This window comes from Methylobacterium sp. TK31 (assembly GCF_055361545.1).
Genome location: NZ_CM143964.1, coordinates 61,707 through 515,127, shown reverse-complemented (window position 1 = coordinate 515,127; position 453,421 = coordinate 61,707). Strand labels below are relative to the sequence as shown.

The 453,421-nt window shown below is 69.8% G+C and carries 396 protein-coding genes, 1 tRNA gene, 2 other RNA genes and 6 pseudogenes (2 of these 405 only partly in view); 214 read left to right on the top strand and 191 right to left on the bottom strand.

All coding sequences use genetic code 11. The features are described from left to right. The 4 genes from ACXJY8_RS02355 to ACXJY8_RS02340 form a co-directional block, all read right to left on the bottom strand. On the bottom strand, positions 1–372 hold the beginning of the coding sequence (locus ACXJY8_RS02355) for a DUF2252 domain-containing protein (RefSeq protein ID WP_463775908.1). It extends 1,005 nt beyond the left edge of the window; only the first 372 of its 1,377 coding nucleotides appear in the window; it begins with the start codon at positions 370–372; the stop codon falls past the left edge of the window. A gap of 58 nt (positions 373–430) precedes the next feature. Continuing rightward, positions 431–2,029, bottom strand: coding sequence for a bifunctional phosphoribosylaminoimidazolecarboxamide formyltransferase/IMP cyclohydrolase (gene purH / locus ACXJY8_RS02350; protein ID WP_463775907.1), 1,599 nt, complete (start codon positions 2,027–2,029; stop codon positions 431–433). 90 nt (positions 2,030–2,119) lie between these two features. Beyond that, positions 2,120–3,856, bottom strand: coding sequence for a heparinase II/III family protein (locus ACXJY8_RS02345; protein WP_463775906.1), 1,737 nt, complete (start codon positions 3,854–3,856; stop codon positions 2,120–2,122). A 144-nt stretch (positions 3,857–4,000) separates the two neighbouring features. Continuing rightward, positions 4,001–4,855, bottom strand: coding sequence for a tetratricopeptide repeat protein (locus ACXJY8_RS02340; RefSeq protein ID WP_463775905.1), 855 nt, complete (start codon positions 4,853–4,855; stop codon positions 4,001–4,003). Positions 4,856–4,985: 130 nt separating this feature from the next. On the opposite strand from ACXJY8_RS02340, the gene ACXJY8_RS02335 reads away from it, so the two are divergent. Next, positions 4,986–6,368 (top strand): leucyl aminopeptidase family protein, encoded by a 1,383-nt coding sequence (locus ACXJY8_RS02335; RefSeq protein ID WP_463775903.1) that lies wholly within the window; start codon positions 4,986–4,988, stop codon positions 6,366–6,368. A 30-nt stretch (positions 6,369–6,398) separates the two neighbouring features. Here the strand turns inward: ACXJY8_RS02335 and ACXJY8_RS02330 are convergent, their stop codons facing one another. Both ACXJY8_RS02330 and ACXJY8_RS02325 read right to left on the bottom strand, forming a co-directional pair. Next, positions 6,399–7,343: an EcsC family protein gene (locus ACXJY8_RS02330; protein ID WP_463780304.1), complete on the bottom strand. Its 945-nt coding sequence runs from the start codon at positions 7,341–7,343 to the stop codon at positions 6,399–6,401. 19 nt (positions 7,344–7,362) lie between these two features. Next, positions 7,363–8,820: an AmpG family muropeptide MFS transporter gene (locus ACXJY8_RS02325; protein WP_463775898.1), complete on the bottom strand. Its 1,458-nt coding sequence runs from the start codon at positions 8,818–8,820 to the stop codon at positions 7,363–7,365. Positions 8,821–9,139: 319 nt separating this feature from the next. Between ACXJY8_RS02325 and ACXJY8_RS02320 the strand changes: the two genes are divergently transcribed. Together ACXJY8_RS02320 and ACXJY8_RS02315 are read left to right on the top strand one after the other, a co-directional pair. Then, positions 9,140–10,291: a PAS domain-containing protein gene (locus ACXJY8_RS02320; protein ID WP_463775893.1), complete on the top strand. Its 1,152-nt coding sequence runs from the start codon at positions 9,140–9,142 to the stop codon at positions 10,289–10,291. Continuing rightward, entirely contained in the window at positions 10,288–10,743 is a 456-nt protein-coding gene (locus ACXJY8_RS02315; protein ID WP_463775889.1) for a response regulator, read from the top strand. The genes ACXJY8_RS02320 and ACXJY8_RS02315 overlap by 4 nt, the downstream gene beginning before the upstream one ends. A gap of 121 nt (positions 10,744–10,864) precedes the next feature. Here ACXJY8_RS02315 and ACXJY8_RS02310 read toward each other — a convergent pair whose 3' ends face one another. Then, positions 10,865–11,377 (bottom strand): pilus assembly protein N-terminal domain-containing protein, encoded by a 513-nt coding sequence (locus tag ACXJY8_RS02310; RefSeq protein WP_463775885.1) that lies wholly within the window; start codon positions 11,375–11,377, stop codon positions 10,865–10,867. Positions 11,378–11,790: 413 nt separating this feature from the next. Between ACXJY8_RS02310 and ACXJY8_RS02305 the strand changes: the two genes are divergently transcribed. The 19 genes from ACXJY8_RS02305 (at position 11,791) to ACXJY8_RS02215 (ending at position 33,131) form a co-directional block, all read left to right on the top strand. Further along, positions 11,791–11,961 carry a Flp family type IVb pilin gene (locus tag ACXJY8_RS02305; protein WP_463775881.1) on the top strand — a complete coding sequence of 57 codons (171 nt, stop codon included), beginning with the start codon at positions 11,791–11,793 and terminating at the stop codon, positions 11,959–11,961. A gap of 271 nt (positions 11,962–12,232) precedes the next feature. Beyond that, positions 12,233–12,739 (top strand): A24 family peptidase, encoded by a 507-nt coding sequence (locus ACXJY8_RS02300; RefSeq protein ID WP_463775877.1) that lies wholly within the window; start codon positions 12,233–12,235, stop codon positions 12,737–12,739. A 124-nt stretch (positions 12,740–12,863) separates the two neighbouring features. Further along, entirely contained in the window at positions 12,864–13,661 is a 798-nt protein-coding gene (gene cpaB, locus ACXJY8_RS02295) for a Flp pilus assembly protein CpaB (RefSeq protein ID WP_463775873.1), read from the top strand. 34 nt (positions 13,662–13,695) lie between these two features. Next, positions 13,696–15,189 (top strand): type II and III secretion system protein family protein, encoded by a 1,494-nt coding sequence (locus ACXJY8_RS02290; protein WP_463775870.1) that lies wholly within the window; start codon positions 13,696–13,698, stop codon positions 15,187–15,189. Positions 15,190–15,251: 62 nt separating this feature from the next. Beyond that, positions 15,252–15,986 (top strand): CpaD family pilus assembly protein, encoded by a 735-nt coding sequence (locus ACXJY8_RS02285; RefSeq protein WP_463775865.1) that lies wholly within the window; start codon positions 15,252–15,254, stop codon positions 15,984–15,986. Between the two features lie 87 nt (positions 15,987–16,073). Then, a complete protein-coding gene (locus tag ACXJY8_RS02280; RefSeq protein WP_463775863.1) occupies positions 16,074–17,318 on the top strand; it encodes a CpaE/TadZ family protein in 1,245 nt (414 codons plus the stop codon). 45 nt (positions 17,319–17,363) lie between these two features. Then, positions 17,364–18,818 (top strand): TadA family conjugal transfer-associated ATPase, encoded by a 1,455-nt coding sequence (locus tag ACXJY8_RS02275; RefSeq protein WP_463775860.1) that lies wholly within the window; start codon positions 17,364–17,366, stop codon positions 18,816–18,818. Then, on the top strand, positions 18,815–19,783 hold the full coding sequence (locus ACXJY8_RS02270; RefSeq protein WP_463775858.1) for a type II secretion system F family protein: 969 nt from the start codon (positions 18,815–18,817) through the stop codon (positions 19,781–19,783). The genes ACXJY8_RS02275 and ACXJY8_RS02270 overlap by 4 nt, the downstream gene beginning before the upstream one ends. A gap of 65 nt (positions 19,784–19,848) precedes the next feature. Continuing rightward, the gene (locus tag ACXJY8_RS02265) at positions 19,849–20,811 is read left to right on the top strand and encodes a type II secretion system F family protein (RefSeq protein WP_463775857.1); all 963 of its coding nucleotides are present in this window, start codon (positions 19,849–19,851) and stop codon (positions 20,809–20,811) included. 125 nt (positions 20,812–20,936) lie between these two features. Next, positions 20,937–21,608 (top strand): metallophosphoesterase family protein, encoded by a 672-nt coding sequence (locus tag ACXJY8_RS02260; RefSeq protein ID WP_463775856.1) that lies wholly within the window; start codon positions 20,937–20,939, stop codon positions 21,606–21,608. 468 nt (positions 21,609–22,076) lie between these two features. Further along, complete coding sequence (locus tag ACXJY8_RS02255; protein ID WP_463775855.1) at positions 22,077–23,354, top strand: amidohydrolase family protein; 1,278 nt, start codon at positions 22,077–22,079, stop codon at positions 23,352–23,354. Between the two features lie 7 nt (positions 23,355–23,361). Beyond that, complete coding sequence (locus ACXJY8_RS02250) at positions 23,362–24,543, top strand: amidohydrolase family protein (RefSeq protein ID WP_463775854.1); 1,182 nt, start codon at positions 23,362–23,364, stop codon at positions 24,541–24,543. A gap of 251 nt (positions 24,544–24,794) precedes the next feature. Continuing rightward, the gene (locus ACXJY8_RS02245) at positions 24,795–24,884 is read left to right on the top strand and encodes a K(+)-transporting ATPase subunit F (RefSeq protein ID WP_056184556.1); all 90 of its coding nucleotides are present in this window, start codon (positions 24,795–24,797) and stop codon (positions 24,882–24,884) included. 35 nt (positions 24,885–24,919) lie between these two features. Next, positions 24,920–26,635: a potassium-transporting ATPase subunit KdpA gene (kdpA, locus tag ACXJY8_RS02240; RefSeq protein ID WP_463775852.1), complete on the top strand. Its 1,716-nt coding sequence runs from the start codon at positions 24,920–24,922 to the stop codon at positions 26,633–26,635. A gap of 3 nt (positions 26,636–26,638) precedes the next feature. Further along, entirely contained in the window at positions 26,639–26,842 is a 204-nt protein-coding gene (locus ACXJY8_RS02235; protein ID WP_463775848.1) for a hypothetical protein, read from the top strand. Between the two features lie 65 nt (positions 26,843–26,907). Next, positions 26,908–28,998, top strand: a complete 2,091-nt coding sequence (kdpB, locus tag ACXJY8_RS02230) for a potassium-transporting ATPase subunit KdpB (protein WP_463775845.1) — start codon at positions 26,908–26,910, stop codon at positions 28,996–28,998. A 32-nt stretch (positions 28,999–29,030) separates the two neighbouring features. Beyond that, on the top strand, positions 29,031–29,636 hold the full coding sequence (locus tag ACXJY8_RS02225; protein ID WP_463775841.1) for a K(+)-transporting ATPase subunit C: 606 nt from the start codon (positions 29,031–29,033) through the stop codon (positions 29,634–29,636). 47 nt (positions 29,637–29,683) lie between these two features. Beyond that, positions 29,684–32,419, top strand: a complete 2,736-nt coding sequence (locus tag ACXJY8_RS02220) for a DUF4118 domain-containing protein (protein ID WP_463775838.1) — start codon at positions 29,684–29,686, stop codon at positions 32,417–32,419. 10 nt (positions 32,420–32,429) lie between these two features. After that, on the top strand, positions 32,430–33,131 hold the full coding sequence (locus tag ACXJY8_RS02215) for a response regulator (protein WP_463775836.1): 702 nt from the start codon (positions 32,430–32,432) through the stop codon (positions 33,129–33,131). A gap of 55 nt (positions 33,132–33,186) precedes the next feature. On the opposite strand, the gene ACXJY8_RS02210 is transcribed toward ACXJY8_RS02215, so the two are convergent. Next, positions 33,187–33,417 carry a hypothetical protein gene (locus tag ACXJY8_RS02210; protein WP_463775833.1) on the bottom strand — a complete coding sequence of 77 codons (231 nt, stop codon included), beginning with the start codon at positions 33,415–33,417 and terminating at the stop codon, positions 33,187–33,189. Between the two features lie 389 nt (positions 33,418–33,806). Between ACXJY8_RS02210 and ACXJY8_RS02205 the strand changes: the two genes are divergently transcribed. The 5 genes from ACXJY8_RS02205 to ACXJY8_RS02185 all read left to right on the top strand — a co-directional run bounded on the left by ACXJY8_RS02205 (position 33,807) and on the right by ACXJY8_RS02185 (position 36,218). Then, on the top strand, positions 33,807–34,007 hold the full coding sequence (locus ACXJY8_RS02205; protein ID WP_463775831.1) for a hypothetical protein: 201 nt from the start codon (positions 33,807–33,809) through the stop codon (positions 34,005–34,007). 229 nt (positions 34,008–34,236) lie between these two features. Then, positions 34,237–34,746, top strand: a complete 510-nt coding sequence (locus tag ACXJY8_RS02200; protein WP_463775828.1) for a ferritin-like domain-containing protein — start codon at positions 34,237–34,239, stop codon at positions 34,744–34,746. A gap of 196 nt (positions 34,747–34,942) precedes the next feature. Beyond that, complete coding sequence (gene rplM / locus ACXJY8_RS02195) at positions 34,943–35,404, top strand: 50S ribosomal protein L13 (RefSeq protein WP_055952181.1); 462 nt, start codon at positions 34,943–34,945, stop codon at positions 35,402–35,404. Positions 35,405–35,406: 2 nt separating this feature from the next. Continuing rightward, positions 35,407–35,886, top strand: coding sequence for a 30S ribosomal protein S9 (rpsI, locus tag ACXJY8_RS02190; RefSeq protein WP_056222465.1), 480 nt, complete (start codon positions 35,407–35,409; stop codon positions 35,884–35,886). An 80-nt stretch (positions 35,887–35,966) separates the two neighbouring features. After that, positions 35,967–36,218, top strand: coding sequence for a hypothetical protein (locus tag ACXJY8_RS02185; protein ID WP_463775820.1), 252 nt, complete (start codon positions 35,967–35,969; stop codon positions 36,216–36,218). Between the two features lie 107 nt (positions 36,219–36,325). On the opposite strand, the gene ACXJY8_RS02180 is transcribed toward ACXJY8_RS02185, so the two are convergent. Further along, positions 36,326–36,844, bottom strand: a complete 519-nt coding sequence (locus ACXJY8_RS02180) for a hypothetical protein (RefSeq protein WP_463775818.1) — start codon at positions 36,842–36,844, stop codon at positions 36,326–36,328. A 219-nt stretch (positions 36,845–37,063) separates the two neighbouring features. Here ACXJY8_RS02180 and argC point away from each other — a divergent pair, with 219 nt between their 5' ends. Then, the gene (gene argC / locus ACXJY8_RS02175) at positions 37,064–38,002 is read left to right on the top strand and encodes an N-acetyl-gamma-glutamyl-phosphate reductase (protein WP_463775815.1); all 939 of its coding nucleotides are present in this window, start codon (positions 37,064–37,066) and stop codon (positions 38,000–38,002) included. Between the two features lie 773 nt (positions 38,003–38,775). Beyond that, positions 38,776–39,309: a Ros/MucR family transcriptional regulator gene (locus ACXJY8_RS02170; RefSeq protein WP_463775811.1), complete on the top strand. Its 534-nt coding sequence runs from the start codon at positions 38,776–38,778 to the stop codon at positions 39,307–39,309. A 174-nt stretch (positions 39,310–39,483) separates the two neighbouring features. On the opposite strand, the gene ACXJY8_RS02165 is transcribed toward ACXJY8_RS02170, so the two are convergent. Together ACXJY8_RS02165 and ACXJY8_RS02160 are read right to left on the bottom strand one after the other, a co-directional pair. After that, positions 39,484–40,740, bottom strand: a complete 1,257-nt coding sequence (locus ACXJY8_RS02165) for a hemolysin family protein (RefSeq protein WP_463780301.1) — start codon at positions 40,738–40,740, stop codon at positions 39,484–39,486. 179 nt (positions 40,741–40,919) lie between these two features. Then, positions 40,920–41,372 carry a PaaI family thioesterase gene (locus ACXJY8_RS02160; protein WP_463775807.1) on the bottom strand — a complete coding sequence of 151 codons (453 nt, stop codon included), beginning with the start codon at positions 41,370–41,372 and terminating at the stop codon, positions 40,920–40,922. Between the two features lie 191 nt (positions 41,373–41,563). On the opposite strand from ACXJY8_RS02160, the gene ACXJY8_RS02155 reads away from it, so the two are divergent. After that, entirely contained in the window at positions 41,564–41,989 is a 426-nt protein-coding gene (locus ACXJY8_RS02155; protein ID WP_463775803.1) for a CoA-binding protein, read from the top strand. A gap of 101 nt (positions 41,990–42,090) precedes the next feature. On the opposite strand, the gene ACXJY8_RS02150 is transcribed toward ACXJY8_RS02155, so the two are convergent. Beyond that, positions 42,091–44,175: an AAA family ATPase gene (locus ACXJY8_RS02150; protein WP_463775799.1), complete on the bottom strand. Its 2,085-nt coding sequence runs from the start codon at positions 44,173–44,175 to the stop codon at positions 42,091–42,093. A 349-nt stretch (positions 44,176–44,524) separates the two neighbouring features. After that, positions 44,525–45,838 carry an MFS transporter gene (locus tag ACXJY8_RS02145; protein ID WP_463775797.1) on the bottom strand — a complete coding sequence of 438 codons (1,314 nt, stop codon included), beginning with the start codon at positions 45,836–45,838 and terminating at the stop codon, positions 44,525–44,527. 358 nt (positions 45,839–46,196) lie between these two features. Between ACXJY8_RS02145 and ACXJY8_RS02140 the strand changes: the two genes are divergently transcribed. From ACXJY8_RS02140 to ACXJY8_RS02125, 4 genes are all read left to right on the top strand, one after another. Next, entirely contained in the window at positions 46,197–47,477 is a 1,281-nt protein-coding gene (locus ACXJY8_RS02140) for an O-acetylhomoserine aminocarboxypropyltransferase (protein ID WP_463775793.1), read from the top strand. Between the two features lie 87 nt (positions 47,478–47,564). Continuing rightward, entirely contained in the window at positions 47,565–47,735 is a 171-nt protein-coding gene (locus tag ACXJY8_RS02135) for a hypothetical protein (RefSeq protein WP_463775789.1), read from the top strand. A gap of 62 nt (positions 47,736–47,797) precedes the next feature. Continuing rightward, on the top strand, positions 47,798–48,184 hold the full coding sequence (locus tag ACXJY8_RS02130) for a response regulator (protein WP_463775786.1): 387 nt from the start codon (positions 47,798–47,800) through the stop codon (positions 48,182–48,184). A 34-nt stretch (positions 48,185–48,218) separates the two neighbouring features. Next, entirely contained in the window at positions 48,219–49,514 is a 1,296-nt protein-coding gene (locus tag ACXJY8_RS02125; RefSeq protein WP_463775782.1) for an O-acetylhomoserine aminocarboxypropyltransferase/cysteine synthase family protein, read from the top strand. Between the two features lie 81 nt (positions 49,515–49,595). Here the strand turns inward: ACXJY8_RS02125 and ACXJY8_RS02120 are convergent, their stop codons facing one another. The 6 genes from ACXJY8_RS02120 to chpT all read right to left on the bottom strand — a co-directional run bounded on the left by ACXJY8_RS02120 (position 49,596) and on the right by chpT (position 56,301). Next, complete coding sequence (locus ACXJY8_RS02120; RefSeq protein WP_463775779.1) at positions 49,596–50,498, bottom strand: CheR family methyltransferase; 903 nt, start codon at positions 50,496–50,498, stop codon at positions 49,596–49,598. Beyond that, entirely contained in the window at positions 50,495–51,673 is a 1,179-nt protein-coding gene (locus tag ACXJY8_RS02115) for a protein-glutamate methylesterase/protein-glutamine glutaminase (RefSeq protein WP_463775775.1), read from the bottom strand. The genes ACXJY8_RS02120 and ACXJY8_RS02115 overlap by 4 nt, the downstream gene beginning before the upstream one ends. 85 nt (positions 51,674–51,758) lie before the next feature. Further along, entirely contained in the window at positions 51,759–52,142 is a 384-nt protein-coding gene (locus ACXJY8_RS02110) for a response regulator (RefSeq protein WP_463775770.1), read from the bottom strand. Between the two features lie 25 nt (positions 52,143–52,167). After that, positions 52,168–52,653: a chemotaxis protein CheW gene (locus ACXJY8_RS02105; RefSeq protein WP_463780299.1), complete on the bottom strand. Its 486-nt coding sequence runs from the start codon at positions 52,651–52,653 to the stop codon at positions 52,168–52,170. 32 nt (positions 52,654–52,685) lie between these two features. Next, entirely contained in the window at positions 52,686–55,400 is a 2,715-nt protein-coding gene (locus ACXJY8_RS02100) for a hybrid sensor histidine kinase/response regulator (RefSeq protein ID WP_463775767.1), read from the bottom strand. A gap of 166 nt (positions 55,401–55,566) precedes the next feature. After that, positions 55,567–56,301 carry a histidine phosphotransferase ChpT gene (chpT, locus tag ACXJY8_RS02095; RefSeq protein WP_463775764.1) on the bottom strand — a complete coding sequence of 245 codons (735 nt, stop codon included), beginning with the start codon at positions 56,299–56,301 and terminating at the stop codon, positions 55,567–55,569. A gap of 130 nt (positions 56,302–56,431) precedes the next feature. Here chpT and ACXJY8_RS02090 point away from each other — a divergent pair, with 130 nt between their 5' ends. Then, complete coding sequence (locus tag ACXJY8_RS02090; protein WP_463775761.1) at positions 56,432–57,310, top strand: 3'(2'),5'-bisphosphate nucleotidase CysQ family protein; 879 nt, start codon at positions 56,432–56,434, stop codon at positions 57,308–57,310. Positions 57,311–57,335: 25 nt separating this feature from the next. On the opposite strand, the gene ACXJY8_RS02085 is transcribed toward ACXJY8_RS02090, so the two are convergent. Then, positions 57,336–57,836 (bottom strand): YHS domain-containing (seleno)protein, encoded by a 501-nt coding sequence (locus tag ACXJY8_RS02085; protein WP_463775759.1) that lies wholly within the window; start codon positions 57,834–57,836, stop codon positions 57,336–57,338. A 185-nt stretch (positions 57,837–58,021) separates the two neighbouring features. Here ACXJY8_RS02085 and ACXJY8_RS02080 point away from each other — a divergent pair, with 185 nt between their 5' ends. The 5 genes from ACXJY8_RS02080 to lysA all read left to right on the top strand — a co-directional run bounded on the left by ACXJY8_RS02080 (position 58,022) and on the right by lysA (position 61,983). After that, positions 58,022–58,642, top strand: coding sequence for a DUF1134 domain-containing protein (locus tag ACXJY8_RS02080; protein ID WP_463775757.1), 621 nt, complete (start codon positions 58,022–58,024; stop codon positions 58,640–58,642). 80 nt (positions 58,643–58,722) lie between these two features. After that, a complete protein-coding gene (locus ACXJY8_RS02075) occupies positions 58,723–59,520 on the top strand; it encodes a hypothetical protein (protein ID WP_463775755.1) in 798 nt (265 codons plus the stop codon). 188 nt (positions 59,521–59,708) lie between these two features. After that, positions 59,709–60,005, top strand: a complete 297-nt coding sequence (locus ACXJY8_RS02070; protein WP_463775752.1) for a 3',5'-cyclic-nucleotide phosphodiesterase — start codon at positions 59,709–59,711, stop codon at positions 60,003–60,005. A gap of 237 nt (positions 60,006–60,242) precedes the next feature. Further along, positions 60,243–60,596: an LPS translocon maturation chaperone LptM gene (gene lptM / locus ACXJY8_RS02065; protein WP_463775749.1), complete on the top strand. Its 354-nt coding sequence runs from the start codon at positions 60,243–60,245 to the stop codon at positions 60,594–60,596. 109 nt (positions 60,597–60,705) lie between these two features. Further along, entirely contained in the window at positions 60,706–61,983 is a 1,278-nt protein-coding gene (lysA, locus tag ACXJY8_RS02060) for a diaminopimelate decarboxylase (RefSeq protein ID WP_463775745.1), read from the top strand. 4 nt (positions 61,984–61,987) lie between these two features. Here the strand turns inward: lysA and ACXJY8_RS02055 are convergent, their stop codons facing one another. After that, entirely contained in the window at positions 61,988–62,503 is a 516-nt protein-coding gene (locus tag ACXJY8_RS02055; protein ID WP_463775742.1) for a DUF533 domain-containing protein, read from the bottom strand. Between the two features lie 224 nt (positions 62,504–62,727). Here ACXJY8_RS02055 and ACXJY8_RS02050 point away from each other — a divergent pair, with 224 nt between their 5' ends. The 8 genes from ACXJY8_RS02050 (at position 62,728) to ACXJY8_RS02015 (ending at position 71,543) form a co-directional block, all read left to right on the top strand. Then, the gene (locus ACXJY8_RS02050) at positions 62,728–65,361 is read left to right on the top strand and encodes a TIGR02302 family protein (RefSeq protein WP_463775739.1); all 2,634 of its coding nucleotides are present in this window, start codon (positions 62,728–62,730) and stop codon (positions 65,359–65,361) included. A gap of 87 nt (positions 65,362–65,448) precedes the next feature. Continuing rightward, positions 65,449–65,634 (top strand): twin transmembrane helix small protein, encoded by a 186-nt coding sequence (locus ACXJY8_RS02045; RefSeq protein WP_463780296.1) that lies wholly within the window; start codon positions 65,449–65,451, stop codon positions 65,632–65,634. A 10-nt stretch (positions 65,635–65,644) separates the two neighbouring features. Continuing rightward, positions 65,645–66,937: an AmpG family muropeptide MFS transporter gene (locus ACXJY8_RS02040; RefSeq protein WP_463775737.1), complete on the top strand. Its 1,293-nt coding sequence runs from the start codon at positions 65,645–65,647 to the stop codon at positions 66,935–66,937. A gap of 131 nt (positions 66,938–67,068) precedes the next feature. Next, positions 67,069–67,683 carry an acyloxyacyl hydrolase gene (locus tag ACXJY8_RS02035; protein ID WP_463775734.1) on the top strand — a complete coding sequence of 205 codons (615 nt, stop codon included), beginning with the start codon at positions 67,069–67,071 and terminating at the stop codon, positions 67,681–67,683. A gap of 174 nt (positions 67,684–67,857) precedes the next feature. Next, complete coding sequence (locus ACXJY8_RS02030; RefSeq protein WP_463775732.1) at positions 67,858–68,430, top strand: cob(I)yrinic acid a,c-diamide adenosyltransferase; 573 nt, start codon at positions 67,858–67,860, stop codon at positions 68,428–68,430. Between the two features lie 240 nt (positions 68,431–68,670). Beyond that, positions 68,671–69,420 (top strand): electron transfer flavoprotein subunit beta/FixA family protein, encoded by a 750-nt coding sequence (locus ACXJY8_RS02025; RefSeq protein ID WP_463775730.1) that lies wholly within the window; start codon positions 68,671–68,673, stop codon positions 69,418–69,420. Positions 69,421–69,522: 102 nt separating this feature from the next. Beyond that, a complete protein-coding gene (locus ACXJY8_RS02020) occupies positions 69,523–70,470 on the top strand; it encodes an electron transfer flavoprotein subunit alpha/FixB family protein (protein WP_463775727.1) in 948 nt (315 codons plus the stop codon). Between the two features lie 191 nt (positions 70,471–70,661). Next, on the top strand, positions 70,662–71,543 hold the full coding sequence (locus ACXJY8_RS02015; protein ID WP_463775725.1) for a 3-hydroxybutyryl-CoA dehydrogenase: 882 nt from the start codon (positions 70,662–70,664) through the stop codon (positions 71,541–71,543). 25 nt (positions 71,544–71,568) lie between these two features. Here the strand turns inward: ACXJY8_RS02015 and ACXJY8_RS02010 are convergent, their stop codons facing one another. The 5 genes from ACXJY8_RS02010 to ACXJY8_RS01990 all read right to left on the bottom strand — a co-directional run bounded on the left by ACXJY8_RS02010 (position 71,569) and on the right by ACXJY8_RS01990 (position 75,112). After that, positions 71,569–71,871 carry a hypothetical protein gene (locus ACXJY8_RS02010; protein WP_056222648.1) on the bottom strand — a complete coding sequence of 101 codons (303 nt, stop codon included), beginning with the start codon at positions 71,869–71,871 and terminating at the stop codon, positions 71,569–71,571. Positions 71,872–72,002: 131 nt separating this feature from the next. Next, positions 72,003–73,013, bottom strand: a complete 1,011-nt coding sequence (locus ACXJY8_RS02005; protein ID WP_463775723.1) for an NAD(P)H-quinone oxidoreductase — start codon at positions 73,011–73,013, stop codon at positions 72,003–72,005. Between the two features lie 77 nt (positions 73,014–73,090). Then, the gene (gene upp, locus ACXJY8_RS02000; RefSeq protein ID WP_055951992.1) at positions 73,091–73,732 is read right to left on the bottom strand and encodes a uracil phosphoribosyltransferase; all 642 of its coding nucleotides are present in this window, start codon (positions 73,730–73,732) and stop codon (positions 73,091–73,093) included. Between the two features lie 182 nt (positions 73,733–73,914). After that, positions 73,915–74,370: a DUF2852 domain-containing protein gene (locus ACXJY8_RS01995; protein ID WP_463775719.1), complete on the bottom strand. Its 456-nt coding sequence runs from the start codon at positions 74,368–74,370 to the stop codon at positions 73,915–73,917. 100 nt (positions 74,371–74,470) lie between these two features. Further along, the gene (locus ACXJY8_RS01990) at positions 74,471–75,112 is read right to left on the bottom strand and encodes a TetR/AcrR family transcriptional regulator (RefSeq protein ID WP_463780292.1); all 642 of its coding nucleotides are present in this window, start codon (positions 75,110–75,112) and stop codon (positions 74,471–74,473) included. Positions 75,113–75,422: 310 nt separating this feature from the next. On the opposite strand from ACXJY8_RS01990, the gene ACXJY8_RS01985 reads away from it, so the two are divergent. Further along, the gene (locus ACXJY8_RS01985) at positions 75,423–76,517 is read left to right on the top strand and encodes a helix-turn-helix transcriptional regulator (protein ID WP_463775715.1); all 1,095 of its coding nucleotides are present in this window, start codon (positions 75,423–75,425) and stop codon (positions 76,515–76,517) included. Between the two features lie 27 nt (positions 76,518–76,544). Here the strand turns inward: ACXJY8_RS01985 and ACXJY8_RS01980 are convergent, their stop codons facing one another. From ACXJY8_RS01980 to ACXJY8_RS01965, 4 genes are all read right to left on the bottom strand, one after another. Next, entirely contained in the window at positions 76,545–76,877 is a 333-nt protein-coding gene (locus ACXJY8_RS01980) for a hypothetical protein (protein ID WP_463775708.1), read from the bottom strand. A gap of 154 nt (positions 76,878–77,031) precedes the next feature. Next, entirely contained in the window at positions 77,032–77,223 is a 192-nt protein-coding gene (locus ACXJY8_RS01975; RefSeq protein WP_463775704.1) for a DUF1192 domain-containing protein, read from the bottom strand. Between the two features lie 20 nt (positions 77,224–77,243). Beyond that, positions 77,244–78,464, bottom strand: a complete 1,221-nt coding sequence (locus tag ACXJY8_RS01970; protein WP_463775701.1) for a phosphopentomutase — start codon at positions 78,462–78,464, stop codon at positions 77,244–77,246. 11 nt (positions 78,465–78,475) lie between these two features. Continuing rightward, the gene (locus ACXJY8_RS01965) at positions 78,476–80,104 is read right to left on the bottom strand and encodes an ABC transporter ATP-binding protein (RefSeq protein ID WP_463775699.1); all 1,629 of its coding nucleotides are present in this window, start codon (positions 80,102–80,104) and stop codon (positions 78,476–78,478) included. Between the two features lie 137 nt (positions 80,105–80,241). Here ACXJY8_RS01965 and ACXJY8_RS01960 point away from each other — a divergent pair, with 137 nt between their 5' ends. After that, a complete protein-coding gene (locus ACXJY8_RS01960; protein WP_463775695.1) occupies positions 80,242–81,204 on the top strand; it encodes a lytic transglycosylase domain-containing protein in 963 nt (320 codons plus the stop codon). A 113-nt stretch (positions 81,205–81,317) separates the two neighbouring features. Further along, a complete protein-coding gene (locus tag ACXJY8_RS01955) occupies positions 81,318–82,226 on the top strand; it encodes an alpha/beta hydrolase (RefSeq protein ID WP_463775692.1) in 909 nt (302 codons plus the stop codon). Between the two features lie 54 nt (positions 82,227–82,280). Here the strand turns inward: ACXJY8_RS01955 and ACXJY8_RS01950 are convergent, their stop codons facing one another. From ACXJY8_RS01950 to ACXJY8_RS01915, 8 genes are all read right to left on the bottom strand, one after another. Next, entirely contained in the window at positions 82,281–83,453 is a 1,173-nt protein-coding gene (locus tag ACXJY8_RS01950; RefSeq protein ID WP_463775689.1) for an endo-1,4-beta-xylanase, read from the bottom strand. After that, complete coding sequence (locus tag ACXJY8_RS01945; RefSeq protein WP_463775686.1) at positions 83,450–83,872, bottom strand: acyl-CoA thioesterase; 423 nt, start codon at positions 83,870–83,872, stop codon at positions 83,450–83,452. The genes ACXJY8_RS01950 and ACXJY8_RS01945 overlap by 4 nt, the downstream gene beginning before the upstream one ends. Before the next feature lie 130 nt (positions 83,873–84,002). Then, positions 84,003–84,230 (bottom strand): hypothetical protein, encoded by a 228-nt coding sequence (locus ACXJY8_RS01940; RefSeq protein ID WP_463775683.1) that lies wholly within the window; start codon positions 84,228–84,230, stop codon positions 84,003–84,005. 169 nt (positions 84,231–84,399) lie between these two features. Continuing rightward, positions 84,400–86,049, bottom strand: a complete 1,650-nt coding sequence (locus tag ACXJY8_RS01935; RefSeq protein WP_463775681.1) for a TadG family pilus assembly protein — start codon at positions 86,047–86,049, stop codon at positions 84,400–84,402. Further along, positions 86,046–86,492, bottom strand: coding sequence for a TadE/TadG family type IV pilus assembly protein (locus tag ACXJY8_RS01930; protein WP_463775679.1), 447 nt, complete (start codon positions 86,490–86,492; stop codon positions 86,046–86,048). Before ACXJY8_RS01930 ends, ACXJY8_RS01935 begins: the two co-directional genes overlap by 4 nt. A 413-nt stretch (positions 86,493–86,905) precedes the next feature. Then, on the bottom strand, positions 86,906–88,678 hold the full coding sequence (locus ACXJY8_RS01925; RefSeq protein ID WP_463775676.1) for a pyrroloquinoline quinone-dependent dehydrogenase: 1,773 nt from the start codon (positions 88,676–88,678) through the stop codon (positions 86,906–86,908). Between the two features lie 65 nt (positions 88,679–88,743). Beyond that, positions 88,744–89,283, bottom strand: coding sequence for an ankyrin repeat domain-containing protein (locus tag ACXJY8_RS01920; RefSeq protein ID WP_463775671.1), 540 nt, complete (start codon positions 89,281–89,283; stop codon positions 88,744–88,746). A 103-nt stretch (positions 89,284–89,386) separates the two neighbouring features. Beyond that, positions 89,387–90,919 (bottom strand): glycosyltransferase family 61 protein, encoded by a 1,533-nt coding sequence (locus tag ACXJY8_RS01915; RefSeq protein ID WP_463775667.1) that lies wholly within the window; start codon positions 90,917–90,919, stop codon positions 89,387–89,389. 139 nt (positions 90,920–91,058) lie between these two features. Between ACXJY8_RS01915 and uvrB the strand changes: the two genes are divergently transcribed. From uvrB to ACXJY8_RS01900, 3 genes are all read left to right on the top strand, one after another. Continuing rightward, entirely contained in the window at positions 91,059–93,902 is a 2,844-nt protein-coding gene (gene uvrB / locus ACXJY8_RS01910; RefSeq protein WP_463775664.1) for an excinuclease ABC subunit UvrB, read from the top strand. Between the two features lie 104 nt (positions 93,903–94,006). Continuing rightward, positions 94,007–94,384 (top strand): hypothetical protein, encoded by a 378-nt coding sequence (locus tag ACXJY8_RS01905; RefSeq protein WP_463775661.1) that lies wholly within the window; start codon positions 94,007–94,009, stop codon positions 94,382–94,384. Between the two features lie 36 nt (positions 94,385–94,420). After that, positions 94,421–95,155: a YidB family protein gene (locus ACXJY8_RS01900; protein ID WP_463775657.1), complete on the top strand. Its 735-nt coding sequence runs from the start codon at positions 94,421–94,423 to the stop codon at positions 95,153–95,155. 7 nt (positions 95,156–95,162) lie between these two features. On the opposite strand, the gene ACXJY8_RS01895 is transcribed toward ACXJY8_RS01900, so the two are convergent. After that, entirely contained in the window at positions 95,163–96,566 is a 1,404-nt protein-coding gene (locus ACXJY8_RS01895; RefSeq protein WP_463775648.1) for a diguanylate cyclase domain-containing protein, read from the bottom strand. 241 nt (positions 96,567–96,807) lie between these two features. Next, positions 96,808–97,707 (bottom strand): bifunctional DNA-formamidopyrimidine glycosylase/DNA-(apurinic or apyrimidinic site) lyase, encoded by a 900-nt coding sequence (gene mutM / locus ACXJY8_RS01890; RefSeq protein WP_463775645.1) that lies wholly within the window; start codon positions 97,705–97,707, stop codon positions 96,808–96,810. Between the two features lie 216 nt (positions 97,708–97,923). Here mutM and ACXJY8_RS01885 point away from each other — a divergent pair, with 216 nt between their 5' ends. From ACXJY8_RS01885 to ACXJY8_RS01855, 7 genes are all read left to right on the top strand, one after another. Next, a complete protein-coding gene (locus tag ACXJY8_RS01885; RefSeq protein ID WP_463775642.1) occupies positions 97,924–98,544 on the top strand; it encodes a hypothetical protein in 621 nt (206 codons plus the stop codon). An 82-nt stretch (positions 98,545–98,626) separates the two neighbouring features. Continuing rightward, positions 98,627–99,382, top strand: a complete 756-nt coding sequence (ubiE, locus tag ACXJY8_RS01880) for a bifunctional demethylmenaquinone methyltransferase/2-methoxy-6-polyprenyl-1,4-benzoquinol methylase UbiE (RefSeq protein ID WP_463780288.1) — start codon at positions 98,627–98,629, stop codon at positions 99,380–99,382. A 46-nt stretch (positions 99,383–99,428) separates the two neighbouring features. Continuing rightward, on the top strand, positions 99,429–100,985 hold the full coding sequence (ubiB, locus tag ACXJY8_RS01875; RefSeq protein ID WP_463775638.1) for a 2-polyprenylphenol 6-hydroxylase: 1,557 nt from the start codon (positions 99,429–99,431) through the stop codon (positions 100,983–100,985). A gap of 90 nt (positions 100,986–101,075) precedes the next feature. Continuing rightward, positions 101,076–101,309, top strand: coding sequence for an acetyltransferase (locus tag ACXJY8_RS01870; protein ID WP_463775636.1), 234 nt, complete (start codon positions 101,076–101,078; stop codon positions 101,307–101,309). Further along, complete coding sequence (locus tag ACXJY8_RS01865) at positions 101,306–101,587, top strand: type II toxin-antitoxin system RelE/ParE family toxin (protein ID WP_463775633.1); 282 nt, start codon at positions 101,306–101,308, stop codon at positions 101,585–101,587. Before ACXJY8_RS01870 ends, ACXJY8_RS01865 begins: the two co-directional genes overlap by 4 nt. 70 nt (positions 101,588–101,657) lie before the next feature. Next, the gene (gene coaBC, locus ACXJY8_RS01860; protein ID WP_463775631.1) at positions 101,658–102,929 is read left to right on the top strand and encodes a bifunctional phosphopantothenoylcysteine decarboxylase/phosphopantothenate--cysteine ligase CoaBC; all 1,272 of its coding nucleotides are present in this window, start codon (positions 101,658–101,660) and stop codon (positions 102,927–102,929) included. A 271-nt stretch (positions 102,930–103,200) separates the two neighbouring features. Beyond that, positions 103,201–103,488 (top strand): hypothetical protein, encoded by a 288-nt coding sequence (locus ACXJY8_RS01855; RefSeq protein WP_463775628.1) that lies wholly within the window; start codon positions 103,201–103,203, stop codon positions 103,486–103,488. Positions 103,489–103,532: 44 nt separating this feature from the next. Here the strand turns inward: ACXJY8_RS01855 and ACXJY8_RS01850 are convergent, their stop codons facing one another. After that, a complete protein-coding gene (locus tag ACXJY8_RS01850) occupies positions 103,533–104,168 on the bottom strand; it encodes a glutathione S-transferase family protein (protein WP_463775625.1) in 636 nt (211 codons plus the stop codon). A gap of 53 nt (positions 104,169–104,221) precedes the next feature. Further along, positions 104,222–105,211: an agmatinase gene (gene speB, locus ACXJY8_RS01845; RefSeq protein ID WP_463775621.1), complete on the bottom strand. Its 990-nt coding sequence runs from the start codon at positions 105,209–105,211 to the stop codon at positions 104,222–104,224. A 241-nt stretch (positions 105,212–105,452) separates the two neighbouring features. Between speB and rpsT the strand changes: the two genes are divergently transcribed. From rpsT to recF, 4 genes are all read left to right on the top strand, one after another. Then, on the top strand, positions 105,453–105,719 hold the full coding sequence (gene rpsT / locus ACXJY8_RS01840; protein WP_055951936.1) for a 30S ribosomal protein S20: 267 nt from the start codon (positions 105,453–105,455) through the stop codon (positions 105,717–105,719). 580 nt (positions 105,720–106,299) lie between these two features. Then, on the top strand, positions 106,300–107,814 hold the full coding sequence (dnaA, locus tag ACXJY8_RS01835; RefSeq protein WP_463780286.1) for a chromosomal replication initiator protein DnaA: 1,515 nt from the start codon (positions 106,300–106,302) through the stop codon (positions 107,812–107,814). A 189-nt stretch (positions 107,815–108,003) separates the two neighbouring features. Next, complete coding sequence (gene dnaN, locus ACXJY8_RS01830) at positions 108,004–109,125, top strand: DNA polymerase III subunit beta (RefSeq protein WP_463775616.1); 1,122 nt, start codon at positions 108,004–108,006, stop codon at positions 109,123–109,125. A gap of 49 nt (positions 109,126–109,174) precedes the next feature. Further along, the gene (gene recF / locus ACXJY8_RS01825) at positions 109,175–110,314 is read left to right on the top strand and encodes a DNA replication/repair protein RecF (RefSeq protein WP_463775612.1); all 1,140 of its coding nucleotides are present in this window, start codon (positions 109,175–109,177) and stop codon (positions 110,312–110,314) included. A 21-nt stretch (positions 110,315–110,335) separates the two neighbouring features. Here the strand turns inward: recF and ACXJY8_RS01820 are convergent, their stop codons facing one another. Then, complete coding sequence (locus ACXJY8_RS01820; RefSeq protein WP_463775610.1) at positions 110,336–110,740, bottom strand: type II toxin-antitoxin system VapC family toxin; 405 nt, start codon at positions 110,738–110,740, stop codon at positions 110,336–110,338. Beyond that, the gene (locus tag ACXJY8_RS01815; protein ID WP_463775606.1) at positions 110,740–110,994 is read right to left on the bottom strand and encodes a type II toxin-antitoxin system VapB family antitoxin; all 255 of its coding nucleotides are present in this window, start codon (positions 110,992–110,994) and stop codon (positions 110,740–110,742) included. The genes ACXJY8_RS01820 and ACXJY8_RS01815 overlap by 1 nt, the downstream gene beginning before the upstream one ends. Positions 110,995–111,104: 110 nt before the next feature. Here ACXJY8_RS01815 and recQ point away from each other — a divergent pair, with 110 nt between their 5' ends. The 8 genes from recQ (at position 111,105) to ACXJY8_RS01775 (ending at position 119,413) form a co-directional block, all read left to right on the top strand. Further along, positions 111,105–112,955 carry a DNA helicase RecQ gene (gene recQ / locus ACXJY8_RS01810; RefSeq protein WP_463775602.1) on the top strand — a complete coding sequence of 617 codons (1,851 nt, stop codon included), beginning with the start codon at positions 111,105–111,107 and terminating at the stop codon, positions 112,953–112,955. A gap of 166 nt (positions 112,956–113,121) precedes the next feature. Further along, positions 113,122–114,285 carry a hydrolase gene (locus tag ACXJY8_RS01805; RefSeq protein WP_463775599.1) on the top strand — a complete coding sequence of 388 codons (1,164 nt, stop codon included), beginning with the start codon at positions 113,122–113,124 and terminating at the stop codon, positions 114,283–114,285. A gap of 111 nt (positions 114,286–114,396) precedes the next feature. Further along, positions 114,397–116,622 (top strand): phosphoribosylformylglycinamidine synthase subunit PurL, encoded by a 2,226-nt coding sequence (gene purL, locus ACXJY8_RS01800; RefSeq protein WP_463775595.1) that lies wholly within the window; start codon positions 114,397–114,399, stop codon positions 116,620–116,622. Positions 116,623–116,655: 33 nt separating this feature from the next. Continuing rightward, positions 116,656–116,892: a BolA family protein gene (locus ACXJY8_RS01795; RefSeq protein WP_055951915.1), complete on the top strand. Its 237-nt coding sequence runs from the start codon at positions 116,656–116,658 to the stop codon at positions 116,890–116,892. Between the two features lie 43 nt (positions 116,893–116,935). Beyond that, positions 116,936–117,445, top strand: coding sequence for a DUF29 domain-containing protein (locus ACXJY8_RS01790; protein ID WP_463775588.1), 510 nt, complete (start codon positions 116,936–116,938; stop codon positions 117,443–117,445). Positions 117,446–117,489: 44 nt separating this feature from the next. Then, the gene (grxD, locus tag ACXJY8_RS01785) at positions 117,490–117,831 is read left to right on the top strand and encodes a Grx4 family monothiol glutaredoxin (protein ID WP_463775584.1); all 342 of its coding nucleotides are present in this window, start codon (positions 117,490–117,492) and stop codon (positions 117,829–117,831) included. Between the two features lie 132 nt (positions 117,832–117,963). Further along, positions 117,964–118,863, top strand: a complete 900-nt coding sequence (locus ACXJY8_RS01780) for an NAD(P)/FAD-dependent oxidoreductase (protein WP_463775580.1) — start codon at positions 117,964–117,966, stop codon at positions 118,861–118,863. 334 nt (positions 118,864–119,197) lie between these two features. Further along, on the top strand, positions 119,198–119,413 hold the full coding sequence (locus tag ACXJY8_RS01775; RefSeq protein WP_463775577.1) for a hypothetical protein: 216 nt from the start codon (positions 119,198–119,200) through the stop codon (positions 119,411–119,413). Between the two features lie 45 nt (positions 119,414–119,458). On the opposite strand, the gene ACXJY8_RS01770 is transcribed toward ACXJY8_RS01775, so the two are convergent. Both ACXJY8_RS01770 and ACXJY8_RS01765 read right to left on the bottom strand, forming a co-directional pair. Beyond that, positions 119,459–120,280 (bottom strand): hypothetical protein, encoded by an 822-nt coding sequence (locus ACXJY8_RS01770; RefSeq protein ID WP_463775574.1) that lies wholly within the window; start codon positions 120,278–120,280, stop codon positions 119,459–119,461. Between the two features lie 86 nt (positions 120,281–120,366). Further along, positions 120,367–122,469 carry a M3 family metallopeptidase gene (locus tag ACXJY8_RS01765; protein ID WP_463775571.1) on the bottom strand — a complete coding sequence of 701 codons (2,103 nt, stop codon included), beginning with the start codon at positions 122,467–122,469 and terminating at the stop codon, positions 120,367–120,369. A gap of 185 nt (positions 122,470–122,654) precedes the next feature. Here ACXJY8_RS01765 and ACXJY8_RS01760 point away from each other — a divergent pair, with 185 nt between their 5' ends. Both ACXJY8_RS01760 and ACXJY8_RS01755 read left to right on the top strand, forming a co-directional pair. Next, the gene (locus ACXJY8_RS01760; RefSeq protein ID WP_463775567.1) at positions 122,655–123,587 is read left to right on the top strand and encodes an extensin-like domain-containing protein; all 933 of its coding nucleotides are present in this window, start codon (positions 122,655–122,657) and stop codon (positions 123,585–123,587) included. Between the two features lie 71 nt (positions 123,588–123,658). Then, positions 123,659–124,984 (top strand): L,D-transpeptidase family protein, encoded by a 1,326-nt coding sequence (locus ACXJY8_RS01755; RefSeq protein WP_463775564.1) that lies wholly within the window; start codon positions 123,659–123,661, stop codon positions 124,982–124,984. On the opposite strand, the gene ACXJY8_RS01750 is transcribed toward ACXJY8_RS01755, so the two are convergent. Genes ACXJY8_RS01750 through ACXJY8_RS01740 form a run of 3 tightly spaced genes read right to left on the bottom strand, consistent with a single transcriptional unit; the run spans position 124,971 to position 127,856 of the window. Continuing rightward, positions 124,971–125,708, bottom strand: coding sequence for an ABC transporter permease (locus ACXJY8_RS01750; RefSeq protein WP_463775560.1), 738 nt, complete (start codon positions 125,706–125,708; stop codon positions 124,971–124,973). The genes ACXJY8_RS01755 and ACXJY8_RS01750 overlap by 14 nt on opposite strands. A gap of 10 nt (positions 125,709–125,718) precedes the next feature. Then, a complete protein-coding gene (locus ACXJY8_RS01745; protein WP_463775557.1) occupies positions 125,719–126,918 on the bottom strand; it encodes an ABC transporter permease subunit in 1,200 nt (399 codons plus the stop codon). Beyond that, positions 126,915–127,856, bottom strand: coding sequence for a glycine betaine ABC transporter substrate-binding protein (locus ACXJY8_RS01740; protein WP_463775553.1), 942 nt, complete (start codon positions 127,854–127,856; stop codon positions 126,915–126,917). Before ACXJY8_RS01740 ends, ACXJY8_RS01745 begins: the two co-directional genes overlap by 4 nt. 304 nt (positions 127,857–128,160) lie before the next feature. On the opposite strand from ACXJY8_RS01740, the gene ACXJY8_RS01735 reads away from it, so the two are divergent. Beyond that, positions 128,161–128,550 (top strand): response regulator, encoded by a 390-nt coding sequence (locus ACXJY8_RS01735; RefSeq protein ID WP_055951890.1) that lies wholly within the window; start codon positions 128,161–128,163, stop codon positions 128,548–128,550. Positions 128,551–128,552: 2 nt separating this feature from the next. Here ACXJY8_RS01735 and ACXJY8_RS01730 read toward each other — a convergent pair. After that, positions 128,553–128,933 (bottom strand): annotated as a pseudogene (locus ACXJY8_RS01730) (YraN family protein). Beyond that, complete coding sequence (gene rsmI / locus ACXJY8_RS01725) at positions 128,923–129,891, bottom strand: 16S rRNA (cytidine(1402)-2'-O)-methyltransferase (RefSeq protein WP_463775550.1); 969 nt, start codon at positions 129,889–129,891, stop codon at positions 128,923–128,925. Before rsmI ends, ACXJY8_RS01730 begins: the two are co-directional and overlap by 11 nt. A gap of 120 nt (positions 129,892–130,011) precedes the next feature. Here rsmI and ACXJY8_RS01720 point away from each other — a divergent pair, with 120 nt between their 5' ends. Then, a complete protein-coding gene (locus ACXJY8_RS01720; RefSeq protein ID WP_463775547.1) occupies positions 130,012–131,226 on the top strand; it encodes a penicillin-binding protein activator in 1,215 nt (404 codons plus the stop codon). Here the strand turns inward: ACXJY8_RS01720 and hemW are convergent, their stop codons facing one another. The 4 genes from hemW to ACXJY8_RS01700 form a co-directional block, all read right to left on the bottom strand. Beyond that, entirely contained in the window at positions 131,227–132,405 is a 1,179-nt protein-coding gene (gene hemW / locus ACXJY8_RS01715; RefSeq protein ID WP_463775545.1) for a radical SAM family heme chaperone HemW, read from the bottom strand. A gap of 49 nt (positions 132,406–132,454) precedes the next feature. Further along, the gene (gene rdgB, locus ACXJY8_RS01710) at positions 132,455–133,087 is read right to left on the bottom strand and encodes an RdgB/HAM1 family non-canonical purine NTP pyrophosphatase (RefSeq protein ID WP_463775542.1); all 633 of its coding nucleotides are present in this window, start codon (positions 133,085–133,087) and stop codon (positions 132,455–132,457) included. After that, positions 133,084–133,812, bottom strand: coding sequence for a ribonuclease PH (rph, locus tag ACXJY8_RS01705; protein ID WP_463775539.1), 729 nt, complete (start codon positions 133,810–133,812; stop codon positions 133,084–133,086). The genes rdgB and rph overlap by 4 nt, the downstream gene beginning before the upstream one ends. Positions 133,813–133,929: 117 nt before the next feature. Next, on the bottom strand, positions 133,930–134,241 hold the full coding sequence (locus ACXJY8_RS01700) for a hypothetical protein (RefSeq protein WP_463775536.1): 312 nt from the start codon (positions 134,239–134,241) through the stop codon (positions 133,930–133,932). A gap of 306 nt (positions 134,242–134,547) precedes the next feature. Here ACXJY8_RS01700 and hrcA point away from each other — a divergent pair, with 306 nt between their 5' ends. Next, positions 134,548–135,603 carry a heat-inducible transcriptional repressor HrcA gene (hrcA, locus tag ACXJY8_RS01695; protein ID WP_463780283.1) on the top strand — a complete coding sequence of 352 codons (1,056 nt, stop codon included), beginning with the start codon at positions 134,548–134,550 and terminating at the stop codon, positions 135,601–135,603. Between the two features lie 94 nt (positions 135,604–135,697). On the opposite strand, the gene ACXJY8_RS01690 is transcribed toward hrcA, so the two are convergent. After that, a complete protein-coding gene (locus tag ACXJY8_RS01690; protein WP_463775533.1) occupies positions 135,698–136,654 on the bottom strand; it encodes a DUF1236 domain-containing protein in 957 nt (318 codons plus the stop codon). A gap of 296 nt (positions 136,655–136,950) precedes the next feature. Between ACXJY8_RS01690 and ACXJY8_RS01685 the strand changes: the two genes are divergently transcribed. From ACXJY8_RS01685 to ACXJY8_RS01675, 3 genes are all read left to right on the top strand, one after another. After that, the gene (locus tag ACXJY8_RS01685; RefSeq protein WP_463775530.1) at positions 136,951–138,309 is read left to right on the top strand and encodes an MFS family transporter; all 1,359 of its coding nucleotides are present in this window, start codon (positions 136,951–136,953) and stop codon (positions 138,307–138,309) included. 255 nt (positions 138,310–138,564) lie between these two features. Continuing rightward, the gene (locus tag ACXJY8_RS01680; protein ID WP_463775528.1) at positions 138,565–139,344 is read left to right on the top strand and encodes a YfdX family protein; all 780 of its coding nucleotides are present in this window, start codon (positions 138,565–138,567) and stop codon (positions 139,342–139,344) included. Positions 139,345–139,407: 63 nt separating this feature from the next. Continuing rightward, positions 139,408–139,611 (top strand): hypothetical protein, encoded by a 204-nt coding sequence (locus ACXJY8_RS01675; RefSeq protein WP_463775524.1) that lies wholly within the window; start codon positions 139,408–139,410, stop codon positions 139,609–139,611. Between the two features lie 6 nt (positions 139,612–139,617). Here ACXJY8_RS01675 and ACXJY8_RS01670 read toward each other — a convergent pair whose 3' ends face one another. Further along, the gene (locus ACXJY8_RS01670) at positions 139,618–141,462 is read right to left on the bottom strand and encodes a chloride channel protein (protein ID WP_463775520.1); all 1,845 of its coding nucleotides are present in this window, start codon (positions 141,460–141,462) and stop codon (positions 139,618–139,620) included. A gap of 209 nt (positions 141,463–141,671) precedes the next feature. Between ACXJY8_RS01670 and ACXJY8_RS01665 the strand changes: the two genes are divergently transcribed. From ACXJY8_RS01665 to ACXJY8_RS01640, 6 genes are all read left to right on the top strand, one after another. Next, positions 141,672–141,748 (top strand) — tRNA-His (locus tag ACXJY8_RS01665). A 210-nt stretch (positions 141,749–141,958) separates the two neighbouring features. Then, the gene (locus ACXJY8_RS01660; protein WP_463775518.1) at positions 141,959–143,128 is read left to right on the top strand and encodes a transglycosylase SLT domain-containing protein; all 1,170 of its coding nucleotides are present in this window, start codon (positions 141,959–141,961) and stop codon (positions 143,126–143,128) included. A gap of 221 nt (positions 143,129–143,349) precedes the next feature. Further along, positions 143,350–143,871 (top strand): response regulator, encoded by a 522-nt coding sequence (locus ACXJY8_RS01655; protein ID WP_463780281.1) that lies wholly within the window; start codon positions 143,350–143,352, stop codon positions 143,869–143,871. A 235-nt stretch (positions 143,872–144,106) separates the two neighbouring features. After that, positions 144,107–145,027, top strand: coding sequence for a transglutaminase family protein (locus tag ACXJY8_RS01650; RefSeq protein ID WP_463775516.1), 921 nt, complete (start codon positions 144,107–144,109; stop codon positions 145,025–145,027). A gap of 70 nt (positions 145,028–145,097) precedes the next feature. Continuing rightward, positions 145,098–145,904, top strand: coding sequence for a transglutaminase-like domain-containing protein (locus ACXJY8_RS01645; protein WP_463775513.1), 807 nt, complete (start codon positions 145,098–145,100; stop codon positions 145,902–145,904). Between the two features lie 333 nt (positions 145,905–146,237). Next, positions 146,238–146,465, top strand: coding sequence for a hypothetical protein (locus ACXJY8_RS01640; RefSeq protein ID WP_463775511.1), 228 nt, complete (start codon positions 146,238–146,240; stop codon positions 146,463–146,465). Positions 146,466–146,650: 185 nt separating this feature from the next. Here the strand turns inward: ACXJY8_RS01640 and ACXJY8_RS01635 are convergent, their stop codons facing one another. Beyond that, positions 146,651–147,580 carry a LysR family transcriptional regulator gene (locus ACXJY8_RS01635; protein ID WP_463775508.1) on the bottom strand — a complete coding sequence of 310 codons (930 nt, stop codon included), beginning with the start codon at positions 147,578–147,580 and terminating at the stop codon, positions 146,651–146,653. 126 nt (positions 147,581–147,706) lie between these two features. On the opposite strand from ACXJY8_RS01635, the gene ACXJY8_RS01630 reads away from it, so the two are divergent. Together ACXJY8_RS01630 and ACXJY8_RS01625 are read left to right on the top strand one after the other, a co-directional pair. Next, entirely contained in the window at positions 147,707–148,648 is a 942-nt protein-coding gene (locus ACXJY8_RS01630) for a ring-cleaving dioxygenase (RefSeq protein ID WP_463775506.1), read from the top strand. Between the two features lie 59 nt (positions 148,649–148,707). Next, a complete protein-coding gene (locus ACXJY8_RS01625) occupies positions 148,708–149,334 on the top strand; it encodes an alpha/beta hydrolase (RefSeq protein WP_463775504.1) in 627 nt (208 codons plus the stop codon). 2 nt (positions 149,335–149,336) lie between these two features. On the opposite strand, the gene ACXJY8_RS01620 is transcribed toward ACXJY8_RS01625, so the two are convergent. From ACXJY8_RS01620 to cyoA, 5 genes are read right to left on the bottom strand one after another with little or no spacing between them, the layout of a single operon-like run. Beyond that, positions 149,337–150,095, bottom strand: a complete 759-nt coding sequence (locus tag ACXJY8_RS01620; RefSeq protein WP_463775502.1) for an SURF1 family protein — start codon at positions 150,093–150,095, stop codon at positions 149,337–149,339. Beyond that, positions 150,095–150,472: a cytochrome o ubiquinol oxidase subunit IV gene (gene cyoD, locus ACXJY8_RS01615; RefSeq protein WP_463775500.1), complete on the bottom strand. Its 378-nt coding sequence runs from the start codon at positions 150,470–150,472 to the stop codon at positions 150,095–150,097. Before cyoD ends, ACXJY8_RS01620 begins: the two co-directional genes overlap by 1 nt. After that, the gene (gene cyoC, locus ACXJY8_RS01610) at positions 150,469–151,113 is read right to left on the bottom strand and encodes a cytochrome o ubiquinol oxidase subunit III (RefSeq protein WP_243214495.1); all 645 of its coding nucleotides are present in this window, start codon (positions 151,111–151,113) and stop codon (positions 150,469–150,471) included. The genes cyoD and cyoC overlap by 4 nt, the downstream gene beginning before the upstream one ends. A 28-nt stretch (positions 151,114–151,141) precedes the next feature. Then, positions 151,142–153,145, bottom strand: coding sequence for a cytochrome o ubiquinol oxidase subunit I (gene cyoB / locus ACXJY8_RS01605; RefSeq protein WP_463775497.1), 2,004 nt, complete (start codon positions 153,143–153,145; stop codon positions 151,142–151,144). 60 nt (positions 153,146–153,205) lie between these two features. Then, positions 153,206–154,414 (bottom strand): ubiquinol oxidase subunit II, encoded by a 1,209-nt coding sequence (cyoA, locus tag ACXJY8_RS01600; RefSeq protein WP_463775494.1) that lies wholly within the window; start codon positions 154,412–154,414, stop codon positions 153,206–153,208. A gap of 347 nt (positions 154,415–154,761) precedes the next feature. Between cyoA and ACXJY8_RS01595 the strand changes: the two genes are divergently transcribed. Beyond that, a complete protein-coding gene (locus tag ACXJY8_RS01595; RefSeq protein WP_463775490.1) occupies positions 154,762–156,096 on the top strand; it encodes an MFS transporter in 1,335 nt (444 codons plus the stop codon). Positions 156,097–156,195: 99 nt separating this feature from the next. Then, positions 156,196–156,516: a hypothetical protein gene (locus ACXJY8_RS01590; RefSeq protein ID WP_463775487.1), complete on the top strand. Its 321-nt coding sequence runs from the start codon at positions 156,196–156,198 to the stop codon at positions 156,514–156,516. Positions 156,517–156,557: 41 nt separating this feature from the next. Here ACXJY8_RS01590 and ACXJY8_RS01585 read toward each other — a convergent pair whose 3' ends face one another. The 3 genes and pseudogenes from ACXJY8_RS01585 to ACXJY8_RS01575 form a co-directional block, all read right to left on the bottom strand. Continuing rightward, a complete protein-coding gene (locus ACXJY8_RS01585; protein WP_056180857.1) occupies positions 156,558–156,824 on the bottom strand; it encodes a DUF2312 domain-containing protein in 267 nt (88 codons plus the stop codon). 81 nt (positions 156,825–156,905) lie between these two features. Then, positions 156,906–157,640: pseudogene (locus ACXJY8_RS01580) on the bottom strand (IS5 family transposase). A 270-nt stretch (positions 157,641–157,910) separates the two neighbouring features. Further along, positions 157,911–158,120 (bottom strand): hypothetical protein, encoded by a 210-nt coding sequence (locus tag ACXJY8_RS01575; protein WP_463775482.1) that lies wholly within the window; start codon positions 158,118–158,120, stop codon positions 157,911–157,913. An 895-nt stretch (positions 158,121–159,015) separates the two neighbouring features. On the opposite strand from ACXJY8_RS01575, the pseudogene ACXJY8_RS01570 reads away from it, so the two are divergent. Next, positions 159,016–159,186 (top strand): annotated as a pseudogene (locus tag ACXJY8_RS01570) (IS5/IS1182 family transposase); the annotation flags it as partial. A gap of 21 nt (positions 159,187–159,207) precedes the next feature. Here the strand turns inward: ACXJY8_RS01570 and ACXJY8_RS01565 are convergent. From ACXJY8_RS01565 to ACXJY8_RS01555, 3 genes and pseudogenes are all read right to left on the bottom strand, one after another. Continuing rightward, positions 159,208–159,679: pseudogene (locus ACXJY8_RS01565) on the bottom strand (IS5/IS1182 family transposase); the annotation flags it as partial. Positions 159,680–159,762: 83 nt separating this feature from the next. Beyond that, a complete protein-coding gene (locus ACXJY8_RS01560) occupies positions 159,763–160,071 on the bottom strand; it encodes a DUF1244 domain-containing protein (RefSeq protein ID WP_463775479.1) in 309 nt (102 codons plus the stop codon). 48 nt (positions 160,072–160,119) lie between these two features. Further along, positions 160,120–160,866, bottom strand: a complete 747-nt coding sequence (locus tag ACXJY8_RS01555; RefSeq protein ID WP_463775477.1) for an N-formylglutamate amidohydrolase — start codon at positions 160,864–160,866, stop codon at positions 160,120–160,122. 242 nt (positions 160,867–161,108) lie between these two features. Between ACXJY8_RS01555 and ACXJY8_RS01550 the strand changes: the two genes are divergently transcribed. Next, entirely contained in the window at positions 161,109–162,425 is a 1,317-nt protein-coding gene (locus tag ACXJY8_RS01550; protein WP_463775473.1) for a glycerate kinase type-2 family protein, read from the top strand. 463 nt (positions 162,426–162,888) lie between these two features. After that, positions 162,889–163,290, top strand: coding sequence for a DUF1036 domain-containing protein (locus ACXJY8_RS01545; protein ID WP_463780278.1), 402 nt, complete (start codon positions 162,889–162,891; stop codon positions 163,288–163,290). Positions 163,291–163,333: 43 nt separating this feature from the next. On the opposite strand, the gene ACXJY8_RS01540 is transcribed toward ACXJY8_RS01545, so the two are convergent. Further along, on the bottom strand, positions 163,334–164,419 hold the full coding sequence (locus ACXJY8_RS01540; protein WP_463775470.1) for an aldo/keto reductase: 1,086 nt from the start codon (positions 164,417–164,419) through the stop codon (positions 163,334–163,336). Between the two features lie 141 nt (positions 164,420–164,560). On the opposite strand from ACXJY8_RS01540, the gene ACXJY8_RS01535 reads away from it, so the two are divergent. Beyond that, positions 164,561–165,466 carry a LysR family transcriptional regulator gene (locus ACXJY8_RS01535; RefSeq protein WP_463775467.1) on the top strand — a complete coding sequence of 302 codons (906 nt, stop codon included), beginning with the start codon at positions 164,561–164,563 and terminating at the stop codon, positions 165,464–165,466. Between the two features lie 471 nt (positions 165,467–165,937). Here the strand turns inward: ACXJY8_RS01535 and ACXJY8_RS01530 are convergent, their stop codons facing one another. After that, positions 165,938–167,413 carry a diguanylate cyclase domain-containing protein gene (locus ACXJY8_RS01530; protein WP_463775464.1) on the bottom strand — a complete coding sequence of 492 codons (1,476 nt, stop codon included), beginning with the start codon at positions 167,411–167,413 and terminating at the stop codon, positions 165,938–165,940. Positions 167,414–168,572: 1,159 nt separating this feature from the next. Between ACXJY8_RS01530 and pyk the strand changes: the two genes are divergently transcribed. Then, on the top strand, positions 168,573–170,009 hold the full coding sequence (pyk, locus tag ACXJY8_RS01525) for a pyruvate kinase (protein WP_463775460.1): 1,437 nt from the start codon (positions 168,573–168,575) through the stop codon (positions 170,007–170,009). A gap of 39 nt (positions 170,010–170,048) precedes the next feature. Here the strand turns inward: pyk and ACXJY8_RS01520 are convergent, their stop codons facing one another. The 3 genes from ACXJY8_RS01520 to ykgO all read right to left on the bottom strand — a co-directional run bounded on the left by ACXJY8_RS01520 (position 170,049) and on the right by ykgO (position 171,859). Continuing rightward, positions 170,049–171,029: an alpha/beta fold hydrolase gene (locus ACXJY8_RS01520; protein WP_463775457.1), complete on the bottom strand. Its 981-nt coding sequence runs from the start codon at positions 171,027–171,029 to the stop codon at positions 170,049–170,051. Between the two features lie 6 nt (positions 171,030–171,035). Further along, entirely contained in the window at positions 171,036–171,656 is a 621-nt protein-coding gene (locus ACXJY8_RS01515; protein WP_463775454.1) for a tetratricopeptide repeat protein, read from the bottom strand. A 77-nt stretch (positions 171,657–171,733) separates the two neighbouring features. Further along, entirely contained in the window at positions 171,734–171,859 is a 126-nt protein-coding gene (ykgO, locus tag ACXJY8_RS01510; protein ID WP_056222898.1) for a type B 50S ribosomal protein L36, read from the bottom strand. Positions 171,860–171,966: 107 nt separating this feature from the next. Between ykgO and ACXJY8_RS01505 the strand changes: the two genes are divergently transcribed. Further along, positions 171,967–172,665, top strand: coding sequence for a PilZ domain-containing protein (locus tag ACXJY8_RS01505; protein ID WP_463775449.1), 699 nt, complete (start codon positions 171,967–171,969; stop codon positions 172,663–172,665). A 102-nt stretch (positions 172,666–172,767) separates the two neighbouring features. On the opposite strand, the gene hpnH is transcribed toward ACXJY8_RS01505, so the two are convergent. Both hpnH and ACXJY8_RS01495 read right to left on the bottom strand, forming a co-directional pair. Beyond that, the gene (gene hpnH, locus ACXJY8_RS01500; RefSeq protein ID WP_463775445.1) at positions 172,768–173,931 is read right to left on the bottom strand and encodes an adenosyl-hopene transferase HpnH; all 1,164 of its coding nucleotides are present in this window, start codon (positions 173,929–173,931) and stop codon (positions 172,768–172,770) included. A gap of 396 nt (positions 173,932–174,327) precedes the next feature. Further along, positions 174,328–174,555, bottom strand: a complete 228-nt coding sequence (locus ACXJY8_RS01495; protein WP_463775442.1) for a hypothetical protein — start codon at positions 174,553–174,555, stop codon at positions 174,328–174,330. 2 nt (positions 174,556–174,557) lie between these two features. Between ACXJY8_RS01495 and ACXJY8_RS01490 the strand changes: the two genes are divergently transcribed. Further along, complete coding sequence (locus ACXJY8_RS01490; RefSeq protein ID WP_463775437.1) at positions 174,558–177,230, top strand: MMPL family transporter; 2,673 nt, start codon at positions 174,558–174,560, stop codon at positions 177,228–177,230. Positions 177,231–177,324: 94 nt separating this feature from the next. Here the strand turns inward: ACXJY8_RS01490 and hpnK are convergent, their stop codons facing one another. The 5 genes from hpnK to ACXJY8_RS01465 form a co-directional block, all read right to left on the bottom strand. Continuing rightward, positions 177,325–178,161 (bottom strand): hopanoid biosynthesis-associated protein HpnK, encoded by an 837-nt coding sequence (hpnK, locus tag ACXJY8_RS01485; protein WP_463775435.1) that lies wholly within the window; start codon positions 178,159–178,161, stop codon positions 177,325–177,327. A gap of 94 nt (positions 178,162–178,255) precedes the next feature. After that, entirely contained in the window at positions 178,256–179,686 is a 1,431-nt protein-coding gene (hpnJ, locus tag ACXJY8_RS01480; RefSeq protein ID WP_463775429.1) for a hopanoid biosynthesis associated radical SAM protein HpnJ, read from the bottom strand. A gap of 57 nt (positions 179,687–179,743) precedes the next feature. Further along, the gene (hpnI, locus tag ACXJY8_RS01475; protein WP_463780276.1) at positions 179,744–180,922 is read right to left on the bottom strand and encodes a bacteriohopanetetrol glucosamine biosynthesis glycosyltransferase HpnI; all 1,179 of its coding nucleotides are present in this window, start codon (positions 180,920–180,922) and stop codon (positions 179,744–179,746) included. A gap of 106 nt (positions 180,923–181,028) precedes the next feature. Further along, positions 181,029–181,640: an MlaC/ttg2D family ABC transporter substrate-binding protein gene (locus ACXJY8_RS01470; RefSeq protein WP_463775422.1), complete on the bottom strand. Its 612-nt coding sequence runs from the start codon at positions 181,638–181,640 to the stop codon at positions 181,029–181,031. Beyond that, on the bottom strand, positions 181,631–182,722 hold the full coding sequence (locus tag ACXJY8_RS01465) for an HpnL family protein (RefSeq protein WP_463775418.1): 1,092 nt from the start codon (positions 182,720–182,722) through the stop codon (positions 181,631–181,633). The genes ACXJY8_RS01470 and ACXJY8_RS01465 overlap by 10 nt, the downstream gene beginning before the upstream one ends. A 209-nt stretch (positions 182,723–182,931) precedes the next feature. On the opposite strand from ACXJY8_RS01465, the gene ACXJY8_RS01460 reads away from it, so the two are divergent. Next, a complete protein-coding gene (locus ACXJY8_RS01460; RefSeq protein WP_463775412.1) occupies positions 182,932–184,113 on the top strand; it encodes an amidinotransferase in 1,182 nt (393 codons plus the stop codon). Positions 184,114–184,187: 74 nt separating this feature from the next. On the opposite strand, the gene ACXJY8_RS01455 is transcribed toward ACXJY8_RS01460, so the two are convergent. The 3 genes from ACXJY8_RS01455 to ACXJY8_RS01445 all read right to left on the bottom strand — a co-directional run bounded on the left by ACXJY8_RS01455 (position 184,188) and on the right by ACXJY8_RS01445 (position 189,070). Then, the gene (locus ACXJY8_RS01455) at positions 184,188–185,360 is read right to left on the bottom strand and encodes a polysaccharide biosynthesis/export family protein (protein WP_463775409.1); all 1,173 of its coding nucleotides are present in this window, start codon (positions 185,358–185,360) and stop codon (positions 184,188–184,190) included. 282 nt (positions 185,361–185,642) lie between these two features. Beyond that, positions 185,643–187,130 carry an LTA synthase family protein gene (locus tag ACXJY8_RS01450; protein WP_463775404.1) on the bottom strand — a complete coding sequence of 496 codons (1,488 nt, stop codon included), beginning with the start codon at positions 187,128–187,130 and terminating at the stop codon, positions 185,643–185,645. 8 nt (positions 187,131–187,138) lie between these two features. Continuing rightward, the gene (locus ACXJY8_RS01445; RefSeq protein WP_463775398.1) at positions 187,139–189,070 is read right to left on the bottom strand and encodes a capsular polysaccharide export protein, LipB/KpsS family; all 1,932 of its coding nucleotides are present in this window, start codon (positions 189,068–189,070) and stop codon (positions 187,139–187,141) included. A 253-nt stretch (positions 189,071–189,323) separates the two neighbouring features. Here ACXJY8_RS01445 and ACXJY8_RS01440 point away from each other — a divergent pair, with 253 nt between their 5' ends. The 3 genes from ACXJY8_RS01440 to ACXJY8_RS01430 are packed head-to-tail and all read left to right on the top strand — an operon-like array spanning position 189,324 to position 192,299. Beyond that, positions 189,324–190,649 carry a capsule polysaccharide biogenesis protein gene (locus ACXJY8_RS01440; protein WP_463775395.1) on the top strand — a complete coding sequence of 442 codons (1,326 nt, stop codon included), beginning with the start codon at positions 189,324–189,326 and terminating at the stop codon, positions 190,647–190,649. Positions 190,650–190,680: 31 nt separating this feature from the next. Further along, the gene (locus ACXJY8_RS01435) at positions 190,681–191,448 is read left to right on the top strand and encodes an SDR family NAD(P)-dependent oxidoreductase (RefSeq protein WP_463775392.1); all 768 of its coding nucleotides are present in this window, start codon (positions 190,681–190,683) and stop codon (positions 191,446–191,448) included. Continuing rightward, positions 191,445–192,299, top strand: coding sequence for a formyltransferase family protein (locus tag ACXJY8_RS01430; RefSeq protein WP_463775389.1), 855 nt, complete (start codon positions 191,445–191,447; stop codon positions 192,297–192,299). Before ACXJY8_RS01435 ends, ACXJY8_RS01430 begins: the two co-directional genes overlap by 4 nt. A 43-nt stretch (positions 192,300–192,342) precedes the next feature. Here the strand turns inward: ACXJY8_RS01430 and ettA are convergent, their stop codons facing one another. The 4 genes from ettA to ACXJY8_RS01410 form a co-directional block, all read right to left on the bottom strand. Further along, a complete protein-coding gene (ettA, locus tag ACXJY8_RS01425; RefSeq protein ID WP_292496637.1) occupies positions 192,343–193,995 on the bottom strand; it encodes an energy-dependent translational throttle protein EttA in 1,653 nt (550 codons plus the stop codon). A gap of 278 nt (positions 193,996–194,273) precedes the next feature. Then, a complete protein-coding gene (locus tag ACXJY8_RS01420) occupies positions 194,274–194,555 on the bottom strand; it encodes a hypothetical protein (RefSeq protein ID WP_463775383.1) in 282 nt (93 codons plus the stop codon). A 14-nt stretch (positions 194,556–194,569) separates the two neighbouring features. Beyond that, the gene (locus ACXJY8_RS01415) at positions 194,570–195,472 is read right to left on the bottom strand and encodes a DNA/RNA non-specific endonuclease (protein WP_463775379.1); all 903 of its coding nucleotides are present in this window, start codon (positions 195,470–195,472) and stop codon (positions 194,570–194,572) included. A 10-nt stretch (positions 195,473–195,482) separates the two neighbouring features. Then, on the bottom strand, positions 195,483–195,767 hold the full coding sequence (locus ACXJY8_RS01410; protein ID WP_463775377.1) for a hypothetical protein: 285 nt from the start codon (positions 195,765–195,767) through the stop codon (positions 195,483–195,485). A 464-nt stretch (positions 195,768–196,231) separates the two neighbouring features. On the opposite strand from ACXJY8_RS01410, the gene dxs reads away from it, so the two are divergent. The 7 genes from dxs (at position 196,232) to ACXJY8_RS01375 (ending at position 205,293) form a co-directional block, all read left to right on the top strand. After that, the gene (gene dxs / locus ACXJY8_RS01405; RefSeq protein WP_463775373.1) at positions 196,232–198,205 is read left to right on the top strand and encodes a 1-deoxy-D-xylulose-5-phosphate synthase; all 1,974 of its coding nucleotides are present in this window, start codon (positions 196,232–196,234) and stop codon (positions 198,203–198,205) included. A gap of 163 nt (positions 198,206–198,368) precedes the next feature. Continuing rightward, positions 198,369–199,391, top strand: a complete 1,023-nt coding sequence (gene hpnA / locus ACXJY8_RS01400; RefSeq protein ID WP_463775369.1) for a hopanoid-associated sugar epimerase — start codon at positions 198,369–198,371, stop codon at positions 199,389–199,391. Next, positions 199,391–200,302 carry a squalene synthase HpnC gene (gene hpnC / locus ACXJY8_RS01395; protein ID WP_463775365.1) on the top strand — a complete coding sequence of 304 codons (912 nt, stop codon included), beginning with the start codon at positions 199,391–199,393 and terminating at the stop codon, positions 200,300–200,302. Before hpnA ends, hpnC begins: the two co-directional genes overlap by 1 nt. Beyond that, on the top strand, positions 200,299–201,153 hold the full coding sequence (gene hpnD, locus ACXJY8_RS01390; protein ID WP_463775362.1) for a presqualene diphosphate synthase HpnD: 855 nt from the start codon (positions 200,299–200,301) through the stop codon (positions 201,151–201,153). Before hpnC ends, hpnD begins: the two co-directional genes overlap by 4 nt. Continuing rightward, positions 201,153–202,457 (top strand): hydroxysqualene dehydroxylase HpnE, encoded by a 1,305-nt coding sequence (hpnE, locus tag ACXJY8_RS01385; RefSeq protein WP_463775357.1) that lies wholly within the window; start codon positions 201,153–201,155, stop codon positions 202,455–202,457. Before hpnD ends, hpnE begins: the two co-directional genes overlap by 1 nt. Before the next feature lie 39 nt (positions 202,458–202,496). Next, positions 202,497–204,494 carry a squalene--hopene cyclase gene (shc, locus tag ACXJY8_RS01380; protein ID WP_463775354.1) on the top strand — a complete coding sequence of 666 codons (1,998 nt, stop codon included), beginning with the start codon at positions 202,497–202,499 and terminating at the stop codon, positions 204,492–204,494. Between the two features lie 82 nt (positions 204,495–204,576). Beyond that, positions 204,577–205,293, top strand: coding sequence for a phosphorylase (locus tag ACXJY8_RS01375; RefSeq protein ID WP_463775351.1), 717 nt, complete (start codon positions 204,577–204,579; stop codon positions 205,291–205,293). An 87-nt stretch (positions 205,294–205,380) separates the two neighbouring features. On the opposite strand, the gene ACXJY8_RS01370 is transcribed toward ACXJY8_RS01375, so the two are convergent. Together ACXJY8_RS01370 and ACXJY8_RS01365 are read right to left on the bottom strand one after the other, a co-directional pair. Then, positions 205,381–206,700 carry a DUF5666 domain-containing protein gene (locus ACXJY8_RS01370; protein ID WP_463775347.1) on the bottom strand — a complete coding sequence of 440 codons (1,320 nt, stop codon included), beginning with the start codon at positions 206,698–206,700 and terminating at the stop codon, positions 205,381–205,383. Between the two features lie 11 nt (positions 206,701–206,711). Beyond that, complete coding sequence (locus ACXJY8_RS01365; protein WP_463775344.1) at positions 206,712–207,545, bottom strand: DUF6502 family protein; 834 nt, start codon at positions 207,543–207,545, stop codon at positions 206,712–206,714. 138 nt (positions 207,546–207,683) lie between these two features. Here ACXJY8_RS01365 and ACXJY8_RS01360 point away from each other — a divergent pair, with 138 nt between their 5' ends. The 3 genes from ACXJY8_RS01360 (at position 207,684) to ACXJY8_RS01350 (ending at position 208,700) form a co-directional block, all read left to right on the top strand. Continuing rightward, positions 207,684–207,971 (top strand): hypothetical protein, encoded by a 288-nt coding sequence (locus ACXJY8_RS01360; protein ID WP_463775341.1) that lies wholly within the window; start codon positions 207,684–207,686, stop codon positions 207,969–207,971. 14 nt (positions 207,972–207,985) lie between these two features. Next, the gene (locus ACXJY8_RS01355) at positions 207,986–208,114 is read left to right on the top strand and encodes a hypothetical protein (protein WP_463775338.1); all 129 of its coding nucleotides are present in this window, start codon (positions 207,986–207,988) and stop codon (positions 208,112–208,114) included. An 85-nt stretch (positions 208,115–208,199) separates the two neighbouring features. Then, positions 208,200–208,700 carry a hypothetical protein gene (locus ACXJY8_RS01350; protein ID WP_463775335.1) on the top strand — a complete coding sequence of 167 codons (501 nt, stop codon included), beginning with the start codon at positions 208,200–208,202 and terminating at the stop codon, positions 208,698–208,700. A gap of 62 nt (positions 208,701–208,762) precedes the next feature. On the opposite strand, the gene ACXJY8_RS01345 is transcribed toward ACXJY8_RS01350, so the two are convergent. Beyond that, entirely contained in the window at positions 208,763–209,017 is a 255-nt protein-coding gene (locus ACXJY8_RS01345; protein WP_463775332.1) for a hypothetical protein, read from the bottom strand. Further along, positions 209,014–209,988 carry a Crp/Fnr family transcriptional regulator gene (locus ACXJY8_RS01340; RefSeq protein WP_463775329.1) on the bottom strand — a complete coding sequence of 325 codons (975 nt, stop codon included), beginning with the start codon at positions 209,986–209,988 and terminating at the stop codon, positions 209,014–209,016. Before ACXJY8_RS01340 ends, ACXJY8_RS01345 begins: the two co-directional genes overlap by 4 nt. A gap of 259 nt (positions 209,989–210,247) precedes the next feature. Between ACXJY8_RS01340 and ACXJY8_RS01335 the strand changes: the two genes are divergently transcribed. Both ACXJY8_RS01335 and ACXJY8_RS01330 read left to right on the top strand, forming a co-directional pair. Continuing rightward, positions 210,248–210,961 (top strand): Crp/Fnr family transcriptional regulator, encoded by a 714-nt coding sequence (locus tag ACXJY8_RS01335; protein WP_463775326.1) that lies wholly within the window; start codon positions 210,248–210,250, stop codon positions 210,959–210,961. Between the two features lie 557 nt (positions 210,962–211,518). After that, complete coding sequence (locus ACXJY8_RS01330) at positions 211,519–213,753, top strand: VTT domain-containing protein (RefSeq protein ID WP_463775322.1); 2,235 nt, start codon at positions 211,519–211,521, stop codon at positions 213,751–213,753. On the opposite strand, the gene ACXJY8_RS01325 is transcribed toward ACXJY8_RS01330, so the two are convergent. Beyond that, a complete protein-coding gene (locus ACXJY8_RS01325; protein ID WP_463775320.1) occupies positions 213,720–214,520 on the bottom strand; it encodes an endonuclease/exonuclease/phosphatase family protein in 801 nt (266 codons plus the stop codon). The genes ACXJY8_RS01330 and ACXJY8_RS01325 overlap by 34 nt on opposite strands. Positions 214,521–214,522: 2 nt before the next feature. Beyond that, the gene (locus ACXJY8_RS01320; RefSeq protein ID WP_463775318.1) at positions 214,523–214,774 is read right to left on the bottom strand and encodes a hypothetical protein; all 252 of its coding nucleotides are present in this window, start codon (positions 214,772–214,774) and stop codon (positions 214,523–214,525) included. 493 nt (positions 214,775–215,267) lie between these two features. On the opposite strand from ACXJY8_RS01320, the gene ACXJY8_RS01315 reads away from it, so the two are divergent. From ACXJY8_RS01315 to ACXJY8_RS01275, 9 genes are all read left to right on the top strand, one after another. Next, positions 215,268–216,872 (top strand): ABC transporter substrate-binding protein, encoded by a 1,605-nt coding sequence (locus tag ACXJY8_RS01315; RefSeq protein ID WP_463775316.1) that lies wholly within the window; start codon positions 215,268–215,270, stop codon positions 216,870–216,872. A gap of 292 nt (positions 216,873–217,164) precedes the next feature. Beyond that, a complete protein-coding gene (locus ACXJY8_RS01310) occupies positions 217,165–218,145 on the top strand; it encodes an ABC transporter permease (protein ID WP_463775313.1) in 981 nt (326 codons plus the stop codon). Next, the gene (locus tag ACXJY8_RS01305; RefSeq protein ID WP_463775311.1) at positions 218,142–219,104 is read left to right on the top strand and encodes an ABC transporter permease; all 963 of its coding nucleotides are present in this window, start codon (positions 218,142–218,144) and stop codon (positions 219,102–219,104) included. The genes ACXJY8_RS01310 and ACXJY8_RS01305 overlap by 4 nt, the downstream gene beginning before the upstream one ends. 22 nt (positions 219,105–219,126) lie before the next feature. Next, positions 219,127–220,110, top strand: coding sequence for an ABC transporter ATP-binding protein (locus ACXJY8_RS01300; protein ID WP_463775308.1), 984 nt, complete (start codon positions 219,127–219,129; stop codon positions 220,108–220,110). An 11-nt stretch (positions 220,111–220,121) separates the two neighbouring features. Beyond that, the gene (locus ACXJY8_RS01295; protein WP_463780273.1) at positions 220,122–221,141 is read left to right on the top strand and encodes an ABC transporter ATP-binding protein; all 1,020 of its coding nucleotides are present in this window, start codon (positions 220,122–220,124) and stop codon (positions 221,139–221,141) included. Positions 221,142–221,198: 57 nt separating this feature from the next. After that, positions 221,199–222,692, top strand: coding sequence for an amidase (locus ACXJY8_RS01290; protein WP_463775303.1), 1,494 nt, complete (start codon positions 221,199–221,201; stop codon positions 222,690–222,692). A 32-nt stretch (positions 222,693–222,724) separates the two neighbouring features. Continuing rightward, positions 222,725–223,618, top strand: a complete 894-nt coding sequence (locus ACXJY8_RS01285; RefSeq protein WP_463775301.1) for a polysaccharide deacetylase family protein — start codon at positions 222,725–222,727, stop codon at positions 223,616–223,618. Positions 223,619–223,710: 92 nt separating this feature from the next. Further along, complete coding sequence (locus tag ACXJY8_RS01280; protein WP_463775297.1) at positions 223,711–224,457, top strand: PIG-L deacetylase family protein; 747 nt, start codon at positions 223,711–223,713, stop codon at positions 224,455–224,457. Continuing rightward, positions 224,457–225,308 carry a glycosyltransferase family 2 protein gene (locus ACXJY8_RS01275; RefSeq protein WP_463780270.1) on the top strand — a complete coding sequence of 284 codons (852 nt, stop codon included), beginning with the start codon at positions 224,457–224,459 and terminating at the stop codon, positions 225,306–225,308. Before ACXJY8_RS01280 ends, ACXJY8_RS01275 begins: the two co-directional genes overlap by 1 nt. Positions 225,309–225,319: 11 nt before the next feature. On the opposite strand, the gene ACXJY8_RS01270 is transcribed toward ACXJY8_RS01275, so the two are convergent. From ACXJY8_RS01270 to ACXJY8_RS01260, 3 genes are read right to left on the bottom strand one after another with little or no spacing between them, the layout of a single operon-like run. After that, positions 225,320–226,378 carry a glycosyltransferase gene (locus ACXJY8_RS01270; protein WP_463775293.1) on the bottom strand — a complete coding sequence of 353 codons (1,059 nt, stop codon included), beginning with the start codon at positions 226,376–226,378 and terminating at the stop codon, positions 225,320–225,322. Further along, positions 226,375–227,487: a glycosyltransferase family 2 protein gene (locus ACXJY8_RS01265; protein WP_463775291.1), complete on the bottom strand. Its 1,113-nt coding sequence runs from the start codon at positions 227,485–227,487 to the stop codon at positions 226,375–226,377. The genes ACXJY8_RS01270 and ACXJY8_RS01265 overlap by 4 nt, the downstream gene beginning before the upstream one ends. Further along, entirely contained in the window at positions 227,480–228,562 is a 1,083-nt protein-coding gene (locus ACXJY8_RS01260) for a glycosyltransferase family 4 protein (protein WP_463775289.1), read from the bottom strand. The genes ACXJY8_RS01265 and ACXJY8_RS01260 overlap by 8 nt, the downstream gene beginning before the upstream one ends. A gap of 863 nt (positions 228,563–229,425) precedes the next feature. Between ACXJY8_RS01260 and ACXJY8_RS01255 the strand changes: the two genes are divergently transcribed. After that, a complete protein-coding gene (locus ACXJY8_RS01255) occupies positions 229,426–230,493 on the top strand; it encodes an HD-GYP domain-containing protein (RefSeq protein ID WP_463775286.1) in 1,068 nt (355 codons plus the stop codon). Between the two features lie 68 nt (positions 230,494–230,561). Here ACXJY8_RS01255 and ACXJY8_RS01250 read toward each other — a convergent pair whose 3' ends face one another. From ACXJY8_RS01250 to gltB, 5 genes are all read right to left on the bottom strand, one after another. Beyond that, positions 230,562–231,944 (bottom strand): class II 3-deoxy-7-phosphoheptulonate synthase, encoded by a 1,383-nt coding sequence (locus ACXJY8_RS01250; RefSeq protein WP_463775283.1) that lies wholly within the window; start codon positions 231,942–231,944, stop codon positions 230,562–230,564. 183 nt (positions 231,945–232,127) lie between these two features. Beyond that, positions 232,128–232,433 carry an RNA polymerase sigma factor region1.1 domain-containing protein gene (locus ACXJY8_RS01245; RefSeq protein ID WP_463775280.1) on the bottom strand — a complete coding sequence of 102 codons (306 nt, stop codon included), beginning with the start codon at positions 232,431–232,433 and terminating at the stop codon, positions 232,128–232,130. A gap of 64 nt (positions 232,434–232,497) precedes the next feature. Continuing rightward, on the bottom strand, positions 232,498–234,801 hold the full coding sequence (locus tag ACXJY8_RS01240) for an FdhF/YdeP family oxidoreductase (protein ID WP_463780267.1): 2,304 nt from the start codon (positions 234,799–234,801) through the stop codon (positions 232,498–232,500). Positions 234,802–234,931: 130 nt separating this feature from the next. Continuing rightward, complete coding sequence (locus tag ACXJY8_RS01235) at positions 234,932–236,362, bottom strand: glutamate synthase subunit beta (protein WP_463775275.1); 1,431 nt, start codon at positions 236,360–236,362, stop codon at positions 234,932–234,934. Positions 236,363–236,562: 200 nt separating this feature from the next. Continuing rightward, positions 236,563–241,278, bottom strand: a complete 4,716-nt coding sequence (gltB, locus tag ACXJY8_RS01230) for a glutamate synthase large subunit (RefSeq protein ID WP_463775273.1) — start codon at positions 241,276–241,278, stop codon at positions 236,563–236,565. Positions 241,279–241,636: 358 nt separating this feature from the next. Here gltB and ACXJY8_RS01225 point away from each other — a divergent pair, with 358 nt between their 5' ends. Then, complete coding sequence (locus tag ACXJY8_RS01225) at positions 241,637–242,800, top strand: hypothetical protein (protein ID WP_463775269.1); 1,164 nt, start codon at positions 241,637–241,639, stop codon at positions 242,798–242,800. A gap of 84 nt (positions 242,801–242,884) precedes the next feature. On the opposite strand, the gene ACXJY8_RS01220 is transcribed toward ACXJY8_RS01225, so the two are convergent. The 6 genes from ACXJY8_RS01220 to ACXJY8_RS01195 form a co-directional block, all read right to left on the bottom strand. Continuing rightward, positions 242,885–243,175 carry a formate dehydrogenase subunit delta gene (locus tag ACXJY8_RS01220; RefSeq protein ID WP_463775266.1) on the bottom strand — a complete coding sequence of 97 codons (291 nt, stop codon included), beginning with the start codon at positions 243,173–243,175 and terminating at the stop codon, positions 242,885–242,887. Between the two features lie 54 nt (positions 243,176–243,229). After that, complete coding sequence (gene fdhD / locus ACXJY8_RS01215) at positions 243,230–244,099, bottom strand: formate dehydrogenase accessory sulfurtransferase FdhD (protein WP_463775261.1); 870 nt, start codon at positions 244,097–244,099, stop codon at positions 243,230–243,232. Continuing rightward, positions 244,086–246,947 (bottom strand): formate dehydrogenase subunit alpha, encoded by a 2,862-nt coding sequence (gene fdhF / locus ACXJY8_RS01210; protein ID WP_463775257.1) that lies wholly within the window; start codon positions 246,945–246,947, stop codon positions 244,086–244,088. Before fdhF ends, fdhD begins: the two co-directional genes overlap by 14 nt. 13 nt (positions 246,948–246,960) lie before the next feature. Then, positions 246,961–248,520, bottom strand: coding sequence for a formate dehydrogenase beta subunit (locus ACXJY8_RS01205; RefSeq protein WP_463775255.1), 1,560 nt, complete (start codon positions 248,518–248,520; stop codon positions 246,961–246,963). Then, on the bottom strand, positions 248,517–248,990 hold the full coding sequence (locus ACXJY8_RS01200) for a formate dehydrogenase subunit gamma (RefSeq protein ID WP_463775251.1): 474 nt from the start codon (positions 248,988–248,990) through the stop codon (positions 248,517–248,519). Before ACXJY8_RS01200 ends, ACXJY8_RS01205 begins: the two co-directional genes overlap by 4 nt. A 167-nt stretch (positions 248,991–249,157) precedes the next feature. Continuing rightward, complete coding sequence (locus ACXJY8_RS01195) at positions 249,158–250,066, bottom strand: LysR family transcriptional regulator (protein ID WP_463775249.1); 909 nt, start codon at positions 250,064–250,066, stop codon at positions 249,158–249,160. 313 nt (positions 250,067–250,379) lie between these two features. Between ACXJY8_RS01195 and coxB the strand changes: the two genes are divergently transcribed. The 14 genes from coxB to ACXJY8_RS01125 all read left to right on the top strand — a co-directional run bounded on the left by coxB (position 250,380) and on the right by ACXJY8_RS01125 (position 265,061). Further along, positions 250,380–251,219: a cytochrome c oxidase subunit II gene (gene coxB / locus ACXJY8_RS01190; RefSeq protein ID WP_055954876.1), complete on the top strand. Its 840-nt coding sequence runs from the start codon at positions 250,380–250,382 to the stop codon at positions 251,217–251,219. Between the two features lie 90 nt (positions 251,220–251,309). Next, on the top strand, positions 251,310–252,941 hold the full coding sequence (ctaD, locus tag ACXJY8_RS01185; protein ID WP_463775242.1) for a cytochrome c oxidase subunit I: 1,632 nt from the start codon (positions 251,310–251,312) through the stop codon (positions 252,939–252,941). Positions 252,942–253,108: 167 nt separating this feature from the next. Further along, positions 253,109–254,059: a heme o synthase gene (locus ACXJY8_RS01180; protein WP_463775240.1), complete on the top strand. Its 951-nt coding sequence runs from the start codon at positions 253,109–253,111 to the stop codon at positions 254,057–254,059. Next, entirely contained in the window at positions 254,056–254,229 is a 174-nt protein-coding gene (locus tag ACXJY8_RS01175) for a cytochrome c oxidase system small membrane protein (RefSeq protein WP_463775237.1), read from the top strand. Before ACXJY8_RS01180 ends, ACXJY8_RS01175 begins: the two co-directional genes overlap by 4 nt. 27 nt (positions 254,230–254,256) lie before the next feature. Beyond that, complete coding sequence (locus ACXJY8_RS01170; RefSeq protein WP_463775233.1) at positions 254,257–254,871, top strand: cytochrome c oxidase assembly protein; 615 nt, start codon at positions 254,257–254,259, stop codon at positions 254,869–254,871. A 137-nt stretch (positions 254,872–255,008) separates the two neighbouring features. Beyond that, a complete protein-coding gene (locus ACXJY8_RS01165; protein ID WP_108039586.1) occupies positions 255,009–255,866 on the top strand; it encodes a cytochrome c oxidase subunit 3 in 858 nt (285 codons plus the stop codon). A 92-nt stretch (positions 255,867–255,958) separates the two neighbouring features. Continuing rightward, positions 255,959–256,369 (top strand): DUF983 domain-containing protein, encoded by a 411-nt coding sequence (locus ACXJY8_RS01160; RefSeq protein ID WP_463780264.1) that lies wholly within the window; start codon positions 255,959–255,961, stop codon positions 256,367–256,369. A gap of 2 nt (positions 256,370–256,371) precedes the next feature. Then, complete coding sequence (locus ACXJY8_RS01155; protein ID WP_463775226.1) at positions 256,372–257,130, top strand: SURF1 family protein; 759 nt, start codon at positions 256,372–256,374, stop codon at positions 257,128–257,130. Positions 257,131–257,219: 89 nt separating this feature from the next. Then, positions 257,220–257,636 carry a DUF4864 domain-containing protein gene (locus ACXJY8_RS01150; RefSeq protein ID WP_463775223.1) on the top strand — a complete coding sequence of 139 codons (417 nt, stop codon included), beginning with the start codon at positions 257,220–257,222 and terminating at the stop codon, positions 257,634–257,636. 102 nt (positions 257,637–257,738) lie between these two features. Beyond that, positions 257,739–259,151, top strand: coding sequence for a threonine synthase (gene thrC / locus ACXJY8_RS01145; RefSeq protein ID WP_463775220.1), 1,413 nt, complete (start codon positions 257,739–257,741; stop codon positions 259,149–259,151). A gap of 6 nt (positions 259,152–259,157) precedes the next feature. Then, the gene (locus ACXJY8_RS01140; RefSeq protein WP_463775214.1) at positions 259,158–260,453 is read left to right on the top strand and encodes a M16 family metallopeptidase; all 1,296 of its coding nucleotides are present in this window, start codon (positions 259,158–259,160) and stop codon (positions 260,451–260,453) included. A gap of 208 nt (positions 260,454–260,661) precedes the next feature. Next, the gene (locus ACXJY8_RS01135; RefSeq protein ID WP_463775211.1) at positions 260,662–263,559 is read left to right on the top strand and encodes an EAL domain-containing protein; all 2,898 of its coding nucleotides are present in this window, start codon (positions 260,662–260,664) and stop codon (positions 263,557–263,559) included. Positions 263,560–263,690: 131 nt separating this feature from the next. Continuing rightward, complete coding sequence (locus ACXJY8_RS01130) at positions 263,691–264,047, top strand: hypothetical protein (protein ID WP_463775207.1); 357 nt, start codon at positions 263,691–263,693, stop codon at positions 264,045–264,047. A 69-nt stretch (positions 264,048–264,116) separates the two neighbouring features. Beyond that, positions 264,117–265,061, top strand: coding sequence for a ferredoxin reductase domain-containing protein (locus tag ACXJY8_RS01125; RefSeq protein ID WP_463775202.1), 945 nt, complete (start codon positions 264,117–264,119; stop codon positions 265,059–265,061). 130 nt (positions 265,062–265,191) lie between these two features. Here the strand turns inward: ACXJY8_RS01125 and ACXJY8_RS01120 are convergent, their stop codons facing one another. Next, positions 265,192–267,651 carry a glycogen/starch/alpha-glucan phosphorylase gene (locus ACXJY8_RS01120; protein WP_463780262.1) on the bottom strand — a complete coding sequence of 820 codons (2,460 nt, stop codon included), beginning with the start codon at positions 267,649–267,651 and terminating at the stop codon, positions 265,192–265,194. A 585-nt stretch (positions 267,652–268,236) separates the two neighbouring features. On the opposite strand from ACXJY8_RS01120, the gene ACXJY8_RS01115 reads away from it, so the two are divergent. Together ACXJY8_RS01115 and glgA are read left to right on the top strand one after the other, a co-directional pair. Next, the gene (locus tag ACXJY8_RS01115; protein WP_463775199.1) at positions 268,237–269,832 is read left to right on the top strand and encodes an alpha-amylase family glycosyl hydrolase; all 1,596 of its coding nucleotides are present in this window, start codon (positions 268,237–268,239) and stop codon (positions 269,830–269,832) included. A 139-nt stretch (positions 269,833–269,971) separates the two neighbouring features. Next, complete coding sequence (gene glgA, locus ACXJY8_RS01110; protein ID WP_463775195.1) at positions 269,972–271,531, top strand: glycogen synthase GlgA; 1,560 nt, start codon at positions 269,972–269,974, stop codon at positions 271,529–271,531. 118 nt (positions 271,532–271,649) lie between these two features. Here the strand turns inward: glgA and glgB are convergent, their stop codons facing one another. The 5 genes from glgB to treZ form a co-directional block, all read right to left on the bottom strand. After that, a complete protein-coding gene (gene glgB, locus ACXJY8_RS01105; protein ID WP_463775193.1) occupies positions 271,650–273,953 on the bottom strand; it encodes a 1,4-alpha-glucan branching protein GlgB in 2,304 nt (767 codons plus the stop codon). Further along, on the bottom strand, positions 273,954–277,211 hold the full coding sequence (treS, locus tag ACXJY8_RS01100) for a maltose alpha-D-glucosyltransferase (RefSeq protein ID WP_463775189.1): 3,258 nt from the start codon (positions 277,209–277,211) through the stop codon (positions 273,954–273,956). Positions 277,212–277,383: 172 nt separating this feature from the next. Continuing rightward, on the bottom strand, positions 277,384–280,764 hold the full coding sequence (locus tag ACXJY8_RS01095; RefSeq protein ID WP_463775186.1) for a maltotransferase domain-containing protein: 3,381 nt from the start codon (positions 280,762–280,764) through the stop codon (positions 277,384–277,386). A gap of 169 nt (positions 280,765–280,933) precedes the next feature. Further along, positions 280,934–285,835, bottom strand: a complete 4,902-nt coding sequence (locus tag ACXJY8_RS01090) for a malto-oligosyltrehalose synthase (RefSeq protein WP_463775182.1) — start codon at positions 285,833–285,835, stop codon at positions 280,934–280,936. Next, entirely contained in the window at positions 285,835–287,637 is a 1,803-nt protein-coding gene (gene treZ, locus ACXJY8_RS01085; protein ID WP_463775177.1) for a malto-oligosyltrehalose trehalohydrolase, read from the bottom strand. Before treZ ends, ACXJY8_RS01090 begins: the two co-directional genes overlap by 1 nt. A 245-nt stretch (positions 287,638–287,882) precedes the next feature. Between treZ and ACXJY8_RS01080 the strand changes: the two genes are divergently transcribed. Next, positions 287,883–288,089, top strand: a complete 207-nt coding sequence (locus ACXJY8_RS01080; RefSeq protein ID WP_463775175.1) for a hypothetical protein — start codon at positions 287,883–287,885, stop codon at positions 288,087–288,089. Positions 288,090–288,101: 12 nt separating this feature from the next. Here ACXJY8_RS01080 and glgX read toward each other — a convergent pair whose 3' ends face one another. Together glgX and ACXJY8_RS01070 are read right to left on the bottom strand one after the other, a co-directional pair. Further along, on the bottom strand, positions 288,102–290,201 hold the full coding sequence (gene glgX, locus ACXJY8_RS01075) for a glycogen debranching protein GlgX (RefSeq protein WP_463780259.1): 2,100 nt from the start codon (positions 290,199–290,201) through the stop codon (positions 288,102–288,104). Positions 290,202–290,268: 67 nt separating this feature from the next. Beyond that, complete coding sequence (locus tag ACXJY8_RS01070; RefSeq protein WP_463775172.1) at positions 290,269–291,690, bottom strand: alpha,alpha-trehalose-phosphate synthase (UDP-forming); 1,422 nt, start codon at positions 291,688–291,690, stop codon at positions 290,269–290,271. A 412-nt stretch (positions 291,691–292,102) separates the two neighbouring features. Here ACXJY8_RS01070 and ACXJY8_RS01065 point away from each other — a divergent pair, with 412 nt between their 5' ends. The 5 genes from ACXJY8_RS01065 (at position 292,103) to ACXJY8_RS01045 (ending at position 294,858) form a co-directional block, all read left to right on the top strand. Beyond that, positions 292,103–292,582, top strand: a complete 480-nt coding sequence (locus tag ACXJY8_RS01065; RefSeq protein ID WP_463775167.1) for a hypothetical protein — start codon at positions 292,103–292,105, stop codon at positions 292,580–292,582. 10 nt (positions 292,583–292,592) lie between these two features. Continuing rightward, entirely contained in the window at positions 292,593–292,988 is a 396-nt protein-coding gene (locus tag ACXJY8_RS01060; protein ID WP_056475805.1) for a phage holin family protein, read from the top strand. After that, entirely contained in the window at positions 292,985–293,377 is a 393-nt protein-coding gene (locus ACXJY8_RS01055; RefSeq protein ID WP_463775162.1) for a DUF3618 domain-containing protein, read from the top strand. Before ACXJY8_RS01060 ends, ACXJY8_RS01055 begins: the two co-directional genes overlap by 4 nt. A gap of 69 nt (positions 293,378–293,446) precedes the next feature. Beyond that, the gene (locus ACXJY8_RS01050; protein ID WP_463775160.1) at positions 293,447–294,166 is read left to right on the top strand and encodes an ElaB/YgaM/YqjD family protein; all 720 of its coding nucleotides are present in this window, start codon (positions 293,447–293,449) and stop codon (positions 294,164–294,166) included. 140 nt (positions 294,167–294,306) lie between these two features. After that, on the top strand, positions 294,307–294,858 hold the full coding sequence (locus ACXJY8_RS01045) for an RBBP9/YdeN family alpha/beta hydrolase (RefSeq protein WP_463775157.1): 552 nt from the start codon (positions 294,307–294,309) through the stop codon (positions 294,856–294,858). 3 nt (positions 294,859–294,861) lie between these two features. Here ACXJY8_RS01045 and ACXJY8_RS01040 read toward each other — a convergent pair whose 3' ends face one another. The 8 genes from ACXJY8_RS01040 to ACXJY8_RS01005 all read right to left on the bottom strand — a co-directional run bounded on the left by ACXJY8_RS01040 (position 294,862) and on the right by ACXJY8_RS01005 (position 303,224). Beyond that, positions 294,862–295,893 (bottom strand): YcjF family protein, encoded by a 1,032-nt coding sequence (locus ACXJY8_RS01040; protein ID WP_463775155.1) that lies wholly within the window; start codon positions 295,891–295,893, stop codon positions 294,862–294,864. 23 nt (positions 295,894–295,916) lie between these two features. Further along, the gene (locus ACXJY8_RS01035; RefSeq protein WP_463775153.1) at positions 295,917–297,356 is read right to left on the bottom strand and encodes a YcjX family GTP-binding protein; all 1,440 of its coding nucleotides are present in this window, start codon (positions 297,354–297,356) and stop codon (positions 295,917–295,919) included. Between the two features lie 115 nt (positions 297,357–297,471). Beyond that, on the bottom strand, positions 297,472–298,713 hold the full coding sequence (locus ACXJY8_RS01030) for a hypothetical protein (RefSeq protein ID WP_463775150.1): 1,242 nt from the start codon (positions 298,711–298,713) through the stop codon (positions 297,472–297,474). A gap of 54 nt (positions 298,714–298,767) precedes the next feature. Next, the gene (locus ACXJY8_RS01025) at positions 298,768–299,286 is read right to left on the bottom strand and encodes a SixA phosphatase family protein (RefSeq protein WP_463775147.1); all 519 of its coding nucleotides are present in this window, start codon (positions 299,284–299,286) and stop codon (positions 298,768–298,770) included. 14 nt (positions 299,287–299,300) lie between these two features. After that, positions 299,301–300,281 (bottom strand): aldo/keto reductase, encoded by a 981-nt coding sequence (locus ACXJY8_RS01020; protein WP_463775145.1) that lies wholly within the window; start codon positions 300,279–300,281, stop codon positions 299,301–299,303. Positions 300,282–300,378: 97 nt separating this feature from the next. Continuing rightward, positions 300,379–301,230, bottom strand: coding sequence for an AAA family ATPase (locus ACXJY8_RS01015; RefSeq protein ID WP_463775143.1), 852 nt, complete (start codon positions 301,228–301,230; stop codon positions 300,379–300,381). Positions 301,231–301,326: 96 nt separating this feature from the next. Further along, positions 301,327–301,977 carry a hypothetical protein gene (locus ACXJY8_RS01010; protein ID WP_463775141.1) on the bottom strand — a complete coding sequence of 217 codons (651 nt, stop codon included), beginning with the start codon at positions 301,975–301,977 and terminating at the stop codon, positions 301,327–301,329. Continuing rightward, a complete protein-coding gene (locus tag ACXJY8_RS01005; protein WP_463775139.1) occupies positions 301,974–303,224 on the bottom strand; it encodes an ATPase in 1,251 nt (416 codons plus the stop codon). The genes ACXJY8_RS01010 and ACXJY8_RS01005 overlap by 4 nt, the downstream gene beginning before the upstream one ends. A 257-nt stretch (positions 303,225–303,481) precedes the next feature. On the opposite strand from ACXJY8_RS01005, the gene ACXJY8_RS01000 reads away from it, so the two are divergent. Then, positions 303,482–305,326, top strand: coding sequence for a cation:proton antiporter domain-containing protein (locus tag ACXJY8_RS01000; RefSeq protein WP_463775136.1), 1,845 nt, complete (start codon positions 303,482–303,484; stop codon positions 305,324–305,326). A 294-nt stretch (positions 305,327–305,620) separates the two neighbouring features. On the opposite strand, the pseudogene ACXJY8_RS00995 reads toward ACXJY8_RS01000, so the two are convergent. Beyond that, positions 305,621–305,953, bottom strand: a pseudogene (locus ACXJY8_RS00995) (hypothetical protein); the annotation flags it as partial. A 239-nt stretch (positions 305,954–306,192) separates the two neighbouring features. On the opposite strand from ACXJY8_RS00995, the gene ACXJY8_RS00990 reads away from it, so the two are divergent. Both ACXJY8_RS00990 and ACXJY8_RS00985 read left to right on the top strand, forming a co-directional pair. After that, on the top strand, positions 306,193–307,368 hold the full coding sequence (locus ACXJY8_RS00990) for a vWA domain-containing protein (RefSeq protein WP_463775133.1): 1,176 nt from the start codon (positions 306,193–306,195) through the stop codon (positions 307,366–307,368). Positions 307,369–307,424: 56 nt separating this feature from the next. Then, positions 307,425–307,877: a bleomycin resistance protein gene (locus ACXJY8_RS00985; RefSeq protein WP_463775130.1), complete on the top strand. Its 453-nt coding sequence runs from the start codon at positions 307,425–307,427 to the stop codon at positions 307,875–307,877. Here ACXJY8_RS00985 and ACXJY8_RS00980 read toward each other — a convergent pair. Together ACXJY8_RS00980 and ACXJY8_RS00975 are read right to left on the bottom strand one after the other, a co-directional pair. Beyond that, the gene (locus ACXJY8_RS00980; RefSeq protein WP_055954982.1) at positions 307,852–308,172 is read right to left on the bottom strand and encodes a 2Fe-2S iron-sulfur cluster-binding protein; all 321 of its coding nucleotides are present in this window, start codon (positions 308,170–308,172) and stop codon (positions 307,852–307,854) included. The genes ACXJY8_RS00985 and ACXJY8_RS00980 overlap by 26 nt on opposite strands. A gap of 182 nt (positions 308,173–308,354) precedes the next feature. After that, a complete protein-coding gene (locus ACXJY8_RS00975) occupies positions 308,355–308,705 on the bottom strand; it encodes an Hpt domain-containing protein (RefSeq protein ID WP_463775126.1) in 351 nt (116 codons plus the stop codon). A 276-nt stretch (positions 308,706–308,981) separates the two neighbouring features. Here ACXJY8_RS00975 and ACXJY8_RS00970 point away from each other — a divergent pair, with 276 nt between their 5' ends. After that, complete coding sequence (locus tag ACXJY8_RS00970) at positions 308,982–316,634, top strand: apolipoprotein A-IV repeat region-like domain-containing protein (protein WP_463775123.1); 7,653 nt, start codon at positions 308,982–308,984, stop codon at positions 316,632–316,634. Between the two features lie 78 nt (positions 316,635–316,712). Here ACXJY8_RS00970 and ACXJY8_RS00965 read toward each other — a convergent pair whose 3' ends face one another. Further along, the gene (locus tag ACXJY8_RS00965; RefSeq protein WP_463775119.1) at positions 316,713–317,180 is read right to left on the bottom strand and encodes a DUF1489 family protein; all 468 of its coding nucleotides are present in this window, start codon (positions 317,178–317,180) and stop codon (positions 316,713–316,715) included. A gap of 80 nt (positions 317,181–317,260) precedes the next feature. Next, the gene (locus tag ACXJY8_RS00960; protein ID WP_463780256.1) at positions 317,261–318,451 is read right to left on the bottom strand and encodes a hypothetical protein; all 1,191 of its coding nucleotides are present in this window, start codon (positions 318,449–318,451) and stop codon (positions 317,261–317,263) included. 210 nt (positions 318,452–318,661) lie between these two features. On the opposite strand from ACXJY8_RS00960, the gene ACXJY8_RS00955 reads away from it, so the two are divergent. From ACXJY8_RS00955 to ACXJY8_RS00935, 5 genes are all read left to right on the top strand, one after another. After that, positions 318,662–319,825 carry an MFS transporter gene (locus tag ACXJY8_RS00955; protein ID WP_463775117.1) on the top strand — a complete coding sequence of 388 codons (1,164 nt, stop codon included), beginning with the start codon at positions 318,662–318,664 and terminating at the stop codon, positions 319,823–319,825. Between the two features lie 60 nt (positions 319,826–319,885). Beyond that, positions 319,886–321,028, top strand: coding sequence for an ABC transporter permease (locus tag ACXJY8_RS00950; RefSeq protein ID WP_463775115.1), 1,143 nt, complete (start codon positions 319,886–319,888; stop codon positions 321,026–321,028). Between the two features lie 92 nt (positions 321,029–321,120). Next, complete coding sequence (locus tag ACXJY8_RS00945; protein ID WP_463775113.1) at positions 321,121–321,882, top strand: ABC transporter ATP-binding protein; 762 nt, start codon at positions 321,121–321,123, stop codon at positions 321,880–321,882. A gap of 68 nt (positions 321,883–321,950) precedes the next feature. Next, positions 321,951–323,033 (top strand): MlaD family protein, encoded by a 1,083-nt coding sequence (locus tag ACXJY8_RS00940; protein WP_463775111.1) that lies wholly within the window; start codon positions 321,951–321,953, stop codon positions 323,031–323,033. 109 nt (positions 323,034–323,142) lie between these two features. Next, positions 323,143–323,730 (top strand): ABC-type transport auxiliary lipoprotein family protein, encoded by a 588-nt coding sequence (locus ACXJY8_RS00935; protein ID WP_463775107.1) that lies wholly within the window; start codon positions 323,143–323,145, stop codon positions 323,728–323,730. 19 nt (positions 323,731–323,749) lie between these two features. Here ACXJY8_RS00935 and ACXJY8_RS00930 read toward each other — a convergent pair whose 3' ends face one another. The 3 genes from ACXJY8_RS00930 to thiE form a co-directional block, all read right to left on the bottom strand. Next, complete coding sequence (locus ACXJY8_RS00930) at positions 323,750–324,379, bottom strand: helix-turn-helix domain-containing protein (protein WP_463780253.1); 630 nt, start codon at positions 324,377–324,379, stop codon at positions 323,750–323,752. Between the two features lie 86 nt (positions 324,380–324,465). Then, positions 324,466–325,272 carry a bifunctional hydroxymethylpyrimidine kinase/phosphomethylpyrimidine kinase gene (gene thiD, locus ACXJY8_RS00925; protein WP_463775103.1) on the bottom strand — a complete coding sequence of 269 codons (807 nt, stop codon included), beginning with the start codon at positions 325,270–325,272 and terminating at the stop codon, positions 324,466–324,468. 40 nt (positions 325,273–325,312) lie between these two features. After that, positions 325,313–326,023: a thiamine phosphate synthase gene (gene thiE / locus ACXJY8_RS00920; RefSeq protein WP_463775100.1), complete on the bottom strand. Its 711-nt coding sequence runs from the start codon at positions 326,021–326,023 to the stop codon at positions 325,313–325,315. A 149-nt stretch (positions 326,024–326,172) separates the two neighbouring features. Here thiE and ACXJY8_RS00915 point away from each other — a divergent pair, with 149 nt between their 5' ends. The 6 genes from ACXJY8_RS00915 to ACXJY8_RS00890 all read left to right on the top strand — a co-directional run bounded on the left by ACXJY8_RS00915 (position 326,173) and on the right by ACXJY8_RS00890 (position 332,353). After that, complete coding sequence (locus ACXJY8_RS00915) at positions 326,173–326,736, top strand: sugar O-acetyltransferase (protein WP_463775097.1); 564 nt, start codon at positions 326,173–326,175, stop codon at positions 326,734–326,736. Between the two features lie 114 nt (positions 326,737–326,850). After that, positions 326,851–327,849: an NUDIX hydrolase gene (locus tag ACXJY8_RS00910; RefSeq protein ID WP_463775094.1), complete on the top strand. Its 999-nt coding sequence runs from the start codon at positions 326,851–326,853 to the stop codon at positions 327,847–327,849. 152 nt (positions 327,850–328,001) lie between these two features. Next, positions 328,002–329,027, top strand: a complete 1,026-nt coding sequence (nadA, locus tag ACXJY8_RS00905) for a quinolinate synthase NadA (RefSeq protein WP_463775091.1) — start codon at positions 328,002–328,004, stop codon at positions 329,025–329,027. Beyond that, a complete protein-coding gene (locus tag ACXJY8_RS00900) occupies positions 329,024–330,568 on the top strand; it encodes an L-aspartate oxidase (RefSeq protein WP_463775089.1) in 1,545 nt (514 codons plus the stop codon). The genes nadA and ACXJY8_RS00900 overlap by 4 nt, the downstream gene beginning before the upstream one ends. 67 nt (positions 330,569–330,635) lie before the next feature. Then, complete coding sequence (gene nadC, locus ACXJY8_RS00895) at positions 330,636–331,499, top strand: carboxylating nicotinate-nucleotide diphosphorylase (protein WP_463775086.1); 864 nt, start codon at positions 330,636–330,638, stop codon at positions 331,497–331,499. Positions 331,500–331,690: 191 nt separating this feature from the next. Next, positions 331,691–332,353, top strand: coding sequence for a L,D-transpeptidase (locus tag ACXJY8_RS00890; RefSeq protein ID WP_463775084.1), 663 nt, complete (start codon positions 331,691–331,693; stop codon positions 332,351–332,353). A gap of 98 nt (positions 332,354–332,451) precedes the next feature. Here the strand turns inward: ACXJY8_RS00890 and ACXJY8_RS00885 are convergent, their stop codons facing one another. Further along, a complete protein-coding gene (locus ACXJY8_RS00885) occupies positions 332,452–332,799 on the bottom strand; it encodes a DUF6460 domain-containing protein (protein WP_463775081.1) in 348 nt (115 codons plus the stop codon). 232 nt (positions 332,800–333,031) lie between these two features. On the opposite strand from ACXJY8_RS00885, the gene ACXJY8_RS00880 reads away from it, so the two are divergent. From ACXJY8_RS00880 to pdeM, 3 genes are read left to right on the top strand one after another with little or no spacing between them, the layout of a single operon-like run. Further along, positions 333,032–333,994, top strand: a complete 963-nt coding sequence (locus ACXJY8_RS00880; RefSeq protein ID WP_463775080.1) for an alpha/beta hydrolase — start codon at positions 333,032–333,034, stop codon at positions 333,992–333,994. Then, positions 333,910–336,522, top strand: a complete 2,613-nt coding sequence (locus ACXJY8_RS00875) for a ligase-associated DNA damage response DEXH box helicase (RefSeq protein ID WP_463775078.1) — start codon at positions 333,910–333,912, stop codon at positions 336,520–336,522. Before ACXJY8_RS00880 ends, ACXJY8_RS00875 begins: the two co-directional genes overlap by 85 nt. 43 nt (positions 336,523–336,565) lie before the next feature. Continuing rightward, positions 336,566–337,279 (top strand): ligase-associated DNA damage response endonuclease PdeM, encoded by a 714-nt coding sequence (gene pdeM / locus ACXJY8_RS00870; RefSeq protein ID WP_463780251.1) that lies wholly within the window; start codon positions 336,566–336,568, stop codon positions 337,277–337,279. Between the two features lie 16 nt (positions 337,280–337,295). Here pdeM and ACXJY8_RS00865 read toward each other — a convergent pair whose 3' ends face one another. Together ACXJY8_RS00865 and ACXJY8_RS00860 are read right to left on the bottom strand one after the other, a co-directional pair. Then, on the bottom strand, positions 337,296–337,733 hold the full coding sequence (locus ACXJY8_RS00865) for a DUF3429 domain-containing protein (protein WP_463775076.1): 438 nt from the start codon (positions 337,731–337,733) through the stop codon (positions 337,296–337,298). A gap of 163 nt (positions 337,734–337,896) precedes the next feature. Beyond that, on the bottom strand, positions 337,897–341,145 hold the full coding sequence (locus tag ACXJY8_RS00860) for a hypothetical protein (RefSeq protein WP_463775073.1): 3,249 nt from the start codon (positions 341,143–341,145) through the stop codon (positions 337,897–337,899). A gap of 282 nt (positions 341,146–341,427) precedes the next feature. Here ACXJY8_RS00860 and ACXJY8_RS00855 point away from each other — a divergent pair, with 282 nt between their 5' ends. From ACXJY8_RS00855 to ACXJY8_RS00845, 3 genes are all read left to right on the top strand, one after another. After that, a complete protein-coding gene (locus ACXJY8_RS00855) occupies positions 341,428–343,215 on the top strand; it encodes an acyl-CoA dehydrogenase C-terminal domain-containing protein (protein ID WP_463775070.1) in 1,788 nt (595 codons plus the stop codon). A gap of 162 nt (positions 343,216–343,377) precedes the next feature. After that, positions 343,378–344,586 carry an acetyl-CoA C-acetyltransferase gene (locus ACXJY8_RS00850; protein ID WP_463775066.1) on the top strand — a complete coding sequence of 403 codons (1,209 nt, stop codon included), beginning with the start codon at positions 343,378–343,380 and terminating at the stop codon, positions 344,584–344,586. 101 nt (positions 344,587–344,687) lie between these two features. After that, positions 344,688–345,182 carry a DUF2059 domain-containing protein gene (locus ACXJY8_RS00845; RefSeq protein WP_463775058.1) on the top strand — a complete coding sequence of 165 codons (495 nt, stop codon included), beginning with the start codon at positions 344,688–344,690 and terminating at the stop codon, positions 345,180–345,182. Positions 345,183–345,212: 30 nt separating this feature from the next. Here ACXJY8_RS00845 and ACXJY8_RS00840 read toward each other — a convergent pair whose 3' ends face one another. Continuing rightward, the gene (locus ACXJY8_RS00840) at positions 345,213–346,013 is read right to left on the bottom strand and encodes an EAL domain-containing protein (protein WP_463775056.1); all 801 of its coding nucleotides are present in this window, start codon (positions 346,011–346,013) and stop codon (positions 345,213–345,215) included. Positions 346,014–346,132: 119 nt separating this feature from the next. Between ACXJY8_RS00840 and ACXJY8_RS00835 the strand changes: the two genes are divergently transcribed. Beyond that, positions 346,133–348,337 (top strand): 3-hydroxyacyl-CoA dehydrogenase NAD-binding domain-containing protein, encoded by a 2,205-nt coding sequence (locus tag ACXJY8_RS00835; RefSeq protein WP_463775053.1) that lies wholly within the window; start codon positions 346,133–346,135, stop codon positions 348,335–348,337. A 61-nt stretch (positions 348,338–348,398) separates the two neighbouring features. On the opposite strand, the gene ACXJY8_RS00830 is transcribed toward ACXJY8_RS00835, so the two are convergent. Then, positions 348,399–349,274, bottom strand: a complete 876-nt coding sequence (locus tag ACXJY8_RS00830; protein ID WP_463775049.1) for a 3'-5' exonuclease — start codon at positions 349,272–349,274, stop codon at positions 348,399–348,401. Between the two features lie 70 nt (positions 349,275–349,344). Beyond that, positions 349,345–351,807, bottom strand: coding sequence for an NAD-dependent DNA ligase LigA (gene ligA, locus ACXJY8_RS00825; RefSeq protein WP_463775046.1), 2,463 nt, complete (start codon positions 351,805–351,807; stop codon positions 349,345–349,347). 251 nt (positions 351,808–352,058) lie between these two features. Between ligA and msrQ the strand changes: the two genes are divergently transcribed. The 4 genes from msrQ (at position 352,059) to ACXJY8_RS00805 (ending at position 355,142) form a co-directional block, all read left to right on the top strand. Then, a complete protein-coding gene (gene msrQ / locus ACXJY8_RS00820) occupies positions 352,059–352,979 on the top strand; it encodes a protein-methionine-sulfoxide reductase heme-binding subunit MsrQ (RefSeq protein ID WP_463775044.1) in 921 nt (306 codons plus the stop codon). A 95-nt stretch (positions 352,980–353,074) separates the two neighbouring features. Further along, the gene (locus ACXJY8_RS00815) at positions 353,075–353,401 is read left to right on the top strand and encodes a hypothetical protein (protein ID WP_463775041.1); all 327 of its coding nucleotides are present in this window, start codon (positions 353,075–353,077) and stop codon (positions 353,399–353,401) included. Between the two features lie 86 nt (positions 353,402–353,487). Beyond that, a complete protein-coding gene (locus tag ACXJY8_RS00810) occupies positions 353,488–354,042 on the top strand; it encodes a Uma2 family endonuclease (protein WP_463775038.1) in 555 nt (184 codons plus the stop codon). Between the two features lie 86 nt (positions 354,043–354,128). Next, positions 354,129–355,142, top strand: a complete 1,014-nt coding sequence (locus ACXJY8_RS00805; protein ID WP_463775035.1) for an adenosine kinase — start codon at positions 354,129–354,131, stop codon at positions 355,140–355,142. Positions 355,143–355,220: 78 nt separating this feature from the next. Here the strand turns inward: ACXJY8_RS00805 and ACXJY8_RS00800 are convergent, their stop codons facing one another. The 3 genes from ACXJY8_RS00800 to ubiG form a co-directional block, all read right to left on the bottom strand. Continuing rightward, on the bottom strand, positions 355,221–356,195 hold the full coding sequence (locus ACXJY8_RS00800; RefSeq protein ID WP_463775031.1) for an NADPH:quinone oxidoreductase family protein: 975 nt from the start codon (positions 356,193–356,195) through the stop codon (positions 355,221–355,223). Positions 356,196–356,267: 72 nt separating this feature from the next. Continuing rightward, positions 356,268–356,828 carry a YbhB/YbcL family Raf kinase inhibitor-like protein gene (locus ACXJY8_RS00795; protein ID WP_463775027.1) on the bottom strand — a complete coding sequence of 187 codons (561 nt, stop codon included), beginning with the start codon at positions 356,826–356,828 and terminating at the stop codon, positions 356,268–356,270. Positions 356,829–356,878: 50 nt separating this feature from the next. Continuing rightward, entirely contained in the window at positions 356,879–357,661 is a 783-nt protein-coding gene (gene ubiG, locus ACXJY8_RS00790) for a bifunctional 2-polyprenyl-6-hydroxyphenol methylase/3-demethylubiquinol 3-O-methyltransferase UbiG (RefSeq protein ID WP_463775023.1), read from the bottom strand. 238 nt (positions 357,662–357,899) lie between these two features. On the opposite strand from ubiG, the gene ACXJY8_RS00785 reads away from it, so the two are divergent. From ACXJY8_RS00785 to ACXJY8_RS00765, 5 genes are all read left to right on the top strand, one after another. Next, a complete protein-coding gene (locus ACXJY8_RS00785) occupies positions 357,900–359,135 on the top strand; it encodes an aspartate kinase (RefSeq protein WP_463775020.1) in 1,236 nt (411 codons plus the stop codon). A 66-nt stretch (positions 359,136–359,201) separates the two neighbouring features. After that, positions 359,202–361,466, top strand: coding sequence for a phosphoenolpyruvate--protein phosphotransferase (ptsP, locus tag ACXJY8_RS00780; protein WP_463775015.1), 2,265 nt, complete (start codon positions 359,202–359,204; stop codon positions 361,464–361,466). Positions 361,467–361,566: 100 nt separating this feature from the next. Continuing rightward, positions 361,567–362,652, top strand: coding sequence for a peptide chain release factor 1 (gene prfA, locus ACXJY8_RS00775; protein WP_463775007.1), 1,086 nt, complete (start codon positions 361,567–361,569; stop codon positions 362,650–362,652). A 23-nt stretch (positions 362,653–362,675) separates the two neighbouring features. Beyond that, positions 362,676–363,611 (top strand): peptide chain release factor N(5)-glutamine methyltransferase, encoded by a 936-nt coding sequence (gene prmC, locus ACXJY8_RS00770; RefSeq protein ID WP_463775004.1) that lies wholly within the window; start codon positions 362,676–362,678, stop codon positions 363,609–363,611. A gap of 405 nt (positions 363,612–364,016) precedes the next feature. Continuing rightward, positions 364,017–365,237 (top strand): DUF4167 domain-containing protein, encoded by a 1,221-nt coding sequence (locus tag ACXJY8_RS00765; RefSeq protein ID WP_463775001.1) that lies wholly within the window; start codon positions 364,017–364,019, stop codon positions 365,235–365,237. A gap of 76 nt (positions 365,238–365,313) precedes the next feature. Here the strand turns inward: ACXJY8_RS00765 and ACXJY8_RS00760 are convergent, their stop codons facing one another. Next, on the bottom strand, positions 365,314–366,051 hold the full coding sequence (locus tag ACXJY8_RS00760) for a hypothetical protein (RefSeq protein WP_463774996.1): 738 nt from the start codon (positions 366,049–366,051) through the stop codon (positions 365,314–365,316). A gap of 12 nt (positions 366,052–366,063) precedes the next feature. After that, positions 366,064–367,017, bottom strand: a complete 954-nt coding sequence (locus tag ACXJY8_RS00755; RefSeq protein WP_463774992.1) for a DUF2336 domain-containing protein — start codon at positions 367,015–367,017, stop codon at positions 366,064–366,066. Between the two features lie 175 nt (positions 367,018–367,192). Between ACXJY8_RS00755 and ACXJY8_RS00750 the strand changes: the two genes are divergently transcribed. From ACXJY8_RS00750 to ACXJY8_RS00735, 4 genes are all read left to right on the top strand, one after another. After that, on the top strand, positions 367,193–367,357 hold the full coding sequence (locus tag ACXJY8_RS00750) for a YqaE/Pmp3 family membrane protein (RefSeq protein ID WP_082513141.1): 165 nt from the start codon (positions 367,193–367,195) through the stop codon (positions 367,355–367,357). A gap of 75 nt (positions 367,358–367,432) precedes the next feature. Beyond that, on the top strand, positions 367,433–368,038 hold the full coding sequence (locus tag ACXJY8_RS00745; RefSeq protein ID WP_463774983.1) for a sulfite oxidase-like oxidoreductase: 606 nt from the start codon (positions 367,433–367,435) through the stop codon (positions 368,036–368,038). After that, the gene (locus ACXJY8_RS00740; RefSeq protein WP_463774978.1) at positions 368,031–368,753 is read left to right on the top strand and encodes a ferredoxin reductase; all 723 of its coding nucleotides are present in this window, start codon (positions 368,031–368,033) and stop codon (positions 368,751–368,753) included. Before ACXJY8_RS00745 ends, ACXJY8_RS00740 begins: the two co-directional genes overlap by 8 nt. Positions 368,754–368,820: 67 nt before the next feature. Next, positions 368,821–369,246: a GFA family protein gene (locus tag ACXJY8_RS00735; RefSeq protein ID WP_463774975.1), complete on the top strand. Its 426-nt coding sequence runs from the start codon at positions 368,821–368,823 to the stop codon at positions 369,244–369,246. Positions 369,247–369,261: 15 nt separating this feature from the next. On the opposite strand, the gene ACXJY8_RS00730 is transcribed toward ACXJY8_RS00735, so the two are convergent. Further along, on the bottom strand, positions 369,262–370,350 hold the full coding sequence (locus tag ACXJY8_RS00730) for an NAD(P)/FAD-dependent oxidoreductase (protein WP_463774972.1): 1,089 nt from the start codon (positions 370,348–370,350) through the stop codon (positions 369,262–369,264). Positions 370,351–370,611: 261 nt separating this feature from the next. On the opposite strand from ACXJY8_RS00730, the gene ACXJY8_RS00725 reads away from it, so the two are divergent. Beyond that, complete coding sequence (locus tag ACXJY8_RS00725; RefSeq protein ID WP_463774970.1) at positions 370,612–372,327, top strand: DEAD/DEAH box helicase; 1,716 nt, start codon at positions 370,612–370,614, stop codon at positions 372,325–372,327. A 51-nt stretch (positions 372,328–372,378) separates the two neighbouring features. On the opposite strand, the gene ACXJY8_RS00720 is transcribed toward ACXJY8_RS00725, so the two are convergent. Next, positions 372,379–373,326, bottom strand: coding sequence for a hypothetical protein (locus ACXJY8_RS00720; RefSeq protein WP_463774967.1), 948 nt, complete (start codon positions 373,324–373,326; stop codon positions 372,379–372,381). Positions 373,327–373,541: 215 nt separating this feature from the next. Then, on the bottom strand, positions 373,542–374,444 hold the full coding sequence (locus ACXJY8_RS00715) for a DUF6925 family protein (protein ID WP_463774963.1): 903 nt from the start codon (positions 374,442–374,444) through the stop codon (positions 373,542–373,544). 91 nt (positions 374,445–374,535) lie between these two features. Between ACXJY8_RS00715 and ACXJY8_RS00710 the strand changes: the two genes are divergently transcribed. Beyond that, positions 374,536–376,020, top strand: a complete 1,485-nt coding sequence (locus ACXJY8_RS00710; RefSeq protein WP_463774960.1) for an ATP-binding protein — start codon at positions 374,536–374,538, stop codon at positions 376,018–376,020. Beyond that, entirely contained in the window at positions 376,017–376,676 is a 660-nt protein-coding gene (locus ACXJY8_RS00705; RefSeq protein WP_463774957.1) for a response regulator, read from the top strand. Before ACXJY8_RS00710 ends, ACXJY8_RS00705 begins: the two co-directional genes overlap by 4 nt. Before the next feature lie 12 nt (positions 376,677–376,688). Here ACXJY8_RS00705 and ACXJY8_RS00700 read toward each other — a convergent pair whose 3' ends face one another. The 5 genes from ACXJY8_RS00700 to tsaD are packed head-to-tail and all read right to left on the bottom strand — an operon-like array spanning position 376,689 to position 380,515. Then, a complete protein-coding gene (locus ACXJY8_RS00700) occupies positions 376,689–377,105 on the bottom strand; it encodes an EVE domain-containing protein (RefSeq protein ID WP_463774953.1) in 417 nt (138 codons plus the stop codon). Between the two features lie 48 nt (positions 377,106–377,153). Continuing rightward, the gene (locus ACXJY8_RS00695) at positions 377,154–377,618 is read right to left on the bottom strand and encodes an opioid growth factor receptor-related protein (protein ID WP_463774951.1); all 465 of its coding nucleotides are present in this window, start codon (positions 377,616–377,618) and stop codon (positions 377,154–377,156) included. After that, the gene (locus ACXJY8_RS00690) at positions 377,615–378,604 is read right to left on the bottom strand and encodes an NAD(P)H-dependent glycerol-3-phosphate dehydrogenase (protein ID WP_463774948.1); all 990 of its coding nucleotides are present in this window, start codon (positions 378,602–378,604) and stop codon (positions 377,615–377,617) included. The genes ACXJY8_RS00695 and ACXJY8_RS00690 overlap by 4 nt, the downstream gene beginning before the upstream one ends. Then, a complete protein-coding gene (locus ACXJY8_RS00685; RefSeq protein ID WP_463774944.1) occupies positions 378,601–379,479 on the bottom strand; it encodes a GNAT family N-acetyltransferase in 879 nt (292 codons plus the stop codon). The genes ACXJY8_RS00690 and ACXJY8_RS00685 overlap by 4 nt, the downstream gene beginning before the upstream one ends. Beyond that, on the bottom strand, positions 379,472–380,515 hold the full coding sequence (tsaD, locus tag ACXJY8_RS00680) for a tRNA (adenosine(37)-N6)-threonylcarbamoyltransferase complex transferase subunit TsaD (RefSeq protein ID WP_463774941.1): 1,044 nt from the start codon (positions 380,513–380,515) through the stop codon (positions 379,472–379,474). The genes ACXJY8_RS00685 and tsaD overlap by 8 nt, the downstream gene beginning before the upstream one ends. Before the next feature lie 171 nt (positions 380,516–380,686). Here tsaD and ACXJY8_RS00675 point away from each other — a divergent pair, with 171 nt between their 5' ends. The 4 genes from ACXJY8_RS00675 to ACXJY8_RS00660 all read left to right on the top strand — a co-directional run bounded on the left by ACXJY8_RS00675 (position 380,687) and on the right by ACXJY8_RS00660 (position 386,910). Beyond that, positions 380,687–381,412: a uroporphyrinogen-III synthase gene (locus ACXJY8_RS00675; RefSeq protein WP_463774938.1), complete on the top strand. Its 726-nt coding sequence runs from the start codon at positions 380,687–380,689 to the stop codon at positions 381,410–381,412. A 129-nt stretch (positions 381,413–381,541) separates the two neighbouring features. Continuing rightward, the gene (locus tag ACXJY8_RS00670; RefSeq protein WP_463774934.1) at positions 381,542–383,836 is read left to right on the top strand and encodes a translation initiation factor 2; all 2,295 of its coding nucleotides are present in this window, start codon (positions 381,542–381,544) and stop codon (positions 383,834–383,836) included. A 135-nt stretch (positions 383,837–383,971) separates the two neighbouring features. Beyond that, positions 383,972–385,642, top strand: a complete 1,671-nt coding sequence (locus ACXJY8_RS00665; RefSeq protein ID WP_463774931.1) for a heme biosynthesis protein HemY — start codon at positions 383,972–383,974, stop codon at positions 385,640–385,642. A 143-nt stretch (positions 385,643–385,785) separates the two neighbouring features. Beyond that, a complete protein-coding gene (locus tag ACXJY8_RS00660; protein WP_463774927.1) occupies positions 385,786–386,910 on the top strand; it encodes a DUF2336 domain-containing protein in 1,125 nt (374 codons plus the stop codon). 34 nt (positions 386,911–386,944) lie between these two features. Here ACXJY8_RS00660 and ACXJY8_RS00655 read toward each other — a convergent pair whose 3' ends face one another. The 3 genes from ACXJY8_RS00655 to ACXJY8_RS00645 form a co-directional block, all read right to left on the bottom strand. Beyond that, positions 386,945–387,286: a DUF1491 family protein gene (locus ACXJY8_RS00655; protein WP_463774924.1), complete on the bottom strand. Its 342-nt coding sequence runs from the start codon at positions 387,284–387,286 to the stop codon at positions 386,945–386,947. A gap of 31 nt (positions 387,287–387,317) precedes the next feature. After that, positions 387,318–388,037 (bottom strand): peptidoglycan-binding domain-containing protein, encoded by a 720-nt coding sequence (locus ACXJY8_RS00650; RefSeq protein WP_463774922.1) that lies wholly within the window; start codon positions 388,035–388,037, stop codon positions 387,318–387,320. Positions 388,038–388,126: 89 nt separating this feature from the next. Continuing rightward, on the bottom strand, positions 388,127–390,067 hold the full coding sequence (locus tag ACXJY8_RS00645; protein WP_463774919.1) for a sensor histidine kinase: 1,941 nt from the start codon (positions 390,065–390,067) through the stop codon (positions 388,127–388,129). A 320-nt stretch (positions 390,068–390,387) separates the two neighbouring features. On the opposite strand from ACXJY8_RS00645, the gene ACXJY8_RS00640 reads away from it, so the two are divergent. Genes ACXJY8_RS00640 through ACXJY8_RS00630 form a run of 3 tightly spaced genes read left to right on the top strand, consistent with a single transcriptional unit; the run spans position 390,388 to position 391,917 of the window. After that, positions 390,388–390,711, top strand: coding sequence for a hypothetical protein (locus ACXJY8_RS00640; protein WP_463774916.1), 324 nt, complete (start codon positions 390,388–390,390; stop codon positions 390,709–390,711). A gap of 40 nt (positions 390,712–390,751) precedes the next feature. Continuing rightward, the gene (cydB, locus tag ACXJY8_RS00635) at positions 390,752–391,798 is read left to right on the top strand and encodes a cytochrome d ubiquinol oxidase subunit II (RefSeq protein ID WP_463774913.1); all 1,047 of its coding nucleotides are present in this window, start codon (positions 390,752–390,754) and stop codon (positions 391,796–391,798) included. After that, entirely contained in the window at positions 391,795–391,917 is a 123-nt protein-coding gene (locus ACXJY8_RS00630; RefSeq protein ID WP_463774910.1) for a hypothetical protein, read from the top strand. Before cydB ends, ACXJY8_RS00630 begins: the two co-directional genes overlap by 4 nt. Before the next feature lie 89 nt (positions 391,918–392,006). On the opposite strand, the gene dgcA is transcribed toward ACXJY8_RS00630, so the two are convergent. Both dgcA and dgcN read right to left on the bottom strand, forming a co-directional pair. Continuing rightward, positions 392,007–392,993 (bottom strand): N-acetyl-D-Glu racemase DgcA, encoded by a 987-nt coding sequence (dgcA, locus tag ACXJY8_RS00625; RefSeq protein WP_463774904.1) that lies wholly within the window; start codon positions 392,991–392,993, stop codon positions 392,007–392,009. After that, a complete protein-coding gene (gene dgcN / locus ACXJY8_RS00620; protein ID WP_463774902.1) occupies positions 392,990–394,021 on the bottom strand; it encodes an N-acetyltransferase DgcN in 1,032 nt (343 codons plus the stop codon). Before dgcN ends, dgcA begins: the two co-directional genes overlap by 4 nt. Positions 394,022–394,207: 186 nt before the next feature. Between dgcN and maiA the strand changes: the two genes are divergently transcribed. From maiA to ACXJY8_RS00605, 3 genes are all read left to right on the top strand, one after another. Next, positions 394,208–394,852 (top strand): maleylacetoacetate isomerase, encoded by a 645-nt coding sequence (gene maiA, locus ACXJY8_RS00615; RefSeq protein WP_463780248.1) that lies wholly within the window; start codon positions 394,208–394,210, stop codon positions 394,850–394,852. A 113-nt stretch (positions 394,853–394,965) separates the two neighbouring features. Then, positions 394,966–396,297, top strand: a complete 1,332-nt coding sequence (locus ACXJY8_RS00610; protein WP_463774900.1) for an NAD(P)/FAD-dependent oxidoreductase — start codon at positions 394,966–394,968, stop codon at positions 396,295–396,297. 22 nt (positions 396,298–396,319) lie between these two features. Continuing rightward, positions 396,320–396,652 carry a hypothetical protein gene (locus ACXJY8_RS00605; RefSeq protein ID WP_463774896.1) on the top strand — a complete coding sequence of 111 codons (333 nt, stop codon included), beginning with the start codon at positions 396,320–396,322 and terminating at the stop codon, positions 396,650–396,652. A 70-nt stretch (positions 396,653–396,722) separates the two neighbouring features. Here ACXJY8_RS00605 and ACXJY8_RS00600 read toward each other — a convergent pair whose 3' ends face one another. The 11 genes and pseudogenes from ACXJY8_RS00600 to rnpB form a co-directional block, all read right to left on the bottom strand. Next, positions 396,723–398,000 (bottom strand): O-antigen ligase family protein, encoded by a 1,278-nt coding sequence (locus ACXJY8_RS00600; RefSeq protein ID WP_463774894.1) that lies wholly within the window; start codon positions 397,998–398,000, stop codon positions 396,723–396,725. Positions 398,001–398,097: 97 nt separating this feature from the next. Beyond that, entirely contained in the window at positions 398,098–399,459 is a 1,362-nt protein-coding gene (gene murD / locus ACXJY8_RS00595) for a UDP-N-acetylmuramoyl-L-alanine--D-glutamate ligase (protein ID WP_463774892.1), read from the bottom strand. Between the two features lie 25 nt (positions 399,460–399,484). Next, the gene (gene mraY / locus ACXJY8_RS00590) at positions 399,485–400,570 is read right to left on the bottom strand and encodes a phospho-N-acetylmuramoyl-pentapeptide-transferase (RefSeq protein ID WP_463774890.1); all 1,086 of its coding nucleotides are present in this window, start codon (positions 400,568–400,570) and stop codon (positions 399,485–399,487) included. A gap of 85 nt (positions 400,571–400,655) precedes the next feature. Then, the gene (locus ACXJY8_RS00585) at positions 400,656–402,116 is read right to left on the bottom strand and encodes a UDP-N-acetylmuramoylalanyl-D-glutamyl-2,6-diaminopimelate--D-alanyl-D-alanine ligase (protein ID WP_463774887.1); all 1,461 of its coding nucleotides are present in this window, start codon (positions 402,114–402,116) and stop codon (positions 400,656–400,658) included. Next, the gene (locus tag ACXJY8_RS00580) at positions 402,113–403,591 is read right to left on the bottom strand and encodes a UDP-N-acetylmuramoyl-L-alanyl-D-glutamate--2,6-diaminopimelate ligase (protein ID WP_463774885.1); all 1,479 of its coding nucleotides are present in this window, start codon (positions 403,589–403,591) and stop codon (positions 402,113–402,115) included. The genes ACXJY8_RS00585 and ACXJY8_RS00580 overlap by 4 nt, the downstream gene beginning before the upstream one ends. Beyond that, positions 403,588–405,363 (bottom strand): peptidoglycan D,D-transpeptidase FtsI family protein, encoded by a 1,776-nt coding sequence (locus ACXJY8_RS00575; RefSeq protein ID WP_463780245.1) that lies wholly within the window; start codon positions 405,361–405,363, stop codon positions 403,588–403,590. Before ACXJY8_RS00575 ends, ACXJY8_RS00580 begins: the two co-directional genes overlap by 4 nt. Before the next feature lie 128 nt (positions 405,364–405,491). Then, positions 405,492–405,920, bottom strand: coding sequence for a cell division protein FtsL (gene ftsL / locus ACXJY8_RS00570; protein WP_055955178.1), 429 nt, complete (start codon positions 405,918–405,920; stop codon positions 405,492–405,494). Next, positions 405,917–406,975, bottom strand: coding sequence for a 16S rRNA (cytosine(1402)-N(4))-methyltransferase RsmH (rsmH, locus tag ACXJY8_RS00565; RefSeq protein ID WP_463774880.1), 1,059 nt, complete (start codon positions 406,973–406,975; stop codon positions 405,917–405,919). The genes ftsL and rsmH overlap by 4 nt, the downstream gene beginning before the upstream one ends. A gap of 403 nt (positions 406,976–407,378) precedes the next feature. Further along, positions 407,379–409,040: a methyl-accepting chemotaxis protein gene (locus ACXJY8_RS00560; protein WP_463774877.1), complete on the bottom strand. Its 1,662-nt coding sequence runs from the start codon at positions 409,038–409,040 to the stop codon at positions 407,379–407,381. A 50-nt stretch (positions 409,041–409,090) separates the two neighbouring features. Beyond that, positions 409,091–410,082: pseudogene (locus ACXJY8_RS00555) on the bottom strand (cytochrome-c peroxidase). 437 nt (positions 410,083–410,519) lie between these two features. Next, an RNA gene (rnpB, locus tag ACXJY8_RS00550) (RNase P RNA component class A) lies at positions 410,520–410,929 on the bottom strand. Positions 410,930–411,137: 208 nt separating this feature from the next. Between rnpB and ACXJY8_RS00545 the strand changes: the two genes are divergently transcribed. Beyond that, positions 411,138–411,311: a hypothetical protein gene (locus ACXJY8_RS00545; protein WP_200930083.1), complete on the top strand. Its 174-nt coding sequence runs from the start codon at positions 411,138–411,140 to the stop codon at positions 411,309–411,311. Between the two features lie 70 nt (positions 411,312–411,381). On the opposite strand, the gene gloA is transcribed toward ACXJY8_RS00545, so the two are convergent. After that, complete coding sequence (gloA, locus tag ACXJY8_RS00540; RefSeq protein ID WP_463774873.1) at positions 411,382–411,822, bottom strand: lactoylglutathione lyase; 441 nt, start codon at positions 411,820–411,822, stop codon at positions 411,382–411,384. A 157-nt stretch (positions 411,823–411,979) separates the two neighbouring features. Between gloA and pepN the strand changes: the two genes are divergently transcribed. After that, complete coding sequence (gene pepN / locus ACXJY8_RS00535; protein WP_463774870.1) at positions 411,980–414,607, top strand: aminopeptidase N; 2,628 nt, start codon at positions 411,980–411,982, stop codon at positions 414,605–414,607. 193 nt (positions 414,608–414,800) lie between these two features. Beyond that, a complete protein-coding gene (locus tag ACXJY8_RS00530) occupies positions 414,801–417,191 on the top strand; it encodes a PAS domain-containing sensor histidine kinase (protein ID WP_463774866.1) in 2,391 nt (796 codons plus the stop codon). A gap of 804 nt (positions 417,192–417,995) precedes the next feature. Here ACXJY8_RS00530 and ACXJY8_RS00525 read toward each other — a convergent pair. The 5 genes from ACXJY8_RS00525 to ACXJY8_RS00505 form a co-directional block, all read right to left on the bottom strand. Next, a complete protein-coding gene (locus ACXJY8_RS00525; protein WP_463774864.1) occupies positions 417,996–420,914 on the bottom strand; it encodes a bifunctional [glutamine synthetase] adenylyltransferase/[glutamine synthetase]-adenylyl-L-tyrosine phosphorylase in 2,919 nt (972 codons plus the stop codon). Positions 420,915–420,917: 3 nt separating this feature from the next. Next, on the bottom strand, positions 420,918–422,330 hold the full coding sequence (locus ACXJY8_RS00520) for a HAMP domain-containing sensor histidine kinase (protein ID WP_463774859.1): 1,413 nt from the start codon (positions 422,328–422,330) through the stop codon (positions 420,918–420,920). Beyond that, entirely contained in the window at positions 422,327–423,037 is a 711-nt protein-coding gene (locus ACXJY8_RS00515) for a winged helix-turn-helix domain-containing protein (protein ID WP_463774856.1), read from the bottom strand. Before ACXJY8_RS00515 ends, ACXJY8_RS00520 begins: the two co-directional genes overlap by 4 nt. A gap of 186 nt (positions 423,038–423,223) precedes the next feature. Further along, positions 423,224–423,655, bottom strand: coding sequence for a DUF3016 domain-containing protein (locus ACXJY8_RS00510; RefSeq protein WP_463774852.1), 432 nt, complete (start codon positions 423,653–423,655; stop codon positions 423,224–423,226). A 400-nt stretch (positions 423,656–424,055) separates the two neighbouring features. Beyond that, entirely contained in the window at positions 424,056–424,592 is a 537-nt protein-coding gene (locus tag ACXJY8_RS00505; RefSeq protein ID WP_463774849.1) for a DUF2244 domain-containing protein, read from the bottom strand. A 20-nt stretch (positions 424,593–424,612) separates the two neighbouring features. Between ACXJY8_RS00505 and nth the strand changes: the two genes are divergently transcribed. Beyond that, positions 424,613–425,347 carry an endonuclease III gene (nth, locus tag ACXJY8_RS00500; protein ID WP_463774845.1) on the top strand — a complete coding sequence of 245 codons (735 nt, stop codon included), beginning with the start codon at positions 424,613–424,615 and terminating at the stop codon, positions 425,345–425,347. 236 nt (positions 425,348–425,583) lie between these two features. Then, positions 425,584–426,378, top strand: coding sequence for a phosphoribosylaminoimidazolesuccinocarboxamide synthase (gene purC / locus ACXJY8_RS00495; RefSeq protein ID WP_055955211.1), 795 nt, complete (start codon positions 425,584–425,586; stop codon positions 426,376–426,378). Positions 426,379–426,672: 294 nt separating this feature from the next. On the opposite strand, the gene ACXJY8_RS00490 is transcribed toward purC, so the two are convergent. From ACXJY8_RS00490 to ACXJY8_RS00470, 5 genes are all read right to left on the bottom strand, one after another. Then, positions 426,673–426,831: a hypothetical protein gene (locus ACXJY8_RS00490; protein ID WP_463774839.1), complete on the bottom strand. Its 159-nt coding sequence runs from the start codon at positions 426,829–426,831 to the stop codon at positions 426,673–426,675. Next, positions 426,828–428,498, bottom strand: coding sequence for a glycosyltransferase family 2 protein (locus ACXJY8_RS00485; RefSeq protein WP_463774835.1), 1,671 nt, complete (start codon positions 428,496–428,498; stop codon positions 426,828–426,830). The genes ACXJY8_RS00490 and ACXJY8_RS00485 overlap by 4 nt, the downstream gene beginning before the upstream one ends. Beyond that, on the bottom strand, positions 428,491–430,449 hold the full coding sequence (locus ACXJY8_RS00480) for a glycosyltransferase (protein ID WP_463774831.1): 1,959 nt from the start codon (positions 430,447–430,449) through the stop codon (positions 428,491–428,493). The genes ACXJY8_RS00485 and ACXJY8_RS00480 overlap by 8 nt, the downstream gene beginning before the upstream one ends. 79 nt (positions 430,450–430,528) lie before the next feature. Beyond that, positions 430,529–431,239 (bottom strand): hypothetical protein, encoded by a 711-nt coding sequence (locus ACXJY8_RS00475; RefSeq protein WP_463774828.1) that lies wholly within the window; start codon positions 431,237–431,239, stop codon positions 430,529–430,531. A 55-nt stretch (positions 431,240–431,294) separates the two neighbouring features. After that, positions 431,295–431,825: an invasion associated locus B family protein gene (locus ACXJY8_RS00470; RefSeq protein ID WP_463774826.1), complete on the bottom strand. Its 531-nt coding sequence runs from the start codon at positions 431,823–431,825 to the stop codon at positions 431,295–431,297. A 192-nt stretch (positions 431,826–432,017) separates the two neighbouring features. Between ACXJY8_RS00470 and ACXJY8_RS00465 the strand changes: the two genes are divergently transcribed. Then, positions 432,018–432,395, top strand: a complete 378-nt coding sequence (locus tag ACXJY8_RS00465) for a hypothetical protein (RefSeq protein ID WP_463774822.1) — start codon at positions 432,018–432,020, stop codon at positions 432,393–432,395. Positions 432,396–432,402: 7 nt separating this feature from the next. Here the strand turns inward: ACXJY8_RS00465 and ACXJY8_RS00460 are convergent, their stop codons facing one another. Together ACXJY8_RS00460 and ACXJY8_RS00455 are read right to left on the bottom strand one after the other, a co-directional pair. Then, positions 432,403–433,137: a M48 family metallopeptidase gene (locus tag ACXJY8_RS00460; RefSeq protein ID WP_463774818.1), complete on the bottom strand. Its 735-nt coding sequence runs from the start codon at positions 433,135–433,137 to the stop codon at positions 432,403–432,405. Between the two features lie 56 nt (positions 433,138–433,193). Further along, complete coding sequence (locus ACXJY8_RS00455; RefSeq protein WP_463774814.1) at positions 433,194–434,495, bottom strand: polyhydroxyalkanoate depolymerase; 1,302 nt, start codon at positions 434,493–434,495, stop codon at positions 433,194–433,196. Between the two features lie 210 nt (positions 434,496–434,705). Between ACXJY8_RS00455 and ACXJY8_RS00450 the strand changes: the two genes are divergently transcribed. From ACXJY8_RS00450 to purQ, 5 genes are all read left to right on the top strand, one after another. Beyond that, a complete protein-coding gene (locus ACXJY8_RS00450) occupies positions 434,706–436,091 on the top strand; it encodes an ActS/PrrB/RegB family redox-sensitive histidine kinase (RefSeq protein ID WP_463774811.1) in 1,386 nt (461 codons plus the stop codon). A 54-nt stretch (positions 436,092–436,145) separates the two neighbouring features. Then, the gene (locus ACXJY8_RS00445) at positions 436,146–436,748 is read left to right on the top strand and encodes an ActR/PrrA/RegA family redox response regulator transcription factor (protein WP_463774809.1); all 603 of its coding nucleotides are present in this window, start codon (positions 436,146–436,148) and stop codon (positions 436,746–436,748) included. Positions 436,749–436,884: 136 nt separating this feature from the next. After that, positions 436,885–437,121 carry a hypothetical protein gene (locus ACXJY8_RS00440; RefSeq protein WP_463774806.1) on the top strand — a complete coding sequence of 79 codons (237 nt, stop codon included), beginning with the start codon at positions 436,885–436,887 and terminating at the stop codon, positions 437,119–437,121. Between the two features lie 115 nt (positions 437,122–437,236). After that, positions 437,237–437,476: a phosphoribosylformylglycinamidine synthase subunit PurS gene (purS, locus tag ACXJY8_RS00435; RefSeq protein WP_463774802.1), complete on the top strand. Its 240-nt coding sequence runs from the start codon at positions 437,237–437,239 to the stop codon at positions 437,474–437,476. Beyond that, positions 437,476–438,156 (top strand): phosphoribosylformylglycinamidine synthase subunit PurQ, encoded by a 681-nt coding sequence (purQ, locus tag ACXJY8_RS00430; RefSeq protein WP_463774799.1) that lies wholly within the window; start codon positions 437,476–437,478, stop codon positions 438,154–438,156. Before purS ends, purQ begins: the two co-directional genes overlap by 1 nt. Before the next feature lie 45 nt (positions 438,157–438,201). On the opposite strand, the gene ACXJY8_RS00425 is transcribed toward purQ, so the two are convergent. The 8 genes from ACXJY8_RS00425 to gap form a co-directional block, all read right to left on the bottom strand. After that, positions 438,202–438,747: an adenine phosphoribosyltransferase gene (locus tag ACXJY8_RS00425; protein ID WP_463774796.1), complete on the bottom strand. Its 546-nt coding sequence runs from the start codon at positions 438,745–438,747 to the stop codon at positions 438,202–438,204. A 51-nt stretch (positions 438,748–438,798) separates the two neighbouring features. Then, complete coding sequence (locus ACXJY8_RS00420) at positions 438,799–439,593, bottom strand: inositol monophosphatase family protein (protein ID WP_055955245.1); 795 nt, start codon at positions 439,591–439,593, stop codon at positions 438,799–438,801. A 116-nt stretch (positions 439,594–439,709) separates the two neighbouring features. Next, positions 439,710–440,735 carry a tetratricopeptide repeat protein gene (locus ACXJY8_RS00415; RefSeq protein WP_463774790.1) on the bottom strand — a complete coding sequence of 342 codons (1,026 nt, stop codon included), beginning with the start codon at positions 440,733–440,735 and terminating at the stop codon, positions 439,710–439,712. Next, a complete protein-coding gene (locus ACXJY8_RS00410; RefSeq protein WP_463774786.1) occupies positions 440,732–441,394 on the bottom strand; it encodes a thiamine phosphate synthase in 663 nt (220 codons plus the stop codon). Before ACXJY8_RS00410 ends, ACXJY8_RS00415 begins: the two co-directional genes overlap by 4 nt. A 19-nt stretch (positions 441,395–441,413) precedes the next feature. Then, a complete protein-coding gene (gene fba, locus ACXJY8_RS00405; protein ID WP_463774782.1) occupies positions 441,414–442,487 on the bottom strand; it encodes a class II fructose-bisphosphate aldolase in 1,074 nt (357 codons plus the stop codon). A 214-nt stretch (positions 442,488–442,701) separates the two neighbouring features. Next, positions 442,702–443,904 carry a phosphoglycerate kinase gene (locus ACXJY8_RS00400; RefSeq protein WP_463774779.1) on the bottom strand — a complete coding sequence of 401 codons (1,203 nt, stop codon included), beginning with the start codon at positions 443,902–443,904 and terminating at the stop codon, positions 442,702–442,704. Positions 443,905–443,941: 37 nt separating this feature from the next. After that, a complete protein-coding gene (locus ACXJY8_RS00395; protein WP_463774776.1) occupies positions 443,942–444,409 on the bottom strand; it encodes a hypothetical protein in 468 nt (155 codons plus the stop codon). 69 nt (positions 444,410–444,478) lie between these two features. After that, positions 444,479–445,486, bottom strand: a complete 1,008-nt coding sequence (gap, locus tag ACXJY8_RS00390; RefSeq protein ID WP_463774772.1) for a type I glyceraldehyde-3-phosphate dehydrogenase — start codon at positions 445,484–445,486, stop codon at positions 444,479–444,481. A gap of 442 nt (positions 445,487–445,928) precedes the next feature. Here gap and ACXJY8_RS00385 point away from each other — a divergent pair, with 442 nt between their 5' ends. The 7 genes from ACXJY8_RS00385 (at position 445,929) to ACXJY8_RS00355 (ending at position 450,425) form a co-directional block, all read left to right on the top strand. Next, positions 445,929–446,210 carry a DUF4164 domain-containing protein gene (locus tag ACXJY8_RS00385; RefSeq protein WP_463774770.1) on the top strand — a complete coding sequence of 94 codons (282 nt, stop codon included), beginning with the start codon at positions 445,929–445,931 and terminating at the stop codon, positions 446,208–446,210. A gap of 35 nt (positions 446,211–446,245) precedes the next feature. Further along, entirely contained in the window at positions 446,246–446,605 is a 360-nt protein-coding gene (locus ACXJY8_RS00380; protein ID WP_463774767.1) for a cell division protein ZapA, read from the top strand. A 78-nt stretch (positions 446,606–446,683) separates the two neighbouring features. Beyond that, positions 446,684–446,841: non-coding RNA, 6S RNA (gene ssrS, locus ACXJY8_RS00375), on the top strand. After that, positions 446,831–447,439 (top strand): 5-formyltetrahydrofolate cyclo-ligase, encoded by a 609-nt coding sequence (locus ACXJY8_RS00370; protein ID WP_463774764.1) that lies wholly within the window; start codon positions 446,831–446,833, stop codon positions 447,437–447,439. Before ssrS ends, ACXJY8_RS00370 begins: the two co-directional genes overlap by 11 nt. Positions 447,440–447,448: 9 nt before the next feature. Further along, positions 447,449–448,270 carry a TIGR00282 family metallophosphoesterase gene (locus tag ACXJY8_RS00365; protein WP_463774761.1) on the top strand — a complete coding sequence of 274 codons (822 nt, stop codon included), beginning with the start codon at positions 447,449–447,451 and terminating at the stop codon, positions 448,268–448,270. Positions 448,271–448,411: 141 nt separating this feature from the next. Continuing rightward, positions 448,412–449,410 (top strand): flagellar motor protein MotA, encoded by a 999-nt coding sequence (locus ACXJY8_RS00360; RefSeq protein ID WP_463774758.1) that lies wholly within the window; start codon positions 448,412–448,414, stop codon positions 449,408–449,410. 1 nt (position 449,411) lies between these two features. Then, entirely contained in the window at positions 449,412–450,425 is a 1,014-nt protein-coding gene (locus ACXJY8_RS00355) for a peptidoglycan -binding protein (protein WP_463774756.1), read from the top strand. A 9-nt stretch (positions 450,426–450,434) separates the two neighbouring features. On the opposite strand, the gene ACXJY8_RS00350 is transcribed toward ACXJY8_RS00355, so the two are convergent. From ACXJY8_RS00350 to ACXJY8_RS00340, 3 genes are read right to left on the bottom strand one after another with little or no spacing between them, the layout of a single operon-like run. Then, a complete protein-coding gene (locus ACXJY8_RS00350; protein ID WP_463774754.1) occupies positions 450,435–450,806 on the bottom strand; it encodes a hypothetical protein in 372 nt (123 codons plus the stop codon). 10 nt (positions 450,807–450,816) lie between these two features. Then, positions 450,817–452,370, bottom strand: a complete 1,554-nt coding sequence (locus ACXJY8_RS00345) for a S10 family peptidase (RefSeq protein ID WP_463774750.1) — start codon at positions 452,368–452,370, stop codon at positions 450,817–450,819. Positions 452,371–452,410: 40 nt separating this feature from the next. Then, complete coding sequence (locus ACXJY8_RS00340) at positions 452,411–452,863, bottom strand: DNA polymerase III subunit chi (protein WP_463780243.1); 453 nt, start codon at positions 452,861–452,863, stop codon at positions 452,411–452,413. A 189-nt stretch (positions 452,864–453,052) separates the two neighbouring features. Between ACXJY8_RS00340 and ACXJY8_RS00335 the strand changes: the two genes are divergently transcribed. Further along, positions 453,053–453,421: the 5' portion of an SDR family oxidoreductase gene (locus ACXJY8_RS00335; RefSeq protein ID WP_463780242.1), read on the top strand. 645 nt of this gene lie beyond the right edge of the window; 369 of the gene's 1,014 nt are visible here — the first part of the coding sequence; the start codon lies at positions 453,053–453,055; its stop codon lies beyond the right edge, outside the window.

Below are 453,421 nucleotides of genomic sequence, written 5' to 3'. Positions count from 1 at the left end.
CAGGGTCTCGTCGAAATCATTGATATCGAACAGCGTCTGCCCCTCGGGGCTGCGGTAGACGCCGAAATTGCCGATGTGGCAGTCGCCGCAGGCCTGGACCGGGATGCCGGGGACCGGCACGCCCTCGAGATCGGCCGCCATCACGGCGGCGGCCCCGCGCAGGAAGGCGAAGGGATCGGCCCGCATCCGCTCCCGCCGGAGCGGGACGAGCTCGGCCAGACGGCTCGCCTCGGCGGCCTGGAGGATCGCCAGGGGATCGCGCTGCGGCGAGGCCTGCCACTCGGCATGCGATTCCCGCGAGACCTGCTCGCGCAGGCGCTTGCCCGCCGCTCGGCGTTCCTCGCGGCGGGTGGAATGTTGCGTGTGAGTCATGGCGTGGGGCCTCGTAGGTCCGGGACGCAGAGCCGTTCCCGGCGGCCCGGGTAGAAAGTCAGTGCCGGAAATGGCGGTGGCCGGTGAACACCATGGCGAGGCCGGCCTCGTCGGCGGCCTTGATCACGTCGGCGTCACGCATCGAGCCGCCCGGCTGGATCACCGCCGTGGCCCCGGCCTCCGCCGCCGCGATCAGCCCGTCGGCGAAGGGGAAGAAGGCGTCGGAGGCGACCACCGAGCCCTTGGCGAGGCTCTCGGCGGCGCCGAGGCGCCGCGCGCCTTCTGCCGCCTTCCAGGCGGCGATGCGCGAGGAATCGACCCGCGACATCTGTCCGGCGCCGATGCCCACCGTGGCGCCGTCGCGCGCATACACGATGGCGTTCGACTTGACGTGCTTGGCGACCCGGTAGGCGAAGCGCAGGTCGGCATATTCGCGCTCGGAGGGCGCCCGCTGGGTGACGACCGTCAGGGGCATGTCGTCGACCACCGCCGCGTCGCGGGCCTGGACCAGCAGGCCGCCCGCCAGGGTCTTCACGGTCTCGCCGGCCCCGCGCGGGTCGGGTAGGCCGTCGGCCAGGAGCAGGCGCAGGTTCTTCTTGCCCGCCACGATCGCGATGGCCTCCGACGTGGCGTCCGGGGCGATGATCACCTCGGTGAAGATCTCGACGATCCTGCGCGCGGCCTCGGCATCCAGCGGACGGTTCAGGGCGACGATCCCGCCGAAGGCGGAGGTCGGGTCGCAGCTCAGGGCGCGCTCGTAGGCTTCGAGGAGGTCGGCGCCCTCGGCCACGCCGCAGGGATTGGCATGCTTGATGATCGCCACGGCAGCGGCGCGCGCCGGGTCGAACTCCGCCACGCACTCGTAGGCCGCATCGGTGTCGTTGAGGTTGTTGTAGGACAGCTCCTTGCCCTGGAGCTGGCGCGCCGTGGCCACGCCGGGCCGCTTCGGGCCCGCAGACCGGTAGAAGGCCGCGCTCTGGTGGGGGTTCTCGCCGTAGCGCAGGGGCTGGGCCAGCGTGCCGCCGAAGGCACGGTAGGCCGGCGTCGCCTCGCTCTCGATCTGTCCCGCGAGCCAGTTGGCGATGGCCGCGTCGTAGGTCGCCGTGCGGGCATAGGCCTTCTGGGCGAGGCGGCGCCGGGTCCGCTCGTGCAGGCTGCCGGCATTCGCCTCCAGCTCGGCCAGGAGATCGGCATAGTCGGCGACGTCCACCACGACCGCGACGTCGGCATGGTTCTTCGAGGCGGCGCGAATCATCGCCGGGCCGCCGATGTCGATGTTCTCGACGCACGCGTCGTAGGAGGCGCCCTGCGCCACCGTCGCCTCGAAGGGGTAGAGGTTGACCACGAGGAGATCGATGGCGCGGATCCCGTGCGCCGCGAGGGCCGCCTGGTGCTCCGGATTGTCGCGCACCGCGAGCAATCCGCCATGGACGCCGGGGTGCAGGGTCTTCACCCGCCCGTCCATCATCTCGGGAAAGCCCGTCAGGTCGGCGACCTCGGTGACGGCGAGCCCCGCTGCCCGCAGGGCCTTGTGGGTGCCGCCGGTGGACACGAGCTCGATGCCGAGGCGGTCGAGGGCGGTGGCGAACGCGACGAGGCCTTCCTTGTCCGAGACGGAGAGGAGAGCGCGGGTGACCCGCACCTGGTCATGCGACATGGCGTTGCGTCCGAAGGCAAGCGACGAGGAACTGACCGGCGCCTACCACGAAATTGTGCGCTGCGGCCAGCCGCGCCGTCGGCCGTGAGGTCAATCCTGCCGCAGCTGTGCCCGGGCGAAGCCCCATTGAATGCGGGTATCCTCCGCCACCGACAGGTGCAGCACGATCTGGTCCGTGCGCCGGGCGCCGGTGAGCCCCGCGAAGTAGACGCTTTCCTCCAGGGCGACCGATGCCCCCTCGGCGCCGAAATGCCAGACCTCGCCGATGGGCGAGAGCAGTTCGATGCGCCCGTCCTCGAGGCCGCGCGCCGCGATGGCCGGATGCAGGTGGAAGCGCACCGCCACCTCCTGCGCCCGGTGCCGGGCCTTGCCCCGCTTGGCCGCCGGCGGACGGACGAAGGCATCCTCGCCCGCGAGGAGGTTGCCATTGCCGGAAAGGCGCCAGCGCCGCTCGTGGACGAGACCGTAGTCGCGGGCATAGCCGTCGTGGCGGGCCGCCAGGACGGCTATGCCCTCCTCGATCGTGCGCTCGGATTTCACGTCGCGCGGGCCGCGCAGGATCACGGGGCCGATCCGGTGCGAGAGCCAGGTCACGGCCCAGCGCTCGTACCAGGCGCCCCCGCCCACGAGGAAGCGGCAGGACGAGGTGTCACCCACCGTGGCTGTGGAATGAGCGGCCGTGCTGCGGGCGAGGCGCCGCAGTTCCGGACCGCTCGCGGGCAGCCCGCAATTGACGACGATGCGCTGCGGCCCGCTCGACATCTCGAAGGACAGGCAGCCGGCGCCCGCATTGATCGAATCGGCCAGCGGTGGCGGTGCACCGACATCGGCGACGACGAGGACGCGCCCGCCCTCCAGGCGCTCGTAGCCCGAGTTCGGGGCGTGCATCATCGGCTGCGCCAGCGCGCCGTCATAGACCAGCAGGGTGGCGAGGTGGTCGGCCGCCGTCGCGCCCATGCCGTTGAAATGGCTGAGCGAGGCGTCCGGATGCCGAAGCAGGCGCAGGAGCGGCAGCATCCGGTCGATGGCGTGCAGGAGGGCTTCCGGTGGGTCGACGCTGCGCGAGAGGAAGCTCTGGCGCAGAGGCAGCAGATCGAGGAGCAGTTCCATGGCGAAGCGTGGGTCGCGGCTGCGATGGCCGCCGTCGCGCAGGATCTGCCGGTCGAGTTCCCGCACCAGGATGCGGGTGGAGCGGCGCAGGATCGGCTGGATGCCCTCGCAGCAGAGTCCGGCGTAGCAGAGCGCCACCGCCGCGAGCAGGCGGCTCTGGGGTGCGATGCCCCGGCGCAGGTCGCCCTCGAGGTCGCGGGCCGTCTTGCCGAGAGCCTTCAGGAAGGCCTGGTAGAAGGCGTGGTCCGCGCCCTCCAGAACCAGCGGCGACTGGCACAGGAAGGAGATCAGCCGGCGGGCCGCCACCGGCGTCGGCCGCGCGAGCGCCGCATCGCCGCGGCCGGCGATGAAGTCGGCCACGAAGGCGCGGGCATTGGCCCGGGCCAGGGCCGTATCGGCGGCGCGCAGATGGCGCAGCCATCCGAAGCCGTAGAGGATGTCGGCCCATTCCGGCGAGGGCGGCGCATAGTCGAACGGCGAGCGGCCGCTGACCGACAGGGAGCGCCCCGCGAAGACGAACAGGCCGGCATAGATGTCGTCGGCGAAGGTCGCGTCGCTGGTCCGCAGGTCGTGCGGCGCGATCACGAGGGCCGTCACGCGGGCGCGGGCAAGAATATCCGGCCGACCGGTCACCCTCGCATAGGTATCGCGCACGGAGCGCGCGATCTCGCGTCCGATCAACCGATAGAAGCGCCAGCGATCAGCCCCCCAACGCACGCCTTCTCCTCTTTCGGCTGCAGGGCCGCGAGCCGTCAGCGCGCGGCGTCGGCGCCGTTCGTAACTCGGTCCGGTCTTGACTAGGCCGTGGGCCTTAACCTGCGGTTAACCTCAAGTCACCCGCCCCATCGGTACGAACCCCCCTCACTCCGCCGGCCGCTCGGCGACTTGGCGGACCGGACGGGCACCCCGGGCATCGGCGGCCTTCAGGGCCTTCCAGCTGTTCGGCTGTGCCACGAAGGCGCGGAGGGCAGCGGTGTTGGCCGCGGCCTCTTCCGGCGAGAGGTCCTGGCGCGAGACCGCCTCGGCATCGGAGAACTTGCCCTGGAGGCCGAGCACCAGGGCGAGATTCTGGCGCACGCGCGCATCGGCGCGCGGCTGCTCGGTGGCGCGCCGCAGGGTCGCCTCCGCCTGCGGCAATTGCCGGCCGAGGGCGTAGGAGAGGCCGAGATTCGACAGGATGACGGGATCGTCCGGCTGGATCTTCAGCGCCGCCTCGTAAAAGCCCTGGGCCCGGTCGTGCTCGCCGAGCTGGTCGGCGACCGCGCCCTGGGCCGACAGCACGCGCCAGTCCGGCCGGGCCGGGGTGTGCGCGTTCTGGAGCACATCGGCCGCCTCCTGGAAGCGGCCCACCTCGGACAGGCTCTTGCCGTAGGCGGCGAGCACGGTGTTGTTCTTCGGGTTGCGCAGGGCCACCTGCTGCAGGACCGCGACGGCCTGCGGCTTCTGGTTCGTGGCGCGCAGGGCCTGCGCGTATCGCAGCGCCAGGGACACGTCGTTCGGATCGGCGCCGTATTTCTCGCCCAGAGCCTCGACATCCCGCCGGCTGACCACCGCGGGACCCTGCGGGCGGCCGAAGCCCGGCAGCGAGAGGCCGCCGATGGAACCGGTCGTCTCCGGAGACCGGGACTGGCAGCCGGCTGCGAGGGCCGCCACGAGCGTGGCCGCCAGGAGGGGCCGCGGACGGATCCGAGAGAACGTGAACAGCGGCGTGACCATGACGCGCTCCGCGACGGGCCGGCAGGGCCCAGGATTTGCTCGGGCGGACGCTTCGCGCTCCCGTTCGGCCGGTGATAGAGCGTTAACCCTAACCCGCCGTTAATCGCCCGCTCCTGCCCTCGCGAGATCCATGACCCAGTCCCTGTCCCGCCTCGTCGCCGAACCGGGCGACTCCGTCCCGATCACCTGCGTCACACCGGAATCCTGGCCCCGGGTGGAGGCGTCCCTGCCCGCTCCCCAGGCCGCCTATGCCCGCGCCACGGACTTCGCGCCGAAGGCCGGGGGGATCGCCCTCCTCCCAGCCCCCGACGGTCGGCTGGGTCAGGTTCTGTTCGGCCTGGGCGACGGCAGTGACCCGATGATCGCCGGCAAGCTGCCCGGCGCGCTCCCGCCGGGAACCTATCGCCTCGCACCGGCGGAGGGGTTCGACGCCGGAGCGGCGACCCTCGCGTGGCTCCTCGGGAGCTACCGCTTCGGGCGCTATCGCGACGCGGGCTCCGAACGCCCGGCCCTCGTGGTCCCCGAGGGGGTCGACGGCGAGGCGGTGGCCCGGATCGCCGAGGCGGTGGCGCGGGGCCGCGACCTCGTGAACACACCGGCCAACGACCTCGGCCCGGCGGAGATCGAGGCCGCCATCCGTGCCGTCGCCGAGCGCCACGGCGCCGTCGTGACGGTCGTCGCCGGCGACGAGCTCGCGCGGGCGTTTCCCCTGGTCCACACCGTGGGCGCCGCCTCCCCACGGGCGCCGCGTCTCATCGACCTGTCCTGGGGGACGGCCGATGCGCCGCGGGTGACCCTCGTCGGCAAGGGCGTCGCCTTCGACACCGGGGGGCTCGACATCAAGCCGTCGAGCGGCATGCTCCTGATGAAGAAGGACATGGGCGGCGCCGCGGCCGCCCTCGCGGCGGCCGACATGGTGATGGGCTCGGGCCTCCACCTGCGCCTGCGCCTGATCGTGCCCGCCGTGGAGAACGCGATCTCGGGGAGCGCCTTCCGCCCGGGTGACGTCATCCGCAGCCGGGCCGGCCTCACGGTCGAGATCGGCAACACCGATGCCGAGGGACGGCTGATCCTCGCCGATGCCCTCGCGCTGGCGGATGCCGACTCGCCGGAGATGCTCCTCGACTTCGCGACCCTGACCGGTGCGGCGCGGGTCGCCCTCGGCCCCGACCTTCCGGCCTTCTTCACGGAGGACGAGGGGCTGGCCGCATCGGTCTCGGAGGCCGGGATCGCCGTCGCCGATCCGATCTGGCGCCTGCCCCTGCACAAGCCCTATGCGAGCCTGCTCGATTCGAAGATCGCGGATCTCAACAACGTCTCGGGCGGTCCCTTCGCGGGGGCGATCACGGCGGCCCTGTTCCTGCGCCGCTTCGCGCCGAACACGCGGGCACACGGGCATTTCGACCTTTACGGCTGGAATCCCTCGACGAAGCCGGGCCGGCCGGAGGGGGGCGAGGTCCAGACCGCTCGCCTGGTCCACGCCCTCCTGACGCGGCGCTATCCCAAGGCCTGACCCGGTCCCAAGGCCCGACCCGGTCCGCCGTCAGAGGCCGAGCATCGCCTTCTCGGACTCGTAGGCCGCGCGCACCGGGGCCGCGCCGTAGGTCCGCTCCAGCCGCCGCACGGTGAAGTGCGCCCGCGCGGTGGACTGGAAGTGGTCCATGAAGGCGGCGTTCACCGCGGCGCCGCCCACGGCCCCGAGGATCGGCACGGCCTGCGCCGCCACCTTCTGCGAGACGACAAGGCCGAAGCGCGCCGCGATCTGAGTCGAGAAGCGGATCAAGGCGGGGGCCGCCTCGTCGAGGAGGGCGCGATTGCCGGCGTAGCGCGCCGCCTCGACCATGGTCTTGGCCAGCGCCGCACGCACGGCGAAATAGCCGCTCTCGGTCAGGGCGCTTCCCGCCGCCTCGCGGCCGCCGAGGGCGAAGACCTGCACGCAGGCGAGGGCGTTCTCGGGATCGCCGAGATCCTCGCCCTCCTCGCGGGCGATCTGCGCGATCGAGCGCAGCATCAGCGTGGTGGAGACCGGCAGTTCCACCGCGAGGGTTGCGAGGCCGAAGGCGCCCCCGAGGGCGCCGGAGACGGCCGCCATCGCCTTGTGGCCGAAGGCGCTGGACGGCAGGTACTTCGCCAGGCGCGTCACCGTGCGGACGGTGGCGGAATCCGTTTCGACAGGACCGGCGAGGAGCGGATCGCCCGGCGCCGCCACGGGAATCTCGCGGCCGGCCGGCAGCGTCGCCAGGGCGACCTTCAGGGAGGCGCGCATGGCGCTCTCGGTCGCCTGCGACACGGCTTCGGTCACGGGCGCGGGCAGGGCACGGCCGATCATGTCGAGGGGCGCGCCGGCCACCGCCGAGAGCCGCGCGGCGAGGCCCGGCTTCTCCAGGGCCTCGACGGCGCGTCGGAGCGCGGCGCGGTCGGCCTCGCTGAGGTCCGGCGCGCCGGGGCTGACGGCCGGGGCGGTGGTGGTGTCGTCGACGAGTTTGATGTTGCTCACGTCTGCGGTCTCATCCGTGTGCCGGGTGGGGGCGTCCGGTCCGCCCTGCCCCGGTGTGGTCGCTGCCGGTGGAAGCAAGCCCGGTGCCCCTCGGATGGTTCCCGCCGATCTCGTCGCCGGCGGCGGCCTCCGGGCGGACCGGGTCCGCCGCGGTGGCCTGCGCCGCGCTCGCCTTGCGCTCGCCGGCCCGGCCGACGAACAGGCAGAGGATCACGACCGGAATGCCGACGGCCGCCGTGAAGGCGAAGAACACGGGGTAGCCGTAGGCCGCGACGATGAACCCCGAGGTCCCGGCCACGAGCTTGCCCGGCAGGGCATAGAGCGAGGAGAACAGGGCGTACTGCGTCGCGGCGAAACCCGGTGCGGTCAGGCTCGACATGTAGGCGATCAGCGCCATCCCGGCGAAGGAGCCGCAGAAATTGTCGATGGAGATCGCCGCGGTGAGGCGCCAGACCTCCGGTCCGCCGAAGGACAGCCATGAGAAGGCGAGGTTCGAGGCCGCGCCCAGGAAGGCCCCGACCACGAGGCTGGGGAACAGGCCGAAGCGCGTCATCGCCCAGCCGCCCACGAAGGCGCCCGCGATGCCGACCCAGATGCCGTAGAGCTTCGACACGGCGCCGATCTCGACGAGGCTGAAGCCCACCTCCCTATAGAGCGGGCTCGCCATCACGCCGGAGATGAAGTCGGGCAGGCGATAGAGGGCGACGAGGAGTAGGATCGCCCACAGGCCCGCCCCGAGCCGGGTGTGCAGTTCGGTCAGGGGCTCCAGGACAGCGCTGCGGAAGGTCCAGGTCCGGGGCGGCGCAGCGGACTCGGCCGCGGTGATCGCGCGGTCGAAGGCCGGGGCGAGCAGCGCGGCGATCATGCCGACGCCCATCAGGGCCGCCATCGACAGGTAGGCGATGCTCCAGCCATAGGCGCTGGCGATGAACAGCGCGCCGGCGCCCGCCGACATCAGGGCCAGGCGGTAGCCGAGGTTCGAGGTCGCGGCCATCACGCCCTGGAGGTCCGTGCCGGCCGCGTCGATGCGCCACCCGTCGATCACCACGTCCTGCGTCGCGGCGCAGAAGGCGACCAGGAAGGCGCCCAGACCCAGCAGCGCGAGGCTGGTGCCGGGATCGGCGAAGGCCATCAGCGTGAGCGACAGGGCGACCGCGCATTGGGTTGCGATCATCCAGGCCCGGCGCCGGCCGAGCGCGCGGCTGAGCACCGGGACGTCGAATCGGTCGATGATCGGGGCCCAGAAGAACTTCAGGGTGTAGGGCAGCGCCAGGTAGCTGAACAGGCCGATCGACTTGATGTCGACGTCCGAGTAGGCGAGCCGCGTCGAGAAGGTGCCGAGCACCAGCAGCAGCGGCAGACCCGAGGAAAAGCCCAGAGCCAGCATCAGCAGGATGCGGGGATCCTCGACGATGTCCTTCAGGCGGAGGCGGCGGCTCGGGATGTCCAGCGCGTCGCTTTGGGCCATGGCATGGAACTCCTGGGGGCCGAAAGGCTTGATGCCCGCACGCCATGGCAGGCCTCGGCACCGACCCGGGACGGGGTCGGCCGTTCGGACTGCATGCCGTGGCGCATCGATTACCACCGACAGCATGCCTTCCGAAATCTTAACGCGAGGTCTCGCATCTTCCTGTTAGCGGCTCGACCGCCCCCACGAGGGACCACGATCCAGGTGTTGACGGCGGGCGCTCCCGGCAGTTCAAATCTGTGTTCGCGCCCGATGGAAGAGGCGACCGGCCCATTTCGAGGTCGACAATGCGGGCATCTCGTCTTGGCTGAAGCCGATCATGACGCATAGGGAAACGCCGGCGACCAGAGCGCGGGGTCTTGGTGTCGATGCGAGCGCCTTCGTGGCGGCCTTCACCACGAGCCCGACGCCGATGATCCTGACCGACCCGCGCCAGGGCGACAATCCGATCGTCTGGGCCAACGAGGCCTTCCTGAAGATGACCGGCTACGGCTGGGAGGACGTCTCCGGACGGAACTGCCGGATGCTGCAGGGACCGGAGACCGATCCGCGCGCCGTGCGCCGGTTGCGCGAGGCGGTGATTGCGGGACGGCCGATCGAGATCGAACTCGTCAATTACCGCAAGGACGGCACGTCCTTCTGGAACGGCATGACGGTCGCGCCGGTGCACGACGAGACCGGGCGGATCGTGCATTTTTACTCGGCTCAGGCCGACATGACCGGCAAGTATCGTCACGAAGTGGCGATGAAGGATGCCCACGAGGAGCTCGAGCGCCGGGTCAGCGAGCAGACGGCGGACCTGCGGGCCGCGCTCGAACAGAAGACCGCCCTGCTCCACGAGGTCGATCATCGGGTCAAGAACAACCTTCAGGTCATCTCGTCTCTGATGCTGCTGAAAGCGCGCCGCACCCCGCGCGGGGAGGCCCGGGATGCCCTGCAGGGCATGGCCGAGCGGATCGGTGCGCTCTCCACGGTGCACCGGATGCTCTATTCCACCGGCGACGTGACCCGCTTCGACCTGCGGGAATTCGCCGAGGATTTCGTGTCCGAACTGGTGGCCGGGCTCGACACCGAGCGGACCGCCGTCAGCGCGGAAATCGACTCGATCGCCGTCTCCGCCGCGATGGCCGCCCCCCTGGCGCTGATGATGCACGAACTCGCCACCAACGCGGTCCGTCACGCCTTCCCGGACAGCCGGCCCGGCCGCATCACGATCACCGCGCAGCGCAGTGCGGACGGCCTGCGCATGCTGATCGAGGATGACGGGGTGGGTCTCGCCGGAGGTACGCCGAACCCGGCGGGCTTCGGCCGCTCCCTCGTGGAGATGGTGGTGCGCCAGCTTCGCGGCGTGATCGCCTGGAGCGACGTCTCGCCCGGCACGCGTGTCGAAATTGTGGTCCCCCTCGACGCGATCTCGCTCCAGAGCGCCATCACCGAGCGGGCCGGCGCCGCCGAATGGGCCGCGCCATGAGCGGGGCGCCGCTGCGGATCCTCGTGGTCGAGGACGAGGTCCTGATCGCACTCGAACTCGAATGCCTGCTCGACGACCTCGGTCACATCACGGTGGGCGTCGCCGGCAGTTCCGCCGAGGCGATCGCGCTCGGCCGGTCGACGGTACCGGATGTGGCCTTCGTCGACATCCATCTGATCGACGGCCCGACCGGCGTCGACGTGGCCCGCGCCCTCAGCGCCGACCCGCACACCACCGTGGTATTCATGACGGCCAACGCCAAGCGCATCCCCGATGATTTCGCCGGCGCCCTCGGGGTGATCGCCAAGCCCTATTCGGAGCGCGTGGTGGCCGGCGCGCTCCGCTACGTCGCCGACAGGCGGGCCGGGCTGGACGCCACGTTAGAGGGTCTCGACGGGTTTCGCCTGGCGGCCGGGAACCCCGAGGATCACCGGTATCCGGTGGCCCGCTAGAGCATTTTCAAGCGAGGTGGATGCCGGCTCGCGTGAAGACCATGCCATCACGCAATAGGATCGAGCATATGCGGTGATCCGGGGATCACCGAATATGCTCTCGGATCTCGTTCGGGACGGCCTAGCGGCTCGGGGCGGCACCGCCCGTCGCCATGGCGCGGCGGGCTTCGGCCTGGCTGCTGGCCTCGCCGTAGAACTTGTTGGCATCGCCGAGCTGGATCGAGGGCTGGCAGTTCGGCGTGCAGGAATAGGATTCCCGCTCCAGCCCGCGCTGGACCGTGATCACGGCGGCCTGCGGCGCCTGCACGCTGATCGTCGATTCCGCCAGCATCTGCCCCGTGGCGTCGAGCGCGATCAGGTTCGTGCTGCCGAAGCTCTTGCCGGTCAGAATGAGGATGCCGTTCCGCTGCAGCGCCACGTCTGCGATCATCGGATTGCCGACGATCACGGTCTGGGTCTTCTCGGGCAGGCGCATGACCTTGGCGTTGTCGACCGTCACCGCCACGATGGCCGGGGGCGCGTCGATCGCTTGGGCGCGCGCGGGGCCGCATCCGCCGAAAGCGGCGTAACCCGCGAGCAGCAGGGCGGTCGCGACCCGGAGCGGGATATTGGACAGATGGGATGGGGGCTGCATCGGACGCTCACTCGGACCGGACGGCACGACGCAAATCGTGATCGATCTCGGCCCGCGGGGACGCCCCCCTCGTGCCGAGGCTTGAACGTCAGGAAACACGAGCAGGGTAAACGAAGCGATAATTCTCAACCTGCGGAAGAGGTCTCGTGGTCGCTGCCAAGACGCCGATCGCCGCCCGGATGCACCGGACGACCAGGACGAAGGCAATCGACGGAAAGTCTTCCCGGCTCACCTGGCCTCGCGACGTCCTGCGGTCTTTAACGACGGCTTCACCACATCCCAAAGCTCTCGGACAAGCGCCCGTTTCGAGGACCGATTTAACCCGTTGGCAAGAGGCTCGGGGCAGATTGGACCCGTCGCCGATTGAGACGCGCAGAGCGTGAACGGCACATTCACTTCCTGGGGATTCTGCCATGACCACCATGTTCAAGCGTTTCGCGGCTGACGAGTCCGGCGCCACCGCCATCGAGTACGGCCTGATCGCCTCGCTGATCGCCGTCGCCGTCGTCACCATTCTCGGCACCGTCGGCAGCAACCTGAAGGCCACCCTGACCACCGTGTCGAACAACCTCAAGAGCTCCTAAGCCCGCGCGGCGTCAGCGGAAGGCTCCTGCATCCTCCGTCGATGCGGCGTGGCAGGGCGCGACGGATCTTCCGGCCTGCCGGTTTCGAGGAGCATTGCGGGACACCCGCAATGCTCCTCGCTCCGTTGGCGACGGGCTGTCGCGCGTCGGCGGCCCCTGGATTTCGAGCCCCCTGGAGGCGCGTGGCGCCTTCGAGCGGATGGTCCGGTCGACCCGGATCGTCGACCTTCCCCACCCCACACCCCCGTCGAGCGGCAGGACCGAAAGCGCCATGGCCAGCGTCAGTCTCCTCGTGGTGTTCCCCTTCCTGATGGCCTATGCGGCCGCCAGGGACCTCCTGACGATGCTGATCCCCAACACGGTGTCGATCGCCCTGGTGGCGGCCTTCGCGGTGTTCGCCGCCGCCGGCGGCCTCGGCTGGAACGACCTTGCCGGGCATCTCGGGGCGGGCGCGGCCACGCTCGCCGTCACCTTCACGCTCTTCGCGTTCGGCTTCATTGGCGGCGGCGATGCCAAGCTCGCCGCCGCGACGGCCCTTTGGATCGGTTTCGACCAGCTGGCGGGCTACCTGATCGTCGCATCCCTCGCCGGCGGGGCGCTCACCATGCTGATCCTGGCCCTGCGCTCGCAGCCGCTCCCCTCCCCGTTCGCGCGCCTGCCCTTCGCCCTCCACCTGCACGACGCCCGCACCGGCGTCCCCTACGGCATCGCCCTCGCGCTCGCGGCCCTCGTCGTCCTGCCGGAGACGACCATCTGGCTTCGGCTGGTCACGGCCTGATCTTGAATCACGGTTCGTTTCGTCGTTCCCTCGGATCGATTACACCTTGTTAACCGTAATTTGAGGAATGCCGGGCCATCCTCGACCGACACGGCGATGTGCCGTCGCAGGTTCGAGTTCGGCGATGAAACCAGCCAGACTGGCCGTCCTTGCCATAGCCCTCGTGGCAGGTGGTGGCGCGGCGTTGTTGATCAGTGGGGAGGACGCGCCGGTGGTGCAGCCGGCCGCCGTCGTTCCGCCCCCGGTCGTTCCGATGACCGACGTGCTGGTGGCCGCCGCCGAGCTGCCGATGGGCCAGAACATCCAGGCGCCCGACCTCCGCTGGCAGCCCTGGCCGAACGACGCCGTCACGACCGGCTACATCACCCGCACCAACTCGCCGAAGGGCATGGAGGAGATCGTCGGTTCGATCGCCCGCTCCGGCTTCCTCGCCGGGGAGCCCATCCGGCCACAGAAGCTCGCCCGGTCCGACGGCGGGTTCATGGCCGCGATCCTGCCCTCCGGCCTGCGCGCTGTGGCGATCAACATCGACGCCGCTGGCAGCAACACCGCGGGCGGCTTCATCCTGCCGAACGACCACGTCGACGTGATCCGGACCTACCGGGATGAGGAAACCGGGCGCGGAAACGCCGATGTCCAGGTCTCCGAGACCCTGCTCCAGGACGTTCGCGTCCTCGCCATCGGTCAGGTGGTGCAGGAGAAGAACGGCAATACGGTCGTCACCGGCCAGACGGCGACCCTCGCGCTGACGCCGGCCCAGGCCGAGATCGTCACCCTCGCTCAGAAGGTCGGGCAGCTCTCGCTCTCGCTGCGCAGCCTCGTCGACAGCGGACGCAGCGCCGACCCGACCCTCGACGCACGTCCCGAGACCGGCCTGACGGTGGTGCGGTTCGGCGTCGCGAAGCAGCAATCGCGACGCTGAGACCGGCGCACCCACGATGACAGAGAACGCGTCGATGACCCTCTCTCCCTGCCCGGCCCCGCGCCGGACCCCGCGGCTCGCCTGCCCCCTGGCCGGTATCCTGCTGACCGTCTTCGGCGCGACTCCCGGGTTCGGCCAGGCCCGCGGCGGTCTGACGGCGGCGCCCGTGCTTTCGGTGGGCACCGACGAGGCGGCGACCTCCCGGCGGATCGACCTCACCATGGGACGGTCCCTGGTGGTCGACCTGCCGCGCGACGCCAAGGAGGTCTTCGTCGCCAACCCAAAGGTGGCCAACGCGGTGGTCCGCTCCACCCGCAAGGTGTTCATCATCGGCATGGAGAACGGTGCGACCTCGATCTTCATCATGGACGGCGAGGGCCGGCAGATCACCGCCCTCGACGTCACCGTGGCGCGCGATCTCAACGTGCTGCGCCAGACCCTGAACCAGAGCATCGCGGGTGGCCACTTCGATGCCCGCGCCGCCGGGGATTCGGTGGTTCTCACTGGCACTGTGAATTCCGCTTCCGAAGCAGCCCAGGCCCTGGACATCGCCAACGCCTTCGTGGGCGTCTCTGCCGCCAATCCCACCGCGCGCGGCGCCGTGATCAACAACCTCACGATCCGCGGCAAGGATCAGGTGATGCTGCGGGTCACCGTCGTGGAGGTGTCGCGCACGGTCCTGAAGCAGTTCGGTGTCAATCTCGGTGGGGGCTGGTCGGGCCTCAACCTCGTCAACACCACGCCGCTCGCCCTCAACGGCGGCGCATTCCCGTCCGGCAACCTGCTGTCGGGGACGATCAACGGCCCGGGCGGAGCGAGCCTGACGGCGACCCTGAGGGCCTTCGAGCAGGCCGGCGTGTCCCGGGTGCTGGCGGAGCCGACCCTGACGGCGATCTCGGGGGAATCCGCGACCTTCACGGCCGGCGGTCAGATCCCGGTGCCCTCGAACCTGAGCTGCACCTCCGTCGGGACCAGCACGATCCAGACCTGCGTCCCGAGCGTGAGCTACAAGGATTACGGCGTCAGCCTCAACTTCACGCCGGTGGTGCTGGCCGAGAACAAGATCTCGGTGCGGGTGGGCACGCAGGTCACCGAGATCGACCAGCAGAACGCCCTCAACCTGAACTTCACCGGGACCACCACGGCCGTGCCGGGCTTCACCGTCCGCAAATCCGACACCACCATCGAACTCGCCTCCGGCGCCACCATGATGACCGCCGGCCTGATCCAGCAGCGCAACAAGGCGGCCATCACCGGGCTGCCCGGGCTGGTGAACCTCCCCATCATCGGCGCCCTCTTCCGCTCGCGCGACTACCAGCGGCAGGAGACGGAACTGATGATCATGGTCACGCCCTACATCGCCAAGCCGATGGAACCGCGCAAGGTCGCCCGGCCCGATGACGGCTTCGTCGACGCGCAGGATGCGCAGGCCATCCTGCTCGGGCGCTTCAACCGCCTCTACGGCGTAGCCGGCGCCAGCCCGCTCGGCAGCGCCTATCGCGGCCGCGTCGGATTCATCACCGACTAGGCCGACGCGTTCCCGAACCGATCAAGGCGCCGCGGCCCCGGCATCAGCAGGACCCTTCTCCGATGTCCCTTCCTTCCCTTCGCACCCCGCTGGCTCTGGCCGCCCTGACCGGCGTCGCCGCCCTGCTCGGAGCCTGCCGTGCCGAGCCCGTCGCCACCACCGGATCGCTCTATCCGGCGGATTACCGCGCCCGCCATCCCGTGGCCCTCTCCGAAGGCGTGCGCACGCTCGACGTCTTCGTCACCGGCACGGGGCACATCGATCCGCGTCAGGCCGCCGACGTCGACGCGTTCCTCTTGGAATACAGACGCTACGGACGCGGAACGCTGGCCCTCGACGTTCCTGCCGGCGGCACCCCGCGGACGGCCGCGGCCGTCGAGCGGACGGCGGCCGCCCTGCACCGCTTGAGCCTGGACGGCGGCGTGCCGGACCGACAGGTCGTGGTCGCCCGCTACCCGGTGGCCAATCCGAGCCTAGCCGCGCCCCTGCGCCTGAGCTTCCAGCGCATGGAGGCCAAGGTGGCGAGTCAGTGCGGAACCTGGCCGCAGGATCTCGGGGTGGGCGATCCCGCCTTCAACGGCCGCAACGAGGTCTACTGGAACTTCGGTTGCGCATCGCAGTCGAACTTCGCCGCGCAAGTCGCTGATCCCGTTGATCTTGTCCGGGCCCGGCCCGAGGGCCGGATCGATACCATCCGGCGCACCAACGACATCGGCAAGATCCGGGACGGCAAGGATCCGTCAATCCAATGGCGCCAGGATGGGAAAACTTCCGTCAAGGCGCAGATCTCCGAGTGAACGCCCCGGCCGGGTGCCCCGCTGCACCCGCGACGCAACCAGTCCTCGCCTCCCGCATCGGCGGCAACCTGAACCGGAATTCTCCTCATGGCGGATCTGAACGAGACGTCCGAGCGGATCATCGCTCCCGTGCCGCGGATCACGATTCAGGCGTTTTGCGAGACGCAGGAGAGCGCGGCCCTGATCGAATCCGTCGGTTCCGACCGGCGGATGCAGAAGGCCCACATCAAGGTGCAGATGGGCGGTGGCGCGGCCGCCGTGGAAGCCTATCGGCACGCCCCGACCCCGAACGTCATCGTCATCGAGACCCAGGGCGCGAAATCGCGTCCCCTCGAATGCCTCGACGCACTCGCGGAGGTTTGTGACGAGGGAACCAAGGTCGTCGTCATCGGTCACGTGAACGATGTCGCGCTCTATCGGCAGTTCATCCAGCGCGGTGTCAGCGAATACCTGATGGCGCCGGTGCGCCCGATCGACCTCATCCAGGCAATCTCGGACCTCTTCACCGCGCCGGGCGCGAAACCTGTCGGTCGGACCATCGCCGTCGTCGGTGCGAAGGGCGGCGTCGGCGTCTCCACGCTGGCACACAACCTCGCCTGGACGATCGCACGGGAGCAGGACACCGCCACCGTCATCGCCGATCTCGACATCGCCTTCGGAACCGCGAGCCTGAATTTCAACCAGGATCCGCCCCAGGGGATCGCCGAGGCCGTCTTCGCGCCGGACCGACTCGATTCGAATCTCCTCGACCGCCTCCTGTCGAAGTGCAGCGACAATCTCTCCCTGCTCGCCGCTCCGGCCACCCTCGATCGCACGACGGATCTCGCCGAGCCGGCCTTCGACCACCTGCTGGATCTCCTGCGCGCCGCGGTGCCGTGCGTCGTCCTCGACGTGCCGCACCAATGGACCGCCTGGTCGCGCCGGCTGATGATCAGCGCCGATGAAATTCTCATCGTCGCGAGCCCGGAACTCGCCGCTCTGCGCAACACGAAGAACCTTCTGACTTTGCTTCAGCAGCACCGCCCGAACGACCGGAAGCCGCGGGTCATCCTCAACGGGGTCGGCGTGCCCAAGCGGCCCGAAATCGCTTCGGCCGAATTCGCGAAATCGCTCGACACCACGATCGCAGCCGCGATTCCCTTCGACGCCGCCCTGTTCGGAACGGCTGCCAACAACGGCCAGATGATCGGCGAAGTGCAAGCCGGTGCGAAGGCCGCCGAGATCCTCTCTTCCCTCGCGGCCTCGATCACCGGGCGCGCCGAGCTTCGCCGTACCCGCCCGAACCTGTTCGAGCCCCTGCTCGCCAAGCTCGCCCGTCGCAAGGCCTCGTGATGCGCCATCCGGTTCCGTATCACCTGAACGCCAGGAGGCAGCGCCATGTTCGGTAGACGATCCGGCAGTGCGGCCGTCGTGGCGCCACGCCCTGCGGCCGTCGTCGCCAAGCCGCAGGTCTCCCTGCCGGTCCATGACGACTCGGCTCTTCGCCCGAAGGTGGAGGCGCCGCGCCGTCCCGAGCCCGTGGCCGTCATGGAGACGGTGAAGTCGGAGGACTACTTCCGCACCAAGAGCATGATCTTCGGTGCACTGATCGAGGCCATCGACCTGTCGCAGCTCTCCCGCCTCGATGCGGAGTCGGCGCGCGAGGAAATCCGCGACATCGTCTCGGAGATCATCGGCCTCAAGAACATCGTCCTGTCGATCGCCGAGCAGGAGGAACTGCTCGACGACATCTGCAACGACGTGCTCGGCTACGGCCCGCTCGAACCGCTGCTCGCTCGCGACGACATCGCCGACATCATGGTCAATGGGGCCAGCCGGGCCTTCATCGAGGTGGGTGGCAAGATTCAGCTCACCAACGTCCGCTTCCGCGACAACCAGCAGCTGATGAACATCTGCCAGCGGATCGTCAGCCAGGTCGGCCGGCGCGTCGACGAAGCGTCGCCGATCTGCGACGCCCGCCTCCCGGACGGGTCGCGCGTCAACATCATCGCACCGCCCCTGGCGATCGACGGGCCCGTCCTGACCATCCGTAAGTTCAAGAAGGACAAGCTGACTCTCGACCAGCTCGTCACCTTCGGGGCGATCTCGCCGGAAGGCGCCCGCATCTTGCAGATCATCGGGCGCGTCCGCTGCAACGTGGTGATTTCGGGCGGTACCGGTTCGGGCAAGACCACGCTCCTGAACTGTCTGACCCGGTACATCGACGAGGACGAGCGCATCATCACCTGCGAGGACGCGGCGGAGTTGCAACTGCAGCAGGCGCACGTGGTGCGGCTCGAGACGCGGCCCGCCAACATGGAGGGGTCCGGACAGGTCACCATGCGTGACCTCGTGAAGAACTGCCTGCGCATGCGGCCCGAGCGGATCATCGTCGGTGAGGTCCGTGGCCCCGAGGCTTTCGACCTTCTCCAGGCGATGAACACGGGCCATGACGGCTCGATGGGAACGCTGCACGCCAACTCGCCACGCGAAGCCCTGGCGCGTATCGAATCGATGATCACCATGGGTGGCTTCAGCCTGCCCTCGCGCACGCTGCGCGAAATGATCTGCGGCTCCATCGACGTGATCGTACAGGCGACCCGCCTGCGCGACGGCTCCCGCCGGATCACCCATATCACCGAGGTGATGGGGCTCGAGGGCGACGTCATCATCACCCAGGACCTGTTCCTCTATGATGTGCTGGGCGAGGATGCGAACGGCAAGCTGATCGGGCGCCACCGCTCCACGGGAATTGGTCGGCCGCGCTTCTGGGAACGCGCGCGCTACTATGGCGAGGACGAGGCCCTCGCAGCCGCCCTCGACGCGGCCAGCGCCGGTGGAAGTGCCCTGTGAACGCCAACGGACTCGCCGTCGCGTCCGGGCTGCTCGCGCTCACGGCCGGTGGGCTCGCCTACGTCTTCGTGTTCCCTTATCTGTCCGGCGAGAAGCGCTCCGCCGAACGGCGCCGAACCGTCAGCGTCGTCGCGGCACCGGGGAGTCGCAACGCGACGGTGAATCGCCGCGAGCAGGTCGCCAAGAGCCTCAAGGAAGTCGAGGCCAAGCGCGAGGGCGCCAAGGTCACGCTCGAACTCAAGCTCGCCCGTGCCGGGCTGTCCTGGTCCCGGAACCAATTCTTCGTGGTCTCTGCGGTGATGGCGATCGTGTTCGGTCTCGCAATCCTGATCCTGACCGCGAACCCCCTCGCCGCGCTCGGGGCGCTCTTCGCGGGCGGCTTCGGCCTGCCACTTTGGTTGATAAGCTATCTGCGCAAGCGCCGAATCAAGGCCTTCATCAACGAGTTGCCGACCGCAATCGACATCATCACCCGTGGCGTGCGTGCCGGTATTCCAGTCGGAGACTGCTTCCGGATCATCTCACGGGAAGCGGAGGAACCGATCCGCAGCGAATTCCGGCAGGTCGTCGAATCTCAGACCCTCGGCCTCTCACTCGGCGAAGCGCTGATGAAGATGCACGAGCGGGTGCCCGTTTCGGACGTGAACTTTTTTGCGATCGTCATCAGCATCCAGGCGAAATCCGGCGGTAATCTCTCTGAGGCATTGGCCAATTTGTCTCGCGTGCTCCGTGAGCGCAAGAAGATGGCTGGGAAGGTCCAGGCGATGAGCATGGAGGCGAAGGCTTCAGGCGGAATCATCGCGGCGCTTCCGTTCATCGTCGCTTTCCTGACCTACCTTTCGAGCCCGGATTACATCTCGCTCCTCTGGCGGACGGATATCGGCAAGCTTGCCCTCGTGGCTTCTGCAATCTGGATGTCGCTCGGGGTCTTCACGATGAAGAAGATGATCAATTTCGACGTCTGATCGCCGCTGCCCCATCGCCCTATTGCCAAAAATCCTCGTCCGGTCGGATCGTACGGAGACACCGCATGCTGGATCTCATTGCCGCCAAGGTCACCGAACCCCGCTTCCTCGGCACCGCCCTGGCGGCGGTCGCCGCGGCGGCGACGGCCTTCGCCCTGCTGCAGCCGATCCTGGAACCAGATCGCCTGGACAAGCGCATCAAGCTGATCGGAGAGGAGCGCGAGGAGATCCGCCGCCGCGAGCGCGAGCGCATGAGTTCAAAGGCGACCCTGCGCGTCGCGCCCAAGGCTTACATGAAGCGGGTGGTGGAACAGTTTAATCTCAATCGCTGGCTCGGGACCGAGACGTCCCGGAAGCAATTGATGATGGCCGGGTACCGTTCTCCCGGTGCCGAGACCGGCTTCCTGTTCTTCCGTCTCGTGACGCCGATCCTTCTTGCCATCGTGGCAATTTTCTACGTGTTCGTGTTGGGAGTCCTCGACCAGCCCTTCGCCATCCGGGCGATGATCGTCATTGCAGTCCTGTTGCTGGGCATCAAGGCGCCCGAACTCTATCTCCACAATCGCGCGAGCAAGCGGCAGACCGAGATCCGGGCGGCTTGGCCGGACGCGCTCGACCTGACGCTGATCTGCGTGGAGTCCGGCATGTCCGTTGAGCACGCGTTCCGGCGCGTCAGTACCGAGGTGGTGGGACAGTCCATCGTGCTAGCCGAGGAACTCGCGGTCCTGACCGCCGAACTCTCCTATCTCCCCGATCGGCGGATCGCCTTCGAGAACTTGGCCAACCGCATCGGCCTCGACCAGATCAAGGCGGTCACGACCGCGCTGATCCAGGCCGAGCGCTACGGCACTCCCGTAGGCCAGGCATTGCGGGTCCTGTCGCAGGAGAGTCGCGACATGCGCATGACCGAAGCCGAGAAGAAGGCCGCTGCTCTGCCGCCGAAGCTGACCGTGCCGATGATCCTGTTCTTCCTGCCCGTCCTGTTCGTGGTGATCCTGACCCCGGCGATGATCCAGATCTTCCGGTAGGCCATCGTCCGCGGATAAATCCGGTCCGAAGGGTCCGGCACGGAGACGTGCGTGTCCTATGGATGTTCGACACCTCGGAATCCTGCCATGCGAGGGACATGTCCGACCCTGCTACCGAACTCAGAATGACCCCTCTGACCTACGCGATCGGAGATATCCACGGCTGCGCCGATGCGTTGCTGAGGCTTCTCGGTCGGATCAACGTACATCGGGGCGAACGGGCTGCCCGGATCGTCTTCCTGGGCGACTATGTCGATCGCGGGCCAGAGAGCGCGCGCGTGATCGAGATCTTGAGGCACCTGCAGCGCAATGCCCCGAATGCCATCACGTGTCTTCTGGGCAACCATGAGCAGATGATGCTGGATGCCTACCGTGACGCCCTAGGGGCGACGGTTTGGTTGACCAATGGAGGAAACGAGACTTTGCGGTCTTTCGGCATCACCGATCCGGAGGCCTTTCCCCACGATGTCCTGACCTGGCTCTCGCTGCTGCCCACCGTCTACGAAGACGCTTTGCGCTACTACGTCCATGCGGGGTTTCGACCTGGGCGCCCCGGCATCGATCCGGACGTCGCGGCGCGTCTGTGGATCCGAGAGCCGTTCCTCAGTGCGGCGTTCGATTTTGGGAAGCACGTCGTTCATGGGCATACGCCGCAAACGAACGGCGTGCCTGATCAGCAGCCTTATCGCACGAACCTCGACACCGGATGCGTCTACGGCGGACCGCTCACCGCCGGAATCTTCGATGAGACTCAGAACGGGCCGATCGGATTCCTGCAGGTCGATCGAGACAGTTAGTTCGTAAGGTTCCCCGTTCGAAACTCACGTTTCCTGATCAGGGTGCATCGCTGGATTTTACGATGAGCGTCAGGAATCGCTGCATCGAGAACGGAATGGCGCAGCGCGATTTGCGTTCTTCGGCATTTCAAAGCACGCGAAGCCTACGGTCGAATAAAAAAGATCACTCGATCACCCGAGCTGATCTTTAAAAATTATTGCCGATCCCAGCCATCGACCCGTAGTCTCCCCGGCAACTCGCGCCGAACGACGAGCGCCGAAGCCAGGGAGTCGAAGCGATGTCGATCGCCGCATATGTCCTCTGCGCGATATCGGGGTCTTCCGCGCCCGCCCGTCCTCCGTCCGGGGGAGCGACCCTCGACCATAGCGTCGCGATGATCCCGCGCGTCCCTCTCGCTGCCAGGACGGACACGACGTCTTCCATCGCTCCGGCGTTCAACCACCGAATCCGCGTCGAGGAGTGTTGCCATGGATGAGGTGACACGCCGCGCCTGGCTCGGAGGAGCCATTGCGTCCGGCCTCTTTGCCGGTTCTGGCACACGCGCAGAACCGGACCCGAACGGTCCCTTCGATCTCGTCATACGGGGCGGCGAGGTGATCGATCCGAGCCAGTCCCTGCGGGCGAGGCGCGATGCCGGGATCCGCTCTGGCCGCATCGCCGCCGTCGCACCGGAGCTTCCGATCGCGCAGGCCAAGCAGACGGTCGACGCATCGGGCAAGCTCGTCCTACCCGGCCTCGTCGACCTGCATGCCCACACCTTCCCGTACGGGTCGGCGATCGGCATTCCGGCTGACGAAACGGTGCCGTTCTCTGGCGTGACGACGGTGGTGTCGGCCGGTGATGCGGGCGCCAACAACATCGCCGCCCTGCGCCGGCACATCGCTGCGCAGACCCGAACGCGCATGTTCGCCTTCGTCCATATTGCCAATCACGGGTTGTCGGCCTTCCCAGTCGCGGAACTCTACAATATCGACAATGCTCAGGTGGAAGCCTGTGCACTCGCGATCGCCGAGAACCCGGACTTCGTTCTCGGTGCAAAGGTTCGGATGTCGGAGAACGTCATCTTCAAGCATGGCGCCGAACCTCTGCGTCGGGCGATCCAGGCCTGCGAAAAGTCGGGACGGCCGGCCAAGGTGATGGCGCATATCGGCGGAGTCCAAACGCCTGACCTGATGAGCCGAATCCTGGAACTGCTGCGGCCGGGCGACATCCTCACGCACTGCTACTCCGGTGCGCCCAACATGGCCGGCCAGTTCACCAACATCGTCCAGGATGGCAAGCTTCTGCCAGCGGCTCTCGCCGCCAAGCAGCGCGGCGTCGTGTTCGATATCGGCCATGGCGGCGGCTCCTTCGACTTCACCGTCGCGGAAGCGGCCATTGCGCAGGGGGCCCCGCCCGATACGATCTCATCGGACCTGCACGTCGTTTCCGGCAACACGCCGGGCATGCCGTTCCTGCCGCTGGTCATGAGCAAGTTCCTGCCCCTCGGCTTCAGCCTGGATCAGGTCATCGCGATGGCGACCGCGGCACCCGCCCGCGTCATCGACCGTGACGCAAAGCTCGGAACGCTGCAGGTCGGAGCGCCGGGCGACGTCTCAGTGATGGAATGGATCGAGCGGCCAGTGTCCATGGTCGATACCCGCAACAACCGTCGCGACGGGACGGGCTTTCTTTCGCCCGTTCTGACGATCAACAACGGTGTCCCCTTCGGCCGCCCATACCAGCTTCCGTTCTCCGTTCGGTGAGGCCGTCATGATCGCAGCATCGGACGCCTCCACCCAAGAGACTTGCGCCTGCTGCCTGCCGCGCCGCGATTTCATGGGGGCCATGGCAGCCCTGGCTGGCACGGTGGCGGCGGGATCGCAGGCGGTGGCGCAGCCGGCGGATCGCGCACTCTATCGCGGCCTCGTCATCGATTGTCACGGTCACTACACCACCGAGCCGCCGGCCATGCTGGCGTGGCGCAAGCGCCAGATCGACGCCATCAACGATCCGGCCCAGTCCCCTTCGCCCTCCGCGCTCTCCGTCAGCGACGATGAGGTCCGCGCAAGCGTCGCCGAGCGTCAAGTCAAGCTCCAGGTGGAGCGCGGCATCTCCCTCGCCCTGTTCTCGCCGCGTGCCGGCGGCATGGGACACCACATCGGCAATGGCCAGACCAGCCTCGACTGGTCGATCGTCTCCAACGACATGATCCATCGGGTCGCCACGCTGATGCCGCGTAACTTCGTGGGCGTCTGTCAGCTGCCGCAGACCCCCGGTGTCTCGCCGAAGAATTGCATTGCCGAACTCGATCGCTGCGTGACGCAACTCGGCTTCGTCGGCTGCAACGTGAACCCGGACCCGTCCGGCGGATATTGGACCGATCCGCCCCTCTCGGACCGTTTCTGGTACCCCCTCTGGGAGAAGATGGTCGAGCTCGACGTCCCGGGCATGGTTCACGTGAGCGCCTCGGCCAATCGAAACTTCCACGCGACCGGCGCACACTACATGAATGGCGACACCACCGCTTTCATGCAGTTCGTCACCTCGGATCTGTTCAAGGATTTCCCGACCCTGCGCCTGATCATCCCGCATGGAGGTGGCGCGGTTCCCTACCATTGGGGGCGGTATCGCGGGCTGGCGCAGGACTTGAAGCGCCCGCCCCTCACGGAACTGCTACGCAACGTCTTCTTCGACACCTGCGTCTACCATCAGCCCGGCATCGACCTGCTTCTGAAGGTCGTACCCGCGGGCAACGTGCTCTTCGCGTCCGAAATGGTCGGCGCAGTGAACGGGATCGATCCCGAGACCGGCCACGCCTACGACGACACCAAGCGATACGTGGACGCGGCTGCGATTTCCGATGCGGACAGGGCCGGGATCTACATGGGCAATGCCCTGAAGGTGTATCCACGCCTCGCGGCCAGGATCGATCGGGCCGGCCTGCTGCCCTGAACGCCCCGATCCTCATGCGATCCTTATAGAATCGCGCCAGGTGCCCTCTCGAACCCTAATGCGCTTTCCGTCCAAGCTTCGGGCGAGGCGCGATCGGTCGTGACATCCCGAACCCGATCGGCCGCACCGGATCGGACGCACCATGCTCGACACTGCCTTCCTCGCCGCGGGCCTCGCCTTCTTTGGCATTGCCGCCGGCTACGCCCTGCTCTGCGAACGGCTCTGAGCCTGCTGCCAGGAGCTCCCGCATCATGACTCTCGACCTGACCCTCGGCGCCCTCGTGACCCTGGGGCTGCTCGGCTACCTCGCCTACGCCCTCGTGCGTCCCGAGCGGTTCTGACCAACCCCCCAGCCAAATTCCCAAGGACTGCCTCCATGACCATCAACGGCTGGCTTCAGGTCGCGCTGTTCTGCGCGACCGTGCTGGTACTCGTCAGGCCGCTCGGCGGGTACATGACGCGCGTCTTCCAGGGCGAACGTACGCTCCTCACGCGCATTCTCGGCCCCGTCGAAGCCGGGCTCTATCGCCTCGCCGGCATCGATGCCCGAAGCGAGCAGAGCTGGATCGCCTACGGGCTCGCCATGCTGGCGTTCCACGCCCTCGGCTTCCTCGCCCTCTACGGTCTCCTGCGCCTGCAGGATATCCTACCCTTCAATCCGGCCGGGCAATCGGCCGTGGCGCCGGACCTCGCCTTCAACACCGCAGCGAGCTTCGTCACCAATACCAACTGGCAGAACTACGGGGGCGAGAGCACCCTGTCTTACCTGTCGCAGATGCTGGGCCTGACTCACCAGAACTTCCTTTCGGCCGCCACCGGCATCGCCCTTGCCGTCGCCCTGATCCGAGGCTTCTCGCGGGCCTCGGTGAGGACAGTGGGTTCGTTCTGGGTCGATCTCACGCGTTGCACGCTCTACGTGCTGCTGCCGATCTGCGTGATTTACACGCTGTTCCTGGTCTCGCAGGGCATTCCGCAGACTTTGGGCGCCTCCATCCAGGCGACGACGCTGGAGGGAGCCACCCAGACGATCGCGGTCGGGCCGGTTGCGAGCCAGGTCGCGATCAAGATGCTCGGCACGAACGGTGGCGGGTTCTTCAACGCCAATGCCGCTCATCCTTTCGAGAACCCGACCGCGCTGTCGAACTTCATCCAGATCCTTTCGATCTTCGTCCTCGGCGCGGCGATGACCAACGTCTTCGGCCGCATGGTCGGCGACGAGCGGCAGGGATGGGCGATCCTCGGCGCCATGGGCGTGCTGTTCCTCGCCGGCGTCCTCGTCACCTATGCGAGCGAGGCCGCGGGCAGCTCCGTCCTGAATGGCCTCGGGCTCACGGGCGGCAACATGGAGGGTAAGGAAGTCCGGTTCGGCATCGTCGCCTCAGCGCTCTTTGCGGTGGTGACCACGGCCGCGTCCTGCGGCGCGGTCAACGCGATGCACGACAGCTTCACAGCGCTGGGCGGCCTGATCCCGATGATCAACATGCAGCTCGGCGAGATCATCATCGGCGGCGTCGGCGCGGGCCTCTACGGCATGCTCGTCTTCGTGATCGTGGCGATCTTCGTCGCCGGGCTCATGGTGGGCCGTACCCCAGAGTATCTGGGCAAGAAGATCGAGGCCCGGGAGGTGAAGATGGCCATGCTCGCCATCCTCTGCCTGCCGCTGATGATGCTGGGTTTCACCGCCCTCGCCACTGTGGTCCCGGCAGGTCTCGCCGGTCCCGCCAATGCCGGACCGCACGGGTTTTCGGAAATCCTTTACGCCTTCGCCTCTGCGGCGGCGAACAACGGCTCGGCCTTCGGCGGCCTCAGCGGAAACACCGCCTTTTACAACACGACCCTGGCCGTCGGCATGCTGGTGGGCCGGTTCTTCGTGATCATCCCCGCCCTGGCGATCGCCGGCGCCCTTGCCGCGAAGAAGACCGTGCCGGCCTCGGCCGGAACGCTGCCGACCCATGGCGGTCTGTTCATCGGCATGCTGGTCGGTGTCATCCTGATCGTGGGCGGCCTGACCTTCTTCCCGTCCCTGGCGCTTGGACCGATCGTCGAGCACCTCGCGGGGACGGCAGGTCAGACCTTTGCGACGGGCGGCTGAGCGATGCGTTCCGCCGTCCCACTCCGCCGGGGCCGGCGCCATCACCTGCATGGCTCCCGTGTCGGTACCCGTCAGCCCCTTCCGGTCTCCGGCGCCCGGCCCATTCGGCTCTCAGACCTGATCCTGGCTTTGCTCGGGGTCACCCTCCTGGGCGCCCTTGCCCTGGTGATCGCCGCCGAACTCGCGAGCCGCGTCCTCACGCCCTGATCCGCCTCATGGGCCCGGCGCGCCGCGCTTCGCCTTTCCCGCGCCACTACGTGGAAACCCTTCACATGTCCCGCCCATCCTCATCCCTTTTCAACGCCGCCCTCGTCGGCCCGTCACTCGTCGGCTCGATCCGGAAGCTCGATCCTCGGATCATGATCCGAAACCCCGTGATGTTCGTGGTCGAGGTGGTGGCGACCCTCACCACCGTGCTGTTCGTCCGCGATCTCGCGACCGGCGCGCCGGGGCTCGGCTTCTCCGGTCAGATCATCCTTTGGCTCTGGTTCACCCTGATCTTCGCCAACTTTGCCGAAGCCCTTGCCGAGGGCCGCGGAAAGGCTCAGGCCGATAGCCTGCGCCGGACCCGCACCGAGATGCAGGCCAAGCGCCTCACTGGGCTGGGTCGCGAGTACGAGACCGTGCCGGGCACCGCCCTGAAGGTCGGTGACGAGGTGCTGGTGGAAGCCGGCGACCTCATCCCGTCCGACGGCGAAGTCATCGCGGGCGTCGCCTCGGTCAACGAGGCGGCCATTACCGGCGAATCCGCACCGGTGATCCGGGAATCCGGTGGGGACAGGTCTGCGGTGACGGGTGGGACGCAGGTGCTGTCCGACGAGATCCGGGTGCGCATCACGGCGGCCGCCGGCTCGACTTTCGTCGACCGGATGATTGCCCTGGTCGAGGGTGCCTCCCGGCAGAAGACCCCGAACGAGATCGCCCTCAATATCCTGCTTGCGGGTCTCACCATCATCTTCGTCTTCGCTGTGGCCTCGATCCCGAGCTTCGCGCGCTACGCGGGCGGCTCCATTCCGCTCATCGTGCTGGTCGCACTGTTCGTGACCCTCATCCCCACCACCATCGGCGCGCTCCTGTCGGCGATCGGCATCGCCGGCATGGATCGCCTCGTGCGCTTCAACGTGCTCGCCATGTCGGGCCGCGCGGTCGAGGCCGCCGGCGACGTCGATACTCTCCTCCTCGACAAGACCGGCACCATCACTCTGGGGAACCGCCAGGCCACGGAATTCCGCCCCGTGCAGGGCGTCTCCGAGCAGGATCTGGCCGACGCCGCCCAGTTGGCGTCGCTGGCGGATGAAACGCCCGAGGGCCGCTCAATCGTGGTGCTGGCCAAGGACCGCTACGGCATCCGCGCCCGCGACATGGGACGCCTCAACGCCACCTTCGTGCCCTTCACCGCACAGACCCGGATGAGCGGCGTCGACCTGGACGGGGCCTCCATCCGCAAGGGCGCCGTCGATTCCATCATCGCGGCGGTGCGGCAGCAGCCGGTGGCCACGCGCGGCTCCAGCGCGGCTCTGGCCTACAGCCCCGTCGCCGCCTCCGAGACCGTCCAGGAAATTCAGGCCATTGCCGAGGAGATCGCGAAGGCCGGCGGCACGCCCCTGGCGGTCGCCCGCGACGGACAACTCCTCGGCGTCGTCAACTTGAAGGACATCGTGAAGGGCGGCATCCGCGAACGCTTCGCCGAATTGCGCCAGATGGGCATCCGCACGGTGATGATCACGGGAGACAACCCGATGACCGCCGCCGCCATCGCGGCCGAAGCCGGCGTCGACGATTTCCTCGCGCAGGCGACGCCGGAGGACAAGCTCGCCCTCATCCGGAAGGAGCAGTCCCAGGGCAAGCTCGTGGCCATGTGCGGCGACGGCACCAACGACGCTCCGGCGCTCGCCCAGGCCGATGTGGGCGTGGCCATGAACACCGGAACGGTGGCGGCCCGCGAAGCCGGCAACATGGTCGACCTCGATTCCGATCCGACCAAGCTCATCGAGATCGTCGGGATCGGCAAGCAACTGCTCATGACCCGCGGCGCCCTGACGACGTTCTCAATCGCCAATGACGTGGCCAAGTACTTCGCCATCATCCCGGCGATGTTCCTGACCCTCTACCCGCAGCTCCAGGCCCTGAACGTCATGGGGCTCGCCTCGCCCCAGAGCGCGATACTGTCGGCGATCATCTTCAATGCCCTCATCATCATCGCGCTGATTCCGCTCGCTCTGCGCGGCGTCTCATACCGGGCTGTCGGCGCCGCCGCGCTCCTGCGGCGCAACCTGCTGATCTACGGCCTCGGCGGCATCCTCGTGCCGTTCATCGGCATCAAGGCCATCGATCTCGCGGTGAACGCCCTGCACCTCGCCTGAACCCCTCCCCCTTCCGAACCAGAGTTGCTCCCATGCTCGTCATCCTGCGTCCCGCGCTCGTCCTGCTCGTCGCGCTCACGGCGATCACCGGCCTCGCCTATCCCCTCGCCATGACCGGCCTCGCGACGACGATCTTTCCCGCCAAGGCCGCCGGCAGCCTGATCAGCCGCGACGGCACGGTCGTCGGCTCCAGCCTCATCGGCCAGGCCTTTACCAGCCCGCGCTACTTCCATGGACGCCCGTCTGCGACCGTCGCCGCCGATCCGGCCGATGCCGCCAAGACCGTTCCGTCGCCCTACAATGCCTCGAACTCGGCCGGCTCCAATCTCGGCCCCACGAGCGCCGCCCTGGCGGAGCGCGTGAAGGGCGATCTCGATGCCTTGAAAGCTGAGAATCCCGCTGCGACGGTTCCGGTCGATCTCGTCACCTCGAGCGGATCCGGGCTCGATCCGGATCTGTCGCCTGAGGCTGCCTTCTTCCAGGTGCCGCGCGTGGCGCGGGCGCGCGGCATCGGCGAAGACCAAGTACGCGACCTCGTCATCGCGCAAGTCGAAGGCCGGACGGCGGGGCTCCTCGGCGAGCCGCGCGTGAACGTGTTGGAATTGAACCTCGCCTTGGACGCGCGGCTCCGGCAATAATCGGACCCGAGGAACCATCGCAGGAACTACGGGATGAAAGGATTCCGATGACCGAGGACGGCCGCGAGCGCCTGCGTCCTTCGCCCGAGGCTCTGCTCGACCGGGCGCGCCGGGACGAAGCGGGACGCGGCCGCCTCAAGGTCTTCCTCGGCGCGGCTCCCGGGGTCGGCAAGACCTACGAGATGCTCACCATCGGCCGCGCGCGGCTCAAGGCCGGGGCCGACGTGGTGATCGGCGTCGTCGAGACCCATGGGCGCCGTGAGACCGAAGCCCTGGTCGAGGGCTTCGAGATCGTTCCGCGCCGGACGGTCCCGTACCGTGACGGCACGATCGAGGAGATGGACCTCGACGCCCTGCTCGCGCGACGTCCCGCCCTGGCCCTGGTCGACGAACTCGCCCATACCAACGCGCCGGGCTCGCGCCATCCCAAGCGCTATCAGGACGTCGAGGAACTGCTGGATGCCGGCATCGACGTCCACACGACCCTCAACATTCAGCATGTCGAGAGCCTGAACGACGTCGTCGCGCAAATCACCCGCATCCGTGTGCGGGAGACGGTGCCGGACGGCATTCTCGACAGGGCCGACGACATCGAGGTGGTGGACCTTAACCCCGACGATCTGATCGAGCGCTTGAAGGCCGGCAAGGTCTACGTGCCCGCCAATGCGGAGCGTGCCCTGCGTCACTACTTCTCGCGCGGCAACCTGACTGCCCTGCGCGAACTCGCCCTGCGGCGTACGGCCGATCGGGTCGACGACGAACTCCTCAGTCACATGCAGGCGCATGCCATCGCGGGGCCCTGGAGTGCGGGCGAGCGGGTGATGGTCTGCGTCAGCGAGGACCCCCGCTCCGGCGGGCTCGTCCGCTACGCCAAGCGCCTCGCCGATCGCCTGCACGCGCCGTGGACCGCCGTCACGGTGGAGGGGACGCGCAGCCTCGGCCTGAGCGAAGCGGACCGTGACCGGGTCGCGGACGCCCTGCGCCTCGCCGATCGGCTCGGCGGCGATGCCGTGACCTTGCCGGGAAGCCGCCGCGTGGCCGACGACCTCCTGGCCTATGCCCGGAGCGCCAACGTCAATCACATCGTCGTCGGCAAGGCGAACCGGTCGTGGCTGTTCGAGCTCTTCAACGGGTCGGTCGTCCACGACCTCGTGCGCCGCAGCGGTGCCATCAGCATCCATGTCGTGCCCGGCGAAACGCTGCCCCCGGCCGCTCCCCACAAGGTCGTCGCGACGGCCCCGGCGCGCCCCGCACTCGATGGCGCCGCTTACGGTTTCGCGGCCCTCGCGATCCTGGCCGGCCTCGGCCTCGCGCTGGGGCTACAGCCCTATCTCGGGGTCGAGAACGCGGATCTCTTCCTGCTGACCGCGGTGGTGGCGGTCGCCGCGCGCTTCGGCCTGGGGCCGGCGCTGGCGTCCGTGATCGCCGCCTCGCTGGCCTACAATTTCTTCTTCCTGCCGCCGGTCTACACGCTGACCATCGCCGATCCGACCAACGTCGCCGCCTTCCTGCTGTTCACGCTCGTCGCGGTGCTGGTGTCGAACCTCGCCGCCCGGGCCAGGACGGTCGCGGTGATCAGCCAGCGCCGGGCGCGGGCGACCGAGCGCCTCTACGGTTTCAGCCGCAAGCTCTCCGCCTGCGGTACGCTCGACGACGTGCTCTGGGCGACCTCGGCGCAGATCGCCGCGATGCTGCGGGTGCGGGTCGTGCTGCTGCTGCCGGAGGGCGACTCCGTGGTGGTGAAGGCGGGCTATCCCCCCGAGGATCGCCTCGACGCCGCCGATCTGGCCGCGGCGCAGTGGGCCTTCGCGAACGATCGGCCGGCGGGACGCGGCGCCGATACGCTCCCGGGGGCGCGTCGTATTTTCATACCGACGCGAACAGGTCGCGGCCCCATCGGAGTGATCGGCCTCGATACGGACGGTACCGGACCGATCCTCACGCCCGAGGATCGGCGGTTGTTCGATGCCCTCGCCGACATGGGCGCGCTGGCCATCGAACGGGTCCGGCTGGTCGAGGATCTGGCGCGGGCCGCCCGCGATGCCGAGACCGACCGGCTGCGCCAGGCCCTGCTGACCTCGATCTCGCACGACCTGCGGACGCCCCTGTCCTCGGTCCTCGGAGCCGCCACGACCCTGCGCGATCTCGACGCCGATCTCGGCCGCGAGGCCAAGGGCGACCTCCTGGCGACGATCATCGCCGAATCGGAGCGGCTGAACCGCTTCATCGTCAACCTTCTCGACATGACCCGGCTGGAGGCCGGCGCGGTGGCGGCGAACCTGACCGTGCAGGACGTGGCCGAGATCGTCGACACCGCCCTGCGCCGCATGGGCGCCATCCTGAGCGAGCACCGGGTGGTGCTGGACCTGGCGCCCGACCTGGCGCCCTTGCGCCTCGACCCGGTCCTGTTCGAGCAGGTGCTGGTCAACCTCCTCGACAACGCCGCCAAGTACGCCCCGGCGGGCTCCGCCGTCACTGTCGCGGCGCGGGTCGTCTCCGGCCAGCCCGGCGGATCACCCCGGCTCCGCCTGCAGGTGCTCGACGAGGGCGAAGGCCTGCCGGAATCGGAGCGCGAGCGGGTGTTCGATAAGTTCTATCGGGCCCGGAAGGGCGACAGCGTCCGCGCCGGGACCGGTCTCGGCCTTGCCATCGCCCGCGGCTTCGTCGAGGCGATGGGGGGAACGCTGACGGCGGCCAACCGGTCGGACCGCAGCGGCGCCGTCTTCACCCTCCTGCTGCCGGTCCCCGCGGCGCGCGGCACCGCGTCGGATCTCGCTGCATGAGCCTCCCCGCATGAGCCTCGCTGTCCTCGTGGTCGACGACGAGCCGCCGATCCGCAAGCTCCTGCGGATGGGTCTGGCGACGCAGGGCTACACCACCTTCGAGGCGCCGAATGCGCGGGTCGCCCTCGAGATCCTGGCTCGCGAGACGATCGACCTGATCATCCTCGATCTCGGCCTCCCGGACATGCGCGGGCACGACCTCCTCCGCCGCATTCGCGAAGAGCATCGCGACCTGCCGGTGGTCGTGCTGTCGAGCCGCGACGACGAGCCGGGCAAGGTCGAGGCCCTCGACCTCGGTGCGGACGACTACGTCACCAAGCCCTTCGGCATGGGCGAACTCCTGGCACGCCTGCGCGCGGCCCTGCGCCACCAGCTGGCGGTGCAGGGCGAGCGCGCCCTGTTCGAGGTCGACGGCCTCAGCGTCGACCTCGTGCGCCGCATCGTCCGCGTCCGCGGCGCGGACGTGAAGCTGACGCCGCGGGAATACGACTTCCTCCGCGTGCTGGTGCAGCATGCCGGCAAGGCCCTGACCCATGCCCAGTTGATGAACGCGGTCTCGACCTCGTCCGACCCGCAATATCTGCGCGTCTACATGCGCCAGCTTCGCCAGAAGCTCGAAGCCGATCCCGAACGTCCCCGGATCCTCCTGACGGAGACCGGCGTCGGCTATCGCCTGCGCGCGCCCGACGACGACGGCGGTCCGATCCGCTGAAATGGCCGGGGTCGAGGCCGGCGCCCGGGGGCCGGCCCCGCCATCCGCCCCTCCGTCAGATCCGCAGTTCGATGCGATCCGCCGCGATCCGGACGGCGTCCGGCCGATGCGCCGTCGCCTCCACGGCATAGTGCAGGGCCGCCTGGCAGGTGCGGAACAGGCCGCCGGCCCGGCCATGGATCTCGACGGCGACCCAGCAGCCCCGCCCGTCCCGGCCGACGACGAAGTGCGGCGTCTCGGATGCGGAGACCGGGCTGGCGGGAACGGCCGGGGTCGGACTGGACATGGATCGCTCTTGGGTTCGCGCGGTCCAGGTCTCGGACCGCGAAAGGAATCTGCGTCGCGGCGCGTGAGGGTTCGAGCGGGGACCGGGCGCGATTTCGTAAGGGTCTCATCAGGATCGCGCCCGATACGACACCCGAGGCCCTGGGCCGGCCGGCCTTCGCACGACACGCCTGCCGGGCATGGCTCGTCCCTCGTGCCGGCGGGTCCGGGTTTTGCACCCGGGGCGACCGGCCTCGGCGCGGCCGCCTTCGCCGCGATTGCCCTCGGCTTTCACCGCATGGTCTCCCGTGCGCCGCCGGCCTGAGCGCCGCGCGCCGCCCCGGCGGTGCTTGACCCCGGCGCAACCGCGCGGGACAGCAGCGGACCGGACCCGAGCCAAGGATTGCCGCGATGGCCACGCCCCGCGACCTCAAAGTTCAGATGGCGGGCGAGACCCGCGCCCGCGAACGGGCACAGGCGCTGGCCGCGACGCAGGCGGCGCGGGCCCAGCGTGCCGAGACCGCCGCCCGCGAAACCGAGGTGGAGCGCGACGGCTGGAAGGCGCGGGCCCTGGCCGCCGAGGCGGAGCTGGAGCGGCTGAAGCAGGGCTGAGAGCTTCGCAGGGCCAAGCTTCGCAGGGGCAAGCTTCGCAGGACGAGGAGTTTCGCAGGACGACGAGCGCGGCAGTTGATTCGCGTCCTTCCCATCAAGGTCCTGCGTGTTTTTCTCGTCGCGGGGCTGCGTCCGAAAGACATCCCGGGTCGATCGGAACAGGGGCCGGCGCGGACATCTTCTCGTGACGACGGCCAATGTCTTGGCAAGCGATCAGGAGAGCGTCCCCGTGACCATCGACACACGCGAAATCTACGTGACGGCCCTGAAGAACACCCATGCGCTGGAAATGCAGGCGCTCCAGATCATGGAACGGCAGGTCGAGCGCCTGCAGCGCTATCCCGAGATGGAGGCGGCCCTGCGCCGGCACATCGAGGAGACGCACGGCCAGCGCACCCGGCTGGAGGAGGCCCTGCACGGCGTCTCGGAAAGCCCGTCGACCATTAAGGAGGGCGTGCTCGGCTTCGTCGGCAACATGATGGCCCTCGGGCACACGCCGGCCCAGGACGAGATCCTGAAGAACGCCTACGCCAACCACGCCTTCGAGAACTTCGAGATCGCGGCCTACGAATCGCTCCTCGCCATCACCGAGGCGGCGGGCCAGCAGGCGGCGCTCACGGGCTTCCAGCAATCCCTGCGCGAGGAAGAGGCGATGGCGCGCAAGGTGCGCGAGCTCGTGCGCCCCACCACCCTGCGCTACATCGAACTGACCACGAGCGGCGAAAAGGCGGATCGCTGAGCGGGATTGCGGTATCTGGATACCGTGAGACCGAACCGCTTCGAATGATTGCGCTTTTCGCTTTCCGTGCGGGTCGAAACGCGCGGAAAGCGGCTTGACGAAACCGTCGCATCTCCCTAATGGAACGTCCAACGCCGCCGCGTCCCGCACGCGGCGGCGCATCGTTTTGTCCAGACACCATACGGAACGCCACGGGATGAAGACCTTTTCTCTGAAGCCCGCCGACGTCGACAAGAAGTGGATCATCGTCGATGCGGAGGGCCTCGTCGTCGGCCGGCTCGCCTCCATCGTCGCCATGCGCCTGCGCGGCAAGCACAAGGCCGCGTACACGCCCCACGTCGATTGCGGCGACAACGTCATCGTCATCAACGCCGAGAAGGTGAAGTTCACCGGCCGCAAGCGCGAGCAGAAGGTGTACTACCACCACACCGGCTACCCGGGCGGCATCAAGGAGCGCACGGCCAAGTTCATCCTCGACGGCCGCTTCCCTGAGCGCGTCGTGGAGAAGGCCGTCGAGCGCATGCTGCCGCGCGGCCCGCTCTTCCGCCAGATCATGGGCAACCTCCGGGTCTACAAGGGCTCCGAGCATCCCCACACCGCCCAGCAGCCGCAGGCGCTCGACGTCGGCAGCCTCAACCGCAAGAACGTGAGCGCTTGATCATGGCGACCCTTCAGTCCCTCTCCGACCTGAACCGCGCGAACGTCGAGTCGCCGGAGAACGCCGCCCCGGTCCACGTCCAGAAGCTCGACGCCCAGGGCCGCGCCTACGCCACCGGCAAGCGCAAGGACGCGGTCGCCCGCGTCTGGATCAAGCCCGGCACCGGCAAGGTCGTCGTCAACGGCCGCGCCGTCGAGACCTACTTCGCCCGCCCGGTGCTGCGCATGATCCTGCGCCAGCCGCTGCAGATCGCCAATCGCGTCGACCAGTACGACATCACCGTCTCGGTGCATGGCGGCGGTCTCTCGGGCCAGGCCGGCGCCGTGCGCCACGGCCTCTCGAAGGCGCTGACCTACTACGAGCCCGAGCTTCGCTCGCCGCTGAAGCGCGAGGGCTTCCTCACCCGCGACAGCCGCGTGGTCGAGCGCAAGAAGTACGGCCGCAAGAAGGCTCGCCGCAGCTTCCAGTTCTCGAAGCGCTGAGCCAGCCCTTCGATAGATGTCCGGACAGGGCGGCTTCGGCCGCCCTTTCCTTTTGAGCCGCGGCAGAGAGACCAATTCCCATGGCGAAGCCCTTCCGACGCGTCACCACGCCCGATGCCGCCGCCGTGACCCTCTGCCTGGCGGAGACGGACGGCGCGACGACCGGGGAGGTGAAGCTCGCCGATGGGCGCCTGTTCAGCACCACCGGCGTGCTCCCCATCGCCCAGGCCTTCGGCATCGCCGTCCACGTGGCCAACGAGAGCGGGCGCGAGATCGTGGTGATCGATCCCCGGAACCTGTGGAAGCCGTCCTGGGGAACGCTCAGCGCCTGAGTCCTGGAAGCGCTCTCAGGCGAGGTGGCTGCCGTCTCGCATGCAGACACTGCGAGCCCGCAACAAGAGGGAGCATGTTCGGTGATCCGGGGATCACCGAACATGTTCTAGGCGTGGAGCGCGTGCTCCAGTTCGCCCTTCGACATCTTCGAGCGGCCGGGAATGTTCTTGTCGCGCGCCGCCTTCATCAGGTCGGCCTTTGTCTTGTTCGATCCCGATTTGCCTGATGCCGATTTGCGCGCCGCAGCGGTCTTCTTGGCGACGTCGGCAGGCTGCTTCGAGAACTGCTTGCCCTTGGCGGAATCGGCACGCTTCTTCTTCGTGGACCGGTCGTATTCCGACTTCGACACCGACTCGCGGGCCTTCTTCGGCAGGTAGCGCTCACCCGTCTCGCCGCTCTTCTTGCCGGACTTGGTGTCCCACTCCTCCTCGGTCCACTGCTTCAGGTGGTTGTCGGAGGACTTCTTGCCCTCGTAGCCGCCGCCGGCATCCTTGTAGGCCTTCGTGGCGGCCTGGGCCTTGCGGGCCGACCATTGACCGGGCTTTCCGCCCTTGTCGGATTCGGTGACCTGCTTCTTCACCTTCTCCCAAAGCTTGGGATCGCTCTTTTCCGCGCTGGCTGACATCGGTTCGACCTCGATCGGGTGTGTCGTCCCGCAAATAACAGCCGTTCGATGCCGCCGTTCCAGGCCGCTCCCGGCGATACACAGGCTTGATCGAGCGTCATCAAGCCTTGTTCGGGTCGCGAGAAGACGTTGACTTGACGAAGCGTCCCGGTCACCTGCGCGCACGGGCCGGTGCGAGACGTGTCTTCGTCGGCGCGATCAAGAGGATGTCAGGCGACCATGAGCGAGAACGATGCGGGGCGGAAGCCCACGGTCTTCATCGATGGCGAGGCGGGAACCACCGGCCTCGGAATCCGCGAGCGCCTCGAGCGCGAGGGCCACGTCGCCCTGAAGAGCATCCCGCATGAGAGCCGCAAGGACGTCGCGGTCAAGCGCGACTTGCTCCAGGTGGTCGACCTCGTCGTGCTGTGCCTTCCGGACGCCGCCGCCAAGGAGACCGTCGCCCTGGCCGATGCCCTGCCGGGCGGGGGGCCGCGCATCCTGGATGCCAGCACCGCCCACCGGGTCGATCCGGCCTGGGTCTACGGCTTCGCCGAACTCGAGCCCGCCCAGGCGCAGGCGATCCGCGCGGCCCGGCGCGTGGCCAATCCCGGCTGCTATCCGACGGGGGCGATCGCGCTGCTGCGGCCTCTCGTGGAGGCGGGCCTGATCCCGTCGAACGTCCCGATCAGCATCAACGCGGTCAGCGGCTACAGCGGCGGCGGCAAGAGCATGATCGAGACCTACGAGGCCGGCCAGGGCGAGCCCTTCCTGCTCTACGGCCTCGGGCTGGGCCACAAGCACCTGCCGGAGACCCAGGCCTATTCCGGCCTGACGCGGCGGCCGATCTTCATCCCCTCCGTCGGGAATTTCCGGCAGGGCATGCTGGTGAGCGTACCGCTCCATCTCGACACCCTGCCGGGGGCGCCCAAGGTCTCGGACCTGGAACGGGCCTTGGCGGCCTATTACGAAGGTCAGGATCTCGTGCGGGTGATCCCGGTCGAGGGCGCCGAGCGGATCGAGCCGGAGGCCCTGAACGACACCGACCGGCTCGAGTTGCGGGTCTTCGGCAGCGACGCCTACCGCCAGGCCGTGCTCGTCGCCCGCCTCGACAATCTCGGCAAGGGTGCCTCGGGTGCGGCCGTGCAGAACATCGGCCTGATGCTCGGTCTCGACTGACACGGGCCCGCCGCCCCCGGCATCCGCGCGCCGGGGGCGGCCACGCGCTGCGGTCGCCGAATCCCGCCCGCTGGCCGCGGCCCGGCATCGATCAGCCGGCATTCTGCCGACGCTTTGCTCGACCGAAATCTTTGCCATCACACACGAAGATCACCGCGGCGTGGTCCGAGATACGGTCGCGAAGATGATTCGCCATCAACCGGGCGAAAACCCATAGCAGGGCGACCGCCGATCATCTTGGGTGCGAACGGCATCCCGACCTTCCCCAAGCATTTGCCATCGACGCTGCGCAACGTCTCTTGGCTTGATTGCGAACGCCGGAAATTTGTTCTATCGAACGAAATATCAGGTCTGGTGTTCGGGCCGGAATTCGTCGGACTTCATCGCGGCACCGTCCGGTGTCGACGGGTGAGCTCCTGCCGTCTGCCCCTCGCGAGGTGTCGATCCGCCGACCAGGCGCGCCCCGGTGATCCCGAACCGATCGAGATCATCTTCGGATAACGCCGGAGCTTGCTGCTTTGGCGGGATCATTCTTCAGCATCGTCGCGACGAACCGTCCTTATCTGCGGTGGTTGCGCGATTGAGCATGGTCTTTTCGGGCAACCGGAGCGCGATTGTCCGCAATCGTGCAGGCAATGCGCGAAAAATTGATAAATGATCCACACGACCGCGATGGAAAAACGTTTATTCTTAAGTGCAACATCTTGCTTGCAGGAAGATCTGAGCCTACGCTCGAAGACAACTTCAACACTCATCCAGATCGGCGACACCACATGAATGAAACAGACAACGACGCAGCACGGCTCATCACCCTGGCAGCCGATATCGTCTCGGCCTACGTCAGCAACAACCATGTACAGAGCGCGGAGCTTCCTAAGCTGCTCAGTGATGTGCACGAGGCGATCCGTGGCGTGACCGCCAGCGGCACGCCGGCCGCCGAAGCCGGGCCGCCGAAGGCGACGCCCCAGGAGATCCGCCGCTCGATCACGCCGGAATACCTGATCAGCTTCGAGGACGGAAAGCAGTACAAGACCCTGCGCCGGCACCTCACCCTGCGCGGCCTGACGCCCGAGCAGTACCGGGCCAAGTGGGGCCTGGCGCCCGATTACCCGATGACCTCGGCGAGTTATTCCGAGCAGCGTTCCGAGCTGGCCCGCGCCCTCGGCCTCGGCCAGCAGCGCCGTAAGGGCGTGCCCAAGAGCGCGTCGGACGAGACCGTGTCGGCGCCGCCCCCCGAGGAGGCCGCTGCCGAGGCGCCCCCGGCCGAGAAGAAGCGCCGCGCCTCCCGCAAGAAGGTCGACGCCTGAAGGCCTGAACAGCCTGCGCGCGCCTCACCGGCGCGGGCGGGCGTCCTCCTGATCGATCCATCGGCAGCGAGCCGATCCGAGGCCCCTCGGATCGGCTCGTTCGCCTTGGTGCTCGAGGTCGATCCACAGGCCCCGTCGAGAGGGCGCCGGCTCGCGGGCGCGTACGGTCCTGGCTCAGGACAGCGGCGTCGCCAGGACCTTGTCGATGCGGCGGCCGTCCATATCGACGACCTCGAACCGCCAGCCATGGGACTCGAAGTGGTCGCCCGTGCCGGGGATGCGGCCGAGCCGGAAGATCACGAAGCCCGCGAGCGTGGTAAAGTCGTCGGAATTCGGGTGCTCCGCGAAGGCGAGGCGGTCGAAGGCCTGCGAGGCCGGCATCATGCCGTCGATGAGCAGCGAGCCGTCCTCGCGCTCCACCACGCTCGGCTCGTCGCCCACCTCCGGGATGTTGCCGGCGATCGCCTCCAGGAGATCGGTCTGGGTGACGATGCCCTCCAGGCTGCCGTACTCGTCGACGACCACCGCCATCCGTACGGGCTTGGCCTGGAAGGTCTCGAGCACGGCCAGGATCGACATGCTCTCGTGCACCACGATCGGCGGCTGCGTGGCTGCCAGGACGTTCACCGGCTTGCCGTCGAGGAGCTGGTTGAGCAGGTCCTGCTTGCGCACGACGCCGACGATCTCGTCGACTTCGCTGCGGCTGACCACCAGCTGCGCGTGGTCGCATTCCCGCACGGATTTGAGGACCGCCTCCGGCTCCTCGTCGGCATCGACCCACTCGACCTCGTGGCGGGGCGTCATGATATCGCGCACCCGGCGCTCGCCGATGGAGAAGATGCGCTGCACCGCCTCCTGCTGGGCCTCGCGGATCAGGCCGGCCTCCTGGCTCGCCTGGACCAGCAGGTTGAGCTCGGCGGTGGAGTGCAGCGAGCCCTCGCCGTGGCCCGCCTGCAGGCCGAACAGCCGCACCACGCCGTTGCCGAGGCCGTTGAGGAACAGGATCGCCGGGCGGAAGACGAACAGGAAGACGCCGAGCGGCCGCACCACCGCCAGCGCCGTCCGTTCGCTGCGCTGGAGGGCGAGGCTCTTCGGGGCGAGCTCGCCCAGCACGATGTGCATCGCCGTGATGAGGACGAAGGAGATCACCACCGCGATGGTGTGGGCGGCGGTGGTGCCGACGGGATCGGGCAGGAAGCCGAGGGCCGGGATGATGAGGTGGGCGAGCGCCGGCTCGCCGACCCAGCCGAGGGCCAGGGAGGAGATGGTGATGCCGAGCTGCGTCGCGGCGAGGTAGGCGTCGAGCTGGTCGGTGGCGCGCTGGAGGGCGCGGGCGTGGGTGCGGCGCTCGGAGACGAGTTCGGCGACCCGGCTCTTGCGCACCGAGACCAGGGCGAACTCGGCGGCCACGAAGAAGCCATTGGCGAGCACGAGGGCGAAGACGGCGACGAGGCCCAAGCCGGTCACCCATGCGTCGTCGGAAATCGTCGTCTCCCCTTGGTCAGCGGCGGATGTCTAACAGCTACGCGGGAGGCGGGCCACAGCGTTCGCGTCGAACGCGCCGGTATACGAGGAGGGTCGCGTCGAGGTCGCGCCCGATCGGAGGCCGCTCACCGCTCCGGCGGGATCGCGTAGGTGCCGGTGGCGTGGCAGACCAGCGGGCCGCCCTCCGGCCCGGTGATGGCGACTTCGCCGACGGCGAGGCGGCGGCCGAGCTTGAGCAGGCGGGCGGTGCCGAGGAGCCCGTGGGGGTCGGGCTTGCGCAAAAAGTTGAAGTTGAGGCTGGTGGTGACGGCGAGCGCCACGGGGCCGAGGCTGGCCAGGATCGCCGCGTAGAGGGCGTAGTCGGCGAGCGCCATCATCGCGGGGCCGGAGACCGTGCCGCCGGGGCGCAGGTGGCGCTCGTGGTGGTCCATCCGCATCCGGGCGAGGCCGGGGCCGACCTCGACCAGGTGGTAGGTCCGGCCCCCGGCATCCATCTGCGGGAAGGCCGATTCGAGGAAGGCCACGGTCTCCGCCAGGGAGAGGGCCTGGGGCAGCGTGTCGGACGGGGTCTCGGACATGGACGGGAACTCCGGTTCACCGGGCCGGGCGGAACGACCGATGCCCTGCGCGCGATGATTGCGGGGGAACGCACGACATCTTCGGGACGACCCGCGAAGCCTTGCGGCGCCCGGTCCTGGCGCGACGCGCCCGAATCCCGGGCTGCCGCGAAGCCTTGCAGCACGCCCCCGCTTGCCCGACAAGATCGGGGATGCGCCAGACCCACGACGTCTACGACCCCGCCCTGATCCGCCGGGTCCTCAGCGAGACCCGGACCATCGCGCTCGTCGGCGCCTCGGCCAACTCAGGCAGGCCGAGCCACCACGTCATGGCCTTCCTGCTGGGACGCGGCTACCGGGTGATCCCGGTCAATCCCGGGCTGGCCGGGCAGACGCTGCTCGGCCAGCCCGTCATCGCCCGCCTCGCCGACTTGGCCGAGCCCATCGACATGGTCGAGATTTTTCGCAGTTCCGACGCCGCCGGCGGCGTGGTGGACGAGGCCCTCGCCCTCCCCCAGCCGCCGCGCTTCATCTGGATGCAGATCGGGGTGCGGGATGATTCCGCCGCCTCGCGGGCCGAGGCGGCGGGGTGTGTTGTGGTGATGGATCGGTGCCCGAAGATTGAGATTTTCCGATAAAGCAGAAAATCATCTACGAGGCATATTAAGTGGTTTTGTTTTTACGTGGCGACTGCTTCTTCTTTTGGGTCAACCGATGGGCGAAATAGTTCTGTAAATATTTATGATAGCTCACAAATACGATTTTCTGCAAGAGGAATACTAATTTTCGCCAGATCGTCTCTGCTTTTTACAAGTTCGATAGCCAACAATGCGCGCTGAGGTTTTTGACCGTTTTCCGCTCCCGCTGGATAATAGTCTTCAATAGCGCCCCGAGTTAGAACGCAAATCCCCGCAGCTCTCAGGCCATCTATCAGAGGTAAAAGGTATCTGCGTGCCTCCTCATCGTCACGACAGACATTAATACGAGCGATATCCTCTTCCCAGGTAAAAAGTCCATCGAATATTTCTATTTGGTCCTGATTTATCTGCCCTGTTTCCTGAATTTTTCGGAGGATTTCTTTTGATTTATAATACCTATCTCTAAAACTGGACGTATGTATTTTGTCTTTGATTTTTCGGGCGCTTGGTTCTGCTTTAGTCCCAAGATCTTTGATACGCTTATCGATAGCAGTAATGGCACGTGCTCTTACTTCAGTAAGAGCCGCAGGAGCGCCCAAGTGATTGTAACCTTCGAAAATTGCGTCCAGATCAGCCACAATTTTGACTGGAAGTCCGAAGGATTCGAAAAACCGTCGAAATTTAGCAAAATTACCTTTCCCGGAAACACGTACTAACGACATGCATCTGGATTCGAAGCACCATTCTTCGTTCAAGATTTTTGCGGCATGCTTACAATAGAAATCATCCGATTCACCCTCAAATAATATCACACCCCTACTGAAAAAGGCTGCATCAGTATTCTCGAATTTTGTTAAACGAAAAACCTCCGCGTTGTCAGCATCGAGATTAAGGCTAATCGGATACAGACGCCCCACCGGTTTTGGTGTGGTAGCCTCTTTGGATACCCGTATAAAACTTGCTGTAATGCCAGGTTCAAAGAATATAGGAGAGTGAGTTGTGACAACTACTTGATTACTGCCACTGATTTTCGCCAGTGTTTTGAACAAAATCTTTTGTGAACGTGGATGCAAATAAAGTTCGGGTTCTTCGAATAGAAAGATCAGTGGACGCCGAGTTGCAATAATTCCTTCCATTTCAGTTTGAGGAATAACTGAAAGTTCTCGATGCCTGACGTATGTTTGTAGTAGCGCGAATGTAAGAGATCTTTTAATTCCATCGCCTTTGTTGTCGATTAAATCCCTCGATCCATCGTCAATATAGATCTGAGCGGCGCTAAGGATAGTCTTTAACTCAGGTGGGGGGACGCTGAGTTCTAATTTAATGGCAGGAAAATTGTCCTGAAGGAAGTCTTGTATTGTTTTTTCTAAGATTTTGACTGTGTCATGGCGCTGGTCTGTAAATCCATCACCTGCGTCGATACGATTAAGCAGCATATTTAAGGAGCTTAAAGACTCTTGGATATTCGCAAGTTCGGAAGCGAGGCCTTCAAGTAATAGGCCCATCAAGCGGCCGAATGGTGTGGACTGTGTTGTCTTTAGATCGTCAATTAGGTTTTTTACTGCGGGAATATATATTGGCTCAGGCAACAAATTTGTTATTGAACTGCCCATACCTGTCGGAAGTGGGCCCTCAATCATTTCATGATGATTATCAGGCAGAGCCGCAATCTGGCTCTTTAGAAACTCTTTCGCCGCACCAACGTTCATGTTTTCTGGTGCGGACGGCGCAAATTCCGGATAGTTCTCTGTAATTGATTGTTTCACGGCTGAGCCGCGTTTTCCCTGTAGAGCTGTAGAAATCGCTTGATTGCGGAAGCGTTCGTCTCGTGGTGTTCTGCGCAAGGCCATGGTCACGCATTTTTCATTTGGCGGATATCTAACGATTAATTGAAGCTTCTCGTCGATAATAATGTCGCTAATTTTATCTCGCTGTTCCGGGGTAAGCCTCAATAAATCTCCAGAAGATATATTGATGAATGTTAGTTTGAATTCTACAGTTTTATCAGGGTCATAGTACACGCTAAGCGTAATCGTTCCTGAACGATCAAGAGCCGACACAACACTCTGTAGAACCGAAGACTTTCCAGAATTGTTTTCCCCAACCAAGCAGTCGAAGCTCCCAAATTGGACGAGAGCACTTTTAAGCCCCTTGAAATTGATAATTTCGATCTGTTCAATTTTCACGTTTCCTACCCCTCGATTCGCCGGCTTATTAAAACGAGGGTAGCCCAACGGAAGCATTTACTGCAACCACAGTTTGAAATTATTTTGGCCTAAAATCTTCTGCGTGAACTTAGGAGATGCTACAAGTTTCCGATGATTTGCAGGAATTGTCTGGGGCCTACTTCGAGACAACTTACATTGGTTCCTAAAAAATATTTTCTAGTAATTCAGCAAAAACCATAACGCAGATTAAATAAATGTAATCCATATACACTATTACAACTAACTTGTATTAAATTGAGTTATTGTAGAAGTATTGATTTGCTTAAAATTTTATTTATTTATAATAAAATACATACTATTGTAATCTTCATTGGATCGTCTTTTCTTTTGTCTCATTCATCAACGCCACAGCCACAAAACTAATCCCGGCCGCCACCGCCAGATACAACCCGACCCAGCCCACGCCGCCCCACTCGCTCAGCCGCTGCGCCAGGTACGGCGCGGCGGAGGCCCCCAGGATGCCCGCGAGGTTGTAGGTCACGGAGGCCCCGGTGTAGCGCACGCGGGTGGGAAAAAGTTCGGGCAGCAGGGCGCCCATCGGGCCGAACAGCCAGCCCATCGCGAACAGGCCGAGGCACAGGAAGCCGAGGACGAGGCCGCCCTGGCCGCTGCCGAGCATCGGGCCCATCAGCAGGCCGAGGCTGGCGGTGAAGACGAGGCCGGAGAGGAGGACGGGGCGGCGGCCGTAGCGGTCGGCGGCCCAGCCCGAGAGCGGGATGCCGAGGCCCATGAACAGCACGGCGACGCACTCGAAGAGCAGGAAGGTCGGCCGAGTGAAGCCCAGCGTCGAGACGCCGTAGCTGAGGGCGAAGACGGTGGAGAGGTAGAACACCGCGTAGCAGGCCACCATGGCGAAGGTGCCGAGCAGCGTCGCGCGCAGGTACTTCGTGAAGATCACCGCCAGCGGCACCTTTTCCGGGGCGGCCTTCTCCAGGGCGGCCTTGAAGACCGGGGTCTCGGTGAGCTTGAGCCGCACATAGAGCCCGACGCCGACCAAAGCGGCCGAGGCCAGGAACGGGATGCGCCAGCCCCAGGCCTGGAAGTCGGCGGGGCTTAAGCTCAGGGCGAGCCCCAGGAAGCCGAGATTGGCGGTGATGAAGCCCACCGGCGCCCCGAGCTGCGGGAAGATGCCGTAGAGGGCGCGCCGGCCCGGCGGCGCGTTCTCCACCGCCAGCAGGGCCGCCCCGCCCCACTCGCCGCCGAAGCCGACGCCCTGGCCGAAGCGCAGCACGCAGAGGGCGAAGGGTGCCCACCAGCCGGCGGTGGCATAGGAGGGCAGGCAGCCGATCAGCACCGTCGACAGGCCCATGATCATCAGGGAGGCCACCAGCGTGGCCTTGCGCCCGACCCGGTCGCCGAAATGGCCGAAGAAGGCCGCGCCCAGGGGCCTCGCGATGAAGGCGATGGAGAAGGTGGCGAAGGCCGCCAGCGTCTGCACCGCCGGATCGCCGGGCGGGAAGAAGATCGGCCCGATCACCAGGGCGGCCGCGGTGGCATAGACGTAGAAGTCGTAGAACTCGATCGCGGTGCCGACGAAGCTGGCGATGAGGATGCGCGCCGCCGGCACGGCTTCGGCGGCTGTGGTCGGGCGGATCGCGGGGCGAAGGGCTGTCTGGCTCATGGCCGCGGCCATAGCGTAGCTGGGACCGGCAGGATAGCGCCGGTTTTGAGGTCGGGCGGAGCGTTGGCGCGCATGGCCTTCTCCCCTCTGCGGGAGAAGGTGGCCCGCGAAGCGGGTCGGATGAGGGGAGCGCGCTGTCCGGAGCGGTCGCTCCCCTCTCCCGCCTGCTCCGCAGGCACCCTCCCCCGCAACGGGGGGAGGGTCGTCGGACTGCTTGACCCCCTACCCCGTCCGGCATAAAGAACCATCGTTCGTTTCAGCGGATCCCGGCCTCTTCCGCCGGTGCCCGGTCCGGCGCTAGAAGACGGGCCAGAGACAACAGGCATGTGCGGGCCGGCGGGCCCGGGAGGACTCTGCGATGACCGATCGTCTGCCCGGCTTCAACACGCGGGCCATCCATGCCGGCGCGGTGCCCGACCCGACCACGGGCGCGCGCGCCACGCCGATCTACCAGACCGCCTCGTTCGTGTTCGACGATGCCGAGCACGCCGCCTCGCTGTTCGGGCTCGAGGCCTTCGGCAACATCTATTCGCGCATCACCAACCCCACCAACGCGGTGCTGGAGGAGCGCGTCGCGGCCCTGGAGGGCGGCACCGCCGCCGTGGCGGTCGCCTCGGGCCACGCCGCCGAGTTCCTGGTGATGCACGCCCTGATGCAGCCGGGCGACGAGTTCGTCGCGGCCGACCGGCTCTACGGCGGCTCGATCAACCAGTTCAACCATTCCTACAAGAACTTCGGCTGGAACGTGGTCTGGGCCCAGACCGACGACCCGTCCTCCTTCGAGCGGGCGATCACGCCGCGCACCAAGGCGATCTTCTGCGAGTCCATCGCCAATCCGGGCGGGGTGATCACCGACATCGCGGCGCTCTCGGAGATCGCGAAGCGCCACAACATCCCGCTCATCGTCGACAACACGATGGCGAGCCCCTACCTGATCCGCCCCTTCGAGCACGGGGCCGACATCGTCGTGCACTCGGCCACCAAGTTCCTGGGCGGCCACGGCAATTCCATCGGCGGCCTCGTGGTCGACGGCGGGACCTTCCCGTGGGCGGGCGACGCGCGCTTCCCCATGCTGTCGGCGCCCCGGCCGGAATATGCCGGCAAGGTGCTGGCCGAGACCTTCGGCAACTTCGCCTTCGCCATCGCCGTGCGGGTGCTGGGCCTGCGCGACCTTGGGCCGGCGCTCTCGCCCTTCAACGCCTTCCTGCTCATCGCCGGCATCGAGACCCTGCCGCTGCGGATGCAGCGCCATTGCGACAACGCCCTGGCGGTGGCGCGCTTCCTGCAGACCCACCCGGCGGTGGCCTGGGTCAGCTATCCGGGGCTGGAGACGGACAAGTACCACCAGCTCGCCCGGCGCTACACGCCGCACGGCGCCGGCGCGGTGTTCACCCTCGGCCTGAAGGGCGGCTACGAGGCCGGCGTCAAGCTCGTCTCGAACCTCGCCCTGTTCTCGCATCTCGCCAATATCGGCGACACCCGCTCGCTGATCATCCACCCGGCCTCGACCACCCACCGCCAGCTCACCGACCCGCAGCGGATCGCCGCCGGGGCCGGGCCGGAGGTGGTGCGGCTCTCCGTCGGCCTGGAAGATCCACAGGATCTCATCGCCGATCTCGACGCCGCCCTGACGGCCTGACCGCGGCCGTGTTAACGCTTCCTTTACCAAACCGGGCGGAGGCTCGCTTCGCGATCACCGGAGGTGGCGATGTCGGGCTTGACGTCTATGAACCTGTCTTCCGTGGACTGGGCCTTCCTGGAGCAGATCGGCGACGGGCTGGCGTTCCTGGCCGTCCTGGCGACCCTGATCGGCCTCGCGGTGGCCTTCGCCCCGGGCCCGACGGCGCGGCGCCTGCCCGCCCCGGTGAAACGGATGCGCGACACCGGCCGTTATTGACGGCACCGCTGCCGGGGCATAGGCCCCCGTCTCATTCCCGTCGCGAGATCGTCCGGCCGCCGATGACGCAAGACCCGCCAGACATGCCCGTCGTGCTCCTCGTCGAAGACGACGGCCTGCTCCTGATGGAGGCCGCCGACACGCTCGCGGATGCCGGGTTCGAGGTGGTGGAGGCGAGCCACGCCGACAACGCCCTCTCGGTGCTGGAGAGCCGCGCCGACGTCGACGTGCTGATGACCGACGTGGACATGCCCCGCGGCTCGATGGACGGCTTCGCCCTCGCCCGCCTGGTGGCCCATCGCTGGCCGACCATCCCGGTCCTCGTCGTCTCCGGCATGGGCACGCCCGGCCCGCACGACATGCCCGACGGGGCGCGCTTCATCCCGAAGCCCTACGAGCCCTCGACCCTGGTCCGGACCCTGCGCGCCTTCGCCCGCCGCGCCGCCTGACCGCTCACCCGACCTTCACAGACGGGAGGCCCCGATGGCCACCGAAACCCAGACCCATCGCTTCGCCACCCTGGCGATCCATGCCGGCGCCGCGCCCGACCCCGCCACCGGCGCCCGGGCCCAGCCGATCTACTTCACCAACGGCTTCGTCTTCGAGGACACCCAGCAGGCGGCGGACATCTTCGCCATGCGCCGCACCGGGTTCTCCTACTCGCGCGGCTCCAACCCGACGGTGGCCGCCCTGGAGCGCCGCGTCGCCGCGCTGGAGGGCGCCAAGGCTGCCGTGGCGGTGGCCTCCGGCCAGTCCGCCGTGCTGATGGTGCTGATGACCCTGATGAAGAGCGGCGAGGCCTACGTCGCCTCCTCGCGGCTGTTCGGCGGCTCGCTCGGCCTGATGAACCGCCTCGACGGGCGCTACGACCTCAAGCCCCAGTTCACCAAGGGCCTGACCCCGGCCGATTTCGAGGCGCAGATCACGCCCGAGACCCGGGCGATCGTCTGCGAGTCCATCGTCAATCCCTGCGCCACCGTGATGGACCTGGCCGGCATCGCCGAGGTGGCGCGCCGGCACGGGCTGCCGCTCGTCGTCGACAACACCCTGGCCTCCCCGGCCCTGATCCGGCCGATCGAGCACGGCGCCGACATCGTCATCCACTCGACCTCGAAGTTCCTCGGCGGCTCGGGCCAGACCATCGGCGGCGTGATCTGCGACGCGGGCCGGTTCGACTGGGCGGCGATCCCCGGCCGCTACAACCTGATGAGCGAGCCCTGGGCCGATTACGACGGCCTCGTGCTCACCGAGCGCTTCCCGGACTTCGCCTTCGCCTCGGCCTGCCGCGTCTTCGGCATGCGCGAGCTCGGCCCCGGCCTGTCGCCGATGAACGCCTTCCTGACGCTCACCGGCATCGAGACCCTGCCCCTGCGGATGGAGCGGCACTGTTCGAACGCGAAGGCGGTGGCGGCCTTCCTCAAGGACCACCCGGCGGTGGCCTGGGTGAGCTACCCCGCCCTGCCCGGCCAGGAGGGCGAGGCGATGGCCGCCCGCTACGTGCCGCAGGGCCCGGGCTCGATCTTCACCGTGGCCCTGAAGGGCGGCGAGGCGGCGGCCGTCCAGTTCATCATGGGCCTGAAGCTGGTCTCGCACCTCGTGAACATCGGCGAGATCAAGTCGCTGGCGATCCACCCGGCCACCACGACCCACCGCCAGCTCGACCCGGCCGACAAGGCCGCCGCCAAGGTCGGCCCCGAGACGGTGCGCCTGTCGATCGGCCTGGAGAACGTCGAGGACCTGATCGCCGACGTCGCGCAGGCCCTGGCCCCGCTCGCCTGAGGCGCGCGCGCCCGGCGGCGCATCGGCAGCCGGGCGCGGGCGATCCGAGCGGAGGGAGGGCGCCGGCGCGGCGCCCCCGCCCTATAATCCGACCACCCGTCCGAGCGGCATGGCGGCCGCCGCGGCGAGGCCGGCCGGGACCGGCCGGGGCGCCGCCGGCGCGCGGGTCACCCCGACGGCCTGGTTGTAGAGGCCCCGGTGCTTGGTGTTGGGGATCAGCTTCTCGGTCAGCCCGATCACCGTCTCGGCGGCGCCGAGGAGGAGCGCCCCGTCGGCCGCCAGGCTGTTGCTGAGCCGGGCCAGCACGTCGCCCTTGGTCGGGGCGTCGAAGTAGATCAGCACGTTGCGGCAATAGATGATGTCGAAGGTGCCGAGGCCGTCGAAGGGCTGCAGCAGGTTCAGCGGGCGGTAATCCACCATCTGCCGCAGGGTCGCGGAGATGCGCCACTGCTCGCCGACCTGCTCGAAATGCTTGATCAGCGACTGCACCGGCAGGCCGCGCTGCACCTCGAAGTGGCTGTAGAGCCCGGCCCTGGCCTTATCGAGCACCTCGGTGGAGAGGTCGGTGCCGATGAGGTCGACGGTCCAGCCGGCGAGGCGCGGAGCGGCGTCCTGCAGCATCATCGCCAGGGAATAGGGTTCCTGGCCGGTGGAGGCCGCGGCGCACCAGATCCGCAGGCGGCGCTGGCTGGCCCGGCGGGCCATGGCCTCCGGCAGCAGCACGTCCCGGAACAGGTCGAAGGGCGTGCGGTCGCGGAAGAAGAAGGTCTCGTTGGTGGTCATCGCCTCGACCACGGCGCGCTCCATGGCGAGGTCGCGGCCGCCCTTGAGGGCGACCACCAGCGCGCCGAGATCGGCGAGGTTGAAGCGCCGGCAGATCGGGCCGAGGCGGCTCTCCACGAGGTAGCGCTTCTCCCCGCTGAGGGCGAGACCGGAGCGGGTCTTGAGGTAGGCGCGCAGGAAATCGAACTCGACGTCGGTCATGCGCCCTGCCCCGTCAGAAGATTGCGCAAGGCCGACCCGATCTCGGCCAGCGGCAGGATCGCCTGGGCGAGCCCGGCCTTGGCGATGCTGCCGGGCATGCCCCAGACCGTGCTGGTCGCCTCGTCCTGGGCGAGCACCGCGGCGCCGGCCTCGGTGAGGGCGCGCGCGCCGCCCGTGCCGTCCGAGCCCATGCCGGTGAGGACCACCGCGAGGGCGGAGGCCCCGAAGATCGCGGCCGCGTCCTGGAACAGGACGTCGACCGCGGGCCGGCAGAAATTCACCACCGGCCCGTCGTGCAGGCGGATGGTCACGTCCTGGCGCGAACCGCCGAGGCCCATGTGGCGGCCGCCCGGGGCGACGTAGATCCGGCCCGGCTGCAGGCGCTCGTCGGCCTTGCCCTCCGCGGCCGGCAGGCCGGTGCGGACGCCGAGATGCTCGGCGAACACCGCGGTGAAGACCGGCGGCATGTGCTGCACGATGAGGACGGGGAACTGGCGCAGGGTCGGGCTGCCGATCTTCTCTAGCACCTCGCCGACGGCGCGCGGGCCGCCGGTGGAGGCACCGATGAGGAGGACGCGGGGCGCGATACCGGTGCGGGCCTTCGGGCGCAGCACCAGGGGGGCGGTCGGGCGCAGGGCCGAGACCGGGGCCGGAGCCGGGGTGCCGTGGGAGAGCGGGATCGGCGCGCCGGAGGCCCCGCGTTTGCGGGCCCGGGCGGAGCCGAACAGGCGCACCCGCTCGATCAGGTCGGTGCGGAAGGCGTCCGAGGTGGTGACGCCGCGGTTGCTCTCGGGCTTCGGGATGTAGTCGACGGCGCCGAGGGCGAGGCAGCGCAGGGAGATGTCGGCGTTGCGGGTGGTCAGGGTCGACATCATGATGACCTGGACGCCGGGGCTCTTGGCGAGCAGCAGCGGCAGGGCCTGGGTGCCGTCGAGTTCCGGCATGTCGATGTCGAGGAGGATCACGTCGGGGTCGTGGCGCGACATCGCCTCCAGGGCAATCCGGCCGTTGGCCGCCGTGGCGACGACCTCGTAGCCGGCCTCGCCGATCCAGCGGGCGACGAGCCCGCGCACCACCGCCGAATCGTCCGCGATCAGGACCCGGACCCGTTGCCCCGCCAGGGGCGGCGGCGCGGCATGGGTCGACGCGAAGGTCGGTGCGGTGGCGGCCATCATGGATTTCACGCTGTGAACGACGCAGGGGGACGGTCGAGGGGAGGAGAATGTCCGGACGGGGCGGGAGGCCCGGTCCGGGGCCGCGTCAGGCCGCGTCGGCTTCGGTGACGAAGCCGACCTGCGCCAGCTTCGCCGTGACGATGTCGCGGTCGAAGGGCTTCATGATGTACTCGTCCGCGCCCGCATGCAGGGCGCGGGCGATGGCGCCGATGTCGTTCTCGGTGGTGCAGAACAGGACCTTCGGCTTCTCGCCGCCGGGCGTCTTCCGCAGCGCCCGCAGGAAATCGTAGCCGTCCATGGTCGGCATGTTCCAGTCGAGCAGGATCGCGTCCGGCATGGTCTTGCCGCAGGCGCTCAGGGCCTTCTCGCCGTCCTCGGCCTCGCCGACCTCGAAGTTCATGGTCTCGAAGATGCGGCGCGCCACCTTCCGGATGACGGCGGAGTCGTCGACGATGAGACAGGTTTTCATCGGTTCGTTCTCCACGGCTGGGGGGTCAGGCCGCGCCGGCGGTGCGGGCGTTCGTCCCGAAGGCGAGGAGCGCGTCGACGTCGAGGATCACGAGGAGGCGCCCGTCCAGGCGGTGGACGCCGAGGGTGAGGTCGCGCCAGCGGGCATCGAGGTTGATCGGCACCGGCTCGTGGGTCTCGGCCCCGAGCTTGAGCACCTCGCCGACGCCGTCGACGATGAGCGCGAAGGTCTCGCCGCCCTGCTCCAGGCCGATCGCCATCTGGGCGCCCTCCCCGGTGCGCGGCGCCATGCTGAGGCGCCGGCGCAGGCACAGGGCGGTGACGACCCGGCCGCGCAGGTTGAGGAGCCCGACGATCTCCGGCGGGGCGAGGGGCACCGGCGTGACGCCGGCGGGAATGAAGACGTCGTGGACCCGGCCGATGGCGAGACCGAACATGGTCTCGCCGACGAAGACGGTGACGAAGTCGTGGGTGCCGGCGGTCTCCGCGGCGTTGGTATTGGCGGCCTGCATCATGGGCGTGGACTCCGAAGGGGCTTCGCCGGTCAGGCGGCGGCGGCGAGGCTGACGACGTCGAGCTCGGCCAGCGCCGAGATCAGGCCGCTGCGGTCGAACTTCGCCACGAGGTCGGCGATGCCCAGGGTCCGGGCCCGCTCGATGGCCTCGGCCCCGATGGTGCCGGTGAGGCCGATGACGGGGAGCGCGGCGACACGGCCCTCGACCTTGCGCATGGCGCCAACGAGGTCGAAGCCGTTGCGGCCCGGCATCTCGAGGTCGCAGACCACCACGTCGACCCGGCCGTTGGAGAGCAGGGTGGCCACCGCCTCGTCGGCGCTGGCGGCGGTGATCACGTTGTAGCCGGCGGCCTTGAGGACCGGGCTCAGCATCTCGCGGAAGAAGGCGGAATCGTCGACCAGGAGCAGGGTGGAGCTGCGCTTGACGGTCTTCTTCGGACCCCGCGCCCAGTCGTCGTAGGCCAGCGGCAGGAAGTGGGCGATGTTGATGATCTCGGTGGCGCGGCCGCGCAGGACGGCCGAGCCGATGAGGTCGGAGCGGTCGGCCGAGATCTCGACGTCGAGGCGCTCCTCGACGATGTCGACGATCTCGTCGACCACGAGGCCCATGGCCCGCTCGCCGTCCGAGAACACCACCAGGGCCTGGGTGCCGGAGGTGCGGATCTCGATCGAGGGATCGGCCGGCACCAGGGGCATCAGGCGGCCGCGGTACTGGATCAGCGGACGCCCGCCGACCCACTCGACCTTGGCCGATTCAATCTCTTCCAGGCGGGTGACCAGCGAGAGCGGCACCGCCTTGTAGCTGCCCGCGCCGCACTTGAAGACGAGGAGCGTCGCCTTGGCGTCGGCCGCCTCCGTCTCCTCGACCTCGGCCTCGACCGGGATCGCGCCGGACTGCGAGCCCTGGCTGACATGCTGGGCGATGCCGTTCGGATCGACGATGAGCACCACGGCGCCGTCGCCCAGGATGGTGTTGCCAGCGAAGAGCGGCAGGTGGCGCAGCTTCGAGGACATCGGCTTCACGACGATCTCCTCCGTGTGGAAGACCTCGTCGACGAGGATGCCGAAGCGCTGGCGCCCGACCTGGGCCACCACCACGAAGCCGGAATCGACGGCGTCGGCGGCCTGGTCCTGGCCGAGCACGCCCGTGAGGGTGACGATCGGCAGGAGGCGCTCGCGCAGGCGCAGGACCGGCGAGCCGTTGATGCGCTCGACCTTCTGCGCCGTCGCCTTGTCGACGCGCACCAGCTCGAGCACCGCCACTTGCGGCACGGCGTAGCGCTGCTCGCCGGCCTTCACGATGAGGGCGGCGATGATCGCCAGGGTGAGCGGGATCTTGATGGTGAAGGTGGTGCCGCGGCCGAGCTGCGTGTTGATGTCGATGACGCCGCCGATGAGCTCGATGTTCGTCTTGACCACGTCCATGCCGACGCCGCGGCCCGAGACCGAGGTGATGGCGGCGGCGGTGGAGAAGCCGGGGTGGAAGATGAACTTCGCCACCTGGGCGTCGGTCATCCGCTCGACCTCGGCCTGGCTCGCGACCTTGCGCTCCACGGCCTTGCGGCGGATGGCGACGAGATCGAGGCCCTTGCCGTCGTCGGCGATCTCGATCGTGATCGTGCCGCCCTCGTGATAGGCGGAGAGGCGGATGGTGCCGCGCAGCGGCTTGCCGGCGGCCTTGCGGTCGGCGGCCGACTCGATGCCGTGGTCGGCCGAGTTGCGCACCATGTGGGTGAGCGGGTCCTTGATGACCTCCAGGACCTGACGGTCGAGTTCGGTCTCGGCGCCGCTCATCACGAGCTCGATCTGCTTGCCGAGTTCCGACGACAGGTCGCGGACCACGCGCGGCAGCTTCTGCCAGGCATTGCCGATCGGCTGCATGCGCGTCTTCATGACGCCTTCCTGCAGCTCGGCCGTCACGTGGCTGAGGCGCTGCAGCGGGACCTTGTAGGTCGAGTCGTCGTGGCGGCGGGCGATCTCGAGGAGCTGGTTTCGGGTCAGCACGAGCTCGGACACCATCGTCATCAGGTGTTCGAGGGTGTCGACGTTGACGCGGATGGTCTGGACCTTGGTGATCCCGCCCTCGCCGTCGCCGCTGGAGGCGGGCGCATCGGCGGCCTTCGCCGGAGCCTCGGCGGCCTTGGGGGCGGGCATCGGGGCCGGAGCGGGCGCCTCGTGCACCGGCTCGGCGGCGACGGGCTCGGGCATCGCCGCGAGCGGCGCGGGGGCGACGTCGAACGAATCGGGGCCCTCGGCCTCCATGAAGGCGCGCTCGAGATCCTCGAGGCTGACCTCGCCGGGCTTCAATTCGCGCACCACCGGATCGGGCAGCTTGATGTCGGCCACGGGCGCGGGGGCCTCGGGGGAGATCGGGGCCGAGGCCATCACCTCGAGGGCGCCGATGAGGTCGTCGTCGCTGCCCGCGGGCTCGGTGCCGGTGGCTTCGAGATCGGCCAGGATCGCCTTGAGCCGGTCGAGGGTGACGAGGATGAGGCTGACCGCGGGGCCGGTGACCGGCATGCCATCGCGGAACTGGCCCATCAGGGTCTCGGCGGCGTGGGCCAGCGCCTCCAGGCGCGGCAGGCCGAGGAACCCGCAGGTGCCCTTGATGGTATGGACGAGGCGGAAGATGTTCCGCAGGATCGTCTGATTGTTCGGATCCTGCTCAAACCGGACCAGCTCGGCATCGACCGTGTCGAGGTGCTCCGCGCTCTCGGTCAGGAACTCACGCAACAAGTCGTCCATGAGGGATACTCGGTCCATACGCGCACTACAGTCTGTGCAGGACCGACCTTGCACCCGAACCGGTTAGGGAAGGGTTTCATCCCGACGGACAATGCGGGAGACCGCGATAATATTTGTCGATCTCCCGAATTGCCCTGAATTGTCGCCTCGCGCCGGGCCGCCGGCCTCAGGCCAGGGCGGTCTCGGGCGGCTCGGAATCCGACGGCCGGTCGACCTGCGGATCCGCCGGGGCCGCGGCCGGCGCCTCCGGCAGGGCGGCGGCGACGGGGGTCGCCTCGATCGTCACGGTGTCGCCCTCGATGGAGAAGCGCACGTCCATGGCCGCCGCGCGGGCGACGAGGCCGGCATAGAACGGCAGGATGCCGTGGGCATCGACGGTGCCGTTCTCCGGCGTGCCGGCGATCATGTCCTCGACATGGGCCGGGATGCGGGCATGCGAGCCCTTGCTCTTCAGGACCAGGCTCGGCGCCTCGCCGTCGCCGCGCACCACCACGTCGATGAGGCCGCCGCGCGGGATCGCGCTCTGGGCGATCATCACGAGGTTCAGGAGGAGCTTGACCTTGTTCTTCGGGTAGAGTGCCTGGGGGGCGCTCCAGGCGAGCTGCGTCTTGTCGTCGGCGAACATGCCGCGCGAGACCTTCTCGGCATCGGCGAGGTCGATCGAGGCCCCGGCCGAGCCGGCGGCGCCGAAGGCGATGCGGGCGAATTGCAGGCGGGCGGAGGCTTGGCGCGCGCTCTTGGCGATCAACTCCAGGGCGAATTCCCGCATGGAGGCGTCGCTCTCGTCCTCCAGGACCTCCAGGCCGTTCACGATCGCGCCGACGGGGCTGATCACGTCGTGGCAGACCCGCGAGCACAGGAGGGCGGACAGGTCGAGGGCGTCGAGATTGAGGGGGATCATGGTGCGCTCCGCGCAGGCGTTTCGGGGCCGCGTCCGGTCGTGAACGGCACCGATAGACGGCGGCGGAAGCTTTGAAAAGCACCCGGAGGTCCGGCGATCCGGGTCGACAAGGCTCCGTGGCACGGGCATCATGGCCCCCATCATGTCGATCGATGCGCCGACGCGCGACCGTATTGCGGCCACCCTGATGGAAATTGCCTGCCGGGCGGGCGAAATCCTGAAGCGGCACCATGGCGGCGACTGCCCGCACGTGCTCAAGCCCGACGGTTCTCCGGCCAGCCAGGCGGACGCGGAATCCGAGGCCTTCATCCTGCTGGAACTCGCCCGGCACTGGCCCGGCATCCCGGTGATCGCCGAGGAATCCTCCTACGACCACCCGCCGGCGCCGCTGTTCTTCCTCGTCGATCCCCTCGACGGGACGCGCGACTTCCTCGCCGGCAACGCCGAGTACAGCGTCAATATCGGGCTGGTGGCGGGCGACCGTCCCATCGCCGCCGCCCTCGCCGCCCCCGGCCTGCACCGGGTCTGGGGTGCGGGCGACCGGGCCTTCGAGGCGGAGATCCGGGACGGCCATCTGGGCGAGCGCCTGCCGATCGCGGTGCGGCCGATGCCGGACAAGGGCCTCGTCGCCCTGCGCAGCAACCGGCACGGCGACGTCGAGACCGAGGCCTGCCTGGGAGCGCTCCGGGTCGGGGCGACCCGCTCGGCGGCCTCCGCCCTGAAGTTCTGCCTCATCGCCTCCGGCGAGGCCGACATCTACGTCCGCTGCGGGCCGACGATGGAGTGGGACACGGCGGCGGGCGACCACATCCTGACCGTCGCGGGGGGCTGCGTCGTCGCCCCCGCCGGCCGGCCGATGACCTACGGTCACTACACGCGCAACTACCGCAACGGCCCCTTCGCGGCCCTGGGCGATGCCCGCTACGCGGCGAACCTCGTGCTGCCCGAGCGCAGCCCGGCCACCCGCGCCGCCGACCGGCACGCGCCGCAGGGCGAGAGCCGGGTCTGAGCGCCGCACGCGCTCGCTCCGGCGCTCAGTCCGGGAAGTCGCGCTCGATCTGATCGCGCAGGCCCGGCCAGCGCGCCTCCGCCTCCGCGCCGAGGCGGGGCTCGGCCAGGACCCGCAGGCGATGCTCGTCGGTGCGGAAGAGGTAGAGCCGGTCGCCGCCCTCCGGGCCGGGCAAACGCGCATAGACCAGGGGATCGCTGTCGACGAGGCGCCCAGCCAGGATGCCGATCGGGTCGAAGCCGCCCAGGCGCGGCGCGTAGGCGGCGGGATCGGCCCGGAACGCCTCCCGGTTCGCGGCCCGCGCGAAGCGCCAGCTCCGCCCCGCCCAGACATGCTCGTAGGCCGGCCGGCCCGGCTCCGGCCCGTCGAGGAAGTAGCTGACGGGATCGAAGCCCCCGAGGGCGATGCGGCCCGCCGGCAGGGGCGGCAGGGTCGCGGCCCGGAGCCGCGGCCCCGCCCCCGCGCCGAGCGCGGACAGGCCGCCGGCCGCGGCGACGCGAAGCAGGTGACGGCGCGTTAACCACATGTTGCTTTGTTTCGCATCATGATCGCCGCGTACCGAGGCGCACCGGCCCCGGCCAGGGCGTCCTCTAGGGTGATGTCCCGCGCCGGTGACGGACCCGGCCGGGCGACGGGCCGATCCATAGCGCGGTGTCGGTTAGCGAGACGATAGCGCCCCCGGCGGGTGTCGGCAGACAGGAGGGACGAGGCATGACGTCGAACCATCGGGCCGCCCGTGCCCTGACACCGCGCGATCCCGCCACCCGGCGCACCGTCGTCGGCGCCCTCGCGGGCGCCCTCCTCCTCGGCGTCTCGCCCCGCGCCCTCGCGGCGGCCGACGGCGCACCGGGCAAGTTCCGCCCCGAGGAGCTGGTCGATAACGGCCACCGCTTCTTCGGCTCGATGTCGCGCGGCCTCGCCCAGCTCGTCGAGGAGGCGACCCGGCGCTGGGGCGAGCCGAACGGCTACATCCTCGGCCAGGAGGCATCCGGCGCCATCGTCGGCGGCGTCCGCTACGGCGAGGGCACGCTCTACACCCGCAATGCCGGCCAGCGCCGCATCTACTGGCAGGGGCCGTCGATCGGCTTCGACGTCGGCGGCGACGGCGACCGGACCATGATGCTGGTCTACAACCTGCCGGCGGTGTCCGGGCTCTACCGCCGCTTCGGCGGCGTCGACGGCTCGGCCTACCTGGTGGGCGGCTTCGGCATGACGGCGGTGACGGCCGACGACATCGTGGTGGTGCCGATCCGCACCGGCGTCGGCGCCCGCCTCGGCATCAATATCGGCTACCTGAAATTCACCGCCAAGCCGACCTGGAACCCCTTCTGATTCGCGCGACCGCCGGGGTGTGTCCCCGCGCATCTTGCTCATCCCGGGGGGACATGGGCTAAACAGGCCAGCGAGGGTCGATGGATGTTTCCATCGTCATTGTCGTCCACGGCGTGTTGAGCGAGCGTTTCCGCGTGATCGAAACCGTGATGATCTTCGCGCTCGGCTTCCTGGCCGCGAGCCTGTGCGCCCTGTTGCTTCTGCCCGCCCTGAATGCCCGCGCCGCCCGCCTGTCGGAGCGCCGCGTCGAGGCCCGCCTGCCCCTGTCGATCTCTGAGGTCGCGGCCGAGAAGGACTACCTCCGGGCGCAATTCGCCGTGGCCCAGCGCCGCCTGGAGCGGAAGGTCGAGGCCGTGAAGGCCCATCGCCACGCCGATCTCGCCGCCATCGGCGGGCGGACCATGGAGGCCGCCGCCCTCACCCGGACGGTCGAGGCCCGTGACGCCACGCTGAGCGAGCGCGAGGCGGCCCTCGCGGCGACCCGTGCCAGCCTGAGCGACGTCGAGCGCGACCTCGAAGCGGCCCGCCAGGACACCGCCCTGGGCCTCGCCACCCTGCAGGTGCTCGAGCAGGCGCACCAGGAGGTGCTCGACGACCTCCTCGCCGCCCGGGTCGGGCAGGCCGGGCCGGAGGCGGGCGCGGCCGTCGCGCCGATCGCCTCGGAGGTTCCGGACCTCACCGCCACCCTGGTGGCCGAGCGCGAGACCCTGCGGGCCAGCCTGGCGGCGGCCGAGGAGGCCCTGGCCGAGGTGATGGCCCGGCGCGAGGGCGAGGCCGCCGACCTGCGCCGCCGGATCTCCGACGTCGCCGACAGCCTGATGCAGCGCGAGCGGCTTCCCCCGGTCTCGGCCTACCCGATCCCGGCGCAGGCCAACTGATCCCGCCCTCGTCCGTGTGCGCGGTTCGTCATGTGCGGCGGAAAACCCCGCGGACGTTGCGCGGACGTGAAAACGCGGCGTAGAAAGCCGCCTGACCACGCGGCGACCATCCGCGCGCCATGTTTCGACCATGTCGGCGCTTCATCGGATCGCCCATTCCCTGTTTTCTGAGACGGACCGCGCCCCCTATGGCCCTCAAGTTTACGTCGCTTGCCCTCCTCCTCGTCGCCACGGCCTCGGTCGCGCCCGCGCTCGCCCAGCCCGCCGCACAGCCGCAGGGGGCCACGACCGCCCCTCAGACCAAGCGCGGCAACGAGACCCTGAAGAAGTACTGCACCGGCGATTACCTGACCTATTGCGGCAACCTCGCCACCGACGATCCGGCCCTCGACAAGTGTTTCCAGACCAACTGGTCCAAGCTCTCGGAGAATTGCCGCCGCGCCATCGACGTCTACCAGAAGACGGACGGCAAGAAGAAGGGCTGAGGCACAGCCTCGCTCCGCGCTGGCGCCCGTCTGGACGGGCGCCGCGTCCGCGGGCGCGGATGCCCCTCCCCGCCCGGGCGCGTCCCGTCCGGGGCGGGCAGATTTTGTCCTGGACGGGCAGATTTTGACCTGGACGGGCAGATTTTGTCCTGGACGGGACAGCGTAGCCGTTTCGCTCGCCTCGCGGGGTCGTAACGGCTATGCTCATCGTCACCGCGTCTCGGACTGCAAGCGTCGATGTTCCTCCGTTCCCGCCCTCTGACGACGATCGCCGCGATCGGCCTCATCGCGCTGTCCGCCTCGGCCTGCGGCCGGCGGGGGGCGCTGGAGCCGCCGCCGGGCACAGCGGCCGCGCGCTCCGTCGCCCGTCCGGGCCTGCCCGGGGTGGCGAGCCCGCGCGAGCTGCCGCAGAGCGTCGGCCTCGGCGGTGGCGCCGCGACGCCCGAGCCCGATGCGGTGCGCGCCGGCGACGAACTCGACACCCTGGCGGTGCCGGGCTCGGGCGCCGAGGCGCCGGTGAAGACGACGCGCGGCGCCAAGCGCGGCTACGTCATCCCGAAGCAGCCTTTCCTGCTCGACCCACTGCTGTAGAAGCGGGTCACGACAGCCCTTCTCCCAGCCTCGTGCGGGCAGGCGCGCCCGACCGGACGCGCCGCGCGCAGGCGCCGTATCCCCGGGCGGAATGCCCGCAGGCAGGCCGATGCACCACTTCCACTATCGCGACGGCCGCCTCCGGGCCGAGGACGTCGACCTGACCGACCTCGCCGACCGGGTCGGGACGCCGTTCTACTGCTACGCCACCGCCACGCTCGAGCGGCACTACGACGTTTTCGCCAAGGCCTTCGGCGGGGACGACGCCCTGGTCTGCTTCGCCATGAAGGCGAACTCGAACCAGGCCGTGCTGGCGACTCTGGCCCGCCTCGGGGCCGGGATGGACATCGTCTCGGAGGGCGAGCTGCGCCGGGCCTTGGCGGCCGGCGTCGATCCGCAGCGCATCGTCTTCTCCGGGGTCGGCAAGACGCAAGCCGAGATGGCCGCGGCCCTGAAGGCCGGCATCTTCTGCTTCAACGTGGAGAGCGAGCCGGAACTCGCCCAGCTCTCCGCCGTGGCATCCAGCCTCGGCCTGACGGCCCCGGTCTCGATCCGGGTCAATCCCGACGTCGATGCCGGCACCCACGCCAAGATCTCCACGGGAAAGTCCGAGAACAAGTTCGGCATCCCGATCGGCCGGGCCCGCGCGGTCTACGCCCACGCCGCGACCCTGCCGGGCCTCGCGATGACCGGCGTCGACATGCATATCGGCAGCCAGATCACCGACCTCGCCCCCTTCGACCACGCCGCCGGGCTGCTGGCCGGCCTCGCCCGCGACCTGATGGCGGAGGGGCACGACCTCCACCACATCGACTTCGGTGGCGGCCTCGGCATTCCCTACCGCGACGACAACGCCCCGCCGCCGGAGCCCGCAGCCCTGTCGGCGATCCTGCGCCCGCATTTCGCGCCGCTCGGGCTGCGCCCGGTCTTCGAGATCGGCCGGATGATCGCCGGCAATGCCGGCATCCTGGTGACCCGGGTGATCTACGTGAAGCGCACCGAGGGCCGGACCTTCGTGATCGTGGACGCGGCGATGAACGACCTGATCCGTCCCACCCTCTACGAGGCCTATCACGGCCTTCGGCCGGTCCGGGAGCCCGGTGCGGAGACGCCCCGGATCGTCGCCGACGTGGTCGGGCCGGTCTGCGAGAGCGGCGACTACCTGGCGCTCGGCCGGGAGATGCCGGAGGTCGCCCCCGGCGACCTGATCGCCGTGATGAGCGCCGGCGCCTACGGGGCCGTCCAGGCCGGCACCTACAATTCGCGCCTGCTGGTGCCGGAGGTGCTGGTACGCGGCGGCGAGGCCGCGATCGTGCGCCCGCGCCAGACCTACGAGGACCTGATCGCCCTCGACCGGATGCCGGACTGGCTGAGCCCGGGCGCCTAACCGCTCAGGCGTCGAGCTCACCCTCGATCCGGGCGACCGCCTCCGCCGGGACGTCGAGGGCCTCGGCCAGGCGCTTGAGGAAGTCCCGCTCCTGCAGCGTGTCGGCCAGGACGGCGAGGCGCACCGCGGCGTAGATCCGCGTCGCCTGCTCGGGCGTGTTCACCGCATCCGCGATGGTGTCGAGATCGACCGGATCGGCGATCTCCGCTTCCAGCCAGGCGACCCCGTCCTTCGCGACCCCCGAGGCCTGGAGCGCCGCGTCGAGGCGTTGGCGCTCGTCCTTGTCGACGAGGCCGTCGGCCATGGTCGCCGCCACCATGGTGCGCAGCATCAGCCGTGCCTCGTCCTCGTCGACGGAGGGCGCGGCCGCCGCCTCGACGGCGGCCGGCACGGCCGTCCCGCGCAGGGCCCGCGCGGCGAGGCCCGCCACCAGGGCGAGGCCGCCCAGGGCGGCGGTGGCCGCCAGGTGGCCCCGGCGCGCCCGCACCAGGGCATCGACCAGAGGCTTCACATCGACCATGGCGGGCATCCTTCGAAACGGCTGCGTTCGAGCCGGCAACCCGCGAGGGAGGCGGTCGGTTCAGATCGACCGCCCGGATCACTCCGTCGCTTGTGCCCGCCTCCGGCGCGACCTGGGATGATTTGACCCCGTCGCGCGGCGCCGCCACCATGCTAGCCTCGCGCGGCACGCCGGCCTCGCGGGAAAGCCGCGGCGCCGATGCGACGCGCGAGGAGCCAGACACGATGGGCGAGGCCGATCCGGCGACCCCCACGAGCAACGGACCGGCCGAGGCCACCGGCGGACCGGTGCTGCGCCAGCGGCTCGACCGCCTGGTCGCCCGCTCGCAGGCGGCCGGCCTGTGGGAGCGCGCCTGGCCGATCCTGTGGCGCGGCCTCGGCCTCGTCCTGGCCTTCCTCACCCTGTCCTGGCTCGGGCTCTGGCTCGACCTGCCGCCCCTCGCCCGCCTGATCGGTCTCGCGCTCTTCGCCCTGGCCCTCGTCGCCGCGCTCCTGCCCCTGACGCGCCTGCGGCGCGACACGCGGCGCGAGGCGCTGGCCCGGATCGACCGGGAGGCCGCCGCCCGGGGCGGCCCCCTGTCGCACAATCCCGCCTCGTCGATCGAGGACACCCTCGCGGTCGGCACCGCCGATCCGGCGACCCGCGCCCTCTGGGCCCTGCACCAAGCGCGCGCGGCCGAGGCCGTCTCCGGGCTGGCGCCGCCCCCGCCCCGACCCGCCATGGCGCGGCGCGACCCCTTCGCGCTGCGAGCCGGCCTGATCGTGGCGGCGGTGGCGAGCCTGTTCGTGGCCGGCGCCGAGTGGCGCCCCCGCATCCTCGGCGCCTTCGACTGGCAGGCGCCGCCGGCGCCGGGCCCGAGCTTCCGGGTCGACGGCTGGATCGACCCGCCGCTCTACACCCGGCTGCCGCCCCTGGTGGTGACCATGAACGGCGAGCAGCAGCGCCTGCGCGCGCCCGTCAACTCCATCCTGATCGTGCGGATCGCCGGCCAGGGCGAGGCGGTGCTGACGCCGAATGCGGGGCTGAAGGCGCTGCCGGGCAAGCCGGCCCATGCCGATCTGCGCGAGGACCGCTTCCAGCTCACCGGCGGCGTCGCCGACCTCACCGTCGCGGCCGGCGGCACGACCCAGCACCTCCTCGTCGAGACCATTCCCGACACCGCCCCCGAGGTGGAGCGCATCGGCGCCCTCGAGGTGAACGCGCGCGGCACCTTCAACCTGACCTACCGGGCCAAGGATGATTACGGCATCGCCTCGGCCGAGGGCCTGGTCGAACCCCTGGCGAACACGCGCGCCCTGGTGCCGCCGCCCAAGATCGCGCTGGCCCTGCCGGCCGACGCCACCGGCGAGCACGACACCAAGACCCTGGTGGACCTGACCGACAATCCCTGGTCGGGCGCCCGCGTGCGCCTGACCCTGGTGGTGAAGGACGAGGCCGGCCAGGAGGGCCGCACGCCCAGCGCCGAGGTGACGCTGCCGGCCCGGATCTTCGCCCAGCCCCTGGCCCGCGCCCTCGCGGAGGAGCGCCGGCGCCTGATCACCGCGCCCGACGACAGCCGCGGCCGGGTGCAGACCGCCCTCGACGCGCTCCTGATCGCGCCCGACCGCTTCACGCCGCAGCCGAGCGTCTTCCTCGGGCTGAAGACCGCCACCCGCCGCCTGCGCGCCGCCCGCAGCGACGAGGCCCTGATGGAGGTGGCCGACCTCCTCTGGGAGATGGCCCTGAAGATCGAGGACGGCGACCTCTCCGACGCCGAGAAGAGCCTGCGCGCGGCCCAGGACAGCCTCAAGCAGGCGATCGAGCGCAACGCGCCGGACGAGGAGATCAAGAAGCTCACCGAGGACCTGAAGCAGGCCCTCGACAAATTCATGAAGGGCATGGCCGAGCGCCAGCGCAAGGACGGGAAGCCCCAGGCCGAGAAGAGCCCGCCGAACCCGAACGCCAAGACGGTGACGCCGGACGACCTCAACAAGATGCTCAACGACATGGCCGAGGCCATGAAGCGCGGCGACACCGCCGAGGCGCAGCGGCTGCTCGACCAGCTGCGCGAGGTTCTGGAGAATCTCCAGACCGCCGAGCCCGGCGGCAAGTCCGACCCCAACGGCCGCGAGATGAGCAAGCAGGCCGACGAGCTCGACAAGCTCTCGCGCGAGCAGCAGGACCTGCGCGACGAGACCTTCAAGGATGGCCAGGACAAGCGCGGCCAGCAGGGCCAGGGTCCGCGCGGCCAGCGCCCGCAGCGCGGGCAGCAGGGCCAGCAGGGCGAGGGCCAGAAGGGCCAGCCCGGACAGCCCGGCCAAGGTCAGCAAGGCCAAGGTCAGCAAGGTCAGGGCCAGAAGGGCGAGGGCCAGAAGGGCGCCGGCCAGCGCCAGCAGGCCCTGCGCGAGCGCCTGGAGGACCTCCAGCGTCGCATGAAGGACCTCGGGATGCAGGGCGAGGAAGGCCTGTCGGAGGCCGAGGAGGCCATGCGCGAGGCCGAGGGCGCCCTCGGCCAGGGCAAGGAGGGCGAGGCGGTCGACGCCCAGGGCCGCGCCCTCGACGGCCTCAAGCGCGGGGCCGAGGGCATGCAGAAGCAGATGCAGGAGATGGCCGAGGGCGAGGGTGAGGGCAAAGGCGAGGGCGAAGGCGGCGAGCAGCCGAGCCAGCAGGGCCAGGCCGGCAACCGCGACGACGATCCCCTCGGCCGCCCCACCAAGGGCCGCGACATGACCAACGGCAATGCCCGCGTGCCGACGGCGGATGAATCCGCCGTCCAGCGCACCCGGCGCATCATGGAGGAGCTGCGCCGCAAGCTCGGCGACCCGAACCGCCCGCGCGAGGAGCTCGACTACTTCGAGCGCCTGCTGCGCCGGAACTGACGCCCCGCCCCCTGGGCCCCTCCCCCGGAGGGGCCCATATGGGGGAGACCGATTCCCGATCCGACACCCCCGAGACCTGACGCCGTGATCTCCTCCAACACTCTCGTGCTCCTCGCATGCGTCGCGGTGGCGGTGGTCCTGTTCCTCGGCCTGTTCAACATGATGCGCGGGGGCAGCGCCAACCTCTCGCAGAAGCTCATGCGCCTGCGCGTGCTGCTGCAGTTCCTGGCGATCATCTTCATCATGGGCGTGGTCTGGTGGCGCTCGGCCTGACCGCGCGCCGATGCCCGCCGGGTCGTTCCTGAGTTCGGTCCTCGACCGGCGGGTCGCGGCGATGCTGGGCCTGGGCTTCAGCTCGGGCATCCCCTTCCTGCTCGTCTACGTCACGCAATCGGCGTGGCTGTCGGAGGCCAAGGTGCCCATCGGCATCCTCGGGCTGATGAGCGAGCTCACCCTCGCCTACAAGTTCAAATTCCTCTGGGCTCCCTTCCTCGACCGCTACGACGCCCCGCTGGTCGGCCGCTTGGTCGGTCGCCGCCGCGGCTGGATCATCGTCTCGCAGCTCGGCGTGATGCTGGCGCTGGCCGGCATCGCCTTCGGCGACCCGGGCCACTGGCTCGCCTGGACCATCGTGTTCTCGCTGGCGCTGGGCTTCGCCGGGGCGACGCAGGACGTGGTCGTCGACGGCTGGCGCATCACCGTGGCGCCGGTGGAGCGCCAGTCGCTGATGTCGTCCTGGGCCGAGATCGGCTGGCGCATCGGCAACCTCGTGGCGGGGGCCGGCGCCCTCTACCTCGCCGACGCCTATGGCTGGCGGGCGGCCTATCTCTGTATGGTGGGCGCGATGGCGCCGGGGGTGATCGCCGCCCTCCTGGCACCCGAGCCGGAATCCGATCGGACCGCGCCCCGCGACCATCCCGGCTTCGTCGAGACCATCGTGGCGCCGATCCGGGACCTCGTCCGCCGCCTCGGGCCGCTGGCGATCCCAATCCTGCTCATGGTGGCGGGCTTCCGCATGCCCGGCTACGTCGCCAGCGCCATGGCGATGCCGCTGTTCAAGACCCTCGGCTACTCGAACACCGACATCGCCACGGTGACCAAGCTGTTCGGCTTCGGGGTCGCCATCGCCGGCACCCTGCTCGCCGGATATATCGTTCCACGGATCGGCATGATGGCGAGCCTGCTGATCGGCACCGTGTTCGGCTCGGCCTCCCATCTCAGCCTCGCCTACCTGGCGTTCCACGGCGGCGCCGGCGGCAGCGCGTTCTGGACCTTCGCCGTCGCGGTCAGCATCGACAGCTTCGCCTACGCCTTCGCCTCGATCGTGCTGATCACCTTCATGTCGTCCCTGGCCGCCTCCGAGCACGCGGCGAGCCAGTATGCGCTCCTGACCTCCCTGTGCGCCCTCCCCGGCAGCCTGCTGGCGGGCCTCTCGGGCTTCGTCATCGAAGAGACGGGCTTCGCCTGGTTCTTCGTGGCGACTTCGGTGATCGGCGCGCCGGTCGCGCTGCTGTGCTGGTACGTCTGGCACCGGCAGGGCGAGACCGGGGCGATGGCGCCCGCGCCGGCGGCCTGAAGCGTTTCGCACGAACATGGGTGTGGCCCGGAGGTCTCACCGCACAGCTATCGCTGTCTTGAGGGGCCCGACGCCTGCCGGTGCCGCGGGCGGGCATGCTAGAGACGTTCGGTCAAACCGGAACCGTCACGATGCATTCCCACTCGTTCCGCCTCGCCGCTGCTGCCGCCGTGCTCGCCACGGCCATGCCGGTCCAGGCCGCCGACTTCCCGTCCGCGTCCCCGGCCGCCTATGTCAGCCCGGTGAAGCCCCTGAGCATCGTCTCCGAGGTCCGCATCGGCGGTGCCGTGCAGGACCCCGGCAGCGCCGAGCACAACACGAACAACATCAACGGCGAGATCCTGTTCGCCAAGCCGCTCGTCAGCATCGACCCGTTCTGGCAGGCCTTCGTGCCGCGGCCGACGGTCGGCGGCAGCTACAACTTCGGCGGCCGCACCAGCTACGCCTATATCGGCGCGACCTGGACCGTGGATCTCTTCCCGCAGACCCTGAACAACATCGTGTTCCTCGAGGGGTTCTTCGGCGCCGGCGCCCATAACGGCTATACCGGTCCCAAGTCCACGGCCCCGGCCGGGTTCAACACGCTGGGCTGCAACCCGCTGTTCCGCGAGGCCGCCGCCCTCGGCTTCCGGCTCACCGAGCACTGGAGCATTATGGCGACCGTCGAGCACATGTCGAATGCCGGCCTGTGCGCGAACAACCGTGGCCTGACCAATTTCGGCGGCAAGCTCGGCTACACCTTCTGAGTTCGCTGCGCCCGCAGCATTCGTCGGCCTGAAAGGGCCGGTTCCGCCGAGGCGGGGCCGGCCCTTCCGCTGTCCGGGCGACTCCCAGCGGCGCCGAACTGCGCTAGGTTCCCGTTCCAGCCGGCCTCGCTCGCCAGGACCGGCCGCCAGCCTCGCTCAGGATCGGACGCCATCGTGGTCACCCTCAACCGCATCTACACCCGCACCGGCGACAAGGGATCGACCGCGCTCGCCAGCGGCGAGCGGCGCTCCAAGGCGGATCTGCGGATCGAGACCTACGGCACCGTCGACGAGACCAATGCCTGCATCGGCCTCGTCCGCCTGCATGCCGACCCGCACCTCGACGCGATGCTGGGCGCGATCCAGAACGATCTCTTCGACCTCGGCGCCGACCTGGCGACGCCGGAGAGCGCCGAGCCGCCGAAATACGAGCCGCTGCGGATCGTCGCCGCGCAGGTGCAGCGCCTGGAGCGCGACATCGACGCCCTCAACGCCGACCTGTCGCCCCTGAAATCCTTCGTGCTGCCCGGCGGCTCCCCGGCCTCGGCCGCCCTCCACCTCGCCCGCACGGTGTGCCGGCGGGCCGAGCGGCTCGCCGTGGCCCTGGCCGCCACCGAGGGCGAGATCGTCTCGCCCGAGGCCCTGCAATACCTGAATCGGCTCTCGGATTTCCTCTTCGTGGCGAGCCGGACCGCCAATGCCCACGGCGCCGACGACGTGCTCTGGGTGCCGGGCAAGAACCGCTGAGATCCAGGCATCCGAAATACCAGCCGGGGGCGAAACCCGGGCCGCGGCGCCGGCGGGCCCGGATGGCGGACCGGTGCCGGGGCGGGCGGCCGCGGGGCGCGTTGACAAGGCGGAAATGAGGCCGTTACGGTCCGCCGCCTCAAAGACCAGGGTTCTGGACCTCCGGTTGTCCCGGGAGTCCTTCGCGCGCCGCGCCGGCCGGGTCGAAGAACATTATCCGCGCGGAGGATTGTGAACGCCATGAAGGTTCTGGTGCCCGTCAAGCGGGTCGTCGATTACAACGTCAAGATCCGGGTCAAGACCGACGGTTCGGGCGTGGACCTCGCCCACGTCAAGATGTCGATGAACCCCTTCGACGAGATCGCCGTCGAAGAGGCCATCCGGCTCAAGGAGAAGGGCAAGGTCACCGAGATCGTCGCCGTCTCCATCGGTCCGCAGCAGGCGCAGGAGACGCTCCGCACGGCGCTGGCCATGGGCGCCGACCGGGCGATCCTGGTGAAGACCGACGGCGTGGTCGAGCCGCTGGCGGTGGCCAAGATCCTCAAGGCGATTGTGGAGAAGGAGGCCCCCGGCCTCGTCATCCTCGGCAAGCAGGCGATCGACGACGATTCGAACCAGACCGGCCAGATGCTCGCCGCGCTCCTCGACTGGCCCCAGGGCACCTTCGCCTTCAAGGTCGAGTTCGGCGAGGGCTCGATCGACGTGACCCGCGAGATCGACGGCGGCCTCCAGACCGTGACCCTGACCCTGCCGGCCATCGTCACCACCGACCTGCGCCTCAACGAGCCGCGCTACGCCTCGCTGCCCAACATCATGAAGGCCAAGAAGAAGCCCCTCGAGGAGCTGGCCCCCGATGCGCTGGGCGTCGACGTGACCCCCCGGGTCACCGTGCTCAAGACGGTGGAGCCCGCCGGGCGCAAGGCCGGCATCAAGGTCGGGTCCCCGGCCGAACTCGTGCAGAAGCTGAAGGGCGAGGCCGGGGTCCTCTGAGGCCCCGCCCCTCCGATGGTTTCGAGCGCCCGCCGCGTTTGCCGCGGCGGGTGAGACGGGGTCCGGGACCCTCCTGCTGATCGATTTCGAGGTTCGCACACCATGGCCACCCTTCTTCTCATCGAGCACGACAACGGCGCGGTCCGCGACGCCAGCCTCAAGGCCCTGACGGCCGCCGTCGCCCTCGGCGGTCCGGTGCACGCCCTCGTCGCCGGCGCCGGCAGCCGCCCCGCCGCCGAGGCCGCCGCCCGCCTCGACGGGGTCGAGAAGGTGCTGCTGGCCGAGAACGCCGCCTACGACCACCTCCTCGCCGAGCCGACCGCCGCCCTGCTGGCCGCCCTGGCCGAGCCCTACGACGTCCTCGTCGCGGCGGCCTCCACCACCGGCAAGAACGTGCTGCCGCGCGTGGCCGCCCTCCTCGACGTGGCGCAGATCTCGGACATCATCGCGGTCGTCTCGCCCGACACCTTCGAGCGTCCGATCTACGCCGGCAACGCGATCCAGACCGTGCAGGCCGGGGCCGGCAAGAAGGTGATCACCGTCCGCATGGCGGCCTTCAAGCCCGCCGGCGAGGGTGGCGCGGCGGCCTCGATCGAGCCGGTCCAGGCGGCCGCCTCCTCGGGCAAGTCGAGCTTCAAGGGCGAGGAGATCGCCAAGTCCGACCGTCCGGAGCTGGCGGCTGCCAAGATCATCGTCTCGGGCGGCCGGTCGCTCGGCTCCTCCGACAAATTCAAGGAGCTGATCGAGCCCCTGGCCGACAGCCTCGGCGCCGCGGTCGGCGCCTCGCGCGCCGCCGTGGATGCCGGCTACGCCCCGAACGACTGGCAGGTCGGCCAGACCGGCAAGGTCGTGGCGCCCGAGCTCTACGTCGCGGTCGGCATCTCCGGCGCGATCCAGCACCTCGCCGGCATGAAGGACTCCAAGGTCATCGTCGCCATCAACAAGGACGAGGATGCCCCGATCTTCCAGGTGGCGGATTACGGCCTCGTCGGCGACCTGTTCCAGATCGTCCCCGAACTGCAGTCCGAGATCGTCAAGGCGAAGGGCTGACCCGCACGCCGGACCCGGCCGGTGCGCGCGCTTGCGCCGGCCGATCCCGCCTGGACCGCGTCCTCGGCATGATGGAATTGCTCTAGGACGCTGCCGCCGCAGGACGTTATAAGCGAGGCGGGCGCGCTCGGCGTCCGGGCGGGGGGCCCGGATCGCGACGGAGGGCCGCCCCAAGGGTGCGAGTGCAGACGATGGGCATCGATATCAGGACGGTCGGCATCATCGGTGCGGGGCAGATGGGCAGCGGTATCGCCCATGTCTGCGCCATGGCGGGACTCGACGTCCGCCTGAACGACCGCGACCCGGCCCGCATCCACAACGGCCTGGCCACGGTGGACGGCAACCTCGCGCGTCAGGTCGCCAAGGGCACCATCGCGGACGACCAGCGCCGCACGGCCGTCTCCCGCATCGTCGCGGCCGAGACCTTCGACGACCTCGCGCCCTGCGACCTCGTCATCGAGGCGGCGACCGAGGACGAATCGACCAAGCGCCAGATCTTCAGCACCCTGTGCGCCTCGCTGCGCCCGGATGCGCTGATCGCCACCAACACCTCGTCGATCTCGATCACCCGGCTGGCGGCCTCCACCGACCGGCCGGAGCGCTTCATCGGCATCCACTTCATGAACCCGGTGCCGGTGATGCAGCTCGTGGAGTTGATCCGCGGCATCGCCACCGAAGATCCGACCTACGAATCCGCGAAGGCCTTCATCGCCAAGCTCGGCAAGATCTCGACGATGTCGGAGGATTTCCCGGCCTTCATCGTCAACCGCATCCTGCTGCCGATGATCAACGAGGCGATCTACACGCTCTACGAGGGTGTCGGCTCGGTGGAATCCATCGACACGGCGATGCGGCTCGGGGCGAATCACCCGATGGGTCCGCTGCAGCTCGCCGACTTCATCGGCCTCGATACCTGCCTGTCGGTGATGCAGGTGCTCTACGAGGGACTGGCCGATTCGAAGTACCGGCCCTGCCCGCTGCTCGTGAAATATGTCGAGGCCGGCTGGCTCGGACGCAAATCCAAGCGCGGCTTCTACGACTACCGCGGCGAGACGCCCGTGCCGACCCGCTGAGGCGGACCGGCACGGGGTATTGGTCTTACTGCTTGTTGCCGTTGGCGGCCGGCTGGGCCGGGCTCGGATAGGCCGGGTTCGCGGCCGGCACCGAACCGGTGTTCGACGACGACGTGGCGTTCGAGCTGCCCTTGACCGAGCCCGTGACCTCCTGGCGGGAGGCGTCCTGGCTCTGGCTGGCATAGTCCTTCGGGGAATTCGCGCCCTGCCAGGTCATCAGACCGGTGATCGCGATCGCGAGCAGCACCAGGCTGGCCACGAGAACGTAGAGCACCGGCTTGCCGCGCTTGCCCTGCCGGGCTTCCTGACCGTGTAGATTCTCTGCCATGCGATCCTCGCTTGAACGGTCCCGAGGACCGCTGTTTCGACCCGAGCACCGGTTTGGGGACACGGCCTCGTGAGTCTTGCTCGGGTCTGAAACGCGACGGTCGAGAGCGGAGTTCCCGCCGAGGTCCGGCCTCAGCGGCCGGTGACGAGCATGATCTTGCCGAGATGGGCGCTGGATTCCATGAGTTCGTGCGCCTTGCGCGCCTCCTCCAGCGGGAAGGTGGCGTGGATCACCGGCCGGATGGTGCCGGCCTCCAGCAAAGGCCAGACATCGCGGGCGAGGCCCGCGGCGATCGCTGCCTTCTCGGCCTTGGGCCGGGCCCGGAGCGTCGCGCCGGTGAAGGTCAGGCGCTTCATCATGATCGGCGTCATGCTGAAGGCGTCGACCTTGTAGCCCTGCATGAAGGCGATCTGCACGAGGCGGCCCTCGATCGCCAGCGCCGAGAGGTTCTTGGCGAGGTAGGGCGCGCCGACCATGTCCAGGATCACGTCGACGCCGGTGCCGTCGGTCAGTCGCTTCACCTCCTCGACGAAGTCGGCCTCGCGATAGTTGATCGCGGCCTCGGCGCCGAGCTCACGGCAGAAGTCGCACTTCTCCGCCGAGCCGGCGGTGGCGAAGACGCGGGCCCCGTGGTGCCTGGCGATCTGGATCGCGGTCGAGCCGATGCCGCTCGATCCGCCATGGACGAGGAAGGCCTCGCCGGCCTTCAGGCGGCCGCGCTCGATCACGGTGCTGTAGACGGTGAAGTAATTTTCCGGCAGGCCGCCGGCCTCAACGAGCGAGAGCGAGGACGGCTTCGGCAGGCACTGGCCGATCTCCGCCACGGCGAACTCGGCATAGCCGCCGCTGATCACCAGGGCGCAGACCTCGTCGTCGACCGAGACGCCGGACACGCCCTCGCCGAGGCCGACGATGCGGCCGGCGACCTCGAGGCCCGGGATCTCGGTGGCGCCCTTCGGCGGCGGATACTTGCCCTCGCGCTGCTGGATGTCGGGCCGGTTGATGCCGGCCGCCACGACCTCGATCAGGACCTGGCCGGGCCCGGGCTGCGGCAGCGGCACCGTCTCAAGGGCGAGCACGTCCGGCCCGCCGGCCCCGGTGAAGCGGATCTGTCGCATGGTCTCGGGCAGGCTGGTCGTCATCGGGGTCTCCTCCTGGGTGCCCCGTCATGTGCCGCCCGTCGGGCGCTTGGCAAGGTCGTGCCGTGCGGGCGGCGGCCTCAGCGGGTGCCGTACATGCGGTCGCCCGCATCGCCGAGGCCCGGCACGATGTAGCCGTGGTCGTTGAGATGGCTGTCGATGGCGGCGGTCCAGACCGGCACGTCGGGATGGGCCGCCTGCAGGCGGGCGATCCCCTCGGGAGCCGCGAGCAGGCAGACGAAGCGCAGGTCCTGCGCCCCGCGCTGCTTCAACAGGTTGATCGCCGCCACCGCGGAGTTCGCCGTCGCCAGCATCGGGTCGAGCACCAGCACCGTCCGGTCGACGAGGTCCGAGGGCGCCTTGAAGTAGTATTCCACCGCCTCCAGCGTCTCGGGATCGCGGTAGAGCCCCACATGCGCCACCCGGGCGGACGGTACCAGGGACAGCATGCCGTCGAGGAAGCCGACCCCGGCGCGCAGGATCGGCGCCAGGACGAGCTTCTTACCCGCAATCTGCGGCGCCTCCATCGACTGGATCGGCGTCTCGATGGTCACGGTCTCGAGCGGCAGGTCGCGGGTGACCTCGTAGGCCAGCAGCATGCCGATCTCGTTGAGGATCTGGCGGAAGCCCTTGGTCGAGCGCTCGCGCTGGCGCAGCAGGGTCAGCTTGTGCTGCACGAGGGGGTGATCCACCACCCGGACGGTCGCGGCGGCTGCCTGCATCGCTGATCTCCATGAAGCCGAGGTCCGATCCAGGGCGCGGGGAGACCGAGGCAAGACCGGGACCGGTTTTCTAGAGCATCGCGGCAGCCCGAGCGAGGGTGTTCGCTCCGGTCTCGCCCACGAAAAAGGGCTCCCGGCTCGAAGCCGGAAGCCCGCGTGTCGGTGCGGTGCGGGCCCGCCGCTCAGACCGAGCGGGTGGTGTCCGCGCTGCGGCGCTTCTGCATGAAGGCGTCGAACTGCTCACGGTCCTTGGCCCGCTTCAGCTCCTCGACGAACTCGGCGAAGGCGCGGCTCTCTTCCTGCAGGGCGCGGCGCTGGGCGTCGAGCCGCTCGAGTTCGCTCCGGCGGTACTCGTCGAAGGCGCGGTTGCCCGTGATGCCGCCGCCGTTGGCGGCCTCGAAGGCCGCGGCGAAGCGCGAGCGCGTGGCGCCCGCGTTCCATGAGAGGCCGCGGCCGGCAAAGCCCCGCAGCTCGCTGAGCGCGGGATAGCCCGCGACCTTCCAGGCGATGTAGGCGGCCGCCAGGGGCCACCAGTAGACGAACGCGACGACGATCGCGCCGATTTCCAGGGACCGCTTGGGGAAGGGGCCGCTACGGCAGACCTTCCCGGTGGTGAAGGGAGAGGAAGAGAAGCTCACGGCTCACGGCTCCGATGTAAATGTGAACGACATTCACTTGCGGATGGTCGGGCACGCTTTCAAGGGGTCCCTGGCCCGAGGGCTCGTCGGCCGCCGGTCCTTATTCGCGCGGGCGCCCGCCGCTCGCCGCCCCGTGCACGAGGGCGAGCACCCCGGCGCGCAGGAGTTCGTACTTGTCCGGCATCCCGGCCGCCCTCGGCAGGTGCCCGGAGGCGGACAGGGTGGCGAGGCCGTGCGCCAGCGCCCAGACCTCCAGGGCGATGAAGCGCGGCGGCGCGCCGCCGAACCCCTCGGGAAAGGTCGATTGCAGCGCCTCGACGAGGAGGTCGAACGGGCTCGGCCGAGGGCTCGCGACCTCGTTCGGCACGGCGGCGGCGAGGCCGCGGGTCTCGAAGATCGCCGCGTAGTAGCCCGGCTCCTCCTCGGCGAAGGCGAGGTAGGCCTCGCCCATCCGGGTGAAGCGCTCGAGCGGCGTGCCCTTCGCGGTCAGCGCCCGGGCGAGACGCTCGGCGAGGTCGGCGAAGCCCCGGCCGGCAACCTCCTCGAGCAGGGCCTCCCGGCCGCGGAAGTGGCGGTAGAGGGCCGCAGGCGTGACGCCGACCAGGCGCGCGGCGTCCACCAGCGTGAAGCCGCCGATCCCGCGCTCGGCGATGAAGCGGCGCGCGGCCTCGATCAGCGCCTCCTTGAGGTTGCCGTGGTGGTAGCTTCGCCGGTCGCCCGGTCCTTCGCGCCAGTGCCGCACCCCAAACTCCTCGTCCCGGCTCCGAATCGACATGACCGGCCGGATCGGCCCAAGGTTCCCCCAAACGGCCCCTCCCCTAGCACGAAGGGACAGGCTTTCGCGCGCCCTGCCGATCCCAGGTCGGTCCCTTGACGGCCTCAGGCCGGTGCATTTCGAACCGGCCCGGCGCCGTGCAGCCCTCCGATCGCCGTATCCGCTAGTGAGATCACGCGAATTTGCCGCCGGCCACCTTGCCGCAAGCCTTGCTTTGAACGCATGGTATTAACGATTCAGAAACATGTGGATGCGGGCCGGGTGCCGTGGGGGATCGATGGGAGATCGATCGAGCCAGGACGAGTTCGAGGCCCTGACGGACCTGATCTACGAGTCCGCGGTGCTGCCCGAGCTGTGGCCGGCGGTGCTCGACCGGCTGGCGCAGATCGCCGGGGCCCAGGGCACCGTGCTGATTGCCGCCGACCTCGAATCGCACCGCTGGATCAATTCGGAATCCCTCGATCAGGTCATGGCGGATTTCGCCTCCGGCGGCTGGGCCAGCGCCGGACAGCGGACGGCCAAGCTCCTCGGCGCCCGGCATGCCGGCTTCATCCGCGAGGAGGACGTGTACACCGCGGAGGAGCTGGAGCAGGACGTGCTGATCCAGCAGTTCCTGCGTCCGCGCGGCCTGGGCTGGGGCGTCGCCACCGCCTGCCCACTCAGCACCGGAGACACGCTGATCTTCAGCATCGAGCGTCGCTACGCCGACGGCCCGGTGCCCCATGCGGCGACCGGGATTCTCGATACCCTCCGCCCGCATCTAGGCCGGGCGGCGCTGGTCTCGGCGCGGCTGAAGCTGGAACGCGCGCGGGCGGCGGTGACCGCCCTGGAGGTGATGGGCCTGCCCGCGGCGGTCCTGTCCGCCAACGGACGCCTGCACGACCGCAATGTGGGCTTTGCCGGCCTCGTCCCGCGCGTGGTGCGGGACCATCGCGAGCGGGTGAGTCTCGCCCATTCGGGAGCCGACGCGCTGCTGGCGGACGTGATCGCCGGGCGGCGGGCGCAGGCGGCGCGGTCGATCCCGATCCCGGCGGACGGCGACGATCCCGCGATGGTCATGCACCTGCTGCCCATGCGCGGCCTCGCCCAGGACGTCTTCGGTGGCGGCACCCTGCTGATGGTCGCCGCGCCGGTCCTGCCGCGCCCGGTCCCCGGCACCGAACTCCTGGCGGGGCTGTTCGACCTCACCGCCGCCGAGGCGCGCATCGCGCGGGGCATCGCGGACGGCGCCACCATCTCGATCCTCGCCACGCAGCAGAGCGTGGCCCAGGAAACCATCCGCAGTCAGGTCAAGGCGATCTTCGCCAAGACCGGCGTCACCCGCCAGGTCGACCTGGCGCGCCTGATCTCCGGCTTCAGCCTGGTGCGGTGACTCCGCCTTCAGGGAAGCTCGAAGTCTTCAGCGAGCGTTCTGGACGCGGGGGCGCGGGGCCGCGAGGGCGCGGAACAGGATGACGTTCGAGAGATCGTACCGGGCGGACGGATCGCCGAGATCGGGGACCCGCCGGACTTCGCCGGGCAGCACCTCGTCGGTCGGCGTCGCGTCGGACAGGCGTCGGGCGGGGGAAATCTGACCCGGCAGAGTCTGATCCTGCAGACCCTGGCCCGGAAACGCCGTCGGCGCCGGACTGATCAGGCATGCGATCACCCGATCGCTCGTCCCACGCTCCACATGTCGTGCGAGCCGCCGGCGCATCCACGGTGCCATCGTCCACCTCTCGAGCATGACCACCCTCGCTGCTTGATCCCTGCGACAGTGAAGCGCGGGGGCGCGAGGGGTTCATCCCCCATTTGGGGGAGAGTGAAGATTCCTTCGCCGTAACGCGGGATTTGTCACAAATCCTTCATAGCAGGCCCCGCAAGCTCGGTCCTTCGGCCCCGTGCCGTCACAGGCGAAACAGCGAGCCCGCCCGCTCGAGCGCCTCTTTCTTGGCGAGCCGTGCCGCCTCCAGGCGCTCGACCTCGGTGCGCAGGAGGGCGATCCGTTCCTCGAGATCCTCGACCGACAACGTGTCGAGCGGTTCGCCGACCCGGTGCGCGATCGCCTGCCGTGTCGGGCGGTCGTCGTCGTCCCTCATGATGGTCCCCTCGTCGTCCGTCAGAGCCAGGATGTCCCGGCATCGAGCCGCGCCACCCCGAGGTGGTGCGCCAGGGTTGCGCCGATATCGGCGAAACTCTCGCGCCGGCCGAGGGGTCCGGGCGCGAGGCCGGGGCCGAAGGCCAGCACGGGAACCTGTTCGCGGGTGTGCTCGGTTCCGCCCCAGGTCGGGTCGTTGCCGTGGTCGGCGGTGATCACGCAGAGATCGCCGGGGCGGAGGACGTCCCGGATCTCGGGCAGGCGGGCATCGAAGCGTTCGAGTTCGGCGGCGTAGCCCGGCACGTCCCGGCGGTGGCCGTACTCGGTGTCGAAATCCACGAGGTTGAGGAAGACAAGACCGCCCTCCGGCATACCCGCGAAGGCCGCGAGGGCCGCATCGAGGCAGGCGGCGTTGCCGCCGGGCTTGATCTCCCGGCCCGTCGCCCGATGGGCGTAGATGTCGCCGATCTTACCGACGCTGACGACGCTGCGGCCGGCGCCATCCAGCACGTCCAGCAAGGTCCGGCCCGGCGGCTCCACCGCGTAGTCCTTACGGTTGGCGGTGCGCCGGAAGCCGTCCGCGGCGCTGCCGGCGAAAGGACGGGCGATGACCCGGCCGACCCGGTAGGCGTCGCAGAGCTCGCGGGCGATCCGGCAGGTGGCGTAGAGGCGCTCCAGACCAAAGCTCTCCTCGTGCGCGGCGATCTGGAAGACGCTGTCGGCGGAGGTGTAGCAGATCGGCATGCCCGTCCGGACGTGCTCGGCGCCGAGGTCGTCGATGATCGCGACGCCGGCGGCGTGGCGGTTGCCGAGGATGCCGGGCAGGCCGGCCTGCGCGATCAGCGCCCGCGTGAGTTCGTCCGGGAAGGTCGGCACCGCCACGGGAAAGTAGCCCCAGGGCTCCCGCACCGGAACGCCGGTGATCTCCCAATGGCCCGAGGGCGTGTCCTTTCCGGCGGCGGTCTCGACCGCGTGGCCGTAGGCCCCGGCCGGCGCCCCGGTGAAATTGAGGCCCGGCGGCACCGTTCCGGTGGCGCCCTTCGCCGCCAGGCCGAGGCCGAGGCGGGCGAGGTTCGGGAGGGCCAGCGGACCCTGCCGCAAGCCCGCCCGGTCGGCGCGGCCCTCGGCGCAGGCATGGGCGATGTGCCCGACCGTGTCCGAGCCGGCATCGCCGTAGCGCTCGGCATCCGGGGCGCCGCCGATGCCGACGGAGTCGAGCACGATGAGGAAGGCGCGTGCCATGGGGCTTCCGCTCAGGCCGGGATCGGGTCGGCGACGGCGTCGCTCTGGAGATCGAAGGCGGCGGCGAACAGCGCCTGGGTGTAGGCGGTCTTCGGCGCGGCGAAGATCTCCTCGGCCGGGCCTTCCTCGACCACGCGGCCGTTCTGCATCACCAGGACGTAGTTCGCCAGGGCCCGGACCACCTTCAGGTCGTGGCTGATGAAGAGGTAGGCGAGGCCGCGCTCGCGCTGGAGATCGCGCAGGAGGGTGACGATCTGGGCCTGGACCGAGCGGTCGAGGGCCGAGGTCGGCTCGTCGAGGACGACGAATTTCGGCTTGAGCACGATGGCGCGGGCGATGGCGATGCGCTGGCGCTGGCCACCGGAGAATTCGTGCGGGTAGCGGTTCATGGTCGCCGGATCGAGGCCGACATCGGTGAGCGCCTTGGCGACCACCGCCTCCCGCTCGGCCCGGTTCCTGACCGCGCCCTGCACCACCAGCCCCTCGGCGACGATGTCGGCCACCGTCATGCGCGGCGAGAGCGAGCCGTAGGGGTCCTGGAAGACCACCTGCATGTCGCGGCGGACCTGCCGCATCGCGGCGGGCGGAAGGCCGGCGATAGAGCGGCCGAGGAAGACGATCGGGCCCTCGCATCCGGTCAGGCGCAGCAGCGCGAGGCCGAGGGTGGTCTTGCCGGAGCCGGATTCGCCGACGACGCCCACGGTCTCGCCGGCCCGGACCCGCAGGGAGACGCCGTCCACCGCCTTCACGTGGCTGGTGGTCCGGCGCAGCAGGCCCTCGCGGATCGGGAACCAGACCTTGAGGGGGCCGGCCTCCAGCAGGTGCGCGGCATCCGCCGGCACCGGGTTGGCCCGGCCCTTCGGCTCCGAGGCCAGGAGGCGGCGGGTGTAGTCGTGCTGCGGCCGGGCGAAGATCTCCGCCACCGGGCCGGCCTCCACGATGCGGCCGGCGAGCATGACGCAGACGGTGTCGGCGATGCGCTGCACGATGCCGAGGTCGTGGGTGATGAACAGCATCGCCATGCCGAGGCGCTTCTGGAGGTCGGCCAGCAGGGTCAGGATCTGCGCCTGCACCGTCACGTCGAGGGCGGTGGTGGGCTCGTCGGCCACCAAGAGGTCCGGCTCGCAGGCCAGCGCCATGGCGATCATGACGCGCTGGCGCTGGCCGCCCGAGAGCTCGTGCGGGTAGGCGTTCAAGCGCCGCTCGGCATCGCGCAGGCCGACGAGTTCGAGCAGCTCGAGGATGCGCGCCCGCGCCTTGCGGCCCGACAGGCCGCGATGCACCTCCAGCACCTCGCCGATCTGCCGCTGGATGGTGTGCAGCGGGTTCAGCGAGGTCATCGGCTCCTGGAACACCATGGTGATGTCGGCGCCGCGGATGCCCCGGAGGCGCTTCTCCGGCAGGGTGAGCAGGTCCGCGCCCTTGAACAGGATGCGGCCGCCGGGATGGGTGGCGCTCCCGTCGAGGAGGCGCAGGATCGAGAGGGCGGTGACCGACTTGCCCGAGCCGGATTCGCCGACGAGGGCCAGGGTCTCGCCGGCGGCGATGCTGAAGCTGACGCGATCGACGGCGCGGGTCTCGCGCTCCCGCGAGCGGAAGGCGACCGACAGGTCCTGAACGTCGAGGAGCGTTTCGGGCATCGCGGCATGTTCCGAGCGCGGCGGAGGTTGTCGCCCCATGGGTTATAGCGTGGGCATCCGGGATCGGCGAACGCCGATGCGCCGCGGGCGGCGGCCTTTGTAATTGATCGGCGGCGCGGGCGCTCTACAACCCGCCCGTGACCCCATTCCGCCGCCGCCTCCCCGCCACCCTCCTGATCCTCTGTCTCGCGGTCGGCTTCGCGCCGCGGCCCGCGCGCGCCGCCGCGGAGGGCGCGACCGAGACGGTGGAGCAGGCCCTGTGCCGGCTGATCGAGGGGTCGGCCCGGGCGCGCGGCCTGCCCGTGCCGTTCCTGACGCGGCTGATCTGGCGCGAGAGCGCCTTCCGCGTCGGCGCGGTCAGTCCCGTCGGTGCGCAGGGCGTCGCCCAGTTCATGCCCGGCACGGCCCGCGAGCGCGGCCTCACCGATCCCTTCGACCCCGAGCAGGCGATCCCGCACGCCGCCCATCTCCTCGCCGACTTGAACCGGCAGTTCGGCAATCTCGGCCTCGCCGCGGCCGCCTATAACGGCGGGCCCGGCCGGGTCTCGGCCTGGCTCGCGGGCACCGGCGGCCTGCCCACCGAAACCCGCAACTACGTGCTGGCGATCACCGGCTCGCCCGCCGAGGCCTGGCGCCCGGGCGCGGCGGTGGAGATGCCGGAGGGCGAGGAACCGAAGAAGGATGCGCCCGCGAAGGACGCTTCGAAGAAGAACCTCGAGGGCAAGGAGGCCGGGGCCGGACCCGAGACCAAGCCCGAGACCGAGATGAGCTGCCTCAAGGTGACGGCAGCCCTGCGCATTCCGTCGCGCGGCGACCGCTTCGCCCTTGGCGGCAACGAGGGACCGGCGGCGCCCTGGGGCATCCAGCTCGCCGGGAACTTCTCGAAGTCCCTGGCCCTGCAGAGCTTCGCCCGGACACGGAAGCTCTACACAAGCGTCATCGGCGATGTTCGTCCGATGATCATCGGCACCCGCCTGCGCAGCCGCGGCACCCGCGCCTTCTACCGCATCCGCATCCCGGCCCAGAGCCGCGAGGCCGCCGACGGCCTGTGCGGCCGGATCCGCCAGGTCGGAGGGGCCTGCCTCGTGCTCAGAACCTGATCGGGAGGCCGATCGGTCCGAAGCGTCGCGATGGCCCCGAGAAACCCCAACTGCGCCATGAATCCGCCGCGCCAGCCCTGTCACAGGGGGGACGCGCCCCAACAGAGAGTTGCATGACCCGGGTTCTTGCCGTCCTTGCCAGCCTCGCCGGTCTCGCGCTCGTCGCGCTCGGCATCACGGCCTGCTCGCCCCTCGCCTTCTTCGACGCGATCGGGCCCCGCGACCAGGGCGGCCGCCTCAGCCTCAAGGACGCGGCGTTCGGCGCCCATCCGCGCCAGCGCCTGGACGTCTTCACCCCCGTGGCCGGCTCCGCAGGGGCGCCCGTGCTGGTGTTCTTCTACGGCGGCTCCTGGAAAAACGGCTCGAAGGAGGATTACGCTTTCGTCGGCCAGGCCCTCGCGGCCCAGGGCTTCGTGACGGTGCTGCCGGATTACCGGCTCTATCCGGAGGTCCGCTTCCCCGATTTCCTCGACGACGGGGCCCAGGCCCTGGCCTGGGTCGAGCAGAACATCGCCGCCTATGGCGGCGACCCGAGCCGGATCGTCCTCGCGGGCCACTCGGCGGGCGCCTACAACGCGGTGATGCTGGGTCTGAACCCGGCCTACCTGCGCCGGGCCGGGGTCGACCCCCGCGTGGTCCGCGCCGTGGCCGGCCTGTCCGGACCCTACGACTTCCTGCCCCTCGATGCCGGCACCGCCACGGAGTTGTTCGGCGAGGCGCCCGACAAGGCCGCGACCCAGCCGATCACCTTCGCGGGCCCGCACTCGCCGCCGGCCTTCCTCGCCTCCGGCGACGGCGACACCACGGTGCGGCCCTCCAACACCCGCAACCTCGCCGCCCGCCTGCGCGCCGCCCGGGTGCCGGTGCAGGAGCGGATCTATGCCGGGCTCGACCACGCCGATACGCTTCTGGTGCTGTCCGTGACTTTCCGCTCGAAGGCGCCGGAACTCGCCGAGATGGCGGCCTTCCTGCGCCAGCATGCCGGCGACCGGCCGCAGCAGGCGCGGATGACCTCCCACTAGGGCATCGTCTTCACGCGAGCCGGCATCCACCGCGCTCGAAAATGCTCGAGGGGCTCAGGCGCCGCGCAGTGCCTCTCGCGCCCGGCGGTGGTCCGGCGCCTCCGAGAAGGCCCGGTGCATCGCCGACCAGAGCGGCGTGCGGGCGAAGGTCTCGTCGAGCGGCAGGGCGCGCTGGAGCAGGCCGTCGGCGCGCCGGCGCTCCGGATTGGTGTTCAGCCAGCTGTTGCGGTTGGTGATGTCCCAGGTGAGGACGTCGAGCACGGCCGCCTCGTCCAGCACCACGTCGAGGAACCGTCGGGCGAGGTCGGACACCGCCCGGTCGCGGGCCGCCAGATCGGCCGGGTAGGTCCGGTCGTTGATGTCGAATTCCGTGATCTCGATGGCAAGGCCGAGGCCGGCGACCTCCCGCAGGAAGCGCCGGAGCTTCTCCTGGTTCAGCGGGTGCTTGGCGTAGAGGTGGCCCTGCAGGCCGAGGCGACGGATCGGCACGCCGCGCCGGCGCATCCCCTCGAGGGTGCGCAGCACCATCGTGCGGCGCTGGTCGATCCAGTCCGCGTCGAGCTCGAGATCGTTCTCGTTCCAGACCCCAGCGGCGTCCGGCGCGACCGCGTGCTGGATGCGGAAGGCGAGATCGACGTAGCCCGGTCCCAGCGCCTCGAGCCAGGGCGTGCGCCGCAGCCCGTCGGCGCGTCCGTCCTGGGGCCCGCAGATCTCGTTGACGACGTCCCAGGCCTCGATGCGGCCGCGATAGCGCCCGGCCATGGCGCCGATCCAGCGCCGCAGGAAGGCCTCGCCCTCCCCCGTCGCGAGCCGGGCCGCCACCCAGGCCGGCAGGCGCTCGTGCCAGACCAGGGTGTGGCCGCGCAGGCGCTGGCGGTTGCCCTCCGCGAAGGCCACCACCTCGTCCGCATAGGTGAAGTCGAGGGCATCCGGCGCGCGCCAGGCATAGGTCAGCTTCATCGCGTTCTCGGACACGAGGAGGCCGGCCTCCCGCGCCAGCGCCCGGCCATAGGCCGGGTCCTGCCGCAGGGTCACGCCGTTCACCGCCGAGCCATAGGCCAGGCCCTTGCGCGCGGCCGCCGCCTGGAGGCTGTCGGCGGACCAGGATGGCGACCCGGCGGAGGCGGGGCCTCCAGTCGCGCCGGGGCTCCTGGCGAAGGCGGGACTCGCCGCGAGGCCGAGGGCGCCGGCGAGGACGGCCCGGCGGGAGGGCCCGCTTCGGCTCACGCCCCTACGGTCTCGCGCTCCGGCGGAATCACCCGGGGGCGGCGGTCCGCGCCGATCGCCACAAAGGTGAACAGCCCCTCCGTCACCTTCATGGTCTCCTCGCCCTCGCGCTCGCGGCGCCAGACCTCGACCTGGATGCCCATGGAGGTGCGGCCGACCCGCACGATCCAGGCATAGATGCTGACCTCGTCGCCGACGATGACGGGGCGGTGGAAGGTCATCGCCTCCACCGAGATCGTGGCGCAGCGGCCCCGGGAGCGCCGGGCCGCGATGTTGCCGGCGGCGAGATCCATCTGCCCCATCAGCCAGCCGCCGAAGATGTCGCCGGCCGGGTTGGTGTCGGCCGGCATCGCGATGGTGCGGACCACCGGCGGTCCACGGTCCTCGGGCTGGCGCGGTTCGGGGGCGTCGGTCGTCATGGGGAACGGTCTCTGGTTGCGCCGGGCCCGACGCAAGGCGCGCGCCGAACCCGTTCCGTCTCATACCCGGCCGCGCTCCGGCGAGCGACCGCCCGCCCACACGGCCGGCCCCGCCTGTAACGGGCTGCCGTCAGTCGACGGCCCGCGTCCCGGCCAGCATCGCGTCGCGCATCTGGCGTAGGCATTGCAGGTGCGCGCGGTAGCTGACGAAGGTCTCCTCCTTGTCGGCGATGTCCTCGTGCATCTCCAGGGCATCGATGATGCGGCCCGCCTGCCGGCTGAGACTTTGCTCGGCGGCCATGATGTGCCGGTTGAGGGCCAGAAGATGGTCGATCCATCCGGTATTGGTCGTGATCATGTCGCGCCCGTCGCGGTTTCGATGAATGGGTCGGATGTGAAAGCTTTGACCGTCGGGTTTGCGGCACCGGCCCCGGGGCCGTCCGGGCCTTCGCCGGCCGAACGTCGGGTTCGGGCCGTCGGACCGCATGCATGACCGAAACCCCGCAGGCGGTACGGCCGTGGCCGCCCTACTGGACCAGCACGGCCTGGTCGCAGCGCGTGCCTTCCACGGCGAGATCGGCGTAGCCGAGGCGGAGCCCGAGAACGCGCAGCGTGTTGTCGAGGACCTTGTCCAGGGCGGGGGTCACGCCGGCGAGCGCGGTCGCGACCGTGCTCTTGACGAGACCGGGCGCCAGGAGGCCGACGCCGTTCACCTGCAGGTCGAGGTCGCCGATCAGCCGACCGGTCAGGGATTGCGCGTATCCGGTGGCCGAGACCGAACGGACGGTGTGGCGGGTGATGTCGTCGTCGCTGAAGGTCACGGACTGCGCCGCCGGGCTGCCCAGGGTGAGGCGGCTGCGGCCGGTGACCGACAGCGCGGGGGCAATCCGCAGCAGGGTCGCCGGCTGATCGAGGTCCGGGGTGCGGGCATTCGGATCGAGGAGCGTCTTCGGAATGTCGGCGACCGCGAGATCGGCCACACCGGTCTGGGCGTCGACGACGACTTGGCGGCCCTGTCGGCTCGACCAGGGGCATGTCACAGAACGCAGGCGGCCCTGCGCCTTCGCGACCTGAACATAGAGCGGCAGCCGCAGCGTGCCGAGATCCAGGGGCAGGGTCAGGCTGGCCTCGACGAGAAGCCGGATCTGCGCCGTCGTCACCGTGGCCTTGGCGCTGCCGGGCTGGACGTAGCCGGAACTCTGGCGCTTCTCTCCGATCCCCAGGGTGACCTGCGTTCGCAGCAGGCCCGGCACGTTTGCGCCGAGATCGGCCGAGACCTGGCGATCGCCGTTGGCGACCATGAGCGCGGCCGACAGGGTGTCCATCAGGCCTATCGACGGTCCTTTCACCCCAGTGCCCGGCGCGAGGCTCGCCGAATCGCCGAGATCGATGATCTGGCCGAGCCGGACCGTGCCGCCGACGCCCCGGGCCACGCCGCTCAACTGCGCGAGGGCGGCTGCGGCGGCGCCGTTGCCCGCCGTCGCGGCCGCGACCGACTGCAGCGCCGAGAGCACCTGTCCCAGCGTCGCGTTCGCCGCCACCACGTCGTTGTAGTTGTCGACCTTGAGACCGAGCGTGGGCTGGAGGGCGTCGAGCACGCGGAACCCGTCGACCTGCGCCGCCGCCAGCGCCTCGTAGTCGCTGACCGACAGGGAGACGGGTTTGCCCAGCAGCGCGCCGAAGAGGCCGTTGATGACGCCGGCATCCAGGCGCATCAACCCGGACCCGATGTTGAAGGACGCGAACCGCGCCGAGGCCGCGGTCCCGCGCACATCGATCTGCACGTCGCGCTTGAAGCCGATTGCGGGTGCGAAGAAGGTCGGCGTCCGCGTGCGCAGATCCACCCGGACGGCACTCGGCGCGGCCGCGTTGGGGACGAAGCGGTCCGCGACGGGGACTTTGGCATCGCCCACGTAGATTCCGGGCTGGACCTTGATCACCGTCTCGGCGCCGAAGCCGTTATCGGCCAGGGACTGGCGTGCCAGCAGGTCGGCGCGCTGCGGATCGGACGCCGCGAGGGTCGCGGCGAGATCGACCGCCCCCTGCGCCTTGCGGCGGGCCACCACCATCGCCCCGTAATCGACGCCGATCGCCGTCGCGGCGAGGAGCGTGGAGAGGGCCAGAGCCGTGAAGATCGCGACGGCGCCGCGCTCGTCGCGTGCGATGCGGCCGATCATAGCCCGCCCCGGCGCACGTTCACCGTGCTCTGGATGAGATCCGGCGGCAGGGGAATCAGGCCCGAGAACCCGGAGAAGCCGAGCGACTTCGCATCGAAGGTCAGGGTCACGGTGAAGAGGGACGCATCCGCCGGGTTCGGTCCGACCGACACCAGCACTGTGCCGGGCTTGAACATCGCCCCCTTGGTCAGGGCGTCCGCGACCCGCCGGCGGGCGAGGTCGATCCGCTCCTGGTCGCTGACGCCGGCGATCGAGGCACGGGCCGCTTCCGAGGCGATATGCTTCAGGTTGTGCGACGCACCGAGGTAGATTCCGAAGGCGACCATACCGGCGAAAAGGGCCAGCAATACTGGAACGATCAACGCGAACTCGATTGCGGCGTTACCGTCTTGCTCTGAAAGAATTCGACTCGTTATCATTGTATGATTGTCGACGTTTCGCATCGCCGAGCCTCCGACTCGCCCTCCGATCTCTTCGGATTACGCGACGATCACACCGATTTTATAATGGAATCTTTCCGCCAAAATTCGGAAGCGCCGGAAAACTATGACGGTAAGAAAGGAATATTTGCGCCGGTGCGCGGACGGCCGGCTCCGCAACCGCGCTCTACAACCTGGATTATAATCTTATCATATTTTAAATTCACCGCGGCTCGCCGCAGGATTGCATTGCTTCGCCGCGATCTGCGACATAGTGACCAGATCCGTAAAAGACAGGAACCTTTTGTACGATAATCGACGGTTGTCGGGCTGGACCGCGTCGCACCGTCGCGTGCACGCGCAGCCGCGCGTCGCGATCCTGCATCATGCGCGCGGCCGGGCTCGGCGGCTTCCACCGCTCGCCCCGGCCGGGCCGCTCAATCCGGCAGCGCGAACACCACCAGCGCATCGCCGGTGCCGAAGCCGGAGCCCTTGGTGAAGGAAGCACCCCCGGCCGCCACCGCGACGTATTGCTTGCCGTCGAGCGCATAGGTGATCGGCGGCCCACCGATCCCGGCCCCGCACTGGAACCGCCAGAGGATCGCGCCGGTCTCGGCGTCGTGGGCATCGAGGTGGCCATCCTCCTCACCAGAAAAAACGAGGCCGGAGGCGGTGGCCAGCGTCCCACCGGAGAGGCGGCTGCCGCCCTTCACGGTCCACTTGATCGCCCCGCCCCGGGCGAGATCTACAGCCGTGAGGGTACTGAAGCTCGGCTCCCCCTTCGCCTCGGTGGTCTCGGTGTAGCGGATCGCCGGGCGGTCGCCGGCGGCGGGCACGGTCCTGACCACGTAGGTGGTCGCTCCGTGGCGGACCTGCGCGAAGGCGGTGCCGCCGCGGGGGTCGTAGGCCACCGGATGCCAGGAGATCGCCCCGAGCGGACCCGGGCTCACCACGGTGCCGGCCTCGGTCGGTGGGGCGTAGAGGTTCTTCTGTGCGATCAGCGGCTCGGACCGCGCCAGGAGCTTTCCGGTGCTGCGGTCGTGGACGTAGAGCCAGCCGGTCTTCGAGCCCTGCGCCACCGCCTTGACCGGCCCCTCCGGCGTCGGCTGATCGAGGAGGAAGGGCGGACTCGCCACGTCGTAGCCCCACTCGTCGTGGGGCACCTGCTGGTAGTACCAGCGCAATTGCCCGGTGCGGACGTCGAGGGCGACGAGACTCATGGTGTAGAGGTTGTCGCCCGGCCGCGAGAGGCCGAAGTTCTGCGGCGCCGGATTGCCGGTGCCGACATAGATCAGCCCGAAATCCCGGTCGTAGGCCGGGGTCATCCAGAGCGAGCCGCCGCCCACCCGCCAGGCCTCCGGATGGGCCGGGGCGGCGGCCTTCTCGGCGGCGATGTCCCGGTGCAGGGGCACGCCGTCCGGCGTCGTCGCGGAGAAGGCGCCCTCCCAGCCGTCGGCCTTCGTGACGTACCAGCGCCAGCGCTCGGCGCCCGTGGCGGCATCGTAGGCGGCGAGCCAGCCGCGGCGGCCATAGCCGCCCTCGATGCCCACCACCGCGCCGCCGTCGAGGCCGCCCTTGGCGTCCTCCACGTGCAGGCCGTAGCCCGCGCCGGCCACGCCGACGATGACGAGGCCGTCGGCCACCAGGGGCGGCATCTTGAAGCCGAGGCGGCTCGAGCCCTGGACCGTGCCGGCCCCGAGCGTGTCCGCCAGGGCCGAGGCGGTCTCGGACTCGCCCTCCTCCGGGCGCACGGCCTCATGGTCCCACAGGACCTTGCCGGTGGCGGCGTCGAGGGCGATCACCCGCCCGTCCATGGTGGCCTCGAAGACCTTGCCGCCGGAGACCGCGACGCCGCGGTTCGAGGGCGGCCCGAAGATCTTCTCGGTGCGCGCCTTGTGGGTGTAGGTCCACAGCACCCGCCCGCTGCGGGCATCGAGGGCGGCGACGTGGTTCTGGGTGGTCGAGACGTAGAGCGTCCCGTCCACCACCACGGGCTCGGCCTGGAAGTAGCCGGTGATGCCGGTCTGGAAGATCCAGGCCGGGCGCAGGGCCTTCACGTTGCCCCGGTCGATCGTGGTGAGCGGCGAGAAGTGCTGGTTGGTGTGGTCGCGCCCGAACATCGGCCAGTCGTCGGCCGCCCGGGCCGCGCCGGGCAGGCTCGCGATCAGGAACGCGGCCAGGCCGCGGCGGAACGTGTTCGACATGGGCATTCCTCACCTGGGTCGCCCCGTGACCGGGCGATCCGCAGCAGATCTTCGGACGGGAACGCGCCGGCTCAGCCCGTTGTGCCCGGGCGCGTCGCCCCGGCGAGCTGGGCGGGGGTGTCGGCCGCCCCCATGGATTCCGCCAGGGACGCGGCGGTCTGGCCGGAGGCGTCCCGGAAATCCGGGTCGGCACCGTGGGCGAGCAGCAGGTCGACGATCTCGGTGCGGTTGAACATCGCTGCCGTCATCAGCGCCGTGCGGCTGCCCGTTCCGGTGCCGTCCACCCGGGCACCGTGGGCGAGGAGCAGGCCGACGATGGCGACGTCCCCCTTGAAGGCGGCGCCGGCGAGCGGCGTCTGGCCCCGGTCGTTGGCGAGTTCGGGGTCGCCGCCATGCTCCAGGATCACCCGCGTCGCCTCGGCCTGCCCGTTATAGGCGGCGAGCATCAGCAGGCTGTCGCCCTTGTCGTTGCGCAGGTTGGCCGGCAGGCCCTGCCCGAACAGCTCCGCGAGGTCCTCCGCATGGCCCAGGCGGGCGTATTGGAAGACCCGGGCCGCGAAGGCCAGGGTCTCGGCGTCGAGTTCGGGTTTCGGGGGGCTCTCGGAGTCCATCGGTGCGTCCGGTCTCGGGATGCGGCAGTGATCCCGCCCGGAACCTAGCTCCGTTCGGCCCGGTGTCGAGGAACCGAGACGCGAATCTCGATCGTGCCGTCGTTCAGAACCCATGCCGGTCGAGGGTCTCGCGCAGGACCGCGATCGGGATCGCGTAGTCCGACTGCATGCCGAGGTCCGGCGCCACGCTGTCGCCGTGGATCGAGACGTAGCTGCCGCCCACGAGGCCGGCGAGGTCGAGGAAGAAGTCGTCGAGCATGTCCTGGTTGGTCAGCATCAGGCAGCGCACGCCCGGCTCGGAGAAGGCGAGGTTGCTGAGGGCGGCCCCCATTCCGCCGATCACGAAGCGTGCGGCGGCGAAGATCTGGACCTGGCGCACGAAGGACTCTTCCTCCGGGTGCACGGTGCAATAGCCGCGCTCCGCCAGCACGGCGACGACCTCCGCCTCGTTGACGAGCCGCCGGCGGGTGTTGCGGTTGCGGCTGACGTAGATCCGCTCCGGCAGGGGCTCCGGAGGCGGTCCGATCCGGTCTCGGAGCTCCCGTGCGGCATCGATGACGAGGGGCGACTTGGTGATCGGCTGCAGGGTGATCGGGGTGGGATAGACGAGCTCCTCGAAGAGGACCTCGCGCTGGGTCATCCAGACGATCCTGTCCGCGCCGATGCCGAGGGCCTCGAGGGACTCTCGGTACAGCGCCGCCATCGACGGAATGGCCTGGACGGTGACCTTCGCGCCGTCGAGAAGGCCGGCTCGGGCGGCCACGTGCAGGCGTGGCAGGCATTCGATGATCCAGTGCCCGTAATTCTCCGCCCAGAGCTGCCAGAGATGCACCGTGCGGCCGGCGATCCGGCGCGGGCGCGGGAGCGTGTGGTGCACCGTGCCCGTGCCGTCGGGCGCCAGCGCCAGCGCGCCGAGATAGCCGGCGCGGTCACGATTGATCAGGCTCTCCTCGACCAGGGCGTCGCCCACCTGGACCAGGGCGGAGCCGAAGACGAGTGCGTCCGGGAAGCGGTAGACCCGCGCCTCGGGCGGCGTCGCCTCGGAACCGGAGAACTGCGCCGCGAACGCCGCAATCCGCGGCGGCGCACCGATCAGCTCGGCCGTCGCCCGGCGGTAGCGCGGCGCATCGACCGGAACGGCCGGAGGCGCCGGGATCTCGGCCGCGTGACGCAGGCGGATCGGCCGGGGCACCCCGTCCGGCTTGCCGACGATCCGGTAGCCGCCCCGGTGGAGAGGAGGCCCGCCGGCTGCGGCGAGCCGCCGGCGGAGGGCGCGTGCGATGCGACCGAAGGTGGACAGGCGTGCCCGCAGCCCCGTTGGCTCCCGGATCGCGTAGACGCCGCCGCGCGCGAGCGCCGGGTAGAGGAGGACGAAGGCGCGTGCCCGCGCGGCGTCGGCGCCGGTGCGCTGATCGATGATCAGGCTCGGCCCGTGCACAGCGGCGAGCGTCCGCAGCCAGCGGCGGTCGGCGAAGCGTCCGCAGGCCACCTCCATGCCCGCCGGAGCCATTGCCGAAAGGTCTGGATTCTCGGTGGCGAGACAGATCGGTGCCGCGATGAAGCGCCGGCCGAACGCCTCGAGTTCCGGATCGAGGTGGTCGCTCAGGACCAGGATCGCGCTTGGCCGAATCGCCATGGCGAGGACGGCCGGAACCGTGGCGAGGCGCGATAAATCGCCCCGTGCGGCGTCCCCCGCCCCGGCTGAGCGAAGTCGGGACCCGATCCGGCTCCGGCGCACCCTTTCCCAAGCGGCTGGTAGAAACCATACTTGCAGCATGCCGACTCCGAAGAAGCCACGCGCCGCCTCCGACCCAGCTCCTGACGCCGAGGTTCTGAACAGGAACGTCGCGAATTCCAAGGGTGCAGGGACCAAGACGTCCGGAACCAAGGCGTCCGCACCGCGGACGCCGAACTCGAAGGCGTCGAAGCCGGAACTCCAACCCCTCGACGAGCATTTGGCCGCGCTGCTCAGCCCAGCGCTGAACCGGAACCGCCTGCCGCCGGTCGAGCCGCCGGCCCCGCCGCGTCCGGGCCAGCCGAAGCCGGCGCGCGGACGCGCCAGGCCTCCCGCGGCCGCGACCCAGGCGCCGGCGGCTCCGGACAAGAACTCCGGCATGGGCTTCGGCGAGGCGGCGCAGGCGACCTACGCCCATGGCGAGGCGGCCGACGTCGACCCGCGTCTCGCCCAGGCCCTCGGCCTGCGTGCGCCGGAGGACGGTCCGGTCCCGGAGGGCGCGGACCCGGTCGGATTGGCGGAGGACGGCGACACGTCGCTCGCTACGGACGGCGTCTCCGCCACGGTGGACGCGCTCTCGCGCCTCCTCACCGAGGGCAATCCGCTGTTCCGGGACGGCAAGACCTGGGTGCCGCACCGGCCGGACCGGCCGAAGAAATCCGAGGGTGGCCTCGCCTTCACGCTGAAATCCGAGTTCGAGCCGGCAGGCGACCAGCCCCGCGCCATCGCCGAGCTGGTGGACGGCGTGCGCAAGGCCGAGCGCGACCAGGTGCTGCTGGGCGTCACCGGCTCCGGCAAGACCTTCACGATGGCCAAGATCATCGCCGAGACCCAGCGGCCGGCCCTGATCCTGGCGCCGAACAAGACCCTGGCGGCGCAGCTCTACGGGGAGTTCAAGAGCTTCTTCCCCGACAACGCGGTGGAGTACTTCGTCTCGTACTACGATTATTACCAGCCCGAGGCCTACGTGCCGCGCTCGGACACCTTCATCGAGAAGGAATCCTCGATCAACGAGCAGATCGACCGGATGCGCCACGCCGCGACCCGCGCCCTGCTGGAGCGCGACGACGTCATCATCGTCGCCTCGGTCTCGTGCATCTACGGCATCGGTTCCGTGGAGACCTACACGGCGATGTCGTTCACGGTGTCGCTGGAGGAGAAGATCGAGCAGCGCCAGCTGATCGCCGACCTCGTGGCGCTGCAGTACAAGCGCATCCAGTCGGACTTCGCCCGCGGCACCTTCCGGGTCCGCGGCGACGTGATCGAACTGTGGCCCGCCCACTTGGAGGACCGTGGCTGGCGCATCGGCCTGTTCGGCGACGAGATCGAGTCGATCACCGAGTTCGATCCGCTCACCGGCAAGAAGATCAATGACCTGAAGTTCGTGAAGGTCTACGCCAACTCGCACTACGTCACGCCGCGCCCGACCCTCCAGCAGGCGGTCAAGGGCATCAAGACCGAGCTGAAGCAGCGGGTCGACGAGCTGACCAAGATGGGCCGCCTGATCGAGGCGCAGCGCATCGAGCAGCGCTGCACCTTCGACATCGAGATGATCGAGGCCACCGGCGCCTGCAACGGCATCGAGAACTATTCGCGCTACCTGACGGGGCGAAAGCCCGGCGAGCCGCCGCCGACCCTGTTCGAGTACCTGCCCGACAACGCCATCGTCTTCACCGACGAGAGCCACGTCACGGTCCCGCAGATCGGCGGCATGTACAAGGGCGACTTCCGCCGCAAGGCGACCCTGGCCGAGTACGGCTTCCGTCTGCCCTCCTGCCTCGACAACCGCCCGCTGCGGTTCGAGGAATGGGATGCCATGCGCCCGCAATCGATCCACGTCTCGGCCACACCCGCCAAGTGGGAGATGGAGCAGACCGGCGGCGTCTTCGCCGAGCAGGTCATCCGCCCGACCGGCCTCGTCGACCCGGTGATCGAGGTGCGTCCGGCCCGCTCTCAGGTCGACGACCTCCTCGGCGAGGTGCGGGAGGTGGCCCAGGCCGGCTACCGCACCCTGGTGACGACGCTGACCAAGCGCATGGCCGAGGACCTGACCGAATACCTGCACGAGAACAGCGTCCGCGTGCGCTACATGCACTCGGACATCGACACCCTGGAGCGCATCGAGATCATCCGCGACCTGCGGCTCGGCGCCTTCGACGTGCTGATCGGCATCAACCTGCTGCGCGAGGGCCTCGACATCCCGGAATGCGCCCTCGTGGCCATCCTGGACGCCGACAAGGAGGGCTTCCTGCGCTCCGAGACCTCGCTGGTGCAGACCATCGGCCGCGCGGCCCGCAACGCGGATGCCCGCTGCATCCTCTACGCGGACCAGATCACCGGCTCGATGGAGCGGGCGATGGCCGAGACGGAGCGCCGCCGCCAGAAGCAGCTCGCCTACAACGAGGAGCACGGCATCACGCCGCAGAGCGTGAAGCGCGGCATCGCCGACATCCTCGACAGCGTCTACGAGCGCGACCACGTCCAAGTCGATACCGGGCTCGCCAAGAACGCCGTCACCATTGGCCACAACCTCAAGGCGGTCATGGCCGACCTGGAGAAGCGGATGCGCACGGCAGCCGCCGACCTCGACTTCGAGGAGGCCGCGCGCCTGCGCGACGAGCTCAAGCGCCTGCAGGCCACGGAGCTGCTGGTCTCGGACGATCCCATGGCCCGCCAGGGCGACGTCGAGCGCGAGGCCGGGCGCTTCGGCGCCAAGCAGAGCCGCATCTCGAAGCCGACCCTCGACAACATGGGGCCGGGCACCGACCGCGAATTGCCCGTGGGCGCTCCCGTCTGGCAGGAGCGGCCGAAGGCCCGCTCGACCCAGGGGCTCGGCGGCCAGAAGCCGAAATACAAGGGCGGAGGTGGGCGCAAGCGCGGCTGATCGCGGGGTGCGCCGGCTTTTTGCCCGCGGGGGGACCGGAACCCATCGGCGGTGGCGGGGCTTGGTCCGGCATCCGACGTCCCCTCGCTCCCGGAGACCGTCCCATGAGCCGCCCTGCATCTCCCGGCGCTTCGCGTCCGGCCTTCAGGCCCCGCGCCGGCGGCGCCGTCACCGCCCTGTTCCTGTCCGGCCTCGCCCTCTCGGGCGCCGTCGGCCTGCTGGTCGGGCCCGTGAGCCTGCGCCCGGCCACCGCGCAGTCGGTGGCCAACCCCAACGACCAGCCGACCCCCGGCACCCTGCCGGGCCGCGACAACGCGGCGGGCGCGGCCGAGCGGCCGACCGGTCAGGTCGCGCCGCCGAAGGCGATCTCCGCCACCACCGCCGTCACGGCCTCGGACGCCAAGCCCGGCGCGCGCACCAATCCGCTGGATCACCTCCCGGCGAAGGACCGGGCCGGCACAGGCGGGACCCGCCGCGACTAGGACACGGTTCCATCGTCAACACAGGGGAGAAGCGCAATGGGTCTGCTCGATCAAGTCATCGGCGGCGTGCTCGGTCAGGTGCTCGGCGGCGGCCGTGAGCCTGAGCGGGGCGAGGGCCGCGGTCACGGCGGCAGCGAGGGCGGGGGCGGCATGCTCGGCGGCGCGATGTCACCGATCGTGCAGGCGTTGCTGATGCTGCTGATGTCGAAGGGGGCCGGCGGCCTCGGCGACCTCCTCGGCGGCGGCCATCGCGGCGAGGCGCACGCGCCGCGCGGCGGCGACGACGGCGATATCGGCGGCTTCGGCCAGGACCGCGGTCCAGGCCCCGGCTACGGCCGCGACACGCGCGACGATGCCCCGCCCCTGCCCGGCCGCGAGGGCGACTTCAGCGACCTCTCCGGCATGCTCGACGGCCCGGGTGACAACGGCTCGGTTCCGGGCGACCGCAGCGCCGGTGCCGGACCCTACGCCCATCTCGACCACGAGGCGCCGGACGGACGCAGCGGCCTCGACGGGCTGATCGACCGCTTCCAGCGCGGCGGCCTCGGCGACGTCATGGAATCCTGGATCGGCCATGGCGAGAACCGGCCGGTGGCCCCCGATCGCCTCGCCGAAGCCCTCGGCCCGGAGACCGTGAACGCCCTGGAACAGCGCACCGGCCTGAACCGCAACGACCTGCTGTCGCAACTCGCCCAGGCCCTGCCCCAGGTGATCAACGGATTGACGCCGCAGGGTCGGCGGCCCACCGGCGAGGATGTGCGCGGCTGGTGACCGGCCCTCAGGCCGGGCCGAAGCGCATCCCGGGCTCGTAGAGCCGGAAGGTGTTGCGGCCCGCGTCCTTGGCCTGGAACAGGGCGAGGTCGGCGTTCCGGCACAGGAGGTCGGGATCCGTCCCGTCCTGCGGCGCCACGGCGACGCCGATGCTGACGCCCACCGTCACGGCGCCGCCCTCCAGCTCGATCGGCTGCGACACCACCTCGATCAGGCGCTGCGCCAGGGTGCGGATGCTGCCGGCCACCAGCGGACCGGTCTGGATGATCATGAACTCGTCGCCGCCGATCCGCGCCACCGTATCCTCGGCCCGGACAAGTCCGCGCAGGCGGCCGGCCACTGCGCAGAGCAGCGCGTCGCCGGCCTGGTGTCCGAGGGTGTCGTTGACGAACTTGAAGCGGTCGAGATCGAGGCAGAGCACCGCGAAATTGGCGCCGCGGCGGTGGCTCATGCCGAGTTCCTGGACTAGGCGCTCGCGGAACAGGGTCCGGTTCGCCAGATCGGTCAGGGCGTCGTGGCGCGCCATGTGGGCGATCTGGAACTCCGCTTCCTTGCGCGCACTGATGTCGCGCGCCGCCGCCACGTAGCCGGTCGCGTGCCCGCCCCCGGAATCGTAGGTGAGATTGAAGTTGACCTCCACCCAGATCCAGTTGCCGTCCTTGCGGCGGTAGCGCTGGGTCGACACCGCCCGGGTGATGCGTCCGGCGCATAGGTCGTCCAGCAGCCGGCCATAGGCCTCGGCATCGGCCGGATGGACCTGATCCAGGGGCTTCGTGCCGATCAGCTCCTCCGCCTCGTAGCCGAGTAGGGTGCGGGAGGCGGGCGAGACGTAGCGGCGTACGGTGTCGAGCGTCGCCCAGATCACCATGTCGGAGCTGTTCTCCGCGAGCAGGCGGTAATGCGCTTCGCGCTCCCGCAGCTTTGCCTTGGCCCGGTGCAGGCTCAGCTGGGCAGCGACGACGGAGGCCAGGTCCTGCAGCCGGGTGCGGTCCTCGGGCGCGAACCGGCGCGGCACGTAATCGAGAACGCAGAGGATGCCGACCCGCAGGCCGGCCTCGGTCACCAGGGGCGCCCCGGCATAGAAGCGCACGTGCGGCGAATCCACCACGAGAGGACTGTCTCGGAAGCGCGGGTCGGCGCGGGCGTCCTCCACCACGAACACGGCGTCCGACAGGATGGCGTAGTTGCAGAAGGCACCCTCGCGCGCCGTCTCGTCGAGATCGAGCCCGCACTTGGCCATGAAGCGCTGGTGATCCGCAGCGACCAGGGAGACGTAGGAGATCGGCATGCCGAACAGGGCCGCCGCCGTCCGGCAGATGGCCTCGAAATGCGGCTCCGGTTCGGAGTCCAGGATATCGAGATCCCGCAGGGCCTTGAGACGATCGGCTTCGTTGCGCGCGGTGGGGTACATGGGTGCCCTGGATTCCAGCGGACCGGCCGGCATCTCCGAACCGGCCCCGCATCCCCTCGGAGGCGGAACTGGCCGAGTTGTCGCGGCCGAATGCTTTCATCTTGTGGTTGGACGAACAGTCTTCCGAAGATCCGGCCGCCCGTTCGTCGAACATCACCCTGGCAGCTAATTATCAAATGAGCTTTAACGTCTCAGGTCCGCCAAATTGCCGAACGCGCGGCGGCGCCATCACAGTCCACTGCTATTTTGCGGGGCGGGTCTGACAGGTCGCGCAGAAGAATGTCGACCGGCCCGACTGGACGATCCTCTCGATCACACCAGTACATCCTTTGGCGCTGCAAGCATGTCCGACCCGGTCATAGACCCGAAAGGCATGCTGGAAGGCGCCGCTGCCGCCGTCCGTATGGGCATAATCGCGCAGGGTCGAGCCGCCGGCCGCCACGGCCTCGGTCAGGACCTCGCCGATCACCCGGGCCAGGCGCCGGGCCTTTGGGGTCGGCGTCCCGTCGGCCTTGGCGAGGAGGCCGGCCCGCATCTCGGGATGGAGGCCCGCCCGGTGCAGGGCCTCGCAGACGTAGATGTTGCCGAGGCCGGCGATGAGGCGCTGGTCGAGGAGGGCGGCCTTCAACGGCGTGATCCGGTTGCGGAACAGGCGCGCGACGGTCTCCGGCGTCAGGGCCTCGCTCAGGGGCTCGATGCCCATGCCGGCGAAGTGGCGGCTCGCGCCGAGTGCCGGAGTGGCGACGAGATCCATGAAGCCGAAACGCCGGACGTCGTTGTAGGTCACGGTCGACCCGTTCGACATCGCCATCACCACGTGGTCGTGCTTGGCGTTGCCCTGCGCGCCTTCGAGATAGAAGTCACCCGGCGACAGGTTGCGTCCGTCCGGCAGGGCCACGTCGAAGCGCCCGCTCATGCCGAGATGCATGATCAGCGACTCCCCGGAATCGAGGCCGGCCACGAGGTACTTCGCCCGCCGGGCGAGATCCGTCACGGTGCGGCCCTCGAGGCGCTCGGCGAACCGGTCGGGAAACGGGAAGCGCAGGTTCGGCCGCCGCAGGAGGACCCGGCTGAAGCGCGCACCCACCAGGGCGGGGGCGAGGCCCTGACGTACGGTCTCGACTTCGGGAAGTTCCGGCATGGCGTCCTTTACCGCTCGCGGAGGCGTTTCTTACCCAGATGGGCATGGCCGGGGCCGCCAGCCATGGGGGAGCCGGCGCTCGCCGAAGCCACTTGGTCGCCTCATTTTCGCGTTGTACAATCACAGGTAATAAAAATTCAGGAGATCACACGCAGGGTGGTACGGCCGATCGCGCATCGCGTCTTGCTGCGACGGCCATGCGTCAGGAGTACCACCGTGATCTTGTCCACGCGTCCCGGGGTGACGGCCCTGACCCTGCTGCGGCAATCCTCCGCACAGACCTCGCTCGGCGCGCCGAATCTCGGCCGCGACAGCCGCCTGCCACCTTCTGGGGGCATCGGCGCGGAGCCCACCGCCGCCGAGGCCAGCGCCGCCCTCTTCGGGGTGAACCGGCCCAATCCCGCCAAGGAGATGATCGCGCTCCTGAACCGCGTCGGGCAGGTTCTCGGCATCGAACGCGATGCCTACGCCACGCAATCGAGCTTCATGTCCGCGGTCGAGGACGCCTTCCGGGAGATGAAGGCCCATCCGGACGACCCGGCCAGGATCGACGGCATCGCCAGGCGCCTGCATCTCGATGCCGACACCGTCGGGGTGCTGAAGCAGGAAAAGACGGCCGCGATGCTCGTCGGGCTCATCGAGAAGGCCCTTGGCCTCGATCGCCTCGGCTTGTCCCTGGCCGAGGTGATCACGGCGGGCAAGGACCCCGACTCGGGCGCGGCGCGCGCGATGCCCGCGGTCCTGTTCCGGCAGATGCTGGAGGCCCGGGACCGGATCACCTCGGACGATCCGGGCCTGTACCATCCGGGCAGTGCGATCCGCCGGGCAGCCGCGTAGTCCGGGAGAACCCGACCTGCGCGATCGAGCCTGATGGCACTCTCGGCACGGCTTCGCTATGGAGACGGCCATGGAGACGCCCATGGCCACCGACGAGACCACCGATTTCGGCTTCGAGAGCGTCGCGCTCGACGAGAAGCAGGGCCGCGTCGACGACGTCTTCCGTTCCGTCGCCAAGCGCTACGACCTGATGAACGACCTGATGTCGGGCGGGCTCCACCGCGCCTGGAAGTCGCACCTCATCTCGATGCTGCGGCCACCGCGCAACCGTCCCTTCCACCATCTCGACGTGGCCGGCGGCACCGCCGACATCGCCTTCCGCGCCCTGGAGGCCGGCGGCCCCGCGACGCACACCACGGTGCTCGACATCAACGAGGCGATGCTGCGGGTCGGCGCCGAGCGGGCGGGCGACCGCTTCACAGGGCGTATCGACTTCGTCACGGCCAATGCCGAGGCGCTGCCGCTGCCGGCGGAGCGGTTCGACGCCTACACCATCGCCTTCGGCATCCGGAACGTGCCCCGGATCGACCGGGCGCTCGCCGAGGCGCACCGGGTGCTGAAGCCCGGCGGCCGGTTCCTCTGCCTGGAATTCTCGAAGGTCGACCTGCCGGTGCTCGACCGGATCTACGACGCCTACTCGTTCCACGTGATCCCGCGCCTCGGCGCCCAGGTCGCCGGCGACGCGGATTCCTACCGCTACCTCGTGGAATCGATCCGCAAGTTCCCCTCCCCCGGGCGCTTCGCCGGCATGATCGAGGCGGCCGGGTTCCGCCACGTCAGCCACTGGCCGCTGACGGGCGGCATCGTGGCGATCCATTCGGGCTGGAAGGTCTCGTGACGGCGGTGTCGGCACCGCCCCTCCGCACCATGCCCGGGACGGTCTGATGCTCGGCGGCTTCGTCCATCTCTTCCGCGGCGCCCATGTCGGCTACGTGCTCGCCCGCGAGGGCGCGCTGGCCCTGGTCGATTCCGCCGAGCTGCCGCCGCACCTGCGCGTGGTCCTGCGGCTCGGCCGCATGCTGGAGCGCTCGGGCCTCGGGGCCGGCGCCGGTCCGTTGCAGCGGGCCCTGACCCGCCTCGGGCCGAGCTACGTCAAGTTCGGCCAGTTCCTCGCGACCCGGCCCGACATCGTCGGCATGCAGGCGGCGCGCGATCTCGAGACCCTGCAGGACCGCGTCCCGCCGTTCCCACAGGAGACCGCGATCCGGCTGGTCGAGGCGGCGCTCGGCAAGCCGGTGGCGCATCTCTTCGTCTCGTTCAGCCCGCCGATCGCGGCGGCCTCGATCGCGCAGGTCCACAAGGCCCATGTCCTCGACGCCGACGGCGCCGAGCGGGTGCTGGCGATCAAGATCATGCGCCCGGGCGTGCGCGAGCGCTTCCAGCGCGACCTCCAGGTCATGCGCTTCATGGCCCGCGTGGTGCACGTGCTGTCGCCCAAGGCCGAGCGCCTGCGCCCCCGCGAGGTGGTGGAAATCCTCGCCCGCTCGGTGATGATGGAGATGGACTTCCGGCTCGAGGCCGCCGCGATGTCCGAGCTCGCCCAGAACACGAGGGACGACGCGGATTTCCGCGTGCCCAAGCCCGACTGGGAGCTGACCGCCCGCGACGTGCTGGCCAGCGAGTGGATCGAGGGCATCCGCCTCAACGACCGGGCCGCCATCGAGGCGGCCGGGCACGATGCGAAGGCCCTCGGCCGGGCGGTGATCCAGTCCTTCCTGCGCCACGCCATCCGGGACGGCTTCTTCCACGCCGACATGCATCCCGGGAACCTGTTCATCGACCCGACCGGTACCCTGGTGGCCGTCGATTTCGGCATCATGGGCCGGCTCGGGCACATGGAGCGGCGCTTCCTCGCCGAGATCCTGCTCGGCTTCATCCTGCGCGACTACAAGCGCGTGGCCCAGGTGCATTTCGAGGCGGGCTACGTGCCGGCGCACCATTCGGTCGAGGATTTCGCCCAGGCGATCCGGGCGATCGGCGAGCCGATCCATCAGCGCAAGGCCGACGAGATCTCGATGGCCAAGGTGCTGACCCTGCTGTTCGACATCACCGCCCTGTTCGACATGAGCACCCGCACCGAACTGGTGATGCTGCAGAAGACCATGGTGGTGGTCGAGGGCGTCGCCCGCTCCCTCGATCCGCAACTCGACATGTGGACCGGGGCCGAGCCGGTGGTGCGCTCCTGGATCGCCCGCAACCTCGGTCCTGTGGGCCGGGTCGAGAGCCTCGGCCGCGCCGCCCTCACCATCACCGACGTGGTCTCGGACATCCCCGACCTCGCCCAGCGCCTGCGCCGCATCCTGGTGCGCCTCGACGAGGCGGGCTCGGGCGACGGCAACCGCCTCGACGCCTTCGCCCGGTCCGAGCGCCGGCACGCGATCTGGTCGACCGTGGCCCTGTGGGGCATCGCCATCGGTGCGCTGGTGATAGCGTTCCGCTAGCCCGCGGCGAGGCCGGACTTTCCCGACATCTGGCGAATCCCGAGGGATGTGCGATCATCGCATCCACCGCGGCTGGATGGATGCAACGACATGACCGAATTGCTGCGCGAAGCCTTTGCGCTCCTGGGGCAAATGCCTCCGGCTGCGCAGGACGACATCGCCCGGGCCCTCATCGGCCTGGCCCATGAGACCGATCCGCTGGAGATCGAGCCGGAGCACCGCGACGCCGTGCTGGAAGGACTGGCTCAGGCCGAGCGTGGCGACTTCGCGCAGGCGCCCCCGGACGCGATCGTCGCCGCAGCCTTCGCCCGTGCCGCGCGGTGAGGCTGCGCCTCACGCTTCGCGCGGAGGCTGACATCGACGCGATCGCCACCTACCTGCGGGATCGAAACCCCGGGGGCGCGCGCAGGGTCGAAGCGGCTTTCCAGTCGTCCCTCAGGCTGATTGGAGCCTTTCCGCACATCGGGGAAATGCGCCGGCAGGGTGTCCGGCGATTTCCCGTGCCGGCGTATCCCTACCTGATCTTTTACGGTGTCGATGCGGCGGCCGATTGGATCAACATCCTCACGATTCGCCACGCCGCGAGGCAAGAAGAGGCCTGACGGACCTGACGTGGCGACCAACGTCGTCCGCGATTGACGTCGACCCGCTTCCGTCCCATCGGTCGAGCCCATGACCCGCCCGCTCCAGAATCGCCGCGTCCTCCTCGTCATCGGCGGCGGCATCGCCGCGTACAAGGCGCTGGACCTGATCCGGCGTCTGCGCGAGCGCGGCGCGCAGGTGCGCCCGCTCCTGACCAAGGGCGCCCAGGAATTCGTGACGCCCCTGGCGGCGGCGGCGCTGGCTGGCGAGCGTGCCCATACCGACCTGTTCGACCGGGCCGAGGAGGCCGATATCGGCCACATCAAGCTGGCGCGGGATGCCGACGCCATCGTGGTCGCGCCCGCGACAGCCAGCCTGATGGCCCGCATGGCCACGGGCGACTCGTCCGACCTCGCAGCCACGGTGCTGCTGGCCACCACCATGCCGATCCTGATCGCGCCGGCGATGAACGTGCGGATGTGGCAGCACCCCGCTACGCAGCGCAATCTCGCGACCCTGCGCGGCGACGGCGTCCGGGTCGTCGGCCCCAACGAAGGGGCCATGGCCGAGGCGGAGTTCGGCCCCGGCCGCCTCGCCGAGCCGGCCGAGATCGCCGACGCGGTCGAGGCGATGCTGGCCGAGACCCGTCCGGCTTCGGGCTTCGGATTCCTGGCGGGGCGCGGTGCGACCGCCGAGGCGGCGTCCGGCCCGCTGGCCGGCCGGCGCGTGCTCGTCACCTCGGGCCCGACCCACGAGCCGATCGACCCGGTGCGCTACCTCGCCAACCGGTCCTCCGGGCGCCAGGGCCACGCCATCGCCGCCGCCGCCGCCGCGGCCGGGGCGACCGTGACCCTGGTCTCCGGCCCGGTGGCCATCCCCGATCCACCCGGCGTGCGGGTCGTGGCGGTGGAGACCGCCCGCGAGATGCTGGCGGCGGTGGAGGCCGCCCTCCCGGCCGACCTCGCGGTCTTCGCCGCGGCGGTGGGCGACTGGCGCCCGGCCGAGACCCGCGACACCAAGATCAAGAAGGACGGCGCCGCACCGACGCCCCTCGCCCTGGTCGAGAACCCCGACATCCTCGCCACCATCGCGGGGCGGCCTGCCGGACGCCCGCGCCTCGTGGTCGGCTTCGCGGCCGAGACCGACACGGTCTTGGACAATGCCCGTGCCAAGATCGCCCGCAAGTGCTGCGACCTCATCGTCGCCAACGACGTCTCGCCCGCCGGCGGGGTGATGGGGGGCAGCGCCAACACCGTCCATCTCGTGGGCCGCGACGGCACCGTCGAGACCTGGCCGACCCTCGACAAGGACGAGGTCGGACGCCGCCTGATCCGGCACTTCGCCGCCCTGCTCGACGCCTGATCCACAGGCGTCCGGAAAAGCCGGCGGAGCCGATCCCGCGCTCGCGCGTTAAGGCTTGACTAACGTCTCCCGCCGCATCATTTCGGCGTCGTTCGCACGTGCAGCACAGATGGCTGTCCGCGCGGCTCCACAGGAACTCCCGACCCTAATGCCCAGCGACAGTAGTCGATGGACCGCGCCGCCGATGGCCCTCCGCGAGACCCGCGCCTGATCGCTTGATCGGGCTCGCCCGCGACCGGCCCCCGATGGCCCGGTCGAACGAGGTGAGCCGATGACCTTCTCAAATGCCCTTCCACGCCTGCGCGGCGCCGTAGCGCCCGTGCGGATCCTGAGTTTCCGTCGGGCGGACGGCTCGAAGCTGGTGCGCGTCAAGGCGCGCCGCCCGAAAACCCGCAGGGCGGGCTCGGGCGATGCCAACGTCGCCCTGATCATGGCCGTGATGATGACCCTGGTCTTCGGGCCGGTGATCGGCGTGCACCTGATCGCCGCCTACGCTCCCAGCGCCCCGGCCTCCGATGTGGCGGCCCGCACCACCGAAACGCCGCTGCCGCCGGGCTGAGCGCCCGACCCCTCCCGCTCGACGGTGGGGATCGGGTCCGCGCCTCAGCCCCGCGCCGCCTCCAGTTCCGCCGTCAGGTCCGCCTCGGCCGCCATGATCTTGCGCACCGCCGGTCGCCCTTCGACGCGGGCGAGATAGGCCAGGATCGCGGGCTCCTCCGGGACGAGCTTGAAGCGGGTGGTCCAGCCGAGGGCGGCGCCCCAGAGCACGTCGGCGGCCGAATGCCGCTCGCCGAGGAGGTAGGGACCCGGCGTCAGCGCATCCACCACCGTCTTCAGCATCGCATCGAAATCGCCGTAGGGCGACATTGCCCTCGGACCGGGCTCGCGCTGAAGCGCCCGGTCGACCACCGCCGGCTCGAAGCTCGACCCGTAGAACACCATCCAGCGCAGATACGGCCCGCGCAGCGGATCGCCGATCGGCGGGGCGAGGCCGCGCTCGGGAAACAGGTCGGCGAGGTAGAGGTAGATCGCCGCCTGCTCGGTGATCAGGGCCTCGCCGTGGCGCAGGGCCGGAACCTTCCCCAGGGGATTGACCCGAAGATAGGCGGAGTCCCGCCCCTGTCCCGAGCCGAGGTCGAGCACCTCCAGCCTGTGCGGCGCGCCGAGCTCTTCGAGCAGGATGCGCACCCCGGAGGAGCGCGTCCGGGGTGCGTGGTAGAGGGTGAGGTCGGTGTCCAAGGTCGGCTCCCGGCGAATCGGTCCGCGCAGGCTTTCCGCAGGGACCCTCGCCGTCAATCGCGCCGGGCCGCCACGGCCTCCGCCAGCAGGCACAGGATCTCGAAGGCGAGGGTCGCTCCGGCCAGGGCCGTCAGCCCGGAAGGGTCGAGGGGCGGGGCGACCTCGACCACATCGGCGCCGACGAGGTCGAGACCGCGCAGGCCGCGCACGATCTGCAGGGCCTCGCGGGAGGTGAAGCCGCCCATCTCGGGCGTGCCGGTGCCGGGGGCGTAGGCGGGATCGAGGGCGTCGATGTCGAAGCTGAGGTAGGTCGGCGCGTCGCCGACGACGGCGCGGGCCTCGGCGAGGACCGATGCCAGGCCGCGCTCGATCACCGCCTCCATGGGCACGATGCGGATGCCCCGGCCCAGGGCCCAGTCCAGCTCGTCCGCCGAATCGACGCTGCCGCGCAGGCCGATCTGCACCATCCGCCGCGGGTCGAGGACGCCGTCCTCGATGGCGCGGCGGAACGGGGTGCCGTGGGTGAGGCGGGTGCCGTCGTACTGCCCGTCATCGGTGTCGCTGTGGGCGTCGACGTGGATCAGGCCGAGGGGCCGCGTCCGCCCGAGGGCGCGCAGCACCGGATAGGTGACGAAGTGGTCGCCCCCCACCGAGAGCGGCACGATGCCGGCCTCGGCCAGGGGCCGGTGGAAGGCCTCGATCGCCCGGGCGGTGACCGCCACGTCGATGGGATTGACCGGCACGTCGCCGAGATCGGCGCAGGCGGCGAGGTCGTAGGGGGCGATGCCCGTGGCGGCGTTGCGGGCACGGGTGCCGGTGGAGGCCTCGCGCACGCCGCGCGGACCGAGGCGGGCGCCGGGTCGATTGGTGGTCGCGCCGTCGAAGGGAATGCCGACGAGACCGATATCGATTCGACCCGGCGCCTCCGCGGGATCGACGAGGGGCAGGCGCATGAAGCTCGCGAGGCCCGAGAAGCGCGGCGTCGCCATGCCCGAGAGGGGCCGGTGCCGTGCGATCCGTGCCTGGTCCGCGTCGCTCAGCATCGGATATCCTCGTGACTCGGGGTGGCGATGGGGCGGCAGCGGCTTTCCCCGCCGGGCCGACGACGGCACGATGACGTTCCGTTGACGGATCGGCAACGCGTGGCTATAGAGCCCACATCGCCGACGGGCGCGCACACCGCGATCGTCGGCTTCGCCATTGCCCGAACAACCTGCACGCGATCCACCGACACTTCAGCCCGCGGGCTCGTCGCGATCGCCTCAAACGTGACGAGGATGCCCCATGGCCAACACCGTGTCGGCCAAGAAAATGACCCGCAAGATTGCGAAGCGCACCGCGGTCAACCGCTCGCGTCGCAGCCGTATGCGCACCTTCGTCCGCAAGGTCGAGGAGGCCATCGCCGCCGGTGATCAGTCGAACGCGCTGACCGCCCTCCGCGCCGCCGAGCCCGAGATCATGCGGGCCGCCCAGCACGGCATCGTGCACAAGAACAACGCCTCCCGGAAGGTCTCGCGCCTCGCCGCGCGGGTGAAGGCGCTCGCCGCCTAAGCCACTCTTCCCCATGAGACGCGAAAAAGCCCGGCAGCGATGCCGGGCTTTTTTCGTTTCGGCCTCCCGGCCGGGGTCGCGGGCGATGGGGCATCTGGGCTTTCGGGCATGCGCTGCCCGGCCGGCCCGCGGGTCGTCTTCGGGCGAAAGGCCGCGCAACTGCGAATGGACTCCCGAATGAGGACAGTTTCGGTGATAAGGCGTTAACGCTAATCGAAATCTGTTTTGTTGCGACCTGTCGGGGCCGAGTGTAGCTTAACGATGTGTCACGATGAACCAGCAAATTCCACCTTACTGGGAGTCCAGGGCGAATCGTCCACAAGGTGGGACCGCCGACTGGACTCTGGCGACGAACCCCAGGCCGGAATTGCTGCAATTTTTGCTATCCCCGTAAGTCCCGTTGTTAGGAGAACCGTAGCTTATTGTTGATAGGCTTGCTTCATCGACAAAAGCCACTCCAGAGCCTGTTGACTCTGGCCCGGCAATATGGGTCTCGCGAATACCTCGCGGGGCGCGACGTCAGTCAAGTGTGCGTACGTACCGGTGGCGGCCCTCCGCTCTCGGCACGAGGAGAGCGATGATGCATGTCGACGGAAGCGTGTCCGGCAATGCCGAGATGGGCATGAGCGGCGTGAGCGGTCCCGATACGGTGGCCGCCTGGGCTCGGGTGAAGCGCCGCCTGCGGGCGGAGCTGGGCGAGGATGTCTTTGCGAGCTGGTTCGCCCGGCTCGAACTGGTGGAGGTCCTGGACGGAACCGCCCGCCTCACGGTGCCGACCCGATTTCTCAAGAGCTGGATCGAATCCCACTATCTCGACCGGGTGCTGACCACCTTCCGCAGCGAGGTCGAGACCGTCTCGCGCCTCGACGTCTCGGTGCGCGGCCCCTCCGCCGCCGCCCGCCCCGTCCCGAGCACGCCGAAGACGGCGAGCAGCCCCGCGAGCCCGCTGGCCCGCCTGCAATCCGTCAACGCCGCGCTGCCGTCGCACGGCGACGCGACCGGCGCTTCCGAGAACGAGTCGGCGCCCGCCCATCGCGGCGACGCCGGCGGCGACCTCAACGGGGCGCCCCTCGACAACCGGCTGACCTTCGCGAGCTTCGTCGTCGGCCGCTCGAACGCCCTGGCCCATGCCGCCGCCGAGCGTGTCGCCCGCCACGACGGACAGGGTGCGCTCTACAACCCGCTCTATTTCCATGCCGGCGTCGGCCTGGGGAAGACCCACCTCCTGCACGGTATCGGCCACGCCGCCCGGGAATCCGGCCGCCGGGTGATCTACCTCACCGCCGACCGCTTCATGTACGGCTTCGTGAACGCCCTGAAGACCCAGAACGCCCTCGCCTTCAAGGAGCGCCTGCGGGCGATCGATCTGCTCATCCTGGACGACGTGCAATTCATTCAGGGCAAGTCGATCCAGGCCGAGTTCGGCCACACCATCAACGCCCTGATCGATGCAGGCCGCCAGGTCGTCGTCGCTTCGGACCGGCCGCCCACCGAGCTCGAGGCATTGGAGGAGCGCGTGCGCTCGCGCCTCGCCGGCGGCCTCGTGGTCGAGATCGGCAGCCTTGATGAGCAGCTGCGCACCTCGATCCTGTCGGCGCGCCTGGCCGCCGTGCAGGTCTCGCATCCGAACTTCGAGGTCTCACCCACGGTGGCGACCTACGTTGCCCGGGCGATCACGGCCAACGGCCGCGACCTCGAGGGCGCCGTGAACCGGCTCCTGGCCCACGCCACGCTCACGGGCACCGCCGTGACCATGGAGACCGCCGAGACCGCCATTCGCGACCTCGTGAAGAACCGCGAGCCCAAGCGCATCAAGATCGAGGACATCCAGAAGCTGGTGGCCTCGCGCTACAACGTCTCGCGCTCCGACATCCTGTCCGAGCGGCGCACCGCCGCCGTGGTCAAGCCGCGCCAGATCGCGATGTACCTGTCGAAGGTACTCACCCTGCGCTCGCTGCCCGAGATCGGCCGCCGCTTCGGCGGGCGCGACCACACCACGGTGCTGCACGCCGTGCGCAAGATCGACAAGCTGATCGGCGAGGACAACGTGCTGAACGACGAGGTCGAGCTCCTGAAGCGCATGCTGCAGGATTGAGGCCCGCCGGGGCGTCGCGGGTCGCCGCGACGCTCCGAATCATCCGCGGGATAGCCGGCCTCTCGCACTTGCGTTCGCCGGGAGGCTTCGCCAAGTTCAGCGGCCACGGTGCCAGGGCGCACGCGGGACCGGAGCGCGTCGATCGCGCGCCTCCCGGCGACGCCCGACGAGAGACTACGAGTTCAGACCATGAGAGTCACTGTCGAGCGTGCGGCCCTCCTTCGGTCGCTCGGCCACGTGCACCGCGTGGTGGAGCGGCGCAACACGATCCCGATCCTCTCCAACGTGCTCCTGCGCTGCCACGCGGACGGCCTCGAACTGAAGGCCACCGACCTCGACATCGAGGTCACGGAGACGATTCCCGCCGACGTGGTGGATGCCGGCGCGACCACGGTGCCCGCGCACGTGATCTACGACATCGTCCGCAAGCTGCCGGACGGCGCCCAGGTCTCCCTGGAGACCAGCGGCGAGACCGGCCAGATGACGATCCGCTCCGGCCGCTCGCGCTTCTCCCTCGGCGCCCTGCCCGAGGGCGATTTCCCCGATCTCGCCGCCGGCGAGCTGCCGACCCGCTTCGTCATCGCCGCGGCGGACCTGAAGCGCCTGATCGAGAAGACGCAGTTCGCGATCTCCACCGAGGAGACGCGTTACTACCTCAACGGCATCTACCTCCACACCATGGAGGTCGAGGGCACCCTACGCATGCGCGGCGTCGCCACCGACGGCCACCGCCTGGCCCGGGTCGAGATCGAGGCGCCCGAGGGCAGCCGCGACATGCCGGGCATCATCGTGCCCCGCAAGGCGGTCGCCGAGATCATCAAGCTGGTCGAGGATGGCGGCGAGAGCGTCGAGATCGACCTGTCGCCGGCCAAGATCCGCTTCAAGTTCGCCAGCGGCGTGGTGCTGATCTCGAAGCTGATCGACGGTACGTTCCCGGACTACCAGCGGGTCATCCCCTCCGGAAACGACAAGTTCCTCACCGTCGAACGCGACGTCTTCGCCAAGGCGGTCGACCGCGTCTCGACCATCTCGTCGGAGCGCGGGCGCGCGGTGAAGCTCGCCGTGCAGGAGGGCCGCCTCGCCCTGTCGGTGAACAACCCGGATTCGGGCAGCGCCACCGAGGAGCTCGACGTCGATTACGACGCGCCGGCGCTCGATATCGGCTTCAACGCCCGCTACCTCCTCGACATCACGAGCCAGCTCGAGGGCGACACCGCCCTGTTCAAGCTCGCCGATCCGGGTTCGCCGACCCTGATCCAGGACCGTGAGGGCGCGGCGGCGCTCTACGTGCTGATGCCGATGCGGGTGTGACCGGCGCGTCCTGCTGTCGTGGTGCGAGACAGGCCCGGGCCGATCGGCTATGGCCTGGGGCGTGCGCCTCACCCGTCTGATCTGCCGCGATTTCCGGAACCACGCCGAACTCGACCTCGCGGTCGGCCGCCGCTTCGTCGCCCTGGTGGGCGAGAACGGGGCCGGCAAGACCAACCTCCTCGAAGCGATCTCGCTGTTCTCGCCCGGGCGCGGCCTGCGCCGGGCGGATCTCGCGGCGATGCCGCGCCTCGGCGGCCCCGGGGGCTTCGCCGTCTCGATGAATCTCGTCGGCGACGAGACGGAGCACCGGATCGGGACCGGCTACGAGCCACCCGGCTTCGACGGGCGCGCCGCCCGCCTGTGCCGCATCGACGGCGCCACCGCGCCCTCCCCCGTGGCCTTCTCGGAATTCCTGCGGGTGGTCTGGCTGACCCCGGATCTCGACGGTCTGTTCCGGGGGCCCGCCGGCGACCGGCGCCGCTTCCTCGACCGGCTCGTGCTGGCAGTGGATGCGACGCACGGCGCCCGCGTCAACGCCATGGAGCGGGCGCTGCGCTCGCGCAACCGGCTCCTGGACGAGCGCCCGAACGACGGCCAGTGGCTCGACGCCATCGAGCGCGAGGTCGCCGAACTCGGGGTGGCCGTGGCTTTGGCCCGGCGCGAGACCGCCGAACGCCTGGACCGCCTCATCGCCGAGGGCCGCGACGATTCCCAGCCCTTCCCCTGGGCCGGCCTGCGCCTGGAGGGCGACCTCGACGACCTTGTGGCGGTCTGGCCCGCGATCGAGGCCGAGGACCGGTTCCGCCTGGCGCTGCGCCAGGGCCGCAGCCGCGACCGGGCCGCGGGCCGCACCCTCAGCGGGCCGCAGACCAGCGACCTCGTGGTCCGTCACGGCCCGAAGGACGTGCCCGCCGCCACCGCTTCGACCGGCGAGCAGAAGGCCCTTCTGATCGGTCTGGTGCTCGCCCATGCCCGCTTGGTCCAGGCCATGAGCGGCCTCGCCCCGGTGATCCTCCTCGACGAGGTCGCGGCTCATCTCGATCCGCGCCGGCGGGCCGGGCTGTTCGACGCCCTCGACGCCCTCCAGGGCCAGGTCTGGATGACGGGGGCCGATCCGGCGCTGTTCGGCGAGCTGGACGGGCGAGCCGATATGGTCAAGGTCGTGGATGGGCGGATCGCTTCGAGCTGAACGCCTGGCGCGCCCGCCAGGTCAGGGCAGGGCCGACGCGATGTCGGTCTGCGAAAAATCGTTGCCGACGAAGAGGAGCGGGACACCCTGCGTCCGCGCGCAGGCATAGGAGAAGCAATCTCCGAGATTGAGTTGGGCCGGGTGGCCCTGTCCCTTGCCGTAACGGGCATAGGCCGCGATCGCCTCGCGCGTTTCGGGCTTGCCCATCGGGATCAAGGCGATGCTGGCTTCCCGTAGGAAAGCCTCGACGACGTCCTCTGCGACGGAGATCGGGACCCTGTCGATCCGGTGCAGGGCGAGTACGGTTTCGAGGACGGACAGGCCGCAGGTCGTGAGGTCCTGCGCCGTCTCCAGCCGGGTGATCAGGCGCTGGTGGCCTGCCTCGCGCTTGAGGATCGCCACGATGGCGGACGCGTCGAGGACCATCAGCTGTCCTCGTAAAGGCTGTCGTAGAAGGCCTTGTCGGCGAGGCCGCCCCCCGCATCCGGGTCCGTTCGTGGCGCGGCACTCAGTGCGTCCTGGATGGGACGAAGGCGCTCCGCGAGCGAGGGCCGGCGCTCCAGGCGCTCGATCTCGTGGGCCAAGGCCCGGCGCACCGCCTCGGTCTTGCTGACCTTGGCCAGGGCCGCCACCTTCTCGGCGAGGCGGTTGACCTCCTCGCTTCGGATGTTCAGAGGCATTATGCCGATCCCCGCCACCGACTCTTCGCCTGTGTAGACGCGTCGAGCGTATTGCCTACACACCGGCGCCGCAAGCGGCCCCGCCCGCTCACCATCAGGCCAGGATGCCCATGACAAGCCGCCTCGACGAGGCTCGCGCCGCGTTGAAGACCACCTTCGGCTACGACGATTTCCGGCCGGGCCAGGACGAGGTGATCGGTGCCGTCCTCGACGGCACGGACGTCTTCGCCGTGATGCCCACCGGCTCCGGCAAGTCGATGACCTACCAGCTCCCGGCGCTGGTGGAATCCTCGCTGACGGTGGTGGTCTCGCCGCTCATCGCCCTGATGCACGACCAGGTGCAGCAGATGCTCGGCTTCGGCGTCGCCGCCGCGACCCTGAACTCGTCGGTGGCCGAAGCGACCTCGCGCGAGACCTGGCGCCAGATCCGCTCCGGCGACCTGCGCCTGCTCTTCGTCTCGCCCGAGCGCCTGATGATGGAGGGCCTGATGGACGCCCTGCGGGGCGCGGGTGTCCGGCGGCTCGCCGTGGACGAGGCGCATTGCGTCTCGCAATGGGGGCACGACTTCCGGCCCGAATACCGGGACCTCGCCCGGGCCCGCGAGGCGCTCGGCAACGTCCAGACCGTGGCCCTCACCGCCACTGCCGACAAGGCCACCCGGGCCGACATCACCGAGCGGCTGTTTCCGGCCGGGCGCGAACTGAAGGCCTTCGTCCATTCCTTCGACCGGCCGAACATCCGCCTGACCTTCGCGCCGAAGGACAACCCGACCCGCCAGATCGAGCGCTTCCTGCGCCATCGCCGCGCCGAGAGCGGGATCATCTACTGCTCGTCGCGCAAGCGCACCGAGCAGCTGGCCGAGACCCTGGCCAAGGACGGCTTCAACGCCCTGCCCTACCATGCCGGCCTCGACCAGGGCACGCGCATGAGGAACCAGGACACCTTCCTGCAGGAGGACGGCGTGGTGATGACCGCCACCGTCGCCTTCGGCATGGGCATCAACAAGCCCGACGTGCGCTTCGTCTGCCACGCCGACATGCCCTCCAACGTCGAGGGCTACTACCAGGAGATCGGCCGCGCCGGCCGCGACGGCCTGCCCGCCGACACGCTCACCATCTACGGCCTCGACGACATGGCCCTGCGCCGCCGCCAGATCGACGAGAAGGAGGTGCCGGACGAGCGCCGCCGCGTGGAGCGGCGCAAGCTCGAGGCGATGATCGCCCTCTGCGAGGGCGCCACCTGCCGGCGTCAGTCCCTGCTCGGCTATTTCGGCGAGGCGAGCGAGCCCTGTGGCCGCTGCGACCTCTGCCGCTCCGGCGTCTCCCTCGTCGACGCCACGGTGCCGGCCCAGAAGCTGCTCTCGGCGATCGTGCGCACCGGCCAGCGCTTCGGCGCCGCCTATGTCTGCGACGTGGTCCACGGCAAGGAATCGGACACGATCCGGCGCAACGGCCACACGGCGCTGAAGACCTTCGGGGTCGGCGCCGACAAGCCCATCGCCGCCTGGCGGGCGATGCTGCGCCAGCTCTTCGCCGCGGGCGCCGTGACCGAGAACGGCGACGGCTTCGGCGGCCTCTCGCTCACCGACAAGGGCGAGGCCATCCTGTTCGGCCGCGAGGCCATCCAGATGCGGCCCGACCCCGAGCCCAAGGCGGCCGAGCCGCGCGACCGCAGGCGCGGGGCGTCCCGCGAGGAGGCGAGCCTCGACCTCGATCCGGCCACCGAAGCCCTGTTCCAGCACCTGCGCGGCCTGCGCGCCACCATCGCCCGGACCGAGGGCATCGCCGCCTTCATGGTGTTCCCGGACCGGACGCTGATCGAGATGGCGCGCACCAAGCCCGTCGACCTCTATGCCCTGCGCACCGTGCACGGGGTCGGCGAGCGCAAGCGCGAGGCCTATGGCGAGCGCTTCGTCGCGGCGGTGGCGGATTTCCTGTCGCACGAGCCCGCCGGCCGGTAGGGCGCGCGCGCGGCGTCCGCCGCCCTGATGCGCTTTCGCACTCGTCTATCCGGACGGGCATCGTGTAGGGACGGGCGCGGCCAGGGGCCGCCAACACAGAATCGAACGGATCCTCGTCATCACGCCTTCAGAGCCGTCCGCGCCGGTCCCCCGTCAGGTCTTCTACATGCCGGGCTTCGACCCCCGCGAACCCGAGACCTATTGGGGCCTGTTCCGGCGCGAGGCCCGGCTGACGGCCGTCCGGCGCGGGATGGCGATCACGGTCGGCGATCCGGTGCGGACCGCCGACGGGCTCGCGGTCGACTGGCAGGTCGAGCTCGACGGGCACCGGACGCACTACACCCTGCTGCGCTGGGACGACATCGTCGCCGCCCGCTTCCCGCGCTCGAACGGGCGCCGCCTCCTGGAGGTGCCGGCCCTGTGGTGGCGCCTGATCCGGTCGGGCTACATCCGACCCTTCCGCCGCGAGGCCCGGCGCTTCGCCCGGGTCATCTTCGGCGTCCACCTGATCTACCTGTTCCTCGTCGTCCTGAGCCTCGGCCTCGCCGCGGGTGCCGTCGCGCTGACGCCCGGCCTGGCCTGGCCCTGGGGGCTTCCGGCGGTGCCGGTGCTGGCCTACGGCCTGCTCGCCCTGCTGATGCGGGTGACCCGGGGCAAGCCGTTCTACGTGGCCCACCTCGTGGACGACACCGCCTTCACGCACGATCACGCCAGCGGTGCCGACACCCGCATGCGCGCGCGGCTCGACGCCTTCGCGTCGATCATCCGGGGCGCGGAGGGCAAGGCGTCCGAGATCGTGGTCATCGGCCATTCCTCGTCGAGCTTCCTCGGCCTGGAGGCCCTGGACCGGGTACTTGTCGCCGATCCCGAATTCGGCCGGCGCGCCACGCCGGTCTCCTTCGTCAGCATCGGCAGCGTGATTCCCTGGATCACCCTCGACCCCCGCGCCGCCGACACCCGCGACGCCCTCGCCCGGGTCGCAGCGAGCGACGCCGTCCGCTGGCTCGACGTGCGGGCGAAGTGGGACTGGCTCTCGGTGCACCAGCGCAACCCGCTCAGCGCCTCGAGGCTGCCGGCGCCCTTCGCCCATCGCCCCGTCGAGATCCATGTCCGGATCGAGGACCTGATCGAGAAGCGCGTCATCGCGCGGCGCAAGTGGAACCTGTTCCGGATGCACTTCCAGCTGCTGATGTCGAGCCGCGACCCGAAGGCCTTCGACTACATCGCCTTCGTGGCCGGCCCGGAGCCGGTCCACGCCCTGATCCGGCGCTGGCGCGACGTGAAGGAGCAGCCCAAGGGCCGTTTCATCGAGGAAAGCCCGGAGGATTAAGGCGTCCCGAGCGGGCCCGATCCGCGATCGCGTGTTGCCAGGGCGCGGCGTTCCGCTTTAGAGCCGTCACGCACGGCCGGACCCGGACGGGGGCCGTGCCGAGAGGATCGCATGTTCCGCAACGATGTTCCGATCACCCCCGAACTGGTCCGCCAGCACGGCCTGACGCCGGACGAGTTCGAGCGCTTCCGTGGCTTGATCGGGCGCGACCCGACCCTGACCGAGCTCGGCATCGTCTCGGCGATGTGGAACGAGCACTGCTCCTACAAGTCCTCCCGCAAGCACCTGCGCGGCCTGCCGACCTCGGCGCCCTGGGTGATCCAGGGACCGGGCGAGAACGCGGGCGTCATCGATATCGGCGACGGGCTCGCCTGCGTCTTCAAGATGGAGAGCCACAACCACCCGAGCTTCATCGAGCCCTACCAGGGCGCGACGACCGGCGTCGGCGGCATCCTGCGCGACGTGTTCACCATGGGCGCGCGTCCGATCGCGGCGCTGAACGCGCTCCGCTTCGGCTCGCCGGACCATCCGCGCACCCGCCACCTCGTCTCCGGCGTGGTCGCGGGCATCGGCGGCTACGGCAATTCCTTCGGCGTGCCGACGGTGGGCGGCGCCATGGGCTTCCATCCGCGCTACGACGGCAACATCCTCGTCAACGCCATGGCGGTGGGCCTCGCCCGGACCGACGCGATCTTCTACGCGGCGGCCACCGGCGTGGGCAATCCGATCGTCTATCTCGGCTCGAAGACCGGCCGGGACGGCATCCACGGCGCCACCATGGCGTCGGCCGAGTTCGACGATGCCTCGGAGTCGAAGCGCCCCACCGTGCAGGTCGGCGACCCCTTCGCCGAGAAGCTGCTGCTCGAGGCCTGCCTCGAGCTGATGGCCTCGGGCGCCGTGATCGCGATCCAGGACATGGGGGCCGCCGGCCTGACCTGCTCGGCCGTCGAGATGGGCGCAAAGGGCGACCTCGGCGTCGAGCTCCACATCGAGAAGGTCCCGGCCCGCGAACCCGGCATGACCGCCTACGAGATGATGCTGTCGGAGAGCCAGGAGCGCATGCTCATGGTGCTCAAGCCCGGCATGGAGGCCGAGGCGCAGGCCATCTTCGTGAAGTGGGGCCTCGACTTCGCGATCATCGGGCACACCACCGACACGCTCCGCTTCGTGGTCAAGCACGACGGCGTCGTCATGGCCGACCTGCCGATCAAGGAACTCGGCGACGAGGCGCCCCTCTACGACCGCCCCCACATCGCCAACATGCATCAGCCGGTGCTCGCCGCCGCCGACGTGCCCGAGAGCGTGGGCAGCGCCGAGGCCCTGAAGCGCCTCGTCGGCTCGCCCGACCTGTCCTCGAAGCGCTGGGTCTACGAGCAGTACGACCACTTCATCGGCGGCAACACCGTCCAGAAGCCGGGCGGCGACGCCGCCATCGTGCGGGTCGAGGACGGCCCGCGCGGGCTCGCCATGACCGCGGACGTCACCCCGCGCTACTGCGAGGCCGATCCGGTCGAGGGCGGCAAGCAGGCCGTGGCCGAGGCCTGGCGCAACATCACGGCGGTCGGCGGCAAGCCTCTCGCCATCACCGACAACCTGAATTTCGGCAACCCGGAGAAGCCCGAGGTGATGGGCCAGCTCGTCGGCTGCCTCAAGGGCATCGGCGAGGCCTGCAAGGCCCTCGACTTCCCCGTCGTCTCCGGCAACGTCTCGCTCTACAACGAGACCAACGGCGTCGGCATCCTGCCGACCCCGACCATCGGCGGCGTCGGCGTCCTCGACGACGTGACGCGCCACGCCACGATCGCGCTCAAGCGCGCCGGCGACATGCTCGTGCTGATCGGCGAGACCGCCGGCTGGCTCGGCCAGTCGGTCTACCTCTCGGTCATCGCCGGACGGGAAGAGGGCGCCCCGCCCCCGGTCGACCTCGCCGTCGAGCGCCGCAACGGCGACTTCGTGCGCGGCCTGATCACGTCGGGTCTGGTCGACACGGTCCACGACCTCTCCGACGGCGGCCTCGCCGTGGCGCTCGCCGAGATGGCGATGGCCGGCGGCATCGGCGCCGCCCTCCCCGAGGTGCCGCAGGGCCTGGCGACCCATGCCTACCTCTTCGGCGAGGACCAGGCCCGCTACCTCCTCGCGGTCGATCCCGAGACCGCGCCCGACCTGCTCTACAGCGCCTCGGCGCAGGGCGTTCCGGCGGCGGTGATCGGCGTCACCGGGAACGACCATTTGACCCTGCCGCACGGCGAGACCATATCGGTGGCGGATTTGCGCGAGACGCACGAGGGCTGGCTGCCGGCCTACATGGCGAGCCAGCCGGCGGGCGTCCCCGCCTGAAGCCCCCTTACCCGATCGTCAGGAGCCAACCCGATGCCGATGGATGCGCGCGAGATCGAGGCGATGATCCGCGAGGCGCTGCCCGACGCCCGGATCGAGATCAAGGATCTGGCCGGTGACGGCGACCACTACGCCGCCACGGTCCTGTCCTCGGCCTTCAAGGGCAAGACCCGGGTCGCGCAGCACCAGATGGTCTACGGCGCGCTCCAGGGGCGGATGGGGGGTGTGCTGCACGCCCTTGCGCTCACCACGGGCGTCCCGCAGGATTGAGGGGTGCCCCTCGGAAACGAGGGGCCTCACGGGGTGGACCCGCATGGACCAGCCGAGCCTCTACGACGACGACATCGTGACCTGGGCCGAGCAGCAGGCCTCGACCCTGCGCGCCCTCGCGCGCCGGCCAGACCTGTCGAACATCCTCGACTGGGAGAACGTCGCCGAGGAGATCGAGAGCGTGGGGCGGTCTCAGATCAGCGCTGTAGAAAGCCTGCTGGCACAGACTTTGGCGCATCTGTTGAAACGGTTGTCTGCGCCGGATGCAGCATCCCTCGATCACTGGTACCAGGAAGCCGGGACGTTCCAAATCACGGCGATGAATCGATACGAGCGCTCCATGCGGCAGCGCCTGGACTGGGACAAGATCTGGTTGTCCGCACAATCCTTGGCGAAGCTGAGCCTCAAGCGCTACGGCGATACCCTGATTCCGGACCTGCCGGCGCAATGCCCACTCGGCCCGGACGAACTTCTCGTGCTTCCATGTGATCTCGATGCGGCACTGCGTCGGATCGCAGAGTCGACGGCCTTGAAATCCGAGCGAGAATCCTGAACTCAAGCCAGAACTCTCTCGACCTGAGACCAACGAGGACCCCCATGACCGACGCCAACACCGCCATCGAGAACGAGATCAAGTCCCAGGACGTGGTCGTCTTCATGAAGGGCACGCCGCAATTCCCGATGTGCGGGTTCTCGGGCCAGGTCGTGCAGATCCTCAATTACCTCGAGGTGCCGTTCAAGGGCGTGAACGTCCTCGACGACATGGCGATCCGCGACGGCATCAAGGCTTTCTCCAACTGGCCGACCATTCCGCAGATCTACGTGAAGGGCGAGTTCGTCGGCGGCTGCGACATCACCCGCGAGATGTTCCAGTCCGGCGAGCTGCAGCAGTTCCTGTCCGAGAAGGGCATCCCCGTGAAGGCGCCGACCGCCGCCTGAGGCGCGACGCCCCTGCCAGACGGAACGAGGGCGCGCGAGCGCCCTTTTTCCTGTCCGCAGGGCCGATGACCGAACATCCGCGCCCCTTGGGCCGTTGAGCCTCGGACAGTCCGAACCGGGGAGCGGCACGACATGCGCGACGTCATCATCGTCGGCGGCGGCCCCGCGGGGCTCAACGCGGCCCTGATCCTCGGCCGCTGCCGCCGCGACGTGCTGCTCTGCGACGCCGGCCACCCGCGCAACGCCGTGACCGCCCGGAGCTGGGGCGTGTTCACCCGGGACGGGACCCCACCCCTCGAACTGCGGGCGCAGGCCGAGGCCGATCTCGCCCGGTACCCGACGGTGGAACGCCGCGCGGCAGAGGTCACGCGGGCCGAGCGCCACGACGAGGGCTTCGCCGTCGAACTCGCCGACGGCACCCGCGAGACCGCACGCAAGCTCGTGCTCGCCACCGGACTGCATCAGGCCCTGCCCTCCGTGGAAGGCTTCGAAGAATACTGGGGCCACGGCGTCCATTCCTGTCCCTATTGCGACGGCTACGAGAACCGGGACCGGCCGCTGATCGCCTACGCCCACGGCGAGGCGGCCCGGGGCATGGCCCTGGAGCTCACGGTGTGGAGCGACGACGTCACGCTCTGCACCGACGCCCATCCGACCGAGTTGTCCGACCACGACCGCGCGCGCCTCGGCCGCCACGGCGTCCGCATCGTCGAGACGCCGATCCGGCGCCTGGAGGGGGACGGACGCCAGCCCCGGCGGCTCGTCTTCGCGGACGGCACCGGCCTGCCCTGCCACGCGGTGTTCCTGATGCCGATGCCGTGCGAGCCCTCGGACCTGATCACCCAGCTCGGCTGCGACTTGACCCGCAAGGGCGTGGTGCCCACGGGCGAGTACGAGAGCACCAACGTGCCCGGCCTTTTCGTGGCCGGGGATGCCTCGCGGCGGGTCCAGTTCGCCGTGGTCGCCGCCGCCGAGGGTGCCATGGCGGCCTTCGCGGTAAACACCGAGCTCCTGCGCGAGGACGTCGCCTGACCGGGCCGGCGAGGGCCGAAAGGCCGATCTTCGGTCGGCTCACCGCGAGCGGCGGCCCGGCCGAAACCGCTCGGTGTGGCAAAAGGATGACCGGCTTTCCGTTCGCCGCGGCGAGCGTCGCGGCCGGCGGGCCGAGCGGTTCCGCCTGAAGGCGCGAAGACTGTAATCGGGTGCGCTGCCGCACCGCGTTAACCTTCGGCGAGGGGCAAAGGTAAATTAACGGTAAATAATCGCGGGCTTTCGGAACTTATTGCCGTTGTCCACATTATCTGCCAATGACGGGTCCTGCAGCCCCCTCCGGGGGCTATTCAGGACCTCGGGTCCGGTGACCGCCATGCCAGTGTTCGAAGCCAAGAACCTCGACTCCGATTTCGAAGGCTTCGCCTTCCTGAGCGCGATCCTGCATCCCTCTGCGGAGGCGCAGACCCGAGCCCTGACGCATGGCCGCAACCGCGCCGCGCGCGGCTCGATGGTGGCCGATCCGCTGACGGTGGAGCCCCGCTTCCCCGTGCGCAACACCGAGACCGAGATCGAGGCGCAGGCATCCTGACGCCGCGTCGTTCGCCGTCGCCTCACCCGATTCCAACGGTGGGCATCACCACGCCTGCGGCGTGATGGTGCCCTGCTTCGTCACGACCACCCAGGTCTTGCCGCGCCGCTCGATGGTCTCGATCCGTCCGACACCCGGTACGGTATCGCCGGGGCCGACCTCCACGAGGCGGCGCTTGCGGTCTTCGAGGACAGCCACCCCGTCATAAACCTCGCGAACGGCCCAGTTCTTGCTGGGCGACGCTTTCGGCTTGTCCGGAATCGTGCCGGTCTCGGTGGGCTCCGGCGCGGCGGGCTTGGCCGCTTGCGGTGCCACGACCGGAGCCGGGGCCGGAGCGGCAACGCGCTTCTCGACCTGGGTGGTGAGAGCCGCGAGGCGCGCGGTCTGGTCCTTCTCGGCCTGTTCGAGGCGGTCGCCCGTGGCGGCGAGCTTGGTCGTGAGGCTCTGCTCGGCGCGCCCGAGGCGCTCGGCGAGGTTGGTGTGGCGGGCCTTGGCCTCCTGGCGGGCGGCTTCCGTGTTGTCCTGAAGCTGCGCGAGGGCCTTGGCCAGGCGCTCGACCTGCCGCTCCGATTCGGTGCGGCCGATCTCCATCTGACTGCGGATCTGCGCCAGGGTCTCGCCGCTGTCGGTGCCGCGCGGCCCGGCGATGCTCATCGCGCCCGCACCCAGAAGCGAACCGAGGCCGAGGCCCAGCGCGGCGATGGCGAGGAGGCGCGGTTCGAGACGGAATCTGCCGGCCGGGGACGAACCGGGTTCGGCCGGCTGGACGGCGGCCTTCTCGGCCGAGGCGCGGGCGCCGAGGATCGCTTGCTTCAGCAGGGTGTCGGGCGAGGGTTCCGCCGACGCCGCGTGGACCTTATCCGTCATGACCAATGCTTCCTGATGGGGCAAGAAGCATTGGTTAAGGCTGTTTCTTTACGAAACCGTTACCCTGTTCGCGCGCAGTCGAGCCCTCACGCGGCGAGCCCGCGCTGGCGCAGGAGCGGCTCGATGCTCGGCAGGCGGCCACGGAAGGCGGTGTAGGCCTCGCCCGGGTCGCGCAGGTTGCCGGCCCCGTAGACGTATTTGCGCAGGCGCGCCGCCGTTTCCGGGTGGAAGATGTCTCCGGCCTCGCGGAAGGCGTCGAAGGCGTCTGCGTCGAGCACCTCCGACCAGAGGTAGCTGTAGTAGCCGGCGGCATAGCCGTCGCCCGAGAAGATATGCGCAAAATGCGGCGTCCGGTGCCGCATCGAGATCTCGGCCGGCATGGCGATACGCTTCAGGGCGTCCGCCTCGAAGGCCGCCACGTCGAGGCCCTCCTCGCCGCCGCTCGACAGGTGCAGGGTCATGTCGACGATCGCCGACGACGTGTACTCGATGGTGGCGAAGCCCTGGTTGAAGGTCCGGGCCGCGAGCAGGCGCTTCAGCAGGTCCTCGGGCATCGGCTCGCCGGTGCGGTGGTGCCGGGCGTGCTTGCGCAAGACCTCCGGCTGCTCGAGCCAGTGCTCGTAGAGCTGCGAGGGCAGCTCCACGAAATCGCCCGCCACCGCGGTGCCCGCGAGGAGCGGGTAGGTCACGTCGGAGAGGAGGCCGTGCAGGGCATGGCCGAACTCGTGGAACAGGGTGCGGGCGTCGTCGAAGGAGAGCAGCGTCGCCTCGCCCTCCGGCGCCTTGGCGAAGTTCATCACGTTGACGATGATCGGCTTGATGTCGCCGTTCAGGCGTTCCTGCGAGCGGAAGGCGCTCATCCAGGCGCCGCTGCGCTTGGTGGCGCGGGCGAAGTAATCGCCGAGGAACAGCCCGACCTCCGAGCCGTCGGCGTTGCGCACGGCCCAGGCCCGCACGTCCGGATGGTAGCGCGGCACTTCCGGCAGTTCCGCGAAGCGCAGGCCGAACAGGCGCTCGGCCGTGTCGAAGGCCGCCGCGATCACGCCGTCCAGGGGCAGGTACGGCTTGATCTCGCTCTCGTCGAGATCGTGCTCGGCCCGGCGCAGCTTCTCGGCGTAGTGGCGCCAGTCGTGCTTCGCCAGATCGAAATTGTGGCCCTCGGCCTGGACCAGGGCCTGGAGCCGGTCGCGCTCGGCGGCGGCCTGGTGGTGGGCCGGCGTCCAGACGTTGCGCAACAGGTCCATCGCCCGGTCGGGGGATCCCGCCATCGTGTCCGAGAGCTTGAAATGGGCGAAGCTGTCGTAGCCGAGGAGCCGGGCGCGCTCGGCCCGCAGGGAGACGATCTCGGCGATGATGCCGCGGTTGTCGGTGGGGCCCCCGCCCTCGCCCCGGCGGGTCCAGGCTTCGTAGGCCTTCTCGCGCAGGTCCCGGCGCGTCGAGAACACCAGGAACGGCTCCACCAGCGAGCGCGACAGGGTGATGACGTGGCCATGCGCGCTGCCGCGCTCGCGGGCGGCCGAGGCGGCGGCCGCGCGCAGGAAGGGCGGCAAGCCCGCAAGATCGTCCTCGGTCTCGAGGGGCAGCACGAAGGTGCTCTCGTCGGCCAGCAGGTTCTGGCTGAAGGTGGTGCCGAGCTCGGCCATGCGCGCGGCGATCTCGGCCATCCGGGCCTTGGCCTCGGGGCCGAGGTCGGCGCCCGAGCGGCGGAAGCGCGTCCGGTAGCGGTCGAGCACCCGACGTTCTTCCGGCCCGAGCTGCTCGGCTTCGGCGTCGACGGCGGAGATGCGCGCCCAGAGGGCCGCGTCGAGGTAGATCGCGCTGCCGTGGCGGGCGAGGCGCGGGGTGATGGCGCGCTCGACGGCCTGGAGTTCGGGGTTGGTGTGGCTGCCGCTCAGGTTGAAGAACACCGAGGCGACGCGGTCGAGGTCGTGGCCGGCCCGCTCCAGGGCGGCGACGGTGTTGGCGAAGGTGGCCGGGGCGGTATCGGCCGCGATGGCGTCGATCTCGGCCCGGTGGCTCGCCAGCGCCGCCTCGAAGGCCGGAAGGTAATGGGCCGGCGCGATCGCTTCGAACGGCGGCAGGCCGTGCGGCGTCGACCAGCTCCGCTCCGCGAAGGGCCCGATCCCGGTCGGGGCGGAAGCGGTCTCGTGAGCGGTCTCCCGGGGAGCGTCGGGCGTGCCAATGGTCATTCGAGTTCCTTCGTGCGGTGCGTCGCGCGTCGGCCAGCAAGGTAAGCACGTGGGCGCCGAGCGCAAAGGCGGTTGCATCGGCTCCAGCGACGGGGCGCGGCATCCGTCACGCGCTCGGGCTCGAACTCTCGGGTCGTTCCGGCCGTTACAGGCCGTCCGCGGAGACGGACCAGATTGGGAACGAGATGCCCCTGCGCCACCGACCTGCCCCGCGTCTCATCGCGGCCGCGCTCCTCATCCTGTCCGGGGGATCGACCCTGAGCGGCGCCGCGAGGGCCGAGGACAAGGGCGTGCCCTCCGACGCCACCGCGATCCCGATGCCGCCGCCGGCTCCGCCCCCGCGGCCGGCCGAACTCGCGACCCCGGCTCCCGCGGAGGCGCCGCGCCCGGCCGACGCGTCCAGAGCGGCCGAGCCGCCCCGCCCGCCCGAGCGCCCGGCGGAGTTCGCGCCGCCGGCCGAGCCGGCCAAGGCCCGTGAACCCGAGCCGGTGAAGCCCGCGGAGGGCGGAGAGATGCCGGCGCCGCCGCCGCGTCCGTCCGAGCTCTCGGCGCCCGCGCTGGCGATCACCGTCGCCCCCGTCGACGACAGCGCCTGCCGGCGGCGCCTGGAGCGCCTCGGCGCCCGGTTCGAACCCCTGCCGGCCATCGCGAACGGCCAGTGCGGGGCGGCGAAACCCCTGAAGGTGACGGCGCTCGCCGACGACCTCACCCTCGCGCCGCCGGTGACGCTGGTCTGCGCGGCGGCCGAATCCCTCGCCCGCTGGGCGACGGAGGCCCAGGTCGCCGCCGAGCGCGACCTCGGCCAGCCCCTGAAGGGCCTGACGATCGGGACCTCCTACGAGTGCCGGGGCCAGAACCACGATCCCGACGCCAAGCTCAGCGAGCACAGCTTCGCCAACGGTGTCGACGTGATGGGCTTCACCTTCGCCGGCCGCCCGGCCCTCTCGGTGCTGGCCGCCCCCGAGGGGACGCCGGAGGCGACCTTCCTCGGCGCGGTGCGCAGCCGGGCCTGCGATTTCTTCCGCACGGTCCTCGGCCCGGGCTCGGACGCGGCCCATGCCAACCATCTCCACCTCGACGAGCGGCAGCGGAATGCCGGGCATCGCCTGTGTCAGTGAGGGGGCGGAACGCGGAATGGCCCAGCGCGCTTACTCCTGCGCCATCAGGCGGATAGCGCGGGAGTTCTTCGGTGATCAGGTATCCTTCGACACGACTCGGCGGCCTCGCCGGCCTCGCCCTGGTCGCCCTGGTCGCCCTGGCGGGTGGCGCGCAGGCCGCGACGAAGGACAAGGCGCCGGCGCCGGCGCTGACGCGCGAGGCGGTGGAATCCGCGGCCCTGGCGCCACCCGGCGACGCCGCGGGGGCCGATGGCAAGGATGGCGGTCAGGATGGCTCGACGAAGAAGGGGGCCGACAAGAAGTCCGGCAAGGCCGAGGCGACCAAGCGCCCGGAGCCGGCGCTGATCAAGGCGCAGATCCTGCTGGACCGGGCCCATTTCTCGCCCGGCGCCATCGACGGCCGCGACGGCGACAACCTCCGCGGCGCCCTGGCGGCCTTCGCCACCGCCAACGGCCTGAAGGCCGAGACCGAGATCGAGCCGGACCTCGCCGACAAGCTCCAGGCGACGAGCCGCGATCCGGTACTGACGGAGTACACCGTCACGCAAGCCGACGCGGACGGTCCCTTCGTGGAGAAGATGCCGCCGAAGATGGAGGATCAGGCCGATCTCGATGCGCTGGGCTACACAAGCCCGCGCGAGATGCTGGCCGAGCGTTTCCACATGTCCCCCGACCTCCTCGCCGCGCTCAACCCCGAAGCCGATTTCGGCAAGGCCGGCACGGTGATTCTGGTGGCCGCGGTCAAGCCGCTTGAGACCGGCAAGGCGACGGCGGAGGAGAAGGCGGCGAAGAAGCAGGCCAAGGAGGCGGGCAAGGACGCCAGCCAGGAAGCCGGCCAGGAAGCCGGCAAGAGCACGGCGAAGAAGGAAGCCCGGCGCGACGACGACAAGGGCTCGGATGCCAAGGGCTCGGATGCCAAGGGCTCGGATGTTATGCGCTCGGACGCGAAGGCGGCCGACGCCGAGGACCCGGCGTCGAAGGATGTGACCCGCATCGAGGTCGACAAGGAGAGCCGCAACGTGCGGGCCTTCGACAAGGCGGGCAAGCTCGTCGCATTCTATCCCGCCTCGATCGGCAGCGAGGAGAAGCCGGCGCCCTCCGGCGCGGCGAAGGTCGAGGGCGTCGCCTATGCGCCGACCTACACTTACAATCCGAAATACGACTTCGCCGGGGTCAAGGCGAAGACCAAGTTCACGATCGCGCCCGGGCCGAACAACCCGGTGGGCGTGGTCTGGATCGACCTGTCGATCCCGTCCTACGGCATCCACGGCACCCCGGAGCCCGAGAAGGTCGGCAAGACCGAATCGCACGGCTGCATCCGCCTGACGAACTGGGATGCGCGCGACCTCGCCAACCGCGTCAGCCGCGGCGCGCAGGTGGTGTTCAAGGACGAGTAGACCGCCACCAGCCGACGCCCGCCAGCAGCGCGGCGTCGGCGAGGAAGGCTAGGGCGGCCGTGGCGGCGGTGCCCTGTAGCATCGCCACCGTGTTCTGGTTCTGCAGGCCGGCCACGATGGGCGTGCCGAGGGTCGAGGCGCCGGCCAGTGCCCCGACGGCCGCCGTGGCGATGGCCAGGACCAGGGCGGTGCGCAGGGTCTCGACGATGTCGGGGGCGGCGAGCGGCAGTTCGATCCGCCACAGGATCTGGAGGCGGGTGAGGCCGATGGCGCGGCCCGCCTCGCGGACCTCCGGGGCCACGCCGGCCAGGGCGCCCGCCGTCCCGCGCAGCACCGGCATGATGCCGTAGGCGACGAGGGCGAGCAGCGTCGGCGGGCCGCCGAAGCCGAGAACCGGAAGCGCCAGGGCCACCACGACCACCGGCGGCACCGCCTGCGCGGCGGCCGCGAGCCCGTCGATTGCCGGCCGCCACGGCGCGGCGAAGCCGCGCGTCACCAGGATGCCGAGCCCGATCCCGAGAATCGCCACGAGGGCGAGTCCGGTTCCGGCGAGGACGAGGTGCGCGCGCGTCAGGTCGAGGAGGCGTCCCACCGCCAGCGGGCGGCGGGCGGCCTCGCCCAGGGCCTCCGCGATGGAGCTCGCGACGGCCGGATGGCTGGCGCCGGCCAGGGCGAGGCCCGTCAACGCGAAGCCGAGCGCGGGCGGAAACCGGAAGCGGCTCATCGGGCGGGTCTCATGCGTGCCACCGCCGTCGCGCGGCCGCCTCGAGCCGGCCGAGGCCGCGCTCCGCCAGGAGGGAGAGCACCACCACGGGGATCGCCCCGAGCAGGATCAGGTCGGGGGCGAACTGCGCCATGCCGTCGAAGACGATGCGCCCGAGCCCGCCGGCCCCGACCAGGGCGCCGAGGGTGGCGAGGCCGAGGCCCTGCACCGCGGCGACCCGGACGGCGCCGACCAGGATCGGTGCTCCGATCGGCAGGCGGATCCGGGCCAGGATCTGCCGGCGCGAGAGGCCCAGGGCCTCGGCGGCCTGGAGGGTGTCGGCGTCGGGCGCCCGCAGGGCCAGGGCGAGGCCGCGCCAGAGCGGCAGTGCCAGGTAGGCGGCGACGGCGACGATGGCGGGCACGGGGCCGAGGGCCGAGAGGCCGAGGTCGCGCAGGGCCGGGACGGCGCGCAGCACGCCCGCCATGGCGGCGACCATCGCCCCCAGGAGGGCGACGGCGGGCACGACCTGCAGCCCGCCGAGTATGAGGGCCACCGGCCCCTGCCCACCCCGCAGCAGCGACAGCCCGACCGCCAGGACGGCGGCGAGAAGGAGTGCCGCCCCGGCGAGGCCGAGATGCTCCCAGATCGCCGCATTCACCGTCTCGCGCCGGGCGGCATACTCCACGGCCAGCGAGAGGGCGTCGAAGGCCCCCGAACGGCCCGGGATCATCAGGGCGAGGCCGAGAAGCAGAAGGACGGCGAGGCCGAGGCCGGGGACCCGGGCGCGCCGGACCGCGAGACCGAGCGCCCCGCCGAGGAGGGCGAGGCTGAGCCAGCTTCCCGCGCCGAGGCTCGCCCGGGCCGCCGGGGGCAGGCCGGCGAGGGACAGGGCGGCGCCGCTCCCGAGGCCCAGTCCGAGGAGGAGCAGGGCGAGGACCAGGAGCAGCGCGGCCGCCGCGGCGCCGGCCCGCCCCCGCGTCGCCGCGACGAGGGCGATGGCGCCCGCGCTCGCGGCGAGCCCGAGGGCGCCCGTCGCACCGAGCGCCGCGAGACCGGTGACCGGATGCCCGAGGGCGAGCCGGTTCTCGGCGACGCTCAGGAGCGGCCCCCGCAGCGCGGCGCCGAGCAGGGCCCCGAACCAGGCCAGAGCAGCGAACCAGGCCAGGGCGGCGAGGCGCGAGGCAGCGCCCGGCCGGCGCGTCCGGCCCGGTCGGGGATCGTCCGTCACGGCAGCAATCCGTTCTCCGAGAGGTAGCGGTCGGCCACCGCCTCCGCGACCGCGCCCTCCACGGTGATGCGGGCGTTGAGCCGCCGCAGGGTCTCGGCGTCGAGGCGGGCGAAGACGCGGTCCAGGGCCGGGGCGATCCCGGGGTGGCGGGCGAGGTCGGCCTGCCGGATCACGGGCGCGACCTCGTAGACGATCTGGGCGCCCAGGGGATCGCTCATCACGGCGAGGTCGAGGGCCGCGAGCGCCCCGTCGGTCCCGTAGACCATGCCGGCATTGACGCCGCTGATGCCCAGCGCCGCCGCCCGCGCGGTCACCGAGGTGTCGCCGCCGGGCAGGCTGATGATCCGGTCGAGGGGCAGGGTGAAGCCGTAGGCCGCCTCGAAGGCCGGCAGGGCCGCCGGACTCTCCACGAACTCGGTGGAGGCGGCGAGTTTGATCAGGCCGCCGCAGACGGCGCCGGCGAAGTCGCTCATCGTCGCGAGGCCGTGCCCCCGCGCCAGGGCGCCGTTGACCGCGATCAGCCAGGTGTTGTTCGCGGGAGCCCGCCTCAGCCAGACGAGGCCGCGCCCGGCATCGAGCCGCCGGATCGTGTCGTAGGCGCCCTGCGGCGACTTCCAGACCGGATCGGTCTCGGTGCCCGAGAAGAAAGCGCCGTTGCCGGTATATTCCGGATAGATCGCGATCTCGCCGGAGAGCAGGCTGTTGCGGACGATCAGGGTCGGGCCGAGCCCGAGCTTGCGGACGACCGGCAGGCCGAGGCGCTCCAGGACCCGGGCGATCATCGCGCCGGTGAGCGCCCCCTCGGTGTCGCTCTTCGAGGCGACCACCAGGGGCGCGGACGCCTGGACCGGGCGCGCGACGGCGGCCCCGGCGAGGCCGAACCAGGCGAGCGCGTCGCGACGCGTCCGATGCCGCACCGAGAGCGGTCGATTTAACATAGGTTGTTGGTGCGCGAGGCGGGCGCTGCCTACCGATGGGTGTCGGCGGCGCAGAAATGTTTCAGACCGTAACATTGCGTGCATCCCGACGGCCTCTGGCGACTGTCAGGTGCTTGACACGCCCCCCGGAACGGGCGACGGCTCGCTCTGTGCCGGGCCGGTCTGAGGGCCTCGCGGTCTCGCCAGGACCACGTATCGTCCGCGCGACGCGGGGTCGATCGCACACGGTGGGAGCGAACACCTGAGCATCTTCTCCGGAAGGTGTTTCAGAATTCCGAACGGATCGAAGGGAAGAAGCCCCGGCGTGAGTGCTCAAGTGGACGAAGACCTTCTCAATGGGGCTCGCGTGCTTGTCGTCGAGGACGAAGCCGCGATCTCGATGCTGCTCGAGGACATGCTGCTCGATTTCGGCTGCACCGTGGTCGGGCCGGCCGCGCGCCTGTCGACCGCGCTCGAGATGGCGCAGAACGAGAGTTTCGAGGTCGCCATCCTCGACGTCAACGTCGCGGGCGAGCCGATCTATCCGGTGGCTGAGGCCATCGTGAAGCGCAACCTGCCGATCGTGTTCTCGACGGGCTATGGCGGCGCCGGCATCCGCGAGCCGTTCCGGGAGCGGCCGGTGGTGCAGAAGCCCTTCAGCCAGGCCGATCTCAAGCGGACGCTGATCGCTGCCGTGGCCGCCGCGCGCGCCTGACGTCACCGGATCGGAAAGGCGTCGGCCACGTGCCGGGGCCAGGCCCGGGGCGAGACGAACACCGCGTCCGCCCGGAACGTCGCCGCGTCGGTGGACGGATGGCGGCTGATCCAGGCCCGGGCGGCACGCGAGAAGCGCGCGACCTTGCGGGCGTCGATGGCGCCCTGCGCCGCCTCCAGCGTTCCGCGTGCCTACACCTCCACGAACGCGATCACCGTCCCGCGCCGGACGATCAGGTCGATCTCGCCCCCCGCCGCACGGAAGCGTGCGCCGAGCGGGCGATAGCCCTTCAGCATCAGGGCCAGGAGCGCGACGGTCTCGGCCGTGCGGCCGCGGCGCTCGATGGTGCGCCGGCGCTCGGCCGCAGGGCCCTCAGCCCGCATCGTCGCGCCGGGCGAGGGCGAGGGCGCGGGCATAGACCGTGCGGCGGGGCTGTCCGGTCTCGTCCGCCACCAGGGTTGCCGCATCCTTGATCGAATGCCGCGCGAGCGCCGCCGTCAGGGCCGCGTCGATGCCCGCATCGGTCTCGGCCTCGTCGGGGGCCTCGTCCTGCGTGCCGATGATCACCACCACTTCGCCCTTGGGGGCGCCCTCCTCCGCGTAGAGGCCCGCGAGATCGCCGAGGCTGCCGCGCCGAATGGTCTCGTAGAGCTTGGTCAACTCGCGGGCGACCGCGGCCGGGCGCGTCGGCCCCAGGACCTCGACGGCGTCGACCAGCATCTCGGGCAGGCGATGGGGGGATTCGAACAGCACGAGGGTGCCGGGGATGCGCCCGAGCGCCTCCAGGCGGTTGCGCCGGGCGCCGGACTTGGCCGGCAGGAACCCTTCGAAGAAGAACCGGTCGGTGGGCAGGCCCGCGGCCACGATGGCGGTCATCACCGCCGAGGGGCCCGGAATGGGGGTGACGCTGAGGCCGGCCTCGATCGCCGCCTGAACCAGTTTGAAGCCCGGATCGGAGACCAGGGGCGTCCCGGCGTCGGAGACCAGCGCCAGGGCCTCGCCGGCCTGCATCCGGGCGACCATCCGCTCGCGCACCGCCGCGTTGGAATGCTCGTGATAGGCCACCAGCGGCGTGGTGATCCCGTAATGCATCAGCAGCGTGCGGGTGACGCGGGTGTCCTCGGCCAGCACCGCATCGGCCGCGGCCAGCGTCGCCAGGGCGCGGAACGAGACGTCCTTGAGGTTTCCGATCGGGGTCGCGACCACGTGCAGGCCGGGCTCGATCGCCTCCGCCTCGGCGGCGAGGCCGAAGGCCGTGAACGTGGCGGGCGGGCGGGCGCCGGGTCCCGTGGCGGCCGGGTCGCGCCGCCGCCGGGTCCGGGTGTCGATCTTCTGGGTCATGGCCGGACCTTGCCACGATCGGCCCCTCCTGCGGAATGCGTGGCGGGGCGTCGGCTCACATTTACTTTTGGGCCCCAGACTGCAAGCGTGGGTCGTCAACCGGCGACAGGGGGCCTCCGAATGACGCGCGCGAACAGGCTCAAATCCGGGCTGGTCGGGATCTCGACCCTGCTCCTGCTCGCGGCCTGCGTCGGCGGTCCGGACGGCGGCGGCCGCTTCTCGAACCGTGTGCCCCCGCCCCAGGCCGAGGCCCCGGCCGCCGACGTGCCGGTCCCCGCCGCCGGAGGACGGATCGGCACCGGATCGGTGAAGGTCGCCCTGGTGGTGCCGCTCACCGGACCGGGCTCGACGGTAGGCACGGCGATGCGCAACGCTGCCGAACTCGCCATCGAGGACTTCCAGAAGCCCGACCTCCAGATCCTGGTGAAGGACGACCGCGGTGCGCCGGACGGGGCGCGCGAAGCCGCGCAGGCCGCCGTGGCGGACGGGGCCGAGATCGTGCTCGGCCCGCTCTTCGCGGCCAACGTCCAGGCGGCGGCCGGCGTGGCGCGGACAGCGGGCAAGCCGCTGATCGCCTTCTCGACCGATGCCGGCGTGGCCGCCCGCGGCACCTACCTCCTCAGCTTCCTGCCCCAGGCGGAGGTCGACCGCGTGGTCGACGAATCCGTGGCCGCCGGACGCAAGTCCTTCGCGGCGATGATCCCGGAATCGAGCTACGGCAACGCCGTCGAGGCGCAGTTCCGCGAGGCCCTGGCCCGCAGGGGCGCGCGTCTGGTGGCGATCGAGCGCTATCCCGTCGGCAATCCGAGCCCCGCCATCGCGCGCCTCGGCGGCCTGATCACCGGACCGGCGGCCCAGGCCGACGCGCTGTTCCTGCCCGATACGCCGGACGGCCTCGCCGCCGTCGCCCCGGCCCTGACCAAGGCCGGATTCAGCCCCGGCCGGGTCCGGCCGATCGGCACCGCCGTCTGGAACGATCCCCGCGTGTTCGCGCTGCCGGCCCTCCAGGGCGGCTGGTTCGCGGCGCCGGACGTGGCCGGCTTCAACGGCTTCTCACAGCGCTATCAGGCGCGCTTCGGCTCGGTGCCGCCGCGGGTCGCCACCCTGGCCTACGACGCGGTCTCGTTGATGGCGGCCCTGTCGCGCCAGTTCGGTTCGCAGCGCTTCGCCGACACGACGCTGACCAACCCGTCGGGCTTCTCCGGCGTGGACGGCACCTTCCGGTTCCGGCCGGACGGCCCGAGCGACCGGGCCCTGGCGGTCTACGAGATCCGCTCCGGCGCGCCGGCCATCGTCAGCCCGGCGCCCCGCACCCTCGGTCCCTCGGGGACTTGATCAGGCCGCCAGCGCCGCCACCACCGCGTTGAGCACCGGTGCGCCGGCGGGCGTCGCGGCGATACGGCCGTCGGGGCGGCGGGCGATCAGCCCCTCGGCGACGAGATCGTCGATCCGGCCGGGCTCGAGGGAACGGCCCTTGAGGGCCGCGTAGCGCCGCGGATCGATGCCCTCGCGCAGGCGCAGGCCCATCATCAGGAACTCGTCGCCCTGGTCGGAGGCGGCCAGCGACTCGGTCTCGACGATGCCGTGTCCCTCCGCCTCCACCCGGGCGAGCCAGGCTTCCGGCGCCCGCTCCATGACGGTGCCGAGGCGCCCCGCCGCGCCGACGAGGCGGCCATGGGCGCCCGGGCCGATGCCGGCATATTCGCCGTAGCGCCAGTACAGCAGGTTGTGCCGCGATTCCGCGCCCGGCCGGGCGTGGTTCGAGATCTCGTAGGCCGGCAGGCCGGCCCGGTCGCAGACCTCCTGCGTGACGTCGTAGAGGGCCCGCGCCGCATCGTCGTCGGGCGGCACCAGCTTGCCGGCCGCGGCGAGGCCGTAGAACGGCGTGCCCGGCTCGATGGTGAGCTGGTAGAGCGACAGGTGCTCGGCCGCCCGGGCGATGGCGCCTTCGAGTTCCGCCCGCCAGGCCGCCGGGCTCTGGTCGGGACGCGCGTAGATCAGGTCGAAGGAGTAGCGCTCGAAATGCGCCGCCGCGACCAGCACCGCCGCCATCGCTTCGGCCGCGCTGTGCAGGCGCCCGAGCTGCTTCAGCGAGGCGTCGTCCATGGCCTGGACGCCGAGGGAGACGCGGTTGACACCGGCGGCGCGGTAGCCCCGGAAACGGTCGGCCTCGACGCTGGTCGGGTTGGCTTCCAGGGTGATCTCGACGCCGGGCGCGACGCTCCAGGCCTGCCCGATGGCGTCGAGCAGGCCCGCCACCGTGCCGGGCTGCATCAGCGAGGGGGTGCCGCCGCCGAGGAAGACGCTGGACACGGTGCGGCCCGGCGTGCGCGCGGCGACGTGGGCGATCTCGGTCCGGAACGCCGCTAGGAACCGGCCCTCGTCCACGGGGGCGTGGCGCACGTGGCTGTTGAAGTCGCAATAGGGGCACTTCGAGGCGCAGAAGGGCCAGTGCAGGTAGACCCCGAAGCCCGCGTCGCGGGTCGGGTGGTCCGGGCCGGTCGGTTCGGTCATGTCGCGGATGTGCGCGCGGGACCGCCGTTTGGCAATCCCGCCGCCGGTCTCAGAGACGCCGCAGGCAGGTCTGCGCCAGGAGCACGAAGGCGCGGGCCCGGTGCGAGAGGGCGTTGCCGGTCTGCCAGTCGACCCCGTGCTTCTCTTCCGAGGAGATCTCGCCGAAGGTGCGGTCGTAGCCGTCGGGCAGGAACATCGGGTCGTAGCCGAACCCGCTCGCGCCCCGCGGCGGCACCAGCTCGCCGAAGACCCGGCCCTCGAAGGTCTCGGTGTGGCCGTCCGGCCAGGCGATCACCAGGGCGGAGATGAAGTGCGCCCGCCGGGTGGTGGCGCCGCGCTTGTCGAGCTCGTCGGCGATGCGTGCCATGGCGCCCGCGAAGTCCTTGGACGGGCCGGCCCAGCGCGCCGAGAACAGCCCAGGCGCCCCGTCGAGCGCGTTGACGCAGAGTCCCGAATCATCGGCGAAGGCCGGCAGGCCGGAGGCCGTCGCGGCGGCGCGCGCCTTGATGGCGGCGTTCTCGGCGAACATCGTGCCGGTCTCGTCGGGCTCGGGCAGGCCGAGTTCGCCGGCCGAGACTGCATCGACGCCGAAGGGCGCCAGCAATTCGCGCATCTCCACGAGCTTGCCGGCATTGTGGGTCGCGATGACGACGCGGCCGGAGAGGATGCGATGCCCGCTCATGCGGGGACTCCCGGCGCGATGGCCTGCTTCTGGAGGGCGATGAGGGACTGGATGCCACCCTTGGCGAGACGCATCAGCTCGAACAGCTCCTCCTCCGAGAACGGCTTGCCCTCGGCGGTACCCTGGACCTCGACGAGGCCTCCGGCGCCCGTGATGACGAAGTTGGCGTCCGTCTCGGCGCCCGAATCCTCGGCGTAGTCGAGGTCGAGGACGGGCTTGCCCTTGTAGATGCCGCAGGAGACCGCGGCGACGTGGTCGCGCAGGGGGTCGACCGAAATGATCGAGCGGCCGCGCATCCAGGTGAAGCAGTCGTGCAGGGCAACCCAGGCGCCCGTGATCGCGGCGGTGCGGGTGCCGCCATCGGCCTGGATCACGTCGCAATCGACGGTGATCTGGCGCTCGCCCATGGCCGGAAGGTTGGTGACGGCGCGCAGCGACCGGCCGATCAGGCGCTGGATCTCCTGGGTCCGCCCGGAGGGCTTGCCGGAATTCACTTCGCGCCGGGTGCGCTCGTGGGTGGCGCGGGGCAGCATGGCGTATTCCGCCGTCACCCAGCCCTTGCCCGAGCCGCGCAGCCAGCCGGGGCCGCGCTCCTCCAGGGTGGCCGTGCAGAGCACCTTGGTGTCGCCGAAGCTGACGAGGCACGAGCCTTCCGCGTGGCGGGAGACGGCGCGCTCCAGGGTGACGGTGCGCAGTTCGTCGGTCGCGCGCTTCGAGGGCCGCATGCCGCTCTCCTTCCGAGTGTGATGGAGAGCGGCTTTACGGTTTGGGTTGCCGCCCGGCAAGCGAGGCCGGACGGAGCGGGTTCCTTTCGCGGCGGGCCGCGGCCGCGCCCGGACGGCTCAGTAGCGGTAGCGGCGATGACCGAAATGGTGGCCGTGGTGCCGGCCGTAATGGTGGCCGAAGTGCCGGTGGTGACGACGGCCGAAGTGCCGGCCGTGGTGGTGATGGTGCCGGAAGCCCCGGCCGTGATGGCGCCAGTGGCCGCCGCCGTACTGGACCTCGGTGACGGCGGCCGCCGGGCCGGCGACCTCCGCCGAGACGATGGCGGGGGCGGCCTGGGCGCCCTGCGGCGCGCTGAACAGCATCGCACCGACCATCGCCAGGACGATGGCGAGGGACTTGATCAGGCCGGATCGAGCGGTGGGTCTCATGAGATGGTCACTCCTTCGTGCGATACGCGCCGCCTGGGCGTCGGCGAGGTCCCGTCGCCGGCCCGGTCGCGCGGCCGGGTTCGACGATGGGCCTGAGCAACGCACGAACCCGGCGGAACGCCTCACACGGCCAAGCTGTTTCTTTGGCATCCCCCGGGTTCGGCCGCGGGACGCCAAGCTGTTTCTTCGGCGTCCCCCGGGTTCGGCCGTGGGACGCATTGTGTAACGCACTGGAGACCGTCACACTCTCCGCCTCAGGAATGGATCGTGACAGAGCCCTCCCACCCCTTCTCGACGTCCCAGCAGATGCAGGTGCTCAGCGCGCTGAACGAACGCTCGCGCGAGATCTTCCGCCAGATCGTGGAAAGCTACCTCACGACCGGCGAGCCGGTGGGCTCGCGCAACCTCGCCCGTATCCTGCCGATGACCCTGTCGCCGGCCTCTATCCGCAACGTCATGGCGGATCTGGAGCATTCCGGCCTCATCTTCGCCCCGCACGCCTCGGCCGGCCGTCTTCCCACCGAGCAGGGCCTGCGCTTCTTCGTCGATGCGATGCTCGAACTCGGCGATGTCGGGCGCGAGGAGCAGGAGCGGATCGAGTCGCAGATGCGCGCGGCCGCCTCCGGCCACACCTTCGATTCGGCCCTGGCCGAGGCTTCGATGCTGCTCTCGGGCATCTCGCGCGGCGCCGGCGTGGTGCTCACCACCAAGACCAACGTGCATCTCAAGCACATCGAGTTCGTGCGCCTGGACCCGACCCGGGCCCTGGTCGTCCTCGTCTCCGACGACGGCTCGGTGGAGAACCGCCTGCTCGACCTGCCGGCGGGCCTGCCGGCCAGCGCCCTGCAGGAGGCGTCGAACTACCTGAACGCCCGGCTGCAGGGCCGGACCCTCGGAACCCTGCGCGCCGAGATCGAGGCGGGCCGCCTGGCCATGAAGCGCGAACTCGACGCGATCACGGAGCGCCTGGTCGATGCCGGCCTCGCCGTCAGCGTCGGCCCCTCGGATGCCCGCCAGCTCATCGTACGCGGCCAGGCCAATCTCCTCGACGACCTGCGCGCGGCCGAGGACCTCGACCGCATCCGCCTGTTGTTCAACGACCTCGAGACCCAGAAGGACGTAATCGAGCTCCTGTCCCGGGCCGAGGGCGGCGAGGGCGTGCGGATCTTCATCGGCTCGGAGAACAAGCTGTTCTCGCTCTCCGGCTCCTCGATGATCGCCGCTCCGTTCCGCGACGGCTCGCAGAAGATCGTCGGCGTCGTCGGCGTGATCGGTCCGACGCGGCTGAACTATGCCCGCATCGTGCCGATGGTCGACTACACCGCCCGGGTGGTCTCCGGCCTCCTCGACCGCAAGCGCTGAGCCGGACCGGGTCGAGCGCGAACCTGCGGGTGCCGAACGCGAAGGGGGCGGAGCCCGAAGCCCCGCCCCCTTCGTTCCTGTCGAACCGCTCGGTTCAGCCGCGGATCACGTCGACGATCTCGTAGGTGTCCGGATCGACGATGACGATGTCGTCGTCCACGAGCACGTAGCGGTAATCCTCGTATTCCGGCGCGATCCGGACGATGTCCGGCGGCAGGTCGTAGAGGGTGTAGCTGCGGGCGATCGCCGTGCCGACGGTGAGCGCGAAGGCACCGGCCGCCAGGCGCGGAATGCCGCGGCGGAACACGCTCTGGCGGAACTCGGTCCGCTGCGGTGCGCCGAGGCGGCCATAGGCGCCCCGGACCGCACCGCGGTCGCCGCGCTCGCCGCGACCACCCCGGTCCGCGCGGCCGTCGCGCCCACCGCGCTCGTCCCGGTCGGCCTTTCCGCCACGCTCGTCGCGACCCCCGCGCTCGTCGCGACCGCCGCGCTCGTCGCGACCGCCGCGCTCGTCGCGACCGCCGCGCTCGTCGCGACCGCCGCGCTCGTCGCGACCATCCCGGTCGGCCCGGCCGTCCCGCGCCGCGGCTCCGCCATCCTCACGGCCGCCGCGCTCGCCGGCCGCCGCGCCCGGACGTCCCTCCTGGCGTCCCGCGCCGCCCTCGGCCCCGCGGCCGCCGGCCTCACCGCGCTGCGCGCCGCCGGCCGGACCGGCTCCGGTCTCCGCGCCGCCGCCCCGCATTCCCGCGCCGCCACCGGCTCCGCCGGCCTCACCGCCCCGCATGCCCGCACCGCCGCCGGCGCCAGCGCCCGCACCGCCACCGGCTCCGCCGCGCATCCCGCCCGCGCCGCCGCCGGCACCACCACCGGCACCACCGCCGGGCCCGGCACCGCCGCCGGCGCCCATGCCGGCACCGCCGCCTCCGGCGCCGCCCGCGCCGCCGCCAGCTCCACCACCGGCACCGCCGCCGGCTCCGCCCTGCGCGAATGCGCTCGCTGCACCGATCACCAGGGCCGCCGCCGTCACCGTGCTCCGAAAGAGCTTGCTCATGGATTCGCTTCCAATCTCATTGCCGCCAGACGTCCCGCGACGTCGATGCTCCCCGCAACGAAGCTCTTGCTCGAACCGTTCCCGTTTTTCTTGCGCTGATCTTCAGGTCCGAGATCTCGAATCTGCTCGACTGTTCCCGCCAAGCTCAGCTGGCCGTCTTCCACAGGCTGGTTTCATCGAGAACTTGTGATTTTGCTGCAAGCCGCTGAGCTCCCTTGTGAAATCCGTCTCAGGCAGTAACGTCCCCGCAAAGCAAGCCGCGGAACGGCATTGCCGAGCACACAGGGACGGGACGGATGACAGGCGGGGCCGGAACCATCACGACCAAGGCGGAGGAATCCGCCGACAACCGACGCCGGATCAAGGCGATCGTCGCCTCCTCGTCGGGCAACCTCGTCGAGTGGTTCGATTTCTACTGCTACGCCTTCTTCGCGCTCTACTTCGCGCCGGTGTTCTTCCCGGCCGGCGACAGCACCAGCCAGCTCCTGCAATCGGCCGCGGTCTTCGCGGTCGGCTTCTTCATGCGCCCGATCGGCGGCTGGCTTTTCGGGCGCATCGCCGACCGCCTGGGCCGCAAGACCTCGATGCTGATCTCGGTGCTGATGATGTGCGCCGGCTCGCTGATGATCGCGATCCTGCCGACCTACGCCACGGCCGGCCACCTCGCCCCCGCCCTGCTACTCATCGCCCGCATGATCCAAGGCCTGTCGGTGGGCGGCGAATACGGCACCAGCGCCACCTACATGAGCGAGATCGCCGTGAAGGGCCGGCGCGGCTTCTTCGCCTCGTTCCAGTACGTCACCCTGATCGGCGGCCAGCTCCTCGCCTCGCTGGTGCTGATCATCCTCCAGAGCTTCCTCACCGCCCAGGAGCTGACCGCCTGGGGCTGGCGCATCCCGTTCGTGCTCGGCGCCGTCGCGGCGGTGGTCGCGCTCTACCTGCGCTCGTCGCTGGACGAGACCGCCACCAAGGAGGACATGGCCAAGAAGGATTCCGGCACCTTCTCGGCCCTGTTCAAGCACTGGCGCGCGTTCTGCGTGGTGCTGGCCTACACGGCCGGCGGCTCGCTGAGCTTCTACACCTTCACGACCTACATGCCGAAGTACCTCTTCAACACGGCCCATATCGACAAGGTCACGGCCTCGCAGATCTCCACCGCGGCATTGTTCGTCTACATGATCATCCAGCCATTCTTCGGCTGGCTCTCGGACCGGATCGGGCGCAAGGCCAACATGCTGCTCTACAGCGGCCTCGGCACCCTGATGGTAGTGCCGCTGATGACCGCCATCGGCTCCACGCAGAACGCGGTGCTGTCCTTCGCACTCATCATGATCGGGCTGGTCGTGATCAGCTTCTACACCGGCATCAGCGGCATCGTGAAAGCCGAGCTGTTCCCGACCCAGGTGCGGGCGCTGGGCGTCGGCCTGTCCTACGCCATCGCCAACTCGCTCTTCGGCGGCACCGCCGAGATGGTCGCGCTGTATCTCAAGCAAATGGGCTCCGAGAGCACCTTCTTCTGGTACGTCACCGTGATGCTGGGCATCGCCTTCATCGGCTCGCTGATCATGCCGAACCCGAAGCGGCACGGGTATCTCGACGGCGACGGCACCGTCGAGGAGGCCCTGATGCGCAAGACCCGCCTCTCGGCCGCCTGAGACACGGGTCCCTCGAAACTTCCGGAGCACGCGGCGCCCTCGCGCCGCGTGCTTTTTTGCTGTCGACGGCGGGCGCGGGGCGGTTCGTCCGCTCCCGGCCGTTGTCAAGCGCGATCGCATGAATTCAACCTGACCAATCCTTAAGGTGACTTCGGAAATCGGCAGGACCACTGTCGACCTCAGAAGAGAGCTTCGGCGCGAGCGGATTTTTTAAGATCAGAGAGCGTCGCGCCGCTCGTCTTCGGAGGTATTGCCATGATGAAGACCAGACCCATCGCTGCGTTCCTCGCCGCCACCTCGCTCTTCGGCGGAGTCGCCCTCGCCGACGAGGCCGTGAAGACTCCGACGCCCCCGCCGGTCAGCGCCGCCCAGCAGGCGGCCGACCGGGATGTGGGCAAGCTGTCGAAGGACGGCGCCCAGGCTTTCCGCGACCTGCACCTCGCGCGCATCGCCATCTTCGATGCCGACCCGGCCCGGGCGAAGACCCTGATCAGACAGGCCCAGGCCGCCCTCGCCAAGGCCAGGACCGACGAGGCGGTCTACACCAAGGCCGATGCGGATCTGCACAGCCCGGCCAAGCAGGCCAAGACGGCCAGCCAAGCCGAGACGGCCAAATCGGTCGATACCGCCAAGCCGGCGGACGCGGCCACGGCATCGGCCGAGCCCAAGGCCTGGCTGCCGGTCGACGGGCAGCTGACCCTCGGGGAGGATTTCGTGGCGACGCCGACCAAGGCCGCCGCCGTGGCGACAGCCAACAAGAGCCTGGAGAAGGGCGACCGCAAGGCGGCGGTCGACGGGCTGAAGCTCGCCGGCGTCGACGTGAACTTCGTGCTCGCCGTCGTGCCCCTGAACCAGACCGTGACCGATGTCGACCAGGCCGCCAGCCTCATCGGCCAGGGCAAGTATTACGAGGGCAACGCCCTCCTGAAGAAGGCGGAGGACGGCGTGCGCTTCGACATGGTCGACGTGCTCGGCACCCCCCAGAAGACCGCAACGCCGGCCGCCGCCACGGCCTCGGCCGCGCCGCGGAAGTGACGGACCGGCCGGCCGCCTCGCGAGGGGCGGCCGGCCCCAATCTTTCGAGAGGACGATCGCCCCATGGGTATCGGGATCAGTCTGGGGCTTCTGGTCTCCGCCATCGTCACCGGATTCGGGGCCGTTCTGGCCTCGGGCCAGGTCCTGCGGCCGGTGGACGGTCAATTGCCGTCCGACTGGGGCTGGAGCCTCGTCATGATGGGCGGGGCGAGCCTGCTCGCCTTCGGCTATGTCGGCTGGCGCCGGATCACCGGCCGGACGGATTGACCGCCGTCAGCCCGCCTCTCCGAGCACCGCCCGGCGCTGCCGGTCCAGCTCCTCGCTGTAGCGCTTCAGGGTGTGGCTCTCGGTGAGGAAGCCGATGACCTTGCGCGTCTTCAGGTCCTCGACCACCGCCAGGGCCTCGCTCTCGGTCCGGTCGAAGATCGCGGTGGCGACCTTGGCGTTCATGTCGGCGGTGAGGACGTCCTCCGTGTGGCGCAGCAGGCCGGCGAGATCGGGCGAGGCGTCCTCCGCCTCCCGGAGGGCCGCGTGGGCCTCCGGCACCAGGATGATCCCCGCATAGCGCCCCTCCCCGTCCACCATCACCACCCGCGAGGGCGAGCCGAGCGGGTGCTTGCGCAGGAAGCTCGCCAGGGTCTGGTCGAGGGGCGCCATCGGCACCTCGCGGCGCATCAGCTTGCCCACCGTCAGGGTGCGGATCCAGCCGACGTCGTGCGCGCTGCGGATGCTCTCGCCGCGCAGGTGGAAGCGCCAGGTGGCGAAGGAATAGCCGAAGGTCTTGCGCACCGTCAGGGACGAGGCGATCACCGCCACGAGAACGAGGCCGGCGATCGGGAAGCTGCCGGTGAGTTCGAGGGCGAGGAAGGTCATGGTCAGCGGGCCGCCGATCACCGCCACGGCCAGGGCGCTCATGCCGATCACCGCGTAGGCGAGCGGGGTCAGCCCGAAGGCGGAGAGGCCGGGCAGGATCAGCGGCATACCGGCGGCGAAGATCTCCCCTGCCAGCGCCCCGAGGAAGAGCGAGGCGAAGAACAGCCCGCCGCGGAAGCCCGACCCGATGGAGATCGCCGAGGCGGTCGCCTTGGCGACGAACAGCAGCATCAGGGCGGAGAGGCCCGCGGTGGTGCCGTGGGCGTCGAGGTGCAGGTGCAGCGCCCCGTGCCCGCCGGAGAGCACCTGCGGCGAGGCGAGGAGCGCCAGGCCGCCGACGCAGAACCCGCCGAGGATCGGGACGCACAGGGTCGGCAAGCGGGTGGCGCGGAAACCCGCCTCCACCAGGGTCACGCCGCGCATGATCAGGATGCCGAGCCCGGCGCAGATCAGCCCGAGGACGAGGCTCGGCACGGTGTCGAGGGTGGTCAGGACCGTGGTGGTGACGGCATCGGCCCGCTCGACGGTGACGAGGGCGGTCTGCGCCACCAGGGTCCGGGCGACGACGCTGCCGCACAGGGCGGCGACCACGACCGGCGTCAGGGTCGCGATCGAGTAGGTGCCGATGATCAGCTCGAAGGCGTAGAACGCCCCCGTCAGCGGTGCGCCGAAGGCCGCCGCGATGGCGGCCGCCGCGCCGCAGCCGACGAGGGTGCGCTGGTCGGCCCGGCGCAGCTCGAAGGACAGGCCGAGGCGGGAGGCGAGCCCCGCACAGAACTGGGTGTAGGCCGCCTCCATCCCCACCGAGATGCCGCTGCCGTTAGAGATGGTGTTCTGGATCACCACCACGGTGGAATCGCGGATCGACATCCGGCCGCCATGCAAAGCGTTGGCCTCGATCGGGTCGACCACCGCCCGGCGCGGCCGCCGCTGCCAGCGCAGGGCCAGGGTGAACAGGGCCAGCAGCACGCCGCCGAAGGCCGGGGCCAGCAGCATCACCAGCGGGGGAATGTCGGTGGCGGCGCTGAGGCGCAGGCCCGGCGGCAGGCCGTAGAGCAGCTCGCGCATGGCCTGGGTCGCGCGGTTCATCCCGGCGACGGCCACCCCGCCGCAGCAGCCGATCAGGGCAGCGAGCACGATCAGGCCGATCTCGCTGCCGCGGACCAGGGCACGCAGCTGCCCCGGCGCCTGCACGAGGACCTGTTGGGCGACGGGCGGACGGGGGGGAGCGGGTGGCGGTGGCATCGACCGGTGTCGGGGGCGGGCGCCGGGCGGAGCGCGCGCGGGAGACGGACCCGCGCCCTGCTTAGCCTGCCCGCCCGTTCCGCGTCGACAGGTCCGGCCCCCGACGGAGCGGCCGCGCCGCCTCGGGCGGGGGACGGCCCACACTTTTGCCGAGGATCGGCCGAAGGCGGCTTGAAATGCGGCGCGGCTCGGGATAGATCGCCCGCAGTGCCGCTGTAGCTCAGTTGGTTAGAGCGCTTGATTGTGGATCAAGAGGTCCCCCGTTCGAGCCGGGGCAGTGGTACCATTCCTTTCCGTTAGATCTTCCGCGGCGGTCGTGCTCAGGCATGGCCGCATTCGGCGTTTTCCCCGGCCCGAGACCGCGCCGCGATGTGCGAAAACGCTCTGGACACCGTGCCGAATTTGCCACGGGATTGCCCCAAACTGGGCCGTGTTGTCGCCACATCTGTCAAGCTAATCTCAACCCGTCGCCAGGGAACGGGGTTGGGTCGCGCAGATGCAGGGTCGAAACGTCGGATCGTCACGGACCGTCTTCGCCAAGGGCTCGCTCGCGCCGCGCTCCGGTTTCGGGTCCGGCTCGCCCGCCTCGGATGCCCTGACCCTCGGGGCCCGCGTCGGCCGCGACCACGGCAGCCGCCCCGCCCTCACCCGCTCCGTCCTCTCGATGCTCCTCCTGGCCGGTGGCCTCGGCGCGGTCCTGTCCTACGGCGTCGGGCCCGAGACCGGCGTGGTCCAGTCCGCCCACGCGATGACCGAGATCACCATGCCGCGCCCGCGCATCCAGCCGGTGCCGGTGATCCTGCAGGCCTCCGCCCAGGCGACCGCGCCGGCGTCGCGCGCCGTCATCACCGCCTCCTCCGCCTTCGCGCCGGTACACGACCTCGACACCGAGCTCGGCTCCAACGCGGTCGACCGCGTCTCCTACGACTACCTCCTGACCGAGAGCTCGGTCGGTGACCCGAACGAGGTCCTCGAATTCGGGCCGATGAAGATCCGCCGCCACCTCGTGCAGAAGATCGTCCGTGCCGCCCAGGCGGTACAGACCGACCCCGTGCTGCTGATGGCGGTGGCCGACAAGGAATCGAGCTTCAAGACCGAGGTGCAGGCCCAGACCTCGTCGGCCACCGGCCTGTTCCAGTTCATCGAGCGGACTTGGTTCGGGGTCGTGCGCGACTTCGGCCCCAAATACGGCCTCGCCGCCGACGCGGCCCTGGTGGTCGCCGGGGACAACGGCCGCCCCACCGTGGCCGACGCCGCCGAGCGCACCCGCATCCTGGAGATGCGCCGCGACCCCTACCTCTCCGCCCTGATGGCCGGCGAGATGCTGAAGCGCGACGCCGCCCGCATCGCCCTGCGCATCGGCCGCGAACTCACCCTCGGCGAGGTCTATCTGGCCCACTTCCTCGGCCCCGACGATGCCGAGGACTTCCTCGCCACCGTGGTCGACAAGCCCAAGGCCGCCGCCGCCTCGATGCTGCCCGGCCCGGCCCGCGCCAACAAGACGATCTTCTTCGCCGCGCAGCGCGGGCGCCGGAAGGCGGTCAGCCTGTCGGTGGCGCAGGTGCACGAGAAGTTCGAGGCCATGATGAGCACCCGCGGCGAGCGCTACCGCGACGTCCGCTCGGTCGCCGGCATCCTCGCCTATGCCGATGCGGCGGTGGACTGATCCACCCGCGACGGATGATGAAACGCACAGGGCGCGCGGTGTCGCGGATGATTTACCGCAACTGACCGTGGTCTCCCGGCTTTAATGTCGGCGAGCCCACGCCCGGGTTCGTCCCGAGACACGAACCGCGGAGGCCCTGCTTGCCGGACCCAAAAGGTACGAACGCGGATTCCCCGTCCGCCGTCAGCCGGACATCGCTCGCGGACACGCTCAGTCCCGGCCTGTCCCTGGACCGGATCGGCCAGGCCCTCGCCGCCTTCTACGACGACCTGATCGCCGAGGGCGTGCCGGAGCACCTCGCCGTGCTCGTCCGCAAGGTCCAGCCGGAGCCTGCCGCCGTGCCGGCCCGGGACCGGACGCGGCCCTCGAAGCTCGCCCTGGTGGTCGAGGACGACGCCGCGACGCGCGCCCTGGCCGAAGCCCTCCTGAGCGACACCGAACTCACCGCCATCGGCTGCGACAGCGCCGAGGCGGCCCTGACCATTATGCGCGAGCGCGGCGGCGACGTCGCCCTGGTCTTCGCCGATGTCAGCCTCGCCGGCGCCATGGACGGCGTGCAGCTGGCCTCGGCCGTCGCCCTGCTCTGGCCGGCGGCACGCATGGTGGTCACCTCGGGACGGCGGGCCGCGCGGCCCGGCACCCTGCCGGAGCAGGCGGTCTTCATCCCGAAGCCGTGGCGTCCCTTCGACCTCCTCGCCGAGGCCGAACTGGCCACGAGCGCGCCCCAGCCGATCGTTTCCTGAGGCACGGAGCCCGAGGGCGGGCCTTCGGGTCCGCTGAGGACGGCCCGGGCGCCCGATTGACGGCGTGTGCCTCGTGCCGGGTGACTCCCGGCGCGTCCGGGCGCATGTAGCCGGGTGCAAGCCGTTCCGCGCGAAAATCCCGGCGCGGAACAACCCCGGCGCGTGACTTGCATTCCCAGACCCAGCGTCCGTGCCGACCAGACCGCGCTCCGTTGGCGTGGTGGAGCCCCTCGCCTTGCCCATTCTCTCCGTCCGCCACCTCACCACCTACCGCTACCGGCAGCCGGTGGCCTTCGGTGAGCACCGCATCATGTACCGGCCGCGCGACAGCTACGACCAGCGCCTGATCTCGTCGACCCTGAAGATCACGCCGGAGCCGAGCGGCCTGCGCTGGCTCCACGACGTCTTCGGCAACTGCGTGGCGGTCGCCTCCTTCACCGGCCGGGCCGCGCAGCTCACCTTCGAATGCGGGATCACCCTCGACCACACGCCGGAATCGACGCCCGACTTCCCCATCGCCGCCCACGCGGCCTACTACCCGTTCGGCTACAGCGCCGACGACATCCCGGATCTCAGCCGCTCGATGGAGCGCCAGTACGCCGACCCGCGCAACGAGGTCGATGCCTGGGCCCGCAGCTTCGTGCCGCCGGCCGGACGCATCGGCACCCAGGAGCTGCTGGCGGAGATGACCCGCAGCGTCCGGCGCAACTTCGCGTATCTCGCCCGCTCCGAGAAGGGCGTGCAGGACCCGGTCACCACGCTGCGCCTCAAGCGCGGAAGCTGCCGCGATTTCGCGGTGTTGATGATCGAGGCCGTGCGCGCCCTGGGCATGGCGGCCCGCTTCGTCTCCGGCTACCTCTACAACCCACGCGGGGATCGCGACCGCCACGTCGGCGGTGGCTCGACTCATGCTTGGGTGCAGGTCTACCTGCCCGGCGCGGGCTGGATCGAGTTCGATCCGACGAACGGCATCGTCGGAAACCGGGATCTGATCCGGGTCGCAGTGGCGCGGGACCCGCGCCAGGCGGTGCCGCTGCACGGGTCGTTCTTCGGGTTTCCGGCGGACGACCTGGGCATGACGGTGAGCGTCCATGTCGATGAAGTCGAGCCGGGGGCTGGGGGGCCTCGGGCGACGGAACCGAACTTGGCGCGTTGACGCAGCGGGGCGGCCGCCGCCCGGCCGTAGATGAAGAGCGTGTGTTTCTCGACAGGATCAGGTGGTGGACATGAAGATCAGGACTGGGTTCGACATCGCCTTCGAATCGGTTCAGCCAACGCCGATGATCCTCGCGTTGAGCGTGCACCCCTCGCGAATGCCGGACGTTCTGACCCCGCACGTCATCAATTTCGATCCGCCGATCCCATTCCAGGACTATCGCGACGTCTTCGACAACATCTGCACGCGCATCGTCACGCCCCCCGGCCGGCTGACCATCTCCGCCGATTTCGTTGTCCAGGATTCCGGTCTGCCCGACGCCTACGCGCCCTATGCGCAGCAGATCGAGGTGCAGAACCTGCCCAACGACGTGCTCGTCTACCTTCTGGGCAGCCGCTACTGCGACACCGACAAGCTCTCGGAGACGGCCTGGTCGCTGTTCGGCGGCACGCCGACGGGCTGGGGCCGGGTCCAGGCGATCTGCGACTACGTCCACGACCGCATCCGCTTCGACTACATGTGCGCCGACGCCACCCGGACGGCCTGGGACGGCTTCATGCAGCGCCAGGGCGTCTGCCGCGATTTCGCGCATCTGGCCGTCGCGTTCTGCCGCTGCATGAACATTCCGGCCCGCTACTGCACCGGCTATCTCGGCGATATCGGCATCCCGCCGGTGCCCGACCCGATGGATTTCTCGGCCTGGTTCGAGGCCTATCTCGACGGGACCTGGTACACCTTCGATGCCCGCCACAACACGCCGCGCATCGGCCGGATCGTGATGGCGCGCGGACGCGACGCGACCGACGTGGCGATCACCACCAATTTCGGCTACGCGCACCTCGCGCGCTTCGACGTCCACACCGACGAGGTCTTCTGATCCTCCCGGCGGCCGGGGCGTGTATCCGCGCCCCGGCGCACTGCGTCCTCCCCGGCTTCTAGGCGCGGGTGATTTTCGACGGCCGCTCCGGGTCGAACCGCACAGGCCCTGGCCGGCAACGCCGTCGCCCCCGCCGTCGCGCGCCCCACGCGCCTCCGCCTTCCGGCAACGCCCGCGATTCGCGCCTGCTTCTCGCCGTCCGTTCCTGCCGGCGGCCGTCCCGGCCATGCATCCGGCGCAGGGCGGGATCAGCCGCCCTTCACCACGAATCCAGGGGGGAGGGACGAAAAGTGCCGCGCTGTGCGTTGCACTCCTGAAGCAGGAGAGACCGAGATGGATGCACGCCTCATCGCGATGAACAACGAGGCCAACCGGATTGCCTCCGAGCGTCTGCTGGAGCAGCTCCGGGACGAGGGCCTGCGCTACCGCCTCTGGGTCACCGGCACGCCGCAGGGCGACACCCTGCATCTCCGCGTGAACCGGCTCTGCCCAGAAATGCACCAGCGCCTCGACAAGGTGCTGCGCGGGCGCGGCCTGACACTGGAGATCGCCGAGGCCTGATCGCGGTCTCGGCGGAATCCCGCCCGAGCCGGGCCCGTCCGATCGGTCGGGGACGCGGGGCGATCGATGACCGAGGCGACGGCGCCCCCTGACCGCTTGGCGGAAGGGACCCGTGGCGTCCTCGCAGTGGCTGAGCCCGGCGCCGGAGCGTCGGCGGAACCGGGTCGCTTCCCGTCCGACGCCCTTCAGGCCGCTGCGTCCTGCTGCCCCCCGGCCCAGGGCGCGGCCGACAGGGTGCGGGCCAGATACGCGATCACGGCGGTGACCCGGGCCGGACGCGGATCGCCGGGCGGCGTCACGAGATGGAGGTCGATCCGGGGCGGCGTCCAGCCCGGCAGGACCCGCGCCAGGCGCCCGTCGCGCAGATCCTCCCACACCATGAAATCCGGCTGGACCGCGAGGCCGAGGCCGGCGCGCAGGGCCGGCGCGAGGGCATCGGCGTTGTTAGCCCGCAGGGGGCCGTCCGGCACGATCGTCGCCTCCGCGCCGTCGCGACCGAGGAAGCGCCAGCGGTCGGGGCTCGGCAGGTAGGCGTAGCCGAGGCAGGCGTGATCCGCGAGATCGTGCGGATGGACCGGATGCCCGTGCCGGGCGAGATAGTCCGGCGTAGCGACGAGGGAGCGGTGGATGGTGCAGAGCCGCCGCGCCCGCAGGGAGGAATCCGTCAGCGCGGCGATGCGCAGGCCGAGGTCGAAGCCGCCGCCGACGAGGTCGATCAGGTCGTCGCCGAGATGCAGGTCGATGCTGAGGCCCGGATGCGCGGCGAGGAAGTCCGGCAGCAGCGGCGCCACGTGCAGCACGCCGAACGACATCGGGGCGGCGAGCCGGACCTTGCCGCGCGGCTGCGCCGCCGCGTCCTGCGCCAGGGCCTCGGCGGCCTCGCCTTCGGCCAGGATGCGGGCAGCCGCCTCCCGGGCCGAGGCACCGGCCTCGGTCAGCGCCAGCTTGCGGGAGGTGCGGTGGAACAGCCGCGCGCCGATCCGCGCCTCGAGGCGGGTCACCGCCTTCGATACGGTGCCCTTGGTGATGCCGAGCTCCGTCGCCGTCCGGCCGAAGGAGCCGGTCTCCACCACCTTGGCGAAGACGGCCCAGGCCTCGAAATCCGGAAGCTTCATAAGCGGCCTTTCAGAAACGATGCGTTTCCATCGTTTCCATTTTCGAACGAGAGGACAAGGCGCATCTTCCGGTCATCGCGGCACGGCCGGTCCCCGGCGCGGTGCGGCCCTGAAGGAGATCGTCCCATGTCCCAGAACGGCATCCACCACGTCACCGCCTTCTCCGGCTCGCCCGAGCGGAACCTCGACTTCTACACCCGGGTCCTCGGCCTGCGGCTGGTGAAGAAGACCGTCAATTTCGACGATCCGGGCACCTACCACCTGTATTACGGCGACGAGACCGGCCGCCCCGGCACGATCCTAACCTTCTTCCCGATCGCGCACGCGGCCCCCGGCCGGGTCGGGATCGGCGAGACCCAGGAGACCGCCTTCCGGGTGCCGCGCGCCTCGATCGGCTGGTGGACTCACCGCCTCATCGAGAAGGGCGTCAGCCACGAGGCCCTGGTCCAGGTGCTGGGCGAGCCGGTTCTGCGCTTTCGCGACCCCGACGGCATGATGCTGGCCCTGGTCGGTATCGAAGACGGCACCGGGGCGGCGGAGACCGACGCGCCCTGGACCGGCGCCGAGATCCCGGCGGAGCACGCGATCCGCGGTTTCCACGGCGTCACCCTACTCCTCAGGGCGGCCGAGGCCACGGCGGCGATCCTTACCGGGGTGTTCGGCTTCCGCGAGGCCGGGCGCGAGGGCACGGCGATCCGCTACGCCAGCGGCGCGCCGGAGGGCGGTTTCGTCACCCTGCGGGCGGTGGGCGAGTTCCTCCCCGGCCGCCAGGGCGCCGGCTCGGTCCACCACATCGCCTTCCGGGCGGCCGACGACGCCGAGCAGGCGCGGATGGTGGAGAGCCTGACCCGCACCTACGGGCTCGGCGTCACCGAGCAGCGCGACCGGCAGTACTTCCGCTCGGTCTACTTCCGCGAGCCGGGGGGCGTGCTGTTCGAGATCGCCACAGACGTCCCGGGCTTCGCCGTCGACGAGCCGGTGGAGACCCTGGGCGGCGCCCTCAAGCTGCCGGCCTTCCTCGAACCCCACCGGGCCCGGATCGAGGGGCACCTGCCGCCGATCGCCTAGCCCGATGCGCCCGCCCCGACCCGGGCGGGTGCGCCCCCACCGACGCATCCGAGGTTGCCATGACCGAGACATCCCTGGGCTTCGCCCATCGCTTCGTGCCCGCTGCCGCCCCCGGCCGGCCGCCGCTCCTCCTCCTGCACGGCACCGGCGGCGACGAGAACGATCTCCTGCCCCTCGGCCGGACCCTGCTGCCCGGCGCCGCCCTGCTCTCCCCGCGCGGGGCCGTACTGGAGAACGGCATGCCGCGCTTCTTCCGCCGCCTGGCCGAGGGCGTCTTCGACGAGGCCGATCTGCGCCGCCGCGCCGCCGACCTCGCGGGCTTCGTCGCCGAGGCGCGCAGGGCCTACGGCCTCGCCGCGCCGGTGGCTTTGGGCTTCTCCAACGGCGCCAACATCGCCGCGGCCCTGCTCCTGCTGCACCCGGAGGTGCTGGCCGGTGCGGTGCTCCTGCGGGCCATGGTGCCCCTGCGCGAGACGCCGCCGGTGGATCTCACGGGTCGGCCGGTGCTGATGCTCTCGGGCGCCGCCGACCCGATCGTGCCGGCCGCCAATGCGGCAACGCTGGCCGAACGCCTGCGGGCGGACGGCGCGGCCGTCACCCACGAGACCCTGCCGGTCGGGCACGGCCTCTCGCAGGCCGACGTGACCCGGACCGGGGCCTGGCTCGCGGGCCTTCCCGCCGCCTGATCTCAGGCCGAGGCCCGCCGCGCGCCGCGGCGGGCATCGACCAGGGTGTAGCCGACCGCGCCCAGGACCATCAGGGCGAGGACGTACCAGGTGACGGCGTAGACGAGGTGGTTGTCGGGAAACCGCACGACCGTCAGTCCGCCCACCGGCCAGCCGCCGGGGTTCGGCGTGGCGTCGGCATCGATGAAGTACGGGGCGGCGTTCGCCAGGCCCTGCGCCTGCGCGATGGCGGCGACGTCGCGCGAGTACCAGCGGCCGGCCTCGGGGGCGTTGCTGCGCAGGAAGGCGCCGCCCGGTTCGCTCAGGCGCAGGAGGCCGGTGATTGTGGTCTGCCCGGCGATCTGCCCGGCCGCCCGCGCGGCGGGCTCGCGCCGGTCGCCCGGCACGAAGCCGCGATTGATCAGGATCGTGGTGCCGTCGTCGCGGGCGAGCGGGGTCAGCACCCAGAACCCGGCACCGAGATCGGTGACCGCCTGGACCAGCGTTTCGCGGTCGTTGCGGAACTGTCCGCTCGCCCGCACCCGGCGGTAGGCATCGGCATCCGCGGTCAGGCCGCTCCAGGCCTCGGGCCCCGGCGCCTCCGCCGGGTCGGCGTGGATGCGCGCCTCGACCCGGGCGATGAGGTCGTGCTTCCAGGTGCGGCGCTGGACCTGCCAGGTCCCCAACCCCGCGAGGCCCACCGCCAGGACGAGCCCGGCGATGGCGATGGCGGCGAGGGTGACGGGAGAGCGCCGCGCCGCCGCCGGCAGGGACCGGGCCATCAGCCCATATGCATGTGCTGCGGCATCATGTTGGTGTTGAGGTGGTACATCACCCACAGGGAGCCCGCGAGTGTGATGATCACCAGCGTCAGGGTGAAGATCAGCGCCAGGATGGTCCAGCCGCCCTCGGACTTCGTGTTCATGTGCAGGAAGTAGATCATGTGCACCACGATCTGCGCCACGGCGAAGATCATGATCACGATGCCGGTGATCCGGTCGTTGCCGATCACGTTGCCCATCACGAGGATGAACGGAATCGCCGTCAGGATGACCGACAGCACGAAGCCGGTCATGTAGTCCTTGAAGGTGCCGTGGCTGCCGCCCTCGGCGTGCCCGTGCCCGTGATCGTCGTGTCCTGCCTTCGACGCGGCGCTCATTGCAGGACTCCCATCAGGTACACGAAGGTGAAGACGCCGATCCAGATCACGTCGAGGAAGTGCCAGAACATGCTCAGGCAGAGCAGCCGGCGCTTGTTCTCGGGCACCAGGCCGCGCTTGTGCACCTGCGCCATCAGCGTCACCAGCCAGACGATGCCGAGGCTGACATGCAGGCCGTGGGTGCCGACCAGCGTGAAGAAGGCGGACAGGAAGGCGCTGCGCTGGGGCGTCGCGCCCTCATGGATCAGGTGGTGGAACTCGTAGAGTTCGAGACCCACGAAGGCGAGGCCGAACAGGCCGGTCACCGCGAGCCAGATCTGCACCCGGCTGAGGTCGCCCTTCTCCATCTCCAGCATGGCGAAGCCGTAGGTGATGGAGGAGAACAGCAGCATCGAGGTGTTCAGCGCCACCAGCGGCAGGTCGAACAGGTCCTTCGGCGACGGCCCGGCGGCGTAGTTCCGGCCCACCACCGCGTAGGTGGCGAACAGGGCCGCGAAGATGAGGCAGTCGCTCATCAGGTAGAGCCAGAAGCCGAGCATCGTGCTCCCTTCCGGGTGATGCTCGCCTTTCGCGTCGTAGAAGGCCGTCGGGTCGACCTGAGGGATCGCCACCGACGGGCTCCGGCCCGGCTCGAAGTTCATGGCAGGGGAAGCGTGGGTTGCCATGGTCTCAGACGCGCTCCGCCAGCAGGGCCGTCCGCTGGGCTTCCGTCCGGACGACCTCGTCGGCCGGGATGTAGAAGTCGCGGTTGTAGTTGAAGGTGTGGCCGATCGCGACGACCGCGATGGCGGCGAAGCTGAAGGCCGCGAGCCACCAGATGTACCAGATCATCGCGAAGGCGAAGACGATGCTCAGCACGCCGAGGATGATGCCGGCCGCGGTGCTCTTCGGCATGTGGATCGGCTTGAAGCCCTGGAGCGGACGGGCGTAGCCGCGCTTCTTCATGTCCCACCACGCGTCGTGATCGTGGATCACCGGCGTGAAGGCGAAGTTGTAGTCCGGCGGCGGCGACGCGGTCGCCCATTCCAGGGTCCGGCCGCCCCACGGGTCGCCGGTGGTGTCGCGCAGCTGCTCGCGGCGCATGAAGCTGACCACCAGGGTGATCGCGAAGGAGGCGATGCCGCACAGGATCAGCACGGCGCCGAAGGCCGCGATGACGAACCAGATCTGCAGCGACGGGTCGTCGAAGTGCTGGACGCGACGGGTCACGCCCATCAGGCCGAGCACGTAGAGCGGCATGAAGGCCACCCAGAACCCGGTCAGCCAGAACCAGAACGACACCTTGCCCCAGAAGTCGTCGAGCTTGAAGCCGAAGGCCTTGGGGAACCAGTAGGTGATGCCGGCGAGCATGCCGAACAGCACGCCGCCGATGATGACGTTGTGGAAGTGGGCGATCAGGAACAGCGAGTTGTGCAGCACGAAGTCGGCCGGGGGCACGGCGAGCAGGACGCCGGTCATGCCGCCGATGACGAAGGTCACCATGAAGCCGACCGTCCAGAGCATCGGCACCTCGAAGCGGATGCGGCCCTTGTACATGGTGAACAGCCAGTTGAAGATCTTCGCGCCCGTCGGGATCGAGATGATCATCGTCGTGATGCCGAAGAACGAGTTCACGCTGGCGCCCGAGCCCATCGTGAAGAAGTGGTGCAGCCACACGAGGTAGGACAGGATCGTGATCACGACGGTGGCGTAGACCATCGACGCGTAGCCGAAGAGGCGCTTGCTGGAGAAGGTCGAGACGATCTCCGAGAACACGCCGAAGGCCGGCAGGATCAGGATGTAGACCTCGGGGTGACCCCAGATCCAAACCAGGTTCACGTACATCATCGGGTTGCCGCCGAGGTCGTTCGAGAAGAAGTGCGTGCCGACGTAGCGGTCGAGCGACAGCAGCGCGAGAACGGCCGTGAGGATGGGGAAGGCGGCGACGATGAGGATGTTGGTGCAGAGGGCGGTCCAGGTGAAGACCGGCATCTTCATCATGGTCATGCCGGGGGCGCGCATCTTCACGATGGTGGCGATGAGGTTGATGCCCGACAACAGCGTCCCGATGCCGGCGATCTGCAGCGCCCAGATGTAGTAGTCGACGCCGACCCCCGGGCTCATGGCGGGCCCTGAGAGCGGCGGATAGGCGAGCCAGCCGGTGCGGGCGAACTCGCCGACGAACAGCGAGGCCATCACGGTCACGGCGCCGCTCACCGTCATCCAGAAGCTGAAGTTGTTGAGGAACGGGAAGGCCACGTCGCGGGCGCCGATCTGCAGCGGCACCACGAAGTTCATCAGGCCCGTCACCAGCGGCATCGCCACGAAGAAGATCATGATCACGCCGTGGGCGGTGAAGATCTGGTCGTAGTGGTGCGGCGGCAGGTAGCCCTCGTTCGGCCCGAAGGCAATCGCCTGCTGGGCGCGCATCATCAGTGCGTCGGCGAAGCCCCGCAGCAGCATGACGAGGGCCAGGACGATGTACATGATGCCGATCTTCTTGTGATCGACGGAGGTGAACCAGTCGCGCCAGAGGGGACCCCAGAGGCGGAAATAGGTGAGCGCCCCGAGCACCGCGACGCCGCCGAGGCCGACCATCGCGAAGGTGACGAGGAGGATCGGCTCATGAAGCGGCACGGCGTCGAGCGTCAGGCGCCCGAACAGGAGCTTCTGGAGATCCGGATTGGAAAACATGGGACCTACTCGTGAGAGGAGTGTGCCGAACGGGGGGCGCGGGCGTCCGAGGCGTCCGCGCTATCGATTGAGCTGGCCGGGCGCGATCGGGTCGGACCCCTTCGAGTCCTTTCCGTCGCCGGCGGGGCCGCCGTGGCCGGAGTGATCGTGGCCGGAATGGTCGTGTCCGGAATGCTCGGGCGCCGAAGCGGGCTTGACGTCCGGGGCGATCGATTTGGGCTTCATGCCCTCGGGCTGATCCCGGCTGTGCGACTCGCGGCCCGAGCCGCCGACCGTGGCGCCCGGAGCCTCGACGCCCTGCTCGGCGTAGCGGTTGTCGTATTCGAGGCGCTCGCGGTTGGCGTGGCTCTCCTTGCCGGCGCCGCCCATGGCGTCGATGTGCATCATCTCGTTCATGCACATCTTGCCCGGCACGACGCACATGTTGAGCACCGCGCCGTAGAGGCCGTTCTCGACGGAGGAGAAGTAGCGCACCGGCTCGCGCTCGCTCGGCTTCTCCAGGGCGAGGTAGCTCTGCCGGTCGAGGGGCTTGCCCTCGGACTTCACCTTGGCGACCCAGCTGTCGAACCCGGCCTGGTCGCGGCCGTGGAACTTGAAGTTCATCCGCGAGAAGCCGGAGCCGCTGTAGTTGGACGACAGGCCCTCGTAGGTGCCGGCCTGGTTGATCACCGCGTGCAGCTTCGTCTCCATGCCGGCCATGGCGTAGATCTGCCCGGCGAGCGCGGGGATGAAGAACGAGTTCATGACGGTGGCGGAAGTAATCTTGAAGGAGATCGGCACGTCGACCGGGGCCACCAGTTCGTTGACGGTGGCGATGCCCTGATCTGGGTAGAAGAACAGCCATTTCCAATCGAGTGCGACGACCTCGACCGTCAGCGGCTTCACCCCCGCGGGCAGCGGTCGCTCGGCGTCGAGGCGGCTGAGCGGGCGATAGGGATCGAGCGTGTGGGTGCTGATCCAGGTGAGCGCGCCGAGGGCGATGACGATCACCAGGGGCGCCGACCAGATCAGCACCTCGAGCTGCGTCGAGTGGTGCCAGTCGGGATCATACTCGGCATCCGTGTTCGAGGCGCGGTAGCGCCAGGCGAACAGCAGCGTGAAGGCGATGACCGGGATGATGATGAGCAGCATCAGGCCGGTGGAGGCCAGAATCAGGTCGCGCTGCCGGGCGGCGATGTCGCCCGAGGGCTGCATCAGGACCATGTTGCAGCCGGACAGCAGTCCGAACAGCGGGAGGAGCGCGAGCGTACGTAGTGTTTTGACCGGCATGGACTCGTCTGGCACCATCTCGGATGAGCGACGTCCACCGAGCCCGATTGGCCGGGGGAGGAATCGTCGGGTTTCACTTCGCTGCATTGCATCAATCTGACAAGTCGCGTCCGGCGCGTCTGATCAGCGCTACGGTCATAGCGGGTGGGGGACGAACTGCGCTATCGACCTTGTCCGCGATTCGGCGCATCGCGCCAAAAGACCGCGCCGATCGTCACGGCCCGCGTCACGCTGCGCTTTGACGCAGAGGAAATGCAGGGCGTACACGTGTCCCACATCCCAGGGCTCCGCGCGCCTCGCCGCGCCCGATTCGGCCCCGAACGCATGAAGCGAGTACGGTTTCCCCGATGAGCGCAGAATATGTAGTGCCATCCTCCCGGTCGCTGGAACGCGACGCGCACGAGGCTTCCAGCGACCACCGGGTCGCCCCGGGCGAGATCGCCATCGGCGTGGTGATCGGCCGCGCAGCCGAATATTTCGACTTCTTCGTCTACGGCATCGCCTCGGTGCTGATCTTCCCCGGCGTGTTCTTCCCCTTCGCCGATCCCCTCTCGGGCACGCTCTACGCCTTCGCGCTGTTCGCCCTGGCCTTCATCGCCCGCCCGATCGGCTCGGTGATCTTCATGGAGATCGACCGCCGGCACGGGCGCGCGGCGAAATTGACCATCGCGCTGTTCCTCCTCGGCGGCTCGACCATGGCGATCGGCTTCCTGCCGAACTACCACCAGATCGGCGCGCTCTCGATCTGGATCCTGGCCGCCCTGCGCTTCGGCCAGGGCCTCGCCCTCGGCGGCGCCTGGGACGGCCTTGCCTCCCTGCTGGCGCTCAATGCCCCCGAGAAGCAGCGCGGCTGGTACGCGATGATCCCGCAGCTCGGCGCCCCGGTGGGCTTCATGCTGGCGAGCGCCCTGTTCGCCTTCTTCCTCGGCAACGTCTCCAACGCCGACTTCCTCGACTGGGGCTGGCGCTACCCGTTCTTCGTGGCCTTCGCGATCAACGTCGTGGCGCTCTTCGCCCGCCTGCGCCTCGTAGCCACCGAGGAGTTCTCGCGCATGCTCGAGATGCAGGAGCTGGAGCCGACCCCGGTGCTGGAGCTGCTGCGCACGCATGGCCGCTTCGTGCTCATCGGCGCCGTGGTGCCGCTGGCGAGCTTCGCGCTGTTCCACCTCGTGACCGTGTTCCCGATCAGCTGGATCCACCTGTTCACCCAGCGCTCGGCGGGCGAGTTCCTGCTGGTGCAGTGCTCGGGCGCCTTCCTGGCCGCCGGCACCATCGTGCTCTCGGGCGTGCTGGCCGACCGCATCGGCCGGCGCACCCTGGTGGGCGTCGCCGCCGGCCTGATCGGGTTGTTCGCCCTGGCGAGCATCGCCGCGCCGATCATCTTCGGCGACAGCGAGCTCGGGCAGACGATCTACGTGCTGATCGGCTTCGGCCTGCTCGGCCTGTCCTACGGCCAGACCTCGGGCTCGGTGACGGCCAATCTCGGCTCGCGCTACCGCTACACCGGCGCCGCCCTCACCTCGGATCTCGCCTGGCTGATCGGCGCCGGCTTCGCGCCGCTGGTGGCGCTCAGCGTGTCGAGCCGCTTCGGCCTGTCCTGGGTCGGCGTCTACCTCCTGTCCGGTGCCGTCGCGACCCTGAGCGCCCTCGCCTTCAACCGCCGCGAGACCGCCCGCCTCTGAGGCCGGGCTCGAACGCGGCACGCGAAAGCCCCGGCCGGCGCCACGCGCCTCCGGGGCTTTTTTCGTCGGGCAGCCATCCGGTCGAGGCTCGGAAGCATCGTGGCAAAGCTGATCTACACCCGCCTCGAGGACCATCCGCGGGAGACCTACGTCATCACGAGCGGAGCCCTGATCGTCGGGCGGGTCGACTGCATCAGCGACGATCCCGCCCCGGCGGCGCAATGGACCTGGGGCCTGCACCTCGACATCGGCGCGGCGCCGTTCCGACGCGGCGCGACGGTGTCCTCGCGCGACGATGCGGTGGCGGCCCTGGAGCAGGCCTGGGCGGAGTGGAAGCTCTGGGCCGGCCTGCGCGACGCCGACCCGCGCGAGTCGCCGGAGACGGCCACCGTGGCGCCGCCCCCGAAGGCCCTGCGCTAGCGGGGCGGGGTCGCGCCCCTGCCCCGGCGCGGCGGCAGCGCTCAGACCATGCCGAGGGCCTGCATGTAGAGCTCGAGGATCGCCTCCTCCTCCTGGCGCTCGGCATGGTCCTTCTTGCGCAGGGAGATGATCTTGCGCAGCGCCTTGGTGTCGAAGCCGGTGCCCTTGGCCTCGGCGTAGACGTCCTTGATGTCGGAGGCGAGGCCGGCCTTCTCCTCCTCGAGGCGCTCGATGCGCTCGATGAAGCTCTTCAGCTGGTCGGCGGCGACGGAGGAAGCGTCGACGGCGGGTGCGGCGGATGCGGCCATGGTCGTCTCAAGTCCCTGATCTGCGAGGCGCGGGAGGCTGCGCCGGAACCGCCTCGATAAGCCGTCAAGCTTACCGGGATCTTAGAGCCTCCGATAAAACCACCGTTCGACGAAGCGCCGGACGACGGGGCTATGGCCAGGGTGGAGACGGTGAGATGGATGTCCGACCCGTCGCGTGGAGCGGATGGCGAGGCGGCGGACCTCGGCGAATCAGGCCCGCGCCCGCTCGACGATCCATCGTTGGCGTCCCAGCCGCTTACTGCGCTCGGTCCCGCGTCCGCGATGCGGTACCGGATGCGACGGCGGGTCAGCGCCCGACGACAGCGGCGCTGGGCGTAGGCCTTGTCGGCGGGCCGCTTCGAGAGACGCTTGCGTCCCCGGCGCCGGTGGATCGGCGGGACGGCATCCACGACCGGCTCCGGCGTCCGGCTGTCATGCCCGTTCGCGCCCGCCAGCTTCAGCGCGAGGGGGATGCCTTTCGCATCGGTGAGGACGTGGCACGTCGCGCCCGGCTTGCCGCGATCGCTCGGGTTCGGGCCGGTCGCCGCGCCCCGTTCTTGCGGCAATCGCGGCGCTGTCGGGGCAGGTACGGCCGACGTCGATGCCGTTCTGGCCTCCGAGCCGGTCGAGCCAAGCGTGCTGCAGACGGTCCCGCACCCCGGCCTTCTGACAATCTTGCAGGCGCCGCCAGCAGGTCAGGCCCCAGCGCAGCACGAACAGGATGCCCGGCAGCGCCGCGCGAGATCGGGCGTTCGCGGGCGGCAGCAGCGGTGCGATCACCGCCCACAGGCCGTCGGGGAGGCGTGGTCTCGCCATCTCCTCGTCAACGCACTAACGGTTTTGCTAAAGGCTCTTGGGAACAGATGATCCAGCGCACCCGCGAATGATTTAGGTCATCTTCCCGGTTTCTGGCAGAGAGCGTCGATGAGATTTGAGAACTCAAAATTTTGACGTTCGAACGGAGGGTTTTCACCTGTCTTGGCCAGCAACTCGAAAAGTTCGGCTTCCGTCTGTTCGAGCCAGGGCGCTCTTGCGACACGGTATATCATGCTGGATAACACGGCGTGCAGTCGAGATTGCCTATCCTCATGCCATTGCTGATAGGTCGCCATCTTTAATTACGGTGGTGGTCCAGCGGTATATCCAAGAATTACTGGTAAAAATTGATATTCTATCGTCTACGACCTCAAGTCTGATATCCTCAGGCAAAAAATCGCGTGTTATTCTTAAGATACAAACAATACCTATCTCAAGAACGACTTCCACATAAACGGTCAGATCAGTGGAATTCTTCATCAAAGACGTCCTGTCTTTGAAAGACAGTGTAAATCCTGGCCCAAGTGAATGTTTTTTATCTCCATCATATTAATAACAATCGATATATTGCATCAGTACAGCCGTCTTACCCGGGAACCACGTTGATTCATTCCTGATTTTTTCCTGAAGTAAAGGCCCAATAAAAATTCCGCCCATTGAACAACCCTTCGATTTGATGAGGGAATAGTTTGTGGGCCGCTCGCTACCCCACAAAGACCAGATATTGTCCGATAATCGTAGTAATCTTTTTGATCTAACTCGGCGTATCGGCTTCTATGGCTCAGTATCGAGTGTCTAGTATGCATGTAGTTCATATGTCGAGTCATCAACAAATTGCTTTATATGCTCGCTGCTTCCCACAGGGCGTTGGCATATATGCGTTCCCTCATCAGGATCACCAGGATATCTTGGATTAACGCAGATGAGATCCGCCGAGCATTCATCTGTCGTGTAGCACGGTCCGCCGCAATTTCTGGTTGTATACTGCTTATATTTCTTGTGATTCTTCAGATATGAATTTTGATAAATTGTATATTGATTTATTTGAGCTGCGATGGCCGCTCGGATGCTTAGTATGCTGCTAATGACCACTAACGTTATGCTCACAACGCGAATGCCCATCGAGCACATCCTTCAACATAATCCATCTAATCAAATCAAGTATGAGAATATAAAGGCAATAGCCATGCATCATCGATTCTGCAATAGCTTACTGTCGTTGTATGCTGAAAATAGTTGATTTAGCCTGCGATTCGTCCCGACCCGACGTCCGTTGAAGTGCGGCTTTGTCGATGAGGCTCCGGCTCTAGAGCCTCGAACAAAACCGGCTGTGGTGCGCTTGTAAGGGATGGCGAAATAGCTCCTCCCTAATGGCTTGTGGGCCGTGATCGCACCGCTTTCGTCAGGCGCACCAGCCAAGCTGATGGGCGGGCGTTCGCGAACCTCCGACCGCGCGGCGCTGCCCGGCGTCCTGTTCATGCTGGGCTCGGGCATGGCCTGCTGGCGGCACCTGCGAGATTGTCAGAAGGCCGGGCCGTTGTCCCGGCACGCGGAGCGGATGGCGAAGCCGCGAAACTGCGAACCAGGCCAGCGTCCACTCAAGGACCCACCGGTGACGTCCCAGCCGCGAACTGCTCTCGATCCTGCGCCGGGCGATGCGGTGCTGGATGCGGCGGCGTGGCAGCGCCCGACGACAGCGGCGCTGGTCGTTGACCTTGTCGGCGTGCCGCTTCGAGCGACGCTTGCGTCGCCGATCCCGGCACTGGCGGAACGGCCCTCGCGACCCCTCCGACATTCGGCTGTCAGGCACGTCGGCGCCCGTCCGCCTCGACGCCACGGGGATGCTCTTTGCATCGGTCGGCGCGTGGCGCGTCGCGCCCGGCTTGCCAGATCGCTCGGGCTCGGACCGGTCGCCGAGCCCCCGTTCTTGTAGCCATCGCGACGCTTTCGCGTGAAGCATGGCTGACGTCGATACCGTTCTGGCGTCCGAGTTGGTCGAGAAGCGCCTGCTGTAGGCGGTGCCACCCTCTCGCCTCCTCGCCGCTGGCCGGAGCCCTCATCGTCTGGCGATTCAGCGAACGGTGGTTTTGGTGAGCGGCTCTGAGTACCCCCGCCCCGACCCTCAGTGCGGCTCCGCCGCGGCTTTCGCGAAGGCCGCCTGTTGCTCGGGCGTCGCCTCCGGCTGGTGCAGGCGCTTCCACTCGGCATAGGGCATGCCGTAGACGTGCCTGCGGCTCTCCTCCTTGTCCATCGGCAGGCCGCGGGCGTCGGCGGCGTCCTTGAGCCAGTTCGACAGGCAGTTGCGGCAGAACCCGGCCATGTTCATCAGGTCGATGTTCTGCACGTCGGTGCGGCTCTGCAGGTGGGCGACGAGGCGCCGGAACACGGCGGCCTCGAGTTCGGTGCGGGTGGCGTCGTCGATCTCGGTCATGGTCTGTCTCCCAGTCTGCGCCTGAGGTCGGCGCGCCGGGGCGTCCCGTCAAGCGCGGATCGGCAGCATCGGCCGCAGAAGGCGTGCGAATCGCTCCGCCCATTCGGCCTGTCCCGGCTCCGCCGCGATGAGGTCCTGGCGGATCTCCACCAGCGCGTTCGGCAGGCCGCGGGCCATGGCATGGCGGTCGATGGTGTCGCCCGGCAGGCCGCCGCCATAGGGTTCGTTGTCGCCCACCGTCAGCCCGGCCGGGTCGGCGCGCAGGCCGGCGATCAGCGGGGCGCTCATGCGGTCGTCCCGGTCCCACAGGATGCCGACCTCCCAGGGGCGCGGCACCCCGCGCCAATAGGGCGTGAAGCTGTGGATGGTGACGATGGCGGGTCGCACGCCGGTGGCCTCGGCCCGCGCGATCCCGGCCTCGATCGCCGCGTCGAAGGGTTCGTAGAAGCGCCGGACGCGCTCGGCCTTGCCGGCCTCGTCGATGCGCGCGTTGCCCGGCACCACCGCCCCGTCGGAGAGGCGCATCACCAGGGTCGGGTCGGCCCGGCCCCGGTTCGGGTCGATGATCAGCCGCGAGAACCGGGTCAGGATCGCGGGGGCGCCGAGCTCCGCGGCGAGCCGGCGCGTCACGGCGGCGGCGCCGATGTCGTAGGCGATGTGGCGGGCGAATTCGTGCTCCGGCACCCCGAGCTGGCCCAGATCCTCCGGAACGTGGTTCGAGGCGTGGTCGCAGATCAGCAGCAGGCCCCCGGCGGGGTCGCCCGGGATGGTCTCGACGGGATGCGGTGGCAGCATGGGGCGGGCACGATCCGGTTGGGCGCGGGCGACATCGGGTGGCGGACGGGATGCAAGGCCCCGGCCGCATCGCGGGGGATGCCCGCGCAGGCGCGGCTTGCCGAGGCGGCGGGCGTCGGGCACAGCACGTATCGCGGATCGCGCCGCGACGGCAACAATCCGGCGTCTCGCCGGGGGCACAACAATCCGGAGGAGAACCGCCGGGCCGCCTTTGCGATCGACCACCGGAATACGGAAACGCCATGACCGCACCCGCCATGACCGCACCCGCCTCGACCGACACCCGTCGCGCCCTCCTGCTCCACTGCCTCGACGAGGCCATCGCCGCCGCCCACCCGGCGCGCTGCCTCGTGCCCCACCTGCCCGCCCCGGGCCCGGGCCGCCTCCTCATCCTGGGCGCCGGCAAGGCCGGCGGCAGCATGGCGGCGGTGGCCAGCCGGTTCTACCGGGAGGAGCACGGCGTCGATCCGAGCCGCATCGTCGGCCTGGCGGTCGCCCGCCACGGCTACGGCGAGGAGGCCCCGATGATCCGCATGGTCGAGGCCGGGCACCCGGTGCCGGACCAGGCCGGCATCGACGCCACCATCGACACCCTGAAGATCGCCGCCGATGCCGGGCCGGACGACGACGTGCTGGTGCTGCTCTCCGGCGGCGGCTCCGCCAACTGGATCGCCCCGGCCGGGGACCTCACCCTCACCGAGAAGCAGTCCATCACCAAGGCCCTGCTGCGCTCCGGTGCGCCGATCAACGAGATCAACTGCGTGCGCAAGCACCTGTCGCGGATCAAGGGCGGCCGCCTCGCCATGATGGCGCGCAACGCCCGCTCGATCCTGACGCTGGCCGTCTCCGACGTGCCCCACGACGACCCGGCGGTGATCGCCTCCGGCCCCACCGTGCCCGATCCGACCACGCTGGCCGATGCCCGCGCGATCTGCGAGCGCCGCGGCATCCCCCTGCCCGAGACCGCCAAGGCGCTCCTCAACGATCCCGCCAACGAGACCCCGAAGGCCGGCGACCCCGCCTTCGCCCGGGCCGAGTACCGCATCATCGCCCGGCCCATCGACGCCCTGGAGGCGGCCGCCGCCGCCGCGTCCGCGGCCGGCTACGAGCCGGTGATGCTCGGACCCGACGTCGAGGGCGAGGCCCGCGAGGTCGCCGCCGAGCATGCCCGCATGGCCCTCGACCTCGCGCAGGCCGGCCGCAAGGTCGCGATCATCTCCGGCGGCGAGCTCACGGTGACGATCCGCGGCGAGGGCCATGGCGGCCCGAACCAGGAATACGCCCTGGCCCTCGCCCTGGCGCTGGACGGTGCCTCCGGCATCCTCGGCATCGCCGCCGACACCGACGGCACCGATGGCGGCCGCGGCGAGGCCACCGATCCGGCCGGCGGCCTCGTCGACCCGACGACGCTGGCCCGCGCCCGCGCCGCCGGGCTCGATCCCGCCGCGATGCTGGCCGACAACGATTCGACGAAGTTCTTCGCCACCATCGGCGACCTCGTTCAGCCGGGTCCGACACGCACCAATGTCAACGATTGCCGCATCATCCTCGTCGGCTAGGGCGTTCGCGCGCCTGATGGGACGCTCGCGTTTCCGTCCCTGGCGGGCGCGCGCTCCCCTCTGTTCAGAGCGCGCGGAGGTCCGGACCGCGCGTGGCTGGGCCGCCCTCCACACCGGGCGGGACATCCGATCCATCGCACGACCGGCGCCTGACCGAATGGCGGACGGGCCCCACGCCTGTCGCGGGCTTCGCGGGTCCCCTCTCCTGGAAGGAGAGGGACAGGGTGAGGTGTGGGGGTCATCCGGAGAGGTCACCCACCTCCCCCCAGCCCTCTCCTTTGAGGAGAGGGAGCCCCGTCGCGTCTCACGCCGGGCGTCGATCGATCCGTATGACACGCCGACCGACCCGGGGCGCCCGTGGCGGCAGAGCGTGCCTCCCATTGCCCAGAGGCGCGGGCCGGACTCCGTTGCGCGCAGCGGCGTCCGGATCCTCCGCTGGAGGCGTGGACTCGCAGGCGCGGCTCTGCTGGCCGTCACGCTGCTGCCCGCACCGGCTCATGCCGACCTGCGCATGTGCAACCAGACCGCCAGCAAGGTCGGCATCGCGCTCGGCTACCGCGACCCGCAGGGCTGGGTCACGGAAGGCTGGTGGGACGTGGCGCCGAAGGTCTGCGAGACGCTCCTGAGGGGCTCCCTCGCGGCGCGGTTCTACTACGTCTACGCGGTGGACTACACGCGCGGCGGCGAGTGGAGCGGCCGCTCGCTGATGTGCACCAAGGACCGCGAATTCACGATCCGCGGCGTCGAGGACTGCCTCGCCCGCGGCCTCGACCGCAACGGCTTCTACGAGGTCGATACCGGCGAGCAGAAGAGCTGGACGATCCAGCTCACCGACCCGAACCAGCCGCTGGCGCCGAGCCCCTGAGGGGCGGCGACGTCGAGTCGGGGCCGCCCTCGCGGCGCGCCCCTCAGGTCGCCGGCACGAGCTCGGCCGGGGCATCGACCCGGCTCCCGCCGAAGATCACCTGCCGGCGCAGAGCCGGTCGGGACAGATCGTAGATCAGGCGCGGCGCATCGGGCGCGCTCGCCGCGTCGAGGGCGGCGCGGTGTTCGGGCGCGAGGGCGAGGTCGAGGGCGGCCACGTTGTCGCCGACCTGCTCCGCCCGGCTGACGCCCATCAGGCTCGCGGCGACGCCCGGCCGGCCCACGACCCAGGCCAGGGCGACGCGCGCCGGCGATTGCCCGATCGCGTCCGCCACCCGGCGCACCGCGTCGACGATCGCCCAGTTGCGCGGCGTGAACAGACTGTCGCCGAAGGGGTTGGCGCCGTCGAGGCGCCGGTTCGCAGAGGTCGGCTCGGCCTCCGCGTCGCGCCCCTCGCTCGGCAGGCCGCCTGCGCGGGCCGGGGCCGCCTCCACCGCCGCGCGGTCGTACTTGCCGGTGAGCAGCCCGTAGGCGAGCGGCGACCAGGGCACCAGTCCGAGGCCGAACTCGGCCGCCAACGGGACGTGCTCGTCCTCCACCTCCCGGTTCACCAGGGAGTAGAAGTACTGCAGGCCGATCGGCCCCGGCAGCCCGCGCACGCAGGCCAGCGTGGCGAGCTTGGCGGCGTACCAGGCGGGCACGTTCGACAGGCCCCAGTAGCGGGTCTTCCCGGCCCGGATCAGGCCCGCCATCGTCTCGAGCAGTTCCTCCGCCGGCGTCACCCCGTCCCAGACGTGCAGCCAGTACAGGTCGACATAGTCGGTCCCCAGGCGGCGCAGCGAGCCCTCGATCGCCGCGTGGAGGTGCTTGGCCCCGCACCCGCCCGCATGCGGCCCGTTCCCCGCGGCGAAGCCGGCCTTGGTCGCCAGGACAATCCGGTCGCGCAGGCCGCGCTCACTCACGAAACGGCCGACCATGGTCTCGCTGGCGCCGCCCGCATAGACGTCCGCCGTGTCGACGAAGTTGCCGCCGCGCTCGACATAGGCGTCGAACACCGCGCGGCTGCCCGCCTCGTCGAGCCCCCAGCGCGCGGTCCCGAAGGTCATGGTGCCGAGGGCGAGCGGACTCACCACCAGTCCCGAACGTCCGAGGGTCCGATAATGCGTCAGATCCATTGTTGCGCCCCGCTAATCACCGATCGCAAGGTAGCGCAGTCCTCGGAGGGGGATTAGCGTCCCGGGACGGGATGGGTCTGTGAGCGGGGTTCAGCAATGCGGCGCGGAGACCTCGACGATCTCGCGGCCTTCGCGGCCGTGGCGCGGACGCTCAGCTTCACCCGCGCGGCCGCCGAGCTCGGGCTGTCGCCTTCGGCCCTGAGCCATGCGATGCGCGGGCTGGAGACCCGTCTCGGCGTGCGCCTCCTCGCGCGCACGACGCGGAGCGTCGCCCCGACGCCGGCCGGCGAACGCCTGCTCCGCTCGTTGAAACCGGCCTTGGACGAAGTCGGCCGCGGGCTGGCGGCGCTGGCCGACTGGCGCAGCGAGCCGTCCGGCACCCTCCGGCTGACGACCTTCGGCTACGCGGCGCGCACGATCCTCGAGCCGGCGCTGCCGCGCTTCCTGCTCGACCATCCCGCCGTCTCGGTGGAAGTCGTGGTGGACGACCGCCTGACCGACCTGGTCGCCGCGGGCTTCGACGCGGGCATCCGCTTCGGCGAGGCGATCGAGGGGGACATGGTGGCGGTGCGGGTCGGTCCCGACCTGCGCACGGTGGTGGTCGGCACCCCGGATTACTTCGCCCGCCATCCCAGGCCCGCCACCCCCGGTGACCTGGAGACCCACAACTGCGTCTCCTACCGGCTCAGCGGCGGCGGTCTCCTGCCGTGGGAGTTCGCGCGGGCCGACCGCGAGATCCGCCTGCGCGCGGGCGGACAGTTCGTCGTCAATGACGGTGCGCTCGCGGCGGCGGCGATCCGCGCCGGCGCCGGCCTCGGCTACATGCTGGAATCGGACGTCACGGCCGATCTCGCCTCCGGACGCCTGGTCCAGGTGCTGGAGGACTGGTGCCCGCCGTTTCCGGGCTGCCACCTCTACTATCCCAGCCGGCAGATCCCGCCCGCCCTGCGCGCCCTCGCGGATGCGCTCCGCTGGCGAGAGCGCGACGCAGGGGATGCCTGAGAGGCGCCCCGCGCTGTCCGGCGGGTGACGGCGTTTCGCCTTGCCCGGGACGGTAGGATCGCCCGGACAGTCGCCCCCTATTGGCGCCCCCGACCGAACGGTTCTCCAAGGCCACCGACGTATCGGACGGCGTCGGATCACGAAGGGATGCGCTGAGGCCGGTGGTCCGATCACCCGCGGCCTCCATTGCGAGGGATTCCACGAGGTCGATACCGGCGCGCGGAAGCGCTGCACGATCCAACGCACGCACCCGGATCAGCCGGCGGCGCCGGCGCCCCGAAGGCCGGCCGGGGTTCGGCCGGGACGGATTCGGGACTCACGCCGTCGATCCGGTTCATCTTGGAGGTCTAGGATCTATTTCCTAAGACTCCTGCTGATGGTTTGGCTAGGATCGACAGCGAGCTTTGACTTTGGGGTCATAAGCGGACGTTCCGTGTTCGACCCAACCCAGTCTCAGGCGTCCGCTGAGCATCATCTCGTAAGCGGACGCGCTATGAGTTGTCTGGCAGGCTGATCTGACGCCGCCATATAGGTCTGTGCCGTGCCCTTCTGTGTGCGCTTTGCTGCGTAGAGTGCCGCGTCAGCGTGGCGGAGAAGCACATCGCGATCGTGTGCAGCTTCGCGCGACCATGCGAGCCCGATCGTTCCCGTCACTCGGGCGATCTGCCCCTGTCCGTTCACGACGATCTCAAGATCGTGCAAGAGGCGCCGCACCGTCGCATCCACTTCTGCGCGATCGCACCCGGCAGGCCCTAGAACAGCGAATTCGTCGCCCCCCAGCCGCGCTGGGAGAAACGCGCCATAGCAGGGCGCCTGCAACCGCTTCGCCACACGGCGCAGAACCTCGTCGCCCGCCGCATGTCCGAGCCGGTCGTTGACGCTTTTGAAACCGTCGAGGTCGATCAGAAGGACCGCCACGTCGCCCTCAGCGGCGCGTGCCTCGCGCAGCCGTGCATCGAGAACACGATGAAATTCGGCGCGATTGGCCAGTTGGGTGAGATCGTCCGTTCGAGCTTGGTGGCGCAGACGCTGCTCTAGAGCGTGCCGCTCTGTGACGTCCTGGATCAGACCAATGAGGGCGACGGGTTTGCCCTTTGCCAACTCGATCTCGCAGGAACACCGCACGCGCCGCGCGTTCCCCTTTGCGGTGAGAAAATCGGCGTCCATCTCGAACGGCTCGCCCGTATCGAGGGTTCGCATCACCGCGTTGACGAAGGCGGTTCTGTCCGGCTCAGGGAAGTGGTTCATAATCTCGCCGTTCGGCACGCCGCCGCTGACCGGTAGTTCGTGTATGGCGAAGACCCCATCCGACCAATGGGTGCGCTGCGCTTCGATGTCGTGCCGGTATGATCCCATGTTGGCTAAGCGCTCGGCCTGCTTGAATTGACGGCGTTCGCGCTCCAGCCCCTCGACGGACAGCCGACGATCCTCGGCTGCCTCGGCGGCACGAAGCGCGACAGCTCGGGCCTCGATCAAGGCCTCAGTGATGCAGGCGAGTTCCCCAAGAACTTCAAGGTCGGTCAGCTTCGGCTCACGGGGCTGTGCGTCGAGGACGCAGAGAGTTCCGACCGTCACCCGTTCGCCGTCGATCCTCCGGACGCGAACCGGTACGCCGGCGTAGTAGCGGATGTACGGCGCACCCGTGACGAACGGACTTTGGGCAAAGCGTGGATCTAGGCGCGCGTCCGCAACGGTGAGGGGTGCCTCGGTCTCGACTACGACTGGGCAGAAAGCCTGAGCGCGCGCGGTCTCAAGCGCGAGCGGTCCGCAACGTGCTTTGAACCATTGTCGCTCTGGGGCGACCAGCGTGATCGACGACATGCCGGTGCCGAGCATACGCTTTGCGAGCTTTGCCAGCGCGTCGAACTCCTGCTCGGGTGGGGTATCAAGTAGGGCGATCTCGGCCAACGCGTGCTGACGCTGAGCCTCCCGCATTCGATCCGACATGTCCCTCAGCATCCTCGTATGCAGCTTGGCGAACGCTGTGCGCAATTCGAGGCTTGGCGCATGGTGACTAATAGATCGTGACGATGACCGAGATTTGATGAGGCCGTATCCAAAGAGATGCGCGATTATTACCCTCGTCAGCTGAGGTTGAACGTCTGACTGTTGCGCAACTCGTGCACAAAGCGGAAAGACAGATCACCATCCATTCCAGCCTTGCGTTCACACCTTATCGATTGCCAACAATCGGACTCTTCAGGGGGCGCAACGGGTTCGATGAGCTCAAGCGCCAGCTCATGACCCCCCATCTGGGAGAGGTCCGTCAGTCGCAGGGCACGGCTCGGTCGGAGCCACCCCGGTACGGGCAACCATCAGACTGGCCACCCGGCCGGGATCGCGACGCGCGTCCGCCATCGATCACGGCCGGGATGCCGCACGAAAAAACATTGACAATATTCCTACCCTATGCTTATCTGCCGCCACTCGCCTCCCCCACCGGGAGGCCCGCCGGCGGACCGGGTCGGCGGGTTTGGGAGGAGGAGACGGCGCCCGCGTCGATGGCCCGGTATCGCCATCGCCCCGGGCTGCGCCATGCGACGCAAGGTGTTCCGGGAGGGGGCCGATCCGTCGGTCCGACTTCTGGGGCACCCCCAGACAACGGACGGCTCGCCCACTACGAGGCGGGTCCGGGGCCTGGAGCCATGATAAGCCGGCCGCCGGTGCGGCGATCCCGCGAGGGATCGGGGCATCGGAGGAGGGCCGCCACAAGCCGAGTCGCCGGCGCCGTAGGCAAGACGCCGTGACGTGACGGGTTCGGCCCTCCGGGGCCGGGTCCAGGGACGCCGGGGAACCGGCCTTCATTGTCTTCCCATGGTTTCGCGGCGTCCCGCGTCTCCCGCCATCGCGAGCCCGCGCCGGAAACGGCGGCGGGGCCGCCCACCCGTGTCCGCATCTCCAGTCCCTTTGTGCCCCTCCCCTTCGCCGGCCCTGGTCTCCTGCTCGCCGTCTCGTCGTCCATGTGCTGGCCGCATCGCGGCGGCCCGGGCGCCGGCGGGTCCGGCGCGGCGTTCTTGACCTCCCGGCCGCTTCGGTGCTTGTGGCCCTCGCTCAAGATCCGGTCGTCTCGAAGCCGGCGGAGCCCACTCTGGGGATGGAGACTGCCTTGAAACGTTCACGCCGCACGAAGATCATCGCGACCCTGGGCCCGGCCTCCGACACGCCGGAGATGATCGAGAAGCTGTTTCGCGCCGGCGCGGACGTCTTCCGCCTAAACATGAGCCACCTGCCGCGCGAGAAGCTGCCCGAGAAGATCGAGGTCATCCGCACGATCGAGCGCGAGCTGAAGCACCCGATCGCGATCCTGGTCGATCTCCAGGGGCCGAAGCTGCGCGTGGCCGCCTTCGCCGAGGGCGCGGCCATCCTGCAGAACGGCGCCACCTTCGTGCTCGACAGCGACCCGACCCCCGGCGACGTCTCGCGGGTCTACCTGCCCCATCCGGAGATCCTCTCGGCCCTGGAGCCCGGCCACGTCGTCATCATCGACGACGGCAAGCTGCGGCTGACCGTGACCGAGGTGTCCGAGGGCCGCGCCGTGACCCGCGTCGAGGTCGGCGGCCGCATCTCGAACCGCAAGGGCGTCTCCCTGCCCGACACCGTGATTCCCGTCGCCGCCATGACCGAGAAGGACCGCGGCGACCTCGAGGCCGGCCTCGCGGCGGGCGCCGACTGGATCGCCGTCTCCTTCGTGCAGCGCCCCGAGGACGTGGCCGAGGTCAAGAAGGTCGCGGCCGGCCGCGCCCTCGTCATGGCCAAGATCGAGAAGCCGCAGGCCCTGACCCGCCTGGAGGAAATCATCGAGATCTCCGATGGCCTGATGGTCGCCCGCGGCGACCTCGGCGTCGAGATGCCCCTGGAGCAGGTGCCCGGCGTGCAGAAGCGCATCACCCGCGCCTCTCGCCGCATGGGCAAGCCCGTCGTGGTCGCGACCCAGATGCTCGAATCGATGATCACCGCCCCGGTACCGACCCGCGCCGAGGTCTCGGACGTCGCCACCGCCGTCTACGAGGGCGCCGATGCGGTGATGCTCTCGGCCGAGAGCGCCTCGGGCAGCTTCCCCCTGGAGGCGATCTCGATGATGAGCCGGATCGCCGAGCAGGTCGAGCGCGACGCCCTGTACTGGACGATCCTCACGGCCCAGCGCTCCGAGCCCGACGCCACCGCCTCCGACGCCATCGCGGCGGCGGCCCACCAGATGGTCGATGCCCTGAACCTCACGGCGATCATGGCCTGGACGCATTCGGGCTCCACCGCCCTGCGCCTCGCCCGCTCGCGGCCCAACGCGACCATCATCGCGCTGACGCCGAAGCGCGAGACCGCCCGGCGCCTCGCCCTGTGCTGGGGCACCCACCCGATCGTCACCAAGGACGCCAGCGACGTCGACGATATGGCCTTCCGGGCGGCGAAGTTCGCGGTGCGCGAAAACTTCGCCGAGATCGGCGGCCGCATCATCGTGGTGGCGGGCGTGCCCTTCGGGACGCCGGGGGCGACCAACCTCGTGCGCATCGCCTTCGTCACTCGCGAGCACGCCGCCAAGGCCTGATGCTATAAGGTGCGCCGGGGCTCGCGGCCCGGGCGCACCTCAGGGCACGGGCCGCGATTCGGCGAGGCGTTCCACCTCCAGGACGACGGCCTCGGTCGCCACCGCGTGGACCATGTGGCCGATGCCGGGCAGCACCACGAGCCGGGCCCCGGGAATCAGGGCCGCCAGGGGCCGGGCGTGCCGGTCGGCCGGGACGATGGCATCGCGGTCCCCGGTCACGATGGTCGTCGGCGCGGCGATGCGCCCGTACTCGGCGCTCTGGCGCTTCAGGGCCTCGGGCAGCGCCATCAGGTCCTGCACATTGGCGAGCATGGTCGCCGGGCGCAGCACCAGGGCGGCCCGGCTCGCCTCGAGATAGTCGGCCGGCGCCTCCTGGGGCTTGAACACCGATCGGCCGGCCGGCGCCAGGTAATAGAGCCCGACCGGCGTCGCCACCGTGCGGCTCAGGAGCCAGGTCACCGGCGGCACCAGGGCGAGCCGGTAGTACCAGGGGATCGGCCCGAGATCGGGCAGCGGCATCACCGCCGGCGCGAGGAGCACGAGCCCGGCGACCCGGTCGGGATGATCGAGGGCCAGCGCCGTCGCCAGCGCCCCCGACCAGGAATGGCCGACGACGAGCGCCGGCCCCAGGCCGAGATTCCGCAGGGCCTCGGCGATCGCGCCGGCCTGCGCCCTCGGCGTCGCCATGGCGCTCCCGGTCAGGCGGTCGCTCCAGCCGAAGCCCGGCCGGTCGAGGGCGACCACGCGAAACCCCTCCGCCGCGAGCCGGCGGCCGAGATCGGTCATCGGGTCGGCGGCATTGGCCGAGGCCCCGTGCAGGAGCACGACGGTGCCGCGAGGCCCGGGATTCGGGCCGGCCTGGATCGTGGCGATGCGCCCGCCCGTCACCGCCACGAAGGGCCCGGCCGGCGGATAGCGCGCCTCGATCCGCGCCGAGATCAGCAGCGTGACACCGGCGGCGACGAGCGCGAGGACGACCCCGCCGGCGACGAGGCCGGCGACCAGCTTGAGCAGGAGCATGATCGGCTACAGGTCGCGGCCGTCGACGTCCGGCGCCAGCCGGTCGATGGCCTGTTGCAGCCGGTCCATCCGCGGATAGAGCGCCGCCGCCCGGCGGAAGGCCTCCAGGGCGCGGCGCTTGTCGTCCAGGGTCTGGTAGATCCGCCCCAGGGCCGCCCAGGCCTCGTAGTGCCGGGGCTCCAGCACCAAAGTGCGCTGCAGGTCGGCGATGGCCGCCGAGGGGTCGGACAGCATCCAGAACACCGTGGCGCGCCGGTTCCAGCCCTCGGACCAACCGGGCTCCAGGGTCGTGGCCCGGTCCATCAGTTCGATCGCCAGGGGAAGGTCCTGGCCGGACATCGCCTGCCGCGCCCGCTCGGTAAGCAGGTCGGCGGTGGCGCTGCCGGACCGGCCGAGGCGCTGCTCGATGAGCCGCGCGACGCCCTTCGCCTCGGCATCGTCCCCGGCCGCCTTGAGGCGTGCGTAGAGATCGTCGAGGCTGAGCGGCTGGGTCTTCTTCGCCGGTTGCGGCTCGGACGCGGGCTTGGCCATCGCGCCGGGGGCGAGCCAAACGCAGAAAGCCGCGACGAGCGCGGCTTTCAGGCAGGACGACGGCAGGTTGGATCGAGGGAGGACGGCTCGCGACATGCGCGGAGCTTCCTCGCCCCGCATCGCGACGTCAACGTGCGCGCTTGCCGCGTCGGCGGCGCGGCGCAGGCTCCGCCTCAGCCCTGGCGGGCCTTGAAGCGCTTCTGGGTCTTGTTGATGACGTAGACGCGGCCCTTGCGACGCACGATCTGGTTGTCGCGGTGACGGCCACGCAGGGACTTGAGGGAGTTGCGAATCTTCATCGGTCTCACGTCGGTCGGGGACGAGCCCGCCGCCTGTCCATAGGGTCTCGGGAACGAGGCACCTGACGGCGGCCTCGGCGATGTGTCGATGCATCGCGGAAAGGCGGTTGCCTTATCAGGATTCGCGCCGGCAAGGCAAGGCGTTCGCGCCCATTCGGGTCCGAAGCTTCGCCGGAGAGGCATTTCGGAGGCCGGAATGCGGACGAAAGGCCGGGACCGGGTTCGTCGTCTCGTCCGGACTGGAGCCGGCGTCGGCCGGGGAGCGCTCGCAGGAACGTGACCGTTCGCATGAATGGGGAACGGATTTCAAAGATGCACCGAGAATAAGACGATATCCGTCTGTAAAGAATTGCGTTGCTATGACTCGGCCACGCGCATGGGGCGCGGAGATAGAGCTCGTGACGACCCTCATGGAGCAACCCGAAGACCCGACGCCGATCCAGCGTCGTGAAGAGCGCAGTCCGACCAATTGGATTGCGACGATCCGTTTTCGGGACGGCACCGAGATCCCCTGCAGCGTGAAGGACGTCTCCAAATCCGGAGCGCGGATCTGCGTCGGCGCGAATCAGGCGCTCCCGTCGGTGTTCATGCTCAGGATCATCGGCCGCGATTTCCTGTGCCTCGTCCGGGTCGCCTGGCGCCGCGGCGATTACGTCGGCGTCCGCATCGAACGGGTCGGCAAGTTGCCCCCGGCCGCCCCGGCTGGCCCGGCCGCCGATACGACGACGGAGGTCTCCTCCACCCAGGAAATCGGAAACGGCGGCATCGGCGTCCCGTCGCGCAAGCGCGGCATCTCGGCCTTCTGAGGCGTCGGCCCAGCGCTTCAGGCAACCCCATCAACAAAAAACCCCGCCCTGCCGAAGCAGAGCGGGGTTTCTCGAGATGGGACGAACCGAGCCGGGGTCGGCTTAGGCGGCGCTGCGGTTCCGGGCTTCGCGCTTGGTGTCGACGCCCGAGGCTTTGATCTCGGACAGCTTCTGAGCGACGTTGCGCGAGAACACGAACTCGGCCGGGCGCTGGTTCTCGAGGCTGACCTCGGGCGCCATCTCACCCTCGGTCTTGATGCCGCGCAGGGCATGGACAAGCGGCTTCCAGGGCTTCTTCACGGAGTCGACCACCGAGGAGGCCTCGTAGCCCGAATGGACCATGCAGTCGGCGCACTTCTCGTAGTTGCCGGTGCCGTAGGAGTCCCAGTCGGTCTCCTCCATCAGCTCCTTGAAGGTCGCGGCATAGCCTTCACCGAGGAGGTAGCAGGGCTTCTGCCAGCCGAACACGGTGCGGGTCGGGTTGCCCCAGGGGGTGCAGTGGTAGGTCTGGTTGCCGGCCAGGAAGTCGAGGAACAGACCGGACTGCTGGAAGGTCCACTTTTCGCGGCCCTTCTCCTTGCCGTGCCGGAACACGCCGCGGAACAGCTCCTTCGTCGCCTTGCGGTTCAGGAAGTGCTTCTGGTCGGGAGCCCGCTCGTAGGCGTAGCCCGGCGAGACGGTGATGCCGTCGATGCCCATCTTCGTCACGCTGTCGAAGAAGTTGGCGATCTTGTCGGCGGAGGAGTTATTGAAGAAGGTGCAGTTGATGGTGACCCGGAAGCCCATCTCCTTGGCCTTGGCGATGGCCGCCACGGCCTTGTCGTAGACGCCGCGCTGGCACACCGACTGGTCGTGCATCTCCTTGTCGCCATCGAGATGGATCGACCAGGTGAAGTACGGGCTCGGCTTGTACTCCTTGATCTTCTTCTCGAGGAGCAGCGCGTTCGTGCAGACGATGGCGAACTTCTTCTGCGCGATGATGCCCTCGACGATCTGGGGCAGATCCTTGTGGAGCAGCGGCTCGCCGCCGGCGATCACCACCACGGGTGCACCGCACTCGCGCACGGATTCCAGCGCATCGGCGACCGGCAGCCGCTTGTTCAGGATCTCGTCCGGGTAATCGATCTTGCCGCAGCCGGCGCAGGCGAGATTGCAGCGGAACAGCGGCTCCATCATCATCACGAGCGGGTAGCGCTTGCGACCGGTGAGGTGCTGCTTCAGGATGTAGCCGCCAATCTTCGCGACGTACCGGATAGGGATGCCCAAGACGCGGCTCCTTGTTGTTGGCCCCGATGTATCGGGCTGCTTAGCGTGAAAAAAGGCCAAATTCCAGCGAGCTAGACTGGAACCGATCCGAAAGACGCCGTTTCGATGCCGATCGCGCAAGTTCTGCCGACGCTGAAACAATCCGGCCACAGACGGATCTCGAAGACCGTCGGACAGCCGAGACGCCCCGGTGGCACATAACCCCACCGGAAGCGGTTATTCCTAATCCATGACTGCATGCCAGGGCCGCAGCTTGACGGTTCTGGTCGCAGCACCCATCCGCAGCAAAGCTCCGGTCGCGCAGAAGTGCGGTGCGAAACCGCACGCGAAAGCGAACCGGCACCGCTCCGGTCCGTTCGCGTTGCATTACAGCCATCGGGCCGCTAGGTGGGCGCCTCAGTGAAGCAAATTCATGTGAGCGATGCGATTCGTTTGAATGCCCGCGACGCCGTCGCCCTTCGGCTTCGTGCGAAAACGTCCCGGCTCCAGATTCGGGTTTTCCACCAACAGGTGATAACCGGCGTCACAAGACAGATCGATTCTCGTTCCGTGGCCGCTTCGGGCCTCGGCGCCGACATGCGGCGCGACCGGACGGGAACAGGATCGCTCAGGCAGGTAGGACACTCGTGATCGAACGTCTCGTCGCGTTTTCCGTCCAGCGTCGCTGGTTGGTCATAGCCCTGGTCGCACTCGTCACCGTGGCGAGTGCCGGTGTGGCGGCTCATCTCTTCAAGATCAACACCGACGTCGAGCGGCTGATCGACAAGGATGTGCCGTGGCGTCAGGACGAGATCAATTACGAGAAGGCATTCCCGCAGCGCACCGGTACCCTAGTCGCCGTCATCGACGGCAAGACGCCGGAACAGGCGGAGGAAGCGGCCGCCGAGTTCTCCGCCGCCCTCGCCAGCCACAAGGAAATGATCGAGTCGGTCTACCGCCCCGACGGCGGCGCCTTTTACGAGAAGAACGGCTTCCTGCTGATGTCGCAGGAGGAGCTGACCAAGACCACCGAGCAGTTGGTGCAGCAGCAGGGTCTCCTCGGCCCGTTGGCGGCCGACCCGTCCTTGCGGGGCATCATGCGCGTCCTCGGCCTGGGTGCACGCGGCATCAAGAGCGGCGACGCCAAACTCGAGGATCTCGAGCGGCCGATGACCCAGATCGACGCGACGGTGCGCAAGGTGCTGGCGGGCGAGCCCGCGCGGATGTCCTGGCAGATGCTCCTGTCCAACGGACAGACGCAGAGCACCGACCTGCGCAAGTTCGTGATGATCCAGCCGGTGCTGGACTACAACGCGCTCCAGCCGGGCGCGAACGCCACCGAGGTGGTGCGCAAGGTCGCCTCCGACCTGAAGATCAACACCCTTGGGGGTCCGGAATTCGCCGCTGCCCCGCGCATGCGGCTGACCGGCCCGGTGGCCGTGGCCGACGACGAATTCGCCACCCTCTCCGAGGACGCGCTGCTGAACTACAGCGTCACCGTCGGCGCGATCGTCCTGTTCCTGTGGCTCGCCCTACGGTCCGCCCCGCTGATCGGCGCCGTCCTGATCACCACCTTCGCGGGCCTCATCGTCACGGCCGGCCTCGGCCTCCTGATGGTTGGCGAGCTGAACCCGATCTCGGTGGCGTTCGCCGCCCTCTTCGTCGGTCTCGGCATCGATTTCGGCATCCAGTTCGCGGTCCGCTATCGGGCCGACCGTTTCGAGCAGCCCGACCTTCTCTCCGCCATGCGGGCGGCGGCGCACGGCGTCGGCTGGTCCTTGACCCTGGCAGCCATCTCGCTGATCGCGGGGTTCTTCGCCTTCCTGCCCACGGCGTTCCGCGGCGTCTCCGAACTCGGCCTCATTGCCGGCGTCGGCATGATCGTGGCCTACCTGTTCGCCCTCACCCTGCTGCCCGCGCTGATCGCGGTGTTCAGGCCGAAGGGCGAGCGCGAGGCCGTGGAGACCACCTGGCTGGCGGGCGTCGACCCGTGGATCATCCGCAACCGCAAGCCGATCCTGATCGGCGTCGGCCTGATCACGCTGGCGGGCATCCCGCTGCTGTTCAAGCTGCCGTTCGATTCCAATCCGATGCACCTGCGCAGCCCGAAGGTGGAGTCGATCTCGACCTATCTCGACCTCATCAAGGACCCGGCGACGAGCCCGAACATCATCGACGTAATGGCGCCCTCCGTGGAGGCCGTCCCGGCCCTGGCCGACAAGCTCTCGAAGCTGAAGTCGGTGGCGAAGATCATCGACATCAACACCTTCGTGCCGCCGGATCAGGATCAGAAGCTCGCGACCATCGCGGAGACCGCACAGCTCCTCGGACCGGTGCTGAATCCGGGCCGCAAGCCGCCGCCGCCGACCGATGCCGACAACGTCAAGGCGATCAAGGAGGCGGTGACGGCCCTGCGCGGGATCGCGTCCGGCTCCAGCGCGCCCGGTGCGAAGGCCGCCGGCGATCTCGCCACCGACCTCGACAAGCTCGCGGCCGCTCCGGTCGCCACCCGTGAGGCCGCCAGCGTGGCGCTGACCACGGACCTGAAGACGCTGCTCACCCGCCTCTCCGGGCTGCTGAACCCCGAGAAGGTGACCCTCGACAACCTGCCGCCGAAGCTGAAGGCCGAGTGGGTCGCCGCCGACGGCCGCTCGCGGATCGAGGTCCATCCCAGCGGCGATGCCAACGACAACCGGGTGCTGCGCAACTTCGCCAAGGAGGTGCAGAGCGTCGCGCCCCATGCGACGGGTGCCCCCGTCGCAACGACCTCGTCGAGCTACACCATCCTCGGCGCGTTCCTGCAGGCGGCGATCACGGCGCTGGTGCTGATCTTCATCATCCTGTCCGTGGCCCTGCGCAAGCCGTGGGACGTGGCGATGACCCTCGGCCCCCTGGTGCTAGCGACCCTGTGGACGCTGATGGCCCTGCACATCGTCGGAATGCCGCTGAACTTCGCCAACATCATCGCGATGCCGCTGATGCTCGCCGTCGGCGTGGCCTTCCACATCTACTACGTCATCGCCTGGAGGGCCGGCGTCACCGACATGCTGGCCTCCAGCCTGACCCGGGCGATCTTCTTCTCGGCGCTGACCACGGGCACGGCCTTCGGCTCGCTGGTGCTCTCGAGCCATCCGGGCACCGCCAGCATGGGCAAGCTGCTCGCCCTGTCGCTGTTCTTCACCCTGGTGGCGGCGTTCTTCGTGGTCCCGGCTTTCCTCGGGCCACCGCCGAAGCATCCCGATCCGAAGCGCCCGGAGGGTGACTCGGCCCTGCCGCCGTCGGCCCGCACGCCGAGTGCCGAGGCGGTCCCGGCGAAGTAGCCGCCGACCTGAAGCCGATCGACGAACGGGCGCGGATCGGATCCGCGCCCGTTCCCGTTTTGGTGGGCGAGTCGACGACGAATCGCTCAGACGATCAGCTCAGGAAGTCCGAGAAGCCCCCACGGGCAACGCCGGCCACGGCCGCGCGGCTCTCCGGGGCGATCAGCGCGTCGCGCTCCGCCGCATAGGCATAGCCCGGTGCCTCGCCCGGGAAACCACCTCCGGTCGCCGGGTGGGTGTAGAGCTCGGTGAGGCCGTCCGGCAGGTGCGCCAGGAGCCCCGCCACCCGGGCGGGCGTCATCGCGCCGGACCAGGCGAGGCCCAGGGTCCGGTCGGGGATCAGCAGGCCAGCCTGACGGGCCCGCACGGCGAGAAGCGCGGCCCAGGGCGCCGTGTCGAGCGCCGCCTTCGCGACCGTGCCCGGTTCGGCCGCCCGGAGCACGGCGCGGGTCTCGCGCGGCACACGGATCGCCCGCATGCCGTGCCGCGCCCCGGCCGCGAGCACGAGGCCCGCGATCAGCGGATGCACGTGGAAGTGCTTATGGGCGTTGACGTGGTCCAGGGTCAGGCCCGTCGCCGCATAGGCGTGGAACTGAGCCGCGATCTCGGCCGCGAGCTGGCGGCGCGCTGATGCCTTCAGCGCGAGATCAAGGCCGAGCCGCCCCATATCGCTACGGATCAAGCCGTCCGGCCCCACGAGGTCCGGCAGGTCGGCCGGCGGCAGGGTCGGCCAAGCCTCCACCATCACGAGGTGGAGACCGACCCGCAGGGAGGGCAGGCGCTTGGCGCGTGCGACGGCATCGGCGGCGGCCGGCGCCGAGACCATCAGGCTCGCGGCGGTGAGGATACCGTGGCGATGGGCCTGTTCCACTGCCTCGTTGACCTCGAGGCTCAGGCCGAAATCATCGGCTGTGACAACCAATCGCTTCACTTCGTAGCTCCGCTTGGGTGGGGGGCACCGACCCTGAAACGCGAAACGGCCGGGCTTTCCAGCCCGGCCGCCTCGGTTCGCTCCGTCGTCGCGTTCAGGCGGCGGCGCTGGTCTGACGCTCCTTGAGGAAGCGGTAGAACTCCACGCCCTCGCGCAGCCGGCGCTTCATCATGTCCGGCGAGCGCACCATCTCGGAGACGATCGAGGCGATCTTCGGCGCGCGGAAGTAGAACTTCTTGTAGAACTCCTCGACCGCCGCGAAGATTTCCGTGTGCGACAGGTGCGGGTAGTGCAGCGGCGCGATCTGCACGCCGTTCTCATCCACCAGCTCGGCGTTCTCCACGTCGAGCCAGCCGTTCTCGACGGCTTGCTTGTAGAGGAACGTGCCGGGGTAAGGCGCGGCCAGGGAGACCTGGATCGTATGCGGGTTGATGCGCTTGGCGAAGGCGATCGTCTCCTGGATCGTCTCCTTGGTCTCGCCCGGGAGGCCGACGATGAAGGTGCCGTGGATGGCGATGCCGAGGTCGTGGCAGTCCTTGGTGAACTTCTCGGCCACCTCGACGCGCATGCCCTTCTTGATGTTGTTGAGGATCTTCTGGTTGCCGGACTCGTAGCCGACCAGCAGCAGGCGCAGGCCGTTATCCTTCAGGACCTTCAGGGTCTCGCGGGGCACGTTCGCCTTGGCGTTGCACGACCAGGTCACGCCGAGCTTGCCGAGCTCGCGGGCGATCTCCTCGGCGCGGGGCAGGTTGTCGGTGAAGGTGTCGTCGTCGAAGAAGAACTCCTTCGTCTGGGGGAACTCCTTCAGGCAGTACTTGATCTCCTCGATCACGTGCGCGACCGAGCGGGTGCGGTAGGTGTGGCCACCGACCGTCTGCGGCCAGAGGCAGAAGGTGCAGCGCGACTTGCAGCCACGGCCCGAGTAGAACGAGATGTAGGGATGCTTCAGGTACCCGATGAAGTACTTCTCCATCTCGAGATCGCGCTTGTAGACCGAGGTCACGAACGGGAGCTGGTCCATGTCCGTCATGATCTCGCGGTCCTCGTTGTGGACCACGGTGCCGTTGGCATCGCGATAGGACAGGCCCTTGATCTCGGACATCGGGGTGCCGTCGGCGACTTCCTTGACGGTGAAGTCGAACTCGTTGCGGGCGCAGAAATCGATGCAGGGGGCCTGCGCCATGGAGCCGGCCGCGTCCACCGCCACCTTCGCGCCGATCAGGCCGGCGATGAGCTTCGGGTTGGCGGCCTTGAGGGCCTCGACGGTCTTCACGTCCGACTTGAACGACGGCACCGAGGTGTGGAGCACCACGAGGTCGAAGTCATGCGCCTGGGCGACGATCTCTTCGAGCTTGATGTTGTGCGGGGGCGCATCGATCAGCTTCGAGTTCGGCACCAGGGCGGCCGGCTGGGCGAGCCAGGTCGGGTACCAGAACGACTTGATCTCGCGCTTGGCCTGGTAGCGGGAGCCGGCGCCGCCGTCGAAGCCGTCGAAGGTGGGGGCCTGCAGGAAAAGGGTGCGCATGGGGTTCAAGGCCTCAGCGAGATCAGGGGAAAGGTGAAACGAGGGTCGAGGCGAAGATCAGAGCGACGATGCACCAGCATCGCGGCCGAGCGTCGTCTCGGGAATCAAGGTACCGTCCGCAACCACGCGATAATCATGGCCCTTCCATGTCACCGCACCTGAGACGAAGCTCCAGGAGAAGTTCATGAACGAGAGGATGTCGCGAATCGGCAACAGCCAGTAGGGGTGCGGCGCGAGCCCGAAGGCGCGCTCCAGGCGGACGCACAGGATGATGCGGCAGGCGAGCGCGAAGGCCGCGACCGCCAGGGCCGTGGAGCCGGCGCCGGGAATCAGCGCGCCGATCAGCGCGAGCGGGAAGGCATGCGTCACGAGCGAGCCGGCATAGCCCGCCGGATCGACGTTGCGGATGGTGCGGTTCCAGCGCAGCTCGTGGCTCCACAGGCTGGCCAGATCGGTGTCGACACAGGTGTGACCGATGGTGAAGCTCGGGATCGCCACGAGGCCGCCCTGGGCGCGCAGCGCCTCGCCGATGGCGTAGTCGTCGGCGAGATCGTCCCGGAACCTCTCGAATCCGCCGATCTCGCCCAGCGCCTTCGCGCTGAACGCGATGGTGGAGCCGAAGCAGGGATTGGCGAGTCCGAGGGAGGTGCCCATCACCACGTTCGGTAGGAACTGGACGTCGATGGCGAGGGCCGAGAGATGTGCCCAGATGCCCCGGTGCGCCGGAACGCCGTGGTAGAGGCAGGTGACGCCGCTGACGCCGGGCTGGCTCAGCGCGGCGACCACCCGCCCGAGGTAGTCGGGCTTCACCACCATGTCGCTGTCGGCGAGGACGATCACATCGTGGGCGATGCGGGCCGACATGTTGATGAGGTTCGAGACCTTGCGGTTCGAGCCGTGCTGGCGGGCGTCGATCACGAGATCGAGGCGGGCCGCCGGATAGGCTTCCTGAAGGCGGCGAACCACGGCGATCGCCGGATCGGCCGCGCTCTGAACGCCGAACACGATCTGGATCGGCGCCGGATAGGCCTGCTGACAGAAGGTTTCGAGGTTCTCGTAGAGGTTCGGCTCGATGCCGCAGAGCGGCTTCAGGATCGTGACCGTGGGTGCCGTGGCGCCGAGCACCGGCTCCGCCCTGCGGGCGAAGCGGCCGGCCAGGGCGGCGGCGGTCAGGCCGTAGAGGCAGCCGACCAGGGCGATCAGCGGCAGGAGGTGCGAGAGCCAGGTCAGGTCCATGAAGGGCATCGCTCGGTCACGGGTCTCGTGAGAGTGCCGCGGTAGCGAGCGGCGCGAATCGTAACGGGTCGGGAGAGGAACAAAGTCCGGGGTATCTGGCCGGACTCTAAGGCGCTGGTTTGGCGGCGAGCATCCCTGTGGTGCGATCGCGCATGAATGTCAGGAGGCCATCCGCGCCACCGGTCTTCAGCGGTTCGGCGAAGCTACCGCGCAGGCTCGCGACCTCGCTGACGTTGCCGTTGAGATACACGTCCTGGACGCGGTTGCCGGGTCCGACCAGGAAGTCGACCTGCGAGGTATCGCCGTCCTTGTTCGCGACTTCGGTCTGCACGACGCGGTTCGGCCCACGGGCTTCGCTCTGCGGCTTGACCGTGAACTTGCCGCCGGCCGCCTGGGCGAGACGCGTGGCGTAAGTCGCGGTGAAGTAGCGGCCGAAGGCTTCGGTCAGGGCACCCTGCTGTTCCGGCGTGAAGGTCTTCCATTTCGGCCCGGCGGCCAGACGGATCATGGCCGGGAAGTCGAACGTCTCGCTCAGGGCCGGGCCGATGCTCGCCGCACGGGCGCCGACATCCTTGGGGGCGTCCCTGAGGGCGGATTCGAAGGTCGTGTAGACCTTGGCGACCGACTCCACTGCGGCATCCTCTGCCGCATGCGCGGCCGGGCTCAGCTGCAGCAGTCCGGCGACGAGGCCCGCGAGAACGACGCGATTCAGGCGCACTTCTTGAGGTCTCCCAGATCGGTCTCGGCCCGGACCCGGCCGCCGAAATCATTGGCCAGCACCGGGACCAAGAGGTCGTGGCGCAGGGCGGGCTCGGTCCGGACCTCCGGCGCGGCCGCAGGTTCCGCGGCATCGCTGCCCTCGAGGGCGTGCCAGGCGAAGAGGCCGGGAACGCCGACCAGCAGGTCCGCCAGCCGCTTGACCAGCGACAGGGCCAGGGCGGCTTCGGCCGGAATGCCGAAGATGGCGCAGAGGGCGATCAGACCGCCCTCCTGGGCTCCGAGCGCGCCCGGAACCGCGAAGGCGGCGCCGCGGACCGCCTGGGCCAGGCTCTCGATCACCACCGCCTCGACGACGCTGACCGGGTATCCCATGAAATGCAGCGCGACGTAGACCTCGACCGTCCCGATGAACCAGCCGACCAGGTGGATGCCGAGCCCGCCGGCGACGCGGCCGCGGTTGCCGTAGAGGCGCTTGAGGCTGTCGTAGAGCACGTCGATGGCGCCCAGCGCGCGCCACTCGCGCGAGCCGGCGAAGCGGCTGACGAGGGCCTGGATGACCTTGTGGCCGCTCCGGCGCTGGATGAGGTAGAAGGCGCCGAGCGCCGGCGCCGCGAGGGAGAGGCCGCCGGCCACGGTCCGGACGATGGGGCCGTCGCCCGCGATCCAGACGAGGAGCAGGACGCCCGCCACGGTGAAGAGGAACTGGGTGACCGCCTGGGTCATCAGGTCGACGAACATGCTGGCGCCGGCGACGCCGCCCGGAACGCCGCGCTTGGTCAGCAGGCGGGCGCCGACGAAATCGCCGCCGACCTGGGCCACCGGCAGCAGCGTGTTGATGCCCTCGCGGACGAAGCGCAGCGTCATGCAGTCCCAGAGGGTCGGGCGGGCCGCCCGCGGGAAGATCACGAACCAGCCGAGCCCGGCCCAGGCGACCGCGAAGCCGCGGGCGACGACCACGATCAGGGCGCCCCAGCCGGCACTCACGACGGCCGCCGCGACGTCTTCCAGTCCCGAGGACAGGAACAGGCCGACGACCGTGCAGAGACCGACGATCAGAGCCAATGTCGTGAGACGTTTCATGGGCCCCTTTCGGCCAGCGGCACGGCGATTCAAAGCTTAGATCCGCCGTGTTTCCGACCGGAAAAAACCGTCGGAAACGGTGAACGTCTCCGGAAGTTGCAGCTTTGGGAACCGTTGTCTATCACCCCGGAGACACAGTCGGAACCAAAGCGGCACAGGGCGGAAGGCCCGGGAATCAGCCGTCGGGGCGGACAGGGGAACGGATTTAGATGGACCGCGAATCACACATCACGGCGGGCGACGTCGTGCATGACGACGCCCAGGTGGAGCGTTACGCCGGGGGCGCCTACGGGGCGACCCGGGAGCCTGCGCCGAGCTCCCCCGTCATGGCCTGGAACGAATGGGATCCGCTGGAGGAGGTCATCGTCGGAAGTCTCGACGGTGCGACCATTCCGACACACCACCTCACGGTGATCTTCAACCTTCCGCGAGCGGCACAGCCCTTCTACCGTTTCGCGTCCGGCTTCCGCTATCCGAAGTTCATGAAGAAGCTCGCCCAGAAGGAGCTCGACAACTTCATCTCGATCCTGGCCGGCGAGGGCGTGAAGATCCGTCGCCCCGACTCGCTCGATTTCTCCCGGAAGTACAAGGCGCCGCGCTGGTCCTCGCGCGGCTTCTGCGTCGCCTGCCCCCGCGACCCGTATCTGGTCATCGGCGACGAGATCATCGAGAGCCCGATGTGCTGGCGCTCGCGCTACTTCGAGGGCGATGCCTATCGGTCGCTGTTCAAGGAATATTTCCGGAACGGGGCGCGCTGGACCTCGGCACCGCGTCCGCAGCTCACGGACGAGCTCTACAACTACGATTACCGGGTGCCGAACCTGAAGGCCGGCGAGCCGATGCAGTTTACGGTCAACGAGTTCGAGCCGGTCTTCGACGCCGCCGACTTCGTGCGCTGCGGCCGCGACATCTTCGTGACGCGCTCCAACGTGACCAACCTGATGGGCATCGAGTGGCTGCGCCGCCATCTCGGCTCGGGCTTCCGGGTCCATGAGATCGAGAGCCGCTGCCCGCAGCCGATGCACATCGACTCGTCGTTCATGCCCCTGGCTCCGGGCAAGGTCCTGGTGAATCCGGACTACATCGACGTCGAGAAGCTGCCCGCCGTGCTCAAGAAGTGGGACGTGCTGATCGCGCCCCGCCCCGACCCGGTCGAAGGCTTCATGAGCAAGATCTCGATGTGCTCGCCCTGGACCTCGATCAACGTGCTGGCCCTCGACGAGAAGAAGATCGTCGTCGATGCCAGCCAGCCGACCCTGATCAAGGCGCTCAAGGACTGGGGCTTCGACCCGATCCCGGCGCCGTTCCTGTCCTACGGCCCCTTCGGCGGCTCGTTCCACTGTGCGACCCTCGACGTCCGCCGCCGGGGGACACTGAAGTCCTATTTCTAGGATCGTCAGCAGAGATTTACGAAAGACAGGGGGGGGGCGCGGTCGGCGCCTCCCCTTTTTTATGATCGGCGCGCCTACCGGGCCGTCGCGTAGAGAGAGGCGCCGGCGGAGACGGGCGCGGTGATGGTTGAGAAGACGGAGAGGACCTTCTGGACCTCGGTGAAGGGGGCGTTGGAGACGTAGACGAGGTCGCGGTTGCGCATGCGGAAGGCCTGGGTCAGGAACAGGCTGTTGGGATCGCGCATGTTGATGCGGTAGACCACCGGCACCAGCGGGGTGCCGAGCAGCGGGCTGCCGGGCTTCAGCCGGCGCACCACCGCGGCCGGCTCGAAGCGGAAGATGAAGGTGCCCGAGGGATCGGCCTGGAAGTCGGACAGGCCGCGGGCCTTGGCCAGCGCCTGGGCGAGCGTGATGCCCTCGGCCTGGAACGGGATCTCGGTGGCGTTGCCCAGGGCGCCCACCGCCAGGAAGGTCTGGGGATCGCGCACCAGGGTCAGGGTGTCGCCCGGGCGCAGGAAGATGTTCTCGGCCGGGTTCGACACCACGGTGGTCAGCGGCACCGTGGCGGTCTGCGGGCCGCGCGAGAGGCGCACGAAGGTCTCGTTGACGGGCGCGCGCACGCCGCCGGCGGTGGCGACCACGTCGAGCAGGCGGTCGCCCTTGCCCGAGAGCGGCACGCGGGTCCCGGCCACGACCTCGCCGGTGACGGTGACGGTCTGGGACACCGCCTTGGTGACCGAGACCAGCACCTGGGGCTGGATCGCCTTGCCGGCGAGCTCGGTCTCGATGAGGGCCTGCACGTCCTGGGGCCGGCGTCCGGCCACCTGGATGCGCCCGGCATAGGGCACGCTGATGGCCCCGTCGCGGGGCACCACCTGCTCGGGGATGAGGGCGGACTTCGACCCGGCCGAGAAGCGGTCGGCCACGAGGGGCCCGGAGAACAGGCCGCCCGAGCCCGCTTCCCAGACCGACACGGCCACGTAGTCGCCGACCCCGATCACGGCCTCGAGGGAGGGGCGCCGGTCGCCGAAGGAGGCCAGCAGGCTGTCCAGCGCGCGCCCCCGCAAAGCCTCGATGGTGGCCGCCGACAGGTCGACGATCTCGTAGCGCGCGAACGTGCCCTCGCTGGTCGCGATGTCGGCCCCCTCCACCACCGCACCCGTCGTCGGTCCGGCGGCGGGAAGCAGGGACGTGCAGCCCGTCACGAGGCAGGCTGTGAGGGCGGCCAGGGACGCCTTACGAAGCATTGTTACTCTCCTGACCGAACCGCGCATGCATGCGATCCGGGGACGACGCCCGCTTGGGTCGGGGCGTAGGGGCGACGCCATCATGGTCTGTGCGCTGCGCGGCCCGGCCCGCCATGTCGACGACCGAACGCGCGGAGCGGGCCTCCGAGCGGTGGCCGCGTCGGAGTATATCGGCAAAACGCTGCGTTCGAATTAACGACTCGTGCACGCATCCGGGGCCTCGACCGGGCGGCGCGGGGTCCGAACGGCCCAGGTTCCGCCAGCCTATCGATCACCAATGCGTCACGACGGTGGCAAAGCCAAGCTCGCCGCGCCGGGCGGCGGATCGACGGCCTCGCGCAGGAGGCGACCGAGTTCGGCGGCACCGATGTCCCGGCGGGTGGGAGTGGTCTTGCCGTCCTGGCCGAAGCGGAAGATCGCATAGTCCGTCGCCGTACCGCCGAAACCGGGTCGGCAGTTCGGCAGGGCCGGGGCGTGGTCGCCGAAGATGCAGAGGGTGGCGGGCAGGTCCTGGAGCCCGGCGATCAGGGCCTCGACGGCGCGGCCCGTATTGGCCACGTGGGTCAGATACTGCGCCAGCGGATCGTCGATGCCGGGCAGCCGCCCGGGCTTCCAGGGACCGTGGTTCTCCATGGTGATCGCGTACATAAACAGCGGGCGCGCGCGGCCGCGGATCTCCGCCAGCACGCGCTCGGCCAGCGCCACGTCCCCGATATACGGCCCCACCCGGGGAGCCCCGGCGAAATCGTCCTCCATGATCAGCCGGTCGAAGCCGAGGCGCGTCACCACCTCGGCACGGTTGAAGAAATCGCGGTGGAAGGGGTGGACGAAGACGGTCTCGAACCCGGCGTCGCGCGCCCGCAGGGGCAGGCTGGTCGGCTCGCATCCGCCATGGGTGAGGTAGGGATCGAAGACGCCGAAGCCGAGATCCTCGGCGTCGGCGCCGGTCAGCACCGCGTGCTCGGTGCGCATGGTGTAGGCGCCGTGGGCCGGTACCCGCAGGCGCCCGTGGATCTCCGCCCGCGCACGAACGATCGCCATGAGCGGCAGCGCCGGGCCCCCGAGACGCACCGGATCGAGAAAGGATTCGAGCTGCACCACCACGACCACCGGGGCATCGCCGCATCGGATCGGCACCGGCAGTGCGACCCCTGACTCGGTTCGGCGGTTGGCCCGCCAGCGCAGGGCATAACCGATCAGCGTGGCGGGCTGGCCGTACCGCGCGAGATCGGTCTCCAGTGACGGCACCGGGAAGAGGCGCGCCAGCGCGGCCGCCCACCGCCCCTGCCCCGATAGGACGACGGCGCTGCCAAGGCCCAGCGGCAGGACCAGCAGCGCCAGCACGGCGACGCTCGGCTCACCCGGCAGGATCGTCGGCTCGATCGCGTACCAGATGGCGATCAGCGCCAGCGCGACGAGGATCGGCACCGCCATGCGGGGGTCGCCGAGCGGCCGGGTGTAGTAAAGTTCCGGATGGCGCGGCACCTGCCGCAGCAGGGCGAAATCGCTGAAGACCAGCGGCTCTCCGATGACGTTCCGTTTTAGCCGGCTGATCACGGTGAGGATCAGGACCGTCAGGATACAGGAGGCGCCGGCCAGCCAGGGGCGCCAGGAGAACTGGAACCAGAAGGCCGTGACCAGCGCGTACCCGGTGAAGCGGATCGCGAGATCGCGGGAGCGCAGGCTGACCGGACGCGCCTCGGCGCCCTCGCGCGCCTCGATGGCGAAACTGACGAGCAGGGCGAGGACGAGGCTGAACAACGGGGTCATGGCGGGCCTCAGCGCTTCCGGTCCGGGAATCGCTCGACGCCGCGCCGCGTGCGCAGGCGTCGGATGATCGGGTTCAGCAGGGCGTAGCGGGCCCGCATCGTGAGGATCGCGGTCCGGCTCAAGGCGAGGCGGGAGGGGCCGGCCGCGTCCCGGGCCGCCGCGAGGCGGTCGAGCAGCTGCTCGGCCGAGCACGGCTTGAGGCAGACCGGATCGAGGTAGAGCGGGTAGAGCAGCAGCGCACCGGCGACCAGTTCGTCGAGGGCGAGCCGCCGGCCGCGATCGGCCTCGGGCGCCAGATCCTCGGTCAGGCCCCAGCCCGCGTAGAACGGACGCCCGTGGACCGCGACGGAGAGTCCGCGGATCAGGGCCTCGAACCCGGCGAGCGAGGTCATCGTCTCCACGTGGTCGGTCCGATCGAGCAGGTCGACGATGGACAGGCCGCCGACGATCCGGTCGGCGAGGGTCAGCGCCTCTTCTTCCGGAATGGCGCCGGTGCGGAAGCCCGCTTCCACGTCGGGGTGCGGCTTGTAGAGCAGGAAAGCGTCGGGATTCCGGGCGCGCGCAGCCCTTAGCAGGTCGCGGTTCGAACGCACCACGGGCGAGCCGTGCATGACCGAAGCGTCGTCCTCGACCTGCCCGGGGACGAGCACGATCCGGCGATCCGTCGGCCAGTCGACGGACGCATCGGCGAGTCCGACATTGTACTTCGTCAGGCGCCGGGCGATCACGAGTTCGCGCAGGGCCTGAGCGCGGGCGACGAGTTCGGGCGGGAAGGTCGAGGTCCGGAGGAGAAAGGCCAGCCGGCTCTCCGTGCGCGGATCGTAGTAGATCCCGCGGTCGTCGACGACGATCGAAGCCCCGGGGGCGAGGCCGGCACCGAGTCCGACCGAGCGCAGGAAGCCGTCCTCGACCCGCGCGAGTGGGATGCCCGCCCCGGCGCAGAGGGGAGCCAGCCGCTCCGGCATCCGCGTGGCCCAGACCCGGACCTGGGCCTCGTGCCGGCGCGCGGCCGCGACCGCGTCCTCGGCCGTCATGGTGTGGATCGGCGGCCCCTTCGGGCCGACCATGAAGGCATCCAGCACCCGGCGCTTCCAGCCCGAGATGCCGACCAGCACCGTCCGGGTGCCGTTGTCGGCGAAGCGCTCGCGCAGCCAGGCGACACGGTCGAGACAATCCGAGAAGCCGATCGGCGCCCGCGTCCAGGGATCGAAATAGTGGAGGCCGGCGCCGTAGCGCAGGGCCAGGAGATCGCTCGTCGCCGGAGGTGCGGCGCCGTCGCCGGGCCGGACGACGTCGCATCCGGCGAGACGCGCCTCGCAGGCTTGCGCCCAATCGCCGACGAACACGGTTCGGAGCCGATCGAACAGTGCCCAGGGATCGATGGGCTCCCGCAGGACCCGTATGCGCGGAGACAGCTGCGATGGCAGGTTCGGACAGCCGGCCGAACCCGCGACGACGAACCCACCGTCCGGCCGCGCCGCGAGCACCCGCCTCACGAAGGCCGCCAGCGTCGCCGCGGACCGGGCGACCGCGCCCTCGGCGAGGATCAGGGCCGGATCGCTCAGGCCCGCCAGGGCGCCGGAAATCGTCGACGCGCTCTCGCGGGGAAACCGGTTCGCCCCGAAGGTGCGCGCCCGGATCAGGGCTGCGGCGTCGACTGCGGCGGCGCCAACGGGCGCCCCGCCCCGGCTGATCCGCAGGCTCGCCAGCCCGGACTTCGGGGTATCATAGGGCGACAGCAGCGGGCCGGGCCCGACGATCACGGGTTTTCCGAAGCGCGACAGGGCGGAACGGAAGAGGCTGTCCTCCCAGACCACGAGTGATGCGCCCGGCCGCCAGCGCGACACGAATTCGACGCCCAGGGCCGCCGCGATCTCGGACCGCAGGGCCTGGACGCTCCCGCCTGTGGACAACAGGGATTGCGGTGACTTCAGGGTCATGCACGCTTTCGGATCGCCGTAACCGGCCGCTGCCTTAGCATTATCCCGGCGCCGAGGGGCGAGCCTTGGGCCGAACCGGCGTCTCAACGCCGAGTTCGATTTCCGGCGGGGCGTGGCGGCCGCGCCACATCCCCCGCAAATTCCGCCTCGGCCCTACGAGCGCCCAATTGCTGGGATGGGAGTCCCGTGCGACGGATTTCACCGTCCAGGGTGGCCCGCCAATGAATGGGCGCAGGAGCAGGCGTCGACGAGTATGCTTCAGCCCCGCGCAGATATGCATCATCAGGCCGACATGCATCGCGACGGACCGGCGACGTTCCTCTTCCTCCAGGGCCTCGCCTCCCCGTTCTTCGCGGAGCTCGGTCGCGCCCTCGAGGCGCGCGGCCACCGGGTGCGGCGCATCAACTTCTCGTCTGGCGACTGGCTGTTCTGGCGCCTGCCGTCCGACAATTACCGGGGCAGCTTCGACAAGTGGGGGGCCTACGTCGCGGAATACGTCCGCGCGCACGGCGTGACCGACATCGTCCTGTTCGGGGATTGCCGGCCCTATCACGTGGCCGCCCGGGCCGCGGCCCAGCCCTTCGGCGTGCGCTTCCACGTCTTCGAGGAGGGCTACCTGCGGCCGAACTGGATCACCTGCGAACTCGGCGGCGTGAACGGCAATTCGGCCCTGCCGAAGACCGCGGACGAGGTTCGCGCCGTCGCCCGGCGGCTGCCGCAGCCCGGCCGCGCGATGCCGTCCAGCGGCGACATGGCCCGGCGCAGCCTCTGGGATGTCGCCTACAACATCGCGAATTTCGGCTTTCCCTATTTCTTCCCGCATTTCCGCAGCCACCGGCCGCATCACATCGCGGTGGAATATGCCGGCTGGATCAAGAAGTTCTCCCGGCGCGCCCATACCCGGCGCGAGGCGGCACGCCTGAACGAGGCCTACACGGCCATCGGCGTCGACTACTTCCTGCTGCCGCTCCAGCTCGACAGCGACTATCAGATCCGCGTCCACTCCCCTTTCCTCGGGGTCGAGGGCTTCATGGACCGGACCATCGCGTCCTTCGCGGCCCATGCCCCGGCGCCCGCCCGCCTGCTGATCAAGCTGCATCCCCTCGACAGCGGCCTGATCAACTGGCGCAAATACGCCCGGCACTCGGCCCGGCGCCACGGGGTCAACGACCGCCTCGACATCATCGACGGCGGCGACCTGCCGAGCCTGATCGCCGGCAGCCGCGGCGTCGTGCTGATCAACAGCACGGTCGGGATGCTCTCCCTCGAGCTCGGGCGTCCGACCTGCGCCGCGGGCAACGCGATCTACAACTTTCCGGACCTGACGCATCAGGGTGGGGTCGACTCGTTCTGGACCGCCCCGACGCCGCCCGACGCCGAGCTGATGACCGACTTCCGGCGCGTCGTCCTGCACCGCTCCCAGGTCAACGGCGGCTTCTTCTCCCAGGCGGCCATCGCGCGCGCGATCGCCGGGACCATCCCGCGGCTGGAGGCGACGCTGCCGGCCGCGGCCCTGGCCGCCGCCCGCGCGAACCGCGCCGAGGGCAGCGAGCCGCAGGAACTGGCGCCGGTCTATTGATCCGCTCCGGCCGGCCGCGCTAGCAGTCCCGATGCCTGTCATCCTGATCACCGGAGCGTCGAGCGGCATCGGCGCCGCCCTCGCCCGTCACTATGCCGAGCCCTGGACGACCCTGATCCTCCAGGGCCGCGACCGGCCCCGCCTCGACGCGATCGCCGAGGCCTGCCGTGCCCGGGGCGCCGTCGTCGAGACCGAGCGCCTTGACATCCGCGAGCGCGAGGCCGTCGCGGCCTGGCTCCGACGCGCGGACCGGGCCCACGCCCTCGACCTCGTCGTGGTCAACGCAGCGATCAACGGCGGCGATCCGGGCGGGGACGTCGAGACCGAGGCGATGGCCTTCGAGACCGTGGAGGTGAATCTCCTCGGGGCCCTCAACGTCACCCTGCCCTGCGTGACCCTGATGCGGGCCCGCGGGCGCGGACAGATCGCCCTGGTCTCGTCCCTGGCGGCCTTCGCCCCCCTGCCCGACGCCCCCGCCTATAGCGGCACCAAGGCGGCCCTGCTGGCCCACGGCCTCGCGCTCCGGGAGAAGCTGAAGCCCCATGGCGTGCGCATCAACGTGGTCACGCCCGGCTACGTGAAGACCGCGATGGGCGGCGAGTACCAGGGCTGGCGGCCCCTCGAGATCAGCGCCGAGGACGCGGCGCGCCGCATCGCGCGCGGCCTCGCGAAGGACCGGGACATCGTCGCCTTCCCGTGGCTCCTCGCGGCGGGCGCGCGCGGTGCGGCGCTTCTGCCGGAGTTCCTGCGGCGCCTCGGCATGAGCGGCTTCACGTTCAAGATTCGGGTCGGGCGGTGAGCCGGCCCCGCATCGCCCTGTTCGTCCTCGAGGCCTTGCCGAATGCCCGCGCGGCGCGCCGCTTCGTCCGCGACCACGCGGGCGACATCGCCTTCGTCGGCCTGTCGAATGCCGAGCGTCCGAGCTCCGGCGGACTCGTCGGTCAGGTCCGCCGGCATCTCGCCCGTTCGGGCCCGGGCATCCTGCCCTATCTCGGGGTCAATTTCGGCCTGCCCGACCTGCTCGCGCCGCTCTCTCCCCTGGCCCGCCGGCTGACCGGGGCCGGTGAGGCGGCCGGGGCGACGCCGCTGAAGGCGCTCTGCCGGGATCTCGGCATCCCGACCCTTAGGGTCGACGACGTCGACGGGCCGGAGGTGGCGCTGGCCTTCGAGCGGCACGCCCCCGACCTCATCGTCACCTTCCATTTCGACCAGATTCTCTCGGGCGCGACCCTGATGCGGGCGCCCCTCGGCGGCCTGAACGTTCATCCCGGCCTGCTGCCGCGCCATCGCGGGCCCGTGCCGACCATCCACGCCCTGGCCGAGGCCGAACCGGCCTTCGGGGTCACGATTCATCGCCTCGCGGTCACGATCGATGCCGGGGCGATCCTGGCGCAGGAGGCGGTGCCTCTCCCCGGGGACACGACCGCGACCCGCGCCGCAGTGGTGCTGCACGAGCACGGCCGGGTGCTGCTCGACCGAGCCCTCGCGGATCTCGCGGATGGCCGCCTCGGTGCCGGGACGATCGCACCGATCCTGCCCTATTGCCCCTTCCCCGGCCGGGACCTGCTGAAGGGGTTGCGCCGTCGCGGCCGCAAGCTCACCGACGGGCGGGACCTGAGGGACGCCCTGGCGCTGAGCGCCCGGGCCTGATCCGGCGCTTACCCTCGGGGAGGACGGGCGCCGGATCGCCGTCCTATCGCGAAAACTTCTTGTACTTGATCTTTTTCGGCATCAGCGAATCGGCGCCGAGGCGACGCTTCTTGTCCTCCTCGTAATCCGAGAAGTTGCCCTCGAACCACTCGACGTGGCTCTCGCCCTCGAAGGCGAGGATGTGGGTGGCGATGCGGTTCAGGAACCAGCGATCGTGGCTGATGATGACGGCGCAGCCGGCATAATCCTCCAGCGCCTCCTCGAGCGCCCGCAGGGTCTCCATGTCGAGATCGTTGGTGGGCTCGTCGAGGAGGAGGACGTTGGCGCCGCCCTTCAGGGTCCGGGCGAGATGGACGCGGTTGCGCTCACCGCCCGAGAGGGTGCCGACCTTCTTCTGCTGGTCGGAGCCCTTGAAGGCGAAGGCGGCGCAATAGGCGCGGGAATTGATCTCGCGCTTGTTGAAATAGATGATGTCGTTGCCGCCGGAGACCTCCTGCCAGACCGTGGCGTTCGGATCGAGGGCGTCGCGCGACTGGTCGACGTAGCCGAGATGGACGGTCTCGCCGACGGAGATGGTGCCGCCGTCGGGCTTTTCCGCACCGGTGATCATCTTGAACAGGGTCGTCTTGCCGGCGCCGTTCGGCCCGATCACGCCGACGATGCCGCCGGGCGGAAGCTTGAACGACAGGTCCTCGATCAGCAGCCGATCGCCGAAGGCCTTGTTCAGGTGCTCGAACTCGATGACGTTGTTGCCGAGCCGCTCGTCGATCGGGATGACGATCTGTGCCGAGGCGTCGATCTTGTCCTGCGACTTCGCCACCAGCTCTTCGTAGCGGGTGATACGGGCCTTCGACTTCGACTGGCGGGCCTTCGGCGAGGCGGCGATCCACTCCTGCTCGCGGTTGATGGCGCGCTGGCGGGCCATGTCCTCGCGGCCCTCCTGCTGGAGGCGCTTCTGCTTCTGCACCAGCCAGGCCGAGTAGTTGCCCTCGTAGGGATAGCCGCGGGTGCGGTCGAGCTCGAGGATCCAGCCCGTCACGTTGTCGAGGAAGTAGCGATCGTGGGTCACGATCAGGATCGCGCCGGGATACTGGCGCAGGTGGCCTTCGAGCCAGTTCACCGTCTCGGCGTCGAGGTGGTTGGTCGGCTCGTCGAGGAGGAGCAGTTCCGGCTCCCAGAGCAGGAGCTTGCACAGAGCCACGCGGCGGCGCTCGCCGCCCGAGAGGGTCGCGACCGGCTGCTCGTCGCTCGGGCAGCCCAGGGCCTCCATGGCCTGGTCGACCTTGGAATCGAGCTCCCAGAGATTCTTGGCCTCGATCTGGTCCTGGAGGGCGGTCATCTCGTCCGCCGTCTCCTCGGAATAATTCATCGCGAGTTCGTTGTAGCGGTCGAGCAGCGCCTGCTTCTCGGCGACGCCCTCCATGACGTTCTCGCGGACGGACTTATTCGGATCGAGCTGCGGCTCCTGCGGCAGGTAGCCGACCCGCGCGCCCTGCGCGACGAAGCCCTCGCCGGTCCAGTCCTTGTCGATGCCGGCCATGATCTTGAGCAGGGTCGACTTGCCCGAGCCGTTGATGCCCAGGACGCCGATCTTCGCATCCGGGTAGAAGGACAGGTTGATGTTATCGAGGACCTTCTTGCCACCCGAATAGGTCTTGGTCAGACCCTTCATGTGGTAGATGAATTCGCGCGCCATGGTGGTATCCCTGTCGTGTCGGCGGTCCGGCGCGTCCTGCGCCTCGACCGTCGGAATCGTCGTGTGCGTGGTCCCGCGGCTGCGCCGAGTCGAGCCGGCCCGCGTACCGCGCGGTCTGCGCCGATGCGGCCGGACCTCGGGCGCTCGCCGTCGTCGAACCGCTTCGCGTGAGAGTGTTGCGCCGGAGTATCAGGGCGGCGACCGACCGGCAAGAACTGGGCGGGGAAGAACAGGGCGGGGAAGAACAGCGCAGCAAGAAACGCAGGCCGGTCGCCGCGTCAGGCGAAGGGGTTCTTCACCGTCTCGGTGGGCGCGGAGGCTTCCGCCACCCGTTCGGGCAGGGGCTCCGCCTCCAGGGCCGCGACGATGGCGGCGACGGCCGCGGCCAGGGCTCGTGCGCGCTCCAGCCCCGCGGCGTCCCGCGGCAGGTCGAGGCTGCCGTGGAGAGCGATCCGCTCGGTGCCGTTCTCGATCGAGAGGCCGCCGATCGTCTGGACGGCCGCGTCGTCGGCGTAGGGCACGAAGCGATCGGGGCTCTTCGGTGCTGCTGGCTTCGGCATCTCGACACCCCGTTTCAGAAGATGGCGCGCATCAGGTCGCGCCAGAGACGCCGCAGCGCCCGATGCAGCTCGGCCTTGGCCCAGGCCTCGAACGAATCCGGCTCCGGGGAGCGGCGGCGCGGACGGTCGTCCCCCTCCGGATCGCCCCGGGAATAGGTGCGCGGCTCCGGCAGATCCATGGCCTTCGCCTTCGCGGCCGGGGCCAGCGTCGGGAACACGTCGAGCCCCGAGACCGCGCGCAGGGCGTCGAGGGAGACGGCCTGCCAGGGTGGATCGTCCCGGTTCGCCAGGAGGTAGGCGCCCGCCTCCCCGGTCGCCGGGTCGTAGAGGGCCTTGAAGATCTGCGTCGGCACCAGCACGCGCCCGTTGATCGCCTGGACGGCGTCGCCCGAGTAGATCGGCCCGGTCACGACGAAGAGGGTGCCGCGGCGGGTGGCGAGGCGGCGCACGCTCTCCTCGATCGCCGCCCAGAGGCCGCGATTCAGGGCCCTGTCCTGGGGTACGATGTTGGCCAGGCTGAAGGATTGTGCCTGGGCTGCCCCCGTCGGCATGTCGCCGGCCGGCGCCATGTGGCCGCGGTCGTAGCCGCTGTGGACGTAATCCTCCAGCCGCGCGCGGTCGGCCGCCGGCAGCGCCTCCTCGTCGTGGAAGGCGTCGACCCGGTCGACCCGGCGGGCCGCCACGATGCTGTCCCGGGTCAGGCGCTCGGCCGCGTAGATCGGCGTCCGCGACAAACCGGAATAGAGCAGCGCGAAGGCCTCGTAGCACAGCGGCACCGCGCGCTCGGCGAGCTTCGGGTTTGTGATCTCCGGCCGGCGCCCTTCCGCGAACGATTCGGCGCAGCCTTCGGCGGAAGCCGCGGCGGGTGCGGCCAGGAGGAGCGCCGGCAGCAGGAGAACGAAAGCGCGCCGCATCATGGCAGACCGCTCAGAAGCAGACCCGGACCTTGCGCACCCCTTCCGGGGTCGCCCGCCTGCGATAGCCGCACGGCCGGCCCAGGGTCCCCTCGAAGGGACGCACGTCGCGATCGGCCGGACCCGGGCCGGCCTGCACACCGCAGGTGCCGGGCGTCCCGCACGGGAACGTGAAGGGCGCGACCGGGGCGTGCCGGCGCACCAGGGCGGGATCGGCCGAGGCACCCGCCGCCCGAGCGGGAACGCTCACGGGCGCCAGGATCAGCGCAAGGCCGGCGAGGAATCGGAGGAGCGGCATGACCTGCCTCGATGCGGCTGCGGCGGACGGGAAAAGCCGGACGCCCCGTTGATCGGAGCGGACGGGGCGATTAACTGCCGGAGTTCGGGCGCCGGCGCCAGCATCTCCGAAATCACGTCTTCGGTCTCGGAGTTGTCCCTGGCTCGGAGTTGTCCCTGGCTCGGAGTTGTCCCTGGGATTTCCTCCCGCAGCCCGATTTTCGGAATGGTATTGCAGGCCTCCCAGGGCCTGTGGGAAAGCGCAGGCAGCCACTGGCGTGGCAAAGCTGCGTAATGACGTTATAAGTGCGATCGAAGGGCCCCGGTTTCGTCTTGGGGCATGCACCGTTCGAGGGTCGGCCCGCGCAGAGCGCTGGCGATGGGCCGGATCGGGCGGGTGTCAGCGAACGAACGGGTGTGGATTCAGTGTCACGGCAAGAAACCTCGCAAGACAAGATTCCGCAGGCGTCCGGTCCTGGGGGGTCGGTGAGTTCGTCGGAGGCGACGGCGATCCTGGACGGTCTGGCGGAGCCTTCGGCGCTGCGGCTGTTGCCGGAGAGCGAGCTGCAGGCGGTGGCCGATGCGGTGCGCACCGAGATGATCGACGCGGTCTCGGTCACGGGCGGGCATCTTGGCTCCGGGCTCGGCGTGGTCGAGCTCACGGTGGCGCTGCACCACGTGTTCGACACCCCCGACGACCGCATCGTCTGGGACGTCGGCCACCAGGCCTACCCGCACAAGATCCTCACCGGCCGGCGCGACCGCATCCGGACGCTGCGCCAGCCCGGCGGCCTGTCGGGCTTCACCAAGCGCTCGGAGAGCGTCTACGACCCCTTCGGGGCGGCCCATTCCTCCACCTCGATCTCGGCGGCGCTCGGCATGGCCGTGGCGCGCGACCTCGACGAGGCCTCGGCCCGGGCGCAGGGCGGGCCGGCGGGCAAGCGCCGCAACATGATCGCGGTGATCGGCGACGGCTCGATGTCGGCGGGCATGGCCTACGAGGCGATGAACAACGCCGGCGCGCTGAAATCCCGCCTCATCGTCATCCTCAACGACAACGACATGTCGATCGCGCCCCCGGTGGGGGCGATGTCGGCCTACTTCGCGCGCCTGGCCTCGGGCGGCACCTACCAGTCCCTGCGCGAGACCGCCAAGCAGCTGGGCCGGCTCCTGCCCAAGGGCCTCTACCAGCGCGCGGCCGCGGCCGAGGAATACGCCCGCTCCCTGGTGGTGGGCTCGGGCACGATGTTCGAGGAGATGGGCTTCCACTATGTCGGTCCGGTGGACGGGCACAACCTCGACCACCTGCTGCCGGTGCTCAAGAACGTGCGCGACTCCGAGCAGGGCCCGATCCTGCTGCACGTCGTCACCCAGAAGGGCAAGGGCTACGCGCCGGCCGAGGCCAGCGCCGACCGCTACCACGGCGTGGTCAAGTTCGACGTGCTCTCCGGCGTCCAGGCCAAGGCCAAGCCGAACGCGCCGGCCTACACGCGGGTGTTCGGCGAGAGCCTGATCAAGGCCGCGGACGCCGACGACAAGGTGGTGGCGATCACGGCGGCGATGCCGGGGGGCACGGGCATCGACCTGTTCGGCAAGGCGCATCCCGAGCGCACCTTCGATGTCGGCATCGCCGAGCAGCACGCGGTGACCTTCGCGGGCGGGCTGGCCACGGAAGGCTACAAGCCGTTCGTGGCGATCTACTCGACCTTCCTGCAGCGGGCCTACGACCAGGTCGTGCACGACGTGGCGCTGCAGAACCTGCCCGTGCGCTTCTGCCTGGACCGGGCCGGCCTGGTGGGGGCGGACGGGGCGACGCATGCGGGCGCCTTCGACCTGGCCTATCTGTGCTGCCTGCCGAACATGACGGTGATGGCGGCCTCGGACGAGGCGGAGCTGGTGCACATGGTGGCGACGTGCCACGCGCACGACACGGGCCCGATCGCGCTGCGCTACCCGCGCGGCGAGGGGGTGGGCGTGGACTTGCCCGAGCGCGGGGTCGCGCTGCCGATCGGCCGGGGCCGGATGGTGCGGGCGCCGGAGGGCGCGCGGGTGGCGCTGCTGAGCCTGGGCACGCGCCTGTCGGAGGCGCTGAAGGCGGCCGACGCGCTGGAGGCGGAGGGGATCGCGGTGAGCGTGGCGGATGCGCGCTTTGCCAAGCCGCTCGACGAGGCGCTGATCCTGGATCTCGCCGCGCGCCACGAGGTGCTGGTGACGCTGGAGGAGGGCTCGGTGGGGGGCTTCGGCGCCATGGTGCTGCACCTGCTGGCCGAGCGGGGGGCGCTGGATGCGGGCCGGGTCCGGGTGCGCACGCTGACGCTGCCCGACAGCTACCAGGACCACAACACGCCCGACGCCATGTACGCCGAGGCCGGCCTCGACGCCGCCGGCATCCTCAAGACCGTCAAGGACGCCCTGCCCGAACGGAAGGCCGGCCAGTCGGGCCGCCTGCGCCTCGCCTGAGCCCCGCCGCCGACGCGCGGGCCAACCGGGCTTTGCAGCCCGGGTGTGGCTCCGTTGCGCTTGTCGGTGGGCGGTTTCGATGACAAAAGCGCGCCATTCGCGGGCCCGAACTCCGTTTCGGGCCCGTGCACGCGTTTAAGATCCTCAGACCCTTACGAGAGAAATGCCACAGGCGACCCCTTCCGGCCCGTTCGATGCCGGCCCGGTTCTCATCACGGGCGCGAGCGGTTTCCTGGGAGCGGCCCTGGTCGACGTCTTCCGCAACGCCGGCTTCCCGGTGCGGATCATGGTCCGGGCGACCTCGCCGCGCACCAACCTGACCTGGACCGACGTCGAGGTGGTCGAGGGCGACATGCGCGACCGCGCGGCCGTGGCGCGTGCGCTGCAGGGCCAGCGCTACCTCGTCCATGCCGCGGCCGATTACCGGCTCTGGGCTCCGGATCCGGAAGAGATCGTCGCGACCAATCGCGACGGCGCCGTGATCCTGATGGAGGAGGCCCTGCGGGCCGGCATCGAGCGCATCGTCTATACCTCGAGCGTCGCCACCATCAAGCCGCACGACGACGGCACGCCGGCCGACGAGACCCGGCCCCTGACCCCCGCCACCGCCATCGGCGCCTACAAGCGCAGCAAGGTCGTGTCCGAGCGCGTGGTCGAGGAGATGGCGGCCCGCAACGGCCTGCCCGTGGTCATCGTCAATCCCTCGACGCCGATCGGGCCGCGCGACGTCAAGCCGACGCCGACCGGGCGCATCATCCTGGAAGCGGCCCTGGGCCGGATGCCAGCCTTCGTCGATACCGGGCTGAACCTCGCGCACGTGGACGACGTCGCCGCCGGGCACCTGCTCGCCCTGCGCCACGGCCGGACCGGCGAGCGCTACATCCTCGGCGGCGAGAACGTGCTCTTGTCGCAGATGCTGGCCGACATCGCCGGCATGGTCGGCCGAAAAGCCCCCACGGTGAACCTGCCCCGTGCCGTGGTCTATCCGATCGCCTTCGTCTCCGAGCAGATCGCCCGCTTCACCGGCAAGGCCCCCTTCGCCACGATCGACGGCATCCGGATGTCCCGCTACCGGATGTTCTTCTCCGATGCGAAAGCGCGCGCCGAACTCGGCTACACCGCCCGGCCCTACGCCCAGGGCCTGTCCGACGCGATCGCCTGGTTCCGGCAGGAAGGACGCCTGTGATGAGCACGACGATCCAGACGGCGACCGAGGCCCGTACCGGCAAGGGCTACCGCGACGAGAACTTTCCCGTCGCGTCCCACCTCATCCACCCGAAGCATCGCGGCGCCATCCTGGCGTTCTACGACTTCGTGCGGGCGGGGGACGACGTCGCCGACCATACCGGCCTCTCGCCCGAGCGGAAGATCGAGCTCCTCGACGCCCTGGCCGCCGACCTGACCGGCAGCCGGCCGACGGATTCCGCGGCCGAGCCCCTGCGCCGCGAACTCGCCGCCCGCGGGCTCGCGCCGACGCACGCCCTCGAACTGCTCGACGCCTTCCGCCTCGACGCGCGCAAGAACCGCTACGCCGACTGGGACGAACTGATCGCCTATTGCCGCCTCTCGGCGATGCCGGTCGGCCGCTACGTCCTCGACGTCCACGGCGAGGACCGCAGCGTGGTCTGGGGACCGTCGGACGCGATCTGCGCCGCCCTCCAGATCATCAACCACCTGCAGGATTGCGGGAAGGACTACAAGGCGATCGACCGGGTCTACATCCCGCAGGACACCCTCGACAGCCACGGCGCCGCGATCTCGGAGCTCGGGGCCGACAAGGCCTCGTCGGCCCTGCGCGGCGTGATCGCCGAACTGGCCGAGCGCACGATGGGGCTCCTCGACGAGGGCGCGGTGCTGCCCGACCTCATCGCCGACCTGCGCCTCAGCCTGGAGATCGCCGCGATCCACCGCCTCGCCGTCGTGCTGTGCAAGGGGCTGATGCAGCGCGACCCCCTGAGCGAGAAGGTGCATCACGGCAAGGCCGCCTTCGCCCTCACGGCCCTCGGCGGCATCGCCGCGACCCTGGCCCGCCGGCCCCTGCGCGGCCGGACCCTGAGGGCCCAGGCCGCGAAGGCGGCAGGGGGAGCCCGCCCATGAGCGCCACGATGTCCCCCGCGTCCGAGACCGCCGCCCAGCAGGGCGAGGCGCTCCCGGCGAAATCCTCCTCCTTCTACACGGCGATGCGGCTGCTGCCGCCCGACCGCCGCGCGGCAATGTATGCGGTCTACGCCTTCTGCCGGGCGGTCGACGACGTCGCCGACGACGGCGGCCCCGCCCCGGTGCGGGCCGCGGAACTCGACCGCTGGCGCGCCGACATCGACGACCTCTATACCGGCCGGCCGGCGCCGCGGGTGCAGGACCTCGTGGTCCCGATCCGCCGCTACGGCCTCCTGCGCGAGGACTTCCAGGCGGTGATCGACGGCATGGCGATGGATGCCTTCGAGGACATCGTCGCTCCCGACGAGGCCACCCTCGACCTCTATTGCGACCGGGTCGCCAGCGCGGTCGGCCGCCTCTCTGTGCGGATCTTCGGGATCGCCGAGCAGCCGGGCATCGCCCTCGCGCATCACGAGGGCCGCGCGCTGCAGCTCACCAACATCCTGCGCGACATCGACGAGGATGCGGCGCGCAATCGCCTCTACCTGCCGCGCGAGAAGCTGGCCGCCATCGGCCTGACCGCGCCGACGCCGCAGGCGGCCATCGACCACCCGCGGATCGGCGAGGTCTGCATCGCCGTGGCGCGCGAGGCCGAGGCCCATTACCGCGCGACCTGGGACATCATCGCCCAATGCCCGCGCAAGGTGACCAAGGCGCCGCGCCTGATGGCGGCGGCCTACCGGCTCTACCTCGACGCCGTGCTCGCCCGCGGCTGGGAGAAGCCCCGCGCCCGGGTCAAGCCGGGCAAGCTCGCCCTGCTGGGCGTCGTCCTGCGGCACGGGATCCTCTGATGGCCGGAACGGTTCACGTCGTCGGCGCCGGCCTCGCCGGGCTGTCCGCCGCCGTCTCGCTGGTGGAGCGCGGCGCGCGCGTCGTCGTGCACGAGGCGGCCAAGCAAGCCGGCGGCCGCTGCCGCTCGTATTACGATCCGACCCTCGGCCTGACCATCGACAACGGCAACCACCTGCTCCTGTCGGGCAACACCTCCGCGCTCGCGTTCATGCGCACGATCGGCGCGCCGGAAAGCGCACTGTCCGGCCCGGCCGAGGCCGCCTTCCCCTTCGCCGACTTGAAGACCGGCGAGCGCTGGACCCTGCGCCCCAATGCCGGCCGCGTGCCGTGGTGGGTCCTGCAGGCGTCGCGCCGGGTGCCGGGCACCTCGGCCCGCGACTACCTCGCGCCCCTCGGCATCCTGAAGGCCGCGGCCGGCAAGGGCCCGGGCCAGGGCGGCACCATCGGGGAGAGCATGGCCTGCGAGGGCACCCTCTACGATCGGCTCTGGCATCCGGTGCTGCTGGCGGCCCTGAACACCGACCCGAAGGAGAGCGACACCGGCCTCGCGGCCACGATCCTGCGCGAGACGCTGGGTGCCGGCGGCAAGGCCTGCCGGCCGCTGGTGGCCGTCGGCGGTCTGTCCGCGGCCTTCGTCGATCCGGCGGTGGATTACCTGACGCGGCGCGGTGCGAGCCTGCGCTTCGGCCACCGCCTGCGCAGTCTCGCGCTCGGGGACGGCCGCATCGCCGGCCTCGTCTTCTCCGACGAGACGATCGACCTGGCACCCGAGGACGCCGTGGTCCTCGCCCTGCCGCCCTGGGTCGCCTGCGACCTGCTCCCCGGCCTGCCGACCCCGCAGAGCCACCGCTCCATCGTCAACGCTCACTTTGCCGTGGTCCCGCCGCCGGGATCGCCGTTACTTCTCGGCGTGGTGAATGGAATGACGGAGTGGCTATTTGCCTATCCGGATCGTCTGTCCGTGACCATCAGCGGGGCCGACCGGCTCTTGGATGTACCGCGTGAAGATTTGGGACGTCAGATCTGGTCCGAGATCGTGACTTTGACCGGACTTGCGCCGGAACTGCCAAGCTGGCAGATCGTCAAGGAGAAGCGGGCGACCTTCGCGGCGACGCCCGCCGAGGCCGCGCGGCGCTCCGGCGCCGTGACGGCCCATGAGAACCTCGTCCTGGCAGGAGATTGGACCGCGACCGGCCTGCCTTCGACGATCGAGGGGGCGATCCGTTCGGGGACGACCGCCGCCCAGGCCCTCGCGACGAGGACCGGGACGTGCGGACAGGCACGAGCGCGCGGCGCGGCGTGAGGTATGGCGGCCGCCTGCGCGGCCGGTGAGGCGAGGACGATGCGGGAAGCATTCAAGAAGGTCGAGGCGCTGCAGCGCCCCAAGACTCAGGAGATCTCTCTCGAGGATGTCGAGCGCGGGGTCGCACGCGCCACGCAGGCCCTGACGGCGCTGTCGCACGACGACGGCCACCTCTGCTTCGAACTCGAGGCCGACGCGACCATCCCGTCCGAATACATCATGTTCCACCAGTTCCGCGCCACCGAGATCGCGCCGGATCTGGAAGCCAAGATCGGCAACTACCTGCGGCGCACGCAGGGCAAGCACGGTGGCTGGGCCCTGGTCCATGACGGCCCGTTCGACATGAGCGCCAGCGTGAAGGCCTATTTCGCGCTCAAGATGAGCGGCGATTCGATCGAGGCGCCGCACATGCGCCGCGCGCGCGAGGCGATCCTGTCGCGCGGCGGTGCCGCCAACTCGAACGTCTTCACCCGCTTCCTGCTCGCCCTGTTCGGCGAGGTGCCGTGGCGCGCGGTGCCGGTGATGCCGGTCGAGATCATGCACCTGCCGAAGTGGTTTCCCTTCCACCTCGACAAGGTCTCCTACTGGGCCCGCTGCGTGATCGTGCCCATGCTGGTGATCCAGGCCCTGAAGCCGCTCGCTCGCAATCCCCGGGGCATCGGCATTCCCGAGCTGTTCGTCGCCCCGCCCCAGACCGTGCGCACCTGGCCCGGCAGCCCCCACGCCACCTGGCCGTGGACGCCGATCTTCGGCACCATCGACCGGCTGCTGCAGGTCACGCAGGACTATTTTCCGAAGAAGCGGCGCGCCCGCGCCATGGATAAGGCCGTGGCCTGGGTCAGCGAGCGCCTGAACGGCGACGATGGCCTCGGCGCGATCTTCCCCGCCATGGTCAACACGGTGCTGATGTACGATGTGCTCGGCTACCCGCCCGAGCACCCCCAGGTGCGCATCGCCTGCGAGGCGATCGAGAAGCTCGTGGTCGTCAAGGAGCACGAGGCCTACGTGCAGCCCTGCCTCTCGCCGGTCTGGGACACGGCCCTGGCCGGGCACGCGCTCCTCGAGGCCGGCGGCCCGGACGCCGAGCACCAGGCCCGGCGCGGCCTCGACTGGCTGAAGCCCCTCCAGGTCCTCGATATCAAGGGCGACTGGGCCGCGGGCCGGCCGAACGTGCGCCCGGGCGGCTGGGCCTTCCAGTACGCCAACCCGCACTTCCCCGACCTCGACGACACCGCCGTGGTGGTGATGGCGATGGACCGCGCCTCGCGCCAGCACGGCCTCGTGGCCGACGTGCCGGATTACGGGTCCTCCATCGCCCGGGCCCGCGAGTGGGTCGAGGGCCTGCAGTCGAGCGACGGCGGCTGGGCCGCCTTCGACGCGGACAACAACCACCATTACCTCAACCACATCCCGTTCTCCGACCACGGCGCCCTGCTCGATCCGCCGACCGCCGACGTCACCGCCCGCGTCGTCTCGATGCTGGCGCAACTCGGCGAGACCCGGGAGACCTCCAAGGCCCTGGACCGCGGCGTCGCCTACCTCCTGAACGACCAGGAGGAGGACGGCTCCTGGTACGGCCGCTGGGGCATGAACTTCATCTACGGCACCTGGTCGGTGCTCTGCGCCCTGAACGCGGCCGGGGTCGATCCCGCCACGCCGGAGATCCGCAAGGCCGTCGCCTGGCTGATCCGCATCCAGAACCCGGATGGCGGCTGGGGCGAGGACGCCTCGTCCTACAAGATCGATCCGGCCTTCGAGCCCGGCTACTCCACCGCCTCGCAGACGGCCTGGTCGCTGCTGGCCCTGATGGCCGCGGGCGAGGCCGACGATCCGGCCGTGACGCGCGGCATCAACTACCTGACCCGCACCCAGGGGGCCGACGGCTTCTGGGCCGAGGAGCGCTACACCGCGACGGGCTTCCCGCGGGTGTTCTATCTCCGCTACCACGGCTACCCGAAGTTCTTCCCGCTCTGGGCCATGGCGCGCTACCGCAACCTGCAGCGCAGCAACACCCGGAAGGTCGCCTTCGGCATGTGATGCCGAGGCTCGTGATGCCAAGACTGGTGATGCCGAGGCGCGGAATGGGAACGGTCCGGGTCGCGGGCGATCGAGCAACGGCATGAGCACGGTCGCCCCCTCCGGCAGCCTCCCCGTCCTGGCCGTCACCGGCCTCGCCAAGGAGGCCCGCCTCGCCTCCGGGCCCGGCGTCCTCGCGGTCGGGGCCGGCGGCAATCCCGAGCGCCTGCGCGCCCTGCTGGCTGCGCGTCCCGATCCCGGCTGCCGGGCCGTCGTCAGCATCGGCATCGCCGGCGGTCTCGACCCGGCACTGGTCCCGGGCGACGTACTGGTCGCGACCGCCATCGTCACCCCCGCGCGGCGCTACCCGGCCGATCCGGCCATCGCGGCCGCCTGGATGCGCAATCTCCTCGAATCGCTCGGCGGATCGGGGCCGAGGGTCCGGGAGGGAATCCTGGCCGGCGTCGATGCGGCAGTCCTCGACGTGGCGGCCAAAGCCGCCCTGCGCCGAACCAGCGGCGCCGCCGGGGTCGACATGGAATCCCACGTTGCGGCCGCCTATGCCGAAGAGCACGGCTTGCCCTTCGCCGCCCTGCGCATCGTCTGCGATCCGGCCGAGCGCGCGATTCCCGCCTTCGCCGCGCAGGCCCTGAAGCCCGATGGCGAGCCCGACATCCTGGCGGTGCTCGCCGCCATTGCCCGTGCGCCCGGCCAGATCCCGGCCCTGATCCGCCTCGCGCGCGATTCTGGGCGTGCCTTCCAGAGCCTGACGCGGTGCCGGACGCGGCTCGGCGCCGCCCTCGGCGTTCCAAATCCCTAGGGGGTTTTCGAGCGCGGCGGATGCCGGCTCGCGTGAGGAATAGACGCTCAAGACCGAGAGGCCGCGGCCCGGGATCGGGGCATCGCCTCAGCGTCCGCCGGGGCCCCCGCCCGGTCCTCCACCGCCGCCCGGTCCGCGTCCGGGGCCGCCCCCGAATCCGCCCGGCCCGTCCGGCCCGCGACCGAATCCGCCGGGGCGCTCGAACCCGCCGGGGCGCTCGAGGCCGCCCGGTCCGCCGAAGCCGCCGCCGGCCCGGCCGTGTTCCCCGCCCATCGGCGTTCGGGTGTCGATGTCGAAGCGCGGCGCACCGCCCGGCTGGGTCCCCGGCGCACGTCCTTCGAGGCCACGTCCTTCGAGGCCACCTCCGTTGAGGTGCGGTCCATCGAGCCCTCGTCCATCTGGACCATGTCCATCGAGCCTCGGCAGCGATCCGCGATCGGGTCCGGTCTGGGGAGCCGGGCGCTCGCTGCCACGCGTGTCGATGCGCAGGCTCTGCAGGCCGAGGCGTCCGTCACGCGACGGCTCGGCGGTAACGATGGCGCGCACGCTGCCGCGGCGGGGTACGCCGGAACCGGCCCGGCCCGCGACTTCGAGGCCGGAGCCGAGCCGGAGCCGTCCGGCGTCGCGCCCGACATAGGCCTCGATCGAGACCCGCCGCAGGCCCGGGACGAAGAGCGCGGGCGCCTCCTCGATCCCCGTCACGGTCAGGCCGGACCCGGCCGGGTCGCCCAGGACGACGGTACGACGGCCGACCTGCCGGGCGTCGAAGCCGAGGAGGCGCAGGTCACCGATCATCGGCGTGCCGTCGGGGCCGCGCCGGACCAGGCCGGCGACCCGCGCCGTCCCGTCCGGGCGGTGCTCGACCAGGCTGGCGACCACGATCCCGTCGGGGCGGCGCAGCCCGGCCACCGCGACCCGGTCGCCGACCGCCCAGCCCTCGCGCTGCGCCGCCGGCAGGGCGACGCGCTGCCCGAGGACGGTCAGCCCGCCCGTCCGAACCGCCTCGACCGGGCCGACGACCTCACTGGTGACGTCGATGCGGCGGGTGGCGAGGGTCTTGCCCGCTTCCGAGGCGACCACGCGGACCACGTGCCCGATCCGCAGGTCGCTCGCGGCCGCCGGCCGGCCGTCGATCCGGACGAGGACGTCGGCCGGATAGGTGATGCGCAGGTCGTTGACGACGATCGAGCCGAAGCGGCGGATCGTCCCGATCACGCCGGTGCCGCCGAGGCCGCGGTCGCCCTCCTGCTCCTGCCCGTCGCCGGGCGGGTGGCTCGGGCGGGCGCCGGTGCCGCCGATGCCCTGGTCGCGGATCGGCGGCTGCGGGTCGGCCCGGGCCGTCGATGCCAGGGCGAAGGGCACCGAGGCGAGCAGGCGCAGGGTATCGCGGCGGTTCGGTGCGCGCATGGCGGGCGCCCTCACGCCTTCGCCGCTGCGGGCGGCGCATCCTCGGCGTAGATGTAGACGCCGAAATTCCAGCGATGGCTGCCGCCGGCATCGGTCTCGCAGGCGGCGTGGGCCTCGCGGTTGGCCTGCTGCAGGGCCTCCATGGCGATCTCACGGGCGCGGACTTCCAGGCGCTCGGCCAGATCCTTCGACAGGCCGTCGTAATGCACCGCGCGCTCGAGGAAGCGCGGGTCGGGCGCGGTGATGTTGGCGACGCTCGCGGCGATGTGGTCGTGCAGGTTGCGGCCGAAGTAATAGAGCTGCGACTCGCCACCGCCCTTGGGGACGTAGGCCGCCTCGGCGAGGACGATGTGGCCGTCGCCGTCGGCGACGACGAGCCCCCGGTCGAGCCACTCGTCGAGGACCGCGCGCGGGCGCAGGTCGCGGGTCACGGCCGTGACGAGATCCTCGAAGGACGGCCCCTTCCCCTCGCCTGCCCGCGTCAGCGGCCGGGGATGGCCCTCGGCGTCGGTGAAGGTGGGGTCGGCGAGCCAGCGCGCGATGATCCGGCTGGTGCGCGACACCGAGGACGGCACGGCGCTCACCGGCGCGCCCGCCCCGCGCAGGCGGCTCACCTCCTTGCGGTGGATTCCCGTGAGCAGGCTGACGCGGCTGTCGGTCTGCTCCTTGCCCGGCAGCGCGAAATCGTACTCGGCCACGTTGACGTAGAGTTCGCGCAGGAGGGTGGTCAGGGCCGGGAAGGTGATGCCGCGGGCCACGAACAGGCGCACGAGCGGCCGCAGCAGACGCGCGACGGGCGCATGCAGGTTCGCGCCCTCGGCGGGCGTCTCGGAGGAATCAACCATCGCAGGACCATAGCCATCGGCCCGTGGGACACAATCCCACGCCGTGCGTCACGACACATGATCCCATGCGCATTCGATTGACGTGGGAAATTTACCCACGTATCGCTGGGCCTGCCGATCCTGCACCGGAGCACCGTGATGGCCGAGACGAGGTTCCCGACGACAACCGGATCGCTGCCGCCGCTGCGATCGCGCGCGACGCGCGTCCGGACGATCCCGGCCGGCCGGCGCCTCGCCATGATCGCCCGCGGGCTCGCGGTCGTCGCCGGCCTCGGCCTGTCCGGGCTCGGACTGCACAACGCCAGCCGCCCGGCGCCCGAGCGGATCGGCGGCGCCGAGACCCCGGCTCCGATGCGGGTCGCCGCGCATCGGCGTCCGGCCCTGGACCGGATGGCGTCGGCCCTCGGCCCGTCGTGGGCCGAGTGATGTCCGGCGCCGCGGTGCGGTCCCCCCGCCCCCGAACGCGGTGCTCCGTCCGGGACCGGCCCGCCCTCCTCATCGACCTCCTGCTCTGTGCCGTCCCGGCCGTCGCCACGGTGGTGCTGCTCGTGCTCGCCCTGCGGGGGTGAGCGAGCCGCGCCCCGGCGCTCACGATGCGTTAACCGCACCGGCCCATCCTGACGGCCGGACACAGCCCCAGACAGGAGGATCGCGATGTCGTCGATCTCGACCGGGCCGGCTCCGGTCTTTCCGTCGCCGAAGGTTCGCGCCCACGACCGCATCGCGGCGCAGACGGCCTCCGGTGCGATCAGCGGCACCGACCGGACCGCGCTGGATACGGCGGTCGACAGCATCGACGCCGCCCTGAAGGGCTCGGACGGCCCCGGCGCGGCCCCCTCCGCACGCCTCGAGCCGGCGGACCTGAAGGCGCGGATCGACGACCTCATCGGGCAGCAGGTCCAGGGCGGGCGCCTGACGAGCGACCAGGCCGAGACCCTGAAGTCGGTCCTCGGCGGAGAGGCCGGAGGATCGTCCGGGGCGGGCGTCGCCGCCGCGCCGGCAGCCGACACCACGGCCCAGAGCACCAACGATCTCCTGGCGACCTTCGTGCGGCACTTGCAGTCGCGCCAGGACCAGACGAGCCCCTACGGCGCCGGCGGCACCCGCGCGGCCACCCCTTCGGCCAGCGCCCTGCTGATGAACTTCAAGGTCTGAGCCCGGTCCCGATCAGGCCCTCGACGGGGGAGCCCCGGCGGATCGGGGCGAGTCCCCGCCCGTCAGCCCGGGGGCGCCGTCTCGGAGAGCTTGCCGGCGATCCAGGCCTGGGCCTCGTCGAGGTCGGCGAAGATCGGCGCATGCAGGCCGTCGACGCGCCCGAATCCGGCTTCGAGAAACCAGCGGCCCGCCACGGAATCGTGCTCGCCGGAGAGTTGCACGAGCACGGCGACGAGCATGCCATCCACGAAAACCAGCCGGCTCTCGTGGTCCTTGCTGCCCGTCGCAATCTGAACGGGCTGGAGTTTCATGGTCATGCCGAAGCCCGCGTCCCCAGATGCAGGTATTTCGAATTGAATTCCGCGATGGTCTTCAGACGCTGACGATCGAGAATTTTCAGGGTCCGACCTTTGAGTTCAATCACGCCTTGGCGACGGAGTTCCTGAAGCGAGCGATTCACATGCACATTCGAGAGGCCGACCGTGTTCGCGAGATCGAGTTGGGTGATCGGAAATTCGTAGGAATCCTCGCTGGCGTAGCCGACGACCTGCAACCGCACGAGGAGTTCGCAGAACAGGTGCGCGATGCGCTCGATCGCGGAGCGGCATCCGACATTGACGAGCCATTCACGCAGCGTCGCCTCGTCCACCAGCGTGCCGAGACGCAGCGACCGGGCGATGGCCGGATGGTCTTCCAGGAGGGTCCGCACCACCTCGACCGGCAGGCGCACCACGCGGCAGGCCGACATCGTCGTGATGGTGTGGTCCATCTGGGCGAGCAGCGCCACGTCGAGGTCGCAGGTGTCGCCGGGAACGAGATAGGCGGTGATCTGGCGCGCTCCGTTCGCCCGGTGCTTCTGGCGGCAGGCGATGCCGTCCATGATGAGGATCACGCCGTCCGGCGCGTCGCCTTCGCGGATCAGGTCGACGCGCGGTCCGATCGTGTGACCCTGGCCGCTGACGCGTTCGAGCACGGCCCGATCGTCCCCGGAGAGCGGCCCGAACCCTTCCAGCTTGCGGATCAGCGGGTTGGACGCCGCGGTGGTCGGAATCTGGGAAAGAGACGGCAAGACGATGTCCGTGATCCTGGCGGCGATGTCGGGTTGCGATCGCCCGCGCCCGGCGGCGCGACGATCGGCGGTCGGGCGGGTTGCCCGGGCGGGAGGATGGCGGGCGGAACGGAAAGGAGGGTCGCGCGAGACTGGCGGCGGCGCCGACCTCCGCCGGTCGTGCGAGGCACGTCCGTTCGCCGCCCCGACACGGATTCCTGTCGCGCTCCTAACGGTCACCGCCGCCGAACGGCTCCCGTTTGGGCACATAATTATCGCGGACGCCGAGCAGACGTAAGATCGGGACTTTGATCCGTCCGATTCCCAACAGTTAACCTATGTTTATGCACAGCAAACGCTCGGTCTGAATCACGTTTTCGAGCGTTCGCATCCGCGATTGATCCAGTGCCGAACCTTCGCTATGGCCAATAACAGGCGCGAGAAGCTTGTTTCTCTCTGCCGAGAGAGGAAGCTCTGTCGTTCCGGAATGCCGATCTCGTTGCGTAATCGTTTGCTGCGAACGCTGTCGTCGGACGACCTGGCCCTGCTCCGGCCGCGGCTGCGGCGCCTGGAACTGGCCGCCCGAGAGGTACTCGTCCCCTGCGGCGCAGAGCTGGAGCGGATCTATTTCGTGGAAACCGGTCTCGTCTCGGTCATCATGCAGGGCGGGACGACCCGGCTCGAAGTCGGGATGATCGGTCCGGAGGGGTTCGTCGCGGCCTCCACGGTCATTCTCGGGTCGCGGACCTCTCCCTACGAACACATCGTGCAGATCGGCGGCTGGGCGCTCGCGATCGACCTGCCCGATCTGCACGCCGCGATGGAGCGCAGTGAATCGCTGCGCCGCCACCTGTTCCGCTTCGTGCAGGCGGAGCTGTTCCAGGCCCGCCAGACCGCCTTCGTCAATGCCAGCTTCGGGATCGAGACCCGCCTCGCCCGTTGGCTCCTGATGTGCCACGACCGGGTCGAGGGCGACGAACTCCTGCTCACCCACGAGGTCCTGGCGCTGATGCTGGGGGCGCAGCGCTCGGGCGTGACCCTGGCGGTCCAGAGCCTCGAGGGCGCCGGCTACATCCGGGCCCGGCGCGGGCGGATCACCATCACCGATCGCGACCGCCTGCGCGCGGCGGCCGGGGGCAGCTACGGACCGGCCGAAGCCGCCTATCGGTGCCTGATGGAGGGCGGGCCGGAGGGCGACCGGCCGGAGGCCTGACGGCGAGCGGCCCGGCCGGACGCTACGGGACCAGGGCCGGCCGGTCCGCCGGCTCCTCCGGCCGCGCCGGTTCCACGTCGTCCGGGGACGGAACGTAGGCGCACCACGCGCATTGGCCGGCCTCCGCGCCCCGGGGCGTATTGGCCTGGGAGCAGAGCGGGCAGACGGTCAGGCGAAGCCGGGCGCCGCGAAGAACGCCGTGGCCGCGCCCGCGAAAGGTGATCTCGCGATCCTGGGAAATGGTCGGGGTTCCGAATGCTCGTGGAGGCGGGTGCTGGTGAAGGGACTCCGAGATCGCCGGCCGGTCCGTCGGGCCGGCGAGCGGTCGGGGTAGGAGGCGGCGCCGGCGTCCGACGGACCGGCCGGTGATCGGTCCGGTCTTCACCCGGCGACGGCCCGAGCGTTAGCGGATGTGCCGCGCCGGTGCAAAGGCGATTGCTGCAGCGCAACGTCTCGCCCGGCAAAACATTCTTTGGCATTGTCCGGCAAAGGAACGGGGTCTGGCAACCGATGGCGAGACGCACGAGATCCGACCGGCGGAACGCGAGCATGGGCCTTTGACGTCGACCGAACTCCGCTCCTGGATGCTGATCGTCCTGGGACTGGCGGCTGTCGCCGCCGCATGGTTCCTGCTGCCGGTCCAGGCCTGGCTCCAGGCCTTCGGGGCCTGGGCGGCCGCGCTCGGGCCCTTCGGACCCATCGCCTTCGCGGCCCTCTTCGTCCTGGCCACGCTGCTGGTGGTGCCGGGCACCCCCCTAACCATCGCGTGCGCCCTCGCCTTCGGCTGGTGGTCCCTGCCCCTCGTCCTCGTATCGGCGACCATCGGCTCCGTCCTGGCCTTCCTCGCCGCGCGCGGCATCCTGCGCCAGCGGGTCGAGCGCCTCATCGCCCGCCGCCCCGCCATGGGCGCCACCATGGAGGCGGTGGGCGATGGCGGCTGGCGCCTCCTGACCCTGATGCGCGTCAGCCCCTTCGTGCCGTTCAACGTCCAGAACTACGTGCTCGGCCTGACGCGGGTCCGCATGCGGGACTTCCTCGTCTCCACCCTTCTGGGCATGGTGCCGGGCACGGTGCTCTGCGTCTATCTCGGGGTGATCGGCCGCAGCGCCGGCAATCCGGCGGCCCATTGGATTCCCCTCGGGCTCGGCCTGGTCGCGACGCTGGCGGCCATCGCGGTGACCCGGCGGCGCGTGAAGGCCAAGCTCGCCGCGCGCGGCCTGCAGCCGGCCCCGCGCGGGACGGCGTCGTCGCGCATCCACCCGCCGCCGGACCCACCCCACCCCGCCGCGCGCTGGCTTCGCCCGGGCCACACCTGCTGGCGCATTGAGCAGGCCGAACGGGTCGCGCTGCTCCATGACGGGGCCGCCTACTTCGCTGCGGCCCGCACGGCGATGCTGGCCGCCCGCCACTCCGTCCTGCTGATCGGCTGGAGCTTCGACCCGCGCCTGCGCCTTGCGCCGGACGGCAGCCACGCGCCCGAGGGCGAGACCCTGGAGGACCTGCTGCGCCGGATGCGGGCCTGCCGGCCCGACCTCGCGATCCATCTCCTGATCTGGGACATGCCCTGGCCGCTCTCGGCCGGGCGCGACCTGACGCCGGAGGCGATCCGGGAGCGGCTCGGCCCCGGCATCGCCTACCGGGTCGACGCGACCCTGCCGACCGGCGCCTGCCAGCACCAGAAGATCCTCGTCGTGGACGACGCCGTGGCGTTCTGCGGCGGCGGCGATTTCGAGGCCAACCGCTGGGACACGCCCGCCCATCGCGACCGGGACCCGCGCCGGCGCCTGCCGAGCGGCGAGACCTACCCGCCGCGCCACGACATCATGATGGCGGTCGAGGGACCGGCCGCGGCGGCCCTCGGCGACCTGGCCCGCCAGCGCTGGCTCGATGCCACGGGCGAGCGCCTGGTGCCCCCGCCTCCCCGCGGCGACACGGCCTGGCCCGAGACCCTGACCCCGCTCCTCGCCGACACGCCGGTGGCGCTGGCCCGCACCTGGCCGGAAACCGCCCGGCGGGAGGCGGTGCGCGAGAACGCCGAGCTGTACGGCGCCGCCATTCGCGGCGCCCGGCGGGTGATCTACCTGGAGAACCAGTACCTCACGGCGCCGCTGATCGGCGACGCGCTGGTGGCGCGGCTGGCCGAGCCGGAGGGACCCGAGATCATTATCGTGGTGGCCGAGCGCAGCCCGAACGGCTTCGACCGCCTGACCATGGACAGTGCCCGGCGGGGGCTGATCCGCCGGCTCCGGGCGGCCGACCGCCACGATCGCCTGCGCATCCTGGCGCCGCACACGCCGGAGGGCCGGCCGATCCTGGTCCATTCCAAGGTCGGCATCTTCGACGACCGGCTGGTGCGCGTCGGATCGACCAACCTGAACAACCGCTCGCTCGGCTACGACAGCGAGTGCGACCTCGCCATCGAGGCGGCCCCGGGGGTGGACGACCCGCTCCTGCGCACGGCCATCACCCGCCTGCGCGACGGCCTCGTCGCGCACCATGCGGGCTGTCCGCGGGAGGTCTTCGAGGAGGCCGTGCGCCGGCGCGGGTCCCTGCGGGCGGTCCTCGACGATCCGGCGCTCGTGGCCCCGCGACGGCTCTGCCGTGTCGTCGCCTCGCGGCGCGGCCTGGTCGCCCGCCTGGTCGAGGCCTGGCACCTCGGCGACCCCGTCGGCACCCGCGACGCCTGGCGGCCCTGGCGCCGGGGCTCGGCCCTGCGGAGCCTGCGCGGCCGGGACGCGCCCGAGACCGCGGTCGCGGCTCAGGCCCCGGAGGCGACGGCCGGCGCCTCCTGAGGTCTGTGGACGGCGTTCGCCCCCGCCTCGACGGTCAGCGTCGCCAGGAGCGGCCGGTGATCCGAGGCGTGCCGCGCCGCGCCGTCGCCCAGCACCGAGACCCGGTCCACGGCGAGGCCGGGGCCGACGAAGACGTGGTCGAGGCGCAGCACCGGACAGCGGCTCGGGAAGGTCGCGCGGCCGGACCGGCTCCGTGCCAGGGCGCGCGCATCCGCGAGGCGCGCCGTCAGCTGGCGATAGGCCCGGGACCACGGGGTCGCGTTGAAGTCTCCGGCCAGCGCCACCGGCCCCGCCGCGAGGGCCGCCGTGACCCAGTCGGGGCCGAGGAGCGCGGCGAGCTGCGCCCTCCGCTCGGCCGCGACCAAGCCCAGATGGGTGTTGAGGACCTGGAGCCGATGGGCGCCGACCGGAACCTCGACCCAGAGCGCGCCGCGCGGTTCGAGGCCGGGCCGCCCGGCGAGCCCCGGCAGGGCGCCGGCCCTGACGAGCCGCGAGGGCCGCGCGGTCAGGATCGCGTCGCCGTAGCGCTCCGCCGCGACGTGCAGGGCGGCGTGGAAATGGTGCTGCATCCCCAGGCTGTCGGCGATGTCCCGGGCCTGGTCGGCCCCGCCGGTGCGGGCGCGGCCGAGATCGACCTCCTGCAGCGCGACGATCTCGGCGCCGCTGGACCGGATGGCGGAGGCCACCCGCTCCAGGTCGACCCGCCCGTCGCGGCCGCGTCCGTGCCGGATGTTGTAGGTGAGTAGGCGCAGCGGCGTCGCGGTCACGCTCAGGCCGAGGGCTCCGCGAGCCGGGTGCGGTGCCGGTCGAGGGCCGCGCGCAGGTGCGGCAGGAACGGCGAGTGGCTGTCCCAGCGCCCGACCGCCTCCTGGAGCCGGTCCAGGGCCTCGATCTGCGCCGACAGGCCCTGCGCCTGCGAGAGATAGGCCCAGATCGCATCCTCCGCCTCGCCGATATCGACGGGCTGCTCGGCGATCAGGAGGCCCTGGAAGCGCTGAAGCGTGTGCTCGAGATCGGCCATGTCCAACTCTCCGGATCTTCCCTGCCCGCGGACGGCACCGGGCGTCTGGCGCCCTGCCCTGCCCGGCCCTGCCGAGCCCCTGATATGGAGCGGCGGGCGCGGCCGGGGAGGCGTCTCGTGCGGGATGCCGCGGAGCCGCCGGGAATCGCTGCGGGCGCCGCCCATCCGCTCAGGCGCGGCGCGTCCCGGCCCCGGGCACCACCGAGGCCGTGATCGGCGGATGCAGGTCGGAGCGGCGCTGGGGGTTCAACCGGTCGCGGTGCCGCCCCGTGCAGCCGCGACGCCGGCGGACCCGGCTTCGACCGGGGTGGGACTTGACCGATTCGTGGCTATTGACCGATTTTTGAGCATGACACGGCCCGGTCGGTGGGCGGCGGGGCGCCGAGCCGCATCGGCGTGGACGGCGGCGAGAACCGGGTTCGGGCTTGGCCCGATCCATGCCAAGGTGTCGGCAGCCGCCTGGGATGTAACCTCGAAGAGGATGGGTGCCTTGTTGAAGTCCACGGTCAAAGCGTTCGTCTCGGCCACCGCCCTCGCCGGGCTGGTCGGCCTCACCGCCACGGTGCCGGCCGCGGCCGCGAACGTCTTCCGCTTCGCCTTCCAGGGCGACATCAAGTCCCTCGACCCCTACTCCCTGAAGGAAAGCTTCACGATCGGGATGCACGGCGCGGTCTTCGACTCGCTGATCACGCGCGACAAGGACCTCAAGCTCGCCCCCATGCTGGCCGAATCGTGGGAGAATCCCGAGCCGACGCGCTGGCGCTTCCACCTGCGCAAGGGCGTGAAGTTCCACGACGGCTCGGACTTCACGGCCGACGACGTGATCTTCTCGGCCAACCGGGTACGGGCGCCGGGCTCGAACTTCACCACCAACGTGCCGTCCGACGCCGAGTGGGTGAAGATCGACGACCACACCGTCGACATGAAGCTCAAGAGCCCCAACCCCATCGCCCTGTACCAGTTCTCGACCTGGTACATCATGTCGAAGGCCTGGGCCGAGAAGAACGGCGCCGTCGCCCCCACCCTGCCGAGCGCGACTTCGACCAGCTACGCCGCCCTGCACGAGAACGGCACCGGGCCGTTCATCATCACCGAGCACCAGCCCGGCGTGCGCACGGTGTTCAAGAAGAACCCCAACTACTGGGGCAAGGTGGAATCGAACCTCGACGAGGCGGTGTTCACCACGATCCAGAACGACGCCACCCGGGTCGCCGCCCTGATCTCCGGCGAGGTCGACTGGATCGACCCCGTGCCCCTGCAGGATGCCCAGCGCGTCAACGGAAGCGGCACCGCCACCGTCATGGCCGGTCCCGAGCTGCGCACGATCTTCCTCGGCATGGACCAGTCCCGCGACGAGCTGAAGGACTCGAACGTCAAGGGCAAGAACCCGTTCAAGGACGTGCGCGTGCGCGAGGCCTTCTACCGGGCCATCGACGAGGAGACGATCGCCAAGCGCGTCATGCGCGGGCAGGCCGTGCCCTCCGCCCTGCTGATCGCGCCGGTGCTGTTCCCCCGCGCCGGCGAGTTCAAGCGGCCCGACTACGACCCGAAGCGTGCCAAGGCGCTCCTCACCGAGGCCGGCTATCCGGACGGCTTCTCGCTGGGCATGGATTGCCCCAACGACCGCTACGTCAACGACGAGGCGATCTGCCAGGCGGTGGTCTCGATGCTGGCCCGGGTCGGCGTGAAGGTGAACCTCAACGCGCAGCCCAAGGCCAAGTACTTCGCCAAGGTCCTGGCGCCGGCCTACGACACCTCATTCTACCTCGTCGGCTGGACCCCCTCCTCCCAGGATTCGCACAACATCCTGTTCGAGATCGCCGGCTGCCGGGGCGGCTCCAAGCCCGGCCGCGGCAACTGGAACCTCGGCAATTACTGCAACCCGAAGGTCGACGCGCTCGCCGATTCCGTCGAGGCCGAGAGCGACCAGACCAAGCGCAACGCCGAGATCAAGGACGGTTTCGACACCATCCAGGCCGACTGGGGCTTCATCCCCCTGCACCAGCAGGCCCTGGCCTGGGGCGTCTCGAAGAAGGTCACCCTGGTCCAGCGCCCGGACAACATGCTGATGCTGTACTGGGTCTCGAAGCAGCCGTGACATTCATGGCCGATCGGTTTCAGGATGTAGCACCGCCCCGCGTCTCCGCCCAGCGGGGACAGGGCGATCGCATCCGCTTGTGTGTCCGCCGAGATGGCTCGTGCAGCACCCCGTCATCCCGGGGCCGCACAGCGGAGCCCGGGATCCAGACACGAAGGTGGTGCAGGACTTTACACCGTCGGCGGTCCTGGATTCCGGGCTCGCCTGCGGCGCCCCGGAATGACGGCGCGCCACGTTCTGCGATCGCTCGGCGTGCCGGTCTTGGCGATGTGCACGACCGGATCGCCCGCCGATGATCGCCTTCATCCTTCAGCGCCTGCTCCAGTCCGTCGCCGTGCTGTTCGCGGTCGGGCTGATCGCCTTCTCGATGTTCCGCTTCGCCGGCGATCCGGTGAACCAGATCGTGGGTGTCGACACGCCCTACGCGGAGCGCGTCGCCATCCGGAAGGATCTCGGCCTCGACGATGCGGTCGCGGTCCAGTTCCTGCGCTATGCCGGCAACGTCGTGCGCGGCGAGTTCGGCACCTCCTACCAGTTCCGCCAGCCGGTCTCGGCGCTGCTGGCGGAGCGCATGCCCGCCACCCTCGAACTCGCCCTCTGCGCCACGCTCTTCGCGCTCACCGTCGGCATCCTGATGGGGGTCTACTGCGCCCTGCGGCGGGAGACCTGGCTCGCCAAGGTCTTCCTCGCCATCTCGCTCGTCGGCATCAGCCTGCCGACCTTCCTGATTGGCATCCTGCTGATCTTCCTGTTCTCGGTGACGCTGGGCTGGCTGCCCTCCTTCGGGCGCGGCGACACCGTGCGGCTGGGCTGGTGGACCACCGGCTTCCTCACCGCCTCGGGCCTGCGCGCGCTGATCCTGCCCTCCGTCACCCTGGGCCTGTTCCAGATGACGCTGATCATGCGGCTGGTGCGCGCCGAGATGCTGGAGGTCCTGCGCACCGACTACATCCGCTTCGCCCGGGCGCGCGGCCTCACCACCCGCTCGATCCATCTCGGCCACGCCCTGAAGAACACCCTGGTGCCGGTCATCACCATCGCGGGGCTTCAGCTCGGCTCGGTCATCGCCTTCTCGATCATCACCGAGACGGTGTTCCAGTGGCCCGGCATGGGCCTGCTCTTCGTCCAGGCCGTGCAGAACGTCGATATCCCGATCATGGCGGCCTACCTGCTGCTGGTCGCCGCCATTTTCGTCGTCATCAACCTCGTGGTGGACGTGCTCTACACCATCGTCGATCCCCGCCTGCGCCTGTCCACGGGACGGGCCGCATGAGCGCTTCCGTGCAGGACGCTCCCCTCCTCCCGCCGGCGCCCGCGAAGCGCTCGACGCTCGCGCGCTTCCTCGATTCCGACGTCTATGCCAGCTTCCGACGCTCGAAGCTGGCCATGGGCGCCTTCGCGGTGACGCTGGTCTTCGTCGTCCTCGCCGTGGTGGCCCCCTGGATCTCGCCGCAGAACCCCTACGACCCGGCCCAGCTCGAGCTCATCAACTCGAACCTGCCGCCGCTCTGGTACGCTGACGGCGTCGCCCCCTTCACCCTCGGCACCGACGACCAGGGCCGCGACGTGCTCTCGGCGGTGTTCTACGGCCTCCGCCTCTCCCTGGTGGTGGGCCTGCTCGGCGTCCTGGTCTCGGGCGTCCTCGGCATCCTGCTCGGGCTGGTGGCGGGCTATTTCGGCGGCTTCGTCGATACGCTGATCATGCGCGTCGCCGACGTGCAGCTCACTTTCCCGGCGATCCTGATCGCCCTGGTGGTGGACGGCGTCGCCAAGGCGGCGCTCGGCAGCCAGATGGACACCAACGCCGCCATCGGCCTCATCGTGCTCTCGATCGGGCTGTCGTTCTGGGTACAGTACGCCCGCACCGTGCGCTCCTCGGTGCTGGTGGAGAAGAACAAGGACTACGTCCAGGCCGGGCGGCTCATCGGCCTGTCCTCGCCGGTCATCATGGTCCGGCACGTGCTGCCCAACGTGCTCGGGCCGGTCTTCGTCATCGCCACCATCAACCTCGCGCTCGCCATCATCACCGAGGCGACGCTCTCCTTCCTCGGCACCGGCCTGCCCGACTCGATGCCGTCCCTCGGCACCCTGATCCGCACCGGCAACCGCTTCCTGTTCTCCGGCGAGTGGTGGATCGTCGCCTTCCCGGGCCTGGCGCTGGCCGGTCTCGTCCTGGCGATCAACCTGCTGGGCGACTGGCTGCGCGATGCCCTGAACCCGAAACTGCAGTGATCGCGCCGGCATGACACCTGCCATGACAGAGCCCGTCCTCTCGGTCCGCAACCTGCGCGTCGCCTTCGCCGGCCGCCGCGGCACCCTCACGGCCATCGACGACGTCTCCTTCGACATCGCCCGGGGCGAGATCCTCGGCGTCGTCGGCGAATCCGGGGCGGGCAAGTCCGTCACGGGCTCGGCCGTGATCGGCCTCATCGACCCGCCCGGCGGCATCGTCGGCGGTCAGGTCCTGCTCAAGGGGGAACGCATCGACAACCTGCCGCCGGAGGCCATGCGGCGCATCCGGGGCCGGCGCATCGGCATGATCTTCCAGGACCCGCTGACCAGCCTGAACCCGCTCTACCGCGTCGGTCGGCAGATCGTGGAGACCGTGCGCACCCATACCGACCTCTCCGAGAAGGCGGCGCGCCAGCGCGCCGTCGACCTCCTGGCGGAGGTCGGCATCCCGGCGCCGGAGCGGCGGATCGACGGCTATCCGCACGAATTCTCCGGCGGCATGCGCCAGCGCGTGGTGATCGCCCTGGCGCTGGCCGCCGAGCCGGAGCTCATCATCGCCGACGAGCCGACCACGGCCCTGGACGTCTCGGTCCAGGCCCAGATCATCGCGCTCCTGAAGCGCCTCGGCACCGAGCGCGGCACCGCCGTGATGCTGGTGACCCACGACATGGGCGTGATCGCGGAGGCGGCCGACCGGGTGGCCGTGATGTATTCGGGCCGCATCGCCGAGATCGGCCCGGTGCGCGACGTCGTGCAGAATCCGCTCCACCCCTACGCCAAGGGCCTGATGGGCGCGATCCCGACGCTCGCCCAGGAGACGGACCGCCTCGCCCAGATCCCGGGCTCGATGCCGCGCCTCTCCAACATCCCGCAGGGCTGCGCCTTCCATCCGCGCTGCCCCTCGGCCTTCGCCCGTTGTCTGGTCGAGCGGCCGGACCCGATCCCGGTCGGGGCGCACCGCGTCGCCTGCCATCTCTACGACCGTTCGGAAGCCTCCGCCGCATGAACGCGCCCGTGATGCCGCCGCCCGTGCCGGGGTCCCGCGCGGCGGAAGTCCCCTACGTCGTCATCGAGGGCCTGCGCCGCACCTTCGACGTGTCGCGGCCCTGGCTCGCCCGGGTCATCGAGCGCCAGCCGCGGCAGATCCTGCGGGCGGTGGACGGCGTCAGCTTCGAGATCCGCCGGGGCGAGACCTTCGCGCTCGTCGGGGAATCGGGATCGGGCAAGTCGACCGTCGCCCGCATGGTGGTCGGCCTGCTGCCGCCCAGCGGCGGGGACGTGCGCATCACCGGAATCTCGATGACCGATCCGCGCGAGGCCGCCGCCCGGCGCCGCCTGCGCCGCCGCATCCAGATGATCTTCCAGGACCCCTATGCGTCGATGAACCCGCGCTGGCGGGTCCGGCGGATCATCGCCGAGCCGATCCGGGCCTTCAACCTGCTTCAGGGCGACATCGCCATCGCCCGCCGGGTCGGCGAGCTCCTCGGCCTTGTCGGCCTGCATCCCGACGACGGCGTGAAGTACCCGCATGAATTCTCCGGCGGCCAGCGCCAGCGCATCGCCATCGCCCGGGCGCTCGCCTCGGAGGCGGAGTTCCTGGTGGGCGACGAGCCGACCTCGGCCCTCGACGTCTCGGTCCAGGCCCAGATCCTCAACCTGATGCGCGACCTGCAGGACCGCCTCGGGTTGACCTACCTCTTCATCAGCCACAACCTCGCCGTCGTCCGCCACATGGCGAACCGGATCGGGGTGATGTATCTGGGGCGCGTGGTCGAGATCGCAGACGGACGGGAACTCTTCCGTGCTCCGAAACATCCCTACACGCGCATGCTGCTCGATGCGGTTCCGGATATCGGACTTACCGGGCGCAGGCGCATCCCCGTCTCGGGCGAGATCCCGAACCCCATCGACCCCCCCACGGGCTGCGCCTTCAACCCGCGCTGCCCCTTCGCGAACGAGCGCTGCCGCATCGAGGTGCCGGCCCTGGTCGAAGGCGTGGCCTGCCACGCCTTCCAGGAGCGGCGGCTGCCGGCCTGACGGCCGGTGGCACCCCGAAGGCCCGTGGCATGTGCGGGCGCGTTCCAGAGCCAGACCATGAGCACAGACCCATCCATCGCCGCGGCCGATCCGGTGGCGGTCGCGGCGTCGGACGACGACCTCCTCGGCCTCAGCGCCGTCGACCTGTCGGCCGCGATCCACGCCCGGCGCGTCTCCTGCGTCGAGGTCATGACCGCCTATCTCGATCAGATCGATCGCCTGAATCCGATCGTCAACGCCATCGTGGTCCTGCGCGACCGGAGCGAGCTCCTGGCCGCCGCCGAGGAGCGCGACGCACAGGCCGCGCGCGGCGAATTCCTCGGGCCGCTGCATGGGTTCCCGCACGCGGTGAAGGACATCGACGCCGTGAAGGGCCTGCCCTTCACGCAGGGGTCGCCGATCTTCCGCGATCGCATCGCCGCGGCCGATTCGATCATGGTCAAGCGGCTGCGCAAGGCCGGTGCGATCTTCACCGGCCGCACCAACATGCCGGAATTCGGCCTCGGTTCGCAGACCTTCAACCCGGTCTACGGCGCCACCCGCAATGCCTATGATCCGAGCAAGACCTCCGGGGGTTCCAGCGGCGGCGCGGCGGTGGCGGTGGCCCTCCACATGCAGCCGGTGGCCGACGGCAGCGACCATGCCGGCTCCCTGCGCAACCCGCCCGCCTTCAACAACCTGTTCGGCCTGCGCACCGGCTACGGCCGCATCCCGATCGAGACCAAGGACGCCTTCACCCCCGGCCTCGGAGTCTCGGGTGGGATCGGGCGCTCCCCGGCCGATCTCGGCCTGCTGCTCTCGGTCCAGGCCGGTTACGACGCGCGGGTGCCCTACTCGAACACGCAGGACCCGACCCTCTTCGCCGAGGACCTCAAGCGCGACTTCACCGGTGCCCGGATCGCCTGGTTCGACGATCTCGGGGGCTACCTGCCCTTCGAGCCGGGCGTGCTCGACCTCGACCGCAGCGCGCTTCCCGCCTTCGAGGCCCTGGGCGCCAAGGTGGAATGGGACCGGCCGCGCTTCGACATGGGCAAGGTCTGGCGCGACTGGCTCACCCTCAGAGCCTGGATGACCGCCTCGAGCCTGCGTCCGCTCTACGACGAACCGGCCTACCGGGCCCTGCTCAAGCCGGAGGCGGTCTGGGAGGTGGAGCGCGGGCTCGCCCTCTCGGCGGATCAGGTCGCGGCCGCCCAGGAGGGCCGTACCGCCTGGTACGAGGCCGTGCGCCGCTTCCGGGAGCGCTACAACTTCCTGCTCATGCCCTCGGCGCAGGTCTTCCCCTTCGATATCGAGGAGCGCTGGCCCAAATCCGTCGGCGGCCGGACGATGGACACCTATCACCGCTGGATGGAGGCGACGATTCCCGTCACCATGAGCGGGCTGCCCGCTCTCAACGTGCCCGCCGGCTTCGATCCGGCCGGGCGCCCCTCCGGCATCCAGATCGTCGGCCCCAACAACGGCGAGCGCGACTGCCTCCAGCTCGGCGCCGCCTACGACGCCGAGACCCGGTGGGTGACCCGGCGCCGGCCCGCGCTGCTCGACCCGACCTGATCCGTCTCCCCGATCCCTCTCCGAGCCCCCCGATGACCGATTCGCCCGCGCCGCAACACGGCCGCTACGCCTACAGCGCCCTGCCCGACCGGCCGGTCTACGACTGGCCCGGGGGCAAGCGCCTGGCGGTCTATCTCGGGCTCAACCTCGAGGGCTTCGATTTCGGGCGCGGCCTCGGCGCCGAGCTCGCGCCGGGCGGCTCGCAACCGGACGTGCTGAACTACGCCTGGCGCGATTGGGGCAACCGGGTCGGCGCCTGGCGGATCCGGGACACCCTCGACGCCCTGCAGATGCCCGCGAGCGTGCTGGTCAACAGCCGTCTCTATGCCGACTGCCCCGGCCTCATCGAGGCGTTCCGGGCCCGCGGCGACGAGATCGTCGGGCACGGCCGCACCAATACCGAGCGACAGGGCGACCGCTCGGAGGACGAGGAGCGGGCCCTGATCGCCGAGGCCACCGCGATCCTGACCGCCCAGGAGGGCAAAGCCCCGCAGGGCTGGCTCGGCCCGTGGATTTCCCAGAGCCACCGGACACCGGACCTCCTGGCGGAAGCGGGCTACACCTACCTCCTCGACTGGTGCCACGACGACCAGCCGACCTGGTTCGCCACCCGTAGCGGCGGCCGCATCCTGTCCGTGCCCTACCCGCAGGAACTGAACGACATCCCCGCCATCGTCGCCCGCAAGGAGACCGGGCAGCAATTCGCCGACGCCATCGTCGAGGCCTTCGACGAGATGCTGGAGCAGGCGCGCACCGCCCCCCTGGTCATGGGCATCGCGCTGCATCCCTACATCGTCGGCCAGCCGCACCGCCTGCGCCCCCTGCGCCGGGCGCTCGCCCATATCGCGGCCCGGCGCGACGAAATCTGGCTCACCACCGCCGGCGGCATCGCCGCCTTCGCCGCGGAGAGCGGCACCGCCCGGTAGCGGGCCGGCACCGGCCGACCGTTCAGACATCGATCAGACTGGCGCAGGTAGACAGGCGGCTCGCGTCCCCGACGCCCGCCCCGAGTCCACCCATGCATGCCGACGCCTTCCTCGCCGCCGCCGAACGCCTGCCGGTCGGCGACCTCGACGCCCTGACCGCCGGCAAGGGCCTCGTCGTCGTCGCCCCCCATCCGGACGACGAGAGCCTCGGCTGCGGCGGCGTCATGGCCGAGGCCCGCGCGCGGGGTCGCGACGTCCGCGTCGTCATCGTCAGCGACGGCTGCGGCTCGCACACGCATTCGGCGCTCTATCCCCCGGCAAAATTGCGCGACCTGCGCGAAACGGAGACGGTATACGCCGTTGGTATCCTGGGCGTCCCGGCGGAGGCCGTGACCTTCCTGCGCCTGCCTGATGCCGGCGTCCCGAGCGCCGGCCCGGTCGCCGAGGCGGCCGCCGCCCGGATCGCCGCGATCGCCCGCGACGCCGATGCCGGCGCCGTCTGCGTCACCTGGGGCCATGATCCCCATTGCGACCACCAGGCGGCCGCCGCCATCGTCCGCCTCGCGCGGGCCGATCTCGGCCCGATCCGAACTTTCGCTTATCCCGTATGGGGTTGGACCCTGCCCCAGGGCACCGAGGTCGGCCCAGGCCCGTCCGGTCTACGCCTCGACATCGGGGCCCACCGCGCCGCGAAGGCCGCCGCGATCGGCGCCCACCGCTCTCAGACCACCGACCTCATCTCCGACGATCCGACCGGCTTTCGCCTGGAGGCGGCGATGATCGCCCGCTTCACGGGGCCCTACGAGATCTTCGTCGCCATGGACACGCCCGCCCCGTGATCGCCGACACCACCCTCATCACCCTCAACAAGGGCCGCGACGCGCATCTCGCGCGCCTGCTCGAAGGTGTCGCACGCGGGCCGCATCCCGAGGCCTGCATCATCGTCGAGATGGGCGCCGAGCCCGCGCCCCTACCCGATCATAGCTTTCCGATCCGCCGCATCGTCCTCGACAGCACCGGGCTGCCGCTCGCGCGGGCCCGCAACGCCGGACGGCGCGCCGCGACGACCGAGCGCCTCATCTTCCTCGACGTCGACTGCATCCCCTCGGCCGATCTCGTGCCGCGCCTCAGCGCCGACCTGGCCGAGGCCGATGGGCTGATCTGCTGTGAAATCCGGTACTTACCGGCCGGCGTCGTCACCAACGGCTGGACCGAGGCCGGATTGCGCGCGGCCGGGCAGCCCCATCCCGTCCGCCACTTTCCAAGCCGAGGCCGAGTTCGGTCGGACAATCCGGGTCTGTTCTGGTCCCTGGCCTTCGGCATCCGGGCGACGACCTTCGACCGTCTCGGCGGCTTCGACGAGGGTTTCGACGGCTACGGCGCCGAGGACACCGACCTCGCCTTCCGGGCCGACACCCTCGGCATCCCGATCCTGTTCAGCGCCGGCGGCCAGGCCTTCCACCAGCACCACCTATCCTGCGACCCGCCCCTGCAGCACTTTTCCGACATCGTCCGGAACGCGGCGCGCTTTCGCGAACGACATGGGCTCTGGCCGATGGACGGATGGCTCGATGCCTTCGCGGTGCGCGGGCTGATCAATGCCGGGTGGCGGGACGATCTCCAGGTCCTGCGCCAGCCTGGCGCCGACGAAATCGCCATGACGCGGGTGCCCGCGGACCGGCCTTTCTGAGGCCTTGGCGCCTAGCGGCGTCGGGCGTCGGCCCGGTCGGCCTGCTCCTCGATCAGGGCGGCGGTCCGGGCAATCACGCCCGGCCGCGCGAGGCTGCCGATCACGGCAGGATCGAGCCGAAGCCCCGCCGCGACGACGCTCGGCCACGCTGAGGGATCCGGCCAGGACTCGCAATGGATCGCTGCCCCCATCGCCGCGAGCGCGCGAGCCTTCTCGACCTGCTCGTCGAAGGCCCGCGGTTCGGGCAGGCAGACGAAGCGTTTTCCGGCCCCTGCGACGGCCGAGACGACCCCGTCGCCACCGCCGCCGACCACCAGATCGGCCCGTGCGATATACGGTGCGGGGTCTGCGACCCAGCCGTGCACGTGCAGATTGACCGGCGTCGGCGTTCCGGAGCCCTCGACCGGGCCGACGACGTGCCAAGGGCGATCGGGCACGGCCATCGCCGCGGTGGCGAGCTCCGACAGTCGCCCCCCCGCGCCGCCGCGCCCAAAGATGACGAGGATCGATCCATCCGTCTGCGGCGTATCAGGGGCGGCGTCGGCCGTGAGGAGCCCGGCATAGGCCGTCTTGGCCCGCACCCAGTCCGGGGTCGCGGTCGCATCGAGTTCGGGTGGGAAGAAGGCGAGCAGACGCTCGGCACCCCGGAACGCTTCGAGATGGGGAAGGTCGGTGCGTGCGCCGGCGAGGCGGACGACGAGCGTCGGCACCGACATCAGGCGCGCGAACAGGGCGATCTCGACCGAGACATCGACGACGAGCAGCGCAGGATCGGTCTCAGCGATCCAAGCCGCGAGGCGACCCATCCGAGCGCGCACGTTGTCGGCGCCGACCGGCGCGTAGTGCAGGCTGTGGGGCCGGTCCGCCATCCCGTCCCGGCCGTCGAAGCCGGCGCCGATCCGATCGTCCGGCAAGTCGAGAACCGATCCCGGCGCATCGCGGATATCGAACTCCGCGAGCGTCCCGATCAGCGTGACCGGCCGTTCGATGGCCCGGGCGATCAGGCAGGCCCGCTGCCAATGGCCGGCGCCCTGGTGATGGACGTAGTACCCGATCGGATGCCGGCTCATGCGACCTGCGCGACGGGTACGGCCTGGGCTTCGGCGAGCATCGCATGTAGCCCGGCCAGAGCTTCGTCGAGCGGAATGGAGACAGCAAGCGGAATTCCTTCGCCGACCTGGGCTTCCACCCGCTCGATCAGGCCGATCGCATTGGGGCACGCATCCAGGTCGATGGCCGCGAGATCGGATTCGGCGATGCCGAGGTTACGCAGCGCGGGAACGATGCCGGCCGGGTGTGCGAAGCATTGCCCCAGCCTCCTGCGTCGCTCGATCAACGCGCGCCAATGGGCCGCCGACGGAAGATCGTAGCTTTCGAGCCCCTCGACAACGCGAGCGCGCCGCAGCATCTCGGTCGCCATTCCACCGGTCACACGGCCGGTACCGCGATCGGAGACACCAATCGACACGTTCGGACAGTGGCGCACGCGCCCCCCGTGCCAGCGCACCCGTGCGACCAGAGCATTGTCTTCGCCGCATGCCAGCACCGGCAACCCGCCCACCCGACGATAGAGATCTGCCCGCAGGGCGAGGCTGGCCGCGACATGATCGCCGTGGCGCGGCGAGGGGTCGTGGGCCGGCGGATCGAACACCTCCTCGAGGCGGCGCACGGCAATCCAGTACTGCTCGATTCTAGCGTGCAGGGCAGCGAGGCGTGGATCGCTGACCGGGCCATCGCCATGGAGGACGAGGCGTCCGCCGACGAGTTCTGCATTTCGCAGCGCCCGGAGATTGGCCGCCACCCAATCTGTCGGCGCCACGGCATCGGCGTCGCTGCTCAGGAGGACGCCGTTCAGGACACCCTCCGCCTCCAGCCACGCCGCGCCGGCGTCGAGGGCCCGGCGCCGAGCCGTACCCACGTGGGCGTCGGGCGGCGGGATCGTTGCCTCGATGATCCGCAGATCGAGACGCGGGATTTCCGCGTTCCGCTCCATCGCCCGCAACGATGCGACCGTGTCGTCGGTGCAGTTGTTGGCGACGACCACAACGCGCAAGCGCGCATCGTCACTCGCGCCTTCCTGCCGGTCGAGCGACCGGATCAGGCGCGGCAACGCTTCCGCTTCGTTGCGCGCGGGTACGCAGACGACGGCGCGACCGAGGGAAAGATCCGTCTCAGGCATTGCTGACGCGGGCGGTCGCCGCTGAAGTTGCGGCACGCTGGAGTTCGAGGGCGTACAGCGCTTCGTACTGATCGGTCATCGTCTCGGCGTTGAAGAGATGCTCTGCGCGGCGTCGACAATCGGCCCGCGAGAGACCGATGGCCTGTATCACTGCGCGGCCAAGATCGGCGACGTCGTCCGGTTCCGCCAACACGCCACAGGATGCGTCCAGAATGTCGGGAATTGCTCCGCGTCGAAAAGCGGCCACAGGCGTTCCGCAGGCCAGGAATTCCGCGAGAACGAGACCGAACGGTTCCTCCCAGCGCGGCGTGCAGAGGGCTACGTGCGCTTCGCCGACCTGTTGCGCGAGGGCATCGTGCCCAAGATGCCCGAGATAGGTCACGTCAGGACCGAGCCGCGGGGCGATCTCGCTGTCCCAGTAGGCCGGGTTCGAGCGAGGTCCCGCGAACTTCAGCGGCAGGCCGGCGGCCCGAGCGGCGTCAATGGCGAGATGGGGACCTTTCTCGGGAACGAGGCGGCCCATCCAGATCGCGTAGGGCTTACCCTTGGGCTGATCCGCGTAGGCGAAGGCACCGAGATCGATGCCGTTGCCGATGACGTGCGGTTCGCCGATCAGGTCGTGCCATTCCCGGGCGAGCGATGGGGAAACGGCGGCAAAGGTCATGTCGCGCGCTCGCGCCCGCACACCGCGGACGAACGGCTCGAAGGGCGGCGTGTGGAGCGCCGTCACCATCGGAACAGCGAGTTCGCCGGCCCGCACCAGCGGCAGGAAATGCAAGCTGTTGTTGTGAACAAAATCGTAGTTTCCCGCCGCGATCGCATCCATGATCCGGACATAGGCTGCGTGCTCCGCCGCATCGATGCGCGCCTCCGAGACGTCGTCGAAAGCGCATCCCGTGGGTGCACAGACCGTCGAAAGCCCAAAATCGCCGTCCGATCCCTCCGAAGCGTAGAGGGTCACATCATGGCCGCGAGCCTGGAGAGCGGAGGCGAGCAGGTGCGTGTGCATCTCCAGCCCGCCGGAATAAGGCTGAGCGATCGGAAACTTGAGATGCGCGATGATGGCGATCTTCACAGGATGCAGGACACGAAGTTCGAGGGATCGAAGCGTCGGATTGACATCATCCGCGCCGTGAATTCCTGCACCGCGACGATGCCGGCATGGACCACATGGCCATTACGATCCCCAACGTCACGTGAACAAATGGCAGAAATCGTATTTGGTGTACCACGGGGTGTCCCGAATGGTCCGAAATCGTCCCAAGGAACGGGTCCGCGAGGAACCTCGGGGGTTCGGAGTCGGCTTGGATAAACGAAAATCTGCGAAGATACCCGAAGTCATCAAGATTTTTAGACTACACTTCCATTGCATATCTCTTATGTGGACGCACAACGAGATGGGGAAATATATTTTCTCATTTTGGACGGAAAAAGGCTTATATACTAACAACATACTACTCAAGTAATTTGCCATAATCGAAAGGTCAGAACGATATTATATTATAATACTATTTTATATTATATATTACAAATATTAAAGGAGTGTATTGAATATTAATTTGGAGTAATTGTTTTAATCTATGTATCTAATACATGATCTATTACAATACTGCGAATGCATCAGGATTTCCGTCCTTTCGAATGTTGCCACAGACATTTCTTATGGAGGCGGATCGGAATTTAGAATCTAAAAATATTTATCCCGCATATTCTTTTGTGAAACGAAGAGGCGTGTCTTTCGCCCGACGAAGCTGATCCTGACGTTTCGCAATGCGCAGACATACCGGGGTAAATTCGAATCCATGTTTTCTGACGTAAACATACGGCCCGAATAAAAAGAAAAGAAGCTTTGCCGACAGAGCAAAACGTGTCACGATGCAAACGGTTTATTTGTAATTTTCTCGTAGGGCTGAGGTTTCTGGAGGAAGACCGGACGTCATGGCACAGGGGGCCATTTACCTGCTTACGGATCGCCCCGACCGTAGTGCAGCGTTGGAAACATCGATCAAAGCGATCGGACATTGCGAGGTCGTCGCGGCCGGCGATGACTGTCCTTCGGTCGTTCGGCCTCGCGCCGTCGTATCCGATCTCACGCTGAGCCGACGGGAGTCGGTCAGTCGCCTGCGCAATTTTCTTCATTGCGGCAAGGCAACCGACATCCCCGTTGTCTGCCTGCTTCGGTCCACGACCGACCACGACCTGCGCCATGCGCGCGATCTTGGCGCCACGATCTGTTTTCCGGCTTACACGGCGCCGCACCTCGTCGTTCAAGCACTCCAGGCGGAGATGAAGGTCGAAGAGCCGGACGCACTCTCACAGCCCGTCATCCGCAACGTCACGCGGGCAAAGGAGGTTCTGAGCGGCCTCTTCGATGGTGTGCGCGGCGGCGGTCCGATCAATCTCAAACAGGTCGATGCGGGCCTAGATCCGATTCTTGCAGCCGTGAAGGAAGGCGGTCTGACACGATGGCTCGAGACCGTGTGGACCCACGATGACGCGACCTACCAACATTGCCTGCTGGTGGCCGGCGTCGCTGCCCAGTTCGTGTTGCATCTCGGCTTCCGAACCGAAGATCGTGAGCATTTCGTGCGGGCCGCCTTACTGCATGATGTCGGCAAGGCACAGATCCCGCTGGAAATCCTGAACAAGCCCGGTCGGCTTGACGCCGACGAGTTGGTTATCATGCGGCGTCATCCGGTGATCGGCTACGATATCCTGCGCGACAGCGGCTGTGACGCTGCAACGCTCGGCGCTGTGCGCCATCACCACGAGATGCTGGATGGTTCGGGCTACCCGGATGGGCTGGTCGGTTCGGAGATCAGCGACACCGTACGCCTGCTCACGATCTGCGACATCTACGCCGCACTGACGGAGCGCCGCTCCTACAAGGCACCGATGCCGGCCCGAGAGGCGATGGCCATCCTTTCCGGAATGACCGGTAAACTCGAAATGAGCCTCGTCCAGCATTTCGGCAATGCGATGCTGGGATCGGAGGTCGCGGGCTGACACGAAGAAGCCGGGAATGTCCCGAAGGACTTCCCGGCTTGAAGGGCTTTGCCAGTCTACGGGGTATCTTACTCGGCAGCGTCCAGGCGCGGACGCTCGATCGCCGAGCGTTCGCGTTTCACGAGTTCCGCCGTGAGGAATGCCACTTCCAGGGCCTGCTCCGCGTTCAGACGCGGATCGCAATAGGTGTGGTAACGATCACGCAGATCCTCGGCCGTCAAAGCCCGGGCGCCGCCCGTACATTCGGTGACGTCCTTGCCGGTCATCTCCAGATGGATACCGCCCGCGATGGTACCCTCTGCGCGATGGACCCCGAAGAACCCTTCGATCTCCTGCATCACCCGCTCGAACGGGCGCGTCTTGAAGCCGCCGGCCGAAATCGTGTTGCCGTGCATCGGGTCGCAGACCCATACGACCTTGCGGCCTTCGCGTTCGACGGCACGGATCAGGCCCGGCAGATGGTCGCCCACCTTATCGGCGCCGAACCGACAGATCAGCGTCAAGCGCCCAGCCTCGTTGGCTGGGTTGAGCTGATCCACGAGCCGGATCAGACCTTCCCCGGTCATCGAGGGACCGCACTTCAGTCCGATCGGATTCCTGATCCCGCGGGCGTATTCCACATGGGCATGATCCGGCTGACGCGTGCGGTCGCCAATCCAAAGCATATGGCCCGAGGTTGCGTACCAGTCGCCGCTCGTCGAGTCGACGCGGGTGAGCGCCTCCTCGTAACCCAGAAGCAGGGCTTCGTGACTGGTGTAGAAATCCGTCGTGCGGACTTCCTGATGCGTCTCCGGGTTGATGCCGATGGCCCGCATGAAGTCGAGTGTCTCGGTCATCCGCTCGGCGCAGTCCGCATAGCGCGAGGATTGCGGCGAATCCTTCACGAAGCCGAGCATCCAGCGGTGCGAATTTTCGAGGTTGGCATAGCCGCCGGTGGCGAAGGCACGCAGCAGATTGAGCGTTGCCGCCGATTGACGGTACGCTTCGAGCTGCCGTCGCGGATCAGGCACGCGCGCCTCTTCCGTGAAGGTCAGTCCGTTGACGATGTCGCCGCGGTAGCTCGGCAGCGTCACGCCCTCCAGCGTCTCGGTCGGCGAGGAGCGTGGCTTGGCGAACTGACCGGCGATGCGGCCGACCTTCACGACGGGTGAACCGCCGGCGAAGGTCAGCACCAGCGCCATCTGCAGGAAGACGCGGAAGAAATCGCGGATGTTGTCGGCCGAATGCTCGTCGAAGCTCTCGGCACAATCGCCTCCCTGCAGCAGGAATGCCTCGCCGGTGGAGACGCGGGCGAGCGCCGATTTCAGCTTGCGCGCCTCACCTGCAAAGACGAGGGGTGGAAAGCTAGCGAGCTGAGACTCGACCGATTCCAGGGCGGCGGCATCCGGATAGGCGGGCACCTGCTGAATTGGCAGGTTTCGCCAGGTCTTCGGTGTCCAACGCTCGGCCATAATCGTCTCCGTTCCGCCTTTCGGTCGGCTCCGCGGCAGGGAAATACCACGGAAGAGCGCGGCTTATAGAGCGGTTCGTCGGCGGTGGCGAGAGAGAGGAGGGAAGGAGCAGCCATACGTGCCACGCTCGGCACGCCGGATTGGCGAACTCGATGGTCAAACCCAAGTATCAGGAACGCGCGTTCAATCGCCGGCCGGATCACCATCCTCAATGGCGATGCCGTGCTCCGAGAGAATCCAAAAGATCGCTTCCAAATCCTCCGCCGTGATATCCCGCGGCGGCAGCGCCTCCTCGAGATCCTCAAAAGTCAAGCGGCGTTGCCGCATCGCTTCGGCCTTGGCCAGGAGTACCTCGACCACGGTCCGCATATCGTCCGGAAGCCCGTCGTGCCTCGTGCTGCGATCGGCAGCGGCCGGACGCAACGCATCGGCGAGCATCCGGTCGATGATGATCTGACGGCGGTCATGGGCTTCGTCGGAGCGTTCCATGGCCACCTTTATGGGTCGGCGCGGCCGGGCGTCGAGGGGATCGGCCCCGCAAAATCGCCGGACATCAATCGGCGACTGCGATCGGCGTGCCTTTCGTGATGCGGACCGGGATCGCCTTGGCCGCCGGCGTCTTGGCCTGCTCATCGTAGTGCCAGAGCGGGATGAGCGCGTTAAGTTCAGGGTAATAGCCGCCGACGTTTCCTTCCGGGATACCATACTTGATCACGCGCAGTCCCTTCACCTCACGGAGGAACTCGTCCTTGGCAACGGCGGAAAGGTCGACGGTCTCGCCATCTGCGAGTCCGAGGCGCTCCATGTCGCTGCCGTTCATGAAAAGGATCATCCGGGTGCCCTTCACGCCCCGGAAGCGGTCGTCGTAGCCGTAGACGGTCGTATTGAACTGATCGTTGGAACGCAGCGTGATCAGGTCGAGGACGTCGCGACTGTCGCTCCGCATATCGGGATCGGCCTCCAGGCCCCCGGGGACGGTGAAGTTGGCCTTCCCGGTTTCGGTCTCCCACTTGCGGTCGCGGGCCGCGAGGGGCTTGTGCAGGCCACCGGGCTGGAACATCCGACCATTCAGGTCGTGGAACACATCCGGGTAGGTGGCCTCGATCGCGTGGCGGACCCGACCGTAGTCGCCGACCCAACTGTCCCAGTCGACTTTGGGGTTTGCGGGCAGGAGTGCCTTCGCGATCTCTGCGACGATCCAGGGCTCGGAGCGAACCTGATCGCTGACCGGCCTGGTCTGCCCACGCGAACCGTGGAAGCAGGAGGTCGAATCCTCCATCGAAACCGCCTGTGGTCCGCTCGCCTGCTCGTCCACCTCGATTCGGCCGAGGCAGGGCAGGATGTACGACACCGCGCCGTGCACGAGGTGCGAACGGTTCAGTTTCGTGGAGATCTGCACCGTCAGGCGCAGGGACCGCCAAGCCTCTTCCATGCGGACGGTATCGGGAACGGCACGGATAAAATTCCCGCCGAGACCGATGAAAGCCTTCACGTCGCGAGAGACGATACCTTCGCAAGCCTCGACCGTATTGCGGCCCTTGTCTCGCGGCGGCTCGAAGCCGTAGAGGTCCTTGAGTTTGTCGAGGGGCGCCAGTTCCGGCTTCTCCGTGATGCCGACGGTCCGCTGTCCCTGCACATTCGAATGCCCCCGCACGGGGCAGAGTCCGGCGCCGGGACGCCCGACATTGCCGCGCAGCAGCATCAGATTGACGAGCATCTGCACGCCGTCGGTGCCTCGGCGGTGCTGAGTGAGGCCCATGCCGTAGACCGCGATCACCGAACGGGCGCGTGCGTAGACCGTCGCCGCCGCCTCCAGGGCCTCCCGGGTCAGACCCGATCGGGCCTCGATGTCCGACCATTCCTGGGCATCGCAGAACGCGACGAATTCGCGGAAACCGTGGGTATGCTCGGCGATGAAGTCGACGTCGAGGATCCGCGGTCGCCCGACTTCCAGCGCCTCGCGGTCGGCAGCGATCAAGACCTTGCACATGCCGGTGATCGCCGCGAGGTCTCCGCCCGCCTTGACCTGATGGTACTGCGTCGAGATCTCGGTCGATGTCCGCGTCAGCATCTCGGTCGGTGACTGTGGGTTGGTGAAGCGCTCGAGCCCACGCTCCCGCAGCGGATTGAAGGTGATGATCGGTACGCGACGCTTCCGTGCCTCCTGCAGCGGGTGAAGCATGCGTGGCGCATTCGAGCCGACATTCTGGCCGAAGAAAAAGATCAGGTCGGTCGACTCGAAATCCTCGAGGATCGTCGTGCCGACCGGTGATCCGATCGAGGATTTCAGGCCGACCGAGGTCGGCTCATGACACATGTTCGAGGAGTCGGGCAGGTTGTTGGTGCCGTGCATGCGCGCCATCAGCGCGTACATGTATGACGTCTCCAGGGAGGCCCGACCGGAGGTGTAATAGATCACGGTATTCGGATCGAGAGCGCGCAGTTCGCGCCCGATCTCGGCGAATGCCTGTTCCCACGACACCGTCAGATAACGGTCGCTGTCGGGGTCATAGCGCAACGGATGAGTCAGTCGGCCCTTCTCCTCCAGGGCGTAGTCCGTCCAGCCGAGGAGTTCGGTGACCGTGTAGCGCTGGAAGAAATCCGGTCCGACGCGCTTGGCGGTCTGCTCCCAGATCGTCGCCTTGGCGCCGTTCTCGCAATACTCGAAGGTGTTGGGCTTGGCGGGCTTCGACCAGGCGCAGGAGGTGCACATGAAGCCGTCGGGCTTGTTCTGCTTCATCAGCAGCGCCGCCCCCGAAACCGGGATCTGCTCCCGCGTCAGGATCTCCGCCAAGGAGCCTGCCGAACCCCAACCGCCCGCAGGGCCCGCATAGGGTTCGATCTTGGGTTCGGCCATCGGCTCGGTCATGCGCGTGTCCCGACATCTGGGGTGTCAGGACAGCAATGATGCGCGGAGCCGCGGTGTTCCGGACTGCGACCGCGAGACAGCCGCAGTCCGGTTCACAGGGTCGAATTCTATCCTTGCCTCAGCGCGGCAGGATGCTCGCGCCCATCAGGGCCTCGTCGATGGACCGCGCGGCCTGCCGCCCCTCGCGGATGGCCCAGACCACGAGGGACTGGCCGCGACGCATGTCGCCGGCGGCGTAGATCTTCTCGTTCGACGTCCGGTAATCGAGCTCGTTGGCGGTGACATTGCCGCGCTTGTCCATGACGACGCCGGACTCCTCCAACAGGCCCTTGCGGACCGAGCCGGCAAAACCGATCGCCAGGAACACGAGGTCGGCGGGCAGCGTGAACTCGCCGCCCGGGATCGGCTGGCGCTTCTCGTCGACCCGTGTGCAGACGACGCCGGTAAGCTTGCCCTTTTTCCCTTCCAGCCGAAGGGTCGCGGCCTGGAACTCGCGCTCCGCGCCCTCGGCCTGGCTCGAGGAGGTGCGCATCTTGGTCGGCCAGTAAGGCCAGACCGAGAGCTTGTCCTCCCGCTCCGGCGGACGCGGCCGGATGTCGAGCTGGGTGACCGACAGGGCCCCCTGCCGGAACGAAGTGCCGACGCAATCCGACGCCGTGTCGCCGCCGCCGATGACGACGACGTTCTTGGCGGTCGCCAGGATCGGAGCTTCCCCGTTGCCCGGCATGGGCTCGGCGCCGACGCGGCGATTGGATTGGACAAGGAACGGCATGGCGTAATGCACGCCCTCCAGATCCTGCCCGGGTAGTTGCGGGTTGCGCGGGTCCTCGGCACCACCGGCGAACAGCACAGCGTCGAACTCGGCGGTCAGCTCGTCGAGGGGTTTGTTCACGCCGACATTGACGCCGTAGTGGAAATGGACGCCCTCGCCTTCCATCTGCTTCACGCGCCGGTCGATGTGGCGCTTTTCCATCTTGAAGTCGGGGATGCCGTAGCGAAGCAGGCCGCCGGCCTTCGGCTCGCGTTCGAAGACGTGAACCTCGTGCCCGACGCGAGCGAGCTGCTGCGCCGCCGCCATTCCGGCCGGACCCGAGCCGATCACCGCGACCTTCTTACCAGTCTTGTGTTCGGCAGGCTCCGGCTTGACCCAACCGTTGTTCCAGGCGCGATCTGCGATCGCCTGCTCGATGGTCTTGATGGCCACCGGCTGGTTTTCGAGATTCAGCGTGCACGCCTCCTCGCAGGGCGCGGGGCAGATGCGGCCGGTAAATTCCGGAAAGTTGTTGGTGGAGTGAAGGTTGCGGGCCGCCTCCTCCCAGTCGGACTGGTAGACGAGCTCGTTCCAGTCGGGAATCTGGTTGTGGACGGGGCAGCCGGTCGGCCCGTGGCAGAACGGGATGCCGCAATCCATGCAGCGCGCCGCCTGCTTCTTGAGGTCATGCTCGTCGAGTGGCAGCGTGAACTCGCGGAAGTGGCGCACGCGATCGGCTGCGAGCTGATACTTCTGCTCCTGCCGGTCGAATTCGAGGAAACCCGTGACCTTGCCCATCGTCTGACCGTCTTTCGCGAGTCTGTCTGATCCGTCGCGCGGAAGGCAGCCGCAACGGCCTGTTCCGCTCCCACCCGTCGGACCGGCTGATCAGCCGGTCCGCCCCCTGGGTCAGCCGTCTCGAGGTGCTGACCCGTGCAGCGTCCGGTTCTGATCGATAACCGGGCGCTGTCATGATAAAATGTCGATGGGCCCGAGCCCTACTCGGCCGCCACCGGCATCCGCGCCATTTCCATTTCGCGCAGTGCCCTGCGGTATTCGACCGGCATCACCTTGACGAACTTGGTGCGGTAGCCTGCCCAATCATCGAGGATCGCCTTGGCACGCGGGGAACCCGTATACTTCAGGTGATTGGTGATGAGTTGGGACAGTCGCTCTTCGTCGTGGCCCGACATGTCGGCCAGGATGTCCACCCGGCCCTTGGTCTCCAGGTCTCCGTCCTGGTGGAAGCGACGCATGAGATCGTCCTCCTCCTCGACGGGTTCGAGATCGACCATGGAGAGGTTGCAGCGGGCGGAAAACGAGCCGTCCTCGTCGAGGACGTAGGCGATTCCACCCGACATGCCGGCCGCGAAGTTGCGTCCTGTCTCGCCGATCGAGACCACGACGCCTCCGGTCATGTACTCGCAGCCATGGTCGCCCATGCCTTCGACCACCGCGATGGCGCCCGAGTTGCGGACGGCGAAGCGCTCGCCGGCAGATCCCCGGATGTAGGCCTCGCCCGCGATCGCCCCGTACAGCACGGTGTTGCCGGCCATGATGGTGTGCGAGCCCGGAGCCTTCAGCGCATCGGAGGGTCGGATGATCAACTTGCCGCCCGAGAGGCCCTTGCCGACATAGTCGTTGGCGTGGCCCGTGAGCGCCAGGGTGACGCCGGCCGCGAGCCAGGCGCCGAAGCTCTGGCCGGCCGTGCCGGCGAGCTCCACCCGGATGGTGTCGTCGGGCAGGCCCTCATGGCCGTAGCGCTTGGCGACCACCCCGGACAGCATGGCGCCAGCCGTACGATCCGAGTTCTTGATCACATCCTGCACCACCACGGGCTCACCCCCGTCGAGGGCCGACTGGGCCCCCGCGATGAGGCGGCGGTCGAGCACCGAGTCGATCGGATGCTTCTGCTTCTCGGTATGCCGGATCGCGACGTGCTCCGGCACCTCCGGGCGGTGGAAGAGCTTCGAGAAGTCGAGGCCCCGTGCCTTCCAGTGATTGATCACTTCCAGCGTGTCGAGGAAATCGGCCCGGCCGATGAGATCCTCGAGCTTGGTGTAGCCCATGGACGCCATCAGTTCGCGCAGCTCCTCGGCCACGAAGAAGAAGTAATTGATCACGTGCTCGGGCGTGCCCTTGAAGCGCTTGCGCAGGACGGGATCCTGCGTCGCCACGCCCACCGGGCAGGTGTTCAGGTGGCACTTGCGCATCATGATGCAGCCGGCCGCGATCAGCGGCGCGGTGGAGAAGCCGAACTGGTCGGCACCGAGCAGGGCCGCGATCAGCACGTCGCGACCGGTCCGGATGCCGCCATCCGCCTGGAGGACGACGCGCCCGCGCAGGTGGCTGAGAACCAGGGTCTGCTGGGTCTCGGCCAGCCCGGTCTCCCAGGGACCGCCCGCATGCTTGATCGAGGTCAACGGCGCGGCACCGGTGCCGCCGTCGAAGCCCGAGATCGTGATGTGGTCGGCCCGTGCCTTGGCCACTCCGGTCGCCACCGTGCCGACGCCGACCTCGGACACGAGCTTCACCGAGACGTCGGCCTCGGGATTCACGTTCTTGAGGTCGAAGATCAGCTGCGCCAGATCCTCAATCGAATAGATGTCGTGATGCGGCGGCGGCGAGATCAGGCCGACGCCGGGGGTGGCGTAGCGGACCTTGGCGATCTTGGCATCGACCTTGTGGCCGGGCAGCTGACCGCCCTCGCCCGGCTTGGCGCCCTGCGCGACCTTGATCTGCATCATGTCGGAATTGACGAGGTACTCCGTCGTGACGCCGAAGCGGCCCGACGCGACCTGCTTGATGGCCGAGCGGCGCGAACGCCCGTCCGCCATCGGCTTGAAGCGCTCGACTTCCTCGCCGCCCTCACCCGAGTTCGAGCGACCGCCGAACGAGTTGACCGCGATGGCCAGCGTTTCGTGCGCTTCCTTCGAGATCGAGCCGTAGGACATGGCACCGGTGGCGAAGCGCTTCACGATGTCGGCCGCGGGCTCGACGGCCTCGATGTCCACCGGTGCCCGGCCGAGTTCGGCCGCCTGCTTGATCCGGAACAGGCCGCGGATGGTCTTAAGGTGGTTCTCCTGCTCGTTCACGAGGCGTGCGTATTCACGGTAGCGGTCGGGCAGGCCGAGGCGCACGGCGTGCTGCAGCGTCGCGACCGAATCCGGCGTCCAGGTGTGGCTCTCGCCGCGCAGCCGATAGGCGTACTCGCCACCGACATCGAGGCTGGTCCGGTAGATCGGCGAGTCGCCGAACGCGTCGGCGTGACGCCGTGCGGTCTCTTGAGCGACCTCGGCCATGCCGATGCCCTCGATGGTCGTCGCCGTACCAAAGAAGTCGCGTTCGACGAAGGACGAGTTCAGGCCGATCGCGTCGAAGATCTGCGCACCGCAATAGGACTGGTAGGTCGAAATGCCCATCTTGGACATCACCTTCAACAGGCCCTTATCGATCGACTTGATGTAGCGGTAGACGATCTCGTCCGGCGTGAGGTCCGGCGGGAACTCGTCCTTCATCGCAATCAGTGTCTCGAAGGCGAGGTAGGGGTTGATCGCTTCGGCGCCGTAGCCGGCCAGACAGGCGAAGTGGTGTACTTCGCGCGGCTCACCGGATTCGACCACGAGACCGACCGAGGTGCGAAGACCCTTGCGGATCAGGTAGTTGTGCACGGCGGCGGTCGCCAGCAGGGCCGGGATCGCAATGCGATCCGGGCCGACGCCGCGGTCCGACAGGATGATGATGTTGTAGCCACCGCGAACCGCGACCTCGGCCCGATCGCACAGGCGATCGACCGCGCCCTCCATGGCCGCCGCGCCGGTCTCGGCCGGGAAGGTCATGTCAAGCGTCTTGGTGTCGAAGCGGTCCTCGAAGTGCGAGATCGAGCGGATCTTCTCGAGATCGCCGTTGGTCAGGATCGGCTGGCGAACCTCGAGCCGTTTCTTGCGGGAAGCGCCCTCCATGTCGAGCAGGTTCGGGCGCGGGCCGATGAACGAGACGAGGCTCATCACGGCCTCCTCGCGGATCGGGTCGATCGGCGGGTTGGTGACCTGCGCGAAGTTCTGCTTGAAATAGGAGTACAGGGACTTCGGCTTGTCCGACAGCGCCGAGAGCGGCGTGTCGGTGCCCATGGAACCGACCGCCTCCTGGCCGGTCACGGCCATGGGAGCCATCAGCAGCTTGAGGTCTTCCTGGCTGTAGCCGAAGGCCTGCTGGCGATCGAGGAGCGACACGTCCGAGCGCGAAGCCCGCGGGATCACGGGCTTCAGGTCCTCCAGCACGATCTGGGTGTTCTTGACCCACTCGGCATAGGGATGCGCGGCGGCGAGCTCGCTCTTGATCTCCTCGTCGGAAACGATCCGCCCCTTCTCCAGGTCGATCAGCAGCATGCGGCCCGGCTGGAGGCGCCAGGACTCGACGATCTTCTCGTCCGGGATCGGCAGCACACCCATCTCGGAGGCGAGAACCACGAGGCCGTCGTCGGTGACGAGGTAACGGGCCGGACGCAGGCCGTTCCGGTCGAGGGTGGCGCCGATCTGGCGGCCGTCGGTGAAGCAGACGGCGGCGGGGCCGTCCCACGGCTCCATCAGGGCGGCGTGATACTCGTAGAAGGCGCGGCGCTCCTCGCTCATCAGCGGGTTGCCGGCCCAGGCCTCGGGGATGAGCATCATCATCGCGTGGGCGAGCGAGTAGCCGCCCTGCACGAGGAATTCGAGGGCGTTGTCGAAGCACGCGGTATCGGACTGGCCCTCGTAGGAGATCGGCCAGAGCTTCGAGATGTCGTTGCCGAAGAGATCCGAGTCGACGCTCGCCTGACGGGCCGCCATCCAGTTGACGTTGCCGCGCAGGGTGTTGATCTCGCCGTTATGCGCCACCATCCGGTAGGGGTGCGACAGGCGCCAGGTCGGGAACGTGTTGGTGGCGAAACGCTGGTGCACCAGGGCGAGCCCGGAGACGAAGCGCTCGTCCTGCAGGTCCCGGTAGTAGTCGCCGAGTTGGTCGACCAGCACCATGCCCTTGTAGACGATGGTCCGGGTCGAGAGCGAAACCGGATAGTAGGTGCTGGTGCGGTCATCCTTCAGGCCGTAGACCTTGTTCGAGATCACCTTCCGGGCGGTGAACAGGCGCCGCTCGAAGGCGTCCTCGTCGGCCACCGTGGCGGGACGACCGATGAAGATCTGCCGGTGGCAGGGCTCGGTCTCCTTGACCATCACCCCGAGGTCGCTCGCGTCGACGGGCACATCGCGCCAGCCGAGGAAGGGCAGGCCCTCGTCGGCGAGAGCCTTCTCGACGATTTCCTCCACGAGGCCGCGCGCCTCGGCGTCCTTCGGCATGAAGAACTGGCCAACGCCGTAATGCCCGGGCTCCGGCAGGGTGATGCCGAGGGCTTCGCATTCGGCCTTGAAGAAGGCGTGCGGGATCTGGACGAGGATGCCGCAGCCGTCGCCCATCTTGGGATCGGCCCCGACCGCGCCGCGATGGTCGAGATTCTTCAGAATCTGAAGACCCTGCTGCACGATGGCATGGGTACGGCGGTCATGCATGTCCGCGACGAAGCCGACGCCGCAGGCGTCGCTCTCACGGGCCGGGTCGTACAGGCCCTGGGCTTTCGGCATGGCCGCATCGCGCACGATCATCGGCGCGGCGCCGTCGCGAGTGGCGGGAATCGACGCCTGAAGCGCCCCGAACTCAGAAGATGCGACCACGTCCACCATCTTTCGCCTCCGACCTGCCCGCACGCGAGCATGTTTCATGCCCAGAGCCCGAGGGGCGTCCGGGTTTTGTCTCTCGACAGCGTCGGCTCTTGGCGGGTTCTTCGGTCAGGAAGCGCCCGCAACTCGCGGGCTCGACGCCGGCTTGGTTTCAAGCCGTGCGGGCCCGGATCGCCGCAATGGCGACCGGCTTCGAATCTCGTTTGGTCGCCGGCAACGTCACCTGAGCGAGATCCTCACAGCCATCCGGACAGGCTTCTGCCGGGAATGGGACAGCTTTACTGTCCTACCGGAGGAAAGTGACAGATTTTAACCGCTCCAGCAAGGGTGCGCAGGGACGCACGCTGCGGTTTTCGCGCGCATGGTTCCCGTGCGGGCCGCGTCGTCATTGCCGCAGGCGATACCGGGCGGGAAGGGCCACAGTATCGGTGGTCATAGACCCGCAATCTTGCCCCAATCCCACGATCTATACAGCGTGCCGAGCACAAGCGGCATGCGGGGTTCCGGTGACCCGGCGGATCGTGGAGCGGAGGACCTGCGCGAACAGCAGGCCTCCGCATCGACCTCAGTCCAAATCTTCACAGCGATGGTTTCGTTTCCCAGGAAGCCCATGCGTGCATCCCCACCACGTCGCGCCCTGTCCGTCGGCTTGATCGCCGGCATGTTCGCGCTATCGGCCGCCGGTACAGCGAAGGCCCAGTATGCCTACGAACCCGACCTGCTGCTCCCGCCACGTGCCGTCGTCTGGCGCCTGAACGACCGCGGCTTCACCGAAGTCACGCGACCGCGCTTCGACGGGCGAGCCTATATCGTCGAAGCATCGAATCCCTACGGCGACCGCCTACGCCTCTTCGTCGACGCGCGTGACGGCCGCATTCTCGGCCGCCAGCGCCTCGACATTGCGCCCGAAGCACCCCCTCGCCTCGTGCGTCGCGCGCCCGGCTATGGCTGGACCGAGGAGGACGAGGCTCCGCGCCGGCCGATCCGCGAGGCCGAGCGAATCGTTCCGCCGGCGGATATCCCCTTCCCGCAGGATCAGGCGCGTCGTCCGCGCCCCGATTTCGCGGCGCGTCCCGACCTGGCGACACGTCCGGATGCCGGCCTGCGGGGGGCCCCGCAGGCCCGGCCCGAGCCGGCGGATCGCAACCCGATGGGCTTGAACCCCGATGCGCGCGGGACCGAGGCGAAGCCGAAAGCCGAGGTTCCCCGCAAGGTCGTGCGCCTCAACCCGCCGGCCAAGGCGGTCGCGCCTACCGTTGTGCCGGATGCTCCGAAGCTCTCAGACGTGCCGCCAGCCGCGCCGAAGTCGGATGCAAACTCGGCGCCGGCCAACGCGGCCGTTGCGCCACCCAAGGTCGATGCGCCGGGACCCGGCATGACGCCGGCCTCGGTGCAGCCGCCCCCGTCGGAGAAGCCGGTGGCGCAGAACTGGAAGGACGTGCCCGCCGACGGCAAGCGCTCGGTCCGCGTGATCGGCGGCGCGACGATCGTCCCCGGCACGACGAAGGAGCCGGAGAAGGACTGAGTCCGAACTCAGGGACCGAAATCAGAAGGGCCGCGCGGACGTCACCGCGCGGCCCTTCCCGTTCAACGATAGACTTCAGTTGCATCAGCCGGCGTCGCTGGCTCCGGCTCCCTGCAGGTGCGGGTCGCGGGTTCCGGCAGGGACCGGGCTGTCGGCCATCGGCTTGTCCTGCAATGCCCGAAGCGCGAGAGGGTCGAGGCCGCTCTCCGGATGGGGTCCGTAGGCCTCGAGAGCGGAGCGCATCTTCGGGGTCCAGAACGCCACGATGTGCTTGTGGATGCCAGCCACGGCTTCCTCGTCCGGATAGGACCGGAAGAACGTGGCGATCTGGTTGGCCATGCGGACCAGCTTCTCGTCGGACGTCAGGGCACTCATGGGCTCGGGAACTCTGTCGCGAGGGAACGGGGATCGCGCTTGGTCATGGCTGCGTCATGGCTGCGCGGGCAGATCGAGGCGTTCACGGCCGGTGAAGACCGTCAGAGTGTCGGAGCGGGCGATGGCGCAGAGCGTCGTGCCGTGGAGGCGGGCCCGGTCGATGGCCAGCGAGGTCGGAGCGGAGATCGCCACCAGCACCGTGGCGCCGAGGCTCGCCGCCTTCTCCACCATCTCGAAGGAACAGCGACTCGTGATGACGACGAAGCCGTCCGCCGGGTCGGTGTTGCGCCGGATCAGGGCGCCGATCAACTTGTCGAGGCCGTTGTGGCGACCGACATCCTCGCGCAACGCCAGGATGTTACCATCGAGATCCGCCCAGGCCGCGGCATGGACCGCCCGCGTCTCGGCATTCAGGACCTGCGCGTCGCCCATGGCAAGCAGTGCCCGCTGGATTGCCGCTATGGCGACCCGTCCGGCGCCATGCAACGGCGCCTCGGCCTTCGGCAACGACGCGAGGTCGTCGATCCCGCAGACGCCGCAGCCGGTGCGCCCCGACATGGCGCGCTTGCGCGCCAGGTGCTCGCGCAGACGTCCCGGCACGAGATCGATGAGAAGGCGCATGCCTCCCTCCGCCGCGTCGACCTCGACCTGTACCGAACGAATCTCGTCGGCCGTGGCGATAATTCCCTCTGTCAGACTGAACCCGTAGGCAAAGTCCACGAGGTCAGCCGGTGTCGTCATCATCACCGCATAGGGCACGGTGCCGTAGACGAGGTTCACCGGCATCTCGACGGCCAGGGGCCGTGTGCCGCCGCGTGGCTGCGGATCGTCGTAGGCAACGACCAGGGTCGGGACGCGCCGGGCGGTCTCGACCGCCACGTCCCCTTCGTTCGCCGTCAGGCCGTCGTGATCACTCGGCTGCATTCAGCTGGGTCGCAATCCGGGTCAACGAAAAATCCTCCTCGAAGAACCGCGCCTGCCAGTCGGAGGGGCGGTTCGTCCGCCGGACCTGGACCGCCGTGACCTTGTACTCGGGGCAGTTGGTGGCCCAGTCCGAGTAGTCGGTGGTGATCACGTTGGCGCCGGTCTTGGCGTGATGGAAGGTCGTATACACCACTCCGGGCTGCATGCGCTCGGACACGATGGCCTTCAGGGCGATGTCGCCGGAGCGGCTCTCGAGGGCGACGAGGTCTCCATCGACGATACCCCGAACCTCCGCGTCGAAGGGGTGGATTTCCAGAACGTCTTCCTCATGCCAGCGCGAATTCTCGGTGCGTCTGGTTTGTGCGCCGACATTGTACTGCGACAGGATGCGACCGGTGGTGAGGATGAGCGGGAAGCGCGGGCCGGTGCGCTCCTCGGTGGGCACGTACTCGGTGATCATGAACTTGCCGAGGCCGCGCACGAAGCGGTCCACGTGCATCATTGGGGTGCCGCGCGGGGCAGCCTCGTTGCAGGGCCACTGGATCGAGCCGAGCTCGTCGAGCTTGGCGAAACTCACCCCGGAGAAACTGGGAGTCAGGGACGCGATCTCGTCCATGATCTCGCTCGGGTGGCTGTAGTTCATGGGGTAGCCGAGGGCGTTGGAGAGCAGCATCGTGCCCTCCCAGTCGCCAACGCCGGAGAGCGGCGGCATCACCTTGCGTACGCGGGAGATGCGGCGCTCCGCATTCGTGAAGGTGCCGTCCTTCTCCAGGAACGAGGCGCCCGGCAGGAAGACGTGGGCGTACTTGGCCGTCTCGTTCAGGAAGATGTCCTGGATGACGATGCACTCCATCGCCATCAGGCCGGCAGTGACGTGGTGCGTGTCGGGATCGGACTGCGCGATGTCCTCGCCCTGAATGTACATGCCCTTGAAGGCACCATCGACGGCCTCGTCCAGCATGTTGGTGATGCGCAGACCTGGGTGCTGGTCGAGCGTAACGCCCCAGAGCGATTCGAAGGTCTCGCGGGTGGCATCGTCCGATACGTGGCGGTAGCCCGGCAGCTCGTGCGGGAACGAGCCCATGTCGCAGGAGCCCTGGACGTTGTTCTGGCCGCGCAGCGGATTCACGCCGGCGCCCAGCATGCCGATGTTGCCGGTGGCCATGGCGATGTTGGCCATGCCCATGACCATGGTGGAGCCCTGGCTGTGCTCGGTGACGCCAAGGCCGTAATAGATCCCGGCGGCTCCGCCCTTGGCGTAGAGACGGGCGGCGGCGCGCAGCTCTGCCGGATCGATGCCCGTATAGGTCGCCTGCGCTTCGGGCGAATGGCGCTCGTCGGCCACGAAGCGGGCCCAGGCCTCGAAGTCGCCGAGATCGCAGCGCTCGCGGACATAGGCTTCGTCGATCAGGCCTTCGGTGACGATGACGTGCGCCATCGAATTGATGAAGGCGACGTTGGAGCCGGGCTTCAGCGGCAGGTGGAAATCGGCCTTGATGTGGGGCGACTTCACGAGGTCGATCTTGCGCGGATCGGCGACGATGAGCTTGGCCCCCTCGCGAAGGCGCTTCTTCATGCGCGAGGCGAAGACCGGGTGGCCGTCGGTGGGGTTCGCGCCGATGACCAGGATCACGTCGGAATGCGCCACCGAGGCGAAGTCCTGCGTACCGGCCGAGGTGCCGAGCGTCGACATCAGGCCGTAGCCGGTGGGCGAGTGGCAGACGCGGGCACAGGTATCGACGTTGTTGTTGCCGAAGGCCGCACGTACCAGCTTCTGGACGAGGTATGCCTCCTCGTTGGTACAACGGGACGAGGTGATGCCGCCGACTGAATCCTTGCCGTATTTCGCCTGGATGCGCTTGAACTCGCTGGCGGCCCGGTCGATCGCGACTTCCCAGGAGACTTCCTGCCAGGGGTCCGTGATCTTGTCGCGGATCATCGGCTTGGTGATGCGGTCCTTGTGCGTGGCGTAGCCATAGGCGAAGCGACCCTTGACGCAGGAATGGCCCTCATTCGCCTTGCCGCCCTTGTAGGGCACCATGCGGACGATGCGGGTGCCCTGCATCTCAGCCTTGAACGAGCAGCCGACGCCACAATAGGCGCAGGTGGTGATCTCGGAATGGTCGGGCTGGCCGTGCTCGATGATCGACTTCTCCTGGAGCGTCGCCGTTGGGCAGGCCTGCACGCAGGCGCCGCATGAGACGCATTCGGAATTGAAGAAATTGGTCGGGCCGGCAGCAACCCGGCTTTCGAAGCCTCGGCCGGCGATCGTGAGGGCGAAGGTACCCTGGGTTTCCTCACAGGCGCGGACGCAGCGATTGCAGACGATGCACTTCGACGGATCGTAGGTGAAGTACGGGTTCGAGGTGTCCTTCGGCAGGTACTGCTCGGAGGTCGGCTTGACGTGGTTGGCCCCGTCGTAGCCGTAGCGCACATCGCGCAGGCCAACCGCGCCGGCCATGTCCTGCAGCTCGCAGTCGCCGTTGGCCGCGCAGGTCAGGCAGTCGAGCGGATGGTCGGAGATGTAGAGCTCCATCACCCCCTTGCGGAGCTTGGCGAGCTTGTCCGTCTGGGTGGAGACCACCATGCCGTTCTCCGCCGGCGTGGTGCAGGAAGCGGGTGTGCCGCGCCGCCCCTCGATCTCCACGAGGCAGAGACGGCAGGAGCCGAAGGCCTCGAGCGAATCGGTGGCGCAGAGCTTGGGAATCTGGGTACCGGCATGCATCGCCGCGGCCATCACCGACGTGCCCGCGGGCACCGTGACGCTCATGCCGTCGATGGTGAGCGTCACATTCTGCTCGTTCACCCGGATCGGGGTGCCGTAGTCGATCTCTTTGATGAGGGCCATGGATCGCGCCTCCTTACTCGGCCGCGACGGACATCGGCCCGCGCTGCTGGAAATCCTCGGGGAAGTGGGTGATCGCGCTCATGACGGGCATCGGCGTGAGGCCGCCCATGGCGCAGAGCGATCCGTCAGTCATCACGTCGCAGAGGTCGGCGACCACCGCGAGATTCTCGGTCGGCCTGATGCCGGCGATGACCTTGTCCATCGTCTCGACGCCGCGAGTCGCACCGATGCGGCAGGGCGTGCACTTGCCGCAGGATTCGACGGCGCAGAATTCGAAGGCGAAACGCGCCTGCTTGGCCATGTCGACGGTGTCGTCGAAGACGACGATGCCGCCGTGGCCGACGAGGCCCTTGTTGGCCGCCATCGCTTCATAATCGAGGGGCGTGTCGAGGAGGTGATCGGGAAAGTAGGCGCCGAGCGGCCCACCCACTTGCACCGCACGCACCGGACGGCCACTCCGGGTGCCGCCGCCGAACTTCTCGATGATCTCGCGCAGCGTGATGCCGAAGGCGTACTCGATCAGACCGCCATGCTTGATGTTGCCGGCAAGCTGGATCGCGAGCGTGCCGAGCGAGCGGCCCATGCCATACTCGGCATAGGCTTTGGCGCCGTGCTCCAGGATGTAGGGCACCGCCGTGAAGGTCATCACGTTGTTGACCAGGGTCGGCTGGCCGAGGAACCCCTTGAGGGCCGGGATCGGCGGCTTGGCGCGAACGATGCCGCGGCGCCCCTCCAGACTCTCAAGCAGCGAGGTCTCCTCGCCGCAGATGTAGGCGCCCGCACCGAGGCGGACCTCCAGGTGGAAGGCCCGGCCGGAATTCATCACGTTCTCGCCGAGAACACCCGCCTTGATGCCGTTGGCGATCGCCTCCTTGAGCGTTGCGAACGCCTGTGGGTATTCCGAACGCAGATAGATGTAGCCGCGCGTGGCGCCCGTCGCGATCCCCGCGATGGTCATCCCCTCGATGAGGTTGAAGGGATCGCCCTCCATCATCATGCGGTCGGCGAAGGTTCCGGAATCGCCCTCGTCGGCGTTGCAGACCACGTATTTCTGAGGCGCCTGCGCCAGCATCACCGTGTTCCACTTGATGCCGGCCGGGAAGCCGGCGCCGCCGCGCCCGCGCAATCCGGATTCGCGCACTTCCGCGACGATGTCGGCCGCATCGAGCTTGAGGGCGGCCTCGAGGCCCCGGTAGCCGCCATGGGCCCGGTAATCCTCGACCGAGACCGGATCGACCACACCGCAGCGCTGAAAGGTCAGTCGATGCTGACGGGCGAGATACGGAATCTCCTCCGGGCGGCCGAGGCGCAGGGAATGCGCACCGCCGTCGACGAGCCCCGCATCCAGCAGGCCGTCGACGTCGGCGGGCGTCACCGGCCCGTAGGCGATCCGGCCTACCGGCGTGACGACCTCGATCATCGGCTCCAGCCACAACAGGCCGCGCGAGCCGGTGCGAACGATGGTCACGTCGAGGCCGCGGCGCTCGGCGCCGGCGAACAGTGCGCGGGCGACCCGGTTGGCGCCGAGGCCCAGCGCGACGGCGTCGCGCGGAACGGTGATCGTGATGCTCACGACGTCATCTCCGTCAGGGCGGCTTCCAGGGAATCGGCGGTCAGTCGGGCCAGCGGCTCGTCGTTGACGAGCGCACCCGGTCCGTTGGCGCAGAGACCGAGGCAGTAGACGGGTTCGACAGTGACCTGACCGTCGGCCGTGGTCCCGTGCCAGTCGACGCCCAGCCGGGCCAGGATCTGCGCGTGAAGAGCGTCGGAGCCCATGGCCTGACAGGCCTCGGCGCGACAGAGCTTCACTTGGTGGCGGCCCGCCGGCGCGCGACGGAAATCGTGATAGAAGGTGATGCAGCCATGAACCTCGGCGCGCGACAGGTTCAACGCGTCGGCGATCAGCGGCACGGCACCTTCGTCCACGTAGCCGAAGGTCTCCTGCAGCGCGTGGAGGATGGGGAGCGTCGCGCCCTCAAGGTGGACGTGTTCGGCGATGATCCCGGCGGCGCGAGGCTCGCTCCAGGGCTCGTTCGGCACCATTGTTCCTACCCGGAATAAGATTGTTCTCATTCGAGGGTGGTATATCGCCAACAGGGGATCAATCGCGCTGATCGGTGAAGCGACAACGGTTTTTTGTCGAAAAGCTATGTTGCGACGCGAAAATCCATGATGACGGCGGCGCGATTTGCCGCGTCCTCAAATTCTTTTCACAGGGCGTCGATGGTCTGTGCGATCCCGCCCGCGACGTTGCGGGCTTCGACGATGAGACCCGCGCAGAGGGGCGTCATCGGCTCGCGCTCGGGGACCACGAGACCGACGAGATGACTGAGGTCCGGGTTGACGATGGGGACGGCCCGGATGCGATCGCTCAAACGGAACGTGTCGGCGAGGACGGCCGGCATGATGCTCGCCCATTTCGCCGTACGGACGTGGGTGAGCAGCACGATCATCGAATTCGACTCGAGCAGGGGCGCGGCCTCCGTCCCCGCATTGAGCAGCTGCCGATCGATGATCCGCCGATTCTGCATGTCCGGTGTCAACAGGCAGAGGGGTAGCCCTGCCACCTCATCCCAGGTCACGGTCTCCCGCTCTCCGAAAATACCGTCGACCGCGGTCAGCAGACGGTACCGCTCCCGATAGAGCGGTACGGCCGTCAGCCGGCCGAGGGGTTCGTTCTCCAGATAGGTGATGCCGGCATCGATCTCGAGATCGGCGATCAGACGCCCGATCTCGCCCGAAGTGGTGGACTGGACCGAGAAGCGTACGTTGGGATGGCGTGCCCGGAACGGCGTGGTGAGAGCGGCGACGATCGGCGTGGCTGTCGGAATCGCAGCCAAGCGCAGGGTCCCCGAGAGGCCGCGGCGCAGGCTCGTGACTTCCTCCCGCATGGCGCGGGCATCCCCGACGATGCGGCGTGCCCATTCGAGCACGCGCTCACCCTCCGGCGTAAAACCTTGAAAGCGTGAACCCCGTTGTACCAGAAGCACACCGAGCCGTTCCTCGAGTTGCTTCACGCCGGCGGACAACGTCTGCTGCGAGACGTTGCAGACCTGGGCCGCCCGTCCGAAGTGACGCTCGCGAGCCAGGGCCAGGATGAATTCCAGTCGATCGATCACGCACGGATCTCCGCCAGCCGAAATGCCCACGGGCTGCGCAGCCGCTGGCATCATGAATACAGGCGGATGCATGGGCCCGCGTGCGACATTTCGATAGACCGCCAAACGCCTGAGTCGAGGTCCAAATCGGGGATGATGCGACGCTGTTGCGGTTGCGCACCTCTCGGCCTTGTGGTCTGACACGCCAATCGGCGAGATGTGGGTTCAGGCCCGCGAATGGCCCGCGATCCGCGAAACGCACTTGCGATTTAGAACAAACCAAGCAAGACGCGCGGCATCGGCGATCACAATCACGGGGAGCCACGAGAGGCACATGCGGACGACGCAGGCGCAACACCGGTCATCATGGGGGCTTGCCGCGCTCGGCGCGTTCCTCGTTTCTTCGTCATCGGCTCTCGCGGCCGGCATCGGTCAGCCGGTGCCGTGGCAGATGGACCGTCAGGTCGCCGTCACCGAGAACGCTCGGGACATCCATTCGTTCGAGCACGGCATGCACTGGCTGTCGTTCGGCATCTCGCTGTTCGTGCTCGGCCTGATCCTGTACTGCGTCTTCCGCTTCAGCGAGAAGGCGAACCCGACGCCCTCGAAGACCACCCACAACACCATGATCGAGGTGGCGTGGACCATCGTCCCCGTGCTGATCCTGGTCGCCGTGGCGATTCCTTCGTTCCGCCTCCTGCGCACCCAGCTCTCCGACCCGAAGGCCGACGTGCTGGTGAAGGTCATCGGCCACGCCTGGTACTGGTCCTACGAGTACCCGGCCGTGGAAAACGGCGGCGGCTTCACCTTCGACGCCAACCTCGACGAGGACAAGCAGCCGAAGCTGCTCGGCACCGACAACGACATGGTCGTGCCGGTGAACAAGATCGTGAAGATCCAGGTCACCGCCGCCGACGTCATGCACTCCTGGGCGATGCCGTCCTTCGGCTTCAAGATCGATGCCGTCCCGGGCCGTCTGAATCAGTTCTGGTTCAAGGCCGAGCGTGAGGGCACCTATCACGGCCAGTGCTCCGAACTCTGCGGCGCCCGCCACGCCTACATGCCGATCACGGTTCAGGTCGTGAGCGAGGAGGCCTACGCCAAGTGGCTCGCCGAGGGTAAGACCAAGTTCGCCCGCATCGACGATCCGTCGAAGTTCGCCGACGCCCGGTAAGGGCGCGGACCCCTGGAGCCGGGCCCTTGAGCGGCGCCCGGCCCCACCCATCGAGATGATCACGAGAAACCTGGACTAAGGTCTGCATCCATGGCGAACGCCGCTGCACATACGGGGCATCACGACGCCCACGACCACCACATGCCGTCCTTCTTTTCCCGCTGGTTCCTGTCGACGAACCACAAGGACATCGGCACCCTCTACCTGCTGTTCGCCTTCTGCGCGGGCATCATGGGCGCGTTCCTCTCCTTCGGCATCCGCATGGAGATGGAGGAGCCCGGCCTCCAGTATTTCGCCAATCCCGGCACCTACAACGTGTTCGTCACCGGGCACGGCCTCATCATGGTGTTCTTCATGGTGATGCCGGCACTCATCGGCGGCTTCGGCAACTGGTTCGTGCCGCTCATGATCGGCGCGCCCGACATGGCGTTCCCGCGCATGAACAACATCTCGTTCTGGCTGACGGTCGCGGGCTTCCTCAGCCTCGTCTGCTCGCTGTTCGTCGAGGGCGCACCCGGCGCGTCCGGCGCCGGAACCGGCTGGACCGTCTACCCGCCGCTGTCCAGCTCCGGCCACCCGGGCCCGGCCGTCGACTTCGCGATCTTCGCCCTCCACCTGTCCGGTGCGGGCTCGATCCTCGGGGCCATCAACTTCATCACCACCATCCTGAACATGCGCGCGCCGGGCATGACCCTGCACAAGATGCCGCTGTTCGCCTGGTCGATGCTGGTGACCGCCTTCCTCCTGCTGCTGTCGCTCCCGGTGCTCGCCGGCGCGATCACGATGCTGCTCACCGACCGCAACTTCGGCACGACCTTCTTCGACCCGGCCGGCGGCGGCGATCCGGTGCTGTACCAGCACCTGTTCTGGTTCTTCGGTCACCCCGAAGTGTACATCATGATCCTGCCGGCCTTCGGCATCGTCTCGCACATCATCTCGACCTTCTCGCGCAAGCCCGTCTTCGGCTACCTCGCCATGGCCTACGCCATGGTCGCCATCGGCGTCGTCGGCTTCGTCGTGTGGGCGCACCACATGTACACGGTCGGCCTGTCGCTCCAGACGCAGTCCTACTTCGTCTTCGCCACGATGGTCATCGCGGTGCCCACCGGTGTGAAGATCTTCTCCTGGATCGCGACGATGTGGGGCGGCTCGATCCGCTTCACGGCCGCCATGCACTGGGCAGTTGGCTTCATCTTCCTGTTCACGGTCGGCGGCGTCACCGGCGTCGTGCTGGCGAACTCGGCGGTCGATAAGTACCTGCACGACACCTACTACGTCGTCGCTCACTTCCACTACGTGCTCTCGCTCGGAGCCGTGTTCATCATCTTCGCCGGTGTCTACTACTGGTTCCCGAAGATGACGGGCCACATCATCCCCGAGTGGGCCGGCAAGCTGCACTTCTGGCTCGCCTTCATCGGCGCGAACGTCCTGTTCTTCCCGATGCACTTCCTCGGACTCGCCGGCATGCCGCGCCGCTACGCCGACTACCCGGAGGCCTTCGCCGGCTGGCACAAGGTCTCCACCTGGGGTGGGCACATCTTCGCCCTCGGCATGGTGGTGTTCTTCATCGGCGTCGTCCTGGCGCTCCGCTCCAGCAAGCGCGCCGCCGACAATCCGTGGGGCGAGGGTGCGACCACCCTCGAGTGGACCCTGTCCTCTCCTCCGCCCTTCCACCAGTTCGAGACCCTGCCCCGGATCGTCGACGAGCCGGGCCACCACTAAGGCGCATCGCAGCTTCGAGGATTGCGAGGACCGCGCGAGCGGTCCTCGCTCTTTCCCGGAAGCCCCGGTCAAGCTCGCGCGAGCGATCACCGAGGCTTCCCGCAAAGGGCGGCGCCGCGCGGCGCGATCCGAAGCCCCACCGGACACGAAAACCGTATCGGGAACCCATGACGAGCCTGTCGAACAGCCTATCCGCTGGCGCCGAGCCGCAAGTTCTGTCGCCGGTCGGCGGCGAGGTTTCGGACTTCTTCGCCCTGCTGAAGCCGCGCGTGATGGTGCTCGTCATCTTCACGGCCCTCGTGGGCATGCTGGTCTCCCATGTCCACATCCAGCCGGTGGTCGGCTCGATCTCGCTGTTGATGATCGCCGTCGGGGCGGGGGCCTCGGGCTGTCTCAACATGTGGTGGGACGCGGACATCGACGCGGTGATGACCCGGACGGCCAAGCGTCCGATCCCCGACGGCCGAATCCGTCCGGATGAGGCTCTGGCCTTCGGTATCGTCCTGTCCGTGGGCTCGGTGCTGGTCCTCGGGCTCGCCTCGAACTGGCTCGCCGCCGGGCTCCTGGCCTTCACCATCGTCTTCTACGCGGTGGTCTATTCCATGTGGCTGAAGCGGGCGACGCCGCAGAACATCGTCATCGGCGGCGCCGCCGGTGCCCTCCCCCCGATGGTCGGCCAAGCTGCCGTCAGCGGCACCATCGGCATCGAATCGCTGGTTCTCTTCCTCATCATCTTCATCTGGACCCCGCCCCACTTCTGGGCGCTCGCCCTGATCAAATCGGCCGATTACGCGAAGGCCGGAATCCCGATGATGCCGAACGTCGCCGGTCCGGAATCGACCCGGCGCCAGATCATCGCCTATTCGATCCTGCTGTTCCCCCTCGGTCTCGCGCCCGTCGCGCTGGGTTTCGGCGGCTGGCTCTACGCGGTGACGGCGCTCCTCGGCGGGCTCGGCATGCTGGCCTTCAGCGTGCACGTCTTCCGCAACCGCGAGGGCGAGCCGGAGCGCAAGGCCGCCATGGGCATGTTCGGCTTCTCGATCCTGCACCTGTTCCTGATGTTCGCGGCCCTGCTGGCCGAGCAGAGCCTCGGCCTCTTCCGCGCGGTGAGCCTGTGAGCGATCGCCCCGGCCTGCCCGGAACGCCCCGTCCGCTGACGCCCGAGGAATCGCAGCGGAGGCGCAAGCGCTCGATCGCCATCGCGGCCGTGCTGTTCGCGCTGGTGACCATCTTCTACGTGCTGACGATCGCGAAGCTCGGGCCACAGGTCCTCAACCGTCCGATCTGATCGCGCCGGACAACGGAGACGCTTCTGATGGCCGACCTGAGACAGGGGCCGCCCCGCGGAGCAGGCCGGCGCGCCGGCGTCACGGCCTTCGCCTGCGCGGGGCTGGCCTTCGGCATGATCGGCCTCGCCTTCGCGTCGGTGCCGCTCTACGACATGTTCTGCAAAGCCACGGGCTATGACGGCACGCCGCGCACGGGCCTCGCACCGACGGCCGCGTCGATCGACGACAGCATGGTCGTCCATTTCGACACCAACGTTGCGTCGAGCTTGCCCTGGCGCTTCCAGGCCGAGTCACCGAAGGTGGAGGCACGCCTCGGGGAGACCAAGACGGTCTTCTTTCGCGTCAAGAACACCGGCACCACACCCTCGACCGGTATCGCCACCTTCAATGTCCAGCCGGGCCTGATGGGCGGCTTCTTCGTCAAGGTTCAGTGCTTCTGCTTCAACGAGCAGACCTTGCAGCCGGGCGAAACGATGGATTTCCCGGTGGTGTTCTACATCGACCCAGAGGTCCGCAAGGACTCCAACACGGCGCACCTGTCAGAGATGACGCTGTCCTACACCTACTTCGCCTCCAAGAACGGGCAGCCCACGGCCGCGCTTGCGACAACGGGCGGCACGGGGACGAAGTCGAATTTTTGACGGCACAAGCGTGACAACAGCGCGCGACCCTGGGTAAGGGTTTGCCACAACAATCCGGGGCAACCCGGTCGGGACGACGCATTCAGTGGATCGAGGATCGGAGACGGTCCGGAGGTCGGGGGCAGGAGAAGAGTTCAATGGCCGAGGCGCACGCCAAAAATCACGACTTCCACATTCTCGCCCCGAGTCCCTGGCCGCTCATCGGCGCCTTCTCGGGCTTCCTGATGGCCTTCGGCGCCGTCTTCTGGATGAAGAGCCTCCAGATCGGCACCCTCACCCCCGGCCCCTACATCTTCGGCGCCGGCACCCTCGGCGTGCTCTACACCATGTTCGCCTGGTGGAAAGACGTCGTGCACGAGGCCAACACGGGCGATCACACGCGGGTCGTGCAGCTCCACCATCGCTACGGCATGATCATGTTCATCGCCTCGGAGGTGATGTTCTTCGTCGCGTGGTTCTGGGCCTATTTCGAAGCCGCCCTCTACACCGCCGATCCGATCCAGGCCTCGCGCGTCGACTTCACGGGCGGGACCTGGCCGCCGAAGGGTATCGAGGCGTTCGACCCGTGGCACCTGCCGCTCCTGAACACCCTGATCCTGCTCACGTCCGGCACGACGATCACCTGGGCCCACCACGCCCTGCTGCACGATGACCGCAAGGGCCTGAAATACGGCCTCTGGCTGACGATCATTCTCGGCGTGCTGTTCTCGGCCTGCCAGGCCTACGAGTATGCCCACGCTCATTTCGGCTTCTCGGGCAGCATCTACTCGTCGACCTTCTTCATGGCGACGGGCTTCCACGGCTTCCACGTCATCATCGGCACGATCTTCCTCGCGATCTGTCTGTACCGCGCCTATCTCGGCCAGTTCACGACCCGGCAGCATCTCGGTTTCGAGTTTGCCGCCTGGTACTGGCACTTCGTCGACGTGGTCTGGCTGTTCCTGTTCGCCTCGATCTACGTCTGGGGCGCCGGCGCCGGCCACGCGGCTCACTGAGCCCGGCCTGCACCGCATGCCAGTGTTGAAGAGGGCGGCGCGAGCCGCCCTTTTTCGTGGTCGCGCCTGAAGAGCCCCGCTGCCGTCCCCATATGGGATCCGACGGCACGGCGCCGTACGAGGAGTTATCGATCTTGGACGCATCGCGGCCGACGCCACCCCCCATTTCCGCCGGTCTGCGCGGCCGCTGCCCACGCTGTGGCGAGGGGCACATGTTCGACGGATTCCTCACCTTCCGTCCCTCCTGCGAGGTCTGCGGACTGGATTACGGCAGCTTCAACTCCGGCGATGGGCCGGCGTTCTTCGTCATGTCGATCGTGGGCATCATCGTGGTCGGGCTCGCCCTCTGGATGGAGATCACCTACGAGCCGCCGATCTGGGTCCACGCGCTGGTGGCGGGCTCCCTGTCGATCGGGCTCAGCCTCCTGCTGGTACGACCCCTCAAGGGCATCCTCGCGGCGCTCCAGTTCACCAACAAGGCCGAGCAGGGACGCTTCCGCTAGTCATGGCTTCGACCCTTCGCCCTGGCGCCTGGCGCAGCATCCTCGCGCCCGGTCTCGTCTCGCTGGCCTGCCTCGCGATCCTCCTCGGCCTCGGGGTCTGGCAGCTCGAGCGCAAGGGCGAGAAGGAGGCGCTGATCGCCCGCATCCTGGAACGCTCCAAGGTCGAGCCGCCGGCCCCCCTGCCGGCGCCGCAGGATTGGAACCCGTCCCGGGACGAGTTCCGCCGGGTCCGCGTCACCGGCACGTTCCGGCACGATGCCGAGACGCTCGTCCACGGCCTGGCTGCGGGCGAGGTTCCGGGGCGGGCCCTCCAGGGCTACTACGTCCTGACACCCTTCCAGTTGCAGGAGGGCGGACTCGTCCTCATCAACCGCGGTTTCGTGCCGACGGAGCTGAAGGCGCCAGTGAACCGCGCGGCCGGTCAGGTCGACGGCGTGACCACCCTCACCGGCATCCTCCGCGGCTCGGAGCCGCGGACGATGTTCGTGCCGGCGCCGGATCCGGTCCGCAACGAGTGGTTCAACCGCGACATCGCCGGCATCAGCGCGTCGCGCGGGATCGCCGATCCCCGCCCCTACCTCGTCGAGGCGGACGGAACACCCAATCCGGGAGGGTGGCCGAAGGGCGGACAGTTGCGCGTCGACCTGCCGAACAATCACTTGCAATACGCCTTCACCTGGTTCGGCATCGCCGCATGTCTGCTCGGTGTGTTCGGAGTCTTCGCTTGGCGCAGACTTCACGAGGAGGCCGCACCGACGTGATTGTGACGAAAACGGCCGAGAACTTGCGTCGCCCGGCCGAATGATCCAGCCTACCTTCGGGTGGCTGGTCACGATACGGAGTGGGCCCCATGCGCACCGTTCTCCTCGTCCTAACCCTGCTGATGGTGCCGTCGGCCGCCTTCGCCGTCGATGCCGCGGCCCGGGACGCCGCCAAGGCGACGGTGGAACGCCAGATCGAGGCCTTCCGCCGCGACGACGCCGCCACCGCCTACGCCCAGGCCGCCCCGGCGATCCAGAGCATGTTCCCGTCGCCCGAAACCTTCATCGCGATGGTCCGCGAGGGCTATGCCGCCGTCTACCGCGCCCGCCGCTACAGCGTGGACCGCATCGAGGAGGCCGGCGATGACGGTCTGGCCCTCGGAGTGACCTTACAGGATGCGGACGGCACCGACTGGGCCGCGCTCTACAGTCTCGAGAAGCAGGCGGACGGTGCCTGGCGCATCACCGGGTGCCGCCTCGTCAAGGCGCCGGGCAGCAACGCGTAAGCCGGTCCAAGCCTTTCGACATTCCTAAGCCTTTCGACACCCCCAAGTCTTTCGACACGCCCGCCGACATCGTGTAGACGGGGCGCCTTCCCGGAGGCCTCCTTGCTTCACGTTTCGACCCGCGGCGCCGCGGCGCCCCTCAGCTTTTCCGATGCTCTGCTCGCCGGCCTCGCCCGCGACGGCGGTCTCTACGTGCCCGAGAGCTGGCCGCAGATCGCGAAGCCGACGATCGCCGGGCTGGCAGGCGTGCGCTACGCCGAGGCTGCCAAGACCGTCCTGCGTCCGCTCATCGACGGGGAGATCGTGGACGCGGACCTCGATCGGATGATCGAGGAGGCCTACGCCACCTTCCGGCATCCGGCGGTCTGCCCGCTGACGCAACTCGACGACAACCTGTTCCTGCTGGAACTCTTTCACGGCCCGACGCTCGCGTTCAAGGACGTGGCGATGCAGCTTCTCGGCCGCCTGATGGACCACGTCCTGCGGGCGCGGGGCGCCAGGGCGACCATCGTGGGCGCCACTTCGGGCGATACCGGCAGCGCAGCGGTCGAGGCCTTCCGCGGCCTCGATCAGGTCGACATCTTCATCCTGTTCCCCGAAGGCCGCGTCTCCGAGGTCCAGCGTCGGCAGATGACCTCGGTGGGGGCGCACAACGTCCACGCCATCGCCATCGACGGCAATTTCGATGATTGCCAGAACATCGTCAAAGCGCTGTTCCAGCACGCGGATTTCGCCGACGACGTACGGCTGTCGGGCGTGAATTCGATCAACTGGGCCCGGGTCGCCGCCCAGGCGGTCTACTACTTCACCTCGGCGGTGGCCCTGGGCGCACCGCACCGCCCGGTCTCCTTCGCGGTTCCAACCGGCAATTTCGGCGACATCCTCGCCGGCTGGGTCGCCAAGCGCATGGGCTTGGGCATCGAGCGCCTGATGATCGGCACCAATGCCAACGACATCCTGGCCCGCACCCTGGAGCACGGCGCCTACGAGGTCCGTGGCGTCCAGCCGACCACCTCGCCGTCTATGGACATCCAGATCTCCTCGAATTTCGAGCGTCTGCTCTTCGAGGCGCTCGACCGCGACGCGTCAAGCCTCGGGCGCCTGATGGCCGGCCTCAAGCAATCGGGCGGCTTCCACCTCGATCCGCAGATCCTCGAAACCGTTCGCGCGGAGTTCGACGCCGCCGCCGTCTCCGAGCCGGACGTGTTGGCCGAAATCGCCCGGACCTATGCCGAGACCGGACACGTCATCGATCCGCACAGCGCCATCGGCGTGCATGCCGCGCGCAAGCTCCTGCGCCAGGATCCGCACACCCCCGTGGTGGCCCTCGCCACCGCGCACGCCGCCAAGTTCCCCGATGCGGTCGCGAAGGCGATTGGCGGGCGGCGCCCCGAACTGCCGCCGCACCTCGCCGATCTGATGGACCGCAAGGAGACCTTCTCGCGCGTGGCCAACGATCAGGCTGCGGTCGAGACCTTCATCCGCGAGCGCGCCCGCATCACCAAGGGAGCGTGACCGCTCATGAACCAGCACTTCGCCACGCACGGCGCCTCGCCCGATCTCAAGATCACCAAGCTCGACAACGGGGTCACCGTGGTCACCGAGGCGATGCCGGGTGTGGCGACGGCGACCCTCGGGGTCTGGGTCGGCGCGGGTTCGCGGCACGAGCGTGCCGATGAGGGCGGCCTCAGCCACCTCATCGAGCACATGGCCTTCAAGGGCACGAAGACCCGTACCGCCCGCCGCATCGCCGAGGACATCGAGAATGTCGGAGGCGACATCAACGCCGCCACCAGCGCCGAGGGCACGAGCTACACCGCGCGCGTCCTCGGCGAAGACGCCGGCGTCGCCCTCGACGTCATCGGCGACATCCTGACGGATTCCATCTTCGACGCCGGCGAGCTCGCCCGCGAGAAGAGCGTGATCCTGCAGGAATATGCGGCGATCGAGGATACCCCCGACGACGTCGTCTACGAGGCCTTCACCGAGGCGGCGTTCCCCGATCAGCCGATGGGTCGGCCGATCATCGGCACGCCCGAGACGATCAACAGTTTCGACCGGAACGCGATCGAGGCCTACATCGCGCGGGAATACACACCCGACCGCATCGTGCTCGCCGCCGCAGGCGCGATCGGGCACGACCGTATCGTGGAATCCGCAGAGCGCTACTTCGGCGGGATGAAGCCGAACCGGGCCCCCGAAGCCGTCCCGGGTGTCTATGGCGGCGGCGAGAAGCGTCTGCCGAAGAAGCTGGAGCAGGCCAATATCGTCCTCGGCCTGCCGGGCCTGTCGTTCCGCGACGACGACTACTACGCCCTGCACATCTTCGCGCAGGTGCTCGGCGGCGGCCTGACCTCGCGCCTGTGGCACGAGGTGCGCGAGACCCGCGGCCTGGCCTACGAGATCCAGTCGTTCCATTGGGCATTCTACGATTGCGGATTGTTCGGCATCGGCGCCGGCACCTCCGCGGGCGACCTCGCGGAGCTGATGGACGTGACGCTCGAGGCGACCATTCGTGCCGCCGCCGACGCCGACACCATCGAGGTGGCCCGCGCCAAGGCGCAGTTGAAGGTGGCGCTCCTATCCGCCCTGGAGACGCCCGGCGGACGGATCGAGCGCAACGCCCGGCAGATCCTGGCCTGGGGCCGGGTGATCCCCGCGAGCGAAGTCATCGCCAAGGTGGATGCCGTTACGGTGGACGACGTCCGTCAGGCCGGCCGACGCCTCCTGAAAGGCGCACCGACCCTGGCGGCGATCGGTCCGATCAAGAAGCTTCCGACTCTCGATCGCATCAAAGCGACGTTGAAGGCGGCATGAGCCCGGACGGTGCGGCTTGTTTTGGCCGCAAAGGCGGGCGATCGAAAACGCTCGGCGTCACGGTTCAGAAACGGTGAACGCCGTCGCGCAGGGCGGCCCGTCGCCTTGCTCGCTGCGGCCCCCACCGATACGACTGGATGCACAGCTGAGCCGTATCCCTTCGCCTGCTTCCGTCGATCATGCCTCGCCCGGCCGGAACACTCGCCCGTTGCGTAGAATCGCCCTTGTCCTCGCCGTCTTCGTCCCGGCCCTTGTCGCGGCGCTGCTCTCCGCGCTGATCGTCAGCGGCCCGGCGCAGGCCGTCGAGGCGGTGCGCGTCACCCTCGACGCGCCCGCCATCGACCTCACGCCGATGATCGAGCGCTATCGTTCCGACGGCGATCTGATCCAGATCTCCACGGCGCCGGGTAAGGACGGTATCGTCCGGCGCATCGTGGTGAAGGCCCGCGAGACGGGAGCCCGCCCCGACTGGATGGTCTTCGCGCTCACCAACGACACCGACGAGCAGGTCGACCGTGTCCTCGTCGCTCCGCATTTCCGCCTCGTCGGCTCGGGCGTGATCTGGCCGGACCTCGGCGGCTCGCGCATCGCTGCCATCACGGCGAGCCAGGGTATCAGACCCGAACGGGACGAGAATCCGGAGGCGGACCAGTTCGTCATCACCCTGGACCCCGGCGCGACGGTCACCTACGTGGCCGAGCTTCGCGGCCCCAACATCCCGCAGGTCTACCTCTGGGATCAGGAAGCCTACCGCAAGAAATCGACCGGTCTGACGCTCTACAAGGGCATCATCATCGGCATCGCCGGTCTTCTCGCGCTGTTCCTGACGATCATCTTCGTGGTGAAGGGGGCGATCATCTTCCCGGCGGCCGCGTCCCTCGCCTGGGCCGTGCTCGCCTACGCCTCCATCGATTTCGGTTTCCTGCAGCGCGTCTTTCCGATCACCGAAGTGGCCGAGCGCATCTATCGCGCCTCCACCGAGGCGGTCCTCGGCGCGACGCTGCTGGTCTTCCTGTTCGCCTATCTCAACCTCAGCCGCTGGCACGTGCGCTACAGCCACGTGGCGATCATCTGGCTCCTGTTCCTCGCCTGTCTCGTCGGCCTGGCAGTGTTCGACCCGCCGGTCGCGGCCGGCGTGGCCCGCATCTCGATCGCCGCCGTGGCCGGCGTCGGCCTGCTGCTGATCGTCTATCTCGCGGCGCATAACGGCTACGACCGGGCCATCCTGTTGGTGCCGACCTGGTGTCTCCTTCTCGTCTGGGTCGTGGCGGCGGGTTTCGCCATCACGGGGCAGATCGGCAGCGATCTCGTGCAACCCGCCCTGATCGGCGGCCTCGTCCTCATCGTCATGCTGATCGGCTTCACCGTGATGCAGCACGCCTTCGCGGGCGGCGGCCTGACCCATGCCCTCGTCTCCGATACCGAGCGGCGTGCCCTCGCCCTCACCGGCGCCGGCGACGTGGTGTTCGATTGGGACGTGCCGGGCGACCGGGTCTTCGCCGGGCAGGAAATCGAGGGACAGCTCGGCCTGAAGCGGGGCGCCCTCGAGGGACCTGCCGCCAATTGGCTCAATCTCGTCCATCCCTTCGATGTCGAGCGCTACTCCGCGGCCCTCGACACGGTGATCGAGGAGCGGCGCGGCCGCATCGTCCACGATTTCCGCCTGCGCTCCACGGCCGGACCGTATTACTGGTACCGTCTCAAGGCCCGGCCGGTGATCGGCTCGGACGGCGAGGTCATCCGGGTCGTCGGCACGATCAGCGACGTGACCGAGGTGAAGACGGCCGAAGAGCGACTGCTCCACGACGCGGTCCATGACAGCCTCACCGGCCTGCCGAATCGCGAACTCTTCTACGACCGCCTCGATGCGGCGCTGGCCTTCGCCAGCCAGGACCCCCGCCTGCGCCCGACGACGATCGTCCTCGATATCGACCGGTTCAAGGCGATCAACGACGCCATCGGCCTGTCCGCGGGCGACTCGATCCTGCTGACGCTCTCGCGCCGGCTCGGCCGCCTACTCAGGCCGCAGGATACCCTGGCCCGGGTCGCCGGCGACGAATTCGCGCTGATCCTCCTGTCCGAGCGCGAGCCGGATCGGATCCTGGCCTTCGCGGAGATGATCCGCAAAGCCATCGCGACGCCGATCACCTACGCCGATCGCGAGATCTTCCTGACGGTGTCGGTCGGTCTCGCCCTCTACGAGGGGGGAGCCAATCTCAAGCGCGAGGAGGTGTTCAAGAACGCCGAGATGGCGATGATCCAGGCCAAGCGCGGCGGCGGCGACCGGACGGAGGTGTTCCGCGCCACCATGCGCAACGAGCGCAGCGACCGGCTGATGCTGGAGGCCGACCTGCGGCGTTCGCTCGACCGCAACGAGATGAAGGTGCTTTTTCAGCCCATCGTCCGCCTGGAGGACCGCACGGTCGCCGGCTTCGAGACGCTGCTGCGCTGGGATCATCCGAAGCTCGGCCGCCTCGGGCCTGCCACCTTCCTGCCGATCGCGGAAGAATGCGGCTTCATCGTCAATCTCGGCATCTTCGCCCTCGAGCGCACCGCCCTCGAACTCGCCGCCTGGCAGCGCTCCCTCGATGTTGATCCGCCGATCTTCGCCTCCGTGAACGTCTCCTCGCGCCAGCTACTGCGCCACGACCTGCTGCACGACGTGAAGACGATTCTCGCCCGCTCCGGCGTCATCCCCGGCTCCCTGAAGCTGGAGATGACCGAGAGCCTGGTCATGGAGAACCCCGAATACGCGGCGCAGATGCTCCACCGCATCCACGACCTCGGCGCCGGCCTGTCGCTGGATGATTTCGGCACCGGATACTCGGCGCTGTCCTATCTGCAGCGCTTCCCGTTCGACACGATCAAGATCGATCAGTCCTTCGTGCGCCAGATCTCGACCGGGCAGACCGCGATCCTGCGTTCGATCGTGAAGATGGCTCAGGAACTCGGACTGTCGATCGTCGCCGAAGGTGCCGAATCCGAAGTCGACACGCAGATCTTGTTCGAGCTCGGCTGTGAGTATGCCCAGGGTTTCGCCTTCGGCGAACCGATGTCGATGCTCCAGGCCAGGCAATTGCTCGGTGCAGCGCCGGAAGCTGCCTGAACCAGATCGACCGGATGCTCCGTATTGTACGGCATCCGATTAAACCTCCCTTAACCATGATCCGGCATTCTCAGCCTCGAGTTGATGTGCGGGCGGCAGGGCGCGGCGCGCCGGCCGAGGGAGATGGCGTCATGGCGCAGGCTGCGTTGCGGATCACGGACGACGAGATCGACACCGGCCTCGTCCGGCGCCTGATGGCGCGCCCGCTCCGCGCGGCGCCCGAGCCTGCGCCGGCGGTTCCGCAGGTGCCGGTTCGCGCGCCCACTCCGCTCGAAGCGCCGCCGGCGGCCGCCTCCGGCGAAGTGTCCCGGCTCAGGGCCGAGGTCATGGTCATGAAGGCCGTTCTCGGTGCCGAGCGTCGGGAAGCCGAGCGGCTCCGCGCCTGCATCACCCGGATCGACGGCGCCGAGCCGCTCACGCCGGAAGCCAAAGCCGTCCGCGACCGCTGGGCGGCCCTGGTCGACCACCTGCTCAACGAACCGCGCTGAGACGTAAGGGTCGTCGCACGACCCCGCCGAACACCGCCCGTCCCGTTCCCCACTACCTGAAGGACGACCATGAGCGCCCGCTGCTCGCTCGTCGTCAACGGCAAGTCCGTGCGTGTCTCCACCGGGGATACCCCGATGGAGGCTGCCCTTGCCGATGGGATGATCGTTTCCACACCCGGCCCCGGGGGCCAGGGCTCCGGCCCCGCCCCGCGGCGCGCGCAGAGCCGCGCCCATCGCGGCGAGGCCGTCAAGCTCTCGCTGCCCCGGGCGGCGGCCATCGAGCCGCCTCCGCGCCTGGTTCTGCCGAGCCGACCGGCCGCCGTCCAGAAACGGACCGGAACGGTCACCGAGATCACGGCCCTCGGTACGCACACCTTCCAGGTCGTCGTCACGATCACCCGCCGGCTCGCCCTGGAGCCGGGACACGGCGTCGAAGTGACCTTCGAAAATTTCGCCCCCGTGATCCTGAGCCCGACCCTGCGCGTCGACGGCTCCGCCGAGCTCAACGAACTCGTGTTCCACCTGCGCCAGGACCGCGAGGGCTTCGGGCTCGGTCACGAACTGGTGGAAGCCCTGGAGCTCCACCATCCGGTGAAGGTGAAGGGTCCCGTCGGTCGCGGCTTCTACCGGGCCGGCGGCGGACGTCTCGTGTTGGTCGCCTCGGAGACCGGGTTCGCCCCGATCTGGTCGATCGCCCATGCGGCGCGTTACATCGAGCCCGCCCGCGAGATCATCCTCGTCGTCGGCGCGCGCAATCCGCTCGACCTCTACATGCGTCCGGCCCTCGACTGGCTGCGCGCCACCGGCGTGACCCGGATCGTCACGGTCTCGGACCGGACGCGCCAGCGTCCCCCCGATGTCCGTCCGGGCCCTCTCACGGCCCACCTGCCCTCCCTGCGCAGCAGCGACGTCGTCCATGTCGCCGGCGACGCCTCGACGGTGGGCGCCGTCGAGGTTCTCGCGGCGACGAGCGGGGCCCGGTGCCATCCGGTCCTGATCGACGCCGGGATCTGAAACCGGCCGCCATCCGACCGGTTGACGGAACGAAGAAAGGCGCATCCCGGGTCACCGGGATGCGCCTTTTTCTATTTCACCACAGAGCCGCGTGGAGGCCGGCCCCCGCAGGGGGGCCGGGGAAACCCGATCAGCCGAGCCGGACGCGCCAGATCTCCTCGGCATATTCACGCATGGAGCGGTCGGAGGAGAACCAGGCCATGCGGGCCGTATTGAGGATGGCGGTCCGCCACCAGGTTTTCGGATCGGTCCAGGCCTTGTCCACCGAGCGCTGCACCCGCCAGTAATCGTCGAAATCGACGGTGAGCAGGTAGCGGTCGTTGTGGCGCAGGTCGTCGACGATCGGCCGGAAGCGGCCGGGTTCCTCCGGCGAGAAGCCGCCGGCCTCGATCAGGTCGAGGGCGGCTTTGAGGCGCGGCGACGCGGCGATCGCGGCTTCAGCATAGTTCGGCTCCGCCATTCGGGCCTGTACGCCGGCGGCGTCGAGACCGAAGATGAAGATGTTGTCGGCGCCGACATGGTCGCGGATCTCGATGTTCGCCCCATCGAGGGTACCGATGGTCAGCGCACCGTTGAGGGCGAGCTTCATGTTGCCGGTGCCCGAGGCTTCCATGCCGGCCGTCGAGATCTGCTCGGAGAGGTCGGCGGCCGGGATGATGGCCTCGGCGAGGCTCACCGAATAATTCGGCAGGAACACCACCTTCAGGCGACCGGCCACGTCCGGATCGGAATTCACGACCTTTGCGACATCGCAGGCGAGCTTGATGATAAGCTTGGCCTGTACGTAGCTCGGCGCGGCCTTGCCGCCGAAGATCTTCACCCGCGGCGTCCAGGCGGCCTTCGGATCGGCCTTGATCGCCTGATAGAGGGCGACGGTCTCGATCACGTTGAGAAGCTGGCGCTTGTACTCGTGGATGCGCTTGATCTGCACGTCGAAGAGGGCCGACGGATCGATGCTGATCCCGGTGCGGTCGGCGACGATCCGGGCCAGGGCGACCTTCCGAGCCCGGCGCATGGTGGCGTAGCGGGATTGGAAGTTCGGGTCGGAGGCGACGTCAGCGAGTCCGGTGAGCAGGTCCGGCGTATCGAGCACTTCGGGGCCGACGGCCTCGACCGCGAGGGCCGTGAGTTCCGGGTTGGCGTTGTGCAGCCAGCGCCGGAAGGTGATGCCGTTGGTCTTGTTGACGATCTTGTCGGTGTCGAGGGCGTGCAGCTCCTTGAACACGGTCGAGCGCATCAGGTCGGTATGCAGGGCCGAGACGCCGTTCACCCGGCGCGCGCCGAGGAAGGCGAGATGGCCCATGCGGACCCGCTTGCCGTGGCTCTCGTCGATCAGGGAGACGGCCGCGAGCTTCTCGGCCGAGCCGCGGCCCTGCTTGCCCTGCTCCTCCAGATGCATCCAGTTGATGAGATAGATGATCTGCATGTGCCGCGGCAGCACCCGCTCCATCAGCTCGACCGGCCAGGTCTCCAGCGCCTCGGGCAGGAGCGTGTGGTTGGTGTAGCCCAGGGTGTGCGTGGTGACGTGCCAGGCATCCTCCCAGTTGAAGCCGTGATCCTCGAGCAGGAGCCGCATCAGCTCCGGCACCGCGATGGCGGGATGCGTGTCGTTGAGCTGGATCGCTGCATGGTCGGGCAGCGAGCGCAGGTCGCCGCGCTCGGCGATGTGGCGACGCACGAGATCCTGCAGCGAGGCCGAGGTGAAGAAGTATTCCTGCCGCAGGCGCAGTTCCTGGCCCTCGGCCGAGGAATCGCTCGGATAGAGCACCCGCGAGATCGCCTCCGCGCGGGAGCGGCCTGCCACCGCGCCGACATGATCTCCGCCATTGAAGCGCGCGAGTTCGATCGGCGCCTCGGCCTCGGCCTTCCAGAGGCGCAGGGTGTTCACGTGCCGCCCGCGCCAGCCGACCACCGGAACGTCGTGCGCCACCGCCCGCACCGTCTCGGCCGGGTGCCAGTGGCGGCGGATCACGCCCTCGGAGACCGACGACATGGTGACGTGGCCCCCGAAGCCGATGGTGTAGGTCGCCTCCGGCCGGGGAAACTCCCAAGGATTGCCCTCGGCGAGCCAGGTCTCCGGCGCCTCCTTCTGCCAGCCGTCCTCCAGGGATTGCCGGAACAGGCCGTGATCGTAGCGGATGCCGTAGCCGATGGCCGGAATCGACAGGCTCGCCATGCTCTCCATGAAGCAGGCCGCCAAGCGGCCGAGGCCGCCATTGCCCAGGGCCGCGTCCGGCTCGGCGGCTTCGACGTCGCCGAGTTCGACGCCGAGTTCGCGCAGCGCTGCACGGGTGGTCTCGACGAGGCCGAGATTGTTCATCGCATCGGAGAGGAGCCGGCCGATCAGGAATTCGAGAGACAGGTAATAGACGCGCTTGTTCGGGATCGATGCGTCGCCGTCGAGGCAGGCATCGACGATCCGGTCGCGCAGGGCGAGGGCCGTGGCGGCGAACCAGTCGCGCTCGCGTGCGGTCCGGGGCGTCTTGCCGATCGCGTAGGCGAGCTTCGCGAGGATCGCCTCGCGCAGGTCGGTCACCGCGTTGCCCGATGTCTTGGCGACCGGCCGGGCCCGTTCCTGAACGGCCGGCATCGGCGCCCGCACCGCCTGTTCCGCGCCAGCCGCCAAGGTGGCGACGTCGGTGTTGTCTCGTCCGATGAGCTTGTCGTTCAGCACGTCTCAGTCCCCCCTTCTCGGCCGAGAAACTTGCAAGCGAGGGCCGGGACGACAACCCTGAGATGGTCCCGCCCCCGGCAATCCTGTCCTGCGTTCGGCCTCGTCCCCGTCGTCGTCGGATCCGGCGCGACGCCACCGGAGTGGCGCTGCGTCCGTCGTCTCTCGCTCGCCTCACTTTCGATGATGCCGCGGGAGCGATTTCCTGCACGTCACCAATCTTGCGAAATCCGTACTTCCTTCGAATGAAGTACCTTGCTTGCCTGAGCATGCCGCCCGTGATGCGGGGCCGGTCCAGGATCGATCTCCGTCGGGGATCGGTCCTGCCCAGCCACCTATCTGCGTCACGGTGTCCGACAGTCCCAACCAAACCGTGCGGGAATGAGACCACACCACGTTCGAATATTGTCTGAATGACCTGGGCCGTGGACGGGTCGCGAAATGTGCCATCTACGGCTAGGGTCCGGCCGGCAAGCGGCGAAGACGCGTCGCCGGAGGAATGGCATGGTGGACACGGTCTGGTGGAAGAGCGGTACGGTCTATCAGGTCTATCCGCGTTCGTTCCAGGACAGCGACGGCGACGGGATCGGAGATCTCCGCGGGATCACGCGCCGGCTCGACTATCTCGCCTGGCTCGGGGTCGACGCGGTCTGGATCTCGCCGTTCTACCCCTCGCCGATGGCGGATTTCGGATATGACGTCGCCGATTACTGCGGCGTGGATCCGCTCTTCGGAACCCTCGCGGATTTCGAAGAACTCATTGCCGAGGCCCATTTTCGCCGCCTGAAGGTCATCCTCGACTTCGTCCCGAACCACACCTCCATCGCCCATCCGTGGTTCGCGGAAAGCCGGGCCGCGCGCACGAGCTCGAAGCGCGACTGGTACATCTGGCGCGACCCGGCCCCGGATGGCGGTCCGCCCAACAACTGGATCAGCAATTTCGGCGGCCCTGCCTGGACCCGCGACGAGGCCACCGGGCAGTACTACTACCACGCCTTCCTGCGCGAGCAGCCGGATCTGAACTGGCGCAATCCGGAGGTCCGCGCGGCGATGCACGACGCGCTCCGCTTCTGGCTCGACCGCGGCGTCGACGGCTTCCGCGTCGACGTGATCTGGCACCTGATGAAGGACGAGGGTTTCCGCGACAACCCGGAGAACCCCGACTACGGACCCGGGCAGGCGGAGATCAACCGCTTCGCCCAGGTCTATTCCGCCGACCGTCCCGAGGTCTTCGACGTCATCGCAGAGATGCGCGCGGTCTTGGCGCCCTATGGCGAGCGCGTCCTCATCGGCGAGATCTACCTGCCCGTCGAGCGTCTCGTGGCCTATTACGGCACCGATCTGGCGGGCGTCGACCTGCCCTTCAACTTTCAACTCATCCAGACGCCCTGGAACGCCCGTTCCGTCGCCGATCTCGTCGCCTCCTACGAGGAGGCCCTGCCCCCGGGCGGATGGCCGAACTGGGTGCTGGGCAACCACGATCAGCCCCGGATCGCCGCACGGGTCGGCGCCGAGCAGTCCGCCATCGCGGCGATGCTGCTCCTCACGCTGCGCGGTACGCCGACGCTTTATTACGGCGACGAGATCGGGCTCGCGCACGTGGCCATTCCGCCGGACCGGGTACGCGACCCCTGGGAGCACAATGAGCCGGGGCATGGCCGCGACCCGGAACGCACCCCGATGCAGTGGGACGAGTCGCCGAATGCCGGCTTCAGCGTGGGCGAACCCTGGCTTCCGCTCAGCCCGGACGCCGGGACCCGGAACGTGGAATGCCAGTGCGACGACGCCCGCTCGCTGCTCACGCTCTATCGCCGCCTGCTGCGGTTACGCCGCGATTACACGGCGCTCGCCACCGGTGGATTTCGAACCCTCCCCGCCTCGAACGATTTCATCTTCGCCTTCGAGCGCTTCGATGATGATGCAACGCTTCGCATCCTGCTGAACTTCAGTGCATCGCGGCAGAATGTTCGGATGGACGATGCCCAGGCGAACAACTGGGTGGTCCTCCTCTCGACGCAGCCGGCACGAACCCGTGCGGCGAACGTCGCCGACCTCGATCTCGAGGCGAACGAGGGCGTGATCCTGATCCGACAAGCTTGAAGCACGATGCATTCGGGCCGCGTCGCCATGTGGAAATCGGGCATTTTCGCCCCGGATCGAGAAAGTTCCTGAACATGGCTTGAATTGTGCAACGCAACGGAACAAAAGCCGTCTCGCTGCGTTCACGAGGTCGACGTCGATGCTGGGCTCTCGCTCTCCGTTCCCGCCCTCCGCACGACGCGGGAACGAATTCATGAGCCTGGCGGATCAGACCGATCATCTAGACCTTCACCACGCCGCCCGATCCCGTCACCAGCTACAGCCCCGCATCCTCTTCGCGACCCCGGAAATGGCCGACTTCGTGAAAACGGGCGGCCTCGGTGAAGTCGCGGGATCCCTCCCCCGGGCATTGCGCAAGCATTACGACGTCCGTGTCCTGATCCCCGGCTATCGTCAGGTCGTCGAGCAGTTCGACCATATCCCGGTCGTCGCGCAGTTGCCGGCCCAGGCCGGCGTCCCGCCCTGCGAACTCGGCCTCGTCGAGACCAGCGACGGACTTCAAGTCTACGTCATCCTCAACGCCGATCTCTACCAGCGCGACGGCACGCCCTACGGCAATGCCCAGGGCGATTTCGGCGACAACGACATCCGTTTCGCTCGCCTCAGCCTCGCCGCAGCCGAACTCGCCCGTGGCATCGACCCGGCCTGGGCCGCCGATCTCCTGCACCTCAACGACTGGCAGGCGGCCCTCGCCCCCGCCTATCTCGCCTGGAACGGTCTGCGGATCCCGAGCATCCTCACCGTTCATAACCTCGCCTACCAGGGCGTCTTTCCGAGGGAGTCCCTCGGGCGCCTCGGCGTTCCCGAAGACGCCTTCCAGATGGACGGCGTCGAGTTCTACGGTCAGCTCTCCTTTCTGAAAGCCGGTCTGTACTACGCCTCGCACGTCACCACGGTCAGCGAGACCTACGCCCGCGAGATCATCACCCCGGAATCCGGCTGCGGTCTGGACGGATTGCTGCGCACCCGTGCGGCGCAGGGCCGTCTCGCCGGCATCCTCAACGGCATCGACGAGAGCTGGGACCCGCGTACGGATGCCCATCTCGCGGCCCGTTTCGAGGTCGACGACTGGAAGGGCAAGCGCGCCAATGCCGAGACCGTCCGGCGCCAGTTCGGTCTGGCCGTCTCGCGCGGTCCGCTCTTCGCCGTGGTGTCCCGGCTGGTCCACCAGAAGGGCATCGATCTCAGCATCGGCGCCGCCGAGTCCATCGTGGCCGAGGGGGGACAGCTCGTGGTCATCGGACAGGGCGAGGGTCGCTTCGAGGGCGCCCTGCGCGACCTCGCCCGGCGCTACCCCGCCTCCGTCGGCGTCCATGTCGGCTTCGAGGAGCGCGATGCGCGCCGGATGTTCGCCGGCAGCGACTTCCTGCTGATGCCCTCGCGCTTCGAGCCCTGCGGGCTCGCCCAGATGTATGCCCAGCGCTTCGGCTCGCTGCCGATCGTCCACCGCACCGGTGGACTCGCCGATACGGTCGAGGATGGCGTGACCGGCTTCACCTTCAGCGAAGCGTCCGCACGAGGCTTCTCGGGCGCCATCCGCCGGGCCTTCGACACCTTCGCGCAGAAGAAGCGCCTGAATGCCATGCGTCGGCACGCCATGTCGCGCTCTTTCGGGTGGGATCAGGCCGCGACCAACTACGCGTCCCTCTACGCCAGAGCCTTCGGTAACACCGTGGGGCTCCGCCTGCGCGCCGCCTGATCCGAGGCGCCCAGGATCGAAGACGAGGAAAGCCGGCGGGGCGACCCGCCGGCTTTCCTCGTTTCATCCACGATCGTTCGTCCCTCCGCGCGGGAAGGGACGAACGGCTCGGAGATTCTCAGCCCTCGCGGAGGAAGATCGTCGTGGCCAGGGGGGGGATCGTCAGGGACACCGAGTAGGGCTGGCCATGGCTCGCCACCGCCTCGGCCTGGACGCCGCCCATGTTGCCGACGTTCGAACCGCCGTAGCGCTCCGCATCCGAGTTGATCGCCTCCCGGTAGAACCCGGCGGCCGGGACGCCGATGCGATAGCTCTCGCGCGGCACCGGCGTGAAGTTCGAGACGACCACCGCGATCTCGTCGGGCTCGCGACCCTTGCGAGCCCAGGCGATGACGCTGTTGTCCTGGTCGTCCGCCACGAGCCACTGGAAGCCGCCGGCTTCGGTGTCCCGGCTGTGGAGGGCCGGCGTCGCCTTGTAGAGATGGTTCAGGTCGCGGATCAGATCCTTCACGCCCTGATGCATCCCGTCTTCCAGGAGATGCCAGTCGAGGCTCTGGTTGTGGTTCCACTCCTTCTCCTGGCCGAACTCACAGCCCATGAAGAGCAGCTTCTTGCCGGGATGCCCCCACATGAAGCCGTAATAGGCTCTCAGGTTCGCGAACTTCTGCCAGCGGTCGCCCGGCATCTTGCCGAGCAGCGAGCCTTTTCCGTGCACCACCTCGTCATGGGACAGGGGCAGGATGAAGTTCTCGGAGAAAGCGTAGAGCAGGCCGAACGTCAGGTCGTGGTGATGGTAGCGACGGTGGATCGTCTCCTTGGAGACGAAGTTCAGGGTGTCGTGCATCCACCCCATGTTCCACTTGAAGCCGAAGCCGAGGCCGCCCGTATAGGTCGGGTGCGAGACGCCCGGCCAGGAGGTCGATTCCTCCGCGACCGTGAGCGTTCCCGGCGCATGGGCGTAGGTCGCCTCGTTGGTCTTGCGCAGGAATTCGATGGCGTCGAGGTTCTCGTTCCCGCCGTAGCGGTTCGGGATCCACTCGCCCTGCCGGCGCGAGTAGTCGAGGTAGAGCATCGACGCGACGGCATCCACGCGCAGGCCGTCGAGGTGGTAATGCTCGAGCCAGAAGCGCGCATTGGCCGCCAGGAAGCTCGACACCTCGGTGCGGCCGAAATTGTAGATGTAGGTGCCCCAATCCTGATGGAAGCCCTGGCGCGGATCGGCGTGCTCGTAGAGATGCGTGCCGTCGAACTGGCCGAGGCCGTGCGCGTCGAGGGGGAAGTGGCCCGGCACCCAGTCCAGCATGACGCCGATCCCGGCGGCATGGGCGGTATCGACGAAGGCCGCGAAGTCGTCCGGCGTGCCGAACCGGCTCGTCGGGGCAAACAGCGAGACCGGCTGGTAACCCCACGACCCGTCGAAGGGGAACTCCGTGATCGGCAGCATCTCGATATGGGTGAAACCCATCTCCTTGACGTAGGGGATCAGGCGCTCGCCCAGTTCCCGGTAGGTCAGGTAGCGGTTCCCCTCCTCGGCGACGCGCGCCCAGGAACCGAGATGCACCTCGTAGATCGAGATCGGGATGTGGCGCGGATCCTTCACGCCCCGCGTCGCCATCCACTTCTCGTCGTGCCACTCGGGGTCGTTCGTTCCCTGCAGGACCGAGGCGGTCTCCGGCGGCTTCTGGGCCGCGAAGGCGACTGGATCGGCCTTGAGGGGCAGCAGCGATCCGTCGGCGCCGCGAATCTCGTACTTGTAGTGCGCGCCGGCCTTCAAGCCCGGGATGAACAGCTCCCAGATCCCGCCGTTCTGCCAGAGGCGCATGGGATGGCGGCGGCCGTCCCAGTTGTTGAAGTCGCCGACGACGCTGACGCGGCGGGCATTCGGCGCCCAGACCGCGAAGCGGAAGCCGTCGATGCCGTCGACGGGGCGATGCTGCGCCCCGAGGATGCGATAAGTGACGTTGCTGCCGACCTCACGCAGGTTGTCGATGTCCTCCTGGCGGAGCGACGAGCCGAAGCCATAGGGGTCATGGCGCGAACGCTCGACGCCGTCCCAGGTCTCGACGGACAGTTCGTAGAGCGGACGCCCCTCGCTCGGGACCCGGGCGACGAAGAAGCCGTCGGGGTGCTTGCGCTCGAAGGGGATGCGCCGGCCGCCCACGAGCAGGCTCGCGGACTTCGCCTCCGGCAGCACCGCGCGAACCTCCCACTGTCCCGACCCGACCTGATGCGGGCCGAGGACGGAGAACGGGTCGCCGTGGTTCGCCGCCATGATGGCGGCGATCGCATCCGGGTGGGGGGACCCGGTCTCCGGCGTCGCGGCCTGCGGCGCCCGGGTGGCAACGGGCGCAACGTCCGCCGATCTTGAGGTGCCGGAAGCCTGGCCGGTCCTGCTCGCGAACGTCTCGTCGATGCCCATCATTCAAACGCCTCTCTTGATCTCGTCCAGAATGTTGAGAACCCCACGGGCGGGGATTTCGATCCAGTCGGGACGATTGTTGGCTTCGTAATCGACCTCGTAGAGCGCCTTCGTCAGGAGCGAGAGCTTCAGGAGGCGGCTCTCGGTCTCCGGATCGGTCACGGCGGCCCGGCTCGCGGAGACGGCCTCGCGGTAACCGTCGAGGAAGGCCGCATCGATCATGCCGCGCCAGGCGATGGAGGCCCGGCGGGCCCGCTCCTCGGAATCCGAGAAGCGCGCCGCGATCCCGCGGGTCACGGTCTCGGCGCCGTAGGCGAAGGAGCGCAGCATCCCGGCGACGTCGCGCAGGGGCGTGGACTTGATCCGGCGCTCGTCGGCCGGCCGCGAGGGCTCGCCCTCGAAGTCGACGATGATCAGATCGTCGTCGGCCGCCAGCACCTGCCCGAGGTGATAATCGCCATGGATGCGCGTCTTCATCGCCCCGTGGGGTGCCTTGGCGGTCAGCGTCTCGATGGCGGTCTCGACCTCGTGGCGGCGGCCCGCCAGCTCGGTGCTCGCCGCGTTGGAGGCGCGGCCCGCGAGGCCGTCGAGGCCCCGGAACGCCCGCTCCGCCTGGCGACGGGTGTCGTCGCCGAGCGCGTAGAGGTCCTCGTGGTCGAACGGCTCGGCCGCGAAGGCCGGGTCGTCGGTCTCGACCGCGAAGGCGTTGTGCATCTCGGCGGTGCGACGGCCGAGCAGGATCGCCCAGCGCAGATGCGTCTCGAAGGCCTCGGCCGGGGACGGCGCCTCGCTCTCCGGCGCCAGCACCACCGTGTCGAAGTCGCGACGCAAGCCCTCCAGCATGAGGGTCCAGGCGTCGCCCTGGTTCGGCACGAACTTCTGCAGCACCGCGAGCGCCGTGCGCGTGCCCTTGGCGTCGACGTGCTCGAGAACGCCGAGGAGCGCCGGCGTATTGCCGAAATGCGCCGTCTCGGTGAGGAAGCGCCCGACCTCGATCTCCGGATGGACCCCGGTCTGCAGGCGGCGCAGCAGCTTGAGCATCATCTTCGAGCCGATGGCGATCGAGGTGTTGCTCTGCTCGGCATTGAGCGAGCGGACCTCGCTCGCCTCGAAGGTCATGTCGCGATCGAAGGCCGAGGTGGTCGAGAACACGAGCCGCCCGGTCTCGGTGGCGATCTCGCGGCCCTCGCGCATGCCCTCGATCATCGAGATCGCGAAGGTCGGCGAGGCGGCGGCGCCGAGCAGGAGGCCGGTGCGCGGACCGCGGCGCACGCGGGCGACGGCGTGCTGGAGCATCGCCTCGTCCTCGCGGCCCTCGTCGACGGCCACGGGCACGAAGTAGTCCTGACGCTCGCCCGTGGAGAGATGGACCGCGACGCGGGGCAGGAGGAACTTGGATTCGCCGGCGCCGTCCTTGAGGGCCGCGCTGTCGGTGACCTGCACCGACTTGATGCGCGAGCCCTTCGCGGCGAACCAGCGCCGGGTGGCGATGAAGCGCGGGGCCACGGTGCGCTCGAAGGCCGTCCGCTCGCGCCCGGCCATCAGGGTTTCGATCCCGCCGGTGAGCACGAGCGTGAACAGCTCCGGCAGTTCCGGCTGCGGGCCGATGCTGCCCGTGTTCGCGGCACTCAGCGAGAACCAGTAGAACCCGTAGGACGGCAGGGTCAGCAGGTAGGGCAGTTCGCCGATGGCCGGGAACTCCGAACCGCCGGTCAGCTCGATCGGAACCGCGCTGCGCAGCTCGGACAGGTCGAGCTGCACCGCCTGCGGCGCCCGAGACAGGTTGGCGACGCAGAGGACGCGCTCGCCCTCGAACTCGCGGATCCAGGCCAGGACCTTGCGGTTCGACGGATACAGGAACTGCATGCCGCCGCGGCCCAAAGCCACCGAATTGTTGCGGATCGCGATCATCCGGCGGGTCCAGTTGAGCAGGCTGGTCTGCGACTGGGTCTGCGCCTCGACGTTGATCGCGTCGAAGCCGTAGATCGGGTCCTGCACCGAGGGCAGGAACAGCTTCTGCGGGTTGGCTCGCGAGAAGCCGCCGTTGCGGTCCGGCGACCACTGCATCGGCGTGCGCACGCCGTCGCGGTCACCGAGGTAGATGTTGTCGCCCATGCCGATCTCGTCGCCGTAATACAGCACCGGCGTGCCGGGCATCGACAGGACGAGGGACTTCATCAGCTCGATCTTGCGCCGGTCGTTCTCGAGGAGCGGCGCGAGGCGGCGGCGAATGCCGAGGTTGATGCGGGCGCGCCGCTCGGCGGCATAGAACGACCACAGGTAGTCGCGCTCCTCGGCGGTGACCATCTCGAGGGTCAGCTCGTCATGGTTGCGCAGGAAGATCGCCCACTGGCAGCCCTCGGGAATCTCCGGGGTCTGGCGCATGATGTCGGTGATCGGATGCCGGTCCTCGCGGGCGATCGCCATGTACATGCGCGGCATCAGCGGGAAGTGGAATGCCATGTGGCACTCGTCGCCATCGCCAAAATACTGGGCCGTCTCCTCCGGCCACTGGTTCGCCTCGGCCAGCAGCATCCGGTCCGGGTAGCTCGCATCCAGCGCCGCGCGGATCGCCTTGATGACCGTGTGGGTCTCCGGCAGATTCTCGCAGTTCGTTCCGTCGCGCTCGATCAGGTACGGGATCGCGTCGAGGCGCAGGCCGTCGACGCCCATGTCGAGCCAGTAGCGCATCACCTCGATGACGGCTTCCAGCACGGCCGGATTGTCGAAGTTCAGGTCGGGCTGGTGGCTGTAGAAGCGGTGCCAGAAATACTGCTTGGCGACCGGGTCCCAGGTCCAGTTCGACACCTCGGTGTCGAGGAAGATGATGCGCGTGTCCGAGTACGGCGTGTCGGTGTCCGACCAGACGTAGAAGTCGCGCTCCGGCGATCCGGCCGGGGCCTCGCGGGCCCGCTGGAACCAGGGATGCTGATCGGAGGTGTGGTTGATGACGAGCTCGGTGATCACGCGCAGGCCGCGCTCGTGCGCCGCGTCCACGAATTTCCGGAACTCCTCCATCGTGCCGTAGGACGGATTGACGTCGCGGTAGTCGCCGATGTCGTAGCCGTCGTCGCGCAGGGGCGACGGATAGAACGGCATCAGCCAGATGGCCGTGACGCCGAGGTCGCGGACATAGTCGAGCTTCTGCGTCAGGCCCTCGAAATCGCCGATCCCGTCATTGTTGGAGTCGAAGAACGACTTGACGTGGATCTGGTAGATGATGGCGTCACGGTACCATTGCGGATCGCTGCGATCGATCATCGCGTCGTTGCCTCATGCGTCGAGTTCAAGGGCGTGTCCGGGGCATCCGCACCACTCACAGCGATGAGACTGGCGAGCGCGGCGTCCGTCAGCGGGGTAGGCGCCGACAATCGGGCGACACGACGACGGCCCGCCGGGGCCGTCGGGTTTTTTGCTGACACGGGCACGCGGCTTACGCAACCCGGCTCGGAGCGCGAAGGCGCCAGATCACCGCCGAGCGCTCTGCGGGGTCCAGGGCGATGCGGTGCGATTTCCCACGCAGCTCGAATTTGTAGCCGAGCAGCAGGTCCTCGACCTCGACGGCGCCGTCATCGGGCTGGCCGAGCAGCCAGAGCGGCACCTCGTAGGTGCATTCCTGGCGGTTGCGCGGGTCGAGGTTGACGAGGACGAAAATGCAGTTGTCCCCGTCCGGCGTCACCTTGGCGTAGCCGATGATCTGGTCGTTGTAGGCGCCGGTGAAGACCACATTGCGGAAGTCCCACAGCGCCGGGTTATCACGCCGGATCTGGTTCAGCTTGATGATGTGCTCGCGGATGTTTCCCGGGCGGTGATAGTCCCAGGCCTTGAGCTCGTACTTCTCCGAGTTGAGGTACTCTTCCTTGCCCGGATACGGCTCGGCCTCGCACAGCTCGAAGCCGTTGTAGATGCCCCAGACGCTGGACAGGGTGGCGGCGAGGGTGGCCCGCACGACGAAGCCCGCCCGTCCGCTGGTCTGCAGGTAGATCGGGTTGATGTCGGGCGTGTTGGCGAAGAAGTTCGGCCGATAATATTCACCCATCTCGCCGGCGAGTTCGGTGGAATAGGCGATCAGATCGGGCTTCGTATCGCGCCAGGTGAAATAGGTGTAGCTCTGCTGATACCCGGCCTTGGCGAGCTTCTTCATCATCTTCGGCCGGGTGAAGGCCTCGGCGAGGAAGATCACGTCCGGATAGCGGGCGTTGACCTCGGCGATCATCCACTCCCAGAACGGGATCGGCTTGGTGTGCGGGTTGTCGACCCGGAAGATGCGGGCGCCGAGCTTGGCCCAGCCCATGACGATGTCGCGCAACTCGATCCACAGGGACGGCAGGGCACCGCCGTAGAAGTGGACGTTGGAGATGTCCTCGTACTTCTTGGGCGGATTTTCGGCGAATTTCAGGGTGCCGTCGGGGCGCCACTCGAACCATTCCGGATGGGTCTTGATCCAGGGATGGTCCGGGGAGCACTGGATCGCGAAGTCGAGCGCGATCTCCATGCCGTAGGCATGGCTCGCCGCTACGAGGCGGCGGAAGTCGTCGAGGGTGCCGAGTTCAGGGTGCACCGCCTCGTGGCCGCCCTCCTCCGAGCCGACCGCGTAGACTGAGCCGACATCGCCGGGGAGCGCCGTCAGAGTGTTGTTCTTGCCCTTGCGGTTGGTCTTTCCGACCGGGTGGATCGGCGTGAAATAGAGCACGTCGAAGCCGAGCTCGCGGATCTCCGGCAGGCGTCGGATCACGTCGTCGAAGGTGCCGTGGCGGTTGACGTCCATCGACTGGGAGCGCGGGAAAACCTCGTACCATGCCGAGAACCGGGCGGCGAGGCGATCGGCGATCACCGGCACGTTCACGGGGTAGCGCGAGAGGTTGATGCGCGGGGCATGACGCCGGATCAGGTGCGCGTTGGCCGGCGCCAGCATCAGGTCGAGTTGTCCCGCCGAGCCGGACGGCTGGGCCTCGAGATCTCCCACCAGGGCCTTCAGGCGGTCGCTGTCCGGGCCCGTGGCGTTCTCGAGGGCACCGACGACGAAGGCGACGCCCTCGATGGTCTCCAGGCGCACGTCGACCCCGGCGTCGCGCTTCTTCAGGGTGTCGCGGATCCACGACGAATAGCCGTCGCGCCAGGCCTGGACGGTGAATTCGTAGCGGGCGTTGCGCAGGAGCGGGAAGTGGCCGCCCCAGCGGTCGTTGTCGACGAAGACCATGCGATCGGAGCGCCAAGCGGTCTCGCCCACCACGCGGGACAGGATCTCGGCGTCGATGATCTCGTGGCCGTCGCTGAAGATGTCGGCGGTGACGTGGACGCTCTCGCCGACCACGCGCTTCACCGCGGAGCGGCCGCCGTCGATCTCCGGCATCACCGCCTCGATGACGACCCGGCCCTCGCCGGTGGGCGTGCTCGGCTTCGGCGCGGTTTTCACCTCCGCGCGTTCCGCCGCGAGAATCCGGACTTCGCCGGGTGCCAGGGCCAGCGCGATTCCCGGCCGGAAGTCGATGGGCTCGGCCTCCGGCGTCCGGTCGATGAAGTCGCCGAGCATGCCGCCGGTCCGGGCCAGCAGCGCCCCGGGCTCCACCGGCACCGGGATGGCGGTGGGATTGTAGAGTACCAGCGTCGCGCTGCGCGCCGAGGCGCCGTGGCCGGTATCGAAGCGCAGGAGCGCGGTATAGGGCGCATCCGGCGAGGAGATGCGCGCCTGGGCGCCCTCGACATTGGCCGCCGGGAGTTCGGCCCGCAGGGCGTTGATCGCCGCGATGGAGGCGGAGATGTCGATACCGGTGTTTGATTCACGCGCCTCGGGACTGGTCTCGACGACGTGCAGGGCGCGGCGGTAGCCCCATTCGTAGCCGATCGGCATCAGCACGCCGGCCGAGAAGAACGCCGACAGGGCGTAGCGCGCCTTCAGGTGCCGCGCGACGGCCGCGGGGTCGCCATCGAGGTCGGCCGCGAGGCGGGCCATGTCGTGATTCTCGGGAAACGCGATCGAGGGTGCGATGACGCGCAGGCGCTCGTACTGGTCGAGCGCCCAGGACGCCTTCAGGTCCCACCAGGCGAAGCTGTTGAACAGGTAGTCGAACCCGGCGCCGGCGGTGGATTGTGCCTCCTCGAAGGTGCAGCCGAGGGTCTCGGCCGCGAACAGGCAATTCGGCTCCAGCGCCTTCGCGGCCCCGATCAGGTCGCGCCAGACCGATGCCGGGACCTTGTAGGCGGCATCGCAGCGGAAGCCCTGGACGCCGAGATCCTGCAGGCGATTGACGTAGCCCGACCAGAACGCGGTCAGTTCCCGGCGCGAACCCTCCGAATGGTAGTCGAGTTCGGCGAGGTCGCCCCAGACGGTCCGGATCGACGGGTCGTCCGGATCGACGGCATAGGGGCTCTCGATCCTGCCCTCTGCGTCCTTGACGAACAGGTCGGGGCGCTGCGCGGCGAGCGGGCCGTCCATGGCCGTGTGGTTGATGACGAGGTCGGTCATCACGCTGAGGCCGTGCGCCGTGGCGGCGGCGCAGAACCGGCGGATCTGCTCGTCATCCGAGGTGCCGTCCTGGTCGCGGAAACGCTCGTCCAGGTGGTCGGGATCGGCCACCGCATAGAGGCTGCGCGAGCCGCCGGTCTGGTGGAAGGGGTTGAGATAGACCCAGTCGAAGCCGAGCGCTGCGATCCGGGGCAGTTCGGCGGTCCAGGCCGAGACGCGGCCGACGAGGAGCGGGAACAGATTGTAGATGCGCGGTCCCTCGGCACGGGGCGCCAGGGCGGCGGGAAGCAGCACCCGACCGGCTGCGGTCCGCTGGGCGGCGGTCGTTGCGGGGCTGGGTGCGTTCATGCGTGCTCCATCTCGTCTTTCGCGTGCGCGATCCGGGACCCGGCTCCGGGTCTCGCGAATCCGCCCAGGGCGGGCCCGCGGGGGCGCGACAGTGACCGGGACGGGAGATCCCTCCCCCGGTCGTTCGTGTGCGGGCGCTCCGTATCCCGGGAGCGCATTCGATCCGCCGTCAGCGCGTTCGCTTCAGGACGGCATAGGGCAGACGCGCGAAGGCCCGTCCGAGTTCGATCCGGCCATCGTCGGAGACGATCTCGTCCCCGGTGACGAGATCCGTCCAGGCCGTTCCGGGCGTCACCGCGACCGCCGTCCCGGCGAAGGCCTCGCCCGACCAGATCGCGCCCTCGACGAGGCCGGAGACCAGGCGTGGGATCACCACCACGAGGTCGCCCTCGCCCGTCGTCGCATCGGAACGTGTGAATGCGATGACATGGTCGGCCTGCGCGCCCGAGGCCGGGAGCGCCTGGTAGTCGGCATCGGCATAGAAGCTCGGGCGGGCGGCGCGGTCGGCCAGGAGCCTGGCTAGGGTCGCCTGCTTCACCCGCCCGTCCGTCCAATGGGCCAGGAGATCGGCGACCGCCCCTCCCTCCTCCAGGGCCCGGGTCAGGGCCGGGTAGTTCACGGGCCGCCGGTTGTCGGGGTCGACGAACGAGAAGTCCCAGAACTCGGTGCCCTGGTAGGTGTCGGGCAGGCCCGGCAGGGTCACTTTCAGGACGGTCCGGCCGAGGCCGGCGATCATGCCGAGATGCGCCAGACGCTTTGCGAAGGGGCGCAGCTGAGCGAGGAACGCGGAGCCCGGGGCGATCAGCTGGGCGAAGAGCGCGTGCACCGCACCCTCGTAGCCCTCGTCGACATTGACCCAGCTCGACCTGCGCTTGGATTCGCGCAGGGCCTTCTCGGCATAGGCATCGAGCCGATTGCGGAAATCCTCGATCGCGGCCGGATCGTCCGCCTCGAGCAGTTCCAGCGGCCAAGCGCCGAGGATGGCCTGGAAGAACATCCACTGGTCGTTGGCGTCCGGCACCGGCTCCCGGTCGATCACCGTCAGGTGGGGCTGGGCGAGGTTCGTCCAGGTCTCCCAGGCCGCGGCCCAGTCCTCGGGCATCTCCGAGAGGGCGAGCAGGCGCGAGCGGGCATCCTCGCCGCGCTTGGTGTCGTGGGTCGCGGTGGTGATCATCGCGTTCGGCCAGTCGCGCGCCCGCGCCGCCTGGAGCGCGTGGAAATGGGCCGCGTCGATGCCGTATTCGCCCGGATCGCCGCCGACCTCGTTCAGGGCGAGGAGTTCGGCGAAGCGGTAGAACAGCGTGTCTTCCAGGCTCTTGGCCATCACCGGGCCGGTGAGCTGCTGGAAGCGGCGGCGGAAGCGCAGGATCACTTCCGGGTCCGGGCGGCCCGGTCCGGTCACGTCGATGCGCCCGAGCATGGCGTCGGCGGCGAAGTCGTGCACGGAGCGGTCCGGCAACGCGCTCCAGCGCTTGGCCTTCTTCACCGCCGTCTCGATGAGGCGGATGTCCTCGTCCTCGACGTCGCTCTCGTCGAGGTCGCCCGGCAGGTAGCTCCGATAGGTCGGGAAGCGGGCGATGATCTCGATGAGCGCCCGGCGGATGGCGTTGACCGAAAAGTCGCGCGTGCGGCGGTCGGCATCGGCCACCGCCTTGAGGTCGGAGGTTATCACCTCGAGCTCTGAGGCGAAGCTGATCTCTAGGATCTCGGCCTTGGCGGCCCGGAGCATGAACTTGTAGGGCTCGTCGAACTGCGTCCGGCTCTCGTAGAGCCGGCGGATCTCGGCGCGCTTGCCCTGGTCGACGAGGATGCCGTCGAGCTGGTTGAGCACGTCGTAGCCGGTGGTGCCCGCCACGGGCCAGGGTCGCAGCCGCTCGCCGGGTTCGAGGATCTTCTCCACGACCACGTAGAAGCCGGGACCGATGGCGGCCTGGAGGGCGCGCGCGTAGCCGAGCGGGTCGGCGAGACCGTCGATGTGATCGATGCGCAGTCCGTCGATCCGCCCGGCCGCGATGTGCCGGAAGATCGTCTCGTGCGAGCGCTGGAACACGTCGGATTTCTCGACGCGCAGGCCCGCCAGGCCGTTCACGTCGAAGAACCGTCGGTAGTTGATGTCGCTCGCGGCGATCCGCCAATGGGCGAGGCGGTAGGATTGCTGCTCCAGCAGGCGGTGCAGCGGGCCGAAGCTGTCCGGGTGGCCCTTGGCGCCGTTGAGCAGCTTCAGGGTCCGCCCGATGGCCGCCGCGATGGCGGGCGAGGCTTCGACCGCCTCGACCAGGCGCTCCTTGAGTTCCTCGGCCTCGGCCGGGAAGGCGCGCCGGCGCTCGTCGCTCGTTTCCTCGCCCATCAGGCGCAGGCGCTCGGAGATGCCGAGCACTTCGAGGGCGGCCGCATCCTCGATATCGCCGAGCGCCGCAAGGGAGCGGTTCAGGATGGTCGGGTATTGCAGCGGGCAGATCGGGAATTCGTGCTCGTAGTGCCAGATGCTGAAGGCGCCCTTCTCCGGGTCGAACCTCAACTCCAGGGTCCCCTTCTCCAGCGCCTCGCCGTAGCGGTCTCCGAGGAAGGGCACCACGAGCTTGTTCTTGGCGCCGAGCCGCGACCAGTCGATGTCGAAGGCCTCCGCCGAGGGCGAGAGCCCGCCCCATTCGAGCACCGAGAGCCACCACGGGTTGTCGGCGCCGCCGACGCCCATGTGGTTCGGCACGATGTCGAGCAGGAGCTTCAGGCCGGCGCCGTGCAGCACGTCCGAGAAGCGGGCGAAGCCCTCCTCGCCGCCGAGCTCCGGGTTGATCGTCGAATGGTCGACGATGTCGTAGCCGTGGGTCGAGCCCGGCCGGGCCTTCTGGATCGGCGAGGCGTAGACGTGGCTGATGCCGAGCTTGGCCAGATAGGGGACGATCGCTTCCGCATCCGCGAAGGTGAAGTCCTTGTGGAACTGCAGGCGGTAGGTCGACCGGGGCGGCGCCGAGGCGAGGCGTGCGGCACCGGAACGCGGGCCGCGGTCCTCGGCCGCGAGGGAGGCGGCGAGCTTGGCCAGGGGCCCGCCCGGCGCGGCGATGCTCTCCAGCGTGCGATCGAGCTTGCGCCGCCAGTTCGGATACCCTTCGGTGGAGCCGGGGACGTTGGCCTGCGAGAGTTCGGAGACCACGTCCTCGTACTGCACCGCCGTCAGCATCGACGGCGCGCGCCCGAGATAACGGGCCGCGGCCTCGAAGGGAGCGGCCTCGGGCGGATCGTAGCTCGGCAGCAACTGCTCGGCCGCCAGCGCTTCGGTCAGGCGAGCCCGCTCCTCGACGCGCTCGCGGCGCTCCGCATCCGCCCGCTCGGAATCGTAGAGCCCGAGGGCCTGGCGCGTATCGGTGTCGACGCCCCGCCACCAGCCGACGAAGGTCGGCAGGTCGTGGGTGGTGATGGCCGTCAGGGCATCGCGCGGATAGGCCGCCGGCGGCTTGAAGCGGGCGCCCTGCTCGCGCTCGAAGGCGAGGATGCGGTAGCTGAGGATGCCGGCCTGCATCAGCGCGTCCGAGAAGCCCTCCGGCGCGGTCCCGAGATCCTCGGCGATCACGAGGCACTTGGCCCGGTGGCTCTCCAGGCGCAGTACCGCGAGCATCGGCTCGAAGGGCATGGCCACGTAGGCACCCTCCCTGGCGGAGCGTCCGACCGGGATCAGGAAGAGGCGGGCGAGCTGGAAAGCGTGGTCGATCCGGATCGCGCCCGCATGGCGCATGTTCGCCACCACCAGGGCGCGGAAGGCCGCGAGCCCGTCGCGCTCCATCTCCAGCGGATGGAAGGCCGGCAGGCCCCAATCCTGACCCTTCGGGGCCAGCAGGTCCGGCGGCGCACCGATGGAGACGCCGTTGGCGAAGCGCTCGGGATGCGACCAGATCTCGGAGCCGCCGCGGTCGGCGCCGACCGCGAGGTCACGGTAGAGCCCGAGGCGCATGCCGGTGGCGAGCGCCGTATTCGCGGCCTCCTCCAGCTGACGGTCCGCGAGGTATTGCAGCCAGATGTGATAGGTCACGGCCTCGGCATGGGCCTCGGCGAAGGCGCGCACGGCGGGCGTGCCGTTGCGGCGCATCTCCTCCGGCCAATCGCCGAGCCACTGGGCTCCCTGCGCCTGGTAGTGCTCTGCCAGGGCCTCGAAGGTGCCGTGTGCCTCGAGGTCTTCGCCCCCGGCCACCCGGAAGGCGGCGAAGCCGGCATCCATCCCGTCGCGCGCCGCGGATTCCTGCCAGAGGGCCTGCAGCACGGGCGAGAGCACCGCCCAGATGCCGGCATGCTCCACGAGCTTGGCCTCGCGCAGCGCCTCGACCCGGTCTGCCATCGAGGCGAGGAGATCGGCGGCCTTCGAGCCGATGAAGCCCGGCAGGACGCCCGGTTCGATGAAGAGGATTTCGAGGAAGAGCCGCGAGGACGGCGAGTAGGGCGAGATTTTGGTGCGATCGGTGGCGAACAGCGCGTGGACGGGGCTCAGCCCCAGGAACGACGCGCCGCGCAGGCCGGCATCCCGCGCGGCCCGGCCGGCATCCGCGTAGGAGCCGATCCCGAGGTTGTTGGGCGAGCGCAATCCGTAGAGCTGTGCCGCGAGACCCCAGTCGCGGGCTCCCTCGTCGGCATAGGCCCGCGGACGCCAGCAGCGCTGCGGCGCCGAAATCACCCAGGCCTCCGAACGGTGCTCCCCGAGGGTGACCGAGAGGCGATGATAGCCGGGGGTGAGCGGCGGCAGCTCGAAGCCGCTGCCGGTGACCGCGACGCGGCCCTCGCGGTGATGTCCGCGCTCGTCCACGAGGCGCCAGGACAGGGTGCCGCCGGCGCCGTCCACCTGGATCGGCACATGCGTGGCGCGGCGCGCCTCGGCCGGCAGGAGCGGCGCGATCAGTCCGCTGCGCACCGCCGCGACCTCGGCGAGGCTCGCGGCGATCTCGGCGTCGGTCTCGACCGGGAAACCCAGGGCCGCGATCATCCCGCGCCGAACGTCGAGGGCGGTCTCCACCGGCTGCCCGAAGGCGTCGGTGTAGCCGGCGGCGACGCCGAGGAGGTCGGCGAGGCGTTCGAGGTCGCGGCTCATCACTTCACACCCGTCAGGAAGACACCCGTCCAGGACGGGAGTTCGGTCGATCCGTTGCCCAATCCGCTCGACCAGATGACCTGGCCGGCACCGCGCTCGACGGTGACGTCCTCGGAACCGACATTGGCGACGAAGCGCAGCCAGCCGCCCTCGTAGGTCCAGGTGCAATCGACGACGTCGGGACGCGGCAGGGTCGCCTTTGCACCAAGGTACCGGGTCTTTGTGAGGGGCACGACGCTCTGGTGCCGGATCTGGAGAAGGTTGCGCGTATCGGCCAGCACGGCGCGGTGCGCCGGCTCCGAGCGCTCGGCCCAGTCGATCCGCGAATCCGTGAAGGTCTTCGCCTCGGTGGGATCGGGGATCACCGACGTGTCGTCGGCGAAGGCCGCGAAGCTCTTGAACTCCCGGCGCCGCCCCTCGCGCACCGCCTTGTTCAACTCCTCGTCCGGCGCGAAGTCGACGAAGAACAGGAACGGCGCGGTCGCCGACCATTCCTCGCCCATCCACAGCATCGGGATCTGCGGACTGAGGAGCAGACCGGCGCGGGCAAGGGCGAGCTTTCGCGGGTCGCAGAGGGCGCTCAGGCGCTCCCCGAGGGCCCGGTTTCCGACCTGATCGTGGTTCTGCAGGAAGGTGACGAAGGCCGAGGGCGGCAGGTGAGCCGACGGTTCGCCGCGCGGATGGTTGTCGAGGGTCGGGAACGGCTCGCCCTGGTAGGCGAAGCCCTCCGACAAGCAGCGGGCGAGGTGCTCGACAGGCTTGTCGGCAAAGCTCGCATAGTAGCCCGCGTCTTCGCCCGTCAGCAGCACGTGCCAGCAATGGTGCAGGTCGTCGGCCCATTGCGCATTGTGCTGGATCGCCCGTCCCTGCGGGTCGCGCTCGAGCCAGCGAGCCTGGTTGGCCTCGTTCTCCAGCACGAGGTGGATATGGCGCCCTGGCAGGCGGGCGCGGATCGTCTCGGCGAGTTCGCCGATGAAGTGCTTCTGCGAATCGTCGAGGATGGCGTGGACGGCATCGAAGCGCAGTCCGTCGAAGTGGAATTCTTCGAGCCAGTACAGGGAATTCTCGATGAAGAAGTCGCGTACGACGCGCCCGCTGGTCTCGCCGTCGAAGTTGATCCCGGCGCCCCAGGGCGTCTGGTGCCGCTCGGTGAAGAAGGTCTTGGCGTAGGCGTTCAGGTAGTTCCCGGCCGGGCCGAAGTGGTTGTAGACGGCGTCGAGGAAGACCATCAGCCCGAGGCCATGCGCCTTGTCGATCAGGCGCTTCAGGTCATCGGGCCGACCGTAGGCGCCATCCGGCGCGTAGGGCAGCACGCCGTCGTAGCCCCAGTTGCGGGTGCCCTTGAAGTCGGCTAGCGGCAGCAGTTCGATGGCGGTGACACCGAGGTCGCGCAGATCCTCGAGCTTCCCCTCCAGCGCCGCGTAGGTGCCTTCGGGCGTCGCGGTGCCGACATGGAGTTCATAGAGCACGACCTCTTCCCACGGGCGCCCGGTCCAGGCTGCGTCGGCCCAATCGTAGGCGCGCGGGTCGATCACCTCACTGAGGCCAGAGACGTCGTCCGGCTGGAAGCGCGAAGCCGGGTCCGGCACGACGAGATCACCGTCGATCCGGTAGCCGTAGCGGGCTCCACCTGCGGCACCCGGGACGGTGAGCCGCCGCCAGCCATCGCCCGCCTCCGGCATCGCATGATCGGCCCCGTCGAGGACGAGACTGACCTCCTTGGCGGTCGGCGCCCAGAAGGCGAACCGGACCCCGTCCTTCGACGTTTCGCTGCCGAAGGCCATGCTGTGGGCGCGCCGCATCAAGCCACCATCTTCCGTCTCTCGCGTTCGCCGGGGGTCGTGAGCGTCCGTCGCACCTTGCAGAAGCCCGCCCGCACCGTGTTGTTCCCTGCGGCCTCACCGTCGAGGTAAGGCGTGGCTTGGATGCGACAACCACCGAAGGACAGACTTTTGTGCACTGCACCGCCTGGCGAAGCCCGTAGCGCCCGCGGTCCGAGATTTGCCTCGGGCACCGCCGCAATCTTCGCGCCGTTCCGGAGTTGGAAATGAAGGACGTCGACGCGTTCCTAGTCCTGGCCAGGGCCAAGCTGAATTTCGCCCGCAAGGGCCACGGCGAACGGTGCTGGGATGCCGACACCGCCGACGCCCACCTGACGACCGACTGTACGCTGCTGCCCCTGTCCGAGGCCGAACGCGAAGAATTTCTCGAACAGGCACGCCACGAGTTGCGCCGCGAGGCGTCGAGCGCCTGACAGGCTGCCCGGTCAGGCCTTGTAGGCGGATGCGGGCCTTGCCCGCAGAACGTAGATCGCCTGCGCGTCGAGGCGCACGCCGGCCCCGGGAGGAAACAGGGCCTGGCCGGCCGCCACGGCGCCGGTCTGCTTCGTGGTGTCGAAGACGAGGGTCCAGGGCCCCCCGATGATCGGGGCCAGGGTGAAGTCGCAGGGTGTCTCGGCCGCGTTGACCAGGATCAGCAGCCGGTCCGCCTGAGGCAGGTCGTTGCCGATCTGCATGCCGAAGGCCTGGCGCTCGGAATCCGACCAGTCGCCATCCGCCATCTCGGTGCCGCCCGGCGCGAGCCAGTGCACGTCGCGCAGCGGGCCGTTCTCGACCGGCGCTCCGGTGAGATAGTCGCGCCGCCGCAGGGCGGGCTGTTCCCGGCGCAGGCGCGTCAGGTTTCCGACGAAGGTCGTGAGGCTGAGGTCGGGGTCGTTCTCCCAATCCATCCAGCTCGTGGCGTTGTCCTGCGCATAGGCGTTGTTGTTCCCACCCTGGCTGCGCGAGCGTTCGTCGCCCATCAGCAGCATCGGCACACCCTGGGCCAGGAACACCGTGGTGAGGAGGTTGCGCTTCTGGCGGGCGCGCAGGTTGAGGATCACGGGATCGGTCGTCTCGCCCTCGACGCCGTAGTTGCGCGAGAGGTTGTGCCCGTGGCCGTCGCGATTGTCCTCGCCATTGGCGAGATTGTGCTTCTCCTCGTAGGCGACGACGTCCGCCAGGGTGAACCCGTCATGCGAGGCGGCGAAGTTGATGCTCGACAGCGGCCAGCGCCCAGAAGCGGCGAAGATCTCGCGTGAGCCCGAAAGCCCCTGCGTGACCTTGGCGAGGGTGCCGCGGTCGCCGCGCCAGAAGCCCCGGATGCTGTCACGGAACTGATCGTTCCACTCGCTCCAGCCCCGGGGATAGCCGCCGAGCTGGTACCCGCCGGTGCCGACGTCCCAGGGCTCGGCGATCATCTTCACATGGGCCAGGACCGGGTCCTGCGCCACGGCCTGGAAGAAGGCGGCCTTCGGGCTGAAATCATGCGGGTTGCGCCCGAGGCTCGTCGCCAGATCGAAGCGGAAGCCCGCGACCCCGTAGGCCGTCACCCAGTGGCGCAGGGAATCCAGCACCATCTGCATCACGCGCGGATGGTCGAGGTCGAGGGTGTTGCCGCAGCCGGTGCAGTCGATCTCCTCGCGGCGATTGTCCGGCTTCAGCTTGTAGTAGCTGGCATTGTCGACGCCACGGAACGACAGGGTCGGCCCGGTGTGATCGGCCTCGGCGGTGTGATTGTAGACGACGTCGAGGATCACCTCGATCTCGGCGGCGGCGAGCTCGCGGATGGCCGCGCGCAGGCCGCCGATGCCGGCCGGGCCGCGATAGCGCGGATCGGCGGCGAAGTAGTTGAGCGGCGAGTAGCCCCAGAAATTCACCAGGCCCTTCTCGACCAGGAACCGGTCGTCGGCGAAGGACTGGATCGGCAGCAACTCGATCGCGGTGACCCCGAGCTTCAGGAGGTGCTCGATGATCGCCGGGTGGGCGAGGGCCGCGTAGGTGCCGCGTGCCGCGTCCGGAATGTCCGGATGGGTCTGGGTCAGCGCCTTGACGTGGGCCTCGTAGATCACGGTCTGGGACAGCGGTCGCCGGACCGGGCTCACCGCGAGGTCGGGGACCTCGGGTGGCGTGACGATGCCGCGGGGCATGAACGCGGCGCTGTCGCGCCGGTCGATCTGGTCGGCCCGCTGGATGCCGCGGCGATGCCCGTAGAGGGAATCGTGCCAGCGGATGCGCCCCTGGATGTCGCGGGCATAGGGGTCGAGCAGGAGCTTGGCGGGGTTGAAGCGGTGCCCCTGCGCCGGGTCCCAGGGTCCGTGGACGCGATACCCGTAGAGCTGGCCCGGGAACACGCCGCGCAGGTACCCGTGCCAGACGTCGTCGGTGCGGCAGGGCAGGCGGATGCGCCGGGTCTCGTGGCGCTCGCCGGGGTCGAACAGGCACAGGTCGACCGCCGTGGCGTTCTGCGAAAACAGCGCGAAATTGACCCCGCGCCCGTCGAAATGCGCGCCGAGCGGCGCCGGCACGCCGTCATCGACGCCGATCATGTGGTCAGAAGCGATCAAGAAGCTATTGCCGTCCCGGAGTTGGGCGCCGCCGGGCGACGCCTGAAGATCATTCCGCCGCGGCTGCGGTACGGGGCGGCTCGCGCTCGATCGTACGGAAGTTCTCGAGTTCCGCCATGAAGTTGCGCGCCCACCAGTCGACGTCCTCGCGGGTCATCCGGTCGACCATCGGCTTCCAGCGCTCGAGACGCTCGCCGCGCGGCATATAGAGGGCCGTGCGGATCGCCTCGGCGACCTCGAACCGGTCGTAGGGGTTGACCAGGAGGGCCTCGGGCAATTGTCGCGCCGCGCCGGCGAATTTCGAGAGCACGAGGACACCGGGGTCCTCCTCGGTCTGCGCCACCACATATTCCTTGGCGACGAGATTCATGCCGTCCCGCATCGGCGTGACGAGACCGACCCGGGCGGCCCGGTAGAGCCCGGCCAGGACCGGCCGCGGATAGGCCTTGGTCACGTACTGGATCGGCGTCCAGTTCGGCTCGCCGAGGGTGCCGTTGATGTGCCCGACGGTCTCGTTCACCTCGCGGCTCAGTTCCTCGTATTCCGGGACCTCGGTACGGGATTTCGGCGTGATCTGGATGTATACCACGTTGCCGCGCTGGTCGGGATTCGAGGCAAAGAAGCGGTCCACCGCCTCCATGCGCTCGGGCACGCCCTTCGAATAATCGAGGCGGTCCACGCCGATGAGGAGCTTGCGCGTCCGCAGGCCCGCCATGGTCTCGCGCACGGTCCGGTTCGAGCCCGCGTTCTCGGCCGCCTCCCTGAAGCCGGCGACATCGATGCCGATCGGGAAGCTGCGGATGCGCGTGCGGCGCCCGTCCACCATCAGGGACCCGCCGCCGAGGGGGATCGCGCGCAGCTCATCGATCAGGTTGCGGGTCAGGTTGTGGACGTCCGGGTCGGTCTGCAGGCCGATCAGGTCGTAATCCGCGATCCCGCGCAGAAGGTCGCCGCTGGCAGGCAGCGTGTTGAACACGTCGGCGGCCGGCCAGGGAATGTGGTGGAAGTAGCCGATCGGGTTCGCGATTCCGAGACCGCGGAGCTCGGAGGCCAAGGGCAGCAGGTGGTAGTCGTGCACCCAGATGATGTCGTCGGGCTCGACGAGGTTCGCCAGGGCGCGGGCGAAGATGCGGTTGACCCGCTGGTAACCCGCATAGTCGGAGCGCGAGAACGCCCCGAGCCCGAGCCGGTAATGCATGATCGGCCACAGCGCCCGATTGGCGAAGCCGCTGTAATATTCGCGGTGATCCTGGGGTGACAGATCGACCACGGCGTAACTGATATGGCCCCGATCGATCAGCGTCGGCTCGCTGGAGGGGTTCTCGACGACATTGCCGCTCCAGCCGAACCACAAGCCCTCATAGGCCGTGAAGGCCTCCTTGACGGCCACCGCGAGGCCACCGGCCGCGACGGCCTTTCCCCCTTCCTCGGGGACTGCAACGCGGTTCGATACGATGACGAGACGTGCCACGAAGCCGGCTCCGGTCCTCATGGGCCTCGCGCAGAATTGCGCGCGGCCAGAATGATACATTGGGTGAACGCGCGGAAGCCGAGCGCGATCCGTCGGTGCAGCCAAGCGCGTTCGATGGACCCGGGTCAAGACCTGAATGTCCCGGGTTCACGGCAAACAAAGCCCCACCGAAACACCTCCCGCCCATTTCCGCTGCGCGGCGCCGCATCCTGCGGACCTCACCCGTTACCTTTGACGATGCCTCCACGGCCAAGCTTTCCCGTGATGCGCGACCGGACCTGAACGCCGCCTGACGCACGTCCGGCCGGACCCTTTGGGATGCGTGCGAGCGCAGGCGGAACCCTGCCTCTCCGGCTGCTGTTTAACCGTCGCAAATCGCAGTTCTTTCCATCTCGTGTCGAGGAGTATCACCGTGACCGCAAACCAATCCCCAGGTCCCACGGGCGCGGAGCCGGCGAACCCGACGGCCGACTGGAAGACCCTGCGCGGCGACGTCGAGGGGATCGCGGACGTGGCGGCCGAGCGTGGCCGCAGCTTCGTCGAGGCGGCCCGTTCGCATGCGACCGACTATGTCGACCAGCGCAAGGGCGACGCCGCCCGCTCGGTGACGGATCTCGCCAAGTCGGTGCGGGAATCGAGCAAGACCTTCGAGGCACAGCCGAACATTCGGGCGTTCTTCGACAGCGCCGCCGATGGCCTGGAGCATCTCGGCGCCTCCATCGAGGAGCGCAGCTTCTCGGAGTTCTACGAGGAGGCCGAGGCTTTCGCGCGCCGCGCACCGGTCGCCGTGGCGGTCGCCACCTTCCTCACCGGCTTCGTGGTGGCCCGTTTCATCAAGTCGACGAGCGCCGCACCGCTGAGCGAATCCTATCCGAATCAACACCGTCTCTGAGGACCCCGCGATGACCACCGGTCCTCAATCCAGCATCCAGGGCCTCATCGGCGACGCCCTGCGGGAGACCAACGAACTCGCGCGGAAGGAGATCGCCCTCTTCCGCAACGAGATGACGAGCAACGTCCGGGCGTTGTTCATCGGTCTCGGCCTCTTGGTCGGCGCCGCGGTGTTCGGTGTCGTCGCCCTCTTCGTCCTCGTGGACGCGCTGGTGAAGTGGCTCGCCACCGTCGTCCATTCCGAGGCGTTGGCGGCGCTGATCGTCGGCGGCGTCCTCCTCGTGGTGGCCGTGGCCCTGGCCCTGATCGGGCGGAACGCCATGTCGCTCTCGACCCTCGCCCCCGTCCGGACGACCCGACAGGTCCGCGAAGACGCCCGTACTTTGTCTGAGAGGGTCTCGGGATGACCGAATCGCTGAACGAACTCGAGAAGGACATCGAGGCGAGCCGCGCCCGCCTCGACCAGACGATCGACCAGATCCAGGAACGACTGTCGGTTTCCAGCATCGTCGACGAGATGCTGGGCAACGCCCGGCGTACGCCGCTCAGCGGTGCCTATGATGGGGCCCTGGAGGCGGTTCGGCGCAATCCGATCCCGGTGCTGCTCATCGCGGCCGGTGTCGGCTGGCTCGCCCACCGCATGTCGACGAACCAGACCAGCCCGGCTTTGCGTCGGCGTGCCCGCCTCGCCGTCGATGGTCTGCCGGTGACGAAGACCGGAGCCGACCGCGTCTACGACCCGGATCTGCCGACCCAGCACCCCGTCGCCCCGCTCGCGAGCGAGACCCAGATCTGAGCCGTCCCGGCCGATCCCAAGAGACCCGATCCGGCCCCCGTGGCCTTCGCCGACCCTCAGGAGTATCCCATGAGTTCGACCCAGAAACCCGGCGACGAGCACCGCTCGCTCCCCGACGACATCGCCCTCGCCGCCGGCATGCCGCGCGGCCACCAGTCCGAAGGCTCCCTGCACGATGTGCCGAGCCCGGGTCTCCATCAAACCGGCACGCAGACGCACAGCATCTACGCGGAGGGCAGCCATGGCTCATCCACGGCCGACGAAGTGAAGGCGCGGGCCAGTGACTTGCGCGATCGGGCCGTCGAGACGGCGGGCGATCTTCGCGAGCAGGTCTCCGGCAAGGTCCAGGACCTGCGCGAGCGTGCATCCGACGCCTACGACGATGCCCGGAACTGGGCCTCCGACACCCAGCGGCAAGGACGCCGCCGGGTCAGCGACTTGAGCGAGCGAGGCAGCGCCCGCCTCCAGGACGGCCGGTCCGCGGTCGAGGATTTCGTTTCGGAACATCCGCTCCTGGTGGGTGTCGTCGGTCTCGCCGCCGGCCTGCTCATCGGTGCGTTGCTGCCGCGCACGCGCACCGAGGACGAGAATGTCGGCCCATGGGCCGACGAGGTCCGGGATCAGGGTCTGCGCTACGCGCGGGACGTCACCCATCGCGGCCGCGAATTCGTCGCCAGCGCCCTCGACCCCGAGAACCTGAACGCAGCTGTCCAGCGTGCGACCGGTGGCGAAGAGACAGCCACCGCGACGCCGACCTCGCCCCAGGCTTCGGCCTCGAAGCCCCACTGAGAGGCCAGACCGCCGGACGGACTCGACAGCGAGGAGCGGCACGCATTCCGTGCCGCTCCTTTCGTCGTCTGAGCCACGAGCCCGAGAACGAACGCTCACGACCCTCGACGCTGCAAAGTGGACCCGTTATCGGGTGAGCCATGAAGATTGCCGATTGCGAAATCCTCATCCTGCCGGGCTATGCCGGGTCCGAAGACGAGCACTGGCAGGCGCGCTGGGCGGAGAGGCTTTCGACGGGGCGGATCGTCGTCCAGGAAGACTGGCATCATCCGAATGCGGAGTCCTGGCGAAGCCGGATCATCGAGGCGGTCAACACCGCGACCCGCCCGGTCATCCTGATCGCGCACAGCCTCGGCGTGGTCGCGGCGGTCCAGGCTGCGCCGGGCTTCAGGGAAGGTGTCGTGCGCGGCGCCCTTCTGGTTGCCTTCCCGGATGTCGAGACGACGCCGAACCTGCCCGCCAGCGTGACGGCCTTCGCTCCCGTACCACGCGATCCCCTGCCCTTTCCGTCCCTGGTGGTCGCCAGCCGCAACGATCCCTATTGCAGCTACGCCCGCGCCGAGGATTTCGCCTATGCCTGGGGCGCCGTGGTGGTGGATGCCGGCGAGTCCGGCCACATCAACGTAGCGAGCGGGCATGGGCCGTGGCCGGAGGGCCTGATGCGCCTCGCCGGGTTCATGAAGACCCTGTAGCAGTCAGGCCTTCGCCTCGTCCGCCAGGGGCTTCAAGAGTTCACCCGCCACATCGGTGAGGCGTGGTGGGGCCTCACGGACGAACGGCAGGGGCCGACACACCGCCATCGCGGCCAAGCCGAAGCGCGCCGTCATCAGGCCGTTGAGCACGCCCTCGCCGAGCTTTGCCGAGACCCGCGCGGCGATCCCGAGCCCGAGCACCTGCTGGATCATGCTCTCACCGACGGCCATGCCTCCCGTCACCGTGAGGTGGGCGAAGGCCGCCCGCGCCAAGCGCAGGAAGCCGAGGAAACCGGGCCGGCCGCCATAGATCGTCGCGATCCGACGCAGCAGCCGCACCGCGGCGAAGATCACGAAGGCGACGTCGACGATGGCGCGCGGGCTGAGCGCGGTCACCGCCGAGACCTGCTTGGCCGCTGCCGCGATGGCGTTCCGGGCCTGACGGTCGAGCGGCGCGAGCAATTCGTGCTCGGCAAGCCCGATGCGGTCATCGACATCGAGGATCGCGTCCCCGAGGGTTTCGAGGCGAGCACGCCCGGCGGCGAGCGCCGGTCGCTCGGCGTAGAGTCCCGAGAGATCGCGAACCACGGCCTGCGCCGCGGAATGATCGCGCTCGGCGATCGCCCCCATCGCCTTGGCCCGGACGCGCTCGATCTGGCGCTCACGCCAGATTCCGGACAATTCCCGGGCGACGATGGCCAGGAACGCGATGGCGGCGACGCCCAGCAGGACCAGCGCCACGGCGCCGAGCCACGGGGCCGCGCTGAACAAGTCGGCGATCAGGCGCTCCACCGACAGCCCGACTCCGAGCGAGACGAGGCCGCCCAGGGCGACGAGGAGCAGGCTGAGCCAGGGTGCGCGGGCCTTCGGCGCCACTGGTACCGCCACCCCGTCCGCCGCATCGACGATCTCGAAGGGCTCCTCGACGATGCGGACCTGAGACGGCGGCACCGGGGGCGGCGCAACGCCGTCGGGCGTCTCCTCGGGGGCGGCGGAGGGGATTCGGAAGGCGCGGGGGCGATTGGTCGAACTCATGGGATGGGACTTCCCCGGAAGCCTCAGGCGAGCTTGTCGCCGATGAGGAACTGCATGGCGCGGTCGAGACGGATCTGCGGCAGGTCGCCCGGCCTGCCGAGGGCATCGGGCTTCACCAAGGGCGGGCGGAACCGCGGGAAGCGCAGGGAGCCGGGCGGCACCGCTCCCTCGAGGACGGATTCCGGCCGCGGGGGCAGTTCGCCGGGGAAAATCGCGGCTTCGCTCACGCCGTCGAAGACGTCGTCGCCGACGCGCTCGCCCGCCTCGGGCGTGCCCGACACGGCACGCAGGATCTCGTCCCCGTCGTGGACGGTGGTCTCGCGCGTCGCACGGACCGAGGCCAGGGCGACGGTGCCGACCCGCGCGCCGGCCGCCTCGGTCCGCCGCATGGCCCGCGAGACGAGCAGGCGCAGCAGGGCATCGAGGCGGTCGTGGCTGGTCTGGTGCAGGTGATCGGCCTTGGTGGCGGCGAACAGGATGCGCTCCGCACGCGGCGCGAACAGCCGGGACAGGATGGTGTTGCGCCCGATGCGGAAGCTGAGGAGGACCGAATCCAGGGCCTCTTCCAGTTCGGCCAATGCGGCCGGCCCGGCATCCACCGCCGCCAGGACATCCACCAGGACGATCTGCCGATCAACCCGTTGGAAGTGGTTGCGGAAGAACGGTTCGACGACCTTCGCCTTGTAGGCCTCGAAACGGCGTTCCATGAGGCCGGCGAGGCTGTCCGGGGCCAGGGTCTCGGGGAGGTTGTCGAGGGGCGCGAAGGTTAGGGCCGGCGAGCCCGCGAGGTCTCCGGGCATGAGGAAACGCCCGGGTGGCGTGGTGGCCACGGCCTCGGGGCCGGCGCGCAGAGCCGAGAGGTAGGTCTTGAAGGCCGTGCTGGCGTGCTCGGCCACGACCTCGTCGAGGGGCGCCAGCGGATCGAGCCCCTTGAGGGTCTCCAGCCAGGGCGCAGCCATCGCGCTCCGGCCGCTGCGGCGCGTGCCGGCGATCGTGGCGCGGGACCAGGCGGTGTAGCTCTGGTCAATCAGCGCGAGGTCGAGCAGCCATTCGCCCGGGTAATCGACGACGTCGAGCATCAGCGTGCCCGGCCCGGAGCGCCAGCCGCCCGAGCGCTCGTACTCGATGGCGAGGCGAAACTGGCTGATCCTGTCGGTCGAGCGCGGCCACAGGCGCTGCTCGGTGAGCGCCGCGTAGTGCTCCTCGTAGGGAAAGCGCGGGATGTCGTCGTCGGGCTGCGGCACGAGGCGGGCACGGCGCAGCCGGCCCTCGTGTGCCGGCGCGAAGGCCGGGAGCGCATGCGCCTCGACGAGGTGGTGGATCAGGGCCGTGGTGAAGACGGTCTTGCCCGAGCGCGCGAGACCGGTGACGCCGAGCCGCAAGGTCGGCTGGATCAGGAGATCACTGGATGCCTCGGCGAAGGCCTTGACCGCGGAACCCGCACGCGCGGCGAAGCTGTTCATGGCAACCTGTTCATGGGACGGCGAGGGAGGGCGGTGCGGGAACGCCGCGGCATTGTCGATGAGGTGGCGCGGCTTGAACGCCGCCGCAAGGCTTGGGGGGGGACAAGCCGGACGATCAGGGTGTCGTGCCCGGCGTGCCGAGGGTGGCGAGGGTCGTGGCGTCCAGGCGCGCGATGGCGGCCTCGACGAGGGCGGGCCCCGCACGCAGAGCGCCGAGTTCCACGCCCGACATCGCCAGCATCACCGGGCGCAGGTTCGGCAGAGGACGCCCCTCGGGGTCGAACAGCTTCAGGTCGTCTTCGATCTTGCCGCCAACGCTGGCCGCGATCCGCGTGGCGTAATTGCGGATCCGGGTCTCATCGTTGCCGCAGAACGGCGCCGGCACGCTGAGATCGAGGAGCGGCAGGCTCGGCAGCCCCGCCGCGATGGCCGGCAATGCGGCGGATTCCGCCACGAAGCGCTCCTGCAGACCTGCCACCGAATTGACCTTTGGCGGCGTTCGCTTCGGCGCGGTCGGCGCGGCGCCGAGGACGGCATTGGCCTCGACGAGAAGGACGGATGGTTTGGCGATGACCGTCGACGGCTTCACCAGGATCTCCGAGGGGCGGACCAGCAGCGCGGATTTCGTGGCCGCCGGGGTCGCGGACTTCACCGGGGGAGCCGCCTTCGCCGCCTCGCGCATCGGGCTCGGACGCACGCGCATGCGCGCGAGCGGCGACCAGGGCTGAATCCGCAGGGGACCGCCCCGTGCGGCCAGCCCCGAGCGGGCGACGCCGCCGCGTGGGTGGCGCGCGAGGAAGCGCGCCCGCAGCGTGCCGCCGATGCCGCGCGGTGCGATTTCGGACGAGATTCTCGTGCCCGTCGCCCCACGGGCGAGCGGGACGGGCGCACCGCCGACGCGGCACTCGGCGGGGGCCCAGCGCCGAACGATGGCGAGAGCCGAGCGACGACCGAACGCGCGATAGTAGCGCCGGAGGAGCTGGGCCGCCGCGTCGGCTCCATCGGCCGCGGTGGCGAAGCCGGTATGGCCCTCGACATCGGCACCGATCTCGCCGTTCCAGCGGGCCTTCTTGATGCACCAGTAATTGTTGAGCTTGACGCAGCGGGCGACGAAAGCGGGCTCCGTGGCCGTGTAGCGTGCGACCAGGGCGAGCGAGGCGGGTCGCAGGCTGGCGGCTTCGTGGCGCCAGTTCGAGACGGCCCTGGCCTCGGGCTGGAAGACCGGGAAGGGCACGGGTCTGTCCTCGAACGCCGTTAGCACCGCGCTCCAGCGATACATCTCGGGCGAGAGGTCACCGACCGCTCCCTCGAGGCGCGGCAGCAGCGTCGTGAGAACGAGGAGCGTGGTCAGGAGCACGGGATCTGCGAAGCTTGATCAGGACCAGGGCAACGGCGACCGGGCAAAAAGGGTTCAATCCGCGATGTCGAGGTCCTTCGGGGCGACGAAGCGCTCGAGCCGGCCAATGCCGGTGGCGACCGCGCTCCACGCATCGACCTCGAAATCCAGGACCACCACGGCGGCAGTGGGAAACTCGAGCGACAGCCGGCGGCGTCCGGCCTTCTCGCCGGAGCCGGCGAGCCGCGTCGCGAGATCCTGCAATCCCGGATTGTGACCGATCATCAGCAGGCTCTGCGCGGTATCGGGCGTCGCCTTCACCACGGCGAGCAGGGCCGTCTCCGGCGCTTCGTAGATGGAGGAGACGATCTCGGCCTCGACCCCCGTCAGGGCGGTCCGCACCGCCTCCCAGGTCTCGCGGGTGCGCAGGGACGGCGAGACCACGACGGCGTCCGGTATCAGGCCCTCGGCCGCCAGATACGCGCCCATCTGCGGTGCAGCGCGCTTGCCCCGGTCGTTCAAGGGCCGGTCCCGGTCGGCGATGCCGGGCGGACGATCGGACTTGGCGTGGCGCAGGAGGATCAGGCGGCGCATGCGGGAACGGACCTTCAGGAGAAACCGACGACGGGATGGGGCGTGTAGGGGGCTTCGAGGGCGCTCATCTCGTCGAAGGTCAGATCGAGATCGAGGGCCGCGACGGCATCGGCCAGGTGACCGGGCTTCGAGGCTCCGATGATCGGAGCCGTCACCACCGATTTCTGAAGGACCCAGGCCAGGGCCACCTGAGCGCGCGGAACGCCCCGGGCGGCCGCGATCGCCGAGACTTCCGTGACGATGGCGCGGTCAGCGGCATCGGCCGAAGCGTAGAGGTGGCGTCCGACCTCGTCGCTGTCCTGGCGCACGCTGCGCACGTCCCAGTCGCGGGTGAGACGGCCCCGGGCCAGCGGGCTCCAAGGCAGCACCGCGATATCCTGGTCCAGGCAGAGCGGTAGCATCTCGCGCTCCTCCTCCCGGTGCAGCAGGTTGTAGTGATCCTGCATCGTGGCGAAGCGCGTCCAGCCGTAGCGGTCGGCCGTGAACAGAGCCTTGGCGAACTGCCAGGCGTACATCGACGAAGCGCCGATGTAGCGAGCCTTGCCGGCCTTCACCACGTCGTGCAGCGCCTCAAGGGTGACCTCGATCGGCGTCCCGTAATCCCAGCGGTGGATCTGGAAGAGATCGACGTAGTCGGTACCGAGCCGCTTCAGGCTGGCATCGATGGATGCGAAGATCGCCTTGCGCGACAGCCCGCCGGCGTTGGGCTGGCTCTTGAGAGGGAAGAAGCACTTGGTGGCCAGCACGATGGCGTCGCGGTCGGCGTAGTCGCGCAGGGCGCGCCCGACGATCTCCTCGCTGGTGCCGTCCGAATAGGCATTGGCGGTGTCGAAGAAGTTGATGCCGAGATCCAGCGCCTGCTTGATCAGCGGTCGGCTCTCGTCCTCGCGCAGGGTCCAGGGATGGGGTCCGCGCTCGGGCACGCCGTAGGTCATGCACCCGAGGCAGAGGGGCGAGACGTCGAGGCCGGTGCGGCCGAGCTTCTTCAATTTCATCGGGAGCGTTCCGCTGGAAGTGAGCCTGCGCGGGCGACCCGCCCTATCTGGGTCCCGCGGGCGCTCCGGGCCAGGGGCCGACGCCCGATCGCGCCGCTCAGCCGCCGCGCTGCTCGCGCCGCATCAGGAAGGCGAGCTTCTCGAACAGCCCGACATCCTGCTCGTTCTTCAGGAGCGCACCGTGCAGCGGCGGGATCAGCTTGCGGCCGTCCCGCTCGCGCAGCGTCTCGGGGGTGATATCTTGCGAGACGAGGAGCTTGAGCCAGTCGAGCAGCTCCGAGGTCGACGGCTTCTTCTTCAGGCCGGGAACTTCGCGGGTCTCGAGAAAGACCCGCAGGGCCTCCTCCACCAGGCGGTGCTTGATGCCGGGGTAATGCACCTCGACGATGGCCTTCAGCGTCTCGGCGTCCGGGAACTTGATGTAGTGGAAGAAGCAGCGGCGCAGGAAGGCGTCCGGCAGCTCCTTCTCGTTGTTCGAGGTGATGATGACGATCGGGCGTCGCTCGGCCCGGACCGTCTCGCCGGTCTCGTAGACATGGAACTCCATCCGGTCGAGTTCGGTCAGCAGGTCGTTCGGGAACTCGATGTCGGCCTTGTCGATCTCGTCGATGAGCAGCACCGGGCGCTCCGGCGCGGTGAACGCTTCCCACAGCTTGCCGCGACGGATGTAGTTGCCGATGTCGGAGACGCGCGGGTCGCCGAGTTGACTGTCGCGCAGGCGCGAGACCGCATCGTACTCGTAGAGGCCCTGCTGTGCCTTCGTGGTCGACTTGACGTTCCAGGTCAGCAGCGGCGCTCCGAGCCCCTTGGCGATCTCCTCGGCGAGCACCGTCTTGCCGGTGCCGGGCTCGCCCTTCACCAGCAATGGCCGCTCCAGGACGATGGCGGCATTGACCGCCGTGGTCAGGTCGGAGGTCGCGACGTAGTCGGCGGTGCCGGTGAAGCGCATGGCGGAACTCGCGGGATGGGGACGCAGGCGTCCGAGGTTGAAGCGCGGCCGGTATCCCCGCAAGGCGCCGGCGGCGATCGAAGACGACCGCTCCGGCTAGAGGGTTTTGCCGTCGTGCCAGACGCAGTTCGAGGCCAGGATGCCGAGATTGACATCGGACTTCTGCGGCTGCGGCAAGGTCTTTCCGTCCATGGCAAGATCGATCTTGATCTCGACCTGCCCCTTTGCCTCGTTCTGGCGGCGCGAGAAGTAGCAATATTGCTGGAACGGCTGATCTTCGTTGGCGCGGAAATTCCAGCCGGTGACGATCTGGCCGTCCATGTAGGGTACCTGCTTGAACACCGTGAAGGTCGTGTTCACGGGGGCCTTCGAGGCCGGCGCGGCGTCGTTGCCGAGCTGCGCCTTCGTCGGCGTCGGGGCTCCGCCCGCCTTGGGCAGACCGCCCTCGAGCTTGAGCACATTGTCCGTGAGCGTGACCTCACCCTTGGTCTTCAGGGTCACGTCGGACAGGGCCGCCTGCATGGCGGCGGCGATCTTCTCGGCCGCCGAATCGAACTGGTTCATGTAGGCGTAGCCGTAGGACGCCGCCCCGACGCCCGCGCCGGCGAGAAGCAGGAAGGCGCCCGCCCCGAGGGAGCGGTAGAGGAAGGCGCGCGCGGCGACGATGCGCGCCTCGGCCCGGAGGCGTCCGTTGACGCTCTGCGCTAGGACGACGTTCTCGGGCGTGCCGGGAGTATGGATGCTCATGCGCCGGCTCCCGCGCTGGCGGCCTGGGCAGGGCCGCGCCGATCGATCGGGATCACGGCGCCGCCGGGCGTGGCGGTGGCCGCCGGAGCGGGCGTCGCCGTAGCGGTGGCGGGCGCCTGGGCCGCGACCGCAGGCTCATCCGGCACGCCGCGCGGCTGGCTCATGGCCATTTCCTGGCGCAGGGCGTCGGTGATGGAATCGAGCATGTAGGGGGTCGCCGCCGGGTCCACGGTGGCGCCGAGATCGTCCTCGTCCATGAAGGTCTTGCGCACGGACACGGCGCAGAGGGCGAGGATCGTCGAGGCGAAGGCGGCGCAAAGCGCCGGCACGAAGACGAAGATGCGCAGGAAGGCGTGGACCTGCGCCTCGGTCACGTCGATCGGGTCAACGCCGTAGACCATCGCCGTGAAGGAATGCAGCTGCGAGCGATTGACCGAGTTGCGGTAGGCCTGCTCGGCATCCGCGACCTTGCGCTCGGCCGCGCCGCGGTCGAGTTCACCGCGCGCCTTGCGCGCTTCTTCCAGCATCTTCGTCACCGCACCCCGGTCCGAGCCGGCCTTGGCGACGCTGGCGTTCAGGGTCGCGGTCCGCGGATCGGTGACGCACTTCATGTTGGAATAGCGCTGGCCGCGACTGTTGGTGCCGTAGACGCGTTCGCAGCGCTGCGCCGGTAGGCCGGCGAGCTGGCTCGCATTCTCCGCGGCGCGCTTCTCGATCTGGTCGAGTTCGGTCGTGTACTGCACCACGCGCGCGTCCGCCGTGGCGATGCGGTTGTCGATGGTGCTGCGGTCGGCCTGGGCGTCCTTCAAGGCGGTCTTGGCCTTGGCGGCGTCCATCAGGCGGGGATGGAACATCATCTCGCCGAGCTGGGACACCGATTTGGTGGTGACGCCCGCCGCGAAGATGATGCCGACGATCGCCAGCGCGCGGATGAAGTAGGAGCGCTGCGTCCGGGCCAGGATCCCCAGCGGCACGCGGCAGAGCTCCACCGCCGCGTAGACCAGCGGGGCCAGGAGCATGAAGTAGAAAGCCTGGGAATCTCCGTCGCTGTAGACGCCGGCGAACAGCCATGCACCCCAGAGCGAGGCGCCGATGACCATGAACTCGACGAGGTAGGCGATCGCGACGTAGCCCCACTTGATGCGGTAGCCCTTCTCGATGTGCCGCTCGTGAGTCCAGCGCTCGGATTCCCGGCGCCATTCCCGGGCTTCACGTTGCACGTCGCGGTTGGGCGGCGTCTTTCGCATGGGGCACTCGTATCTCGAAACGCGACGCAGCGCGCTTAACCGTCCGTTAAGGGTTTGCGTTATGCGCATATTGTGCCGTTTTTGCGCCGCATCAGGGGTGCTGACCAGCACGGTCTCCCCATCCGAATGGTCGCAGCCGGCCAATTTGTCGGTTCCCGGTGTATGCGCTGTTGCACCGCGACGCCACCGGTGCCCATGGTCGGGGTGGATGGGCCGTGCCCCGGCCCCCGATCCGGCACAGGAGACATCCCGAAACGATGACGGACGTGCACGCCGGCTCCTACAAGGAAGCGATCCTGTTCCTCGTCACCGCGGGCGTGGTGGTGCCGCTGTTCCATCGACTGCGCATCAGTCCGGTGCTCGGGTTCATCGGAGCGGGAGCGCTCCTCGGACCCTTCGGCCTCGGGCGCTTCGCAGAGACGCACCCGTGGGTCTCTATCTTCACGATCGCGAACCGGGCGGAGATCGCCCACCTCGCCGAGTTCGGCGTCATCTTCCTCATGTTCATGATCGGGGTGGAACTCTCCTGGGAGCGCCTGAGGACGCTTCGCCGGCTCGTCTTCGGGCTTGGCTCCATCCAGGTCCTCGCCTCCTCCGCCGTCATCGGCGTGATCCTGCTGTCCCTTTCCGTGCCGCTCGCCGCCGCGATCATCGTCGGCCTCGCCCTTGCGCTCTCGTCGACTGCCGTCGTCCTGCCGGTTCTCGCGGACCAGAAGCGGCTCAACACGCCGGCGGGGCGCGCCAGCTTCGCGGTGCTGCTGTTCCAGGACCTGGCGGTCGCCCCCGTCCTGTTCGCGATCGCGGTGCTCGGGCGCAATGACGGCTCGGATGTCGGGGGGGCCCTGGCCCTCGCCCTCGGCCAGGCGGCGGTGGCCATCGTGGTCATTGTGGTCGTCGGGCGCGTCGCGCTGCGGCCGCTGTTCCAGCTCGTGGCACGGACGCGCTCGCCCGAACTGTTCATGGCGGCCTGCCTCCTCGTCATCATCGGCACCGCCGTGACGGCCGCCGCCGCGGGCCTCTCGATGACGCTGGGCGCCTTCGTGGCGGGCCTGCTGCTCGCCGAGACCGAGTATCGCCGGGCCATCGAGGCGACGATCGACCCGTTCAAGGGTCTGCTCCTCGGCGTGTTCTTCGTCTCCGTGGGGATGAACCTCGATCCGGCCCACCTGATGTCGGCGCCGGGAGCGGTTCTGGGACTCGCCCTCACGCTGATCCTGATCAAGGGGGCCGTCATCGTGCTCGCCGCGCGCGTCCTCAAGCTGTCGAGGGCGGTGGCGATCGAGGCGGCCCTGCTGCTCGGACCCGGCGGCGAGTTCGCCTTCGTTCTGATCGGCGGCGCCCTGGCTGGCAACCTCGTGCCGGAAGAGGTCGGGCAGGCCGCCCTGATCGTCACCACCGTGACCATGATCGCGATCCCGGCCCTCGCCGTCCTGGGGCGGCGCCTCGGCAAGCGCCTCACCGTCGCGCAGCTCGGACGGGCCCGGGCGGAGCCGGTGCCGGACAGGCAGCAGAACCGGGTCATCATCGCCGGCTACGGCCGCGTCGGGCGCCTGGTCGGCGAGATGCTGGTGCGCCACAAGATCCCGTACCTCGCCCTCGACGCGGACGCGGCCCGGGTCTCGGAGCATCGCCGCCTCGGGAATCCCGTCTATTTCGGGGATTCGGCCAATCCGGAATTGCTGCGCCGCTGCGACATCGCCAATGCCCGCGCCCTCGTCGTCACCCTCGACACTCCGCGGGCGGTCGAGGCGGTGGTGCAGGCCGCACGGGCGGAACGGCGCGACATCACCATCGTGGCCCGGGCGCGCGACGCACGCCATGCCACGGCGCTCTACGAGATGGGCGTGGACGACGCCGTTCCCGAGACGATCGAGGCGTCGCTCCAGCTGTCCGAGGCGGTGCTCGTCGATGTCGGGGTTCCGATGGGACTCGTGATCGCCTCGATCCACGAGCGGCGCGACGAGTACCGCGCGATGCTCAAGAAGAAAGAGACCGAGGTCCGTCCGGCCTTCCGGGCTCGTCGTACCGTCGGCAAAGGCGTCGAGGTGCGGGAGCCGCCTGCGGTCGTCGACGAGGGCAAACCGGTGATCAAGAGCGCCTGAGCGGCGATCGTGGATATCTCAGAGAAGGCGGCCCTGCCCACGGGACGGCATCATCGGTGCCGGAAGTGGACTTGCCCCGGACGCTGTCGCTGCGCCGGATGCGTTGCCCGGCGCGGATTTGATGCCGCGGGGCGGTTTCGGACCGGCCGGATTCAGAGTGCCCGGATGTTTCAGAATGTTGGGAGACTTCGGGATGTTCGGAGACTTCAGGGTGCTGGAAGACTTGGATGTCCGCGAGTTGGGGACCCGCGGCTTGGCGCGGCGGGTCGCGGTGTAGGCCGCCGGTTCCATGCCGGGTGCGTAGCTACAGCGGTAGACGATCTCGTCCGGCGGACCGAGCCCGGTATCGAGCGGGATCGTCACCGTATCGTCGTTGAACCGCCATTTGCGCGTGCCCTTGTCCCAGTAGAGCCAGATCGTCGTCGGATGCCCCTGGATCGAGAAGATGGCCGCCTTCTTGGACACTGCCCGGATCGTCCGAGGCTCGTACATCCCCTTGGCCCGGTAGGCGTCCGCGAAGGAGGCGGGCTGGCGATCGATGAAGGTGTTGCGCACCACCTGAATCGTCGCGCCCGGCTCTGAAAGGAACCGCTTGAAATCGCTCAACGAGCGCAACGCGAGCGCCATGTTGGTCACTCCCAACTCTACCCGTAGACCATGCGCCCTGACGACTTGTCCTGACTTGCACGAGACCGTGCGGACAAGATGTTCGATTCAGATGACAAGTCCTGTTCGTCGGAATAACGTCCGCACGGCACTATCAACAGAAAACCCGGGTTATACCCAGTTTAACGTATGTGAACCGGCCTGATGGCGGCGCCGGGCGACCCCTTGACCCCGATCGCGGCTTCCCGCGTTGTCGCGCCATGCTGCTCCAGTTCTTCACCGCCCTGCGCGAAGCCAAGGTCCCCGTCACCCTGCGGGAATTCCTCACGCTTCTGGAAGCGCTCGACCGCGACTTGGCCGAGAAGCGCGTCGAGGAATTCTACCTCCTCGCCCGCACCGCCCTGGTGAAGGACGAGCGGCACCTCGACCGGTTCGATCGGGTGTTCGGCACCGTGTTCGCGGGCATCGAGACCCTGGGCGAGGCCACCGAACCGACGGCGATTCCCGAGGAATGGCTGCGCAAGCTCGCCGAGAAATACCTCACCGATGCCGAGAAGGCGGAACTTCAGGCGCTTGGCTGGGACAAGCTGTTCGAGACCCTGAAGCAGCGCCTCGCCGAGCAGCGCGAGCGCCACCAGGGCGGCAGCAAGTGGATCGGCACCGGCGGCACTTCGCCGTTCGGCGCCTACGGCTACAATCCCGAGGGCATCCGGATCGGCCAGGACGGCAACCGCAACTTCCGCGCCGTGAAGGTCTGGGACAAGCGCACCTTCAAGGATCTCGACGACACGGTCGAACTCGGCATCCGGAACATGCGGGTGGCGCTGCGCCGTCTGCGCCGCTTCGCCCGGACCGGCGCGGCCGACGAACTCGACCTCGACGGGACCATCCGCGAGACGGCGGCCAAGGGCTACCTCGACGTGAAGCTCCGGCCGGAGCGCCGCAATGCCGTGAAGGTGCTGCTGTTTCTCGATGTCGGCGGCTCGATGGACTGGCACGTGGCGCTCGCCGAGGAGCTGTTCTCCGCCGCCCGTTCGGAGTTCAAGCACTTCGAGCATTTCTATTTCCACAACTGCCCTTACGAGCGGGTCTGGCGCGCGAACCAGCGCCGGCACGACGAGACGCTGCCGCTCCTGGACGTCCTGCGGACCTATCCCCCGGACTATTGCGTGGTCTTCGTGGGCGACGCCTCCATGAGCCCCTACGAGATCGCCATGGCGGGCGGATCGGTCGAGCACTGGAACGAGGAACCCGGCGAGGTCTGGCTGAACCGCATCCTCGAGCGGTTCCAGAAGGCGGTCTGGCTCAACCCGGTACCGGCCGAGCACTGGGCCTACACCCAGTCGATCGGGATGGTTCGCCGCCTGATGGGCGAGCGCATGTACCCGCTCAACCTCGAAGGCATCGACGCGGCCATGCAGGCGCTCGTCCGGTAGCGGCCGGCGGCGCAGTCCGAACCGGATGCAAGGTCTTATCGCGAAAGGGAACTGGCATGTCGGACAGGTTGCCCGCAGGCGGCTTCGCACCTGTCGTTCCCGAACTCGATGTCCGTGATCTTGCGCGCAGCTTGGCCTTCTGGTGCGGTGGAATCGGCTTCGCGGTCGCCTATGACCGGCCGGAATCCGGTTTCGCCTACCTCGAACGCGACGGCGCCCAGGTGATGCTGAACCTGATCAACGGAGCCTGGGCGACGGCGCCCCTCGCGCCGCCCTTCGGCCGGGGCACCAACCTGCAGATCGCGGTCCGATCCATATCCGGGATCGTCGCACGCCTGGCCGCGCTCGATTGGCCGCTATTCCGGCCACCGCACGACGCCTGGTATCGGGTCGGTGACGAGGAGGTGGGATGCCGGCAGTTCCTGGTGCAGGACCCGGACGGCTACCTCCTCCGATTCAGCGAAAGTCGCGGGCGCCGCCCGTTCAGCCCTGGCGCGCCGGCGTCGTGACGCTGAGGCCGTCGAGTTCCGGGGTGATCCGGATCTGGCAGCACAGGCGCGAGGTCGCGCGCACGTCGGAGGCGAAGTCGAGCATGTCCTGCTCCATCGCTTCGGCCGGCCCAACCACTTCGGCCCAGGCCGCATCGACGTAGACGTGGCAGGTGGCGCAGGCGCAGGCGCCGCCGCATTCCGCATCGATGCCCGGGACGTTGTTGCGGATCGCCGCTTCCATCACGGTCGATCCCACGTCGCCCTCCACGGTCCTGGCCGTTCCGGCGTGGTCGACGTAGGTGATCTTGGGCATCGGGGGCTCCGGGCTCGAACAACGCGTAGAAAGGCCGGTTGTGCGGCGCACCGCCTGCCTTGAAGGGGCAGGCTTCCGAATGCAAGCGCGCTCGCCGACCGGGCGAGGATTCCTGCGCTTACGCCGCAGAGGCCCCGCCGTTCCATCGCTCTGCCGCGACCCGACGTCCGAGGCCGCTCGGATCAGGCGGTCCGCGGCAGAACCGCGAGGGTCGCCGCCACGGCGTCGATGAGCCGGTCGCAGGGAAACGCCGTGGCGCCGGCCCGCAGCGCGTCCTCGGCCGCGCCCGACAACAGGGCGACCCGGACCGCGCCAATGCCGAGGGCCGAACCCTTCAGAGTATGGGCGAGGTCCGCCCGGTCGGGCCCCGGTCGGTCTCGATCGACGATGCCGGGCAGGAGGCGCTCGCACTGTTCGGCGAAGAGGCCGAGCAGTTCCGCGGCGAGTTCCGCATCGCCGAAGGTCTGGCGCGACAGGTGCCCCGCGTCGAGGAGCGTCGCTCCGGCGGCGTCCGGCGAATTCGGATCTGACAAAGCGTCTCCTCGTTCCGGCGGGAGCCATCCGGGCTATCCACAGCTGAGCCCCGCCGCCGTTCGCTTCCGTTTACGCGTTGAGGCATCATGCAGAAAGACGACGGCACGGTACCGGCCCCGGGCTTGGTAACCATTCCGTTAAGGTTTTTTGGGCGCTGCGGCGGGCTCGGGTATCGGAGCCTCGTGCCGAAGTCTAAAGTTCCTTGGTAAATTGGTAAAAGTAACCTTGATCGGCGGGCGCGGCCGTCGATCGGGATACGCGTAACGAGGCGTTGTATGGCCACGGAAAAGAAGCTCAAGGACCCGGCCGAGGCGGCTCTGTCGGCGATCGAGCAGGCTCTCAACCTCGACGCTTTCGCTCAGGGCGACGAGGCATCGCGGGTGGAACCGCGCCTTCCGGACGTCGGCGACAGCGATCCCCTGCGCGATCCCAGCGGTCGCCTCGCGCCGCCGCGCCTTGACCTCGACCAACCCCTCGCCTCGGACCTGCCGCCGCCGGACCGCAACCGGCCGCGCCGCGAAGGCGGCCTGCTGCCTCCCGACCGCTCCATGGTGGCCAACGACGATCGCCAGAACATCGGCATCCTGCAGCAGACCCTGCGCGTCCGCCCGTCTCGCACGCCCTACCTGATCGCTGCTGCGGGCGGCGCCCTCTGGGTCGCTGGTCTCCTCACCCTGGCCTGGGTCCAGTCCTCCGGTGACCTGCGCGGCTTCTTCCAGGGCCTGACCGCGATCCAGGGAGCGGTCGCGGCGACCGCCCTCGTGGGTCCCGTGGTGCTCTTCGCCATCATGGGGATGCTCGCCGTGCGCGCCCAGGAGATGCGCCTCGTCGCCCGTGCCGTGGGCGAGGTCGCGATCCGTCTGGCCGAGCCCGAGAACTTCTCCACCGACGCGGTCCTGACCATGTCGCAGACCGTCCGGCGCGAGGTGGCGGCGGTGGGCGACGGCGTCGAGCGGGCGCTCGCCCGGGCCGGCGAACTTGAGACCCTGGTGCGCGGCGAGATCGCCACCCTGGAGCGGGCCTATTCCGACAACGAGATCCGCATCCGCTCCCTGGTCGACGAACTCGTCGCCCAGCGCGAGTCGATCATCGCCAATGCGGAGCGCGTGCGCGGCGCCATCACGGGCACCCACCAGAGCCTGACGGCCGAGCTCGACGGCGCGGCCGAGCGCATCGTCTCCGCCGTCAACGGCGCCGGCGACCGGGTCACCAGTGCCCTCGATGCCCGCGGCGAGGCCATCACCTCGGCTCTCGGCGATCGCGGCGACGCGATCACCGCCGCCCTCGGCGAGGCCGGCGACCGCGTCGTCGAGCTGGTCTCTGGACGCGGCGACGACCTCGTGCAGCGCCTGGCCTCCACCAGCGAAGGCGTGCGCGGCAGCCTCGCCGAGGTCGGCAGCGCCCTGACCCTGTCCCTGGAAACCCGGGCCGACGAGGTCACCCGGGCCTTCGAGCGCACCGGTGGAATCCTGACCACCACCCTGGCGGAGAATGCCGGGCAGGTGGCGCGCACCCTGGCCCAGACCGGCTCGGAAGTCATCGAGGCCCTGAACCGCCAGGGCGGCGAGGTCCGCCAGACCTTCGAACTCTCCACGCGCGGCCTGGAAGAGGCCTTCCTGGCCCGCGGCTCCGAGCTCACTGCCCAGTTCTCGTCGACGGGCGGCGAGATCACCGCACGCTTCGCCGAGACGGGCGATGCCCTGCGCGCCCATTTCGCCGAGACCGGCGCGGCCCTCACCCACGACATCTCCGCCCGCGGCGATGCCCTGCGCAGCGAGATCGAGACCGCGGGGACCGGCGTGTCCGCCCTCATCGAGGCCCGGGCCCGCGAGGCACAGACGGATCTGGCCGCCGCTGCCGGCAGCATCATCGAGACCTTCGCGGCCCGCGCCGACGGCGTGCGGGAAGATCTCATCCGCTCGGTGGACGGCATCGCCTCCGGCCTCGACACGCAGGGCAGCGCCCTGGCCGAGCGCATCGAGACCGCCGCGGCCCGCCTTCACGAGACGGTCACGGTGCATGGGTCGGAAGTCTCGAATCTGTTCGAGACCCGCGGTCGGGACACGCAGGCAGGCCTGGCACTCGCCGCCAGCGCCATCATCGAGAGCTTCGGCGCCCGCGCCGACGCGCTGCGCGAGACCCTGGTCGGCTCGGTCGAGGATGCCACGTCCCGCCTCGACGAGCGCGGCGGCACCCTGGCCGAGCGCATCGAGGCCGCGGCCAACCGGCTCCGGGAAACCATCGACGTCCACGGCGGATCGGTCTCCGAGCGCATCGACGCGTCGGGCCGCGAGGCCCAGGCCGCCCTGGCGCTCGCCGCCAGCGCCATCGTGGAGACCTTCGGCAACCGTGCCGGCGGCGTGCGCGACGACCTGCTCCGTTCGGTCGAAGGCCTCGCCAACGGTCTGGACCAGCACGGCGGTGCCTTGGCCGAGCGCATCGAGGCGGCGGCGAACCAGCTGCACCGGACCGTCACGGTCGAGGGAGCGAACCTCGAAAACACCCTCGGGGCGACCGGCGATCGCGTCGGCGAACTCGTCCGCCTCCGCACGCAGGAAGCGACGCAGACCCTTGAGGGGGCCCTGTCGTCCCTCGGGCACACCTTCGAGACCCGCGCCCTGGAGGCGGTGGACAGCCTGCGGGCCACAACTGCCAACCTCGACGCGCAGATCGGCAACCGCACTGCCGAGGCGGCCGACACCTTCCGCCGCAGCGCGGAGGAGACCACAGTCGCCCTCGGCGCCAGCACCACCGAGGCCGCGCAATCCCTGCGCCGCGCCTCGGCCAGCGCCACCGGCGAGCTCGAGGCCCGCACCGTCGAGGCGGTGCAGATCTTCGAGAACAGGCTGGCCGCCACGTCGGCCGATCTCGCGGCACGGACCGCGGAGGCGGCCGAGCTTCTGCGCAACGCCGCCGACAGCCTCGGGGGCACGGTCGGGACCAAGGCCAGCGCTTCTATCGAAGCCCTGCGCAGCACCCTGGATGCCGTCAACGAGGAACTGGCCCGGCGGGCGGAAGACGCTGCCGGCACCATCGCCCGCGCGGCCGACGGGCTGGGTGGCGATCTCATCGCCCGCATCCGCGACGTCGAGACGGTCTTCGACAACCACGGTCGCACCCTCGGCGATCTCATCGCCGCCCAGGCGCAGGAGGCCCAGTCGCAGCTCGCCAATACCGGACGCGACATCGTGCTCGCCGTGACCGCCCAGGGCGCGCGCGTGAACGACGCCCTGAACCAGACCGGCGCGAGCTTCGCCGACAACACGGAGACCCGCGTCCAGGCCATCGACCGGGTCCTCAACGACCGGCTCGCGACATTGCAGGAGACCATCGCTCGCGGCGACATCCTCGCCGATCGCATCTCCCGCGACACCACCGCCCTGACCGAGACCGTGTCGGGCCGGCTGGAGGAGATGGACCGCGTCATCAGCGTGCAGGGGAAGGTGGTGGCCGACAGCATCGCCGAGCGCACGCGGGAAGCCCAAGAGGCCGTGGAGAGCCAGCTCGGCGCCCTCGAGGAGCGCTCCGCCCGCCGCTCGACGGAAATCGGCGAGACCTTCGCCAACCTGGTGGCCCAAATCGACGGCCATCTCGGCAGCCGCGCCACCGCCCTGAACGAGGCCCTGATCGTGCGCACCGCCGAGATGGCCCGCGTGATGGTCGAGGGCGGCCGCGATCTCGTCCAGACGCTCGACGCCCGGGCGGACACCATGGCCGTCGACATCGCCCAGCGCGGCGCCAGCCTGGGTGACGTCCTCGGGGAGCGGTCGGCCGAGATCGCGCGTCGCCTCGACGAGCAGACCCTCGAACTGTCCCGCCGCCTCGACGAGGGCGTGGGACGCTTCGATACCGGCGTGATCGGCCGACTGGAGGCGATCGGCGCCGCGCTGCAGGAGCGCAGCCGCCTGATCGAGGAATCCTTCGGCGCACAGGCCTTCGAGGCGATCCGCCTGATCGAAAGCCGCACCCGCGCGGTGGACGAGGATCTGGCCAATCGCACCCGCGAGCTGGTCGAAATGATCGTCGAGCGCACCGGAGGCGCCAATCAGGCCCTCGACGGCCAGGCCGCAGCGATCCGCGAAGCCTTCTCCCAGCGCGCCGACGAACTCGTCCGCCTCATCGATGCCCGCACCGCCGCCATGGGGACGGAACTCGACGAGAAGGGCCGCGCCGTGTTCGGGGCCCTGGGCGGCCGCATCACCGAGCTGGCTCGGCTGTTCGACCTCGGCAGCAACTCCCTCGGTCAGGTCCTGGAGCAGCGCGGCGAGGCGATCCTGGCCCGCCTCCGCGAGATGGTGGCCGAGGCCGACCGTCAGCTCAGCGACGGTGAGGGTCGCCTCGGTACCACGCTCGACCGGCGGACCCTCGACATCAGTTCCCTCCTCGACGAGGGCGTGCGGACCGTCCACCAGCTGCTCGACGACCGCACCGGCGAGATCCGGGCGCTCCTCGACAATCACGCCGGCTCGCTCGGCGCCAACTTCAACGACCGCATCGCACCGCTGCACGACGCCCTGGACCAGCGCGGACGCGCCTTCGTCGATACCATCGCGGCGAGCCTCGGCACCGCGAGCGAGGCCGTCGAAACCCGCACCCGCGCGCTGGCCACCCTGTTCGAAGAGCGCGTCGAGCACCTCGACGAAGTGGTCGACCGCAGAAGCGGCGAGATGGCCCAGGCCGTGGACGAGCGCACCCGTGCGCTGGCCAACCTGTTCGACCACCGCATCAACATCCTCGGTCAGCTGGTCGATCATCGCGGCACACACCTGACCGAGACCCTGGAGAGTCGCACCGAGGCCCTGTCGACCCTGCTGGACCAGCGCATCGGCGCTCTCGACGAGATCGTCGACGGTCGCGGCGCTCATCTGAGCCAGTCGCTCGACGCCCGGGCCCAGGGGCTGCGCAGCCTCTTCGACGAGGTGCTGAGCGCCTTCGACGGCCTGCTCGACGGTCGTGCTGAAGCCTTGACCAACCGGGTCGAGACGCAGACGCGCGGCCTGACCACGCTGTTCGACGAGCGCCTCGGCGCCCTCGACCGGCTGGTGGACCACCGCACCGGCACACTGTCCGACGAGGTCGATGCCCGCGCCCAGGCTCTGGTCTCGCTCATCGACTCCCGCATCGGCGCCCTCGACCAGGTAGTCGATGCCCGGGCGGGCACCCTGCGCGAGCAGGCCGAGGCCATGGCGCAGACCCTCGTCGCCCTGTTCGAGGACCGTGCCGCCGGCCTGACCGCCCAGACGGACGAGCGCACCCGTGCCCTCGTGGCGATCTTCGACGAGCGCCTGCGCGCCCTGGAAAGCCTCGTCGACGGACGCGCCGGCACCCTCGCCGACCGCGTGGAGGAGCGCACCCGCACCCTCGCATCGGTCTTCGACACCCAGCTGCGCACCCTCGACGAGACGGTGGACCACCGCGCCAGCGTCCTGACACAGCAGACGGAAGAGCGCGGCAACGCGCTCGCGGCGATGTTCAACGAGCGCCTCGCGGCCCTCGGTGGCCTCGTCGAAGCCAGCGCGGCGGAATTCGCCCGTACCATCGACACCCAGGGTCATGCCCTGACGGAGGCGGTGGACAACCGCTCCGCCGCCTTCACCAGCCGCATCGACAACCGGATGAAGGTGTTCGCCACCCTCGTCGCCTCGCGCGGCGATGCCCTCGCTGCAGCCTTCGACGACCGCCAGGAGGCCTACGCCTCCCTGGTCGACGAACGCACCGCGGCGATGCTGGCGGCCTTCGAGGAGCGCGTCGATCGGCACGCCGCCCTGGCCGAGGCGCACAGCCAGGCGCTGGCTGCGGCCCTCGACCAGCGCAACGAGGCCGTGGCGGCGCTGCTGGACAGCGGCACCGGTGCGATGACCGAGGCGTTCGATCGCCGGTCGACGGCCCTGACCGGCCTCATCGAGGCGCGCGGCCACGCTCTCGCCCGGCGACTGGCGGAGAGTGCCGAGACCATCACCCGTGCCATCGAGATGGGAGGCGGTGCCCTCGTCGAGACCCTGGACGGACGCGGCAATGCCGTGGTTGCCAAGCTCACCGACCAGTCGGAGCGCCTGCGCGAGATCGTCGACGGGCCGGCGGCTCAGCTCGTGGAGGCTCTGGCCCTGCGCGGGGACGCCATCGAGCAGGCCCTGGAGAAGAGCGGAGCGCCGCTGATCGCCGCGATCCGGGAACGGACCGAGGCCCTGGCCGCTCAGTCCCGAGCCTCCGCGGAGGCGCTGCTGTCGGCCATCGACGGCGGCGCGGCGCGCGCCATCGCATCCCTCACCGATGCCAACGACCAGATGCGCGGCGAACTCGCCAACGTGCTGGAGCGGATCGACGGCGCCAACGAGGCCCTGCGCGAATTGCTGGCCGGTACGGGCCGGAACCTCGGCAATATCGAGGAAGGCCTTTCGCACCGCATCGCCGATCTGCGCGACGGGCTCGTGGCGGTGGCCGGTGAGACCGAGCGGGCGAGCGCCGGCGTGTCCGAACAGGTCAAGGCACTCCGGAGCGTCGCCGAGGGCGCGCTGCGGGACGCTGCCGACCTGGTGGCCTCCCTCGACGAGCGCGGCCGCACCCTCGACGCGATCGGCCGCACTCATGTCGGCACCCTGCACCAAGCGGTCGGCCATCTCGAAGGCGCCGCCGGACAGCTGCAGGGCGCGGCCGGCGAAATCCAGAGCGCCGAGACCCGCCTCGCGGAGCGGCTGAACGAGCGCGAGGCCGCCATCGCTGACGTCCTGTCCCGGATCGAGGAGCGCTCCGGCATCCTCGATGCGCAGACGGCACGGTTCGACGCGATGATCGGCGAGACCCTGCGCGCCGCCGAGGAGCGGGCCCGGGCCGTGAGCACGCGGCTATCCGAGACTGCCGCGGGGGCGGGCACCACCGTCGCCAAGGCCTTCGAGGGGCTACGCAACGCTGCCGACAGCGAGAGCGGACGCACCGCCGAGGCCGTGCGGACCGCGATCGAGGCCGCATCGCAGCAGATGATGGGCGTGCTCGAGACGGCCTCCGGTCGCTTTGGAGACTCCGTTTCCAGCTTGCGCGAGATGGCGGCCGAGATCCGGCGCGAGCTCGATGCCACCCGTGCCGACCTCCAGCGCGGCGTACTGGAGCTCCCGCGGGAGACGCAGGATGCCACCGGCGAGATGCGCCGAGTGGTCTCCGAGCAGCTCAAGGCCCTGACCGAGCTGTCGAGCCTCGTCCAGAGCTCGGGACGCGCGGTGGATGCGGCGGCCCCGAAGGTTTCGGAGCCGAAGGCGCCTGCGACGCCCGCCCCGGTCTCACCCCCGACTCCGGCCGCCGCAGCACCCGCTCCGGCCGCCACGGCGAAGCCCGCCTCCATCAAGCCGGCCGCTGCTCCGGCGGCGGCCAAACCCGCCACCTCGAGCCCGCGTCCGGGGACGTCGATGAACCTCGTCGCGGCTCCGGCGGCCCGGACGGGTGCGGCTGCCCGCGGCGCAGAGAACCGCGGCTGGCTCTCGGACCTTCTGACGCGCGCCTCCATCGACGATGATGCCGAGCCGGTACCGAACGCGCCGGCTCCGGCGACCAAGCAGCAGGCGGATGCGCAGAAGAATGCCGCCGAGCGCGGACGCACCGCCCTGGAGACGATCTCCAGCGACATCGCCAAGATGATCGACCATCAGACCGCGGTGGAGCTGTGGGAGCGCTATCGCCGGGGAGAGCCGAACCTGTTCGACCGTCGCATCTACACGGCGCAGGGCCGGCAGACTTTCGAGGAGGTGCGCCGCCGCTACGCCGCCGATGCCGATTTCCGGCGCACGGTGGACCGGTATGTCGGCGAGTTCGAGCGTCTGCTCGGCGACGTCTCGAAGAACGACCGCGATTCCTCGCGGGCGGATGCCTACCTCACCTCGGAGACCGGCAAGGTCTACACCATGCTGGCCCATGCCAGCGGAAGCTTCGACGGGGCGTAGTCTCCGGACGCGCAACGCCCGACCGAACCCCCCTCCCTCCTCCCGGAAGGCGGGGGTTTTCGTTTTCGATCTCCTCGTTCAGATCAGGCCGAGGCCGGCGAGTTCGCGGCGCAGGGCCTCCGGCATCTCGGCGAGGCCGCCGGCGGTGCGGGCGTCGAGATCGGCCGGCGCGTCCTCGGCCTTCAGGTAGCGCCAGCCCTGGAACGGGCGGCACGGGCGCGGCGAGACGGCGGTCACCTCGGGTTCGAGGATCAGCCGGCAGCGGCCGATGCCATCGGTATCGGTGAAAGGTGTGATGGCGGTGATCGACTGGCGGCACAGCAGCGTGCCCTTGATGACCCAGTAGATCGAACCGCGCCCGACGATGTCGACGGCCCGGGTCGGCACCATGCGTGTGGTGTGCACCGGAGCCGGATCGCGGCCCTCCCGCAGGGCCGCCTCGCGATGCCGCGCGATCCGCTCTTCGAGCTCGCCGATGCTGGCGGGGCCGACGCAGAGCTTCAGGAGGTGCAGGATACGGGCGGCGGGCGTTTCAGCGGCGGGCATGGCGCCGTTGTAGCAGCCCTGCCGTGGCCGCGCGCGGTCTCGATCCGCGGCGCGATCCGGCGTCGTTCACGTTTCGGTTCTCAGGAAAACAGGGCGCGCTTTTCGTCTTCGGTAAGCGCATCGATCTCGGCGAAGGCCGCGGCGATGTCGGTCTGCGCCTCTTCCGGGACCGGCACGGTGGACGCGGTCGTCGTCCCGGGACGATCGGCTGCCGAAGCGGATTCTTCGGACGTCTCCGCTTCGATATCCGTCTCGGATCCCGCTTCGATCTCCGCAGCGCCAAGGGTCGCGGGATCGACGAGATCCGCCGAGTCTTCCCGCTCTACCGCGTCTTCCTGATCTGCGGCGTCTTCCAGGTCTACCGTGTCCTGACGCTCGGCATCCCCGAGGCCAGCCTCTTCCGACGACGCTTCGCGTTCCATCGACGCGAAGTCCGGCTCGGCTTCGTTCCGAAGTTCGGGCGTCGCCTCCGCCGTGGCATCCGTGACGGCGTCCGTCGCCTCGAGGAAGACGATGTCGTCCTCGGCGGACGGATCGCTGGGCACCCGGCCCCGAAGCGGCGCGTGCGACGGCGCCGATTCAGCGGTGGACCCGTCCATGTCGATGTAGCGGTCGACGTCGCTCTGGCAGAGGTCGGCCGGCATCTCGGGCGTCGCCGCTCCATCGGGGGATGCCGGGACCGGGTCCAGGGCATCGCCCCAGATCGCCATCATGGCGGCGAGGCGCTCCTCAAGGTAGCGCAAGGTGTGGATGATCCGCGCCGTGCGCTGGGCCGTCAGGTCCTGGAACGAACAGGCGGTGTAGATGGCGGTGGCCCGACGATCGAGCTCGTCGCAGATCGCTGCGTCCGAACCGGATTCGCGCAGGGTCCAGGCGGCCTCCTGCACCTGCTCGGCTGCACCGAGAATGTCGGAGGTGGCGCGCTCAGTCGAGCGCACGATGGCGTCGAGGGCTGCGGAGGCACCGCCGAGCCGGCTCTGGTCGTGGTCGGGGGCGTGGATGGCGGCGATCTCGGCGTTGGTCCGGGCGATGGCATGGGCCATGTCCATCAGGTCGCCGCGCACCCGCCCGATCTGGCTGCTCTCGCGGTCGCTGGTGACCACGCTCTCCAGCCGCGCGATCGCATCGAGAAGGATCCCCGTGTCATTGGTGCGGTTGCGCCGCAGATAGGCGTCGAGGAACCAGCGACCGCGCTCGCTCTCGGTCATCGCTGCTTCGATGCGATCGTATTCCGAGATGTCGACGGATGTCAGCGAATGGGAACTCGACATCAAACACATGTCCTTGGCCGGACCGGGACCGGCAGGCGTTGGCCGGGTCCAGGCCGTCGCAGGTTGACAGCATCGATTTAACGCCGGCTTTACGCAGCCTCCGCCTGACGCGACGTTCACAGGCCCCCTCGTCCCGGTCCGGTCGTTTTGTTTGATCCCTCTTCCGTACGTCCGGAGCCGAACGCCTTTCGGCTGTCGGTTCTCTACGCCGTGGTCTTCGTCGAGATCGGCATCGCCATGCCGTTCATGCCGGTCTGGCTGAATGCCCTGGGCCTCGACGCGACGGTCATCGGCGCCCTGCTTGCTCTGCCGATCGCGATCCGCATCGTCGCCACCGCTCCGCTGGTCGGCTTGATCGACCGGGGGATCGCGGCGCGCCGCATCCTGCTGGTCGGGAGCCTGGTCCTGGCCGGCACCTACGTGCTGATGCCGTCGGGCGCCACCCTGGGCTGGCCGATCCTCGCGCTGCTCATCGGCCTGAACGCCGTCGCGGCCGCGCCGCTGGTTCCGAGCATCGACTATCTAACCCTGGGCGCCGTTCGGCGGAGCCGCCGCCTCGACTACGCGCGCATCCGGATGGCCGGCTCCATCGGCTTTCTCCTCGCGAACTTCGCCGGCGGAGCGGCCCTCAGCGCCATGGGCGAACGCCTGGCCGTGCCCCTTCTCCTCACCGTGCTGGCCCTGATCGCCGCAGCCGTGGTGCTCGCCGCCCGCGTCGAGGCGGGACCCACCGCGCCGCGCTATCCCGAAGCGGGACGGCCGCGCCTTCCCGCCGTCCTGTGGTTCTCGATCGGGGCGGCCGCCCTGATCCAGTCGAGCCACGCGGCGATCTATGCGTTCGGCAGCATCCACTGGATCACGCACGGCATCCCGACCTCGTGGATCGGGACGCTCTGGGCCATCGGCGTGGCCTCCGAGATCCTGCTTTTCGCGGTGATCGGTCGTGCGCCGGCCCGCTGGCGGACCCCCTTCGCGCTCCTCGGCCTGGGTGGGGGTGCCGCCCTCCTGCGGGCCGTCGGCATGGCGTCCTTCGGGGACCGCCTCGGGCCGGTGATCGCCCTGCAGGTGTTGCACGGCCTCACCTTCGGGGCGACGCAGCTCGGGGCGATGGCGGCGGTGTCGCGCTTCGCCCCCGACGGCGCTCGGGGCCGGGCTCAGGGCACGGTCAGCTCGGCGGGGGCCCTCGCCTCGGCCAGCGCGACGCTGATGACGGGCGTGGCCTACCAGACGGGCGGCGGCCCCCTCGCCTTCGCGCTGATGGCGCCGTTGGCGGCTCTCGGCTTGTGCCTCGTGGCACGCGCCGCGCGGGCGGCTCGCGCATTCAGCCTTCACAGCACCACGATTGTGGGCCAGGGGGCGGGACAACCCGATTAACCTTGACCGTCCGGTAACCGTGATCGGTGTTACGTGACCGCAGCATGGAGTGCGGCGTCATTGGCTAGAGCCGAGATCAGGACCAACCCGGAAGCCGCCGACGCCGCGATCCTCGAGGGCGGGCGCGTCGGCCTGTCCGGCCGCTGGACCGCCGACCAGGGCGCGGCCGTCGAGATCGCCGCAGCGCGCATCGCCGACAGCGTCGCGGGTACGTCCCTCCTCGTCGACCTCAGCCACATCGCCCGCCTCGACACCCTCGGCGCCTGGGTGCTGGAGCGGACCCGCGCCGAGATCGAGGCCGCGGGCGGGCGCCTGGCCTATGCCGGGGCCACGCCCGAACACCGCATCCTCCTCAGCGAGGTGAAGCTGCGTGCGGCCGAGCCGCCGCCGCCGCGCCGCGGGCGGCTGTTCGGCTTCCTCGACGACCTCGGCCGGCGCGTCGTCGGCGCGAAGTCGGACCTCGTCACCGGCCTCGCCTTCTTCGGCGAGGTCGTCACCGCCTGCATCCGGGTCGCCGCTCGCCCCGGCACCTTCCGGGGCACCGCCCTCGTCAATCAGATCGAGCAGGTCGCTTTCCGGGGCGTCCCCATCATCGTGCTGATCTCGTTCCTCGTGGGCGGCATCGTCGCGCAGCAGGGCATCTTCCAGCTCCAGCGTTTCGGCGCCCAGAGCTTCGTCGTGAACCTGATCGGGCTCCTCATCCTGCGCGAACTCGGCGTGCTGTTGACCTCGATCATGGTGGCCGGCCGCTCCGGCTCGGCTTTCACCGCCGAGATCGGCTCGATGCGGATGCGCGAAGAGGTCGACGCCCTGCGGGTCATGGGCCTCGACCCGATCGAGATCCTGATCGTGCCCCGCATCCTCGCCCTGGTGATCGGGCTGCCGATCCTGACCTTCCTCGCCTCCCTGGCGGCCCTGGCCGGCGGGGGACTGACCGCCTCGCTCTATGGCGGCATGACCGTCGATGCCTTCCTGGCCCGTCTCCAGGCGGCGGTGTCTCTGCACCACGTGGCGGTCGGCCTGATCAAGGCGCCGTTCATGGCCCTGATCATCGGAATCATCGCGACGATCGAGGGCTTCGCCGTGGAAGGCTCGGCCGAGTCGCTGGGCCGCCACGTCACGGCCTCAGTCGTCAAGTCTATCTTCATGGTGATCGTCCTCGACGGATTGTTCGCCGTCTTCTTCGCCGCGATCGACTTCTGAGGATCGGCCAGACCGTGTCCGTCCCATATCCGCAGACCCAGTCCGGTCATCCGGACCAAACTCCGGCCGCCGCACCGGAGCCGATCATTCGCGTGCGCGACCTCGTCGTCGGTTTCGGCAGCAAGATCGTGATGAAGGGGCTGAACCTCGACATCCGCCGCGGCGAGATCCTCGGCTTCGTCGGACCCTCCGGCCAGGGCAAGTCCGTGCTGACCCGGACGATCCTCGGGCTCGTGCCGAAGCGGGCCGGCACCATCGAGGTGTTCGGCGAGGACGTTGACGGCCTCACCGTGACTAGGCGGCGCCAAATCGAGCAGCGCTGGGGCGTGCTGTTCCAGCAGGGCGCGTTGTTCTCGGCGCTGACCGTCAAACAGAACATCCAGATGCCGATGCGCGAGCATCTCCACCTGTCCGAGCGGCTCCTCGACGAGTTCGCGCGCCTGAAGATCGAGATGGTCGGGCTCAAGCCGGATGCGGCCGACAAGCTGCCCTCCGAACTGTCCGGCGGCATGATCAAGCGCGCGGCCCTCGCCCGCTCCCTGGCCCTCGACCCCGAGATCCTGTTCCTCGACGAACCGACCTCCGGTCTCGACCCGATCGGCGCCGGAGAGTTCGACGAGCTCGTCGCCACCCTGAAGCGGACGCTCGGCCTCACCGTCTTCATGGTGACTCACGACCTCGACAGCCTCTACACCGCCTGCGACCGCATCGCGGCACTTGGCGACGGCCAGATCATCGCGCAGGGGACGATCGAGGAAATGCTGGAGAGCGACCATCCCTGGCTGCGCTCCTACTTTCACGGCAAGCGCGGACGCGCGGTCGTCACGCAGGGAACGCATCATGCGCCGGCCTGACGTCCTCCGCCCATGGCGTGCGGACCCGCACCGCGCGCGCCCCATCCCGCCAAGGTATTGCTGATCCGATGGAGACTCGCGCGAATTACGCCCTGATCGGCGCTTTCACCCTCGCGGTCGTGGTGGCGGCCTTCGGCTTCGTGTTCTGGCTCCAGGGCGGCTCCCGAAGCCAGGTCCGGCAGGCCGTGCGCATCGTGTTCTCGGGGAGCGTCGGGGGCCTCGCCAAGGGTTCGACGGTGGCCTTCAACGGCATCAAGGTCGGCGAGGTCATGGACGTCCGCCTGCTGCCGCAGGACCCGCGCCGCGTCGTCGCCATCGTCGAGGTCGAGCGCACCACGCCCCTGCGCGCCGACACCCGCGCCCGCCTCGATTCCGCGATGCTCACCGGGGTTTCGACGATCTCGCTGTCAGGCGGCAACGCCGACGCTCCCGCTCTGACGCCGGGCTCGGGCGACCAGATGCCGACGATCTTCGCCGACAGCTCCGACATCCAGGACATGATGGCGGCGGCCAAGCAGATCGCCCAGCGCGCCGACGACGTGCTCCAGCGCCTCGACAAGGTGGTGGCCGGCAACGAGGGCGCCATCACCCGGACCCTGGCCAACGTCGAAGCCTTCTCGAAGACCCTGGCGGAGGCCGGCCCCGCGGTGAGCGGGCTCGTGAAGGCGATCGACGGACAGAAGCTGAATCGCGTGATCGACAATGCCGACAGGTTTTCCGGCGCTCTCGCCGCCGGAAGCCCGGACATCGAGGGCGCCCTCAAGGATGCGCGGTCCCTGGCGGCCAAGCTCAACGCCTCCGCCGACCGCGTCGACGCGGTGCTGAAGGGCGCCGAGGGCTTTCTCGGCTCGGCCTCCGGCTCGGCCGGAACCAGCACCTTCACGGAGGTTCGCGAGGCGGCGATCTCGGTGCGCGACGCCGGCCGGGCCTTCCGGACGCTCTCGGAGAATCTCGACAAGCGCACCTCCAACATCGCCACGAGCTTCAACCGCCTCAGCGGTACGGGCCGGCGCGAGGTCGAGGCCCTGTCGACCGATGGCCAACGGACGCTGAACACGCTGAACCGCACGGTGAAGAGCCTGGAGCGCGATCCCTCGCAGGTGATCTTCGGCGGCAAGCCATCGTTGCCGGAATACAACGGCGGCCGCTGAAGCGCCCGCCGTCCCGGTCGGCGTGTTGCGGCGCACGGCAACATTCCGGACTTGAGTTAGTTTACCGCCACGCTGCGCGTCAGTGCGGCGACGGGTTTCCGGAATGCGTATGACTCTCCACCAGACGGCCCCTGCGCTCGTCGCGATGTTCCTTGCCGCCGGCCTCGGCGGCTGCGGCGGTGGCGCGGTGCCGCTCACCTTCGATCTGGCCGCGCTGCCGCCCACCGGTCGGCCCGTGGGCGCCGCACGCTCGTTCACGGTGGCCGAGCCGGTCGGGATCCAGCCCTTCGAGGCGGATCGCATCATCGTGCGCGAGTCGGGCGGAGCCCTGTCCTTCCTCGGCGGCGGTCAGTGGGCCGACCGCCTGCCCCGTCTGATCCAGACGCGCCTGATCCAGAGCCTGGAGAATTCCGGCCGCCTCAAATCCGTGAGCCGCCCCGGCGACAAGATCGTTTCCGACTACCAGCTGATCAGCGAGATCCGGGCCTTCGACATCGCGGCTGGCTCCGGAGAGGCGGTGGTCGACATCTCCGCCAAGATCATCACCGAGGGCACCGGCAAGGTCGTCGCCGCTCGGATCTTCACCGCCCGCGTGCCGGTGCCGAAGGTCGATGCCGGCAGCGCCGCCGTGGGGCTCGACGCTGCGCTGGCGCGGGTGCTCGGCGAGATGGTGGCCTGGGTGAATTCCGGCCGCTGAGGCCCGGGGATCGCCGCCTTCACTCCATCACGGCGGCCTTCATGATCACCACCATGATGGCCTTGGCCGGCTCGGGCCCGATACAGCGCACGGTGTGGGGCCGGTCGCAGCGGTAGCGCAGGGTCTCGCCGGCGCGCGCCCGCTGGACCGTGCCCGCGACCTCGACCTCGAGCAGCCCCGAGGTCACGGTCAGGGATTCGACCGAGCCGCGCTGATGCGGATCGGAATCGAGCACGCCGCCCGGATCGGCGGTGAGGTCGTACCATTGCAGCCACTCGACGGTCTTGATCCATCCGATGATGGCGAGCCGGACCTTGCCGTCGTCGGAGACCAGGATCGGCGTGTCGGCGCGCGAGGTCTTCTCGATGAAGGGTTCCTCGTCGCTGGTGGCGAGCACCCGCTCGATCGAGACGTCGAGGGCCTGGCTCAGGCGCCAGATCGTGGCCAAAGTCGGATTGGTCTCGTTGCGCTCGATCTGGCTGATGATCGACTTGGCCACCCCGGACTGCTCGGCGAGTTCCGACAGCGACAAGTTATAGGCCTTGCGCAGGCGCTGGATCGTCTTGCCGAGCTGTCCGGAAAGCACCTGCGCCCCGGTGAGTATATCCCGCTGCCGCCCGCGATCGGGCGTCGTCAACTGGTCGTCCATCTGATCCGACATCCACGCGTCCGTTCCATTAACCGGACGCTTGTGCGTTACTTCAAACGCAAACGGCGGATCGGCGCAAGGCGCCCTCAGCCCCAGAGGGCGTGGAAATGGTGCACCGGGCCATGCCCGCTCCCGACCGCGACCCTGTCGGCCCCGGCGATCGCGGCGGTGACGTAGCGCTTGGCCTGCGCCACCGCCTCGACCATCGGCAGACCGCGGGCGAGGCCCGCCGCCACGGCCGAGGACAGGGTACAGCCGGTGCCATGGGTGTTGCGCGTCCGGACGCGCGGGGCTGCGAAACGCCGGAGCGTGCCGTCACCGCTCATCAGGTGATCAACGCTCTCCTCGCCCTCACCGTGGCCACCCTTCACCAGCACGGCCCTGGCCCCGATGGCGAGGAGGCGCCGGCCCTGGGCCACGGCGGCGTTCTCGGTCTCGGCCGCGGGTTCGCCGATCAGGGTCGCGGTCTCGGGCAGGTTGGGCGTGACGAGGTCGGCCAGCGGCAGCAGGTGTCGGCGCAGGGCCTCCACCGCCGCTTCGGAGATCAGGCGATCGCCGGAGGTGGCGACCATCACGGGATCAAGCACGATGGGGATCGTGCCCGCGTGCCGGGCGAGGCCGGCCGCCACCGCCTCGATGGTGGCGACCTGCGACAGCATCCCGATCTTCACCGCCCCGACCGTGAGGTCGGAGAAGACGCTGTCGATCTGCGCCGCCACGAAATCGGCCGGCACGTCGTGGATGGCCTGGACGCCGCGGGTGTTCTGCGCGGTCAGGGCGGTGATGACGCTCGCGCCGTAGACCCGCAGGGCCGCGAAGGTCTTCAGGTCGGCCTGGATGCCCGCCCCGCCGCTCGAATCGGATCCCGCGATGGTGACAGCGATGGGGGTCATGGCGTGGCGGTCCTGGCGCTTCCTCGGGCTTGGCCCGAGCTTATGCCGCCACGCCCCGCGCGGCGAGGGCGGAATCGACCCGGAAGCGCAGGTCGCGGGCGCGCCCCTCGACCGACTCGCCGGCGAAGAGCGACGAGATCACCGCGATCCCGTCCGCGCCGGCCTCGATCACCGCCGCCGCATTGCTGGCATCGATGCCCGCGATCGCCCCGAGGGGGAAAGCGGCCCCGCGGGCGAGGCGGCCCCGGAAGACGATGCGGGCGAGGCCGTCGAGGCCCACCGGCGGATCGGGATTGTCCTTGCTCGTCGTCGCGAACACCCCGCCGATGCAGGCATAATCCACCGGCAGGCGATAGAGTTCGTCGGCCTGGGTGCCGGACTTCAGGGTCAGGCCGATGATCGCCTCGCGGCCGAGCAGGCGGCGCGCGTCGGCGGGGTGCAGGTCGCTCTGACCCAGATGCACGCCTTCGACGCCGGCCGCCAGTGCGAGATCGACCCGGTCGTTGATCAGGAGCGGCACACCCGTGCCCGCGATAGCCGCGTGAATCGCCCGGATGCGGGCCAGGGCGGCACGGACATCCGCGATGGACTTTTCCCGGTACTGCAGAAGGGTACAGCCGCCCTGAACCGCCTCCGCCGCCATGGCGGCGAGGCGCCCGCCATCGGTGCCGCAGACGGCGGTGTCGAGGAGTCCATAGAGCCGCAGATCGACGGGCCGCCCCCGGCCGATGGCTTCGTCCCGTCCGATCACGCTGCGTTTCCCCCGGTTCGTCGCCGTTCCACCCCAGTGTAGGACCGTGCTCCCGTCACCGGAAGGCCCGGCGTGTTCGGCGGAGCCTTCGATGCGGCGATCGCGTTCCCACCCCCGACTCCCTGAGCTCAGACCGGAGCCCCCCCCGCATGGACCGAACGCAGAAACAGAAGATGCTCGCCGGCGAACTCTACGATCCCGACGATCCGGAGCTTCACGCCGACAGCCATGCCTGCAAGGCCTGGATGCAGCGCTACAACGCGGCCCTGGCCGAGACGCCCGCGACCCGGCGCGAACTGCTGCGCGAGCGCCTGGCCGCCGTCGGCGAGGGCACGGTGATCCGGCCGCCGTTCCACTGCGACTATGGTCTGCACATCAGCCTCGGTGCCCATGTCTTCCTGAACTTCGGCTGTGTCGTCCTGGATTGCGCCGCGGTCAGCATCGGCGACCGCACCCAGATCGGGCCCGGCGTCCAGATCCTCACCCCCGACCATCCGCGCGAGCCGGGCCCTCGCGAGGCCGGGCTCGAATTCGCCCGCCCGATCCGGATCGGCCGCAACGTCTGGATCGGTGGCGGGGCGATCCTACTGCCCGGCGTCACCGTCGGTGACCACGCCATCATCGGGGCTGGCAGCGTCGTCACCCGCGACGTGGCGGACGGCACGACGGTCGTGGGCAACCCGGCGCGTGCGCTTCCCCGCCATCAGGCTTGAGGCATCCGGCACTGCGGACCTGGGACGAATCCGCCGCGACGGTTTTTCCACGTTCATCACGCGCATGCGATGTGCCATGAGCAAACAGCGGATAATGGGCGGGGATCGGGCGGCGTGACCACGGCGGAGGAGACGCAGCGGGATTTGGAGGGCGCGCTCTCCAATCCGTCTGCGGTCGGGCTCGTGGCTGTGATCATCGCCGCCACGGACGGCGAGCCGCGCGCGCTCACAGTGCAGGTCGGCGGGCAGGCCAGGGGTCGCTCCGACGGCCTTCCGGCCGGCCCCCTGGTGCCGGAGCACCCGACCCTGGAGCGCGGCCTGCGCGCCTGGGTGGAGCGCCAGACCCACCAACGCCTCGGCTACGTGGAGCAACTCTACACCTTCGGAGACCGGGATCGGCAGGGCGACGATGCCGGCGGCCTCCATTCCCTGTCGGTGGCCTATCTCGCCCTGGTGCGCGAGGTCCGTCCGGGCGGCCTCGCGGAAGCCTCCTGGCGCAACTGGTACCGCTACCTCCCCTGGGAGGATTGGCGAGAGGGCCGACCCGAATCGCTGGGCGAGATCGAATCCAAGCTGCTGGCCTGGGTCGAGCAGACCACGGACCCAAAGCTTCGCCGCCGGCGGGAAGACCGTCTGGGCCTGACCTTCGGACTCTGCGGGGGCGCCTGGAACGAGGAGCGCGTGCTGGAGCGCTACGAGTTGCTGTTCGAGGCCGGACTGATTCCCGAGGCGCAGGGCCAGTCCGGCGAGGCCCGCGTGTCGGATCTCGCCGTCACCGGCCAGCCCATGGCCCTCGACCATCGCCGGGTGCTGGCCACCGCGATCGGCCGCCTGCGGGGCAAGATCAAGTACCGCCCGGTGGTCTTCGAGTTGATGCCGCCGACCTTCACGCTGTTCCAGCTTCAGCGCACGGTCGAGGCCCTCTCGGGAACCAACCTCCACAAACAGAACTTCCGCCGTCTCGTGGCGCAGCAGGGCCTGGTGGAGGAGACAGACGACGTCACCAGCGGCGCCACGGGACGCCCCGCCCGTCTGGTCCGCTTCCGGCGCGAAGTCCTGCTGGAGCGCCCGGCCCCGGGCTTCCGCCTGCGCCCCGCGCGGCGCCCGGCCTGACCCTTCGAAAGGCGGCATGACATTCGCAGCGCAGCGTCATTTTTGCGCCGCAAAAAGATTATGCTCAAACCCTGCATATCTGGACAAGGTGAGCCCGGACGCCTACGTTAGTCGGCACAATGCTCAGTTTGAGCATAAGTGAGGACGCGTCAATGGCGGCGACCAGTCTCCCGATCGGCCCGGCTTCCCGAGGCCTTCCCCCGGGCTTTCCCCTCCCGGAGATCTACGAGCGCGTGAGCCGTCACGTGCCGGCGATCGAGTGGCCGGCGCTGGCCGAGGACGTGGCCGCGATCCTCGAACTGAAGAAGATGCGCAACGCCGTCATCCTGGCCCATAACTACCAAGCCCCAGAGATCTTCCACACCGTGGCGGACATCGTCGGCGATAGCTTGGCGCTGGCCCGCGAGGCCGTGACGGTCGATGCCGACGTGATCGTGCTCGCCGGCGTTCACTTCATGGCGGAGACGGCCAAGCTCCTGAACCCGGGCAAGACCGTGCTGATCCCCGACAGCCGGGCCGGCTGCTCGCTCGCGGATTCGATCACGGCGGCGGACGTGCGCGGCCTGCGGGAGAAGTATCCCGGCGTTCCGATCGTGACCTACGTCAACACCTCCGCGGCGGTGAAGGCCGAGTCGGACCTGTGCTGCACCTCCGGCAATGCGGTCGAGGTCGTTCGCTCGCTGAACGCGCCGCGGGTACTGATGATCCCGGACGAGTTCCTGGCGCAGAACGTCCAGGCGATGGTGCCCGAGGTCGAGATCCTGACCTGGGCCGGCCATTGCGAGGTCCACGAGCAGTTCACGCCCGCCGATATCCGCGAAGTCCGCGAAAGCTATCCGGGCGTCACCGTCATCACCCATCCGGAATGCCCGCCGGAGGTCGTCGCCGAGGCCGATTTCTCCGGTTCGACAGCGATGATGATGAACTTCGTCCTGGAAAAGCGGCCCAAGCAGGTGGTGCTCGTGACCGAGTGCTCCATGGGCGACAACATCGCGGCGGCCAATCCGGACATCGAGTTCATCAAGCCCTGCAACCTGTGCCCGCACATGAAGCGCATGAGCCTGAAGAACATCCGCCACGCGCTGGAGACCCTGACCCAGGAGGTTACGGTGGAGCCCGAGCTCGCCGAGCGCGCCCGGATGGCGGTGGAACGCATGCTCGCGGTGCGGACGCGATGAACGCGCACGCTCCCTTCTCCTTCGCGCGTCAGGACTCGGACCGGATCATCGTGGTCGGCGCCGGCATCGCCGGCCTCGCCACGGCTCTGCGCCTCGCGCCGCGCCCCGTCACCGTGGTCACCGCCGCCCCCCTCCGTTTCGGCACCGCCACCGGCTGGGCACAGGGCGGCATCGCCGCCGCCATGGGCTGCGACGACGCGCCGTCGCTGCACGCTGCCGACACGGTGGCGGCGGGCGCCGGGCTGACCGAGGCCGACGTCGCCCTGCGCGTCGCCGAGGCCGGCCCCGGCCTGATCGACTGGCTGGTCGGCTTGGCCGCTCCCTTCGACCGGGATGCCGCCGGAGCACTCGCCCTCGGGCTCGAGGCGGCCCACTCCCGCCGGCGCATCGTTCGGGCCGGGGGGGATTCCACCGGCCGGATGGTGCTCGAGACGCTGGTCCGAGCGGTGGAGCGAACGCCCTCCATCACGATTCTCGTCGCTTCGGCGCGCGATCTCATGCGGGATGCCCGCGGCGCCGTGGCCGGTGTGGTCTGCGAGCGCGACGGCCACCACATCGCCCTGCCCGGCCGGGCCGTGGTGCTGGCCACCGGCGGGGTCGGGGCGCTCTACGCCTCGACCACCAACCCGCGCGGCGCGACCGGCGCCGGACTCGCTCTGGCGGTCCGGGCCGGTGCGGTACTGCGCGACATGGAGTTCGTGCAGTTCCACCCCACCGCCATCGCCACCGGCGCCGACCCGATGCCGCTGGCCACGGAGGCCCTGCGTGGTGAAGGGGCGCGGCTCGTCGACGAGACCGGTGAGCCGGTCATGGCCGGGATCGCCGGCGGCGACCTAGCTCCGCGGGACGTGGTGGCACGCGGCATCTTCCAAGCCCTGGCGCGCGGCGCGCAGGTGTTCCTCGATTGCCGGGGCGAACTCGGAGACCGGATGGCGACGCGGTTCCCGACCGTGGCCGGCCTGTGCGCTGGCGCCGGCATCGACCCGCGAACGCAGGCGATCCCGGTCCGGCCGGCGGCGCACTACCACATGGGCGGCGTGAAGGTGGACGCGACCGGCGCCAGCACGGTGCCGGGCCTCTTCGCCTGCGGCGAGGTCGCCTCGACCGGGCTGCACGGCGCGAACCGCCTCGCCAGCAACTCGCTCCTCGAAGCCATGGCCTTCGCGCCGTGGATCGCCGAGGCTGTTTCCGCCGTCCCGGCGCCGGCTCACGCCCGTGCCGAGGCCGTTTCACCCCGCAGCGAATCCGATCGCGAGGCCCTGCGCGCCGTGATGGAACGTCAGGTCGGCGTCGTTCGCGAGGCGAGCGGGCTGACGGAGGCGGTTCGTCGCCTTGCTCCGTCTGCCTGGGCCGGCTGCGATGCCGCCCTGACGGGGCTCGCCATCGCGGCCTCGGCCCTGTCGCGGCGGGAAAGCCGCGGCGCCCATTGGCGTAGCGACCATCCCACCCAGGACGCACCGGTACACACCGAACTGGCGTTGTCCGATCTCCGGGCGATGACCGAGGCCGTCGAGCCCGGCCGGGCCGTCGCTGCCGCATGACTCCGCGAGCCGGTCCCGCCGCGACAGGCGGAACCGGCTCCTCGTTCTCCCTTCCGGAATCTGGACCATGTCCGAATCGTCTGAGCTGCCCCCCCTGCCCCGCCTGATGGTGGAGCCCATCGTCCGCGCGGCGTTGCTCGAGGATCTCGGCCGGGCCGGCGACATCACCACCGACGCGATTGTACCCGCCAGCGCCCGGCTGGAGGGCGTCATCGCCGCGCGGCAGGACGGGGTGATCTCCGGTGTCGACACCGCCGTGATCGCCTTCGGGATGATCGATCCGACTGTGGCGGTGACGGTGGAGCGCGGTGACGGCTCCCGCGTGAAGCCCGGCGACGTGGTGATCCGCTTGGCCGGGCCGGCCCGCGCCATCCTCACGGCCGAGCGCGTCGCCCTCAACCTGCTCTGCCGGATGTCGGGCGTCGCCACCGCGACGGCTTCCCTCGTCGAGGCGGCCCGTCCCCACGGCAAGGCCCGCATCGTCTGCACACGCAAGACCACGCCGGGCCTGCGCGCCCTGGAGAAGCACGCGGTCCGTGCCGGCGGCGGCTCAAACCATCGCTACGGCCTCGACGACGCCGTGCTGATCAAGGACAACCACGTCGCGGTCGCAGGCGGCATCGTGCCGGCGATCGAGCGCGCCCGCGCCTATGCCGGCCACCTCGTGAAGATCGAGGTCGAGGTCGACACCCTCGCGCAGCTCGAACAGGCGCTCTCCGTGAATGCCGATGCCGTGCTTCTCGACAACATGTCGCCGCAGCAGCTCGCCGAGGCCGTGGCGATGATCGACGGGCGGGCCATCGCCGAGGCCTCGGGCCGGATCAACCGTGACACCGTCGGCGCGGTGGCAGCCTCCGGTGTCGACCTGATCTCCTGCGGCTGGATCACCCACAGCGCGCCGATCATCGATCTCGGCCTCGACGCGGTCTAAGCAGCCCCGCCACGGTCAAGGTGCCACGGTGTTGCCACGAAATCACGACGCTGCGGCAAGCGTCGCTGCGGTGCGAATTCGGCTTGGCTTTGAAGCGTGAGCGTTTACGTCTTGGGCACACTTCGCACCGTAACGTGCGTCAAGTTTTCCAAGCCGTTTCCACAGACTACGTTCGCCTTTGAGAGGCTCCGATGCGCCGTTTCGCCCCCGCCCTGACCGGGCTCGTCTGCGCGCTAGGCGCGTGGGCGTCGCCCGCCGCCGCCTATGAGATCGATCCGCTCACACGCCAGCCGCTCGACAACGCCCTGGTCATCCGGGTCCGTCCGCAGAACGAGCCGGTCGCGCTCCCCACCGCCAACGCCTCCCTGCCCGTCGACCCGATGACCCCGTCCTCGGCCGTCCCGCAGATGTCGGCGATCCAGCGCGAGGAAGTCGCCTACGCCGGCAGCTACGCTCCCGGCACCATCGTGGTCTCCACCGCCGAGCGTCGCCTGTACTACGTGCTCGGTGACGGCAAGGCGCTGCGCTACGGCGTCGGTGTCGGCCGCCCCGGCTTCACCTGGGGTGGCGTTCAGACCATCACCATGAAGCGCGAGTGGCCGGATTGGCGTCCCCCGGCCGAGATGCTGCGCCGCCGCCCCGACCTGCCGCGCTTCATGAAGGGCGGCATCGAGAACCCGCTCGGCGCCCGCGCCATGTATCTCGGCAACTCGATCTACCGCATCCACGGCTCGAACGAGCCGGAGACGATCGGCACCGCCGTGTCCTCGGGCTGCATCCGCATGACCAACGATGACGTGGCCGACCTTTACACCCGCGCCAAGGTCGGCGCGAAGGTCATCGTCCAGCGCTGAATTTCGCGCCTCGAGCTCAGACGTTCTTGGCAAGCGTTCTTGGCAAGGGGCCGGTGGAAACACCGGCCCTTTCTTCGTTGGATCGGGTCCGAGCCCCGCTACTTCGACACCGCGAAGAAGCGCGAGAGGAGCCAGAGCGGCACCACCACCACCGCGCCGGCCAGGATCCAGCGGCCGAAATCATGGAAGGTGGCGAGGCCGAGATCGATCAGGGTCCGCACCGCGTCGTAGGCGTGCCAGAATAGCAGGCCGGGGGTGACGCCGAGAGTCGCCATCACGGCGCCGACCAGCACCGACAGGAACAGGAGCTTCATGAACACGGCGGCAGGCGAGCCGCCGAGGAAGCGGCGCAGGGCCGAGCGTCGGCCCTGGTCCGGGAACGGCGCACCGGCGTAGGGCTGCTCCGCGTAGGACGGCGGGCGGCGCGGGTCGTGGTCGAGCGTCATGGGAAGGTCCTGGAGCCGTACGATGTCGCCTCTCAACCCCGTGAACCCGGCGGAACCGTGACGCAAGCGACACAGTTCGCACGAAACCCGACCCATCCGAGTGCGTTAGGCGTGTTCGCACCAGGGACGGATGGCACGCACCCGTGCACGGTCCCATCTTTGGTGATGCGATCACGCTCCGCGGTTTGACCCGCGCCCCGCAGACTGACCCCTTGATGAAACGAACCGTTCCATGATCGACCACGCCCTGTTCGATCCGGCGATGATCGATCCCGAGACGAAGCGCCTGAATGCGGAGATCGTGGCCGCCCATGCTGCGCAGGTCGATCCGTGGTCGATCCCGATCACCGACGTGCGCGCGCGCCGCCGCCAGGGCACGCAGGCCTCGCCGGCGATGCCGCGCAGCGCCCGAGCCGAGACCCTGACGATCGACGGACCCGGCGGTCCGCTGCAGCTGCGCGTCATCCGTCCGGATGCCCGCAAGTGGACGAAGCTGCGGGGCGCCTACCTGCACATCCATCGGGGCGGCTGGGTCTGGGGTTCGGCCGACGAACAGGACCCCTGGCTGGAGCGAATCGCCGACATCTGCGGCTTCGTCTGCCTGTCGGTCGAGTACCGCCTCGCGCCCGAGCACCCGTACCCGGCCGCCCTCGAGGATTGCGAGGCCGCCGCCCTCTGGCTTGCCGGCCCGGGCCGTGCCGAGTTCGGGATATCCGCCCTGACCATCGGTGGGGAATCGGCCGGTGCGCAGCTCGCCGTGATGGTGCTGCTGCGTTTGCGCGACAAGCACGGCCTGCCCCGCGCCTTCCGGGGCGCCAATCTCAATGCGGGCTTCTTCGATCTCGGCCTGACCCCGAGCGTGCGCAACTGGGGCGAGGAACGCCTCGTGGTGAACACGCAGGACCTCACCAACTTCGCCAACGTCTATGTCCGCGAGGGGATCGACCGGCGCCGCCCCGATGTCTCGCCGGTCTATGCCAACCTGAAAGGGCTGCCGCCCGCCCTGTTCACCGTGGGCACCCACGACCCGCTCCTCGACGATACGCTGTACATGTCGGCCCGCTGGGCGGCTGCGGGCAATGGCGGCCATACGGCGATCTATCCCGGCGGATGCCACATCTTCGTGCGCTATCCCGGTGCGATGTCCGAGCGCGCACTGGAGCTCATCGACCGTTTCCTGATGGCCCTGGCCTGAGCAAGCGCGCCGCCGCATCGCCGCTGCCGGAGCGCTTCGCCGCGTGGTTCTCCGCGCGCGGCTGGGCGCCCCGCCCCCACCAGCTCGAACTCCTCGACATCGTCGGGCAGGGCCGCTCGGCCCTGCTCGTGGCACCGACGGGGGCCGGCAAGACGCTGGCCGGCTTCCTGCCGAGCCTGACCGCCCTGGCGGCGCGGCCCGCCTCGACGAAGTCGCGGGGCCTGCACACGCTCTACGTCTCGCCCCTGAAGGCGCTCGCGGTCGACATCGCCCGCAACCTCGACGCCCCCATCGCCGAGATGGGCCTGACTGTGCGCGTCGAGACCCGCACCGGCGATACGCCCTCGCACAAGCGCACCCGCCAGATCGCGCGCCCACCCGATATCCTGCTGACCACCCCCGAGCAGCTCGCCCTCCTCATCGCCCACCGGGAGGCGGCGGACCTCTTCGCCAACCTCTCCTGCGTGGTGCTCGACGAGCTGCACGCGCTGGTGACCTCCAAACGCGGCGACCTCCTGTCCCTGGCGCTCGCCCGCCTGCACCGCCTCAGCCCGGGCCTCACCGCCATCGGTCTCTCCGCCACCGTGCGCGAACCGGACGAATTGCGGCGCTATCTTGTGCCGCAGCAGCCCGTTCCGGCTCCCTCCGCGGCGAAACCGGCGGTCGCCATGGCGGAGCTCGTCGTCGTCAAGGGCGGTGCCGCCCCCGACCTGCATATGCTGGATACCGGTCTCACCCTCCCGCTCGCCGGTCATACGGCCTGGCAGGCGATGCCGGCGATCTACGAGCTCATCGGGCAGCACCGGACCGTGCTGGTCTTCGTCAACACCCGTCTCCAGGCCGAGTACACCTTCCAGGAACTCTGGCGGATCAACGACGCGAACTATCCCATCGCGCTGCATCACGGCTCGCTCGACGCCACGCAGCGCCGCCGGGTCGAGGCCGCGATGGCGGCCGGGCAGTTGCGGGCGATCGTCTGCACCGCCACCCTCGACCTCGGCATCGACTGGGGCGACGTCGACCTCGTCATCAACATCGGCGCCCCGAAGGGGGCGAGCCGGATCATGCAGCGCATCGGGCGCGCCAACCACCGCATGGACGAGCCATCCAAGGCCTACCTCGTGCCGGCCAACCGCTTCGAGATGCTCGAATGCCAGGCCGCCCTCGACGCCGTTGAAGCCGCCGCCCAGGACACGCCCGACGCCCGCCTCGGCGCTCCCGACGTGCTCGCCCAGCACGTCCTCGGCATGGCCTGCGCCGACGCCTTCGATCCGGTGCAGCTCTACGAGGAGATCGTCTCGGCCGCGCCCTACGCGACCCTGTCCTGGGAGGATTTCGAGGCGGTGGTCGATTATGTCGCCACCGGCGGCTACGCACTGCGCGCCTACGAGCGCTTCGCCAAGATCCTGCGCGGGCCGGACGGCTTGTGGCGAGTGCGCGACGCCCGCATCGCGCAGCAGTACCGGATGAACGTCGGCACCATCGTGGAATCCGCCAAGGTGAAGGTTCGCCTCGCCCGCGGCGTGCGCGGCAAGCCCGGCGCGATCCTGCCCAAGGGCGGCCGGGTGCTGGGCGAGATCGAGGAGGATTTCGCCGACACCCTGACCCCGGGCGACACCTTCCTGTTCGCTGGCGAGGTCCTGCGCTTCGAGGGCCTGTCCGAGGACGAGGCGCTGGCGACCCGGGCCGGGCCCGGCACCGATCCGGCGATCCCCTCCTATGCCGGGGCGAAGTTTCCGATCTCGACCTTCCTCGCCGCGCGGGTGCGGGCCCTGATCGCCGATCCATTCGAGTGGGACCGGCTCCCGAAGCAGGTGGCCTCCTATCTCCTGCAGCAGCGCAGCCGCTCGCTCCTGCCCGGCGAGCGCGACCTGCTGGTCGAGACCTTCCCGCGCGCCGGGCGCTACTACATCACCGCCTTCCCCTTCGAGGGTCGGCTGGCCCACCAGACCCTCGGCATGCTGCTCACCCGGCGCCTGGAACGGGAACGGATGCGCCCGCTGGGCTTCGCCGCCAACGATTACGGGATCGCCATCTGGCTCAACCGGGATGTCGGCGAGCGCATCGGCCGGGAGCCGGACTTTCTCGAGATGCTATTCGCCGAGGATATGCTCGGCGACGATCTCGAAGCCTGGCTCGACGAATCCGCCATGATGAAGCGCACCTTCCGGCAATGCGCGGTCATCGCCGGCCTGATCGAGCGGCGCTATCCGGGCCAGGCCAAGACCGGGCGGCAGGTCACGATCTCCACCGATCTGGTCTACGACGTGCTGCGCAAGCACCAGCCCGACCACCTCCTCCTCAAGGCGGCACGCCAGGATGCGGCAACCGGACTCCTCGACGTGAAGCGCCTCGGTATGATGTTGAGGCGCATCCAGGGGCGAATCATCCACAAGGCGCTCGATCGCGTCTCGCCGCTCTCCGTCTCCGTCATGCTCGAGATCGGGCGCGAACGGGTCTACGGCGAGGGCGCAGACGAGATTCTGGCCGAAGCCGAGGCGCAGCTGCTCGAAGAAGCACTGGCCTGAGCGCGTGGTGAAACGCCCTGCCCCGAACGCAGAGGATGCGGTTTTGGCGCTCGGCCAGAGACTTGAGAAGACTACCCGGCCCCCCGGCCTGACGCTCGCGGGCGAAGCCCTCGCCCTCGATCTCTGCGGCGGCCTCTGGCTCGCGCAGCACCGTACCCTGATCGTGTCCGACCTCCATCTGGAAAAGGGTTCGGCCTTCGCGGCCCGGTCCGGCCAGTTCCTGCCGCCCTACGACACCCGCGAGACCCTGGCTTGCCTGCACGAGGTGATCGCCCGGCTCGATCCGGCCTGCGTCGTGGCGCTGGGCGATTCCTTCCATGACGCCCGCGGGCCCGACCGGATGGAGCCCGGCGACCGTGCCATGGTGGCCGCCCTGCAGGAGGGCCGCGACTGGGTCTGGATCGCCGGCAATCACGACCATGCGGTCAGCGAGGGCGTCGGCGGACGCTACGCCGAGACCCTGACGGTGGGCGGCCTGACCCTCCGGCACGAGCCGACCGTCGACGCTCCGGAGGGCGAGGTGGCCGGCCACCTCCATCCCTGCGGCAAGGTCGCGATGCGCGGTCGCGCGGTGCGGCGACGCTGCTTCGTCACCGACGGCCGCCGCCTGGTCATGCCGGCCTTCGGCGCCTATGCGGGCGGCCTCAATGTCCGCAATGCCGCCTTCGAACCGCTGTTCCCGGCCGGATTCACCGCGCATCTCCTCGGGGACGGACGCGTCTTCGCCATCGGCAAGGCGATGCTGAGCAAGGACTGAGACGACCGGCGCGGGGTCAGGCGGCGAGCAGCAGCGAGGCGCCCGCGACGCCGGACAGGGCGAGGCGCAGGCGACCGAGCCAGACCGGGACGAGGCCGCGGCGCGGCAGGTCCTGGTCGACGAGGCCCCAGGCGAGCACCAGGACCCCGAGAATACGCAGGTCCCAGGGCGCCGGGGCCGCCAGAGCCGCCCAGGCGATCAAAGAGGGCAGGATCGCGATGGCGTAGTCCGCTCCTCCCGAGTTGCGGGCGGCCGCCGCGCCCCAGCGGATGCCGCCGAGGAACGACGCGATCACGGCGCCGTAGGTCGAGAGGACGAGACGGGGGCTGAGGCCGATGGTGCCGAGGCCTCCATCGGTGCCGCTATAGGCGAGTAGGGCGAAGCCCAGGAACGGAATCAGCCCGGCGATACCCAGGATCAGGGCGACCGGGGGAACCGTCGTCACGCGCGCCATCGGCTCTCCGCTTGTCCGGGCCGCCCCGCGGAGACGGCCTGCCCTATGGAATGGGTCACCCGGTCAGTATGGTCCGGGCATCATCCCTTCCACAACGCCGGACCGCCGGGTTCGCCGCATTGCGGGATGGCGGCAGAAGCTCGCATCTCCGTGAGGCGCCCGCTCAGATCCGCCGCGCCGGCGGCACGCTGCCGGAAGGCGGCGGCGCGCCGAGGAGGCTCATGGTGTTCTCGGTCGGCAGCGGCGCCGGGATCTCGTTGGAGGCCGGCTCCGGCACCTTGGGCTTGAAGGCCGCCACCTGCGCCCGCGCGGCGCCCAGAGCCTTGGCGTCGAGCTTGGCCGCCACGTCGTCGCGCTTCTTCGCGGCATCCTCGTCGCCCTGCGCCGCGGCGGCGGAGAACCAGAGGAAGGACTGGGCCAGATCCTGCTGAACGCCCATGCCACGGGCATACAGCACCGCGAGGTTGTACTGGCTGTCGCGCAGGCCGAACTCGGCCGCGCGCTTGAACCAGAGCGAGGCGGTGGCGAAGTCGGGCTTGCCGCCGGCGGCCGGGTTCTCGGCGTGGATCACGGCGAGGTTGTGCATGGCACGGGCATTGCCGAGTTCGGCGGCGCGGCCGTACCAGAGCTTGGCCTGGTTCAGGTCGCGGGCGACGCCGACGCCCTTCTCGTATAGGCTGCCGAGCTTGTACTGCGCCGGTGCGAAACCGCTGGCCGCGATCTGCTCAAAGATCTTCACCGCGAGCGCCGGGTCGCGTCCCATCCCGCGACCCTCGGCAGCCCGCATGCCGAGGTCGTAGGCAGCCGCGCCGTCGCCGTCGAGGGCGGCCTGGCGCAGCTTGACCAGGGCCGGCGGCACCACGGCGAGGTCGGCGGAGAGGCCCGCCATCGTGGTCACGCGCGGCACCAGGGAGCGGGCGGCGGGTTCGGCGGCCTTGGCCGGCGCGCCCTCGGCAAGGCTCTGCGTCGTCTGCGGATCGGCGAGGGACGGGCCCGTGGATTTCCCATCCGGAGCTTTGGCCTCCGAAGATTTAGCCTCCGGCGACTTCGTAGCCGTCTCGGACGCAGGGCCGGCGTCGCGGTTCGCGGGCGCCGACAGGGCGGCCACCGGCTCGGCGGCGGGCTGCTCGGTGCCGGAGGTCCGGCGCGAGTTCAGGGCCTGCAGGGCACCGAGGAGCAGGACGACCGCCGCGAGGCCGAGGAGGAGCGGCTTGCGGCGCCGGTCGATTCCGCTGCGGAAGCGCCCGAAGCGGCCTTCGCGCTGCCCGGCCTCGGCCGCGTTGCGGGTGCCGTCCGCGTCGGTCGCGCCGGTCTGGCCCGCGGCCTCCGCCTGCGCGGCCTGGGCTGCGCGCCGGGCGGCGGCGATGAAGCTCGTCTTGATGTCGCTGTCGGCGGCGGCTGAGTCGCCCGTCTCGATGCGTGCGGCAGACCGCTCGCGGCCCGGTCGACCGGCCCCGGGCTCCAGCGGCAGGTCGGGGCCGGACACCTGGGCGCGCTCGGCCCGGACCGGATCAGGCCGGCGCGGCGGACCGGCGCCGGCCGGCTGCTCGGCACCCGGCTCCCTGGCCGTGTCTCGATTGGAAAGATCACGCGGCGCACGGGACGTCAGCGAGAGCGGAGCATCCGGATCGGCGGTGCCCATGCGGCCGACCAGCCGCTCCAGGGCGGAATAGACGCCGGTCAGCGTCGACTGCATCCGCTGCTCGGAGGCGACCTGATGCGCGCGCAGGTCCGCCAGGCTCGCCCGCAGGAGCGCGACTTCGCCGGTTTCGGAGGCCGCGCCCATGGTTTCGGCGACCGCGTTGCGGGCCGCGCGCTCCACGGCGGCCTCCATCGGCGCCTCGGCCCGCAGGGCCGAGACTTGATCGAGGAGGTCGGTCATGGTGCGCTCGAGGCCGGCCAGCGCCGGGTCGGCGTCGCGGGTGTCGATGCGCTCGGCCAGGGCCAGCACCTGCTGCTCCAGGGCGTCGAGGCCCTCGTCGCGCGGTCCTTCGCTCGTACCGATCCGGTCGAGCTTGACCGTTAGCTCGTGCAGCATGCCGTGGATGGAGGCGAGGTTCTCGTCCGGCTGCGCCGGCCGGCGCAGGGTCGCGCCGATATCCTCCAGGCGCCCGATCAGGTCGCCGACCGGATTGATGCTGACCCGGTCGACCTTCTCCGAGAGCGCATCGATCCGGTGCAGGATGATGTCCGAGTCCTGGTGGGCGGCCATCGGACCCGCCCCGCGCAGGGCGTCGAGCTTAGCGTCCATCTGCTGGATCTGCTCGCCGATGCCGGTCTCGGCGTTCGACCGCAGGCCGATGCGGATTTCCTCCAGCAGGGGGCGGAGCTCCGCCATGCTGGCGCCCTCGCCGCCCATGCCGGCCTGGAGCTGCGAGATCTGGTTGCTGATGGCCTGAAGCCCGGTGGCGAGGCTCTGGATCCGCTCCGGACCGGCGAGCGCGCCGATCAGGCGACGGACCTCGTCCAGCTCCCGGAACAGCCCGGCGGCGACGTCCTGCTCGGCGAGGCCGGAGGACGCGCCCTGGAACGTCCCGTTCATCTTGGTGGCGAGGCGCTCGACATCGGCCGCGATGCGGGCATGCACGTTCTCGGCGACGTCTTCCGCCAGGCGCTCCACCTGCGCCCGGATCGCCGCGATGGGAGCGGCGACGGCCGCGAGATCGGCGGGGACCTGCGCATTCTGGACACCGGTCGCGAGGGTCTGCATCGCCTTCTCGAGCGCGCCGACCTCGCGGCCGCTGGCGAGGCTGCCGATCGATTCGCGCAGGCGGGTCGTCTCGCTCTGAAATTCGGCGATCGCCGGGGCGTCGACGAGCGTCGTCGGCGCGGCGGCCGGCGCGGGGGCCGGGGGAGCGCCGGCCAGTTCCCGCTGGCGCTGGCGGATCTCGGTGACCGCGTCACGGACCTCGGTGACGGCCGGCCGGCCGCGACGGCCGAGGGGGCGCGGCGAAGCGAGCTGCTCGCCGATCTCGGTCATCCTGCGCTCGATCTCCGCGAGGCGCTGGGCCATCTCGGAGGCCGGCTCGGCCTTCGCGGCGATGGGGGCCGCCACCACGGGCGCCTCGGCACCGATGCGCTGGTCGATCCCGTCGAGGCGGCGCATCATCTCGGTGAGCGCGGCGTTCTTGCCGGTCGCGGCGGCGGGCGGGCCGCCGGGGGAAGTCGTGGCCCTGATCTCGACCGGCGCCGGCGCTGCGCCGGGCTGGGGCGTCTCGCTCTTCGCGGTCTCGGGCGCTTGCGGGCGCGGATTCTCGGGTGCGGCCGCGGTCCGGTCTCCGCGGGCAGCGGGGTCCACGATGGAGGCGATCCAGGTCTCGACCGGAATGCCGGCCCGGCGAGCTACGTCCCGCGCTGCCTCGAGAACGTCGGGGTCGAAGCCTTCGAGGTCGAGGGGCGCGTTGCGTGTCATCGTCAAACCTGACTCGGCGAAGTCCATGGCTCGATCCGCGAGCGCCCCCACCACCGAAACACGAGGGAGGGGTTAATGGCAGATCCGTCCTCCCCGACATTTGGTAGTCTTGGTAAACAGGCGGTTAAGGCGCGGTGGATTCGCGATACGCCCTCCATTCTCGCGGGTCTGCACGGGTCCCCCCTTTCGTCCGGCGCAGAATAGTTTATATATGAACCATCAGGTGCGCCGGCGGCTGTGAGGCCGTTCAGGAACGCTGCCGTTTCGGGGAGATGATGCGCGATGCCAAGCTACAAGGCACCGGTCGAGGACGTCCTGTTCCTGCTGAACGACGTGTTCGGGTTCCACCGCTACGACAACCTGCGCGGCTTCGCCGATGCGTCGCCCGACGTGATGGAGGCAGTCCTCAACGAGGGCGCCAAGCTCGCCGAGACGGTGCTCGCACCCCTCAACGCCATCGGCGACCGGGAGGGCTGTACGCGCCATGCCGACGGCAGCGTGACGACCCCGAAGGGCTTCAAGGCCGCCTACGACGCCTATGCGGGCGGCGGCTGGATGGGCCTGTCGATGCCAGAGGAATACGGTGGGCAGGCCCTGCCGCACACCCTCAACACCGCGATCCAGGAATTCGCCTCGGGGGCCAACCTGGCGCTGGGCATGTATCCCGGCCTGACCCAGGGCGCGATGGCCGCCCTCCTCGTGCACGGGTCCGAGGAGCAGAAGGCGCTCTACCTGCCGAAGATGGTGGAAGGCGCCTGGACCGGCACCATGAACCTCACGGAGCCGCATTGCGGCACCGATCTCGGCCTCCTCAAGACCAAGGCCGTGCCGAACGGCGACGGCTCCTACAGCCTCACCGGCACCAAGATTTTCATCTCGGCCGGCGAGCACGACCTGTCCGAGAACATCATCCACCTCGTGATCGCCCGCATCGAGGGCGCGCCGGCCGGCACCAAGGGCATATCCCTCTTCGTGGTGCCGAAATTCCTCGTGAACGCCGACGGATCTGTGGGCGAGCGCAATCCGGTGTCCTGCGGCTCGCTCGAGCACAAGATGGGCATCCACGGAAACTCGACCTGCGTCATGAACTATGACGGGGCCAAGGGCTGGCTCGTCGGCCAGGAGAATCGCGGCCTCAACGCGATGTTCGTGATGATGAACGAGGCCCGCCTCGCGGTCGGCGTCCAGGGCCTCGGACAGTCCGAGGTCGCCTATCAGAACGCCGTCGCCTACGCGAAGGACCGGCTCCAGGGTCGCTCGCTCACCGGTGCGAAGGCACCCGAGAAGGCCGCCGATCCGATCATCGTCCATCCGGACGTGCGCCGCACCCTGATGGGCATCCGGGCCTTCAACGAAGCTGCCCGCGCCCTCGTGCTCTGGACCGCGCTCCAGGCCGATATCGGCCACCGCTCCGACGACGAGAAGCAACGCCAGGCGGCCGAAGACCACATGGGCCTGATGACGCCCGTGGTGAAGGGCGTCCTCACCGACAAGGGCTTCGCCAACGCGGTCGAGGCCCAGCAGATGTTCGGCGGACACGGCTACATCGAAGAATGGGGTATGTCGCAGTTCGTGCGTGATGCCCGCATCGCCATGATCTACGAGGGCGCCAACGGCATCCAGGCCATGGACCTGATCGGCCGCAAGCTGCCCAAGGACGGCGGCCGGGCGATGATGAACTTCCTCGGCGAGGTGCAGACCTTCATCAAGGACCACGGCGAGGACGAGGCGATGACGCCCTACGTCGCCCCCCTCCAGGCCGGCCTCAACGACCTCCAGGGCGCCACGATGTGGTTGATGCAGAACGCCTTCACGAAGCCGGACAATGCCGGCGCCGGCGCCACCGACTACATGCATCTGCTCGGCCTCGTGGCGATGGGCTACATGTGGGCGCGCATCGCCAAGGCCGCCCTGGCCCGCCAGGCCGAGGCCGCCTCCGAGGCGATGGCCGTGAAGCTGGTGGTCGGACGCTTCTACATGGAGCGCCTGCTGCCCGAGACTGCGACCCGGCTGGTGAGGATCAAGGCCGGCGCCGACACGACGATGGCGCTCAGCGCCGAGGCTTTCTAAGAAGGCTCCCGACCCTCTCCCCTTTGCGGGAGAGGGTGGCCCGGCCGTGAGGCCGGGTCGGGAGAGGGGAGCGCCGTCTCCGGACGAGGCGCTCCCCTCTCCCGGCTCACTGACGTTCGCCACCCTCCCCCGCGGAGGGGGGAGGGAAACAAGGAAACGCGCATGCCCGAGGCCTTCATCTACGACCATGTCCGCACCCCGCGGGGCCGCGGCAAGCCCGACGGGTCCCTGCACGAGGTGACGGCCCTACGCCTCGCCGAGGTGGCCTTGCGTGCCCTCAAGGAGCGCAACGACCTCGACACGCGCCGCGTCGACGACGTGGTGCTCGGCTGCGTCGACCCGGTCGGCGAGGCCGGCGGCGACATCGCCCGCGCGGCGGCCCTGGTGGCCGATTACGGCACCCACGTTCCGGGCGTGCAGATCAACCGCTTCTGCGCGTCGGGCCTCGACGCGGTGAATTTCGCGGCCGCGCAGGTCATGGCCGGGCAGCACGACCTGACGGTGGGCGGCGGCGTGGAATCCATGAGCCGCGTGGGCTTGGGCGCCTCCGGCGGCGCCTGGCCGGTGGACCCGGCCATCGCGATCAAGTCGTATTTCATGCCCCAGGGCGTGTCGGCCGACCTCATCGCCTCGAAATACGGCTTCAGCCGCGACGATTGCGACGCCTACGCGGTCGAGTCGCAGAAGCGCTCCGCCGCCGCCTGGGCCGAAGGCCGCTTCGCCGACGCGGTCGTCCCGGTGCGCGACATCAACGGCATCACGCTGCTGGCCAACGACGAGCACATGCGACCCGCCACCGACATGCAGTCGCTGGGGCAGCTCAAGCCTTCCTTCGTCCAGATGGGCCAGATGGGCGGCTTCGACGCGGTGGCCATCGATGCGCATCCGGACGTCGAGACCGTCAACCACGTCCACCATGCGGGCAATTCGTCGGGCATCGTCGACGGCGCCGCCGCCGTGCTGATCGGCTCGGCCGAGGCCGGCAGCGCCGCGGGCCTCAAGCCCCGCGCCCGCATCCGCGCCTTCGCCAATATCGGCTCGGACCCGGCCCTGATGCTCACCGGCCCGGTGGATGTGACGAAGAAGGTGCTGGCGCGGGCCGGCATGAGCCTGTCCGACATCGACCTGTTCGAGGTGAACGAGGCCTTCGCCGCCGTCGTGCTGCGCTTCCAGCAGGCCTTCGACGTGGACCCGGCCCGGATCAATGTCTGCGGCGGTGCCATCGCCATGGGCCATCCCCTGGGCGCCACCGGCGCGATGATTCTCGGCACCGTGCTCGACGAATTGGAGCGCACCGGCAAGGAGCGTGCCCTGGTGACCCTCTGCATCGGCGCCGGCATGGGCACCGCCACCATCATCGAGCGGGTGTGAGGCTGAGTCGCCTCCCCTCAGGGGCCCAAGTGGGGTAGACGGCGGCGCCCGCCGCCGCCCGGCGACCGGCTCACGACAAAAACCTTCGAGGACACGCCACGATGACGCGCCTGCTCGCCACCCTCTGCCTGACCACGGCCCTCTGCCTGCCGATGGCCGCCCGCGCCGACGACGCCGCGGAGCGCATCGCGGTCGCCAAGGACCTCGTCCAGAAGACCACGATCAAGAACCTGGAGGTCGGCTTCACGGGCGCCCTCGAAAAGACCGTGGCGCCGATGAAGGAGGACAAGGCCGAGGCCGTGCGCAAGGAGATCCGCGCCGAGTTCGACAAGCAGCGCGAGACCATGCTCGACGGCCTGTCCAAGGCCTATGCCGAGAAGTTCAGCCTCGACGAGCTGAAGCACCTCTCCGAGATCTACGGCGACAAGACCTACCAGAAGTTCCAGGCCGTCAATGCCGATCCCGCCTCGACCGTGACCACGATCTCGCAGGCCTCGGTGACTAAGCTCCTTAACATGCTGGCGATCGCTTCGGCCGGCGACTCGGCGGCGAACGGCGTCCCGGGTGCTCCCGGCGCCCCGATGCCGGCACGCTGAGTCGGACCGGCGGCGACCCCGATGGCCGGCTCAAGCCACATGCGCGCGGGCATATCCGCCCGCCGGAGTGCCGGCCACCGGGAAGCCGCTGACCTGGGGCAATTCCTCGAGATGCGGCTTGGCGAAGTGGTAGCCCTGGAACAGGGTCGCGCCGAGGCTGCGCAGGGTAGCGAGCTCGGACGCCGTCTCGACGCCCTCCGCGATCACCGCGATATCCAGGGAGCGGGCGATGCCGATGATGCCCGCCACGATGATCTGACGACGCTGGTCGGTGTCGATGCCGCGCAGCAGGTCCATGTCGATCTTGATCAGGTCGGGCTGGAAGTTCGCCAGCAGGCTGAGTCCGGCGAAGCCCGCGCCGAAATCGTCGAGGGCGGTCAGGAAGCCCTGGCGGCGGTACTCGGCGACGATGCGCGAGACATGGGCGGTATCCCGGAATTTCTCGTTTTCGGTGAACTCGAACATGATCCGGTCATGGGCGAAGCCCGCCTTGCGGGCCGCCTCGAGGGACGAGCGGATGCAGGCCGCCGGCTCGTAGACGGCGTTCGGCATGAAGTTGATCGACAGGCGGGTCGCATCGTCGGCCGGGAACAGGCGGCCGGCGAGTTCGATCGCCTTCACCCGCGCCGCCTGGTCGAAGCGGTAGACGGTCTCGGGCGTCACGCGGTTGAGGATCGAGGCGGCGGATTCGCCGCTCGTCCCGCGCACCAGCGCCTCGTAGCCCCAGACCCGGTTCGCCGCGAGGTCGAGGATCGGCTGGAACGCCATGGTGAAGGTGAAGTCGAGTTCGGTTCCATCGCGGCAACCCGGGCATCCGGTCCGTGCGGTCATGGTCATGTCCTGTTGCAGCAATGTGCCCCCCGGCATGCCGTGATGCATTCGTAAGTTTTGAGATTGGCTTAAGCATGCCGGCCGAAGCCGCCCACCCGCCGCATATTCGAGGATCAGCGATGAATCTCACCAATTTCCGACTCGAGACTGACGCCGATGGGATCGCGCTGGCGACCTGGGACATGCCGGGTCGCTCCATGAACGTCTTCACCGATGCGGTGATGGACGAGCTGAGTCAGGTCGTCGACGCCGTGGTGGCGGATGCCGCGATCAAGGGCTGCGTCATCGTCTCGGGCAAGGACAACTTCTCGGGCGGCGCCGACCTGACGATGCTCCAGGGCCTCGGCCGGGCGTTCGAGAGCCTGAAGGCCGAGCGCGGCGAGGAGGAGGCGATGCGCCACTTCTTCGAGGAATCGCGCAAGCTCAGCCTCGTCTTCCGCAAGCTCGAGACCTGCGGCAAGCCCTTCGCGGCGGCAGTGAACGGCATCTGCCTCGGCGGCGCCTTCGAACTCGCCCTGTCCTGTCATTACCGGGTGCTCTCCGACGACCCGAAGACCCGCGTCGGCCTGCCCGAGATCAAGGTCGGCCTGTTCCCGGGCGGCGGCGGCACCCAGCGCGTCGCGCGCCTGATGCAGACGGGCGACGCGCTGCAGATGCTGTTCAAGGGCGAGCAGATCCGCCCGCTGATGGCCCGGAACATGGGCCTCGTCCAGGAGGTCACGGCCAAGGACGAGATCGTCGCCAAGGCGAAGGCCTGGATCGCCGCCGGCGGCTCGGCCGTGGCGCCCTGGGATCAGCCGAAGTTCAAGGCCCCCTCCGGTAAGGTCTACTCGCCGGCCGGCATGATGATCTGGCCGCCGGCCAACGCCATCTACCGGCGCGAGACGCACGACAACTACCCCGCCGCCAAAGCCATCCTGGCCTCCGTCTACGAGGGCCTGCAGCTGCCGATGGACCAGGCCCTGCGCGTCGAGAGCCGGTACTTCGCGCATATCCTGCGGACCAAGGAAGCGGCGGCGATGATCCGGACGCTGTTCCTCTCCATGGGCGAACTGAACAAGGGCGCGCGCCGACCGAAGGACGTCCCGGCCACCAAGGTCCAGCGGGTCGGCGTCATCGGCGCCGGCTTCATGGGTGCGGGCGTGGCCTACGTCACGGCCAATGCCGGCATGGAGGTCGTCCTCGTCGACCAGTCGATGGAGGCGGCGGAGAAGGGCAAGGCCTACGCCCACAAGCTCGTCACAGACCAGATCAACAAGGGCCGGGCCAAGACCGCCGACCGCGACGCCCTCCTCGCCCGCATCAGCGCCAGCGCCGACTACGCCGAACTCGCCACCTGCGACCTCGTCATCGAGGCAGTGTTCGAGGACCCGAAGGTGAAGGCCGAGGTCATCGCCAAGGTCGAGGCCGTGATCCGGCCGGAGACGATCTTCGCCTCGAACACCTCCACGCTTCCGATCACCGGCCTCGCGAAGACCTCGGCCCGGCCGGAACAGTTCGTGGGCATCCACTTTTTCTCGCCGGTGGAGAAGATGATGCTCGTCGAGATCATCAAGGGCGACCAGACCGGCGATGCGGCGCTGGCCACCGCCCTCGACTACGTCCGGGCGATCAAGAAGACCCCGATCGTCGTCAACGATGCGCGCGGGTTCTTCGCCAACCGCTGCGTCGGCGCCTACCTGCTCGAGGGGCACAAGATGCTCAACGAGGGCATCCCGGCGGCGATGATCGAGAATGCCGGCCGCCAGGCGGGCATGCCGGTCGGTCCGCTCTCCCTCACCGACGAGGTCGCCGTCGACCTCGCCCTGAAGATCGTGAAGGCGACCGAGGCGCAGCTTGGGGCCGACAGCATCGACCCCGCCCAGAAGACTCTACTGTCCACCCTCGTCGAGGGCGAGGGCCGACTCGGCCGCAAGAACAAGAAGGGCTTCTACGACTACCCCGAGGGCGCCCCGAAGCGCCTCTGGCCCGGCCTCGCCGGCCTTCAGGCGACGAAGGTCGATTCCGATGCGGTGGACTTCACGGAGTTGAAGCAGCGCCTCCTCGTGGTGCAGGCGCTCGAAGCGGCGCGCACCGTCGGCGAGGGCGTCGTGACCGATCCGCGCGAGGCCGATGTCGGCTCGATTCTCGGCTTCGGCTTCGCGCCCTTCACCGGCGGCGCCCTGTCCTACATCGACTTCATGGGCGCACAGGCGTTCGTGACGCTGGCGCAGGGGCTGGAAGCCAAGCACGGCCCGCGCTTCGCCGTGCCGCAGAACCTCCTCGACATGGCCGCCCGCGGCGGGACGTTCTACGGCGACGCGGCGGCGAGGAAGGCGGCGTAGTGCGCGGGTACCGCCCGGCTTTCATCGGGCGGTACCCGCACCGGTCGAGGCGGCGACCGCCTCACCCCAGCGACGCCGCCGTCATCCGGACGCGCAGCACTTCGACGTCGTCGTGGTTGTTCGACAGAAGGTCGGTGATGTCGCCCGCCAGCAGCGACTTCACGTGGCGGCACAGGGTGCCGTAGCGGCCGGCCATGCAGGTGCAGCGCAGGTTGGGGCCGTTGCTTCGGTCCTCCATGGTGACGGCGTAGCGGTTCCCGCTGCTGCCGCGCACCGCGAAATGCAGGCCGGGCGCCGGGGCGGGACCGGCACCAGCCGCTCTGCGGGCCCGCTGAGCCAGGGAGTCCGGCCGCTCCAGCGGGCGAGCCACCGCCTCGGCCCCGGCCGGGAGCGTCGTGACCGGCAGGTGGATCATCCGCGATAGGGCGCGAATGTCGGGCGCCCCGGTCTCGCGTGCGGCGGCGAGCGCGATCTCCGCACAGGCATAGGCGTCCTCGCCGGCATCGTGGTGCTCGAAGCGGATGCCGAGGCGCGCCGCCACCTTGCCGAGGCCGCATCCCTCCTCCGCCGGAAACACCCGCCGGGCGATCTGCAGCGTGCAGAGATAGGAGAACGCCGGCGGCCGGACCCCGTAGGCCGCCAGAGAGGCGCGCAGCACGCCCATGTCGAAGCCGGCGTTGTGGGCGAGGATCAACCCGGAAGCGAGGTCGGGCAGGAACTCCGCCATGACGGTGGGAAAGTCCGGCTGGTCACGCACGTCCGCCGGCAGGATGCCGTGAACGCGGATGTTGCCCGGCGAGAAGCGGAGCTCGGGCGGCCGGATCATCCGGGATTCCCGCCTGACCACCCGGCCATCGGCGATCCAGGCGAGCCCGACGGCACAGGCGCTGTCGCGCCGCTCGTTGGCGGTCTCGAAGTCGATGGCGATGACGGTCATGCGCGACCTGGGCGGTCCTGTGCCGGCCGGAGATGGCCGGGTGCGAGTCTAGGCGCCCCGGATTCACGGCTCAAGCGCCGGCGACGAGCGCCAGCCATGCCTCCTCGCTGATGACTTCGACGCCGTGCTTCTGGGCGTCCTTCAGCTTGGAGCCCGCGCCCGGTCCGGCCACGACGAGGTCGGTCTTGGCCGAGACGGAGCCGGAGACCTTGGCGCCGAGGCGCTCGGCGGTGGCCTTGGCCTCGGAGCGGGTCATCTGCTCCAGGCTGCCGGTGAACACCACCGTCTTGCCGGCGAAGGCCGTCGCGGAGGCCGGGGCCGCCATCGGCTCGGTCCCGACCTGATCGAGGAGGGCCCGGACCGCCGCGTCGTTGTGTGGCTCCGCGAAGAAGGCGATCAGCGAATCCGTCGCCACCGGTCCGATCTCGCCATCGTCGGCGAAATGCCGGTAGGCGTCGCCGGGCCGCTGCTCGGCCGCCCGCGCGAGGCCGGCCGCGACGGCGTCCTCGTCGCCGTAATGGCCGAGCAGGCTGGCGCGCTGCGGAGCGGACAGGCGGACGCGCCCCTGCTGCGGCTGGGTTTCCGTCTCCTCGCCGTCACCGGCCTCCGCCTCTGCGCCTGTGTGCGGATAGCCCACCTCCAGCAGGCGGTCGCGGGTGGTCGGGCCGATGCGGGGCAGCGCGGAGAGTTCGATCCAGTCCGGCCCGGCCTGATCGCGCGCCGCGGCGGCGACGCCCTTCATCAGGGCGGGCATGTCGGGGAAGCGCTTGGCCAGGGCCTTGGCGGTGGATTCACCGATCTCCGGGATGCCGAGGGCGAAGAGGAAGCGGTTCAGGGGCAGGCTGCGGCGGTCCTCCACCGAGGCGAGGAGGTTCTTGATCGCCTTGTCCTCCTCCTCGCCCTTCTTCTTGGCCGGCTTCTTCGGGGCAGGTGTGCCGTCGGCCCGGCGCTCGGCCGAGAGCGCCTCGCGGCGCGCCACGATCGCAGCCTTCAGAGGCTCGAATTCGAGGCGGAAGAGGTCGGCCGGCTGGCGCACCAAGCCGGCCTCGAACAGCACTTCGATATAGGTCTGGCCGAAGCCTTCGAGGTCGAAGCCGTTGCGCGAGACGAAGTGCTTCAGGCGCTCGACCCCCTGCGCCGGGCAGATCAGGCCTCCGGTGCAGCGGCGCACGGCATCGGGCTTGCCCGTGCGGGGGTTGATCTCGCGCACCGCCCGGCTGCCGCAGGCGGGGCAGTGGGTCGGGAAGGCATAGGGTTGCGAATCGGCGGGGCGCTTCTCTAGCACCACGTCCATCACCTTCGGGATCACGTCGCCGGCCCGCTGGACCACGACGGTGTCGCCGATGCGGATGTCGCGCCCGTCGCGGATCGGCTCGCCATCGGCCCCGACGCCCTGGACGTAGCCCTCGTTGTGCAGGGTGGCGTTCGACACCACCACGCCGCCCACCGTGACGGGACGGAGCTTGGCCAGCGGGTTCAGGGAGCCGGTGCGCCCGACATTGATCTCGATGTCCTCGACGACGGTGAGCGCCTTCTGGGCCGCGAACTTGTGGGCCAGCGCCCAGCGGGGCGAGCGCGAGACGAAGCCGAGGCGGCGCTGCAGGGTCAGGTCGTCGACCTTGTAGACGACGCCGTCGATGTCGTAGCCGAGGTCGGCGCGCTCGGCCTCGATGCTCCGGTAATGGGCGATCATCGCTTCCGCATCGGCGCAGAGCCGGGTGCGGTCGTTGACCGGCAGCCCCCATGCGGAGAAGCGGTCGAGCACGCCGTGCTGCGTCCCTTCGAAGGCCGGCACCACCTCGCCCCAGGCATAGGCGAAGAACTTGAGCGGCCGCGCGCGGGTAATCTCGGGGTCGAGCTGGCGCAGGGAACCGGCGGCCGCGTTGCGCGGATTGGCGAACAGAGCCTTTCCAGCCGCCTCCTGGCGGGCGTTGATGGCCGCGAAATCCGCGTGGCTGAGATAGACCTCGCCGCGCACCTCGCAGACCGGCGGAACCTCCGCCCCGGCGAGCCGCTGCGGGATATCGGAGACCGTGCGGGCATTGGCGGTGACGTCCTCGCCCACCTCGCCGTCGCCGCGGGTCGCCGCCGTGACGAGGCGTCCGTCCTCGTAGCGCAAGGCCAGGGAGAGGCCGTCGATCTTCGGCTCGGCGGTGAAGGCCAGGGGCTCGGCCTCGGGCCAATTCAGGAAGCGCCGGACCCGGGCCACGAACTCCGCCACTTCCTCGTCCGCGAAGGCGTTGCCCAGCGAAAGCATCGGCACGGCGTGGCGCACCTTGGCGAATTTCTCGGAGGGCTTGGCGCCCACCGAAGCGCTGGCGGCCCCCGTTCCGGCGAGATCCGAAAATCGCGCCTCGATCAGCTCCAGGCGCCGGCGCAGGGCGTCGTATTCCACATCCGTGATCTCGGGGGCATCCTCTTGGTGATAGAGGCGGTCCGCCTCGGCGATCCGTTCGGACAGGTCCGCATGCTCGGCCCGCGCCGTCTCGGCGGTCATCGTCTCGAGGCTGTCGACGGCGGTCTCTGCGGGCATGGGGACGCTTCGTGATCGGGGGCGGGCGCGACGGCGGCTTATAGCAACCGACAACCGTCGCGGTACCGGCCGAGGTTCCGCCGGGACAGCGGCTCTGCACAGGCCTGTAACCCGTGGGCCGCTCGCGCGAAAACACATGGACACCGGGGCACGGCGATGGTCCCGCGAGACCGGCTGCGACCCCGCGCCGCCTCACGGATTCTCACCGGCCCCTATCTTTCGACACGGACGCCCAACGCTCCCGGATCGCCATGCCAGCCCTGCCCGCCTTCTCAGCACCCTGGCGCGACCGCGCCGGACGCGTCTCCGGCCTGAAGCTCGCGACCTTCCTGTTCGCCCTGGCACCAGGCCTGTGGCTCGCCGGGGCCTACGCGGCCGATGCGCTCGGAGCGAAGCCGATCACCGCGCTCCTGCACGGCACCGGCGAATGGGCGGTGCGGTTCCTGATGCTCTCCCTCGCCGTGACGCCCCTGCGCCGGATCGCCCACGCGCCGAAGCTCATCCTCGTGCGCCGCATGCTCGGCCTCACCGTGCTGGCCTACGGGCTGATCCACCTCATGCTCTACGTCGTCGACCAGAACTTCGTGCTGACCAAGGTGGTCAGCGAGATCGTGTCGCGGATCTACCTCACCATCGGCTTCGTGGCGCTGCTCGGCCTCGTGGTGCTCGGCGTCACCTCCACGGACGGGATGATCCGGCGCCTCGGCAAGGCCTGGCCGCGCCTGCACAAGACCGTCTACCTCATCGCGATCCTGGGCCTGATCCACTACTACCTGCAGGCCAAGATCGACGTGTCCGACCCGGTATTCTGGACCGGCGCCTTCCTGCTGCTGATGGGCCACCGCGCGATGCAGCGCCTCGGGTGGCCGACCAACCCGATCACCCTGCTGGGGCTCGCGGTCGCGGCCGCCCTCCTGACCGCGCTGCTCGAAGCGGCCTGGTACGGCGTCGCGAGCGGCATCCCGGCGAGCCTCGTCCTGTCGGCCAACCTCGACGTGCCGGAGACCATCCGGCCGGCCTGGTGGGTCCTGGCCCTCGGCCTCGCCGTCCCGGTGCTGAACGCCGTCCGGGCGCGGATGGACAAGAGCGGGCGCGGCAAGCCAAAAGCCGCGCCGGCCCCGCGCCCCGCCCAGGCTCCGGCACCCGCGCGGGAGGCCGTGGCCGCCCGCTGAGGGCTGGCGGGCGCAATTGCCCTGGGTCAGCGGACTTGCCCCGGGTCGGCGGCACGCGCATTTAGCGCCTGTCGCCACGGAGGGGGAAAGCCCGCATGCGGATACGGATCTTGCGGGCTGCGGCCCTCGGCCTCGGCGCCCTCATGTCGGGGAACGCGGCCCGCGCCGCCTGCACGCTGCCGGAGCCGCCCCCGGCGACAGCCCGTCCGACCAAGCCACCGCTCCCGGCCAAGCCCGCCTGCCTCGACGCCAAGGGCGGCTGCCCGGGCTGGGAAGCCTACAGCTACAACGACGCGATCAAGGCCTACAACGAGAAGGCCGCCGCGTTCCGCCCCCTGGCCGAGGCCTACGTCAAGGCGCTGAACGCCTACGTGAAGGCGAGCAGCGACTACGCGCAGTGCGAGGTGAAGACGCTGCAGTAGGGACGCGCGGCGCCTTCGGCGAACGACAGCCGCGTGCTAGGCTCGGCGACGCACTTGGCCAGCGAGGCCGGGCGGGGTCCCCGTCGATGAGCAGTCAGCCGAAATCCCGCATGAGCGTCGAGGAGTTCCTGGCCTGGGCCGAGCACCAGCCGGATCGGTTCGAGCTGTTCGACGGAGAGGTTTTCGCGATGGCGCCGCAGCGCGTGCGTCACGCGGAGTCGAAATTCGCCGTGCAGGTGGCCCTTCGGGCCGGCATCCGAGAGGCCGGACTGCCCTGCCACATGCTGCCGGACGGCGTCACGGTCCGGATCGACGACGCCACGAGCTTCGAGCCGGACGCCCTGGTCTATTGCGGTCCGCGCCTCGGTGCCGATGCCATCGTGGCGACCGCACCCGTCATCGTGGTCGAGGTGCTGTCGCCGAGCACCGGGCGGATTGATACGGGCCAGAAGCTCGTCGGATACTTCCGCGTCCCGAGCCTGATGCACTACCTCATCGTCGATCCGGTCAAGCGCATGATGATCCACCACAAGCGCGGCGCCGACGGACTGATCGAGACCCGGATCACGGCGGCCGGAACCGTCGACCTGACGCCACCGGGCTTCGGGTTGGACGTCACCGCCTGCCTGGCGGAGCCCTGAGGTCGTCGGCCGTCGCTTGACCCCCGCCGGGGGCGGTGCCACAGCCCGGCGCAGTTTTCCCCTCGATCGCCAGACTGGACGGCCCGATGCCCGAATCCCTCGACCTCCTCGTTCTCGGCAACGCCATCGTCGACCTCATCGCCCGCACCGAGGAAGACTTCCTGGCCGCGCAGGGCGTGCCCAAGGGGGCGATGCAGCTGATCGACGAGGCGCGGGCCGAGTCGCTCTTCGCCGCCATGGGTCCGGCCACCATCGTGTCGGGCGGCTCGGGCGCCAACACGGCCGTGGGCGCGGCGATGCTGGGAGCCAGAACCGGCTTCGTCGGCAAGGTCCGCGACGACGAGCTGGGCGGCCTCTTCGCCCACGACCTCAAGGCCACGGGCGTCCGCTTCCCCGTCGCCGCCGCCCATGACGGCCCCGCCACCGCCCGCTGCTTCATCCTGGTCACGCCCGATGGCGAGCGCACCATGAACACCTATCTCGGCGCCTGCCAGGGCCTGTCCCCGGCCGATGTCGACGAGGCGACCGTGGCCGCCGCCCGCGTTGTCTATCTTGAGGGCTATCTCTGGGACCCGCCGGCCGCCAAGGACGCCTTCCGCAAGGCCGTGACCATCGCCCACAACGCCGGCAACGCCGCGGCGCTGACCCTGTCCGACGCGTTCTGCGTCGGGCGCTACCGCGAGGAGTTCCTCGGCCTGATCCGCGACGGCAGCATCGACATCCTGTTTGCGAATATCGGCGAGCTGCAGAGCCTCTACGAGACCGACGACGCCGAGACCGCCATCAAGGCCCTGCGCGACGAGAGCGCGGCCCGCGGCAAGGACCTCCTCGGCCTCGTCACCCGCTCGGCCGACGGCGCCCTCGTGATCCAGGGCGGCGCGGTCCAGGCCGTACCCGCCTCGCCGGTGCACGAACTCGTCGACACCACGGGGGCGGGCGACCTGTTTGCGGCTGGCTTCCTGGCCGGACATGCCCGCGGTCTCGATCACGGTGCCAGCGCCCGCCTCGGGGCGCTGGCCGCCGCCGAGGTGATCCAGCATATCGGCGCCCGTCCGCAGCATGACCTCGTCGCCCTCGCCAAGGCGCAGGGCCTGCTCTGAGGCCGTCGCCCCGAGCGGGGGCGGTCCGAAGCGGCGGATCCCGGGTACGCCCGGACTCCTTCCCGGGCGGGCCGGCGCTCACAGCCGCAGCAGCACCTTGCCGACGGCCTCGCGCCGCTTGAGAATGCCGAGCGCCGCGGCGAAGTCGGCGAGCGGATAGACACCGTGCACCTTCGCGGTGAGGCGCCCCTCCGCCACCCAGGCGAGCAACTGCTCCTGGTTGGCCCGGTGCGCCTCGGGCTCGCGCTCCACGAACACGCCCCAGTGCACGCCCTGGATGTCGATTCCCTTGAGGAGCGCCAGGTTAAGCGGAATCTTAGGGATCTCGCCGGCCGCGAAACCGATGACGAGGTAGCGGCCCTTCCAGCCGAGGGACCGCAACGCCGGCTCGGCATAGTCGCCGCCGATCGGATCGTAGATCACGTCGACGCCCTGCCCTTCGGTGAGCGTGCGCAGGGCCTCACGCAGGCTCTCGGCGGCATAGTCCACCGTGAGCGTGGCGCCGTGGGCCTGCGCGCTCGCCAGCTTCTCGGGCGAGGAGGCGCAGGCGATGACGCGGGCGCCCATGATCGCCCCGAGTTCGACCGCCGCGAGGCCGACGCCGCCGGACGCACCGAGCACCGCCAAGGTCTCGCCGGGCTGGAGCCGGGCGCGGTCGCGCAGGGCGTGGAGCGAGGTGCCGTAGGTGATGGTCAGCCCGGCAGCCTGCTCGTCCGAGACGCCATCCGGCACGGGCGTGAGGTGCCGGGTTGCGACCGCGATCCGCTCGCGGCAGGTGCCGAACTTCTGGTGCACGATGACGCGGTCGCCGACCGAAAAGCCCTCCGCCCCGTCGCCGAGGGCCTCGATCACGCCGCAGGCCTCGCCGCCGGGCGAGAACGGCAGGTCGGGCTTCACCTGATAGCGCCCGGCGATGATCAGGGTGTCGAAGAAGTTGAGCGCCGCGAGCGTGATGCGGACCAGCGCTTCGCCCGGACCCGCCACCGGATCGGGCAGATCCGCGAGCTCCAGATCCTCCGGTCCCCCGAGCCGGGTGCACAGCAGCGCCTTCATGCCCAAACCTCCGCCTGAACTTCGTTCTGGGCGCTTGCACCGGCGCGGGCGCCCGCGCAAGCGCCGGATCGATCAGGGGCGTTCGTAGGTTCCGGCGAGGCAGCCCTTGGCGAGGACGCGTCCCGTCATCGCCTCCAGCAGCGCCCCCCGGCCGGGATGCTCGGGCAGGTCCAGGGCGCGGTCGAGGGCATAGGCCTGGAACAGGTAGGTATGCGGTCCGTGCCCGGTGGGCGGGTCGGGCGGCAGCCAGCCCGGCTTGAGGAAGCTGTTCTGGCCCAGGTCGAGTCCCGATTCGGGCTGGCTCGCCGCGCCCTCGGCCAGCGGCGCGCCGGGGTCGAGGTTCCAGGCGATCAGGTGGACAAGGGGGCTGGGCGTCGGGCTGCCGGCATCCTCGCAGAGCAGGACGACCCGTGCCGTGCCGGGGGGCAGGCCGGTCCAGGCCAGGGGCGGCGACGTACCGCCCCCGTCGGCCGTGAAGCGCGCCGACACGGGGTTGCCGTCCGCAAAGGCGAGACTGGTGAGCGCGAGGCCCTCGGGCACGTCGGCGAAGGTGGCCCGATAGGCGGTCTTCTCCAGCCCGGCCTTCAGACCGGACAGGGCGGCGCCCACGGCGTGCGGAATCTTTTCGAGCAAGGTTGGTCTCCCACGAGATATGCCGACCAACCGCGGACGCCCCCGAAGGTTCAGGCCGGAGGCGCGGCTCCTGCCCGGTGCCCGGCTCCGGCTGGGCGCTGCGCCGTGATCATGTAGTTCACCGCCGTATCCCGGCTTGCCCGCCAGGACCCGTCCAGGGGATTGAGCACCACCCCGGTCGTGTCGGTGACGGTCAGGCCGCCGGCGCTCACCGCGCGGGCGAGTTCGTCGGGGCGGACGAACTTCTCCCAGTCGTGCGTGCCCCTGGGCAGCCAGCCGAGCACGTACTCGGCGCCGACGATCGCCAGCGCGAAGGAGCGCAGCGTCCGGTTGAGGGTGGCGACGAACAGCAGGCCGCCGGGCTTCACCGCCCGGGCCGCCTGCGCCACGAAGGCGGGCATGTCGACCACGTGCTCCACGACTTCCATCGCGAGCACGATGTCGAAGCGCTCACCCCCGGCCACCACGTCCTCGACGGTGCGGGCCCGGTAATCCACCGGCACGCCCTCGGCATCGGCATGGGCCTGCGCGACCTTGATGTTCGTCGGCGCCGGATCGAGCCCGGTCACCCGGGCGCCCAGGCGGGCCAGGGGCTCGGACAGGACGCCGCCGCCGCAGCCGATATCCACGAGGGTCAGGCCGTCCAGGGCAAACGGCGCCCGCGGGTCGCGCCCGAAATGCCGACAGGCCGTGTCGCGGATATAGGCGAGGCGGACGGGGTTGAAGCGGTGCAGCACCCGCATCGGGCCGGCCTCGTCCCACCACGTCGCCGCGATGGCCTCGAAGCGGGCGACCTCGTCGCGGTCGATGGAGGCGCCTGTGGGTCCGGTCATCGTCTCGGCATGTCTCGTGCGAAGTGGCGCGCGCCATTGTTGACACGCCCGGGCGGCCCTTGTACCCGCCGAAGCCCTGTCCGGTACAGCAGCCAAGCGACGCGGCCGGCCGTGCGGGCGGGGAAATCCGTCCCGCAGCCCGCCGAATCCCCGGCAAACGCGAGATTCCTGGCAAACGCGAGATCCTTGGCAAACGCGACGTGTCGCGGACGCGACAGGCTCCGTCTCTGGTGAGAACATGCCCCGTCTGGTGATGAAGTTCGGCGGTACGTCCGTCGCCAATGTCGAGCGCATCCGCAACGTGGCGGCCCACGTGGCGCGCGAGGTCGCGGCCGGCTACGACGTGGCCGTCGTCGTCTCGGCCATGTCCGGCAAGACCAACGAGCTCGTCGCCTGGGTCAAGGACGCGAACCCGATCTACGACGAGGCTGAGTACGACGCCGTGGTCGCCTCGGGCGAGCTCGTCACCGCCGGATTGCTGGCCATCGCGCTGCAGGAGAACGGCATCAAGGCGCGCTCCTGGCAGGGCTGGCAGATCCCGATCCTGACCTCGGACGCCCACGGCTCCGCCCGCATCGAGGGCATCGACGGTGCCCGCCTCGATGCCGGCTTCAAGCGCGGAGAGGTCGCGGTCATCGCCGGCTTCCAGGGCATGCACGAGGCCACCGGCCGGGTGACCACCCTGGGCCGCGGCGGCTCCGACACCAGCGCCGTGGCGATCGCGGCCGCCATCGGCGCCGAGCGCTGCGACATCTACACGGACGTCGACGGCGTCTACACCACCGACCCGCGCGTGGTGCAGAAGGCCAAGCGCATGGAGCGCGTGACCTTCGAGGAAATGCTGGAGATGGCGTCGCTCGGCGCCAAGGTCCTGCAGGTCCGTTCCGTCGAGCTCGCCATGGTCCATCGCGTGCCGACCACGGTGCGCTCCTCCTTCGATCCGCCGGACAATGCCCGGCCCGGCACCCTCATCTGCGACGAGGACGACATCGTGGAACAGCAGATCATCACCGGGATCGCCTTCTCCCGGGACGAGGCGCAGATCACGCTCCGTCGCGTGAAGGACAGCCCCGGCATCGCCGCCGCCATCTTCGGCCCGCTGGCGGACGCCAACATCAACGTCGACATGATCATCCAGACCGTGTCGGGCGACCAGTCGACCACGGACATGACCTTCACGGTCCCGTCGGCCGATTACGACCGGGCCCGCAAGATCCTCGATGCGCAGAGCGGGGCGATCGAATTCGCGCAGATCGAGGGCGCCACCGACGTGGTCAAGGTCTCGGCCATCGGGGTCGGCATGCGCAGCCACGCGGGCGTGGCCGCCAAGGCCTTCCGCGCCCTGGCGCAGAAGGGCATCAACATCCGGGCCATCACAACCTCGGAGATCAAGTTCTCCGTCCTGATCGATGCCGCCTACACGGAGCTTGCCGTTCGCACGCTCCACTCGCTATACGGCCTCGACCAGGCCTGAAGACTCGGAGCGCGCGAACGCCTGTGCGCGAACCGGACACGAGGCCGAAGCCGGATCGAGGAGACCATGCCCGCTGCGCCCGGAGGCCCGCGCCTGCTTCTGCGCCGCCTCCGCGAAGCGATGGCGGAGCCGGTCAGCCCACAGGCCCGTCTCGACCGCATCGTCACGTTGATCGCCGCCAACGTGATCGCTGAGGTGTGCTCGGTCTACGTGCTCAGCGATGACAGCACGCTCGAACTGTTTGCAACCGAGGGTTTGAACCGCGAGGCCGTCCACCTGACCCGCATGCGGGCGGACGAGGGCCTCGTCGGCCTCATCGCGAAGACCGCCGAGCCGCTCTCGCTCTCCGACGCGCAGTCGCATCCGGCCTTCTCCTACCGGCCGGAGACCGGCGAGGAGGCCTATCACGCCTTCCTCGGCGTGCCGCTCCTGCGTGCGGGCAACACCCTCGGAGTGCTGGTCGTTCAGAACAAGACCTACCGGGTCTATTCCGAGGAGGAAATCGAGGCGCTTCAGACCACCGCGATGGTGCTCTCGGAGATGATCGCCTCGGGCGAGTTGCAGGCGCTGGCGCCGGGGGCCGGATCGGCCGCGCGCCGGGCCGTGACCCAGCGCGGCGTGGCGCTCGCCGATGGCATCGGCCTCGGGCACGTGGTGCTGCACGAGCCGCGCATCGTCATCAAGCAGCTGATCGCCGAGAACGTCGACCGCGAGGTCGAGCGCCTGGAGCAGGCCATCGGCGAGGTCCGCTCGGCCATCGACGACCTCGTCGAGCGCGGCGACAGCATCGGCACGGGCGAATCCCGCGAGGTGCTGGAGACCGTGCGCATGTTCGCGCACGACAAGGGCTGGCTGCGCCGGATGCGCGAGGCCGTTCATTCGGGCCTGACCGCCGAGGCTGCCGTCGAGCGCGTCCAGTCGGACAACCGCGCCCGGATGATGCGCCAGAGCGACCCCTATCTCCGCGACCGGCTGCACGACCTCGACGATCTCGCGAACCGGCTCCTGCGCACGCTGATCGGCGCGGAGGGCAACGGCGCGCAGCGAATCCTGCCGGAGAACGCGATCCTGGTCGCGCGTTCCATGGGCCCGGCCGCGCTGCTCGACTACGACCGCACCGCGTTGCGCGGCGTCGTCCTGGAGGAAGGCGGCCCGACGAGCCATATCGCCATCGTGGCCCGGGCGCTGGGCATCCCGGCGGTGGGCGAGATCGCCAACGCCACGGCGCTCTGCGATGCCGGCGATGCGATCATCGTCGACGGCGCCACCGGCGAGATCCAGGTCCGCCCCGGCCCGGAGATCGAGGCGGCCTATGCCGAGATGGTGCGCCTGCGCGCCCGCCGGCAGGAGCAGTACCGGGCGCTCCGCGACGTGCCGGCCGTAACCCTCGACGGGACGAAGATCGGCCTGCAGCTGAATGCGGGGCTCCTCATCGACCTGACGCACCTGAACGAGACCGGGGCGGACGGCATCGGCCTGTTCCGCACCGAGCTGCAGTTCATGGTGGCCCAGCGCATGCCCTCCGCGGCCGAGCAGCAGGCGCTCTACGAGGCCGTCTTCGCGGCCACCGGCGACCTGCCCGTCACGATCCGCACCCTCGACATCGGCGGCGACAAGATCCTGCCCTACATGCCGGCCCTCGAAGAGGAGAACCCGGCCCTGGGCTGGCGGGCAATCCGCATCGGCCTCGACCGGCCCGCCCTCCTGCGGGTGCAGCTGCGCGCGCTGCTCAAGGCCGCCGGGGGACGCCCGCTCAAGATCATGTTCCCGATGGTGGCGACGGTGGACGAGTTCACCCGTGCCAAGGCCATCGTGGAGCGCGAGAAGGCGCATCTGCGCCGGCACGGCCACGCCCTGCCGAGCGACTGCAAGCTCGGCGTGATGGTCGAGGTGCCCTCGCTCCTGTTCCAAATCGACGAGATCGCGAAGGCCGCCGACTTCCTGTCGGTGGGCTCCAACGACCTCATGCAGTTCCTGTTTGCCGTCGACCGCGAGAACCGCCGCGTCGCAGACCGCTTCGACACCCTGAGCGTGCCGGCCCTGCGTGCCTTCCGCGTCATCGCCGAGCGGGCGGCGGCGGCCGGCTGCCCGGCCACCGTCTGCGGCGAGATCGGCGGACGCCCCCTCGAGGCCATGGCGCTGATCGGCCTCGGCTTCCGCCACCTCTCGATGTCGCCGGCCGCCATCGGCCCCGTGAAGGCGATGGTGCTCGGCCTCGACGTCACGGCGGTGGCGGCCCTGATCGACACCGAACTGGCCCGCGCGGGGGACGGCGCCAGCCTCCGCCCGGCCCTCGCGGCCTTCGCGAAGGCCCAGGGTGTGCCAATCTAGCCTTGGCGTGCCTATCTGAATGGGTCGTGCCGCGACCCCGTCGTCGAACGAGGCCTCCGGCCCGACGAGCCCTTGTCCTGATGAGAGTTTCCGAAGGGCGATGACCCCAATTCCTGCTGAGCGTCTCGACGCGATCCTGACGCGCCACGACATCGTCACCGCCACGCTGAGCGCCGGCTCCGCGGATTCCGACACCTTCGTGCAGCTGTCGCGCGAATTGTCGGAGCTGGAGGGCGTCGTTGCCGCCATCCACGCCTACCGCGCGGCGGCACGCAACCTGGCCGACATCGAGGCGCTGATCGACGAGCCGGGCAGCGATTCCGAGATGCGCGCGCTCGCCGCCGACGAGAAGCCGGAGGCCGAGGCCGGGCTGGAGGCCGCCCACCGGGCACTCCAGCTCATCCTGCTGCCCAAGGATTCGGCCGACGAGAAGAGCGCGATCCTCGAAATCCGCGCCGGCACCGGCGGCGACGAGGCCGCCCTCTTCGCCGGCGACCTCTTCCGCATGTACGGCAAGTACGCCGACGCCAAGGGCTGGAAGGTCGAGGTGATCTCGGAGAGCGAGGGCACCGTCGGCGGCTATCGGGAGGTGATCGCCGAGGTGAAGGGCAAGGGCGTGTTCGCCCGCCTGAAGTTCGAGAGCGGCGCCCACCGGGTCCAGCGCGTGCCCGACACCGAGACCCAGGGGCGCATCCACACCTCCGCCGCCACCGTCGCGGTTCTGCCCGAGGCCGAGGAAGTCGACATCGTCATCAACGACGCCGACCTGAAGATCGACACCATGCGCTCGCAGGGCGCGGGCGGCCAGCACGTCAACAAGACCGAATCGGCGATCCGCATCACCCACATGCCGAGCGGCATCGTCATCTTCGTGCAGGAGGAGCGCTCGCAGCACAAGAACCGCGCCCGGGCGATGTCGCTGCTCCGCTCCAAGCTCTACGACGCCGAGCGCACTGCCAAGGACGCGGCCCGCGCAGCCGATCGCAAGTCGCAGGTCGGCTCCGGGGACCGCTCGGAGCGCATCCGCACCTACAACTTCCCCCAGGCCCGCGTCACCGACCACCGCATCAACCTGACCCTGTACAAGCTCGAGGAGGTTCTGGCCGGGGAAGCGCTGGACGAGCTCGTCGACGCCCTCGTCACCGAGCATCAGGCGGAGCTGCTGGCGGCCGAGGGCATGGCCTGAGCCGGATGGGCGAGCCGGAGCCGATGCGCCTCGATCCGGCGCTCAGCCGCACCGACGCGCTGCGGCGCATCACGGCGACGCTCGCCGCCCACGGGATTCCCGCGAGCGACGCCCGCTTCCTCGTGCTGGACCTCCTCGGCCTCGACACCACCGATCTTCACCTGCGGGGAAGCTCCCCCCTCGGAGGGGCGGGCGCCGCGACGCTCGACCGGGCGGTGGCGCGGCGCATCGCCGGCGAGCCGGTGGCGCGAATCGTCGGGGCCTGGGAATTCTGGGGCCTGCCCTTCGGGCTCGCGCCCGAGACCCTGGTGCCCCGCCCGGACACCGAGACCCTGGTGGAGGCCGCCCTCGCGCTCCATCCTGACCGGCGGCGCCCCCTGCGGGTACTCGATCTCGGCACCGGCTCCGGCTGCATTCTGGTCGCCCTCCTCAGCGAGCTGCCGAACGCGACGGGGATCGGCCTCGACCGCTCGCACGGCGCCCTCGTCCAGGCGCGCATCAACGCGAGGCGCAACGGCGTCGGGCCGCGGGCCCGCTTCGTGTGCACCGACTGGACCGCGGGTCTCTCCGGGGCCTTCGACCTCGTCGTCTCGAACCCGCCCTACATCGCCAGCGACACGATCCGGGGCCTCGACGTCGAGGTGCGGGCACACGATCCGATGGCGGCGCTGGACGGCGGCGCGGACGGCCTCGACGCCTACCGGCGGATCGTCGAAGCCGTGGCGACCGGACCGGTCAGGCTCGCGCCCGGCGGCGCCCTCGCCTTCGAGGTCGGATACGATCAGGCCGAGGCCGTGGCGGAACTCGGATCGCGGGCCGGTTTCGGTCCCGCCGCGATCCACCACGACCTGGCGGGCCATGCCCGCGTCGTCCGGTTCGACGCGCCCTCGCGAGGAAAAAGACCCGAGAACGATGCGGAAAAACCGAAAAACCCGCCCGCCCGGGATGCAGAGCAATAAAAAACGCTTGTTGCCCCCTCGGCAAACCGCTAGTGTCGCAGGCAGATCGCGAACGATCCATTAAGATGGATCGTGGTAAGACGGGTGGCGGCTTTGGTCCGCGACGCTCTTAGACGATCTCCCCACGATCAGGCTGGCGCGCGCGGGCAGAGGCGCAGGAGCTTGATCAACTTCGTGCCTGAAAACCGAAGGACGCCTGGACGCTCAGAGCGCGCCTTGGTCAACGGACAGAGACGGCAAGCACGGCGAAATCGATCACGGACATACCGGACCCGGATCACGCGGCGCCAGCGACGAGCCTGATTGCAGGCTGCGTCGTGGCCGCCTGGAACCCGCCGCATCATCAGACGCTCCGAGACGAACGAGGGTCAATCGAGACCGATGAGACCAAACCAGAATAGACGGATGCGCGGTCGCAACCGCCCCAAAGGTCCCAACCCGCTCACGCGTTCCTACGAATCCAACGGACCAGACGTCAAGATTCGCGGCACCGCCCAACACATCGCCGACAAGTATGCCCAGCTCGCGCGCGACGCGCAGGCCAGCGGCGACCCGGTGGCGGCAGAGAACTACTTCCAGCACGGCGAGCATTATTTCCGGATCATCTCGGGTGCCCAGGAACAGACCCGTCAGCAGGTCGGCGGCTATGCCCGCGGCTTCGACGATGACGGGGACGACGGCGACGACGAGGGCCAGAACGCGCCGCAGGGCTACGCCGCCTCGAGCTACGGGGCCAATGGCTACGCCGAGGATTACACCGATCCGAGCCAGCAGCCCCAGCCGGCGGGCTACGAGCCCCGGCAGGACACGCGGCAGGAAGGCCGCCCGGACGGATACCGCCAGGACTACAATCGGCAGGATTCCAACCGGCCGGACTCGAACCGTCAGGATTCCGGCTCGGACAACAACCGGCAGAACCGCCGCGACCGCTTCGCCAATCGCGGCGACCGTCCGCAGCGCTTCGACAATCCGCGCGACGGCAACCGGCCCGACTACAACAACCGTCAGGAGAACCGCCGCGACGACTTCGGGCGCCAGGACGGCAACCGGCAAGACGGCAGCCGGCAGGACAGCCCGCGCCAGGACTTCAATCGGCAAGACGGAAACCGGCAAGACGCCAACCGGCAGGACGGCAACCGCACCGAGTTCCGCGGCGACCAGAACCGCCAGGACTACAGCCGGCAGGACCAGTCGCGGCAAGATCAACCGAGACAGGAACAGCCGAGACAGGACTTTCGTCCGGCCCCGGTCCGCTCCGACGCACCCCGTTACGAGAACGGCCGCGCCGAGACCCCGGTGAACGAGGCGCCGCGGTCCGAGTTCGGCGGGCAGGACGCACCCCGGTCCGCCCGGACGAACGATGCGCCGCCCCGGCGCAGCCGGCGTCGCGACGAGCGCGACGCCGCTCCCGCCGAGGACGTCGCCGCCCTGCCGGCCTTCCTGATGACGCCGCCGCGTCCGGTCCCTGCGGCCGAGCCGGCCGCGCAGCCGGAGCCCCAGGGTGAGACGACCTCCGCGGCCCAGGACGACGCACCGGCGCCCAAGCCGCGCCGCCGCCGCCGCGCCCGGTTCGAGGGGCCGGAGGGAGCCGTCGGCGCCGACGATCCGACACCGGTCACCGAGTAGACCCCGGTCCATCCTCGCGAAACTTCCGGAAGCCGCCCCATCGGGCGGCTTCTTCGCGTTCGGGAGCCTTCGCGCATCAAAGCCCGCGCCAGTCGAGGAACGCCTCCACGCGGTGCCGATGCCGTCGGTGGCGCGCAGCCTCGCCGAAAGGCGCCAGCTCCCAGGTCCAGTGCCGGTCGGGCCGCCCGAGGCGCACGCCGTGCAGGAGGTCGAGCCGATCCGTGATCCGCCCGTCCCGGTCCTCCTCAATCTGCTCCACGTCGGTGACGAGGCAGACCCGGGCGGGCAGGCGCGCAAGGCCGTCGAGATGGGCGCGCACGATCCGGCTCCCCAGGTCCGGCGGCACGAAACCGGGCCGGTCGAGCGGCAGGATCGGCAGTTGCGACAGGAGATTGGCCGAGACCACGAAGTCGACGCTCTTGCCGCCGCACACAGTGGCCAGCGGATCGGTGCCGTCCGTCGTGCCCGACAGGTCGGCGGTGATCAGCCGAACGTTTCGATGAGCCCGGGCCTCCCGGCGGGCAGGCCAGAGATGGACGGCGTCGACGAGGTGGACTTCCGCGAAGCGCGCAGCGAGGTCTGCCAGCGGAACGTCCTGCAGGAGGCCGGACCCGAGCACGACGGCGACGCGCCGGCGCTCCAGCCCTTCGCAGGCGGCCAGGATCGCGGCGCGGGCGGCGGTGAGATGCGGCGCCCAGGCGGCACGGCAACGCCGCCCGCGCGCCATCAGCAGCACGCTCTCGCGCAGGTAGCCCCGGCGCCGATGCGCGAAGGGCACCGGCGTGACCAGAAGATGCAGCAATTCGACGAGCATGCGTCCCCCGGATCAGCGCCGGGGCGCGTCCGCACCGCCCCCCGGCTGCGACGACAGGCGGACCACGCGCTGGGCCGTGGTGACCGAGAGCGACTGGAAGGCGCCCTGGATGGCGCTCCATTCCTCGGGCCGCCGCGCAGCCCCGGACTTGGTCCGCAGGAGCAGCCGGAGGGTTCCGAAACCAAGCCGGATCGAGCGCAGCAGGAACAGCAGTGGATCGTGATCGTCGGCGTCGTAGGCGCGCCGGGCGACGTCCGGCGCCACCTCGGCGTATCGGGCGATCTCGGCCAGCGCCGCGCCGACGTCGCCGGCCCGGATCAGCTCGTCGATTCGGCGCTCGTCGTCATGTGTCGGCCTCGGGAGCTCCCGGGCGGTCCGAGGAACGCCCGCGACGGAGGAGGCCTTGCCGGCGGGCCGGCTCCGCGACTGCAGCATGGCGCGCAGGACCGCATCGACCCGCGCCCGTTCGCCGAGGGCCGCGGAGCCGAAGCCGGAGAGGCGGGCCCCGGCATTGCCGGCCACCGCCTGCACCGTCTCGGAATCGCCGCGTGCCACCAGGACGTCCGTGACGCGCTCGCTCAGGGTCAACCGCCGGGCGACCGCCCGCAGGTGGTCCTGTCCGCGGGCATGCGCGACGGTGATGAGATCGGCTTCGTCGAGCCGCACCGATCGCTGGAGGACGGGCCGCGCCACGGCGATGTCTTCGTCGAAGGCAAGGTCGCGGACCACGGCGCGCGGGGCATTACGCAGGTCCGCCAGCTCGTCCGAGAGGGCGACCCGTGCGACGGTGTCGGCCGCACGCGTGAGCGGGAGCATCACCGCGTCGAAGACCGCGACCTGCTCCTCTTGCAGACCCGCGGCGCTCTCGGTGAACAACATCGAGAGGCGCTGCAGCATGCGGCCGCGCTGCCCGGTTTCGCCGGCCTGCGCCACCTGCTCGATCTCACGAACGAGGGATTCGATCATCCGCGAGGGTCCCTGCACGAAGCGGCCGGCATCGACGCTCGGGGGCAGTTTGCGGAGGCAGAGTTTAACAAAATGGAACCCGCCGGTCCGGCGCCGGGAACTTGGCCGCTGCGGCCCCGTTGCGGATGGGCCGTTGCGACCGCACCCCCGCGACCGCAAACTTCCCGGAGCGACCGTGTCGAACCTCGTCCGCATCATCCTCGCGATCTTCCTGCCGCCGATCGCGGTCCTCATGACCACCGGCATCGGCCTGCAGTTCCTCCTCAACATCCTGCTGACCCTGCTGGGCGTGCTGCCGGGCACCATCCATGCCCTGTGGCTGGTGCTGCGCGATCGCTGAGGGAATGCTAGCCTGCCGGGCGCGCCGATCGTCAGGCACGATCGCCGCGAGCGGAAGGACGGGCGCGAGGGCACGATGAGCACACGAGGTTTCACGGGGCGCAAGCTGCCCGAGGCGACCCGCGAGCGCCTGCCCCCGGGCCAGTATCTGACCGAGGACTTCCCCGTCCTCCAGATCGGTCCGAATCCGCGGGTCGATCTCGCGACCTGGTCCTTCACCCTGCGCGAGGGCTCGCGTCCCCTGAAGAGCTGGACCTGGGACGCCTTCAATGCCCTGCCGCGCACCCGCTGGGGCGGCGACATCCACTGCGTGACGAAGTGGTCGAAGTTCGACACCGCCTGGGAGGGCGTCGCCTTCGACGACCTCCTGGCGGATGCGGGGATCGAGACCCCCACCGACTTCCTGCTTGCCGAGGGCTACGACGACTACACCACGAACGTGCCCGTCGCGGATCTCGCTGGCGGCCGGAGCATGATCGCGACCCATTACGACGGCAAGCCGATCCCGCCGGACCATGGCGGCCCGGCCCGCCTCCTCGTACCGCACCTGTATTTCTGGAAGAGCGCCAAGTGGGTGAAGAGCCTGCGCTTCACGAAGCGCGACGAGGGCGGGTTCTGGGAGCTGCGCGGCTATCACATGTACGGCGACCCCTGGCGCGAGCAGCGCTTCACCGGTGATTGATCCGGCCCAGCGGCCCCTCCCCTGGCGCACAGCCACGCTCACCGCCATTCGCCCGGTGACGCGGCGGGTGAAGAGCTTCCGCTTCCGGGTCGCGTTCGATCGCCCGGTGCTGGCGGGTCAGCATGTCGACGTCCGCCTCACCGCGCCCGACGGCTACCAGGCCCAGCGCAGCTACTCGATCGCCTCGGCGCCGGACGGCGACGGCACGATCGAGCTGATGATCGAGGGCCTGCCGGAGGGCGAGGTCTCGGGCTTCTTCGACGCGGTCGCGGAAGTCGGCGACACGATCGAGCTGCGCGGACCGATCGGCGGCGCCTTCGTCTGGCGCCCGGAGGATGGCGGCCCGCTGTTCCTGGCCGGCGGCGGTTCGGGGGTGGTGCCCATGCTGGCGATGCTGCGTCACCGCGCGGCGGCGGCGCCCGGGGTGCCGGCCCTGCTGCTCTACTCGGTGCGCGACGCGGACGAGATCATCGCGGCCGAGGAACTCGCGGTCCGCGCCCGGGACGAACCAAACTTCCAGCTGATGCTCAACCTGACCCGGGCCGGCGGCCGCCGGGTCGACGCGGCGATGATCACGGAAGCCCTGGATCGCCTCGGTCCGCCGCGCCACGCCTACCTCTGCGGCGGCAATCCCTTCGTCGGGGCGGTGGCGGACCTGCTCCTCGATGCCGGGATCGAGCCCAGCCGGATCCACACGGAGCGCTTCGGCGGCTGACGGGGTCCCCTTGTCCGGTGATCGCCGCCGGGCCTAGAAAGACCGCGCCAGCGGAGGTCGAGACGGCATGGAAGCGGAACCCCACCAGCGGTCCGGTCAGTGTCACTGCGGCGGCGTCCGCTTCCGGGCGACTCTCGCCGACGGGTTGGACACGGTGCGCCGCTGCACCTGCTCGTATTGCCGGATGCGCGGTGCGGCCGTCGTCTCGGCCGTGGCCGGGGGCGTCGAGATCCTGGAGGGCGCGGAGCTGCTGACGCGCTACCGCTTCAACACCGGCGTGGCCCAGCACTTCTTCTGCGCCCGCTGCGGGATCTACACCCACCATACCCGCCGTTCGAACCCGAACCAGTACGGCGTCAACGTCGCCTGCCTCGAAGGCCTCAGCCCGTTCGACTTCGCCGAGATCCCGGTGGTCGACGGCGTCAACCATCCGAACGACACCGGCGGCGCGAGCCGGCGGGCGGGGACGCTGCGCTTCGTCCCCGAGCGCTAGGCGCGTCCGCCTTCGTCAGGCCCCGATCAGGCGGTCGGCGACCTCCTCGGCGAGGGACAGGCTCGAGGTCAGGCCCGGACTCTCGATCCCGAACAGGTGGATCAGGCCGGGCAGCCCGTGCTCGGCCGGCCCGTCGATGCGGAAATCGGCGGCCGGCTCGCCCGGTCCCGTCAGCTTCGGACGGATGCCGGCGTAGTCCGGCGTCAGCACGCCGTCGGGAAGCCCCGGCCAGTAGCGTCGGATCGCGCGGGCGAAATGGTCGGCCCGGGCGGGATCGACCCGGTAATCGAGGGTGTCGACCCATTCGACGTCCGGGCCGAAGCGCATCCGGCCGGCGAGGTCGAGGGTGAGGTGGATGCCGAGGCCGCCCTCGACGGGCGCGGGGTAGATCAGGCGTGAGAAGGCCGGACGGCCGGTGCAGCCGAAATAGCTGCCCTTGGCGAGGACCTGGCGCGGAATGCGCGCGGCCGGATAGGCCTCGACGGCGGCGGCGACCGCCTGCGCACCGAGACCGGCGGCGTTGACCACCGCGTCGAAGGGCAGGGCCTCGCCGTTCACCGTGACGCTCCAGCCCTCCGGGCTCCGTGCGATCCCGGCGATTCGGCTCTCGAAGGCGATGGCGCCGCCGGCATCCTCGAGATCGCCCTGGAGGGCCAGCATCAGGCCGTGGCTGTCGACGATGCCGGTGCCCGGCGCATGCAGGGCCGCGACGCAGGCGAGGTTGGGTTCGAGGGCGCGGGCCTCGGCCCCGTCGAGGAGCGCCAGGCCCGGAACGCCGTTGGCGTCGCCGCGCGCCTTGAGCCCCGCGACGGCCTCGCGCTCGGACTCGTCGGTGGCAACGATGAGCTTGCCGCAGCGGCGATAGGCGACGCCGTGACTGTCGCAGAACGCGGTGAGCAGCGCCGCCCCGGCGACGCAGTGCCGGGCGCGCAGGGAGCCGGCGGGGTAGTACATCCCGCCATGGATCACCTCGGAATTGCGCGCCGAGACGCCGGTGCCGATGGCGTCCTCGGCCTCGGCCACGATGACTGCGTGTCCGCGGCGCGCGAGCGCCCGGGCCACCGCGAGACCGACGATTCCGGCACCGACGACGAGGATATCCATGACGGGCCGGAGATGAGCACGAGACGGACGCCGAACACAACACGGCGCACGGGCGAACCTCGAGGGCGGATCGGGCCGGGCGCCCACGCGTGGGCGGGCATGCATCCGCAGTCATGGCGCTGCGTCGCGGTTCCAGCTACAAGGAGAACCATCCGTAACCGTTCGAGGCCGGAATCACGTCGGTCCGGAGATCGTCGCGCCTGCCGCGATGCCCTCCCCGGCGGGTCTTCCGCCTGCTTGCCCGCTAAGGCTTCCGTCACAGTGCCCTTCCCCACCCTGCCGGCCCCGCTCGCCCGAGCGCTGACCGCGCGCGACTACGAAGACCCGACGCCCGTCCAGAGCGCCGTCATCGAGGCGGCCGCGCAAGGCCGCGACCTGCTCGTCTCGGCCCAGACCGGCTCGGGCAAGACCGTGGCCTACGGCCTCGCCTTCGCCGAGACCCTGCTCGACGGTGCCGAGCGCTTCGGCCCCGCCGGCGCGCCGCTGGCCCTCGTCATCGCCCCGACGCGCGAACTGGCGCTGCAGGTCGAGCGCGAACTGTCCTGGCTCTATGCGGAGACCGGCGCCCGCGTCATCTCCTGCGTCGGCGGCATGGACCCGCGCCGGGAGAGCCGGCAGCTGAACGACGGCGCCCACATCGTCGTCGGCACCCCGGGCCGCCTGCGCGACCACCTGGAGCGGCGCAACCTCGCGACCCAGGACCTGCGCGCCGTCGTCCTCGACGAGGCCGACGAGATGCTCGACCTCGGCTTCCGGGACGACCTCGAATTCATCCTGTCGGTGACCCCGAAGGAGCGCCGGACGCTGCTGTTCTCCGCGACCCTGCCGAAGGCGATCGCGACGCTGGCCGAGCGCTACCAGAACGACGCCCTGCGCATCGCCGTGAAGGGCCAGGAGCGCGGCCACTCGGACATCACCTACAAGGCCATCCGCGTGGTGCCGCGCGAGCTGGAGCACGTGGTGGTCAACACCCTGCGCTTCATGGATGCGCCGACCGCGATCATCTTCTGCAACACCCGCAACGCGGTGCGCCACCTCCAGGCGGTGCTCACCGAGCGCGGCTTCTCGGCCGTGGCGCTGTCGGGCGAGCTCGGCCAGGGCGAGCGCAACGCCGCCCTCCAGGCGCTGCGCGACGGCCGGGCCAAGGTCTGCGTCGCCACCGACGTCGCCGCCCGCGGCATCGACCTGCCCACCGTCAGCCTCGTCATCCACGCCGACCTGCCGCACGACGCGGAGGTGCTCCAGCACCGCTCCGGCCGCACCGGCCGGGCCGGGCGCAAGGGCACCAGCCTCCTGCTGATCCCGGCTTCGAAGCGGCGCCGGGCCGAGCAGATGCTGGCAATCGCCAAGGTCTCGTTCGAATGGGCCGGGCCGCCCACCGCCGACGAGATCCGCCGCCTCGACGGCGAGCGCATGTGGCAGGACCCGATCTTCACCGAGGAGCCGGCCGAGGAAGACGTCGCCATGGCCGAGACCCTGATGGCGCAGCGCACGCCCCAGGAACTCGCCGCGGCGCTCGCCCGGATCTACCGCTCCCGCCTGCCCGCCCCCGAGGACGTCACCGATCCGGGCGCCGGCCCCGAGCGCAAGTCCCGCCCGGTCTACGACCCCGCCGATGCCGAGCGCATCGACGCCCAGGGTCCGGCCGTGTGGTTCCGGCTCAATCTCGGCCGACGCGACAACGCCGATCCGCGCCGCCTGCTGCCGATGCTGACCCGGCGCGGCAATATCGGCCGCCAGGAGATCGGTGCGATCCGCATCTTCGACCGAGAGACCAAGTTCGAGGTGCGCGGCGGCGCGGCCTCGCGCTTCGCCCAGACCTTCGCCAAGAACGGCTCGCCCGAGATCCAGGTTGAGCCGCTGCTCGACGACGAGCCGGCGCGCGAGGAGAAGGGGCCGAAGGGCTTCAAGAGCCCACGCGGCGCGCGCCACGAGCGCGAGATCGCCAAGAAGCCGCGCGCCAGCCGGGCGCGCTGACTCGACGAGGGGCCGCCCGGAGACGGGTGCCCCTCCGACGGCCCGATGGCCTCAAAAGCGGTCGGGCAGGCTCTTCACGGCGTTGCCGAACGCCTCGACACTCTCCGCGATCTTGCGCCCGGCCGGCGCCAGCGACGGCACCTTCACGCCGAGGAACTCGGTCTGCTCGGGCTCCGGCTCGGCCTGTGCCACCTGGGGTGCGGCTGCGGCCTTCGATGCTACGGCCTTGGACGCGGCGGCCTTGGCCTCGGCGGACTTGGCCTCGGCGGGTTTCGCCGGCGGCTTGGCGGCGACCGGCTGGGCGGCGGCCGGCTTCACTGCGGCCGGCTTCACTGCGGCCGGCTTGGCGACGGTCGCGGCGGACTTGTGCGTCGCCGCGTCGCCCTCCGGCGCCAGGGCCGTGAAGGTGCCGTTGGTCGCCCGCGAGCGGGTGGTCTCGTTGGGCAGGGGTGCGATGAGCGCCGCGGTCCGCGTCGCCGGCACCAGCGAGGCCGGGCGGGCCGGCGGCAGCACCGCGGCGTTCTCGATCGGCGGCAGGCGGGGCGGCTTCGGCGCGACGGCCAGGACGGCCGGCTTCTCGACGGGCTGTGCCTCGGGCGCCTTCATCGCGATGGACCGCGCCTCGGGCGCCTTGGCCACCGGCGCAGCGATCGCGGCCGGCATCGGCTCGGCTTTCGCGACAGCAGGCATCGCGGCCGCGGTCTCGGGCATTGCGGCGGCGGCCTTCGGAGCCGCGGGCGCCAGGGCGGGAACACCGTCGCGCAGGTCCGGCCAGTCGGAGGCGCTGTGCCCGGGGCCGGCGGCCGTGGCGAGCGTCGGGCGGGTGAATTGCGGTCCCGCGAGGTTGCCGAGCGTCGCGGAGGCGATGGCGGTGAAGCCGGCGAGGCCGAGCACACCGAGGCCGGACAGGAGCACGACCCGAAGGTTCACCCGGGAAGGGCGCGGCGCGGCCGTCACCGGGCGTCGTGTCTCGGAGGGATCGATCGTTACGGACATCATGGTCTCAGACATCTCGCACGCTTCTGAAGGTTCGAATTGACCGTTGCCGGTCGATCACGCGGTGCCGGTCGGGCCCGACCGGCGCGGCAACGCCGGAGCGGCGACACCTGCGTGTAAGGAAAGAGACGCGCCAATGGGGCATGAAGATGTCCTCGACCCAAGCCTTGAACAGGTCCGGGTCAGACGCAGCGCGAATCTGAATAAGCCCGACAGGTTTAACGCGGGGTATCTGAAGACGACTTCGGACTGTCCTGATTCGCCCCCGCCGCCGTCTGGACGTCGACGACGCGGGCGACGGCACGGCCCGCCCGATTCGCATATGCCGGAGGCAGTCGCTTCCCCGAGACGAGGCGCGCCTTCAGCGCGACGAGGGCCGGGTCGCCCCAGCGAGCGAGCACGGCCTGGAAAGCGGCATGCATCGCGGGATCGAAGGACCGGACGCGGCCCGCGGGGTCCCGGCAAGGGTGAGGCGGCGCGAACTGGGCCGCGGGCACCAACCCGTGCGGGATCGGTGCGGTGGCGGCGTGGGTCCGGCGGAGGGCCAGGATCTTGTCGTCGAGGAAGGCCCGGGGTCCGTCCGAAGCAGCGGACGCGCCGCCGAACACCTCGATCCGGCCAAGCGGCGTGGTCACGACGACATCCACATCGGCGAACAGCCGCCGCAACCCATCGGCCTCCTGCGCACAGGTTCGACCGGCCGACGCCGCGAGACGTGCGAGCACGTCCGGCTCGGCCGAACGCAGGCGCATCCGGCCCTGCGGCAGGTCGAGGCCGAGGTCGAACCACGGGTCCCCGAGGTTCCGCGGGCGAAGGGCGGCTTCGTCGTGGCCGGCCGCGAGGATCGGGCCGGCCACGATCCGCGGGCAACGCGCCGCCGGCAGGCAGAGGGCGACGGCGTGGCTCCAGCCTCCGGTGAAAGCGGTCTCGTAGGCCAGCGGAACGACGTCGTCCGGGTCGAGGGCGATCCCGCCGCGCGGCGTCACCAGCCCAAGCCGCCCGTCCGCGAGGGGGCCGGCCGCCTCGTCGGGATGCCGGGCGAAGCGCGCGAGGGCGCCGAAGCCGCCCATCGTCCAGGCCGTCTCCGGGTCGCCCAGGGCCGCGGCGATCAGGCCCCGCACCGAATTGGAAAGCTGCCAACCGGCTCCGGGTCCGCTACACACGGGGCCACGACCGCGCGCAGCTTTCCCGTTGGCACCGCCTCACGCCCCCATGCCTCACGACGCCGCCTCCGCTCCCCGCACCCAGGCGGACCTCCTCGTCCGCACGGGCGGCGACACGGCCCCGTCCGGGCGTACCGGCCGGCGGCCGCGCTGGGCCTCGTGGTCGACGCGCACCAGGATGATCGTGCTGGTCCTCGCCATCGACGTCCTGGCCGCCCTCGTCTCCTGCGCCGTCATCGTGCTGAACGCCCGCTCCGCCGTCGAGGTCGAGATGCAGGCGGCGATGACGAATGTCGAGCTTCTGGTCTCAGACACCATCGACCTCGCCCAGGCCGGGCCGCCCGCCGGCATCCTGCAGACCCTGAACCTGCGCATCCACGACCTGCGTCACGTCCGCGTCACGGTCCTCGACGGCGAGGGCCGGATCGTCACCGGAGGGCTCGGCCGGGTCCGGCGCGACCAGCACGTGGCGCCGGCCTGGTTCGCGGCCCTGATCGCCCCGCCGATCCGTGAGCACGACCTGCCCATCGTCGCCCAGGGCCGGCGCATCGGCACCGCCCGCATCACCACGCAGCCCCATGACGAGATCGACGAGGTCTGGGGCTACGCCCTGTCGCTGTCGCTCGCCAGCCTCTGTCTCAGCCTCGGCCTGCTCGGCGCCCTGACGGTGGCCTTCGGCAAGGTGCTGGCTCCGCTGACGCAGCTCTCCGAAGGCCTGATCCAACTGGAGCAGCAGGACTACACGGCCCGCCTCGATCCGCCGGCCTCGCGGGAACTCGCCGCCATCGCCACCCGGTTCAACCGCGTTGCGCAGGCTCTGTCCGAGACCCGCGCGGCCAACGGGCGCCTGAACCGCCAGCTCCTCTCGGCGCAGGACGACGAGCGCCGGCGCACGGCCCTGGAACTGCACGATGAGTTCGGCCCCTGCCTCTTCGCCCTCGAGGCGACCGCCGCCTCGGTGGTCCGCATGGCCGAGGCCGAGGCACCGCCCGACCGGGCCCGCCTGAGGCAGCGCGCGCAGGACATCGCCAGCATCGTCGGTCAGGTTCAGACCCAGAACCGCGACCTCCTCAACCGGCTGCGGCCGCACGCCCTCGGGCAGGTGCCGCTGCCGGACTGCCTCGACCTGCTCCTGCGCGATTTCCGCCGCCGCCATGCCGGAACGCGCTTCGCGGGCAGCTTCGACGGGCTGGGACGCGGCTACGGCGACGTCACCGACCTCACCGTCTTCCGCTGCATCCAGGAGAGCATGACCAATGCGGTGCGCCATGGCCGCGCCTCGAACGTCACCGTGCGGGCCCTGGAGGAAGCGGCGGCCGGCGGTCGGGCGCTCCACCTCACCATCCGGGACGACGGCAGCGGCATCGCGCCCGAGCACGGCCTCGGACTCGGCCTGTCGGGGATGCGCGAGCGCGTCGAGGCGCTGGGCGGCACGTTCCGGCTTGACAATGGGCAGCCCGGCGCAGTTGTCCGGATCACGATTCCGCTCGATGATGAGCGCGACGCCCCCACGAGTCCGATTCCCAGCGCATGAACGCGATCGCCCCCACCACCGAGGCTCCCACCCTCGTCATCGACGATCATCCGATCGTGCTCCAGGGCTGCCGACGGGTGCTCGAGGATGCGGGGATCGAGCGCATCATCGAGGCCACCGGCGTGGTGGAGGCCTATCGCCAGTTCCTGCGCGCGCGCCCCGCCACCGTGATCTGCGACCTCACCTTCCAGGGCAGCGGGCTGGCCGGGCTCGAGCTGATCCGGCGGATGCGCGGGGCCAGCCCCGCCGTCCGCATCCTGGTCTTCAGCATGCACAACGATCCGGTGATCGTGTCGCGGGCACTGGAGGCCGGTGCCCTCGGCTACGTGCTGAAGGACCACGCCTCGGGCGAGCTGTTCGAGGCCTTCGAGCGGGTCCGGTCCGGACGGCCCTACCTCGATCCGCGCCTCGCCACCGAGGTCGCGATGCTGCGCACCGACCCGAAGCGCACGCCCGAGACCCAGCTCACGCCGCGCGAATTGCAGATCCTGCAGCGGCTGGCGCAGGGCAAATCCTACGGCGCCATCGCGAGCGACCTCTCGGTCAGCTACAAGACCATCACCAACGCCTGCTCGATGATGCGCCAGAAGCTCGGCCTGCGCACCCTGGCCGAACTGATCCACGTGGCGGTGACGCAGGCCCAGCGCCAGGGCTGATCGGCCCGAGGGTCAGGCGAGGCCGCCCATCTCGCGCACCACCGCCCACTCGGCCTCGGTAACCGGCTGGACCGAGAGGCGCGAATTGTTGGCGAGCACCATGGCGACGAGCCGCGGCTCGGCCTTGATCGCCTCCAGGGTGACCGGGCGCGGCAGCGCCTCGACGGCGCGCAGGTCGACCATGCCGAAGCGGCCGGTCTCGTCGGAATCATCCGGGTAATAGGGCCGGATCACCTCGACGATGCCCACCACCGCCTTGCCCTCGTTCGAGTGATAGAAGAACCCGCGCTCGCCCACCTCCATCGCCATGAGGTGCTTCTTGGCGACGTGGTTGCGCACGCCGTTCCAGTGCGTGCCGGCGGCGCCGGCGGCGACCTGCTGGTCCCAGGACCAGGTCGAGGGCTCGGATTTGTAGAGCCAGTAGGCCATGCGCGTCTCCAGAGATGCCGGCTCCATAGCATCGCCCAAGCGTGGCCGTCAGGCCCTCCGGAGTGCGGAATCCCAGTAGTGCAGGCTCTGGGAATTGACCGGCGCGCCCGCCTTCCGGTTGCGGGCGGTGACGAAGGCGTGGAACTCGCCGGCCGCCTCGAGCCCGAGCAGGTCCGACACCGCCGAGAGGATGCGGGTGATGCGCAGGTGGTTGTGGTCGTGCGAGCGCAGCCAGCCGTCGGTCTCGGCATAGAATCGGGTCATGCGGCCCAGGGCGGCGCGCAGGCCCGAGAGCGCCGCCGGATCGGCGCGGATCGCCTCGGCCTCGGCCCGGCTGAGCACCGGCGCGCCCGGCACGGCGAGACTCGCCTCGTGCAGGGGGAAGCACCACTGGATGAAGTCGTGCACGCCCTCGATATGCGCGTCGTCGAAGGCGAGGACGTCCGGCAGGCGCCGGCCGGCCCCGTCGTCGCCGGTGCCGGCCAGGAAGGCGCGGACGGGATATTGGCTCACTCGGCTTCTCCCCGCAGGGGCCGCGCCAGCAGCGCGGCGATGACCCCATCGACGCTGGCGCCGCCCGAGACGATGGCGGCGACCGCCTCGGCCACCGGCATCTCGATCCCCCGGGCGCGGGCGAGATCGACCAGGGCGGCGGCCGTGAAGGCGCCCTCCGCGAGCTTGCCGCCCGAAGCCGCCTCGGGCGAGGCCCCGGCACCGAGACGCTCGCCGAAGGCGAAGTTGCGCGATTGCGGCGACGAGGCGGTGAGCACGAGGTCGCCGAGGCCCGACAGGCCCATCAGTGTCTCGGGCCGGCCGCCATAGGCGCGGGCGAAGCGCATCAGCTCGGCGAAGGCCCGGGCGATCAGGGCCGCGCGCGCGCTCTCGCCGAGGCCCCGCCCCGCCACGATGCCGGACGCGATGGCGAGGACGTTCTTGCCGGCCCCGCCGATCTCGACGCCGCGCACGTCGTTGGTGTGGTAGACCCGGAGCGCCGGCCCCGAGAGCGTACCGGCCAGACGCGCGGCGAGGCCGGCATCCGCCGCGGCAAGCGTCACGGCGGTGGGCAGGTTGCGGGCGACGTCGGCGGCGAAGCTCGGGCCGGACAGGACCGCCACGGGGGCGGAGGCGCCCAGCTGCTCGGCCGCGACCTCGCTCATGAAGGCGTCGGTGCCGCGCTCGATCCCCTTGGCGCAGAGCACGATGGCGGCCTGCGGTGCGAAGGCGGCGCCCAGGGCGGCCAGCACTCCGCGCAGGGTCTGGGCCGGCGTCACCATCAGGACGGTGCCGGCCTCGGCCAGCGTCGAAGCTTCGGCCGTGACCGCGATGCGCGCGTGCAGCGGCACGCCCGGCAGGTAGCGGGCGTTCTCGCGGGTGCCTTCCAGGCGCGCGGCCGCCTCCGGGTCGCGCAGCCACAGGGTGACGTCGTGCCCGGCCGCGGCGGCCGCGTTGGCAAGGGCCGTGCCCCAGGCGCCCCCGCCGACGACTCCGATCCGCCTCATGCGCTCGTCCCTCGCGATGTGAAGTGGTCCGCCCGCAGACGATACAGCAGATGGGCGCGCAACGGATGGCCCGGCGGCAGGGCCGGGTGCGGAAAGCCGCCCTCCGGGCGCATGCCGAGGCGCTCCATCACCCGGCGCGAGGGCGTGTTTCCCTCGGCGGTGAAGGCGACGATCTCGCTCAGGCCGCACCGGCCGAACAGGTCGGTCAGGGCGAGGCGGGCGCCCCGCGTGGCGATGCCGAGCCCCCAGGCGCTGCGCGCGAGCCGCCAGCCGATCTCGACGCACGTACCCGGCCGCTCGCCGCCCGGGAACGGCATGGGCCGCAGGAGGCGCGCTCCGCCGATCATCCCGACGAAACCCCGCCCCTCCGCCTCCACGGCCCAGGGGCCGAAGCCGTCCACCACGAAGCGCCGGGCGCAGGCCCGGGCCTCGGTCCGGCTCGCTTCGGGATCCTTGGTGGCGGGGAAGTGGCGCATCACCTGCGGGTCGGCGTTCAGGGCGGCGAAGCGCGCCTCGTCGCCCGCCTGCCAGGACCGCAGCCGCAGGTCGCCGTCGTGCAGCTCCGTCGGTGGCGTCGCCGCATCGGCGTCCCGCAGCTTGCCGCGCAGGGCGAGCGAGCGCCGGTTCAGCGCGAACAGGTCGGCCCGGCCGGCCAGGACCGCCTCCCCGAGTTCGGTGGCCGCCGCGATCTGGTCGAGGGGCAGGTTCGCCCAGGCGGGGGCCCGGACGCTCTCGCGCCAGGGTCCGCCGCAGGTGTTGTCGAGGAGGATGCGCGCGAAGCAATGGTCGCGCTGCACCGGCCAGTCCGGTCCGGCGGCCTCGGGCAGGCGCCGCTCCACCAGGGCGCGCCAGCGCAGCCGCGCGGCCTCAGGCAACCGCCTTCGGCTCCGCGAAGGGCCAGCGGGCGCGGGCCGGCGCGGTCAGATCATCCACCAGGCCAAGGCGCAGGCGCTCGATGCCCGCCCAGGCGATCATCGCGCCGTTGTCGCCGCAGAGGGCGAGCGGCGGCGCCACGAAGGCGAGGCCCGCCTCGCCCGCCTGTGTGGTGAGCGCCCGGCGGATCGCGCCATTGGCCGCGACGCCACCCGCCGCCACCAGGGCGGTGGGGTGGCCGGCGACGCCGGCGAAATCGCGCATCGCCACCCGCAGGCGGTCGACCACCACGTCGACCACCGCCGCCTGGAAGCTGGCGCAGAGGTCGGCGACGTCGACGGAGGAGAGCGGGGCCAGCTTCTCGGCCTCGATCCGGAGGGCGGTCTTGAGGCCCGACAGGGAGAAATTGGCCTCGCGGCGCCCCAGCATCGGCCGCGGCAGGGCGAAGCGCTCCGGATCGCCGGTCTCGGCCAGGCGCTCGACCTCGGGGCCGCCCGGGTAGCCGAGGCCGAGCAGCTTGGCGACCTTGTCGAAGGCCTCGCCGATGGCGTCGTCGATGGTGGTGCCGAGGCGGACGTAATCGCCGACCCCCTTCACCGCCACGAGCTGGGTGTGCCCGCCGGAGGCCAGCAGCAGCAGGTAGGGAAACCCGATGCCGTCGGTGAGCCGCGCGGTCAGCGCGTGCGCCTCCAGGTGGTTGACGGCGATCAGGGGCTTGCGCGCCACCAGCGCCAGGGTCTTGGCGGTGACGAGGCCGATCAGCACGCCGCCGATCAGGCCGGGGCCGGCCGCCACCGCGATCCCGTCGACCTGGGCCAGGGTCAGGCCGGCGCTGCCGAGCGCCCGGTCGATCAGCCGGTCGAGCACCTCTACATGGGCGCGGGCGGCGATCTCGGGGACAACGCCACCATAGGCCGCGTGCTCGGCGATCTGGCTCAGCACCTCGTTGGAGAGGATGCGACCGCGCCCGTTCTCGCCGGGGGCGACCACGGAGGCCGCGGTCTCGTCGCAGGTGGTTTCGATGCCGAGGACGTTCATGGACGGCGGATCATCTCGAGAGACGGCAGGGTGCCCCCTGGGAAGCGCGGCACCCTATCGTCCGCCTCTCCCGGCGGCAACGACGGGTTGCCACCGGCGGCGGGACGGGCATGGATGGGCGGGGACGTCCGGTACTGTTCAGGGTGCGGGTTCGGGGGAGCGTGGGGCGGAATGCGGATCTGGGTGGCGCGGCCCGAGCCGGGGGCGACGCGGACGGGAGCGCGCCTCGCCGCACTGGGGCATCACCCCCTGGTCGCCCCGGTCCTGGCCGTCGAGCCGACCGGACAGGGCCTGCCGGAGGGCTCCTTCGCCGGGCTGATCCTGACCAGCGCCAACGCCGTCACCGCCCTTACGCTCGAGGATCGCGCACGCCTGCGCGCCCTGCCCGCCTTCGCGGTCGGTGCGCGCACCGCCGCCCTGGCGCGGGAGGCCGGCTTCGCAGATCTGCGCGAGGCGGCGGGCGATGCGCTGTCCCTCGCGCGCCTCGTCCGGGCCTCGCTGGCCGAGGGCGCCCACCTCCTCCACGCAGCGGGGGCCGAGCGCAAGGCCGAGCCCGCCGCTTCCCTTGCGGCGGCCGGATTCAGTCTCACGGTGCGCGCGCTCTATGCCGCACGGGTCGTGGCAGGGCTGCCGGACGCCGTGGCCGCGGCCCTCTCCGCCGGGGATCTCGACGCGGTGCTGCACTATTCCCGGCGCAGCGCGCAGGCCGCACACGATCTCGCCAACGCGGCGGGGCTCGGCGGAGCCTTCGGGGGACTGACGCATTACTGCTTGTCGGCCGATGTCGCCGTGCCCCTGGTCGCCGCCGGGGTCGCGGTCCATTTCGTGGCCGAGCGCCCCGGGGAGGACGCGCTCCTCGCGGGATTACCGGCCTCCGGGCCGACAGGATTTCGATAAGGGCCTCGCTCCGGCGGCGGCCCTGGTGCTAGGACGAGCGCAAGAAGCTGCGCCGCCAGCCTCGACCCACCGGGCGCCGGATGCGCCGAACGGGCCGGGCTGCGGGAGACGGGAAGGGAGCCTTGAACCGTGAAACCACCCAACAGCGACGCCAACCGCCCGGGCTCTCCCACCGGCAACCGGCCGCCCGAGCCCGGCAAGCCGACCGCGCCAGGCTCCACGATCCCGCCGAAGGTCGAGGCGTCGGCCAAGCCCGACCTGGCCGGCGCCGCGCCGGGCACCTCGGCCAAAGGCGAGCCGGTCAGGGAAGGCGTGAAGACGGACGCCGTGAAGACGGAGGCCGCCAAGGCCGCGATCCTCACCCCCGATGCCGGCAAGACCGATGCAGGCAAGGGTGAGATCGGCAAGGCTGACATCGGCAAGGCTGACATCGGCAAGACCGATGCCGTGAAGCCGGATGCCTCGAAGCCGGACCTGACCCGGCCCGATCCGCTGGCCGTCGGGTCCGCCAAGACTGACGCGATCAAGGCCGACGCGCCGAATCCGGCTTCACTCAAGACCGATCCGTCGAAGATTGACGCCGCGAAGGCCGAAACTTTCAAAGCCGAGGCCCCGAAGGCCGAGCCCATCAAGGGCGACGCCGGCAAATCCGAGCCGCCCCGCTCCGGCGGCTTCGGCGGCACGTCGCCCGGTGCCCGCCCGGGTCAATCCGTGACCGACGGCCCGATCATCGACCTGAAGGCCAAGCGCCTGCCCGATCCCGTGCCGCCTGCGAAGACCGCCGGCGCCGCCGGGACTGCGACTGCCGCCGGTGCCGCCGGTGCCGCCGGTGCCGCCGCGGCGATGTCGGCCAAGCCGGCGGACGGCAAGCCCGGCGACACCAAGACCGGCGATACCAAGCCGTTCGACCCCAAGCCGTTTGACCCCAAGCCGTCCGACCCCAAGACCTCCGATGCGAAGAACGGCGGCGATGCGCCGAAGTCGGCCGGCCCGACCACCCCGCGCATCACGCCGGCCGCCGCGGCCGCGCCCGCCGCCTCGCCGGGCGCCGGCTTCGGCTCCCTCGTCACCGCAGGTCTCCTCGGCGGCGTGGTCGGTGCGGGCCTGCTCTTCGGGGTCGCCCGCAGCGGCCTGATGGCGCCGGGCGAGGATGCGCGCATCACCGCCCTCGACCAGCGGATCGCGGCCCTCGCCCCGAAGGACGCCCTGGCGGGCCTCGACAAGCGGGTCGCGGCGAACGAGGCCGCGCTGAAGTCCGTTCCCGAGGCGGTCTCCACCGCCCGTCAGGCCCTCGAGAAGGCGAGCGCGGCCCAGGGCGGCGCCCCGGCGCCGGCCGAGGGCGCACAGGCCGCCGCCCCGGCCGCGATCCCGGCCGATCTCGTCGCCCGCCTCGATGCCCTCGACCAGCGCGTCTCGGCGCTGCAGGAGGAGCCCGGGCGCGACCAGGGCGGCGACGCCCGCATGGCGGTGAGCCAGGCGCCCGCGCCGCAGCTCACCCAGCTCGAGCAGCGCCTCAAGGCGATCGAGGGCAAGGTCGATGCGGCGCCCAAGCCCGCCGCCCAGCCCGACCTGTCCCCGAAGCTCGCCGCACTCCAGGGCGACGTGGACGCCAAGACCAAGGCGAATGCCGAGGCGGCCCAGGCCCTGAGCCAGAAGGTGACGGCGCTCCAGCAATCGCTCGAAGCGCGGGTCCAGGCCGCCACCGAGGCGGTCCAGTCGGCGACGCAGGCGAGCGAGAAGGTCGCCGACGCCAGCAAGACCCAGGCGGCCGAGGCGGCGAAGGCCGTGGAGCGCCAGCTCCAGGCCCAGGCCGACAAGATCGCCGGGCTCGACAAGGCCGTCTCCGAGCGCGCCGAGACCGCGACGCTCCAGGCGGCCCTGCGGGTCGTCTCCGCCGACCGGATCGCCACCGCCCTCAACACCGGGGCGCCCTACGCCGACGCGCTCTCGGCCCTGCGCGGCCTGGAGCCGGGCGATCCGGCCCGCCTGACGGCGGTGGCCCCCTTCGCCGACAAGGGTGCGCCGACGGCCGCCACCCTGGCGGCCGAGTTCCGTCCCATCGCCGAGAAGATCGCGGCGAAGCGCCGGGCCGCGCAGAGCAAGGCCGTGGCCGAGACCGGCGACATCGGCACCAAGCTGATGAGCATGGCCGAATCGATCGTCCAGGTCCGCCGCGTCGACACGCCGGCCGCCGGGGGCGCCAACGCGCCGGCGCCCGACACGGCGCCCAAGGTGCAGGAGGCCCTCGATCGCGGGGCCATCAAGGAGGCGGCCGAGGCCTTCGCGGCCCTGCCCGAGGCGGCACGGGCCGAGGCGGGCGATTTCGGCACCAAGCTGGCCTCGCGCGCCGCCGCCGGCGACGCGGCGCGGGGCCTCCTCGCCGACGCCTTCAAGGGCCTGCCCGCCACCGGCGCCTCCCGTTGAGCGCACGGCCGCGCCTCCTGCCCTGCGGCGGGTCGCGCGGCCGCCCGGATTCCGCGTGGGAGCGTCCCGTGCTCCCGCCCCCGACTCTCGGTGTCGCCGGACCGGCCGACGCCACTCCCAGGAGTTTCTGATCTCATGTGGCGCGCCCTCGCCTTCCTGGCCCTTCTCGCGGTCGCCGCCTATGGCGCGACCTGGGTCGCCGACCATCCCGGCACCGTCACCATCGTGTGGAACGGCTACGAGGTGGCCACCAGCCTCGCCATCGGCCTGATCGGCGTCCTGATCGCCGCCATCCTGATCGGCTTCATCTGGGCCATCGTGCGGGGGTTCATCACCCTGCCGGAGACCCTGGTGCGCGGCTCGCGCGACCGGCGCCGGGCAAAGGGCTTCTCGGCCCTGTCCCGCGGCATGGTCGCGGTCGGGTCGGGCGATCCCCTCGCCGCCCGCCGCCACGCCAACGATGCCGAGCGCCTGCTCGGCGCCGAGCCGCTGACGCTGCTCCTCAAGGCCCAGGCCGCGCAGATCTCCGGCGACCGCGAGGCCGCCGAGCAGGCCTTCCAGCGCATGGTCAACGACCCCGAGACCCGGGTGCTCGGCCTGCGCGGCCTCTTCGTCGAGGCCCGACGCCGCGAGGACGACGCCTCCGCCCGCGCCTACGCGGCCGAGGCCGCCCGCCTGGCGCCCAGCGTGACCTGGGCCAACGAGGCCGTGCTCGAGGCGCAATGCGCCGACGGCGACTGGAGCGGCGCCAACGAGACCGTGGAGCGCCGCGCCTCCCTCGGCCTGATCGACAAGGCGACCGCCCGGCGCCAGCGCGCCGTCCTGCTCACCGCCGCCGCGCAGGAGCGCGAGGCCGGCGAGCCGGAGGCCGCCACCGAGCGCGTTCTCAAGGCGGTCAAGCTCGCGCCCGATCTCGTGCCGGCCGCGGTGCTCGCCGCGCGCCTGATGGTGCGCCGGGGCGACCTGCGGAAGGGCGCGAAGATCATCGAGGCCGCCTGGCGCGCCGGCCCCCATCCGGATCTCGCCAAGACCTACCTGAACCTGCGCACCGGCGATTCCGTGCGCGACCGCATGGCCCGGGCCGAGACCCTGGCCAAGATCTCGTCCTGGCACCCCGAGGCACGCCTCGCCATGGCGCAGGCCGCCTACGAGGCCCGCGAGTTCGGCCAGGCCCGCGACGCGCTGGCGCCGCTCCTCGCCGACCGTCCGACCGTCCGCGCATGCCTGACCATGGCGCGTATCGAGGAGGCCGAGCACGGTGCCGGCTCGGGCCGCGCCCGCGAGTGGCTGTCGCGCGCCGCCCACGCCCCGCGCGACCCGCTCTGGGTGGCCGACGGCATCGCGTCCGAGCATTGGGCGCCGGTCTCCCCGGTGAGCGGGCGCCTCGACGCCTTCGTCTGGAAGACCCCGACCGAGCTGATCGCCGGCCCCGAGGAGCCGCATGCCGAGGACGAGACGGCGCCCGAGGGCGCGCTCGCGGCCCCGGCGCCCACGCACAGTTCGGCTCCCGTCGCCGCGCCGACCGAGGCCAAGGGCACGACGGTGCTGTTCCCGTCCGCGGCCGGCAAGGATACGGGCGGCAAGGGTACGGGCGGCAAGGATGGCGGGGCCAAAGAAGCGGGCGTGAAGGAAGCCGGAGCGAAGGACTTCGGAGCCACCGCGCCGGTGGCCGCCGGCATGGCCGCGGCGGCCGCGAGCCCGCCTCCGGCCGCGACGCCCGGCCCGATGGCCGCCAACACCCCGACGCCGGTGGTGTTTCCGCCGCCGAAGGCCGGCGAGGCGGCCCAGCCCCGGCGCGCGGTCTGAGAGACGTCGCGTCCCACGCTCCGGTCGGGGCGTAGGATCGGCATGGCGCAAGCGGGGACGGTCGGGGCCGACCGTCCTTAAAGGTCGGTTCACGCAATTCCGCTAATCCTTGCGATCAGCGAGTTCTGCGTAACCGAAGTGCCATGTCCCCATCATTCGACGATGCGCCGGACCTCTCCGGCCTGATCGAATTGTCGCGCCTCGACAATCTCGATCTGAAACCCGTCATCCTCCGGGTGCAGACGGATCTCTTCCTCTCGGCCGGCGTCCGGGACCGCAAGACCGTGGCGGCCTTCGCCTCCCTGGCCGGCGGCCTGATCCCGATCGTCGACGACGAGACCGCCGAGATCGTCGCCCGCAAGCTCGCCGCCTTCCCCGACACGCCGCCCAGCCTGCTGGCCGCCCTGGTGGAGCGCGGCGGCGGCGCCCGGGACGCCGTGATCTCCCAGGCGCCGATCCTGACCCAGGCCATGATCCAGGCCGCCCTGGCCGAGGATTCCGAGCTCGGCCCCGCCATCGCGAGCCGGCACGACCTCAGCCGCGCCACCCTCGCCGACCTGATCGCCCGCGACGACGCCGCCGTCGACCGGGCGCTGGCCGCCAACCCGGCCGCCCATCTCCAGGGCGAGATGCTGGCCCGCCTGGTCGGCCGCGGCCGCCGGAACCCCGACCTCGGCCGCGCGCTCCTGGCCCGCCACGACCTCGCCCATGCCGACGTCGCGCCGCTCTTCCTCCTCGCCGACCAGACCCGCCGGGAGGCGATCGGCCAGGCGATGATGGCGACGGCCGCCCTGCGCCCGAACCCGCCGGCGCCGCGCGAGGCCGGGGCGGTGCTCACGGGCTTCGCGGCGCGCGCCGACATCGCCGGCTTCATCGCGGCCCTGACCGAGATGCTGGGGCTGCCCAAGGGCTTCGTCACCACCACCCCCGATCCGTCGCTGCGCTACGAGCTGCTGACGGTGGCCATGCGCGCCGCCGGCCTGCACGAGGAGGAGGCGGTCTACATCTACCTGACCCTGAACGAGGCGGTCGCCCGCTCGGTCGACCGGGTGTTCGATCTGGTCAAGCTGTTCCGGACCCTGCCGCGGGCCGCCGCGCGCGACCTCCTGTCGGCGATCCTCGACTGGACCCCGCAGGAGCGCGCCGCCGCGACGGCGCACCAGCCCTACCACGCCCCGGACGCGCAGCGTCCGCGCGCCCAGGCCGCTGCGGCCGAGCGCCCGCCCCTGCGCACCCCCCTGCCGAGCCGCCAGCGCCAGACCAGCTGAGCGGTGCCGCCGGCCGGGCTCCGGTCGGCGCGCCCTACTCGGCGAGGTCGAGGCGGTGACGCCCGGCCCGATCGTCGATCTCGACGATCCAGAGGTCGTCGTCGAAGCGCAGCTCCTTGCCGAGACGGATCTCCACATCGGCGGGCGAGGCTTCGCTGAGGAGCGTCACGAAGCGGCGGTCGCCGTCGGCCTCGGCATCGACCAGGGCCTGCGGGGCCGGCCCGTAGAGGTCCGCGCTGCCGTCGAGACGATCCACCTTCACGAAGATCGCCCCCGCCTCGGGCGAGCCGCGCCGGCGCTGGACCGCGGCGATGCCCTCGATGTCGAGGCGGCGAAGATGGGCGGAGACCCAGAAATCCGAGCGCAGGCGTGCCATGCGCGGGTCTATAGCACGCCGCCCCGCCGGATCAGCCCCGGGTCGCGCCCGCCCGGGTGGCGAGTTCGCGGAAGGTCCGCGGCGAGGGTTCGCCCTTGACCGGCAGCTTGCGGTCGCGCTCGAACTTCTCGATCGCCGCCCGGGTGCTCGCCCCCATCAGCCCGTCGGCCTTGAGCGGTCCGTAGCCGAGCTTGACCAGGGCGCGCTGCGCCTGGGCGAGGGTCAGGCCGCCGAGACTCGCCACCGAGGCGGTGGTCTCGGCCCCGGCCGGCTCGCCGGCCCGGATGATCTCGCCGATGCCGTCCCGCGCAGTCTTGGCCGCGCCCTCGGGTTTCGCCTCGGACTTGGATGCCTCGGATTTGGACGCCTCAGACTTGGACGCCTCCAACCTGCCGGCTTCGGCTTTGCCCGCCTCCGTGCGGGCGACGGCGGAGGCCGCGGGCTTCGGCGCCTCGGCCGAGCGGGAGAGCGGCGGCTTGGCGGCGAGCTTCGGGAAGATCGGCGCCGGATGGCGCCCCATCTGGTAGCCGAGTGCGTTCAGGCAGATCATCGACACGGCGCCGAGCACGACGGCGACCCCGAGCACCTCGCCGGGATGGCGCAGGACGGCCCGTCCCGCGCCCCCCGCCAGCGCCCCGAGGCCCGCGAAGCGGCCCGGGGCCGGCCGGCGCCGGGCTGCGGGCCGCGCCTCGCGGGCGCGGGACGGAACGACGATATCTCGCTGGTCGCGGCGTGCTTGCGGCTCGCGCATCGGATCTCCTCAGGGCTGGTCGCAACGGCGGTCGGGCCCCGCAGGACGCGGGGCCCGGATCACCGGGGACGGGCAGGGACGCGGCGCGCTCATCCGGCGCGCCGCAGGGGAACGTAGCTCTCGCGCACCGGCTCGGGGCTCGATTCGAACAGGCCCATGGGCCGGCGCATCGGCACGGGGCCGTCCTTGGCGGCGGCGACGAGGCTGCCGCCCGTCACCGTCGGACGCAGGCGGGTGCGGATCGGTGCCGACGGAATGGCGCCGGTGCCGACGCGGCACTCGCGCGGGAGGGTGACGGTGATCGTGGTGCCCTCACCCCGGGTGCTCTCGATGAGGATGGCGCCACCATGCAGCCCGACGAGGCCCTGCACCACGGAGAGGCCGAGACCGGTCCCCTCGTGGGTGCGCTCGTAGCCGCCGGCACACTGGTAGAACGGGCTGCCGACGCGGGGCAGGTCGGCCTCGCTGATGCCGATACCGGTGTCGCCGACGATGACGTCGAGATGCTTGCCCGTGCCGCGCAGGCCGATCTCCACCCGCCCGCCGCGCGGGGTGAACTTCACGGCGTTCGACAGGAGGTTGATGATGATCTGACGGCAGGCGCGCATGTCGGCCGTGATCTCCACCGGGGCGGCCCCGGCCTCGCGCACCAGGGCGATGCCGGCCTGGTCGAACTTGAGCTGCATCAGGTTGCAGCAGGTCTGGAGCAGGGCCGAGAGGTCGAAGGGCTCCGGCGCGTAGTCGAAATGCCCGCTCTGGATGCGCGACATGTCGAGGAGCGTGTTCACGACCTCCAGCAGGTGCTGGCCGGAATTGCGGATGATGCCGGCGTATTCGCGGGTGCGCTCCGGATCGGTCGCCATCCCGCCCTCCCCCGAGAGCACCTCGGAGAAGCCGATGATGGCGTTGAGCGGCGTGCGCAGCTCGTGGCTGACATTGGCGAGGAAGCGGCTCTTCACCTCGTCGGCGCGCTCAGCCTCGGCCCGGGCCTGCTCCAGCTCCTCGGCGTGGCGGCGGTGCTCGGTGACGTCGCGAGTCACCGCGACGACGCTGGATTGCAGCCGGCCGGGGACGGCCGTCTCGGAGGCGCGCCCGTCGATCCGGTGGATGCGCATCTCGGCGAAGATCACCTGCGCGGCGCCCTCGGCCCGGGTAGCGGCGAAGTCGAGATGCAGCCGGAACTGCACCCGGGCCGGACGGCCGTGGGCGGCGACGTCGCTGAGGGCCTGCAGCAGCAGGGGACGGTCGCCGACATGGACCCGCTCCAGCAGGCCGTGGCCCTGCAGGGCGGCCGGCTCGGCACCGAGGAAGCGGGTGGCCGAGGCGCTGGCCTCGAGGACGCGACCGTTGTGGTCGTGCCAGGTGACGAGATCGTCGATGGCCGAGAGCAGCATCCGGTCGCGGCGCTCGTTGTCGCGCAGGCGGGCGAGCCAGCGGCCCTCGTGGCGGAAATGTTCGAGGGCCTGGGCGGCGATGTGCCCGATGGCCGTGATGGCGAAGACCGGCATCGCCAGGGCCCGCGACCATTCCGGCAGGGTCGCGCCCTCGGCCAGCGGCGGCAGCAGGGCCACGGTCAGCGCCCCGAGGGCCGCCACGATGGCCGCCGCCAGGGTGGCCCGCCGCGAACCCGAGACCACGGCCTCCAGGGGAATGGCCACGAGCCAGATCGCGGCGGCGGAATCGGCGCCCCCGGTCATCATCGCGAGGCAGACGACCACGCCGGTCAGCCCGGCCGAGGAGATGGCGTGGGCGAGCCAGAGGATGCCGGTGCGGGACAGGAGCACGGCGGCGAAGACCGGCAGCATCAGGCTGGCGATCGCCAGGGCCTCGGCGCCGGTCGGGACCCCGCGCAGCACGAGGTAGGGCGGCAGGCCCAGCATCATCATCAGGCCGGTGGCGAGGCGGGAGACCAGGAAGCGCTCGTGCCGGAAGCGCACGCCGCCATCCTCTTTCACCGACTCATGGACGAGCCCCGCGAGGCGGACATCGATGAGGGAAGCCAGGGCACCGTAGATACGCAATACCGACACGCACAGCGCGGGCAACAGCCTGACGGCCAACCCGACGCCCCTTGGCTCGACGAACACTCGACAGGGCCGAACCTCGCAGAGCCGACTTAAGCGAGTCTTGCGCTAGTCAGTCCGATTGTCTCCGCATGCTTTCCGGGATGTAACCGTGACCGGTCGAGCCGGCAGACCTTTTCGGGGCATGACACGAAAAAGCCTGGATGGACTTCGCGCTAATCTTGTGTTCACCATTCGGGCGCTTTCCGGGCGGCGGGTCAGGTGGTCTTTACTGGTCGCCCGCGACGGTGTTCGCGCCCCGGCCGGGGCGCGTCCGGGCCAGAGCCATGTCATTTCTCATCCGTGCCGGCCTGGTGATCGGCGCCCTGTCCTGGCTGGCGCTGCAGCGCCAGGGTGCGACCGTGCCGGCGGCCCCGACGGCCGCGGACGCGGCAGCGGTTGCCTGGGAGGCCCTGCCCGCCCCGATGCGCGAGGCGGCGTTGCGCGAGGGCGCCGCCGAGATCGGACGGCGGGCGGCCCAGGCCGTCGGCGCCGGTCCGGCCTCCCGCGACACCCTCTCGGACAGCGACAGGAAAGTCCCGTGGCGGGGCGCGCAAAATTCCGCGGAGCGCGCTAGGCTCGCGGAGCGCGGGGAACGCTCGTCCCCGTGAGGCGGTAGACGATTCGCGGCGCGGACGAGGATCTCAGCGGATGTTCGGCTTCGGGATGGAATACGAGGGCGCGGCCTTCTGGCTGCCGCTCGTCTGGGCCGCGCTGCTCGCGGTGGCGGTGGCGATGTACGTGGTCATCGACGGATTCGACCTCGGCGTCGGCATCCTGTTCACGGCGGCGCAGAAGGGCAACTGGCGCGACCGGATGATGCTCTCCGTCGCGCCGATCTGGGACGGCAACGAGACCTGGCTGGTGCTCGGCGGCGGCGGGTTGTTCGCGGTCTTCAGCGTCGCCTACGCGATCCTGCTGCCGGCGCTCTACATTCCCATCATCCTGATGCTGATCGCCCTGATCTTCCGCGGGGTCGCCTTCGAGTTCCGGTTCAAGGCCGAGCGCTCGCAGTTCGTCTGGGACAACGCCTTCCATTACGGCTCCCTGCTGGCGACCTTCGCGCAGGGCATGGTGCTCGGGGCCTTCGTCCAGGGCTTCAAGATCGAGGGCCGCGGCTTCGCCGGCGGCACCATGGACTGGCTCACCCCCTTCAGCGTGCTCACCGGTATCGGCCTCGTCTGCGGCTACGGGCTGCTCGGGGCGACCTGGTGCGTGATGAAGACCTCGGGCGAACTCGAGATCTGGGCCCGGCGCAAGAGCCTGCAGTTCCTCGCCGCCACCATCGTGGCGATGGCGGTGGTGAGCGTCTGGGTGCCGTTCCTCGGCCTCGACATCCAGTGGCGCTGGATCTCCTGGCCGAACATCCTCTACGTGGCGCCCGTGCCGGTGGTGACGGCCCTCGTCGCCTGGGGCATCTTCCACAGCATCCGCAACGGCCGCCATGTGGCGCCCTTCCTCCTGACCATCGCGCTGTTCCTGCTCGGCTTCCTCGGCCTCGCGATCAGCCTGTTCCCCTACATCGTGCCGCCGCGCTTCACGATCTGGCAGGCGGCCAACGCGGTCAGCGCCCTGCAATTCGCCCTCGTGGGCTACTCCGTCGTGATGCCGCTGACCCTGGCCTATACCGGCTACGCCTACTGGGTCTTCCGCGGGAAGGTGGCGGAGGACCTCGAATCCGGGGGCTACGGGCATTGAGCGCGGGCTCGTCCGGGGCCAAGGGCCGCCGGCTGCTCTGGTTCGTCGCCTTCTACGCGGCGAGCCTCGTGACCTTCACGGCGCTGGTCTATCTCCTGCGCGCCGTCGTGAAGGGCTGACCGCCTTCCGAGGCCCCGGTGCGCGGGCCGGTCGGGCCGACCGCTTCCGTGCCATCGACGGGAAGCCGGGCCGGACCTCACGACACCTCTCATCCCCAGAGCTCGGGCTCCGGCGGGTGGATCAGGCTGCCCTCGAAGCGCAGGGCCGGCTCCCGGTCCCGGGCCAGCAGCAGCGGGCCGTCGAGGTCGACGTACTCGGCGTGGTGGGCGAGCAGCATGGCGGGCGCCATGGCGAGGGAGGTGCCGACCATGCAGCCGATCATCAGCGAGAAGCCCCGGGCCCGCGCCTCGTGGGCCAGCATCACCGCCTCGGTGAGGCCGCCGGCCTTGTCGAGCTTGATGTTGATGGCGTCGTAGCGCCGGCTCAGGGCGTCGAGGCCGGCGCGGTCGTGCAGGCTCTCGTCGGCGCAGATCGGAATCGGCCGGGCGATCTCGGCCAGCAGCGCGTCCTCGCCGGCGGGCAGCGGCTGCTCGATCAGGCGGACGTCGGCGGCGACGCAGGCCGCGAGGTTGGCCTCGATCGTCTCCGGGCGCCAGGCCTCGTTGGCATCCACGATCAGGCGCGCGTCGGGCGCCCCGCGCCGCACGGCGGCGATCCGCTCCGGGTCGCCGATTCCGCCGAGCTTCACCTTGAGCAGCGGCCGGTGCGCCGCCTGGCGCGCCGCCGCCTCCATGCTCTCCGGCTCGCCGAGGCTGAGGGTGTAGGCGGTGGTGGCGACCTGCGGCGCCGACAGGCCGGCGATCGCGAAGGCCGGGCGCCCGAGCTGCTTGGCCTCCAGGTCGAACAGGGCGCAGTCGAGGGCGTTGCGCGCCGCGCCGGCCTTCATGCCGACCTGGAGGTCGGCCCGGGTCACCCCGACGGCGATCGCCTCGGCATGGTCCCGGATCAGCTCGGCGACGCTCTCCACGGTCTCGCCGTACCGGGCATAGGGCACGCATTCGCCGCGCCCGACCCGGCCCTCCCCGTCGGTGATCGTGGCGACCACCACCACCGCCTCGGTGCGGCTGCCCCGCGCGATGGTGAACGCCCCCGCGATCGGGAAGCGCTCGACCGCGACGTCGAGGCGCCGGGTCATGCGCCCGCCCCCGTCGTCGCCGGGGGAAACTCGGCGACGATCCGGTCGACGATGCCATCGACGCCGAAGCGGACGGGGTCGGTCGCCGGCAGGTCGTACTCCCGGGCGAGGTCGGCGAGCAGCGCACGCGCCGCCCCCTCCTCGAGATCCTGCGTGTTGACCGCGATGCCCACCGGGCGGATGTCCGGATTGGTCAGGCTCCCGAGCTGGACCGTGAGGTCGATCACCTGCCGGATCGTCGGCAGCGGGTGCTGGACGCCGCGCATGGTCGTCCGGGTCGGCTCGTGGCAGACCACGAAGGCGTCGGCCTGCGCCCCGTGCAGGAGCCCGAGGCTCACGCCGGCGAAGGAGGGGTGGAACAGCGAGCCCTGCCCTTCGAGCAGATCCCAGTGCTCCGGGGCGGCGGCGGGGGCGATCCACTCGACGGCCCCGGAGATGAAGTCGGCCACCACCGCGTCGATGGCGACGCCGCGCCCCGAGATGAAGACGCCGGTCTGTCCGGTGGCACGGAAATCGGCGTCGAGCCCGCGTTCGCGCATGCCGCGCTCCAAGGCGAGAACCGTGTACTTCTTGCCCACCGAGCAGTCGGTGCCGACGCTGAGCAGGCGGCGGCCGGGCCGCCTGGTGCCCTTGCCGGTGGCGAAGGTCTCGGCGGTGTGGCGCACGTCGTGCAGCTGCCGGCCGTGGCGCTCGGCGGCCTCGGCGATGGCCGGTACCGCCCCGAGGCGGGCATGCAGACCGCTGGCGATGTCGAGCCCGGCCTCCAGGGCCGCCACGACCTCGGCGACCCAGTGCTCGGGCAGGACGCCGCCCGCATTGGCGACGCCGATCACCAGGGTGCGGCAGCCCTTCGCGACGGCCTCGTCCAGGGTGAGGTCCGGGATGCCGAGATCGGCGGCGCAGCCGGGCAGGCGCAGCTGGCCGACGCACCATTCGGGACGCCAGTCCTTGATTCCGTAGGCGGTCTTGGCGGCAAGGCGGTCGGGCACGTCGCCGAGGAACATCAGGTAGGGCGTTTCGATCTGCATCGCGTCACTCACCGGCCGAGGATGGACCCCTCGCCTCCTCCTATGCGCGATGATCACGACGCTGCCAAATCGTGCAATCCACCTGCATTCGTCGGCAGAACGGGCTTGCGGGCGGGCGCGATGTCGGGTGTGGTCGCGCAGCGATAAGAGACAGATAAGATTCCGCGAAGAGGAAGCGTGGCGCGCATGAAGATGTACGGCAACTGGCGCTCGGCCGCCGCCTTCCGGGTCCGGGTCGCCCTGAACCTGAAGGGCATCGCCTACGAGGAAGTCTTCCTCGACCTCGATGCCGGGGAGCAGTTCAAGCCGGACTTCCTCGCGATCAATCCGCAGGGCGCGGTGCCGGCCTTCTTCGACGGCGACGGCCCGCCGCTGATCCAGTCGCTGGCGATCCTCGACTACCTGGAGGACGTCCATCCGGCGACGCCGCTCCTGCCGAGCCAGCCCCGCGAACGCGCGCGCGCCCGCTCCCTGGCCCAGGTCGTGGCCTGCGACACCCATCCGCTCTACGTGCCGCGGGTGCGCAATTTCCTGATGGAGCGCTACGACCTGCCGCGCGAGCGCATGCTCGAGTTCGTGCGCCACTGGATGGCGACCGGCCTGAAGACCCTGGAGACCCGCCTCACCGGCGAGCCCGGCACCGGGCGTTACGCGCAGGGGGACGCGGTCACCCATGCCGACCTCTGCCTCGTCAGCCTCTGGGTCGGCACCGGCATCTTCGGCGTCGACACCGCGCCGTTCCCGACCGTACGCCGGATCGCCGAGGACTGCCTTGCCCAGGACGCCTTCGCCCGCGCGCATCCCCTGCGCCAGCCGGGCGCACCGGCGTGAGGGGAATGGCGGCCGGTTTGTAATCCTTTTAAGCTGAAGCCCGGGATGAGGATGCGTGGCCCGCCGTGCGGGCGCGCAAACCTGCAACCGCGGCGCATGAGGACCTGAGCGACATGGTACCGGGTGAAACCGAGGATAAACTCCACCGCATCGTGGTCGTCGGCGGCGGTGCGGCGGGGCTGCAGCTCGCCACGAAGCTGGGTGACAAGCTCGGTCGCACGCAGAAGGCCCACGTCACCCTGGTCGACCGGGCGCGGACGCACATCTGGAAGCCGCTGCTGCACGAGGTCGCCGCCGGCAGCCTCGATGTCGGCCACCACGCGGTCGACTACCTGCACCACGCCCACCGGCACCATTTCCGCTACCGCATCGGCGAGATGACCGGCCTCGACCGGGCCAAGCGCGTGATCCACCTCGCGGCCAGCCACGACACCGAGGGGCGCGAGGTCACGCCCGTGCGCGAGATTCCCTACGACACCCTGGTGATGGCGGTGGGCTCCACCACCAACGACTTCGGCACGCCGGGCGTGCAGGAGAACGCCATCGCCCTCGACACCCAGGGCCAGGCGGTGCGCTTCCACCAGCGCCTGATCAACGGCATGCTGCGCGCCCACACCCAGCCGGGTCCGGTGCGGCCGGGCCAGCTTCACGTCACGGTGATCGGCGCCGGCGCCACCGGCACCGAGCTGGCCGCCGAGCTCCATCGCACCACCCGCGACGTGGCCGCCACCGGCCTCGACCGGATCGACCCGGCCAAGGACCTGAAGATCACCCTGGTCGAGGCGGCGAGCCGCATCCTGCCGGCGGTGCCGGAGCGGATGTCCCGGGACGTCATGGTGCTGCTCGACAAGATCGGCGTCGAGGTCCGTACCGGCGCGCGGGTGACGGAGGTCCGGCCCGACGGGGTCCAGCTCGCCGATGGCGGCTTCATCCCCTCCGAACTCGTTGTCTGGGCGGCCGGCGTGAAGGCGCCGCAATTCCTGCACGAGATCGGCGGCCTCGAGACCACGCGCAACAACCAGCTCGTGGTGACGCCGACCCTGCAGACCACCCGCGACCCGGACATCTTCGCGATGGGCGACTGCGCCTACCTGGTCGAGAAGGGCTCGGACACGCCGATCCCGCCCCGCGCCCAGGCCGCGCACCAGCAGGCCTCGCACCTCATCAAGATCATTCCCGACAAGATGGCCGGCAAGCCGCTGAAAGCCTTCAAGTACCGCGACTTCGGCTCGCTGGTCTCGCTGGGTGAATACTCGACGGTCGGCAGCCTGATGGGGTTCATCAAGGGCAAGAACATGTTCATCGCCGGGCTGTTCGCCCGGATGATGTACCGTTCGCTCTACAAGATGCACGAGCAGGCCCTGCACGGCACGGTGAAGACCACCCTCGACGCGGTCGCGCGGGCGCTGACCCGGCGCACCGAGTCACGCGTGAAGCTGCACTGAGCACAGCTGGGAACCGATCGGCATGTTTCTCGACATCGTAAAAGCGGTGCAGCAGCGCAATCCGGCGCTCGGCTCCTACGTCCTCGTCCTGCGCGGCGATTCCCGGGCGCGCGACGCGTCCGATCCGAGCCGCCTCACGGCCGAGGCGGAGGCCTGGCTCGCCGAGCACGCGCCGGGGGCGAAGCTGTCCGAGGAGAAGGTCCTGCTGTCGCCCTATCCCGGCGGAATGCCGGAGGACCGGGCCGTCACCGTCCTGGCCTTCGCGGATGCCCGCCACCTCGCGGCCTTCGCCACGGCCTGGACGGCCGATCCGGAGCCTGAGGAGGCGGACGCGGCGGAGCCAAGGCCGGATTAGGCATCGTCCGGTGCGGGCGGCTCTCCTCCTCCCCAAGCGGGCGGGGAGACCGCGCACCGGAGAGGGCGCCTCACCGAGACGTCTGTCCGTCAGCCCCATGCCGACCGGAAAGCCAGCGCAGCCGGGCCGCCTCGAGCCCCCAGATCATGCCGAGCATCATGTAGACGTGGCGCCACTTCTCGATGTCGATCTGGAAGGCCTGCAGGAAGAACATCAGCAGGGCCGGCCAGACGATCTGGGCGTGGCGGCGATAGGGCGTGTCGCGCCGCATCAGGCGGAAGCCGACGACGCTTGTCGTCAGCACGAGGCCGATGAAGGTGACGCCGGCGAGCCAGCCGCCGTTGGCGAAGCTGCCGATATAGGTGTTGTGCGGCTCCAGCGCGAAGATCAGGCGCCAGCGCAAGGGGCCCATCCCGAGAGGCTCGTCCACCAGGAGGCCGAGGCCGCGCATCTGGTTGCCGAAGCGGCCGGTCTCGCCGGTGTCGTAGTCCTGCGTGACCGCGGCGCGCTTGGAAAACATCTCCGCGGTGTCGCCGATCGAGAGCAGTCCCACGATGGCGACCGCGGTCGCGACGACGGCCAGCACCGTCAGGGTGACGATGCGCCGGCGCAGGCGCGTCGAGGCCGTGGTGGTGTAGACGCTGCCGACCATCACGGCGACGGCGACGAGCGTGCCGGCCCAGGACCCGCGCGAGAACGACAGGAAGATGCCCGCCACGATCACCATCAGGATCGCACAGGCGAGGATCGGCCGCCGGCTGGTGCCGAGGAGCAGGCCGTGCATCAGGTAGAGCGCGCCGAGCGTGAGGAACGAGCCGAAGACGTTCGGGTCCTGGAAGGTGCCGGAGGCGCGACCGTACTTGTAGAACAGGTCCTCCGTCGGGATGTAGCCGAAATAGCCGACGATGCCGAAAGCGCTCGACAGGAGGCAGCTCGCCACGAAGGTCTTGAGCGTCAGCTCCATCCGCGCCTGCGTGTCGTCGGAGAACAGCATGGCGAAGAACACGCCCGTGATGGCGAGGTAGGCGAGCTGGATCGTCCAGGTCACCGGCAGGGGCTGGTCGACATAGGGCAGCAGCGCCACCGTGATCGCGCTGACGTAGAGGATCAGCAGCCAGAGCAGCGGCACCACGCCCCGGTGCAGGCGCAGGCCGAGGCAGAGCCAGAGCACGATGGTGGGGATCGCCACCAGGTCGTAGGGCGAGGTGTCCGAGAAGGCGAAGCAGGCGAAGAAGATGAAGGCGACGAGGAGCAGCGTCGCGAGGCGCCGGAGCACGTGCAGGACGGGGATGTGGGCCCAGGCCCCCGCCTGCCAGCGCGCCGCGCCGGGTGCCATCGTGGACGCCATGCACTCAACCCATCACCGCGCCGCCGACGGGGCGGAACCGCGCTACACGCCCCCGATGAGGCGCGGCAATGATTGAGAATTCGAGAAGCGCCCGAGCTCAGGGCAGCGCGCGCACCAGATTCCGGAATTGATCCCCACGATCCTCGAAACTCCGGAACTGGTCGTAGGAGGCGCAGGCCGGCGAGAGCAGCACCACGGGCTCGGCCGCCGCCGACGCGGCCGCAGCCTCGGCGGCCTTCGCGGTGGCGACCGCGAGGGTGCCGCAGGCGGTGTAGGGCACCCGGCCCTCCAGGGTGGCGGCGAAGGCGTCGCTCGCCGCCCCGATCAGGTAGGCGTGGGCGACGCGGCCGAAGAGCGGTGCCAGGGGCGCGATGCCACCCTCCTTGGCCTTGCCGCCGAGGATCCAGTGGATGTCGTGAAAGGCGGTCAGCGCCTTTTCGGTGGAATCGGCGTTGGTCGCCTTCGAATCGTTGACGAAGAGCACGCGCCCGCGCCGGCCAACCTCTTCCATCCGGTGGGGCAGCCCGGGGAAGCTGCGCAGGCCCGCCACGAGTTCAGCGTCGCCGATGCCCAACGCGCGCACGCAGGCGGCGGCCACCGCCGCGTTTTGCCAGTTGTGCGCGCCCCGCAGGGAGCCGATCCCGGTCAGGTCGGCGATCGGCGTGCCGTCGGCGTCGAACACCGTTCCGTCGCGGGCCGACAGGCCGTCGAAGCCGGCCTCCGGCGTCCCGACATGGATGCGTATCGTCGGACCCGTCCGCGCATCGGCGATGGCGCGACTGAGGTCGTCGTCGACGCCGACGACGGCGCGGTCCGCGCCCGCCACCAGCCGCCCCTTGATGGCCGCATAGTCGGCGAGCGTGCCGTGTCGGTCGAGATGGTCGGGCGTGATGTTGAGGAGGATGCCGAGGCTCGGGTCGAGGCTCGGCGTCAGGTCGATCTGGAACGAGGACATCTCGATCAGGTGGATCCGGTCCGGCGCCGGCGGCGCCAGCGAGAGGATCGCGGTGCCGATGTTGCCGCCCATCTGCACGTCGCGGCCCGCGGAGGCCAGGATATGGGCGATCAGCGCCGTGGTGGTCGACTTGCCGTTGGTGCCCGTGATGGCGACGAAGGGCGCGCCCGGCGCAAGCGCCCGGCGTTCCTGGACGAAGAGCTCGATGTCGCCGATGACCGGGATGCCGGCCTCGTGCGCCTTCTCCACGGTCCAGTGCGGGGCCGGGTGGGTGAGCGGCACGCCGGGGGCCAGCACCAGGGCGGAGAAGCCGGACCAGTCGGCCTCGTGCAGGTCGAACACCGTGATGCCCTGGTCGCGGGCGCTGCCCGTGCTCTCGGGGCTGTCGTCCCAGGCGAGGACGTCGGCGCCGCCCGCGATCAGGGCGCGGACGGTGGCGAGGCCGGAGCCGCCGAGCCCGAACAGGGCGACCTTCCGGCCGGCGAAGGTGGTGACGGGCGTCATGGTGACGGGCTCTCTGGCGACGGGCTCAGCGCAGCTTCAGGGTGGCGAGGCCGGCCAGCGCCAGGATCACGGCGATGATCCAGAACCGGATCACGACCTGCGGCTCCTTCCAGCCCTTCTGCTCGAAATGGTGGTGGATCGGCGCCATGCGGAAGACCCGCTTGCCCGTCAGCTTGAACGAGGCGACCTGGATGATCACCGACATCATCTCCAGGACGAACAGGCCGCCGACGACGGCGAGCACGATTTCGTGCTTGGTCGCCACCGCGATGGTGCCGAGGAGGCCGCCCAGCGCCAGGGACCCGGTATCGCCCATGAAGACCTGGGCGGGGGGCGCGTTGAACCAGAGGAAGCCGAGTCCCGCCCCGATCACCGCGCCGCAGACCACCGCGAGCTCGCCGGTGTCGCGGACGTAGTTCACCTGCAGGTAGCCCGCCGTGAAGACGTTGCCGACCAGGTAGGCGATGACGCCGAAGGTGCCGCAGGCGATCATCACCGGCACGATGGCGAGGCCGTCCAGGCCGTCGGTCATGTTCACCGAGTTGCCGGCGCCGACGATCACGAAGGCGGCGAACAGCACGTAGAACCAGCCGAGGTTCAGGAGCGCATCCTTGAAGATCGGGAAGGCGAGCTGGTTCTGCAGGGTTGGCGCCGAATAGACCGAGATCAGCACGCAGGCCGCGATCGCGATGCAGGCCTCCAGCACCAGGCGGAACTTGCCCGAGAAGCCCTTGTGCGACTGCTTCGTCACCTTGAGGTAGTCGTCGTAGAATCCGATCGCGCCGAAGCCGAGCGTCACCGCCAGGGTGACCCAGACGTAGTGGTTGCGCGGGTTGGCCCAGAGCAGGATCGCCACGACGCAGCCGGCCAGGATCATCAGGCCGCCCATGGTCGGGGTGCCGCGCTTGGTCAGCAGGTGCGACTGGGGGCCGTCCTCGCGGATCGGCTGGCCCTTGCCCTGGCGCAGGCGCAGCAGGGAGATGATCAGCGGCCCGAACCAGAACACGAACAGGCCCGCCGTGAACAGGGCGCCGCCGGTGCGGAAGGTGATGTAGCGGAAGACGTTAAGGGCGGAGACGGTGCCGCTCAAGTCCGACAGGAGATACAGCATCCAGCACCCGGCCGTGGTTCAGTTCGGAACTCGGCCGGAGTCGCGGGGCATGCATCGCCCCTCCCCGGCCGTGATGAAGGTCGCCTCAGCGCACGGCGGCGTGCGGCGGTTCGGCTTGGGCGTTCGCGTAACGGGCTTTGAGCGCTTCGACAATCCGGCCCATGCGGATGCTGTTCGAACCCTTCACCATGACGGCGTCCCCGGGGCGCAGGGCCGAGAGCACGGGTTCGAGCAGGTCGGCGGAGGTCGCCGCGCAGGCGCCGCGCCGGCTCACCGGCAGGGCCTCGAAGAGGTTGCGCATCAGCGGCCCGGCCGTGAAGACGAGGTCGACCTTGGCGGATTCCACCGGCCCGGCGAGGTCGCGATGGTGGGCCTCGCCCTGGGGTCCGAGCTCCAGCATGTCGCCCAGCACCGCGATGCGGCGACCGCGCGGGCCGGTCTCGATCCCGGCCAGCGTCGCCAGGGCGGCGCGGATCGAAGCGGGGTTGGCGTTGTAGCTCTCGTCGACCAAGAAGGCCTCGCCCTCCCCGATCGCCAGGGCGGTGCGCTCGCCGCGGCCGACCGGCGGCCTGAGGGCGGCGAGCGACAGGGCCGCGCGGGCGAGGTCCGCCCCGAGGGCATGCACCACCGCCATCACGCCCAGCGAGTTCATGGCCGTATGCCGCCCGGGCGTGCCGAGCTGGTAGGTCACCGGAATGCCCATCACCACGGCGTCGACCACCGAGAGGTCGGGGCGCAGCACGATGCGCTGGGCGCGGACATCCGCTTCCCGGTGCTCGCCGAAGGTGACGACCCGGCCGGCGCGGGAGGCCTGGGCATGGGCGAGGAGGCGGGGGTAGTTCGGGTTGTCGCGGTTGAGGATCGCGGTGCCGCCGACCTTCAGCCCGGAGAAGATCTCGCCCTTGGCGTCGGCGATGGCCGACACCGAGGCGAAGTGTTCGATATGCACGGGCTCGACGGTGGTCACCAGGGCGATGTCGGGCTGCACCATCGCGCTGAGCGGCACGATCTCGCCCGCGTGGTTCATGCCGATCTCGAACACGCCGAACTGGGTGTCGGCGGGCATGCGCGCCAGGGTCAGGGGCACGCCCCAATGGTTGTTGTAGGAGGCGATGGAGGCATGTGTCGCCCCCTGCGCCGAGAGGACGTGGCGCAGGGCCTCCTTGGTCCCGGTCTTGCCGACCGACCCCGTCACCGCGACGACGCTCGCGCCCGTGCGGGCCCGGGCCGCGGCACCGAGCGTCCGCATGGCGTCGAGGACGGGATCGTCGCCGGCGCCCGAGACCGCCAGGACCGGCCCGGCCTCCGCGAAATCCGGCGCGCGGTCCGCCGCCACCACGGCCGCGCCGGCGCCGCGCTCCAGGGCGGTCGCGACGAAGTCGTGCCCGTCCCGGGCCTCGCCCCGGATGGCGAAGAACAGGTCGCCCGGCTGCAGCGTGCGGGTATCGATCGAGGCGCCGGTGATCGGCTTCGGCGCGCCCGACAGCGTGCCGCCGGTGGCGGCCTCCAGGGCTTCGCGCGTCCAGAGCGGGGTGGTGTCGGTCATGCTGAGCGTTCCGCGATCGCAGCCCGGAGGACGTCGTGGTCCGAGAAGGGCAGGACCTGTGACCCCACGATCTGGCCGGTTTCATGGCCCTTGCCGGCCACCACGAGGACGTCGCCGGGCTCCAGGGCGCGCACGGCGGTACGGATCGCCTCGGCCCGGTCGCCGATCTCCACGGCGCCGGACGCGGCGGCGAGGATCGCGGCGCGGATCGCGGCCGGGTCCTCGGAGCGGGGGTTGTCGTCGGTGACGATGACGACGTCGGCCTTGGCGGCCGCGATGCCGCCCATGATCGGGCGCTTGCCGGTGTCGCGGTCGCCGCCGCAGCCGAAGACCACGCGAAGGCGCCCCGTCGCGAAGGGGCGCAGGGCAGTCAGCACGCCGTCGAGGGCCTCCGGCTTGTGGGCGTAGTCCACGAGGCACAGGCCGCCATTCGCTTCGCCGATGCGCTCCATCCGGCCCGGCACGCCGGTGAGGTGTTCGAGGGCGGCGATCACGCCCGCCGGGTCGGCCCGGCCGGCGGGGGTCGCCAGCACGAGGCCGGCGGCGAGGAGCGCGTTCTCCACCTGGAAGCCGCCGACCAGCGGCAGGCGCACGGTGTAGTCCTCGAGCCGGCCCGAGGCGCCGGGCGCCTGCAGGGCGAGGTGCTGGTGGAAGCCTTCGGTGCGCGCCGCGAGCAGCCGCACGGTGTCGCCCTTGGTGCCCGTGGTGTGCACGTCGAGGCCGCGGGCGGCGGCCGCCGCCACGACGACGTCGGCATAGGCGCCGTCGCTGTTGACCACCGCCGGGATGCCGGGCCGGGCCAGGGTCGTGAACAGGCGCAGCTTGGCCGCCAGGTAGTCGTCCATGGTGGCGTGGTAGTCGAGATGGTCGCGGCCGAGATTGGTATAGCCCACCGCGGCGAGTTCGACCCCGTCGAGGCGGCGCTGCTCGATCCCGTGCGAGGACGCCTCCATCGCCAGGTAGTCGATGCCGTCCGCGGCGAGGCGCGCCAGGGTGGCGTGCAGGGTCACGGGGTCCGGGGTGGTGAGCGAACCGTAGGTGACGCCCCGGTTGCTGACGATGCCGACCGTGCCGAGGCTCGCGGCCTCGGCGCCGAGGCGGGCCAGGATCTGGCGCACGAAATCCGTGACCGAGCTCTTCCCGCTCGTACCCGTCACCGCCACCACCTGGGCCGGCTGCCGGCCCGAGAAGGCCCGCGCCGCGAGGGCGAGGCTGCGGCGCACGTCCGCGACGGCGATATAGGGCACGCTCGGCCCGAGGCCGTCGGGCCGCGGCCCCTCGCTCACCACCGCCACGGCGCCGGCCGCGACGGCCTGGGCGGCGAAGCGGCGGCCGTCGGCGGCGGTGCCGGGCACGGCCACGAAGACGAAGCCCGGCGCGACCTTTCGTGAATCCGCGGTGAGGCCCGAGACCGGCAGGCCGGCGCTCCCGGCCTCCGCCTCGGGGAACAGCCCGCCGAGGGTCGGCCCGCTCATCGCCCGTCCACCTGCGTGGCGTGGTAGGCGCCGAGCTTCACCATCAGGGGGAAGGGCTTCACCGGCGGATCGAATTGCGGCGGCAGGCCGAGCACCGGGGCGACGCGCTCGATCACCCGGCCGGTGACGACGCCCGAGTTCCAGGCGGCGGTGGCGTAGCCGCCGGATTCCGGCAGGCCCTGAGGCTCGTCCATGATGGTGACGAACAGGTATTTCGGGTTGTTCATGGGGGCGGCGGCCATGAAGGTCGTGAACAGGCGGTTCTTGACGTAGCGGCCGTGGATCACCTTCTCGGCGGTGCCGGTCTTGCCGCCAACGAAGTAGTACGGGATCGCCGCCTTCTTGGCCGAGCCCTCGACGGCGTTGAGGCGCATGATGAAGCGCATCGCCTCGCTGGTCTCGGGCTTGAGCACGCGGGTGGCCTTGGCCATCGCCTCCTCGGCGGTGGTCTTGAGGAAGGTCGGGGTCATCAGGAAGCCGCCATTGGCGATGGCCGCCACCGCCGCGGTCGCCTGGATCGGCGCCACCGCGAGGCCGTGGCCGAACGCGATGGTGATGGTGTTGATCTCGGTCCAGCGCGGCGGGACGATGGGCTCGGCGCTCTCCGGCAGCTCCGTGCGCATCCGGTCGGTCAGGCCCATCTTCTTCAGGAAGGCCTTGTGGCCCGGCACGCCGATGCCGAGCGCCATCTTGGCCGAGCCGATGTTCGACGAGTGGGTGAACACCTCCGGCATGGTGATGACGCGGTTGGTGCCGTGGTACTCGTGGATCTTCTGGCGGCCCCAGTTCAGCACGCCGCCGCGGGTGTCGAAGGTCGAGTTGACGTTGAATTTGCCGGAATCGAGGGCCATCGCCAGGGTCATCGCCTTGAAGGTCGAGCCCATCTCGTAGACGCCGACGTTCATGCGGTTGATGCGGTCGGGGTTGAGCGCGTCGGCCGGGTCGTTCGGGTCGAAATCCGGCAGGGAGGCGAGCGCGATCACCTCGCCGGTCTGCACGTCGAGGATCATGCCGGCGGCGGCCTTGGCCTTGAAGTGGTCGAGACCCCAGGCGAGCTCGTCCCGCACCGCGAACTGGGCCCGCAGGTCGATGGAGAGCTGGACCGGTTTCAGGTCGGTCTGCTTGGCCACGAGGCCGAAATCATTCAGCGCCTTGTTGCCCTGGTTGTCGATGTACTTCTCGATGCCGGCGATGCCGATGTTGTCGAGGTTGGTCACGCCGAGGATATGCGCGGCCGCGACCCCGTTCGGGTAGACGCGCTTGTGGTCGGGCAGGAAGCCGACGCCCGGGATGCCGAGGCGGTGGACCTCGGCCTGCTGCTTCGGGGTGATCTCGCGCTTGACCCAGACGAAGCCCTTCTTGGTGGAGAGCTTGGCCCGCAATTCGGTGGCGTTGATCTGCGGCAGCACGGCGGTGAGGAGTTCGACCGCCTCGTCCTTGTCGTAGATGTTGCGCGGCTCGGCGAAGATCGAGACCGTGCGGATGTCGGTGGCCAGGATCTCGCCGTTGCGGTCGACGATGTCCGGGCGGATCGCCGTGGTGGCGGCGGCCGCGATCCTGCGGTCGCCGTTGTCGGCCTCCGGGAAGGCGGCGCCGAGGATCAGCCGGCCGCCGATGGTGGCGAAGACCATCGTGAAGGCGAGGCCGACGAGGCCGACGCGGGTATAGGACCGCTCGATGGCGAGGTGGAACATCGCCCGGACGTTGCGGGCGATCCACTGGCGCTTCGACAGCGGCGGCGCGGCGGCGGCCTCGGCGGCCGGCTCCAGCATCGTCCGCTCGACCCGGATCGCCTCCGGGGTCGCGACGGGAGCGGCCTCGGCGTTCGGGTCCGAGGGCCGGGCGGGGTCTCGGTCGCGTGGCAGGACTTGGTCGGGCGGCAGGACTTCGGACACGGGCACTACCTCGAAGTCGTGGTCGGGGTTCTGGTCGTGGTGGTGCGCGGCGTGATGCTGCCGGTGGTGCGCGGCTCGTCGCCGCCGCGGCCCGCCACCGGCTTCTCCTTCGGCGTCGCGGTGGCGGCCAGGAGCCGGCCGATCTCGTCGCCGCGGTCGGGGCGCGCCGGCAGGTCGGCGAGGCGCCCGAGATGGGCGGTGCCGATGGGCTCGAGGGCGAGGTAGCGCTCCACCGCCGCCTGGAGCCGGTCCGGACGGGTGAGGAGCTGCCACTCGGCGCGCAGCACCGCGATGGCCTGGCGCTCCTTCTTCAGCTGGGTCTGGGCCTTCGAGACCTGCCCGGCCTGGTAGAGCGTGTCGTACTTGATCGAGTAGGCGTAGATCGCCGAGCCGATCAGGCCGAGCACGGCGATGAGATTGAGCAAACGGATCACCGGCGCGCTCCTCCGCTCCGACCTGTCCGCGCCGGGAGCGCGGCCAGGGTCTCGATGGCGGCCAGGGGGGCGGGCACGGGGGCGTCCGTGCGTTCCACCGCGCGCAGCTTGGCCGAGCGGGCACGGGGATTGGCGGCGGTCTCGGCGTCGGTCGGCAGCACCGGACCCTTGGTCACGGCCGCGAAGCTGCGCGGGGCCGGCGCCTCCAGGCTCGGCAGGTGGCGGGAGGCCTGGGCCGCCCGGCCGCTGCGGGCCGAGAAGAACTGCTTCACGATCCGGTCCTCGAGCGAGTGGAAGGTCACCACCGCGAGGCGGCCGCCGGGCCGCAGGATGCGCTCGGCGGCGTGGAGCGCCTGGACCAATTCGCCGAGCTCGTCGTTCACCGCGATGCGCAGGCCCTGGAAGGTCCGGGTCGCCGGATGAATGCCGCTGGCCGGATCGGCCCAGACCACGCTGGCCACGATGTCGGCGAGCGCCGCGGTGGTCTCGATGCGGCCCTTGCGGCGCGCCTCGATGATCGCCCGGGCGACGGCCCGGGAGCGGCGCTCCTCGCCGTAATGGAAGATGATGTCGGCGAGGTCGGCTTCCTCGGATTCGTTGACGAGGTCGGCCGCGCTCGGCCCGGCCCGCTCCATGCGCATGTCGAGGGGGCCGTCGTTGCGGAAGGAGAAGCCGCGCTCGGCCTGGTCGATCTGCATCGACGAGACGCCGATATCGAGGACGACGGCGTCGGCCGAGGCGTGACCCGTGCCCTGCACGCTGACATCGAGGCCGCCGAAGCGGCCGGGCACCAGGGTCAGGCGCCCGGCGGCCTCGGCCACCAGGGGGGCGCCCCCCGCGATGGCGCCGGGGTCGCGGTCGATCGCCAGAACGTGAACGGCCGGGTCGGCGCCGAGCATCGCCCGGGTGTAGCCGCCGGCCCCGAAGGTGCCGTCGACCGCGAGCGCCCGGCCCGGCAGGTCGAGGACGGCGAGGACCTCGTCGAGGAGGACGGGGATGTGCGGCGCCCCGTCGGCGGACCGGCTCGCCCGCGCCTCGCGGGGGGCGCGCGTCATCGGACGATCCCGGTGCGCGGGAATCGCACGGCGGGCGACGGACGAAGTGGGATGAGCGGAGACTCGACCGGACTGAAGCGGCGCATGCGTCCCTTCCACGGGGCTGGAGCGCGCAGGCGCGGCTCGGAGAGACGAGGCGTCTCCGGGTCGACGCGTGACGCGACCGCGCATGCGGACACCGGCCTGCCTGGGACAGGCTGCGTCCGTCGATCCGAAAATCGCCGTTGACGGGATGAATCGGGGTACCATGGGCCTCTGAGCGCCGTCAACGAACCTGGCCGAGGGGGAGCGGCTCGTTCCGATCAGACCTCAGCAAGGTTAATCGAGCGTAAGTTTTCCCGCGCAAAGGCGTCGTTCCGGCGCGGTCGGCGCCCCGCATCCGGCCCGTCCCCGGGCCGCCGGCTCAGGCCGCCCGGACGTTGCCGAGGAACTCCTCGATCTCGGTCCGCAGCACGCGCGACTGCTCCGCGAGGGCATCGGCCGCGGTGGCGACCACACGAGCCACGCCGCCCGCGTCCTCGGCCGAGTGGGCGACCTCCCCGATATCGGCGGTGACCCGGTCGGTGCCGGCGGACGCCTCCGCCATGCTCCGCACGATCGCGTGCGTGGTGGCGCCCTGCTCCTCCACGGCCCCGGCGATGCGCGTCGTCACGCCGCTCATGGCGTGGATCTGCGCCGTGATCGCGTCGATGGCCCGGGCGGCGCCGTCGGTGGCCTGCTGGATCGCGGTGATCTGCTGGCGGATCTCCTCCGTCGCCCGCGCGGTCTGCGAGGCCAGTTCCTTGACCTCCGTGGCGACCACCGCGAAGCCGCGTCCGGCCTCGCCGGCGCGGGCCGCCTCGATGGTGGCGTTGAGCGCCAGCAGGTTGGTCTGGCCCGCGATGGTCGAGACCAGGCCGACGACGGTGCCCACCCGGGTGGCGGCGGCGGAGAGGGCCGCCATGCTCTCCCCGGTGCGGGCGGCCGCCGTCACGGCGGCGGCGGACAGGTCCGCCGCCTCCACCACCTGCCGGTCGATATCGGCGACGGTCGAACCGAGCTGGTCGGCGGCAGCGGCCACCGCCGTGAAGTTCCCGGAGGTCTGCCGCGCGGCCTCGGCCGCGCTGCTGGAGCGCGACGCGGTCCCGGCGATCGCCACCCGCATCGTGTCCGAGGCCGTCTGCAGGCCGGTCGCCGCCGCGCCCACCTGCGCGACGATCCCGCCCACCGATCGCTCGAACCAGTCGGCGAGGTCGGACAGCAGGCTGCGCCGCGCCTCCTCCTCGCGTAAGCGCGCGGCCTCGGTGGTCTGCAACTGCCGGGCGGCCTCCGCCAGGGACATGTCGCGGATCGTCATGACGGCGCGGGCGATGTCGCCGATCTCGTCGCGGCGCCCCGTCGCGGCCAGCGCCACGGAGGTGTCGCCGCCGGCGAGGCGGGTGGTGTCGGCGGTCAGGCGGACCAGGGGCCGGGCCAGGGTGCCGGCCAGCCACCAGGCCATGCCCGAGCCGAGGACCACGACGACGCCCACCAGCGCGAGCATGGCCCGGATCTGCAGGAGCGTCGCCGCGCGCGTCGCCTCGATCCGGGTCCGCGTATCCGCGGCGGCGAGGCTCACCGCCTCGTCGAAGCGCTGCCGCAGACGCCGGCTCTCCTGGGCCATGCGGTCGAGGGTGGGGATCTCCCGGGCCGGCCGGATGCCCAGGAGGACCTCCGCGTCGCTGCGCCATCCCCGCGCCTCGGCGGCGGCGCTGCGGGCCAAGGTCAGCATCCGGTCGGATTCGGCGAGGGTTTCGAGGCGGTCGAGCAGCGCCGTCAGCTGATCCGCGGCGGTGGTGAACTCCGCGTGGATCGGCGCCATGTCGAGGAGATCGGTCATCGCGCTCACCCGCGCGAGGAGATCCTCCGCGCGGTTGAACCGGTCGCGGGCGATGCGGCTCGCCTCGTTCATCTCGGCGGTGCGGCCGCCCAGGCGGGACAGGTCCTCGACGGCCCCGAGGCCGACCCAGCCGGTGACGCCGGAGAGAAGCCCCGCCAGGAGCATGAGGCCGAGCAGCGGAAGCAGGATCGTGTAGCGGATCGACATCGCGGTGGCTCTCGTCGGGGTCGGTTCGGGCGGGGTCGGTTCGGGCGGGGTCAGTTCGGCAGGTTGGGGAGCGCGGTCCGGGTCTGCTCGGCCGTCAGGGAGCGCAGGAACGCGATGAGGTCCGCCCGCTCCTCCGGGGCCAGCCGGAGCGGCTTCATCAGGGGCGACTTCGAGGGCCGCGCGATCCCGCCGCTCTCGTAGAAGGCGATGATGGCCTCGAGGTCGGCGAACTGGCCGGCATGGCCGAAGGGCGCGCGATAGGTCAGGTTGCGCAGGCCCGGGGTCTTGAAGGCGTGCCGGGCCAGGACCGAGTCGGGTTCGAAGGCCGCGCGGCCCGGATCCCGGGTCGGGAGGCCGAGGTCGTGGAACCGGTTGTCGGTGAAGTTCCAGCCGGTGTGGCAGCCGGCGCAGCCCGCCTTGCCGGTGAACAGGGCGAAGCCGCGCTGCGCGGCCGGCGGGATCGCGGTCTCGTCGCCCTCGACCCAGCGGTCGAACGGGGCCCAGCCCGAGACGACGGTCCGCTCGTAGGTGGCGATCGCGGTCAGGATCCCCTCCTGCGTCACGCCCTGGCCGGGAACAGCCGGGCGAACCAGGCCTCGTATTCCGGCCTGGCCCTCAGGCGGGCGACGATCTCGGGAAACTTGCCGTCCATCTCCGCCTCGGCGGTGATCGGGCCCATGGCCTGCGTCTCGAGGTCCGGCGCGCGCCCGTCCCAGAACAGGGTCGGAATCCAGGCCGCGTTCAGCACGGTCGGCGCCTTGCGGCCCAGGGGCATGTTGGTCGCCCCGATCGCGCCCGGCACCGGGACCTCGAAACCGAAGGACGGATTGTGGCAGCTGGCGCAGCTGAGGTTCTGCTTGCCGCTCAGGCGCGGATCGAAGAACAGCATCTTGCCGAGCGTCGCCATCTGCGGCGCGTACGGGGCGTGCGCAGGAAACGGGATCGTGGTCGGACGCCGATAGGCAGCCTTCGGGTCGTCGGTTGCGGAGGCCGCCACGACATATGCGGCGAACACCAGGGCGCCGGCGGCCAGCCTCTTCATCCCGCGCAGGAACGGCATCGCGAAACCTCGGATCAACGACAACGACGACCCGCGAAAACTTGTCTTCCGCAGGATCATGTTTCGTCTAGCGGAGATGAATTAAGCAATTCCTCGGTCCGGAACCAATCATTCCGGCCGAGATCTCGGCATGGATTTGAGCGTCATCGCGGCTATACATGAGATCGTCCGAAGATGTGCAAGGCCCATACGCACGATCTCATCGTGCGCGCGCTGCGAAGGCCGTGGACGAACGGAGGTTCGGCGCGGTCGATTTCGGCGGTCCTGCAGGGACTCTGAGCCTGCAGATCTACGTCAGAGCCGCGAATGCAGGCGTGGCCGGGACGCGGCGACGGCGACGGCGACACCTGCGATGTCCCGCGCGAATGCTGGCCGTCGCGACCGCCGGCCTCGGGGCGGGGCGGCGGCGGACCGGCGAGGGGATCAGCCGGCCTGTAAGCCGGGTTCTGTAGGGCCCGGGCACCTCGCGGTCCCCGGACGTGGCGGCCATTCCTCTGGGACGATCGTTGCCGACCGCCTCGAGCAACCAACCCGGGCGACGGGCCTGGAGAGAGGGCCTGGCGGACCGCGAGGCCCGCCGTGTCGCCCCTATTCGGTTTTGCTCCCGGTGGGGTTTGCCGTGCCGTCCGCGTTGCCGCGTCCGCGGTGCGCTCTTACCGCACCCTTTCACCCTTACCGCGGATCGGCCGAGGCCGGTCCGTGGCGGTCTGCTCTCTGTGGCACTGTCCCTGGGGTCGCCCCCGCCGGACGTTATCCGGCACCGTCTCTCCATGGAGCCCGGACTTTCCTCCCCGGGCGTGACGCCCGGAGCGGCCGCCCGGCCGACTGATCCGGCGCGGATGTGCGCCGGGCCCGGGCCGGGGGTCAAGGGCCATTGCGGCCGGCGGGCTGCCCGCCCGGGCGGCATGCCGGGATTTTGCCGAGATTTTGGCCTCCCGGCTTGCGGCGGTCGCACGCCGCTCCAGGTGCTCCAGAGCCGTCCCGGAGATGGCGCGACGGCGACCGCCGGCCGACGGCATCCGGATCAGGAGGACGCGATGGCGACAAACGACACGGCCTGGACGCTCGAATCCGTCCAGCAACTCACCGAGATGGCCCGCGAGGGCATTCCGGTCTCGGTCATGAGCCTCAAGCTGCGCCGGCCGATCGAGATCGTGGCGGCCAAGCTGAGCCAGCTCGGCATCACCCCGGCGCCCGAAACCGGCGCCTGAGGCCGGCGAGACGGATCGGCAGCGAAGGTCGCGGCGAGCCGCCGGCGCGGGGCGGCTCGCCGACGACGGCCTACCAGCTTCCGGTGTTCTCCATGGAGGACCAGGGCTCCTGCGGCGGCTTGGCCGGGCCCTTCTGCAGGAGTTCGATCGAGATGCCGTCGGGCGACTTCACGAAGGCCATGTTGCCGTCGCGCGGCGGGCGGTTGATCGTGATGCCGGCCGCCTGCAGCTTGGCGCAGAACGCGTAGATGTCGTCGACCTCGTAGGCGAGGTGTCCGAAGTTGCGGCCGCCCGAATAGGTCTCCGGGTCCCAGTTGTGGGTCAGCTCGATCACGGGCGCCTGGGTCTCCTTGGCCGTGCCGGCATCGTCGGGGGCGGCGAGGAACACGAGGGTGAAGCGGCCCTTCTCGTTGTCGACGCGGCGCACCTCCTGCAGCCCGAAGGTGTTGACGTAGAAGTCGAGGGCGCGGTCGAGGTCCGCGACGCGGACCATGGTGTGCAGGAATCGCATGGGTGGGCTCTCCGAAGGGACGGCGCCGCGGGACCGGCGCCGAAGGACCTGCGCCTATCTGGTCCGGCGCATGCACGCGTCAACGAGCCGGGGGCCGCCCGCGTTGCGCCGCCGCCGCACACCCCGCACAGTGGCGTTCTGACCGCGAGGAGCCCGCATGCGCACCGAAACCCCGATCACGATCCGCCTGGAGGATTACCGCCCCAGCGACTACCGGATCGGCACGGTGGATCTCGACGTCGCGCTCCATCCCGCCGCGACCCGGGTCCGGGCCCGGCTGACCCTGTCGCCCGATCCGGCCGGGCGCCCGGGCGCGCCGCTGGTCCTCGACGGCGAGGACCTGGTGCTGGAGCGCCTGAGCCTCGACGGCGCCGTCCTCGCGCCCGAGGCCTACGCCCTGTCCCCGTCCGGCCTGACCCTGCACCGGCCGCCGGCGGGCCCCTTCACCCTGGAGATCGAGACCCGGATCGACCCGAGCGCCAACACCAAGCTGATGGGGCTCTACCGCTCGAACGGAGTCTACTGCACCCAGTGCGAGGCCGACGGCTTCCGACGGATCACCTACTTCCTCGACCGGCCCGACGTCATGGCGGTCTACACCACCCGGATCGAGGCCGACCGGGCCGAGGCGCCGGTGCTGCTCGGCAACGGCAATCCGGTGGATTCCGGCGAGGCCGGCCCGGGGCGGCACTACGCGGTCTGGCACGATCCCCACCCGAAGCCGGCCTACCTGTTCGCCCTGGTGGGCGGGCGCCTCGACCAGGTCCGGCGCCCCTTCATCACCAGCGAGGGCCGCACGGTCGAGCTCGCCGTCTATGTCGAGCCCGGCAAGGCCGCGCGGGCGGACTACGCCCTCGACGCCGTGGCCCGCTCGATGGCCTGGGACGAGACCGCCTTCGGTCGCGCCTACGACCTCGACGTCTTCAACGTCGTCGCGGTCTCGGACTTCAACATGGGCGCGATGGAGAACAAGGGCCTCAACATCTTCAACGACCGCTACGTCTTGGCCTCGCCCGAGACCGCCACCGATGCGGACTACGCCGCCATCGAGGCGATCATCGCGCACGAGTACTTCCACAACTGGACCGGCAACCGCATCACCTGCCGGGACTGGTTCCAGCTCTGCCTCAAGGAGGGCCTCACGGTCTTCCGCGACCAGGAATTCTCCTCCGACATGCGCTCGCGCGCGGTGCACCGCATCGGCGAGGTCCGCACCCTGCGGGCGCGGCAGTTCCCCGAGGATGCCGGGCCGCTCGCCCACCCGGTGCGGCCGCGGCACTACACCGAGATCAACAACTTCTACACGGCCACCGTCTACGAGAAGGGCGCCGAGATCGTGCGGATGCTGCGCACGCTCCTCGGCGCCGAAGCCTTCCGGGCCGGGATGGACCGCTACTTCGCCGACAACGACGGCAGGGCCGCCACGGTGGAGGATTTCCTGGCCGCCTTCGCCGCCAGTTCGGGCCGCGACCTCGACGCCTTCGCCCGCTGGTACGAGCGCCCCGGCACGCCGCGGGTGGCGGTGCAGGGCAGCTACGATCCGGAGGCGCGGACCTACCGCCTCGCCTTCCGCCAGAGCCTGCCCGGCGCGCCCGACGCCCCGCCCCTGGTGATCCCCGTCCGCCTCGGGCTCGTGGGCGCCGACGGCCCGGTCGCAGCGGCGAGCGAGCGGGTCCGCGACGGCGTCTTCGTCCTCGACGGCATCGGCGACACGTTGGTCTTCACCGATGTTCCGGCCCGGCCCGTGCCCTCGCTGTTCCGCGGCTTCTCCGCCCCCGTCCGGGTCGAGATCGAGATGACCGATGCCGACGCGCTGACGCTGCTGCGCCACGACACCGACCCGTTCAACCGCTGGCAGGCGGCCCAGAGCGTCGCCATGCGCCTGCTGATCCAGGGCACCCGCTCCGGTGCCCTGGCGGAGACCGGGGCCGCGGGCTTCGGCACGGCGCTCGCCGGCTTCCTCGAGGCCGAGGCCCTGGCCGACCCGGCCTTCGCCGCCCTGGTCCTCGCCCTGCCGAGCGAGGCCGACGTCGCCAACGAGATCGCCACGGAGATCGACCCGGACGCGATCCACCGGGCCCGCCACGCCCTGCGCCGGCAGCTCGGCACGCAGCTGAAGCCGCAGCTCCTCGGCCTGCGCGACGCGCTGGCGGACGCGGACGGCACGCCGTTCAGCCCCGATGCCGCGGCCGCCGGCCGGCGCGCCTTCCGCAACGCGGCCCTCGACCTCGTGGCGGCGGCCGATCCGGCGGCCGCGACCCTGCTCGCCGCGCACCAGACGGAGACGGCGACGACCATGACCGACCGGCTCGCCGCCCTCTCGGTCCTGGCCCAGAATCCCGGCCCGGAGCGCGAATCGGCGCTCGCGCGATTCGCCGAGGCCTACCGGGCCGAGCCCCTCGTCCTCGACAAGTGGCTGGCGATCCAGGCCGCGATTCCCGAGGCCGGGGCCCCGGAGCGCATCCGCGGGCTGCAGAATCACCCGGCCTTCTCGATGACCAATCCGAACCGGGTCCGGGCCCTGATCGGCAGCTTCAGCATGGGCAATCCGACCCAGTTCAACCGCCCGGACGGAACCGGCTATGCCCTTGTGGCGGACGCGGTTCTGGCCCTCGACAGGACCAACCCGCAGGTGGCCGCGCGCCTGCTCACGGCCTTCGGATCGTGGCGGATGATGGAGCCGGAACGGCGCGCGCGGGCCCGATCGGCATTGCTGAAAATTCGCGCTGTTGCCGGTCTGTCACGGGACGTCGGGGACATCCTCGACCGGACCCTCGCCGGCTAGCAAGTGCCTGAAGGGAATCGGGTTTTCGCCGGCCGGCATGCCCGATTTGGCACCTTGGATTCGCGTTCGGAGTCAAGCGTGGCCGGAAAAAACGCGTGGACAAGACCCCACCGGAGATGTTGAATCGTATACGATTCGAAAGGCGGAGCGGCCCGCCCTTCCGGTGCACAAATCCCAACGGCGGAGTTAGTCCATGCTGGAGGCGGATTCCGCTTCCCTCTCCGCGCGTGCGGATACGATTCTGGGCATCCACCGGCCTCAGCATGCCGCGCATGTCCGTTTCGTGCGCGCCGAGACCTGGCTGCGCTTCGCCCTGCCGGCGCTCTTCGCCACCTTCCTGATCTGCCTCGGGGCGGTGGCGGCGATGCTGCTGCAGGCCCAGCGGGAGGAGGTGATCCGCGCGGCGACCACCGACGTGGAGGCCGTGACCCGCCTGGCCGCGGCCGCCTTCGCCGGGGTCGACATCGACGGCGAGGCCAAGGGCGAGGCCGCCCACCGCAACCTCGGCTCGCTGCTGCCGCCGGGCCTGCTCCATGCCGGGCGCCGGATCCTGCTGATCTCGCCCAACGACGTCATCGTGGCTGCCAACCCGCCCCTGCCCGGCCCGCGCCGCACCCTGACCCAGCATCTGGGGGAGATGCAGGCGCTCTCCACCCTCGGCGAGAGCGCGGGCGTGATGACCGTGACCCTGGCGGACGGCTCGGTGGTGATCGCGGCCCTGCGCAACCTGCCCGGCGGGCGCGGCCAGGTGGCGGTGCTCCAGCCGCTCGCCGACATCACCGCCGCCTGGACCACGCGGATGCGCAACCAGGCCATCCTCCTCGGCGCCGCCGCCCTGGTCATCATCGGCACCGGCATCGCCTATGCCCTGCAGACCCGCCGGGCCTACGCCGTCGACCGGGTCTGCGAGGAGATCAAGCAGCGCCTCGACACCGCCCTCGGGCGCGGCCGCTGTGGCCTCTGGGACTGGGACATCCCGCGCGGGCGGATCTACTGGTCCGATTCGATGTACGCGCTGCTCGGCTACCACCGCGAGCGCGAGTTCCTGTCCTTCGGCGACGTCAACGCCCTGGTGCATCCCGACGACGGCGACCTCTACAGCCTCGCCCGACACCTCGCGGCCAGCCAGTCCACCGTCGACCACGAGTTCCGGGTGCGCGGCGCCACCGGCAACTGGGTCTGGATGCGGATGCGGGCCGAGATCGTGCCCGACACCATCGACGGCGGGCGCCACCTCGTCGGCATCGCCCTCGACGTCACCGAGCAGCGCACCCTCGCCGAACTCAACGCCACCGCCGACATGCGCCTGCGCGACGCGGTCGAGGCCATCTCCGAGGCCTTCGTGCTCTGGGACACCGGCAACCGCCTCGTGCTGTGCAACTCGAAGTTCCGCCACCTGCACGCCCTCAGCCCCGAGGATGCGATCCCGGGCCGGCGCTATGCCGAGATCATGGGCCGGGGCGTGCTGCCGCCGGTCCGGCGCGAGCTGCGCGACCTGGAGCCGAGCGGCGCTACCGCCCGGACCTTCGAGGCCGAGCTCACCGACGGCCGCTGGCTCCAGATCAGCGAACGCCGCACCAAGGACGGCGGCTACGTCTCGGTGGGCACGGACATCACCAACCTGAAGCGGCACCAGGAGCAGCTGGTCCAGTCCGAGCGCGAGCTGATCGAGACCGTGCGCGACCTCAAGCGCTCCCGCCGGACCCTGGAGCTCCAGACCCAGCAGCTCGCCGACCTCGCCGAGCGCTATCTCGACCAGAAGGCGCAGGCCGAGGGCGCCAACCAGGCCAAGTCCGAATTCCTCGCCAACATGAGCCACGAGCTGCGCACGCCGCTCAACGCCATCATGGGCTTCGCCGAGCTGATGGAGAGCGAGGTCTACGGCACCCTCGGCTCGCCCCGCTACACCGACTATTGCCGCGACATCCGCTCCAGCGGCGACTACCTGCTCTCGGTCATCGACGACATCCTCAACATGTCGCGCATCGAGGCGCAGACGGTGAAGCTCGCCCCGCGCGAGATCGCGGTGGCCGGGGCGATCGAGGGCACCCTGAAGCTCGTGGGCGAGGCGGCCCGGGCCAAATCCCTGACGATCAGCGTGGACGTGGTCGAGGCCCTGACCGTGCTGGCCGACGAGCGCGCCCTGCACCAGATCCTCACCAACCTCGTCCAGAACGCGGTGAAGTTCACCCCGGCCGGCGACGGTCGCATCATCATCAAGGCACGCCCGGCCGGGGCCAACGTCCACGTCTACGTCGAGGATACCGGCATCGGCATCCCGAAATCGGCCCTGCGTCGGCTCGGCGCCCCGTTTCAGCAGGTCGAGACCAACCTCACCCGCAGCCACAAGGGCTCCGGCCTCGGCCTCGCCATCGCCCGCTCCATGGCCGAGCTCCACGGCGGCGCCCTGCGCATCCGCTCCCAGGAAGGCCTCGGCACCATCGTGATGGTGCGCCTGCCGGTCCCCACCCCGGAGAACCGCCGCAACCTCGTCCCCGACGCCGCCCAGGAAACCGTCGCCTCCCTCCGCGACGCCGCCGGCGCCACCCCGCGCACGCCCGAGGCGACGGCGGAGACGGTCTGAGGGTTTTCGGGGCGGGGGCCTCTGGCAGGCAGGGGGATTGAAGAGACCGATTCGCTCGTCGGAAATCCACGCGCAGCACCACGTCATCCCGGAGCCGCGCAGCGGAGTCCGGGATCCAGAGACGCAGGTGGTGCAGGACTTTACGCCGTCAGCGGCTCTGGATTCCGGGCTCGCCTACGGCGCCCCGGAATGACGGTGTGGTGCCACCTGCGATCGCCTTGCTGAACGGAGAGGATCTGACCGGACACCGGACACGCAGCACCGAGTCATCCCAGGGCCGCGCAGCGGAGCCCGGGATCCAGAGACGCAGGTGGTGCAGGACTTTACGCCGTCAGCGGCTCTGGATTCCGGGCTCGCCTACGGCGCCCCGGAATGACGGTGTGGTGCCACCTGCGATCGCCTTGCTGAACGGAGAGGATCTGACCGGACACCGGACACGCAGCACCGAGTCATCCCGGGGCCGCGCAGCGGAGCCCGGGATCCAGAGACGCAGGTGGTGCAGGACTTTCCATCGTCAGCGGCTCTGGATTCCGGGCTCGCCTACGGCGCCCCGGAATGACGGTGTGGTGCCACCTGCGATCGCCCTGCTGAACGGAGAGGATCTGACCGGACACCGGACACGCAGCACCGGGTCATCCCGGGGCCGCGCAGCGGAGCCAGGGATCCAGATCCGCAAGTGGTGCAGGACTTTCCATCGTCGGCGGCTCTGGATTCCGGGCTCGCCTGCGGCGCCCCGGAATGACGGTGCGCTGCCGTCGGTGATCGCCCTGCCGGGACGGAGGGCATCGGCCCGCCCCCTCGTCCTCACCCCGCCATCAGGCGCTCGAACAGCGCGCGGATCTCCGTGCGTGCTTCGTCGAGCCCGGCGACCAGCCGGTTCGAATCCGGTGAACCCATGGCCACCGCGAGGCGGAAGAGCGCGACGGGCGAGGCCTCGGCCGGGTCGCCCTCCACCATCAGGCGCTGCCAGTGCAGCACATCGTCGAACTGGCGGTAGGCCTCGACCAGGCGCTCCGCCTCGGGCCGGGCGAGGTCGCCGTCGTCGGCGGCCTTGGCGAAGACCGCGCAGGCGCTGAGACCGATCCGGTCGGGCCGGCGATGCGCCTCGCCCAGCACCAGGGCCTGGGCCAGGAAGTCGAGGTCGAGCAGGCCGCCGGGGGCGAGCTTGAGGTCGAGGGGGCCGCGATGGCCCTTCTCCCGCTCCACGAGGTGGCGCATCTCCCGCACCGCGCGCCGGACCTCGGCCGGGTCCCGGGGCCGGGCGACGATGGCGCGGATCTCGGCGTCGAGTTCGGCCCCGAGGCCGGCATCGCCCGCGATCACCCGGGCGCGGGTCAGGGCCATGTGCTCCCAGAGCTCCGCGTCTTCTGCGTGGTAACTGCGGAAGCTGCGCCACTGCACCGCCACCGGACCCTGGCCGCCGCCGGGGCGCAGGCGCAGGTCGATCTCGTAGAGATGGCCGCGCCGGGTCGGCACCGTGAGGGCGGCGACGATGCGCTGGGCGAGGCGGTTGTAGGCCACCGCCGCGTCGAGGGGCTTCGGGCCGGCGCTGGTGCGGTCCGCCGGGTCGAAGTCGTAGACGAGCACGAGGTCGAGGTCGGAATCCGCCGTGAGCTGGCGCGCGCCGAGGCGGCCGAGGCCGAGCACCGCGAGGCGCCCCCGCGGCACCGCCCCGTGCTCGGAAAAGAAGCTCGCCGAGACCCGCTCCACGGTGACGGCGATGACCGCGTCGGCGATGCCCGCGAAGGCACGGCCGGCCTCCTCGGGCGAGAGGATGCCGGAGAGGAGCCGGGCCCCCGTCAGGAAGCGCAGCTGGCGGGCGGCGTCGCGGAGGCGGTCGAGGAAGTCCTCGTGGTTGCTGGGCTGGCCGAGGCGGGCGCGGACCTGCTGCGCCAGGGCCTCGGCGTCGGTGGCGGCGTCGGCGAAGTCCCGGTCGATCACCGCGTCGAGGACGTGCGGGCTGAAGGCGACGGTCTCGGCGAGGCGCGGCGCCGTGCCGAGGAGGTCGGCGAAGAGCAGCCGCAGGCGCTCGTTCGAGCGCAGGATGGTGAGGAGTTCGAGGGCCGCCGGCATCCGGGCGAAGGCCCGGTCCAGGGTGTCGAGGGCGGCGTCGGGGTGGGCGGTGCCGCCGAGCGCCTGCATCAGCACCGGCACCAGCTCGGTCAGCACCTCGCGGGCCCGCGGCGTGCGCACCGCCGGCCGGCGGCCGAAATGCCAGCCGCGCACGGTCTCCACCGCGCGCTCGGGCTCGCGGAAGCCGAGCTTCTCCAGGGTCGCCAGCGTCGCCGGGTCGTCGCCGGTGCCGCTGAAGACGAGGTCGCCGACCTCCGAGGAGAGGTCGGGCTCGGCCTCGAACAGCAGGGCGTAATGGCCCTGCACACGGCGGGCATGGTGCAACAGCGCCGCCTCGAAGGCGTCGCGGGTGGCAAAGCCGGCAAAGCGCGCGAAGCGTTCGAGCTCGTCGGCCTCGCTCGGCAGGCGCTGGGTCTGCTCGTCGCGCAGCATCTGCAGGCGGTGCTCGATCGTGCGCAGGAAACCGTAGGCCGCCGTGAGGTCATCGCGGGCGGCGGCGTCGATCCAGCCGTCGCGGGTCAGGCCGTCGAGCATCGCCACGGTGCCGCGCCCGCGCAGCTCCGGCCGGCGCCCGCCGAAGACGAGTTGCTGGGTCTGGACGAAGAACTCGATCTCGCGGATGCCGCCGCGCCCCAGCTTGATGTCGTGGCCCGCCACCGCGATCGTGTCGTGCCCGCGCACCGCGTGGATCTGGCGCTTCATGGCGTGCACGTCGGCGATAGAGGCGAAGTCGAAATACTTGCGCCAGACGAAGGGGCGCAGGTTCGCCAGGAACGCGTCCCCGGCCGGGATGTCGCCCGCGATCGCCCGCGCCTTGATGTAGGCCGCCCGTTCCCAGTTCTGGCCGAGGTTCTCGTAATAGACGTAGGCGGCATTCAGCGAGAGCGCCGCCGGGGTCGAGCCCGGGTCCGGGCGCAGGCGGTAATCGACCCGGTGGACGTAGCCGTCGGCGGTGCGCTCCTGCAGCAGCTTCGCCATGCCCTGCGCGAGCTTGGTGAAGAACGGCGTCGCCGGCAGGTCCGGCTTCAGCGGCGCGGCCTCGGGGTCGAAGAAGACCACGAGGTCGATGTCGCTCGAATAGTTGAGCTCGCCCGCCCCGTGCTTGCCGAGCGCCAGCACGATCAGGCCGGAGCCGGCCTGCGGCTCGGCCGGATCGCGGGGCAGGAAGCGCCCGGCGGCCGCGGCCTGGAGCAGCATGGCGTCGGCCGCCGCCCGCACCGAGGCATCGGCGAAGTCGGACAGCGCCTCGGTCACCGTAGCGAGCGGCCAGAGGCCGCCGAGATCGGCCAGGGCGACCAGTAGGGCGTGCTCGGCTCGGTTCTGCCGGAGCTGTCGCGCCACGGCCTCGAGGTCCGGCGCGCGGCCCGCCGCAAGCTGCCGGGCGATCAGGGCCGCCAGGGCCGCCTCCGGCTCGGCCTCGGCGAGGGCGACGAGGCGCGCGGGCGCGCGGGCGACCAGCTGCCAGAGGAAGGGGGAATGGTCGGCGAGGCCGAGGAGCAGCGCCCGCAGGGAGGCGTCGAGGAAGCCCGGCGGCAGCGCGGGCTCGATCTCGGCGAGGCGCGACGCGGCGGCATCGGGGTCGGACAGGACTGGGGCGGCGGACAGGCGCGCGCGCAGGCTGCGGCTCGGCGCGTCGGCGGCCTGGTTCATGCCCTACCCTCCCGTCGGATCTCCGGCCGGCAGGGTTATCACGACGGAGAGCCCGGGGGCATGGTCTTCCAGCGCCAGGGTGCCCTGGTGCAGGCGCACCACCGCGTTGACGAGGCTGAGGCCGAGCCCGAAGCCCGGGCGCGAGCGCGCCTCCTCCAGCCGGACGAAGCGGTCGAGCACCCGGCCGCGGGCCTCGCTGGGGATGCCGGGGCCGGAATCGGCGACGCCGAGGCGCAGGCTGTCGCCCACCCGCGCGGCGCTGAGGCGGATCTCGCCGCTGGGACCGCCATACTTCACCGCGTTGTCGACGAGGTTGGCGAGCGCCTGCCCGATGAGCTCGCGGCTGCCGCGCAGGATCAGGGGCGCGCCCGAGGTCTCGACCCGGAGGCCGAGGCCCTGCTCGGAGGCCAGGGGCTCGTAGAGCTCGGCCACCGCCTCCACCACCCCGGCGACGTCGAAGGGCTGGAACTCCGCGCGGGCATTGGCGCCCTCCAGCCGAGCGATCATCAGGAGCGCGTTGAAGATCCGGATCAGGCCGTCGCTCTCCTCGATCACCCCCTCCATCGCGGCCCGCAGGGCGTCGGGTGTCTCGGCGCTGCGCAGGGCCTCCTCGGCGCGGTTGCGCAGGCGCGTCAGCGGCGTCTTCAGGTCGTGGGCGATGTTGTCGGAGACATCGCGCAAGCCGCGCATCAATTCGCCGATGCGCTCCAGCATGGCGTTGAGGTTGCGCGCGAGCCGGTCGAGCTCGTCCCCGGTGCCCGCCACGGCGAGGCGCCCGTCGAGGTCGCCCGCCATGATCCGCCGGGTGGTCTCGGTCATGGCGTCGACCCGCTTCAGGACCCGGCTGGCGATGAACCAGGCGCCGACGACGCCGAGGAGCACCACCAGCCCCACCGACGAGCCGAAGGTCCGGCCGATCACCGCGCGCAGGCGGTCGCGCTCGGCCACGTCGCGGCCGACGAGGAGCCGGAAGCCCCCGGGCAGCACGAAGATCTGCATGATCGCCCGGTGCTCGACGTTCGGGGTTCCGCCGATGCGGGCGTAGTTGGCCTCGGTCTGGCCGGGATCGACGATGAGCCCGGTGGGCAGGGCGTCGATGTTGCCGACGATGCGCTCGCCGGCCGGGTTGGTGACGAGGTAGAGCGAGGCCCCCGGCTCGCCGGCGCGCCGCTCCACGACCGAGATCAGCCGGCGCAGGCCGCCGGCCTTGTACTGCTCGGAGAGGCCGTTGATCTCGGCCTCGATGGTGGAGACCATCTGGTCGTCGAGCGCCCGGCTGGCGTTCCAGGCGACGTAGCCGAGTCCCAGCAGCGCGAAGGTCGCGAAGACCACCAGGTAGGCGAAGGACAGCTTGAAGGCCGTGGTGCGGAACAGGTTGCCGAGGCGTCCGGCCGGGGCGTCGTCGGAAGCCGTCACGGCGCCGTGCCGGGGCCGCGCGCCTCGTCGACCCGCAGCACGTAGCCGGTGCCGCGCACGGTGTGGATGATCGGCTGCTCGAAATCCTTGTCCACCTTGGCGCGCAGGCGCGAGACGTGGACGTCGATGACGTTGGTCTGCGGGTCGAAGTGATAGTCCCAGACATGCTCCAGCAGCATCGTCCGGGTGACGACCTGGCCGGCATGGCGCATCAGGTACTCGAGCAGGCGGAATTCCCGGGGCTGCAGCGCGATCTCGTGGCCGGCCCGGGTGACGCGGTGGGACAGGCGGTCGAGTTCGAGGTCGCCGACCCGGTAGGCCGTGGCCTCGGCCGCCGCCCCCGGGCCGGCCCGGCGGCGGGCCAGCACCTCGGCCCGGGCGAGCAGTTCGGAGAAGGCGTAGGGCTTGGGCAGGTAGTCGTCGCCGCCCGCGCGCAGGCCCTTCACCCGGTCGTCCACCTGGCCCAGCGCCGAGAGGATCAGCACCGGCGTGGTCACGCCCTGCTCGCGCAGGGAGCGGATCAGCGACAGCCCGTCGAGCTTCGGCAGCATGCGGTCGACGATGAGCACGTCGTAGCCGCCCTCCTGCGCCAGGGCGTAGCCGTCGAGGCCGTCGGTGGCCTGGTCCGGGACGTGACCGGCCTCGCGAAAGGCCTTGACCAGGTAGGCGACCGCCTCGCGGTCGTCCTCGATGATGAGCAGACGCATGGGACGGAGTGATAGGGTCTCGCCCGCCCGCGGGAAACCGCCTTGTCCGGCCACGTTCATGCCGCGTCCCCCTCCGCGCTGGATCGATGCCCGCGAGGGTAGGACGCGCTGCGTTGCACGGGGCTGGCGGAAACATGACGCTTTGGTCATGTGCCGGTCGAGCCGGCCGTAGACGGCCCCGGGCCCCTAGTCCGGCCGCGCCGCGCCGGCGGAGAGCCGCCGGCGGGCCCAGTCGCGCAGCAGGGCCTCCTCGTAGCCGAAGCTCCCGGAGGCGGCCGCGGCACGGGCGCCGAACAGGAAGTTGATGTCGGTCAGGCGCTCCTCGCCCGCGGCGAGGCGGCGGCTCCCACGCCGCAGCTCGTAGCGCAGGCGGATCGCCGGCGGCGTGGCGTCGCTGACGATGCGCAGGCCCGAGGGGATGTTCAGGTCCGGGCGCACGAAGCCGGCCCGGTCGATGTCGAGGACGTCCACCGCCAGGGTCTCGTCGGGCCCCATCACCCGCAGGGCGGCGGATTGGATGATCCGCCGGATCTCGGCCAGCGTGCCCCGCAGCTCCGGCCCCGCCCCGAACCGGTTGTCGGCATCGGTGTAGCGCTCGGGCGCCACGAAGCGGACCATCACGCGCGTGTCCGCCGGTGTCGCCGCGGCGGGTGCGGTTGAGGCCAGGGCAGCGAGGATCGCGCAGGCAACCGAGACGTGACGCGTCTTTCCGCGGACCTTGCTCGGGATCTTGTTCTCACACGGTTCGGCTCGACCCGGCTCTCCTCCCCCTCGCGGGGAACGCGCGTGAATCACACGGTCATCCCGGGTCCGCGCGGCGGAGCCCGGGATCCAGACACGCAGGTGGCCCAGGACATTCCATCGTCGGCGGCTCTGGATTCCGGGCTCGCCTGCGGCGCCCCGGAACGACGGTGTGGTGCCGTCCGCGCTCGCTCGGCCCGAAACGCTGTCGGACCCGCGCTGGCCACCGCGGCGTGTCGTCACTCCAGCGCCCCCGAGCCCCAAACGCCCAGGCACCTCAATAGCCCTTCTTCACCTGCGCCAGGGCGCGGGTCAGGCCGTCGGCGATCACCGCGCGCTCGGGCGGCGAGGCGTCGCGGGCCACCACCACGAATTCCCGGCGGGATTCGAGGGTCAGGGTCTGCATGCCGTACTCGTCGTCCTCGACCCGGGTGAGCTTGGTCCAGAGCGGGTTGAAGCGCCATTCCCGGCGCTCGCCGCGATGGGTGACCCGGGCGAGCATCACCTCGATCGGGGTGATCACCACCTCCTCGAAGGAGCGTCCGCGCCGGAAGCTCGCCTTGAGCGCCACGTAGAGGGCGATCATGTCGAGGCCGAAGAATCCCGCCACCGGCCAGAACCCGGCCCGGACGCAGGCGACCGAGGTGACGAGGGAGACGACGCAGCACCCGATCATCACGTTGCGGAAGCCGTCGGGGCTCAGGGATTGGTGCGGCCGGATGGTGGCCTGGAAGACAGGCCGGTCCATGCTGTCGGGATCGAGGCCGTCCGGGTGCCGGCCGATCGGAGGGACGTGGTCATTGCCGCTCGCCATGCGGGGAATATAACGCAGGGATGCCCAGCCGACAGCCGACCCGACCCCGGAAATCGCCGATCTCCGCGCGCCTCGCCGCGCCGATCGTCGCAGACGCGCCCACGACGCCCGAACCCGTGGGCCCGGAGGCGGTGGCGGAGATCTTCGCCCGCCTCAGCGCCGCCAACCCGGAGCCCCGCGCCGAGCTCGAATTCCAGAACCCGTTCACGCTCCTGGTGGCCGTGGTGCTCTCGGCCCAGGCCACCGACCGCAGCGTCAACCTGGCCACGGCCCCGCTCTTCGCCGTCGCGGACACGCCGGCGGCGATGCTGGCCCTCGGTGAGGCGCGGGTGCGCGAGTTCATCCGCACGATCGGCCTGTTCAACACCAAGGCGAAGAACGTGATCGCCCTGTCGCGCATCCTGGTGGAGGAGCATGGCGGGCAAGTGCCCCGCGCCCGCGAGGCCCTGGAGGTGCTGCCCGGGGTCGGCACCAAGACCGCGAGCGTGGTCCGCAACGTCGCCTTCGGCGAGGAGACCATCGCGGTCGACACCCACATCTTCCGGGTCTCCAACCGGATTCCCCTCGTGGTCGCCCCCACCACCGACAAGGTCCAGGCCGGGCTGGAGGCGATCGTGCCGGCGCCCTACCGGCTCAACGCCCATCATTGGCTGATCCTGTTCGGCCGCTACATCTGCAAGGCGCGCAAGCCCGAATGCCACCGCTGCCCGATCACGGACCTGTGCCGTTTTCCGGCCAAGACCCCGGCGCCCTGACGCGACCCAGGCCACCGCGCCCTTGCGTCCCGGGCGGGGTCCCCGGTATCACCCGGGTTCTCCCACGGTCGGTATGGCTCCCATCCGGCCGGCGCGTTGTGCTGCCAGCCGCCTTCGGGTAGTTTGCGCCACGGTCGCGGAGGCTTTCGACGTACGACGTGTCTCTCGGCCCGGCCCCACCCACAGGCCGCCACGCCGCGGATTCCGCATCGTTCGCTCGCAAGGAGTCACGGCCCATGGACTTCCTCAAACCACGGTACACGCCTATGAACCGCCGCCGTCGCATCTACGAGGGCAAGGCGAAGGTCCTCTACGAGGGTCCGGAGCCGGGAACGCTCATCCAGCACTTCAAGGATGATGCCACCGCCTTCAACGCGCAGAAGCATGATGTCATCGACGGCAAGGGTGTGCTGAACAACCGGATCTCCGAGTTCGTCTTCCAGCACCTCAACGACATCGGCGTGCCCACGCACTTCATCCGCCGCCTCAACATGCGCGAGCAGCTGATCCGCGAAGTCGAGATCATCCCGCTCGAAGTGGTGGTGCGCAACGTCGCCGCCGGCTCGCTCGCCACCCGCCTCGGCCTCGAGGAAGGCACGCAGCTGCCCCGCTCGATCATCGAGTTCTACTACAAGAACGACGCGCTCAACGACCCGATGGTGTCGGAAGAGCACATCACGGCCTTCGGCTGGGCGACCCCCCAGGAGATCGACGACATCATGGCGCTGGCCATCCGGGTCAACGACTTCCTGTCCGGGCTCTTCCTCGGCGTCGGCATCCGCCTCGTCGACTTCAAGATCGAGACCGGCCGCCTCTGGGAAGGCGACATGATGCGCATCGTCGTCGCCGACGAAATCTCCCCGGATTCCTGCCGCCTCTGGGACATCAAGTCGTCGGACAAGCTCGACAAGGACCGCTTCCGCAAGGATCTCGGCGGCCTGATCGAGGCCTATACCGAGGTTGCCAAGCGCCTCGGCATCATGTCCGAGAACGAGAAGGTGCAGACGGGCGGCCCGCGCCTCGTCCAGTAACGAGCCGTCCGGGTCCGCGGGCCTCTCCGGCCCGCGCCGGCTGATTTTAACTACAGCGGCTCCCGAATGCCGGGCGTTCGTATTTTGTAACGCGCCGTCATTCCGGGGCGCCGTAGGCGAGCCCGGAATCCAGAACCGCTGACGGCGTCAGATCCGGCACCCCTTGCGTGTCTGGATCCTGGGCTCCGCTGCGCGGCCCCAGGATGACGCGGTGCTGCGCGCGATACGCTCTCGATTCGTCAGCGAAAACAACGACTCCTGAACGCGAGGCCGTGGGCTCCCGGCACCACTCCGTCATTCCGGGTCGCCGCAGGCGAGCCCGAAATCCAGAACCGCTGACGGCGTCAGATCCGGCACTTCCTGCGTGTCTGGATCCTGGGCTCCGCTGCGCGGCCCCAGGATGACCGGGTGCTGCGTGTGGGTTTCCGGACCTGAAGCCGGCACGACGCTCACCGCAGATCCACCGCGCCCGCCTCCGGCCAGTCCGGGCGCAACCGCGCGTAGGTGCCGAGATCGGGGTCGAACCCCGGGTGATAATGGGGGTCCTGCGCCAGCAGCGGGCCCCATCGGTCCCGGAAGGCCGCGACTTCGCGCCCGTGGCGTGCCCGCGCGGCGGGGGTCCAGCGCCGGCTCGCGGCCTCGTCGTGGCGCAGCACCGCGCCCGGGACGAACAGGGTGCGGTAGCCGGCCGCGTTCAGGCGTAGGCAGAGATCGACGTCGTTGAAGTCGACCGCGAAGGCCGCCGCATCGAAGCCGCCCACCCCCGCGAACTTGCGGGCCTCCACCACGAGGCAGGCGGCCGTGACCGCCGCGACCGCGCGGGTCGCCCGCAGGCCGGCGAGGTAGCCCGGCGCGTCCCCGGGGAAGAACCGGTGGGCGTGGCTGACGAGCCCGCCCGGCCCGAGCAGCACGCCGCCGTGCTGGATGCGGCCGCGCCCGTCGAGGAGCTTGGCCCCGACCGCGCCCACATCCGGCCGCAGGGCCTCGCGCACCAGCCGCTCGAGCCAGTCCGGATGCAGGGCGGCGACGTCGTTGTTGACGAAGGCCAGCACCTCCCCCCGCGCCTGCGCGGCGGCCCGGTTATTCATGCCGGCGAAGTCGAAGGGGCCGGGACAGGGCACGATCCGGGCGAGGCCGAGTGCCTCCAGCTCCCGAAAATACGCCAGGGTCTCGGGTTCGCGACTGTCGTTGTCGCAGATCAGGATCTCGCGCTCCGGCCAGTCCGTCCGCTCGACGAGGCTGGTGATGCAGGTCCGCAGCAGATCGACCCGGTCCCGCGTCGGCACGATCAGGCTGACGCGCGGGCGCCGCTCCGGCAGCGGGTGGGCCAGGGTCAGCACGCCGTCCGGCTCGATCCGGATCGCGACGGCGCCCGCGCCGCTGCGGTCGAGGGCGCGGCGCAGGGTGGCGGCCCGGGCCGCCGGGTCCGGTGCTCCGCCGGGTGCCGCATCGCTGCGCGAGAGCAGGCGCGGCAGGTGCCCGATCGCTTCGCCTCCGAAGTGCTCCGCGATCCGCAGGGTGAGGTCGAGGGCATCGGTGACCGGGCCGCCGGCCTGCCGCAGGGCGGAGAGCGCCGAGGCCCGGACCGCCAGCACCGGGCCGAGATAATCGACCGCCCGGGCGTAGTCCGCATCGAAGGCCGGGCGCAGCAGCGGCATCGCAATCCCGGTCTCGGGTCCCAGCAGCGCATCGCCGTAGACGAGCCGGTGCTGCGGGTGCCGGGCGAAGGCCTCGGCCAGGAGGTCTGTGGCGCCCGGCACGAGGGCATGGCCCGGCGCCGTGAGTACCAGGATCTCGGCGTCCTCCGGTTGGTTCGCCGCCAGATCCGCGATGGACAGGATCGCGACACTCTCGCCCGGGCCCGCGAACCCGGCCGCGTTCGCCCGCAGGAGCCGGCCTTGCGCCGCCGGGCCGCAGCGCAGACCCGCATGATCGAGGCCGAACAGGGCGGCGCCGGCCTGCGCGGCGCGGACGCGCTTGCCCGCCAGCCGCGCCCGCAGGATCGCGAGCCCCTCCCGCGGAGACCGGGCGAGCCGGGCGGCGGCCCGCCCCCAGCGCAGCCCGGCCGGGCTCCGATCCGCGCCCGCGAAGGCGAGGGCCGGGTCGTCCGGCCTATTCAAGGTCTTCCCCGAAGGTCGTCAGCGACAGGTCCGGATGGTAGTAGGGATCGTGCCGGATGGTGTCGCGCCAGCGCTCCACGAAGCGGTCGGCCTCCTGTTCGAAGCGCTGCCGCGCAACGCCGACCGCCGGGCCGCGGCTGGTGGATTCGAGGTGGGCCATCACGGCGCGCGGCGTCCAGATCGTGCGGTAGCCGGCCCTGGCGAGGCGCAGGCAGAAATCGACGTCGTTGAAATCGACGGCGAAACTGTCCGCATCGAGCCCCCCGACCGCATCGAACTTGGCGCGCTCGACGGCGAGGCAGGCCGCGGTCACGGCCGAGACCTCGTGGGCCACCCGCATCCGCCCGAGCATCCCCGGCGTGTCGGCCGGGCGGCGGCGCAGGATGTGCCCCGCCCGGCCGCCGAGCCCCACCACCACGCCGGCATGCTGCAGGGTCCCGTCGGCATAGAGGAGCTTGGCCCCGACCGCCCCGATCGTCGGCCGGCAGGCCTGGCGCACCAGGGCGGTGAGCCAGTCCTCGCGCAGCACCGCGATGTCGTTGTTCAGGAGGACCATGACGCCGCCGCTGGACGTCGCCACGCCGGCATTGACCAGCGCCGAGAAATTGAAGGGCCCCGGCGCGGACAGGATGCGGACCCGCGGGTCCCGGCGCAGGACCTCGTAATGGGCGAGCACCGCCGGGTCGGTCGAGCCGTTGTCGACGATGACGAGCTCGATCGCCGGGTAGTCCGTCCCGTTCAGGACTCCGTCGGCCGCGACCCGGATGAGTTCCAGGCGGTCCCGGGACGGGATGATGACGCTGGCGAGGGGCGGCGGCTCGGGCAGCGCCCAGAGCAGGTCGAACCCGGTCGGGTTGACCTCGACCCGTGCCGGGATGCGATTCGCGACGAGGTGCGTTCGCAGATTTGCCGCGTGGCGCTCGTTCACATCCGGCGGCGGAGGCGCGGTCCGCGCCAGCACGCGTGGCACATGCGCGACCTCGTCGCGACCCACCTGGTATACCGCCTCGAGCGCGAGACGGATCGCGACGTCGTCCGGTGCCCCGAGGGGCACGGTTCGCAGGCGCTCCAGCAGGCCGCCGGCATAGAGGGTCGGGGTGCCGGGATAGGCCGTCGCCAGCGCGAGATCGGGGCTCCAGTCCGGCTTGAGGGCGGGCATCGCCTCGGCCCCCTCGCCCCGGGAATCGGCGTAGACCATCCCCGGCCGGCCCGGCTCCGCCAGGGTCCGGACCAGGATCGCCAGGGCGTCGGGATCGAGGGCGTCGCCGGGTGCGATCAGGCCCAAGGCCTTGTCCTCGCTCAGGAAATCTCCGAAGCAGCCGGAGGCCGGCCAGAGGACCTGCCGGATGCGCGCATCCTCCGTGGCGGCGGCGCAGCCAGCCTCGGACCAGCCGATGACGAGGCTCCAGGCCCGGAAACGCTGCGCCTCCAGGCTGCGGATCGTCGCGGCGACCCGCTCGCGATCGTCCGGCCGCGCCGGCATCACCAGCCGCACTGCCGGCCCCGCCGGGACCGGTCCGTCATCGGGTCGGGCCCGCGCACGTCGCCAGTCCTCGAACTCCGCGACCGGCGTCACCCCGCAGCTGCCCCGCAGGATGTCGCGGGTGCGCCGTTCGTTCCGCCTAAGCCACTGATATCCCGCCGAAATCGCCCGGAGCGGCCGCTTGCGCAGACACTCGGCGAAGACGCTGGCCCGCGACCGCAGGCCGGCCCGCTCCAGCACGAATCCGCCGCGCCCGTCGACGGCCAGGTCGATCGCAGCCCCATCCGGCGGCAGGTATCCGAGCCAGACGGCCGACCCCTGCCCCGCCCCCGGCAGGACGAAGACCTCGCGCCGACCATCGTCGCGGGTCACGCGCAGCAGCGGCCGCAGTGCCGAATTTCCCTGATAGATCAGGACGATCCAGCGACCCCGCGCGGTCTCGGCCAGCCGCAGCCGCCGGTCGAACACGGGATCGTCGGTGGCGTCGAGGGCGAAGGCGACAGGGCGTCCGGATGCGGTCAGGACGTCACCCGCGCAGGCTCGGCGCTCACTCGGCCGCGCCCGTCGCCGGCACCGCGGCGGGGTCCTCCGACGTGGCCGCCACCGCCGGCTTCCGCTTGCGCGGTGCCGTCTTCTGAGGCGCCGCCCCGAGGCGGACCTCGATGTCGTAGTTGCCGGCCTGCGCCGCCGGGACGATGAAATTGTCCTCGACGAAGGAGAACAGGCCCTGTGCCGAGCCCGGCGCCACCGTGACCGCCACCCGGTGGACGCGGCTGGTCAGGACCTTGTCGCCCGCCTTGATGAGGATCGAGACCGGCGCATCGAAGCGGCCGGGCTTGCCGACGGGACCGAGCAGGACTTGCCCCTCGACGCCGACCTTCACCGACACCGAGCCGTCCTGGAGCTTGGCGCATTCGCGGGCCAGACGGCCGATCGTGACCTGGTGGCGCAGGCTGCTGCCGTCGCCGGCCCGCCCGCCATAGGATTGCAGCGCCGCCCCGCCCTCGGGCACCGCGACCGTCGGACAATAGGGTGGATCGGTGTCGGCCGGCTGCGACGGAGGGACGGTCGTGCCGCCGTATTTCAGCATGTTCGTGAAGAAGTTGCCTTCCTCGGCGGCGGCGGCGCCGCCGATCCCGAGGCCGCTCGCCGCGAGGGTCGCCGACAGGAGGAGACCGAACCGCTTGCGACCCTTCACCGTGCCCAGAGCCGTGATGTCCGAATTCAAGGTGCTCAGATTCGAGGTGTTCGAATTCATGCCGAGATCCCACTCTCCTCGCACCATCCGTACCATCCGCATTCCGCGGCGCGCCTCACTTCAGGCTGTCGAATCCCTGCCCGAATCCCTTCATCGACAGGGGAATGCCGACGCCCTCCTCGGGTGTCTGGAAGACGATGAAGGTCGCCTGCGCTCCGCCGCTGAATTGCTTGATCAAGCCGTCATCCATCACGACCTCGGCGACGCAACCCGTCGTGAGACACCGGACGAACCCGGCCCGGCCGACATCGGTCTTGTCGATCTTCAGGCCGAGCCCCGAAGGCAGCAGGACGCCGAGCGGCGCGACCACCCGCAGGAGGTAGCCGCGATTGTCGGCCGTCTTCAGGACGATCACGACCAGCGTGAGGTTCGGCCGATCCTCGGCGGCGAGGTACTGGACGAGGGCGCATTGCTCGGCCTTGGCGCCGGCCGGCGTCTCGCACCGCAACTGCCAGTCGCCGAACGTGTTGCGCACCATGCCCTGCGCCGACGCGTCCCGGGGCCCGAAGCCGACGAGCAGCATCGCTGCACCGAGCAGTCCGGCCGCGACACCCCGGGCGACCAGGCCGCGTGCACGCTGCACCATTCCTCGAAACCCCACGCGTCGACCCTTTCGCCTGGCCCGCCGCCCCGCGAACCGTTAACGGAAAACACGGGTGTTCCGACCATGCTGGGCCATCGAATGTCAAGCGAAGCCCAGCCTTCGGGAACCGACTATCGCGCCGCGCGTACAGCCTCTAGTGCTGACCGCCACGCTTGCCCGCCAACGGACCGATCCATGCGACTGCGCGCCCCACTCCTCCTCGCCGCCCTCGTCATCGCCGGGCCAGCCGTCGCCGAGCCGCTGCCGGTGGGCGAGACGACCTATATTGAGCGCTCCCTCAACCGAGACGGCCCCCTGGTGATCGAACACCGGCCGGTGGCGCGCACCCCCGGCGGCCGCCGCGGCGGCAGCTCCGCCGAGATCGCCGGCTTCTGCCGTGACGGCGGCATCATCCGCCGCCGCGACGAGTTCGGCCAGCCGGTCATCCTGCGCCAGCGCGAAGTCTGCGACAGCGTCGCGCCCCGCACCCTGAACCCGGGCGACGTCGATCCCCGTCCGACCTGGCCGGCGGAGCGGGTGGAACGCAGCCGGGCCCTGCGCGTCCGCGGCTGAGGCGGTCTCAACCGTAGCGGTGGAGCGTGGCGCCGTTGCGCTTAAGCCAGCGCTCGGCCTCGTCGACGTGCGGGCAGAGCGAACCCACCAGGGTCCAGAACCGCGACGAGTGGTTCATCTCGCGCAGGTGGCCCATCTCGTGCGCGACGAGATAGTCGAGCACCAGGGGCGGGGCGAGGATCAGCCGCCACGAGAAGTTCAGTTCGCCCCGCACCGTGCAGGAGCCCCAGCGGCTCCGGGTGTCGCGCAGCGTGATGCGGGACGGCCCCTGACCCAGCTTCTCGGTGTAGCGGGCGACCGCCTCGGTGAGATCGCGCCGGGCCTCGCGCTGCAGGAAATCCGTGACCCGGCGAGCGATGTGCGGCGCCTCGCAGGCGACCGACAGCACCGGCTCGTCCGCCGCGGCTTCGAGCCGGGTGATCCCGCTCCTGGAACCGCGCTGGACGACCCTGTGGGGCACGCCCCGGATCGGCAGGACGGCGTCGGGCACGAACAGCACCCGTTCGGGCATCCGTGCGAGACGCGCCGCGATCCATCCGCCGTGGCTGATCGCGAAGGTGCGGGCGACGCCGATCGAGGTCCGCGTCGGGAGGGTCATCACGACCTCACCGGTGGCGCTGGAGACGCGCAGCGTGAGGCGGCGCGCGGTCGGCCGCCGGCGCAGCAGGATGCGCAGGGTCTCGCCCTCGTGCACGATGTCGAGGTGATCCGGGTCCGCCCCACGCAGCAACGCCAATCGCATGACGCCAGCTTAACCGCTGTCGTCCGCCTTCGCCATCGATCCGCGCGCCACCATCCTCACTCCGAGGACGCGGACGGCTCGAAATCCGGCCGTTGGGCGATCGCTTCACCCCCGCGACCCGGGCCCTCCACATCGCGGATGAACGCGGCGATCCGGGGCGCGATGACGGTGCGGTAGCGGGACCCGTTAAAGACGCCGTAATGGCCCACGCCCTTCTGCAGGTGGTAGGCCTTCCGTTCCGGCGGCAGGTTCGGCGTGAGATCCAGGGCCGCCTGGGTCTGACCGACGCCGGAGATGTCGTCGTTCTCGCCCTCGATGGCGAGGATGGCGCAGGAGCGGATCGCGCCGAGATCGACGCGGGCGCCGCGATGGATCATCGTCCCCTTCGGCAGGGCGTGATCCACGAAGACCGTCTTGACCGTCTGCAGGTAGAACTCGGCCGTGAGATCCATCACGGCCAGATACTCGTCGTAGAACTCGCGGTGCTTCTCCGCCGAGTCGCCGTCGCCCTTCACGAGGTGGTCGAACATCTCCGCATGGGCATTGACGTGTCGGTCGAGGTTCATGGCCATGAACCCGGAGAGCTGGAAGAAGCCGGGATAGACGCTGCGCCAGACCCCCGGATAGCCGGCGGGCACCGTGGTGATGCAGTGGCGCTCGAACCAGGCGGTGCCGCGCTCCTGCGCGAGGCAGTTGACGGCGGTGGGCGAGCGCCGGGTATCGATGGGGCCGCCCATCAGGGTCATCGAACGCGGCACCGGCGCGTAGTCCTGGGCCTCCATCACGGCGATGGCGGCCAGAACCGGCACGGCCGGCTGACACACCGCCATGACGTGCAGATCCGGACCGAGGTGGCGGAAGAGATCGACGAGATAGTCGATGTAGGTGTCGAGGTCGAAGCGTCCGGCGCCGATCGGCACCAGGCGGGCATCGGCCCAATCGGTGATGAAGACCTGATGGTCGGGCAGCATGGCCTCGACGGTGCCGCGCAGGAGCGTCGCGTAGTGGCCGGACATCGGCGCGACGATGAGCAGCTTCGGTTGCGGCTCGGCGAGCCCGCGCACGAAGCCCCGGTCGAAGGTGACGACCCGGCAGAAGGGGCGCTCCCAGACGACGCGCTCGGCGATCGGCACGCTCGCTCCGTCGACCGTGATGCTGGTGAAGCCGAAGCTCGGCTTGCCGTAGCGCCGGGTCACCCGCTCGAACATCTCGCAGGCCGCGGCCATGGAGCGGGCATAGGGCGAGTAGGCCAGCGGATTGGCCGGGTTCTGGAGGCTGTGCTTGGCGACGTCCGCGACGAGCCGTGCGGGCGTCGTCATCAGGCGGGCGGCTTCATACCAGAGATAGGACAAGTTCACGGGCCGTTCCCCCCTCGCGCCGACATCGCTTCCCCCCGAACCTTCTGCCGAACGCATCGTGCGGGACGACGCGTCGGCCCGATCGCGGCGGACTCGGTGCCGTCGATGACTCGGTGCGCTCGATTTAGTGCACTCGCGCGGCGGACAAGAGCGGATGGCAGGTCGCGGAGGGATAGACGCGAGACAACCGGGCCCTATCGTTCCCCTGACATGATCGACATGAGCACCAACGGCTTCGTCCGCGACGCACGGCACCTGCGTCTCGACACCTTCGTGCGGCTGCGATGGCTCGCGATCACCGGACAGAGTGCGGCCGTCGTGGGGGCGCAGTTCGGTCTGGGCCTGCCGCTTCCCTTCGGCTGGTGCTTCCTCGTCATCGCCACGTCGTCCTGGCTGAACCTCGCGCTGCGCATCCGCTTCCCGGCGAGCTATCGCCTGAGCGACGATTCGGCGGCCCTGCTGCTGGCCTTCGACATCATCCAGCTCGCTGCCCTGCTGTTCCTCACGGGGGGGCTGCAGAACCCGTTCTCCCTCCTGTTCCTCGCGCCCGTGCTGATTTCGGCGACCGCCCTGCCGCCGGAGCGGACCCTCGCCCTCGGCCTGCTCGCGATCGGCCTCGCGACCCTTCTCGCCCTGGTGCACCGGCCGCTGCCCTGGTTCGCCGACGGGCGGCTCGAACTGCCCTTCCTGTACATCTCGGGTATCTGGACGGCGATCCTGCTCGGCACCGCCTTCACGGGCGTCTATGCCTGGAAGGTGGCCGAGGAGACGCGCCAGCTCGCGCAGGCCCTGGCCGCCACCGAACTGGTGCTGGCGCGCGAGCAGCACCTGTCGCAGCTCGACGGTCTCGCGGCGGCGGCGGCCCACGAGCTCGGCACGCCCCTCGGCACCATCATGGTGGTGACGAAGGAATTGACGCGCCAGCTCGCGACCACCGCCAGCCCGTCGGTGCGGGAGGATCTGGCGCTGCTGCGCGATCAGGTCGACCGCTGCCGCGGCATCCTCTCGAAACTGACCTCGCTCGACAGCGACGAGGCCGGGTTCCTGCAGACGGTCAGTCTCAGCCACCTCGTGGAGGAACTGGTCGAGCCGCAGCGGGCCATGGGCATCATCCTCGAGGTCTCGAACCGGGGCGAGGGTCCGGAGCCGGCCTGTCGGCGCAATCCAGGCGTGATGTTCGGCCTCGCCAACATCGTCGACAATGCCGTCGACTTCGCCGACGCGCGGGTGATCATCGAGGCGCGCTGGACCCTGGAGCGGGTCTGGTTGGAGATCCGGGACGATGGCCCCGGCTTCTCCAGCGAGGTCCTGCTGCGCGCGGGCGAGCCCTACGTGACGACGCGCAGCCCGGATCGCTCGCGCAATCCCGACAGTACCGGCGCGGGCCTCGGACTCGGACTGTTCATCGCCAAGACGCTGATCGAACGTTCCGGCGCGCAGTTGACGCTGTCGAACGTATCGCAACACGAGACCACCGGCGCAGTCGTGCGCATCAGCTGGGCCCGTCACATCTTCGAGCGGGGCGCATTGACGGTCGGTCATGCGCAATTGAGTGGTGGGCAACCCCTGACGGAAGCAGGTGCGACACCTATATAGGAACCACAGCAGAACCCTATCGAAGATAGTTCGAGAACTACGGAGGAGCGTCGGATGCTGACGCAGACTGGAACAACGGCGCCGGGTGCCGATATCGCTCAGCTCGCCGACAACGATCCCCTGGCCGCTTTCAGCGATCGCTCGCTGCTGATCGTGGACGATGACAAGCCGTTCTCGACCCGTCTGGCCCGGGCCATGGAGATGCGCGGCTATGAGGTGCAGGTCGCCGAGAGCGTCGCGGAAGGCGTCTCGATGGTCGACGTCCGGCCGCCTGCCTTCGCGGTCATCGACATGCGCCTCGGCGATGGCAACGGCCTCGACGTGATCGCGCGCCTCAAGGAGCGCCGGCCCGAGGCGCGCGGCGTGATCCTGACGGGTTACGGCAATATCGCCACGGCGGTGACGGCGGTGAAGCTCGGCGCTTTCGACTACCTCGCCAAGCCGGCGGATGCCGACGAGATCCACGGCACGCTCATGGCCCAGCCGGGCGAGCGGGCTGATCCGCCGGAAAACCCGATGTCGGCGGACCGCGTGCGCTGGGAACACATTCAGCGGGTCTACGAACTGTGCGGACGCAACGTCTCCGAGACGGCGCGCCGCCTGAACATGCACCGCCGGACGCTCCAGCGCATCCTGGCCAAGCGCGCGCCGCGCTGAGCCGGCAGGCGTTCCGAGTGGGGACCTCATGAGGGCGACGTTGCGCGACCGGTCCGGTTCGCGCTACGTCGCCCTCAAACCTATCCGCGCCGGGATTCCGTCCCGCGCCTGACGCCGGCAACGGGGCGACGCTGCAGTGAACACGCGCAATCTCATTACCATCCTGAGCATGATGGTGCTCGTCGGCACGGAAGTCTTCGCGGTCGCGATCGCCGCCGGCTGGGCCCTGGCGGGCCTGTTCGACCTTGGCGACACCGTGGGCCACGTGCTGATGGTGGTCTTCAGCCTGTTCGCGGCCTGGGTGATGCTGCAGCTCTGGCGGCGCGCCACCAGCATCGAGCCGCTCAGGGGGCCGGCCCCCACCGCCCGCTGACGGCAAACCACAGCTTCGACGACGACGCACGGCCCCTCCGGGGCCGTTTCGCGTTGCCTGACCGGCATTTCCCGATTATCGGCAGGGTGCCCCGACACCAGACGAGTCCGAACCCATGAAAGCACGCATCATCGTCACCCTGAAGACCGGCGTGCTGGACCCGCAGGGCAAGGCGATCGAGGCTGCCCTGACGTCGTTCGGCCTCGCCGGCATCGACAGCGTCCGCCAGGGCAAGGTCTTCGATGTGGAGATCGCGGGCGAGGACCGGGCCGCCGCCGAAGCGACGCTGAAGAGCGCCTGCGAGAAGCTGCTCGCCAACACCGTCGTCGAGAACTACGCCATCGAGATCGCCTGATGCGTGCCGCCATCATCGTCTTTCCGGGCTCCAACCGCGACGGCGACGTCGCCCGGGCCCTGACCCAATCCGGGGCCGAGGTCGTGAAGGTCTGGCACGCCGATACCGCGCTGCCGGCCGGCACCGACCTCGCCGTCCTGCCGGGCGGGTTCTCCTATGGCGACTATCTTCGCTGCGGCGCCATCGCTGGGCGTGCCGCCGCGATGGATGCGGTCCGGGCCCACGCGGCACGGGGCGGCCTCGTCCTCGGCATCTGCAACGGCTTCCAGATCCTGTGTGAATCCGGTCTGCTGCCCGGCGTGCTGATGCGGAACGTCGATCGACGCTTCATCTGCCACCGGCAGCTGCTCCGCGTCGAGCGCGCGGATACGCGCTTCACCTCCGCCTACGCCCGGAACCAGGTCATCAACGTCTGCGTGGCCCATGGCGAGGGCAATTACTTCGCCGATCCCGACACCATCGCGCGCCTGGAGGGGGATGGCCGGGTCGCGTTCCGCTACTCGGACGCGGCCGGCAACCTGACGGTGGATGCAAACCGCAACGGCTCGCTGAACTCCATCGCGGGCATCTATTCCGAGAAGCTCAACGTGCTCGGCCTGATGCCGCACCCGGAAAACTTCGTCGAAGATCTCGTCGGCGGGACCGACGGCCGCGGGCTGTTCGCGAGCCTCGCCGCCTGAACCGCGACCGCGTCGTTCCAGAATCGCGGAACGACGCGTCCGGGCTCAGTGCCCGTCGAACTCCATCAGCGTCCGGACCGGCACGTCGAGGTCGCGCAGCCTCTGCGCGCCGCCGATCTCCGGCAGGTCGATGACGAAGCAGGCCGCCACCACCTCGGCGCCGATCCGGCGCAGCAAGTTCACCGCCGCACAGGCCGTGCCGCCGGTGGCGATCAGGTCGTCCACGAGCAGGACCCGGTCGCCGGGCTTGATCGCGTCGACGTGGATTTCCATCTCGTCGGTGCCGTATTCGAGCGCGTAGGCGATCGAGACGGTCGTGTGCGGAAGCTTGCCCTTCTTGCGGATCGGCACGAAGCCGGACGAGAGCTGGTGCGCGACCGCGCCTCCGAGGATGAAGCCCCGCGCCTCGATACCCGCCACCTGATCGATCCGCCCCCCGGCATAGGGATGCACCAGCGCGTCGACCGCCCGGCGGAACGCCCGCGGGTCGCTCAACAGCGTGGTGATGTCGCGAAACACGATGCCGGGCTTCGGGTAGTCCGGGATCGACCGGATCGAGTCCTTCAACGCGATGTGGCGGCGGGTTTCCATGCGGGCGGCCCTTGTCGAGGAGTGGGAGGCTGAGGATGCACGCGGCGCCCCTCAGGCGTTGGCGCGGCGCAGGAGTTTCACGAGTTCGCCGTGCAGTATCTCGTTGCCGCAGGCGACCGAGCGGGCGGCCAGGGGTTCGGCGCCGCCATCGGCGCTGGTGACGAAGCCGCCGGCCTCGCGCACCAAGATGATCCCGGCGGCGATGTCCCAGGTCTGCAGGTCGCGCTCCCAGTAGAGGTCCGAGCGGCCGCAGGCCACGTAGGCGAGGTCGAGGGCGGCGGAGCCGAAGCGGCGCGCACCGCCGGTCACCGCCATCACGGCGGCGACTTCGCGCAGGAGCTTCGGGTGGTCGCCACGGCCGAGATAGGGCGAGCCGTAGGCCACGAGGGCGTCGGCCATGTCGGTGCGCCCGGAGACGCGCAGGCGGCGGTTGTTGAGATAGGCGCCCTTGCCGCGCTCGGCGACGAAGAGCTCATCCTTGGCCGGATCGTAGATCACGCCGGCGACGATCTGGCCCTCGCGCTCCAGGCCGACCGAGATCGCGAAATGCGGGATGCCGTGGAGGAAGTTGGTGGTGCCGTCGAGGGGGTCGACGTGCCAGGTGTGGCTCTTGTCCGCACCCTCGACGTTGCCGGATTCCTCGAGGATGAGCCCGTAGCCCGGACGGGCCTTCATCAGGGCATCCTTCAGGACCTCCTCAGCCTTGCGGTCGGCCGCCGAGACGAAGTTTCCGGGGCCCTTCCGGGAGACCTGAAGGTTCTCGATCTCGCCGTAGTCGCGCTTGAGTCCACGGGCCGCCTTGCGCACGGCGTCGACCATGACGGTCATGAGGGGAGAGCTGATCATCGATCTTCAGGTCCAGGCCGATTCAAAGAACGTCGGTTCGCGTAACATTCGGCGCGGCCATAGCACGTTTGCGCGCCGGCTCACCCCTGTCGAATGCGGGTCTGCCCACCGGACCGCTAATTGACCTTCGCGCGATCGGCCGCGAGCGTCTCGGCGCGCTGGCGCTCGGCCGGCTCCAGCCCCTTCAGGTTTTCGTCGAGCCAGGGGTCCGACAGACCCTGCGCGGACGCCGCGAGATTCCAGGCCGCCGCCTCGACGAGGTTCTTCTGAACGCCGCGCCCGACCACGAACAGGCGGGCGATCCGGTTCTGCGCGATGGCGTTGCCGCGGGCCGCCGCATGCTGGAAGTAGCGCGCGGCGCGGGTCTCGTCCTTCGGCAGGCCGGTGCCGTTGAACAGGAGGATGGCGAACTCGACCTCGCCGGCCAGGTCGCCGTTATCCGCCGAACGCCGGAACCATTCGGCGGCCTGAGTCGGATCCTTGGCGACGCCCCGGCCCTGGAGATAGAGGACGCCGAGATCGTGCTGGGCCGCCCCGATCTCGCCGTCGGCGGCCTTGCGGAACAGGGTGGCGGCCCGGGCCTGGTCCGGCTCGGTGCCGGTGCCGAGGAGGATCAGGGCGAGGTTGTAGGCCGCCGTGGTGTCACCCTTGTCGGCGGCCTTCTCCAGCCATTGGCGCCCGGCCTTCATGTCCTTGGCGCCGCCGCGTCCGTCGATGGACATCAGCCCGAGGGACGCCATCGCGTGCACGTCGCCCTGGGCCGCGGCGAGCCGGTACCATTCCGCGGCCTTCACTGGGTCCTGCTTGATGCCGAGACCCTGGTTATAGAGTTCGCCCAGGAGCGTCATCGCCGCCGCATCCTTCGGATCGGCGGCGATCCGCTTCGTCGCCTCCCGGAACGCGGTGGTGTACTGGCCGCGCTGATAGGCGCCGAAGGCCGTGTCCGCGGGCTTGTCGCTGGGCTTGGCGGTGAAGGGAACCGCGCGGATCGCGTTGGGCGAATAGGGTGTCGGCAACTCCTTCAGCGGCGCCGAGAACACCTCGCGGGTCGCCGGCTTGGCGGCTTCCGGCGAGAGGGACGAGGCGGCCTGGACCTGGCCGAGGCCGAGCGACAGGACGACGAGGCTGAGCGCCCCCCTCACGCCGCCGGCTCCCCGGCGGCGGCGACCTGGGCCTGGATGCCGGCGACGTCGGCGGTCTCGCCGATCCAGAGGGCGCTCTCCAGCCCGAGGAACTCGGCGCCGGTCGCCAGGAGCGGGCCGACCTGATCCGCCGCATGCGCGACGGCGATGCAGGGCGTCTCGAAGATCTCGGTCCACCAGCCGGCCCGGTCCAGCACCGTGTCGGCATCGGGCGCCATTCCGTCGGCATAGAGACCGCCGAACATGACGTAATCGACCCCGGCCTCGCCGGCTTCCATGGCGGCGTGCTTCTGCTCGTGGCCACCGGCACCGAGGATGCGTCCGTCGGCGAGGCGCTCGCGCAGGTCGCGCAGGTCGCCGTCCCTGGCCTTGTCGAGATGGATACCGTCGGCGCCGCCGCGCGCCGAGACGCTGATGAGGTCTCCGGCGAACCCGGCGCAGGCGACGACGACCGCCGCCCCCGCCTCCTGGATGGCCGGAGCCAGGCGCTTCACCAGGTTGACGAGGCTGCGCTCGTCGGCCGGTGCGAGCCTCAGGATGACGGCGGCGACGTCGCCGGCCGCGCAGGCGGCCGCGATCGCGGCGCCGAGCGCGTCGGCGTCACCGGCCTCGACCCGGTGGGGGCTGAGCAGGGCGAGGCGGGTGCGGGGTTCCGACATGCAGGGTCCTTCTGACGCCTCAGCCCGCCGCCCCGATCTTCGGGTCGAGGGAGCCGTTGGCGTAGCGCTTGGCCATGGTGGCCACGGAAACCGGGCGGATCTTGGAACCCTGGCCGGCGGTGCCGAACTCTTCGAAGCGCTGCTTGCAGAGCTTGGTCATCGCCTCCATGGCGGGCTTCAGGTACTTGCGCGGGTCGAACTCGGCCTTGTTCTCGGCCAGGATCTTCCGGATCTGGCCCGTCATCGCCATCCGGTTGTCGGTGTCGATGTTGATCTTGCGCACGCCGTGCTTGATGCCGCGCTGGATCTCCTCCACCGGCACGCCCCAGGTCGGCTTCATCTCGCCGCCATACTGGTTGATGATGTCCTGCAGGTCCTGCGGCACCGAGGAGGAGCCGTGCATCACCAGGTGGGTCGTGGGCAGGCGGCGGTGGATCTCCTCGATCACGTTCATCGCCAGGACGTCGCCGTCCGGCTTGCGCGTGAACTTGTAGGCGCCGTGCGAGGTGCCCATGGCGACCGCGAGGGCATCGACCTTGGTGGCCTCGACGAACTTCACGGCCTCGTCGGGGTCGGTGAGGAGCTGGTCGTGGCTGAGCACGCCCTCGGCGCCGTGGCCGTCCTCGGCCTCGCCCTGGCCGCTCTCCAGCGAGCCGAGCACGCCGAGCTCACCCTCGACCGAGACGCCGGCCCAATGGGCCATCTTGGTGACGTTGCGGGTGATCTCGACGTTGTAGTTGTAGTCGGCCGGGGTCTTGCCGTCCGCCTTGAGCGACCCGTCCATCATCACCGAGGTGAAGCCGTACTGGATCGCGGTGGCGCAGGTGGCCTCGTCGCTGCCGTGGTCGAGATGCATGCAGACGGGGATGTGGGGGTAGATCTCGACCAGGCCGTCGATGAGCTTGGCCAGCACGATGTCGTTGGCGTAGGCACGCGCCCCCTTGCTCGCCTGCAGGATCACCGGGGAATCGGTCGCGTCCGCCGCCGCCATGATGGCGAGGCCCTGCTCCATGTTGTTCAGGTTGAAGGCGGGCACGCCGTATTCATGCTCGGCGGCATGGTCCAGGAGCTGCCTCAGGGTGATGCGGGCCATGGGTTTCTCCTCAGATGCGACCGCCCCCGAGGCGATCCGCCAATCGACGCGCCGGCGGGCGCGATCCATCCAAATTCGTTCGCCTTTTCGGACCTTTGCCGATCCGTTGCAACTCTCGCGGGACAGCAATCCGGGGACGCGGCGCGGCGTCTGACAACGTAGGCCACAGTCCGGGAATACGGCGTGCCCGGAACGCAGCCGGTCCCGGACGCGGTCAGCCCTTGGCGCGCAGGGCCTCGACGCCGGGCAGTTCCTTGCCCTCGAGCCACTCGAGGAAGGCGCCGCCGGCGGTGGAGACGTAGGAGAAGGTCTCGCCCACGCCCGCATGGTTCAGGGCCGCGACCGTGTCGCCGCCGCCCGCCACCGAGACCAGCTTGCCGGCCTTGGTCCGCTCGGCCGCATGCCGGGCCGCCGCCACGGTGGCGGCATCGAAGGGCGTCAGCTCGAAGGCGCCGAGCGGGCCGTTCCAGACCAGGGTGGCGGCCTCGTCGATGGCCGCGTTGATCTCCGCCACCGAGGCGGGGCCGGCATCGAGGATCATGCCGCTCTCCGGCACGGCGTCCACCGGCACCGTCTCGTGGGCGGCGTTCGCCTTGAACTCGGAGGCCGAGACCGCGTCGACCGGCAGGATGATCCGGCACTTGGCGGCCTTGGCCGCCTCGACGATGCGCAGGGCGGTGTCGGCGAGGTCCTTCTCGCAGAGCGACTTGCCGACCGCCTTGCCCTGGGCGTGCAGGAAGGTGTTGGCCATGCCGCCGCCGATGACGAGCATGTCGACCTTGGCGACGAGGTTCTGCAGCAGGTCGATCTTGGACGAGACCTTGGCACCGCCGACCAGGGCGATGACCGGCCGGGCCGGCGCTTCGAGGCCCTTGGTCAGGGCGTCGAGCTCCGCCTGCATCAGGCGGCCCGCATAGGCCGGCAGCAGGTGGGCGAGGCCTTCGGTCGAGGCGTGCGCCCGGTGAGCGGCCGAGAAGGCTTCGTTGACGTAGAGGTCGCCGTTGGCGGCGAGCTGCTCGCTGAAGGCCCGGTCGTTCTTCTCCTCGCCGGCATGGAAGCGGGTGTTCTCGAGGAGAACGACGTCGCCGTCCTTCAGGCGCGCCACGGCCTCGGCCGCGGCCGGGCCGACGCAATCCTCGGCGAAGGCGACCGGGCGGCCGAGCGCCCGGCTCAGGGTCTCGACCACGGGCTTCAGGGATTCCGAGGCCACCGGCTTGCCCTTCGGGCGGCCGAAATGGGCCAGCAGCACGACCCGGCCGCCCTTATCGGCGATCTCGTTGATCGTCGGCACGATCCTCTCGATGCGGGTCGCGTCGGTGACGCGTCCACCCTCCATCGGCACGTTCAGGTCCACGCGCAGGAGCACGCGCTTGCCCTGGAGCGGGCCGGCATCGTCGAGGGTGCGGAAAGCGGTCATCGGGGCCTTGGCTCTAGTCGGGCGGAACGGGGCGGGATCAGCGCGGCGGCAGCATCGCGTCCAGGTGGAAGCGCTGGGCGGCGATGGTCAGCGCGACCGTGAGGACGGCGGTGATGATGGCGGTGAGCACGAGCGCGCCGGAGCCGGGCAGGCCGCGGGTGCGGTCCGCGATGGCCCGGACCTCGCTGCGCAGGGCGGAGAGGTCGCTCTGGCGGGCCGCCTCGTTCATCCGGGCGGCGGCGCCCTCGACCTTCTCCTCGACGCGCGACAGCAGCGCCTCGGAGCGGGCGTACTTGTCCTCGATCCGCGAGCACTTGTCCTCGATCCGGGCGAGTTGGTCGCTGCCGGAGGCCGCGCCCTGCGCCGGCAGGGGCTCGGCCCTGCCGACCACGACTGGTGCGGGAGGGGAAGGCGGGGCGGAGGCCGTCGCCGGCGCGGGCGCCGGCGACGGCGTTGCGGAGGGGCCTGGGATGAAGTCGCGTCCGGTCGGGGAGGTCTCTGTCATGTCAGGCACCATGCTGGTCTTCGCGTGGTCTTCGGGAACGTTCGATCCGTCAGAAGGCGGCGACGGGGCTCAGAGCAGCTTGCCCATGGCCACGGCCGTGTCGGCCATGCGGTTCGAGAAGCCCCACTCGTTGTCGTACCAGGACAGGATGCGCACGAAGGTGCCGTCCATGACCTTGGTCTGGTCGAGGTGGAAGGTCGACGAGTGAGGATCGTGGTTGAAGTCGATCGAGACGTTGGGCTGGTCGGTATAGGCCAGCACGCCCTTGAGCGGACCGTCGGCGGCGGCGCGGATCGCGTTGTTGATTTCCTCGACCGTGGTCTGGCGCTTGGCCGTGAACACGAGGTCGACGGCGGAGACGTTCGGGGTCGGCACGCGGATGGAGGTTCCGTCGAGCTTGCCCTTCAGCTCCGGCAGCACCAGGCCGACGGCCTTGGCCGCGCCGGTGGAGGTCGGGATCATCGAGAGCGCGGCGGCACGGGCCCGGTAGAGGTCCTTGTGCATCTGGTCCAGCGAGGGCTGGTCGTTGGTGTAGGAGTGGATCGTCGTCATGAAGCCGCGCTCGATCCCGACGAGATCGTTCAGCACCTTGGCCACCGGCACGAGGCAGTTGGTGGTGCAGGAGGCGTTCGAGATGACGAGGTGGTCGGCGGTCAGCTTGTCGTGGTTGACGCCGTAGACCACGGTCAGGTCCGCGCCGTCGGCGGGGGCCGAGACGATCACGCGCTTGGCGCCGGCGTCGAGATGGGCCTTGGCCTTGTCCTTCGAGGTGAAGATGCCGGTGCACTCGAGGGCGATGTCGACGCCGAGCTCGCGGTGCGGCAGCTCGGCCGGGTTGCGCACGGCCGTGACCTTGATCCGCTGGCCGTCGACCACGATGAACTCGCCATGGACCTCGACCTTGGCGTTGAAGCGGCCGTGGATCGAATCGAAGCGCAGGAGGTGGGCGTTGGTCTCGACCGGGCCGAGGTCGTTGATGGCCACCACCTCGATGTCCTTGCGGCCGGCCTCGTGGATGGCGCGCAGGACGTTGCGGCCGATGCGTCCGAACCCGTTGATGGCAACCTTCACCGACACAGCGTGAGTCCTTCCCATAATCGGGCGCCGGCCACGCAGCACCCTCCAGCATGTTGATCGTCGCGGCGTGCCCGACGGGCAGGCCTCGATCCGTCGCCCGCTCTGTGCGAGTCCCGATTGAACGGCAGATGAACTGCCGTCCAGGCTCGGGCACCCGATCGCGGCCGAAGACCGAAGGAAGCGCGCGGCAGGACGGAACCCGGGTTGGAGGACAGGGGCCTGTCCTCTCGCCGGAACCCGTCACGGTCTGCCCTATAACCGGTCTGCGGGCGGCCGGTCTCTAACATGGTGACAAATTTCGGCAAAGGTTACATGGCGGTGCGCACGGGGTGGATAACCCTTTCCCGGTGGATAGGCTGAGCCCGTTCCACCCTGGTGCGCGCCGCCGCGCCGGGAGACGATGGGCGCAAGAAAAGATGTTGAAGAGGAAGGGCATCCATCCGTGAGCCAGACCATCGATTTGGCGCTGCAGCGCCTCGACGCCGTGCTCACCCGCCTGGAGGGCGCGGTGACCCAGCGCTTCGAGGCCGAGCGTGATCCGAGCGACCTCGAGACCGAGCTGGCGATCATGGGCGAGGACCGCGCCCGGCTCGCCGCCGAGCTGGATGCCGCGAGCGCCCGCCTCGCCGAGGTCGAGGCGACCTCGGCCGACGTCGATCACCGCCTCGGGCGGGCGATCGACGCCGTGGAGGGCGTGCTGGCCCCGGCCCGCGGCAGCCGCTAACCCACTCACCGAAACGCTCCAGCGATCCGAAGCCGATGCCCCAGATCAACGTCACCATCGACGGCAAGAACTACCGGATGGCCTGCGCCGACGGCGAGGAGGCGCATCTCACCGCCCTCGCGCAGGGGCTCGACGGCCGCATCACCGAGATGCGCCAGGCCTTCGGCGAGATCGGCGACATGCGCCTGCACGTGATGGCGGCCCTGATGCAGGCGGACGAGCTCCAGGAGGCGAAGGCACGCCTGGCCGCCCTGGAACAGGAGGCGGCCTCGCTCCGGGAGACGGTGGACTCGGCCGCGTCGGTGCGCGCGGCCGAGGAGGAGCGGCTCGCCGAGGGCCTCGTGCGCTGCGCCGAGCGGATCGAGCGCCTGGCGCACGTGATCTCGGCGGGCTGATCCCGACATCCGATGAATCGGTCGGGCGGACCCGGCAGCCCCCTGGCGCTCGCCGCGTGCCGACGCTACATATCGAGGGCGGGGCTGCCGGGTCCGTCAGGAGAACTTTTCCCCGGGGCCTTATCGACTCCCCAGGGAGCTGTCCCTGGCCTTGTCCCTGGACTTGGCCAACACGGCGCCCACCTACATTGTAGGTTTCCCGGGATCGACACTCCAACGGCTCACGTGGCTCCGCACTCAGATCTTTCTCGTTCCGAGACGTCCATCTCCGCCCGCAAGGCGACCCTGCGAACCGAGGCCCTGGCCCGCCGCGACGCCCTCCCCGAGGCGGAGCGTCTCACCGGATCTGTGCGGATCGCCGCGACGGTGATGGCGATCGGCGCCCTCGCCGAGGCCGAGATCGTCGGGGCCTTCTGGCCGATCCGCAGCGAAGTCGATCCGCGCCCCCTCGCCCGCCTGCTGTTCGCGCGCGGCCAGCGCATCGCCCTGCCGAAGGTCACGCCCCAGGGGCTGGTGTTCCGCGAATGGCGCGAGGGCGAGGCCCTGGTCGCCGGCCGCTTCGGCCTCAGCGAGCCGAGCGACGCCCTGCCCCCCATCGATCCGACCGCGCTGATCGTTCCCCTGGCCGCCTACGACCGGCGCGGGCACCGCATCGGTTACGGGCGCGGCTATTACGACCAGGCCATCGAGCGCTTGTCGCGCAACGGCCCGGTCCTGACCATCGGGGTGGCCTTCTCGGTCCAGGCGGTGGAGGAGGTTCCCTCCGAACCCCACGACCAGCCCCTCGATCATCTCGTCACCGAAGCGGGACCGGTCCCGCTGATACGGACCTGACTTCCGGCGATGCGCATTCTCTTCCTCGGCGACGTGGTGGGCCGCCCCGGCCGAAACGTCATCGCGAACCGTCTTCCCACGCTCCGCGAGCGCTGGCGCCTCGATTGCGTGGTGATCAACGGCGAGAACGCCGCCGGCGGCTTCGGCCTCACGGAAGCCATCTGCGACGAGCTCCTTCAGGCCGGGGCCGATGCGGTGACCCTCGGCAACCATTCCTTCGACCAGCGCGAGGCGCTCGTCTTCATCCAGCGCCAGACGCGCCTGGTCCGGCCGGCGAATTATCCGCCGGGCACGCCGGGCCGCGGCGCCACCGTGATCGAGACCCAGAAGGGTGCCCGCGTCCTCGTCCTCAACGTGATGGGCCGCCTCTACATGGATGCCCTGGACGACCCCTTCGCCTCGGCGGAGCGCGAGCTGTCCGCCTGCCCCCTCGGTGCCGTGGCGGATGCGGTCATCGTCGACGTGCATGCCGAGGCCACCAGCGAGAAGCAGGCCTTCGGATACTTCCTCGACGGCCGGGCCAGCCTCGTGGTCGGCACCCACACCCACACGCCGACCTCGGATCACCGAATCCTGCCCGGCGGCACCGCCTACCTCTCGGATGCCGGCATGTGCGGCGACTACGATTCGATCCTGGGCATGCAGAAGGACGAGCCCCTGCGCCGCTTCCTGCAGAAGACGCCCGGCGCCCGGTTGGAAGCGGCCCAGGGCGAAGGCACCCTCTGCGGCATCGCCGTGGAGACCGACGACGCGACGGGCCTCGCCCGGAGGGTCGCCGCGGTGCGCCTCGGACCGCACCTGGAGGAAACCTGGCCCCAAGCCTGGGATTAGCCGACACAGGGAGACGCACATCCACGGTAGGACGCCAGACGCGACTTGATCGGCGCCGACCCACCCTGCAATGTGCCGGCGCGTTCGCCCCGCTCGCCGCGCGCGGGCTGCCAGTTCCGCGTTGAGAGTGTGCCCGAGCCGATGGCGACCCCACCCGCACCCGCGACGATCGCCAAGCCGGGCATCTACCTCGTCCGGATGCTGGTCTTCCTGATCCTCGTCGGCTTTCTCGCCTTCGTGCTGTTCCGGCAGATCACGCCGGCCTTCCTCGCCAATCCCGGCCTGAACGGGCTCATCCTCGGCGTCCTGCTCATCGCGGTGCTGCTGGCCTTCGGGCAGGTGGTCCGGCTCTACCGGGAGACGGCCTACGTCAACGCCGTCGCGGCCGGGGAGAACCCGAGCCGGCCGCCGCCCCTGATGGTGCCCCTGGCCCCGGCCATCGCCGCCCGGGCCGAGGGACTCACGCTGCCCACGAGCCGCGCCTTCCTCGACACGGCCGCCGCGCGCCTCGACGAGGGCCGGGAGATCCTGCGCTACGTCTCGGGCCTGCTCATCCTGCTCGGCCTCCTCGGCACGTTCTGGGGCCTGATCGACACGTTGAGCGCGGTCGGCTCGGTCATCAAGACCATGCGGGGCGGCGGCGAGGCGGCGGCGATGTTCGACGAGCTGAAGAACGGCCTCGCGGTCCCGCTCTCGGGCATCGGCCTCGCCTTCTCGGCCTCGCTGTTCGGCCTCGCGAGCTCGCTCATCATCGGCTTCCTCGATCTCCAGGCCGGCCAGGCCCATGCCCGATTCCACAACGAGCTGGAGGACTGGCTCCTCTCCGGCGAGAGTCCGGCCGTGGGAAGCGCGGTCGCGCCGGCCGCCAAGCCGCAGCCCGCCGCGGCGGCGCCGGTGCAGGACCCGGCCAGCGCCCGCGAGCTGAAGGAGGCGGTGGACCGCCTGACGGCCGTGGTGGCGGAGGGCGCCAATGGGCGCGTCGCCACCCAGGCGATGACGAACCTCGCCGAAGGCATCCAGGGCCTCGTGCAGCACATGCGCGCCGAGCAGCAGATGATCCGCGACTGGGTCGAGGCCCAGGCGACCCGCGAGCGCGAGCTGAAGCAGGTGCTCGACCGCCTCGGCCGCGAGCGGAGCTGAGATGGCCTCCGCCCGCGGTCGCCGCGACCGCAGCCTGAACGTCTGGCCCGGCTACGTCGACGCCCTGGCGACGCTGCTGCTGGCCGTCGTCTTCCTGCTCACCATCTTCGTGGTCGGCCAGTTCTTCCTGTCCCAGGAGATCAGCGGCCGCGACTCGGTGCTGACCCGTCTCAACCGCCAGATCGCCGACCTGACGGACCTGCTGGCCCTGGAGCGCTCGACCCGCAAGACGCAGGAGGAACAGGCTTCCTCCCTGCGCAGCACCCTGCTCGGGACGCAGGCCGAGCGCGACCGCCTGAAGTCCCAGGCGGAGGCCGCACAGGGCTCGGCCGGGCGCCAGGGCGAGGTCGACCGCCAACTGGCGGCCGAGCGCGCCAACACGGCCCGCGCCGTCTCGCAGATCGACCTCCTCAACGAGCAGATCGCGGCGATGCGGCGCCAGCTCGCCGCCCTGGAGGATGCCCTCGCGGCCTCCGAGAACCGCGACCGCGAGAGCCAGGCCCGCATCGCCGACCTCGGCAGCCGCCTCAACGTGGCCCTGGCCCAGAAGGTGCAGGAACTCGCGCGCTATCGCTCGGACTTCTTCGGCCGCCTGCGCCAGATCCTCGGCAACCGCCCGGACATCCGCATCGTCGGCGACCGCTTCGTGCTGCAATCCGAGGTGCTGTTTCCGGCGGGTTCCGCCAGCCTGAAGCCGGAGGCCGGGCCCGAACTCGACCGCATCGCCGGGGCGGTCCTCGATCTCGCCCGCCAGATCCCGGCCGACATTCCCTGGGTGCTGCGGATCGACGGCCATACCGATGCGCGGCCGATCGCCAGCGCGCAGTTTCCCTCGAACTGGGCCCTCTCGGCGGCCCGCGCCATCGCGGTGGTGCAGGCCATGGTCGCCAAGGGCATCCCGCCCCAGCACCTCCTCGCGGCGGCCTTCGGCGAGTTCCAGCCCATCGAGGCCGGAACGACCGAGGAGGCCTATGCCCGCAACCGGCGCATCGAGATGAAGCTCACCGAGCGCTGAGCCGGCCGCTCACTTCACGATGCGGTCGAGACGGTTGTTGACGAAGAAGTACAGCTCCTTCGCACCGGGCTCGTTGTAGAGCACCTGGACCTCGCGGCCCGCGCGCCCCTCGCCGACCAGCACGTCGGTGGGCGGCTTGCCCTTCAGGCGGACGAGGTCGCACTCGCCGATGCCGATCTCGATCGCGGACGCGCCGGCCGGCGCCGGGGCGGTGCAGGTCCCCTCCCCGGTCAGGACCGGCCCCTGGAAGGTCGGTGCCGGCGCCGGCCTGGGCAGGGCCACCGGCACCGGAGCCGGCGTCTCGGTGCTGGAGCAGGCGGACAGGCCCCCGGCCGCCAGGACGACCAGGACGAACAGGCTTGGGCGGAGGGTGGCGGGCACGAGTTGGTCCTCAGCGCTGCGCGGAATTCCGCGCTTTCAGCGCGGCCGCGTAGAGTGCCGCCGCATCCCGGTGGAACGCGGCGCGCGAATCCGGTCGGGAATAGAACATGTGCCCACCGGGGTACACGGCGAGATCGAGGCGTCCGCCGCCATAGGCTGGCATTTGGTCGATCAAGAGCTTCGACGTGAAATACGGCGTGACGAGGTCGGTATACCCGTGGGCGACCAGCACCCGCAGGTTGCCGTCGAGGGCCAGAACGCCGCGCAAGGCGCCGAGAGCCTCGGGTGCCGAACGGCCCCCGCCCCAGGACCAGCCCCGGTTCACCGCGCTGTTGAGCAGCTCGTAGCGCAGGTCCGGCACCCGGTAGTTCAGGGTATCGTTGTAGAGCGCGATCATCGCACTGGTCAGCGGGGCCTGCAGAGCCGTGAGCAGCGGATCCTCGAAGCCGGACTGCGCGGCGGCGGGGTCCGGGTCCCACCCGGTCACGCCGGTGTCGTAGGCACTGGCGACCCGACCGGTGTCGCGGCCGATCTCGCGCTGAACGCTCTGACCGGACAGTCGCCCGGCCTGTCGCCGGACGAAGCTCGGGTCGAGCCCGGTCATGGCGCCCACCCGGTCCCCCAGGCGCGCGATCGCGGCGGTGTCGGAGGGGCCCTTCAGGAGATCGGCGAGGTACGGGCCGGTGGCGTAGGCTTCCGCATCCGCCATGGTCTCCCGGGTCGGTGTCCCACCTGCCCGCTCGATGGCGGCGGCGGCGAAGGACGGCAGCTTGGTCACATGCCCCCAGGGCGTGGTGCGGGGCGCCTGCAGCCACGCGAAGTCGAGTACCGGCGAGAGCAGCACCATGCCGGACAGGCCGATGCCGATCTCCTCCTGGAGCTTCGCGGCGATCAGCGGTCCACGAAAGCCGCCATAGCTCTCGCCGACATAGAATTTCGGAGCCGCCATGCGGTCGTTGGTGCGCAGCCAGCGGGCGATCGCGGACGCCAGGACGGACGCATCGGCGTCGGTGCTCCAGTAGCGCTTGGCATCGCCGTCGGCCGCGCGGCTGTAGCCGGTCCCGACGGGATCGAGGAACACGAGGTCGGTGAAGTCGAGCCAGGTCCCGTCATTCGGCACCAGGCCGATCGGTGCCGACGGGCTGATGCTGGCGCCCTCCACCGGCAGGCGCCAGGGCCCGATCGCACCGATGTTCAGATAGGCGGAGGCAGCCCCGGGTCCGCCGTTCACCGCGAAGGTGACGGGGCGCGCCGGGTCGCTCGTCTTGCCGCCACCCCGGCCGGCCTGGGTGTAGGCGATGAAGGCGATTTCCGCCTGGAGCTTTCCGGATTCATCGACCAGCGGCAGGCTACCGGCGCGGGCGGTGAAGGCGAGGGTGCGGCCGTCCGGCAGGGCGACGCTGTGCTCGGTCACCGCATCCGCGGGGAGCTTGCCGCCCTGTGTGGGACGCGGCTCAGAAGGCTTCCGTGTTTCGGCCGGACGGTCGCCCTGCGGCGCCGGCTGCGCCTGGAGGGGCGGTGCCGCGAGCAGGAGGGCCGCAAGGCCGACGGCGAAACGTCTCATGGCGTATCCTCTCGGCGGTGATGGGAATCTGGCAGGGATGTCAGGCCTTCTTCTGCCAGCGCCCCTCGTCGTCCTGCTGCCAGTAGGCGATCGTATGTCCGGCGGCCTTCGCCGCCTTCCACTGCTCGCGGGCGCGCAGGAGGGAATCCTGGTCGGTGCCGTCGAACAGCACGCAGATGCGGGCATAGTCGGCAGCATCGGGCGGCAGGTCAGCGCCTTCAACCAGGAAACGAATCGCGGCGGCGTTCGGATTAGAGTCCTTCAAGGTCAGTACGACCGGCTGGCTGGCCGCATCGGTGTCGCGATCGGTCCCGTGCGGCAGGAAGCTGTCGTCGCTGTAGGTCCAGAGCTGGTCGTCGAGGGCCTGCAGCCGCTCCTCGCTGGCAGCCTGGATCGCCGCACGCCACTGACGCTCCAGCGAGCGCTCGAGCAGGTTCGGCAGCACCCTCTCGAGGGGCTGGTTCTGCAGGTGGTAGAACAGAATCTCGGTCACAGCCTGCAACGTAGTCATACCGCTTACCATTGCTAGCGGTACGACTGCACCCCTTGTCTCATCCACCGGGGAAACGCACGCGTGAAAACCGCGCAGCCCCTCACCCAGACAGAACCGGCGGCACGCCCGTGAGTAGGCGTCCGAGGCCGCGGATGACGATCCGTGCGAATGAACGGGGGAACGGGCGCCATGCGACACCGGAGGAGGCTGCGGGATCAGGTCATGGTGATCACGGGGGCGTCGAGCGGAATCGGTCTCGCCACCGCCCGCATGGCTGCCAAGGCCGGAGCCCGGGTCGTCCTCGCGGCACGCAGCGGCGATGCCCTCGCGCGCACCGCGCAGGAGATCGAGGCCGAAGGCGGGCGCGCCGTGGCGGTGACGGCCGATGTTGGCAAGCGCGCGGACGTCCAGACGATCGCGGAGCGCGCCATCTCAGCCTTCGGGGGCTTCGATACCTGGGTCAACGTCGCGGGCCTCACCATCTACGGGCCGCTGAGCAAGGTCAGCGATGCCGACCACAAGCGTCTTCTGCAGACCAATCTCTGGGGCACCGTCTAT

What these genes read in the sequence shown, in the direction of transcription:
- purH (WP_463775907.1), bottom strand. Translation starts at nt 2,029, where the DNA reads ATGTCGCATGACCAGGTGCGGGTCACCCGCGCTCTCCTCTCCGTCTCG.
- ACXJY8_RS02340 (WP_463775905.1), bottom strand. Translation starts at nt 4,855, where the DNA reads ATGGTCACGCCGCTGTTCACGTTCTCTCGGATCCGTCCGCGGCCCCTC.
- ACXJY8_RS02335 (WP_463775903.1), top strand. Translation starts at nt 4,986, where the DNA reads ATGACCCAGTCCCTGTCCCGCCTCGTCGCCGAACCGGGCGACTCCGTC.
- ACXJY8_RS02325 (WP_463775898.1), bottom strand. Translation starts at nt 8,820, where the DNA reads ATGGCCCAAAGCGACGCGCTGGACATCCCGAGCCGCCGCCTCCGCCTG.
- ACXJY8_RS02320 (WP_463775893.1), top strand. Translation starts at nt 9,140, where the DNA reads ATGACGCATAGGGAAACGCCGGCGACCAGAGCGCGGGGTCTTGGTGTC.
- ACXJY8_RS02315 (WP_463775889.1), top strand. Translation starts at nt 10,288, where the DNA reads ATGAGCGGGGCGCCGCTGCGGATCCTCGTGGTCGAGGACGAGGTCCTG.
- ACXJY8_RS02310 (WP_463775885.1), bottom strand. Translation starts at nt 11,377, where the DNA reads ATGCAGCCCCCATCCCATCTGTCCAATATCCCGCTCCGGGTCGCGACC.
- ACXJY8_RS02305 (WP_463775881.1), top strand. Translation starts at nt 11,791, where the DNA reads ATGACCACCATGTTCAAGCGTTTCGCGGCTGACGAGTCCGGCGCCACC.
- ACXJY8_RS02300 (WP_463775877.1), top strand. Translation starts at nt 12,233, where the DNA reads ATGGCCAGCGTCAGTCTCCTCGTGGTGTTCCCCTTCCTGATGGCCTAT.
- cpaB (WP_463775873.1), top strand. Translation starts at nt 12,864, where the DNA reads ATGAAACCAGCCAGACTGGCCGTCCTTGCCATAGCCCTCGTGGCAGGT.
- ACXJY8_RS02290 (WP_463775870.1), top strand. Translation starts at nt 13,696, where the DNA reads ATGACCCTCTCTCCCTGCCCGGCCCCGCGCCGGACCCCGCGGCTCGCC.
- ACXJY8_RS02285 (WP_463775865.1), top strand. Translation starts at nt 15,252, where the DNA reads ATGTCCCTTCCTTCCCTTCGCACCCCGCTGGCTCTGGCCGCCCTGACC.
- ACXJY8_RS02280 (WP_463775863.1), top strand. Translation starts at nt 16,074, where the DNA reads ATGGCGGATCTGAACGAGACGTCCGAGCGGATCATCGCTCCCGTGCCG.
- ACXJY8_RS02275 (WP_463775860.1), top strand. Translation starts at nt 17,364, where the DNA reads ATGTTCGGTAGACGATCCGGCAGTGCGGCCGTCGTGGCGCCACGCCCT.
- ACXJY8_RS02265 (WP_463775857.1), top strand. Translation starts at nt 19,849, where the DNA reads ATGCTGGATCTCATTGCCGCCAAGGTCACCGAACCCCGCTTCCTCGGC.
- ACXJY8_RS02260 (WP_463775856.1), top strand. Translation starts at nt 20,937, where the DNA reads ATGACCCCTCTGACCTACGCGATCGGAGATATCCACGGCTGCGCCGAT.
- ACXJY8_RS02255 (WP_463775855.1), top strand. Translation starts at nt 22,077, where the DNA reads ATGGATGAGGTGACACGCCGCGCCTGGCTCGGAGGAGCCATTGCGTCC.
- ACXJY8_RS02250 (WP_463775854.1), top strand. Translation starts at nt 23,362, where the DNA reads ATGATCGCAGCATCGGACGCCTCCACCCAAGAGACTTGCGCCTGCTGC.
- ACXJY8_RS02245 (WP_056184556.1), top strand. Translation starts at nt 24,795, where the DNA reads ATGACTCTCGACCTGACCCTCGGCGCCCTCGTGACCCTGGGGCTGCTC.
- kdpA (WP_463775852.1), top strand. Translation starts at nt 24,920, where the DNA reads ATGACCATCAACGGCTGGCTTCAGGTCGCGCTGTTCTGCGCGACCGTG.
- ACXJY8_RS02235 (WP_463775848.1), top strand. Translation starts at nt 26,639, where the DNA reads ATGCGTTCCGCCGTCCCACTCCGCCGGGGCCGGCGCCATCACCTGCAT.
- kdpB (WP_463775845.1), top strand. Translation starts at nt 26,908, where the DNA reads ATGTCCCGCCCATCCTCATCCCTTTTCAACGCCGCCCTCGTCGGCCCG.
- ACXJY8_RS02225 (WP_463775841.1), top strand. Translation starts at nt 29,031, where the DNA reads ATGCTCGTCATCCTGCGTCCCGCGCTCGTCCTGCTCGTCGCGCTCACG.
- ACXJY8_RS02220 (WP_463775838.1), top strand. Translation starts at nt 29,684, where the DNA reads ATGACCGAGGACGGCCGCGAGCGCCTGCGTCCTTCGCCCGAGGCTCTG.
- ACXJY8_RS02215 (WP_463775836.1), top strand. Translation starts at nt 32,430, where the DNA reads ATGAGCCTCGCTGTCCTCGTGGTCGACGACGAGCCGCCGATCCGCAAG.
- ACXJY8_RS02210 (WP_463775833.1), bottom strand. Translation starts at nt 33,417, where the DNA reads ATGTCCAGTCCGACCCCGGCCGTTCCCGCCAGCCCGGTCTCCGCATCC.
- ACXJY8_RS02205 (WP_463775831.1), top strand. Translation starts at nt 33,807, where the DNA reads ATGGCCACGCCCCGCGACCTCAAAGTTCAGATGGCGGGCGAGACCCGC.
- rplM (WP_055952181.1), top strand. Translation starts at nt 34,943, where the DNA reads ATGAAGACCTTTTCTCTGAAGCCCGCCGACGTCGACAAGAAGTGGATC.
- rpsI (WP_056222465.1), top strand. Translation starts at nt 35,407, where the DNA reads ATGGCGACCCTTCAGTCCCTCTCCGACCTGAACCGCGCGAACGTCGAG.
- ACXJY8_RS02185 (WP_463775820.1), top strand. Translation starts at nt 35,967, where the DNA reads ATGGCGAAGCCCTTCCGACGCGTCACCACGCCCGATGCCGCCGCCGTG.
- ACXJY8_RS02180 (WP_463775818.1), bottom strand. Translation starts at nt 36,844, where the DNA reads ATGTCAGCCAGCGCGGAAAAGAGCGATCCCAAGCTTTGGGAGAAGGTG.
- argC (WP_463775815.1), top strand. Translation starts at nt 37,064, where the DNA reads ATGAGCGAGAACGATGCGGGGCGGAAGCCCACGGTCTTCATCGATGGC.
- ACXJY8_RS02170 (WP_463775811.1), top strand. Translation starts at nt 38,776, where the DNA reads ATGAATGAAACAGACAACGACGCAGCACGGCTCATCACCCTGGCAGCC.
- ACXJY8_RS02160 (WP_463775807.1), bottom strand. Translation starts at nt 41,372, where the DNA reads ATGTCCGAGACCCCGTCCGACACGCTGCCCCAGGCCCTCTCCCTGGCG.
- ACXJY8_RS02155 (WP_463775803.1), top strand. Translation starts at nt 41,564, where the DNA reads ATGCGCCAGACCCACGACGTCTACGACCCCGCCCTGATCCGCCGGGTC.
- ACXJY8_RS02145 (WP_463775797.1), bottom strand. Translation starts at nt 45,838, where the DNA reads ATGAGCCAGACAGCCCTTCGCCCCGCGATCCGCCCGACCACAGCCGCC.
- ACXJY8_RS02140 (WP_463775793.1), top strand. Translation starts at nt 46,197, where the DNA reads ATGACCGATCGTCTGCCCGGCTTCAACACGCGGGCCATCCATGCCGGC.
- ACXJY8_RS02135 (WP_463775789.1), top strand. Translation starts at nt 47,565, where the DNA reads ATGAACCTGTCTTCCGTGGACTGGGCCTTCCTGGAGCAGATCGGCGAC.
- ACXJY8_RS02130 (WP_463775786.1), top strand. Translation starts at nt 47,798, where the DNA reads ATGACGCAAGACCCGCCAGACATGCCCGTCGTGCTCCTCGTCGAAGAC.
- ACXJY8_RS02125 (WP_463775782.1), top strand. Translation starts at nt 48,219, where the DNA reads ATGGCCACCGAAACCCAGACCCATCGCTTCGCCACCCTGGCGATCCAT.
- ACXJY8_RS02120 (WP_463775779.1), bottom strand. Translation starts at nt 50,498, where the DNA reads ATGACCGACGTCGAGTTCGATTTCCTGCGCGCCTACCTCAAGACCCGC.
- ACXJY8_RS02115 (WP_463775775.1), bottom strand. Translation starts at nt 51,673, where the DNA reads ATGATGGCCGCCACCGCACCGACCTTCGCGTCGACCCATGCCGCGCCG.
- ACXJY8_RS02110 (WP_463775770.1), bottom strand. Translation starts at nt 52,142, where the DNA reads ATGAAAACCTGTCTCATCGTCGACGACTCCGCCGTCATCCGGAAGGTG.
- ACXJY8_RS02105 (WP_463780299.1), bottom strand. Translation starts at nt 52,653, where the DNA reads ATGCAGGCCGCCAATACCAACGCCGCGGAGACCGCCGGCACCCACGAC.
- ACXJY8_RS02100 (WP_463775767.1), bottom strand. Translation starts at nt 55,400, where the DNA reads ATGGACGACTTGTTGCGTGAGTTCCTGACCGAGAGCGCGGAGCACCTC.
- chpT (WP_463775764.1), bottom strand. Translation starts at nt 56,301, where the DNA reads ATGATCCCCCTCAATCTCGACGCCCTCGACCTGTCCGCCCTCCTGTGC.
- ACXJY8_RS02090 (WP_463775761.1), top strand. Translation starts at nt 56,432, where the DNA reads ATGGCCCCCATCATGTCGATCGATGCGCCGACGCGCGACCGTATTGCG.
- ACXJY8_RS02085 (WP_463775759.1), bottom strand. Translation starts at nt 57,836, where the DNA reads ATGTGGTTAACGCGCCGTCACCTGCTTCGCGTCGCCGCGGCCGGCGGC.
- ACXJY8_RS02080 (WP_463775757.1), top strand. Translation starts at nt 58,022, where the DNA reads ATGACGTCGAACCATCGGGCCGCCCGTGCCCTGACACCGCGCGATCCC.
- ACXJY8_RS02075 (WP_463775755.1), top strand. Translation starts at nt 58,723, where the DNA reads ATGGATGTTTCCATCGTCATTGTCGTCCACGGCGTGTTGAGCGAGCGT.
- ACXJY8_RS02070 (WP_463775752.1), top strand. Translation starts at nt 59,709, where the DNA reads ATGGCCCTCAAGTTTACGTCGCTTGCCCTCCTCCTCGTCGCCACGGCC.
- lptM (WP_463775749.1), top strand. Translation starts at nt 60,243, where the DNA reads ATGTTCCTCCGTTCCCGCCCTCTGACGACGATCGCCGCGATCGGCCTC.
- lysA (WP_463775745.1), top strand. Translation starts at nt 60,706, where the DNA reads ATGCACCACTTCCACTATCGCGACGGCCGCCTCCGGGCCGAGGACGTC.
- ACXJY8_RS02055 (WP_463775742.1), bottom strand. Translation starts at nt 62,503, where the DNA reads ATGGTCGATGTGAAGCCTCTGGTCGATGCCCTGGTGCGGGCGCGCCGG.
- ACXJY8_RS02050 (WP_463775739.1), top strand. Translation starts at nt 62,728, where the DNA reads ATGGGCGAGGCCGATCCGGCGACCCCCACGAGCAACGGACCGGCCGAG.
- ACXJY8_RS02040 (WP_463775737.1), top strand. Translation starts at nt 65,645, where the DNA reads ATGCCCGCCGGGTCGTTCCTGAGTTCGGTCCTCGACCGGCGGGTCGCG.
- ACXJY8_RS02035 (WP_463775734.1), top strand. Translation starts at nt 67,069, where the DNA reads ATGCATTCCCACTCGTTCCGCCTCGCCGCTGCTGCCGCCGTGCTCGCC.
- ACXJY8_RS02025 (WP_463775730.1), top strand. Translation starts at nt 68,671, where the DNA reads ATGAAGGTTCTGGTGCCCGTCAAGCGGGTCGTCGATTACAACGTCAAG.
- ACXJY8_RS02020 (WP_463775727.1), top strand. Translation starts at nt 69,523, where the DNA reads ATGGCCACCCTTCTTCTCATCGAGCACGACAACGGCGCGGTCCGCGAC.
- ACXJY8_RS02015 (WP_463775725.1), top strand. Translation starts at nt 70,662, where the DNA reads ATGGGCATCGATATCAGGACGGTCGGCATCATCGGTGCGGGGCAGATG.
- ACXJY8_RS02010 (WP_056222648.1), bottom strand. Translation starts at nt 71,871, where the DNA reads ATGGCAGAGAATCTACACGGTCAGGAAGCCCGGCAGGGCAAGCGCGGC.
- ACXJY8_RS02005 (WP_463775723.1), bottom strand. Translation starts at nt 73,013, where the DNA reads ATGACGACCAGCCTGCCCGAGACCATGCGACAGATCCGCTTCACCGGG.
- upp (WP_055951992.1), bottom strand. Translation starts at nt 73,732, where the DNA reads ATGCAGGCAGCCGCCGCGACCGTCCGGGTGGTGGATCACCCCCTCGTG.
- ACXJY8_RS01985 (WP_463775715.1), top strand. Translation starts at nt 75,423, where the DNA reads ATGGGAGATCGATCGAGCCAGGACGAGTTCGAGGCCCTGACGGACCTG.
- ACXJY8_RS01975 (WP_463775704.1), bottom strand. Translation starts at nt 77,223, where the DNA reads ATGAGGGACGACGACGACCGCCCGACACGGCAGGCGATCGCGCACCGG.
- ACXJY8_RS01970 (WP_463775701.1), bottom strand. Translation starts at nt 78,464, where the DNA reads ATGGCACGCGCCTTCCTCATCGTGCTCGACTCCGTCGGCATCGGCGGC.
- ACXJY8_RS01965 (WP_463775699.1), bottom strand. Translation starts at nt 80,104, where the DNA reads ATGCCCGAAACGCTCCTCGACGTTCAGGACCTGTCGGTCGCCTTCCGC.
- ACXJY8_RS01955 (WP_463775692.1), top strand. Translation starts at nt 81,318, where the DNA reads ATGACCCGGGTTCTTGCCGTCCTTGCCAGCCTCGCCGGTCTCGCGCTC.
- ACXJY8_RS01945 (WP_463775686.1), bottom strand. Translation starts at nt 83,872, where the DNA reads ATGACGACCGACGCCCCCGAACCGCGCCAGCCCGAGGACCGTGGACCG.
- ACXJY8_RS01940 (WP_463775683.1), bottom strand. Translation starts at nt 84,230, where the DNA reads ATGATCACGACCAATACCGGATGGATCGACCATCTTCTGGCCCTCAAC.
- ACXJY8_RS01935 (WP_463775681.1), bottom strand. Translation starts at nt 86,049, where the DNA reads ATGATCGGCCGCATCGCACGCGACGAGCGCGGCGCCGTCGCGATCTTC.
- ACXJY8_RS01930 (WP_463775679.1), bottom strand. Translation starts at nt 86,492, where the DNA reads ATGCGAAACGTCGACAATCATACAATGATAACGAGTCGAATTCTTTCA.
- ACXJY8_RS01925 (WP_463775676.1), bottom strand. Translation starts at nt 88,678, where the DNA reads ATGCCCATGTCGAACACGTTCCGCCGCGGCCTGGCCGCGTTCCTGATC.
- ACXJY8_RS01920 (WP_463775671.1), bottom strand. Translation starts at nt 89,283, where the DNA reads ATGGACTCCGAGAGCCCCCCGAAACCCGAACTCGACGCCGAGACCCTG.
- ACXJY8_RS01915 (WP_463775667.1), bottom strand. Translation starts at nt 90,919, where the DNA reads ATGGCGATTCGGCCAAGCGCGATCCTGGTCCTGAGCGACCACCTCGAT.
- uvrB (WP_463775664.1), top strand. Translation starts at nt 91,059, where the DNA reads ATGCCGACTCCGAAGAAGCCACGCGCCGCCTCCGACCCAGCTCCTGAC.
- ACXJY8_RS01905 (WP_463775661.1), top strand. Translation starts at nt 94,007, where the DNA reads ATGAGCCGCCCTGCATCTCCCGGCGCTTCGCGTCCGGCCTTCAGGCCC.
- ACXJY8_RS01900 (WP_463775657.1), top strand. Translation starts at nt 94,421, where the DNA reads ATGGGTCTGCTCGATCAAGTCATCGGCGGCGTGCTCGGTCAGGTGCTC.
- ACXJY8_RS01895 (WP_463775648.1), bottom strand. Translation starts at nt 96,566, where the DNA reads ATGTACCCCACCGCGCGCAACGAAGCCGATCGTCTCAAGGCCCTGCGG.
- mutM (WP_463775645.1), bottom strand. Translation starts at nt 97,707, where the DNA reads ATGCCGGAACTTCCCGAAGTCGAGACCGTACGTCAGGGCCTCGCCCCC.
- ubiE (WP_463780288.1), top strand. Translation starts at nt 98,627, where the DNA reads ATGGCCACCGACGAGACCACCGATTTCGGCTTCGAGAGCGTCGCGCTC.
- ubiB (WP_463775638.1), top strand. Translation starts at nt 99,429, where the DNA reads ATGCTCGGCGGCTTCGTCCATCTCTTCCGCGGCGCCCATGTCGGCTAC.
- ACXJY8_RS01870 (WP_463775636.1), top strand. Translation starts at nt 101,076, where the DNA reads ATGACCGAATTGCTGCGCGAAGCCTTTGCGCTCCTGGGGCAAATGCCT.
- coaBC (WP_463775631.1), top strand. Translation starts at nt 101,658, where the DNA reads ATGACCCGCCCGCTCCAGAATCGCCGCGTCCTCCTCGTCATCGGCGGC.
- ACXJY8_RS01855 (WP_463775628.1), top strand. Translation starts at nt 103,201, where the DNA reads ATGACCTTCTCAAATGCCCTTCCACGCCTGCGCGGCGCCGTAGCGCCC.
- speB (WP_463775621.1), bottom strand. Translation starts at nt 105,211, where the DNA reads ATGCTGAGCGACGCGGACCAGGCACGGATCGCACGGCACCGGCCCCTC.
- rpsT (WP_055951936.1), top strand. Translation starts at nt 105,453, where the DNA reads ATGGCCAACACCGTGTCGGCCAAGAAAATGACCCGCAAGATTGCGAAG.
- dnaA (WP_463780286.1), top strand. Translation starts at nt 106,300, where the DNA reads ATGCATGTCGACGGAAGCGTGTCCGGCAATGCCGAGATGGGCATGAGC.
- dnaN (WP_463775616.1), top strand. Translation starts at nt 108,004, where the DNA reads ATGAGAGTCACTGTCGAGCGTGCGGCCCTCCTTCGGTCGCTCGGCCAC.
- recF (WP_463775612.1), top strand. Translation starts at nt 109,175, where the DNA reads ATGGCCTGGGGCGTGCGCCTCACCCGTCTGATCTGCCGCGATTTCCGG.
- ACXJY8_RS01820 (WP_463775610.1), bottom strand. Translation starts at nt 110,740, where the DNA reads ATGGTCCTCGACGCGTCCGCCATCGTGGCGATCCTCAAGCGCGAGGCA.
- ACXJY8_RS01815 (WP_463775606.1), bottom strand. Translation starts at nt 110,994, where the DNA reads ATGCCTCTGAACATCCGAAGCGAGGAGGTCAACCGCCTCGCCGAGAAG.
- recQ (WP_463775602.1), top strand. Translation starts at nt 111,105, where the DNA reads ATGACAAGCCGCCTCGACGAGGCTCGCGCCGCGTTGAAGACCACCTTC.
- ACXJY8_RS01805 (WP_463775599.1), top strand. Translation starts at nt 113,122, where the DNA reads ATGCCGGGCTTCGACCCCCGCGAACCCGAGACCTATTGGGGCCTGTTC.
- purL (WP_463775595.1), top strand. Translation starts at nt 114,397, where the DNA reads ATGTTCCGCAACGATGTTCCGATCACCCCCGAACTGGTCCGCCAGCAC.
- ACXJY8_RS01795 (WP_055951915.1), top strand. Translation starts at nt 116,656, where the DNA reads ATGCCGATGGATGCGCGCGAGATCGAGGCGATGATCCGCGAGGCGCTG.
- ACXJY8_RS01790 (WP_463775588.1), top strand. Translation starts at nt 116,936, where the DNA reads ATGGACCAGCCGAGCCTCTACGACGACGACATCGTGACCTGGGCCGAG.
- grxD (WP_463775584.1), top strand. Translation starts at nt 117,490, where the DNA reads ATGACCGACGCCAACACCGCCATCGAGAACGAGATCAAGTCCCAGGAC.
- ACXJY8_RS01780 (WP_463775580.1), top strand. Translation starts at nt 117,964, where the DNA reads ATGCGCGACGTCATCATCGTCGGCGGCGGCCCCGCGGGGCTCAACGCG.
- ACXJY8_RS01775 (WP_463775577.1), top strand. Translation starts at nt 119,198, where the DNA reads ATGCCAGTGTTCGAAGCCAAGAACCTCGACTCCGATTTCGAAGGCTTC.
- ACXJY8_RS01770 (WP_463775574.1), bottom strand. Translation starts at nt 120,280, where the DNA reads ATGACGGATAAGGTCCACGCGGCGTCGGCGGAACCCTCGCCCGACACC.
- ACXJY8_RS01765 (WP_463775571.1), bottom strand. Translation starts at nt 122,469, where the DNA reads ATGACCATTGGCACGCCCGACGCTCCCCGGGAGACCGCTCACGAGACC.
- ACXJY8_RS01760 (WP_463775567.1), top strand. Translation starts at nt 122,655, where the DNA reads ATGCCCCTGCGCCACCGACCTGCCCCGCGTCTCATCGCGGCCGCGCTC.
- ACXJY8_RS01750 (WP_463775560.1), bottom strand. Translation starts at nt 125,708, where the DNA reads ATGAGCCGCTTCCGGTTTCCGCCCGCGCTCGGCTTCGCGTTGACGGGC.
- ACXJY8_RS01740 (WP_463775553.1), bottom strand. Translation starts at nt 127,856, where the DNA reads ATGTTAAATCGACCGCTCTCGGTGCGGCATCGGACGCGTCGCGACGCG.
- rsmI (WP_463775550.1), bottom strand. Translation starts at nt 129,891, where the DNA reads ATGACCCAGAAGATCGACACCCGGACCCGGCGGCGGCGCGACCCGGCC.
- ACXJY8_RS01720 (WP_463775547.1), top strand. Translation starts at nt 130,012, where the DNA reads ATGACGCGCGCGAACAGGCTCAAATCCGGGCTGGTCGGGATCTCGACC.
- hemW (WP_463775545.1), bottom strand. Translation starts at nt 132,405, where the DNA reads ATGACCGAACCGACCGGCCCGGACCACCCGACCCGCGACGCGGGCTTC.
- rdgB (WP_463775542.1), bottom strand. Translation starts at nt 133,087, where the DNA reads ATGAGCGGGCATCGCATCCTCTCCGGCCGCGTCGTCATCGCGACCCAC.
- rph (WP_463775539.1), bottom strand. Translation starts at nt 133,812, where the DNA reads ATGCGGCCCTCGAAGCGCGCGACCGACGAACTGCGCACCGTCACCCTG.
- ACXJY8_RS01700 (WP_463775536.1), bottom strand. Translation starts at nt 134,241, where the DNA reads ATGAGACCCACCGCTCGATCCGGCCTGATCAAGTCCCTCGCCATCGTC.
- hrcA (WP_463780283.1), top strand. Translation starts at nt 134,548, where the DNA reads ATGCAGGTGCTCAGCGCGCTGAACGAACGCTCGCGCGAGATCTTCCGC.
- ACXJY8_RS01690 (WP_463775533.1), bottom strand. Translation starts at nt 136,654, where the DNA reads ATGAGCAAGCTCTTTCGGAGCACGGTGACGGCGGCGGCCCTGGTGATC.
- ACXJY8_RS01685 (WP_463775530.1), top strand. Translation starts at nt 136,951, where the DNA reads ATGACAGGCGGGGCCGGAACCATCACGACCAAGGCGGAGGAATCCGCC.
- ACXJY8_RS01680 (WP_463775528.1), top strand. Translation starts at nt 138,565, where the DNA reads ATGATGAAGACCAGACCCATCGCTGCGTTCCTCGCCGCCACCTCGCTC.
- ACXJY8_RS01675 (WP_463775524.1), top strand. Translation starts at nt 139,408, where the DNA reads ATGGGTATCGGGATCAGTCTGGGGCTTCTGGTCTCCGCCATCGTCACC.
- ACXJY8_RS01670 (WP_463775520.1), bottom strand. Translation starts at nt 141,462, where the DNA reads ATGCCACCGCCACCCGCTCCCCCCCGTCCGCCCGTCGCCCAACAGGTC.
- ACXJY8_RS01660 (WP_463775518.1), top strand. Translation starts at nt 141,959, where the DNA reads ATGCAGGGTCGAAACGTCGGATCGTCACGGACCGTCTTCGCCAAGGGC.
- ACXJY8_RS01645 (WP_463775513.1), top strand. Translation starts at nt 145,098, where the DNA reads ATGAAGATCAGGACTGGGTTCGACATCGCCTTCGAATCGGTTCAGCCA.
- ACXJY8_RS01640 (WP_463775511.1), top strand. Translation starts at nt 146,238, where the DNA reads ATGGATGCACGCCTCATCGCGATGAACAACGAGGCCAACCGGATTGCC.
- ACXJY8_RS01635 (WP_463775508.1), bottom strand. Translation starts at nt 147,580, where the DNA reads ATGAAGCTTCCGGATTTCGAGGCCTGGGCCGTCTTCGCCAAGGTGGTG.
- ACXJY8_RS01630 (WP_463775506.1), top strand. Translation starts at nt 147,707, where the DNA reads ATGTCCCAGAACGGCATCCACCACGTCACCGCCTTCTCCGGCTCGCCC.
- ACXJY8_RS01625 (WP_463775504.1), top strand. Translation starts at nt 148,708, where the DNA reads ATGACCGAGACATCCCTGGGCTTCGCCCATCGCTTCGTGCCCGCTGCC.
- ACXJY8_RS01620 (WP_463775502.1), bottom strand. Translation starts at nt 150,095, where the DNA reads ATGGCCCGGTCCCTGCCGGCGGCGGCGCGGCGCTCTCCCGTCACCCTC.
- cyoD (WP_463775500.1), bottom strand. Translation starts at nt 150,472, where the DNA reads ATGAGCGCCGCGTCGAAGGCAGGACACGACGATCACGGGCACGGGCAC.
- cyoC (WP_243214495.1), bottom strand. Translation starts at nt 151,113, where the DNA reads ATGAACTTCGAGCCGGGCCGGAGCCCGTCGGTGGCGATCCCTCAGGTC.
- cyoB (WP_463775497.1), bottom strand. Translation starts at nt 153,145, where the DNA reads ATGTTTTCCAATCCGGATCTCCAGAAGCTCCTGTTCGGGCGCCTGACG.
- cyoA (WP_463775494.1), bottom strand. Translation starts at nt 154,414, where the DNA reads ATGCCGGTCAAAACACTACGTACGCTCGCGCTCCTCCCGCTGTTCGGA.
- ACXJY8_RS01595 (WP_463775490.1), top strand. Translation starts at nt 154,762, where the DNA reads ATGAGCGCAGAATATGTAGTGCCATCCTCCCGGTCGCTGGAACGCGAC.
- ACXJY8_RS01585 (WP_056180857.1), bottom strand. Translation starts at nt 156,824, where the DNA reads ATGGCCGCATCCGCCGCACCCGCCGTCGACGCTTCCTCCGTCGCCGCC.
- ACXJY8_RS01575 (WP_463775482.1), bottom strand. Translation starts at nt 158,120, where the DNA reads ATGAAGAATTCCACTGATCTGACCGTTTATGTGGAAGTCGTTCTTGAG.
- ACXJY8_RS01560 (WP_463775479.1), bottom strand. Translation starts at nt 160,071, where the DNA reads ATGACCGAGATCGACGACGCCACCCGCACCGAACTCGAGGCCGCCGTG.
- ACXJY8_RS01555 (WP_463775477.1), bottom strand. Translation starts at nt 160,866, where the DNA reads ATGCTGCCACCGCATCCCGTCGAGACCATCCCGGGCGACCCCGCCGGG.
- ACXJY8_RS01550 (WP_463775473.1), top strand. Translation starts at nt 161,109, where the DNA reads ATGACCGCACCCGCCATGACCGCACCCGCCTCGACCGACACCCGTCGC.
- ACXJY8_RS01535 (WP_463775467.1), top strand. Translation starts at nt 164,561, where the DNA reads ATGCGGCGCGGAGACCTCGACGATCTCGCGGCCTTCGCGGCCGTGGCG.
- ACXJY8_RS01530 (WP_463775464.1), bottom strand. Translation starts at nt 167,413, where the DNA reads ATGTCGGATCGAATGCGGGAGGCTCAGCGTCAGCACGCGTTGGCCGAG.
- ACXJY8_RS01520 (WP_463775457.1), bottom strand. Translation starts at nt 171,029, where the DNA reads ATGCTCCTGCTCAAGCTGGTCGCCGGCCTCGTCGCCGGCGGGGTCGTC.
- ACXJY8_RS01515 (WP_463775454.1), bottom strand. Translation starts at nt 171,656, where the DNA reads ATGTCGCGAGCCGTCCTCCCTCGATCCAACCTGCCGTCGTCCTGCCTG.
- ykgO (WP_056222898.1), bottom strand. Translation starts at nt 171,859, where the DNA reads ATGAAGATTCGCAACTCCCTCAAGTCCCTGCGTGGCCGTCACCGCGAC.
- hpnJ (WP_463775429.1), bottom strand. Translation starts at nt 179,686, where the DNA reads ATGCGCACCCTTTTCCTGCAGGCCCCCACCTTCGACGGCTTCGACGGC.
- hpnI (WP_463780276.1), bottom strand. Translation starts at nt 180,922, where the DNA reads ATGGACCTGACCTGGCTCTCGCACCTCCTGCCGCTGATCGCCCTGGTC.
- ACXJY8_RS01465 (WP_463775418.1), bottom strand. Translation starts at nt 182,722, where the DNA reads ATGAAACGTCTCACGACATTGGCTCTGATCGTCGGTCTCTGCACGGTC.
- ACXJY8_RS01460 (WP_463775412.1), top strand. Translation starts at nt 182,932, where the DNA reads ATGGACCGCGAATCACACATCACGGCGGGCGACGTCGTGCATGACGAC.
- ACXJY8_RS01455 (WP_463775409.1), bottom strand. Translation starts at nt 185,360, where the DNA reads ATGCTTCGTAAGGCGTCCCTGGCCGCCCTCACAGCCTGCCTCGTGACG.
- ACXJY8_RS01450 (WP_463775404.1), bottom strand. Translation starts at nt 187,130, where the DNA reads ATGACCCCGTTGTTCAGCCTCGTCCTCGCCCTGCTCGTCAGTTTCGCC.
- ACXJY8_RS01445 (WP_463775398.1), bottom strand. Translation starts at nt 189,070, where the DNA reads ATGACCCTGAAGTCACCGCAATCCCTGTTGTCCACAGGCGGGAGCGTC.
- ACXJY8_RS01440 (WP_463775395.1), top strand. Translation starts at nt 189,324, where the DNA reads ATGCTTCAGCCCCGCGCAGATATGCATCATCAGGCCGACATGCATCGC.
- ACXJY8_RS01435 (WP_463775392.1), top strand. Translation starts at nt 190,681, where the DNA reads ATGCCTGTCATCCTGATCACCGGAGCGTCGAGCGGCATCGGCGCCGCC.
- ettA (WP_292496637.1), bottom strand. Translation starts at nt 193,995, where the DNA reads ATGGCGCGCGAATTCATCTACCACATGAAGGGTCTGACCAAGACCTAT.
- ACXJY8_RS01420 (WP_463775383.1), bottom strand. Translation starts at nt 194,555, where the DNA reads ATGCCGAAGCCAGCAGCACCGAAGAGCCCCGATCGCTTCGTGCCCTAC.
- ACXJY8_RS01415 (WP_463775379.1), bottom strand. Translation starts at nt 195,472, where the DNA reads ATGATGCGGCGCGCTTTCGTTCTCCTGCTGCCGGCGCTCCTCCTGGCC.
- ACXJY8_RS01410 (WP_463775377.1), bottom strand. Translation starts at nt 195,767, where the DNA reads ATGCCGCTCCTCCGATTCCTCGCCGGCCTTGCGCTGATCCTGGCGCCC.
- hpnA (WP_463775369.1), top strand. Translation starts at nt 198,369, where the DNA reads ATGCCACAGGCGACCCCTTCCGGCCCGTTCGATGCCGGCCCGGTTCTC.
- hpnC (WP_463775365.1), top strand. Translation starts at nt 199,391, where the DNA reads ATGAGCACGACGATCCAGACGGCGACCGAGGCCCGTACCGGCAAGGGC.
- hpnD (WP_463775362.1), top strand. Translation starts at nt 200,299, where the DNA reads ATGAGCGCCACGATGTCCCCCGCGTCCGAGACCGCCGCCCAGCAGGGC.
- hpnE (WP_463775357.1), top strand. Translation starts at nt 201,153, where the DNA reads ATGGCCGGAACGGTTCACGTCGTCGGCGCCGGCCTCGCCGGGCTGTCC.
- shc (WP_463775354.1), top strand. Translation starts at nt 202,497, where the DNA reads ATGCGGGAAGCATTCAAGAAGGTCGAGGCGCTGCAGCGCCCCAAGACT.
- ACXJY8_RS01375 (WP_463775351.1), top strand. Translation starts at nt 204,577, where the DNA reads ATGAGCACGGTCGCCCCCTCCGGCAGCCTCCCCGTCCTGGCCGTCACC.
- ACXJY8_RS01370 (WP_463775347.1), bottom strand. Translation starts at nt 206,700, where the DNA reads ATGCGCGCACCGAACCGCCGCGATACCCTGCGCCTGCTCGCCTCGGTG.
- ACXJY8_RS01365 (WP_463775344.1), bottom strand. Translation starts at nt 207,545, where the DNA reads ATGGTTGATTCCTCCGAGACGCCCGCCGAGGGCGCGAACCTGCATGCG.
- ACXJY8_RS01360 (WP_463775341.1), top strand. Translation starts at nt 207,684, where the DNA reads ATGGCCGAGACGAGGTTCCCGACGACAACCGGATCGCTGCCGCCGCTG.
- ACXJY8_RS01350 (WP_463775335.1), top strand. Translation starts at nt 208,200, where the DNA reads ATGTCGTCGATCTCGACCGGGCCGGCTCCGGTCTTTCCGTCGCCGAAG.
- ACXJY8_RS01345 (WP_463775332.1), bottom strand. Translation starts at nt 209,017, where the DNA reads ATGACCATGAAACTCCAGCCCGTTCAGATTGCGACGGGCAGCAAGGAC.
- ACXJY8_RS01320 (WP_463775318.1), bottom strand. Translation starts at nt 214,774, where the DNA reads ATGGCCGATCTCGAGCACACGCTTCAGCGCTTCCAGGGCCTCCTGATC.
- ACXJY8_RS01310 (WP_463775313.1), top strand. Translation starts at nt 217,165, where the DNA reads ATGATCGCCTTCATCCTTCAGCGCCTGCTCCAGTCCGTCGCCGTGCTG.
- ACXJY8_RS01305 (WP_463775311.1), top strand. Translation starts at nt 218,142, where the DNA reads ATGAGCGCTTCCGTGCAGGACGCTCCCCTCCTCCCGCCGGCGCCCGCG.
- ACXJY8_RS01300 (WP_463775308.1), top strand. Translation starts at nt 219,127, where the DNA reads ATGACAGAGCCCGTCCTCTCGGTCCGCAACCTGCGCGTCGCCTTCGCC.
- ACXJY8_RS01295 (WP_463780273.1), top strand. Translation starts at nt 220,122, where the DNA reads ATGCCGCCGCCCGTGCCGGGGTCCCGCGCGGCGGAAGTCCCCTACGTC.
- ACXJY8_RS01290 (WP_463775303.1), top strand. Translation starts at nt 221,199, where the DNA reads ATGAGCACAGACCCATCCATCGCCGCGGCCGATCCGGTGGCGGTCGCG.
- ACXJY8_RS01285 (WP_463775301.1), top strand. Translation starts at nt 222,725, where the DNA reads ATGACCGATTCGCCCGCGCCGCAACACGGCCGCTACGCCTACAGCGCC.
- ACXJY8_RS01280 (WP_463775297.1), top strand. Translation starts at nt 223,711, where the DNA reads ATGCATGCCGACGCCTTCCTCGCCGCCGCCGAACGCCTGCCGGTCGGC.
- ACXJY8_RS01270 (WP_463775293.1), bottom strand. Translation starts at nt 226,378, where the DNA reads ATGAGCCGGCATCCGATCGGGTACTACGTCCATCACCAGGGCGCCGGC.
- ACXJY8_RS01265 (WP_463775291.1), bottom strand. Translation starts at nt 227,487, where the DNA reads ATGCCTGAGACGGATCTTTCCCTCGGTCGCGCCGTCGTCTGCGTACCC.
- ACXJY8_RS01255 (WP_463775286.1), top strand. Translation starts at nt 229,426, where the DNA reads ATGGCACAGGGGGCCATTTACCTGCTTACGGATCGCCCCGACCGTAGT.
- ACXJY8_RS01250 (WP_463775283.1), bottom strand. Translation starts at nt 231,944, where the DNA reads ATGGCCGAGCGTTGGACACCGAAGACCTGGCGAAACCTGCCAATTCAG.
- ACXJY8_RS01245 (WP_463775280.1), bottom strand. Translation starts at nt 232,433, where the DNA reads ATGGAACGCTCCGACGAAGCCCATGACCGCCGTCAGATCATCATCGAC.
- ACXJY8_RS01240 (WP_463780267.1), bottom strand. Translation starts at nt 234,801, where the DNA reads ATGGCCGAACCCAAGATCGAACCCTATGCGGGCCCTGCGGGCGGTTGG.
- ACXJY8_RS01235 (WP_463775275.1), bottom strand. Translation starts at nt 236,362, where the DNA reads ATGGGCAAGGTCACGGGTTTCCTCGAATTCGACCGGCAGGAGCAGAAG.
- gltB (WP_463775273.1), bottom strand. Translation starts at nt 241,278, where the DNA reads ATGGTGGACGTGGTCGCATCTTCTGAGTTCGGGGCGCTTCAGGCGTCG.
- ACXJY8_RS01225 (WP_463775269.1), top strand. Translation starts at nt 241,637, where the DNA reads ATGGTTCCCGTGCGGGCCGCGTCGTCATTGCCGCAGGCGATACCGGGC.
- ACXJY8_RS01220 (WP_463775266.1), bottom strand. Translation starts at nt 243,175, where the DNA reads ATGAGTGCCCTGACGTCCGACGAGAAGCTGGTCCGCATGGCCAACCAG.
- fdhD (WP_463775261.1), bottom strand. Translation starts at nt 244,099, where the DNA reads ATGCAGCCGAGTGATCACGACGGCCTGACGGCGAACGAAGGGGACGTG.
- fdhF (WP_463775257.1), bottom strand. Translation starts at nt 246,947, where the DNA reads ATGGCCCTCATCAAAGAGATCGACTACGGCACCCCGATCCGGGTGAAC.
- ACXJY8_RS01200 (WP_463775251.1), bottom strand. Translation starts at nt 248,990, where the DNA reads ATGGTGCCGAACGAGCCCTGGAGCGAGCCTCGCGCCGCCGGGATCATC.
- coxB (WP_055954876.1), top strand. Translation starts at nt 250,380, where the DNA reads ATGCGGACGACGCAGGCGCAACACCGGTCATCATGGGGGCTTGCCGCG.
- ctaD (WP_463775242.1), top strand. Translation starts at nt 251,310, where the DNA reads ATGGCGAACGCCGCTGCACATACGGGGCATCACGACGCCCACGACCAC.
- ACXJY8_RS01180 (WP_463775240.1), top strand. Translation starts at nt 253,109, where the DNA reads ATGACGAGCCTGTCGAACAGCCTATCCGCTGGCGCCGAGCCGCAAGTT.
- ACXJY8_RS01170 (WP_463775233.1), top strand. Translation starts at nt 254,257, where the DNA reads ATGGCCGACCTGAGACAGGGGCCGCCCCGCGGAGCAGGCCGGCGCGCC.
- ACXJY8_RS01165 (WP_108039586.1), top strand. Translation starts at nt 255,009, where the DNA reads ATGGCCGAGGCGCACGCCAAAAATCACGACTTCCACATTCTCGCCCCG.
- ACXJY8_RS01160 (WP_463780264.1), top strand. Translation starts at nt 255,959, where the DNA reads ATGGGATCCGACGGCACGGCGCCGTACGAGGAGTTATCGATCTTGGAC.
- ACXJY8_RS01155 (WP_463775226.1), top strand. Translation starts at nt 256,372, where the DNA reads ATGGCTTCGACCCTTCGCCCTGGCGCCTGGCGCAGCATCCTCGCGCCC.
- ACXJY8_RS01150 (WP_463775223.1), top strand. Translation starts at nt 257,220, where the DNA reads ATGCGCACCGTTCTCCTCGTCCTAACCCTGCTGATGGTGCCGTCGGCC.
- ACXJY8_RS01140 (WP_463775214.1), top strand. Translation starts at nt 259,158, where the DNA reads ATGAACCAGCACTTCGCCACGCACGGCGCCTCGCCCGATCTCAAGATC.
- ACXJY8_RS01130 (WP_463775207.1), top strand. Translation starts at nt 263,691, where the DNA reads ATGGCGCAGGCTGCGTTGCGGATCACGGACGACGAGATCGACACCGGC.
- ACXJY8_RS01125 (WP_463775202.1), top strand. Translation starts at nt 264,117, where the DNA reads ATGAGCGCCCGCTGCTCGCTCGTCGTCAACGGCAAGTCCGTGCGTGTC.
- ACXJY8_RS01120 (WP_463780262.1), bottom strand. Translation starts at nt 267,651, where the DNA reads ATGCCGGCCGTTCAGGAACGGGCCCGGCCGGTCGCCAAGACATCGGGC.
- ACXJY8_RS01115 (WP_463775199.1), top strand. Translation starts at nt 268,237, where the DNA reads ATGGTGGACACGGTCTGGTGGAAGAGCGGTACGGTCTATCAGGTCTAT.
- glgA (WP_463775195.1), top strand. Translation starts at nt 269,972, where the DNA reads ATGCTGGGCTCTCGCTCTCCGTTCCCGCCCTCCGCACGACGCGGGAAC.
- glgB (WP_463775193.1), bottom strand. Translation starts at nt 273,953, where the DNA reads ATGATGGGCATCGACGAGACGTTCGCGAGCAGGACCGGCCAGGCTTCC.
- treS (WP_463775189.1), bottom strand. Translation starts at nt 277,211, where the DNA reads ATGATCGATCGCAGCGATCCGCAATGGTACCGTGACGCCATCATCTAC.
- ACXJY8_RS01095 (WP_463775186.1), bottom strand. Translation starts at nt 280,764, where the DNA reads ATGAACGCACCCAGCCCCGCAACGACCGCCGCCCAGCGGACCGCAGCC.
- ACXJY8_RS01090 (WP_463775182.1), bottom strand. Translation starts at nt 285,835, where the DNA reads ATGAGCCGCGACCTCGAACGCCTCGCCGACCTCCTCGGCGTCGCCGCC.
- treZ (WP_463775177.1), bottom strand. Translation starts at nt 287,637, where the DNA reads ATGCGGCGCGCCCACAGCATGGCCTTCGGCAGCGAAACGTCGAAGGAC.
- ACXJY8_RS01080 (WP_463775175.1), top strand. Translation starts at nt 287,883, where the DNA reads ATGAAGGACGTCGACGCGTTCCTAGTCCTGGCCAGGGCCAAGCTGAAT.
- glgX (WP_463780259.1), bottom strand. Translation starts at nt 290,201, where the DNA reads ATGATCGGCGTCGATGACGGCGTGCCGGCGCCGCTCGGCGCGCATTTC.
- ACXJY8_RS01060 (WP_056475805.1), top strand. Translation starts at nt 292,593, where the DNA reads ATGACCACCGGTCCTCAATCCAGCATCCAGGGCCTCATCGGCGACGCC.
- ACXJY8_RS01055 (WP_463775162.1), top strand. Translation starts at nt 292,985, where the DNA reads ATGACCGAATCGCTGAACGAACTCGAGAAGGACATCGAGGCGAGCCGC.
- ACXJY8_RS01050 (WP_463775160.1), top strand. Translation starts at nt 293,447, where the DNA reads ATGAGTTCGACCCAGAAACCCGGCGACGAGCACCGCTCGCTCCCCGAC.
- ACXJY8_RS01045 (WP_463775157.1), top strand. Translation starts at nt 294,307, where the DNA reads ATGAAGATTGCCGATTGCGAAATCCTCATCCTGCCGGGCTATGCCGGG.
- ACXJY8_RS01040 (WP_463775155.1), bottom strand. Translation starts at nt 295,893, where the DNA reads ATGAGTTCGACCAATCGCCCCCGCGCCTTCCGAATCCCCTCCGCCGCC.
- ACXJY8_RS01035 (WP_463775153.1), bottom strand. Translation starts at nt 297,356, where the DNA reads ATGAACAGCTTCGCCGCGCGTGCGGGTTCCGCGGTCAAGGCCTTCGCC.
- ACXJY8_RS01025 (WP_463775147.1), bottom strand. Translation starts at nt 299,286, where the DNA reads ATGCGCCGCCTGATCCTCCTGCGCCACGCCAAGTCCGATCGTCCGCCC.
- ACXJY8_RS01020 (WP_463775145.1), bottom strand. Translation starts at nt 300,281, where the DNA reads ATGAAATTGAAGAAGCTCGGCCGCACCGGCCTCGACGTCTCGCCCCTC.
- ACXJY8_RS01015 (WP_463775143.1), bottom strand. Translation starts at nt 301,230, where the DNA reads ATGCGCTTCACCGGCACCGCCGACTACGTCGCGACCTCCGACCTGACC.
- ACXJY8_RS01010 (WP_463775141.1), bottom strand. Translation starts at nt 301,977, where the DNA reads ATGAGCATCCATACTCCCGGCACGCCCGAGAACGTCGTCCTAGCGCAG.
- ACXJY8_RS01005 (WP_463775139.1), bottom strand. Translation starts at nt 303,224, where the DNA reads ATGCGAAAGACGCCGCCCAACCGCGACGTGCAACGTGAAGCCCGGGAA.
- ACXJY8_RS01000 (WP_463775136.1), top strand. Translation starts at nt 303,482, where the DNA reads ATGACGGACGTGCACGCCGGCTCCTACAAGGAAGCGATCCTGTTCCTC.
- ACXJY8_RS00990 (WP_463775133.1), top strand. Translation starts at nt 306,193, where the DNA reads ATGCTGCTCCAGTTCTTCACCGCCCTGCGCGAAGCCAAGGTCCCCGTC.
- ACXJY8_RS00985 (WP_463775130.1), top strand. Translation starts at nt 307,425, where the DNA reads ATGTCGGACAGGTTGCCCGCAGGCGGCTTCGCACCTGTCGTTCCCGAA.
- ACXJY8_RS00980 (WP_055954982.1), bottom strand. Translation starts at nt 308,172, where the DNA reads ATGCCCAAGATCACCTACGTCGACCACGCCGGAACGGCCAGGACCGTG.
- ACXJY8_RS00970 (WP_463775123.1), top strand. Translation starts at nt 308,982, where the DNA reads ATGGCCACGGAAAAGAAGCTCAAGGACCCGGCCGAGGCGGCTCTGTCG.
- ACXJY8_RS00965 (WP_463775119.1), bottom strand. Translation starts at nt 317,180, where the DNA reads ATGCCCGCCGCTGAAACGCCCGCCGCCCGTATCCTGCACCTCCTGAAG.
- ACXJY8_RS00960 (WP_463780256.1), bottom strand. Translation starts at nt 318,451, where the DNA reads ATGTCGAGTTCCCATTCGCTGACATCCGTCGACATCTCGGAATACGAT.
- ACXJY8_RS00940 (WP_463775111.1), top strand. Translation starts at nt 321,951, where the DNA reads ATGGAGACTCGCGCGAATTACGCCCTGATCGGCGCTTTCACCCTCGCG.
- ACXJY8_RS00935 (WP_463775107.1), top strand. Translation starts at nt 323,143, where the DNA reads ATGACTCTCCACCAGACGGCCCCTGCGCTCGTCGCGATGTTCCTTGCC.
- ACXJY8_RS00930 (WP_463780253.1), bottom strand. Translation starts at nt 324,379, where the DNA reads ATGGACGACCAGTTGACGACGCCCGATCGCGGGCGGCAGCGGGATATA.
- thiD (WP_463775103.1), bottom strand. Translation starts at nt 325,272, where the DNA reads ATGACCCCCATCGCTGTCACCATCGCGGGATCCGATTCGAGCGGCGGG.
- ACXJY8_RS00915 (WP_463775097.1), top strand. Translation starts at nt 326,173, where the DNA reads ATGGACCGAACGCAGAAACAGAAGATGCTCGCCGGCGAACTCTACGAT.
- nadA (WP_463775091.1), top strand. Translation starts at nt 328,002, where the DNA reads ATGGCGGCGACCAGTCTCCCGATCGGCCCGGCTTCCCGAGGCCTTCCC.
- ACXJY8_RS00900 (WP_463775089.1), top strand. Translation starts at nt 329,024, where the DNA reads ATGAACGCGCACGCTCCCTTCTCCTTCGCGCGTCAGGACTCGGACCGG.
- nadC (WP_463775086.1), top strand. Translation starts at nt 330,636, where the DNA reads ATGTCCGAATCGTCTGAGCTGCCCCCCCTGCCCCGCCTGATGGTGGAG.
- ACXJY8_RS00890 (WP_463775084.1), top strand. Translation starts at nt 331,691, where the DNA reads ATGCGCCGTTTCGCCCCCGCCCTGACCGGGCTCGTCTGCGCGCTAGGC.
- ACXJY8_RS00885 (WP_463775081.1), bottom strand. Translation starts at nt 332,799, where the DNA reads ATGACGCTCGACCACGACCCGCGCCGCCCGCCGTCCTACGCGGAGCAG.
- ACXJY8_RS00880 (WP_463775080.1), top strand. Translation starts at nt 333,032, where the DNA reads ATGATCGACCACGCCCTGTTCGATCCGGCGATGATCGATCCCGAGACG.
- ACXJY8_RS00875 (WP_463775078.1), top strand. Translation starts at nt 333,910, where the DNA reads ATGCCACATCTTCGTGCGCTATCCCGGTGCGATGTCCGAGCGCGCACT.
- ACXJY8_RS00865 (WP_463775076.1), bottom strand. Translation starts at nt 337,733, where the DNA reads ATGGCGCGCGTGACGACGGTTCCCCCGGTCGCCCTGATCCTGGGTATC.
- ACXJY8_RS00860 (WP_463775073.1), bottom strand. Translation starts at nt 341,145, where the DNA reads ATGACACGCAACGCGCCCCTCGACCTCGAAGGCTTCGACCCCGACGTT.
- ACXJY8_RS00855 (WP_463775070.1), top strand. Translation starts at nt 341,428, where the DNA reads ATGCCAAGCTACAAGGCACCGGTCGAGGACGTCCTGTTCCTGCTGAAC.
- ACXJY8_RS00850 (WP_463775066.1), top strand. Translation starts at nt 343,378, where the DNA reads ATGCCCGAGGCCTTCATCTACGACCATGTCCGCACCCCGCGGGGCCGC.
- ACXJY8_RS00845 (WP_463775058.1), top strand. Translation starts at nt 344,688, where the DNA reads ATGACGCGCCTGCTCGCCACCCTCTGCCTGACCACGGCCCTCTGCCTG.
- ACXJY8_RS00840 (WP_463775056.1), bottom strand. Translation starts at nt 346,013, where the DNA reads ATGACCGCACGGACCGGATGCCCGGGTTGCCGCGATGGAACCGAACTC.
- ACXJY8_RS00835 (WP_463775053.1), top strand. Translation starts at nt 346,133, where the DNA reads ATGAATCTCACCAATTTCCGACTCGAGACTGACGCCGATGGGATCGCG.
- ACXJY8_RS00830 (WP_463775049.1), bottom strand. Translation starts at nt 349,274, where the DNA reads ATGACCGTCATCGCCATCGACTTCGAGACCGCCAACGAGCGGCGCGAC.
- ligA (WP_463775046.1), bottom strand. Translation starts at nt 351,807, where the DNA reads ATGCCCGCAGAGACCGCCGTCGACAGCCTCGAGACGATGACCGCCGAG.
- msrQ (WP_463775044.1), top strand. Translation starts at nt 352,059, where the DNA reads ATGCCAGCCCTGCCCGCCTTCTCAGCACCCTGGCGCGACCGCGCCGGA.
- ACXJY8_RS00815 (WP_463775041.1), top strand. Translation starts at nt 353,075, where the DNA reads ATGCGGATACGGATCTTGCGGGCTGCGGCCCTCGGCCTCGGCGCCCTC.
- ACXJY8_RS00810 (WP_463775038.1), top strand. Translation starts at nt 353,488, where the DNA reads ATGAGCAGTCAGCCGAAATCCCGCATGAGCGTCGAGGAGTTCCTGGCC.
- ACXJY8_RS00805 (WP_463775035.1), top strand. Translation starts at nt 354,129, where the DNA reads ATGCCCGAATCCCTCGACCTCCTCGTTCTCGGCAACGCCATCGTCGAC.
- ACXJY8_RS00800 (WP_463775031.1), bottom strand. Translation starts at nt 356,195, where the DNA reads ATGAAGGCGCTGCTGTGCACCCGGCTCGGGGGACCGGAGGATCTGGAG.
- ubiG (WP_463775023.1), bottom strand. Translation starts at nt 357,661, where the DNA reads ATGACCGGACCCACAGGCGCCTCCATCGACCGCGACGAGGTCGCCCGC.
- ACXJY8_RS00785 (WP_463775020.1), top strand. Translation starts at nt 357,900, where the DNA reads ATGCCCCGTCTGGTGATGAAGTTCGGCGGTACGTCCGTCGCCAATGTC.
- ptsP (WP_463775015.1), top strand. Translation starts at nt 359,202, where the DNA reads ATGCCCGCTGCGCCCGGAGGCCCGCGCCTGCTTCTGCGCCGCCTCCGC.
- prfA (WP_463775007.1), top strand. Translation starts at nt 361,567, where the DNA reads ATGACCCCAATTCCTGCTGAGCGTCTCGACGCGATCCTGACGCGCCAC.
- prmC (WP_463775004.1), top strand. Translation starts at nt 362,676, where the DNA reads ATGCGCCTCGATCCGGCGCTCAGCCGCACCGACGCGCTGCGGCGCATC.
- ACXJY8_RS00765 (WP_463775001.1), top strand. Translation starts at nt 364,017, where the DNA reads ATGCGCGGTCGCAACCGCCCCAAAGGTCCCAACCCGCTCACGCGTTCC.
- ACXJY8_RS00760 (WP_463774996.1), bottom strand. Translation starts at nt 366,051, where the DNA reads ATGCTCGTCGAATTGCTGCATCTTCTGGTCACGCCGGTGCCCTTCGCG.
- ACXJY8_RS00755 (WP_463774992.1), bottom strand. Translation starts at nt 367,017, where the DNA reads ATGATCGAATCCCTCGTTCGTGAGATCGAGCAGGTGGCGCAGGCCGGC.
- ACXJY8_RS00745 (WP_463774983.1), top strand. Translation starts at nt 367,433, where the DNA reads ATGAGCACACGAGGTTTCACGGGGCGCAAGCTGCCCGAGGCGACCCGC.
- ACXJY8_RS00735 (WP_463774975.1), top strand. Translation starts at nt 368,821, where the DNA reads ATGGAAGCGGAACCCCACCAGCGGTCCGGTCAGTGTCACTGCGGCGGC.
- ACXJY8_RS00730 (WP_463774972.1), bottom strand. Translation starts at nt 370,350, where the DNA reads ATGGATATCCTCGTCGTCGGTGCCGGAATCGTCGGTCTCGCGGTGGCC.
- ACXJY8_RS00720 (WP_463774967.1), bottom strand. Translation starts at nt 373,326, where the DNA reads ATGATGTCCGTAACGATCGATCCCTCCGAGACACGACGCCCGGTGACG.
- ACXJY8_RS00710 (WP_463774960.1), top strand. Translation starts at nt 374,536, where the DNA reads ATGCCTCACGACGCCGCCTCCGCTCCCCGCACCCAGGCGGACCTCCTC.
- ACXJY8_RS00705 (WP_463774957.1), top strand. Translation starts at nt 376,017, where the DNA reads ATGAACGCGATCGCCCCCACCACCGAGGCTCCCACCCTCGTCATCGAC.
- ACXJY8_RS00700 (WP_463774953.1), bottom strand. Translation starts at nt 377,105, where the DNA reads ATGGCCTACTGGCTCTACAAATCCGAGCCCTCGACCTGGTCCTGGGAC.
- ACXJY8_RS00690 (WP_463774948.1), bottom strand. Translation starts at nt 378,604, where the DNA reads ATGAGGCGGATCGGAGTCGTCGGCGGGGGCGCCTGGGGCACGGCCCTT.
- tsaD (WP_463774941.1), bottom strand. Translation starts at nt 380,515, where the DNA reads ATGAACGTCCTCGGCATCGAAACCACCTGCGACGAGACCGCGGCCTCC.
- ACXJY8_RS00675 (WP_463774938.1), top strand. Translation starts at nt 380,687, where the DNA reads ATGCGGATCTGGGTGGCGCGGCCCGAGCCGGGGGCGACGCGGACGGGA.
- ACXJY8_RS00665 (WP_463774931.1), top strand. Translation starts at nt 383,972, where the DNA reads ATGTGGCGCGCCCTCGCCTTCCTGGCCCTTCTCGCGGTCGCCGCCTAT.
- ACXJY8_RS00660 (WP_463774927.1), top strand. Translation starts at nt 385,786, where the DNA reads ATGTCCCCATCATTCGACGATGCGCCGGACCTCTCCGGCCTGATCGAA.
- ACXJY8_RS00655 (WP_463774924.1), bottom strand. Translation starts at nt 387,286, where the DNA reads ATGGCACGCCTGCGCTCGGATTTCTGGGTCTCCGCCCATCTTCGCCGC.
- ACXJY8_RS00650 (WP_463774922.1), bottom strand. Translation starts at nt 388,037, where the DNA reads ATGCGCGAGCCGCAAGCACGCCGCGACCAGCGAGATATCGTCGTTCCG.
- ACXJY8_RS00640 (WP_463774916.1), top strand. Translation starts at nt 390,388, where the DNA reads ATGTCATTTCTCATCCGTGCCGGCCTGGTGATCGGCGCCCTGTCCTGG.
- cydB (WP_463774913.1), top strand. Translation starts at nt 390,752, where the DNA reads ATGTTCGGCTTCGGGATGGAATACGAGGGCGCGGCCTTCTGGCTGCCG.
- dgcA (WP_463774904.1), bottom strand. Translation starts at nt 392,993, where the DNA reads ATGACCCGGCGCCTCGACGTCGCGGTCGAGCGCTTCCCGATCGCGGGG.
- dgcN (WP_463774902.1), bottom strand. Translation starts at nt 394,021, where the DNA reads ATGCAGATCGAAACGCCCTACCTGATGTTCCTCGGCGACGTGCCCGAC.
- maiA (WP_463780248.1), top strand. Translation starts at nt 394,208, where the DNA reads ATGAAGATGTACGGCAACTGGCGCTCGGCCGCCGCCTTCCGGGTCCGG.
- ACXJY8_RS00610 (WP_463774900.1), top strand. Translation starts at nt 394,966, where the DNA reads ATGGTACCGGGTGAAACCGAGGATAAACTCCACCGCATCGTGGTCGTC.
- ACXJY8_RS00605 (WP_463774896.1), top strand. Translation starts at nt 396,320, where the DNA reads ATGTTTCTCGACATCGTAAAAGCGGTGCAGCAGCGCAATCCGGCGCTC.
- ACXJY8_RS00600 (WP_463774894.1), bottom strand. Translation starts at nt 398,000, where the DNA reads ATGGCGTCCACGATGGCACCCGGCGCGGCGCGCTGGCAGGCGGGGGCC.
- murD (WP_463774892.1), bottom strand. Translation starts at nt 399,459, where the DNA reads ATGACGCCCGTCACCACCTTCGCCGGCCGGAAGGTCGCCCTGTTCGGG.
- mraY (WP_463774890.1), bottom strand. Translation starts at nt 400,570, where the DNA reads ATGCTGTATCTCCTGTCGGACTTGAGCGGCACCGTCTCCGCCCTTAAC.
- ACXJY8_RS00585 (WP_463774887.1), bottom strand. Translation starts at nt 402,116, where the DNA reads ATGACCGACACCACCCCGCTCTGGACGCGCGAAGCCCTGGAGGCCGCC.
- ACXJY8_RS00580 (WP_463774885.1), bottom strand. Translation starts at nt 403,591, where the DNA reads ATGAGCGGGCCGACCCTCGGCGGGCTGTTCCCCGAGGCGGAGGCCGGG.
- ACXJY8_RS00575 (WP_463780245.1), bottom strand. Translation starts at nt 405,363, where the DNA reads ATGCTGGAGCCGGCCGCCGAGGCCGCCGCCGCGCCGCCGCTGTCGAAG.
- rsmH (WP_463774880.1), bottom strand. Translation starts at nt 406,975, where the DNA reads ATGACGCGCGCCCCCCGCGAGGCGCGGGCGAGCCGGTCCGCCGACGGG.
- ACXJY8_RS00560 (WP_463774877.1), bottom strand. Translation starts at nt 409,040, where the DNA reads ATGTCGATCCGCTACACGATCCTGCTTCCGCTGCTCGGCCTCATGCTC.
- ACXJY8_RS00545 (WP_200930083.1), top strand. Translation starts at nt 411,138, where the DNA reads ATGGCGACAAACGACACGGCCTGGACGCTCGAATCCGTCCAGCAACTC.
- gloA (WP_463774873.1), bottom strand. Translation starts at nt 411,822, where the DNA reads ATGCGATTCCTGCACACCATGGTCCGCGTCGCGGACCTCGACCGCGCC.
- pepN (WP_463774870.1), top strand. Translation starts at nt 411,980, where the DNA reads ATGCGCACCGAAACCCCGATCACGATCCGCCTGGAGGATTACCGCCCC.
- ACXJY8_RS00530 (WP_463774866.1), top strand. Translation starts at nt 414,801, where the DNA reads ATGCTGGAGGCGGATTCCGCTTCCCTCTCCGCGCGTGCGGATACGATT.
- ACXJY8_RS00525 (WP_463774864.1), bottom strand. Translation starts at nt 420,914, where the DNA reads ATGAACCAGGCCGCCGACGCGCCGAGCCGCAGCCTGCGCGCGCGCCTG.
- ACXJY8_RS00515 (WP_463774856.1), bottom strand. Translation starts at nt 423,037, where the DNA reads ATGCGTCTGCTCATCATCGAGGACGACCGCGAGGCGGTCGCCTACCTG.
- ACXJY8_RS00510 (WP_463774852.1), bottom strand. Translation starts at nt 423,655, where the DNA reads ATGGTCCGCTTCGTGGCGCCCGAGCGCTACACCGATGCCGACAACCGG.
- ACXJY8_RS00505 (WP_463774849.1), bottom strand. Translation starts at nt 424,592, where the DNA reads ATGGCGAGCGGCAATGACCACGTCCCTCCGATCGGCCGGCACCCGGAC.
- nth (WP_463774845.1), top strand. Translation starts at nt 424,613, where the DNA reads ATGCCCAGCCGACAGCCGACCCGACCCCGGAAATCGCCGATCTCCGCG.
- purC (WP_055955211.1), top strand. Translation starts at nt 425,584, where the DNA reads ATGGACTTCCTCAAACCACGGTACACGCCTATGAACCGCCGCCGTCGC.
- ACXJY8_RS00475 (WP_463774828.1), bottom strand. Translation starts at nt 431,239, where the DNA reads ATGAATTCGAACACCTCGAATCTGAGCACCTTGAATTCGGACATCACG.
- ACXJY8_RS00470 (WP_463774826.1), bottom strand. Translation starts at nt 431,825, where the DNA reads ATGGTGCAGCGTGCACGCGGCCTGGTCGCCCGGGGTGTCGCGGCCGGA.
- ACXJY8_RS00465 (WP_463774822.1), top strand. Translation starts at nt 432,018, where the DNA reads ATGCGACTGCGCGCCCCACTCCTCCTCGCCGCCCTCGTCATCGCCGGG.
- ACXJY8_RS00460 (WP_463774818.1), bottom strand. Translation starts at nt 433,137, where the DNA reads ATGCGATTGGCGTTGCTGCGTGGGGCGGACCCGGATCACCTCGACATC.
- ACXJY8_RS00450 (WP_463774811.1), top strand. Translation starts at nt 434,706, where the DNA reads ATGATCGACATGAGCACCAACGGCTTCGTCCGCGACGCACGGCACCTG.
- ACXJY8_RS00445 (WP_463774809.1), top strand. Translation starts at nt 436,146, where the DNA reads ATGCTGACGCAGACTGGAACAACGGCGCCGGGTGCCGATATCGCTCAG.
- purS (WP_463774802.1), top strand. Translation starts at nt 437,237, where the DNA reads ATGAAAGCACGCATCATCGTCACCCTGAAGACCGGCGTGCTGGACCCG.
- purQ (WP_463774799.1), top strand. Translation starts at nt 437,476, where the DNA reads ATGCGTGCCGCCATCATCGTCTTTCCGGGCTCCAACCGCGACGGCGAC.
- ACXJY8_RS00425 (WP_463774796.1), bottom strand. Translation starts at nt 438,747, where the DNA reads ATGGAAACCCGCCGCCACATCGCGTTGAAGGACTCGATCCGGTCGATC.
- ACXJY8_RS00420 (WP_055955245.1), bottom strand. Translation starts at nt 439,593, where the DNA reads ATGATCAGCTCTCCCCTCATGACCGTCATGGTCGACGCCGTGCGCAAG.
- ACXJY8_RS00410 (WP_463774786.1), bottom strand. Translation starts at nt 441,394, where the DNA reads ATGTCGGAACCCCGCACCCGCCTCGCCCTGCTCAGCCCCCACCGGGTC.
- fba (WP_463774782.1), bottom strand. Translation starts at nt 442,487, where the DNA reads ATGGCCCGCATCACCCTGAGGCAGCTCCTGGACCATGCCGCCGAGCAT.
- ACXJY8_RS00400 (WP_463774779.1), bottom strand. Translation starts at nt 443,904, where the DNA reads ATGACCGCTTTCCGCACCCTCGACGATGCCGGCCCGCTCCAGGGCAAG.
- ACXJY8_RS00395 (WP_463774776.1), bottom strand. Translation starts at nt 444,409, where the DNA reads ATGACAGAGACCTCCCCGACCGGACGCGACTTCATCCCAGGCCCCTCC.
- ACXJY8_RS00380 (WP_463774767.1), top strand. Translation starts at nt 446,246, where the DNA reads ATGCCCCAGATCAACGTCACCATCGACGGCAAGAACTACCGGATGGCC.
- ACXJY8_RS00365 (WP_463774761.1), top strand. Translation starts at nt 447,449, where the DNA reads ATGCGCATTCTCTTCCTCGGCGACGTGGTGGGCCGCCCCGGCCGAAAC.
- ACXJY8_RS00360 (WP_463774758.1), top strand. Translation starts at nt 448,412, where the DNA reads ATGGCGACCCCACCCGCACCCGCGACGATCGCCAAGCCGGGCATCTAC.
- ACXJY8_RS00355 (WP_463774756.1), top strand. Translation starts at nt 449,412, where the DNA reads ATGGCCTCCGCCCGCGGTCGCCGCGACCGCAGCCTGAACGTCTGGCCC.
- ACXJY8_RS00345 (WP_463774750.1), bottom strand. Translation starts at nt 452,370, where the DNA reads ATGAGACGTTTCGCCGTCGGCCTTGCGGCCCTCCTGCTCGCGGCACCG.